Origin of the sequence: Pseudomonas sp. ICMP 561 (genome assembly GCF_002699985.1) — a bacterium.
Taxonomy (GTDB): domain Bacteria; phylum Pseudomonadota; class Gammaproteobacteria; order Pseudomonadales; family Pseudomonadaceae; genus Aquipseudomonas; species Aquipseudomonas quasicaspiana.
In genome coordinates this window covers 1-424,234 of the sequence record NZ_LKBT01000034.1, presented here as the reverse complement: position 1 = coordinate 424,234, position 424,234 = coordinate 1, and the positions used below count along the sequence as shown (strand labels likewise).

The window sequence follows — 424,234 nt, the reverse complement described above, 5'->3', positions numbered from 1 at the left end:
ACCGCCCGAACGCGATCCGCACCAATCGTCACCGTCTCGTTATTCCCCACACTCTTATTCCGGTCATGCCCCACCGAGTGACTTTCGTCCACTTCGACGACGATGTCCTGATTGCGCTCGGCGTGGATGTACAACTGCTCCTCGCCCTTCTTGTCCTCCATCCGGATTTCATTGAAGTTGGCAGGCGTACCACCCTTGCTGGAGCGGCTTTTCATGCCGCTTTGGGTCGCGTTGGCGGGCAGGTCGTAGGGCACGGTCTGTTCCGCGTTGTACACGCGACCGGTGATGATCGGGCGGTCCGGATCGCCTTCCAGAAAGCTCACAATCACTTCCTGACCGATCCGTGGAATCTGCATCGAGCCCCAGTTCTTGCCNGGAGCTGTTTTCGTTGGACTGGTCGTGCCGGTCCCAGTAGAAATGCACCTTGACCCGGCCAAACTGGTCGGTCCAGATTTCCTCGCCGCTGGGGCCCACGACGATGGCGGTTTGCGGGCCTTTGACGATGGGTCTTGAAGTGCTGGCCAGCGGCCGAAAGCTTTGTTGGGCATCGATACAGGTCAGGGCGCTTTCGAATTGTGGACCGGCTGAGCCTGCGCCGGATTCGTGGCTTTCCTGGGCACGATCAGGTATTCGCGGTTCTGATCGTCGCGACCAAAGCCGGTCATGCTGAACAGGTGCCCTGTGCCAAGGCCTCGGGCGTTGCCGCTCAGTTCGACGCGCTCATGCAGGCTTTGCAGCGCTTCGATGCGCGTGCGGGCGTAATGCTCGCCGTCCTGACTTTGCACGTAAGTGCCGGGGTAGTCGTACAGCGGATAATCGCCCGCCGTGTGCGGCCGGGGCATGGCCGAGCGGACGTTGATGCTGGCGGACGGACGCTGGAAGTCGTAGTCGTTAAGCTCCAGCGAGCCCGGCTGGACTTCCTGAGCCAGACGCCAGTCATTGATGTGGTCGCGTTCGCGGTGCTGACCGTCAGGCGGGAAATAAGGCACCGAGGCATAACCCGGTGCGTTTTGATGTGCGCCATAAGCATCGGCAAGCACCAGCACGTGGCGGTCTTTTTCATGGCGGAAGAAGTAATAAATACCTTCCTGTTCCATCAGGCGGCTGACGAAGTCGAAGCTGCTTTCCCGGTACTGGACGCAGTATTCCCACTCCCGATAGGGGCGGCTCAGCGCGTCTTCGAAATCCGAGAAGCCCAGGTCGCGAAAGACCTGCTTGATGATCTGCGGGATGGTCTGGTTCTGGAAAATCCGGCAATCGGACGTCCGCGTCAGCAGCCACAGCCAAGGGCGCAACGTAACCTGATAGCTGGCGAACTGGCCCTGGCCGACCTCCTGACTGCAACGCGCGACAATCCCGTGAAAGTAGCGCTGGCTACCGTCGTCCAGGCGCAGCGACAGGCTCATGGGTTTGCCCAGCAACTGGTTGAGGTCGATGGCGCCATCTGTGGACGTGAGCTGCAGGGTGTAATCAAACATCCGCCCCAGCTCATCGCCGCCGCCCATGTTCTTGAGCAGCAGCACATCCGGTCCGAGCGGGCTGTTGATCTGTGCCAGACGTGTGAGTTGGGTGAACAGCATGGATTATTCCGTTAAATAGCCAGAGTAGTTAGCTAGCGCTCGCAGGCTCAGTTGGCATCGCCAAACTGATAATCGAATTCGCCGTCCAGCGCCCTGATGCTCACGCTCGCCATGGGCTTGCCGTCGAGCATGCGGGTGAGGAATTCTCGGCTCATGTCGGGCAGCAGGGTGTTGGTCAGAATCGCGTCAATCATCCGGCCGCCGCTTTCGGTTTCGGTGCAGCGCGAAACGATCAGGTCGACCACCGCGTCATCGTAATCGAACGCGACTTTGTGGGTGCTTTCGACGCGTTTTTTGACCCGGTCGAGTTGCAGGCGGGTAATCGACTTGAGCATGGTGTCACTGAGCGGATAGTACGGAATGGTCACCAGACGACCGAGCAGCGCAGGCGGGAAAATCTCCAGCAGCGGCTGGCGCAGGGCCTTGGCGATATCCTCGGGATCGGGCAGATTCTGCACGTCTTTGCACAGGTGTGAAATCAGCTCAGTACCGGCATTGGTGGTCAGCAGGATCAGGGTGTTCTTGAAGTCGATGACCCGGCCCTCGCCGTCCTCCATCACGCCCTTGTCGAAGACCTGGAAGAAGATTTCATGGACGTCAGGGTGGGCTTTTTCCACTTCATCAAGCAGCACCACGCTGTAAGGCTTGCGGCGCACGGCCTCAGTCAACACGCCGCCTTCGCCATAACCGACATAGCCGGGAGGCGCACCCTTGAGGGTCGAAACGGTGTGCGCTTCCTGGAACTCGCTCATGTTGATGGTGATGACGTTCTGTTCGCCGCCGTACATGGCCTCAGCCAGCGCCAGCGCGGTTTCTGTTTTACCGACGCCCGATGTACCGGCCAGCATGAATACGCCTACCGGCTTGCTCGGGTTATCGAGCCCTGCACGGGAGGTCTGAATGCGTCGGGCGATCATCTGCAGGGCGTGATCCTGGCCAATGATGCGTTTCTTCAGGTGCTTATCAAGGTTAAGCACGGTCTCAAGTTCGTTGCGCGCCATACGACCGACTGGAATGCCGGTCCAGTCGGCAACCACTGAAGCCACCGCCTGATAATCGACAGTGGGCAGAATCAACGGCGTCTCGCCCTGCAATGCGCTCAGGCGCTTTTGCAGATCAACCAGTTGCTCACGCAATCCGGCGCGGGCTTCGGGTTGGACTTCGCTGCCTGCATCGCTGTCGACAACGCCCGCGCTTTCACGCAATTGGGCGCGGGTCGCAAGCAACTCATCCACCAGTGCTTTTTCTTCCGCCCAGCGACCTTCAAGCGCCAGCAGACGTTCGCGCTCGCTGCTCAACAGCTCAGAAGTGTTGCTCTGCCGCGCGCCAATATCCACGCCAATGGCATGCTCGCGGGCGATGATTTGCAACTCGGTTTCCAGCGCTTCGATACGACGACGGCTGTCATCGACTTCAGCCGGTACCGCATGCAGGCTGATCGCAACGCGAGCGCAAGCGGTGTCCAGCAGGCTGACGGATTTGTCCGGCAACTGACGGGCGGGAATGTACCGGTGAGACAGCTTGACCGAAGCCTCCAGGGCCTCGTCGAGAATCTGCACCTGATGGTGTTTTTCCATGGTCGATGCCACGCCACGCATCATCAGCAGGGCCTTGTCTTCCGAAGGCTCGGCAACTTGCACGACCTGAAAGCGACGGGTCAGTGCCGGGTCTTTCTCGATGTGTTTTTTATACTCGGCCCACGTCGTCGCCGCGACGGTTCGCAAGGAGCCGCGGGCCAAGGCCGGTTTGAGCAGGTTGGCGGCATCGCCAGTGCCCGCCGCACCACCAGCACCCACCAGGGTGTGGGCCTCGTCGATAAACAGAATGATTGGCTTGGGCGACGCCTGAACGTCCTCGATCACCTGACGCAAACGTTGCTCGAACTCACCCTTCATGCTCGCCCCGGCCTGTAGCAGGCCGACGTCCAGGCTACGCAACTCGACGTCCTTGAGCGACGGCGGCACGTCCCCGGCTACGATGCGCAAGGCGAAACCTTCGACCACGGCGGTTTTACCCACGCCCGCCTCACCGGTGAGGATCGGGTTGTTCTGGCGACGGCGCATCAGGATGTCGACCAGTTGGCGGATCTCCTCATCGCGCCCCACGATAGGGTCCAGTTTGCCGCTGCGGGCTTGCTCGGTGAGGTCGACCGTAAAACGCTTGAGCGCTTCCTGCTTACCCATGGCGCTCGGGGCCATGGCACCGCTCGCCTCGCCCGGCACGGCACCGGCATTGAAACCGTCACTGGCGCTCAGGGCGTTTTCAGGCGAATCACCGACGTATTCGTCAAAGCGCTCACTCAAGGTTTCGACTTTGACTTTGTTGAACTCGGACGACAACCCCAGCAAGGCATTACGCAGGCTGGGAGTCTTGAGAATGCCGAGCAGCAAATAGCCGGTGCGCACCTGGTTTTCACCGAACATCAGGCTGCCGTAAACCCAGCCACGCTCGACGGACTCTTCGACTTGCGAAGACAGGTCCGTGATAGACGTCGAGCCGCGCGGCAGGCGGTCCAGCGCTTCGGTGAGGTCACGGGCAAGGCGCGCAGGCTCGACATTGAACTGGCGAATGATGCGATGCAGGTCCGAGTCCTGAAGTTGCAGCAGTTGGTGAAACCAGTGGGCAAGCTCCACATACGGGTTGCCCCGCAGCTTGCAGAAGACCGTGGCGGCTTCGATGGCCTTGTAGCCGACGCTGTTGAGTTTGCCAAACAGCGCGGCGCGACTGATTTCACCCATGTTCATTACTCCTTGAATGTTGTGCTGACGTGGCCTGCTCGGCGTAGTGCCGGGCCAGAATCAAGTCCTTGGCGTCTGTTTGTGGCTGACCGAGCCAGGTGTTGAACCCCAGCCGCTGGCGCCCGTTGAGTTGAAATTTCGGAACCTCGGGCTGCTGAAGCACCAGGTTCAGATCCCAGTCCAGTTCATGCCCGAGGTATTCGGCGACCCAGGCCACCAGCTCTTTGAAGGGTTCACCGTCGGGCAACATGCCCATGTAATCGTCGAGCTTGAGCGGCCCGAGGCGAATGCGGAATTTGTGCTGACGGTCCCAGACATGACTGCCCAGGCAAAAATCGACGCCCAGTTGATGACCGCTCACGCCAACGCGACTGCGCTCCGGCAACTCCAGCCATTGGCCGACGTATTCCTCGATCTCCACCGGCAAACCGAAATAGTGGGAGAGGATCGCCCGCAACCCATCGGGGTAACGGGTCTGAGCCGAAAGATGACCGCTGTAATGCAGCTTTGCAGTGTCGGGAATCAGCCCCTGCTCCAGCAGGCTCGGCATACCGCGCCCGCTCAGGGCCGCCAGGCGTGCGGCCCAGTAATCGTCGTCAGGACGATCATGGCTGACGGTCGGACTGGCTTCTGCCCAGGCGCGGTAGAACAGGCTTAGCAAGCGATGGTGGAACACGTCCAGAAAGCGTTTGCTGGCGCTGTCGCCGTTATTGCGCTGACGTTCGCGCACGTATTCGGTGATGTGCAACGGCAATGGACCGTTGGGGCCGCCGAGACCAAAGAAAAACTGTTCCAGCCGCGCAGCCTTGCCGTCTTCGGCCGGGCTCATGGACGCCAGTGTCGACGGCGCGAAGGCGCAATCAGGCTGTTGCCCCAAGCGCAATGGATCATCTGCAAGGCGCAACGAATGGCCGAATCTGGGCAGGTCCGGGGATTCGCATTCGATACGTCGCAATGCCTGGAAGAAATCGTATTCCCAGGGCTCGCTCTGCATTGACGTTATCGTGCTCACAGAGTTGGGCGGCGTCCGGGCTTGGCTTTCCATCGCATGATCTCACCGCGTTCGGTGGTATGAATCACCGTTTCGGTAAAGCTGTTGATCGACACATAACGTGCCAGGAAGCGCTCGAAAACGGCACCGAGCAGAAACACGCCCGTGCCTCGAAACGCGTTTTCGTCAAACTCAAGCGTGATCTCCAGCCCACGGCCAAACACGATAGGCCCGGGCATCGGCAGTCGGCGGGTTACCGCTTTGCTGCTGACTTCTCGCAGGCCTTCGATCTGCAACTGGAGTGCGGCGTCGTTACTGTCGCCATACAAGCGCAACAGTTCGCGCAGCGCCGCAGCACCCTGGCCCTGCTCACTGAGTGAAAGATAATTGAGCGAGAGTTGGCTGATCAGACGCCAGGCCTTGTTGTCGTGGGCATGACTGGCCCGCGGGCGGCTCGGGCCGGTCAGGCAACGTACAGCTGAGACCGGCGCGCTGTCAGCCAGCGTGAAGTCGGTATTGCCGCTCCCCACGCTCATGAACAACGGCAGGTCGCGGTTGGTGCACAAGGCGCTGACGCCCAGTTGCCGCAGATCCTGACGATAAGGTGCCTGCTGACCGTCCACCAGGCTGACGAACGTTTCGCTGCCAACGTACGTCGACCGTGTGCCGTTGCGGCGCTGTTCACTGGACAGCACACGCGGCTCGCGCCGTACCGTGTAATACGCTTTATCGCGGCCATAACGCGAAGGATCGCGCACGGCGTAGAACGGAAGAAAAGGCTGATCCGGCCCGGTGCCGTGGCCCGTTACGCTGGTCAGGGAGTGGATTTCAAAATCCATCGGCCGGGTGCGGTCAGCAATCACATGATGCTCATTGACCCGATCAGACAGGTGAATCCGGTCCACGCGACGCGGGAAAAGGTTGATGGCCGGTGAGCAGAACGGCACGAACTGGTCGCGGCCCACGGAGCCTTCAAGGCTCTGGTCGAAGCGATCAAAAAGAATGATCAGCTCCAGTTCCTGTCCGTCACAACGCTGTACGGCACGGGTCAGCTCAGCGAATTCGACGAACAGGAAACGTTGCGGCAAGGCGAAGTATTCCTGCAACAGCCGATAGCCCTGAAACGCCTGCGGCACGACCGGCAATGCAGCTTCACGGTCATCAAAACCACAGGAGCGCAGCGCATCGGCGGGCAGCCGCTCGACCCAGTCGCTGCCGGGCTGACGAGCGAACACCGCACAGGCACTGCCCAGCAGTTGCTCGTAAAGACGGAACGGTTGCTCATCGACCCCGCTGAGGTAAAGCGGAAGATTTTCCAGACTCAGCTTATTGAAGGCCAGCTCGGCCCCGGTACGCAGGGTAATACGCAAGCCCGCCTTGGCCTTCGGTTCGCTCGCCGCCAGACGCCCCAGCACCGCCGAAGGGTTACCAAAATACTCTGCCTGGCTGACCTGCAACGGCCACAACGTGACGGCGTGGGCAGTGCGGTATTCGCAGGATGTTTGCGAGTCACGGCCAAGGGCCGCGCGCAGGACACTGTTTCGCGGCAGCGTAAAACCGCTGGCCAGGGAGCCCTCGTCGGTATCAGCCTGCATTTGCACCACGGTCATCGACGGTGTCGGTGCCAGGTAATGGGGGTAGGCAATCTCCAGCAGGTTGTGCGTGAAGGTCGGGTATTGCGCATCGAGCTTCAGCTGCACCCGCGCCGTCAGATAGGCGAAACCTTCCAGCAGGCGTTCCACGTAGGGATCGGCACAGTCCATACCCGAAAGCGTCAGGCGGCCCGCGATCTTCGGGTATTCCTTGGCAAACTCCGCCGCGCTTTCGCGTACGTGCTGCAGCTCCTGGTTGTAGAGGGCGAGCAGGCGCGGATTCATGAGCGTCTCCGCTGTTCGGCAGGCGCCACGGTGACGTGCCCGGACTCAAGGTCAAGATCAGTGCGCAGCAGCAATGGCAAGGCCACCGGCTCGGCCCACAAGTCCCCTTCGATCTCGAAGCTCAGGGCGTTGTGATTCATCTCGCCCTGCCCGACACGCGCCCTCACCCGCAGGGTGTTGCGCAAAATGCGCGGCTCAAACGTCGCAATGGCGCGATGTATCAGTATTTCCAGCGCGCCGATATCGATGCTCGAGGCACTGTTGCCCGCCAAAGCTGGCAAGCCAAAATTGATCACAGAAGTACCCGCTGGTGTATTGAGCGTCGCGTCGCCATCGAGCAGTGACGTGGTATTGAGTAACCACGCCAGGTCGCGCAGCACTGAAGCCTTGAGCTGACTCAAGGACAGCACGCGTTTGTCGGCGCTTTCCTGAGGGTTACTCGGGTCGTGGTCTGTCAGGCGATCAAGCAACGATGGTTGCAGGCGCTCGCGCAGGGTCAGGTCGCTCACCAACGAAACATCGCTGTGAACATTTTCTGATCGTGATCAGGCGTGCACATGGCGGCCTGATTAACGCTGGAGGTTTCAAGCGCTCCCTGGCGCAGGCGTATTGCCTGAGCGGTTTGCAGACAGTCCGTGCTCGATGCGGAATCCGCTTGGTTATGGACAACCAGCGCCACAGGGACTGACTTGAACATCTCTACACGCGACAGACCGTCACGGCCCTGGCTGAACTGGCAAGGCCACGCCAGATTCATCGACACCTGGGTGTTGTCCGGTTTGAGAATGGCGCACTTGCCTTGGGCATCAACAAGCTTGAGGGCCTGTCCGCCAAGGCTGACTTGACTCAACGCAGTGGACGTCGGTGATTGCGCCTCGGCGCACGCGTTAAGGCTGAACATCAGGCAGCCTAAAAACACCGTTTTGCAGACAACGCTGTTCATGCCAGCTCCCAGAACCAGACTTGCCGCGACATGTAGTCGCCGTCGTAATAACCCATGGTTCTGCCACGGTTCCACAAATCTATGTGGTCTCCTGAACGCTGGCTTTCCTCTTCATTGCCACGTGCAAAACAGTCTTTGAAAAATACGATGCCGGTTTTCTGGCTGATGGTCTGGCGATCCGCAGCACTGCCACTGAGAATGGTTGGCCGCCCAAGATGATGACGCCACAGCCAGTTGGCCAGGGACTCTGCACCACGGGCATGCTCGTGTTTGCATTTTGGATCGGTGTAGGTCGATTTATTGACCTTGATATTCAGCTCGCCATTGAGCGCAATGCTCATGCGAATGGCGCACTGATTTCCCCACGGCTGATCACAGGGGGACTGAACTTTGGGGTAGGCATTCAACAGGTTGATGAACGAAGGCTTGGCCATGATTCAGGCATCCGGCAAAAGATCGAACGTGAAGTTGCGCCCCCGAGTGAACGGGGGCGCCTGCGATCAACGCTTGGTATTCGAACGAATGTTCCAGCCGTATTTGACCGCACCGCCGTCTTTGGTGCCGTCTGCTTTCTGTGGCTGATAGTCGACCAGAACCTGAGCGAAGTTCAGGGTCACGTTTTCAGTCAGACGATCATCGCTGCCCGACCCGCCGGTGCTCAGCGAGGTGATCAGCACTTCTTCAAGGTTGATGATCAGGTACTCGACCTGGCTTTCACCACCGGCCTTGCGCACGGTGAGCGTAACCTTGTCGATGTGTTTACCGGAGCTGCACAGCATCATCAGATTCGGCGTGGACTTGTCGACGTACTTGGTGATCGACAGGTCCTGAATGTTCACCTTGCCAGCACCGCCACCGCTGCCGACGTGCATGTTGCCGGACTGGGACATGCCCCAGCTCCAGTTCAGCACGTCGATTTCGTCCTTGTGGGCCTTGTCCATGGACTCGCCCTTGATGTCACCGATCTTGATGAAAATATCGACAGCCATGTTCTCTCCTGATGTGGCGATGGCCACTGGTTGTGTAAAACGGCAGCGCCGTTTGGGCTACGACGCAGGAGCAGCTTTGGGCGGAAGCAGCTTGTGCTGCATCCAGGTCAAAGCCGGTCCTGCGATAACTGCTGAATCAGGCGCTTTTTGCCGACGGCAGCTTCGAAACCAGACGCAACGATACCGTCAGACCTTCGAGCTGATAGTGCGGGCGCAGGAAGAATTTCGAGGTGTAGTAACCCGGATTGCCTTCTACGTCTTCCACGACGACTTCGGCCGCAGCCAGTGGGTGCTGGGCCTTGGTGGTCTCGGTAGAGTGCGCAGGGTCGCCATCGACGTAGTTCAGGATCCAGTCCTGCAACCAGCGCTGCATCTCATCCTTCTCTTTGAACGAGCCGACCTTGTCGCGCACGATGCACTTCAAGTAATGCGCGAAACGGCACGTGGCGAACAGGTAAGGCAGACGCGCTGCCAGATTGGCGTTGGCGGTCGCATCCGGATCGTCATATTCGGCAGGCTTCTGCAGCGATTGAGCACCGATGAACGCGGCGAAATCCGTGTTCTTCTTGTGCAGCAACGGCATGAAACCGTTCTTGGCCAGTTCTGCTTCGCGACGGTCGGAGATGGCAATTTCAGTCGGACATTTCATGTCCACACCGCCATCGTCGGTCGGGAAGGTGTGCGCAGGCAGGTTCTGCACTTCACCGCCGGACTCGATACCGCGAATCCGCGAGCACCAGCCGTAGTGTTTGAACGAACGGTTGATGTTCACGGCCATGGCGTAGGCCGCGTTCGCCCAGGTGTAATTAGCGCTGTCGGCACCGTCGGTGTCTTCTTCGAAGGCGAAGGCTTCCACCGGATCAGTCTTGGCGCCGTACGGCAGACGTGCCAGGAAGCGCGGCATGGTCAGGCCGATATAGCGTGCGTCCTCGGACTCACGCAGCGAGCGCCAGCCGGCGTATTCCGGGGTGGTGAAAATTTTGGTCAGGTCACGCGGGTTGGACAGTTCCTGCCACGAGCCCATGCCCATTACGGTCGGCGATGCGGCCGCAATAAACGGCGAGTGCATGGCTGCACAGACCTTTGACAATTCACCCAGCAGCTCGACATCCGGCGGCGACTGGTCGAAGTAGTAATCGCCTACCAGGCAACCGTAAGGTTCGCCGCCGAACTGGCCGTATTCTTCTTCGTACATTTTCTTGAAGATCGGGCTCTGGTCCCAGGCCGTACCTTTGAATTTCTTCAAGGTCTTGTGCAATTCCGGCTTGGAGATGTTGAGCACGCGAATCTTCAGTTGCTCATCGCTTTCGGTGTTGTTGACCAGGTAATGCAAACCACGCCAGGCGCTTTCCACTTGCTGGAATTCCGGGTGGTGGATGACCTGATTCACCTGCGCGGTGAGCTTTGCGTCGATGGCCGCAATGATCGACTCGATCGATTTGATCGCGTCGTTGGAGATGAGGTCAGTCTGCGCCAAAGCGTGTTCGGCCAAGGTCCGCACGGCGGTTTCAACCGCTTCGCGAGCACGCTCGGTCTTGGGTTTGAATTCTTGCATCAGCAGCGAAGCAAACTCGCTGGTTTCCTGAGTGGAGCCCTGTGGCGCCTGATTGTCACGCATCAAATCGGTCATGATCATTTGTCCTGATTAAGCACTGGGCTCGGAGTCCTGAGGCTTTGGCGCACTGGCCAGGGCCTGGAGCAACGCCGGATCCTTGATGGCTTTCATGATGATTTCTTCGGCGCCAGTCTTGCCGTCCATGTAGGTCAAGAGGTTGGCCAACTGGGTACGGGCTTCGAGCAACTGGTTCAGCGAATCGATCTTGCGAGCAACGGCGGCCGGGCTGAAGTCGTCCATGCTTTCGAACGTGATATCCAGACTCAGGTTACCTTCACCGGTCAGCTCGTTCGGCACATGAAATGCAACGCGCGGCTGCATCGCCTTGAGGCGCGAGTCGAAGTTATCAGCATCGATTTCCAGAAACTTGCGGTCGGCAACCGCTGGCAGCGGCTCGGCAGGCTTGCCCGCCAGATCGGCCATGACGCCCATCACGAACGGCAGCTGCACCTTTTTCTCGGCACCGTAAAGCTCTACGTCGTACTCGATCTGGACCCGTGGCGCGCGGTTGCGCGCGATGAATTTCTGAGAACTGCTGTTCGCCACGTTGCTCCTCCTGGTCGCTGATGCGACGGTGTTAGCGTCATCGGCCGGTGCCGGTAACGGTGTTGCGTAACTCGGGCCAGAACAACTCGATTACGAGTCAGTCGGCCTCGGGTCCGCGCAGATTTTCAAATTGGTTCATGCCGTCGGGAATCAGATTGCGCACGATGGTTGCGAAGTCCGCATTCACCAGCAGCTTTGCGCGATTCAGCAACACCGGAAGCGGGCTCGAAGGCTCGTGACGGGCGTAATAACCGAGTATCAGATCCAGACTGCGCAACACGTCCTCACGACTACTGATCGTCCCTGAAGAACGGGCCGAAATCGGAGCGCTGCTTTCAGTGAAAAGTTCGCGAGGTTCGTTTGATTCTGTGAGCAGCGTCTCGAACTCGCTGCGAACGGCAGTCTCACCCAGCACTTGCAGCGCCTGTTTGAGTGGCTGTTTCAAGGCTGAAAGATCAACACCCTGAGCCGACCCCACTTGCTCGGAAACTATCTGTTCGATGGCTTCAGCGGCGTCACGAGCAGCCCCCAGCGCGGCACGAATACCGTCCAACTGCTCGGCATCTACGTCCTGCAGCGCGCCCGCCAATTCATCGGACGTCAGGCGCTCATCGGCGAAATGCTGCAGGCCAGCGGCATTTAGCGCAGCGCGAAGACTGATCGGACCGAACGCCCGGGAGCGGATAAGGATGCTTTCACGCAGCAACTGGATATTGGTGTCGCAGGTCAGACCGGCCAGCGCGTTGATTCTGACAGTAGGGTCGTTGTCGTCATCGGCGTCAAGCTGCGGATGAAGATCGGTCCAGTACTGCGTGAGCAAATCACGAGTCAGAACAAGGACGTTGCTCAGACCGCTGATGCCGTCGAGTGCAAGGGCGCTTTGCAGGAGGAAATGGGTGATGCGCAAGTCTTTGCTGCGCTGCAGGAGAGCGGTGCTGGACTGCTCGATCTTGCGCCATTGGGGCGGCTCAGCGGGCTGAATGGAATCGCCCATGACGCGCTCGGGCTTGCCCAGCGCGTCGCGCTCCAACTGCAAAAAATCGGCGTCATATTCCAGGTCTTCGCCACACGGAGAGTTCGCGGAAACAGCGGCGAGTAACAACGGAACATCCACCAAATCGATCTCCCTATCGAGGTCCGGGAATAGTTACGAAAATATCGGAATCACTTTGCATAAATTCTTCCGGGTAACTTCGGAACTTTGCTGAAAGCGTACGATCTGTGATGTCACGTCGACATCACGATTATTTTATAAGTTGTGCATTTTTGGTGTAGGAAACAGCCAATGTCAAGGTAAGCTGTAAAGCTTGTGAAACAGTTGTGACCGGACTGGCATCCCACTGAACTCTACGGTCACAATCTGTACGACATTCATGAAGGTGTGTTTACAATCGCGGAATTTCAGCGAAATGGCCGATATAAAGGGATATTTTTGCTGTTTTGATCAAACTGTAATCGTTTTGTCGCAGAAACAACCTTTCCGTTTTTTTGTTCGCGATGCATGCAAGGAGGCGCGATGTCGCTGCGTTTGACCATTACGAGTTATCACAAGATAACGCCAGGCCAATGTCCCGAAAAATCAATGGACAAAGGCGTGATAGCGATTGGGCGCAGCACGGATAATGATTGGGTATTACCTGATCCTGAACGCCTCGTTTCAGCCAGACATTGCGTCATTCAATATAAAGACGGCCGTTATTATTTGACCGATAACAGCACCAATGGCGTTGAATTGGTCAATGCAGGCATCAGGCTGCGCCGTGGAAACAGTGAGCCATTACAAGACGGAGAAGTTATCCGGATTGGCGAATACGAAATACAGGCGCGCATTGATTTCAATCTGCAAATGATGGAACCCGGCCTCGGCAACGCGGACGCCTCAAACAGCTTTGAAGCGCTGATGGGTCGCCAGCAGGCCCCGTCGCCCGTCCCCGCTGCAGCTCCGCTGGACATGCCGAACGTGGCAGGTTTTCAGGGCCCGTCTTCGTTCGATACCCTGCCCGATCTGTTCGACTTTCTGGCGCCGTCTGCCGTCCCGCCGGTTACTCACCCGGACCATGTGCCAGCCGAACGACATGACTTCCGGCCGCCGACAGCCACTCATGCGCCTGTAGCGCCTGCTCCCATATTCGAAACACCTGCGTCCGTGCCAGGTGTAATCCCGGAAGACTGGGACCTGTTTGCAGACTCACCTGCGCCAGCCAGGCCAGCGGCAGTCAGCGCTGAACCTGTGCCAGAAATTCCGCCAGCGCCGATTCCTGTAGCCGTTGCTGAGCCCGTCCTGGCTCCGGCTCCGGCCCAGAAGCAACCGACGCCGCCCCCGGTTACAGAACCTGCCGCCAGTCACGCGCAACCTCAATTACTGCAAGCTTTTCTGCGCGGCGCAGGGCTGGATCAATTGCGCATCGATCACGCTCAAGCCGAAGCGCAAATGGAAGCCATCGGCCGCAGTTATCGGTTGATGGTTGAAGGCCTGATCGATGTACTGCGCGCGCGCACCAGCCTCAAGGGTGAGTTCCGCATGCAGCAAACCATGATCCGCCCGGTGGAAAACAACCCGCTGAAGTTCGCGCCCAATGCCGATGAAGCGCTGTTGCTCCTGCTGCGCCATGGCAATCAGGCATTCATGCCACCGGACCAGGCAATCAGCGACAGTTTCGACGATTTGCGCGCGCATCAACTGGCCGTCATGGCAGGCGTCGAGGCCGCAATCAAACACCTGCTCAAACGGTTTGAACCCAGTGAACTGGAAGCGCGAATGAGTAAACCCGGCGGGCTTTCAAATCTCCTGCCCGGATCGCGTCAAGCCCAGTACTGGCAGCAGTTCAGCGAGCTTTACAGCAATATCTCCCGCGAGGCGGAGGATGATTTTCAAGACCTGTTCGGTCGCGAGTTCAGCCGCGCCTACGAGGAGCACAGCGCCCGGTTGCGGCGTCCGTAACAACGTGTTCGGCAACAGACAACGCCCCTGGATATCGAGGAAAAAAGGATGTTTCGTAGTGCTGTAGCAGCTCTTTTCATCATGCTGCTGGCCGCTTGTGCCAAAGACGCTCCACCTTCTGCAGACGCAGCGCCGGGCGCAAACGCGTTGACGTTGAATTTCCAGGCGATCGCCGGCCTCAATCCCGGCGCAAGCGGCCAGCCAGCACCCGTTCGAGTGCGAATTTTTGAGCTCAAGAACGCCGCTAACTTCACCCGCGCCGATTACTTTGGCCTGGTGGAGCGTGCACCTGCGACGCTCGGTCCTGACCTGATTGATCAGGACGAAGTGCTGCTGCAGCCCGGCGAACAATTGAGCATCCAGCGCCCGCTTGATCCTGCAACCCGTCATGTCGGGCTCGTCGTCGGTTACCGCGAAATAGACCAGGCGCAATGGCGTGCGGTGCTTGATGTCGCCCCCGGCCAACGCCGCGAATATCAGATCAGCCTCGACGTGCGAGCCATACGCACCGATGCCGCGATCCCAACCCGTCCCGCTCAATAGGCAATCGGAGAACTCATGTCCTGGAACAATCGAGTGGTCTGGTCGGAAGGCATGTTCATTGGAACACAGCATTTCCAGCAGCATGACCGTTACCTGGAAAACCTCATCGATGCCCGCAGTCGGCCATTGTCAGCCGGTGCCTGGGGGTTCTCCGAGTTATTGATCGATCAGGGCCTGCTTGCACAGGGCAAACTCGCAATCATCTCGGCCCGTGGGCTGTTGCCGGACGGGACGCCATTCAATATCCCTCAGGATGACCTGGCACCGAGCCCGCTGAGCATTGATGACAATCTACGTGACGGGCTCATTTACCTGGCCTTGCCACTGCGCCGTGCTGGCGCGCGCGACACGGTTGATGAAGGCGAAGAACCTGGCGCGGCACGCTACATCAGCCAGGTGCGCGAAGTGCGCGATGACAACGCGCCGTTCGAGAACCGCGCACCGGTAGCCATTGGCTCCCGCGCGTTACGCTTGCTGACCGCACAGGATGGCTTGGGTGATTACGCAGCCATCGGCATGGTGCGCATCAAGGAAAAACGTGCCGACCGGGCGCTGGTGCTGGATGACACTTACATCCCGCCGGTGCTGGATATCGCGGCCAACGCCCTCTTGAGTGCGTTTCGTAATGAGCTGTTGGGCCTTCTGCATCAGCGCGGCGAAGCGCTGGCCGGGCGCGTGGTAGCGTCCGGCGCGGGCGGAGCCTCGGAGATCGCTGACTTCATGCTGCTGCAACTGGTCAATCGGGCTCAGCCCCTGATCCAGCACCTCGCTCACCTGAGTCCATTGCACCCCGAGCGGTTGTTCAGCGAACTGGTCAGCCTGGCGGGAGAGTTCGCGACGTTCTCCGTGGCCGAGCGTCGCCCAGCGGAGTATCCGCCGTACCAGCATGACAATCTGGCGCTGAGCTTCACCCCGGTGATGCACGCCCTGCGTGAAGCCCTGTCGATGTTGATCGACAGCAAAGCCACGCCGATTCCGATTGTCGAGAAAGCCTACGGTATTCATGTCGCCATGCTGGCCGACCGCAGCCTGATCGAAAGCGCCAGCTTCATTCTTGTCGTCCGCGCCGACGTGCCGGGCGAAACCTTGCGCGGCCGCTTTGCCCAACAGAGCAAAGTCGGTTCGGTTGAACACATCCGGGACCTGGTCAACCTGCAACTGCCGGGCATCGGCCTGCTGCCATTGCCGGTTGCGCCTCGCCAGATTCCGTATCACGCAGGCTCCACCTATTACGAACTGGACCGTGGCAGTGAACACTGGAAACAGCTGATGAATTCCGGTGGCTTTGCTTTCCATGTAGCCGGTGATTTCCCTGGGCTGAACCTGGCTTTCTGGGCCATCCGAGGATAAATGGCGATGACCCGGAACGACGATCCTTCAAACCCGTTTGAATCCCCCAATGACCGCACGCAGTTCATGCCGCGACCCGGTGGGCGCGGGCCGCAGCCGGTAAATCCGGAGCAACCGACGGCCCCACCTGCTGCTCCCGCCGGCCCGGCGCTGACCGGCAAGGCGCAAGGCCTGAACCCGCTGGAGTCCGCCGCCGGGCCATTGCTGGCTTTGCTCACGCGCTTGCGCAGCACCATCGCGCATCCCGCACCGGCGAGCCTGCGCGCACAACTATTGGGTTATCTGCGCCAGTTCGAACAGGACGCCGAAGCAGCCGGTATCGCTCGCAATGAGGTGCTGCTGGCCCGTTATGCGCTGTGTACCGCGCTGGACGAAGCGGTGCTGAGCACGCCTTGGGGCAGCACCAGTGAGTGGGGCAAACAAAGCCTGCTGATCACGGTGCACAACGAAGCCTGGGGCGGTGAAAAGGTCTTTCAGCTTCTGGAACATTGCCTGCAAAGCCCGCGCGAACACCTGTATCTGCTGGAGTTGCTGTACCTGTGCATGTGCCTGGGTTTCGAGGGCCGCTATCGGGTCATGAATGACGGTCGCAGTCAGCTGGACGCTTTGCGTGAGCGGACCAGTGCAGCCATCCGCAGTGCACGGGGTGAATACGAACGCGAGCTGTCGCCTCATTGGCGCGGGCTGAGCGTGGCGCGTGATCGTCTTTCCCAATTCATGCCGCCCTGGGTCGGCGTAGCCATTGGCCTGGCGCTGCTGTTACTGCTGCTCTTCGGCCTGCGCCTGAAGCTGGCATCCGATGCCGAACCGGTCTTCAAGAATATCCATGCACTGGGTGAAATTCCGGTGCAGGCCATTGACCGTCCTGTCGTGCAGCCCAAGCTGGTAGAGCGTCCCCGCCTGGCGGGCTTCCTCGCTGATGAGATCAAGGCAGGCCGGGTCTCCGTGGAAGACGCTGTGGATCGCTCGGTGGTAACCATTCGTGGTGACGAGCTCTTCGCTTCCGCCAGCGCCAGCATCGTCGACGATTTCCAGCCCCTGATGCTGCGCATCGCCGACGCGATTCGTAACGTCAAAGGCCAGGTTCGCGTCACGGGCCATAGTGACAATCGCCCCATCGCCACCCTGCGTTTCCCGTCGAACTGGGCATTGTCCCAGGCGCGTGCCGAGCAGGTGTTGCAGATTCTCGCCGCTAAAACCGGTCAGCCGCAGCGCTTTACCGCCGAAGGGCGTAGCGACACCGAACCGCTGGCACCAAATAACACCAGCGAAGGCCGGGCGAAGAATCGCCGGGTAGAAATCACTGTTCTGGCGGAGGGGGTCGAGTGAAGGCGTTTTTCGGTTTTTTCATTCGCTGGATCGTCCCGGTTCTGGGCCTGATCGCGTTAAGTTTGATTATCTGGTTTGTCGGTCCGTTGCTCGAAGCCCTGGTGCCGGAAGGCCGTCGCTGGGCGCTGATCATCCTGCTGTTCGCTGCATGGCTCGCATACCGGGTATTTCGCATCGTTCAGGCGCGTCGTCAGGCCGCCAGAGTCATGCAAAGCCTGGCTGCGCAAGAGGCTCCGGACCCGGCCAGTGTCGCCACGGCAGAAGAACTCGCCACCTTGCGCCAACGCATGGACGAAGCGCTGACACTGCTCAAGAAAGCCCGACTGGGCGGCGATGAGCGACGCAATCTGTACGAACTGCCGTGGTACGTGATCATCGGCCCGCCGGGTTCGGGCAAGACCACTGCGCTGGTCAATTCCGGTCTGCATTTTCCGCTGGCGGCGCAGATGGGTGCGGGCGCGATTCGCGGTGTGGGCGGGACGCGTAACTGCGACTGGTGGTTCACCGATCAGGCCGTCTTGCTCGATACCGCCGGCCGCTATACCACTCAGGACAGCCATGCGCAGGTCGATAAAGCCGCGTGGCTGGGCTTTCTGGACCTGCTGAAAAATCAGCGTTCGCGGCGTCCTATCGACGGCGCTTTCATTGCCATCAGTCTGTCTGACCTGTTGCTCGGCACTGATGCTGAGCGTGAGGCGCATGCCGTTGCAATCCGCGCGCGTATTCAAGAGCTGTATACCCAGCTCGGCGTGCGTTTCCCGATCTACCTGATGCTGACAAAGCTGGATCTGGTGCCTGGCTTCATGGAGTTCTTCGATGCCTTGAGCAAAGAGGAGCGTGAGCAGGTCTGGGGGATGACCTTCGCCCTCGACGACGGTAAAAACGCGCAAGGCCCGCTGGCTGAATTCCTCAATGAGTTCGCCCTGCTGGAGCAACGAATCAACGCACGTCTGGTGGAGCGCTTGCAGCAGGAGCGGGATCCGGCGCGGCGCGATTTGATCTACGGCTTCCCCCAGCAATTCGGCGCGTTGAAAGATTGTCTGCAAAGCTTCCTGGACGGGGTGTTCAAACCCAACGCTTACGAAGACCGAGCTTTGCTGCGCGGGGTGTATTTCACCAGCGGCACCCAGGAAGGCAGCCCGATTGACCGTCTAATCGGCGCCATGGCCCAAAGCATGAGCCTGGACCGCCAGCATCTGGCGCGCCAGAGCGGCACCGGGCGCAGTTATTTCATCCACAAGCTGTTCACCGCCGTGGCGTTTGCCGAGCGGGGACTGGTGGGCGTCAACCCGAAAGTCGAACAGCGCCGCAAATGGATTGCCCGTGGGGTTCTGGCAGCGACCATCGCAGTGGTGCTGACGGTCAGTGCATTGTGGTGGGTCAGTTATCGCGCCAACCAGGCGTACATCGCTCAGGTCGATCAGAAGGTCGCGCCTTTGGGCCAAAGCGTACAAAACCTGAGCCCGGCACAACGCGATGTGCTGGCGGTATTGCCATTGCTCAATGCGGTCAAGCATCTGGCAGGTGACGCACCGGACTGGTCTGAGGGGCTGGGGCTTTATCAAGGCGACATGCTTGAGGCAGAGTCCGGCAGCGTCTATCGCAAACTCCTCATCGCGGTCTTCGCACCACGCCTGGTGACGCGCATTGAAGAGCAACTCCACAGCGGTGGCAGTTCCGATTACCTGTACGAAGGTCTGAAGGCCTACCTGATGCTCGCCGACAACGAGCATTACGACCCTGACTTCATCAAGGCATGGATTGCTCTGGACTGGGACCAAAACCTGCCCCGCGACCTGCCGCCGGAACAACGCCAGCAATTGGGTGAACATCTGCAGGCGCTGTTCGAGCGCCACCCGCCTAACGCACGCCTGGACCAGCGCCTGATCGACGACCTGCGCCGCCAGCTGCAACAGTTGCCTGTTGCGCAACGCGTTTATGACCGGGTCAAGCGACACAAACTGCCCGAAGGCGTCGCTGACTTTCGCCTCAGTGAGGCGGCCGGTCGCGATGCGCCACTGGTGTTTGCGCGCAAGAGTGGAAAACCGTTGGGCGATCCTTTGAGCGGCTTTTTTACCGCCAAGGGCTATCGGGAAGCCTTTCTGGCCACCAGCCTGACGCAAGCGGGCACGCTGGCAGAAGAGCAATGGGTGCTGGGCCGCGATCAGGCTGATCAACAGAATGTTGCCAGTCTGGCCGCGGACGTCAGGCGTCTGTATTTCCAGGACTACCTGAGAAACTGGGACGCCCTGCTCGCCGACATCGACTTCGTGCCCATCACCAGCGTGGCACAAGCCGCAGACGTGCTGCGCGTCCTCTCCGGACCTTCTTCGCCCTTGAAGAAACTGCTGGTGGCCGTCGCCAAAGAAACAGACCTGCAACAGGAAGAAAAACTCCTCGCCGCTCAAGGCAAGAAAGTCGACGGCAATGTCGATCAGCTCAAGCAAAAGCTCGGCTCATTGCTGGGTCAGGAACAACCGGCCAGCAACACCGCAACGCCGGTCAGCAGCGAAGACCCGGTCAGTGCGCACTTTGCCGAACTCAACAGCCTGGTCAGCAAGGGCGAAGGCGAACCGGCTGCCATTGACGGTCTGTTGGCGGACATGAACGCGCTGTATGTACAGGTCAGCGCCATGGTCGGTGCCAGCGGTGATGCGCTGCTTGGCGAAGCGAAAAACTCGGCCACGGCCGCAGCACAACGCGTCAGCCTGACGGCGGAGCGCCAACCGCCTCTGGTGCAGGGGCTGGTCAAATCAGTGGTCAGCTCCACCACCAATACGATGATGGGCGGTGTGCGAAACCAGTTGAACGCGGCCTGGGTGAGCGAGGTGGTCAACGTTTATCGCCAGTCCCTGAGCGGGCGTTATCCCCTGTCGCCCGGCAGCAATCGCGATGCCACGCTGGATGACTTCGGCCAGTTCTTCGGGGTTGGCGGAGTGATGGACAACTACTTCCGCAGATACCTGCAACCTTACGTCGATACATCGGCTTCCACCTGGCGCTGGCAGCCCGGTGCAGCACAGAAACTGGGGATCAATGCAGGCGTGCTGCAGACCTTCCAGCGTGCTGCGGCGATCCGTGATGCGTTCTTCCGTTCAGGTGGAACCCAACCGATGGTGCGCTTCGAGCTGAAACCGGTGGCCATGGATGCTTCGATCACCCAGTTCCTGCTCGACCTTGATGGTCAGCAGATCAGTTACGACCATGGCCCGAGCCGCCCTGTGGCGATGCAATGGCCGAATGCCGGGAGCATCGGCGTGGTCCGTATGTCCATTTCGCCGCCATCGGCCAGTGGTCGCTCGGCCATTACCCTGGACGGCCCGTGGGCCTGGTTCCGTCTGCTGGAGCAATCGGATCTGGTCGCGGGCAGCTCGCCAGACCGCTTCAATCTGCGCCTGCGGGTCGACAGCGCGAGCATCTCCTACGAGCTGCGCGCCAACAGTGCTTTCAACCCATTCAAGAGTCGCGTCCTCAGCGGCTTCAGCCTGCCGGAGCGGTTATGACGACAGGGTTTTACGGCAAGCTGGCCAGCCGCGGCGACTTTGTCAGCCGTGGCCTGCCGCAGAGCTTTATCAAGCCTTGGGACGCCTGGCTCGCAGCCGGGTTGCTCGCCAGCCAACAGCAACTGGGCAGCCAGTGGCTGGACGCCTATCTGGTCAGCCCGCTCTGGCGTTTCGCACTGGCCCCCGGCGTGTGCGGGCCTGATGCCGTGGTGGGTGTGCTGATGCCGAGTATTGACCGGGTCGGACGTTATTTTCCGCTGACCGTGGCTCAACCTATGGCCAGCGATTACAGCCTTGGCGCAGTGGTGACCGGCCCTGAAGACTGGTTCGAACAGACCGAAGCATTGCTGCTCTCGACGCTGGACGAAGGCGCCAGCTTCGAAACGTTTGACAGCAGCCTGCAAGCGCTGGGCGCACTGCCTGCCACGCCCCGACAGCCTGTGAGCAACTTTGCCGGTTTGCAGCGAATTTCCGCGACGGAACCTGCGCAGCGCAGCGCGGCACTGGTGGACAAGGCCTGCGACCACGCGAGTCTGTGGTGGGGCAAGGGCTCGGAACAGATCGCGCCGGGGCTGCTGCATTGCGCAGGGCTGCCAGCCGCCGCGCAATTCGGCAGTTTTCTGCTTGGGCAAGGAGCCACGAACTAGATGTCTCGCATCACCTATAAATCTGCCTGCTACAGCCACGTCGGCATGGTGCGCAAGATCAATGAAGATGCCTCGCTGGAGCTGACCGAAAACGGTCTGTGGGCTGTGGCCGACGGCATGGGTGGTCACGCCGCCGGGGACTATGTCAGCAGCCTGATCGTGGACAGTCTGCGGGGTATTCCGGTGTCGCAGGATCTGTCGCTGTACACCCGCGAGTTGCGGTCCCGGATGGCCGAGGTCAACGCGACGGTGCGCGAAGAAACCAAAACCCGTGGCGTGAGCATGATGGGCAGCACGCTGGTGTTGCTCGCCGTAAGAGAGGACGAAGGCGTGTGCCTGTGGGCCGGTGACAGCCGCCTGTATCGCTTGCGCGACGGTGTACTGGAAAGCCTCTCCCGAGATCACAGTTACGTCCAGGACTTGCAAGACAGCGGTCTTCTCAGCGAAGCACAGGCCAGAGTGCACCCGCGCGCCAACATCGTGACCCGCGCCATTGGCGTGGAGGAAGGACTGGAGCTGGCCATGGTGCCGCTTCAGATCGTCCCCGGCGACACCTATCTGCTGTGCAGCGACGGCCTGAACAAGACCGCTGAAGATCATGAAATTCGCGACGTACTTGGCCACAGCGACCCGTATCAGGTGGTGCGCAGCCTGATACACCTCGGGCTGACGCGTGGCGCCCCCGACAACATCACGGCAATCGTCGTCAAAGCCAACTGAAGAAAGCATCCATGGATATCTCGATACCCGGTTTTGACATAGAAGGTGAGATTGGCGAAGGCGCCATGGCCACGGTCTATCTGGCGACCCAGCGTTCACTGCAACGCAAGGTGGCGCTAAAGATCATGGCCGCGTCGCTCGCCGCCGACCCCAGCTTCTGCGAGCGCTTCCTGCGCGAAGGACGCACCCTCGCGCGGTTGTCGCATCCGCACACCGTCACCATCCATGACATCGGCAATGTAGACGAGCTGTACTACATGGCCATGGAATACTTGCCCAATGGCACGCTGAAGGAACGCATCGCTGAGGGCCTGAGCCCCGAGCAGGGCTTGCTGTTCATCCGCCAGATCGCCTCCGCGCTGGGTTACGCGCACGCTCAAGGGCTGGTCCATCGCGATGTGAAACCGGCCAACATCCTGTTCCGTGCCGACGGCACAGCGGTGCTATCGGACTTCGGCATCGCCAAATCCCTGGACGACCGCACGCAGTTCACTCAGGCCGGTTTCACCGTGGGCACGCCCAGCTACATGAGTCCCGAACAGGCTCGCGGACAGGACATCGACGGGCGCGCCGACCTGTATGCCCTGGGCGTGGTGCTTTACGAGATCCTCGTCGGCAGGCTGCCGTATACCGGCGTCGACGCACTCTCCACTGCGCTGGCCCACCTGACCGAGCCGTTGCCAGAGCTGCCAATCCATCATGACCGCTATCAGGACATCCTGCGTCGGCTGTTGGCCAAGGACCCGGCGGAGCGTTTTGCCAATGCCGAACAACTGATTGCCGCGCTGGATAACCTGCCGTCGGCAGCGACTGAAAGCACGCTCATTCAAACGCTGCCGATTCCACCACAGGCAGGTCTTGATCTGGCCGGAATCACCCCGGAGTCCATCGAGATTCCCCGCAGCGCGCCAACGTCGCCGACGCCCCCATTGGCAAAACCGACAGCTGAAAAAACGGAGACTTCCGGCCAGCGTCGAGGCCCGATGCTGGCGTTGCTCGGTGTCGCAATCGCTGCTGCACTGGGCCTTGCGGGCGGAGGTTACTGGTGGATGAGCTCACAAAGCTCAACGGGAACGACCCAGACAGACAACGCACCGACAACACCCCGCTCTTCAGCGGCAAACACAGCGCCTGTTGGTCAATCGTCAGCGGTGGATCCGGCCCTTGCAGCCAACGCCGATGGCGGACAGCGCCCACTGTTGATGCCCGGCAAGAAAACCCTGTTCCAGCGTGTGTTGAGCAAGCCCGGCGCGAGCTATGCGAGCGAACCGGGTGGTCAGGCAAGCAAACCGCTGCCTTCGTTTTCTGTGCTTTACGTTTACCAGCGCCAGACCGTCGATGGCACCCAGTGGCTACGCGTCGGCCCGGCCAGCGATGGACGCAGCGAAGGCTGGCTGCCTGCTGCTCAGATCAGCGACTGGAAACAAAGCCTGGTGCTTAAATTCACTGAGCGCTCCGGCCGTTCACCCGTGATGTTCCTGCGCCAGCCCGGCGAACTGGAAAACATGCTGAGCAACACCACCGCCGCAAGAAACCTGTTGCTCAAGGCACAAAACGACCCGGACGATAGCCAGCAGGTGCTGGCACTGGAGCCAAGCGCCAGCGCAGTACCGCCGGATCAGTTCTACCTGTTGCCAATCTTCGAATCCCGGGAAACCTTCGATGAAAACGGCCAGCCTGTTCAGTTGTTGAATGTGGCGTCCATAGACCCCGGCAGCGAGCAACGCAAATCTGCCGATAGCGCGAACGCTAAACCACAGGCCAGCACCGACAACTTCCGCACGGCAGTCGTGCTGGTTGTGGACACGTCGGTGTCGATGCAGCCCTACATCGATCAGGTTCGCACCGTCGTGCAAGAACTGCAGAGCAAGATCGCTCAGCGCGGTGAGCTGGACAATGTCAGCTTCGGGATGGTCGGGTTTCGCAACAATGTCAGTAAGACCCCTGGACTGGAATACTTGAGTAAAACCCTGATCACCCTTGATCAGGGTCGCGATCCAGAGCGATTCATGCAACTGGCCAGTCAGGTCAAGGCAACCTCGGTATCGAGCCATTCCTTCAACGAAGATTCATTCGCCGGGGTCATGCGGGCAGTCAACGACATGGATTGGTCAGGCTACGGCGGGCGCCTGATCCTGCTGGTCAGTGATGCCGGTTCTCTGCGCAAAAACGACCCTTACAGCAGCACGCAAATGAACGAGGCGGAGGTCCGTCAGGCGGCGCTGAGCAAGCAGATCAAAATCTATGCGCTGCACTTGCGCACCGACGCCGGCAAGAAAAACCATGCGCAGGCAGAGCAGCAATATCGAACGCTGACCGCCGACGCCAACCCGAAAATCGGTGATCTTTACATCCCTGTCGCGGGCGGTGATGTCAGCAAATTCGGCGCGCAAGTCGATGAGATCGGCACGGTATTCGCCGACCTTGTGCATCAGGTACGCAGCAACCAACCGCAGGCTGTGCCAAATCTGGCTGCTGCGCCCAGCGTTGCCGACAAGTCAGCGGCCATCGGTTATGCGATGCACATGGATTTCCTTGGGCGTAAATCGGCGAGTCAGGCCCCGCAACTGGTCAGCGCCTGGGCCGCTGACCGCGACCTGACCAACCCGACGCTGCCCGCGTTTCAGGTCTGCGTCATGCTGACCAAGTTGCAGCTCAACGACCTGCAGCAATCCCTGAAGCTGATCGTTGATGCCGCTCGCAAAACCAAGACATCACCGAAGGACTTTTTCCAGGAAATCGCCAGCGCCAGCGCCTACATGAGTCGTGATCCTTCGGCACTGCGCAAAGGCGCAAAACTGGCCGAAGGCGGCGTCCTCGGTGAATACCTTGATGGCCTGCCTTATCGCAGCAAGGCGTTGAGCATGACTCAGGACTTGTGGCTGTCGTTGAGCGTGGCGGAACAGGAAGACTTCATCGACGAACTGGATTCGAAAATCCGTCTCTACGAAACCTTCCACAATGATCTGGCCAACTGGGTCCGGTTCGGCGACGCCGAGCCGGGCGACGCGCTGTATCGCGTCCCGCTTTCGACGCTGCCCTGATGCTCAGCCTGCGAGATGTGCGCAAGACGCGAGGCTCGGGCAGCCAGCGTTACAGCCTGGTGATTCCGCGCCTGGAGCTGACTGCCGGGCAACAATGGGCGTTGCTTGGGCCAAGCGGCAGTGGCAAGAGCACGCTGCTGGATCTGCTGGCGCTGGTGTCGTCGCCGGATCATGCCCAGCGTTTTGACTTCTCGACGTCACAAGGCGAATTCGACATCGGTGGCCTGTGGCGTAACGCGCAGCAGAACCACCTGGCGCAATTGCGCAGCCGTCATCTGGGTTACGTACTGCAAACCGGCGGCCTGCTGAGCTATCTCGATGTGCGCGGCAACATCACCCTGCCCCGCCAGTTACTCGGCCTGAAGGACGACGGCCGCGTGCAGCGCCTGGCCGAGCAACTGGAAATCGCCGACCAACTGCACAAGAAGCCACCTTCGCTTTCCGTTGGGCAGCGCCAACGAGTCAGTTGCGCCCGTGCGCTGGCTCACTCGCCGCAATTGGTACTGGCCGATGAACCCACCGCCGCACTGGACCCGTTCAATGCCAACAGGGTCATGCAGCTTCTGCTCAGAGGCGCGGCAGATCAGCAGACCTGCTGCGTGATCGCCACCCACGACGAAACACTGGCTCGTACAAACGGCCTGCGTTGCCTGCGGATTGCTTGCCGACGCGACCCGGACGGCGGTGTCACGGCAACCCTTGAGGAGGCCCGCTGATGCGCCCTTCTCTAGTGGCCAGCCTGGCCTGGCAAGATTACCGCGCCGATGCACGCCTTTCGGCCTGTGCCGTGCTGGCATTGGTGGCCGTGATCGCACCGCTGCTGGTGCTGTTTGGACTCAAGTTCGGCCTGATCAGTAGCCTGACCCAACGTCTGGAACAAGATCCCGGCGTGCGCGAAGTAATCCCCATGGGCGGCGGCCGCTTCACCCGAGGCTTCGTCGAACTCCTGGCACTACGGCCTGACGTGGCATTCGCCATACCGCGCACCCGACAAATCGCAGCCACCGCAGATTTGAACAGCCAGGCGGCAGGTCCGGCGGTGAACGTCGAGATGATCCCCACGGCAGCCGGTGACCCGCTGCTGGAAGGTCTGAAAGTGCCGGTTCAGATCAACAGTCTGGTCCTCAGTCATACCGCTGCGGAAAAACTTGGCAGCAAACCGGGCGATTGGCTAGACGCCTCTTTCACCCGGCAAGTCGCCGGTCAGGCACAGGTGCAACGCACTCGTCTGCAAGTGCTGGCGGTGTTGCCTCTGGCAGCCTTCGAGCGCGATGCAATGTTCGCAACGCTGAGCCTGCTGGAGGCAGCCGAAGATTACCGCGATGGCCGTGAAGTCACAGCGCTGGGCTGGTCAGGCGACCCTACAACGTCTGCGCAAAAGCGGGTCTATCCGGCGTTCCGGCTGTATGCAAGCGACCTTGATGGCGTCGAATCCCTGCGCCGCTATTTCGCTGACAGCGGACAACTGGTTTCCACTCAGGCACAGGCCATCGACCAGGTTCGGTCCCTGAGCAACAACCTGTCCATCACCTTCTGGATCATTGCCGGGCTGGCCGTCACCGGTGCATTCGCGGCTATTTTCGCCGGAGCGCTGGCGGCCGTTGAGCGTAAGCGGCGTGAGCTATCGGTCTTGCGTTTGCTCGGTTTCAGTACCGGCGCGCTGCTGCTGTTCGTGGTGCTCCAGGCTCTCTACAGCGGCGGGCTGGCGGCCCTGCTCGCGGCCGGCGTGTATGGCCTGGCCGAAACTGGACTGAACCGATTGTTCGCGCAGGCAACCAACGAGTACGCCAGTCACCTGCTACCTGTTCACTACCTCGTCGCCCTGCTCGCGGTGCTCGGTGCCAGCCTCAGCGCGGCGGCGATGGGCGGCTGGCGCGTGGCACGAATTGAAGCTTCAGAAGGAATTCGAGATGTTTGAGTTTCGCAAAGCCGCGCTGGCCTTGGCTGTTGTGTCGCTGTGTATGGCCGGTCAGGTGCTGGCCGACGATACCGACAAACTGGATAACCCCAAGCCACTGCCGGATGACGTCAGCCTGCCGCTGCCTTGTGACGGCGAAATGGTCTTTCGCTACGTTTACATCCTCGCGCAAGGCAGCCTGGATGATCGCGAAATCAGCCTCGGCTATCCGTTCAGCGAAGGCGAGCCTGGCTACAAACAGTCGTTTATTTCCGGCTATCGGCGCGACTTCATCAACGGTCAGTTCACCCTCAAGGACTTGTCCAGTGACTGGGGCAAGACCATTGGCCCAGTACTGCCCAAAACCGACAAGGGCACGCCGCTCAAGCCGATGATGTACTTCATCGGCAAGTACGAAGTCACGGCGCGTCAATACGCGCAAGTCATGGCTCAGGCTCAGTCGCTGGCCAGCGGTGAACCTGCCCCGGCATGCGAAGAGCCCCAAGGCATGGCCGCTCGCTTGCCGAAGGTCAAACTGTCGCGCTTCGAAGCCGAACGCTTTGCGGCGGTCTACAGCGCCTGGCTGATGAAAAACCATCGCGACCTGCTGCCGGTCAGCGGCCGCGGTAACGACGTCGAGGACGGTGGTATCGGATTCGTTCGCCTGCCCACTGAAGTGGAATGGGAGTTCGCGGCGCGTGGCGGCCAGGCGGTCAGTCGGCAGGAGCTAGAAGCACGGCTGTTCCCTCGCCGTGTTGAAGGAAGCGAAAGCGACGGCCCGCTCGCAGACTGGGCGGTCTTCAATCAGGTGGCGGGCGGTACCGGCCAGGCCGCAAGACTGACGCCCATTGGCACCAAACTGCCTAACCCCATCGGCATGTTCGACGTCATCGGCAACGCGGCGGAAATGGTTCAGGAGTCTTTCCAGCTGGTTCATGCCGGGCGTCGCCAGGGCACCTACGGAGGTTTCGTTGCCAAGGGCGGCAACTACCTTGAGGGCGAAGGCACGCTGTTTACCGGCATGCGCCGCGAGTACCCGCTGTTTGCCGCCGACGGTACCGAACAAAGCAATGAAACCACCGGCTTTCGGGTTGCCATTGGCGCGCTGTCGGCACCCCGCTCACGCTACAAAGAGCTGTTCACTCAATGGGAAAAGGAAGGTCGTCTGGCCTCGCTGACCGACGCCATTGATGACGCTCAGGATCCGACCAAGCGTCTGGACAGCATCATCGCCGCCAGTGCCGATCCACGTCTGCAAGCCGAGTTGGGACTGGTCAACGAAGAGCTCAAGCGCAATGTCTCGCTGATCGCCCGACAGCGCGAAGAGGCCGCAGGCAACCTGATTCAGTCAGCGGCATTGGTGGCTGAAACCATCAGCAACTACAACATCCGCCTGACCAATCTCAAAAAGAGCCAGCAACAGGCGCTGGACGCAAAAGATGAAGCGACGGCCAAGCTGTTTGGTACCGCCCTGGACAACGGCCGTAGCGCGCTGGATGGCGCCGTTGCGATCTACATCGACAACCTGGCCACGGGCACTCGCTACACCGATGCGGTGATCCAGGCGCAATTCCAGCGCATCAAGGAAGAACTCAATCGCAAACCGATCATCGGCAAGAGTCTGGTGACACGGGCAACACTATTCGTGCGTCATGTCGGCAACTACCGCCAGCAAAAGCGGGCTGATCCGGCGGCGATATTGAAGGAATTGCTTGCATCGGCAGGTCAGCAATGACCCGTCGTAGTCTTGCAAATACAGAGGGGACTCGGGCGGCTGTAAGCCGCGTCGGGCTAGTCCAAACTAAAGAAGAGAACGCAAATATGCTTTTGTCCCGTAAACCCCTGCTCACCCGTTCCACTGGTCGCGCTCTGATGATGACCGCGGCTGGTTTTGGCGCGGTCATTCTTACCGGTTGCGCCAGCTCGCCAGTGTCCAAAGTAGGCGCGACCACCAAGGTCGAGTACTACCCGACATGCTACGAGCCGGTACAACACCTGCGCAGCACTGATTCGGACATGACCAAATCGGTCGCTACCGGTGCCGCACTGGGCGCTGTGGGTGGCGCACTGGCCGGCGCATTGACCGGTGACTCGGAGAAGCGTGGCCGCAACGCTGCCATCGGCGCAGCGGGCGGGGCATTGGTCGGCGGCGCAGCCGGTTACTACACCGAGCGTCAGAAGCAGATCACCGATGACAAGCAACGTATCGCTTCGTACGCAGGCGACATCAACAAAAGCGCCGCTGACATCGACCGCAGCACTGCTTACGCTCGTGCTTCTCAGTCCTGCTATCAGCAGCAGTTCGCCAACCTGATGACGGCCCGCAAAGCCAAGACCATCAACGACACCGAAGGCCGTAAGCGCCTGGCGGAAATCGTATCGGGCCTGAAAGAGTCCAACGACCTGATCACTGCCGTAAACGGTCGTGCCAGTGAAGACCTGAGCAACTACACCCAGGCTTACGAAAAAGACCTGCAACAAGTCGGCGTACAGCGCACCGACGTAGCAACCGTGGCTGCAGCCGACGCCGCTCCAGCTGCCGCAGCGACCACCAAGAAAAAGACCAAGCAGCCAGCGAAAGCCAAACTGCCGGTCGTTCCACAAGAAGCCGTGAAGACCGAGAAAACCCTGGTCGACGCCAAAGCCAAGCAGGCTGAAAGCGACAAAGTCGCTACTGCTGGTAAAAGCCAGGTTGAGGGCATGTGCAAAAGCCCTGACGTAGGCGACTGGGCTCCGGTTCCTTGCCCTAACGTTTGATTGGCTGGCTGTCGCTGTAATCGATAACCGCCATCGGCCCTCTCTGCCTGAGGGGGCTGCTGGCGGTTTATCGTGCATGACAAGGAAGAAACAACATGACCCAGATTCTCACCGGACTGAGCAACAACCCCTCTCAATTCCTGGCCCGCCAACGCATCGAAAGCCGCATCAACCTGCCCCGGCTGTTCGCCGCGATTGATGCCGACCCCGGCATCGTGGGTGCTGGCGTGGTCTACATCGACGCCGACTTCAACGTCGTCACACTGCGCGAATTCACGCCCATCTGCAGCATCCAGCCCAAGCGCATCATCCTGCGCGAAGCCAAGAAATACATCGCCCCCGCCCAGTTTGCCCACGAGGTGCAAAACAACCCCCGCGAATCACGTGTGGTCAAGGAAGCGGTCGGCGCCACCCTGTCGTGCGCTGGCGCAATACTGGGCTGGCTCGTGGTGTTCAGCGGAACGGTGGCGGTGCCGTTTACGGCGGGGGCTAGTATTGTGGTTGCGGGGATTGGGGTTGCTGCTGCGACTGCAAGTACCGGGCAATGTGTAATTGGAATGGTGCGCACCTACAATGAAACAGACGACCCATTAGCTAACGACTCGATGGACGACGCTAACTGGTACCGTAACGTTACGCCCGTTCTGGATGCTGTTTCTCTGCTAGGAGTTGGTGCATCAGGACTGACAACACTCAGGTTTTTACAGGCTCGTAAGGCAGCCACAGGCCGTAGCTGGTATGAAACGTCGAAAGGCCTGTCCAGACAGCAGCGTAAAGCTTTGACGGAGGAGTTGCTCACGCTTAAGCACCCGGAGCTCACAAGCAAATTGCTAAAACTAAAGCAGCAATCCGGCGCTCTCACGAAACGCTTTACTCCCACGCAAATACAGCATGCCACACGCACCCAGATACAAGACGCGCTGGGAGCATCTATCGGTTTGGTAGGCAGCGGCACAGTTCAAAGCATCGCGGTCGGTCTTTACGAGGAGCTAGCACCATGATGCAGACCGACGGCTTACAAGCCTTCCTTGCCAGATACTTCCCAACATTCATCGGCGCATTCTTTCTCGCGGTATTTTCCATAAGTGTCGCCATCTCATTGGCAAGCAGTACTTACTTTCGCGAGTATTCCGAGCGGGGTAGCTACTCGGCGATGGCAGCCATCGCGCTCTCGGTGGTCCTGTGTTTCGGTAATTTCATGATGATCCGGGGGAGGACCTGGGGTGTCTGGATCATCGTCGCATTGCTGATAATCAGCCTGCTCACGGTGCTACTCACCTTTAGCTACAGGCCGCACATGTTCTCCTACACCACTGGAATACTTTTCCCTTTGCTTGGGCTGCTGATGCTCAACTCGAAAAGGCATCGGGAAATGCGGGATGAACTGGTCAAAGTTCGAGAGCAACGCGTGAAAGCCCGGAACAAAGGCCGTAAGCGTCTGTGATTCGGCACCGCCGGATTTTGTGGGAGCTGGGCTTGCCCGCGATGCAGACACCGCGACCTTTCAGGTAGATCACCAAAACCCTATCGCGGGCAAGCCTCGCTCCCACAGAGACCGCGCTCATCCCGTAGGACCGGCTTTAGCCGGGAGAACGTCAGGGCAGTCGCTAAATTTTCTTCTGCAGAAATACCGCTCTCCCGGCTAAAGCAGAGTGCCGCCCGGCAGTCCTGCAAGAGCAAGACAACGCAGTGTCAGTACATCGAAAAGCTCCTGAGCACCGCACCCTGTGTAACGCTGGCGAAACACTTTCAATCGGTTTACCCTCGACTCACCTGGCGCAAAGGATGCGCAGTCCACATCAAGGAAGAGTGTATGGATTCAAGCGAGAGCCAGCCTCGGGACAAACTCAATCCCTTTGAGCATTTGCACGCTCAGGCTGATGACGCGCCTCGGGCGTATACACGCCACTCTTCCAGCGCTGCACGAAGCTGGCGGCGCATTTTCGTGCCGTTGCTGGTCGTCGTTGCCGCAGGCTATCTGCTGGTGCATTTCAGCGATCTTTTAAGCAGCACCGTTAGCCGTGTGACCGTGCACCACAATCCTGAGCCCACGCTGCCCGTCAGCTCAAACCCGGTGCCGCCGATTTACACGCAGGACGCCTTGATCGAACCCAAACCGCTCGCCGACTGCATAAAACCAGACAACATTATCGACGAAGCCGTAGCCACCTGCCGCTACGGTCAATTTCCCCGTGCAACCGAGAATCCAGACGCCCGCGGTATGGTGAGCGCGTCCTACATGGCGAAATACAAAAACGAGCAGCAACAACCTGCCCGAACCAAGCGCGTCACGGCCTTCAACGTCGAGCGGGCCACCGTTTGGCAATGGGACGGTAAACGCACCTACGCTGCCGAATGGGCGATCAATAACAATCGCATCGACGGCACCAGTGTCTGCGCCAACTATCGACGTGGCTCAATTGAACACCGCGAATGCCGCAAAGGCGCCAAAGTTTACTTCCGGGAAAAATGCCGCGAATGGGGCAAGCGTCGTGACAGAGATGGCAGCGACGCCAGCCAGGCGGTTCAGGAGCGTTTCTGCTCGGCCGGTGATGGCTTCAATCCGCTGAGTTAAGCGCGTGTCGTGATGGCAGAAATGCCGTTATACCAACCCATATTGCTAGCAATCCATTGGATTGATATTTTTTTGCCACTTTTTTCCGACATCTTTTGTAACGCCCTTCCCCCTATAAACTGGGGACCACATGCAAACCGGTGCGTCATCCCGCCACAGGTGGCCCGGTCTAGAGCGGTTGCCATCATCGTCCCCAGATGGGATAAATAAAAAGCAAACGGGCTCGAAAATCTATAAAAAACATAGATTCATGGGTCATTGAAGTCGTATAGCGGCGATCCTGCATCAGATGAAAGTCCACACGTTCTGTGTTCGCGCATTTGCCAACAGCGTGTTGGGCAACCCTGCCTTTCAACCTCATTGAGGCCATTCATACGGCGTCACCAAACGCCGTGCTGTACCTAAAAAAAAGGACCGGAAAATTGAGCGATCAATCCACTCCGAACACTGCACTCGCCAGATTCTGCGAGAAAACCGGCATCCCCTATCCAATGTTCTGGGGCTTCGTCGGCCTGCTTATCTTTATGATCGGCGATGGCGTCGAACTGGGTTATCTCTCCCCTTTCCTTAGCGAACGCGGCATGCCTGCCGACGAAATCGCCATGGTCTTTACCATCTACGGTGTCACCGTCGGTGTCTCCTCCTGGCTAGCCGGCGCGCTGTCGAACATCTGGGGCCCCAAGCGCGTGATGATTCTTGGCTTGCTGATCTGGAGCGTCTTTGAAGTCCTGTTCCTGATCTACGGCCTGCAAGAACTCAGCTACTCGATGATCCTCCTGACCTACGGCCTGCGTGGCTTCGGCTACCCATTGTTCGCCTACGGTTTTCTGGTCTGGATCGCCGCCGCAACGCCGTCGCGCAAAATGGGCATGGCCGTAGGCTGGTTCTGGGTTGCCTACGCAGCCGGGCTGCCAACTCTTGGCTCGCTGGTCGCCAGTGTGAGCATCCCGTTGATCGGTGCCATGGCGACTTTCTGGTTGTCGTTTGCGCTGGTGGTTGTGGGTGGCGTGATTGGTCTGGTGGGCATGCGCGAAGCACACGGCATGCAGCGTCTGGCGCCGGAAGGTGAAAAACCGCTGGTCTCGATGGCCAAGAACATCACCATCATGTGGGAAATGCCCAAGGTGTCGCTTGCCGGTCTGGTGCGCGTGATCAACACCTCGTCGATGTTCGGCTTTCTGGTGATCATGCCTGGCTTCTTCATGCACACCGTAGGCTTCAGCCTTGAAGAGTGGCTGCGACTGCTGACCATCGTGTTCGTGTTCAACATCATCGGCAACCTTGCTTCCAGCATCATCAGTACCCGGATTGGCTATCGCAATACGATCCTGTGGCTGGGTGCCGTCGGTAGCACGATCAGCACACCGCTGTTCTTCTTCATGCCGCAGGCGTTCCCGAATGACTTCTTGATCGCTTCAATCTTCGGCGCGTTCTACGGCCTGACCCTGGCATGCTTCGTACCGCTGTCGGCACTGGCACCCGCCCTCGCGCCGCAGAACAAAGCTGCTGCACTGTCAGTCCTGAGCCTCGGCGCAGGCGCATCGACCTGGGTCGGCCCTGCTGTGGTCGCGATCTTCCAGGACAGCTTCGGCCTTGCTGGCGTGGTCTGGGCGTTCACCGGCCTGTATGCCCTGAGCGCAGTGATGACCGCGTTCCTGCGCGACCCTGAGCCCGTGTTCGAACCGACACTGACCAAGACCAAACGGAAAATCAAAATCCGTGCGCCGCGTCTTGATTATCGTTGGGCGCATGCAGAGCAGAAGTAGGTAAGAACAGCTACATCTAACTCGTAGGACCGGCTTTAGCCGGGAGAGCGGCATACCTCATAAAGAAATATTGAGGATGTAACGACCTCCTCCCGGCTAAAGCCGGTCCTACGAGCCCCTGCGCAACACATAAAACTTGCTGTCCACCTTCATCACCGGAAAACTCTCCGGCAGGTCTTCCTTCGCTACTTCTACAAACCCGTGCTTCTCGTAAAACCGGTGCGCGGCGAGGAATTTGTCGGTGGTGCCCAGGTAGATCTCCTGCACGCCACGTTGCCAGGCGTTTTCAAGCAGCGCGTTGAGCAGCTGCGCCGCCACTCCAAACTCACGCCCACGAAACGGCGCTGCCACGAACATTTTTCGCAAGGCGGTCTGCTGTGCGCCGATGTCTTTGAGGCCGATGGTGCCAATGACCTGGCTTTCATGTTTAGCAACCCAGAAGTCGCCATTGCCGACCTGATAAAAGTCAGAGATGGCTTGCAGATCCGGCTGATCCTCGGCGGTTATGGATATCCCGAATTCTTCACGCTGGATGGGCAGGATGACGTCAATCACGCCTTGCTTATCCGCCGCGTCAAAACGGCAAATCTCGATGTCCCTGACCGTTGAAATGTACAAGACGCAGGCCTCCTTGATATGAACAACCACTAAAAAGAGGATATTTGCACAGCCAGATCAATCGTATAACCCCCTCTTGGATCAACCCTCAAGGCGTACCGTAGTTACCTGCATAAGTGAGGTAATTCTCTCTTGGGGTGTAGGAATCGGCCTAAAAACCTGTGAGCCATCAAAAAGCCATTGTCAGCACTGGAAAGGGGCTTATAATCCCGCGCCCTTGGCTGCAAGTGAAATCAGCTCGCACAAAGAGGCTCGCCGGGCGGCTGGTAGTGGTTGCCCACTCAAACGGATTTGCATAGCAGATGACTCAGTCCCTGCTATCTATTTCAGGGAATGAACGCCTCATGTCTTCTCGTGCCTTGACTGCGCTCGTACTGTTCGCCGCAGTGCAACTGGCGGGCTGCTCTGCCTTCCGTAGCTACGATACCGAACTCAAAGAAACCAACCTGCAACTGGCCAGCGGTAACGTTGACGGCGCGTTGGGCGTACTGGAAAAGAACAACACCAGCGCCGACAAGGACCTGCTCTACTATTTCGAGAAAGGCGAATTACTGCGCGCCAAAGGCGACCTTGCTGGCAGCCAGGCCGCGTGGCGTTCCGCCGACAACGTGGTTTACCAGTGGGAAGAGTCGGTCAAGCTCGACACCGATAAGTACCTCGCTCAGTTCGGCAGTTTTCTGATCAGCGACAAGGTGCGTCGCTACGAAGGCTACGACTACGAAAAGGTCATGCTGACCACACAGATGGCCCTGAACCTGCTGGCGAAGAATGACTTCGAAGGCGCTCGCGTCGAGATCAAAAAAACTCACGAACGTGAAGCGGTGATCGCCGAACTGCGTGACAAGGAATATCTCAAGAGCGAAGAGGAAGCCGAGAACAAGGGCGTAAAAACCCGGTTCAAGGACTTGAAGGGCTACCCGGTATCCTCACTTGATGCGCCTGAAGTTGTCGGCCTCAAGAACAGCTATCAGAGTGCTTTCAGTCATTACCTGTCGGGTTTTGTCTATGAGGCCATGGGCGAAAAAGGCCTCGCTGCGCCGGGTTATCGCAAGGCAGCAGAACTACGCCCCAACACGCCATTGCTGGATGAAGCGCTGCTCAAGCTTGATGGCAATGAAAGCAAAGATGGCTACAGCGAAGTATTAATCGTCGTACAAAGCGGCTTCGCTCCCGCTCGCGATTCGGTACGTATTCCGCTGCCCCTGCCCATCAGTGGCAATCTAGTGATTACTCCACTGTCGTTCCCGGTGATCAAGCCGGATACCACGACCGCAGCCTTCACCCAGATTGGCCTCGACGGCCAGCAGATTAACCTGACCAAGCTCAACAGCACCACAGACATGTCTCGCCGCGCCCTGCGTGACGACATGCCAGGCATCATCCTGCGTACCACAGTTCGTGCAATCACTCGCGGCGTGGCGCAAAAACAGATCAATGATGTGAACCCCCTAGCCGGTCTGGCCGTGGGTATCGCCTCAGCCATTACCGAGGGTGCAGATACCCGCACCTGGCGAACCCTGCCGGACAACACACAAGTTGCTCGCCTGCGTCTGCCACAAGGCACGCACACCGTGATTCTGCCTTCTAGTACGGGAGGCACTCACGTCCAGGTGAAGGTCGATCAGCGCTATCAAGTCGTCGCACTGCGTGCAATTGGCAATCAGGTTTACACCGATGGCCTGATGGCTCAGGTAACGCCATTGTCGGCGCCACAAGCCATCGCGACCACTAAACAACCCTGAATGGAGAACCCAATGCGTATCAAGATTCTCGGCGTCATTGCGCTGGCCCTGCTCGCCGGATGCGCCACACCACCACCGCCAGCTCCCGGCAGTGCTGCCAGCAAAGTGGTGTCGCTGGGTAACATGAAAAACATCGAAGTCGGAGCCATGCGTGTGGCTCGCGAAAACGGGTTTCTGACCGTGAACGTGCAACTCAATAACACCAGCAGCTACAACAAACAGATGTATTACCGTTTCGCCTGGCTGGGTAACGATGGCTTTCCCGTAGCCGATGCGGAGGCCTGGAAAAGCACGACGTTGTACGGCACCCAGACCAGCTACCTGCCCGCTATTGCGCCGACGCCGAAAGCCACTGACTTTCGCCTCGAAGTCAAAACGCCTTGAGCCACCCCCTCATTTGTTCAGTTGAAGAGAACTACCGCATGTTTATTCGCCTTTGCTCCATCGCCGCTATCGGCCTGCTGGCTACCGGTTGCGCCAACAACTCGCCATCGCTGGGCAGCAAGAACATCAGCTACGGCGATACCAAAGCTGTTGAAACCGTCACCAACGAATTTGGCTCCACCGATCTGCAACTGATCGCCGAGTCCATGACCCGCTCCCTGGCTCAATCCGGGATCCTGCAGGGTCGTCCGGTGGTTCAGGTTTACGACGTGAAGAACAAGACCAGCGAGTACATCGACACGCGTGAAATCACCACGTCGATCAAGACCCAGTTGATGAAGTCCGGCACCGCCCGCTTCGCCAGCGACAATACTGAAATGCAGAGCCAGGTTGATCAGCTCAAACTGCAAAACCAGAGCGGTCTGTACAAGAAGTCGACTGTCAGCAAAACCGGCAATATGGTCGCTGCCAAGTACCGCCTGGAAGGCTCGATCAGCTCTATCGTCAAGCGCAGCGCTGACTACAAGGACGTCTTCTATAAATTCAGCCTGCAACTGATCGACGTAGAAAGCGGTCTGGCCGAATGGATGGACGAAAAAGAAATCCGCAAAACCACGGAGCGTTAAGCAATGCGCGCATGGATTGGCATCTTCGGCCTGATGTGCGCCTTTGGCGTTCAGGCTGCACCGAAAATCGCCGTGGCTGACCTGGCTTTTCAGGAACGCGTGGAAGCTTATATCCACACCGTATCAGCCAAGAGCAACCTGCAAGCCAACCGCTACAGCGCCAGCGGCTCGTCAAGCTACGACGAATATGAAGCGCGTTACAGCTACATCGAGCAGGGCGAGCTGCGCAAATTCAGTGGTGATATCAAGGGCGAGATCATCAAGTCCGGCATGTTCCAGCTGGTGCAAGGCACGCCGTACACCGCCCAATCCAAAGAAGACGTTTATGACGTCATCAAGCGTATCAAGAGCGGCAGCTTCAAGGGCGCGGATTACGTGCTGTTCGGAACCGTGTCGGATATCGATTTCCAGCAGGACATCGGCGAACTGGCGAACACCAACAGTTATTCGGCGATTCTTGGCCTGACGCTGGTGGCTGATTTCAGTTTGATCAATACCCGTACCTACGAGATCAGCTCGGCGTTTACGGCCATGGGCGAAGGGCAGGACACCAAACTGGTCAACAGCCGCGACGTTAAAGTCTCTCTGAATCGCCCCCGCGTTGTGCGCGACGTGTCTCGGTCAATCGGTGTCGATGTGGCCCGTCAACTGCGCGAGCAATTGCGTGGTGAAGTGGAATACACCGGCCAGCCGGTGCAGCAAAACAACCTGCCACGGGATGAAGCGCCGAAGATTTTGCGCTGAGTAAAAAGGGGCGGCTCTTCGCCACCCGAATTGAAATGGTATTTCCCGTGGGAGCGAATTCATTCGCGAAGGCGGCAGTCCTGAAAAATATCCGGGGCTGACACACCGCTTTCGCGAATGAATTCGCTCCCACAGGGTTACACGTTTATTGCACGAAAGCCTGGTTCAGGGACATATGTGGGGCTCTTTCAGATTTATCCTGACCTCTCCAGGGTTTGTTGTTTGCCCTCGCACCGCTATCATCGCGGCATCTTGCGGGGGACTTGTGAATGCTTAACGCTCTATGGCTCGGTTTTTTTCTGATTGCGGCAATCTCCGCATTTGGCCAGTGGCTGATTGGCGGTAACGCCGGCATTTTTGCGGCCATGGTCGAAAGCATCTTTGCCATGGCCAAATTGTCGGTTGAAGTCATGGTGCTGCTGTTCGGCACACTGACGCTGTGGCTAGGTTTTCTGCGCATTGCAGAGAAAGCCGGAATCGTCGACTGGCTGGCGAAAGTCCTGGGGCCGTTGTTCCTGCGCCTGATGCCCGAAGTCCCCGCGGGCCACCCTGCCCTGGGTCTGATCACCCTCAACTTCGCTGCCAACGCATTGGGCTTGGATAACGCAGCAACGCCAATCGGCCTCAAGGCCATGCGCTCGCTGCAGGAGCTCAACCCCAGCCAGACCACGGCCAGTAATGCACAGATTCTGTTTCTGGTACTCAACGCGTCTTCGCTGACGTTGCTGCCTGTTTCGATTTTTATGTACCGCGCACAGCAAGGCGCCCTCGACCCGACGCTGGTGTTCTTGCCCATTCTTCTGGCGACCAGCGCCTCGACGATCGTCGGCCTGTTGTCGGTGGCGTTCATGCAGCGCCTGCGGCTGTGGGACCCGGTCGTGCTGGCCTACCTGATCCCCGGCGCACTGCTTCTCGGCGGTTTTATGGCGTTGCTGGCAACCATGTCGGCAGCGGCATTGGCCGGCCTCTCTTCTATCCTCGGCAACCTGACGCTGTTCGGCCTGATCATTATGTTTCTGGTGATCGGTGCGTTACGCAAGGTCCAGGTCTATGAGGCGTTTGTTGAAGGTGCGAAGGAAGGTTTTGACGTCGCCAAAGGCCTGTTGCCCTATCTGGTAGCGATGCTCTGTGCGGTCGGCGTGCTGCGTGCTTCGGGCGCGCTGGACATGGGCCTGGAAGGTATCCGTCATCTGGTTCAGTGGCTGGGGGTGGACACACGCTTTGTCGATGCGCTGCCAACGGCAATGGTCAAACCGTTCTCGGGCAGTGCCGCCCGGGCGCTGCTGATCGAGACCATGCAGACTCAAGGCGTAGACAGCTTTGCAGCGCTGGCTGCCGCGACGATTCAGGGCAGTACCGAAACCACGTTCTACGTGCTGGCGGTGTACTTCGGTGCCGTTGGCATCCAGCGCGCACGCCACGCCGTAGGCTGCGCGCTGCTGGCCGAGCTTGCCGGAGTGATCGCGGCAATCATGGTCACGTACTGGTTCTTCGGCGCAACCGCGCAGTAAGCGTCAGCCTTACTGAGCGGCGGGCTCGGCAGCTTCAGGTTTGACGTCAGGCTCGGCCGCCTCAGGCTGAGCCTTTTCAGGCTCTTTTGCCTCGGGCTCTGAGCGCTGCGGCGCAGGCTCATCAGCCCCGCTGTTGCTGTCATCGCCACCCGGCTTGAGACGGATTATCCGGCCAGAAGGTCGAGTGACAGGCGCCTGATCAGCCTCGGTCACTTCAAAACGCAGCACGCCGATCATCTGTCCGTCTTCAGTCAGCACCCTCACCTGCCATTTGCCCACCGCGTCCTGTGGGAAATTGCGTTTGTGGGTCCACGCTCGGTAGCCTTCTTTACGGCCACCATGGATATCCAGCGCAATCCGGTCGACTTCTTTGCCGTTGTGTCGCCACACGTGGTAAATCCGCTCATCCAGACCACGCGGCGCATTGATCGAGGTGTAGGCGTACAAACCACTGTTGCGAACCTGATTAGCGCTGACTTGGGTGACGCTGTCCCCTGGCGTGCGGTTTTTGTTATCGAAGTCGATGCTGACCGCTACTTCGGTCAGCCACAGCGTCGCGGGCGGCACCCATGAACGCAGCAGCCAGCCTGCGCCGCCGATTGCCAGGATCATGACCACCACACCCACGCCGCGCCGCCAACTGGTGACCGGGAAACTCGATATCAGGCTGGGGAATGACAGCAGCATCGCGATGCCCAGCGACAGCTTGTAACTCTCGGCGGTGGTCAGGTGCAGGATGATCGGCAGCGCGGTCAGCAAGGCAGCGAACAGGGTCAGGGTGTGCAAGGCCATGAACAGCCAGCGCCGAGGGGCAAGCCATTTGTAGTACAGCGGATCAATGATGGAGATAAGACCGGCCGCACCCAGCATCCCGGTAAAAATCGCCTGGGCGCTGTTCCATGTAGTGGTAATGAAGAAGAACGGCAGAACGAAGAACAGGCTTTCCTGGTGAATCATCTGCGTGCCGTAACGCAGTATTCCTTCGGGAATTCTGCGTTTGAAAACCTTGGTGAACAGCACCATGGCGCTGCCTTCGACCATCAGCCACAGCCAGCTGAGCAGCATTACCACGGCGATCCAGGTTGCCAGGCCTTCCTGACGGTCCACCAGAATGAAGCTGGCGATACCCGAAACGAAACCACCCGCCGCAATAAGCCCCGGATAACGCTTCATCAGTTCAACGATGCGGACGATCAGGGATTTCCATTGAGGCATTTCAGCGATTCACTTGATGGTGTGGAAAAAAGGGTCAGCAGGATAACAGTGCTGCCAGTGAATTCATTGTTCGGTGTTCTGATACGGCTATTTGCTGAGCTGCGCCGGTGGCGCGGCTAACACAAAACTCTGTGGGAAATTCTATGTTTGCCCGCAAGCATGATCGTTATCTTGTAGGACCGGCTTTAGCCGGGAGAGCGTTATTTCTGGCGAAGGATATTTAGCGAATGTCCCGACGCCCTCCCGGCTAAAGCCGGTCCTACGGATTTGCGTATACGTTGCTTGAGACGCCGTTAGACGACATACCACGTCATCGTTTATCACGAGCAAGCTCGGCTCCCACAGAAGCAGGATTCCAGCCTGAATGATCATCGGCGTTTACGGCTATAGCTGCTAACGCGCCATCCCACCAGCAACACCAGTAAGCCCACCACTGCCGTCGTCAACCAGAACAAACTGTCGTAACTCAGCAACGACTGCTCGGTGCGCCAATAACTCTTCTGCTTGAGCAATTCGCGCAGCGCGCGGTTGGCGCTGTCAAGGCTGACGGCTTTATAACGCTTGACCGGATCAGCAAACCGGCCTTTTTCGTAATCGTTGAGCGCGCCCCAGTAATAGTCCGCCAGGGCGCTATTGCCCTGCACCGCCCAGACCTGCTTGGCGATGGTGGCTTGTTTGATCCGGGCGAATGCCGCCGGATCGAGGCCGTCCACCTGCAGACGTTCGAGCATTGCGCGGACGTACTCCTTGGCCTGATCAACGTCATCGCGTTCAAGGTCGGCATTCAGACTCATGAAGCCCGTGCCGCCGAAGACCTCACGGTCGACCCACGGACCGTAAGACAAACCGTGCTTGAGGCGCAGGTCGCTGTAGAGCGCCCATTCAAGGTAGTCGCTGACGAGCTCCAGCGTTTCATCATGCTGATCGTCCAGCAGCGGCTCGTTGAATATCAGATGCAGCCGCGCAGCGTCGCCCAGCGTTCCACGAATCAAGGTACGGTCTTTTTCAGCCGCGTCATTGGGCTCGGCCAACGGGGGATGGTCGATGGGATCAAGCGCATCAAGCTCACCGAACGTACGCTCCAGATAGCTCGGCAACAGCCGGTCCAGATCGCCGACCACGATCAGCGTCATGTTGTTCGGCGCATACCAGGAGCTGAACACCTCTTGAACCTGATCCAGTGTGATGTGATCGACCTGAGGGCGCTCGGCGCACTTGAGGCCCATCTCCACCGCCAACTGGCTGCTGGCGTTGTGACCCAGATCCTTGCGATCCAGCCAGCGTTGCAGGTGCGAGTAATGGCCGCCATCTTCGCGCTCGACGATACGTTTGACGGTATCCAGATCGGGCTGATCGAAGTGGGTCTTGGTCAGCACGTCCAGCAGCAGGTCCAGCACCTTGCGCTGATTCTGCGCCGGAGCCTCGATCACGAATGTGGTGTCGGTGTTGCTGGTGAACGCATTCCAGTCGCCACCCAGCGCCTGCATGCGCTCTTCCAGCCCTCCTTCACCCGCGTCGTCGATACCGCTGAACAGCAAATGCTCCAGCAAATGCGGCAGCTCTTTGTCTTCACACGGGAAGTCATCGAAACCAATGCCGACCACCAAACGAATGGCCACGTGGCCTTTTTCATAGCCCGGCTTGAGCAGCAGTTGCAAACCGTTGGGCAGCATATAGCCCTCGACCTGAAAACGGTCGAGAGCGGAGGAAGGCAGTGCGATCAGAAACAGACAAGCGAACAGCAGGCAACGCATAAAACATTGCTTCCTTGCGGATCGGTATGTCTAACAGACTTCGATGTGCCCGGTACGTTCACATCACCACTTTTACGCGGGCTGCTCTGGCTCGCTTTCGCTGGACAATGCGCCAGTGTCGGCGGTTTCCAGTACGGCGTAGGCGCTGCTGCAAAACAATGAGTTGAGGCGCTTCATATCCGCAATCAATTCCAGGTGCAGCGAGCTGGTTTCAAGGCTCTGCACCACTTTGCGTTGCAGGCGGCTGACGTGGGCATGGGCAAGGCGACGCTCCTGAGCGCGGAAGCGGCGTTTTTCACGCAGCAACTGGCGAGCGCTTTCCGGATCACCGCTGAGGAACACCGACAAACCCAGACGCAGGTTGGCCAGCAACTGCGATTGCAGGCCCGCCAGCTCTTCCAGCCCGACCTCGGAGAAGGAGCGACGCTGGGAGGTTTTCTGCTGCTGGATTTTGCGCAGCATGCGTTCGATCAATCCGGCAGCCAGTTCCAGGTTGATGGTCAGCTCGATGATTTCCGCCCAGCGCCGATTGTCCTGCTCACCGAGGTCCTCCCGGGGCATCTGCGCCAGATAAAGCTTGATCGCGCTGTACAGCGCTTCGACGTCATCGTTGAGGCGACGCATTTCCTGAGTCATGGACGTTTGCGTACCGCGCAGGACTTCCAGCATCGAGCCGAGCATGCCTTCAATCAGGTCACCCATGCGCAGGGTTTCCCGCACGGCATTCGCCAACGCAAGGCTAGGCGTAGACAGGGCTGTCAGGTCCAGATGGCGCGGCTTGGCCAGCCCGTTGACCTCGGGACGCTCCGGCAAGATGACCGAACACAGCCGCGCCATCGGGCCGACGGTGGGCAGCATGATCAGACAGCGGGCGGTGTTGTAGACCAGGTGGAAGCCAATGACCATGTCTTGCGGGCTGAAGCCCAGGCTGTCGATCCAGCGTACGAGTGGGTCGAGCACCGGAATGACCAGCAGCAGGCCAAACAATTTGTACAGCAAGCTGCCCAAGGCCACTTGGCGACCGGCAACGTTCTGCATGCTGGTGCTCAGGAAGGCCAGCATGCCACTGCCGATGTTGGCGCCGATCACAAGGCCGATAGCCACCGGCAAGCTGATGATTTCAGCGCCTGCCAGCGTTGCGGTCAGCAGCACGGCGGCCAGACTGGAGTAGGAAATCATCGCGAACAGCGCGCCCACCAGTGCATCCAGCAGCAAATCGCCGGTCAGCGACGCAAACAGTACTTTTACGCCAGCGTTTTGGGTGATCGGGGCCGCAGCGGCGACGATCAGTTGCAGCGCCAGCACAATCAGCCCAAGGCCAATGGCAACGCGCCCCATCTGACCTAGACGAGTCTGCTTGCGCGACAGAAAGAACACCACGCCCAGGAAAATCAGCAGTGGCGACAGCCAGGATAAATCGAACGTCAGGATGCGCGACATCAAGGCCGTGCCGACATCCGCGCCCAGCATGATTGCCAGGGCAGGCGTCAGCGCCATGAGGCCCTGACCGACAAATGAAGTCACCAGCATGGCGGTGGCGTTGCTGCTCTGCACAACCGCGGTCACCAGAATGCCGGCGATAAAAGCCAGCGGACGCTTGGACATGTTCTGACTGATGACGTGACGCAACTGCGCGCCGTACACGCGCAAAATGCCGGTACGAACAATGTGAGTGCCCCAGATCAGCAAGGCCACGGCCGAAAGCAAATCGAGCAGGGTCAGCATACGGAAAGCCCCCTGAGGTGTGCCCATACGGGCAATGAATTGAAGGTGCAGCGAATGTCGCGCTTGCCAGGCCTTACTAACCTTTAGTCGGCCTTTGACTTAAATGCCAACAATGATTGGCATCCAGCCATTGAAACAAATATGTAATAAATCAGCCATCTACATTTGCGTGCAAGGAAACACGATCCCTGTGGGAGCGAATTCATTCGCGATAGGCCGGTATATCCGATGGATATTTATCATCTGTAATCGCCCCTTCGCGAATGAATTCGCTCCCACCAGAACCGCATTTACAATGCACGAACTGCGATTGCAGGCAAAAAAAGGGGCGCATCAGTGCGCCCCTTTTTTCAGTGACACACCGGCTTACTGGCCCGGAACGTCCTTACGCAGTTTTACAGGGTCGCTTTGCGCCTTCTTCTTCGCATGCGCAACGCGCATTTTGATGTTGATGGCTTCAACAGCAAGCGAGAACGCCATAGCGAAGTACACGTAGCCTTTAGGCACATGCACGTCGAACGCTTCGGCGATCAATACGGTACCGACAACGATCAGGAACGACAGCGCCAGCATCTTCAACGATGGGTGCTTCTCGATGAAGTCGCTGATGGTGCCTGCGCACAACATCATCACCAGAACGGCAACCACGATGGCCGCAACCATGACCGGCACGTGGGACACCATGCCGACAGCAGTGATCACTGAGTCCAGCGAGAACACGATGTCGATGATAGCGATCTGGATGATGGTGTAGATGAACTTGCCACCTTTGCCACCTGGTTCGTCTGTCGACTCTTCTTCGCCTTCCAGACCATGGTAGATCTCTTGCGAGCTTTTCCACAGCAGGAACAGACCACCGAAGAACAGGATCAGGTCGCGACCCGAAATCCCTTGGCCCATGACGACGAACAGGTCAGCGGTAAGACGCATGACCCATGTGATCGACAGCAGCAACAGGATGCGCGTGACCATGGCCAGCGCCAGACCGAAAATCCGGGTGCGCGCCTGCATATGCTTGGGCATGCGGCTGACCAGAATCGAGATCATGATGATGTTGTCGATGCCCAGGACGATTTCCAGGGCAGTCAGGGTAAAGAAAGCAATCCATATTTCAGGATTGGTCAGCCATTCCATTTTGTAATCCTTTGAGCGTTTAAACTTTTGCGGCCCAGACCCGACGATGAAGACCGGGACATGGGCCGCAAAACAAGTGAGCCGACTTTATAGACTGCTGTAGAAAGGAAAGATCCCCATCAGCAAAGCGGCGACCATTATGCACAGGCAAACCAGAACTGCCCACTTCAAGGTGAAGCGCTGGTGATCACCAAATTCGATACCGGCCAGAGCTACCAGCAGGTAAGTCGAAGGAACCAGCGGGCTGAGCAAGTGAACCGGCTGACCGACGATGGAGGCACGGGCCATTTCCACCGGGGAAATACCGTAGTGAGCAGCCGCTTCAGTCAGTACCGGCAACACGCCAAAGTAGAACGCGTCGTTGGACATGAAGAAGGTGAACGGCATGCTGACCAGAGCAGTAATGACCGCAAGGTACGGGCCCATTGCGTCCGGAATCACTGCCAACAGGCTCTTGGACATGGCATCAACCATGCCGGTGCCGGTCAGAATGCCGGTAAAGATACCTGCGGCGAAAATCAGGCCGACCACTGACAGCACGCTACCAGCGTGAGCCGCCACACGATCTTTCTGATCCTGCATGTTCGGGTAGTTGATGATCATCGCGATGCTGAACGCAATCATGAACAGGACTGGCAGCGGCAACACGCTCATGATCAGAGAGATCATCAGCAACAGAGTCAGCGCACCGTTGAACCAGATCATCTTCGGACGACGGGCATCCGGGAACTGCGAAACACTGATTTCGCTGTGATCGGCTTCATCGCCCTGCAGATGGAGTTCGCCCAAACGAGCACGCTCACGCTTGCCATAGAAGTAGGCGATCAACAGAAGTGCAACCACACCGGCGAACATGGCAGGAATCATCGGTACGAAAATATCGGATGCTTCCACGTGCAGCGCACTGGCTGCGCGGGCGGTCGGCCCACCCCATGGGGTCATGTTCATGATGCCGCCTGCCAGAATGATCAGGCCGGCCATGATCCGCGGGCTCATGCCGATACGGCTGTAGAGCGGCAGCATGGCTGCGACGCAGATCATGTAGGTCGTTGCGCCGTCACCGTCCAGAGAAACCACCAGTGCCAGCACCGCAGTGCCCACCGATACTTTCATCGGGTCGCCTTTGACCCACCTCAGAATCTGACGCACGGCCGGGTCGAACAGACCCGAGTCGATCATCAAGGCGAAGTACAGAATGGCGAACATCAGCATGACGCCGGTTGGCGCAAGCTTGGTGATACCAGCCAGCATCATCGGGCCGATTTCGGTAGCGAAACCGCCGAAGATGGCGAACAGGATCGGCACCAGAATCAGGGCAATCAGCGCGGAAAGGCGCTTGCTCATGATCAGGTACATGAAAGCAATGACCATGGCAAAGCCGAGGAAGGTCAACATAGTAAATACTCCAGGCGGTACGCGATTGGCTAAGGCGAAAGGCTAATCAGCTCAAAAAGAGCGGCGCAGGGAGTGGGGGCGAAAGCGGGGAATGCAGCAAGGCACTAGAGCACATCAGGGTCACCATTTGTTGTTGTTAACTGGGCCTTAGTACGTTGTGAAACGCACATGTGGCTGACCGGTCTGTTGCCGGCGGTGAGCTGATCCTAATCGGCCAAGCTTTCATTCAGCTTTCGCCGCTGAAACCTTTGAGCGTTAGTTTTTAATGACGAATGCGAGCCTGAACGGTCAGAACTCCATCAGCACGTCTAGCACAAGGGAAAAGGGATATGGGCCAGATCACTACCGGCGGATGCCATTGCGGCAACCTGCGTTACCAGTTCGATGCGCCACTGCAAGACATCGCTCACTGTCACTGTTCCATATGCCGTCGCACGTCGGGCGGCATTGTCATGACCTGGATTTCAGTGCCGGTCAGTTCGTTCGAATGGACCGAGGGCAGCCCCGCGACCTACGACTCCGGCCCGACCTGTGTGCGCTACTTCTGCAATAACTGCGGGGCGCAACTGGCCCTGCTTTCGCGCAATAGCCCGGAAGAGATAGACGTCACCGTCGCCACCTTCGATCACCCGGAGCTGGCACCAGCGGATCGTCATATCTGGACGGACAATCGCCTGCCATGGCTGCATCTGGATGAGCAGTTGCCGGGGGAGGCAGAGGAGACTGTTTGACAAGAACCTGTTGGAGCGAGGCTTGCCCGCGAAGAACGATAACGCGGTTTGCCAGCTATACCGCGTCGCTTGATTCGCGGGCAAGCCTCGCTCCCACAGGTCGGCGCAATACTCAATATTGAGCGTGTAAGGTGAATATTAACTGTAGGAGCGCGCTTGCCCGCGATTGCGTCAGGTCAGTCGACGAAGATGTCAGCTGACTGTCCGAATCGCGGGCAAGCGCGCTCCTACAGGGATCAGCTAGAAAACTGCGAAGCCAGTTCCCGTAGCAGCACTTCGGCTTCAAGCACCTTGCGCACCGACTCTTCTGCTTTTTCGCGGCTCAGGCTCAAGCGGGCGAACAGTTCGTCGGGGATATCTTCTTTGGGGCCCGAACCAATGCCGTTCTGGCGCAGCAGACGTACCGAGAGATAAACCAGGTTGGCGTAAGCGCTGTGCTCGCCGTCATAGCCTGGATCGTGCTGGAAGCGCAGGGCTGTGCATAACTCATCCGGCATGTCCCAGTAGCGCATCAACCAGGAGCCCATCTGCTCACGGCTGATCCCCAGCAAATGTTGCTCGACAAAGCTGTGGTGCAAGTGTGGGTTAACTTCCAACTGGCGGCAGATCAGCGAGAAATGCGGCGGGAACACGTGAGCCAGCAGCAGATAACCGAAGTTATGCAGCAGACCCGCCAGATACGTCAGGCCCGCTTCCGGGCGTTGCGCGCGAGGCATCGCACGAGTCAGGCCTTCAATGACCGCAGCGGTATAAATCGACTGCTGCCAGTAAGGCGTGGTCTGTTGCGGGTGGTCCTTGGGCAGACTGAGGGTTTTGCCCAACGCCAGGCCCAGCGCCAGATTGATGACCAGATCAAACCCGAGCACGCGCACGATGGCGTCTTCAACCGAGCGAATCTTGCCGGTAGAGGCATAGTAAGGCGATGCCGCCCAGCTCACGACTTGAGCAGCCAGCGCCGGATCGGTCTCGACGACGCCGGTAATGTCATCAATGGTTGCATCGGGATCGACCCGCAGCTTGATGATCTTCTGCGCGGTTTCAGCCAGCGGCGGGATTTCCAGCGTCGCTTCCAGACGCTGCTGAATGCGGCGCGCGGTAAAGGCTTGCATGGCCTGAGTAATTTCTTCGCGATCATCATCAGGACGATCGAGATTGGGATGAATAGTGCTCAGCAGCTCACCAAAATGCGCGGCGCTGGCCTTGTTCAACATGGTCTTGAAGTCGTCGCTGCTGATTTCCAGCAGGACGCCGGGCTCACCCGAACCAATCAGCACCGAAGGCTCTTGCAGCAAACGATCGTCATACAGGCACGGCGAGCTGGTCAGGGCAGGCAAGCCCGGCAGCACTTGCAGGCTGTGTTTGGCCAACATTTTCAGCATGCGCGAGTGCGGCACCGCCACCAGCTTGCGACCGGTCAGCTCGGTGATGCGGCTGAGGTCCAGCAATTGGCTTTGCGGGAACAGGATCAGAAGTGCGCCAACGGCATCCTCGACCAGGACGGCCTGGACTCTTCGTGCTGCTGGCAGGTGCAGGGAATCATCAACCTCGCGGTAGCTGATCGCTAGCTTGCCAAGCAACTGCCGAATGACGGACGGGGCGTGAGGCGCTTCATCGACGTGGGCAACTTCTGTCATGACGGGTATCCAATTTCCTACAGTCGCTGAAGTATAACCAGCTTGGATGTTTCCGGTGTGATGTGATCATCAAAGCGACGATTTGCATCACACCTGGCCGTATTGCTGGCCGTGACGCAACCAGCGCTCAAGGAGCGGGCTGACATGTTGCGGCCAGCGCTCAATCAGTGCTTGAGCCGCGTCACGTACGGCAGGCAACAGGTCTGCGTCGCGCATCAGGTCGGCCACTTTGAACTGCAGCAGGCCGGTTTGCCGGGTGCCGAGCATCTCGCCGGGGCCGCGCAATTCCAGATCTTTCTCGGCAATCACGAAACCATCATTGGTTTCACGCATGATGCCCAACCGCTGGCGGCCTATTTGCGAAAGCGGCGGATGGTAAAGCAGCACGCAATGGCTGACGGCGCTACCACGTCCGACCCGGCCGCGCAGTTGGTGCAGTTGGGCCAACCCCAGTCGTTCGGGGTTCTCAATGATCATCAGGCTGGCATTGGGCACGTCCACGCCAACCTCAATCACGGTCGTCGCCACCAGTAATTGCAGCGCACCCTGCTTGAACTCGGCCATGACAGCAGCCTTTTCAGCCGGCTTCATGCGTCCGTGGATCAAGCCGACGCGGAATTCACCCAATGCGCTGGTCAGCTCTTCGAAGGACGTTTCCGCCGCCTGACACGTCAGCTCTTCGGACTCCTCGATCAATGTGCAGACCCAATACGTCTGCCGACCTTCGGCACATGCCGCACGCACGCGCTCAATAACTTCGATACGCCGGGAGTCGACCACCAGCACCGTGTTGACCGGGGTACGTCCGGGCGGCAGCTCATCGAGGATCGAAGTGTCCAGATCCGCGTAGGCGCTCATCGCCAGCGTCCGTGGAATCGGTGTGGCCGTCATGATCAACTGGTGCGGACACATCAGGCCACCAACGCCTTTCTTGCGCAGGGCCAGACGTTGCTGCACACCGAAGCGGTGCTGCTCGTCGATAATCACCAGGGCGAGATTCTTGAAGTGCACTTCGTCCTGAAACAGCGCATGGGTGCCGACCACCATTGGCGTGCCGCCCGCGATCTGCTCCAGCGAGCTGACCCGCGCTTTGCCCTTGAGCTTGCCCGCCAGCCAGGCGGTTTCAATACCCAGGGGTTCCAGCCAGCGCTTGAAGTTGATGTAGTGCTGCTCGGCAAGAATCTCGGTCGGCGCCATCAGCGCGACCTGGTAACCGGCCTCCAGCGCCTGAAGCGCGGCCAGGGCAGCGACTACGGTTTTTCCTGCGCCCACATCGCCCTGAATCAAACGCAGCATGGGCTCCGGCTGACTCAAATCGTAGGCCACTTCCTTGCCGACACGCTGCTGGGCTCCGGTGGGCGGGAAGCCAAGATTGGCGAGAAATTGCTTCGGCAGCTTCTTGGCCAGCGGCAACGCCGGAGCACGCTGCGAACGCAGGCTTTCGCGTAAACGCTGTTGGGAAAGCTGATGGGTCAGCAGCTCTTCAAACGCCAACCGATGCTGGGCCCAGTGATGGCCGAGGGCGAGCTCTTCGACATCGGCGTCAGCGGGCGGGTGGTGCAGATAGCGAATCGCATCATCCAGCGGCGCAAGCTGATAATCCCGCGCGAGCTCTTCAGGTAACCAGTCTGGCAGACTTTTTGGCCCAAGCAGGGTAAGCGTTTGCTGGCTCAACTGGCGCAAGCGCTGCTGGGTAAGGCCCTCGGTCGTCGGGTAGATCGGCGTGAGCGTTTGCTCCACGGGCGCGGGTTCGCTGCCAGTCAGCGCACGGTATTCCGGATGATAGATTTCCAGACCTGATGCGCCGGGCCGGGCCTCACCGAAACAGCGGATGTGGGTGCCGCGTTTGAGCGCTTCTTTCTGCGCGTTACTGAAGTGATAAAACCTGAGGCTCAGGCTTCCGGTGCCATCGTTCAGACGCACCAGCAGACTGCGCCGCTTGCCCATCACCACATCAGCGCCGCTGACCGTTCCTTCAATCACCGCGTCCTGGCCGGGACGCAACTGACCGATAGGCACAACACGGGTGCGGTCCTGGTAACGCAAAGGCAAGTGAAACAATACGTCCTGCAGATTTTCCAGACCGACCTTGGCGAGCTTCTCGGCCATGGCCTCGCCGACACCCTTCAGCGCGGTGACCGAGACTTGAGACAACTCGCTCATGGGACCACTCAGCTCGCTTGGGTTTTCGGACGTGCCACCGAGCACAGACGCACGGAGTCAGCGAGGATCTCGATTGCCTTGGGCCGCGGGAAGCTGGCGCGCCAGGCAATCGCTACTGTGCGGAACGGAACCGGTGGCGTCAGCGGACGCACTTCTATTACGCCAGGCGCGTAGTGATGGCTGTCCACCGCCGACATCGGCAGGATCGAAATCCCCAGGCCAGAAGCAACCATGTGGCGAATGGTTTCCAAGGAGCTGGATTCCACCGTCGTGTGCTTGGCACCTTCGCTGCCCTTGGTCAGGGTCGGGCAAGCCTCAAGCACCTGATCACGGAAGCAATGACCTTCGCCCAGCAGCAACAGGCTCTTGTCGTTGAGCGCCGAGGCGTCGATGGTTTCTTTCTGAGTCCATGGGTGATCTGCAGGCATCAGGACGTAGAACGGCTCGTCATAAAGCTGCATGGTCAGCACGTCGGCTTCATTGAACGGCAGGGCGATGATGATCGCATCCAGCTCACCGTTACGCAGTTTGTCGCGCAGCACGTGAGTGAAGTTTTCTTCGATATACAACGGCATTTGCGGGGCGACCCGGTGCAGTTGCGGAATCAAATGCGGGAACAGGTAAGGGCCGACGGTGTAGATCGCACCGACTTTGAGTGGCGCGGTCAGCTGGTTCTTGCCAGCCTGGGCCAACTCACGGATGCCTTGGGCTTGTTCCAGAACCTTTTGTGCCTGAGCGACGATGCCTTCACCCACGGGGGTCAGACGCACGGCACTCTTGCTGCGCTCAAAAATAAGCACACCCAGTTCATCTTCAAGCTTTTTGACGCCCACCGACAATGTCGGCTGACTGACGTGACAGCGTTCAGCAGCGTGGCCGAAGTGCTGTTCCTGAGCGAGGGTAACGATGTAGCGCAATTCTGTGAGAGTCATAACGTGCGTCCATGAAGTTGCGGCCCCAGCATAGCGGCTGCAATCGATAGACGCACGTTATCAAGTAACTGCGTTGTATCAAAATTACGAGTTAACGCCGATCAAGTGAATAAACGAACGGCGCCAGGATCTCGATAGTGCCGTTGTTCAGCGTTTCCGCTGGCGGTTTAGGCAATGGCTGGGCACGACGGATCATCTCCATGGTGGCCCTGTCCAGCGATGGACTGCCTGAACTGCCTGCAATCGAATACGACAGCACGTTGCCATCGGCATCAACCACAAAGCGCAAGCGAGCGACCCCTTGCATACCGCGACGGCGAGCATCTTCCGGGTACTTCTTGAACTTGGCCAGATGCTTCAGCAAATCACCCTGCCAGGTAGGCAGCGCATTGCTTGGCGGTGCAGGCTGACTGGGTGGCGTTGGCGCAGCCGATTTCTCGACCTTGGCTGTCGTAGGCGGTGTATCGACCTGTTTCTCGTCGGCTGGCAAATCCTTCGGAGGCTCAGGCTTTTTCACCGGCTTTGGCGGCTGAGGTTTTGGCTTCGGCTTGACCACCGGCTTGGGCACAGCAATTTCTGCCTTTTCGACTTCAGCCACCTTGGGAATGATTTCTTCCTCGGGGGCTGGAGGTTGAGGCGGCTGAACCACTTGCGGTGGCGGCGGCGGGGCCGGTTCTGGCTCAGGTGCCAACTCCACCATCATGGCCGCCGGAGGCAGCTCGATGGCCTGGGATGCAGGCCAGCGGAGTGCGACCACGATCGCGATGGCATGCACGGCCAGCACCAACAACAGACTACCGCTATAGCGCGTCAGTTTTTGGCGCGTACTGATCATTTCTTACCAACCGTCTCGAGACCGACCAGACCGACTTTGAGGTAGCCCGCAGAGCGCAGGGCATTCATCACTTCCATCAGGTCACCGTAATCCACGCCTTTATCGGCCTGGAAGAAGATCGTGGTGTCCTTTTTGCCCTTGGTTCGGGCGTCGAGGATCTGACCCAACTGCTCAGGAGCGACTTTGTCGTCGCCCAGGTACAAACTCTGATCAGCCTTGACGCTGAGGAACACTGGTTTCTCGGGCCGGGGCTGCGGCTTGGCGGTCGAGGCGGGCAGGTCGACTTTGATATCAACCGTCGCCAAAGGCGCTGCCACCATGAAGATGATCAACAGGACCAACATGACGTCGATGAACGGCGTTACGTTGATTTCGTGGTTTTCGGCGAGATCGTCGTCGCCTTCTTTCAGATGCATGCCCAAGGTTTAGCCCACCTTGACCATATGTGGCGACTGAGTACGGTCGGCAGTTGGCTGGTGATCGAGATCACGGCTGACCAACAGCAGAACCTGTGCCGACGCATCGGAAACCTGTGCTTTGTAACCGGCGATGGAGCGAGCGAAGACGTTGTAGATAACAACCGCAGGAATCGCAGCGACCAGACCCAGTGCCGTCGCCAGCAGAGCCTCGGCAATACCCGGCGCAACGACAGCAAGGTTGGTGGTCTGGGTTTTGGCAATACCGATGAAGCTGTTCATGATGCCCCACACGGTACCGAACAGACCTACGAACGGCGCAGTCGAACCGATGGTGGCCAGAACGCCGGTGCCCATGCTCATGTTACGGCCGCACGCAGCAACCAGACGCTCAAGACGGAAGCTCACACGTTCTTTAATGCCTTCACGCTCGCGGCTGTTCACCGACAAGCGCATCTCTTCCATGGCGTCATGGACGAGCAGGTTGGCCAGCGTACCTTCCTTGGCAGCGCTTTCGCTGGCTTCGGACAGGGTGCGGGCCTTTTTCAGGTTGGCGATCTCGGTGCGCAGACGACGCTTGGCACCCAGCAATTCGAAACCCTTGGCGATCCAGATAGTCCAGGTAATGATCGATGCGATCGCCAGGCCGATCATGACGGCTTTAACGATGATGTCTGCGTTCTGGTACATACCCCAAGGCGACAGGTCGTGGGACATGCCGAGGCTGTTATCCTCGGGCTCGACAATCGCGGGGCCTTCAACCGGAGCCGCGCCTTCCTGAGCAACCGGTGCAGTGGTTTGCGACGACGGCGCAGGGGTCGTCGCCGGAGCAGTTGCTGGCGCCGGGGCGGTAGCTGGATTAGCGGGAGCAGCCTGACCAGCGAAAGCAGCAGGTGCAAGCATCAGGCTCAGCAGCAGTGCTGCGATACCACGCCATGCACGCGGCAGGCTGGGTAGCTGGGTTGGCGAAGCGGAGGAGGTAGTACGTGTCATGCTGGCCGGACCTGAGTAAAGAAGAAGGTGGGTCGCTCTGCTACGTCGCGCTATGCGTTCGACGTCAGGAGGAGAACAAACGGGCCGGTATTATTGCAAGTAATTCTTGTTAACAAAAGTAATAGAGTATCTTTTTTTCCATCATACGCATCTGGCGGGTCAGCTTTGGCCCATGTTTCATGGCCGTCTTACCCGCCTTGTTTGTAGGGAGTTCATCATGTCTACACCTTCTGTCCTGATCGCTGGCTGCGGCGATATTGGAAGTCGTCTGGCCACGCAGCTGCTGTCTTCAGGCTGGGTGGTTCATGGCCTGCGGCGCACTATTGCCCTGCTGCCGGATGGCGTGAACGGCGTGGCTGGCGACCTGTTCAGCCCGTCCATTCCTGCCACTTGGCCCAACACGGCCATCGACTATCTGGTGTATTGCGCCACGCCCACCGAGCGTGATGAGACCGGCTATCGGGCCGCGTATGTCGAAGGACAGCAGCGGGTGCTTCAGTGGTTGAAAGAGCGCGGCCAGCAGCCGAAACGGATCATTTTTGTGTCCAGCAGCGGTGTTTATGGCCAGCAAAACGGGGAGTGGGTTGACGAAACATCGCCAACCGAAGCCGACACCTTCTCGGGCAAGATCATGCTGGAGGCCGAGCAAGTGGCGCTGAATAGCGGCTTCCCGGCCAGCATTGTGCGCCTGACCGGCATTTACGGCCCCGATCGCAATGATCTGTCGAATCGGGTGCGCCAGGGTTACAGCGTGGCAATCGACCCGCCTTTATATGGCAACCGGATACACGCCGACGACGCCGCGGGATTGTTGGCTTTGCTGCTGAAGGCAGACGCTCAGGGTGTCGCGCTCGAGGATTGCTACATTGGCGTGGACGATGCGCCCGTACCGCTGGCCGAAGTCGTGCAGTGGATCCGCGAGTATCTGGGCGTGACGCATTGGGCCGAAGGCGCCGCCGTGCGCCGGGCGGGCAGCAAACGATGCAGTAATGCGAGGGCTAAAGCACTGGGCTGGGTGCCGAGGTATCCGACTTATAAGGAAGGGTATGAGGCGTTGCTGGGGCCTGATTGAATTATGACCTTGCTGGAGCGCCATGCTCTGTGATTCTCTCGCGGCTAAAGCCGCTCCTACGGATATCGCATAACCGTAGGACTGGCTTTAGCCGGGAGGAAGTCGGCGAATACAATGCATATGTGTCGGCAGGAATAAAGCCCTCCCGGCTGAAGCCGGTCCTCCGGATTTCATCCCTGCAAATCTTTCGATCAATTCAGCTCAAGCAACCAGCGACGCGGGCCTGGGCGGAGCTCTGGCATCTGGTCAGCTTCTGCGGCATTGACGGCCTGGAAAATCTCCAGTTGCTTGCCTTTGCGGGAGAAGATCCACGGGTTGCCCTGCTCGTTCTTTTCCAGCCACATGCTGTCGTACTCGCCGCTCATGGCTGCGCAATCGCCAGCCAGGCACAACGCGTAACGGTCATTATCCGGCAAGCCCTGAATGCTCCCATCCGGCTTGAATTGCACGGTATTGCCCTGGCCGTCGCCATTGACGATGGTCCATTTGCCGCCCATGTAGGCGTTGTACAGCGCAGCTTCGAAACTGGCACCAGTCGGCGCACCTTCGGCAGCAGGGGTTTTCGGCTTTTCGAAGCGCTGCTCAGGACCTGACTCGCTGGCCGCTTGAACCAGTTCGTCGCCCTTGACCTGCAGGTCTTCGACAAAGTTGTAATAGTCGATGCGCAACTTGCCGTCGGCGGCGCTGGTGATTTTACCTTCGCCCACTTCAAAGCCGTTGGAGTACAAGGCCTGGCTGGTTTTGGTATCGATCTGCCATTCCAGATTCGGGCCGTTGGCAAGCAGTGCCTGGCGCAGGTTGTCGCCTTTTACGGCGGCTTCGATAGCCGCTTGATTGATCCACGTGCCGTCAGGATTGCGGTCGGCGTGGCTGGCACAGCCGCTCAAAAAAACGGCCGTCAGCGAGAGGGCAAGCGCGAAGCGCATAACAGGTCCTTCCTTAATCAGCTGCAGCGGGGCTGCGAGCCCCGCAGGAGTGTTATTCGATGACGAGAATCGCGTCCATCTCGACCTGCGAACCACGCGGCAATGCGGCAACACCGATGGCGGCGCGGGCCGGGTATGGCTGCTCGAAGTATTTGCCCATGATTTCGTTGACCGTGGCGAAGTTGCCTAGATCGGTCAGGAAGATGTTCAGCTTGACGATGTCCTTGAACGAACCGCCCGCAGCTTCGGCAACCGACTTCAGATTTTCAAAGACCTGGACGACCTGGGCTTCGATGCCTTCAACCAGTTCCATGGTTTTAGGGTCGAGTGGAATTTGCCCGGACATGTAGACGGTATTGCCAGCTTTGATCGCCTGAGAGTAAGGGCCGATGGCCGCAGGGGCTTTGTCGCTGGTGATTACGGTCTTGGTCATGAAGAACTCCTGTTGAATGATTGGCTACGCACGCATGCGGGTAATTCGAATGACCCCGGCCAAGGCGCGCAGTTTTCGGATGACTCGGGCAAGGTGCACACGGTCATGCACACTGACCACCAGCTGGACGACGCTGATGCGGCCATCGCGCTCGTCCATGCTGATTTTCTCGATATTGCCGTCGGCCGCGTTGACGCTGCTGGCCAGCAGGGCGATCAAGCCGCGCTGATGCTCCAGCTCGACGCGCAATTCGACATTGAATTCGCCGGTAACGTCCTTGGCCCAGGACAGCTGAATGCACTTTTCCGGGTTATGGCGGATTTCACTGATATTGCGGCAGTTGTCCAGGTGAACAACCATGCCTTTGCCCGCCGATAGATGACCCACAATCGGGTCGCCCGGGATCGGCGTGCAGCACTTGGCGTAACTGAGCACCAGGCCTTCTGTGCCACGAATCGCCAGCGGGCCTTCGGTGCCAGGCAACTGATCGCCTTCGCCCAGCAGTCGACGAGCGACCACGTACGCCATACGATTGCCGAGGCCGATATCTTCGAGGAGGTCTTCAATGACCTCGACCCGGTATTCGGCCAGCACCGGCTGAACGCGCTCGGCGGGGATTTTTTCCAGACTGCTTTCGAAGCCGTTCAACACCTTGTTAAGCAGACGCTCGCCCAGGCTGATGGACTCGGAGCGACGCTGCAGCTTGAGTGCGTGACGAATGTGCGTTCGCGCCTTGCCGGTGACCACGAAGTTCAGCCAGGCAGGATTCGGACGGGCGCCCGGCGCGCTGACAATCTCCACAGTCGAGCCGCTCTGCAACGGTTCAGACAGCGGCGCCAGACGACGATTGATCCGACACGCGATGCAGCTGTTGCCCACATCAGTGTGGACGGCATAAGCAAAGTCGACCGCCGTGGAGCCTTTAGGCAGCTCCATGATCCGGCCTTTAGGCGTGAAGACATAGACCTCGTCCGGGAACAGGTCGATCTTTACGCTCTCGATGAATTCCAGAGAGTTACCGGCCCGCTGCTGCATTTCCAGCACGCCCTTGACCCACTGGCGAGCACGGGCGTGGGTGCCCTTGGGCACTTCGTCATCCGAGGATTTGTACAGCCAGTGCGCAGCGATCCCGTTGTTGGCCATCTCTTCCATTTCACGGGTGCGGATCTGGATTTCAATGGGCACGCCATGCATGCCAAACAACGTGGTGTGCAACGACTGGTAGCCGTTGGCCTTGGGGATCGCGATGTAATCCTTGAAGCGGCCGGGCAGGGGCTTGTACAAATTATGCACAGCGCCCAGCACGCGGTAGCAGGTGTCGACCTTGTCGACGATGATGCGGAACGCGTAGACATCCATGATTTCATTGAAGGCGCGACGCTTGCCGCGCATCTTCTTGTAGATGCCGTACAGGTGTTTCTGCCGCCCGCTGACCTCGCCTTCGATTTCATCCACCGCCAGGCAATGGCTCAGGGAATCTTCGATCTTGTTGACGAGCTCTTTGCGATTACCCCGGGCGCGCTTGACCGCCTGACCAATCCGCGAGGAGCGCATCGGGTACATGGCCTTGAAGCCGAGGTCTTCGAATTCGATACGGATGCTGTGCATACCCAGCCGATTGGCAATGGGTGCATAGATTTCCAGGGTTTCCTTGGCGATGCGCCGGCGTTTTTCCCCGGACAACACTTCAAGCGTACGCATGTTATGCAGGCGGTCAGCGAGCTTGACCAGGATCACGCGAATATCGCGCGCCATGGCCATGGCCATTTTCTGGAAGTTTTCAGCCTGGGCTTCGGCTTTGGTCTCGAAATTCATCTGGGTCAGCTTGCTGACCCCGTCGACCAATTCAGCCACGGTCTCGCCGAACTGCGCGCAAAGCGCCTCTTTGGCTATACCGGTGTCTTCAATGACGTCATGCAGCATGGCAGCCATCAGGCTTTGATGGTCCATGTGCATATCGGCAAGGATGTTCGCCACCGCAAGAGGATGCGTGACGTAAGCTTCACCGCTGCGACGGCGCTGGCCGTCGTGGGCTTGCTCGGCGTAGAAATACGCGCGGCGGACCAGATTTACCTGTTCCTTGCCGAGATAGGTCGAAATACGATCGGCGAGGGCGTCTATGCTCGGCAAGGCGCTACCCCCTGCCAATGACTTTTACCCTGCGCCGTACTACGTCGACACGGCATAGGCTTAGACGGCCTCGTTGGACTCGTCTTCGAACGCCGCGAACAATGGTTCATCTTCAACGATTTCAGCTTCTGCGATTACAGCGTAATCCATCAGGCCGGCTGCGATTTCGCGCAGTGCCATAACGGTAGGCTTGTCATTTTCCCACGCCAGCTTTGGTTCTTTGCCGCCGGTAGCCAGTTGACGGGCACGCTTTGTAGAGAGCATGACCAGCTCAAAGCGGTTATCCACGTGTTCTAGGCAGTCTTCAACGGTTACGCGGGCCATGGGTATTCCTCGTAGCAAATGCGGATGCGCGATGCCCGGATGGGCGAGCGGACTCGGTAGTTTACAAGCTGCAAGCCATAAGCTTCAAGCGCCAAGCCACGAGCGGTATTATTTAGCTCGCCGCCCATGGCGCTCAAAGCCCCTGTTTCAGGCCAGTAATTGCTCAAGCAGAGCGCTGAAACGCTGCTGCTGATGGGTCTGCGTCAACAGGTTGGCCCGGAAAATCGCCTTGAGATCTTCCAGCGCCGAGGCGAAGTCATCGTTGATCACGATGTAGTCGTATTCGGCGTAATGGCTCATTTCGCTGACCGCTTCACGCATCCGCCCCTCGATGATCTCATCGCTATCCGTCCCACGATTGGTCAGGCGCTGACGCAATGCCTGTTGGGTCGGCGGCAAAATGAAGATCGAGCGCGCATCAGGCATGACTTTGCGTACCTGCTCGGCACCCTGCCAGTCGATTTCCAGAATCAGGTCATGACCTTCGTCCAGGGTCTGCTGCAAGCGGCTCTGGGAAGTGCCGTACATATTGCCGAAAACTTCCGCCTGCTCAAGGAAATCACCGTGCTCGATCATGCGCACAAATTCAGCGCGATCAACAAAGTGATAGTTCACGCCGTCGACTTCGCCCGGACGCATGGCCCGGGTGGTGTGCGAAACGGAAACCCGAATCTGCGGCTGCGCGTTGACCAGGGCATTGACCAGACTGGTCTTGCCTGCACCCGAGGGTGCGGAAACGATGTACAGGGTGCCGGTGCTGTGTGTCATGTCGGAATTAGCCTTACTCAATATTCTGGACTTGTTCGCGCATCTGCTCGATCAACACTTTGAGGTTGACCGCAGCCTGGGTACTGCGCGGATCGAAAGCTTTGGAGCCGAGGGTATTGGCCTCGCGGTTGAGTTCCTGCATCAGAAAATCCAGCCGGCGCCCAGCCTGACCACCCGCCTTGAGCACGCGACGCACTTCCGTCACATGGGTATTGAGGCGATCAAGTTCTTCGGCCACATCGCTTTTCTGGGCCAGCAGAACCATTTCCTGCTCAAGGCGCTGCGGATCAAGCTCGGCCTTCATGTCGGCGAAGCGATCCAGCACCTTCTGACGCTGGGTCGCCAGCATCTGCGGCACCAGACTTTTCAGGGTCGAAACCTCGGTGGTGATAGAGTCCAGACGCTCGTTGAGCAGCTTGGCCAGATCGGCACCTTCGCGACCGCGGCCGTTTTTCAACTCGGCCAAGGCCTCATTAAACAGCGTCAGGGCTTCTTTGTTGAGGGCTTGCGGGTCAACAGCATCACCCACCAGAACGCCAGGCCAGGCCAGTACTTCCAGGGGATTCAAGGCAGCAGGCTGCTTGATCAGGCTGGCAACGATTTCCGCCGCAGCAACCAACTGACCGGCGCGTTCGCGATCAACCTGCAGCGGCTTGCCAGCGGTTTCTTCAACGAAACGCAGCGTGCATTCCACCTTGCCGCGGGACAGGCCCTGGCGTAGCGCTTCACGGATGGCACTTTCCAGGTCGCGAAAGGACTCCGGCAGACGCAGATGCGGCTCCAGATAGCGATGATTCACCGAGCGTAGCTCCCAGCTCAGTGTGCCCTGAGTACTGGCCCGTTCGACCCGGGCAAAAGCCGTCATGCTGTGGACCATGGGAATACCTCTGTAATTCGGTGAACAGAATAGGCCGCGATCCGCGATGACTGGATGTCACGAAAAAACGGCAGTCTGTAAAGGCGCAGGATTGTAGCGCAGTGCGACCCCTGCCCCCAATCCACTAATGCGACATGCGATGCATGGCATTTGCTCAACCGGGCAAACGCCTGAATCAGAGCCCTGCCAGCCCAACGGTTTGGTATCCAATGGTTTTAGATGTGCCCAGCGCCGACTTGCGCCTCTATAATGCTCGGCAGTTTTCCGTCTCAGTACAGGTATCCAGATGAAACGTCCAAGTGGTCGCGCCGCCGATCAGCTCCGCTCGATCCGCATCACCCGCAACTACACCAAGCACGCCGAGGGTTCTGTGCTGGTCGAGTTCGGTGACACCAAAGTGATCTGCACGGTCAGCGTCGAAAATGGCGTACCTCGCTTCCTCAAAGGCCAGGGCCAAGGCTGGTTGACCGCAGAATACGGCATGCTGCCGCGCGCAACCGGCGAGCGTAACCAGCGCGAAGCCAGCCGTGGTAAACAAGGCGGCCGCACCCTGGAAATCCAGCGCTTGATCGGTCGCTCACTGCGCGCCGCACTGGACATGTCCAAGCTGGGCGACGTTACGCTGTATGTTGATTGCGATGTCATCCAGGCTGATGGCGGCACCCGCACAGCGTCCATCACTGGCGCCATGGTCGCCCTGGTTGATGCGCTGAAAGTAATCAAGAAACGTGGCGGCCTCAAAGGCGGCGACCCGCTCAAGCAAATGATCGCCGCCGTTTCGGTTGGCATGTATCAGGGCGAGCCGGTTCTTGATCTGGACTATCTTGAAGACTCCGCAGCCGAGACCGACCTCAACGTGGTCATGACCAGCTCGGGTGGTTTTATTGAGGTTCAGGGCACTGCCGAAGGCGCTCCGTTCCAGCCTGAAGAGCTCAACGCAATGCTGGCATTGGCGCAAAAAGGCATGACCGAACTGTTCGAACTGCAGACCGCCGCACTGGCCGACTGATCAAAGCAGCCAGCAGGAGACGAATATGAGTGACAGCCAAATACCCGTTCCAGCACCCAGCTCGGAAGCTCGCCAATGGGCGATGTTCTGTCACTTTGCTGCGTTCCTCGGCATGATCTTCCCGTTCGGCAACCTGCTGGGCCCGCTGATTCTGTGGCAGCTCAAGAAGGATTCCGATCCGTTCATTGATGCTCACGGCAAGGAAGCACTGAATTTTCAGATCACGGTTTCGCTAGCCATAGTCGCGTGCTTCTTTCTGATGCTGCTGGTCATCGGCTTCGCGCTGATAGGCCTCGTAGGCGTCGGCGCACTGGTGCTGACGATCATTGCCGGCATCAAGGCGAATGAAGGCGTGGCGTATCGGTATCCGTTTACATGGCGGCTGATCAAGTAGGCCTCAACCTTAGGTGAAATCCGTAGGAGTGGCTTTAGCCGCGAGAGCGTAATGCCTGGCGCAGCAGATGAGTTGCATGTAGAGACGCCCTCCCGGCTGAAGCCGGTCCTACGGGGATTGCGAGCTTAGGCTCAAACAGAAAAGCCGACACGAAGTCGGCTTTTTTGTGGGTGGTGAATACTAGATCGTTAGCGTCCAGTCGTAATCCACTACCAGCGGTGCGTGCTGCGAGAAGCGTGGCTGACGTGGCAGACGCGCGCTGCGCACGAAGCGTCGCAGGCCCGGTGTCAGCAACTGATAGTCGAAGCGCCAGCCGAGATTGAGCATCTCTGCCTGTTCGCTATCCGGCCACCAGCTGTACTGATCGCCTTCACGGCTGACTTCACGCAGGGCATCAACATAACCCATGGTGCCGACAATCTCGTCCATCCAGGCACGCTCGGGCGCGAGGAAGCCAGGAGATTGCTGGCTGTCACGCCAGTTCTTTATGTCGAGCTTCTGCTGCGCCACGTACAACGAGCCGCAATAGATGTACTCACGACGCTTGCGCCGTTGTTTATCCAGATATTTGCCGAAATCGTCCATGAGCTTGAATTTCTGATTCAAGTCTTCGTCGCCGTTCATTCCCGAAGGAAGCAGCAAAGTGGCAATACTGACTTTGTCGAAATCTGCTTGCAGGTAACGCCCGTAGCGGTCGGCTGTTTCAAAGCCAAGGCCGCTGATTACCGCCTTCGGTTGCAGCCGCGAGTAAAGCGCCACGCCACCTTGGGCCGGAACTTCAGCTTCGCACGCGTAAAGGAAATAGCCATCCAGCTGATAAGCTGGGTCGTCCAGTTCGAAGGCGGATGCGCGGGTGTCCTGAAGGCAGATGACGTCGGCATTCTGAGCCTGCAGCCAACTGAGCAAACCGCGCTCGACTGCCGCCTGAATGCCATTTACGTTCACACTGATGATCCGCATAAATGGCCCCAAAAATCACGTGCGTGTATGATACCCGAGCTCTACCTAATTAGCTAAATCCGTGGTATTCGGGGCTTTTTTCATGCAAGCGTATCAACGCGATTTCATTCGTTTTGCCATCGACCGTGGAGTTTTGCGGTTCGGTGAGTTCACTCTCAAGTCCGGTCGCACCAGTCCGTACTTCTTTAATGCTGGCCTGTTCAACAGCGGTTCGGCCCTTGCACAGCTGGGTCGTTTCTACGCCGCAGCAGTGGTCGAGAGTGGTATTTCCTTCGACGTACTGTTTGGCCCAGCCTATAAGGGGATTCCTCTGGCAGCCACAACAGCCGTGGCTTTGGCTGAACATCACGGGCGCGATTTGCCTTGGTGCTTCAATCGCAAAGAGGCCAAGGATCACGGTGAAGGCGGCAGTCTGGTCGGCGCACCACTGACCGGCAATGTGCTGATCATCGACGACGTGATCACCGCAGGCACCGCAATTCGCGAAGTCATGCAGATCATCAAAGGCCAGGAAGCAACTGCGGCGGGCGTGCTGATTGCACTCAACCGTCAGGAGCGCGGCAATGGCGAGCTGTCGGCCATTCAGGAAGTGGAACGCGATTTCGGGATCCCGGTCGTCAGCATCGTCTCGCTGAATCAGGTGCTGGAGTTCCTGGCCGACGATCCGCAACTCAAACAGCACCTGCCTGCTGTTGAGGCGTATCGGGCGCAGTTCGGGATCTAGGAGCGTCATGTCCGTCGCCATTCGGATTGAGATATCAGGGATGTTTGAATGACTAAGCCACGCTTGGTTTGCTTGCTGCTGTCCCTTGTAATCAGTCCGTTTGCAGCGATCCAGGCTGCTGACGCCCCGCAGCCGTTGCTCTATCGCTATGTTGATAGCCGCGGCGTGACGGTGCTGGATCGTCAGGGTGTACCACCCGAGTACGTTGCCAAGGGTTATGAGGTCCTCAATGCCCAAGGCCGCGTCGTGCAGGTGGTGCCGCCCCCGCCAACCGCCGATGAGGTCCATCAGGCCCAGGCGAAAAAGGCCCAGGCAAGCGCAGACGCGCAATTGCTCAATCTTTACAGCAATGTCGAAGATGTCGATCGCGCCAAGGCCCGCAAACTTTCCGAACTGGATGCCTTGATTGCCCTGGCGCAAGGCAATCTCAAAGGCCTGGACACGCAGCAGGCGTCGTTACAGGGACAGGCGGCGGATCTGGAGCGGGCCGGCAAACCGGTGCCTCAATCACTGATTGACCAGATGGGCGATCTTCGCGACCAGCAACATGACCTCGACCTGAATATACAGCGCTATCAACAAGCTCGCGCCCAGGCCGAGGCAGCGTTTACACAAGATCGCGCCCGGATTCAGCGACTGACAGCGCCCTGAGTTTCCAGCTCACACTCAATAAGCTGAAGTAGTGGATGTATTCATTGAGAGATGCCCAAGTGTCGATAGCACCGCGCTGTCTCGGCAAACATGGGCCTGTAGGAGCTGCCGAAGGCTGCGATCGCGATGTATCAGCAGAAATGCTTCGCAGCCTTCGGCAGCTCCTACAGAAAATGCATTTCAATCCAGTAGTTTGCATGTTGTCCGACAGCAAGCGATAACAGCCATAAAAAAACCCCACCGGAAACCGGCAGGGCTTTCGTGAAACGTTACGCGTGATCAGTGACGCTTGCGATTGCTGATCAGAGTACCCACACCCGTGTCGGTGAAGATTTCCAGCAGCACGGCATTTGGTACACGACCGTCAATGATGTGCGAGGTGGTCACGCCGCCTTGCACCGCTTCCAGCGCGCATTTGATCTTCGGCAGCATGCCGCCGTAGATCGTGCCATCGGCGATCAGGCCGTTGACTTGCTCGGTGGTCAAGCCGGTCAGTACCTGGCCTTGCTTGTCCATCAGGCCGGCAATGTTGGTCAGCAGCATCAGCTTTTCAGCCTTGAGGGCTTCAGCGACTTTGCCCGCCACCAGATCGGCGTTGATGTTGTAGGACTCGCCGTCTGCGCCCACGCCAATGGGCGCGATGACCGGGATGAAATCGCCTTTTACCAGCATGTTCAGCAAGTCGGTGTTGATACCGACTACTTCGCCGACGTGGCCGATATCGATGATTTCAGGCTTGGTCATTTCCGGCGTCTGACGTGTAACGGTCAGACGCTTGGCGCGAATCAGCTCGGCGTCTTTACCGGTCAGACCGATGGCGCTGCCGCCGTGACGGTTGATCAGATTGACGATGTCCTTGTTGACCTGGCCACCCAGAACCATTTCCACCACATCCATGGTTTCCGCATCAGTGACGCGCATACCATCGATGAAGTGACTCTCGATCGACAATCGCTTGAGCAGATCGCCGATCTGAGGTCCCCCGCCGTGAACCACCACCGGGTTGATGCCAACTGCCTTCATCAACACGATATCGCGCGCAAAGCCGGTTTTCAGCTCGTCGCTCTCCATGGCGTTACCGCCGTACTTGATCACCAGCGTCTTGCCCACAAAGCGGCGAATGTAGGGGAGCGCTTCGGACAATACTTTGGCGATGTTGGCGGCGGAATCACGTTCGAGGGTCATTCAAGGCTCCAGTCAAAGGAAAAAACAATCAGAACGGAAGTTGAAGGTCCGGCGCAACCTTTTTCAGTTCGGCGTGGAACACATCCTTGATACGTTGCAGCTCGGCTTCGGTTTCGGCTTCAAAACGCAGCACCAGTACCGGTGTTGTGTTGGAAGCGCGCACCAGACCCCAGCCCTTCGGATAGTCCACTCGCACGCCGTCAATGGTGGTCAGCTTGGCATCGCCCCACTGAGCATCTTTCTCCAGAGCTTCTATGATGCTGAACTTGGTGGTGTCAGTCACTTTGATGTTGATTTCAGGCGTCGAAATGTCGTTCGGGAAGGTCTCGAACAGGTCTTCAGCCGATTGCGACTCCTGACTGAGGATTTCCAGCAGGCGCGCAGCGCTGTAGATGCCGTCGTCAAAACCGAACCAACGCTCTTTGAAGAAGATGTGGCCGCTCATTTCGCCCGCGAGCAGCGCGCCGCTTTTCTTCATTTCTTTCTTGATCAACGAATGACCGGTCTTCCACATTACCGGGCGACCGCCATGCTGCTGAATCAAAGGTGTCAGACGACGGGTGCATTTGACGTCGAAAATGATGTCGGCACCCGGATTGCGCTTGAGCACGTCCAGCGCGAACAGCATCAGCAGACGGTCTGGGTAAACCACGTTGCCTTTGTTGGTGACAACGCCCACACGGTCGCCGTCGCCGTCGAACGCCAGGCCCAGATCAGCGCCGGTTTCTTTAACCTTCGCGATCAGGTCCTGAAGGTTTTCCAGCTTGCCCGGATCCGGGTGATGGTTCGGGAAGTTGCCGTCCACTTCAGCAAACAGCGAAATCACTTCGCAGCCCAGCGCTTCGATGAGTTGCGGGGCGATGACACCGGCAGCGCCGTTGCCGCAGTCCACAACCACTTTCATCTTGCGGGCCATGACGATGTCTTCTTTGATCTGCTTGAAGTAGCGATCAAGGATGTCGACTTTAGTGATGCTGCCTTTGGCCGAAGTCAGATTGCCCGTCTTAATGCGCTCGTGCAGCGCCTGGATCTGCTCGTTGGCCAGGGTGTCGCCAGCGATAACGATTTTGAAACCGTTGTAATCCTTGGGGTTGTGGCTGCCGGTCAGCATCACACCGGTCTTGCCCGCCAACACGTTGGCCGCGTAGTACAAGGCAGGTGTTGGCACCAGGCCAACATCACTGACGTGACAACCGCTGTCGTGCAGACCTTGAATCAGTTGCTGGACCAACTCGGGGCCGGAAAGGCGTCCATCGCGGCCAACGCTGACGTTGGGCTCGTTCTGGGCCAGGCTTTCGGAGCCAATGGCGCGACCAATCCAATACGCCGTTTCGGCGCTGAGGGTGTCACCCACGATGCCGCGGATGTCATAGGCGCGGAAGATATCGTCAGGAAATTTTGGTGCCACAGATGCTGGACTGCTCATAACTGGGGGGTGCTCCGATCTCAGGAAGTCCTGGTTTTCGTCGAGGATGTCGATATCGAGAATGTCGGTATCTTGAAACAGCGGATCGGTCCAGTCGTCACCAGGGGCGACGTGTGAAGCCGATGCTGAAGCACTGCGTGTCTTTAAGTCGGTCATCTTGGAGCCAGGAGCCGAGCCTGACCCATCCTTCTTATCAACGATTTCCGTTACCGGTTGTTGAAGGGAAGGTGAAAAACAGGCAAGACGTCTAGCCAGCCCATTGAGGACAGGCAGGCCCAAACCGAAGGGTTTGACGGCTTTTCCGCGAGAGAGTTCTTGAAGCAGCTGATCAAGTTGTCGGACATCGGCGCAAATGGCCCGTTGCAGAGCCCTTTCATTGAGGTAAAGCCCCAGCAAAACACCGGCTAGAGCGACGAGTGCCGCCAGCGTCAGCAATAGCCAGGGAGGTGAGGAGTCCAGCGCCGGGCCGGGTGTGAACTCCAGCTTCCAGTTCGCATAGCCCGTTTCCAGCCGTTGTGGTTTGGCGCCATCCGCTTCGCCGCGCTGCAGCAAAACCTGCTCTGGACCATTACCAAACTGCTGAATCAAACGAATCTTGCCCGTCGATTCAGGCATGACGGGAAGCGCATCGAGCAATCGTTGCGGATCAAAGGCCAGCAATAGCGTGCCGCTGACCGGTGCAGAGGGATCAGGACGCAGCGGCGCGGCGCTGTAGATCATCCAGCGCTCGCCGACTGCGCGAGCCTCGGGCACAGGCTCCTCGCCGCGAGTCACTTTGTTGAGCATGTCCAGCGTGGAGAAACTGACAGGCAACGCACCCTGGCTGCCCACTTCAGACATACCTGGAGGGTTGAGACGTGCGCCCAGTACGCCATCGCGAAAGCGCAGCCGGTTTTGCGCTTCGTCGATGAGAGCAGGGTTACCGCTTTGCAAAGCCTGAAGGAGTGCAGGATCCCGGGCCGCCGCCTGAGTCTCGGCAACGATTTGCTTGAGAGCCCGCCCCATTGCCGAAGCCTGACTACCGCCCCAGGCTTGCTCAAGGTGCTGACGCCCCTGAGGATTGCTGGTCAGGGCGAGATAGACCAGAGCGCTGGCAATGATCAGCGCGATCAGCGCAGGAAAAATGCCCGGAACCAGCACAGCCAGACCTGGCGCCGGAGGCTGGGTGTCGGATGTTGCATGCTGTTGGCTGCCTTGCACCTGAACGCTCCCCGGTCATTCATCCTGAAGCTGGACAGTCACTCACTCGATGCCGCAACAGCCCCAGGCTGCCCGGCACCCAGTCATCGGCTCAAAGGTCAGTGGCTGCCTGAGTGACCGAAACCGCCAGCACCACGTTGGCTTTCATCGAACTCTTCAACCAGCTCGAAATGCGCTTGCACCACCGGTACCAGCACCAGTTGGGCAATGCGCTCGCCGATGGAAATATTGAAAGCGGTCTGCCCCCGATTCCAGCAGGAGACCATCAGTTCGCCCTGGTAATCGGAGTCGATCAGACCCACCAGGTTACCCAGAACAATACCGTGTTTGTGACCAAGACCGGAGCGCGGCAGAATCAATGCCGCCAACCCTGGATCACCGATGTAGATCGACAGGCCGGTCGGGATCAACAGCGTCTGGCCTGGCTCCAGGACAGTGTCCTCTTTGAGCATGGCGCGCAGGTCGAGCCCGGCGGAGCCAACAGTGGCATAGGCCGGCAAAGGAAATTCGCTGCCAATGCGAGGGTCGAGGATCTTGGCTTGTAGAGCGTGCATTCGTAATTAAACCTGGTTCATTCGTTCGGCGATAAAAGTGATCAGCTGGCGGGCAATCTTGCCCTTGCTGGTCTGGGCAAAAATCGTTGCATGCAGCGCGCGGTCGATCACGCTGCAAGCATTCTCTTCGCTGTTGAAGCCGATGCTGGGGTTGGCAACATCGTTGGCGACGATCAGATCAAGGTTCTTGTCCTTGAGCTTGCGTGCAGCATAGTCGAGCAAGTGTTCAGTTTCAGCGGCAAAGCCAACACTGAACGGGCGATCCGGGCGGGTAGCGATGGTGGCCAGAATGTCCGGGTTACGGACCATCTGCAGCAACAGGCCGTCACCCGTGGACGGATCCTTCTTGAGTTTGTGCGGGGCAACCACCTCAGGGCGGTAATCCGCGACCGCTGCGGAGGCGATGAACAAATCGCAGGGGATCGCGGCCTCACAGGCGGCCAACATGTCCCGGGCGCTGACAACATCGATGCGCGATACGCGATCCGGCGTCGGCAGGTTAACCGGGCCGGTGATCAGCGTGACGCGTGCGCCAGCCTCGATCGCGGCCTCGGCCAGGGCAAAACCCATTTTGCCGGAGCTGTGATTGGTGATGTAACGCACCGGATCGATGTTTTCCTGGGTCGGACCGGCCGTAATCAGCACGTGCTTGCCGGTCAAAGACAGACGCTGGAAGCAATCGGCGGCGGACTGGGCCAGATCATCGGGTTCAAGCATGCGCCCGAAGCCGACATCGCCACAGGCCTGACTGCCGGAAGCAGGGCCGAAGATGCGGAAATCACGCTCTTCCAGCAGGCGGGTATTGGCCTGCACGGAAGCGTCGCGCCACATGGCCTGATTCATCGCCGGGGCAACGGCCACAATGGCGTCGGTCGCCAGAACAATCGTGGTCAGCAAATCGTTGGCAATACCTTGTGCCAAACGCGCAATAAGGTCTGCGGTGCCGGGTGCAATCAGGATCAGATCGGCCCATTTGGCCAGCTCGATATGCCCCATCGCCGCTTCTGCGGCCGGGTCTAGCAAATCCAGATGAACCGGATGCCCGGAAAGGGCCTGCATGGTCAGCGGAGTGATGAACTCGGCACCACCTCGGGTCATGACGACACGCACTTCAGCACCCTGGTCACGCAAGCGTCTTACCAGTTCTGCGCTCTTGTAGGCCGCGATACCGCCGCCAACGCCAAGAACGATGCGTTTCCGATACAGCCGCTGCATAGGCCTGCCTTTTAGTCGAGTGGTACGCGGCGGCGATGGGCGTTTCCCAGGCCGATCGCCGCGCAAAAAAGATGGGCTAAGATAGCACAGCGACCGTGCTGGAACAGCGGTCCCCACACACATGGAGGTGGTATGAGTATTCGCAACTGGCCTGAGGCCGAACGCCCGCGTGAGCGGCTACTGGAGCTGGGTTCGGCGAGCCTGTCCGACGCAGAGCTGCTGGCTATTTTCCTGCGTACCGGTGTGGCCGGAAAAAGCGCTGTAGACCTCGCCCGTTACCTGTTGAATCAATTCGGTGGGCTGCGACCGTTACTGGATGCTGACCTGACCATGTTCAGCTCACATCTGGGGCTTGGGCCTGCCAAATTCGCGCAGTTGCAGGCCGTCATGGAAATGGCTCGGCGGCACATGGCGGAAAGCCTGAGGCGCGATTCTGCGCTGGAAAGCCCGGAACAGGTGCGCAACTACCTCAAGGCGCTGTTGCGTCATGAACCTCATGAAGTGTTTGGCTGCCTGTTTCTGGACAACAAGCATCGGGTTCAGGCTTTCGAAATCCTGTTCCACGGTTCGATCAACAGCGCCCACGTACATCCCCGGCAAGTGGTAAAGCGCGCCCTGGCCCACAACTCAGCCAGCCTGATCCTCTGCCACAACCACCCCTCGGGCGTGACCGACGCCAGCCAGGCCGATATCGACCTGACCAAACGCTTGCGCGATGCGTTGTGGCTGATCGACGTGAAAGTGCTGGATCACCTGATCATCGGCGACGGTGACCCGCTTTCGATGGTGGAGTGTGGGTTGATGTAGGGAAGAAGCACAACTTCCGTAGGACCGGCTTTAGCCGGGAGAGCGTCGGTATAGACGATGCATTTGTATCGCAAGAAATACTGCCCTCCCGGCTGAAGCCGGTCCTACACAAACGTTACAACCCCATCCGCCAGGGATTTAACCCGCGCCAGCGACTCGACACGATAACCCTGCGCGTCCAGTTCGGCGCGGCCGCCCTGGAAGGACTTCTCGATCACGATGCCCAGCCCGGCGACCGTTGCGCCTGCTTGCTTGATGATGGAAATCAGCGCCTGAGACGCTTTTCCGTTAGCCAGAAAGTCATCAATGATCAGCACGTTATCGCTGCTGTTGAGATGACGAGGCGAGATCGCTACCGTGCTTTCGGTCTGTTTGGTGAACGAATACACCGTGGCCAGCAGCAGGTTTTCGGTCAGGGTCAGCGACTGATGCTTGCGGGCGAAAATCACCGGCACACCCAGTTTCAAACCGGTCATCACCGCAGGCGCAATACCTGAGGCCTCAATGGTAACGATCTTGGTCACGCCCGAATCCGCGAACAGCGCCGCAAACTCGTCGCCAATCTGCTGCATCAGCACCGGGTCGATCTGATGATTGAGAAAAGCGTCGACTTTCAATACCTGATCGGAAAGTACGATGCCTTCTGCGCGAATCTTCTGATGCAATGCTTCCACGTTGCTTCCTCGGGTGCGCGAATCTGCGCAATCAATAGTAGGAATTACTTTTTCAACATCGCGCGGATGTCCGCCAATGCGGTATTGCCGCGCACTGCCTTCACTTCGGTCGGGGTGTCGTCATTGCCTTCCCAGGCCAGGTCGTCGGGCGGCAGTTCATCAAGGAAGCGGCTTGGCGAGCAGTCGATGATCTCACCGTACTGCTTGCGCTTGGCAGCAAAGGTAAACGCCAGGGTCTGACGCGCACGGGTGATGCCCACGTAAGCCAGACGGCGCTCTTCCTCGATGGTATCGGCTTCGATACTGGAGCGGTGAGGGAGAATTTCCTCTTCCATGCCCATGATGAACACGTACGGAAACTCCAGGCCTTTGGAAGCATGCAGAGTCATCATCTGCACGCCTTCCGCGCCGTCCTCTTCTTCCTGCTGACGCTCGAGCATGTCACGCAAGACCAGCTTGCCGATGGCTTCTTCGATGGTCATTTCACCTTCTTCGTCTTTCTCGAGGGTGTTTTTCAACGCCTCGATCAAGAACCAGACGTTGCCCATGCGGTAGTCGGCAGCCTTGTCGCTGGAGCTGTTCTGGCGCAGCCAGTTCTCGTAATCAATGTCCATGACCATGCTGCGCAGCGCGGCAATCGGATCGTTCTGCGCGCACTGCTGACGTACGCCGTCCATCCAGCGCTTGAAGCGCTGCAAGCGGTCGGTGTAACGGCTGTCCAGATGCTCGCCCAGGCCGATTTCGTCGGTGGCGGCGTACATCGAAATTTTTCGCTCGGTGGCGTAATTGCCGAGCTTTTCCAGGGTAGTGGAGCCGATTTCCCGACGCGGCACGTTGATCACCCGCAGGAAGGCGTTGTCGTCATCCGGGTTAACCAGCAAGCGGAAGTAGGCCATCAGGTCTTTAACTTCCTGACGTCCGAAGAAGCTGTTACCGCCGGACAGGCGATACGGCACCTGGTGATGCTGCAACTTCAACTCGATCAGCTTGGCCTGATAGTTACCGCGATAGAGGATCGCAAAATCGCTGTAAGGCCGATCAGTACGCAAGTGCAGGCTGAGAATTTCCACGGCGACGCGCTCGGCTTCGGCGTCTTCGTTGCGGCAACGAATCACGCGAATTTCATCGCCGTGCCCCATCTCACTCCACAGCTGCTTTTCGAACTCGTGAGGGTTGTTGGAGATGAGTACGTTGGCGCAGCGCAAGATACGGCTCGTCGAGCGGTAGTTCTGCTCCAGCATGACCACCTTCAGCGACGGGTAGTCTTCCTTGAGCAACATCAGGTTTTCCGGACGCGCCCCGCGCCAGGCATAGATCGACTGGTCGTCGTCGCCTACCACGGTGAACTGATTGCGCATGCCGATCAGCAGCTTCACCAGCAGATACTGGCTGGCGTTGGTGTCCTGATATTCGTCCACCAACAGATAGCGGACCTTGTTCTGCCACTTCTCCAGAATGTCGGCATGTTCCTGAAACAGCTTTACCGGCAACAGAATCAGGTCGTCGAAGTCCACTGCGTTGTACGCCTTGAGCGTGCGCTGATAGTGGGTGTAAACGATGGCAGCGGTCTGTTCCTTGGGGTTGCGGGCTTCTTCCAGCGCTTGCGCAGGCAGGATCAGGTCGTTTTTCCAGGAGCCGATCATGTTCTTGATCTCGTCGACGCCGTCGTCGCCCGAGTATTCCTTCTGCATGATGTCGGTCATCAGGGCTTTAACGTCGGTCTCGTCGAAGATCGAGAAGCCCGGCTTGTACCCCAGCCGTGCGTGTTCCTTGCGGATGACGTTCAGCCCCAGGTTGTGAAACGTCGATACGGTCAAGCCGCGACCTTCGCCAGCGCGCAGCAGGGTACCCACCCGCTCCTTCATCTCCCGGGCGGCCTTGTTGGTAAAGGTCATGGCGACGATGTACTGAGCGCGGATACCGCAATTCTGGATCAGATGGGCGATCTTGCGAGTGATCACGCTGGTCTTGCCGGAGCCTGCACCGGCGAGCACCAAAAGAGGGCCGCCGACGTAGTTCACGGCTTCTTGTTGCCGAGGATTGAGTCGGGACATGAAAAAAAGAGTCACTAACGAAATGGGCGGGCATTTTAGCAGGCTATGGCGATTGTGCAGCGACCGTCTGCCAATGAGTGAGGTCTTATATCGCCCGCTGCTATCTAATTTTTTTGGTTTTGTTACATTTGCTTATCCGAATGCTGAACTAACGCTCTGTTTTGCCCCTTATTCCGGGCCTTCTGTTTGTCTCTTTTCGAGTCTAGGGAGCTAGCTTGCCTACGCCTGTCCAACCCTTGCGGTTGTTAGTGCTGGCCCACGAGCCGGAATGGCTGGTATTGCTTCGCAGTTGCCTCACGCAAGAGCAGAATCAGGCAAATCCGTTGTTCTTTTCGCACTGGAACGATATTAACGCCGCACTGGTTGATGACCACCATACGGTATTACTGACCACTCCAGAGCTCCAGCCTCCGCCCGGCCGCTGCAACCTGCCGGTGGTCATGCTGCTTGAAGAAGAGCCACTGATCGCGCCGCTTGGTGCCAGTGACTGGTTGATTCGCAGCGAAATGACGCCCGCAGCACTGCGCAACTGCCTGCGCCACGTGGGCGAGCGCGCGCTGCTGGAAAACACCCTGCAACGCCTGGCCGAGCAAGACACACTGACCGGCATCGCCAACCGCCAGGGTTTCCAGACCCTGCTGGCAGCGCGCCTGCTGGACAACGACGGTCGTGGCCTGGCGCTGGGCCATCTGGATCTGGATAACTTCCGCCGCGCCAACGATGCACTGGGCCATCAAGCCGGAGACCGCCTGATTTTGCAGGTGGTGGCGCGACTCAAAGGACAGATGGAAGTCGGCGATCAGATTGCCCGACTGGGCAGCGATGAATTTGCACTGCTGATCGATACCCGCCGCGCACCGGAGCGCGCCGAGTGGATGGCCGAACGCATCACCGAAGCCTTGTCCGAGCCTTACTGGGTTGACGGCGAAAGTCTGCTCATCGGCTGCAGCCTGGGGATCGCTCATTCCCGCGCAGAAGCAGGCGCTGATCCGCTGATGTGGCATGCACATATCGCGATGCAGCAAGCCAAAGGCATTCAGGGCTGCACCTTTCATATCTTCAACGACCGGCTCAATCGCAACGCCCGTAGCCTCGCCGATCTGGAAGGCGAGTTGCGCCGCGCGTTGCGACGCGATGAGCTGGAGTTGCACTACCAACCGCGGCTCTGCCTGACCAGCGGCCGCATCGTCGGCCTCGAAGCGCTGGTCCGCTGGCGACACCTGGAGCGAGGCTTGCTGCCACCCAGCGAGTTCGTGCCGCTGGCGGAACAAAGCGGGCTGATCGTGCCATTGGGCTACTGGGTGATATCCCGGGCTCTGCGCGATATGCAGGGGTTGCTGGAAAATGGCCTGCCGCAACTGCACATGGCGATTAACCTGTCATTCCGCCAGTTTCAGGACAACCAGCTGCTGACGACATTAGGCCGATTGATTGCCGAGCGGGGCATTGATGCGCAATGGCTGGAATTCGAACTGACTGAAACTGCCGTTATGCGCCGCAGCGATCTGGTCAAACAAACCATGGATGCGCTTGGACGCCTGGGGGTCCGCTTCTCACTGGATGATTTCGGCACAGGGTTTTCGTCGTTCGTGCACCTCAACAACCTGCCAATCGCGCTGCTGAAGATCGATAAAAGCTTCGTCGGCGAGATGGAACAGCGCGAAGAAAATCGCAAGCTGGTCCACGCCATGATCAACCTGGCTCACAACCTGAGCCTTGAAGTGGTGGCCGAAGGTGTCGAAACCGCTCAGCAGCTGGCGCTGTTACGCGGTTTCGGCTGTGATCAGGTTCAGGGTTACCTGATCAGCAAACCGCTGCCGCTGCCGGAGTTGATCAAGTACCTGAAGCGGGATAAGCAAGCGCCGGAGGCGTTGAGCCGGGTTTGATTTCCGGGCTACCTGTCGCCGGATTGGACTGCAAGTTCAAATACCGGTGGGAGATTCTATGGTGGCCTTCAATCCCGTAGGACCGGCTTTAGCCGGGAGAGCGGTATTTCGGGCTAAGAAGGTTCGGTGAATGTTCTGGCGTCCTCCCGGCTAAAGCGGAACGCCACCCGGCCGGTCCTACGGAATAGCTCGGTCTATGTGGGAGCGGTGCTTGCCCGCGAAGAACGATAACGCGGTTATACCTGACCCACCGCAGTGCCTGAATCGCGGGCAAGCGCGCTCCTACAGATTCGGCGATCGCCTGTACAAGCGAATTCATTCACAAAAGGGCCGGTACTTCCGCAGCCACTGTATCGCCTGAAATACCGCCTTCCCGAATGAATTCGGTCCCACAGGTTCCGTGTGAGTTTAGAGTTTTAAGTGTTGTCTGTTTGGTCCATTACAGCGGTAGCAGACAACATCACACATCCTCACCCCATCACCGGCACCGCCGCAGCTTCCCGGCGCAGCAACTTCGAAGTCTTCCTCTCGAAGGCAAAGGTCAGCGCAATCGCTGAGCACAGCAGCCCCAACGCCAGCCCCCACCAGACGCCCTCGGCACCGTGGTTGGTGTAGAAACCAAATATCCACGCCGCCGGGGCCGCCACTAGCCAGTAACTGGCCAGCCCGATAAGGAAGGTGGTGCGCGCATCCTTGAAGCCACGGATCGCGCCCATGGCGATGGTTTGCGCGCCGTCCAGAATTTCAAACCAGGCGGCAATCGCCAGCAGCTTGACCGTCAGCTCGACAATCTCGGCGAATTTCGGATCCTTGATATCAAGGAAGAGCCCGATCACCAGATGCGGCGCCAGCCAGAACAGCATGCCGAACATCAGCATGACCAATGAGCCAAAGATAATCCCCGCACGCCCGGCAGTGCGAGCCAGCAGCAGATTGCCCGCGCCATAGTGCAGACCAATGCGCATGGTCACTGCGTAGGAAATCCCCACCGGAATCATGAACGCCATCGACACCGACTGCAGGGCGATCTGGTGCGCCGCCATTTGCGCACTGCCCATCGCACCCATGCAAAACGCCGCAAAAGTAAACAGACCAACCTCAACCGCGTAGGTCCCGCCAATGGGCAAGCCCAGCTTCCACAGCTCTTTGAGATGACTGCGCGACAGCTGCCAGAAACCTTCGCGGATCGGGTAGGCCGCGTAGGCCGGATGGCGACGGATATGCAGGGCGAGAATCAACGCCATACCATTGGTGACCACCGCAGTAACCAGGCCAATACCCATCAGGCCCAGATTGGGCAGCCCGAACATCTGATGGATAAGGGCGTAGTTGAGGACGAAATTGGCAATCGCGCCACCCACGCTGATTGCCATGACCGGGCCTGCACGCCCCAACGCACTGGTAAAACCGCGCAAGGCCATGAACGTCAGCAAGCCGGGTAGCGCCAGCGGCAAGGTGATCAAAAACTGACCAGCCATATGCACATTGGATTCGGTCTGGCCGAAGTGCAGGAGGATTGGCTCGAGGTTCCACAGGATCAGCATGGCGATCAATGCCATGCCCCACGCCAGCCATACACCGGCCTGAACCAGTTGCGCGGCGCCTTTGCTGTCTCCTGCACCATGACGGATGGCGACCAGCGTACCGACAGCGGCCATGACCCCGACACAGAAGAACGAAATAAAGTTGTAAGTGGCCGCGCCCAAACCGCCGCCCGCCAAGGCTTCCGGGCCAATGTGGCCCATCATCACCGTGTCGGTGAAAACCATGACCATGTGCGCCATCTGTGAAGCGATCAGCGGCCCGGCGAGGCGCAGGATGATCCAGAGTTCTTTGATGGCAGGTTGTTGCATGGCGCGACGCTCGATTTCAGGGGGCAGTTATGAGCCGCCCATTCTCGGTACTTAAGGGGGCGAGCACAAAGGGATAATAAAGATCGTTAGCATGAGTAAAACTCATCTGTTAGTTTTTTAGCTAAAATCGCCGTCCCCCACGGTAGGAGCGTTCTGAATGCCTCGCAGTCTTCCTCCTCTTTATGCATTGCGCGCATTTGAAGCGGCGGCGAGGCACAGCTCATTCACACGGGCAGCCGAAGAACTGTCGATCACCCAAAGTGCGGTCAGTCGACACATTCGCACCCTTGAAGAACACTTTGCCTGCCGACTGTTTCAGCGCATCGGGCGCAACATCCAGCTGACCGAAGCCGCGCGGACCTTGTTGCCCGGCGTGCGCGATGGCTTCTCTTCACTGGAACGCGCCTGCAACACGCTCTCCGTCGATGAAGGGATCTTGCGCATGAAAGCGCCGCCAACCCTGACCATGCGCTGGCTATTGGCGCGGCTCAGTCGCTTTCGCCACCTGCAGGCAGGCAACGAAGTGCAGTTGACCAGTGCGTGGATGGAAATAGATGTGGTGGACTTCAGTCACGAGCCGTTCGACTGCGCCGTGCTGCTCAGTCGTGGCCATCTCCCCGCTGAGTGGGAGGCAATACGCTTGTTCCCGGAATTGCTGATTCCGGTCGGAGCGCCGAATCTGGTCGACGATCAGCCTTGGGATATCCAACGCCTGGCCAGCGCAGAATTGCTGCACCCGACGCCAGACCGCAGGGACTGGCGCAGTTGGCTTGAGCGCACGGGCTTATCAGAACACGTGTCACTCAAAGGCGGACAGGTGTTCGACACGCTGGAACTCGGCATGATTGCCGCCGCCCGCGGCTATGGCGTCTCCATGGGGGACCTGCTCATGGTCGCCGAAGATGTTGCCCAGAATCGTTTGAGTCTGCCGTGGCGTACCGCTGTTTATAGCGGCGAAGATTATTACCTGGTCTGGCCAAGAACCCGGCCCGGCAGCGAACGCCTGCGCCGGTTAGGGGATTTCCTGCAAAGCGAGGTCAACGCCATGGAATTGCCTGAGGTGCAAATCCTCAAGGGATAGTGGCATTGCGACACATGCCGTAAACTAGTCGGCTAATTCCGGGAACCATACTCAAGTATTGAAGTCCTGGGCCGATGTTAGAATCGACGCCCCTTTGTACAAATTCTGTACAACCAAGGCTACCTTCACTTAATTACATTCAGCTGAACGGCTATTAGAGGTCACTCAAGACCCTCCGTTCGGCCAGGAGCCGTCATGTCCAAGCCCCGTGCACGAATTGCTTCGCAACTCGGTATTGCTCTGGCCGTTATTCTGGCTGTTGTCATCTCCGGCAGTACCGTCTTCGCGTTGCGCTCGCTGGACTCCGCCAACCTCGTCATTCGTGAAGAGCACATGTCGAGTGAGGCTCGCTTGCTGGCCGACCAGCTCAACACGTTTCACAGCACACTGCGGGTCAGCACCCAGCGTCTGAGCGGGTTGTTTGAAAAGCGTTTCGCCAGTGGCCTTACCGTTCAGGCGGACCAACCGATTACAGTCGCCGGGACACAGACACCCAGCCTGATCCTGGGAGACCACGCGCTGAACAACAACTTCAAGGAAGTTGACGAGTTCCGTCAACTGACTGAAGGCGTGGCGACGGTCTTCGTGCGCAGCGGCGACGAGTTCATCCGCATCAGCACCTCGCTGACCAAGCAGGATGGCAGCAGAGCCATCGGCACAATGCTCGACCGCAAGCACCCTGCATACGACCGCTTGATGTCAGGTCAGGGCTACGTCGGTAAAGCCGTGCTGTTCGAGCGCTCCTACATGACGCAATACACCCCCGTGAAAGACAGCTCCGGCAAAGTCATTGCGGTGTTGTTCGTCGGCTTCGATTACACCGACGCAGAGAAAACCCAGTTCGAAAACCTGAAAAACTTCCGCATCGGCAAAACCGGCTCTCTGGCCCTGCTCGATGATCAGAACCGCTGGCTGGTGCCGCCAGCAGGCGTGCAGGCACTTGAGCAGGCGGGCAAAGCGGTCGCTGATTTAGGCAAGCAGCCGGGTAAAGGGCAGTACTGGAGCGATACCAGCGAGGATTTCTATAGCGTTGCCCAACCCTTCAGCGGTGGGCCGTGGACCGTTCTGGCGAACATGCCCAAAGACGAAATCAGCGCCGTGACCTGGAACGTCGGTACGCAACTGGCCATCGGCAGCCTGTTGGCGATGTTGATTGCCGTGGGCTCCGCCATCTGGCTGCTGCGCAGCAAACTGCGTCCGCTGTCTGAGCTGGTGCGTCAGGCCGAAGCACTGGGTGCCGGTGATTTGAGCGTGCGCCTGAACATCAGCAGCCATGACGAAATTGGCCAACTGGCAACCAGCTTCAACAAGATGGGCGAAGCCCTGTCGACCATGGTTTCTCACATCCGCACGGCCGCTCAACAAGTCAGCAGCCGCGCCCATGAGCTGTCCGGTCTGTCCGGCGGTGCTTATCGCGGCATGGAACAGCAATCGGGTGAAATCGTCAGCATGGCGGGCGCGGTCGAAGAATTCAGTGCCACGTCGCTGAACATCGCCGACAACATGGGCAACACCGAACGTCTGGCTCAGGAAAACGCTCAGCAGACCCGTATCGGTCGCGCCTCGATGCAGGAAGCCTCGTCGTCCCTGGAGCAGATTGCTGCCTCTATCAACAGCACTGCATCGGTCATTAATACCTTGGGGCAACGCTCTCAGGAAATCGGCAGCATCGTCGGTGTGATTACCTCGATTGCCGATCAGACCAACCTGCTGGCCCTCAACGCGGCCATCGAAGCGGCACGGGCTGGCGAACAAGGCCGTGGTTTCGCCGTGGTGGCTGACGAAGTGCGTAGCCTGGCAACCCGTACGCGGGATGCGACCAACGAAATCTCCGGGATGATCACCAGCATCCAGCAAGAGACCGGCAACGCCATCTCCACCATGCAACAGGGCAATGCCCAGATGCAGGAAGGCCTGGCACGTAACGCCAAAGTGGCTGCCGCGCTTGAACAGATCGACGAGCAAAGCCGCTCGGCCGGTCAGCAATTCGCCGCAATCACCACCGCTACCCAGGAACAAAGCAGCACCGCTACCTTGTTGAGCAGCAACCTGCAAAGCATTGCCCTGGCCAACAGCGAACAACGTGAAGTTGTCTCGCACCTGGCTATCACCGCAGAAGAACTGAACACCCTGGCCGCTGATTTGCGCACCGAGGTTGACCGGTTTCGTTGAGGGTTAAGTGATAAACAAAAACGCCCTTCGGGGCGTTTTTTATTGAAGGTCGGTTTTGCTGACACCATGCTTTCGCGCTGCAAACATAGAACTGTAGGAGCGCACGAGCACCATGCAAACCACTGGATTGAAATGCATTTTCTGTAGGAGCTGCCGAAGGCTGGGAAGCATTTGTCCTGATACACCGCGATCGCAGCCTTCGGCAGCTCCTACAGGCCCTATGTTTGCTGCGCGACAGCGCGGTGCCATCAACACCGGGGCAGCTGCATTTCAATGCAAGGGAGTGCATGTTGGCCCTACAGACCAACCGGAGCCCCGACAAACTCCACATACCCACTGACCACTACATACACCGCGAAGTAAGCAAAGATCAGCGCCGACGCAATGTAGGTGTACTTCATCAGCTTCTCGCCGATGAGCCGACCGCCTTGCCAGGCCACCGCGCACAGTGAAATCGTCCACAGCAGACCCGCCGCAAAAAAGCCTGACAGGAACAGACCCGCGCTCGCCACGTCATGCCCCTGACGCGCAATGATCGCGCCGCCCACAGCGGCAAACCACAGAATGGCGCTGGGCGAAGACATCGCCAGCATGACGCCCTTGGAGAACAGCGCCAGATTGGTCTTGCCCCATTGCTCACCGCTCTGCTGCATCGTCCCGTCAGTCTTGAAAGCACTGAGCAACATTTTCACGCTCAGGAAACAGAGCACCAGCGAGCCACCAATCCACAGCACCCAGCGCACCGCCTCGAATTGCAACAACACTGCCATGCCCATCATCGCCAGCACGGCGTAAATCAAATCGCCAACACAGGTGCCCAGCCCCAGCCAGACACCCTGAGCGAAACCGCGCTGCATGGCGATATTGATCATCGCCATATTGGCCAGGCCAATTTCCAAGCACAGCGAGAGGCTGAGCAGGAAGCCGTTGTTGAATTCCATCTGGATGTTTCCTCACTTAAGTGCGCGACACTTTAAGCAGGAGGCAGATGTGTCGCAAGATACAGTGCGCGGCGCCAACTGTATGGCTTACGCCAACAACCGTCGCCACCACGAAGCAGTCTTTCCGGCGTTCTGCCGTGAACGCTCCAGCAAGATCTCTGGCATGTCCCGCACGCGAATCCACGATTCGTTCTGCCAGTTCAGCAGACTCAGGGTCATCTCTGGCCAATGCATCAACCCCAGCACCGGGCGTTGCGCTGTCGGGACTTCATGCCTGTCGCGCAAGGCCTGCACCACATGATGCTCAAGCCATTCGCGCAACGGCCCGTTTTGAGCGCCGTGCTGATAGAGCAATAACATGTAGGCCCCTGACTCGCTGATCATCAACGCGTCCTTTGTCACGCCATAGCGCTCCAGAAAAACGGTTTTGCGCTGGTCGGGTGCCAGTTTGCGAGCGCGGTGCTCATCCAGAAAAATCCCCATCAGATAGCCAAGGTCGCGCGCGCAGAACCAGACCTGGCCTTCGAGGCAAATGGCGTGCATGTGTTTTTTCTGGCGGATGAAGAGCATGGGGATGTGGTGTGGCTGAATGTGTTTATCCATCAGGTAGAAGTCCATTAAAAGAAATGACTCCACCGCCTAAACATCGCCAAACGAATAGGTGGCGGCTGTGTGCAGGTTGGCGAACCGGCGGACCGAAACCGGCAGACCCGAAGATCTCCCGCACACAACAGCCATAAAGCTTGGACAAGATCTGCCCACACTTGAATGGTCAATGTATCGATCCACAACCAGATCGCCAAATCCAGTAGCTGAATATTCAGCCGGGAGAGAGGTTAATCCGTTGAGGTGGACACGACTGTCGGCACAGGACGCTGGCGATCTGTGGATAACTCCCTTCTGGCTGTAGGAAACCAACCTGTGGAAAACTTGAGGTTTGCCCACAGCCTGATGTGTGACAAATCCTTCACATGTGGAAGATTCTATTGTTGCCTGCAAGCTTGACCTTGTAGGACCGGCTTTAGCCGGTCCTACGGACTAACGCGGTCTATGTGGGATCGTGGCTTGCCCGCGAAGAACGATAACGCGGCGTGCCTGACCTAACTCATCGAATGATTCGCGGGCAACTCGGAATGCCGCCCACACGCTCCAAAAAACGCATTTCAACCTAGGCGACAGCTACGGTGGTCACAAGCCAAAAGCAGTTATAAATCTTTATAAGCCTGTTCCGCCTCAACAACTTTAATCCCCAAGCCAAACTCATAGGGCCATTGATCTACAATGATTCTCGCCAAACCAAGATTGCGATCACTTTTTTCAGGAACACTGCCGAGAATTATTTTATTTAATGCCGTATCTAGCGCCGCTTTAAATTTTTCCAATTGCTCATTTGTTGCGAATGACAAAGAATTATTTTTATTGCGCATGATTTCTTCAGCAATCGCCTGAACGGCTACCTCTATCTTTTGCACCGTTTTTTCTGAGTCCTTCATTGCCTTGTCCGGTCCGATAGTTCTGATATATATTCCGAGCCTGGCCGCCTCATAAGGCCTGAACCTTGGGCTGAAGCGATGCCCTCGGTCATGCGACGAAGGAAGGATATAATGAAAAAGTTTGTTGCGTCGACCATCAAGTGCTACGAGGAAGACGGAGTATTAATAATTGCCTTGGGTGATGACCCAGAAAATCCTGCCAACTTCATGATGATTACCCGCCTGGACGATGAAGATAACGCGACTGTCAATGATGGTATCGGCTTTCAAACACATGAAGCAGACTATGAGATGCCTGATGCAATCGCAAAGGTTAGTTTGCGTTCGGACAGTCTCGAAGTATTAGTCAAACCTGAGTATATAGATTTTTTTGGCGACTCAATTTTTGTGGCGGAAATACCGCCAGACAGTACCAACTCGTTAACGCAGTTCTCCGCATTAAAAGACGAATTGCAAACTATATTCAGCGGCGCACAGGTTGAGCTGGTTATTTAGTTATCGTGGACCTGCCGAGCAGCGTCCATGGCGCCCCGCCGTCTGCCAACAAACACGGCCCCCTGTAGGAGTGAGCTTGCTCGCGATTCGATTTCTTGGTCGACAAATTTATCGCATGAACTGAGGCTTATCGCGAGCAAGCTCACTCCTACAGAAAAGCACTTAAGTTCAGTTGGTTATTTCATTTTTAACTAGAGCACTTGGTCTGGGCCGCATCCGGACGATAGCGTCAGCACAGCCGATATATTTATCAGCCGACAGACCGATTCGCGGGCAAGCGCGCTCCTACAGGTAAAAAGTATTCCAAATCAGATGATTGAATATTTTTTGATAGGCGCAATCCCGCAGAACCAGCAATTTCAACCACTCGCCGGCCGGTACTGCAACGCCTCCGCAACATGGCTGCGATTAATCTCGTCCACCTGCTCCAGATCGGCCAACGTCCTTGCCACCTTCAACAGCCGATGCGCCGAACGCAGCGACAAGGTCAATCGCTCACATGCCGTTTCGAGCCAGGCCTCGTCTTCACTGGTTAACACGCAATGCTTGCGCAGACCGGGCATATCCAGAAACGCATTCGCGCACCCCTGACGTCGGTTCTGGCGATCCCGTGCCTGGGCGACGATTGCAGCAGCGCTGGCCGTGGTTTCACCGCCTTGAACATTCGGGTTGAGAGCGGTGGTTTCTCGGGCGACGGTCAGGTGCAGATCAATACGGTCCAGCAACGGTCCGGACAGTTTGTTGCGGTAGCGCTGAATCTGCTCCGTCGAACACCGGCACCTTCCGGTCGGCTCGCCAAGATATCCACAGGGGCAGGGGTTCATCGCGGCGACCAATTGAAAGCGCGCCGGAAACCGCACCCGATCCCGCGCTCGAGAGATCACGATGTGGCCTGACTCCAGAGGCTCGCGAAGCACCTCAAGCACCCGGCGATCAAACTCCGGCAACTCATCAAGAAACAGAACGCCGTGATGGGCGAGGGTGATCTCACCGGGCTGTGGTCGACTGCCCCCGCCGACCAATGCGGGGCCGGATGCCGAGTGATGCGGCTGACGAAACGGACGCTGCGGCCAACTGGTCAGCGGGATCTGGCTGGCGACCGACTGAATCGCCGCCACTTCCAGCGCCTCATACTCATCCAGCGGTGGCAGCAAACCCGGCAAGCGGCTGGCGAGCAGGGTTTTGCCGGTGCCGGGTGGGCCGCTAAAAAGTAAGTTGTGCGCGCCAGCAGCGGCAATGATCAGCGCCCGTTTGGCGGCCGTCTGGCCCTGCACTTCGCTGAGGTCCGGATAAGGCATGGCCTGATGTATGAGCCCGCTGGACTGGTACGGCGTGATAGGCGTCTGTCCGTTGAAATGCGCCACCAGCTCCAGCAAATGATTGACCGCAATCACCCGTAAACCCGACGCCAGACACGCCTCTTCAGCATTTACCGCCGGGATGATCAGCGTGCGTTGCGCCGCGCGTGCTGCCAACGCTGCAGGCAACACACCCTGAATCGGCCGAATTGCACCCGACAACGCCAGTTCGCCGAGGCATTCCACATCCTGCAACGCCACCAATGGCACCTGACCACTGGCAGCCAGCAAACCCAAAGCGATCGCCAGATCAAATCGGCCGCCGTCCTTGGGCAGATCAGCGGGCGCGAGGTTGAGCGTGATACGCCGATCCGGAAATTTCAGCCCGGAATTGAGAATCGCACTGCGCACCCGATCCTTGCTTTCCCGCACCGCACCTTCCGGCAAACCCACCAGCGTCAGCGCAGGCAGACCGTTCGCAAGGTGCGCTTCGACCGTAACCGCAGGTGCCTCAACGCCCACTTGGGCACGACTATGAACAATGGCCAGAGACATGATTCTTCCTTGAAAAAACGATCCTCGCATCCTGCGACATTGGGGCGAGCTTTGAAGGAATGAATGGATACAGGGTGTTAATGCATGCCCACAATGAGAGATAGCGTTGTGTCCGAGACACCGCGCTGTTGCGCAGCAAACATTGGACCTGTAGGAGTGAGCTTGCTCGCGATTCGATTTCCTGGTCGACAAATTTATCGCATGAGCTGACGCTATCGCGAGCAAGCTCACTCCTACAAAAACGCATTTCAAAGGGGGATCTGGTTTGATCGGCCCTGTGAATCAGGGCATACGATAGGCTGATCGTCCAAGTCATTTTCCAAACAAAAAGAGCCCCTCAATGCCCACCCCAGCCCAAGCCATCGAACACTACATCCTCGCCAAAGACGGCAATCGCCCGCATTTGCTACGCCAATCATTCACCAACAACGCCACACTGGAGATGGTTGTCCACACCGGGGCCATTTCATTCCCGCCCACAGTCGAAGGCCGGGACGGTATCGCGGAGGTGCTGGTGCGGCGTTTCGGGCAGACCTATGAAAACGTCTATACGTTCTGCATCGGTGAGCCGCCGACCGAGGAGGCGACCGAGCATCACTGCGCGTGGCTGGTGGGGATGTCGGATAAGGCCACCGGAGATCTGCGCTTTGGTTGCGGGCAATATGACTGGCAGTTTGATTCAGGATTGGCGACGCATTTGAAGATCACCATCGAGCAGATGCTGGTCTGCCCGGCTGCAGAGGTGGAGCCGGTGATGGATTGGTTGCAGCAGGTCAGTTATCCGTGGTGCCCGACGGGGCAGTTAATGTCCGCGCCGCCACTGGCCAGCATCAAGACCGTCCTGCAATACCTGAGGGCATAAGCCACACGCGACTGGCGTCCCATCCCTTAAGCAGTTGCAAATTGTGCAGCGCTTTAACACAATGCGACTCATTATCATTTACGCCGCGCTGGGATGGCGCGCCACGATGCCTTCTCATCACGCCACACTGCGTTCGCTTTACATCGATCATCACGGCTGGCTCAACACCTGGCTGCGCAGCAAGCTGGGCAATGCAGCCGATGCAGCGGATCTGGCGCAGGATACGTTTGTCCGGCTGCTCAATCGCCACGAATTGCTCGAGCTGAAGGCGCCCCGTGCGTTTCTGCGCACTGTTGCCAAAGGGATCGTTATCGATCATTGGCGACGCGAGGAGCTGGAGCGCGCCTATCTTGAAGCCATCGCCCATTTACCCTGCAACGAGTCGCCTTCGCCCGAGTCCCGGGAGCTGGTTTTCGAGTTGCTGGAGAGCATTGCGAAGATGCTGGATGGCTTGAAACCCAAAGTCCGCCAGGCCTTTCTGCTGGCTCAGTGTGAAGGCATGCCCTACAAGCAGATTGCTGAACGAATGAGCGTTTCGGTGCGCTCGGTAGAACGCTATGTAGCCGACGCGCTTTATCACTGCTATCTGTTGCGGTATCCAGCGTGAGCGGCGCCTCTGCTCATGCGCACTCGCAAGAGCCCTCGCCGCAGGTCGTGAAACAGGCGATTCAGTGGTCGATGCGCCTCAACAGCCAAGGGCACAACCCACAATTGCGGGAGCAATGTGAGCAGTGGCGTGTTGCACATGCCGACCATGAGTGCGCATGGCAGCGTATCCAGGCCTTGAACAACGAGCTCAACAGCCGCTTTCAGAATATTCCTGCACCGGGTGCAGCCCTGGAAGCACTGGAAAACAGCGCCCAACGTTTGAGCCGCAGACAAACCCTGAAACTGCTGTCAGGCCTGGTCGTGGTGGGTTCAGGTGCGTGGCTGTCGCGAAAGGTCATGCCCTGGCAACAATGGAGCGCAGATTTCGCGACCAGCGTCGGGCAGCGCGGGCGTTTTCAGCTAAGCGACGGTTCAAGCCTGCAGTTGAACACCGACAGCGCGGTGGATCAGGATTTCAACGCCGAACGTCGCCTGATTACCTTGAATCGTGGTGAGATTCTCGTGGGGTGCGGCGCCGATGTCCAAAGCCCAACCCACAGACCGCTGTTGGTGCAGAGTCGCCATGGGTTGTTCGAAGGTATCAATGGACGCTTCGTCGTCAGGCAGTATCAGGACAAGACGCGTCTCAGCGTGCTTGAAGGCCAGTCGATTATCCGCTCGCCCGCCGCGTCCCCCGTCACTGTGAACGCCGGGCAGCATTATCTGGTGTCGTCTCGCGAAGCGGTTCAACTGCCTGCGTTGAACATGGACGCCGGTGCCTGGAGCGAAGGCCTGATCGTGACCCGCAACATGCGCCTCCGAGACTTCCTTACCGAGGTCGGAGCTTATCGCCACGGTCATCTGGGCTGCGCTGACGATGTTGCCGACCTGCGTCTTTCGGGCGTGTTTCGGCTCGAAGACACCGACAAATTGCTCACGGTTGTTACCCAGACGTTGCCTGTCCAACTCAGGTATCGCACGCGCTGGTGGGTCACGTTGCAGCGCGAGGCATGATGTCTGAAATTTTTTGGCGGGTTTTGCCTACAAGTCCGGCTTAGAGATCAGCCCCTTTGTTCTCTTAACAGACTTTACGGAATCGTCCATGACCCGGCCTCTAGGTAAATCGCAATCAAGCCTGCAAAACGTCGCCGTTGACGCGTGCGCAACACACCTCGCCACAGCGGTGCGCGCGACATTGATGTGCGTGGCGTTAGGCACTGCTGCGCTGCCTGTAGCGGTGCAAGCCCAGGACGATCCAGCGCCTATAGGTGCTGTGCGCAGCTATTCCATCGCGGCCGGTCCGTTGGGCGAAGCCTTGAACCAGTTCGCCCGGCAAGCGGGTATCACATTGGCCGCCACCCCAGCGCAAACGGCCGGCAAGCAATCGCCGGGCCTGCAAGGCAACTATGCCCCGGATCAGGCTCTGACCATCCTGCTCGGCAGCAACAGCCTGCAAGCCGTCAGTCAGGACGGCAGCAGTTATGTGCTGCGCGAAACGACGGGCGAGGCAATGGCCTTGCCCAGCACCGACATTCGCGGGTTCGCACTGGGTAACGCCTTGGGCAGCATGGAAGGCTACAACGCGACTCACAGCCAGATCGCCACCAAGACCAGTACGTCGGTGCTGGAAACGTCACAGTCAGTTTCGGTAGTGACGCGTCAGCAAATGGATGACCAGGGTTCACAAACCGTCGCGCAGACCATGCGGTATACGCCGGGCGTCCTGACCAACCCCTACGGTGCAACTCATCGCTATGACTATGTGGCTCTGCGCGGTTTCAACGACGGCTCTGTGGATAACATTTACCTGGACGGTCTCAAGTCCATGGGCGATAGCGGCACCTACAGCACGATGCAGGTTGATCCGTACTTTCTGGAGCGGGTCGACATTCTGAAAGGTCCGTCGTCGGTGCTTTACGGACGCAGTTCGCCGGGTGGTCTGGTGGCATTGACCAGCAAAAAACCGCTGTTCGAGCCGTATCATCAGGTTCAGGCTACCGTCGGCACGCAAGGTCAGCGCGGCATGGGGTTCGATTTCAGCGGGCCTGTGGATGACGACAAGCGCATTGCCTATCGCTTGACCGGGCTTGTGGATAAGTCAGACACGCAGTTCGATCACGTTGAAGAGAAGCGCTATGCGCTGGCACCGACCGTCAGCATCGACTTCAGCGAAGACACATCGCTGACCCTGCAAGCCTATCTGCAACACGACCCGGAAGGCGGCTATCACGGCGGCGTACCGGCCAGCGGCACGCTGCGTAAGCGCAACGGGCAACGTATCTCCGAGCACTTCTTCGATGGCGAGCCTGGCGTCGATGGCTTCAGCCGCGATCAACAGTCTTTCGGTTATCAGTTCGAGCACCGCTTCAACGACGTGTTTACCGCCAGACAGAACTTCCGTTATCTGGACTCGAAGGTGAAGAACGATCAGATCTACGCCTACGACTGGACGACGCCCACCAGCAACGAACTGACGCGCTATTACTCCGGCGGAGACGAGCGGCTGCACGCGTTCATCGTCGATAACATGCTGCAGGCGGAGTTCTTCACTGGCTCGGCCAAACACACTGCGCTGCTCGGTGTTGACTATCAGCGGCGCAAGACCGTGGTGGACTGGACCAGCGGCTCAGTCGCCTCGCTTAATGGTTTCGATCCCGTCTACGGCAATTCATCGATCAGTTATTTCAGCCCAACCAGCTACGTGCGCCGTCTGGAGCAAACCGGCGTGTATGCACAGGATTTGATCGAGCTGGATAAATGGCGCTTCTCTCTGGGCCTGCGTCAGGACTGGGTAGAAACCTCGGATGAGAACCGACTCGCAGAAGCCGGGCGTCCCGAGGGCACCGAAATCAGTGATCGACGCACCAAACTCACCGGACGGGCAGGCGTGCTGTATCTGTTCGATAACGGCATTGCGCCGTACCTGAGCTATTCCGAGTCGTTTAACCCGAACTCTTACGCCGACAGCGACGGCAACCCTCTCGCGCCAACAGACGGCACTCAGTGGGAAGCAGGCATCAAGTACCAACCACCCGGCACGGACAACCTGTTCACCGCCTCGGTGTTCCGCATTGATCAAGAAAACCTGGCTTCCAAACTGCCGCAAGAGAATTTCTATCGCCCCATTGGCGCGGTTCGCTCCCAGGGCCTGGAGCTGGAAGCGCACATGCAGTTAACCGATAACTTCAAAGTGCTGGGCGGCTACACCCTGACCGACATCGAATACTCCAAATCGATGATCAGCACGTTGAGCACGCCGACCAATGTCATCGAGAACAAAGGCAACTCGCCGACTCAAGCGCCTAAACACATGGCGTCTCTCTGGGGCGATTATGCCTTCAACAGCGGTGCGCTGGATGGTCTGCGGCTGGGTGCAGGCGTTCGCTACGTCGGCTATAGCTGGGCAGATTCTGAAAACACCCTGAAGGTGCCGTCTTACACGCTGTTCGATGCGTCAGTCGGTTACGACCTGAGCAAAGTCGGGCTCAAAGGCGTCGACATGCGGGTCAACGCGAACAACCTGACCAACGAATCCTACGTTGCGTCCTGTGCAAGCCTGAGCTACTGCTATCTGGGCGAGGAGCGTAACGTCAGCGCCACGGTCAGCTACAACTTCTAGCCGACCGTTAAATCAGCCTGTTCCCCCTCAGGGAACAGGCCTGACTGCGGGGCAGAGGGAGCGCCGTCGTGTACTTCAACTGCTCCATGGCGAAGCTGGAGGTAATGGTCGAAAGGCCTTCGGTGCTGCTGATCAGCTTTTTGTAGAAGCGGTCGTAGGCGGCCATGTCGCTGACCACCAGGCGCAGCATGTAGTCCCATTCGCCCGCCATTCGGTAGAACTCCATGACCTCTTCGTACTGCATGACGGTTTGGGCGAATTGCTCAAGCCACTGGGTGTCATGGCGCCGGGTTTTGATCTGAACGAAAACCGACAATCCCAGCCCGAGTTTTTCCGGGTCGAGAAGCGCGACCCTGGATTTGATGTACCCGGCATCTTCGAGCTTTTTGACTCGCTTCCAGCACGGCGTAGTTGAGAGGGTGACGGCGTCAGCCAGGTCTTTCAGCACAATGGTGGCATCACGCTGCAAAATGCTGAGGATATGGCGATCAAGACTGTCCATTTTTCAAATCAGTCCTTTCGTAGAAAATTTTTCTATCAAATAGTTGATCGAGTAGAACAAAAAGAAATTCTTTTTTCCAGCAATCGGTAACCTTTGCCCTCAAGAATAGATGTGTTTTTGCCGGAGCGCAGAGTGATGAATAACTGGATTCGTAACGCGATCAAAACCCTTGACTGCGATCAGCGCCGCTCGGCCGATACGCACATGCTCAAGCTCGATGTTCCGGCACTTGGCGACATCGATATTTACATCAAGGACGAAAGCACTCATCCCAGCGGCAGCCTGAAACATCGTCTGGCGCGCTCGTTGTTTCTTCATGCGATCTGCAGCGGCAAGATTCACCAGGGCACGCATGTGGTGGAGGCTTCATCCGGCAGCACAGCCATATCAGAAGCCTACTTCGCAAAACTGCTGGGGTTGCCTTTCACGGCGGTCATGCCGCGACATACCGCCAGCAAGAAAATCCATCAGGTCGAGATGCTCGGCGGGCGCTGCCACTTCGTGGAGCAATCCAGCGACATGTACCCCGAAGCCGAGCGTCTGGCTCGCCTCGACAACGGTCATTACATGGATCAGTTCACTTACGCGGAACGGGCTACGGACTGGCGAGGTAATAACAACATTGCTGACAGCATCTTTGATCAGTTGAGTGGCGAAGAACATCCCGTCCCGACCGCAATTGTGATGAGCGCAGGAACGGGCGGTACGTCGTCGACCATTGGCCGGTTCATACGCTACAAGGGCCACGCCACCAGACTGATCGTCGTAGACCCGGAGAATTCGGTGTTCTACGACAGCTACCGCAGCGGCGATACAAGCCTGACCAGCCTCAAAGGCAGCCGTATCGAGGGCATCGGGCGACCCAGAGTAGAAGCTTCGTTCTTGCCGGGGGTCATCGACGACATGCTGCAAATCCCTGATGCAGCCAGCATTGCCACCCTTGGCTGGCTGGAAAAACTAATCGGCAAGAAACCGGGCGGCTCTACGGGGACCAACGTCTGGGGCGCGCTGAAGGTAGCGCTGGACATGCAGGAGCAGGGCTTGAAGGGTTCAGTGGTGACCCTGATGTGCGACAGCGGCGAGCGCTATCTGGATACCTATTACGACCCTGAATGGGTCGCACGCACCATTGGTGATCTTTCGCCGTATACGAGACGGCTGGAGCGGTTGTTGATTGCAAGGTGAGGCAGATGCAGAAGGGGATGCACCATTTTGTGTCCGCAGGAATATCCTTTCTATCCTGACACCACCCTGTCGTGCAGCAAATGCAAATCCCGTAGGACCGGCTTCAGCCGGGAGGGCGGTATTTCTACCGAAGGAAATCTAGCGAATGCAGCGACGTCCTCCCGGCTAAAGCCGGTCCTACGGGATTGCGCGCAAGCCTGTGGGATGCTCAGGCTCTACTCACCCGCAGGCGGATTCGACTTCGCTTCCATCTCCGCAACCTTTGCCTCCAGCGCTTCGAGGCGGGCACGGGTGCGGGCGAGGACGGCCATCTGGCTGTCGAATTCTTCCCGACTGACCAGATCCAGTTTGCTGAAGCCGCTTTGCAGCAAGGCTTTGAACTGGGTTTCAAATTCATTACGCGGGATCGGTGTTTCGCCATTGAACAAGCGCGAGGCGTGGCCGCTCAGGGCATCGAGAAAAGCTTTGGGCGCGAGCATGTCTACCTCCGGTTTCAGATAAGCGGCAGTGTAGCACGGAGCGTCTATAGTCATTTCCAGCGAAGGCGGACGCACGATAATGGCGCACCAGCGCGTGCACGGACGCACTTTAGTTGTGCGCCGACGCACTTCGCCGGGCGGCTCCGGTGCCTTAAACAGGGATCAAGGGCCTGTATTCAATGAAAAATCAGGAGATGGCAAGCTTTCTGCTTAGTCGCTGATGACCCATGCACTGATGCAGTCGCGTTGACGATTACAGTGCGGCAGGCGGAGCGGGGAATGTTTCGTCAAAAGCGGTTTTCTGGGGTTGGTCGGACCTCCTTCAGGCGACCGATGCGTTACAAAGCCAGGCACTGCGCTTAGACTTGAGTCGGGTTTGTTTTCCTGGGGCAAGTCCACCAATTCGGGAGAAAGTTTCATGAAGCTAGTCACTGCCATCATCAAGCCGTTCAAACTGGACGACGTGCGCGAGTCGCTGTCCGAAATCGGCGTGCAGGGCATCACCGTTACTGAAGTCAAAGGCTTCGGACGTCAGAAAGGCCACACCGAGCTGTATCGCGGTGCGGAATATGTAGTCGACTTCCTTCCCAAGGTGAAGATCGATGTTGCCATTGACGATAAGGATCTGGATCGCGTTATCGAGGCGATAACCAAAGCAGCCAACACCGGCAAGATTGGTGACGGCAAGATCTTTGTTGTGAATCTGGAACAGGCAATTCGCATCCGTACCGGCGAAACCGATACCGACGCAATCTAAGCCGCCAACCCAACGCCCCAGGAGAAAACAATATGACTCTGCGTCAATTCGCAGGGCTAGGAGCCCTGTTGTCCCTCGTAACCCCTGGCTTGGCCATGGCGGCAGACGAAGTGGCAGCCCCAGTACTCAACTCAGGTGACACCGCCTGGATGCTGACCTCGACAGCCTTGGTGCTGTTCATGACCATCCCTGGTCTTGCGCTGTTCTACGGCGGCATGGTCCGCTCGAAAAACATTCTTTCTGTGATGATGCAGTGTTTCGCCATCACCGGCCTCATCAGCATCCTGTGGGTCGTTTACGGCTACAGCATTGCTTTCGACACTACCGGTATGGAAGCAGGCGTCGTCAACTTCAACTCCTTCTTCGGCGGTATGGGCAAAGCGTTCCTGGCAGGCATCACGCCGTCCAGCATCACCGGCGCTGCTGCACTGTTCCCTGAAGCGGTGTTCGTCACCTTCCAGATGACCTTCGCCATCATCACTCCAGCCCTGATCGTCGGTGCTTTCGCAGAACGCATGAAGTTCTCCGCGATGCTGATCTTCATGGCTATCTGGTTCACTCTGGTCTACGCGCCAATCGCGCACATGGTCTGGGGCGGCGTCGGCGGCCTGATGTGGGACTGGGGAGTCCTGGATTTCGCAGGCGGCACCGTGGTTCACATCAACGCGGGTGTAGCGGGTCTGGTTGCGTGCCTGGTACTGGGCAAGCGTAAAGGCTTCCCTACCACTCCAATGGCTCCGCACAACCTGGGTTACACCCTGATCGGCGCGGCAATGCTCTGGGTAGGCTGGTTCGGCTTCAACGCCGGTTCCGCTGCTGCGGCCAACGGCACTGCAGGCATGGCGATGCTGGTTACCCAGATCGCGACCGCCGCTGCTGCTCTGGGCTGGATGTTCGCCGAGTGGCTGACCCACGGTAAGCCAAGCGCACTGGGTATCGCTTCGGGCGTGGTTGCTGGCCTGGTTGCCATCACTCCGGCTGCCGGTACTGTTGGCCCAATGGGCGCCCTGATCATCGGTCTGGCTGCAGGCGTGATCTGCTTCTTCTGCGCCACCAGCCTCAAGCGCAAGCTGGGCTACGACGACTCCCTGGATGCTTTCGGCGTTCACGGCATCGGCGGCATCATCGGCGCAATCCTGACTGGCGTGTTCGCAGCCCCTGCTCTGGGCGGCTTCGGCACCGTGACTGACATCGCAGCTCAAGTCTGGATTCAGTGCAAAGGCGTCGGCTTCACGATCATCTACACCGCGATCGTGACCTTCATCATCCTCAAGGTGCTGGACGCTGTTATGGGTCTGCGTGTCACTGAAGAGGAAGAAGCTGTCGGCCTCGACCTTGCGCAACACAACGAGCGTGGCTACAACTTGTAAGCCACTGTAAAAAAATGCCCGGTTTACCGGGCATTTTTTTGTCTGGCGTTTGTCGATAGATTGCCTGGTTCAAACCTCTCACCCCAGTACATGAATCGCTTTGCAAGGGGCATTCCTGACAGTTTGCGGAAAGACAGGTCAAGTTGGCGAACAAGCGCTGATGGCTTACAGAAAAGACGGATTATTGCGCGCTTTGCTTTTTCTGCCAGCACGTTAGAATGCGCGCCGAATATGCGGAGAAGTGTATGTGGCAACAGACCAGAATTACCCTGCGGGCAAGGCCACGCGGGTTTCATCTGGTAACCGATGAAATTCTCGCAGGCTTGCCGGAGCTGCGAGAGTGTCGAGTCGGGTTGCTCCATTTGTTGCTGCAGCATACCTCGGCTTCGTTGACCATCAACGAGAACGCCGACCCGGCTGTACGTCGTGACTTCGAGCGCTTTTTCAACCGTCTGGTGCCACAAGGCACCCACGGCTTTGAACATGAAGACGAAGGCCCTGACGATCTGCCGGCGCATTTCAAGGCCAGTTTGCTAGGCTGCCAGTTGGTATTGCCGGTTTCGGCGGGTCGATTGGCGCTAGGCACCTGGCAAGGTGTTTATCTGGGTGAGCACCGTGATGCTGGCGGTGCTCGCAACGTCCTCGCCACCCTTCAGGGTGAACAGGCATAACCGCTGTTTTGCAGCGGATGTTGAATTTCTTCCGGCAGCATTCGTAAACGTACGCAGCTGGGCTATAACTAATCTGCTTTCGCAAGTCATGAGGTAGAACATGAGCGACGATGACAACGACGATCTGGTTGATGATCTGGAAGGTGAAGAGGACGGTGAGGAGCTTGCGGCTGCTCCCGAAGAGGATGGCGCTGATGCCGATGACGGTGCGGAAGCTACGGTAACCCCGACCAAAGGCAAGGCCAAGGCTGCTGTCTCGGTTGATGAACTGCCTAGTGTCGAAGCCAAGAACAAAGAGCGTGACGCTCTGGCTCGTGCCATGGAAGAGTTCCTCGCCCGCGGTGGCAAGGTGCAGGAAGTGGAGGCCAACGTGGTCGCCGATCCGCCCAAGAAGCCGGATAACAAATACGGTAGCCGCCCTATCTAAGGGAGCCTGTTGCCGGATAAGAAAAAGCCCGCTGTCGCTGCGGGCTTTTTTTTGGCGAAAATCTCACGGCGGGATATGGAATCTTCCGTTGGAGCCGGGCTTGCCCGCGAAAAACGATAACGGAGTGTGTCTGATGCACCACGCCGGCAGGTTCGCGGGCAAGCCTCGCTCCAACGGATCACCCCCACCCTCGCAACACCCCCGGCAACTGCGTCAGGCTGCTGATCTCGGCATCAGGCCGTTTTTTTGCTTCCCAAGGCTTACCCGCCGGGTTGTACCAGATCGCTCGCATACCGGCCTGCTGGGCGCCTGCGATGTCATCGCCGGGGTGGTCGCCGATGTGCACCGCAGCGCCAGCATCGACATTGGCACGTTTGAGTGCCTCCACGAAGGGAGCAGGGTCCGGCTTGCCGATGCCCAGGTCTTCGGCACACAGGGCGAAGGCGAAATAATCGGCCAGCCCCAGACGACGCACATCGGCATTGCCGTTAGTGATCACACCTAACGTGTAGGTCGCGGCCAGAACCTCCAGGGTCGGATGGACCTCCGGGAATATCTCGACCTGATGGCGGCCATGCAAAAACACCTCGAAAGCCTGGTCAGCCAGCGCTTGAGCTTCAGCCGAGGCATAACCGGCGTCTTCCAGAGCATGGAACAGCACGCGCCGCCGCAAAGCGCTGATGCGGTGCTTGAAGGTCGGATCGGCTTCCACCAGCCGCGTACGAATCTCCCCCAAATGCTCGACAGGTACCGGACCAAGCTTTGGCGCGTTGGCGGCCAGCCAGTCACGCAGGGTGGCTTCGGCGCCGACGATAGCCGGTGCGGTGTGCCATAACGTGTCATCGAGGTCGAAGGTGATCAGCTTAATCATGGTCAGAACCTTTGCGTTTGGCCCGCGGATGGGCGCTGTCGTAGACCGACGCCAAATGCTGGAAATCCAGATGGGTGTAGATCTGCGTGGTCTTGATATCAGCGTGACCGAGCAACTCCTGCACTGCGCGTAAATCCTGGGACGACTCAAGCAGATGGCTCGCAAACGAGTGACGCAGCATGTGCGGGTGCAGGTTTTGCCCTAACTCGCGCTCACCAACGGCCTTGACCCGCTTCTGAATGGCGCGCGGCCCAAGGCGTCGACCCTGCTGGCTGATGAACACGGCGTCATCCTCAGGATTGGCCAGCGCCCGCAGTGCGATCCACGCCTGCAGCGCTTCACGGGCTTTCCTGCCCACCGGCAGAACGCGGGTCTTGCTGCCTTTGCCGAGCACTTGCACCAGACCTTCGCTCAGGTCCAGTTGCTCCATGTTCAAACCGGTCAGCTCGGACAGGCGCAAGCCCGACGAATAGAACAACTCCAGAATCGCCTGATCACGATGGGCGAGGAAGTCGTCTTCAACACCACCGTCCAGCAATTGCAGGGCACGGTCGGTATCGAGGGTTTTCGGCAGGCGTCGCTCGCCTTTGGGGGGCGACAGGCCATTGGCCGGGTCGTGCTCGCAGATGCCTTCGCGATTGAGGTAGTGATAAAGCCCACGTACTGCGGAGAGCAGGCGGGACAGGCTGCGCGAGGATTGACCCTGCTGATGCTGGCGGGCGATCAGACTGCGCAGATGTTGAATATCCAGCGCAGCCCAACTGTTCAGCTGTTGCTTCTCGCAGTACGCCAGCACCTTGTTGAGGTCACGGCGATAGGCTTCAAGTGTGTGTGGCGACACTTGGCGCTCACTGCGCAAATGTGTGCAGTAAGCGTCCAGCTGTCGTTCCATCACTAGCGAACCGAGCGTAGGGAGTGGGTGAAGCGCGGCAGCAGACGGCTCAGTACATCGGCAATGTAGTTGAGAAACAGGGTCCCCACCGAGCTTTTGTAATGCTGCGGATCGCGACTGCCAATGGCCAGCACGCCATGCAGGCCGAGATGGCTGAGGGTTGCGACGGCGGTGGAGCCGACTTCCTTGCCTTGCTCGGCACCGAACAGGAAGGTCAGCTCGTGCTCACGCAAGGCGCCACACACGGTCTTGTCGCCGATCAAACCACCGATAGCTTTTTGCGCATCCACACTGCTAACCCAACGGCCAACCGGCATCGCGCTGTCACTGAACAAAATCAGGCTGACAAAAGGCACCTGAAAGTCCTGCCGCAGGCTGTCTTCAACGGCGATCACGATTTCTTCGAGACTGCTGGCGTCCATCAATGCCAGGTTGAGGCGGCGGGTCTTTTCGAACAGCCGGTCGTTGTCCCGAGCGACGTCCATCAGTTGAGACAGACGATGGCGCATCTCGATGTTGCGCTCGCGCAGCAGCTTGAGTTGACGCTCGACCAGGGAAACGGTGTCGCCGCGCTGATGCGGGATACGCATCGAAACCAATAACTCGTCGTGCTCGGCAAAGAAATCCGGGTGATCGAGCAGGTAAGCGATGATCGCCTCTGCTTCAAGGTTTGGCGCTGCCGTATCGACCGGCGATTCGCCAGACTTTTCGGTTGAAGTCTTAGGCTTGTCAGTCATCGCTTTTGCTCACTCATAGACGAACCTGGCCTTCGTAGACCCGTACAGCGGGACCCGTCATCAGAACCGGATGGCCCGGGCCAGCCCACTCGATTGACAGACGTCCACCCGGCAGATCGATCAGCAGTGGCGAATCCATCCAGCCCTGGCTGATCGCCGCAACGGCTGCCGCACACGCACCAGTACCACAGGCCTGGGTTTCCCCGGCTCCGCGCTCCCAGACACGCAATTGCGCACGCTGACGATCGACGACGTAGAGAAAGCCTACGTTGACCCGCGCCGGAAAGCGCGGATGGTGTTCAATTTTCGGACCCAATGCATGCACCGGCGCGTTGTTGATGTCGTTCACGCGCAACACCGCATGGGGATTGCCCATGGAGACGGCGGCCAGCTCGACCGTCTCGCCGTCAACGTCGACGCTGTAGCTCAATGCCTGCTCGGTGGCCTGAAACGGGATGTCCGCCGGGATCAGCCGTGGCGGCCCCATATCGACGCTGATCTGCCCGTCATTGCGGATTTCCAGCTCAATAATTCCGCTTTTGGTTTCGACCTTGATCAGGCGCTTGGCGGTCAGGCGCTTGTCCAGCACGAAGCGCGCAAAGCAGCGCGCACCATTACCGCACTGCTCAACCTCGGAACCATCGGAGTTGAAAATCCGATAGCGGAAATCGACATCCGGGTTGGTCGGGGTTTCAACCAGCAATAGCTGATCGAAACCGACGCCGGTGTGCCGGTCACCCCATTGTTTGGCGTGCTTGGGCAAAATATGCGCGTGCTGGCTGACCAGGTCCAAAACCATGAAGTCGTTGCCCAGGCCATGCATCTTGGTAAAACGCAGCAGCATGGGTTACTCCGGCAGCAGGCTTTCGCCAGCAAACAGCTCGGCCACGGTCTCGCGGCGGCGTACTTCGAAAGCCTGCGAGCCGTCGACCAACACTTCAGCGGTGCGACCGCGAGTGTTGTAGTTCGAGCTCATGACAAAACCGTAGGCACCGGCCGAATGCACGGCCAGCAGATCACCTTCAGCCAGGGCCAGTTCGCGGCCCTTGGCGAGGAAGTCGCCGGTTTCGCAGATCGGCCCGACGATGTCGTAGGCGCGAGGCGCGCTGTCACGTGGGCGGACGGCAGTGACGTCCATCCAGGCCTGATACAGCGCCGGGCGAATCAGGTCGTTCATCGCCGCGTCGACGATGGCGAAATCCTTGTGCTCGGTATGCTTGAGGTACTCGACCTGAGTCAGCAGCACGCCCGCGTTGGCAACGATGAAGCGGCCGGGCTCGAAAACCAGTGACAGGTCACGACCGTCCATACGCTCACGCACGGCCTTGATGTAATCCGAAGCCAGCGGTGGCTCCTCATCGCGATAACGCACGCCAAGACCGCCACCCAGATCGATGTGGCTCAGCAGGATGCCGCAATCGCCAAGACGATCCACCAGCGCGAGCAGGCGATCGAGCGCGTCAATGAACGGCTCAAGCGTGGTCAGTTGCGAACCGATGTGGCAATCGACGCCGATGACTTCCAGATTCGGCAACTGTGCAGCGCGGATGTAGACGTCTTCAGCATCAGCGATGGCGATGCCGAATTTGTTTTCCTTGAGGCCGGTGGAGATGTACGGATGCGTGCCAGCATCGACGTCCGGATTGACGCGTAGCGAGATCGGGGCACGAACGCCCATTTCGGCCGCGACAATCTGCAGACGCTCAAGCTCGTCGGTGGACTCGACGTTGAAGCAGTGCACGCCCACTTCCAGCGCGCGGCGCATGTCATCACGGGTCTTGCCGACCCCTGAAAACACGATCCTTTCTGCTTTGCCGCCTGCAGCGAGCACTCGCTCCAGCTCGCCACGGGAAACAATGTCGAAGCCTGAACCCAGACGCGCCAGTACGTTGAGCACGCCCAGGTTGGAGTTGGCTTTGACGGCGTAGCAGACCAGGTGCGGCATGCCGCTCAGGGCATCAGCATAGGCGTTGTATTGCGCTTCGATGTGAGCGCGGGAGTAGACGTAGGTCGGCGTGCCGAAACGCTCGGCAATGGCAGACAACGCTACACCTTCCGCGAACAGCTCACCATCGCGGTAGTTGAAGGCGTCCATGTAATTCCCTTAAAGATGCTTGTGCGATTGCGACTTGGCCTGGTCATCGGAAGATTTCTGGTCATCCGGCAGATACAACGGGCCTTTTTGGCCGCAGGCAGTAACAAGACAAGCGACCGCGACAAGCGCAGCAAGCGAAGAGATCAGGCGCTTCATGGCGAAATCCTTTGTAAAAGCATTAATTGCGCCCGAGTATACCGGCCACCCAGCGGCTTGCCTACGTAGCCGGGTTCCCGTCCGGCGGGGCTTTGACGCTACGCCACTGATTCAGTGGTAGCCAGAGCGAATTATTGGCGCTGTGTTGTTCGTTGGGCGGGTAAGCTTTGCATTTGCTTCAAAGCGACCGTATCTTGCGTCGCTGCGCCAACAGCAGACACTTTTTGAGGTTCCCCTGATGAGTTTGACCGAAGCCCGCTTTCACGACCTGGTCGATGCCACCCAGCAAAATCTGGAAGATGTTTTCGACGAGAGTGGTCTGGATCTGGACATTGAAAACTCGGCCGGTGTGTTGACCGTCAAGTTCGAAAATGGCACTCAGCTGATTTTCAGCCGCCAGGAACCCCTGCGTCAGCTGTGGCTGGCAGCGCGTTCCGGCGGTTTTCACTTCGACTACGACGAAGAAGAGCAGCGCTGGAGCTGCGATACCAGCGATGAGCTGTTGAGCGAAATGCTCAAGCGCTTCACGCTGGAGCAGGCTGGCGTCGAACTCGACTTCGACGAGATTTGAGCGTGACCGCTACGTCCGTCCGACCGCCCAAGCCGCTGTACAGTAACGTCAGCCCGGCAGTGCCTTCGCCTTGCATCAGCCTGTGCCGGCTCGACGAGCAGAAAGTGTGTCTCGGTTGCTTCCGCCATGTGGAAGACATCCGTGAATGGCGCTCGGCAGACGACAATCGACGCCGACAGATTCGCGCCAATGCAGACCAGCGCCGAGAAGTGGCTGACGCCACTCAGTCTCCCGACGCATAACGGTCTTGCCGGGTTGTGTAATACCCCTGCTGTGTTAGTGTCCAGACATGCTTCATCGATGAAGCCCTTCAAAACCCCGCCACTTCAGGCGGGGTTTTGTTTTATGCAGCGCAGAAAAAGGAGCCTGCCAACATGTCGACACAACCTTCCATCATCCTGACCCGGCTGGACGTGCAGCGTCTTGAACAGTTGATCGAGAGCCTTGAGGAAACCACTCCCGGCCTCGAAGCCCTGCAAGCCGAGCTGGACCGCGCCGAGCAAGTGGTCAGCCACGAAGACGTACCCGCCGGTGTCGTGACCATGAATTCAAAAGTGCATTGCCGCGAAGAAGTCAGTGGCAAGGATTACCACTTGAAGCTCGTCTACCCGAAAGATGCCGGTGCCGAGGACACAGTCTCAATCCTCGCACCTATTGGCTCAGCCTTGCTGGGCCTGCAGGTCGGCCAGCACATCGACTGGCCCGCCCCGGGCGGCAAGACCCTCAAGCTGACATTGCTGGCGGTTGAGTATCAGCCGGAGGCGGCGGGGGAGTATTTGTAGGCCTGTTGATTTAAGGCTTACGCCCCGTAGGAGCGGCTTCAGCCGCGAGGGCGTTAGTCCTTCAGATGTAAACGCGTCGAATGTAACGCCCCCCTCCCGGCTAAAGCCAGTCCTACGGTCACGCGAGATCCGTAGGAGCGGCTTAAGCCGCGAGGATGCCAGCGCGTAAACGCCGTTACGCCCTGTGCAGCGTCGCCAGGAAACCCGCAGCGCCCACGAACAAACCGGCAAAGGTCCGGTTCATGCGGCGTTGCTGTTTTGGGGTCTTGAGCGCGCGCAATATCTTCGAAGCCAGCCCGGTGTAGCCCGCCATGACAATCATGTCCACAGTGACCATTGTTGCTCCGATGGTCAGGTACTGGGCGAGCAGCGGTGCGTTAGGGTCGATGAACTGCGGCAGGATTGCCAGCATGAAGACCATTGCCTTCGGGTTACTGATGTTCACCAGAAACCCGCGGACGACCAGCGCCATGGGTTTACCAACAGGCCGAACGGCCGAGTCTTCGGACAGGTCGGCAGGCAGTGCCCGCCATTGCTTGATGCCCAGATACACCAGATACGCCACACCAAACCACTTGATCAGCGTGAATGCCATGTCCGAGGCAGCGAGCACCGCGCCGAGACCTGCAGCGACAATTGCGATCTGTGCCGCCAATGCGATCTGCAGGCCCAAGGCGTTCCAGTAGCCGCGCCAGAAACCGTAACGCAAGCCGCTGGACATCGACGCGATAGCGCCTGCACCCGGCGAAAGACTGATCACCCAACAAGCAGCAAAGAAAGCCAGCCATGTATCGAAAGACATTACACACCTCGGACAAACACCAATGCCCGATAAGCTAGTGGCTTCTCGGGCAATTGACTAGATTCAGCAGGGGGGTGCCGCGAAAATTAATTTTCCGGCGTTTTGTCGACCGCAATGGTCGGGAAGCCATCGGAACCGCGCCAGCGACGCACCGACTTCTGGAAAAACTGGCTGTTGGGGACCTGCACCAGCGCGCCACCGGCCTCGGGAGGCTCGATCAGGGTGGTGAACATCAGGTTGATTTCCAGCACGCGGCCTTTGACGCCCGGCTTGTCGAGGGTGTCGACCAACTCGACCACATCGCCAATTCGAAACGGCCCGATGGTGTAGATCAACACGGCGCAAAGCAGGTTGGACAACACGCTCCACATGGCGAAGAACGCCACCGCAGCGACCGCCACGAAGCCTGAGAGGGCGGTCCAGAGTACCGTGGCAGAAACCCCGAGCTGGCCCAGCACAATCACGAATGCACTGCCCATGATGAACCAGCGTAAACCACCGCGCAGTGGCAGCAGTAGTTCAGGGGGCAACGGATAGCGCTCGCCGAGACGCGTCAGAAAACGCCCCACCAGCCGCTGCGCCATGTAACCGGCGACCAGAATCAGCAGTATCTGCAATCCCAGCCAGATCGGCTCCACCCAGTGCGGCGGAACCAGCGATGCAAATGCTTCCATCAGTCCCTCGACGTGCTCACGAAAGTGCTTCCAGTTCAGCCTGCATGGACTCCAGCAACTCCAGAGCCTCCATCCACGACTCTTCCAACTCGCCTTCACTCACTTTGAGCTTCGCCTGTTCGGCGAGCAAATCACGCAGTTTGTCTTTGTTGGCCGCTTCGTAATTGGCGCTGTCGGCCAGTTCCGCCTCAACCTTGGCGAGCCGCTCGTGCAACGTGCCAAGGTCGCGCTCAAGCTTGTCCGCCAACTTCTTGTGCGGAGCCAACTGCTGACGCAGCGCAGCCGCTTGCTGGCGCTGGGCCTTTTTATCGGTCTTGTCGACGTTGATCGGCGTATTGCTGACCGGCGCATTGCGCAGCCGATACTCAGCCAGCCAGCGTGCGTAATCTTCCAGGTCGCCGTCGAACTCCTGAACACGGCCGTCAGCGACCAGCAGGAAATCATCGGTCGTACTTTTGAGCAGATGCCGATCGTGGGAGACCACCAATACCGCGCCACTGAATTCCTGAAGGGCCATGGTCAACGCCAGTCGCATCTCCAGATCCAGGTGGTTGGTAGGTTCATCGAGCAGCAACAGGTTCGGCCGGTCCCACGCGATCAACGCCAGGGCCAGACGCGCCTTCTCACCACCCGAGAAATTCAGCACCGGCTCATCAAGACGTCCGCCGCGGAAGTCGAAGCCACCCAGGAAGTCACGCAGCGTCTGCTCGCGCTCGGTCGGAGCGATACGCTGCAGGTGCAGCATCGGGCTGGCCTTGGCATCCAGCGAGTCCAACTGGTGCTGGGCAAAGTAGCCCACCACCGTGTTTTCGCCCCGAGCCATGTGGCCGCTCAAAGGTTCGAGTTCACCCGCAAGGTTTTTGATCAGGGTCGACTTACCCGCGCCGTTTGGCCCGAGCAAGCCGATACGGGCACCCGGGGTCAGTTGCAGCTTGACCTTCTCCAGCACCGCTCTGTCGCCATAACCCAAACGCGCATCGGACAGATCCAGCAACGGGCTGGAAATCTTGCTGGACTCACGGAAAGTGAAGTCGAATGGCGAGTCCACATGCGCCGCGGACAGCTCTTCCATACGCTCCAGAGCCTTGATCCGGCTCTGTGCCTGCTTGGCTTTGGTGGCCTGAGCCTTGAAGCGCGTGATGAACTTTTCCATGTGCGCGCGCTGCGCCTGCTGCTTCTCGTAGGCCTGTTGCTGCTGGGCCATACGTTCCGCACGGGCGCGCTCGAAAGCGCTGTAGCCGCCGCGATAGAGGGTTATTTTGCGCTGATCGACGTGCGCGACATGGTCAACCACGGCATCCAGAAAATCCCTGTCGTGGGAGATCAGCAGCAGCGTGCCGGGATAGCTCTTCAGCCAGTCCTCCAGCCACAGGATCGCATCGAGATCCAGGTGGTTAGTCGGTTCGTCGAGCAACAACAGATCCGAAGGGCACATCAAGGCTTGCGCCAGGTTCAGGCGCATCCGCCAGCCACCGGAGAAATCTCCGACCGGCTTTTCCATCTGTTCATTGCTGAAGCCCAGCCCGGCCAGCAACTTGCGGGCCCGTGCATCGGCGGTATAGCCGTCGGCGCTATCCAACTCCGAGTGCATACGTGCCTGGGCTGCGCCGTCCTGAGCAGCTTCAGCTTCAACCAGCAGGCGCTGCACCTCGCGCAAGCGCAGGTCGCCATCGAGGACATAGTCCACGGCGATGCGCTCAAGGGTGTCGACCTCTTGGCGCATGTGTGCGATACGCCAGTCGGCGGGCAGCAGACAGTCACCGGCATCGGGGGTCAGTTCACCCCGAAGCAAAGCGAAGAGGCTGGATTTACCGGCGCCATTGGCACCGATCAGGCCGGCTTTTTGACCGGCGTGCAGGGTCAGCTCGGCGTCTTCTAGCAGACGTTGCGGGCCACGCTGTAAGGTAAGGCTTTGAAGTCGAATCATAATGGCGGCGGAGTCTACCAGCTTCGTCTCAAACAGGTAGCGCACTATGCCTTCTGACCTTTGGAGTTTCACCCTCGATTTGTATGCCAGGCCGGGTGTCGAGCAGGCTTGTCTGAGCCTGCAGGCCAGCGGCGCCAATGTTTGCCTGCTGTTGTGCGGCGCATGGCTGAGTCAACGCGGTGTCGTTTGCACAACCGAACGCGCGCTGGAAATCGGACAGTTGGCCACGCCCTGGCATGACGACGTGGTGCGCCCGCTCCGGGAATTGCGCACGCAATGGCGCAACAGCGCTCAGCACGATACGCCCTTGAGCGTGCTACGCGAGCAAGTCAAAGCCCTGGAACTGGAGGCGGAACGAGAACTGCTGAGGAGGCTGGAAGCGCAGACACTGAAATGGTCGGCACAGGAAACCGCAGAACAAGGGGATTGGTTGATTTGCCTGGCGGGCGAGGCCGCCGGGCAAAATCACGACGCGCTGCAGGTGCTGCGCGTCGCGATGGACCGGCCTTAGGAAGCGCTGGTCGGGGTGCTGCTGTTGGATGCCGAAGGCGCAGGCGTCGCAGCAGTGGCTGGCGCTGGAGCAGGGGTTGCAGTCGCAGCGGGAGCAGTCGGCGTTGCAGGTTTGGCAGCGACTGGCTTGGCCACAGCTGGTTTAGCGGCAGGCTTCACGGCTGGTTTCGCCGCAGTTGGCTTGGCGACAGCTGGTTTAGCAGCGGGCTTGGCTGCGGCTGGTTTGGCAGGAGCCTTGGCCGGTGCTTTCACAGCCGGCTTGGCGGCAGCAGTTTTAGCAGCGGGTTTGGCTGCGCTTGCAGCAGGTGCTTTGACGGCTGGCTTGGCAACGGGTTTTGCAGCGGCAGGTTTTGCCGCTGCAGTTTTGGCCGGGGCTTTAGCAACTGACGCTGGCTTTGCTGTCGTGGTTTTCGCAGGGGCTTTGACTGCGGTTTTAACGGCTGGCTTGCTAGCTGGTTTTGCTGCGGCAGCCGGTGCTTTGGCGGCCGGTTTTACGGCTGCTTTGGCTGGCGTTGCTTTGGCAGGAACAGCCTTGGCAACCGTTTTCGCGGCAGGCTTGGCGGCCGCTACTTTGGCAGGTGCTTTGACTGGAGCCTTGGCCGCAGTTTTAGCGGGAGCTTTTGCAGCAACGGTTTTGGCCGCTGGTGCTTTGGCTTTTGCAGCGACCGCTTTGGCCGGAGCCGGTTTAGCGGCACGGCTGTCCAGCGCCTTGCTGACGGCTTCCTTGACTCGGCCAACGCCTTGAGCCAGTTTCAGGCTTTCCTGAGCGTCGCGCTTGAGCTGCAGGATGTAGCCGCGAGTTTCGCTCTGGCGCTCTTTCAACGCGTCCAGCAACTCTTCAAGTTCAGCCACGGCAGACTTGGCCTTGCCTTGTGCCTTGGCTTTACCAGCGGTGGCTGCGTCTTGCAATTTGGTACGCGACTTGTGCAGTTTTTCCTGCGCTTTACCACGTTGTTTTTCAAGCTTGGCGAGCAGTTTTTCCGCATCAGCCAGCGCTTGGGAGCAGGCGTCTTCGAGGTGTTCGAGCAGGCTGCTCGACAGCTGTTGTAGCAAATGCAACGGGGTATTTACTGGCTTGTTTTTGGCCGACATGACTTACCTCCAGGCTGACTGATTTGCGGCCCATACTAGACCTCTGCCCGCAGCGCCGCTAGGGCATCTTGACAGCATGAAACGCTCCCTGTTGCATACCCGGATAAATGCTTGTTGCAGTCACTGCCAATGCAGTGCGAAATTCATCTTCAAACACTCATCACACACGGGCCATTGCACTGGCATAATCGCTGCCTTCCCAGGCCGGAGAGCATTCATGTCGCGCTACCTGTTAACGTCGTTGTTCCTGTTGTTGCCGGTGGCTCAGGCTGTGCACGCCGCACCTTCCAGCGAGGCACACGATCTCGCTTACAGCCTCGGCGCAAGCCTGGGTGAGCGTTTGCATCAGGAAGTGCCGGACCTTGATCTGCCTGCCCTGATTGAAGGCTTGCAGCAGTCTTACCAAGGCAAACCTCTGGCGCTGAAGAAGGAGCGCATCGAGCAGATCCTGCGCGAACATGACGCCGCCGTGGCCGAAGCCGAAGCGTCAGGCAGCGTCGAGCCGCTCAGCGAAGCTGCAATGGAAGGCGAACAGAAATTCATGGCCAGCGAAAAAGCCAAACCCGGTGTCACCGAGTTGGCAGACGGCATATTGATGACCGAACTGGTCGCAGGCAAAGGCCCCAAGCCAAGCGTTGATGGCCGCGTTCAGGTTCGCTACGTCGGTCGTCTGCCAGATGGCACCGTCTTCGACCAAAGCGCCCAGCCACAGTGGTTTCGCCTCGACAGCGTAATCAGCGGCTGGACCACTGCACTGCAAAATATGCCCGTCGGTGCCAAATGGCGCCTGGTCATTCCTTCGGCGGAAGCTTACGGCGCAGAGGGTGCCGGTGACTTGATCGATCCATTCACGCCGCTGGTGTTTGAAATCGAACTGGTTGGGGTGTCGCAGTAATCATCCAGCACAGAACTCTGTGGGAGACTCTATGTTGGCCTGCAAATACAAATCCGTGGGAGCGAATTCATTCGCGAAGGGGCCGGTACATCCGCAACTGATGTATCGCTTGAAATGCCGCATTCGCGAATGAATTCGCTCCCACAGGTTCCACAATCCCGTAGGACCGGCTTTAGCCGGGAGGGCGTAGGTGCATTCGCTAAATTTTCTTCGTCAGAAATACCGCTCTCCCGGCTAAAGCCGGTCCTACAAGATCAAGCTTGAAGACAACCACAGAATCTCCCACAGTGAGATTCAATTTCAATCCCGACAGAAACAAAAAAGGGGTGCCCACTGGCCCCCCTTTTTTCATTCACGCAGAAGTCATCAGGCTTGAGTGGCCGCTTCTTCCTTGTGGGAGTTGTGGAGCACCTCGATCAGGCAATCCTCCAGCTCGAAACGCTCATGCAACAAGCCGCCCAGTTTGTTGAACTCCGCCGCAACGACGGTGCAATCAGAACAGTCGCCATTGTCGCAGCGGTCATTGAAGGCCAGTGCGGACTCGGTGATGACTTTCAGACGCGGGTAGATGGTATCGGCCAGCTCAAGACCACGCTCGTCATTGAACGCCTTGGCTTCACTGTTGAGCTGCTCATAGATTTCGAAGTGCCCGGCCGAAACATAATCGACAAGCACTTCACAGAATTTCTGAAGGCCTTCACGATCCGCCGCCAAGGCTTCGGGTGTGTCACCGAGGGCATCGTAGACGCGGATCAATTCAAGGCGATCCTGTAGCCAGCGATCAATCAGCTTATTGACCCCGCCCCAGCGTTCCTGCGCGTTCTGACAGCTTTCCAACATGATGATCACTTCCCTTCAGGGGCATGCAGTCTGCGCAGGCCTGGTTTTGATCTCGTCGGTGTCGACGACACAGGCATTGCGAGCAACAGATGATGCATATATCCAATAACGCTTGCGGGCCAGATTATGCCCGCACGACCAGCCCATCAAGGTACGCAGGAGATAAAGTTCATACAAGTGTTTAATCCCCGGCCCGACTTTCGGCAGTCGGAGCGCGAAGCGAAGCGTTGAACAGTGCATACAGCATGACCAGCGCCAGGCCCACGAAAGCCAGCAGACTCCACTCAGGCAAGCTGATGCCGAACAACGACCAGGAAATTTCCGCACAAAACGTGGCATCACTGCGCAATCTGTCGACCTGCGAGTACAGCGAGAGCATATCCAGGAGCCGTTCGACCTGCGCAATCACCTCGATAGTCTGGTCGACGGTTGCTGTCTGCAGCCAGACTTGTCCCCCGGCTATTGATGCCCCCGACAAGGTGAGCAGCAGGATGACAGCACTGTAAGCCCCGCATCCTGCACGGCCTGGCGCATGGATTGTAGCGATCAATGCTACAAGACCACTGGCCACGAAGACGGCACGCTGCCACAGACAAAGCACACAAGGTGAGAGCCCGACGACAACACACTGCAGATAAACAACAGAGCTGACGATCATTGCACAGGCAATAAACACCAGAAAAAACAGGGAGCGTGTGCGAGCCAGTTGCATGGCAAATCCGTAACCAGAGACGAAGGCAGTTACGGTAGTGAAAGCGCTCAACCCTTTCAAGGCACCGGCGTAAGGATACGTCCCTGTTTAGGTGGGCATTTGCAGACGATGGATGACCGCTTTATCGCGATCTTTTGAAGGACGTTGCCTACAAAAAGCAAACATCAGTGACTTTTCCTACATCGGCGATCAAAACACCTATCAAGCAGCCAGATATCCTGGCTGCTTGATCAGCCTGCCAAGGCGGGGAGTGGTCGTGCCAGCAGTCGCTCGTCAAGCAAGCCCAAACCTTCCTGGAAGAGCTGGTTGCTGCGCTCGGTCTCGCCTAATTGGCCAAGCAGACGCGCCAGCTCTGCACAGGTTTCCGGATTGCGCTGTAATCGCAGGCTGGTTTCCAGATAGTCCCGGGCCTTGCCCCACAAACTGCTTTGCAGGCACAGCCGGCCCAGGGTCAGCAGCAGGCTCGGATCATCAGGATGGTTTTTCAACCAGCCCTCTGCGGTTTGAAGCTGCCGTGAAGGATCACTGCCGCGCACCAGACCGTACAGACGAGCCAGATGGCTGTTGTATTCACGTTTAAGCGCAGCACGTAGCGCCTCTTCGGCCTGTGCGTCTGCGCCTAACCGGCGCAGCTGCTCGGCATAAGCCAGCACCAGTTGCGGCTCCTGACGTTGCGCCGAGGTCAAGCCTTTCCAGGCGCTATCGAGACCGGGCAAACCCGCAGAGCTACCGTTTTCATCATGCTCGCGGTAGGCCGCCAGCGTGAGGTTTTCACCCCAGGCGCGTTTCTCCAGTTCCGCCAGCTCCTGCGGTGGCAGAACCTTGTCTTTCCGCAGTTCAGGCATGAGTTTGATCAACGCAGACCATTCACCGCGCTCGCGATACAGCCGCTGTAGCTGACGCAGGATTTGCGCGTTGTGAGGATGGCGTTCGTTCATGGCCTGCAATGTCACCAACGCGCCATCGCTGTCGCCACGGTCCTGCTGCAACTGGGCGTGGCTCAGAGCAACCGCTAGTTCTGCTTGAGGCTGACGTTCAAGGGCGCGCTCGAGCAAGCTGTCGCTCTCATCGTAATGGCCTAGCTCGTTGGCGGCGCGAGCCGCACCGAGGTAATACAGCAAGGGCTGCGGCTCTGATTCGGCGGCACGATGCAAATGGCGCTGTGCGCTGGCCCAGCGGCCTTCGACCAGATCCATTTGACCTTGCTCGATCGCCACCTGAATGCGTCGGCTGCGGTTGCGCCGCGACCATGGGTTGGCGACTGAACCGGAGGTCGTGAGCAGACGGACCAGCAGACGCACCACGACAAGCACCAGCCAGATGGCAAACAACAGGCCCAATGTGGCCCACAGACTGGATTCGTAGCGGAAGTTTTTATAGGCAATCAGGACGTAGCCGGAATGCTCGGCAATCGCCACACCAATCGCCGCAGCTACGGCGATTGCGATGAACAACAGCACATAGGCACGTTTCATGGGCTGGTCCCCTCGCGGGCTTCAGCAGGTTGGCTTTTCACGGCTGCCGGCGCACCGGCCGAGGCATGACGCCGCTCAAGATAGGCCTGAACGGCACTGAGGCTCTGGGCGAGATCAGGAGTCATCACCGAAACCGGCTGTTTGGAAAGCTCGTCCAGACGTGCGGAGAGCATCTTGCTCTGGGAGTCATCTTGATTGAAGTTGGTGCGCAACACCTCTTTCGCCTCAGCCAGAGCGTGTTCAAACACTTGTGGCTGGCCATTAAGGGCTGCCCACTGCGCCTGCTCAAGCGCAAGGCTCAGCGCGAGACGAACCTGGGTAAGGCTTTGCCCGGCCAGTAACGGGCGGATGTTTTTGTCGGCGTTGAAATCGATGCGAATGTAGTGGGAGATCTCATTCCACCACTGCACGAGATGGCTGTCTTCGCTTTTGCCATCGGTCAATCCGAGCAGCGACTCGCCCTTATCTTTGTATTCCGGGGCCAGCTCATTGAGTTGGGCGACTTGATCACGCAACGCTGCAAGCTGCAGGAACAGACCGGTACGGTCCGGCTGATCGATGCTGCGCAGCGACGCCAGGCTTTTCGCCAGTTGATCACGGGCGGCAAAGGAACCTGGATCATCCTGCTCGCGAAGAATCTCGTCAGCGCCCTGCACCAACGCCTGAGCGCTGTTGATGTCCTGCAATGCAGAGAGGCGCAAGCTCGCCAGACGCAGCAAATGCTCGGCCTCGGCAAGACGCCAGTCCTTGCGGCTGGCACCGAGTACGGTTTCCAGTCGCTGGCTCAAGCGTTGCTGATCGCCTTGCAACTGTGCAACCAGACGCCGACGCTCTTCCAGCTCATCGGCAGGAGGCAATTGCGCCAGTCGCTCGGAGAGCTGTTTCTCGCTGGTTTGCAATGTCAGGGTTTGCGCGGCGATATCCTGCATTTGAGTGCGTTGCAGTTGATGGCTCGCCTGAACAGCGCGCAGTTGCCATACTCCCCAACCGGCGACGGCGATGCCAGCAACGCCAAATAACAAAGCCAGCACCACCAGCCCGTTGCTGCGTCCGGCCGGACGCTCAGGGCGCAATGGGTCGGGTGTCGGTGGTGTCAGCACAGATTCGGAATCATCTTTAGGCAAGGCTGTTTCGCTCACGTATCCATCCTTTGCATTTGGGCGTAATCGGTAAAAGAGAGCACGTCGATCAATACGCCTGAGGGGCAGGCCCGGGGTGTTCCCGTAACGCTGCCAGCAAAGCCGCAGCGCTGGCGCCGCGGCAATTCAGAACTGTTCGGGCTCCGGCTTCGCGCGCCATCTCGGCAACACGTGGGCTCGGCACGAATATAGTTAAACGCGCCAGCTCAGGCCAGGCATCGCCCGCCAACTGACGCAAGTGTTCAAAACCCTGCCCACTGCTGACCACTACCGCGTTCAAGCGTTCCGCCTGGATACGCTGAGCCAGCGTCGACGATGGATAATAGGGCAGGTTACGTGTGTAGAGTTGCAGATAATCAACACTGGCGCCAAGACTGCGCAAACGCTCGGCGAGCAACTCGCGGCCGCCTTCACCGCGCATGATTAACACGCGCGAGCCGGGTATGGCGATGGATTGTTGCAACCTGGGCAGATCCAGCAGCGCCTCACTGTCGTCGCCGCTCTCGGGCCAGCTGACATCCAGGCCGTAGTCCTGAAGAATTTGCGCAGTGCCTGCACCGACGCTGAACCAGGGCAGGATGGGGGTCTGCGGCCAGAGCTGTGCAACCAGTTTCAAACCAAGGCGCGCAGCGGGTTTGCTGACCACAATCACGGCGCTGTAGAGGTCCAGATCCTGAACCAGAGCGTGCTGCTCGGGACTGGACGGGAGCGGCTCAATATCGAGCAATGGCAAGCTGCTGCTGAACACCCCGGCGTCAGCCAGAGTCTGCGCCAACGCGGCAGACTCATCTGCCGGACGGGTCAGCAGCAGTCGCCAGCCACTCATTCTCGTTCCGCCACGCCGTAAACAGCCTTCAGGATGTCTTCTGCGCCTTGCTCCAGCAGTGCGTCTGCAACCTGAACACCCAGCGCCTGAGCATCAGCCTGTGGCGCACGCGCTTCGGCACGCAACAGCAATGCACCTGACGGATCGCCCACCAGACCGCGCAACCAGATCTGCTCACCTTCAAGCACGGCGTAACAGGCGATGGGCACCTGGCAGCCACCGTTGAGGTGCTTGTTCAGCGAGCGCTCGGCAACCACCCGGATGGCGGTTGCATCGTGATGCAACGGCGCAAGCAGGGCGTGAATTTCAGCATCGACGCTGCGGCATTCGATACCCACTGCACCCTGGCCACCGGCTGGCAGGCTGTCGTCGACACTGATGCTTGCGGTGATCCGGTCTTCGAACCCGAGGCGAATCAAACCCGCTGCAGCAAGAATGATCGCGTCGTACTCGCCCGCATCGAGTTTGGCCAGACGGGTATTGACGTTGCCGCGCAGGAAATGAATTTTGAGATCAGGACGACGCGCCAGCAACTGAGCCTGGCGACGCAAGCTGGAGGTGCCGACAATGCTGCCAGCGGGCAACGCCTCAAGGCTGGCGAATTGGTTGGAGACAAACGCATCTCGCGGGTCTTCACGCTCGCAGATGCAAAACAGGCCAAGGCCTTGCGGGAAGTCCATGGGCACATCTTTCATGGAATGCACCGCGATGTCCGCGCGATCCTCCAACAGAGCTGTTTCCAGTTCCTTGACGAAAAGCCCTTTGCCGCCGATTTTCGACAGCGGCGAGTCGAGCAACTTATCGCCACGGCTGACCATAGGCACCAAGGTCACGACCAGCCCCGGATGAGCCTGCTCCAGGCGGGCTTTGACGTATTCGGCTTGCCAGAGGGCCAACGCACTTTTGCGGGTGGCAATGCGGATTTCGCGAGAAGACATGGATCAATCCGTACAGGGTAGTAGTTGCGACGGATGATAACAGTTCAGGAAAAACGGCTCAGTGCTCTGTCGTCGCACCAGTGTCAATGCAATTCAGGGTTCGACGCAGTCACCCCGTAGGACCGGCTTTAGCCGGGAGAGCGATATTCCTGACGAAGTAGATGCCGAGGATTTACCGACCTCCTCCCGGCTAAAGCCGGTCCTACTGGGCTTGCTCAAAGCTGCTGCATCATCTTGCGCACACCCGCCACATGCCGACGGCTGACGATCAAGGCATCGCCATTGAGGCCTTTGAGGAACAACTGGAAATGCCCCAGAGGCGTGCGTTGCAGACGCTCGATACGTTCACGGGCGACCAGTGCGTTGCGATGGATACGCACAAAACGGTCGCCGAATTCATCTTCGAGTGCCTTCAAAGGCTCATCCAGAAGAACTTCGCCCCCTTCATGGCGCAAGGTGACGTACTTGTGATCGGCGATGAAATAGATCACATGGTCCAGCGGGATCAACTCGATACCTTTACGGGTCCGCGCACTGATGTGGCTGCGTGGTCCGTTACCGCTTTCTGCCGCAGGGCGCGTCATGGCCGCCAACTGCACGCGGTTTGGGCGCTCGGCTTTTCTCAGGGCATCAATCAAATGCTCAGGCCGCACAGGTTTGACCAGGTAGCCGACCGCGCTGACCTGGAAAGCTTCAAGGGCAAATTCGTCGTGCGCAGTACAAAAGACAACAGCAGGCGGAGTTTCCCGCTCGCACAATCTGGCAGCGACTTGCAGGCCATCAATGCCTGGCATGCGGATATCCAGCAAAACGATATCCGGCTTTTGGCTTTCAATCATCGCCAAGGCTTCTTCGCCATTGGACGCACCGGGTTCCAGAACCCGATAGCCTTCAATTTCACTGACCATCCGGCTAAGCCGTTCGCGGGCCAGGGGTTCGTCATCAACGATCAGGACATTCATATAGCTCTGGCTTCCTGCGTGAGTCTCGCACAAGGATAGCGTAGACAGGTGTAGTGACGACCGTCACGGCGCTCCACGCTCAGACTGGCGTGCGGACCAAAAAGTGCCGTGAGGCGCGCACCGATATTTACCAGTGCTTGCTGAGTGCCGTTGGAAGTCTGCCGACTGGCAACTTCGTCATAGGGATTGCTTACACACAATATGAACTCCCCCCTTTCATAATCTGCTTCTACCTTTACGACACCTCCATCGACGCGAGGTGCAATCCCATAAAGCAAAGCGTTTTCAAGTAGTGGCTGCAAGGTTAGCTGGGGAATTGGAAGGTCGTCTGGAATTCCACTGATCACCCAGTCCAACTGTAGACGCTCGCCAAGACGATATTGCTCAATCGATAAATATCGTTTTGCCAACTCAAGCTCATCGCGCCAGGTGACGAGGCTTCCGGGTTTGGCCAGGCTGGCCCGGAAAAGGTCGGAAAGATCCAGCACCGCCTGCTCGGCTTTGACCGGATTGGTCGCCACGAGGCTCGCGATGCTGTTCAGGGTATTGAACAGAAAATGCGGCCGGATACGCGCTTGCAGCGACTCGATGCGCGCGCGCAACTCGCCTTGCTGCTGCTTGCGCCACTGACTCTGCAAATAAAAGTAGCGCAGCATCAGGGCCGACATGATCAGCGCGATAAGGCCATAACGTACGTAGCGCTCGACCATCACGCCAAACGTCACTCTGCCGGTCAGTTGGCAAACGTCGGTGACTGCCGTGCAGAGCAGGGTAATCGCCACAACCAGCAAACAACCGAATACCCCTGCACGCCCCGCAGGCAAACGCGCCAGCCACGGGCGAAGCCCGCACAACAAGGCCGCTGACAAGAGCACAATCCACTGCACGAACAACGACATGAGCGCCAGCCGCACCCAGTCAAAGCCCGGACGCATGGGTTCGACCAGCACCAACACCAGAACCAATAATTCGGCGAGCAGGACCAGTACCAACAGCGCTTGCGGAAGGCACAGCTCAGGGAGGAAAAACTCTTTGCCAGGCCCTTTAGGCGAGGGTTGTTTCAATAAGCTATTTCGCATCAGCCCAGTCTCGACTGTGCGGGGCTGTGCGGCAAGCTGCCCGCAAATAAAAAAATGCCAACCTGTTATGATCGCGAGTGCCCGGCGAGCAGACGCGGGCATGTCATTCTTCAGCAGATCACGAGCGAATCCATGAGCACCGACAAGACCAACCAGTCCTGGGGCGGCCGCTTCAGTGAACCCGTCGACGCCTTCGTCGCGCGCTTCACGGCCTCCGTCACCTTCGACCAACGCCTTTATCGCCACGACATCATGGGCTCCATCGCCCACGCTACGATGCTGGCCAAGGTCGGCGTTCTCACCGATGCCGAGCGCGACACCATCATCGACGGCTTGAAGACTATCCAGACCGAGATCGAAGCGGGCAGCTTCGAGTGGCGCGTCGACCTGGAAGACGTGCACATGAATATCGAAGCGCGTCTGACTGACCGCATCGGCATCACCGGTAAAAAACTGCACACAGGTCGCAGCCGTAACGACCAAGTGGCAACTGATATCCGCCTGTGGCTGCGTGACGAAATCGACCTGATCCTGTCTGAGATCACTCGCCTGCAACAGGGCCTGCTGGGTCAGGCAGAGCGTGAGTCCGACACCATCATGCCGGGCTTCACTCATTTGCAGACCGCGCAACCGGTCACATTCGGTCACCATATGCTGGCGTGGTTTGAAATGCTCAGCCGCGATTACGAGCGTCTGGTCGACTGCCGCAAGCGCCTGAACCGCATGCCATTGGGCAGCGCAGCACTGGCCGGTACGACTTACCCGATTGATCGCGAACTGACCTGCAAACTGCTGGGCTTTGACGTCGTCGGCGGTAACTCGCTGGACAGCGTTTCGGATCGTGACTTCGCCATCGAATTCTGCTCGGCCGCCAGCATCGCGATGATGCATTTGTCGCGCTTCTCGGAAGAGCTGGTGCTGTGGACCAGCGCCCAGTTCCAGTTCATCGATCTACCGGATCGTTTCTGCACTGGCAGCTCGATCATGCCGCAGAAGAAAAACCCTGACGTACCGGAGTTGGTGCGTGGCAAAAGTGGCCGCGTATTCGGCGCCCTGATGGGCCTGCTGACCTTGATGAAGGGCCAGCCACTGGCCTACAACAAGGACAATCAGGAAGACAAGGAGCCGTTGTTCGACGCCGCCGACACGCTGCGTGACTCCTTGCGTGCCTTTGCCGACATGATCCCGGCGATCAAGCCCAAGCACGCCATCATGCGTGAAGCTGCGCTGCGCGGTTTCTCCACGGCGACAGACCTGGCGGACTACCTGGTACGTCGTGGTCTGCCATTCCGTGATTGCCACGAAATCGTCGGCCATGCGGTGAAATATGGCGTTGAAAGCGGCAAGGACCTGGCTGAAATGAGCCTGGAAGAACTGCGCAAATTCAGCGATCAGATCGAGCAGGACGTGTTTGCCGTACTGACCCTGGAAGGTTCGGTCAACGCCCGCGATCACATCGGCGGCACCGCTCCGGCACAGGTCAAGGCTGCTGTGGTTCGCGGACATGCGTTACTCGCTGCGCGTTAATCTTTCATCCGTAGGACCGGCTTTAGCCGGGAGAGCGCCTTTCCTGATTAAGGTTATGCCTCGATTGTACCGACCTCCTCCCGGCTGAAGCCGGTCCTACGGGTTGAACCAAACTTCTCAAGGATGCACCCCATGACCGACACCCTCGACAACGATGAAGAAGAATTCGCTGAATCGACCCTGGTTCAGGCTATCGAAAATCAGATTGAAAGCGACAACCCTCCTGCCGCCAAAGCGACGTTCAACAAGCTGACGCTGGTGGGCTATGAGCGTGAAGAAATCCTGCAGTTGATGGCCCATGTTCTGGCTATCGAAATTGACGCACTGCTGGAAGAAGACCGCCCATTCAACACCGAATGGTATGAAACCGCCTTGCGTGCCTTGCCTGAGTTACCGCCAGAGGCATGAGCTGACGCGCGCACCGGCCAACTGACGGCCGGTGGCGAAACCTCAGAAAATCAGGCTCGGCAAAATCCCCAGACCAGGTCTACACTGCAAATGCCTCGCTGCCACTAGAACGACGAGGCTTCCACGCCGAGCCGGCTTTAACGGTCATCCAGAACCGACGAGCGCAGCACAGACACGTTGATTCCAGGATTCCGCCAGCCAGTGAGGCGTATTACTAGAAAAAGTCTGGAGCACCTATGTCGTATACCCCTGAGCTGGTTGCCGAACTGGAAATCCTCGCACTCTTCAATCTGGGCAATACCCTTGAAGGACTCAAAGTCCATCACGTGGCCGCTCCGACTGCTGTTGCGGCTGCTAAAAGACTCTTCGAAAAAGGCCTGACCACTCAGGTCGATGGCGGATACCTGACCAGTCTCGGACTGGAAGCCGCCGAACATGCCCAGTCCCTGCTGACTATTCTGAACGTTGCCAAACAAGCCGCTTGATCGCCGCCAGGGCCCGCATTCCAAAAAAGGTCTGACGGGCCCTTCATTTATGAAAATCTGCGCCGATAGTAAAAAGTTGGCGCCAGAACAATAAACGGACTGAAAGCTTCAGGCTCTCACGTCGTCCTGCCCGCCGTCTGACTCACTACTTCCACGCCGCCCCTTTCGAGCCCGGCATCCGGTTTGAGTTGCAATGACGCGTAATTCCGAAATCCGTCCTGACCTGGATGAAGGCATCGACCGTAAGGTGCTTTCCCAGCTCCGTAACCGTTTCCTGACTTTGAACAGTGGGCGGCTTGCGCGCGCCCTCGAGGGGCTGTCCACTCGCCAGCAAACCGTATTGAATTTGCTGCCGCTGTTTTTTCACGTTAACCATCCGCTACTGCCCGGTTATGTTTCCGGCAGCACGCCTGCGGGCGTGTCCCAATACGAGCCCAGTAGCCTGGCGCTGGCCGAAGCCCAACGCCTGACCCGGTCGTTCTCGTACAAAGCCCGGCGTGGCAATGCGCGCAACCCCATTCACGGTCTGTTTCTGATGGGCAGCCTGGGTACCTTCGCGCAAGCTGAAGAAAGCGACATGGATGTCTGGGTTTGTCATGACTCAGAGCTGAATGCAGACGAAGCCGCCGAGCTGCACAAGAAGTGTCAGGCGCTGGAAGTGTGGGCCGCCAGTCAGGGTGCAGAAGCGCACTTTTTCCTGATCGACCTGCAGCGTTTCGCTGCAGGTGAGCGCGATACGCAGCTCAGTTCGGACAACTGCGGCAGCACGCAGCACTATCTGTTGCTGGACGAGTTCTACCGCACCGCCATCTGGCTCGCGGGTCGCACGCCCATGTGGTGGCTGGTGCCGAGCTATGAAGAACAGCGCTACGCCGAGTACACCCATACGCTGCTGTCGAAACGCTTTATCCGCGATGATGAAGTGCTCGACCTGGGCCATATGGCGCTTATTCCGCCCGGAGAGTTTCTCGGTGCCGGCCTGTGGCAATTGTTCAAGGGCATCGAGTCACCCTATAAGTCGGTGCTCAAACTGCTGTTGACTGAGGTGTATGCCAGCGAACACCCCAAGGTCCGCTGCCTGAGCCTGCGCTTCAAGAAAGCGGTGTTCGCCAATCGGGTGGATCTGGATGAGCTGGATCCATACATGGTCGTGTATCGGCGTATTGAGGAGTATCTGATCCAGCGCGGCGAACTGGAACGACTGGAGCTGGTACGCCGCAGCCTGTATTTGAAAGTGAATAAAAAACTGACCGGGACTGCGCGGCTGCGCAACACCAGCTGGCAGCGGCAGTTACTGGAAAGACTGACGCGGGAGTGGGGCTGGGACGAACGCCAATTACTCCTGCTCGACAGCCGCAGTCAGTGGAAGGTGCGCCAGGTCGCCCATGAGCGCCGCGCACTGGTCAACGAACTCAACTACAGCTATCGCTTTCTGACCCAGCTCGCCCGCCAGCAAAACGTCGCCAGCTCGGCCAACGCCCGGGACCTGAATATACTCGGCCGCAGGTTGTACGCCGCATTCGAGCGCAAGGCAGGCAAAGTCGAGTTCATCAATCCGGGCATTGCTCCCGATCTGGCGGAAGACACGCTGACGCTGGTGCAGTCACCCAATAAGCGCGAGCCGGGTAAAACTCAGTGGGCTCTGTATAACGGCAGTCTGGGCGCTCATGAATGGATCGACTTCTCGCCAATCAAGCGCAGCCGCGAGTTGCTGGAACTGTTGACCTGGTGCCATCGCAACAATGTGATCGACACCACCACGCGGCTGGCACTGCATCCGGGCAGCAGCGACCTGAGCGAATTCGAGCTGTTCAATCTGCTCGGGGCGCTGCAACAGCAGATCCCTGTTCCGCTCCAGGTGGTCAGCGAAGAACGCGTGCTGAGCCCTGCGGTACCCAGCGAGATTCTGTTGCTGGTCAACGTCGGGATTGATCCGCTCAGTCACCATCGTGATCTGAACATCCTGATGACCACTGAACGAACCGATTCGCTGAGTTATGCCGGGGTCAGGGAAAACCTCGTACTGACTCTGGATCAGATCACGCTGAACAGCTGGAACGAAATCCTCGTCAGCCGCTATGACGGCGCTCATGCGCTGCTTGACTGCCTGAGCGAGCTACTCAGTAATTTGCCCGAGGGCGCGGCGCAACCTGTGGTGAGTGTGCGTTGCTTCTGCCACAACCGCGCTCCCGCGATCGCCCAGCGGGTTGAGGAGCTGGTAGCCACCGCGCAACTGCTGCATGCCGCGCGCCTGAACCATCGCTACCTGATCCAGGTGCAACAGCAGTACCACGTACTGGAAATGGTGCCGACCCAGCCAGTCACTCATGTGGTGATCAATAGTCTTTCGGGACTGTTCGAATATCTGGGTGAAGAGCTACCGCGCTACAGCCCTCTGCACCTGGATCCGCACGCCCTGAGCGATCACGATCTGGCGCTGATCCTTCCCCATGGCCAGCCCGAATGCATTCAAGTGTTTTACAGGGTCAACGAAAATGAGGCCGATCTCTACGCACTCGATGAACACAATGCGCTCTGGCATCAGCGCCTGCCTTATCACGATGAGTTGAGCCTGTTGCAGCCCCTGCAGCGTTTCTTCCAGGCGTTGGTTTATCGCCGCACCGGGATGCTGCCTGTGGGCGATACCACAGCGGTCGCTTTCCTCGAAACGCTTTATTACCAGGTCTTGCCATCTGGCGCAGGGCGAGCCCGACGCATCGAACCACGCAGTGCGCCAACTGCCGCAAGCAAGCCGTTCTACGACGTGCAGGCGATTGTCGAACAAGCATCACCCGGTCAGGTCAGCGTGACGCTGTACTGCGATAACAACGAGTTCTCCGAGCTGGAGCATGGTGATCAGTTGTTCAGCGTCGTGGCCAGACAGATCCTCGAGCGACGCACCGAGCCCGAACGCTATCGCTGCTACATCACCGACCTTGACCTTTCCGGCTTACTGGACGACGCTCGCGGACAAACCATCCTGTACCTGCGCTACAAGGCGCAGCTGGAAAAATCACTCAACGACGCCATGGCGCAGGCCTGAGCCAGAAACAACAAACCCCGGCATGCCGGGGTGTGTTGGCGCTATACGAAACCTGTGGGATGACCCTATGTTGCCGTGTGACCCCAAATCCCGGCAGGAGCGAATTCATTCGCGAAGAGGCCGGTACATTCACAGCCTTTGTACCGCCTGAAGCACAGCCTTCCCGAATGAATTCGGTCCTACCGGTCGTGCGTGAGTTTGAGGTCACTTGCAGCCTGTCGGGAGCATTTATGCGTTGTTCGAAGACACCGGCTCAGCGCCCGGAACCGCTTCCTTGCTGCGCGCGTGCAGCAGGGAATTCCAGTAGCGCTCACCTTTGGCATCGTCATACATGCCTTCCCAACGCGAGATGACCAGTACAGCCAACGCGTTGCCGATCACGTTCAATGCGGTACGCGCCATGTCCATGATGCGGTCGACACCGGCAATGAATGCCAGACCTTCCAGCGGAATACCCACACTGCCCAGCGTCGCAAGCAGCACCACAAAGGAAACGCCTGGCACGCCAGCGATACCTTTGGAGGTCACCATCAATGTCAGAACCAGCATCAACTGTTGGCCGATGGACAGATCAATGCCGTACAACTGAGCAATGAACAACGCCGCGATGCTTTGATAAAGGGTCGAACCGTCGAGGTTGAACGAGTAACCGGTCGGTACCACAAAGCTGCAGATCGCCTTCGGCGCGCCATAGGCTTCCATCTTTCTGATCACGTTCGGCAGGGCGGTTTCGGAGCTGGCGGTGGAGTAGGCCAGGATCAGCTCGTCCTTGAAGATGCGCATCAGCTTGATCACCGAGAAACCGAACAGACGAGCAATCAGGCCAAGCACCACGAACGCGAAGAAGGCGATGGCGAAGTAAACCAGAATCACCAGCTTGGCCAATGGCAGCAGCGAGGCGAAACCGAATTTAGCGACGGTCACAGCGATGAGGGCAAATACACCAATGGGTGCATAGTTCATGATCATGTGAGTGACCTTGAACATGGTTTCCGACACGCCTTGGAATACCTTCAGCACCGGCTCACGCACCTCAGCGTCCAGGCTCGCCAGACCGAGACCGAACATCACCGAAAAGAAGATGATCGGTAACATATCGCCACGGGCAAGGGCCGCAAAGATATTGGAAGGGATCAGGTTCAGGAGCGTGGAGATGAAAGCATGGTCATGCTGCACTTCTGCCGTGGTCGCCATGTACTTCGAGATGTCGTCAGTACCCAGGCTGCTCATGTCGATACCGGTGCCAGGATGGAAAACATTGGCCAGCACCAGTCCAACCAGAATCGCGATGGTCGTGACGACTTCGAAGTAAAGAATGGTCTTGAGGCCAATACGCCCCAGCTTCTTGGCATCGCCAACACCTGCAATCCCTACGACCAGCGAGGCAACCACAATAGGTACGACGATCATTTTGATCAGGCGGATAAAGATATCGCCCGCCGGTTGAAGGATGTTACTGATCCACCAGGCCTTCTCTGCACTGAAGTGGTTAAGTAGCGCGCCCAGCGCAATCCCGAGTGTCAGACCGATAAGGATCTGCCATGCCAGGCTCAGCTTTGCCTTCTTCATGTCGTTACCTTTTTTCAAGTGGCTCGCACTTCTCTAAGCACACATGCACGACTTTGCTGATCCACAGCAGCGGCGAGACATGGGTTACCGTTCAGAGCAGTGCCGAGTAGATGCAGCAAGCGAGCATCCGGCTCTTTAGCTGACGAAAAAAGGCGCAACTATTCCCACGCATGGGCGCGACGTCTAATGCCGTAAACGACTACCCCATGCCGAATCGGCATAATGCAAGCGACAGAAAACATGCCTGAAAACGACCAGGACGTACCGCGAATCGGCTCAAAGGTGGCTAATTCGCCCTCTACAGGCCATTCAGAAATTTAAAACAGGAAATCAGCAGGTAAACGGAGGGGATGAAAAGCAGACAATTCGTACAAGATTTGTCGGATGCTCGGACATGCATCTAATGCAAGTTGAAATGATAAAACGCAACGCAAGACAGCCGACCGTTTCCCGAATATTCGAGATTACAATCATGGAATTGCGTCGCGGTTCTTCCTGACCCGGCCCTCCTCGGAAGCACTCCCTGTACTCCTAGGTCACTCCGATCCAAACGATCAAAGCGTCCCGGCCCCCTGGTCATACGCGGTTCTTCTCGAACCGCGTAGCTAAAGAGCACCCCGAACATGAATGCTCTCTGTTCTCGAATACCGTGAATCAGTACCAGTTCGGATCCTTGCGGAGCTGTTCCTGGAGCATGCCTTGCATTCCCTCATCCGGTTCACCCAGATAACGGTAAGTTGCGTGACGTGTCGGCGACTTGTCCGAAGGCAGGCCAGCTGGCACATCTACCAACAATGCATAGGCTTCATCTTTGTCGAGGCTGAACGCCACGAGAAGACGCTGGCTCTTGCAGGTTTCAGCTTTTTCACACAAAGGACCGACCAGATACGGCTTCTTGTCTTCGGTCACAGCGGTCATCTGCTGCTCGCTGGCACCGGAGAGATTGATCACCCAGTCGGGCAAACGCTCCTCCTTCTTGATCACTGAACTCCAGGTAGACCGGTACTCGGGGTCAGATCCCAATAACTGATTGACCCGAGACTGGCCGTCATTGGCAGCCATCGCCATTGCGCTGCCGCCCATTAATAGGGCGGCTGCGATTGAGTGCAGAGACGTGCGCATGTTTAACCTCGGCCGCGACGGCCAAAGAAGAACGAGACCACGAACATAACCAGGAATACGACGAAAAGGATCTTCGCGATACCGGTTGCGGTGCCGGCGATACCACCGAAACCAAGAACGGCGGCGACGATGGCGATGATCAGAAACGTGATTGCCCAACTCAACATGATGACTCTCCTTATCTGCTTTTAATGGATGCTGCTTTTGCTGCTGCGGGTCAAAAAACCCAGGTTTGCTGGTGTGGTACTTCACTTGCAGACGCTTTACGATCAACCGGCGTGAGGCTCAGCGCGGTATCACGAGCCATCGACGCACTGGCATTGCTGTACGTCTGGCTGTTGTAAGTCTGGCTGTAAGTGAATGGCTGTTTTATTTGTGCAGCTTCGCGGGAATTTTCCCAATGCTGAAACTGCTGAATTGCAATCAGAGTGATCATCAGCGCCAGGCTGGCGAACAAGCCCTGCTGAATGTGCAGAGGCGAAATACGCAATTGAGTAAGACGCTGGCGGTTCATCTGGTTGCTCCTGACACCACGCTGGGCTGTCAACTTGATCTTGTTGCCGGAGTTTTCACGGCTTCTATAACCAAGATATTGCAGCCTGCATGCCAGCTTTCAATACAACCAAAAAATCTTATAAATCAACAACTTAAAAACTATAAAATAATTCGGCTGGTAGCATCCTGCACGATCAGCCCTGACGGGTCGTGCAGGATGCACGAACGTACCAGCCCAACTGATCAGCCGGTCGTGCGGGTCATCACTTTCAGGGCATCCGCATTCACGCCTTTAACGCCACGGATATTTCGCGCGATCTCGACGGCGAGTTCTTTTTCCGCATAGTTGGCAACGATGCCGTTAAGGCTGACCAGACCGCTTTTGGTGTCGACCTTGATGTTCAGGCCATCCAGATTACGGCTGTAGATCAGGCTGGATTTGACCTTGCTGGTAATCCATACATCACTGATGTCTTCAGCCGGGCTTGTCGCCTGCGGATCAACCCGTGAGGCAATGGAGTCCGCAGCACTGATGCTGATCAAATTATTGACGCTGACCACACCATCGGTGTTGGTCGCAAGGTTACCGGCTACTTCCTTGGCTTCCGGGCTTTGCGCACGACCTTTAAGCGTCACGACACCGTCTTTGGCGTCGACATCAATGTTGAGTGCTTCAGTGACGCTGCTCCAAAGCAGTTTGGACTTCACGGTCGCAGTCAGCGTGGCGTCTTCGAATCGCTGCGCCATATTGGCCTTGGTGCCCGGCTCAGCAGCGACATTGGGGTCGATCTCCAGTTGATTGTCGACCTTGTCGATGCCCTTGGTGTCCAGCGCAATGCGTTCGGCCAGTTCACGATCAACCTGATTTTCTACCTTGCCCTTGAGGACAGCCGTTCCTTGCTCGACGCTGACGTCGATTTTGAACGGACTCAAATGTTTGTTGAGGGCGAATGCGGTCCAGATCGAACCTTCCTGACGCGCTTCGGCGAGCTGGCTGGGCAAATCGCCCTGAGCAGCACTGGCCATCAAAGGGTTCAGGCCCAGCACGGTGATTGTGGCTGTGGCCAGAGCGAGCTTTTTCAGCAGGTGCATGGCAGTTCTCCATCTTCATAGCTGTGTAAGGGTTTCGAGCCAGTCCTCCGGAGATACGTCTCGATTCAGAGGCTTGCCTGTGTCTGATCAGCAAATGACAAGGAAGTGCGGACGGGATTCGAGCGGGACGCCGTCGTGAATCGCAAATAGCCGCCGCGCAGCATGCAGGAATCGGCAGAACTGGCTCCGTGCAACATGAATGCAACTGAAGCCCGCAAGCCTGGCGCGAGGTATACAAAGAGATTATTTCTTATAAAAATCAGATATTTATCTCAAAACCACTCAGATAACTACCATCCCCCTCGCATAATCAATCAGAATCAACCATGCAACTTGCCCGATTATTCCGACACTAACGCAAGACAATTCATTAAGGAGCGTAGGAAAAATGGAAGCAGCCACTGAGAATCAGGGCCGTATTCTGCTTGTGGATGACGAATCCGCGATCCTTCGCACGTTCCGTTATTGCCTGGAAGATGAGGGCTACAGTGTCGCCACCGCCAACAGCGCATCCCAAGCGGAAACGTTGCTGCAGCGCCAGGTCTTCGACCTGTGCTTTCTGGACTTGCGGTTAGGCGAAGACAATGGCCTGGATGTACTGGCGCAAATGCGCGTTCAAGCCCCGTGGATGAGGGTGGTGATCGTCACCGCTCACTCGGCGGTCGATACAGCAGTCGATGCTATTCAAGCCGGTGCGGCTGACTATCTGGTCAAACCGTGCAGCCCGGATCAACTGCGTCTGGCCACCGCCAAACAGTTGGAAGTACGCCAGTTGTCAGCCCGGCTGGAAGTACTGGAAGGCGAAATTCGCAAACCCAAGGACGGCCTGGATTCCCATAGCCCTTCGATGATGGCGATTCTGGAGACAGCTCGTCAGGTGGCGACTACTGACGCCAATATTCTCATTCTAGGTGAGTCAGGCACGGGTAAGGGCGAACTGGCCCGCGCCATTCATGGCTGGAGCAAGCGCAACAAAAAATCCTGCGTGACCATCAACTGTCCATCGCTGACCGCCGAGCTGATGGAGAGTGAGCTGTTTGGTCACAGCCGCGGCGCATTTACCGGCGCGAGCGAGAGCACTCTGGGTCGCGTCAACCAAGCCGATGGCGGCACGCTGTTTCTTGACGAAATCGGCGATTTTCCGCTCACGTTACAGCCAAAATTGCTTCGTTTCATTCAGGACAAGGAATACGAGCGAGTCGGCGATCCGGTCACTCGCCGCGCCGATGTCCGTATTCTTGCGGCCACCAACCTGAACCTGGAAGACATGGTGCGCAATGGTCGCTTCCGTGAAGACCTGCTGTACCGTCTGAACGTGATCACCCTGAATCTGCCCGCGCTGCGCGAGCGTACGGAAGACATCCTGACTCTGGCGGATCGCTTCCTGGCGCGCTTCGTTAAGGATTACGCACGCCCGGCCCGGGGTTTCAGCGATGAAGCCAAAGCCGCGCTGCTGAACTACCGCTGGCCAGGCAACATTCGTGAGCTGCGCAACGTCATCGAACGCGCCAGCATTATTTGCCCGCAAGAGCGGGTTGAAGTGGCTCACCTGGGCATGGCTGAGCAACCCACCAGCAACGCACCACGAGTGGGTGCCGCGCTGAGCCTGGATGAACTGGAAAAAGCCCACATCGGCGCAGTCCTCGCGACCAGCGACACCCTTGATCAGGCCGCCAAGACATTGGGCATCGATGCTTCCACGCTGTATCGAAAACGTAAGCAGTACAACCTATGACTAACCCGGCATGAAACTGGCGATGAAGTTACGCACCAGGCTTTTCTTCAGCATTTCGGCGTTGATAACGGTAGCGTTGTTGGGGTTGGTGCTTGGCCTGGTCAGCGTTATGCAGATGGCGAGCTCACAGGAGTCGTTGATCCAGCAGAATTTCGTGACCTTGGATACCGGGCTGAAGCTGCGGCAAAACCTGGGCGATCAGCTGGTCATGATGCTGAATGAGACGCCCAATGCTGAGCGTCTGGGCAAACTGCAGGATCAATTCCGGGTATTGCTGGAACAAGGCGTCGAGAACGATGAACGCAACAACGTCGACAATGGCTTCCACGAAGCCAGGGCGGATTATCAGAAATTCATCGACGCTTACGAAGCATCCCGCCAGTCCGCACGTTCGATGCGCGACAACACGGAACTGACTGAGGCGTTCAACAACCTGCGCAATAACTTGCTGGTCGCCCACCGCCAATCGCTGGACAACATCAGCAAGGTGGAAATCCATTCCCGCGAACGGGCGGTATGGGTTGCAGGTCTGCTTGGGTTGGTAGGCATTGCAGTGCTGTGCATCGGGTTCATTACCGCTCACGGGATCGCTCGTCGCTTCGGCGCCCCCATCGAGGCCTTGGCCAAAGCTGCGGACAGCATCGGCAAGGGCAACTTCGAGGTGACCCTGCCGATTGCTTCAGGCGCTGAAATGAATTTGCTGACGCGACGTTTCGGGATCATGGCCGAAGCGTTACGTCAGCATCAGGTCACTAACGTCGATGAACTGCTGGCGGGTCAGCAGCGCTTGCAGGCTGTGCTGGACAGCATCGACGACGGGTTGTTGATGATCGACCGCCAAGGTCGTCTGGAACACCTCAATCCGGTCGCTCAACGTCAGCTGGGCTGGGAAGAGCCCAAGCTTGGCCAAGGGCTCGGCGCGGCCTTGGAGCGCCCCGAACTGGACGAGCAGTTGTACCTGACCCTGCGCGGCGGAACGCTTGAGCGTGCGCCGGAAGACCTCTCAATTGAGGTCGACGGGGAATCGCGGCTTCTCACCTACAGCCTGACCCCCGTCAGCCACACCAAGGGGCACATTCTTGGGGCGGTAATGGTGCTTCACGATGTTACTGAACAGCGCGCATTCGAGCGTGTACGTAGCGAGTTTGTCTTGCGCGCATCCCATGAGCTGCGCACGCCGGTCACTGGCATGCACATGGCGTTTGGTCTGTTCCGCGAACGGTCAAAATTCCCGCCAGACTCCCGCGAGTCGGACCTGCTCGATACGGTCAACGAAGAAATGCAGCGTTTGATGCAGTTGATCAATGACCTGCTGAACTTCTCTCGTTACCAAAACGGCTTACAGAAGCTTACGTTGGCCCCTGTGTCCATCGAAGACATGCTGGAAGAAGCGCGACAACGCTTCGAAGAAAAGGCCCACGAGCAAAACATTGTCCTGTCGATCGAGACCCAGGAACCACTGCCTCGACTGCATGCTGATCGCGCCCAGCTTGAACGGGTGCTGGATAACCTGATGGACAACGCCCTGCGCCACACCCCGGAAAACGGGCTAATACGCCTTCAGGCACGGCGTCACGGCGAACGGGTCATCATTAGCGTGGAAGACAACGGCGAAGGTATCGCCTACGGCCAGCAGGGACGAATATTCGAACCCTTCGTCCAGGTCGGCCGCAAGAAAGGCGGTGCCGGGCTGGGCCTGGCGTTGTGCAAAGAGATCGTGCAACTGCACGGCGGGCGAATGGGCGTGTACTCCAGACCGGGGCAGGGCACCCAGTTTTATATGGCGTTGCCGTTGTAGGTTAAACCTTCACCAGAATCAGCCTTCGCTCCTACCGGGCATTGCACAGGCATAGCGCTTATGGGGGTAGGAGGCAACTTGTTGCCGAAAGGGTCTGACGCGTTTCTTCAGGCACACCGCCTCGCGAACAAGTTCGCTCCTACCGGGCATTGCACAGGCATAGCGCTTATGGGGGTAGGAGGCAACTTGTTGCCGAAAGGGTCTGACGCGTTTCCTCAGGCACACCGCCTCGCGAACAATTGCGCTCCTTGGTCGATCCTGGAGAGGCACAATTCGCCTTTACACCACACCGTTACGCCACATCCTCAGCCCGCCGCCCTTCGCTGCGGCGGCCGCCTGTGACCAGTTCGCTGAATTTACGAGCGCTTAGCGGTCTGGCGAATAACCAGCCCTGACCGTATTTCACGCCTTCACTCATGAGCAGCCGGGCCTGGGATTCGAACTCGATACCTTCGGCAATCACCCGCAATTGCAGGGCATGGGCCATACGGATGATATGAGGAGCCACGCCGCTGCTGGCGGCATCATGACCCAGGGCATCGATAAATGCTTTGTCGATTTTCAGGCAATCCACGGGCAGTGTTTGCAGATAAGCCAGGCTGCAATATCCCGTGCCGAAATCATCAATCAACACTTGGTGTCCCTTGTCGCGCAACGCCTGCAAGTGATTGCGGGCGATCACCACATCGATCAATCCCCGTTCGGTGACTTCAAAGGCGATCTGCCGGGCCGAGACTTTGTGCACCGCCAGTAATCTGGCCGTGACCCGGCCAATCCTCGGCGCCATCACATCACACGCGGCGAGGTTCACCGAGATGTAGAGCTGCGGATTGGCTCGCAGCAGAGGCCCTAACTGCTCAAGCAACTGCTGCAGCACAAAATCCGTAATCTGCCGAATCTGCCCCGTGTTCTCCGCCAACGGAATAAACAGGTCCGGGCTGGTCAGCGTGCCGTCCGGCCTACGCCAGCGAACCAGCGCTTCGGCCCCCACGCATACACGCGAATGCAGATCAAAAATCGGCTGGAAGAGCACTTTCAATTCGCCGCGCCGCAACGCGCCCTGCAGCTCACCCCCTAACGACTGGCGCTGACGCACGAGTTGCAATACCAGCGCGCCTATAAACAATGCAATCAGCAGGCTCGCGGGGACCAGCAACCACCAGGCTCCCGCTACTTTCTGCTGGAGACCGGCGCGGGGCGCAATCATCACCAGTTGATACACGGGGCTCTCAGTGGGCATGCGATAGATCAACAGGTTGTCGGTAATGATCAGCTTTTCAGCGCTGTTCGAAGACCAGCGGACGCTGAGCGGCCAGGGTTGATCAGGACCCAGCACGGTGACGGCTTTGACGCCGTGATTCAGTACCACCAGCAGACTGCCTCCGGCAGGCAAATCCACCACATCGGTCAAATGCCCCCGGGAGGTAGAAACCCTGAAGCTGCCCCGGCCCAGCACCAACGCGGCAAGGTTGTCGTCGGGCTGAGCTGAGGTATTGAGCCAGTAATCGTAGGTGGGGCCGCGAATATCCGGCTTGCGAGGCAGGCCGAGCTGACTGTCCCGCGATCCGCTGGAACACGCTCTGGCATCGCCCACAAACGCAGCTTCATAGATGAATCGATAGCTGGAGGTAACCTGACGCAATCGGTCAACCATGTCCGGATTACAGTGTCGCAGAGGCTGGGCCTCCAGCTGATCAAGACCGGCGCGCAGTTGGCCAAACAGCTGCTCCAGACGCACCAGGAAGCGCCCGCCCTGAGTATTCATCTGTTCGCTTTCGTTCTGTCGCGCCTGATGCAAAGCCAATGCAAAGCTGCCCGCCAACAACACGGCAGCACTCATCAAGGCGGCGAGCAAAGCCATCAGCCAAGGACGATAGAGAGTCGTGCGAAAGGGTGTTGCCGCATCGCGCATCAGTTGATACCCGGAGGAATCCTCTAGGTATAGCAACAAACGCGAAAATAGCCCGCTGGATTGGGGCCGCGGCAACGAATTGGTGAAATCAGCGCTGGCGGTTGAGCACTTTCAGGATAGCGGCGCTCTGCACGTCTGGCTGTCCGTCGAAACGTGCGGGTCGGTAATGCATCTGAAAAGCGGCCAGAACATCCCGCGTGGCGACATCCAGTTCACCCGTCTGCGGTACGGTGTAGCCAACGCGAGCAAGCTGCTGCTGAAACCAGGCGATGTCCGGCACGCTATCGAGCATAAGTGCCTGCTGTTCGGCCACCAGACGCTCGTCCGGCCAGACACCCAGTCCCGCCTCGGCCAGTCGTTTCCACGGAAACAGCGGTCCCGGATCCAGCTTGCGTGCTGGTGCGATATCGCTATGGCCGATGATGTGGCGCGGGTCGATATGGTTACGCTTGACGATATCTTTGAGCAGCACGATCAGCGCCTGAATCTGCCCTTCCGTATACGGATACCAAAGTCTGCCGGTCGGTGTATCGCGGTAACCAGGATTGACGATTTCGATACCGATCGATGCAGAGTTAAGCCAGGTGCGCCCATCCCACTCACTTTCACCGGCGTGCCAGGCCCGGGCACTTTCATCGACGAGCTTGTAGATAGTCGGTGGCGTATCACCAATCAGGTAATGCGCGCTGACCTCGCCGTGGGTGAGCAACTCAAGGGAACGCTCAAGGGTCGCCGAGGTGTAATGCACCACGACAAACTGCACGCGGTTATCGTAGTTCAACGAAGGATGACTGGTGTCGAGTCGCGGTCCGCTGGTACAGGCCGTCAACGTAATGAGCAGCAGGGCAGATAAAAACAGCTTCATGAAAACCTGATCATAGAGACAAGAAAGTGGGGAGCATAGCGCACTGCTGTGGAATCGCTTACTGCTGTCGAGTCATCGATCAACCTTGCTCAACGCGGTTGCGGCCGTTTTCCTTGGCGCGGTACAAAGCCTGATCAGCGCGCTTGAGCGCTACATCACTGCGCTCGCCGGGCCGTAACGCTGTCACGCCCGTGGACACAGTGATGGTGACCGGTTCGCTCTTGAAGTGAAACGGGCACTCCTCAACCGCCGTCCGCAGTTTCTCGAGTAAAGCCAGGCCTGCTGTCACCTGAGTCGCAGGCAAGAGGATCACAAACTCCTCACCGCCGAAGCGCGCAATGAAATCAGTCGGACGTAGCTGCTTCTTCACAACCTTGGCAACAATCTTGAGAACCCGGTCGCCGGCCAGATGCCCGTAGCCATCGTTGATACGTTTGAAGTGATCCAGATCCAGGATACACACCAGCAGGTTGGTCTTGTTCTTCTGCCAGACAGCCATCTCATGCCCAAGGCGCTCTTCCCAGGCGGCCCGATTGGGCAAGCCGGTCAATGGATCGATCAGTGCCTTTTGCCGCTGCTCTTCAAGATTGGCCCTGAAGCCCAACGCCTCTTGCTCCATGGTCGCCACCCGACTCGCCAGGCCTTGCAGACGCGCGGCAACGTCCTGCTCGCGCTCGTCGCGGGTCTTCTGATGTTGATCCATGGTGCCCAGAAGACCTTCCAGGCGGTTCTCCAGTACCTTTTTCAGGCTCGGCAAATCGGCGGCGTCCTGGACGCTGCTTTGCAAGCCGTCCACTTGCAGACGCAGTTCATTGTTCAACTCACGGGAGGCGGTCTGCTGGCCCACGTAGTCTTCGCTGGCGGCCTGAAGATTGCTCTGGAATGACTCGAGCCTTTCATTGAGCTGCTTTAGATAAATCTCGAATTCATGCTGACCGCTGTCGGTGATCGCCAACATCAAGACAGCCAGATCATCGAGGATGGGCAGCAACTCGTACCAATTAAGGCCATGTTCGAGGCGCAGGCGCATCGCCTCGGCTTGAGGGCGATGGTGCTCTGGCAAGGTCAGGTCGTTGAGCAGGCCCAACAGGGTGTGTTCGATATGCGCTGCCACGGAGCTGTAGCTCGGCTCGGGGGAGCTGGGCAGCGCGTAGGTTGACTCTTCTTCGCCAGACTCTGCTTCTTGCGGCAACTCATCGTCTTCGCCGACAGCGCTGACCGGCTCTGACACGTATTCGTAGGGCACAACCGGGATTGGGGCGAGCAAATCCTCAATCGGGATAGATTCAGTGACTGACGCGACCGACGGAGCAGCGACAGGCTCGACAATGACGTCGGCTTCATGTGCAGGAACCGGGATCGCCGGCTCGGGCACTTCGAGTACGGGCTCGACGTTCGGCGCTTGCACATCTGACGGCGAGGCTACTGACTCTGGCGGCAGTTGCGGAGTTTTCGGAGGAGCAGGGACCGCTGCCGCAGGGGCGACAACAACGGGCGGCGTAGCTGGATCGACTGGTTTGGGCAGTTCGTCAGGCTCGTCCCACTCATCGACCTCGGTTGAATCAGTCGTGCGCTCAGGCACGACTTCCGGAACAGCGGCTGCGGTATCACCGGCGTCCTTTGCCGGAGCATCGCCAACCTCATGCCCACCAAACAGACGCTGCAGCAACCCCGGCCGGTGCGGCTCTTCAGGTCGTTCAATCACCGTCAGCGCCTGGCCCTGCAGGCCGCTTAGCTCGCCGAGCAACAGTGGTAGCTCCCGCGCTTGCGAGGCGCGCTCCTCAAGGTCTTTGGCGAAACGCTTGAGCGGCTTGCGTACGTCCTTGGGCAATTGCAGGGACTGTAATTGCGTGACCAGCGATACCAACGCGCTGCTGACCTGCGCAGCGCGCTCTTCGCGGCGCTGCTCGGAATCCAGTACCGCTTTTTCCAGCCTTGGAATCAACGCTGCAAGGCCCGCGTCCATGTCGTCCTTACGGACGATTTCGCGCATCTCCTTCATGCATTGGTCGACAGCCCGGTCCGACCCTTCTGCCGCGAGACTGCTGCGCACCAGACCACGGCGCAGCAAGTCGAGACGGGCATTCCAGCGTTTTTCGAGCTTGTCTTGCTGTTCGACGCCTTTGAGGTATTTCTCTCGCCAGCGTTCGGCTTCGTCGCTCATTCAGGAGATCCGCGATGACTGATAACGGGCAGCGAGTCGCCACCCAATGAAGCAGGCAGGCGAATCTCCACTGCAACAGGCAAATGATCAGAGATTGGCTGAGCCAATACCTGAACCCGTTCCAGAGTGAGTGTAGGACTGAGCAGAATATGATCAAGGCAGCGTTGCGGTCGCCAACTGGGAAAAGTCGCTTCAATTTGCGGAGCAAGGAGACCCAGGTCACGTAATGGAGATTTTTCCAGCAGATCGAGGGCGTGGGTGTTCATGTCACCCATCAATACCTGGTGACGGTAGCCACCGATCAATTCACGGATATAGGCCAATTGCCGGGTACGAGTGCGTGCGCCAAGTGCCAGGTGCATCATCACCACGACCAGCGCATCCTCACCTTCGCCAAAACGAACCAGAATCGCGCCGCGCCCGGCAGGTCCGGGCAACGGGTGATCCTCGATCGCCCACGGTCGCAGGCGGCTGAGCACGCCATTGCTGTGCTGACCAAAACGACCCAGATTGCGATTGAGTTGCTGATACCAGTAAGGAAAGGCACCGAGCTGGGCAAGGTGCTCGACCTGATTGACGTAGCCGGAACGCAAACTGCCGCCATCGGCTTCCTGCAAGGCAACCAGATCGAAGTCGCCCAGCAAGTCACCTATCTTCTTCAGGTTATTGGCCCGCCCCACATGTGGCAGCAAATGCTGCCAGCTGCGCGTAACGTAATGACCATAGCGGCCGGTGCTGATCCCGACCTGGATGTTGAAGCTAAGCAAGCGGAGCCGACCGTCCGCCGGCAGACCACTTGCTTGCAGATGATCCTCGTTGACCCGCGGATCATGCAGGCCAACGCTTCGTACTGCTTTCTTGCGCAGCATGGCAGGCGCTGCTTACTTGGCCGCTCGCTCTTTTTCGATGAGCTGATCAGCCACTTGCAGGGTTTGCTCCGGACCACCGGCAGAACCCAGGTCGAAGCGGTATTTGCCGTTGACGATCATGGTCGGTACGCCAGTGATTTCATACTTCTTGGCCAGTTCCTTGTACTGGGCGATCTTGCCCTTTACAGCGAACGAGTCGAAGGTCTTCAGGAACTCTTCCTTGTCGATGCCTTGAGTAGCCACGAATTCGGCCATGTCGTTCTTGTCGGTCAGACGCTTGCCGCCTTTCTGGATCGCCTCGAATACTGCGGCGTGAACCTTGTGCTCTACGCCCATGGTGTCCAGGGTGATGAACAGTTGGCCGTGGGCGTCCCAAGGGCCGCCGAACATGGCAGGAATACGGACGAAGTGAACGTCAGCAGGCAGCTTCTCGACCCATGGGTTGATGGTCGGCTCAAATGCGTAGCAGTGCGGGCAGCCGTACCAGAACATTTCCACAACTTCGATCTTGCCTGGCTCGGAAACAGGAACGGCGCTGCTCAGCACGGTGTACTGCTTACCGGCTTCGATAGGCTCGGCAGCGTGTGCCGTGATACCGAAAAGACTGGCGGCAACCAGTGCGGCGCTGAGAATCAGATTACGCATGCTTTACTCCTGAGGCTGGTTTGAGGGCCTTGCAACGACCGGGCTTCGACCGGCTCACAAGACGCGAGTTCGCTAGTGTAACGCTGGCAAGATCAAAAAAGGGTAGCCGAAGCTACCCTTTTTGAATGGAAAACCTGTTGGAACCGGCCTTGCCCGCGAAGAACGGTAACGAGGTGTTTCAGGGTTTTTGGAGTGCCGCTTCATGCGAGGCGCCTCCATCCACAAGCCGGCCCCACGTTATTATGTAGAACCTCTGCGAAATTCTATGTCGGCCCGCAGCCCCGTAGGACCGGCTTTAGCCGGGAGAGCGGTATTTCTAGCGAAAAATATTGGTGAATGCTCCAACGACCTCCCGGCTAAAGCCGGTCCTACGTCATCCGTGATTCCTGTGGGAGCCGGGCCAGGTCAGGCGGCTCCCACAGGATCAGCCATCAGTGAAGCCCCTGGATATACTGCGAAAGCGCCTCGATATCCTTGTTACTCAACTTGGCGGCTATTGAGCGCATGACCATGGTGTCGCCGTCATTGGTGCGGTCACCTTCGCGGAAGGCCACGAGCTGCTTTTTGATGTAATCAGCGTGTTGACCGCCCAGATGCGGAAACCCCGCTGGCGCGTTGCCCACGCCATTGGGCGAATGGCATCCGGTACAAGCCGGCATGCCCTCACTCAGCTTGCCGCCACGGAACAGTGCTTCACCGCGAGCGACCAGTTTCTCGTCAGCTGCGCCCACGCTGCCTTTCTGACTGGCGTAGAACGCGGCGATATCGTTGAGGTCCTGCTCGTTGAGACTGGTCAGCAAGCCGGTCATTTCAAGCACGACGCGCTTGCCGTCCTTGATTTCATGCAGTTGCTTAAGCGTATATCGCTGGCCTTGGCCCGCCAGCTTGGGGAAGTTTGGCACCAGGCTATTACCATCGGGGCCGTGGCAGGCACTGCAAACAGCGGTTTTGGCCTGGCCAGCAGCCGCGTCGCCGACTACCGTATCAGCCGCCTGAGCCGTGCCGCAGATACCCAGAGCCAGCAGCAGACTCACGAAAATTTTGTTCATCAGGTAATCCAGATCGGCTAAAGGTGAATAGTTTTATAGAGGTGGACTCGCTCATCCAGACGGACGAAGATTCGCGAATCCCCGCTATTGCGGTCTCTGCACAATCCACGCAACGGCATCACTTTGAACTCCTGAACACAGGCGACTCCAAAGCCTTCATACTCAGCAACCCTTTCAGGTTAAAAGCGGACTGCGTTCTAATGCGCTTATAGTTCTCGCTTGGCTGATGTAGCTTCCCGTGACCGGGACAAAGCACACACAAAATCTGCGGTAATTATATACTGGCCCCACTGAAACGGAAACGACACCTCTTGCCGCACCCCTTGCAGGCACCGCTCTCACCGGAAATCACATGCAACTCAAGAATCCCATCCTCGGCTTGTGCCAACAGGCAACCTTCATGCTCAGCGCAGCCAAAGTCGACCAGTGCCCGGACGACGACGGCTTTGAAGTGGCGTTCGCAGGACGCTCCAACGCAGGCAAGTCGAGCGCGCTGAATACCCTGACGCACGCCAGCCTGGCCCGTACATCGAAGACGCCAGGTCGTACGCAACTGCTGAACTTCTTCAAGCTGGACGATGAGCGACGCCTGGTCGACCTGCCGGGTTACGGCTACGCCAAAGTGCCAATCCCGCTGAAGCTGCACTGGCAGCGCCACCTTGAAGCGTATCTGGGCAGCCGGGAAAGCCTGAAAGGTCTGATTCTGATGATGGACATCCGTCACCCGATGACCGACTTCGACATCCTGATGCTGGACTGGTCCATCGCCAGCCACATGCCGATGCACATTCTGCTGACCAAGGCTGACAAGCTGACTTACGGCGCAGCCAAGAACACACTGCTCAAGGTTCAGTCAGAAATCCGCAAGGGTTGGGGCGATGCCGTCAGCATCCAGCTGTTCTCTGCACCAAAGCGCATGGGCCTGGAAGAAGCCTATACCGTGCTTGCAGGCTGGATGGAGCTGGAAGACAAGGCACCCGCCGAGTAAATCGCAGGCAAAAAAAACCCCGGACTTCATGTGGGGGAGGGGAAGTTCGGGGTTCAAGTTCCAGACTTCCATGGAGGGAAGCCGGATATCTGCCAACACTTAACACAACTAGGAGCATGACTGGCTTCTCAGCCAATCGAGTTCTCTGACCGGCGTTTCGAGGCGTAAGTTCCTGGCCCGCGGAAATTCTCCGATAGCCTTTGTGCAGACAGCTCTGTCCTGTTGGAGCGAGGCTTGCCCGCGATGCAGACGCCTCGGCCTGTCAGACACACCGCATTACCGTTCTTCGCGGGCAAGCCGGGCGCCCACATCCAGCGTGATCCCTGTGGGAGCCGAGCTTGCTCGCGATGCAGACGCCTCGGCCCGTCTGGCACACCGCGTTATCGTTCTTCGTCGGAATGCCGCCCAGACCAAGCCCAGCTCCCACATCCAGCGTGATCCCTGTAGGAGCGCGCTTGCCCGCGAATCAGACGCCTCGGTCGGTCAGGCACACCGCGTATCGTTCATCGCAGGCAAGCCCAGCTCCCACAGACAGCGTAATCCCTGTGGGAGCGAGGCTTGCCCGCGATGCAGACGCCTCGGCCCTTCAGACACACCGCGTTACCGTTCTTCGTCGGAATGCCGCCCAGACCAAGCTCGGCTCCAACAGGAGATCGCGTGCTTGCCCCGGCTCAGCGCCTGGTCAGTGCGCCTCATCCCAGTTATTGCCCACACCGACCTCAACCAGCAACGGAACATCCAGCTGGGCCGCGCCGCTCATGTGCGGGCGGATTTGCTCGCTGATCTGCTCGACCAGATCTTCGCGAACCTCCAGTACCAGCTCATCGTGCACCTGCAGGATGACTCTGGCGTCAAGCTTCGACGCCTCCAGCCAGCCGTTTACCGCCACCATGGCCTTCTTGATGATGTCTGCCGCCGTGCCCTGCATCGGCGCGTTGATCGCCATGCGCTCGGCGCCTTTGCGCAAGGCCTGGTTCTTGGCGTTGATGTCCGGCAAATACAGACGACGGCCGAAGATGGTCTCTACGAAGCCCTGTTCAGCGGCCTGCGTGCGAGTGCGCTCCATGTAATCCAGCACGCCCGGGTAGCGGGCGAAATAGCGATCCACATAGGCCTGAGACTGCTTGCGATCAACACCGATCTGCTTGGCCAGACCAAAAGCACTCATGCCATAAATCAGGCCGAAGTTGATCGCCTTGGCACTGCGACGCATGTCAGTTGTAACGTCCGCCAGCTCAACGCCGAAAACCTCCGCCGCCGTTGCCCGGTGAACGTCCAGATCATTGCGGAACGCGTGCAACAAACCTTCATCCTTGGCCAGGTGAGCCATGATGCGCAGCTCGATCTGCGAGTAGTCCGCCGCCAGCAGTTTGTAGCCCTTGGGCGCGACAAATGCCTGACGAATGCGGCGTCCTTCGGCGGTCCGGATCGGGATGTTCTGCAGGTTTGGATCACTGGAAGACAGACGACCCGTCACCGCCACCGCCTGATGGTAGGAGGTGTGAATGCGACCGGTGCGCGGGTTGATCTGCTCCGGCAAGCGGTCGGTGTATGTGCTCTTGAGCTTGCTCATCGAGCGATACTTCATCAACACCGTAGGCAGCGGAAAACCTTGCTCGGCCAATTCAGCGAGCACTGCTTCGGCAGTCGAGGCCTGCCCTTTGGCAGTCTTGCTCAGGACCGGCATGCCGAGTTTTTCATACAGGATGACGCCCAGTTGTTTCGGCGATCCCAGATTGAATTCTTCCCCGGCAATTTCGAACGCCTCGCGCTCAAGGGCAACCATCTTGTCGCCCAGCTCGACGCTTTGAATGCCCAGCAGTTTGGCGTCCACCAGCGCACCCTGGCGTTCGATACCCGCCAATACGGGCACCAGCGGCATTTCAATTTCGTTGAGCACCGGGGCCAGGCTCGGAATCGCAGCAAGCTTCGCCTGAAGCGCTTCGTGTAAGCGCAGCGTTATGTCAGCTTCCTGAGCCGCGTATTGCGCAGCCAGTTCCAGAGAAATCTGGTCGAACGTCAGTTGCTTCACGCCCTTGCCTGCGATGTCCTGAATATTCCCGGCGGCATGCCCCAGGTATTTCAGCGCAAGGCTTTCGCGGTCATGGCGGGTTGCGGTGGAATCCAGCACGTAGGATTCGAGCATGGTGTCGTAAAGCAGCCCCTGAACTTCAATGCCCTGACTCTGATCGCCGTCGATGGCGCAGTTAGCGAGGATATTGATATCGAACTTGGCGTGCTGACCGACTTTGATTTTGCTCGGGTCTTCCAGCAGCGGTTTGAGCTGCTTGAGTACGTGATCACGATCCAGTTGCTGCGGCACGCCCATGTAGGAGTGGGTCAGCGGGATGTAAGCGGCTTCGTGGGTCTGCACGGCAAATGACAAGCCCACCAGTTGCGCACGCTGGGCGTCCAGGCCGTTGCTCTGGGTCACGAACGCCACCAGCTTGGCGTCGTTGAGCTTCTTCAGCCAAACGTCGAGCTGGCTCTGCTCAAGGATGGTTTCGTAGCGAGACTCTGCCGGGGCCGGGGCTTCTTCGATGGCGATTTCCAGACCGACACGCTTGGCATCACGGTGCAGGTCTTCGATCCAGCTTTTGAATTCCAGCTCGGCGTAAAGCTCAAGCAGCGCTTCACGATCAGGCTCGGTGCAGTGCAGTTGATCCAGCTCGATATCCAGCGGGACGTCGATCTTGATGGTCGCCAGCTCGTAAGACAGGAACGCCATGGCACGATGTTCTTCGAGCTTGGCAGCCAGGGTTTTCGCGCCACGGATCGGCAGCGTTGCGACCATTTCGAGGTTTTCGTAAAGCTCTTTCAGGCCGCCGCCCACACCGACCAACAGGCCTACGGCGGTCTTTTCGCCAACGCCCGGCACGCCTGGAATGTTATCGACCTTGTCGCCCATCAGCGCCAGGTAATCGATGATGTGCTCAGGGCCGACGCCGAATTTCTCTTTCACGCCCGCCACGTCCTGGACGCTGCCGGTCATGGTGTTGACCAGCGTGATGTGCCCGTCGACCAACTGCGCCATGTCCTTGTCGCCGGTGGAAATGATTACCGGTCGGTCCGCTGCGGCGCTGCTGCGCGCCAGTGTGCCGATGACGTCGTCAGCTTCGACCCCGTCAACGCACAGCAACGGGTAACCCAAACCTTTCACACAGGCGTGCAGCAGATCGATCTGCACGCGCAAATCGTCCGGCATGCTTGGCCGGTTGGCTTTGTACTCGGCGTACAGGTCGTCACGGAATGTGCCGCCTTTGGCATCGAACACCACCGCGAACGGGCTGTCCGGGTATTGCCGACGCAGACTTTTGAGCATATTCAGAACGCCCTTCACGGCACCCGTGGGCAAACCCTTGGACGTGGCGAGCGGCGGCAGCGCATGAAAAGCGCGGTACAGATAAGAAGAACCGTCCACCAGGACGAGGGGAGCTTGGCTCATGAGCAGAATCAACCTTTTCGGCGGGGTCGGCGCTAGAATGCGAGGACCATTGACGACAAAGGGACAAGGTTATCATGCGCACAACAAATCGCCTGTTGCTGGCCGGCCTGTTTACACTCTGCCCGCTGATTGCTGTTGCTGCTGATGAGGCACCGTCAGGAGACCCGGACGTTACAATCCGCACCGAAGGTGACAGAACGATTCAGGAGTATCGCCAGAACGGCTTCCTGTATGCGATCAAGATCACCCCGAAAGGCGGTAAACCTTACTTTCTGGTGCGCGCCGATGGTACAGACGCCAATTTCATTCGTTCAGACCAACCGGATATGCTGATTCCATCGTGGAAAATATTCGAGTGGTAAGGTCCCACATTCACCTTTTTTGCTGGCAGCCCTGATATGTCCGTATTTACCCCCCTGGCTCGGCCCGAGCTGGAAACATTTCTCGCCCCTTACGGGCTAGGCCATTTACGTGACTTTCAAGGCATTGCCGCCGGAAGCGAAAACACCAACTACTTCATTAGCCTGGAGCAGGGCGAGTTCGTGCTGACCCTCGTGGAACGCGGTCCGGTTCAGGAAATGCCGTTCTTCATCGAATTACTGGACACGCTCCACGACGCTGATTTGCCGGTGCCATATGCCCTGCGTACTACGGACGGCGCGGCACTGCGCGAGCTGGCGGGCAAACCGGCGCTGCTGCAACCACGCCTGCCCGGCAAGCACATCAGCGTGCCGAACACGCAGCATTGCGTGCAAATCGGCGAGTTGCTGGGTCATCTGCACCTGGCGACCCGCGACAAGGTACTTGAGCGCAAGACTGATCGTGGCCTGGACTGGATGCTGGCCGAAGGCGCAACCCTGATTTCTCACCTGGAGGAAGCTCCCGGCGTATTGCTCAAAGCCGCGCTGGAAGAAATCGAACGGTTGAAACCGAAGATCATGGCGCTGCCCAAGGCCAATCTGCATGCGGACCTGTTCCGCGACAACGCGCTGTTCGAAGGTACACACCTGACCGGGCTGATCGATTTCTATAACGCCTGCTCCGGGCCGATGCTTTATGACCTGGCTATCGCGTTGAATGACTGGTGTTCGGACGAAGAGGGCAAGATCGACGCGCCACGCGGACGAGCCTTGCTGGGTGCCTACGCCGGGTTGCGCCCGTTCACGGCCGCTGAAGCCGAATTGTGGCCGACCCTGCTGCGCGTTGGCTGCGTGCGTTTCTGGCTGTCACGCTTGATTGCAGCGGAATCCAATGCGGGGCAAGACGTGCTGATCCATGATCCGATGGAATTCCAGAAGCGTCTGGAACAACGGCAGGAAACGCATTTGCCGCTGCCGTTTGCGTTGTAAGAGTCGGCTAGTCATCCCTGTAGGACCGGCTTTAGCCGGGAGAGCGGCATTTCTGACGAAAGAAATTCGGTGAATGTCGCGACGCCCTCCCGGCTAAAGCCGGTCCTACGGGAGTCCGTAGAACCATGTGAAAGCGATGGAGCCGCGCACGACCGTCACAAAGTCATAGACTCTCCAGGCACCCCACCAGATCATCCCCCAACTTGTTCAGCAGCAGCTCATACCCGGTCGCGTTTGCAGGGGTATCACCGCCCAATGCATCCAGCTCAGCCAGTTTTGCGGGCAATCCGGCCGTCAGGGTCTCGGCAAGGCGTGGGCGCAACGGCGGTTCGCTGAACACACAGGTCTTGCCTACTTCGGTCAAACGCGCACGCATGGCAGCGACATGCTGAGCCCCCGGCTGAACCTCGGCGGCAACGCTGAATACGCCCGCATGCTTGAGGCCATAAGCGTCTTCGAAGTAATCGAAAGCCTCATGGAAAACGAAGTACGGTTTGCCGGCGATTCCAGCTACACGGCCTTTGATTCGTGCATCAAGCGCGTCCAGACGCGCACTGAAAGCCTTCGCGTTACTGGCATACCGCGCAGCATTGGCTGGATCGACAGCGCTCAAGTCAGTGGCCATTTTTGCCGCGATCACCCGGGCATTGACCGAAGACAGCCACAAATGGGCGTCCAGGCTTCCGGGACGGTGGTCATGATCATGCTCGTCGTGGCCATGCTCATCGCCTTCCTCATGCGACGCACTGTCAGCGCCGAAGTGACGCAACTTCAAGCCCGGCAGGGATTGCACCGCAACGACCGGCAAAGTCCGGTTTTTCAGAACACGAGGCAGGAAGCCCTCCATGTCCGGACCGATCCAGTAGAGCAGATCCGATTGCTGCACGCGCCGTACGTCGGATGGCCGCAGCGCATAGTGATGTGGCGACGCCCCAGGCGGCAAAAGCACCTCCGGCGTACCGACACCGTCCTGCACTGCCGCTGCGATCAGCTGCAATGGCTTGATGCTGGTGAGAACGCGGACATCGGCCTGAACCGGGGAAATTGTCAGCAAACTTGCGGTTAAAGCGACAAATAGAGCAAAAAGACGGTACACGTGGGCCACTCATAGAAGGCTAGAACGGGTAACATAATAACGTCTCTAGCAAATATCGTCTCAGCTCATGCCTATTACACCGTTGGCCAGTCGCCCTCACGACCACTCCCATTGCGTGCATACCGCGCTTTCCGAAGCCGATACGCTGTGCGCCCAGAAAGGCCTGCGCCTGACTGCCCTGCGCCGTCGCGTGCTGGAACTCGTCTGGCAGAGCCATAAGCCATTGGGCGCGTACGACATTCTTGCCGTGCTCAGCGAAGAAGACGGCCGCCGTGCTGCGCCGCCTACCGTTTACCGGGCGCTGGATTTCCTGCTGGAAAACGGCCTGGTGCATCGCATCGCTTCGCTGAACGCCTTCACCGGCTGCAACCACCCGACTCACGTGCATCAAGGCCAGTTTCTGATTTGCCGTGAATGCAACGCTGCCATTGAGCTGCAAAGCCCGGCCATCAGCGATTCCGTGATCACTGCGGCCGCTGGCGTCGGCTTCGCGGTCGAAGGCCAGACCGTGGAAATCGTCGGGGTGTGTTCCGGCTGCAAGGCCGCCTGATGAGCAACGCGTTGATCAAGCTTGAGCACGTTGGCGTCTCCCTTTCCGGGCAGAACGTGCTGGAAAACATCCATCTGAGCGTCAAGCCTGGGGAAATCGTCACCCTGATAGGCCCTAATGGCGCGGGCAAGACGACGCTGGTGCGTGCCGTGCTGGGTTTGCTCAAGCCGGACACCGGCAGTGTCTGGCGCAAACCCAAGCTGCGCGTCGGCTATATGCCGCAGAAGCTGCACGTTGACCCGACGCTACCGTTGTCAGTGCTGCGCTTTCTGCGTCTGGTCCCTGGCGTGGACCGCGCAGCCGCACTGGCTGCGCTGGTTGAAGTCGGCGCGGAGAAGGTCATCGACAGCCCTCTGCAAGGTATTTCCGGCGGTGAGATGCAGCGCGTCCTGCTGGCTCGCGCCCTGTTGCGCGAACCGGAATTGCTGGTACTGGATGAGCCCGTGCAAGGCGTAGACGTTGCCGGGCAGGCCGAGCTGTATAGCCTGATCACTCGCCTGCGTGACCGCCATGGTTGCGGGGTGCTGATGGTTTCCCACGATCTGCATTTAGTGATGAGCACCACGGATCAAGTGGTCTGCCTGAACCGCCACGTCTGCTGTTCCGGGCATCCGGAGCAGGTCAGCCACGACCCGGCGTTCGTCGAGCTGTTCGGCAAGAACGCGCAAAGCCTGGCGATTTATCACCACCATCACGACCACGCCCATGATTTACATGGGGAAGTCGTCGAGGGCGCCGCCGATTCGGTCGGCCACATCCATACACATGTTCACGGAGACAGCTGCAAGCATGGCTGATTTTCTTCTCTACGCCTTGCTTGCTGGCCTGGCTCTGGCACTTGTCGCAGGACCGCTGGGTTCGTTCGTGGTCTGGCGACGCATGGCCTATTTTGGCGATACGCTTTCTCACGCTGCATTATTGGGCGTCGCGCTGGGTTTCTTGCTGGATGTCAGCCCGACGCTGGCAGTGACCGTCGGCTGCCTGCTGCTGGCGATCCTGCTGGTGACCTTGCAGCAACGTCAGCCGCTGGCCTCGGACACCCTGCTGGGGATTCTTGCGCCCAGCACGTTGTCTCTCGGGCTGGTGGTGCTCAGCTTCATGCACGACGTGCGGATCGACCTGATGGCGTATCTGTTTGGCGATTTGCTGGCGATCAGCCCCAATGATCTGATCTGGATCCTTGGCGGATCACTGGCAGTGCTGGTATTACTGATAGCACTTTGGCGCCCATTGCTGGCAGTTACCGTGCACGAAGAGCTGGCGAAGGTCGAAGGCCTGCCCGTTGCCGGTTTGCGCATGGCGCTGATGTTGTTGATCGCGGTGGTGATCGCTGTGGCGATGAAAATCGTCGGCGTTCTGCTGATTACATCGCTGCTGATCATTCCGGCCGCTGCGGCACAGCGTCACGCCCGTTCACCGGAACAGATGGCGTTCGGTGCAAGCGTGCTGGGCATAGTGGCCGTGTGTCTGGGGCTGTCGATGTCCTGGTTCAAGGACACCCCGGCAGGGCCTTCAATTGTGGTTTCAGCAGCGGCATTGTTCCTGCTGAGTTTTGTCCTACCCAAACGAGCGGTGTAGACTTGCTCGTTTTTTGCGCAATTAGAGAATCGCAGGAATGAAGCCGTTCGCATCCCGTTATCTGTTGCTTGCCGCATTTTCCGTCCTGTTGGCAGCCTGTCAAAGCGCGCCAACAGTCGAAGCGCCCGTGCCTGCAACTGAGGCAGACGGCTTCGCACAGCTCGAGCAAAGTATTACCAGCAATGAACTGGCCACTGCCGAAGATCAGTTGGCCAAACTGCAAGCTGCAGCGCCAACGGACATTCGTCTGGAGCCATTCCAGCGCCGTCTGGCAGAAGCATATCTGAGCCGCAGTCAGATTGGCCTGCAGAAGGGTGACGTCAACGCTGCCGCCACGGCCTTGAGCCGCGCACGGGCCTTGATGCCTAAAGCACCTGCGCTGACCAGTGGTGTCAACGGCGCTATCGCCCACGCTCGTAAAGCCGAGCTGGATCAGGCCGAAGCAGAGTTGAAAGCGGCTGAAGCCAAGCGCGTTGCCAAACTGATTGATCCGTCGGCAGAAAGCACGACTATCAAGCTCAAGATCGGCGATATGGCGCAATTACGTCGCCAGCTGGATGCGATTGCTGCCGATACCGTTGCCTTTAACTGCATCGTCCTGCTACAAGTGCCGCGCACAGACGATTACCCATGGCTGGCCACATTGCTGACCAAACGGGTGAACAAGATCAATCCGGATTTTGAACTGGAACTGCGCCGCAAGATTGAGCGCAATGAGACGGCGACGGTCGTTCTGAAGCCTGCTCAGCAATAAGCCTCCGGATGCAATCCCGGTAGGAGTGAACTTGTTCACGAGAGGTTCTATCTGACACACCGCATAGCGGCAGGATCGGCCGGGCGGCGCTCCGTTTCAGCCGGGAGGACTGCACTTCAAGCGCAGCAGATGTAGCGCCTGAACCAAAGCCCTCCCGGCTAAAGCCGGTCCTACGGAAATTCGTTTCCACACGATAGTAAAAAGGCGCCTTCCATGGCGCCTTTTCGTATCAAGCAGGAATCGCTTTAGCCTTCGGCTCACGATCCCAGACACGGTGCTGGGCTATCGCAGTGAAGAAAGGCTTGAACGACTTGCTGTCAGACACTTCCAGCAGCCCCGCATCCTTGTCCAGATGCAGCAGATCGATGATCTGTTTAGCCTCACCACTCACAGAAATCGCCTTGAGGTGTTTGTACGCCTCAAGCACATAGTGCAGTGCGACACCGTCGCCACTCAGCGCGGTCACCGAAGCAGCGCCACCTGGAATGAACACTGCGTCGAACGCTACCGAAGGCAAGCCTTCCATGGAAGCATCAACCGGCAGGCTCGCACCGCTGGCGGTTTTCACCGGCGCAGAAGTCGGACCAAGCACCTTGGCGTGAGCACCTTCAGCTTCCAGCGCCGCTTTCATGGCCGCGACAGCTTTGTCGTCCACACCGTTGGCAACCAGAATCGCCACTTTGCGCGACACGATATCGCCGGACAGCAGGTTCATCTGGCTAAGCAGAGGGGACTCTGCAAGCGATTGCTTCTTCGACGGCACGGTTGGAGCCGTTGGCGCAGGCAGACCGAGGTTCGCAGCGACACGACCTGCCAATTCCAGATCAATGTTGGCAAGAATCTCGTTCACCTGACGGGCACGAATGTGTTCGCGCTCAACCTTGCCCAACTCGAAGCTGTACGCCGCGATGATGTGCTCTTTCTCGGCATGGCTCATGCTGTTGAAGAACAGCGTGGCTTGCGAGAAGTGATCGGAGAACGATTCGCTACGCTGACGAACCTTGTGTGCCTCGATACGCTCTGGATAGGTCTCAAAGCCGCCATCTACCGGGCCAGCCGGAGTTTCTTTCGGCCAGCCGCCATCAATCGAGTTCGGCTCGTAAGAAGCGCGGCCCTTGTCGATGGTGGTGCGGTGCTGAGCGTCGCGCTGGCCGTTATGGTTCGGCGCAATAGGGCGGTTGATCGGGATTTCGTGGAAGTTCGGTCCGCCGAGACGGCTGATCTGGGTGTCTGTGTAGGAAAACAGACGACCTTGCAGCAGCGGGTCATTGGAGAAGTCGATACCCGGCACGACGTGACCAGGGCAGAACGCGACCTGCTCGGTTTCGGCGAAGTAGTTGTCCGGGTTGCGGTTGAGCACCATTTTGCCCAGTGGCGTCACGGGTACCAGTTCTTCCGGGATGATTTTGGTCGGGTCCAGAATATCGAAGTCGAACTTGTGCTCGTCCTCTTCTGCAACGATTTGCACGCCCAGTTCCCACTCAGGGTAATCACCGGTTTCGATGGATTCCCACAGATCGCGGCGATGGAAGTCGGTGTCTTTACCGGCCAGCTTCTGCGCTTCGTCCCACACCAGCGAGCAAACGCCGAATTTAGGCTTCCAGTGGAATTTTACGAAGGACGATTTGCCTTCGGTATTGATCATGCGGAACGTGTGCACGCCAAAACCCTGCATGGTGCGCAGGCTTTTCGGGATCGCCCGGTCGGACATAGTCCACAGCACCATGTGCGCGGACTCAGGCACCAGCGAGACGAAATCCCAGAAGGTGTCGTGAGCGGAACCACCAGTAGGAATTTCGTTATGCGGCTCAGGTTTGACCGCGTGAACGAAGTCCGGGAACTTGATGGCGTCCTGAATGAAGAACACCGGCATGTTGTTGCCAACCAGGTCGTAGTTGCCTTCATCGGTATAGAACTTCACCGAGAAGCCACGCACGTCACGCACGGTATCGCCGGAACCACGCGGGCCTTGCACGGTGGAAAAGCGCACAAACACAGGGGTTTGCTTGGCCGGGTCACGCAGGAAGCCCGCTTTACTCAGCGCCGCGTGATCTTCGTAAGCCTGAAAGTAACCATGTGCGCCAGTGCCGCGGGCATGGACAATGCGCTCTGGAATACGCTCATGGTCAAAGTGCGTGATTTTTTCACGCATGATGAAATCTTCCAGCAGCGACGGACCACGATCGCCGACCTTCAGTGTGTTCTGGTTGTCGGAGACCTTCACACCATGGTTGGTGCGCAGCGCCTGCTGGGTCGCGTCAGAGCGGAACTGCTCCAGACTTTCCAGCTTGGCGTTGGTGTTGCTGCGGTCCGGGGTATCGGTTCCTGCGAGTTCGCTTTTTGATGGGTCTGGCGTGTTCGTTGGTTTCTTCGTAGCCATTGGAAAAAAACTCCTCAATTACAGGCTGCCCTGTAGCCAGAACTGGCATCGGGCTTATAAACAGAAATCCCCGAAATCGAGTCTGGGGAAATCACGGCACTAAGAAAGTGACTGAGGAGATAAACAGGCGTTCCGTGTTTTTTTTGAAGATCGGGCGGGTGGTAGTAGAGCAGCAACCTCCGTAGGACCGGCTTTAGCCGGGAGGGCAGCCTTGCAACCATAAGATATGTATTGGATGTACTTCTCCCTCCCGGCTGAAGCCGGTCCTACGGGTTTGAGAAAACCACCCATCGCCTTATTCCATTTACACAGGTCTGTTATGAAATAAATGCTAAATCGATTCCGGCGGACAGGCTAAAATGCGCGCCCGGCCTATCCAGCCGATGCCAATCAGCCGGTGTGCGTCCTGCCGCTGCGCTGAATTTTTACCGCGCCCCCACAAGGTTCGCTAAGTGATCGAGTTCCATAACGTCCATAAAACCTATCGGGTGGCAGGCAAGGAAATTCCGGCCCTGCACCCTACCAGCCTGCGCGTTGAAGACGGTCAGGTGTTCGGCCTGATCGGCCATTCGGGGGCTGGCAAAAGCACCCTGCTGCGCCTGATCAACCGCCTGGAAACCCCGAGCGGCGGACAGATCATCGTTGACGCCGAAGACGTCACCGCCCTTGATGCCAATGGCTTGCGGCGTTTCCGCCAGCAGGTCGGGATGATCTTCCAGCACTTCAATCTGCTGTCCTCCAAAACCGTGGCCGACAACGTCGCCATGCCGTTGACCCTGGCCGGTGATATGTCCCGCGCCGAGATCGATCAGCGCGTGGCAGAACTGTTGGCACGGGTTGGCCTGTCCGACCACGCGAAGAAATACCCTTCGCAATTGTCCGGAGGGCAGAAGCAGCGTGTCGGCATCGCCCGCGCTCTGGCGACCAAGCCAAAAATCCTGCTGTGTGATGAAGCGACCAGCGCGCTGGACCCGCAAACCACCGCATCGGTCCTGCAACTGCTGGCCGAGATCAACCGCGAGCTGAAGCTGACCATCGTCCTGATCACCCACGAGATGGACGTGATCCGTCGCGTATGCGACCACGTCGCGGTCATGGACGCTGGCGTGATCGTCGAGCAGGGCAAGGTCGCCGATGTGTTTCTGCACCCGCAGCATCCGACCACCAAGCGCTTTGTTCAGGAACACGAGCAGATCGATGAAAACGAACAGCGCGATGACTTCGCCCACGTCGAAGGCCGCATCGTGCGTCTGACCTTCCAGGGTGAGGCGACCTACGCGCCACTGCTCGGTACTGTCGCGAGAGAAACCGGTGTGGATTACAGCATCCTGGCCGGGCGCATCGATCGCATCAAGGACACGCCTTACGGGCAGCTGACGCTGGCCATCACCGGCGGTGACATAGACGCCGCCTTCGCTCGCTTCACCGCCGCGGATGTTCATATGGAGGTGCTGCGCTGATGGACGCTCTACTGACTTTATTCCCCAATGTCGATTGGGCCGAGATCTGGATCGCTACCCTCGACACCCTGAACATGCTCGTTGTGTCTCTGGGCTTTACCGTGCTGCTCGGTTTGCCACTGGGTGTGATCCTGTTCCTCACGTCGCCACGCCAGTTGCTCGAAAACAAAGGCCTGTACTCAGTGCTGGCGGTAATCGTCAACTTGCTGCGGGCTTTGCCGTTTATCATCCTGCTGATCGTGATGATGCCCGTGACCGAGATCATCACCGGCACCACGCTGGGCATCCTCGGCACGTTGCCACCGCTGATCGCGGGCGCCACGCCGTTCTTTGCACGTCTGGTGGAAACCGCGCTGCGTGAAGTGGATCGCGGCATCATCGAAGCGACTCAGGCAATGGGCGCCACCACGCGGCAGATCATCGTCAAGGCGCTGTTGCCAGAAGCTCGCCCCGGCATCCTGGCCGCTGTTACCGTTACGGCGATTGCGCTGGTGTCGTTCACCGCCATGGCGGGTGCCGTCGGCGCGGGCGGGCTGGGCGACCTGGCGATTCGTTACGGTTACCAGCGTTTCCAGAACGATGTGATGTTTGTGACGGTCGTATTGCTGCTGGTGCTGGTGCAAATCCTGCAAACCATTGGCGACAAACTGGTCGCGCACTTTTCCCACCGCTAGTTTTTGGCCGATCCCCCTCGGCAATAGCCCGCCAGATTGGCGGGCTCTCAAAGGAGTTGATGTATGAAGAAGCTGTTGGCCGTATTTGCTGCTGTTGCTGCGTTGTCCGCACACGCTGATGAAACCCTGACCGTTGCGGCCAGTGCCGTACCGCATGCCGAGATTCTCGAATTCGTGAAGCCGACCCTGGCCAAAGAAGGCGTGGACCTGCAAATCAAGGTCTTCAATGACTACGTGCAGCCTAACGTGCAAGTTGCACAGAATCGTATGGACGCCAACTTCTTCCAGCACCAGCCGTATCTGGATGAGTTCAACAAGGGTAAGGGCACTGATCTGGTGAGCGTGGCCAAGGTTCACGTAGAACCGTTCGGTGCTTATTCGGACAAGATCAAGAACCTGGCCGATTTGCCGGACGGTGCCAACGTTGCGTTGCCTAACGATGCCACCAATGAAGGCCGTGCGTTGCTGCTCCTGGCCAAAGGCGGCTTGATCACCCTGAAAGACCCAACCAGCATTCTCGCCAAGCCAAGCGATGTGCTGCAAAACCCGAAAAACCTGAAGTTCCGCGAGCTGGAAGCTGCAACCCTGCCTCGTGTGCTGACTCAGGTTGATCTGGCCCTGATCAACACCAACTACGCGCTGGCGGCCAAACTTGATCCAACCAAGGACGCGCTGATCATCGAAGGTGCCGAGTCGCCTTACGCCAACATTCTCGTGACGACTCAGGCCAACAAGGATGCGGACGCCATCAAGAAGCTGGTTGCCGCCCTGCAAAGCCCGGAAGTGAAAGCGTTCATCGCCGAGAAGTACAAAGGCGCAGTGGTTCCGGCTTTTTAAGCTGAATCACCGCGACTTGCAGATCCTGTTGGAGCGAGGCTTGCCCGCGAATGAAGCGCCTCAGGTCTATCAGAACGACCTGCCATCGTTCTTCGCGGGCAAGTCGGATTGCCGCCCACTCGCTCCAACAGAAAACAGTCCCTGCCAGGCGCTGCCAACTCACTCCCGCTCCAACAACCCCGGCAACTGCGCCAGCAGCTTCTGATTGTTGAACGGCGCACGAATGAACCCGCGCTGATTGCCGTCAGGCCCGAGCAACGCAAGGTTGCCGCTATGGTCCACGGTGTAGCCCGGTTTACTGGTATCGGCCGGAATAAACGGAATGCTCACGCTGTTGGCCAGCTTCTGAATGTCCGGGACGCTGCCGGTCAACCCTACAAAGTCCTTATCGAAATAACCCAGATACTGTTTGAGCTGCTGCGGCGTATCGCGGTTGGGATCGACGCTGACCAGCACCACTCGCAATTTGCTCAACGTCTCCTGAGGTAGTTCGCTCTTGATCTGACGCAACTGGGCGAGGGTGGTAGGGCAGATGTCCGGGCAATAGGTGTAGCCGAAAAAAAACAGCGTCCACTTGTCCTTGAACCCGTTGACCTGCACTGGCTGGCCGTCCTGATCGGTCATGGTCAGGTCTGGCAGCTTGCGGCTTTGGGGCAGCAGAATGATCCCGGCATCGATCAAAGCGGTCTGGTCACTAGCGCTGTTGCCGGACAACACACGATTGACGGCATAGCCCAAAATCAAAGCGACGAGGGCGACCAGGATGAAAACGGTTTTCTGGGTTCGAGTCATGAGATCAGCAGTAATGGGTCTTGTGGTGGCGGAGCGCAGATTGCAATGGCGTGCCACGTTACAGCACGGACGCCCGAATCAGGAAGAGAACTCGATGCACCCAGCAACGGCTAACCGCCGCTTTTCGAGGCAGGCGTTTTGCTGGAGGTCACGTTGAACAAGGTGTATCCCAGCGTTAGCTGTTCGATGTCTTTCGGCAAGTCGTAGTCGACGATGAAACGCACCAGCATTTCCACACGCTCACCCGGCTGCAGCACTTGCTGGGTGAAGCAAAAGCATTCTGTCTTGTGAAAGTACGCCGCTGCGGAGCCTGGCGAGATGCTCGGCACTGCCTGAGCTGTCATGGGCTGGTCTGTGGGGTTCTGGGCGATGAACCACATGTCATTAACGGCGCCGGGATGTACTTCCAGTTGATCGGCTTTAGGGTAAAAGCCCCACACCATGTTCACGGCATTGGACGACAGGAACTTCACCCGTACCTGACGGCTTTCATCGACCCGTTGCGAGCGCTGATCATCGCCAGCGTTGCCATGAATGCCCAATACCCGAGACGCACCATTGAACAGCGGAACTGCAGAAACGCCGAGAGCAAACATGACGATAATCACCAGCAGCAGGCGGACGATCTGGGACTTGGAAAAACGGGGGGCATTCATACCCATACAGTCGACCTGATGAAAGTGAAATGCGCGCCATGAGGTGGTGACCGAGGATTGGCGACGCGGAAGAAAGTGTGGGTCTCGACACTAGCCAATGCCTATCACTGACCTGCCAAAAACCGAGTATAGACAGGCCCCGGAGGCGTGCAACGCGCTGGCAAAATCCGGAAAATGTCGCCCGCGAGTTGCCGCGTCAAAAATTTAAGAGGCAATATTGGCGCAAATGGCGCTTTTAATAGCCAATACACATATATGTGAACCTGTTATGACAAAAACGTCTTAGCCTTTCGTTCAGGCAGGCTAACGTATGGTCTCCCGTTATTCGTACCCTGGTTTTCCACCCTCAGGAGCATTCATGAACACCGCCGCTTTGCGCGAGCAGATACAACGTGCGCATCAACACGAGGCCGAGACCGGCCAGTTATTGCGACAACTTGAAACCCAGTTACCGCACCTGCACCCTGCCATTCACCTGCCAGAAGTCGATGCGCGTGGCGTACTGACGCGTTTTGTCACCGCCTACATCGACCTGGTGCCGGATTTGCTGGACGCCGCTCATGAGGTCGCCGTTGAGGCGGGCATCGAAGGGCAGATCAAGCCGGTGCTGAAAATCGCCGAGCACTTCTTCACGGCACCACCCGCCATCATGGACGGCCACGAGGGCCTCGACAGCCTGCTGGACGAGGCCTATCTGGCGCATCGTCTGGTTGAAGAAGTGAATGATCTATACATCAAGCATTTCGCCCGCCCGCTGATCCCGTCCAATACCGTGGTCGCCAGTGTTATCGCCCACCAGTTGATTGGTGAGTCGTTCGCCAACCAGTTGGACGAAGCGGTGCATCACGCTGTCGATCAGTTGCTTGATGAGGAAAGCTTTGAGCTGGAATCCGTGGAAGCTTACCGCGACCGCCTGAGCAGCCCGGACACCGAAGCCGCCTGGAAGCGCTGGCCATGCCTGTCGCGCCAGCTGGGGCTTGGGCTGGCCCTGGATCGAGGTTAACGGATCGCCAATAACCCCGTAGGACCGGCTTTAGCCGGGAGAGGGCCAGTACGGTCCCATATATCTTCTGTCATGAATAAAGCCCTCCCGGCTAAAGCCAGTCCTACGGCTATGGATTGCCCGAAGGAATAGATTTAGCCGTGAGGACTGTTCATAACCTCAAGCCTGCGACGCCGCCGATCCAATTCCGGTAGTCGTCGTCAACCGACCTTCCAGCCTGCGCTTCAATCTCCGAGGCTCGATGATCAAACGCGAGCCCTGAGCAGCGTTGGCGCGGCCCCATTCTTCCAGCAGTTCAAGGCAGGAATGGTCGATGTAGCTCAGGTTGCTCATCGGCACATAAACCTTGCTGCCCGCTGGAATAGTCTCCAGCACCTTGGTCAGCGCCGGGACTTTCAGGAAGGTAGCGGAACCGACCATGCGCAACTCGAACTCGCCTTCAACGTCGGTGGGCACCAGGTTGATCTTCAAACGCGCAGCTTGCAGCGCCAGTTTGACCAGGGTCAGACCGAAACCGACCAGCACACCTGTCAGCAGATCGGTAAAGATGATCGCCGCAGCGGTGGCCGCGTAGGTGAACATCGGCATCCGGCCATAACGGCCCAGGCCACGAAAAGCCTTGAGGTCTACCAGTTTGCAACCGGTGTACACCAACACACCTGCCAGACTCGCCACCGGAATGCTTTGCAGCACGCTGGACAGCAGCAACACGAACGCCAGCAACCAGAGGCCGTGGAACATCGCCGACATACGTGTCTTGGCACCCGCCTGAACGTTGGCGGAGCTGCGCACGATCACGCCCGTCATGGGCAATGCGCCTACCAGACCGCACAGCACATTACCGACGCCTTGAGCACTCAGCTCTTTGTCGAAGTCCGAGCGCTGCCCGTCATGCATCCGGTCTACCGCGGCCGCAGAGAGCAAGGTTTCTGCACTGGCGATAAAAGCGACCGCAAAGGCAGCAATCAGAATCGCTGGATCGGCAAGGTTCATCAGGTCGGCAGGACGCAACCAGTCGATGGCTTCAGCCAGGTTATCCGGCACTTCCACACGCTTGACCTGCATCACTAAAGCGATACTGGCAAAGGTCGCCAGGCCGACACCCAGCAGGGCGCCCGGAACGAAGCGCAGCGACTGAGGACGAAACTTGTCCCACACCCACATCACCAGAATCGTACCCAGACCGAGAGCTCCGGCTTGCATGCCGCTGCCCGGGCCAATAGCCTGGATCAGGGTAGAAGGGAAGGCAACGAGGTTATCCAGGCCGGACGGTTTGGGCCCGCCATCAAACATGACGTGCGCCTGAGAGAGCACGATCAGCACACCGATACCGGCGAGCATGCCGTAGACCACCGCCGGAGCTGTGACGCGGAACCAGCAACCGAGCTTGAAGCGCCCGGCAAGAATTTGCAGCACACCCGCCAGTAGCAGGATCGGACCGAGCATGGCCATGCCGTGTTCGCGGACCACCTCGAAGACCAAGACCGCAAGGCCTGCAGCCGGGCCGCTGACTTGCAGCGGTGAGCCTGCCAACCAACCCACCACCAGGCCGCCGATGATGCCGGTGATCAGTCCTTTGGCCGGTGGCATACCGGAAGCGATAGCGATCCCCATACACAGGGGCAATGCAACCAGAAAAACGACTACGGAAGCTAGAAGCTCTCTGGGCAAAACGGATTTCAATTGAGCGAGGCTCATGATGACTCTCCGGGATTCTTCAGACGTGACGACGCCTCACGGCGCGCTGGTAGCGCACCGTCAGGTGTCTGAACGAGGTGAAAGTCGCGTTTTTTAGTAGCGAGACTTCGGCGTGGCAACCGGTGTCGGATGGTCGCCATCCAACTCCAGGAAACGACCTTTTTCGGCATCGTAGGCTTTGATGCCACAGGTTTCGATGTCGTACACCCAACCATGGATGAACAACTCGCCGCTGGCCAGCTTCGACGCTACTGATGGGTGAGTACGCAAGTGTTGAAGTTGTGCGATGACGTTCTCTTCGGTGAGGACATGCATCGTTTCTTTTTCGCCGGTGCAACTGCAGTTGTCTTCAACCACAGTACGGGCGACCTCGGCGTGTCGCAGCCAGGCTTTGACCGTCGGCATTTTTTCCAGCGTGTGCGGGTTGAGTACAGCGCGCATGGCGCCGCAGTCGGAGTGGCCGCAGACGATGATGTGGTGCACGCCCAACGCCATGACGGCGTATTCGATAGCGGTGGAAACACCGCCGTTCATGGGACCATACGGAGGAACTACGTTACCGACGTTACGCGTCACGAACAGGTCGCCAGGCGAGCTGTTGGTGATGAGCTCCGGCACAATCCGGGAGTCGGCACAGGTAATGAACATGGCACGCGGCTGCTGGGCCGTTGCGAGTTTCTTGAACAGTTCTTCCTGCTCAGGAAAAACTTCAGAGCGAAAACGTTTGAAGCCTTCAACAATGTGAGCCAGCGCTACGTCGGAAGTTTCGGCCTCAGGCTTAACGTCTACCGACGTAGCTGAAACCTGCTTATCCATGTCACTCATGTCTAATCCTCTTTGACGGATTGATGTGGATTTATTGCTGCAACCCTGACAACAGGCATCGCGTCCAAATCCATTTGCCCGCGCCCAACGGGGTCATGCAGATTTACAGGCTAACCGTCAAAACTTAACTGAAACTGAATGTAGCGCTCTGGATCAAGGGTTACAGCCCAACGGCACTAGTGGCATTTGAATGGCCTGCAACCCTGATTTTTCCGTTATCCCTCGCAAACGCTACTGAAAGCTTCGACAACCTTCGGCAGATTCTGCTCGTTCAGCCCGGCCATGCAAACCCGGCCACTGCTGATCAGATAAACGGCGTGCTCGTTTCTCAGTCGGTCAACCTGTGCACTGCTGAAACCTGTGTAACTGAACATGCCACTTTGCGTGAGGATATAGCTGAAGTCACGTTGTGGCATTTTTTCCTTGAGAGCAGCCACCAGTTTTACGCGCATCTCGATGATGCGCAGACGCATAGCTTCCACTTCAGCGAGCCACTGGTTACGCAAAATTGGATCGTTAAGCACCGCGGACACTACCAGCGCGCCGTGTTTCGGCGGACTGGAGTAGTTACGGCGGACGGTGGCCTTGAGCTGGCCAAGCACTTTGTCGGCCATGGCAGCATCAGGGCAGACGATAGACAAACCACCGACCCGCTCGCCGTACAGGGAGAAGATTTTCGAAAACGAGTTGCTGACCAGTACCGTCAGACCAGCATCAGCCATAGCTCGAATGGCGTAGGCATCTTCACTCATACCAGCACCGAAACCCTGATAAGCAGTGTCCAGGAAAGGAATCAGCTTGCGCGCGCCGATCAGTTCAATGAGCTGATCCCACTGGGCAATGGTCAGGTCCGCGCCGGTCGGGTTGTGGCAGCACGGGTGCAGCAGGACGATGCTGTGCGCGGGCAACTTCTGCAGCGAGGCGAACATGGCGTCGAAATTCACGCCACCGGTCGCGGCATCGAAATACGGATACGTGTTGACCTTGAAGCCTGCGCCGCCGAACAACGCGTGATGGTTCTCCCACGTCGGATCGCTGACCCAGACCTGAGAGTCCGGATAAGCCGACTTCAGGAAGTCCGCGCCGACCTTCAATGCTCCCGAGCCGCCTACGGTCTGGATAGTTGCAATGCGTCCGGCCAGCAGAGCAGGGTGCTGCTCGCCGAACAACAATGCCTGCACGCCCTGACGGTAAGGAGCAAGGCCTTCCATTGGCAGATACACGCAAGGAGGCTGCTTGCCCTCAAGTAGTGTGCTCTCGGCTTCTACTGCAGAAGCCAGACGCGGGATTTGCCCAAGGTCGTCGTAGTACAGACCGATACTGAGGTTGACCTTTTCGGTGTTGGGATCTTTTTGATAAGTATCCATCAACGACAGGATCGGATCACCGGCATAGGACTCAACGTGGGCAAACATGGCAGACAACTCCTGATGAAAAAGGCGGGCGCGACATAACGGGGTAAGCAAGCCTATGGGAAAACTCCATAGCTCACACAACAAGCGCGCATCCTACACAAAGCATGATGATCACGCATACAAAGCTTTCAAAACGCACAGATCACGCAATCACGAAACAAAAAACGCACCAAACGTGTACATAAAGCCAAAGAAACGAGTCAATACTGTGCGAAGCGCCTCAAGCGGTGGCTATATTGTTTTCCTTCAAACGCTCCAGCACTACTGAAGTCTTGAGATGCGAAACGCAGTTTGTCTCAGAAATCCTGCCCATCAGTTGATTGAGGCTGGCGAGATCTGCCACTGCGGTTTTCAGGTTGTAATCGGCATCACCGGTGGTTTTGTACGCATCGATGATTGCAGCCTCGGTGCCGATGAACGCCTGAAAGCCTTCTGAATGCTCCGGTCGATGGCTGATCAACTTGACCTCCACCATCGCCACCACCTCCAGATTCATGGCCTGTGGGGCCAGCCGCGCATGGTAGCCAAGGATCAACTGCGCCTGCTCCAGAGCGATCCGACGCCGCGAACACTGGGACGCGGACAACCCGATCAGGTCACTAAGCTCCTGATTGGTCAGGCGCCCGTTGGCCTGTAGCAGGGTCAGGATCTTCAAATCAAAATCGTCGATCTCGTTGACTTTCATGGTCGAGTAATCCGTCGGAATTCAAAGGCTTCGGACGCAAAGCCTAACAGTTTATGCTTGACGCTTGGCCAATGGCGGGTAGCCTGCGTCATCCTTTTGCAGCACCTGAAAAATCCAAAAGCTGTTGTGTGGCACCTGTTTTGCAAAATGCCCCGTACAGCTCGCAATTGGCGGCTTGTATCCACTCGGTATCTTCACCTGGGTCAGAACCTTTTATGAACGAACAAAAATCTGCCGCTCACCTGCATCGCGGGCTCAAGAATCGGCATATCCAGCTGATCGCCCTGGGCGGCGCAATCGGCACCGGACTGTTCCTGGGCATTGCGCACACCATCAATATGGCCGGTCCGTCGGTCATCCTCGGTTACGCCATTGCGGGCATGATCGCGTTTTTCATCATGCGCCAGCTGGGTGAAATGGTGGTGGAAGAGCCTGTCGCGGGTACTTTCAGTCACTTCGCCAACCGTTACTGGGGTCGCTTCGCAGGTTTCATGTCGGGCTGGAATTACTGGGTACTTTACGTACTGGTGGGCATGGCCGAACTGACTGCGGTGGGCCAGTACGTGCAGTATTGGTGGCCTGAGACGCCAACCTGGGTGTCGGCGGCAATCTTCTTCGTGGCCATTAATCTGATCAACCTGACCAGCGTAAAGATCTTCGGCGAGATGGAGTTCTGGTTCTCCATGATCAAGATCGTCGCGATCATCAGCATGATCGTGTTCGGTGCCTGGCTGCTGGCCAGCGGCACCGGCGGGCCTGACGCAAGCGTCGCCAACCTCTGGCAGTACGGTGGCTTCTTCCCGAATGGCATCAGCGGGCTGGTGATGGCCATGGCCTTCATCATGTTCTCGTTCGGTGGTCTGGAGCTGGTCGGCATCACTGCTGCCGAGGCAGAAAACCCTAAGACCAGCATTCCAAAGGCAACCAATCAGGTGATCTACCGCATCCTGATTTTCTACGTCGGCGCGCTGGCCATCCTGCTCTCTCTGTACCCTTGGCAGAAAGTCGTGACTGGCGGCAGCCCGTTCGTGCTGATTTTCCACGCGCTGGACAGCAATCTGGTCGCCACCCTCCTGAATGTCGTGGTGCTGACCGCAGCGCTGTCGGTCTACAACAGCTGCGTTTACAGCAACAGCCGCATGCTCTTCGGTCTGGCCATGCAAGGCAATGCGCCCAAGGCCTTGCTCAAGGTGAACCGTCGCGGCGTGCCATTGCTGGCGCTGGGCGTATCGGCCACCGCCACCGGCCTGTGCGTGCTGATCAACTACCTGATGCCAGGTAAAGCCTTCGAACTGCTGATGGCACTGGTGGTGTCCGCACTGGTGTTGAACTGGGTGATCATCAGCATTACCCACTTGAAATTCCGCAAGGCCAAGCGCGAAGCGGGTGAAACCACTGAATACCAAAGCTGGGGCTACCCGCTGACCAACTACGTGTGCCTGGTATTCCTGCTGGGCATTCTGGTGATCATGTACTTCACGCCCGGCATTTCGCTTTCGGTATTCCTGCTTCCGGCGTGGCTGATTGTTCTGGGGGTGGCTTACCGGATCAAGATGCGTAAGGCGAAGGCTCTTTCAGCGCGGAACTGAAACTGTTGGAGCGAGGCTTGCCCGCGAACCAGCCAACTCGTTTGGGCAGAAATATTGCGTCATCGTTCTTCGCGGGCAAGCCTCGCTCCAACAGGACTAGCTGCTACAACAACGACATCTGCCCACCCGGTGGGCAGAATGCCTCGCAATCCAGGTTGAAGCTTTCCCGCTGGTTAAGCCCCAGCCGCTTGATCGCCATGCGATAGCGCTGCGCCAACAGGTCAGCAAACGGGCCTTCGCCACGCATTCGCACGCCAAAACGGCTGTCGTAAACCTCACCGCCACGCACTTGTCTGACCAGACTCATCACATGCTCGGCCCGTTGCGGGTAGTGCGCCTGTAGCCATTCTTCAAATAGCGGCGCAACTTCCAGCGGCAGGCGCAGCATCACGTAGCTGGCACTCAAGGCCCCGGCAGCCTTGGCTTCGCTGAGCATGGCTTCCAGTTCCATGTCGTTGATCATCGGGATGATCGGCGCGCACAACACGCCCACCGGCACCCCCGCATCGCGTAGCACCCGAATCGCTCGCAGCCTCGCTTTGGGCGCAGCGGCGCGCGGCTCCAGAATGCGTTTGAGTTCGTCGTCCAGCGTAGTCAGGCTGATGAACACCGAGATCAGATTCTGTTTCGCAAGTTCGGCCAGCAGGTCCAGATCCCGGAGGATCAACGACCCTTTGGTAATGATCGTCACCGGATGGCGATAACGCAGCAGCACTTCGAGCACCGCCCGGGTGATTTTGTACTCACGCTCGATGGGCTGATACGGATCGGTGTTAGCTCCCAGAGTAATCGGCGCGCAGCGATAACCCGGCTTCGACAACTGCTGTTCGAGCACAGCAGCGGCGTTGGTTTTAGCGATCAGCTTCGTTTCGAAATCCAGGCCCGGCGACATGTCCCAATAGGCATGACTGGGCCGCGCATAGCAGTAAATACAACCGTGCTCACAACCGCGAAACGGGTTGATCGAGCGATCAAAGGGAATGTCAGGCGAGGTGTTGCGCGTGATGATGCTTTTGGCCGTTTCGCTGGTGACCTGTGTGCCTTGGGTCAACGGCACTTCCTGATACCAGCCGTCGTCCTCAGCCAATGAACGGCTGGGCGCGAAGCGATTATGCGGGTTGCTGGCCGTGCCCCGGCCGCGAGGCGGGAAAATCAGGGACATGGGGGCTTCTCCTATAACTGTATGTGCATACAGTACAAGATATACCTCTTATATCCCTAGCTTGCCCGATAAAAGGCATAACACCGGTAGGAGTCACTTCAATCCAAATCAACCGGCTTTTTCAGCTTCGGATTCGGGAAGAACTGCACGCCCTGTACCTTCGGATCGATAGCCTTGACCGCGATTTTGTTGACGCGCGTGCCCAGCTCCTTGGGTACCGAATTGCCCTGCTCGTTGAGGGTGTCGCTGTAACCGCAGCCCACGCACTCACGATGAGGAACGTCGTTTTCGCTCCACATCATGAGTTTGTCAGGCTCGCTGCACGCCGGGCAGACAGCCCCGGCGATGAAGCGCTTCTTGGTAATGATTACCGGTGTATCGGTCATGCTGCCGCATCCTCACTCAGGCCACTGTGGCGCAAGAGTGCGTCAATCGACGGCTCACGTCCGCGGAAGTCGACGAACAGCACCATCGGCGCCTGGGAACCGCCGCGAGCCAGGATCGCTTCACGGAAGGCGCGACCGGTCTCGGCATTGAGTACACCGTCTTCTTCGAACTTCGAGAACGCGTCAGCGGACAGCACTTCAGCCCACTTGTAGCTGTAGTAACCCGCCGCGTAACCGCCTGCGAAAATGTGCGCGAAGCTGTTTGGGAAGCGGTTGTAAGCAGGCGGACGCATCACCGACACTTCGTCGCGAATGCCATCCAGAACCTGCGCCACGCTGCGGCCGTCGCCGTGAGTGGCATGCAGCTCGAAGTCGAACAGCGAGAATTCCAGCTGACGAACCATCATCAGCCCGGACTGGAAGTTTTTCGCAGCGAGCATTTTTTCCAGCAGGTCCTGTGGCAACGCTTCGCCAGTCTGGTAATGACCGGAAATCAGCGCCAGACCTTCCGGCTCCCAGCACCAGTTTTCCATGAACTGGCTTGGCAGCTCTACGGCATCCCACGCCACGCCGTTGATGCCGGACACACCTGCGTGCTCAACGCGGGTCAGCAGGTGATGCAGACCGTGGCCGAACTCGTGGAACAGGGTGGTGACTTCATCGTGGGTCAGCAACGCAGGCTGACCCGGCGAGGCCGGAGTAAAGTTGCAGACCAGATTCGCCACCGGGCTCTGCAACTGACCTTCGGCAGTACGACGACGGTCGCGGGCGCCGTCCATCCACGCACCGCCACGCTTGTTGGCACGGGCATACAGGTCAAAGAAGAAACGCCCGACGTGCTGACCGTTTTCCTTGATCTCGAACAGGCGTACGTCTGGATGCCAGGTATCGAAGCCTTTCTGCTCGGCGATTTCAATGCCGTACAGACGCTGAACAATGGCAAACAGGCCGCCCAGCACTTTGTCGATCGGGAAGTAAGCGCGCAATGCTTCCTGAGAAACGCTGTAGCGCTGCTCACGCAGTTTCTCGCCATAAAAGCCGCTGTCCCAGCTTTGCAGGTCCGGGCAGCCTTGTTCGGCGGCGTAGGCCTTGAGCTGTTCCAGATCCTGAGCAGCAAAAGGCTTGCTGCGCTTGGCCAGATCACGCAGGAAGGTCAGCACCTGATCGCTGGACTCAGCCATCTTGGTGGCCAGACTCAGTTCGGAGAAGCTCGAAAAGCCCAACAGCTGAGCCAGCTCCTGACGCAAATCGAGGATCTGCTCCATCACCGGGCCGTTGTCGTTCTTGCCAGCATTCGGGCCCTGGTCAGACGCACGTGTGCAGTACGCCGCGTAGACTTCTTCGCGCAGGGCGCGGTCTTCGGCGTAGGTCATCACCGCGTAATAGCTCGGGAATTCCAGAGTGATCAGGAAGCCTTCCAGATCCTTGGCCTTGGCGGCGGCCGCCATTTGTTGCCTGGCCGACTCGGTCAATCCTTTCAGAGCCGCTTCGTCAGTGACCAGCTTGGTCCAGGCCTGAGTGGCGTCGAGCAACTGGTTGGAAAACTGGCTGCCCAGCTCCGACAATTTGCTCTGCACTTCGGCGTAGCGCTTCTGTTGTTCTGGCGGCAAGTCGATGCCCGACAGACGGAAGTCACGCAGCGATTGCTCGAGAATGGTTTTCTGCGCCACATCAAAGCCGGCCGCTTCAGGGCTGTTGGCCAAGGCTTCAAACGCCTGGAACAGCTGGCGGTTCTGACCCATTTCAGTGGAGTAGGCACTCAACGCCGGCAGGCATGACTCGTAGGCTTCGCGCAGTTCGGCGCTGTTGCACACGGCATTCAAGTGGCTGACCGGGCTCCAGGCGGCGCCGAGGCGGTCATTGAGTTCGTCCATCGCCAATACAAGCCCGGCCCATGTAGGCTGCGAGCCTTGCTTGACAAGGATCTCGGCAATCGCTGCGCGGTTGTCGGCAAGAATCTGTTCAATGGCAGGTTTGACATGCTCGGCACGAATCGCCGAAAAAGGTGGCAGGTCGTAGGATTGCAGAAGAGGGTTGTTCGCGCTCACGGTTTTGCACCTTGGCTGGAAGAAACACCCACGCATCTTAATTACAATCGGCGCGGTCCGCAGCTATCAGCGCCAAAGAAGGAGCCTATCGTGGCGATTCGCACGTTCCAGAACCATACGCCAACGCTTGGCGACCGGGCTTTTGTCGATCATTCGGCCGTTGTCCTCGGCGATGTCGAAATCGGTGCTGACAGCTCGGTCTGGCCGCTGACCGTGATTCGCGGTGACATGCACCGCATCCGTATCGGCGCGCGCACCAGCGTGCAGGACGGCAGCGTGCTGCACATTACCCACGCCGGGCCGTTCAACCCGGACGGCTTTCCGCTGCTGATTGGCGATGAAGTCACCATCGGCCACAAAGTCATGCTGCACGGCTGTGTCATCGGCAATCGCATTCTGATCGGCATGGGCAGCACGATCATGGACGGCGCAGTGGTTGAAGACGAAGTGATCATTGGCGCAGGCAGTCTGGTGCCGCCGGGCAAAGTACTGGAAAGTGGTTTTCTTTACGTCGGCCGCCCGGTGAAACAGGTCCGGGCGTTGACCGAGAAGGAGATCGCCTTCTTTCCGTACAGCGCGGCTAATTACGTGAAGCTCAAGGACCTGCATCTGGCGGAAGGTTTTGATCAGCCTTGCTGAATCGCCACATGCCACGGTAGGAGCGAACTTGTTCGCGAGAATTTGTGTCAGGCCCGACGCCTCGCGAACAAGTTCGCTCCTACCGTTGGTGCCGCAAGACAGCTAATCCCGAAAAAACCATGGGAGTTTGCATGCATTACCAAAACATCCTGTTCGACCTGGATGGCACCCTGACCGATCCGCGCCAAGGGATAACCAAGTCAATCCAGTTCGCCCTGAAGCAACTGGGGATCGATGAGCCGGACCTGGCACAACTGGAGCACTTCATCGGCCCTCCGCTGTTGCAGCAGTTCATGCATCAATACGGCTTTGACGAAGCCAGGGCCTGGGAAGCGGTGGGCTTCTATCGCCAACGCTTCAAGGTCACCGGGCTATACGAAAACCTGGTGTTCGATGGCATCTTTGAACTGTTGGATGAGCTGGTCGATCAAGGTCGCAATTTGTATATCGCAACGTCCAAGCCGTGGGTATTCGCCCATGAGATCGCCCGGCATTTCGACTTTGCCCGGCATTTCAAAGTGATTTACGGCAGCGAACTGGACGGCACCCGCACCGATAAAGTTGAACTGATCGCGCATTTGATGGCGACAGAAAAGCTCGATCCGCAGCAGACGCTGATGATCGGCGACCGCAAACACGACCTGATCGGCGGCCTGCGCAATGGGCTGGATGTGGCTGCGGTGGGCTATGGTTTTGGTAGTCATGAGGAATTGCAGGCTGAGTCGCCGACGTATCACTTTGCAACGCTGGCGGAGCTGCATAAGGCGTTTCTAAAGAAGTGACCTGTTCTGCGAACCAGGCACCGCAATGCACCAGACACACAGCGTAATCGTTCTTCGCGGACAAGCCTCGCTCCAACAGATCAGATGCAGCAAAACCCGCACAACCCCGGTCCAAGCTCCATCTAATAACAAGCCTTGGAGGACCCGATGCCGCAGTCCAGCTCCATTGATCAAGCGGTCGCTCATGTCATCGCCCGGTTGCCAGCGCATATCCACATGGGCATTCCATTGGGTCTGGGTAAGCCGAATCGGTTCGTCAACGCACTGTATGAGCGGATCAGGCAAATGCCCGAGCGGCAGCTGACGATCTACACGGCGCTAAGCCTGGGTCGTCCGCCCACCGGGGACGGTCTGCAAGGACGATTCCTGCAGCCGTTTCTGGACCGGATATTTGATGATTATCCCGAGCTGGAATTTCTCGCCGATCTGCACCATGACAGCCTTCCAGCCAACATCCGCGTGCAGCAGTTTTTCATGCAGCCGGGCAGCCTGCTGAACAGTGCGCCCGCCCAGCATGATTACATCAGCAGCAATTACAGCCATGCCGCGCGGGACATCAACGCCGGCGGCCTGAATCTGGTCGCTCAACTGGTTGCCCGTGATGAACAACGGCCGGGCAAGTTAAGCCTGAGCTGCAACCCCGATGTCACCCTCGACTTGTTGCCCATGATTGCCAAGCGGCGCGCAGCCGGAGAAACCGTTTTGATGCTGGGCCAGGTTCATGCGGATCTGCCCTATATGCCGGGCGATTCGGAGCTAGATGCCGAGGACTTCGACTTTCTGATCGATGAAGAAGAGCGCAGCACATTGTTTTCCACGCCGAATATGCCGGTGGGCTTTCAGGATCATTTCATCGGCCTGCATGCCAGCACACTGGTACGCGATGGCGGCACCTTGCAGATCGGCATTGGCTCAATGGGCGATGCGCTGACTGCTGCGTTGCTGGCTCGTCAGGCCGATAACGACACTTATCGAGCGCTGCTGGCCGAACTGAACCTCAGCGACTGGCAAACCCTGATCGACCGTGAGGGCGGCGTCGAGCCCTTCGTTTCAGGGCTTTACGGCTGCAGCGAGATGTTCGTCAACGGTCTGCTGGTGCTGGTCGACGCCGGGATCATTCGCCGCAAGGTGTATCCCGATGCAATGCGTCAGCGCGAAGCCAATAATGGCACCCTCGACGAGTCGGCTTACACGGACGGCATCACGGTCCATGGCGGGTTCTTCCTCGGGCCGCAGAGTTTCTATCAGCGCTTGCGAGAGTTTTCCCTGGAGCGTCTCGGCGACTTCAACATGACTGCCATCAGCTATATCAACGAGCTGTATGGCGATGAGCAACTCAAGCGTCTGCAGCGACGCGATGCGCGGTTCATCAACAGTGCGTTCACCGTCACCCTCATGGGTGCCGCGGTGTCTGATCAACTGGCAGACGGCCGGGTAGTGAGTGGTGTCGGTGGCCAATACAACTTTGTGGCCCAGGCGCATGCACTGGAGGACGCCCGTTCAATTCTGATTCTGCGCAGCTGGCGTGAGTCTGGCGGCGAGACCAGTTCCAATATCGTCTGGGAATACGGCCACACCACCATTCCGCGTCACCTGCGAGATATCGTGGTCACCGAATACGGCATTGCCGACCTGCGCGGCAAGAATGATTCAGCGGTCATTGAAGCCATGCTCAATATCAGTGACTCGCGCTTTCAGCCGGGTTTGATCGAACAAGCGCAAAGAGCGGGCAAGCTGCCCAAGGATTTCAAACTGGACCCGCGCTTCGCCCACAACACCGCTGAGCGCCTTCAAGCCATCGCCGATCAATATTCGCAACTCTTTCCCGAATACCCCTTGGGCTGCGACTTCAACACTGAAGAGCGCGACCTGCTGCGGGCGCTGCACTGGCTGGAGAGCAAGTTCAAGCTCACGGAAATCATCGAGCTGGGCAAGGCGACACTGGATGCGCCTGAGCCCGAGGCGTTCCCGGTGCATCTGGAGCGCATGCAGCTTGACCGGCCACAGGGGTTGAAAGAGGAGCTGTATCAGCGGCTGTTGTTGGCGGGGTTGCAGAATACGGCTCGGACTGATGCAGCGCCCGGCGTCTGACACAGCGCCGTACCTGTCGGAGACTCACTGTTCGCCTGCAAATGCAATTTTCTGTGGGAGCGAGGCTTGCCCGCGATAAGGGCGATCCGGTCCATCTGTCGAATCGCGGTGTCTGCATCGCGGGCAAGCCCGGCTCCCACATGAGATTGCGCTCTTCTGTTCAGGCGGGCTTGGTCTGGGCGGCATTGTGACGAGTCAGTCGCTGCGGTGCATCAGGCTTACCGGGTATCGTTCTTCGCGGGCAAGCCTCGCTCCAACAGGTGTCTACAAAGGTCGGGCTCACAGCGTATTCAGCGGAATCTTCAGGTAGCGCACGCCATTGTCTTCAGGCTCGGGAAGGTGGCCTGCCCGCATATTGATTTGCACGGATGGCAGGATTAGCACGGGCATTTCCAGCGTGGCATCCCGGGCTTCGCGCATCTGCACGAATTCGTTTTCATCGATGCCCTGGCGGATGTGGATATTGTTGGCGCGCTGTTCGGCGACCGTCGTCATGTACTGCAACTCGCGACCATCCGGCTGGTAGTCGTGACACATAAACAACCGCGTTGAGTCGGGCAGGGCGAGGATTTTCTGGATCGATTGATACAGCGTTCGCGCATCCGCACCGGGGAAGTCACAGCGCGCCGTGCCGTAATCCGGCATGAACAGCGTATCCCCGACAAAAGCCACACTTTCGCCGCCAACTTCGAACACGTAGGTCATACACGCCGGAGTATGTCCCGGCGTGTGCATGGCCCGCGCCTCAAGGGCGCCGACATTAAAGGTCGCACCATCACCCAGCAGCACATCGAACTGGCTGCCGTCCCGGGCGAAGCCACTCGGCGCATTGAACAGCTCGCCGAACACGTTTTGCACCGCGGTGATGTGGCTGCCAATCGCGATTTTCGCGTTGAGCTTGTCTTTGAGATAAGCCGCTGCCGAAACATGATCGGCGTGGACATGGGTTTCAAGGATCCATTGCACAGAGGCGTTCAGTTCACGAACGCGGGCAATCAGCTGATCGGCGGATTCAGTGCGGGTGCGTCCCGATTTGGGATCGAAGTCGAGTACGCTGTCGATCAGCGCGCAGTGCCGGGTCTGGACGTCCATCACCAGATAACTGAGCGTTGATGTGTGGGTGTCGAACAGGCCTTCGATGTGAAGACGGTCGGCGATGATCATGGGTTCTCCGACAGTATGTGGGTTTGCTGTAGGAGCGCGCTTGCCCGCGATAAGGGCCGAAGGACCTTCAAAGCCAATCGACAAATATCTGCGACAGACGAATCGCCATCGCGGGCAAGCGCGCTCCTACGTTAAGTATCAATTTACTTAACCTGCACCTTGAAGAAGTCCTGACGACCAAACGGGCTAACCTGATAACCGCTGACATCTTTGCGGGTGATAACGGCTGCGGTTGGGTGTGCCAGTGGCAACCAGAGTGCCTGTTGCTGAATCTGCTGCTGAGCCTGGTGATACAGCTTGCTGCGCGCAGCCTGATCGCTGGTGGCTTTGCCGTCGCTGATCAGCTTGTCCAGCGTGGCGTCGCAGTAACGGGCGAAGTTGGTACCGGACTTCACGGCCGCGCAGGAGAACTGCGGGGTCAGGAAGTTATCCGGATCACCGTTGTCACCCGCCCAACCCATGAACAAGAGGTCATGCTCGCCAGCCTTGGCGCGGCGGATCAGTTCGCCCCATTCGATGACTTTGATTTCAGCGTTGATGCCGACTTTAGCCAGGTCCGCCTGCAGCAACTGCGCGCCCAGGTTCGGATTGGGGTTGAGCAGGCTGCCACTCGGGCGGGTCCAGATAGTCGTTTTGAAACCTTCCTTCACGCCCGCCTTTGCCAGCAGCGCTTTAGCTTTGGCGACGTCCGGCTTATAGCCGGGCAGGTCTTTCGCGTAGCTCCAGGTGTTCGGCGGATACGGGCCATTGGCGGCTTCAGCGGTGCCTTCGAATACCGCTTTCAGGTAGCTGTCCTTGTCGAACGCCAGATTGACCGCTTGCCTCACTTCAGCCTTGTCGAACGGCGGGTGCTGGCTGTTGATCGCCAGAAACGCGGTCATGAACGCTTCGGTTTTTTCGATTTTCAGATTCGGATCTTTGGCGGCTTCCTGAATATCCAGCGGCTTGGGCGAAAGAGTGATCTGGCATTCGTTGCGACGAATACGCTGCAAACGCACATTGGCGTCCGGGGTGATTGCGTAGATCAATTTGTCGACGCCCGGCTTGCCCGCGAAATAATCCGCGTTGGCTTCGTAACGCACCACGGCATCTTTCTGGAAGCGTTCAAACACGAACGGCCCTGTACCAATCGGCTGGCTGTTGAGTTTTTCCGGAGTGCCCGCTTTGAGCAGTTGCGCGGTGTACTCGGCCGAGTAGATCGAGGCAAAGCCCATGCTCAGCGTCGCGAGGAACGTGGAGTCCGGATGATCAAGGGTAAAGCGCACAGTCAGCGGGTCAGGCGCGTCGATCTTCTTGATCAGCGCAGGCAACTGCATCGATTGAGCGTGGGGGAAGCCGCTCTGAGCAACCTTGTGCCATGGGTTTTGCGGGTCAAGCATGCGCTGGAAGCTGAACACCACGTCATCCGCGTTCAACTCGCGGCTGGGCGTGAAATAGTCGGTATGGTGAAACTTCACCCCCGGGCGCAATTTGAAGTCGTAGGTCAGGCCGTCAGCCGACACGGTCCAGCTTTGCGCCAGGCTGGGCACCAGCTTGCCGCTCTGGGCGTCGAAATCCACCAGCCGGTTCATCAGCACATCAGCGGAGGCATTGGTGGTGGTTAACGAGTTGTACTGCACCACGTCAAAGCCTTCCGGGCTGGCCTCAGTGCAGACGCTCAACGACGTCGCGGCGCTGGCCATTGCCGGGAACAAAAGAGGAGCTAACAAAAACGGTATCGCAGCAAGACGCATGGCTATATTCCTGTCAGAAAGGGCCCCATCTGCTGGCGCAGTCTGGTAAGGGGGTTACCCTAGACCATGCTTGGACACAGAACAATGGTTACAACCCGACCGGCGGTAGATTTGCCAGCACCCCCGCAAAGGCCTGACCATTGGGCTGAACGCGTTGCCTGATGTTGGGCTAAAGTGCTTTGCCTGTTGTGACACCAAACCCTTTCTGGTATAAAGCAGCGCTCTTTTCCTAGGGGCCCGGTTCCTTCACTGTAGGTGTAGCCGGTAAGACCCTTAAAGAAACGCGGCGCCTGGCGCCAAATGACTGAGAGATTAAGCGGCCAACCCATGCCGGGTTGGGCATGAGGTTTTAGAGGGCTGAGGCATGTCGAGAGTATGTCAAGTTACCGGTAAGGGTCCGGTGACTGGGAATAACATTTCCCACGCAAACAACAAAACCCGTCGTCGTTTCCTGCCAAACCTGCAGCATCACCGCTTTTGGGTTGAAGAAGAGAAACGTTTTGTTCGTCTGCGCGTATCTGCTAAAGGCATGCGTATCATCGACAAGCGTGGCATCACTGTTGTGCTCGCTGAACTCCGTCGCGACGGCAAAATTTAAGGGAGAAGATCATGCGTGAATTGATCCGATTGATTTCTAGTGCTGGTACCGGTCATTTCTACACGACCGACAAGAACAAGCGCACCACTCCGGACAAAATCGAAATCAAAAAATTCGATCCGGTTGTTCGCAAGCACGTGATCTACAAAGAAGGCAAAATCAAGTAATTGATTTTTCTTCTTTACGAAAAAGCCCGCAGCGATGCGGGCTTTTTTGTGCCTGATTGAATGCCAAGGTCAGGCTTTTGCCTCGAATACCACGTAGACCTTGCGGCAGTGCTCCAGCACCTCCCACGTGCCTTTAAAGCCTGCTGGAATCACAAAGCGATCTCCTGCACGCAGGGTTTTCGACCCGCCCGCGTCATCACGCAAAACCGAAACACCCTGCACGATTTCACAGTATTCATGCTCGGTGTAGTTAACGGACCATTGGCCGACCTCACCCTCCCAGACACCCGCGCTCATCTGTCCGCAAGGGCTGTTGTAGTGGTTGTAGATTGTCTGCTCCGGATCGCCCTTGAAGATTTTTTCCGGCGCCGGACGGTAACGTTCAGCTTCGGTGCTGGCTTCGCTGAAATCCACGATGCTGTCGATAGTCATTTCTTACCCTCGCGGTAGGTGCGTTGCTGGTTTGACGAAGCGCCGAGCCAATAGTGCCAAACGCTCGCGTCGCGATGTTGCATAAATCGAACAGGACAGCGCCATTCAGGGCCTTTATGTCAAAGATATTGGAAATCGCCAGATCACTGGTTTAGGGTGGTGAGTGCCGTTGCCCGGTGGCGGTGGATTGCAGATTGTTTGTTTTTTGCACAAATCTACCCACCAGGCACACCCTAATCGATACAAGCGGAGGACATACGCATGACCACCCTGACCCATGCTGACTGGGAAAAACGCGCCAAGGACCTGAAGATCGAAGGCCGCGCGTTCATCAATGGCGAATACTCCGACGCCGCTTCCGGTGAGACATTCGAATGCGTCAGCCCGGTCGATGGCCGCCTGCTGGCCAAAGTTGCCAGCTGTGACGCCGCCGACGCCCAGCGCGCCGTTGAAAGCGCCCGCAAGACATTCAATTCCGGCGTCTGGTCGCGACTGGCACCGACCAAGCGTAAAGCCGCCATGCTGCGCTTTGCCGCACTGATCAATAAAAACGTTGAAGAGCTGGCCCTGCTGGAAACCCTGGACATGGGCAAGCCGATCAGCGATTCGTACAGCATCGACATCCCTGGCGCCGCAAACGCGCTGAGCTGGAGTGGCGAGGCCATCGACAAGCTGTATGACGAAGTAGCTGCCACGCCTCATGACCAGCTTGGTCTGGTGACCCGCGAGCCTGTAGGCGTTGTGGCCGCCATCGTGCCGTGGAACTTCCCGTTGCTGATGGCGAGCTGGAAACTGGGCCCGGCGCTTTCCAGCGGTAACTCGGTCATCCTCAAGCCTTCGGAAAAATCTCCGCTGACGGCCATTCGTATTGCCCAACTGGCGATCGAGGCAGGCATCCCGGCTGGCGTGCTCAATGTGCTGCCAGGTTATGGTCACACAGTGGGCAAGGCGCTGGCCCTGCACATGGATGTCGACACTGCGGTGTTCACCGGCTCGACGAAAATCGCCAAGCAGTTGCTGGTGTACTCCGGCGAATCGAACATGAAGCGCATCTGGCTGGAAGCGGGCGGCAAAAGCCCGAACATCGTCTTTGCCGACGCGCCAGATTTGCAGGCCGCCGCTGAATCCGCGGCCAGTGCTATCGCGTTCAACCAGGGCGAAGTCTGCACCGCAGGTTCGCGCCTGTTGGTGGAGCGTTCGATCAAGGACAAATTCCTGCCCATGGTCATCGAAGCGCTCAAGAGCTGGAAGCCGGGCAACCCGCTGGACCCGGCCACAACCGTGGGTGCGCTGGTGGATACCCAACAGATGAACACCGTGCTGTCTTACATCGAAGCAGGACATACCGACGGCGCCAAACTGGTGGTGGGCGGCAAGCGCATCCTGCAGGAAACCGGTGGCACCTATGTCGAGCCAACGATTTTCGACGGAGTGACCAATGCCATGAAGATCGCTCAGGAAGAGATCTTCGGCCCGGTTCTGTCGGTGTTGACGTTTGATACAGCCGAGGAGGCGATTCAGATCGCCAACGATACGCCGTACGGCCTCGCTGCTGCTGTCTGGACGGCAAACCTGTCCAAGGCCCACCTGACCGCCAAAGCGTTGCGTGCGGGCAGCGTATGGGTCAATCAGTACGATGGCGGCGACATGACCGCGCCATTTGGCGGCTTCAAGCAATCCGGCAACGGCCGCGACAAGTCGCTGCATGCGTTCGACAAGTACACCGAACTGAAATCGACGTGGATTAAGTTGTAACCGCTACACGCGCCGCCCTGTAGGAGCTGCCGAAGGCTGCGAAGCGGTTAGCCTGAGACACCGCTGTTCGCAGCCTTCGGCAGCTCCTACAGGGAGTGGTGATTTGCTTCAAGACAGCCGGGCTTCCCTTGGGATAGCCCGGCTGTTTCGTCTTGGCCTTTTGATCCACAGGAGCGTGGGAATGCGTTGGGGTACTTATTTCGCGGTGCTGGCGTCGGTGCTTTCGGTCGGGCTGGCCTTGGGTGTCAGCATGCCGCTGGTGTCCTTGCGACTGGAAAGCTGGGGTTACGGCTCGTTCGCCATCGGCGTAATGGCCGCGATGCCCGCTATTGGCGTGCTGCTCGGCGCCAGCCTGGCCAGCGGCCTTGCTGCACGTTTCGGCACCGCCGCACTGATGCGCCGCTGCCTGTGGGCCGGGGCGCTGTCTGTAGGCCTGCTCGCGCTGCTGCCGTATTACCCGGTGTGGCTGGTATTACGGCTGATGCTCGGAGTGATCCTGACCATCGTCTTTATCCTCGGTGAAAGCTGGATCAACCAACTGGTCGTCGAAAAATGGCGTGGCCGTCTTGTCGCGCTCTATGGCAGTACTTACGCCTTGTGCCAACTGGCCGGGCCGCTGCTGCTTGGCGCATTGGGCACCGAGCACGACACGGGCTTCTGGGTCGGCGTGGCGCTGCTGATCATTTCGCCGTTTTTGCTGCTGGGCAGAAGCGGGGCACCGAGTGCCGATGCATGTCGCGTCACCTTCATCGACCTGTTCGCCTTTTGTCGCTCCATGCCCGCAATCGCATGGGCGGTAGCACTGTTCGCCGCCTTCGAGGCACTGATCCTGACCTTGCTGCCGATCTATTGCCTGCGTCAGGGCTTCACGCCGGAAATCGCCCTGGCAATGATCAGCACCGTGGTGGTGGGCGACGCGCTTCTGCAGTTGCCGATTGGCGCACTGGCCGACAAGGTTTCGCGGCGCACGCTGTTTTCGAGCTGCGCAGTGGCATTGATGATTTCAAGCCTGCTGGTGCCGCTGCTGGTGAATACCGTGCTGATCTGGCCGCTGTGGGTGCTGTTCGGGGCCAGCGCAGGCGGCTTGTTCACTCTGTCGCTGATTCTGATTGGGGAACGTTTTCGCGATGACGCACTGGTTCGCGCCAATGCGCATGTGGCACAGCTGTGGGGGATTGGTTGTTTGCTGGGGCCACTGGCGGCCGGGGCAGGCAGCCAGTGGGTGAGCGGTCAGGCACTGCCGCTGCTGATGGCGGCAGGTGCGTTTGGCCTGGTGATCCTTTCATCCAGACGCGGAGCATTCGGGGTTCAACCCGCGGCAACGGCCTAGAGCATTTTCTCCAGGCCCACGACCCGGCTGAACCATGCGTTCAAGCGCCGCCAGGTATCGCCGGGCTCTTTGTACAAGGTGTGGATTTTGCCGTTGTCTTCGGTGACCCACACCACTTTGCCGTCTTCCAGCTTCGCCTCGTAGCTCAGGGTCGGCTGCATGCCTTGCAAGGCCAGTTCGCGCAGCGCTTCGGTCAATTCGGGGCTGTCTACCAATACGCCGACTTCGGTGTTCCACAATACCGAGCGCGGGTCGAAGTTGAAGGAGCCCACGAACACTTTTCGACGATCAAACGTCATCGCCTTGCTGTGCAGACTGGAATCCGAACCACCGCCAAACGTTCCGCCTTTGCTGAATAGATGAGGGCCGCTACCGCCGCTGTCACTGCCGGGATCGCCCGGCTGACGGCGCATTTCGAACAGTTTTACACCATGCTCCAGCAACGCCTTGCGATAAGGCGCGTAACCGCCGTGCACCGCAGGCACGTCAGTCGCCTCAAGGGAGTTGGTCAGCAAACTGACCGAAACCCCGGCATCGGCACGCCCGGTCAGATAGAGCAAACCTTCCTCACCCGGCACGAAGTAGGCGGAAACCAGTATCAGTTCCTTGTTTGCGTTGAGCAGCTCAGGCGCCAGTTGCGTGGTCAGCAGTAGATGCGGGTCAGGTTCGCCTCGGGCCAGCACTTTGGTCGGCGCATCCCACAGGGCCTTGTTATGCGCCCAGATCAATTCGTTGAACCAGATTTTGAGACGGGGGTTTTTCTGATAGGCCATCAGGCGGTCGTACAGCGCCTTGTGTTTATGCTGCGACTCTACGAGCGATGCCTCAAGACGTTTGCGCGCCTTGGCCAGATCGCGAGTCGTCGGCAGGAAATACATAAACTCGGCGATGGGTTTGCTCAGTGTGCTGTTCCAGTACTGATCGAAACTGTGCCCGAGCTGCTCGGCCACCGGACCGACGCTGAGCATGTCGATGTCGGTGAAATTCAGGTTTTCTTCGGCATCGAAGTATTCATCACCCAGATTGCGCCCACCCACGATGGCCACGCTGCCGTCGGCCAGCCACAGTTTGTTGTGCATGCGCCGGTGCTGGCGCGACAGATTTAAAAGCCGCCCCACACTGCGGGTCACGCCGGTCTCGCGCCCTAGACTCTGGGGGTTGAACAGTCGAATCTGAATGTTGGGGTGTGCCGCCAGAGTAGCGATGGACTGATCAAGCCCGTCGCTGGTGGTGTCGTCCAGCAGGATGCGCACGCGAACGCCGCGATCAGCCGCTTTGAGCAACTCATCAATCAAGGCCCGGGTGCTCAAACCGTCATGGACGATGTAGTACTGCAAATCCAGACTGGTGCGGGCATTACGGATCAGTTCGGCACGCGCCATGAAGGCTTCGGTGCTGTTGGACAGCAGGCGAAACCCCGAACGCCCCTCATGAGGCTGAGCCATCGCCTGAACAGAACGACCAAACGCCGAATCCGTCGGCGGCAACGCCTGACTCGGTTCGTTAGGGACATTGATATGAGCACAACCACTGAAGCACAGCGCCGTCAACAGGCAAAAGGGCATCGCCCATGTGTTCTTCAAATTCACTACCCCAACCGCGTTACGACATGGCGTGTATGACCGCAGCTTTTAGATAAAGTCGCACAGAATGTAAGCACCGACTCTCTTGTATTGGCCTACAAAGAGCCGTCCATAGGCATGGAACCGCTCAAATAGGGGCTTGAGCCATCATTGGACTGTAAGCTTTGTTGAACGGCATAACATCTTGAAAAAACCCAACACCCTCTGAGTGTTTAAAATCGAATAAAAAACCAACATTATCGCGGCCCAATTAATTCGACAGGAAGTCGGGAATGAGCGGTATTAGCGATGTGCGTTTAACACTGAAAAGCCAGGAGTTGAACGCAGAATACAAGCACGCGGTAACGATGCCACAAAAAACCGGTGAGGGCCTGCTGGCCTTGTACCTAAGGCGCTGGACCAATCGTGAACAACTTCTGAAATTAACGATGGCACAACTAAGAGATGCAGGGATCGATCCACAATATGCCCGCGAGGAAGGACTCAAGCCGTTCTGGAGAGAGTAAACACTGGCCGTCATAAATCGGACCCAGGCCTTCCTTTTGAGCAACTTTAAAGTGGAAGGCTTGCCCACCCTGAATACAGCCGTACATAAACCCATTTAAATTGTTTCTATTAACTCTTTAATCGTACTCCCGACCGTGCGCACCGCGTTCTCGACCTCTGGAGACGGCTTTGCAGCGAAATTCATTCGCAGGCAATTACGGTATTTGCCAGAGGCAGAAAAAATACTGCCCACGGCAATCTGTACGCCCTTGGTCAACAGCGCACGATTCAGACGCAGCGTATCGAAATCCTCGGCAAGCTCGACCCACAACATGAAACCACCTTGTGGACGACTGACCCGTGTACCTGCCGGAAAGTAACGCATGACCCAGTCGATCATTTGCTCGCGACCACGCTGATACTGACTGCGCATGCGCCGCAGGTGCGGCTCGTAATGTCCGCCCTCAAGAAACTCGGCAATCGCCAGCTGCGGCTGGGGCGCTGTTGAACCGGTGCCGATGTACTTCATGTGCAGCACGCGTTCCAGATAGCGGCCCGGCGCAACCCAACCGATGCGCAACCCTGGCGCAAGCGTCTTCGAGAACGAGCTGCACAGCAGAACCCGACCGTCTTCGTCGAAGGATTTGATCGTCCGCGGCCGCGGATAACTGAACGCCAGATCGCCATACACATCGTCTTCGATGATCGCCACATCAAAGCGCTGAGCAAGGGTCAGCAAGGCGCGCTTGCGGTTTTCCGGCATGACGTAGCCCAGCGGGTTGTTGCAATTGGGCGTCAGCTGTATGACTTTGATTGGCCATTGCTCCAGCGCCAGTTCGAGTGCTTCAAGGCTGATGCCGGTCACGGGATCGGTAGGGATTTCCAGAGCTTTCATGCCCAGGCCTTTCAGCGTCTGCATGGCGCCGAAAAAGCTCGGCGAGTCTACGGCGACGATATCCCCTGGATCACAGATGGCCCGCACGCTGGCCGAAAGCGCTTCGTGGCAACCGGTGGTGATCAACAAATCGTTGGCGGTCAGGTTGCAGCCCGAATCCAGCAGCAACCGAGCGACTTGCTCGCGAAGTGTCTGGTTACCCTGAATGCTGTCGTAATACAGACCGGGCATTTGCTCGTCACGACTGATCCGCCCAAGGGCGCGCATCAGCGGCCGTAGCGTCGGGCTACTGACGTCGGGCATGCCACGCCCCAGTTGCACGAGGTTCGGCAAAGCCTTGACCCGCATCAGGTCCAGCACCTGATCCCACTGGGAGATGTCCACAGGACGCTGCGCCGGACGACCAATGACCGGCAGCGCCGGAACAGCGCGGCTGACCGGCACAAAATACCCGGACTTGGGTTTGGGCAGGGCAAGGCCGCTGTCTTCCAGCACGCGATAAGCCTGCTGCACCGTACTCAGGCTGACGCCGTGTTCAACACTCAACGCCCGCACCGACGGCAGCCTGTCGCCAGGGCGATAGAACCCGTTTTCGATACGCGTACCGAGCAATTCGGCGAGGTTGACGTAGAGTGTCATGAGCATACTCTCGGCTTTTTGAGTGAGCTAACCATACAGATGTGAGAAAAATACAGCATTCAGCGCCGCTATGAAAACATCTGTATGCAGATAAATATATTTGTTTGAATCTGTAATGGTTTGTCGCGCCGATTCATCATGTACCCACACCACAACGTAATGAGGGTTGGGAACATGAACGGGTTGAGTGATGTGCGGTTGGCGCTTTACAGTCAGGAACTGAGCAGCGGAAAAGCAGTTGTCGCCAAGACAGCAAGCGGACCGAAGCTAGGCCGCTGGGCGCTGTATCGCCATCGCTGGATGTCACGCCGGGGGCTGCTGAATCTGACTGAAGAGCAATTGCGCGATATTGGCCTGAGCTCCGCTCAGGCCATGCGCGAAGGGTTGAAGCCGTTTTGGCGGGAGTAGTTGAAGCTTGCGCAAGATTCCATATCTACCCGTGAGCTCGATGGTAGATCCCGCTCTGTTGGAGCGAGGCTTGCCCGCGAATCAGTCGACGAGGTGAGTCAGAATTAACGCGTCATCGTTCTTCGCGGGCAAGCCTCGCTCCAACAGAAACCACGCTCAACGCAATTCCTTCAACCGATGCCAAAGCATCCCCAGCGCCAGCAATGGCGAGCGCAGATGCTTGCCGCCAGGGAAGGTGATGTGCGGGACTTTGGCGAACAGCTCGAAGCCATTGCTGTGTTGCCCGGCAATGGCTTCACCGAGCAGCTTTCCAGCCAGATGGGTTGCGTTCAGGCCGTGTCCGGAATAGGCCTGGGCGTAGAACACGTTGGGCTGGTCCTTCAAGCGACCGATCTGCGGCAAGCGGTTGGCACCGATGCCAATCATGCCGCCCCACTGATAATCGATCTTCACCGCCGCCAACTGCGGGAACACCTTGAGCATTTTAGGCTGCATATACGCCGCGATGTCTTGCGGGTCACGCCCCGAATAGTGACAAGCTCCACCAAACAACAGACGCCGATCCGCCGAAAGCCGGAAGTAGTCCACCGTGACGCGCTGATCACACACGGCCATATTCTGAGGCAGCAACTGTGTCGCCAGGTCTTCACTCAACGGCTCGGTGGCGATGATGTAGCTACCGGCGGGTAAGACCTTGCCGCTGAGTTGCGGGTTGAGATCATTCAGGTAAGCGTTACAACCCAGCACCAATGTCTTGGCCTGAACCAGGCCCTGAGCAGTATGCACTTTGACCTGCGGGCCATATTCGATGCGGCTCACCGCCGAATGCTCGAACACTTGCACGCCCAGCGACTTCGCGACAGCGGCTTCGCCCAAGGCAAGGTTCAGCGGGTGCAAATGTCCCGATCCCATGTCGATAAGGCCGCCCACATAGCGGTCCGAACCTACCACGCTACGCATCTCGCCGGCCTGCAGCAGTTTTAACGAATGGCGATAACCCAAATCGCGCAGCTCATCTGCATCTTCGGCCAGCCCGACAAGATCACGAGGCTTGTTGGCCAGGTCGCAATAACCCCAGGTCAAATCGCAATCGATGCCATAACGCTCAACGCGCTGACGCACGATTTCGACCGCCTCAATGCCCATCAGCTTCAACTGCCGCACGCCCTCCGCACCGACCACGCCCGTGAATTGCTCAAGGCCGTGACCCACGCCGCGAATCAACTGGCCGCCGTTACGCCCGCTGGCGCCCCAGCCAATTTTTCGCGCTTCCAGCAGCACCACGCTCAAGCCACGCTCGGCCAGTTCAATCGCCGTATTCAGACCGGAAAAACCGCCGCCCACCACGCAGACGTCAGCCTGAATCTGACCTTGCAGCGGCGGATAATCGGGCTGTGGATGGCTGCTGGCGGCGTAATAAGAAGGGGCGTGCTGATCGGTGGCAGTCGATGGTTGAACGCGGGCGTTCATGGCGGGATCCCGTTGCTGGCGTCTGAAAAACATTCCCGAGGATAAGCCGCAGGTTCGGCGACGGGCAAGGCGCGATCAAGACGGTGCTGTCTTGAACAGCTGGACTGAGGCAAAATCACGCCCATTAACAGCGGGTAAGTTTCAATGAGCTGCAACAGTCAGAAAATTCGTGCCTTACGCCAGCAGATCCCTTCTTTCGAATGCGTCCCTGGCTGCCACGACTGCTGTGGTCCGGTGACTACTTCGCCCGAAGAAATGTCCCGCCTGCCACGCAAGACAGCGGCCGAGCAGGATGCGGCCATGGACGAACTGAATTGCGTGCACCTTGGGCCCAATGGCTGCACGGTCTACGACGAACGCCCGCTGATCTGCCGCCTGTTCGGCACGACGCCGACCCTGCCATGCCCCAACGGCCGTCGACCGGTGGAGATGATTCATCCGCGGGTCGAAAAGCAGATCCATGAGTACATGGCGTCGACGCGGCAGGTGTTGGTTTAAAAGCCGCCATCACCTGTAGGAGCTGCCGAAGGCTGCGAAGCGGTCTCCATGACACACCACCATCGCAGCCTTCGGCAGCTCCTACGATATCGAAGTGGGTCAATCCGCAATCGGCAGATTCAGGCTCTCTTTCACCTCTTCCATCACGATATAGCTCTTGGACTCCCTTACATGAGGCAATTTGAGCAGGATGTCGCCCAGCAGTTTGCGGTACGAGGCCATTTCCGAGATGCGCGCCTTGACCAGGTAATCAAAGTCGCCTGAAACCAGATGACACTCCAGCACGTGGGGCAGCTTCAGCACGGCGCGGCGGAATTCTTCGAAGGTGTCGCCAGATTTGTAGTCCAGGCTGATCTCGACGAACACCAATAGGCTAGCCTTGAGACTTTGCGGATTGAGGCGGGCGTTATAACCCATGATGATGCCTTCGCGCTCCAGTCGACGAACCCGCTCTGTACAGGGCGTCGTAGACAGACCGACGCGCTCGCCCAGCTCGGTGAAGGAGATTCGGCCGTCGGCCTGAAGGATGCGCAGGATGTTGCGGTCGATCTTGTCCAGTTCACGTTTGGACTGGGTTTGGGTACGCATGGGTAAACCCCCTCTACCAAAGGCTTCTTTGCCGGGAAATCCCGCCAAATATAGGCACTTATACAGTGAAAAGCACTGCCCTTAGCTGCATATACTGCGCACATCCTTGCTTAAAACTTGAAAACGTCAGCGGATATCCGCGATGAGGTAAATCGACATGCGCGTTCTGGTCCTTGGTAGTGGTGTGATCGGCACGACCAGTGCCTATTATCTGGCACGGGCAGGCATGCAGGTTACGGTCGTGGATCGCCAGCCAGCGGTGGCCATGGAAACCAGCTTTGCCAACGCAGGCCAGGTTTCGCCGGGCTATGCATCGCCGTGGGCAGCGCCCGGTGTGCCACTCAAAGCGATCAAATGGCTGCTCCAACGCCACGCGCCACTGGCGATCAAAGCCACTGCCGATATCGACCAGTACCTATGGATGGCGCAGATGCTGCGCAACTGCACGGCCAACCGCTACGCTGTGAACAAAGAGCGCATGGTTCGCCTGTCCGAATACAGCCGCGATTGCCTTGACGAATTACGTGCCGAAACCGGCATTGCCTATGAAGGCCGTACGCTGGGTACGACTCAGCTGTTCCGCACTCAGGAGCAACTGGATAACGCCGCCAAGGACATCGCTGTCCTTGAACAATCCGGCGTGCCATTCGAGCTGCTGAATCGCGACGACATTGCCCGGGTTGAACCGGCGTTGGCGGGCGTGACCAATATTCTTGCGGGCGCCCTGCGGCTGCCCAACGACCAGACCGGCGATTGCCAGATGTTCACCACTCGCCTGGCCGAGATGGCTGTGCAGTTGGGCGTTGAATTCCGCTACAACCAGTCCATCGAGCGCATCGATTTCGCTGGCGACCGCATCAATGGCGTGTGGATCGACGGCAAGCTGGAAACCGCCGACCGTTACGTTCTGGCACTCGGCAGCTACTCGCCGCAGTTGCTCAAGCCGCTGGGCATCAAGGCCCCGGTATATCCGCTCAAGGGCTATTCGCTTACGGTGCCGATCACTGATCCGGCGATGGCCCCAACGTCGACCATTCTCGACGAGACGTTCAAAGTGGCGATCACCCGTTTCGACAACCGCATCCGGGTCGGCGGCATGGCCGAGATTGCCGGTTTTGATCTGTCGCTGAACCCGCGTCGACGTGAAACGCTGGAGATGATCGTCAACGATCTTTATCCTCGCGGCGGTGACTTGAGCCAGGCCAGTTTCTGGACCGGTCTGCGCCCGACCACGCCTGACGGCACACCAATTGTCGGTGCAACGCCATACCGTAACCTGTTCCTCAATACCGGCCACGGTACATTGGGCTGGACCATGGCCTGCGGTTCGGGTCGTTTGCTGGCGGACCTGATTGCTCGCCAGAAACCTCAGATCAGCGCCGAAGGCCTCGATATTTCTCGCTACGGCAGCTCCAAGGAGATCGCAAAAAATGTCCATCCAGCGCCAGCTCACCAATGAGCGCATGAGCCAGATCGTCGTCCATAACGGCACTGTGTACCTCGCAGGCCAGGTCGGCGACGACATGGCTGCCGGGATTGAGCAGCAGACCCGCGAGACCCTTCACAGCGTTGAACGCTTGCTTGAGTTGGCCGGTACTGACAAAAGCCGTCTCCTTTCAGTAACGATTTACCTGAAAGACATCGACGCCCACTTTGCCGGAATGAACAGCGTCTGGGACAAATGGCTGCCAAAAGGTGTAGCGCCTGCGCGTGCCACCGTTGAAGCCAGGCTGTGCGAACCGGAAATACTGGTTGAGCTGTCGGTTGTGGCAGCGCTTCCTTAGTTGCCACAACGCTCTCCCGTAGGACCGGCTTTAGCCGGGAGGGCAGTATTTTTAACACAACAGATGCAGCGCCCGTACCGACGCCCTCCCGGCTGAAGCCGGTCCTACAGCGCCTCATCCCAGGATCAGAACTATTCACCATGCGTCCAGCTCGCGCGATTATCGATCTTCAAGCCCTGCGTCATAACTACCGCCTGGCCCGTGACACTACAGGCGCGAAAGCCCTCGCGGTGATCAAGGCCGACGCCTATGGCCATGGTGCAGTGCAAGTCGCCCAGGCACTTGAGGCCGAGGCCAATGGTTTCGCCGTGGCCTGTATTGAAGAGGCGCTGGAACTACGCGCCGCCGGTATTCGTGCTCCCGTTTTGCTGCTTGAAGGTTTCTTCGAAGCCGATGAGCTGGACCTGATTGTCGAGCATGATTTCTGGTGTGTGGTGCATTCACTGTGGCAACTTGAAGCCATAGAAAAAGCCCGCTTGCACAAACCGCTCACCGTCTGGCTCAAGCTCGACTCAGGCATGCATCGCGTCGGGCTGCATCCGCAGGATGTTCAAGCGGCCTATCAACGCCTTGAATCCAGCGGCAAAGTGGCGAAAATCGTACTCATGAGCCATTTTGCCCGCGCCGATGAACTGGACTGTCCGTCCAGCGCTGAGCAAGTCGCGGTATTCGAAGCCGCCCGTCAGGGCATGAGCGCCGAAATCAGCCTGCGCAATTCCCCAGCAGTAATGGGCTGGCCTGATGTTCCCAGCGATTGGGTGCGCCCCGGCATCATGCTCTACGGCGCCACGCCATTCGATCGGCCGCAAGCGGTGGCTGATCAGTTGCAACCGGTGATGACCCTGGAATCGAAAGTCATCTGCGTACGCGATTTGCCTGCAGGCGAAGCGGTGGGCTACGGCGCAACGTTCATTACCGAGCGGGCCAGCCGCGTTGGTGTGGTCGCCATGGGTTATGCCGATGGCTATCCCCGAGAAGCACCGACCGGTACGCCGGTGTTGATCGACGGTCAGCCAAGCCAACTGCTGGGCCGCGTATCGATGGACATGCTGTGTGTCGACCTGAGTCATTTGCCGAATGCGGGCCTGGGCAGCCGGGTCGAGCTGTGGGGTAAACATGTCCTCGCCAGCGACCTGGCGACTCGCGCAGGTACCATTCCGTATCGCATCTTTTGCAATCTGCGCCGGGTGCCAAGGGTTTATCAGGGCGCTTGATCGATGGTGATCACGGGCGGCATCAATCCCGTAGGACTGGCTATAGCCGGGAGGGCTTTGTTCCTGACCAAGCACATGCCGATACAATACCGACCCCCTCCCGGCTAAAGCCGATCCTACGGCTAACACGACGCGTTGTCCCCAAGGCAATTCCATTGCCGGTCCAAGTGTTGTAAATACTGAACGCTATTGCCATGATGGCGTTCAACTCGACCTTGCCTGACCTATATCTAGGAGGACTGCCGCATTGGACGTCGGTGAACGACTGCAATCCATTCGTAAACTCAAAGGTCTGTCCCAACGCGAGCTTGCCAAACGAGCAGGCGTGACCAACAGCACCATTTCCATGATCGAAAAAAACAGCGTCAGCCCTTCGATCAGTTCACTCCGGAAAGTGCTCGGCGGGATTCCCATGTCCATGGTGGAATTCTTCTCTGAAGAGCTCGAGCAGCAGAACCCGACTCAGGTGGTTTACAAGGCCAGCGAGCTGATTGATATCTCCGACGGCGCGGTGACCATGAAACTGGTGGGCAAGGCGCATCCAAGCCGTTCAATCGCATTCCTGAACGAGGTGTACCCGCCGGGTGCCGATACCGGTATCGAGATGCTGGTGCACGAAGGGGAGGAGACCGGCATTCTGGTCGAAGGTCGTCTCGAGCTGGTCGTCGGGCTCGACACTTACATTCTCGAAGAGGGCGATAGCTATTACTTCGAGAGCACCAAGCCGCACCGCTTTCGTAACCCGTTTGACGTACCGGCGCGACTAATCAGCGCAGCCACTCCAGCTAACTTCTAAGCCAAAAGCCCGATAATCAAGGGCTGCAGCGCAAGCCCCTCAACGTCGAGTCGCAGCCCAATAACCTTTCTTATTGCAGGGTTGTTTCGGACGTTCAGGGCAGGGGATATACTCTCGCCGCCTGCTAAACCGTGGCAGGTGCGTGAATAGTCTCCATGAGGGTGGAAGCGTGAACCTGACCAACAAGTTTCTGGCCATTGCCGCAGCACTGACTTTTTGGGCGTTCAGCGCTCAGGCAGCGACCAGTGAAGAGATCGCCAAACGGCTGGAGCCGGTCGGCCAGGTCTGCATTCAGGGCAAGGAATGCGCAGGAATGGGCGTGGTCGCATCCGCGGGCGGTGATGCTGCCAAGAACCCCGACGACATCATCGCCAAGCACTGTACTGCCTGCCACAGCATCGGCTTGCTGAACGCACCAAAAATCGGTGATACCGCCGCCTGGAAAGAGCGCGCCGATCAGCAGGGCGGCCTTGATGGCCTGCTGGCCAAGGCAATCACCGGGCTCAACGCCATGCCCGCCAAAGGCACCTGCGGCGACTGCACTGATGAAGAGCTCAAGAGCGCCATTCAGAAGATGTCGGGGTTGAAGTAAACGATCAGACCTATCACTTGTAGGAGCTGCCGAAGGCTGCGAATCGCGGTATTTCAGGACAAATGCTTTCGCAGCCTTCGGCAGCTCCTACAGGGAATTATGTTCACTCAGATCTACCCATCAACCTCTGCAACTCAGCCCGGCGCTGCGCAATTGGCAACGCGCCCAGACGCTCCACTTGCGCATAAAACGCCTGCCAGTCTCCGTTCACGTTTCTGAACAGTGCTTCAAATGCAGGCACCCATTGGTCATAGAGTCCAAAGGGCAGCAACCTGGCGTTGTTCATTGGCGCGTTGATCCAGGCGTCATAACGCTTGTCACCCGACCATTGCTGGTCACGCAATAGACGGTACTCACTGCGCAGCCTGTCGAATTCCGCCGCCTTGCGCTGGCGCATCAGCTCGGCGCTCAGGGGTTGGCGGTAAAGCTGCATGAGTCGCTCGCGGGTAGCCAGTACCAGCCGTGTAAGGTCATCTCGCTGTTTTGATTGCGTTAAATGCTCAGGAGCAAGCCCGCGCGCAATGCGCCATTGTCGGGTGCCTTCCTGCTCGACGAAGCTGGCGTAGGACTCATTGAACTCAGTGTCATCCTTCACATAAAAACGCTGGTGCGCCAGCTCATGAAAGATCAACGTCGCCAAACGCTCTTCGCCCCAGCCCAGCATGGAACTGAGTATCGGGTCATTGAACCAGCCCAGTGTGGAATAGGCTTCGACACCGCTTACATAGACGTCTTTTCCCTCCTGGCGCTGTAACGCTGCAGCGCCTCTGGCACCGCCGATGCTGTAATAGCCGCGATAGGCCACGCACCCGGCGATGGGGAAACAATGGGTGATCGGCTCAAGAGAAAACTCGTCCGTGGCGAACACATTCCAGACCACGTAGGGACGACCGAGATCGGCATAGAGTCGGTAACTTTTATTGTCGGGGAGGTGCAACTGGCTGCTGGCAAAGTTGCGTGCTTGCTGGGAAAAAGCCAGACGCTGGCGAAGTTTCGGATCACGGGTCTGATCAGCGATCACATCCTCGACCGACTCACGGGCACGTAGCAGCTGAAACTGGCCGCTCACCAACTGGTCGTAATAGCTAAGGCTGGAACAACCGCTGAGCAGCAAAATCGCCAACAGCGGCCAACTGCGCCAAAGGCATGAAGCGTTGAGACTCGGCATGGACAGCCTTTAAAGTTGCACACATGGCGCGTTATGCCGGACAGCGAGGGCATTTCGCAACTACTATCGAGATCCTTTGAAGCCGAGCTGACCATGCGCCCTTTATTGATGCTCTTAGCCCTTGCCTCACTGGCTGGCTGTGCAGGCCCCATGCCTGCCGTGGACCCGGCTCAAGCCTGGGTCGATATGCGGACCATGACCGGCAAGCTGGTCATGGCTGACAAGGTGGACGGCAAGACGACCTATGACGGCCGTTACTTCCAGATATCGCCAGGCAGTCACCGGCTTCAGGTCCGTTATGACTATGAAGTCCACTACGGTGGCTTTACCGCCATGGGCGACGAGTACACCGAGCTGACGTGCTACGTCGAACTGCACTACGCGAACTTCGCCGCCGGGCAGCGCTATATGATCGAGGTCCGATCACTGACCAACGATGTGACCGCCGAACTGCTGGATGCCCAGCGTAACGTTCTGGCGGAACAGGACCATGTCACCTGCATCTGACGATCAGCGATCGTTTTTCTGGTAGATGATTTTGCGTGTGCCGTTATCGCAGGTGCCCACTACCATGTTCTGGTCTTGGGCCTCGTCATTGGTGACGATTTCCAGAGTGTAGGAACTGACGTTGTTGGCCTGAATCTTGGCTTCGATCTCGGCTTTCAACTCTTCACAATCTTTAGGCGCGGCGAGGGCGCTGGTGGCCAGCGATAGACCCAGTACGGCTAATGCAAAACGTTTCATGCTCGACTCCTCGATACCACTAGAGCAGCACGCGCCAGAATGATTCCCGCGCCTGCGCCGCTCCTTTCCATAGACATTACCCGGTCCCAGCAAGTTCGGCACTCGTCAGTCGGGTCGAACTTCTTTGTGAGCGACTCATCACATCCTGACGATTAACTGACTGAGTGATGTATGAACGCACCTTTCATCCAATGGGTTATCCAGTACAAGGACGCCCTGACGGTCCTGATCAGCATCGGTACGCTGATCGTCTGGGTGCTCTACGCACAACTGCTGTTGAACAATTACCGCCGCCAGCGTCGACCGCGGATCATTATCAATCGGGGCGCAGGTAAAGGCATCGGCTCGCTGTGCCTGATCAGCAACATGAGTGCCGAGCCCATCTTCATCAATCAGATCGTGCTGGTGCTCAACACCAACCAAGGCCAGCTGTGCTGCGATGTCACGGACATCCGGGAAGAAAGCAAAGGTGAGATCGAACAGGATCTGATTCTGCACAACGCGACTCGCCAAGGGCCATTGGGCACGGGCGACTTCACGCATATCGGCTCTTTCGCTTCGCTCATCCAGCGCCTGGCGCTGCTTCACGCGATTCCCATGCAGGGTCAAAAGCCAGCGCAAGAGTGGAAGTTTTCCAGCCTGGAAGTGCGTGTGATCGCATTCTACGGCTCTGACAAACACGCCATTGGAGCAAGCCGGGGATTTGAGCTTAGTAATGCTGAGGAGGATGGCTGCCAGTTGATCGCGCAGTCACGGGAGAGTCTTCAGTACAACTCGGCATGGCACCGTCGCAAGGTACGTCGGCAGTGGATGCTGGATGTGGAGGGGTAGAGAGAGTCGACCCTACGCCGAACACTGTAGGAGCTGCCGAAGGCTGCGAAAGCGATAGTCCTGAGACACCGCTATCGCAGCCTTCGGCAGCTCCTACAGGTCAATCATCTGTCCTGAACCGATCAGCTAAGCAGCGTAGCGTCCAGAGTAATTTTTGCATTCAGGACTTTCGAGACCGGGCAGCCTTCTTTGGCCATAGTGGTCAGCTTGTCGAACTGCTCTTGGGTCGCGCCTGGCACTTTGGCCTTCAGCGTCAAATGAACTGCTGTGATCGCGAAGCCGCCGTCCACCTGGTCCAGAGTGACGTCTGCAGTGGTGTCGATGCTTTCAGCGGTGAGGTTCTCGCCGCCCAGGATCATCGACAGCGCCATGGAGAAACAGCCTGCGTGCGCCGCGCCGATCAACTCTTCAGGGTTGGTACCTTTGCCGCCTTCAAAACGTGCCTTGAAGCCGTAAGGCGCTTCACGCAACACGCCGGTTTCAGTGGAGATGCTGCCGATGCCAGTCTTCAGGTCGCCTTCCCAGTGGGCCGATGCTTTTTTGACAATGCTCATGGTGTCTCCTCATGGATAAGTGCGGTTTCGCACGGGTTCAGGGTTCTGAGGATAGCCCGCTTTAGAAAGTTCAACCGAAGGAGTGATCCCAAAATAAAGTAGCATTTTTCTACTTTAGGGATTGAATCTGGAGCATATGCCCTTATCCTCTTTAACAACCGCGGGTTTCGGTCATCAGCGTTTTCTCATCTGACGGGTCATGCGCCAAGCCTGCAAAAACACTTTCGAGGATCGTTGACGACCTATGAAACGTTTAGCTGATGTGAAGATTTCCACGCTTGATCTAGTACCCGTACGCCACGACTCAGGTCCTGCTCAGTCCCTGCGCAACTCGCTTGATCTGGCACAACACGTCGAAAAATTGGGCTACAACCGCTTCTGGGTGGCCGAACACCACAACATGGATGGCATCGCCAGTTCAGCGACTTCGGTGCTGCTTGGCTATCTGGCGGGCGGCACATCGACCATTCGCGTCGGTGCCGGCGGCATCATGCTGCCCAACCATGCGCCACTGGTGATCGCCGAACAGTTCGGCACCCTGGCAAGTCTGTATCCGGGCCGGATCGATCTGGGTCTGGGTCGCGCACCGGGTTCCGATCAAATGACCGCCCGGGCCTTGCGCCGGGAGCGCTCTGGCAGTGCTGATGACTTCCCCGAAGATGTGGCTGAGCTGATGGCCTACCTTGGCCCACGTACACCCGATCAGCGAGTCATCGCCGTTCCGGGCACTGGCACCAATGTGCCGATCTGGTTACTGGGCTCAAGTCTGTTCAGTGCCCAACTGGCCGGGCAACGCGGGTTGCCTTATGCATTCGCGTCGCACTTCGCGCCGCGCTACATGCATGAAGCCATCCGGGTTTATCGTAATCACTTCGAGCCTTCAGCGGTGCTCGACAAGCCCTACGTGATGCTCGGTGTGCCGTTGGTGGCTGCCGATACCGACGAGCATGCAGAGTATCTGGCGACATCGCTGTATCAGCGGATTCTTTCACTGATGCGCGGCCAGACACTGATGCAGAAGCCGCCCGTGAAAAGCATGGAAGGGCTGTGGTTGCCTCATGAACGTGAAGCGGTGAGCGATTTCCTCGGCCTGGCGATGGTCGGCAGCAAGGAAAAAATCCGGGCACGGCTGGATGTCTTGCTGGAGCAGACAGACGCTGATGAACTGATCTTCACCTGCGACATGTATGAGCATGAAGATCGCTTGCGCTCGTATGAAATTCTGGCTGAGGCTCGAGGTTGATTCTTGTTGGAGCGAGGCTTGCCCGCGAAGAACGATAACGCGGTGTGCCTAGGCATATGTACGGGATAATTCGCGGGCAAGCCTCGCTCCAACGGAACTGAGCAGACACAAAAAAACCGACTTCAACGAGTCGGTTTTTTTGTATCTGCAATCTGATCAGCCGCGCTGATACACGATTTCCTTGGCGCCGCCTTCACAGCTGCCGACAACTTTCTTGTCGGTCACGCTGCCTTTGTCGACGACTTCAAGCGTGTAGGACGAAGCGCCTTTAGCCTGCAGCTTTGCGTCAATTTCAGCTTTCAACTCTTCGCACGGTTTGCCAGCCGCCAGGGTGGTCCCGGCGATGCTCAACAAACCTACCGCCAATAGAAACTTCTTCATTGGTCAAACTCCTTCGTCAGGCCAAATCAGGTCATTTACAGGGCAAACGACCTGAAAGAATTAACCACGCCGACGATTGTTCGCAACAGCGGGCTCTATCTGTGTAGCGGAGGATATGGCAATCAGCCAGTGCGAAAGTTCAGCAACGATCAGCTGTTGGCAATCCGAAAGCCTACTTTCAGAGTGACCTGGAAGTGCGCAACCTTGCCATCTTCAATATGACCACGAGTCTCAGTCACTTCGAACCATTCCAGATGCTTGATGCTCTTGCTGGCCTCGGCCAACGCGTTGTTGATCGCGTCTTCGATGGTGGTGGTTGACGAGCCAACCAGCTCGACCTTCTTGTAAGTGTGATGATCAGTCATGGCAGTTCTCCTAAAGGTCATTACGAGCGCAGCAGTGGGCACGCTCCCTACCTCTGTGGGGAAAAGCGACATAAAAGTTCAGCATTTTGCAAAAACCCAAACGCACTTTCTGAAAAGCCTGTAGTCGGAAACAACACACGCCACTCACCATCGCAGGAGAAACATCATGGCTAGCACTTCACTACGTAAAGCCTCGCTTCAAAGCATGGAAGCGGAAATCGAAAGTCTGTTGAAATCACTTGAAGGCTTGAAATCCGACGCGTCGGACGAGTCGCGCAAGACCCTCAAAAATTTGAAAGCCAACGCTGAAAGCGCGCTGAGCCACTCGCGCAGCCTGTTGAGCGATGTCTATGAAGACGTGAAAGTCAAAACCCGTGAAACCAGCGTTGCTACCCGCGACTACGCGCAAGAGCATCCTTGGACTACCGCCGGTGTTGCAGTGGGCGCGGTTGGCCTGCTGGCTGCCTACCTGCTGTTCAAACGCGGCAACTGATTAAAGTCTAATCAGCTCAGGGCCTTCCCGAACGTTTCAGCTCATTTTTTAACCAGTTGGCTAATGATTGAGCGCGCCCGTCAGCGGCACGTTTGGGAACCCAGAGCGCCAGTTGCGCCGGGGTTTCGCTGAAACCCCATGGCGCAACCAGGCGACCAGCCCGCAGGTCATCAGCCACCAGCGGCTCTGGCGCAATCGCTACACCAAGGCCAGCCACGGCCGCCTCCAGCAAATAATACAAATGCTCAAAACCCTGCCCATATTGCAGCGCCTTCGGGTCGATGCCGTTTTGTTCTGCCCAACTGGGCCAGGCCTGCGGCCGTGATGTGGTTTGCAGAAGAGTTTCTTTGAGTAACTCCTCAACCGGTGCCTGCTGCAGCTGTGCATAACGGGAGAAGTGCGGGCTTAGTACGGGGCCAATTCGCTCACTCGCCAACTCGAAAACCTGCATATCCGTCGGCCATGGCGGCTCGGCGAACACCAGCAGCGCGTCCAGCCCGGGACGGCGGGGATCCAGATCCCCTTCACCCGCTGACAAGTGCAGACGCAGATCCGGCAAGTCCGCATTCAGCCGTCCCAAACGAGGGATAAACCAGCGCGCCAGCAAGCTTCCGGAACAGCCCAATACAAACGGGGCGTCTTCGTTGCCCTGGCTGAGCTCGGCGCACACCGCACGCAGGCGGTCGAACGCATCGCCGCTGGCGTCTCGAAGGCGAATCCCTGCATCTGTGAGTTTAAGGCCACGTCCATCCTTGACGAACAAAGCGACGCCCAGTTGTTCTTCAAGCACTTTCAGTTGCCGACTCACTGCCCCGTGAGTCACATGCAGCTGTTCAGCCGCCTGACTGACGCTGTTCAAGCGTGCAGTGGCCTCAAAGGCTCGCAATGCGTTTAAGGGGGGAAGATCGCGGCTCATGGTATCTGTGAGTTTTCCTGACAGGTTGCAGAGATCTTATCGGTTTTCAGATGGGTTGGCGCTGGTTAAAGTGTGTCCATTGCCGATCCGGCTCACTCATTCGCTTATCGACCCTGGAGGTCACATGACCCAGACCAACTTCAGCAGCGGCCCAGACGCCAACGGCCTGTTCGGCTCATTCGGCGGCCGCTACGTTGCCGAAACCCTGATGCCATTGGTTCTCGACCTGAATCGCGAGTACGAAGCCGCGAAAGCCGACCCGGAATTTGTCGAGCAAATGACCTATTTCCAGCGTGATTACATCGGTCGTCCAAACCCTTTGTACTTCGCTGAGCGTCTGACCGAGTTCTGCGGCGGCGCAAAAATCTACTTCAAGCGCGAAGAACTGAATCACACCGGCGCGCACAAGATCAATAACTGCATCGGCCAGGTCCTGCTGGCCAAGCGCATGGGCAAAAAGCGCCTGATCGCCGAAACCGGCGCCGGCATGCACGGTGTGGCAACGGCGACTGTCGCTGCACGCTTTGGCCTGCCATGTGTGATCTACATGGGCGCCACCGATATCGAGCGCCAGCAAGCCAACGTATTCCGCATGAAGTTGCTGGGTGCTGAAATCGTCCCGGTCACCTCCGGTACCGGCACCCTGAAAGACGCGATGAACGAAGCTCTGCGTGACTGGGTCACCAACGTTGATGACACCTTCTACCTGATCGGCACCGTGGCAGGCCCACACCCGTACCCAGCGATGGTTCGTGACTTCCAGTCAGTCATCGGTAAGGAAACCAAGGTTCAGATGCAAGAGAAAGAAGGTCGTCTGCCAGATAGCCTGATCGCTTGCGTCGGTGGCGGCTCCAACGCCATGGGCCTGTTCCATCCATTCCTGGATGACAACAGCGTGGAAATCATCGGTGTCGAAGCCGGTGGTCATGGCGTCGAGACCGACAAGCATGCCGCCAGCCTCAACGGTGGTGTACCAGGCGTACTGCACGGTAACCGCACGTACTTGCTGCAGGATAACGATGGTCAGATCACTGACGCGCATTCGATCTCTGCCGGTCTGGACTACCCTGGCATTGGCCCGGAGCACGCTTACCTGCACGAAGTGAAGCGCGTCGAATACGTCAGCATCACCGACGAAGAAGCGCTGGAAGCCTTCCACCATTGCTGCCTGCTGGAAGGCATCATCCCGGCACTGGAAACCGCTCACGCCCTGGCCGAAGCCATGAAGCGCGCCACCAACCTGCGCGATGATCACCTGATGGTCGTATGCCTCTCGGGTCGCGGTGATAAAGACATGCAAACCGTCATGAACCACATGGCCGCCGCCGAACAGAATAAGGAGATGCTGGTATGAGCCGCCTCGAACAACGTTTCGCCCAGCTGAAAACCGAAGGCCGCGCGGCACTGGTGACCTTCGTCACCGCAGGCGATCCGGGTTATGACACCTCGCTCAAAGTGCTCAAGGGCCTGCCTGCAGCCGGTGCCGATGTCATCGAACTGGGCATGCCGTTCACCGACCCAATGGCCGATGGCGTGGCAATTCAACTTGCCACCCTGCGTGCTCTGGATGCCGGGCAGACGCTGCTGAAAACCCTGCAGATGGTCAGCGAGTTCCGCGTCGACGACCAAACCACGCCGATCGTGCTGATGGGTTACTACAACCCTATCCATCGTTATGGTGTGGAAAAATTCGTCGCCGCTGCCAGCGAAGCGGGCGTTGATGGCTTGATCATCGTCGACTTGCCACCCGAGCATGACGCCGAACTGGCGACGCCTGCTCAGGCTTCCGGCATCGACTTCATCCGCCTGACCACGCCGACCACCGACGATGCGCGTCTGCCGCGTGTTCTTGAGCGCAGCTCCGGCTTTGTCTATTACGTGTCGGTTGCGGGTGTGACCGGTGCAGGCTCGGCGACGATGGAGCACGTTGAAGGCGCAATCGAGCGTCTGCATCGCCACACCAGCCTGCCGATCTGTGTCGGTTTTGGCATTCGCACCCCGGAGCAGGCGGCAGCCATCGCTCGCCTCGCAGACGGTGTAGTGGTGGGTTCGGCACTGGTGGACAAGATCGCCAATGCCGCCTCGCCAGAGCAGGGCGTCGATGATGTGTTGAGCCTGTGTGCAGCCTTGGCTGAGGGCGTACGTAAAGCTCGTGTGAGCTGAAGGTAAAGTTCCTGATACAGAGGAATCAAAGCGCAAACACCTGTACTAAGTAGTCAGGCAAAGGGGTTCAGGGTTCATGCCTTGAACCCCTTTTTGCTGCATTGAATTCTTCAGGAGCAACACATGAAACTGCCGAACCGTTTGATTGCCGGGCTGGGTATCTTGATGATCAGCGCCAGTCCGCTGTTGCAAGCAGCGCCACAAGATCAGCGCGGCGGCCCTGACGATAACCGTCAAGGTCAGCAACAAGGTCCGGGTCCGCAGAGCAAAGGTGGTCATGAGCAGGGCAGGCAGGGTCAAAACCCGGGCCCTGGCAACGACAACCGTCCACAACAGCAGGCGCATCAGGACAACCGCGGCGGCAATCGTCCACCGGAAAATTTCGATAGCGTGCGTAATACCATCCAGCAGCACCGCGACGTGATCGGCCGTGGTCAGCCGCTGCCGCCGAACATTCATGTGGTCAAAGGTCGTCCGCTGCCACCCGGCTACGGTAAACGCCTGGACGCTCGCTCGCTGCAACACCTGCCTTATTACGATGGCTACGAATGGCGTCGCCTGGGTAGCGACGTGGTGCTGATCGCCGTGGGCACCGGGATTGTCTACGCGATTCTGGATGGTGTTTTGAATTAACAAAAAACCTGACTGTAGGAGTGAGCTTGCTCGCGATTGGGTGTCTTGGCCGACGAATTGATCGCCTGAACTGACGCCATCGCGAGCAAGCTCACTCCTACAGATCCAATGTCTACTGCAAGACAGCGCGGTGTCAGAGCCACAGGTTCTGATTTAGTTCGCATTAGCGCCTGAACATCCCCAGATTCAAAGGCCGAACCGCCCCCATCCAGATCGCATGCTCGGTATGATCCGCCAGCTCATCGCCAGTCAGCGGATGGGTAAACACCACCAGACCATTGCGGTTCAGCGCCAGCCACAGCATCACATCGGCAAACTGCTGATGATCAAATGCCAACTGGCAACTCCAGTCGGTATGCGGGCCAACCGGCCGCTCGTGAACCCTGCCCATCGCCAAGCCAAACTTCTCGACCGCCGCCTCACACAAGGCACGTGCCTGCTCGATAGTGTCAGCATCGAAGTAAACGTGGGCGTGATAACCCTGAATCTCTGACATGGGCGTAAGTGCTCCTTTCGACCAACTATTAAATGCACTCTATGTAGGAGCTGCCGAAGGCTGCGAAAGCGGTACTTCTGACACTCCGCCATCGCAGCCTTCGGCAGCTCCTACATATTCATTGCTTGCTGCGCAATAGCGCTGCCCCCTATTCAAACCGCAATCGACGGCAATGGCCTGCCCGTCAACGAAGTCCCGCTCTGTGCCTGCTCACTCGCCAGCCAATCCACAAACTGCTGAACGATCTGCACCCGCCGTTTACGTTGCGGCAGCACAACGTAATAGCCATAAGCGGAGACTGCTGTTGCATCCACAGGGCGACATAGCAAACCTTGATCGAGCAGGGCGTCCACGAGATGACGCCAGCCGATGGCGACGCCCTGGCCCGCAATGGCTGCCTGAATCAGCAAGGTGTAGTTGTCGAAGCGCAGCTGTCCGGGAGCAGGGGCCTGATGGATGTTCAAGGCTCGAAACACGCCGCCCCAATCAAACCAGTTGGCGCTGCCTTCGCCTCGCAAATGCAGCAGCGGGAATTCACGCAAGACGTCAGTGGGCAAGGGCGGCTCTCGTCCGGCCAGTAACTGCGGGCTGCACACAGGGAAGACTTCCTCGCTGAACAACCAGCGGCTCTCGCCCTGCTTGAAACGCCCATCTCCGAACAGGACGGCGACGTCGATATCGGCGCGCAGCATGCTGTGGCTGCGCTCGCTGGTGACGAGGCTGACGTCCACGTCCGGATGAGCTTCGTGAAAACGATGCAGGCGAGGCATCAGCCAGTAGGCGGCGAAAGCAAAATCAGTGGCGACCTGCAGCACTTCGTGTTGATGCTGATGGGTGATCGCGATCAAACCTGCGTCCATCGACTGCAAGCCGGTCTGCACATGGCTGAAGAGAATGTCGCCTGCATCTGTCAGCTCGATGCCACGGTAGATCCGGTCAAACAACCGGGTGGCCAGTTGTTCTTCCAGGCGTTTGATCTGCTGGCTCACGGCTGGCTGAGTAGTACCCAGCTCGATAGCTGCGGCTGTAAAACTGCGCAGGCGCGCGGCGGACTCAAATGCCCGCAGCAGATCCAGCGAGATATCACCGAGTGATTCAAACATAAGCTGTACTTATCCTAGGCATTGCCTTGCATGGGCTTTACCTTAAATCCCATGGGTCCCATCCTCATTCGCAGCACTTTCGCATAAATATTCACTATGGGATGCCGCGAAATACATGAAGCGCAAAAATATTCTTTTCATCATGGCCGATCAAATGGCCGCGCCGATGTTGCCGTTCTACGCCTCATCTCCCATCAAGATGCCCCATTTGAGCCGCCTCGCCGCTGAAGGTGTGGTGTTCGATGCCGCTTATTGCAACAGCCCACTGTGCGCGCCGTCGCGTTTCACGCTGGTCAGCGGTCAGTTGCCCAGCAAGATTGGCGCTTACGACAATGCCGCAGAATTCCCCGCCGACATCCCGACCTATGCTCATTACCTGCGCCGCCTGGGCTACAAGACTGCGCTGTCCGGCAAGATGCACTTCTGCGGGCCTGATCAGCTGCATGGCTACGAAGAGCGCCTGACCAGCGATATCTACCCCGCCGACTATGGCTGGTCCGTCAATTGGGACGCGCCGGATGTGCGTCCGACCTGGTATCACAACATGGCGTCGGTGCTGCAGGCTGGCCCATGCGTGCGTACCAACCAGTTGGATTTCGATGAAGAAGTGGTCTTCAAAGCCCAGCAATACCTGTTCGATCACGTGCGCAACGACGGCGATCAACCGTTTTGCCTGACGGTATCCATGACCCACCCTCACGATCCGTACACCATCCCGAAACCGTTCTGGGACCTGTATAGCGACGACGAAATCCCGATGCCTCGTCATCAGCCGGATCAGGCCGATCAGGATCCGCATTCCCAACGCCTGATGAAAGTCTATGATCTCTGGGACAAGCCGTTACCCGAGGAGAAAATCCGCGATGCACGCCGTGCTTATTTCGGCGCGTGCAGCTACATCGACAGCAACGTCGGCAAGCTGATGCAGACGCTGGAAGACATCGGCCTGGCGGACGACACCATCATTGTGTTCTCCGGCGATCATGGCGACATGCTGGGCGAACGTGGTCTCTGGTACAAAATGCACTGGTTTGAAATGGCAGCTCGCGTACCGCTGCTGGTTTATGCGCCTGGTCATTACAAGGCCGGACGTGTTGGTGCCGCAGTTTCCACAGCTGATTTGCTGCCAACATTTGTCGCGATGGCTGAAGGGGAACTGGTGGATGGCCTGCCACTGGACGGTCAATCACTGATGCCGCATCTTCTTGGCGAGGGAGGTCATGACGAAGTGTTTGGCGAGTACATGGCCGAGGGCACTAACAGCCCGCTGATGATGATCCGGCGCGGCGCCTACAAATTCATTTATTCGGAGCAGGACCCATGCCTGCTGTTCGATGTCCATAACGATCCACAGGAGCTGGAAGAGCTGAGCCAGTCGGACACTCACCAGCAACTGTTTACTGAATTCCTGGCTGAAGCACGGGCCAAGTGGGATATACCGGCGATACACCACCAGGTGCTCGCCAGCCAGCGCAGAAGGCGCTTTGTCGCTGAATCGCTGGCACTCGGCAAGCTGAAGAGTTGGGATCACCAGCCGCTGGTAGACGCCAGTCAGCAGTACATGCGCAACCATATTGATCTGGACGATCTGGAGCGCAAGGCACGTTATCCACAACCTTGACCCTGCCAAAAAATCAAAAAACTAGGGGAAGTTAATGAAGACGTTATCCAAAACACTCGTGATTGGGGTCATGGCATTGAGCAGCCTTGCGGTACAGGCTGCCGAGCAAAGTTGCAGCACGGTCAGAATGGCCGATCCGGGCTGGAGCGACATTGCTGCAACCAACGCCATTGCCGGCTTCCTGCTGGACGGGATGGGCTACAAGGCCAAGGTCGACACCCTGGCGGTGCCGATCGCCTACGGCGGCCTCAAGGATGGCAAGCTGGACGTCTTCCTCGGCAACTGGATGCCCGCGCAGCAGGGTTTCTATGACAAGTTCGTCGCAACCGGGGATGTCACCCAACTGGCGAAGAACCTGGACGGCACCGAATTCACCCTGGCCGTACCGGATTACGTCTGGGACGCGGGTGTGCATAACTTTGCCGACCTGAACAAATTCGCCGACAAGTTCGAGAAGAAGGTTTACGGAATTGGCTCCGGCGCGCCCGCCAACCTGTCGATTCAGAAAATCATCAAGGAAAACGAATTCGATCTGGGCAGCTGGAAGCTCGTCGAGTCCAGTGAGCAAGCAATGTTGGCGGAAGTGAATCGCCGGGTGAAAAAAGACCAGTTTGTGGTGTTCCTCGGCTGGACGCCGCACCCGATGAACGTACAGATCAAAGGCCTGCATTACCTCAAAGGCGGCGAGAAATACTTCGGCGACACCGGCACCGTGCACACCCTGACCCGTAAAGGTTACGCCGAAGCATGCCCGAATGTAGGCAAACTGCTGACCAACCTGACGTTCACTCAGGAGATGGAAAACAGCATCATGGCCGACGTGACCAATAACAAAGTCACCAATGCTGCCGCAGCCAAAGCCTGGATCAAAGCCAACCCGGCCGTGCTGGATAAATGGCTGGATGGCGTGAAGACCATCGATGACAAAGATGCACTGGCGGCGGTGAAGGCGAAGCTCTAATAATCCAAGGTCTGCGCAAATCCGTAGGACCGGCTTTAGCCGGGAGGGCGTCGAAACATTCACCAGACCTTCTTCGCCAGAAGTACCGCTCTCCCGGCTAAAGCCGGTCCTACGGGGTGGCAGGCCACCATAGAATCTCCCACAGAGGACAGCTCCAACAACTGTTGTACCCTAACCCCTCCGCAATCCTTCAAAGAGCGTTTCATGGGTTGGCTAAATCGCCATAAATTCCTGCCGTTTCTTGCCTGGCTCCCCCGACAGACTCGTGCCACCGTGGGTCGTGATGCGATAGTAGGGTTGAGCGGGGCGATTCTGGCCTTGCCGCAATCCATCGCTTACGCCCTGATCGCCGGCCTGCCTGCCGAGTACGGTTTATACGCGGCGATAGTGCCGGTCATGATCGCCTGTTTGTGGGGTTCGTCCTGGCATCTGATCTGCGGGCCAACGGCGGCAATTTCAGTCGTGCTCTACGCCAGTATCAGCCCGCTGGCGGTCCCCGCCAGTCAGGATTACATCACCCTGATTCTATTGCTGACGTTCATTGCCGGGCTGTTCCAGCTATTGCTCGGCATGGTGCGTTTCGGCGCGCTGGTGAACTTCGTCTCACATTCGGTAGTGCTCGGGTTCACCCTGGGAGCTGCCGTAGTCATTGCCCTGGGGCAGATGCCCAACCTGATCGGCATCGATTTACCCAGCCAGACCACAGCGCTGAAAAGCCTGATTGCGGTGCTGGAACATCGGGGCGAGCTGGACACGCCGTCACTCATTCTGGGTTTACTGACTCTGGTGCTCGGCATAGTGCTGAAGCTGCTGGTACCGCGCTGGCCAACATTGTTGATCACCCTGATTGCCTCCAGTCTGCTGGTCTGGCTGTGGCCTGCGATGTTCGGCCATGTGCGAGTGGTTTCCGCATTCGTCGGCCATCTACCGCCGTTGAGCCCGCTGCCGCTGGATCCGGAACTGATCCTCAAACTGCTGCCCTCCGCCGTGGCGGTGGGCATGCTCGGGCTGGTTAACAGCCTGTCGATTTCGCGCTCGCTGTCCACCCGCTCTCAGCAATTGATCGACGCCAATCAGGAAGTCCGCGCCCAAGGGCTGTCGAACATGGGTGGCAGCCTGTTCTCGGGCTTTCTGTCAGCAGGTTCGTTTACGCGTTCGGCACTGAGTTTTGAAGCGGGCGCCAACTCACCCTTGGCCGGCATATTTTCCGCGTTGTGGGTGGCGCTATTTGCCGTCGCCGGAGCATCGTTGATCGCGCACATTCCGATTCCGGCCATGGCGGCTTCAATTCTGCTGATTTGTTGGGGGCTGGTGGACCGGCGGGGTATTCGTGCCTTGTACCGGGTCAGTCGCTCCGAGTTTCTGGTCATGGCGCTGACCTGCGTCGCGACGTTGCTCCTTGAGCTGCAAACCGCGATTTATGCGGGGGTGCTGGCGTCGTTGTTCTTCTACCTCAAGCGCACCTCACAGCCAGTTGTGCAGCAGTGGCGCGACGGCGACGAAGACATCATGCGCGTGGGCGGCTCGATCTTTTTTGGTGCCAGCCACTATTTGCAGACAAGACTGCAGCGCACTGAAGGCAAACACGTTGTCATTGAGGCGCAGCACATCAACTTCATCGATTACTCCGGCGTCGAAATGCTTCATCAGGAAGCCCGACGCTTGCGTGATCAAGGCCGAACCCTGACGTTGCGTCGGGCCAGGCCGCAGGTGATCGAAGAATTGCGCAAGCTGGAAGGGGAAAAATGCCCGATCCGGTTCGAAGATTAGGCGGCGAGTTGCCTGCGCAATTCGGCCAGCACTGGCGCTGAATCCGGTCGCACGCCCCGCCATAGAAGAAAGGCTTCTGCCGCTTGTTCAACCAGCATGCCCAAGCCATCCACGGATTGCGCTGCGCCGTTCTCGGCGGCCCAACGGCAGAAAGCCGTAGGCTCGCTGTCGTACATCATGTCGTAGCAGAAGGTTTTACCGGGCTCGATCAGGCTCGGGGAAATTGGCGGAAGCTCTCCGGCCAGGCTCGCGGAGGTTGCGTTGATGATCACGTCAACGGACTCTTCCAGCCAATCGAAGCCGCTCGCAAACACCGGCCCCAGATCAGCGAATTGCTGGGCCAACAGCTCGGCTTTTTCTACGGTTCGATTAGCGATCACCAATACCGACGGACGATCGGCCAACAGGGGCTCTAGCGCACCGCGCACTGCGCCACCTGCACCGAGCAGCAATATGCGTTTGCCGCGAAGGCTTACGCCACAGTTAACCGTCAGATCCCGCACCAGCCCCGCGCCATCCGTGTTATCGCCCAACAGGGTGCCGTCAGCCAGCTTGCTCAAGGTGTTGACCGCGCCTGCACGCCGGGCGCGTTCGGTCAGGCTGTCGACCATGCGATAAGCCTGCTCCTTGAACGGCACCGTCACGTTGGCTCCACGGCCTTCGCTGAAGAAAGCCATCGCGAATGCCGTGAAGTCATCCAGCGGCGCGAGAGCCGTGCGGTAATCCAACTGCTGACCGGTCTGCTCGGCGAACAGGCCATGAATAAGCGGTGACTTGCTATGACCGATGGGGTTGCCGAAGACGGCGTAGTGATCCATTGGGTTTCCTGTTTAATTTCAGACTGTGCCTCGGTAGGAGCGAACTTGTTCGCGAAGCGGTGTACCTGACACAACGCCTCGCGAACAAGTTCGCTCCTACCGAGACCTCGCTCACCGCTAAATAACTGTCAACCCAACGCCAACCAGTCCCGATCCTGCAGGAAATACTCGGTCAGGCGCGCTTCTTCGCTGCCTGGCACCGCTTTCCAGTCATAACCCCAACGCACTTGCGGCGGCAGCGACATGAGGATCGACTCGGTACGTCCGCCCGATTGCAGACCGAACAGCGTACCGCGGTCGTAAACGAGGTTGAACTCCACATAGCGCCCGCGACGGAATTCCTGAAACTCGCGTTGCTGCGCGGTATAAGCGTCTGCTTTGCGACGACGCACGATGGGCAGATAAGCGTCGATAAAGGCATCGCCAATCGCGCGCATGAAGGCAAAGCTGGTGTCGAAATCCCACTGGTTCAGATCGTCAAAGAACAAGCCGCCGACACCGCGTGGCTCGTTGCGATGCTTGAGGTGGAAGTAACTGTCGCACCACGCCTTGTAGCGAGGATAGACGTCAGCACCAAACGGCGCACACGCTTGCTCGGCAACCCGGTGCCAATGCACACAGTCTTCTTCAACGCCGTAGTAAGGCGTCAGATCGAAACCACCGCCGAACCACCAGACCGCTTCCTCGCCTTCTTTTTCTGCGATGAAAAAACGTACGTTAGCGTGAGACGTCGGCACATGCGGGTTGTGCGGATGGATCACCAGCGACACGCCCAGCGCCTCGAAACCACGTCCGGCCAGCTCAGGCCGATGGGCACTGGCAGAAGGCGGCAGGCTGGTGCCGAACACATGAGAGAAGTTGACGCCGCCTTTCTCGATCATCGCGCCATTCTCGGCAACCCGCGTACGCCCACCGCCACCTGCGGGGCGAGTCCAGGCGTCTTCAAAGAAACGGGCATCACCGTCTTCCTGTTCCAGAGCGGTACAGATCCGGTCTTGCAGATCGAGCAGATAGGCTTTGACGGCCTCAGTGCGGCTAGAAGACATGGCGACCTCTTAAACTGACTTCAGACGGCTGAGCACCCGGACTTCAAGGGCGGCAGCGAAATTGGCGCGTAGCATAACACCCGCTGGCAATCGACCGCAGTTGACGAAGCGCAAACGAAGGAGTCCGATAGAGCGCTTTCATATTCCTGTTTCGATTGATCATGGAGAGAACAAATGGCAAAGCGTATCCAGTTCAGCACGACCGGTGGCCCGGAAGTTCTTGAGTATGTGGACTTCGAACCGGCCCAGCCTGGCCCGCAACAGGTACGTGTGCGCAACAAGGCCATCGGCCTGAACTTCATTGAGACCTACTTCCGCAGCGGCCTGTATCCAGTACCGTCCTTTCCGTCAGGGCTGGGCAACGAAGGCGCGGGCATCGTCGATGCCGTGGGCAGCGAGGTCAGCCGCTTCAAAGTCGGCGACCGCGTGGCATACGGCACTGGTCCGCTCGGTAGCTACAGCGATTTGCATACTTTGCCGGAAGCCAATCTGGTGCATTTGCCAGAAGCGATCAGCTTTGAGCAGGCCGCTGCAATCATGCTCAAGGGCCTGACCGTGCAGTATCTGCTGCGTCAGACCTACGTCGTCAAACCGGGTGAAACGATCCTGTTTCACGCCGCAGCCGGTGGCGTAGGCTCCCTGGCCTGCCAATGGGCCAAGGCGCTGGGCGCGAAGCTGATCGGCACTGTCAGTTCCGCCGAGAAAGCCGCTCATGCCAAAGCGCTGGGTGCCTGGGAAGTGATCGATTACAGCAAGGACGATGTGGCGAAACGCGTGCTGGAATTGACCGACGGCCAGAAATGCCCGGTGGTTTATGACGGCGTTGGGCAGGACACCTGGACCACTTCGCTGGATTGCGTTGCCCCGCGCGGCCTGTTGGTCAGTTTCGGAAATGCATCCGGGCCGGTTGCAGGCGTGAACCTGGGGATTCTGGCGAGCAAAGGTTCATTGTACGTAACGCGCCCAACCCTCGGCAGCTACGCCAACACGCCACAGAACCTGCAAAGCATGGCCGACGAACTGTTCGACATGCTCGCCAGCGGCAAGATCAAGGTGGATAACATCCAGCAATTTGCCCTCAAGGATGCAGGCAAAGCGCAGATCGAACTGTCGGGCCGCCGCACCACTGGCTCAACTATCTTGATTCCTTGAGCGATTAAGGCCTGATTCGTAGGACCGGCTTTAGCCGGGAGGGGCCTGTAGATTCAAAGCATTTTTGTCTACAGGAACACCGCTCTCCCGGCTAAAGCCGGTCCTACGCAATGAACTGCGTTACCCCGCTCGGACGATTTCCGCCGTAGCGATATCGCGAATCACGCTCGGGTTACGGCGGCCACCCAGGCTGCCGCTGAGCACGCCGTCGATCTGCCCACGGAAATACTGCTCGACCCTCAGACGTGAGCGGGCAGCAGGGCGGCCCGCCGGGTTGGCCGAGGTAGAAATCAGCGGCCCGACCAATGCACACAGCTCACGCACCGTTGGGTGATCGCTGACGCGCAGCGCCACCGTCTCGTGAACACCCGTAATCCATTGAGGCAAGAGGTTCTGGTGAGGCACCAGCCACGTGTTGGGGCCGGGCCAGGTGCTGGCCATACGATCAATCCACAGCTCCGGGAAATCTTCGAACAGGAAGTCGAACTGACGAATGTTGTCAGCGATCAGAATCAGCCCTTTCTCCACAGGCCGCGATTTGATCGCCAGCAGACGGTAAACCGCTTCTTCATCCCACGGGTCACACCCCAGCCCCCACACCGCTTCGGTTGGATAGGCAATGACCGCACCGGCACGAATATCTCGGGCGGCTTGTTGCACTCGCCAACTGCTGACCATTTTCACTCTCCACTCAAACATTGTCGGCAGTTTAACCTCAGGCTGCGCGCGCAAACCATCGTCCTGCTTCACAGGTAATGCGTCCGTCCAGCTCCAGTTCGGTCAACGCAGCGAGCACTTTCGGCAACGCCCAGCCAATCGAGTGCGCCAACGCTTCACTGGTGTGTGGCGCTGCATGCAGCAAAGCCAAAAGCGGATGGTCGATAGCGACTTCGGTTGTCTGCACTGTTTCAGTGGGTGCCACCACCTGCCAGCCACGCAAAGCTTCGAGAATGTGATGCACCGTCTCGACCAGTACTGCGCCATCGCGAATCAACTGATGACAGCCACGCGCGCCGGGGTGATGAATCGAACCCGGGATGGCATACACCTCGCGGCCCTGTTCGGCAGCCAAACGGGCCGTGATCAGTGAACCGCTGGCAACACTGGCCTCGACCACCAGCACACCCAGGGACAAGCCACTGATGATTCGGTTGCGACGCGGGAAGTTGCTGGCCGTCGGACCTGCGTCCAGCGGGAACTCGGAAACCACTGCACTTCCTTCGGCAATCATCCGCGCCGCCAACGCTCGATGGCGCTGTGGATAAAGTTTTTCGATGCCAGTGCCGAGGACGCCGATTGTAGAGCCGCCGACGTCCAGAGCGGCCTGATGCGCCGCGCCATCGATGCCCAACGCCAGACCGCTGGTGATGACAAATCCGGCACCCGCAAGACTTTTGGAAAAGGCTGCCGCCGTATCCAGTCCCGGACGTGAAGCGCGTCGGCTACCGACCATGCCCAACTGCGGTCGGTCGAGAATCGAAGCGTTACCTGCGACAAACAGAAGAGGAGGTGGATCCGGGATTTCCGCCAGCAATGCCGGATAGTGCGGATCGTCCCACATCAGCAAATGCTGGTCCGGACGCTCTAACCAGACCAGTGCGGCACTGGCACCATCGCGCACATCCGGATCACGCCGAGCCTCGGCGCACGCCGTCGGCAACCCCAGAGAACGCCATGCGCTGGCCGGTGCACTGAGTGCAGCAGACGCGCTGCCGAACGCATTGATCAACTTGAAGAATCGCTTTGGCCCCACCTCCGGCAAGCGATGCAGGCGCAAACGCGCTTCCTGTTCGGCAGGCGAAGGGGCAGCTTTTTCAAACAGCGGCATAAGATCTTCCTTGATCTGCAGCGCACCAAAATTGGTGGCCAATCCTGTGGATAACTCTGTTAACAACAATTTGATAACTGGTGAAGCAACGACAAGAATCTGTATTAATTCTGCAACATGACGCTAAGGATTTCTGACCTTGTCCATCACCGCCAGGGAACGGTTGGCGTTCAGAACCAGCCCGTAGCTGAGTTTGTCGTAGGTACGGAAAATCATCAGAAGACCAGATCGTTCGTCAGGAATTTTGACTTGTTCACCGGTGATGCGATCTCGGACAGTCTCGCCCGTCTTGTAGATCGCCAGCACGCTGCCTTCGATCAGGCCGTCGCGTTTACCTCGATCCACAGTGACCACATCCATGACGCCGATCTGATTCACACCACGTGGAACGTCGATGATCAGGCCGTTGATCGGATTAGCCGGCTCGCTTGGCAGGAAGCTGGAGTTGATTGCCCGCTCTTCGCTGGCGAACAATCGATCGCCCAGGCGCACTTCCTGATTCGAGCGTTGCAGCATCAACGTAGAGATATCACCTTCGGTCGCGATAATTTCGCCTCCGCCGATCTCGTCAGCGTTAATCCCCAGTACTTCCTGAGTGACCGGATCGGTGTAGGTTTTGCCTTGGCGGAAGATGCCGTAAACCGAATGCGCAGGGTCCAGAGCACCTCGGGCATAGATACGGTCGCCGATCCCGCTCAGTACCCGCTCGGCATTGCCAGCCACGATGTACGGCGCTCTGTCGAATTGCTCGGGAGTGTCTACAATGCGGTTGCTGAGCAGAAAGGCATTGATTGCGCCCAAGGGAATACTCGGCACCGCTTCGATCATCGGCGTACTGCGCACCTGCGGTGACAGCTTGACGGTGCCGCGAGATGCGCCGCGATTGAGGGTGACGCGGGGCTGTCCGTCCACATAACTCAGCGTCAAGGTATCGCCGGGATAGATCAGATCAGGGTCATGGACCTGCGGGTTGGCGCGCCAGATTTCCTGCCATTTCCAGGGCTCGCTGAGAAACTTGCCTGAAATGTCCCAAAGCGTGTCACCGGCAACGACGGTATAACGCTGGGGATGGCCTTCCCTGAGTTGCACTTGCGCCTGCACAAGACCGGTCGCGGCCAACAGCAGCAGGGCGAGTAGTGATTTCCTCATGCAGTGAATCCCTTTATCATGTTGCTTCGCGTGAACATAGAGTCCTATCCGGCTCGGTGTGAAAATGGTTGCCCCGCTTGAACGTCCAAAGCCTAGCAGCCGATTTTGACTTTACCCTACAAGTGCAGCTCTTACGTATATGGCTATTCTAAACATCCTCGAGTTTCCCGATTCGCGCCTGCGCACCATCGCCAAGCCGGTGGCCGTAGTAGACGCCGACATTCGTCAGTTGGTCGATGACATGTTTGAAACCATGTATGAGGCGCCAGGTATCGGGCTGGCTGCAACCCAGGTCAACGTCCATAAGCGTGTCGTGGTCATGGACCTCAGCGAAGACCGCAGCGAGCCTCGGGTTTTCATCAACCCCGAGATCGAAATGCTGACCGACGAAATGGATCAGTATCAGGAAGGCTGCCTCTCGGTGCCTGGCTTCTACGAAAACGTGGATCGGCCGCAAAAGGTGCGTATCAAGGCACTGGACCGTGACGGCAAGGCTTACGAAGAAATCGCCGAAGGCCTGCTTGCTGTGTGTATCCAGCATGAGTGCGATCACCTGAACGGCAAGCTGTTCGTCGATTACCTGTCCAACCTCAAGCGCGACCGGATCAAGAAAAAGCTCGAAAAACTGCACAAGCAGAACGCTTGATTCAGTAACGACCACAACCTCGTAGGACCGGCTTTAGCCGGGAGGGCATTCTACGGCTCGCGGCTAAAGCCGCTCCTACGAAAGATCTCGCAGCGCAGAGCGCCCATCCCGCCCCCATCCTTTCCCAACGAGAAGCCCATGACTGAGCCACTGCGCATCGTCTTCGCCGGCACCCCAGAGTTCGCCGCTGAACACCTCAAGGCCTTGCTCGACAGCCCTCACCAGATCATCGCGGTCTACACCCAGCCTGATCGCCCGGCCGGTCGTGGACAAAAGCTGATGCCGAGCCCGGTCAAGCAACTGGCTGTGCAACATGATATTCCGGTGCTGCAACCGCCAACCCTGCGCGATGCCGCGGCCCAGGCCGAACTGGCTGCGCTCAAGCCTGACTTGCTGGTGGTGGTCGCTTACGGTCTGATCCTCCCGCAAGTGGTGCTGGATATCCCGCGTCTGGGCTGCATCAACAGCCACGCATCGCTGCTGCCACGCTGGCGTGGTGCGGCGCCGATTCAACGCGCCGTAGAAGCAGGCGATGCCGAAAGCGGCGTCACGGTCATGCGCATGGAACTGGGCCTGGACACCGGCCCGATGCTGCTCAAGGCCGTCACGCCCATCACCGCAGAAGACACCGGGGGCTCTTTGCATGACCGCTTGGCTGAACTGGGCCCGCCTGCTGTATTGCAAGCGATTGCCGGTCTGGCCGATGGCACACTGATCGGTGAGGTGCAGGATGACAGCCTCGCCACTTACGCTCACAAGCTCAACAAGGACGAAGCGCGTATCGACTGGACCCGTCCGGCCGAAGAGCTGGAGCGTCTGGTTCGTGCTTTCAATCCATGGCCGATCTGCCACAGCACGCTGAACGGCGAAGCCCTGAAAGTCCTCGCAGCGAGCCTCGTTGAAGGGCAGGGTCAGCCGGGCGTCATTCTCGAAGCAAGCAAGGACGGTCTGATTGTCGCGTGTGGCCAGGGCGCGCTGCGTCTGACTCGCCTGCAATTGCCCGGCGGCAAGCCTCTGAATTTCACTGACCTGTTCAACAGCCGTCGCGAGAAGTTCGCCATTGGCGCCGTGCTGGGCCAACAATTGGTAACGGCGCAATGAACCCGCGTCTGGCCGCCGCCAAGGCACTGGCCGCTGTGCTCAGCGGCAAAGCTTCGCTCAACAGTTCGCTGCCGACGCAGATGGACAAGGTCGAAGTTCGTGATCGCGGCCTGACTCAGGATCTGGCGTTCGGCACCGCCCGCTGGCAACCACGTCTTTCTGCGCTGGCGGCAAAACTGTTGCAAAAGCCTTTCAAGGCGGCTGATGCCGACGTCGAGGCGTTGCTGCTGGTGGGTTTGTATCAACTTCTGTATTCGCGTATTCCGGCTCATGCCGCCATCGGCGAAACCGTGGGCTGTGCTGACAAACTGAAAAAGCCCTGGGCCAAGGCGCTGCTCAACGCCGTGCTGCGTCGTGCCCAGCGTGAAAGCGAAGCTCTGTTGGCCGAGCTGGAACATGATCCGGTGGTGCGTACATCGCACCCACGCTGGCTGCAAAAAGCGTTGAAAGCCGCCTGGCCGGAACAGTGGGAAGCCATCTGCGCCGCCAACAACGCGCATCCGCCGATGATTCTGCGGGTCAATCGTCGGCACAACAGCCGCGATCAATACCTCGAACTGCTGGCCAAGGCCGACATTGAAGCAGTCGGCTGTACGTTCAGTCAGGACGGTATTCTGCTGACCGAGCCTTGCGATGTACGCAGCCTGCCGGGCTTCGCCGAAGGCTGGATCAGCGTGCAGGACGAAGCTGCGCAACTGGCTGCCGATCTGTTGGAGCTGGCTCCGGGCCAACGGGTGCTGGACGCCTGTTGCGCCCCTGGCGGTAAAACCTGTCACTTGCTGGAAGTGCAGCCTGCGCTGGCAGGCGTAGTGGCGGTGGATCTGGAGGCCAAGCGTCTCGTACGGGTGCGCGAAAACCTGGAGCGCCTTGGTCTGAGTGCCGAACTGATCGCTGCCGATGCCCGGGAAACCGCGCAATGGTGGGACGGCAAGCCGTTCCAGCGCATCCTGCTCGATGCGCCGTGCTCGGCAACCGGCGTGATCCGTCGTCATCCCGACATCAAGCTGACCCGTCAGGCTGATGACATCCCGGCCTTGGCAACGCTGCAGGGCGAGTTGCTCGATGCCCTTTGGCCAACCCTGCAAGTCGGAGGCATTCTGCTTTACGCTACCTGCTCGACACTGCCCATGGAGAACACCGAAGTCATCGAGGCGTTTCTGGCCCGTACCTCCGGCGCTCGCGAGCTGGACATCGCCGGTCAGCTCGGCCAGCAACCACCGGGACTGAAACAGCCACACGGTCGCCAGTTGCTCGCGCAGGAAGGCGGGCATGACGGGTTCTATTACGCCAAACTGATCAAGATCGCTGCTTGATCCGCGACGTTGACACAATCCGTAGGAGCGGCTTTAGCCGCGAGGTGGCACTTACATCCGCCGCACTTCTGTAATCTGGAATGCAGCCCTCCCGGCTAAAGCCGGTCCTACGGGTTATGCGTAAACCGCTTCAAGGAGCAACTGATTGAAAATCATCATCCTCGGCGCAGGGCAGGTTGGCGGTACGCTGGCTGAGCACCTCGCCAGCGAAGCCAACGACATCACCGTGGTCGACACCGATGGCGACCGGTTGCGTGATCTGGGCGATCGTCTGGATATTCGCACGGTGCAGGGCCGTGGCTCGTTCCCGACCGTACTCCGTCAGGCCGGTGCAGATGACGCTGACATGCTGGTGGCAGTGACCAACAGCGACGAAACCAACATGGTTGCCTGCCAGGTCGCCTACACGCTGTTCCACACGCCCACCAAGATTGCTCGAGTGCGGGAAGCGGCCTATCTGACCCGTGCAGGTCTGTTCGACAACGATGCCATTCCCGTTGACGTGCTGATCAGCCCCGAGCAGGTCGTCACCAACTACATCAAGCGTCTGATCGAATACCCCGGCTCACTGCAGGTGATCGATTTTGCAGGCGGCAAAGCACAACTGGTTGCAGTGAAAGCCTATTACGGCGGACCGCTGGTCGGTCAGCAACTGCGCCAGTTGCGTGAACACATGCCCAATGTCGACATGCGTGTGGCGGCTATTTTCCGTCGTGATCGGCCGATCCTGCCGCAAGGCGACACGGTCATCGAAGCGGACGATGAGGTATTCTTCATCGCCGCCAAGGCAGACATTCGTGCCGTCATGAGCGAGATGCGCCGTCTGGACGAGAACTACAAACGCATCGTCATTGCGGGCGGAGGGCATATCGGCGAGCGCCTGGCGGAAGCCATCGAAAGCCGTTATCAGGTCAAAATCATCGAGATGAATCCTGCACGCTGCCGTCACCTCTCGGAGTCGCTGAACAGCACGGTAGTGCTGCAAGGCAGCGCATCAGACCGTGATCTCCTGCTGGAAGAGAACATCGCCAACACCGATCTGTTCCTGGCCCTGACCAACGACGACGAAGCCAACATCATGTCTTCGCTACTGGCCAAGCGCATGGGCGCGCGTAAGGTGATAACCATCATCAACAACGCGGCGTATGTCGATCTGGTGCAGGGCGGCGAAATCGATATCGCGGTCAGCCCGCAACTGGCAACCATCGGCACCTTGCTGGCCCACGTGCGCCGCGGCGATATCGTCAGCGTGCATTCACTGCGTCGCGGCGCTGCAGAGGCCATCGAAGTGGTTGCTCACGGCGACACCAAGTCCAGTAAGGTCATCGGCAAAGCCATCAAGGACATCGCGCTGCCGTCGGGCACCACAATTGGCGCGATCATCCGTGCCGACGAAGTACTTATCGCCCACGACGCGACCGTGATCGAAACCGGCGACCACGTGATCATGTTTCTTGTGGATAAAAAGTACATCCGCGATGTGGAGCGGCTGTTCCAGGTGGGGTTGAGCTTTTTTTAAGCAGGTACACAGCCCCGGTAGGAGCGAACTTGTTCGCGAGCAATAGTGCTGTGCAATCAGGAATATCGTCTCGCGAACAAGTTCGCTCCTACCGTTATTGCATCTAGCCCATCAATACCAGCGAGCCTCTCCGGCAGGGCGCTTCTTGAAGCGCTTCATGGTCCACATGTACTGGCTTGGATACGCCCGCACATATTTCTCAACCACCTGACTCATGGCCGCCGCCGACGTTGCAGTGTCGGTGCTGTACATGGCCTCGGGCGCAGCTTCCAGCACCACTTTGTAACCCGAACCGTCTGGCAGGCGCATGGCATGCAGGAACACGCCGACCGCCTTTCCACCGGCCAGCATGTTGGGCACAAACTTGCTGGTCAGGGCCGTGGTGGCAAAAAACGGCACGAAGATCCCTGCTGATTCTGCTGGCTCGGGATCGGCCGGAATACCCACCGAGCCGCCTTTGCGCACTTCCTTGATAACGCTGAGAATGCCTTCCTTGGTGGAGGCCGCCACGCGGTTACCCAGTTGCACGCGCTGTTTGCGCAGCAGGTCATCGACCGCCTTGAGCTTGGGCGGGCGGTAGAAAATGATCGGTTTGCACTGGCTGCAGTAGAAGTGGTTCAACACTTCCCAGTTGCCCAGGTGACTGGTGATGCCGACGACGCCCTTGCCGGACGCCAGGGCATCCTTGAGCACATCGAGGCCTTCGACTTCGCGCACCAGATCGATGGATTTCTGAGCAGGCCAGATCCAGGCGCAAGCGCTTTCCGTGAGGGTCTTGCCGATATCCATCAAGCTACGACCGACCAGACGCTCGCGCTCGGCAGGGTCCATTTCCGGAAAGCATTTAGCCAGGTTGATGCGCGCGACCTCACGCGAACGGTTCGGCAGTTTCCACATCAACCAGCCAATACCCGCACCCACCCACTGCACAACGCGCCAGGGCAACAAGGCAAACAGTCGCAACGCGCCCACCATAAGGGCACCTTTAAACTTTTCCACAGATCACTCCCCAAAACTCAAGGCGGCCATTGTAACCGTCAGCGGACCAAATCCGCGTATCGATCACAATCCACGGTGTGGTCCATGACCATCCCGCTCGACTGCATGTAGGCATAACAGATGGTCGGCCCGACAAAGGTAAACCCGGCTTTTTTCAACGCTTTGCTCATGGCCTCGGCCTCTGGCGTGATGGCCGGGACTTCACTGCGGTCCTTGCGGTGGTTGATCTTCCGTTCACCGCCCACAAACGACCAGAGGAATTCCACCGGGTCGTCCAGCTTCAACCAGGCCTGCGCATTGCGCCGGGCGGCATTGAGCTTGAGACGGTTACGGATGATGCCTGGCTCCTGCATCAGGACTTCGATATCAGCGTCGGTCATCGCGGCGATTCGATGCACATCAAAACCGAACATCACCTCGCGATAGCGCGCGCGCTTTTTCAAAACGGTGATCCATGAAAGACCGGCCTGGAACCCTTCGAGCAAAAGCAACTCGAAGAGCTTCTGCGCGTCGCGCAACGGCACGCCCCACTCGTGATCGTGATAATCGATGTAAATCGGCTCTTCGTTGCACCAATAGCAGCGTGGCATAGGGCTTCCAAGGGTGGAGGTGCTGCTGAATCGGGTATACTCCCGCTCTTTAAATCGCAGCCCCAGTACAGGTGAATTTCGTGAGCCAGCCTACGCCAGCCGTGCGTACCTTCCAAGACTTGATCCTCGCCCTCCAGCAATACTGGGCCGAGCAAGGTTGTGTGGTACTTCAGCCCTACGATATGGAAGTAGGCGCCGGCACTTTCCACACCGCCACGTTTCTGCGCGCCGTAGGCCCGGAAACCTGGAACGCAGCCTACGTACAGCCAAGCCGCCGTCCTACTGACGGCCGGTATGGTGAAAACCCGAACCGCCTGCAGCACTACTATCAGTTTCAGGTGGTCCTCAAGCCAAACCCGGACAACTTCCAGGAGTTGTATCTGGGCTCGCTGAAGCATGTCGGTCTGGACCCTCTGGTCCACGACGTGCGCTTCGTTGAAGACAACTGGGAATCGCCAACACTGGGCGCCTGGGGTCTGGGCTGGGAGATCTGGCTCAACGGCATGGAAGTGTCGCAGTTCACTTACTTCCAGCAAGCGGGCGGCATTGAATGCTATCCGGTGACCGGTGAGATCACCTACGGCCTTGAACGTCTGGCGATGTACCTGCAGAACGTTGACTCGGTCTATGACCTGGTCTGGGCTGACGGTCCATTCGGCCGCGTGACTTACGGCGATGTGTTCCACCAGAACGAAGTGGAGCAATCGACTTACAACTTCGAGCACGCGAACGTCGACAAGCTGTTCGAGCTGTTTGATTTCTACGAAAGCGAAGCCAAGCGCCTGATCGAACTGGATCAGCCGCTGCCGCTGCCAAGCTACGAAATGGTTCTGAAGGCTTCCCATACCTTCAACCTGCTGGATGCCCGTCGCGCGATTTCGGTAACCGCTCGTCAGCAGTACATCCTGCGCGTTCGTACCCTGGCTCGTTCGGTCGCCCAGGCTTATCTGATGGCTCGCGCCAAGCTGGGCTTCCCGATGGCTCCACCTGATTTACGTGATGAAGTGCTGGCCAAGCTGGAGGCGCAACAATGAGTGCTCAAGATTTTCTGGTTGAACTGGGCACCGAAGAGCTGCCGCCAAAAGCGCTCAACACGTTGGCTGACGCCTTCCTGGCCGGCATCGAAAAAGGCCTGCAGTCTGCAGGCCTGACGTACAGCGCCAAGCAGGTTTATGGCGCACCGCGTCGTCTGGCTGTATTGATCACCGACCTGTCCACGCAGCAGCCTGATCGCAGCATCAACCTTGACGGTCCGCCACGTCAGGCGGCTTTTGACGCTGAAGGCAACCCGACTCAGGCAGCCCTGGGTTTTGCCAAGAAGTGCGGCGTTGATCTGAGCGAAATTGATCAGAGCGGCCCCAAGCTGCGTTACAGCCAGAGCATCGCAGGTAAACCCACCGCGAGCCTGCTGCCGACTATCGTTGAAGACTCCCTGAACGACCTGCCGATTCCCAAGCGCATGCGCTGGGGGGCTCGCAAGGAAGAGTTCGTGCGTCCAACCCAGTGGCTGGTCATGCTGTTCGGCGATCAAGTCATCGACTGCACAATCCTGGCTCAAACTGCAGGCCGGGAATCACGTGGTCACCGCTTCCACCATCCGGAAAGCGTTCGCATCACCTCGCCAGCCAGCTACCTGAGCGATCTGCGCAATGCGTACGTATTGGCTGACTTCAACGAACGTCGCCAACTGATCACCAAGCGCGTCGACGAGCTCGCGACCCAGCACGAAGGCACTGCCATCGTGCCGCCAAGCCTGCTGGACGAAGTGACTTCGCTGGTCGAGTGGCCGGTTCCGCTGGTGTGTTCGTTCGAAGAGCGCTTCCTGGAAGTGCCGCAAGAAGCCCTGATCACCACCATGCAGGACAACCAGAAGTATTTCTGCCTGCTGGATGCCGACGGCAAGTTGCTGCCGCGCTTCATTACCGTTGCGAACATTGAAAGCAAAGACCCGCAGCAGATCGTGCTGGGTAACGAGAAGGTTGTTCGTCCGCGTCTGACCGACGCCGAGTTCTTCTTCAAGCAGGACAAGAAGCAGAAGCTGGAAACCTTCAACCAGCGTTTGCAGAACGTCGTGTTCCAGGCTCAACTGGGCAGCGTTTTCGACAAAGCTGAACGTGTTTCGAAACTCGCTGCGTTCATTGCTCCACGTATTGGTGGCGACGCTCAACGTGCAGCCCGTGCCGGGCTGTTGTCCAAGTGCGACCTGGCCACGGAAATGGTTGGCGAATTCCCTGAGATGCAGGGTATCGCTGGTTACTACTACGCCAAGGCTGACGGCGAAACCGACGATGTAGCTCTGGCATTGAACGAGCAGTACATGCCGCGCGGTGCTGGCGCTGAACTGCCAACGACCTTGACCGGTTCGGCAGTGGCCATCGCTGACAAGCTGGACACTCTGGTCGGTATCTTCGGTATTGGCATGCTGCCAACCGGCAGCAAAGACCCGTACGCACTGCGTCGTGCCGCGCTGGGCATCCTGCGCATTCTGATCGAGAAGCAACTGGACCTGGACCTGATCGAAACCGTGAAGTTTGCGGTGGGCCAGTTCGGTGCCAAGGTCAAAGCTGCCGTTCTGTCAGATCAGGTACTGGAATTCATCTTCGACCGCCTGCGTGCGCGTTACGAAGACGAAGGCGTTGAAGTGGCGGTTTATCTGTCGGTTCGTGCCCTGCAACCAGGCTCGGCGCTGGATTTCGATCAACGTGTTCAAGCCGTTCAGGCGTTTCGCAAACTGCCGGAAGCTGCCGCGTTGGCTGCAGTGAACAAGCGCGTTTCGAATCTATTGAGCAAGGCTGAGGGCAACATTGCCCAGACCGTCGAGCCCAAATACTTCGATAACGCTAACGAGTTCTCGCTCTATTCGGCGATCAAGCAAGCGGATCAAGATGTTCAGCCAATGGCAGAAGCTCGTCAGTACAGCGAAACCCTCGCGCGTCTGGCAGCCCTGCGTGAACCGGTTGATGCCTTCTTCGAGGCTGTAATGGTCAACGCCGAGGACGCCAACGTACGGGCCAACCGATATGCGCTGCTGGCGCGTCTGCGTGGCCTGTTCCTGGGTGTCGCTGACATCTCGTTGCTGGGCTGAGGAAGGGGCACATCGTGAAGTTGCTGATCCTTGATCGGGATGGAGTCATCAACCATGACTCCGACGCTTACATAAAGTCGGTGGCGGAGTGGATTCCGATTCCTGGCTCGATCGAGGCCATTGCGCAACTGAGCAAAGCCGGCTGGACCGTTGCAGTCGCAACCAACCAGTCCGGCATCGCCCGAGGTTATTACGACCTCGCGACCCTGGATGCCATGCACGCTCGTCTACGTGCGTTGGTGGCGGAGCAGGGGGGCGAGGTCGGTTTGATCGTCTATTGCCCACATGGGCCCGATGAAGGCTGCGATTGCCGCAAGCCGAAACCGGGCATGCTGCAGACCATCGCCCGGCACTACCAGGTGGAGCTGGCGGGACTATGGTTTGTAGGTGACAGCAGCAGTGACCTCAAGGCCGCACTGGCCGTCGACTCACAACCGGTTTTGGTAAAGACCGGCAAAGGTGAGAAAACACTGGCCGGTTCGCTGCCCGCCAGTACGTTGGTTTTTGACGATCTCGCGGCCGTTGCCGCAGAACTTATCCACAATAGCGCTCCGCAAAACAACTAGCGGTACGCTTGATGAACGGGCACTTGCCCGTACGGTAAATGCAACTATGTCGATCATCCAGGCAATCAGGACCGTTCTCTTCTACCTGTTGCTAGGCACCAGCTCTTTGCTGTGGTGCACGTTAAGCTTCTTTATCGCACCGTTCCTGCCCTTCAAGGCTCGCTATCGTTTCATCAACGTTTACTGGTGCCGCTGCGCAATCTGGTTGACGCGCGTATTCCTCAACATCCGGGTTGAAGTGACCGGCGCAGAAAATGTCCCCAAGACGCCCTGCGTGATCATCTCCAACCACCAGAGCACGTGGGAGACGTTCTTCCTGTCACAGTACTTCTCGCCGCTAAGCCAGGTGCTCAAGCGTGAACTTCTGTATGTCCCGTTCTTTGGCTGGGCAATGGCCATGCTGCGTCCTATCGCAATTGATCGTGAGAACCCAAAAGCTGCACTCAAGCAAATCGCCAAGAAGGGCGATGAGTTGCTCAAGGATGGCGTCTGGGTACTGATCTTCCCCGAAGGTACACGTGTTCCGTTTGGCCAGGTCGGTAAGTTTTCTCGCGGTGGCACTGCGTTGGCGGTCAATGCAAACCTGCCCGTGCTGCCTGTTGCACACAACGCTGGCAAGTACTGGCCGAAGGAAGGCTGGGCGAAAAAGCCAGGCACTATTCAGGTCGTTATCGGCGAACCGATGTACGCAGAAGGCGAAGGCCCACGTGCGATTGCTGCGCTCAATGATCGAGTTCAGATCTGGAACGAAGAGACTCAGAAAGCCTTGGGTTCAATCACCGCACCGGTGTCGAGCAAGGAAGAAGCCGTTATCTGAGTTTTGTGGATAACCTGTGCACTGTTTTTGCGTTTTTCATAAAAATCGGCGGCAAGCCCTTGGATTCACTGCTTATTTCCGATGCTCATTAAAGAGCCAAAAAAGTGCATAAGTTTTTATGAGCTTCTAGAACCGACCTCTTGGGGTCGGTTTTTTTATGTCTGGTTTTGAGTACTCCTCACAGCGACTTTTGACGCGGCTCTGATGGACCATACCCTATCAAGCGATCCCTCTGGGCGAATCACTGCCCCTACCAAATAGACGTTCCACGTGGAACATATCCTCATACAAGCCCTGGCTTGAGGATCGCAACAGCCGCGAAGCGATCCGTTACTACGGTTTAAATGCCGTCACTTACTCGATGTCGGTGACGCCATGAACGTCGATAAATCGTGATTGAAACGCGACGATTCTTCCAGGAACGGAGCATGGCCTGAGTTCTCATATACCTTTGTCTGAACGCGAGGATTCAACTGCTTTGCGCGCGCGATAGAGGGTTGAACATTGACGAGCTGGTCCTTTGCGCCATACAGCATCAAGACGGGCACCTTCGCCTTGGGTATCCCTTCTGCAGCGGCCACGGTCATTGACGGAGTTGCACGTGTCATTGTCCAGGACGCCATCGCAGCATTCGACAACAGCAATTCGAAAGTCGGCACGTCCGGCTGGGTGTGGAAGCAAAGAGCGAGGAATGCTCGTATGGCCTCCAGGTGTGTCTTGAGATCATCAGACGCCAGGCCTGCATACACCTCCGGGTGTGAGGTAATCAACGCGGCGTTAAGCTCGATCACGCCATCGACATACATGATTCCACCGAGATCAGCGTCACCATAAGCCGCCAAGTAATTGGATATGACCACTCCCCCCAACGACCAGCCAACGAGCACCGGGTGCTTGCTACCAGTCGCCTTGAGAACAGCAGCCAGATCATCTGCAGATCGACGCCCTATGAGATACGCGTTGGAATCGTCAGGCTTGTCGGAAAGGCCATGGCCTCGCAGGTCATAGGTCACCATGCGGTAGCGTTGCAGTTCCGGACTGCTCGTCTGCTTTTCCCAATTCAGGCGGCTACCGAGTAAACCATGAATGAAGATGATCGCTGGGCCGTCTGGGTTACCTGCCTCCTGAACGGCGATCCTCACGCCGTCCGGAGCGGTTACCGTGTAGCTCTTGTCGGCTGCGAAAGATAGAGAAGAAAGTGCTGCCAATAGCGCTATCGCCCAAGCGCTGCCTAACAATCGACTACAAAAACGGTGGTTCATGAGATGCCTCCAATGCTCAAAGTTGAGCATTGAAGTCTAGGTAGGCGGCATAGGACGGTCTATGATCTGAGCTCTGTAGATATTGATCAATCGTCCTGGAGTGATAATGGCTTTGCCTATTCAACCTGATCCAAGTGAGCTGATCAGCGAATTGTTATCAGGCATGCGTCTTGTGGGCGTACAGTTTCGCAGAATAGAAGTCCGAGACTTTCCGAGGATGGGTTTCAGTAACTCAGTGGGTCGCGCGCAGTTTCACTTCGTAGGACGCGGGCCAGTCTGGCTGCGTAGCCCTGACAACAACCTGTATCGGATGGATACGGGGACCGCAGTCCTGATACCTCACGGCGGACTCCATGCGATTTTGTCTTCAGAGAGAACGCCTTCATCCCAGGTAAAGTCGTTCGCCTTTGACTCTTTTAGCGGAGAGCAGGGTGGCGGTTGCCAAGGTCCGGTTATTTTCAGCTGCTGCATGGAACTGGAGCTCGGTGGCATGCAGCCGCTGGTTGCCGCCATGCCGGAGGTATTACTGGCGAGCACGCTGTCGCAGGCGTCACCCGAAATCTGCCCCATGCTGGACGCGATGGAGCGTGAATCTTTGACGTTAAAAGCCGGCCACTTGGGTATTCTTGCGCGCCTCGCCGAAGTGGTAGCTGCACTTGTTATAAGGGATTGGGTGGCAGATGGATGCGGTGGTGCAGCAGGATGGTTAGGTGCGTTACAGGATCCTCGGCTGAGTAAAGCCCTTGTAATGATGCACAAACACCCCGCTAGAAGTTGGACAGTAGCATCTCTGGCAAGCGAAGCAGGGCAGTCGCGCTCTGTTTTTGCCCAGCGTTTTCTTCATGCTACTGGTGTCTCTCCGCTTCGCTACCTCACGGATTTGAGGATGCGCCTGGCTCTGGTTAGCCTGAGTCGCGAGCGGCAGCCAATAGAAACCATCGCAAGCCAGTTAGGTTACGGTTCACTGGCCGCCTTTAGCCGAGCGTTCAAACGCTCGGTGGGTGTGTCCCCAGGCACGATCCGCGGCTCCAGTGAAGCTCTGAACCCGCCTGTATACCCAGATAATTCAACGCCATAAAAAAGCCAACCCGGAGGTTGGCTTTTTCGTGGCGTAGTGAAAACGGCCGTTTCCGGCCACAACCTGATTTAGAAATCCAGGTTGGAAACCGCCAGAGCATTGCTCTCGATGAAGTCACGGCGAGGTTCTACCGCATCACCCATCAAGGTATTGAAGATCTGGTCTGCACCGATAGCGTCTTCAATAGTGACCTTGAGCATCCGGCGAACCGACGGATCCATCGTGGTCTCCCACAGCTGATCAGGGTTCATCTCACCCAGACCTTTGTATCGCTGGATGGTGTGGCGCTTGGTGCTTTCAGCCATCAACCAGGCCAAGGCTTCCTTGAACTCGGTGACCTGCTTCTTGCGCTCGCCACGTTGAACGTAAGCACCTTCTTCCAGCAGCGTACTGATCTGCAGGCCCAGGGCGGTTACGGTCTTGTAGTCGTTACTGCCAAAGAAATCACGGTTGAAGGTCACGTAGTTGGACAGACCGTGGGAGATCAGTTCGACCTCTGGAAGCCAGACATTACGTTCGCGATCTTCACGCAGGCTGGCTTTATAAACCAGACCCGACTTCTCTCCAACACGCAGACGGGCGTCAAACAGCGCCAACCAGGCTTGCATGCCTTCGTGATCAGACAGCTGCTCAAGAGTGACAGGAGGCAGGTAAACGAAGTGCTCGGTCAGTTCCTGAGGATACAAGCGCGACAGGCGCTTGAGGGTCTTCATCACCATCCGGAAATCGTTGACCAGACGCTCCAGCGATTCGCCGGAAATACCAGGTGCAGACTCATTCAGGTGCAGGCTCGCATCTTCAAGAGCCGACTGGGTCATGTATTCTTCCATGGCCTCGTCGTCTTTGATGTATTGCTCTTGCTTGCCTTTCTTGACCTTGTACAGCGGCGGCTGGGCGATGTAGATATAGCCACGCTCAATCAGTTCTGGGAGCTGACGGAAGAAGAAGGTCAGCAGCAGCGTACGGATGTGCGAACCGTCGACGTCAGCATCGGTCATGATGATGATGTTGTGATAACGCAGCTTGTCGATGTTGTACTCATCGCGGCCGATACCACAGCCCAGGGCGGTGATCAAAGTACCTACTTCTTGCGACGAGATCATCTTGTCGAAACGTGCTTTCTCGACGTTAAGGATCTTACCCTTGAGTGGCAGGATCGCTTGGGTTTTACGGTTACGTCCCTGCTTGGCTGAACCGCCAGCAGAGTCACCTTCCACGAGGTACAGTTCGGAAAGGGCAGGGTCTTTTTCCTGGCAGTCAGCAAGTTTGCCGGGCAGACCAGCAATATCCAGTGCGCCTTTACGACGGGTCATTTCGCGAGCTTTACGAGCAGCTTCACGCGCGCGTGCAGCGTCGATCATCTTGCCAACAACCGCCTTGGCTTCGTTCGGGTTTTCCAGCAGGAAGTCAGAGAAGTATTTACCCATCTCTTGCTCTACTGCAGTTTTAACCTCGGAAGAAACCAGCTTGTCTTTAGTCTGCGAGCTGAACTTCGGATCCGGTACTTTCACGGAAATAATCGCAGTCAGACCTTCGCGCGCATCGTCACCGGTGGTCGCAACCTTGTGCTTCTTGGCCAGACCTTCCTGCTCAATGTAAGCGTTGAGGTTACGCGTCAGCGCGGAGCGGAAGCCCACCAGGTGAGTACCGCCGTCGCGCTGTGGGATGTTGTTGGTGAAGCACAACAGGTTCTCGTTGAAGCTGTCGTTCCACTGCAAAGCGATCTCGACGCCAATGCCGTCGTCGCGCTGAATATTGAAGTGGAATACCTGATTGACCGCAGTCTTGTTGGTGTTCAGGTATTCAACGAACGCACGCAAACCGCCTTCATACTTGAACAGCTCTTCCTTGCCGCTGCGCTCGTCTCGAAGGACGATGCCAACACCGGAGTTCAGGAAGGAAAGCTCACGAATCCGCTTGGCCAGAATATCCCAGCTGAAGTGGATGTTCTTGAAGGTTTCAGCGGAAGGCTTGAAGTGGATCTCGGTGCCGGTCGTGTCGCTGTCACCCACAATACGCATCGGCTCCTGTGGAACACCGTGAACGTAAGTTTGCTCCCAGATCTTGCCGCTACGACGCACAGTCAACAGCAGCAATTCGGACAAGGCGTTAACTACAGAAACACCCACGCCATGCAGGCCGCCGGATACTTTGTAGGAGTTGTCGTCGAACTTACCACCAGCGTGGAGCACGGTCATGATGACCTCTGCTGCCGACACGCCTTCTTCTTTGTGCACGTCTACCGGAATACCGCGACCGTTGTCGCGGACCGTAATGGATTCGTCCGGGTGGATGGTGATAGTGATGTCATCGCAGTGGCCAGCCAGTGCTTCGTCGATCGAGTTATCAACAACCTCAAACACCATGTGGTGTAGACCGCTGCCATCGTCAGTGTCACCGATGTACATTCCGGGACGCTTGCGTACGGCATCTAGTCCTTTCAGTACCTTGATACTGGAGGAGTCGTACGTTTGGTTTTCGCTCATGCAATCACTCCCGATGATCGTGGGTCTGGGTGATACGGCCTTGTTCCACGTGGAACAAAGCGACTGGCGTTTCCGTTTGCCAGCCGTCCCTCAGTAATTCGTGGTCTACACAGGTGATAAAAACCTGGCAGCGTAAGTCTTCAAGCAAGCGGCAAAGCGCGCGGCGATGCTGGTCATCCAGTTCAGACGGTAGATCGTCAACAAGGTAAATACATTGGCCACGACGAGCCTGGCTAACGAGATGCCCTTGAGCAATACGCAGTGCGCACACCACCAGTTTCTGCTGACCACGCGACAAGATATCTGCCGCATTATGCGCGCCTAATCTAAGTCGCAAATCAGCTCGCTGTGGTCCTGCTTGCGTATGACCCATCTGTTGATCGCGATGGAGGGAAGAGGCGAGCACAGTGCTCAAGTCTTTTTCCTTGTCCCATCCACGGTAGTAACTCAGGGTCAAACCTTCGAGTTCAACCAGCTCACTTAGAGTCTGTTCGAAAACGGGTTTTAAGGCCTTGATGTATGACCGCCGATACTCATCAATTTCATCGCTGGCCAGGCACAGCTCCCGGTCCCATGCCGCTTGCGAAGCGCCGTCAAGTGTACCATGCCGAAGCCACGAGTTACGCTGCTTGAGGGCCTTCTGGAGGCGCTGCCAAGTCGCCATAAAACGAGGTTCCACGTGGAACACTCCCCAGTCCAGAAACTGCCTGCGAATCTTCGGCGCGCCTTCGAGAAGACGGAAACTGTCCGGGTTGATAAGTTGCAGAGGCAGAGTTTCAGCAAGTTGCGCAGCGCTACGAGCGTTCTGCCCATCTATCCGTATTTGAAAATCCCCCTGACGATCACGTGAAACACCCAGATTGCTATGCCCACCTTCAACCAGATCGACCTGACCAAAAACCGTACACGCGGGTTGTTCGTACTGGATAACCGGTAACAGTCGAGCGCTGCGAAATGAACGGGCGAGGCCAAGCAAATGGATGGCTTCCAGCACGCTGGTTTTGCCACTGCCATTATCGCCGTGAAGGATGTTGATACGGGGGGAGGGGGAGAAGGTCACCGGGTACAGATTGCGCACCCCGGTGACCGAGACGCGACTAAGAGACATCTAGCTTCTGCTGAACATGGTTACAGGCGCATCGGCATAACTACGTAAGCGGAGTCGTCATTATCCGATTCCTGTACCAACGCGCTGCTGTTGGAGTCAGACAGAATCAAACGAACCTGCTCGGTAGTCATCACGCCCAGTACGTCGAGCAGATAGCTGACGTTAAAACCGATCTCCAGCGAAGCGCCGTTATAGTCGACGCTGATCTCTTCTTCAGCTTCTTCCTGTTCAGGGTTGTTCGCCTGGATTTTCAGCTGACCGCTGGCCAGTTGCAGACGGATTCCGCGGTATTTCTCGTTGGACAGAATCGCCGTACGGCTGAACGCTTCACGCAATGCCTGACGATCACCCAATACAAGCTTGTCGCCACCCTTGGGCAGCACACGCTCGTAGTCCGGGAATTTACCGTCAACCAGCTTGGAGGTGAACGTGAACTCGCCAGTGGTCGCACGAATGTGATGCTGACCCAGGACGATACTCACAATGCCATCTTGCTCAGTCAGCAGGCGAGCCATTTCCAGAATGCCTTTACGCGGCACGATTACCTGGTGACGATCAGCCTGTTCGATATCAGCGGTCATGGAGCACATGGCCAAACGGTGACCGTCGGTAGCGACGGCGCGAAGCACACCCGCGCTAACTTCCAGCAGCATACCGTTGAGGTAATAACGAACATCCTGCTGAGCCATGGCGAAGCTGGTGCGCTCGATCAGACGACGCAGCTTGCTTTGAACCAGGTTAAAGGTCAGCGAACCAGGACCTTCTTCAACAGTCGGGAAGTCATTGGCGGGCAATGTCGACAACGTGAAGCGGCTACGACCAGCCTTGACGATCAGCTTTGCATCATCAACCTTGATATCGATCAGCACGTCGTTCGGCAGGCTTTTGCAAATGTCCATCAGCTTGCGGGCAGGGACAGTGATCTCGCCCGGTTCAGCAGGTTCTTCAAGTTGAACACGACCAACGAGTTCGACTTCAAGATCAGTGCCGGTCAACGAGAGCTGCTGCCCTTCGACGACCAGAAGCACGTTGGAGAGCACCGGCAGGGTCTGGCGGCGTTCGACCACGCCGGCGACCAATTGCAGGGGTTTCAACAGGGCTTCGCGTTGAATGGTGAAATGCATGGTCTAGTCCCTTGCCTTAATAAGCTGCGCTGATGTCATCAAGTGGTCAGTGTACGCAGCAGGTTCTTGTAGTCCTCGCGAATATCCGCGTCGGATTCTTTCAATTCATTGATCTTTCGGCAGGCGTGCAAAACGGTTGTGTGATCACGACCACCAAACACATCACCGATTTCCGGCAGACTGTGGTTAGTCAGTTCCTTCGACAATGCCATCGCCACCTGACGCGGCCGGGCTACAGATCTGGAACGACGCTTGGACAACAGGTCGGAAATCTTGATCTTGTAATACTCGGCGACGGTGCGCTGGATGTTATCCACACTCACCAGTTTGTCCTGCAGTGCCAACAGGTCCTTCAACGACTCGCGGATCAACTCGATAGTGATATCACGCCCCATGAAGTGCGAGTGAGCGATAACACGCTTTAGCGCGCCTTCAAGCTCACGCACGTTGGAGCGAATGCGTTGTGCAATGAAGAACGCTGCATCGTGAGGCAGATCGACCTTTGCCTGATCCGCTTTTTTCATCAGGATCGCGACGCGGGTTTCAAGCTCCGGAGGTTCGACAGCAACTGTCAGGCCCCAGCCGAATCGCGACTTCAGGCGCTCCTCGAGCCCCTCAATTTCCTTCGGATAACGGTCGCTGGTCAGAATGACCTGCTGACCGCCTTCGAGCAGAGCATTGAAGGTGTGGAAAAACTCTTCCTGGGACCGTTCCTTGCGGGCAAAGAACTGAATATCGTCGATCAGCAACGCATCGACTGAGCGATAGAAACGTTTGAACTCGTTGATCGCGTTCAACTGCAACGCTTTGACCATGTCGGCGACAAAACGCTCCGAATGCAGGTACACAACCTTCGCGTTCGGGTTCTTCTTGAGAAGATGATTACCCACAGCGTGCATCAAGTGAGTTTTACCCAGACCAACGCCACCATAAAGGAAGAGCGGGTTGTAACCATGCTTGGGGTTGTCAGCTACCTGCCAGGCCGCAGCCCTGGCCAGTTGGTTGGACTTACCCTCAACGAAGTTCTCGAACGTGAATGTGCGATTCAGATAGCTCGTGTGCTTAAGCGCGCCTTCTACCTGAACCGTGCGCTGTTCAGCACGAGCAGGAGCCTGCTGGGAACTGGCACCCGCCATTGGATCGAAACTGTCACGAGAGGGTTCATCGTTAATCTGTGATGGCTGCTGAACCGGCGCTGGAGCAGCCACTTGAGCGGGTGCAGGAGCCTGGCTAACAGGCTGGCTCGCAGCCATTGCCTGCGAAGCCGCTGCAGCCAATGGGGCGTTCGGCGCTGCGCGGGGAGCGGAACTGCGCTTGCTGCCTATTAATAGAGAAAGCGCAGGCGCCATCCCCTGACCGTGCTCACCCAACAGTTCAAGCAAACGACCGAGGTACTTTTCGTTTACCCAGTCGAGAACAAAACGGTTCGGTGCATAGACACGCAACTCGTCGCCTTCGGCTTCAACCTGTAGCGGACGGATCCAGGTGTTGAATTGCTGGGCAGGCAGCTCATCGCGCAAAAGCTCTACGCACTGCTGCCAAAGTTCCAATGACACGGACATCCCCTAGGTTAAAAGCCGGTGAGGCAAAAACAGCCGCCATTGTACCGACCGCGTCAGTACTTATCCACATGTAGGTGATCAGTCGAACGGGATAAATCAGATATTCAGCTACCATCAAGCCGACCAATGGCATGTGCATAAGCTCTGTGGATAACCCGGCCTCAGCCCGTTGCATAACCCAGGCCTGAAATCTGTGGATAAGCGGCCTGTGGATAAAACACCATTCCACACACAGGTTTTCCGACAGCGCAGCACAGGCAGAGCACCGTTTCTCGACAGTATTGTCATTCTCTGTACATCTTGATTTAAAAGGCTCTCAGCAGGTTATCCACAGTGAAGGGCTTGCCTTGCTTTAATAAGCTCTATAAAGAAGCTTTAAATACTTCTCTTCTTTATTTCTATATCTGGGCATGACGCAAAACCTCAGGTCCCTGGGAAAAGTGATCCAGAACCGGTTACATAACTAAATGAAGGAAACGCTGGTTGGAAATTGACCTAGAGGCTTGCTTTCTCTAGAATCCCCGGTCTCTTAAAACGGGGGCCATTCCGGCCCGTTGTGGACGAACCAGGTAACACGCCATGAAACGTACTTTCCAACCAAGCACTATCAAACGCGCTCGCACTCACGGCTTCCGTGCTCGCATGGCCACCAAGAACGGCCGCGCCGTACTGTCGCGTCGTCGCGCCAAAGGTCGCGCGCGTCTGGCAGTTTGATAATCCGGCACTGGAGGTGAGTCAGGACTTCAGTCGGGAAAAGCGTTTGCTTACCCCCCGGCATTTCAAGGCAGTCTTTGACTCCCCTACCGGCAAGGTTCCGGGGAAAAATCTCCTGCTCCTTGCGCGCAATAACGACCTTGATCATCCCCGTCTGGGGCTGGTTATCGGTAAAAAGAGCGTCAAACTCTCCGTTGAGCGCAACCGCTTGAAACGCCTGATGCGCGAATCATTTCGCCACCACCAAGACAACTTGGTCGGGTGGGATATTGTGATTGTCGCGCGTAAAGGCTTGGGTGACGTAGAAAGCCCCGAATTGATTCAGCATTTCGGCAAGCTATGGAAACGCTTGGCACGCAGCCGGCCGGCTCCAGAAGCAAAAACCGAAACTGCAGGGGTAGATAGTACCGATGCGTAAACTGGCACTCGTTCCGATCCAGTTCTATCGCTATGCCATTAGCCCGCTAATGGCCAGTCACTGTCGTTTCTACCCCAGTTGCTCCTGCTACGCGTATGAAGCCATTGAAAATCATGGTCTTCTGCGCGGTGGCTGGCTGACCTTTCGTCGCTTAGGTCGCTGTCATCCGTGGAATCCCGGTGGTTATGACCCGGTTCCGCCTGTCCCTACCTCCCGTTCTTCTTCGATGGCCGAGTAATCATGGATATTAAACGCACGATCCTGATCGTCGCCCTGGCAATCGTGACCTATGTCGGGGTTCTGAAATGGAACCAAGACTACGGCCAGGCCGCCATGCCGACTCAGAATGTTGCTGCCAGCACCCCTGCACCGGGTATTCCGGACACGGCTACTGGTGCAAAACCTTCTGCGAGTGCCGATGTTCCTAGCGCAAATGGCGAAGTGGCTGCACCGCTGGAAACTCCAGTAGCTGTCAGCAAAGACCTTATTCAGGTCAAAACCGATGTGCTCAGCCTGGAAATCGATCCAGTCGGCGGCGATGTCGTTCAGCTGAGATTGCCTCTGTATCCACGTCGTCAGGACCATCCTGACGTGCCATTTCAGTTGTTTGATAACGGTGGCGAACGTACCTTCCTGGCGCAAAGCGGCCTGACTGGCAACAACGGTCCCGATGCACGCCCGGCTGGTCGTCCGGTTTACTCGTCTGCACAGAAGAGCTATCAACTCGCCGATGGCCAGGAAAATCTGGTTGTCGACCTGAAGTTCACCGACAACGGTGTCAACTACATCAAGCGCTTTACCTTCAAGCGCGGTTTGTACGATCTGGTTGTGAGTTATGAAATCGACAACCAGAGCGCTCAGCCTTGGTCGGGCAACCTGTTTGCCCAACTGAAACGTGATGGCAGCGATGATCCTTCCTCCACAACTGCCACCGGTACCGCGACCTATCTGGGTGCCGCACTGTGGACAGCCGGCGAGCCTTACAAAAAAGTGTCGATGAAAGATATCGACAAGGCTCAGCTCAAGGAAACCGTCCAGGGTGGTTGGGTTGCATGGTTGCAGCACTACTTCGTAACCGCGTGGATCCCGAGCAAGGACACTGCCAACGCAGTTCAGACTCGTAAAGACAACCAAGGCAACTACATCATCGGTTTCACTGGCCCGGCTGTAACTGTTGCACCGGGTAGTAAAGGTGAGCTGAGTGCCACGTTGTATGCGGGTCCAAAAAGCCAGGCAGTACTGAAAGAGTTATCCCCAGGTCTGGAATTGACCGTCGACTACGGCATTCTGTGGTTTATTGCACAGCCTATCTTCTGGTTGCTGCAACACATCCACGCCATTGTGGGTAACTGGGGCTGGTCGATCATCTTCCTGACCATGCTGATCAAGGGTCTTTTCTTCCCATTGTCGGCAGCCAGCTACAAATCCATGGCTCGCATGCGCGCAGTTGCACCAAAACTTGCAATCCTGAAAGAGCAGCATGGCGACGATCGTCAGAAAATGTCGCAGGCAATGATGGAGTTGTACAAGAAAGAGAAGATCAACCCGCTGGGTGGATGTTTGCCAATTCTTGTACAAATGCCGGTGTTCCTGTCGCTGTATTGGGTTCTGCTTGAAAGCGTCGAGATGCGTCAGGCACCTTGGATTCTGTGGATAACTGACTTGTCGATTAAAGACCCGTTCTTTATCCTGCCGATCATCATGGGCGCTACCATGTTCATCCAGCAGCGTCTGAACCCGACTCCGCCGGATCCGATGCAGGCCAAGGTCATGAAAATGATGCCAATCATCTTCACGTTCTTCTTCCTGTGGTTCCCTGCTGGTCTGGTTCTGTACTGGGTTGTGAACAACACCCTGTCGATCGCTCAACAGGCATACATCACTCGCAAGATCGAAGCGGCGACCAAAAAAGCCGAAGCTTGATCTAACCTGTGAATAAGTTTGACAAGGCGCCCCCTAGTGGGGCGTTTTGCTATCCGCTATTTGTCCTGGAGCCGGACCATGAATGCCCCACGTGAAACCATCGCAGCCATCGCCACCGCACAAGGCCGAGGCGGGGTAGGCATCGTGCGTATTTCCGGGCCACTTGCCGCCAAAGCCGCCTCAGCTATCACAGGCAGAACCCTGAAACCTCGATTTGCTCATTACGGTCCGTTTGAAGATGGCGCCGGGCAGGTTATCGATGAGGGGATTGCGCTTTATTTTCCGGGTCCTAATTCGTTCACAGGCGAAGACGTGCTCGAGCTCCAAGGCCACGGCGGCCCCATTGTTCTGGATATGTTGCTGCAGCGCTGTCTCGAATTGGGCAGCCGTCTGGCCAGACCCGGCGAATTCAGCGAACGGGCTTTCCTCAATGACAAGCTGGATCTGGCCCAGGCCGAAGCCATCGCTGATCTGATTGAGGCCAGTTCGGCACAGGCTGCACGCAACGCACTGCGCTCTTTACAGGGGGCTTTTTCGCGCCGTGTGGATAACTTGACTGAGAAGTTGATCAGCCTGCGTATCTATGTCGAAGCTGCCATCGACTTCCCCGAGGAGGAAATTGATTTCCTGGCGGACGGTCACGTGCTGTCCATGCTCGATGCCGTGCGCGATGAGTTATCCACAGTGATGCGTGAGGCCGGGCAAGGTGCCCTGTTACGGGATGGCATGACCGTAGTGATCGCCGGACGTCCTAACGCGGGTAAGTCCAGCCTGCTGAACGCGCTGGCGGGTAAAGAAGCAGCCATCGTTACAGAAATTGCGGGCACCACCCGGGATATTCTTCGTGAACATATCCACATTGATGGCATGCCCCTGCACGTCGTCGATACTGCCGGGCTGCGCGATACTGAAGATCAGGTCGAGAAGATTGGAGTACAGCGTGCGCTGAAGGCTATCGGCGAAGCTGATCGCGTGCTGCTGGTGGTGGACGCGACTGCACCTGAGGCACTCGATCCCTTTTCGCTATGGCCAGAGTTTCTGGAGCAGAGGCCGGATCCAGCCAAAGTCACCTTGATCCGTAACAAGGCAGATCTGAGTGGAGACACCATCCAGTTGCAGACCAGTGATGATGGCCACGTCACCATTAGTTTGAGTGCCAAGTCTGCCGGTGAAGGCCTGGATTTATTACGCGAGCATCTCAAAGCCTGCATGGGCTATGAGCAAACCTCGGAGAGCAGCTTCAGCGCTCGCCGACGTCACCTGGAAGCGTTGCGCCATGCAGGTGACTCGCTTGAGCACGGCAGGGCCCAGCTGACATTGGCAGGAGCGGGTGAGTTGTTGGCAGAAGATCTACGCCAGGCTCAACAGTCTCTGGCGGAAATTACCGGCGCATTCAGTTCGGATGATCTGCTTGGCAGGATTTTCTCCAGCTTCTGCATCGGAAAATAGATAGGGAGCGTTGGCCACTGGGGATAACTCGACAGTGGCCAACTTATCCACAACCCTACCAGTTGTAGCTGACGGTTCCCAACAGCGTCCGACTGTCTCCCCAGTAACAGCGTCCCGCGTCGTTGCATCCCGACACGTATTCCTTATCGAAGAGGTTCTTGGCGTTTACGTCCACTGACCAATTTTTGTCTATCTGGTAGCCAATATTGGCGTCTACCAATGTCACGTCGCCGGCATCGAGTTTTCCGTACAGCGCCGTCGGGGTGTAGGAGAAGGTGCTGTCGAAATAACGGATGCCTGTACCCACATGCAGCCCGTCCAGATAGCCGTTCAGGAAACGGTATTTAGCCCAGGCTGATGCCTGATTGCGCGGAACGCCTGTGATCTGGTGCCCTTCAATAAGTGAACTTGGCGCATCTTTGGTTACTTTCGCGTCGGTGTAAGAATAGGATGCGGTGATATTCAGGTTTTGGCTGATATCACTGTTGATCTCAAGCTCAACGCCTTTGGAGCGACTTTCCCCAACCTGTCGGTAACTGGCACTGGCCGTATCGAAGTAGGTGTCGTCCTTCTTGCGCAGATCGTAGACGGAAGCCGTAAGGGCGGTGTTCCAACCGCGAGGCTCGTATTTCAAACCCACTTCATACTGACTACTGGTAATAGGGTCCAGCGGAGCACCACCGTTGGATATCTGTTGTACAGGGACAAAAGCAGTCGAGTAGCTGACATACGGCGTCAGGCCGTTGTCGAACTGGTACATGACCCCGCCCTGGTAAGTAAACTTTTTGTCGCTGGCGCTAAGGTCGCCAGCCGGGGCCAGCTTGTTGCGGAAGTCGCTGTCGACCCAATCCTGACGGCCACCCAACAAAAAGATCCATTGATCGTATTTGCTCTGGATCTGCCCGTACACCCCCTGCATCTGTTGTTCAAGAAGCGTGTTCTGTACAGGACTGGATGTCACTGGATCCCCCGTGTAAACAGGATCATAAATATTGATGCGGCCCGCGAAGCCGGCATCCCAGTCCTGACTGAATGATGTGCGGTCAACACTGACACCAAACAGGACGGTGTTCTCCAGACCACCGCTGTTGAATTTACCTTCCAGCTGGTTATCCAGTGAGTAAACCATTGATTTGTTATAGCGATCATAGGCCATGACGTTCAGCTGGGTACCGAACCCGGCGTTGTCGAGACTCCCCGGCCAGGTCTCATGCCGGGTGATGCGCGACTGCATGTATCGCGAGTTCTGCCGGAATTGCCAGTCATCGTTGAAGCTGTGGCTGAACTCATAGCCCGCACTCCACATTTCACGTTCGAAAGTGTTCCAGTCCGGAACGCCGAGCATTGTGTCCTTGTCCAGCTTGCCATTCGGGTTGCGCAACAAAGTGCCCGCAGCTGGCAATCCCAACTCCATATTGGTGTGGTCTTTCTGATAGCTACTCAGCAGAGTCAGGCTGTTGTAATCATCGAAATTCAACGTCAACGAAGGTGCGATGTAGAGTCGATCATCGGGGACGTGATCTGTCTGTGTGTCAGCATTACGCCCGAGCATGACCACTCGCCCCAGAACATTACCGCTTTCATTCAAAGGGCCGGAGATATCCACACCCAATTGCCGACGGTTGTTGGAGCCGTAGCTGAGCTGGACCTCGCCCTGGGAATTGTCGGTCGGCCGTTTACTGACCAGATTGACCAGACCGCCTGGCGCATTTTCGCCGTAGAGAATCGACGATGGCCCGCGGAATATCTCGACTCGTTCAAGTCCGTAAGGCTCAGTGGTGGTGTCATAACGATTGCCCTGCACACGCAAACCGTCACGCATCAAGCCATAACCGTAGTCGGTGGCATTGAAACCCCGGATGAAGAACAGGTCGCCCGCCAGGTTGTCACCCGCAGCGAAAGGCGGCGCAAAAATACCCGGCACATAACCTAATGCCTCTGTAAGAGTCTGGGTTTTCTGATCCTTCATGCGTTGCGCAGTGACTATCGAAACCGAGCGTGGTGTTTCGGCAAGTGGCGTGCTGGTTTTAGTTCCCACCCGACTGTTTTCAGCCTTGTAGCCACGATCCGGTAACTCGAAACCCCCGGATTGGGTGCTGTCTATGTTCGTCGGCGATAAAACAATCGACCCATCATCAGGCACGGATTGCAGGACATAGCTGCCAGGAGATTGCGCGACTAGCTGCAGCTTCGCCCCCTGCAGCAGGGCCGAGAAACCTTGTTCTATTGAATAGTTACCGCGCAAGCCCGGGCTTGTGCGGCCGATTGTCTGTTGCGGAGAGAATGAAAGGATCACATGGGAAGCCGACGCGAACTGATTCAATGCGCTATCCAGCGGCCCCGCGGCGATGTTGTAGTTTTGAACAGCAGAGGCAGCCATGACGCTGGTGGTTGTCAGTGCGCACCCAATGCCACCGGCCGCCAGCAGCAAGCTATAGCCGATACATTGTCGAGAAAGGTGCTGCCGGGCATGGAGCGGAAGAGGTGGGAAGCGCATTGTTATTAAAGACCCCGAGGTGATGAATTCGCATTTACCTGTAGGGCCGTGCCTGAACTAAAAAAGATAACCCTCGCTGAGAAAATTTTTTCAGCGTCAGACGATACGCTTCACAGACACCCAATAACGGGTGAAGTAACTCACCCGAATAGGAAGCGTCGCTTGTAGATTGGCCAGGACTGCTTCTGTAGCGTCCACACGAAATGCACCAGACACCCGCAAGCTGGCTGCCTGTTCATCGCACTGCATTACGCCGGGGCGATATCGGGCCAACTCCTTGATGACATCCCCCAGCCGCGCATCCAGAACAACTAGCTGGCCATCGAGCCACGCCGTCTCGGCCTGTGGATAAATACGGGTTGGGCCAACCCCTTCAGTGTAGAAATCCACCCCTTGACCCACTGTTAACAGGCTCGGCGAGGTTAATGAACGGGCAGGCTGAATGCTGACGCGATCCTCCAGCACCCCGACTCGAGTGCCATATTCCATTTGCCTGACAACGAATCTGGTACCAAGAGCCTGCACTCTTCCGTCTCGAGTTTCGACATAGAACGGCCGGGTATCCCCTAGCTTGCCGGTACTAATCATAATTTCACCGTCACGCAGGTGGATCAGCCGCTGCTGGCTATCAAATGCAACGTCTATCGCAGTATCGGTGTTCAGCTCGATTTGAGTGCCTTCCGCCAGCTCTACATGTCGACGCTGACCCACCGGCGTGCGGTAGTCAGCTCCCATATTTTTCAGCGCAGTGTGCTGTTGAATATTCCAGCCAGCATAGCCGGTACCTGCCAAAGCCAGCATTAACTTGAGCACCTGCCGACGTTGCTGAGGGGCAGATAAAACGCGGCGGGTCAGGTCAGGAGACAAGCCGCCAAGGCCTCGTTGCAGTTGCTCCATGCGTTCCCAGGCAATCCGGTGGGCAGGGTCGCTTTCCAGCCAGCGACGCCAGGCTGTCTGGTCTTCCTGAGTCAAAGGTTCACTCTGAAAGTGCACATACCAACTGGCGGCAGCCTCGAATACCGTGCGGTCTGGGACGGGACTCACGACATCTGCGCCACGAGCATCGTGCATTCAGTAAGGGCGCGGATCATGTGCTTTTTCACCGTCGTCAGGGACACCTTTAACTGAGTCGCGATCTGTTGATAAGTCAGCCCATCAATCTGCGAAAGAACAAAAATGTGCTTGGTGCGGGGCCCAAGATCGCTCAACGCTTTATCCACAGCCATTAACGTCTCAATGATCAACGCCTTGTCTTCTTCGCTGATCACCGTAGTTTCCGGCCTGTCCGCCAGTGTCTGCAGGTAAGCCTGTTCAATCGTCCTGCGCCTGTAACGGTCAATCACCAGTCCGCGAGCCACCGTAGCCAGGTAATCACGTGGCTCACGTATGGGCGCGGTATTGGTAGAACCAAGAATACGAACGAAAGTGTCCTGGGCTACATCGGCGGCATCGCACGCGTTGTTCAGTCTGGCCTTAAGCCAGGCGTTCAACCACGAGTGATGCTGCTCATATATGCACTGCACGGCGACCGTATGGGAGTAGGAGGGCATGGCGACAAGGTATGTGAATGATAATAGCTATTATTAGCTTTTGTCTGGGGAACTCACAATAGCTGTGTTTTAACCATTTCAGTCACGGCCTGGGACCTGGATTTTTCATTTGAGACTGCCTTTTCTCGATTACATCACTCGCCAGCCATTAATAAATGTCATTGCCCGCCATGGATGGGAGCGAATTTCACACATTAAGCTCTGTGGATAACGACCATTAAGGGCGGTTGATAACAGGGGTTGAAATCTGAGCATAACCCCCTCTGTGGACAACTAGGGTTTTAATCCACAGGCTAAAGTCGGTTATCCAGAACCCTCACGAGCACATGAACACAGACTTTTGATTCTCTGTACATATTGAAATACGTGGTCTGTAACAATCTATCCACAGAAAATTGCCTCTGTATAAATAGCATTTAAAATAAGGTTTTATAAATCTTCTTTCTTTTTAATTTCTATATCTGAGACTTTTCCACAGCTGGTTAATTTTTGTGCAACGGGTTCCTTTCAGGGGGGGTAAGTCCCTATACTTGTCAGCTATCCCAATTTCCCATCTAGAACAGGCACGAGGTGCGTGGTGGATTTCCCTTCCCGTTTTGAAGTGATCGTCATCGGTGGCGGTCATGCCGGTACCGAGGCCGCACTGGCGTCGGCACGTATGGGTGTAAAAACCCTTTTGCTGACCCACAACGTGGAAACGCTGGGTCAGATGAGCTGCAACCCTGCTATTGGCGGGATTGGTAAAAGTCATCTGGTCAAGGAAATCGACGCCTTGGGCGGCGCTATGGCTATGGCCACGGACAAAGGTGGTATCCAGTTCCGCGTGCTGAATAGCCGTAAAGGCCCTGCAGTCCGGGCCACTCGTGCACAGGCAGATCGTGTTCTGTACAAAGCGGCAATTCGCGAAACCATCGAAAATCAGCCAAACCTGTGGGTATTTCAACAAGCCTGTGATGACTTGATCGTTGAGCAGGACGAGGTACGCGGTGTTGTGACCCAAATGGGTCTGCGTTTCATGGCCGATTCGGTTGTGCTGACGACCGGCACCTTCCTAGGTGGACTTATCCACATCGGAATGCAGAATTATTCAGGCGGTCGCGCAGGCGATCCGCCGTCAATCGCACTGGCACATCGTTTACGTGAGTTACCGCTACGAGTGGGTCGCCTGAAAACCGGTACTCCTCCGCGTATCGATGGTCGTTCGGTCGATTTCTCGGTCATGACAGAACAGCCGGGTGATACACCGATTCCGGTCATGTCGTTCATGGGCTCCAAGGAACAACACCCATCGCAGGTCAGTTGCTGGATCACTCACACCAACGCCCGGACTCACGAAATCATTGCGGCGAACCTTGATCGTTCGCCCATGTATTCCGGCGTTATCGAAGGTGTGGGTCCACGCTATTGCCCATCGATCGAAGACAAGATTCATCGATTTGCCGACAAGGAAAGCCATCAGGTTTTCATCGAACCTGAAGGCCTGACCACGCATGAGCTGTATCCGAATGGCATTTCGACTTCGTTGCCGTTTGACGTGCAATTACAGATCGTTCGTTCGATTCGAGGCATGGAAAATGCCCACATCGTGCGCCCTGGCTATGCCATCGAATATGATTACTTCGATCCACGCGATCTGAAGTACAGCCTCGAAACCAAAGTCATCGCGGGTCTGTTCTTCGCAGGACAAATCAACGGTACGACCGGTTACGAAGAAGCCGGTGCTCAAGGTTTGCTGGCCGGGACCAATGCCGCTCTCCGTGCCCAGGGCAAGGAAAGCTGGTGCCCGCGTCGCGATGAAGCGTACATAGGCGTGCTTGTGGATGACTTGATCACGCTGGGTACCCAAGAGCCGTACCGGATGTTCACGTCTCGTGCCGAATACCGCTTGATTCTGCGTGAAGACAACGCGGACTTGCGCCTGACCGAAAAAGGCCGCGAGCTGGGTCTTGTCGATGATCAACGCTGGGCTGCGTTCTGCGCCAAACGCGAAAACATCGAACTGGAAGAGCAGCGCCTGAAAAGCACCTGGGTACGTCCGGGTACTGAGCAGGGCGATGCCATCGCCAGTCATTTCGGCACGCCGTTGACTCACGAATACAACCTGCTCAACCTGTTGACCCGACCGGAAATCGACTACGCCAGTCTGGTTTCCCTCACTGGCCATGGCAGCCCTGATCCGCAAGTCGCTGAACAGGTTGAAATCAAGGCTAAGTACGCGGGTTACATCGACCGTCAGGTCGACGAAATCGCCCGTTTGCGGGCCAGCGAAGACACCAAACTGCCGCAAGACATCGATTACATGACCATTTCCGGTCTGTCGAAAGAGATCCAGAGCAAGCTGGGGATAACTCGTCCGGAAACGCTGGGGCAGGCTTCGCGAATCCCGGGCGTTACGCCGGCAGCGATTTCGCTATTGATGATTCACCTGAAAAAACGCGGCGCTGGCCGTCAGTTGGAGCAAAGCGCTTGAGTTCTATGGTCACCCCGCAACACGCCGAAGAGTTATCCCGAGGCGCTCAGGAACTGGGTGTAGAACTCAGTGAAAGCCAGCACTCACAGCTGCTGGCCTACCTGGCCCTGTTGATCAAATGGAATAAGGCTTACAACCTGACTGCGGTGCGCGACCCGGACGAAATGGTGTCCCGTCATCTGCTCGATAGCCTGAGCGTGGTGCCATTCATCGATGGCGAACGCTGGTTGGACGTTGGCAGTGGTGGCGGCATGCCGGGTATTCCATTGGCGATCCTGTTTCCGGAGATGAAGATCACCGTGCTGGACAGCAACGGCAAGAAAACCCGGTTTCTGACCCAGGTCAAACTGGAGCTCAAGCTGGATAATCTTCAGGTTATCCACAGCCGCGCCGAATCTTTTCAACCTGAACAACCGTTTACCGGGATCGTTTCCCGTGCGTTCAGCAGTCTGGAAGACTTTACCGGGTGGACCCGCCACATGGGCGACACCAATACGCGATGGCTGGCGATGAAAGGCCTGCATCCGACCGATGAACTGGTAGCATTGCCCGCAGATTTCCGCGTGGATAGCGCACAAGCCTTGACCGTACCGGGTTGCCAAGGCCAACGCCATCTGCTGATACTGCGCCGCACGGCATGACTGGGAACACAAGCAAGCATGGCTAAGGTATTCGCGATTGCGAACCAAAAAGGTGGTGTGGGTAAAACCACCACCTGTATCAATCTCGCAGCATCGCTGGTCGCTACCAAGCGCCGCGTATTGCTGATCGATCTCGACCCTCAGGGCAACGCCACGATGGGCAGTGGTGTGGATAAACATGCCCTGGAAAACTCGGTTTATGACGTTCTGATTGGCGAATGCGATCTGGCTCAGGCCATGCAGTTCTCTGAACATGGCGGCTACCAGCTACTGCCCGCAAACCGGGACCTGACGGCTGCCGAAGTTAATCTGCTCGAAATGAAGATGAAGGAGAGCCGCCTGCGCAATGCGCTGGCGCCGATCCGCGAGAACTACGATTACATCCTGATCGACTGCCCGCCGTCTCTGTCGATGTTGACGTTGAACGCGCTGGTCGCTTCAGATGGGGTCATCATCCCCATGCAGTGTGAATACTTTGCTTTGGAAGGTCTCAGCGACCTTGTGGATAACATCAAGCGCATTGGTGAGCTGCTCAATCCTGCCCTGAAAATCGAGGGATTGCTGCGCACCATGTACGACCCGCGTCTGAGCTTGATCAACGACGTTTCTGCGCAGCTCAAAGAGCATTTCGGCGAACAGCTGTACGACACCGTAATCCCGCGCAACATTCGTCTCGCCGAGGCACCGAGTTTCGGTATGCCTGTTCTGGCTTACGACAAGAGTTCTCGCGGTGCATTGGCCTACCTTGCCCTTGCAGGGGAAATGGTTCGTCGTCAACGGCGCGGTTCGCGCACAGCTCAGCCAACTTAAGGAAACCCCATGGCCGTCAAGAAAAGAGGTCTCGGACGTGGGCTGGACGCACTTCTGAGCAGTCCAACCGTCAGCTCCCTCGAAGAACAAGCCGTCAAGGCCGACCAGCGTGAGCTGCAGCACATCCCGCTGGATCTGATTCAGCGCGGCAAGTACCAGCCACGTCGCGACATGGATCCTCAGGCGCTCGAAGAGCTCGCCCAATCGATCAAGGCCCAGGGCGTGATGCAGCCGATTGTGGTGCGTCCGATTGGCGATAACCGTTTCGAAATCATCGCTGGCGAACGTCGCTGGCGTGCAAGCCAGCAAGCAGCGATGGAAACCATCCCGGCGATGGTGCGCGATGTGCCGGATGAAACCGCTATCGCCATGGCGTTGATCGAGAACATTCAGCGCGAAGACCTTAATCCCATTGAAGAAGCAGTGGCTTTGCAGCGTCTGCAGCATGAGTTTCAGCTCACCCAGCAGCAAGTGGCCGACGCGGTCGGCAAGTCGCGGGTCAGCGTTGCTAACCTGCTGCGCCTGATTGCGCTACCGGATGTGATCAAAACGATGCTTTCCCACGGCGACCTGGAAATGGGTCATGCTCGAGCGTTGCTCGGTTTGCCCGAAGATCAGCAGGTCGAAGGGGCGCGACATGTTGTCGCACGTGGTCTGACGGTTCGCCAGACAGAAGCGCTCGTACGCCAGTGGTTGAGTGGAAAACCGGCAGCTGCCGAGCCGGTCAAGACCGATCCGGATATCAGCCGCCTCGAACAGCGTCTGGCCGAGCGGCTGGGCTCTGCGGTGCAAATCCGGCACGGGCAGAAGGGCAAGGGGCAGTTGGTGATCCGTTATAACTCGCTGGATGAGCTTCAGGGTGTGCTCGCCCACATCCGCTGAAACAATTGCACTGTAGCGTGTAGTCGGAAATCACTACCTGAAGGTTGAATAGGGGCTGAACCGCCCCTATACTCTGCGCGCATTTTGTCGGCACAAATTATGCCAAGTTATTGATTTTGGCGGCCGACGCACGAGGAGCAGGAGTGATGGAGACACGCATGCCAAACCGCTTGCCGTTCCATCGACTGGCGGTTTTCCCGGTACTGCTGGCTCAATTTATTGTCCTGCTGCTGGCAGCCCTGGTGCTGTGGCAGTGGCACGGAGTCGTAGCCGGATATTCAGGGCTGTGCGGAGGCCTGATAGCCTGGCTGCCCAATTTGTATTTTGCTCACAAGGCTTTCCGGTTTTCCGGGGCTAGAGCAGCGCAAGCCATAGTCCGGTCATTTTATGCCGGCGAGGCGGGCAAGCTGATTTTTACGGCAGTGCTTTTTGCACTGACCTTTGCAGGTGTGAAGCCATTGGCGCCGATTGCGGTATTCGGCGTGTTCATGTTGATCCAGGTGGTCAATTGGTTCGCTCCCCTGCTGATGAGAACAAGACTTTCGAGACCTTAGGGCGTTTGAGGCAAACATGGCAGAGCAAACAGCTTCGGGCTATATCCAGCACCACTTGCAGAACCTGACCTTCGGTCAGCTACCGGATGGCGGCTGGGGTTTTGCCCACACCGCTGCAGAAGCGAAGGAAATGGGCTTTTGGGCTTTCCACGTCGATACTCTCGGCTGGTCTGTTGCCCTGGGCCTGATTTTCGTTCTGATTTTCCGCATGGCGGCCAAGAAGGCAACTTCCGGGCAACCAGGCGCGCTGCAGAACTTCGTTGAAGTGCTGGTCGACTTCGTAGACGGTAGCGTGAAGGACAGCTTCCACGGTCGTAGCCCGGTGATTGCACCGTTGGCGCTGACCATTTTCGTCTGGGTGTTCCTGATGAACGCCGTCGACCTGGTTCCAGTTGACTGGATTCCTCAGTTGGCGATCCTGATTTCAGGCGATTCGCACATTCCTTTCCGCGCTGTTTCGACGACTGACCCTAACGCCACGCTTGGCATGGCTCTGTCGGTCTTCGCGCTGATCATTTTCTATAGCATCAAGGTCAAGGGTATCGGCGGTTTTATCGGCGAACTGACCCTGCACCCGTTCGGCAGCAAGAACATTTTTGTTCAGGCGCTGTTGATTCCGGTGAACTTCCTGCTTGAATTCGTGACTCTGATTGCCAAACCAATTTCGTTGGCACTGCGTCTGTTCGGCAACATGTACGCTGGCGAGCTGGTGTTTATCCTGATCGCCGTCATGTTCGGCAGCGGCCTGCTCTGGCTTAGCGGCCTGGGCGTGGTACTGCAATGGGCGTGGGCTGTATTCCACATCCTGATCATCACCTTGCAGGCGTTCATCTTCATGATGCTGACCATCGTGTATCTGTCGATGGCTCACGAAGATAACCATTAAGACTCGCCTGGCGCGTCTGGATGTACCTCTCGCTTCGGCGAGAGGAGGCCGCAAGCGGGGAACCGCAAGGGCTGATGTAAAACGATTTGTTTTACCGCTTTAATCTAAGAAAACCTAACCAATACGACGTAAAAGTCGGGAGGAAAGATGGAAACTGTAGTTGGTCTAACCGCTATCGCTGTTGCACTGTTGATCGGCCTGGGCGCACTGGGTACTGCAATCGGCTTCGGCCTGTTGGGCGGCAAATTCCTGGAAGGCGCAGCTCGCCAGCCAGAAATGGTTCCAATGCTGCAGGTTAAAATGTTCATCGTTGCCGGTCTGCTCGACGCCGTAACCATGATCGGTGTTGGTATCGCTCTGTTCTTCACCTTTGCGAACCCCTTCGTTGGTCAACTCGCTGGCTAATCTCTCGATTTTTCGAGGTGATTGGTGTGATGGACAACGAACGAGCGAGGTGTTGGCGTGAACATTAATGCAACCCTGATTGGTCAGTCCGTTGCGTTCTTCATTTTTGTGCTGTTCTGCATGAAGTACGTTTGGCCTCCGGTCATTGCGGCTTTGCACGAACGTCAGAAGAAGATCGCTGATGGACTGGACGCTGCCAGCCGAGCAGCTCGCGACCTGGAGTTGGCCCAAGAGAAAGTGGGTCATCAACTGCGTGAAGCTAAAACTCAGGCAGCCGAGATCATTGAGCAAGCCAAGAAACGCGGTACTCAGATTGTCGACGAAGCCCGTGAACAGGCCCGTGTCGAAGCTGACCGTGTGAAGGCTCAGGCTCAGGCCGAGATCGAACAGGAACTGAACGGTGTCAAAGACGCGCTGCGCGCCCAATTGGGTAGCCTGGCGGTCGGCGGTGCTGAGAAGATCCTGGGTGCCACAATCGATCAAAACGCGCACGCGGAGCTGGTTAACAAACTGGCTGCTGAAATTTAAGCGAGGGCGATCATGGCAGAACTGACCACGTTGGCCCGACCTTACGCTAAGGCAGCCTTCGAGCACGCCCAGGCCCACCAGCAACTGGCCAATTGGTCAGCCATGCTCGGCCTGGCTGCAGCGGTGTCGCAAGATGACACCATGCAGCGCGTACTCAAGGCCCCGCGACTGACGAGCGCAGACAAGGCCACCACTTTTATTGAAGTGTGTGGCGACAAGTTCGATGCCAAGGCACAGAATTTCATCCACGTCGTTGCTGAAAACGACCGTCTCCCGCTTCTGCCGGAGATCGCCGAACTGTTCGACCTGTACAAGGCCGAGCAGGAAAAATCGGTCGATGTGGATGTCACCAGTGCTTTTGCATTGAACCAAGAACAGCAAGACAAACTCGCCAAGGTTCTCAGTGCACGGCTCGGCCGGGAAGTGCGCCTGCATGCTGCGGAGGATGCCACCCTTATCGGTGGTGTCGTAATCCGAGCCGGCGACCTGGTTATCGATGGCTCAGTTCGCGGCAAACTCGCGCAACTAGCCGAAGCATTGAAATCTTGAGTTTGAAGGGGCAGCAGAGCAATGCAGCAACTCAATCCTTCCGAAATAAGTGAAATCATCAAGGGTCGCATCGACAAGCTCGATGTAACCTCCCAAGCCCGTAACGAAGGCACTGTCGTCAGCGTATCTGACGGCATCGTGCGGATTCACGGTCTGGCCGACGTAATGTACGGCGAGATGATCGAGTTTCCGGGCGGCGTCTACGGTATGGCGCTGAACCTTGAGCAAGACTCTGTAGGTGCTGTGGTACTGGGCGCTTACACGACTCTGGCTGAAGGCATGAGCGCCAAGTGCACTGGCCGCATCCTCGAAGTTCCGGTTGGTAAGGAACTGCTGGGTCGCGTAGTCGACGCACTGGGTAACCCAGTTGACGGCAAAGGTCCGCTGAACAACACCGAGACCGATGCGGTCGAGAAAGTTGCTCCAGGCGTGATCTGGCGTAAGTCGGTAGACCAGCCTGTACAGACTGGCTACAAGGCTGTCGATGCCATGATTCCTGTCGGCCGTGGCCAGCGTGAGCTGATCATCGGTGACCGTCAGATCGGTAAAACCGCTCTGGCCATCGACGCAATCATCAACCAGAAAGACAGCGGCATCTTCTGCGTATACGTAGCAATCGGTCAGAAACAATCGACCATCGCCAACGTTGTTCGCAAGCTCGAAGAAAACGGCGCACTGGCTAACACCATCGTCGTGGCTGCAAGTGCTTCTGAATCCGCTGCGCTGCAATTCCTTGCACCGTACTCGGGTTGCACCATGGGTGAATTCTTCCGCGACCGCGGTGAAGACGCGCTGATCGTTTATGACGATCTGTCCAAGCAAGCAGTGGCTTACCGCCAGATTTCCCTGCTGCTGCGCCGTCCACCAGGCCGTGAAGCTTACCCAGGCGACGTGTTCTATCTCCACTCCCGTCTGCTGGAGCGCGCATCGCGTGTTTCCGAAGAGTACGTAGAGAAGTTCACCAAAGGCGCAGTGACCGGCAAAACCGGTTCCCTGACCGCATTGCCGATCATCGAAACCCAGGCTGGCGACGTTTCCGCGTTCGTTCCGACCAACGTGATTTCCATCACCGACGGTCAGATCTTCCTGGAATCGGCCATGTTCAACTCTGGCATCCGTCCAGCTGTGAACGCCGGTGTTTCGGTATCCCGTGTGGGTGGTGCCGCTCAGACCAAGATCATCAAGAAGCTCTCCGGTGGTATCCGTACCGCTCTGGCTCAGTACCGTGAACTGGCAGCATTTGCCCAGTTTGCTTCTGACCTGGACGAAGCGACCCGTAAGCAACTTGAGCATGGTCAGCGCGTTACCGAGCTGATGAAGCAGAAGCAATACGCACCAATGTCGATTGCTGACATGGCGCTGTCGCTGTATGCCGCTGAGCGTGGGTTCCTGACCGACATCGAAATCGCCAAGATTGGCAGCTTTGAACAAGCGCTGATTGCTTACTTCAACCGCGATCACGCCGATTTGATGGCGAAGATCAACGTGAAGGGTGACTTCAATGACGAAATCGACGCTGGCATGAAAGCCGGTATCGAGAAGTTCAAGGCCACCCAAACCTGGTAAGCCGCAGCGGGGGCCGAAAGGCTCCCGCTTGCTAACCTGATAGGTGTTACATGGCAGGCGCAAAAGAGATTCGCAGCAAGATTGCGAGCATCAAAAGCACGCAAAAGATCACCAGCGCCATGGAAAAAGTGGCGGTCAGCAAAATGCGCAAGGCTCAAATGCGCATGGCTGCTAGCCGTCCTTACGCGGAGCGCATCCGCCAGGTGATTGGTCATCTGGCCAACGCTAACCCGGAATACCGCCACCCGTTCATGGTCGAGCGCGCTGTAAAGCGTGTTGGTTATGTCGTAGTGAGCAGTGACCGTGGTCTGTGCGGTGGCTTGAATACCAACCTGTTCAAGGCTCTGGTCAAGGACATGGCGGTAAACCGTGAAAACGGCGTAGAGATCGATTTGTGCGTGGTTGGCAGCAAAGGTGCGGCATTCTTCCGCAACTTCGGCGGTAACGTCGTCGCTGCGATCAGCCACTTGGGCGAAGAGCCGTCGATCAATGATTTGATCGGCAGCGTCAAGGTGATGCTGGATGCCTACCTGGATGGCCGTATTGATCGCCTGTCCGTGGTATCCAACAAGTTCATCAACACCATGACCCAGCAGCCAACGGTGGAGCAATTGATTCCGCTGGTGGCGACCCCGGATCAGAAACTCAAGCACCACTGGGACTATCTCTACGAACCCGATGCCAAAGAGCTGCTTGACGGCTTGATGGTTCGCTACGTTGAGTCGCAGGTGTACCAGGCGGTGGTCGAGAACAACGCAGCTGAACAAGCAGCGCGGATGATCGCGATGAAGAACGCCACAGACAACGCCGGTGATTTGATCAGTGATTTGCAGCTGATCTACAACAAGGCGCGTCAGGCAGCGATCACCCAAGAGATCTCGGAAATCGTCGGCGGCGCTGCCGCGGTTTAACGGTTCAAATATTAGAGGAACCAGCTAATGAGTAGCGGACGTATCGTTCAAATCATCGGCGCCGTGATCGACGTGGAATTCCCACGCGATAGCGTACCGAGTATCTACAACGCGCTGGAAGTCAAAAGCGCGGCAGGGACCACTCTGGAAGTTCAGCAGCAGCTGGGCGACGGCGTGGTTCGTACCATTGCGATGGGCTCCACCGAGGGCTTGAAGCGTGGTCTGGAAGTTTCAGACTCTGGCAAAGCCATCTCCGTACCGGTCGGTAAAGCGACTCTGGGCCGGATCATGGACGTGCTGGGCAACCCGATCGACGAAGCTGGCCCGATCGACACCGAAGAACGCTGGGGCATTCACCGTCCTGCGCCGTCCTTCGCTGAACAGGCTGGTGGCAACGATCTGCTGGAAACAGGCATCAAGGTTATCGACCTGGTTTGCCCGTTCGCCAAGGGTGGTAAAGTCGGTCTGTTCGGTGGTGCCGGTGTAGGCAAAACCGTAAACATGATGGAACTGATCCGTAACATCGCCATCGAGCACAGCGGTTATTCCGTGTTCGCCGGTGTGGGTGAGCGTACTCGTGAGGGTAACGACTTCTACCACGAGATGAAGGATTCCAACGTTCTGGACAAAGTGGCACTGGTTTACGGTCAGATGAACGAGCCGCCGGGTAACCGTCTGCGCGTAGCACTGACCGGCCTGACCATGGCCGAGAAATTCCGTGACGAAGGTAACGACGTTCTGCTGTTCGTCGACAACATCTACCGTTACACACTGGCCGGTACTGAAGTATCCGCACTGCTGGGCCGTATGCCTTCCGCAGTAGGTTACCAGCCGACCCTGGCTGAAGAGATGGGCACTCTGCAAGAGCGCATCACTTCCACCAAAAACGGTTCGATCACTTCCATCCAGGCCGTATACGTACCAGCGGATGACTTGACTGACCCGTCGCCAGCGACCACGTTTGCCCACTTGGACGCAACCGTCGTACTGTCCCGTGACATCGCTTCCCTGGGTATCTACCCAGCGGTAGATCCACTGGATTCGACTTCGCGCCAGCTGGACCCGAACGTTATCGGCCAGGAACACTACGACACCGCTCGCGGCGTTCAGTACGTGTTGCAGCGCTACAAAGAACTGAAGGACATCATTGCGATCCTGGGTATGGACGAGCTGTCGGAGACCGACAAACAGTTGGTTAACCGTGCTCGTAAGATCCAGCGCTTCCTGTCGCAACCGTTCTTCGTGGCTGAAGTCTTCACTGGTGCATCGGGTAAATACGTTTCCCTGAAAGACACCATTGCTGGCTTCAAAGGCATCCTCAACGGTGACTACGACCACCTGCCAGAACAGGCGTTCTACATGGTCGGCGGCATCGAAGAAGCGATCGAGAAAGCCAAGAAACTGTAATCCCAGCGCCCGGCAACGGGCGCTAATCAGGTCGAGGCAAGCAAATGGCTATAACAGTCCATTGCGATATCGTCAGCGCGGAAGGGGAAATTTTCTCCGGTCTGGTCGAGATGGTGATTGCGCACGGCAACCTGGGTGATATTGGTATCGCTCCAGGCCACGCGCCGCTGATCACTGATCTGAAACCAGGTCCGATCCGCTTGATCAAGCAGGGCGGAGCAGCCGAGGTGTTTTACATCTCGGGCGGTTTCCTCGAGGTTCAACCGAACATGGTCAAGGTGCTTGCCGACACTGTGCAACGTGCTGATGACCTGGACGAAGCCTCTGCTCAGGCAGCCGTAAAGGCAGCCGAGAAGGCCCTGAACGAAAAAGGCGCAGATTTCGATTACGGATCTGCAACTGCTCGTCTGGCCGAGGCCGCAGCCCAGCTGCGTACCGTTCAGCAAATTCGCAAGAAGTTCGGCGGCTAACCCCGTCTTCTTCTGCGCGATTGAGAAAAAGGGTAGCCTCGGCTACCCTTTTTCTTTTTTCAGGATCAGCCGACGCTTGTGGATAAGTGACGCGGCGCGCCTCAGTTGGAAATCTCATGTCTCTCGATATCGTTATTCTCGCGGCAGGCCAAGGCACTCGCATGCGCTCGGCACTGCCCAAGGTTTTGCATCCGGTTGCCGGTGATTCAATGCTCGGCCATGTTATCCACAGCGCCCGGCAATTATCGCCGCAGCGTATCCATGTAGTGATTGGGCATGGTGCGGATATCGTCCGTGAGCGCCTGGCCGCCGATGATTTGAATTTCGTCATGCAGGACAAGCAACTGGGGACCGGACACGCCGTTGCTCAGGCATTGCCGGAACTCACCGCCGAGACCGTGCTGATCCTCTATGGCGATGTACCGCTCATTGAAGTTGAAACCCTTGAGCGTTTGCTGAAACAGGTCACTGCCGAACAACTGGGCCTGCTGACCGTAAACCTCGACGATCCAACCGGTTACGGCCGTATCGTGCGTGACGAGCAGAATCTTGTACGTGCCATTGTTGAACACAAAGATGCGACCGAAGCCCAGAAGGCTATAACCGAAGGCAACACCGGCATTCTTGCGGTCCCGGGCAAGCGCCTGGCGGATTGGCTGGGACGGCTATCTAACAACAACGCTCAAGGCGAGTATTACCTGACTGACGTGATTGCCATGGCCGTCAACGATGGTCTGGTGGTCGCCACTGAGCAGCCCCACGACGCCATGGAAGTTCAGGGCGCCAACGACCGCAAACAACTCGCCGAGCTGGAGCGTCACTATCAACTGCGCGAAGCTCGCCGCCTGATGGCGCTGGGCGTAACGTTGCGCGATCCAGCTCGTTTCGATGTACGCGGTGACGTGACAGTAGGGCGCGATGTGCTGATCGACGTTAACGTCATCCTCGAAGGTCGGGTCGTCATTGAAGACGATGTGATCATCGGCCCAAACTGCGTGATCAAAGACAGCACCTTGCGCAAAGGTGTGGTGATTAAAGCCAACAGCCATATTGATGGCGCGATCATGGGCGAGGGCAGTGATGCTGGTCCATTCGCGCGTCTGCGTCCGGGCAGTGTGCTGGGGGCCAAAGCGCATGTGGGTAACTTCGTAGAGCTGAAAAATGCTCAGTTGGGCGAAGGCGTCAAAGCCGGTCACCTGACTTACCTGGGTGATACGGTGATTGGCGCACGTACCAACATTGGTGCAGGGACCATTACGGTTAACTACGACGGGGTCAATAAACACAAAACCTTGATTGGTGAGGATGTGTTCATCGGGTCCAACAACTCATTGATCGCGCCTGTGGCTATAGGTGACGGTTCCAATACTGCAGCTGGTTCGACCATCAATTTGAATGTGGATAAGTCGCAGCTGGCTGTTGCCCGCGCACGCCAGCGTAATATTGATGGCTGGAAACGCCCGGTTAAAATCAAGAAAGACTGAAGTTATCCACAGGACGGCTACTGATTCTCTGTCGCGGTATAGCTGAAATTAAGCTGTCGCGAAGCAAACGGAGACCTGTAGGAGCGCGCTTGCCCGCGATTCAATCTGTCAGTCGATGAATATATCGCGTGTGCTGACGCCATCGCGGGCAAGCGCGTTCCTACAGGGATCACATCAAGCTTGACGTCTTCCTTCGAATAGGTTTTGATTGCCTTCGTTATCTTACGAATCGAAACTTAAGTCAGCCATGTCGAAACGCAATACACCTCAAAGACGCCACAATATCCTTGCATTGCTCAGCGAGCAGGGCGAAGTGAGCGTGGATGAGCTGGCCAGGCGCTTCGAAACTTCTGAAGTTACGGTTCGCAAGGATTTGGCTGCACTCGAAAGTAATGGTCTGCTGCTGCGTCGCTATGGTGGTGCGGTCACGCTGCCTCAAGAACTGATCAGCGAAAGCTCACAGCCTGTCTCCAGGTACAAGCAAGCCATCGCCCGTGCCGCCGTGCAGCGAATTCGCGAACATGCGCGAATCATCGTTGACAGTGGCAGCACCACTGCCGCGTTGATTCCCGAACTGGGCCAGCAACCTGGCCTGGTGGTGATGACCAACTCCCTGCACGTCGCCAGCGCACTGAGCGAACTGGAACATGAGCCTGTTCTGTTGATGACCGGTGGTACCTGGGACCCGCATTCAGAGTCCTTCCAGGGCCAGGTCGCGGAGCAGGTATTGCGTTCATACGATTTCGATCAGTTGTTTATCGGTGCCGACGGCATCGATCTGTCTCGTGGTACCACCACTTTCAACGAGTTACTGGGGCTGAGCCGCGTCATGGCTGAAGTCGCCCGCGAAGTAGTGGTGATGGTCGAGGCGGACAAAGTGGGCCGCAAGATACCCAATCTGGAGCTGCCCTGGAGCAGTATCCACACCCTTATTACTGATGATCGCCTGCCATCCGAGGCGCGCGAACAGATAAAAGCCCGCGGCATAACCTTGATTTGCGCCGCTGTCAGCTAGGAGAAAACTTATGTGTGGAATTGTCGGCGCAGTCGCTGAACGCAACATCACCGCCATCCTGGTCGAAGGCCTCAAGCGTCTGGAATACCGCGGCTACGATAGCGCTGGCGTTGCGGTGTTCAGCAATGCCGGTGTGCTCGATCGCCGCCGTCGTTCCGGCAAGGTCAGCGAACTGGAGCAGGCGCTGGCAGGCGAACCACTGCTGGGCCGTCTGGGTATCGCCCACACCCGTTGGGCAACCCACGGCGCACCCTGCGAGCGTAACGCGCACCCGCATTTTTCCGGCGATGAACTGGCAGTTGTCCACAACGGCATCATCGAGAACCACGAACCGTTGCGCGAGCGCCTCAAAGGCTTGGGCTATGTGTTCGTGTCCGACACCGATACTGAAGTCATCGTCCACTTGCTGCACCACAAGCTCAAGGACACCCCTGACCTGACCGTGGCGCTGAAAGCTTCAGTCAAAGAGCTGCACGGCGCATACGGTTTGGCAGTGATCAGTGCCAAACAGCCTGACCGGCTGGTTGCCGCCCGCAGCGGCAGTCCGCTGGTGGTGGGTCTGGGCCTTGGGGAAAACTTCCTCGCGTCTGACCAAATGGCGCTGCGTCAGGTCACCGACCGCTTCATGTACCTGGAAGAGGGCGATATCGCCGAGATCCGTCGTGAAAGCGTGCAGATCTGGTCGTTGGATGGCTTGCCGGTTGAACGTGAAGTTGTTCAATACCGTGAAGGCGCAGAAGCCGCTGACAAGGGCGAGTTCCGCCACTTCATGCTCAAGGAAATCCACGAGCAACCAAAAGTTGTGCAGCGCACGCTTGAAGGCCGTCTCGGCCAGCAGCAGGTTCTGGTGCAGGCATTCGGTCCGCAAGCAGCCGAGCTGTTTGCCAAAGTACGCAATGTGCAGATCGTAGCCTGTGGTACCAGCTACCACGCGGGCATGGTCGCGCGTTACTGGCTGGAAGGGCTGGCAGGTATTCCATGTCAGGTGGAAGTTGCCAGTGAATTCCGTTATCGCAAGGTCGTGGTACAACCGGACACGCTGTTTGTCTCGATTTCCCAGTCCGGCGAAACCGCCGACACCCTGGCCGCATTGCGTAACGCCAAAGAGCTGGGCTTTCTCGCCAGCCTCGCCATCTGCAACGTGAGCATCAGCTCGCTGGTTCGCGAGTCCGACCTGACATTACTGACCCAGGCCGGTCCTGAAATCGGTGTGGCGTCCACCAAAGCCTTCACCACTCAACTGGTCGCGCTGCTGTTACTGACCCTGTCGCTCGGTCAGGTTCAAGGCACGCTGGCTGAGGGCGTTGAAGCCGAGCTGGTCGAAGAGCTGCGTCGTCTGCCGACTCGTCTGGGTGAAGCCTTGGCCATGGATAGCACGGTCGAGAAAGTCGCCGAGCTGTTCGCCGAGAAGAACCACACCCTGTTCCTGGGGCGAGGCGCTCAATTCCCGGTAGCGATGGAAGGTGCACTCAAGCTCAAAGAGATCTCCTACATCCACGCCGAAGCCTATCCGGCGGGTGAGCTCAAGCATGGTCCTTTGGCGCTGGTCGACAGCGACATGCCGGTCGTGACCGTTGCACCCAACAACGAGCTGCTGGAAAAGCTGAAGTCCAACCTGCAGGAAGTCCGCGCACGCGGCGGTGAACTGATCGTCTTCGCCGACGAACAAGCCGGTATGAGCAACGGCGAAGGCACCCACGTCATCGCCATGCCTCACATCATCGATGCGCTGGCACCGATCCTCTACACCATTCCGTTGCAGCTGCTTTCGTATTACGTGGCGGTGTTGAAGGGCACGGATGTGGATCAGCCGCGTAACTTGGCGAAGTCGGTGACTGTGGAATAAGTTATCCACAGCAAATGAGCGTGTGGTTTTTGAGAATTAAAACTGTCGCTTGTGAATTAAAACTGTCGCAGTTTTTTCCGACTGGCCCTTCTCCTCCGCCATTTAAGGGCTCGTTCGCTTCGAAACTCGCGGCGAGCGAGACCATTCCGCATCGACTTGCTCCGCTCTCAAACTACCTGTCGCCTCTTAGCAGAAAATCTCGTGCGTCCGAAAATTCAACACAATGAGTCACTGCGCTCGTATGTCGAGCGTTGCATATTCCTGAGTCCTCCTGGCGGTTCTGAGAAAACGATCAGTGATGCTTCTCAGTTTAAGATGACAAATAAAAATGTGAGAGCAATTGCGGAGTACCTAGGCTGGAGTGGATGTTATGGGTTCAATCGGCTTATACATAACCATACAATCTATCCGCTAAAGGGTCTGTTCAATCCCGATGCTGCGGATATGTCTTATTCAGGGGATAAATTCCATCTCTACAAAAACTTTATTGAAAATAAAGAACGAAGTCCTGCATTTTGCTTACGCTGTGTTAAGGATGATATCAGTGAGCTTGGTTTTTCTTATTGGCGCCGTCTACCAGACTTTATTATGGTCTGCGCCAAGCATGAGTTAAAACTATTATACGATTGTCCTTTCTGTGGTGTTGCGCTTTCCGATCACGGCGCTGGTAGGGGGTTCCGGTCAATGTGGGAGGGTTGTCAAGGCCGAAAATTCTGGGAGTTGGATGCAACTTATAGCTATGTCGAAGGTGGACTTAAGCCCGCAATAATATTCGACGATATGTGCTCATTTGAGTTCTGTGTTCCTAAGGAATTTGCGTACCCAGTACTTCTTGAACGACTCACCCGCGAAAATTTAACTGCTCAAAAAAAAGGCATATATCTAAATTCTCACATCAATGATCTACATAAATCAGCAGCACGACTTGCCATGGATAAGCAGTACAAATATGATGGTGAAGGAATAAGCTATTTTATATTTGAGTGTATAGTTCTCGGTTTTGATAGTTTTGCGGATTTTGTATCAGAAGTATGCCGCCTAGGACATGAATTGCCTCGTGTCAATGATACTATGTCAACTTGTCGTGAAAAATCCTCAGTTCCTATTAGGTATCGAGTGGATGGTGCATCTCGGAGGGGGGGAGTGCAGCCGCATACTAGCAAATATGTATAGAAAGCTTATTTCGTTAGCAGGTCTTTCAGAACGCTCTGCAAAAACTAGTCTATTACCGCTCGTGCCCGTCTGATGGACGTGTCGTTTGGTTGCCAAGACAGCGTGTCGTTATCTTTGCCAGCAATGATCTCGTCTGGGGGTAGCGAGTACGCTTCGCGAGTGCACGAGACAACGAAGGTATTAGTCTATGTAGATCCTGCGGCAACACAGTGAGATTATCGAGGGTGCCGTACTCTTTAAATAGAATCGAACTGACCAGTGCATAGAGTGTGCTATCACGTTGATTCCAATCCACAGTTGAATTATTGCCAATGCGGCCACTCCGCATCGTCCTGATCTGGGTGTTCAGCCAGCTTCGATCGTTTCGGTACAGCCAAGCATAATTGTTAGGAATGATTTGCCGAATTTTGTTGGGGCTTAATTCGCTATTTTTTGCAAGAACATCCGTCCATTCGGAACGATGTCTTAATAAACTTTGTGCGAATTGTTTACCTTTCCAAGTGGCTAGCAATCCTTGCTCAGAGCGCATAATCCGGTTTAGCGTGCAGACTGTGATAGCGAACATTGAGCATAGGTTTTTTTTGCTGATCCCGGAATGCAAATGCCTGATGATCATTTTTCGGGTCTTAGGCTTGATTTTCTTAGGCTTGCGGATTACTAAGTGATAGCTATTGTAGGCAGGAGCTAAGGCTAGGCGCTCGGGATCTGTTGCCTGAGCTGATACTTCCTCGTAAGCCAAGCCGCGCAGCGCACTGAAGCGTAAGTAATCCTCATAGAATTTTGAAAACCCGCTAAAAAGCCAGTGTATAAACGTTAGATGCTTCAAAGGATGGCAGTGGCCGCGAGGCTTGCGGACCATTTGAGCAATGAAAACTTCCGCTTCTTTCCGATTTTTAGGAAGGCAAGTGAACGGAGGATATTGCTGCAATTCCGAAATATGTGTGACAAAACAAGATGCAGCGTTCCATCCGTCCGCGTTTGAGGATTGTAAAAAGCTAACGCGCTCTTTGTACAGCGCGGAGACCAAATGAGAGTTGAAAGAGAATGAACTTCCAACTTCCGCTAAAGCTAAGATCATATCCCGCATCGAAGAAAGCATAAAGCTTGACGTCTGTGCGGGCTGTTTTGATTCCAGATACTTTTCGTCCGGAAGCACCCATTTGAATCGTCCTGACCATTGACGGTTGATTGTGCACTCGGTCAGTTCTGAGTCGTGGTGTTGGCACAGCAGTACTCCGGGAAACTGATGAGCGCGATGCCAATAGGCTGTTCCATGGGCGACCCGATCTTCGTGCATGCACCGGTTACACGCTTTCAGTGGATGCTCAGCTCCGAATTTGCCAGTAACTAAGCCTAATAGGTACTTCAACGATCCGACCGAAGACCCCCTCATTAAGTTCTCAGCCGCTTCGACCCGTTGTGGTGCTTGGAATGGACAAAATACGGGTAGGATGGTGTGTTCATGAATGATCGTATGCGAACAGCCCCAGCACGCTGTTAACTTATGATCCAACGCGTTCAGATTGCCTGGAAAATCATGGATAATGGCGCGGTGGTTTTCTCCGTATAGCCAAGCAAGGGTGCTGGATACGTCTAAGTGTCCAAGGATCAAATGTTGCCGACTGCAGATGCTAAAAAAAGTCTCATCCTCGAGCCAGCGCAAGATAGGGTCAGTCTTCGAGCTCCATGCCGTAGCCATGTCACCACCTAATCCTGCCGCGCAGAGTGATAAATCTAAACGTCGCACCCAGACTTCTGACTCATCTTTGTCGCAACAAAATAACTCACCGACGTATTAAAATATTTTCTCGTATCATTGAATCATAAAATCTTTGTTTCTATATCATTAAATAATAGCAGATGCTCGGAGGCAGGCAGCCACGCTATTCTTGAGGCGTTCCTCACATAGTTGATTGCATGTGAAGCCGTCGCTAGAAACTCGCTTTATGTTGTAACTTTGCAGGGCCCAGCAGTACTATATTTTGCTAACACCAGCAAAGGCTTTTCCCCTTGGGGAGCAAGAAGCTGGCTTGTAGATACTAACCTCGAAAACAGGCTTGACCGATGACTTAAAGGAAAGCGTTGTATAGAAGCCAGAAAAGAGACAGGGGCTCAAGTGCGACCTTGGCCCCTGTGGATAAGTCAGTTTTTCTACGTCTGACCATTCCATTCTCTATCTCTACCTGTGAGACGTCAAGTCTCGCACGGCTTCGTTCATCCACAAGAAACTCTGTGTTATCCACACAGAGAGAGATTGCTATTGCCTGATTGGCAAGGGCTTCACGTAAGTCATTGAGTTTTATCCCCAAGTTGGATGAGCTCGTGGCTAATTTGAAATGGGAATGCTGATATGAACCCATCATTAAGACTCGACAGAATAATGCGCCGCCAATGTGGTTTTGAGTGGGGGCAGAGGTACATTCCCTCTACTCTGGCTTTGCCCCGTGAGGGACCTAAAGGGTCACGCATTAGTAGGATCAATAGCCGAAAGCTGGGCCGTGCGGTTCACGCGCTTTCAACCCCTGAGAAGGTATTTGCCCAACTGGCCTTATACCATCCTCAGTTGATTGACTTGCACGAACAAAAAATGCTCTGGCCGCTGACATCGGCCCATCCACTGCGTGGCCATCCGCTAACAAAGGGGTTATTCCTACCTCAGATAACAGGAACAGCTGATATTGCGAAACAGCTTGGATTCAAGCACTACGAAATCGCTGTTGACTTGCCAGATGGGCGCCGAGTAAAAATCCCGTTCCCTTATCAAGGCGACCTGTTGCTGTACCTGCTGGACGCGAGCGGCCTGCCATATGCCCTCAACTGGACGGTAAAGGATCGGAAAGAAGCTTTTGGAGAGCGGAGATTTTCCAGCGCGAAAACACCGGTACAGCAGAGCAAAGACCGCATTCATGCTCAGCTCCGTACTGAGCTGGAAAGGGCTTACTACGCAAGCGCGGGCATACGGACTGTGCAGGTTTCCCTCGACGCAGTCGAGCCTACAGTGGTCGCTAACCTAGACCTGTTGTTCGCGACTCACCACATCCCGCTAACACTTAGTCCTACCCTCCTCGAAGACTTCAGCGCTGCGGTCTTGGAAGCCGTTAAAGAAGGCGAGCCCGTAGCCTATGTAGCGATAAGGCATGCTGAACTTTGGGGGAGCCGCGATCAGTTCATTACGAAAATCTACCAAGACATATGGGAGCGCAAGCTGGCGGTCAACTTTTTCCAGCCCATCCTTATTGATCGGCCTCTATCGATAGATTGTGGCGATCTGCTCGACATGTATGGCGCGCTTTTTCAGGAGAAAGAGTCGTGATGACGGGTTCAAGGCTCATTGCGCCAGAAGGTTTTCAATGCTTGGCAAAGGGTGTGACCTATCACTTTCTACACAGTAACGGCGGTACCAACCGGGTACGTCTGATTGAGTTTGCTGACGATGGTAAAGCGCTCAGTTCCCACCTGATTACGCTTACGCGGATCGAGTTCGAGGATGCGCTCGAAGCTGGTCTGATAGTGGAGGATGATATGACGGATAACTCCCCACCGTGGTTGAAGCCAGTGAACCGTACTTCTGTCGCGTATCGAGAAAGCCTACGTGTGTCGGCAGTGGAGACCTACGATCAGAAGGTCAATCGCCGCTTCGCCGCAATATCCGATCTCGTTTTTAGGCTTGAGGAGATTCTTTCCAGTGATAACCCAGACTCCATCATCAACTGCCACGCTAAAGCCCTTAGGCCTCAACAAAACGCTTCGCGCCTGCGTCTTTGGTTTTATACCTATGCCGTGTTTGGTCAGCACAAATGGACTTTAATGCCACCACTCCACCGCATAGGTGGCTGGAAGCGGGATGATTCTTCCTATGTGCGTAGGCTGGGTCGGCCCTCATCCAAGGGAAAGAACTGGGGGTATCGGTCGGACTTGGCAATGAAGGAAAAGATTCTTTCTGGGTATTTAGCTTTCTGCTCTCCTTACAAGACTGCCAACGGCATCTACCGCGACATAGTGACGAAGGTGTTTGGCTGCGTGGCAGTCGAAAAGGATGGCAACATTGAGTTCATTCACCCAAAAGGTGACCCTTTCCCGACGCTTTCTCAGGTCAGATACCAGGTAGAACAAACGGTTAGCTCAAGACATCGGTCTATTGCTGTTAGAGGCGCGCATAAGACTCGCGCCATTTCCGGCTCGCAGGGAAGCTTTGCTGACCGGCTGTTAAACGTGAACCAGCATGTGGAATTCGACGGCTATTACATTTCGGAGAAAATTTCAGGCATTTCAGAAGGTAGTCCAGTTGATAGCTTTTGTGTGGTCCGTGCTTTATGTGGCCTTTCGGGAATGATTCTTGGCATAGGCTTCGCCGAAGGTGCGGAAAACATGAAGGCATACGAAATGTGCCTATTCTCGATGGCCTGCGATAAGGTCAAGTATTGTGAACTATTTGGGAAGACGATTAAGCCAGGTCAATGGCCAAGTATCGGACTTGCGCGAGGCCTTGTATTCGACCGCGGTCCTGGAGCGACCTATGACGTAGAGGCGCAGATCAATTGGTTGGGCACTTTCGAGAATACCCCTGTGTTTTCGGGGCAGTCCAAGGCTTCCGTGGAGGCATCTCATCCTCGAGATAAAAAGACCCTGGACCAACCGACCTATTTCCACAGCAAGCTTAATTTCGCGGAGATGGCAAGTCGGGAGATCACGCAGGTACTCGTTGACAACCGTACATCTGATGCCAGTAGTCGCCTGGACGAAGAGCTGATTCTAGCTAGGGTAAAGCCCACACCACTCGCGATTTTCAATTACTGGGATATTCGAGGGCGGAACTCTGCTCACCATATGCATTTCGACACTGGTATCAGAACGTTCTTAGATGAGCGCCCGGCAGTTATTCGACGTGATGCCGTGTATTTTTATGGTCGCAAATACAGATCTCCGTCCCTGATTGCTACGGGAGTGTTTGATCGTGTCGCTAAAGATGGCGTCATCTCAACAACGGTCTTTACCCTTACGATGTGCGTCCGCCATATCTGGGTAGAGGTATATGGCGAGCTCTATGAGCTCGATTTCCTGCGCACGCAACGAACCCCTGGAGGTTCGATTGATATCTCCCTGCGGGACTTGCAGGTAATTGATCAGATGAGACGTGAAGGCGCCGCCGCCCTTCGTGACGAAATCCCTGCCGCTCAGCAATATTTCTGGGACATCTACAAACAGCAGACGGGCGAGGATGCGTTCGCCGGTAAACGAAAGAAAGGTCGCCCTCCAAAAAATGCGGCAGCACAGCGGGACTCTGCGGACCATGACCGTTTTCAGGGGAAAACCGGATGAACAAGGTGATAGATACCAGGTTCAATGATTCTCTTATCGTGGAAAAGATTCGTACCAAAGTCACAGTTAAGCCTGAGCCCGTCTCAGCGCTTGCCCACGTCGATGTCATGATTGCGGCTGAACAGTTCGCAAGCACACTCAAACAGGTTTTCATTCCTAACGAGTTCTCGCTCGCATTTATCAGAGACATGGTCGGCAAAGCGGCGGTTCACAACCGGCAGTTGTTCAGTAGTGAGGCTGCTTATGCCTCAAAAATCTTCAGCCCGCCAGATGTGGAGGTTTCCCCAGTGTGTCTAACCGGGCTGGCAGGAGTTGGCAAAAGCCAAACCATTGCTGCTCTGCGCAAGGTACTCCCGACGCCAGTGGAGCTTTCGTGCGAGCTTTATGAGGGCACCGTGACCTTGGTGTCGCATTGGTATGCGAGCGCTCGGGGTAAAGCGAGTGGCAAAGCGCTGCTCGAAGACTTTGTCTTCGGGGATGACAAACCTGTCGGGAGGACAACTGTCGCTCAGTTGCTTCAGGAGTCTCGTCGTCGTGCCAACCGAGATGGCGTTTGTCTTGCACTGTTGGAGGAAATGCAGCACAGCAACACTGGTTCCGGGGCCGCTAAGGTGACGGATATTTTATTGACTATGGCTGCGATCGGCCCTCCTATGGTTTTTGTATGTAACTATAGTTTGGGCCACAAGCTTTTCAGTAGAAACAGCGAAGATAAGCAGCGGTTGCTCTCCGACCCTCGCATCATGTTACCGGACGATCCGGGCAGCCAAGACTGGCAGAGGTACGTCGCAGAATGCTTGAGGGTCAGTAACAGCATCATAAAAGTCGAGCTCGGTGAGCTGGCCGCCGAGTTGTACCGCTGCACTTTTGGGATCAAGCGGCTGGCGGTGCTGCTCCTAAAGCTGGCCTACGTGGAGTGTCGCGACGCTGGGCGGCAGTACTTGGATATATCCGATATCACTCGTGCCTACCGTTCTGCCGCGTACACCGTAAGTGCGATGGAGGTAGAGGAGTTGCAGCTGCTAGCGCTGGGCGGCCGGAAAAAGAAAACGAATCGAGACCTGCAATGCCCCTTCGATTTGCCTGTTGCGATGAAGACCAACGTTGTGAATTTCGCACGAGCCGATCGTCATGAGCGGGTCATTGCCACAGTGTTTGATTCTGCAATGACCGAAAAAGAGAGAGCATTTACGAAAGATATGGAGGCCCCAGTTGCAGAGACATCTACGGCTATTAAACCGCGCCGTAGAACTCCGGTAACTCATCTGAGTGTCGAGGAGCAAGGTAAGGCGTTCCGTGAATATATGGATAAGTTAGCGCCTTCCAAACCTAAGAAACCGAAGTAGGAGGTTTCATCCGTACTATCGTGTAGAAATGTTGGCGCTGGTTTGACCTTGTTCCAGGCTGTTGGAATTGATTGCATCCTCCGAATATGTGCAAGCAGTGGTTTTGCGAGTGGTTTCGGAACCAATGCGTAATTTTCCAACAGGATCGGTCAGGAGCGGCCATTTTAATGCGCGTATCAACATCTACAACTTGATCTAATGGTCAGCGCTGGAGGCCTACCCCCCGTTTCCTGAATCACCAAAAAAGTCATCTCTAATGATCAAGCCAAAATTATCAGTGGAAGTATCTTGGCCGGCTTCATCGAATAGATCCTGTGCACGCCGCTCTTGCTTGAAGTATGCAATCGTGCCGAAAAAGCATCCCTCGCATAGGTGGAACTCGTAGCGCTCGCCGTCGTGCTTCGCACCAAATCCCCATTTTGCTTTGAGAGTAGCGAATTGAAGCCCGTCAGCGTCTACACGGGTCGATCGTGTGCAGATGTCACACTTTACGTCGGTCACGACCTCCGTTTCGACTCGCCCAGTGATCTTCATTACCTTGCTCACTCTTATGTATTCGATAAGCCAGCATACTCGCTAAGAAGATGAGCGTCTTTCGCCCTTTGTGATGCTCGCAGCGCTAACGCTGCCTATGGGGCGATTGCTGCCGTCTGCATCAGGTGGACTGGCGTTCAGAGGCTCACCTGGCGCAATGTCGACACTTGAAGAGGTACCTACGCAGCGGGCGAGTGACACCGGCCAGTTACTGCCATATTAATGGATACCTGCTTGAGCTACGCAAGCGTGTGCTCCTCATTCTTAGTCATTGCTTAATCATGATGCTCCGTCTTGGCGATGACAAGGGGAGCCGATCGGTAAGCGATGCAGAGCAAATTGCTCGCATATCAGCTGATATCTGGCGAAATCACGCAAGGTGACTTGGCTGGACGCTACCAATAAAAGCACGCTCGCCGAGCAAGCCCTGCGCTACATCCAGTTGCTATACGACACCGAAAGTGAAGTCCGCGACCTGGAACCGGATTTACGCCGCCGAATACGGCAAGAAAAAGCCGCGTCGGTAGGCGTTGGACATGAGCTTGGACCCGTTTGCATTAATTGTAGGCACTTTGACGGCTTCGTCATCTGATATGAGCTTAAACAGTGCGACATGTCGCTGCGGAATGCCCCCATGCCAAATTGTTGATTGCGCCGCAATGGCTTTAGAACGTTATCTATATGCCCCTCGAGACTTCGATGCGAACCCGATGCGGGATGCGTTCAAAGTGCGCAATAACAAAGCCACTTCAGGCTAAGAACTATTTGTCCGGGAGACACGAGATGAAGTATCCGTTACGGCCGTTAGTTTTCTGGCCGACCTTTTTGATTCTGATGGCGGCTGTCACCGCCAGCTACGTCGACCTTGAGTCGTTCCTGCGCACAAGTTCGCAGCTCAACAGCTTGATCCTCACCAATTTCTCATGGCTGTTCAGCGCGGGCTCTTTCGCATTGGTAATGTTGACGTTTGTCGTGTATTTCTCGCCGTTGGGCAAGGTACGTATTGGCGGTCAAAATGCCGAACCGCTGCTTAGCAAATGGCGCTGGTTCATGGTCGCGTTATGTACAACGCTGGCGGTCGGGGTGTTGTTCTGGACAACCGCCGAGCCGCTCTACCACCTGCACTCGCCGCCGAGCAGCCTATCGCTTGAACCAGCCAGCGCGGCGGCAAAAAGCTTCGCTATGGCCACGATGTTTCTGCATTGGACTATCACGCCTTACGCGATCTATCTGGTGCCGTCGCTCGTCTTCGCGCTGGTGTTCTACAACCTGCGCAGCAATTTCTCTATTGGCTCGATGCTGCAGCCATTGCTGGGGCAAGCGCGCGTCAAACGCAGCGCGGGCCTTATCGACACCATGGCCATGTTTGCACTGGTCGCCGGAATGGCCTCTTCACTGGGCACCGGCGCGCTGACGCTTTCAGGTGGCCTGAGCCAGTACATCGGTGGCGAAACGACGCCGTTGCGGCTAGCCCTAATCATCGGCGTCATCGTCATCACCTTCGTGGCTTCCGCCGCCAGCGGCTTGCAGCGCGGTATCGTAATGCTCTCCTCATTCAATACTTGGATCATGCTCGCGCTGGGTCTGTTCGTGCTGATCTGTGGGCCGACTCTGTACATGTTCAGCCTTGGTGTCGAATCGATGGGCGTGTATTTGGATAATTTCTTCGCCATGAGCCTGTTCACCGGCGCCGCAAGTGGAGACGCGTGGCCGCAAAGCTGGAGTGTCTTCTACTGGTCGGTCTGGTTCGCCTGGGCGCCTGTCAGTGCGATGTTTCTCGGCAAGATCGGACGTGGCTATACCGTACGTGAATTTGTTCAGATAACCATGCTTTATCCCGCGCTGTTTACTGGCCTGTGGATCTGCATTTTTTCCGGTAGCAGCCTGTATTTCGACGCCTTGGGCGATGGCAGCCTGAACAAAGTACTCACTGACCAAGGCGTGGAACATGTGCTTTATCAGTTGTTCCGGCAACTTCCCGCCAGCGGGTTGATGGTCGCTTTCCTTCTGTTTGTCGCGTTCATCTCGTTCGTCACTGCGGCGGACTCCAGTACCGACGTCATAAGCAATCTGTGCAGCAAGGGCGTGACTGCGGACTCGGATCTTGATGGCAACCCGCTGCTGAAGGTGGTCTGGGGCGTGATCATTGGCGTCGTGTCTTGGGTGATGGTGGCGTTTGTAGGCATTGATGGCGTGAAAATGCTTTCGAACCTCGGCGGCCTGCCAGGGATGATCATCGTTTTACTCGCCAGTACCTCCCTGCTCATCTGGCTAAGACACCCAGAGATCCTCTCCGGCAACGTCACTGAAACAGCGCTCGACCCGGAGCCGCCAGCAGGTACTCGTGTGGGCGAAGTCATGCAGTGATTTGACGCTATTAACCTGCTCGACCAACACCTTACAGGCCCACCCGCTGCCATTGCGGTGGTTGGCAAGCAATTCATCGGCAGAAGCCGGCCGGGCGGGCAGCGATCCGTTCGCGCATGTTTTGATTTGGAAGATTGAATGAAAGTGATTGAAGAGTTCGCTTACACCGTGCGGGAGATCGAACATTGCCTGATACCCCTGAGCGATGGCACACAGTTGGCCGCACGAATCTGGCTCCCACAGACCGAGACTGTGCAGGCATTTCCAGCAGTTCTGGAGTACCTGCCCTATCGCAAGCGTGACGGCACAGCTGTACGCGACGCGCTGACCCATCCTTGGATGGCGGGCCAAGGCTACGTGTGCGTACGTGTTGATATGCGCGGTAATGGCGAGTCTCAGGGGCTCATGGCTGACGAGTATCTTTTGCAGGAACAGAATGATGCGCTGGAAGTAATCGACTGGCTGTGCGAACAACCCTGGTGTGACGGCAATGTCGGGATGATGGGCATCTCCTGGGGCGGGTTCAACAGCTTGCAGGTTGCTGCTCGGCAGCCAGAGGCCTTGAAAGCGATCATTACGTTGTGTTCTACGGATGATCGCTTTGCTGACGACATCCATTACAAAGGTGGCAACTTGCTGCTGGAAAATTTTGGCTGGGCGGCCACGATGCTGAACTTCAGCGCGGCAGTCCCGGATCCATTGCTGGTGGGCGACGGCTGGCGCGAGAAGTGGTTGGAACGCTTGAACGCCATGCCGTTGCTGGCCAAGACCTGGCTGGAGCATCAGACACGCGACGGCTACTGGCGTCATGGATCGGTATGCGAAGACTACTCAGCTATCAAAGCGGCAGTTTATGCCGTTGGCGGTTGGGGCGATGCGTATAAAAATAGCGTTCCGCGCATGATGCAGCACCTGCAAAGCCCAACAAAATCGATGGTCGGACCGTGGATCCACAAATATCCACACTTTGCCGTGCCCAATCCTGCCATCGGATTTCTTCAGGAGGCTCGCCGCTGGTGGGACTACTGGCTCAAGGGGATCGATAACGGCGTGATGGATGGTCCAACAAGCTGTTTTTATCTTCAGGATGCATTGCCGCCCCGTGGCAGTTACGCCGAACGCCCCGGCCATTGGGTACAAACCAATGGCTGGCCAGACGAACAAATCCAATGGATGGATTACAGCCTTGGCGCTTCTGGCTTGAACAAAGGCTGTGATGTACTGGAAGACTCGCTAAGTATTTGTTCCCCGCTGACCACAGGCCTGCATCAAGGCGAATACTGTGCAATCTGGTTTGGCCCTGACGGCCCAACGGACCAGCGCCGCGACGATGCCAACTCGTTGTGTTTCGACAGCCCGGTACTCGGCGAAACGCTCGAGATACTAGGCGATGTCCGTTTGAATCTGCGTCTTGCCAGCAATACCGCAGGCGGTCAGTTAGTGGCTCGCCTGAACGCTGTTGCGCCGGATGGGCAGGTGTCGCAGATCACCTACGGGGTCTTGAATCTCAGTCTCCGTGACGATCCAAGCACATTAGCGCCGCCCGTACCCGGCGAGCTCATGCAAGTTCGCCTAAATCTGGATCATGTTGGTTACCGCCTGCCGGCCGGTTATCGTCTGCGCATTTCCCTCAGCACGGCAAGCTTTCCCTTAATCTGGCCGAGCCGCGAGCTGACCACGCTGACGCTCCTGCCTGAACTGCAAAGCGTGCAGATACCGGTGTTTACCGGGCAACACGTGGACTGTCCTTTTGAAGAGCCTCAAAGCTCGAAGCCCGCCGTGCTAGAGACCATTCGTAAGGCTCAGCCCAAGCGCAGCCTGAACGAGGATGTCGGCAGCGGCGAAGTGTGCGTGCATATCCAGGATGATCTGGGTGCCATGCGTTTTCTTGATCATGGCCTATGGGTCGACCAGAAATGCTCTGAGCAATATCGGATCCTTCCGTGGGATCCGTTCTCTGCCCGGGCGGATATCCAATGGTCCTATCGGGCAGGCCGCGGCGAATGGGGGGTGGAGGTTGATAGCCAGTTGAGTATCTGCGCTGATGAGCAGTGGTTCTATGTCAGTGCTGAGCAAGTGGCGCGAGAAAACGGCAAGGAGGTCCATCGCCGCACATGGGAGGAACGAGTGGCGCGAGTCGCCTTGTGATACAGATGATGGCAGGATGGGCGCAGGCTGGCTCTGTCTGGCCCCACCTCTAGCCTCTGGAATTGACATGTCGCGCCGCATTGTCGACCTACCGCCACTCAACTGCCTGCAAACTTTTGAGGCGGCTGCACGTCAACTGAGCTTCACTCAGGCCGCCCACGAATTGAACCTGACCCAGAGTGCGGTAAGTCGCCAAATCAAACGGTTGGAAGAAAACCTGGCCCGACCTTTATTTCACAGGCAGGCAACGGGCATCACCCTGACCCCTGCTGGCGATCAATATTTCCGCACGGTGCAACGAGTGTTGCGAGAGCTTGATCGCGAGTCTGCAGAGCTGCGTCGTCGCGGTGCGGATCGCCAGCTGACGCTGGCCACCACACCCACTATCAGCTCGATATGGTTGGCGCAATTGCTGCCGGAGTTCGAGAGCCTGTACCCGGATCTACACATCCGCATCTTGTGCAGCGAAAACCCGCAACACATCGACGTCAGCGAATATGATCTTGGATTGTTCTATCACCTGGACGAACTCCCTTCACCCCACGGGCTGGATCTATCGCCGGTATTCCAGCACGAACAGGTCATCAGCGTATGCAGCCCCGAATACCTGGCGCGACGCGGCAGTATTCAGAGTGCGCAACAACTGCTGACCTCCCACACGCTGTTGATCGTTGAAGACCATTTCCATGACTGGCTGACCTGGGCGGACTGGTTTGCGGCCATCGGCGAGGTGTACAGCACCCCGCGTCATGCGCTGCGCAGCAACAGCTTTGAGCTGCTGATGCAATCAGCCATACGCGGACAAGGCGTCTCCCTAGGCTGGCGCAGCCTGCTGGAGACCGAACTTGTGTCCGGTCGTCTGGTCATGGCCCTACCAGATACGATGGTCAGTCGAGGACGCTTGCATCTGATGCAGCCTCACCACCGCAACCCCCCATCCTCTTTACGCAGCTTCTGTCAGTGGCTGCTGGAGCGTGCAGGCAGCGGCGATTGATTACGACTTGAGTGCACGGCCAGCGCATTGCGCCTTGTTGCTGCCTGATCGCGACGGCGGCAATCGACCCATAGCGGTTATTTATGTAGGTCAGCTCACGGCCGATTGTGTTGAAAAAGTCGGTACTTCCAGACTGCCCGCGTACTGACTGCTCAAAATGCATTCTTTGCGCACAGCTACGCGAATCTGAGCCCGAAATCCTCTGCACAAAGTAAAAATTTCAATCTCAAGCGCTTACTTTTCTGCCGCGGAAACCATGGCCGACTTTTCCAACAGAATCGGCCGATAGCGGCCTGCCATGGACACCCCTTCAACCCCGAACATGTTTTCAATGCATTTAACTCCGTCGATGCCGAACTATAAGCACAGAGGAGACAACCGCTCGAAAATTCGAGCAATTGCTTCGAGAGACAGTGGGCGGCCGAAGGGCATGAGTGGGTCGAGAACGCTGACGATGCGCCGAGCAAGACGCAAAGAGGTGAGCATTTCGGCGCACTGATGCGTAAGCCGACAGAGCAGGCGCAGCGAACGTCAGAATTCCGCCCCTGGCGCATGGCCGAAATACGCCTTATAGGCATGGTTGAAGTTGGCAGGGTTGGCGTAGCCCAGGCGGTGGGCAATCTGTGCCACGTGCCATTTTCGCTGGCGCAGCAGGCTGCGCGCCAGTTCCAAGCGCTGTTGGCGCAGGTAATCGAGCATCGACTGGCCGTACACCCGGCTGAAGGCACGTCTCAGGGTGGTTTCACCCACGCCCAGTTCCCGTGCCAGCGCCAGAGTGCCGGGTGGGTTCATCAGGTTGGCGTCGAGCTTGAAGCGTGCTTCGTGCGCCAGGTCCGAATGGCTGCGCAACGCGGTCTCAGGATTGGCCGGCTGTGGCGCCAGGTGCGTCGCCAGCTCGACCAGCACGGCCAGGCTCAGGCTTTCCTGATTCAGCCGTTCCAACGTCCCCTGGTATGGCGAGTGATAAAGGCGCTCGAACAAACGCCCGACGACACGGCAGCCGTGCAGTTCGGAAAAGTGCATGCCATCGTCGAGCAGCCTGGCCAGCGATTGCAGTGACGGGTCTTCTTCAGCCAATTCGCGTAGATAGTCGCCGCCGATGCGCAGCCCGGCCATGCGCGCACGGCTGCCGGCAGGCATCTGGTCCATGGCTTCCATACTTTCACTCAAGCCCAGCACATGCGGCGCGCCGGGCGTGTATTCATTTAGCCGACCGTCAACCCGATGCTGCCATTGCCCACCCAGTACGTGCACGATGCACACGCTGTCGGGCAGCACCTTGTGGATGCGCAACGGGTCGGGGAATTGCAGATCGCAGTCGAAATACTGCAGCTGCGACCGCAGCGTCTGCGCGCGGTAATGGCCGATCGCGCTGCCCACGACCTGCCGCGCGCTGTCATCGAATACACCGGCCTGGTTCAGGGCCTCTGGGTGATCGAAGCAGAAGTGCATGTCCAGATAGGGGTTGCGGCGGTCCATTGGCAAAGTGTCCGTCAGGGCTGGTGGGCAGCGTTGCATGATATCGACATTGGGCGGCTCGATCATTTGTTGTGCGTCACGGCCTTATTGTTGTGCGTCACGGCCGCACCGCTTGGCAGGCGCCGGAGCGTTGATTTCAATGGTCGCCTTTGAACTGCCGAGGAAACCCTAAATGTTGATGTATCGCAAGTGGGCAGCGCTGCTGTGCCTGGTTCTGGCCGTGATCGCGGGTGGCGCCCAGGCTGAAAACCGCCCGGAAGTCGCGGAAAAAGTGCTGGCCTATGCCGGCGAAGGCGGCGTGAAAGTCTGGACTCTGCGCATCGGTGCGCGCAATGACAATCAGGCGCTGGTGCAGTTGGAGGGTGTGGACCACGACTGGAACATGAAGATCCAGAAGATGACCGTGGAAAAGACCAGTAAGGACACCCGCTATTCCACCACCGTGGACGGCCAGAAATTCGTGGTACTGGTGCTGCAAAAGGGCTGGGGCGAGCTGTACCTGCCTGGCGAATCGCAGGCGCTGAATGTCGGCTATGACGAGTTCCTGTCCAGCCAAGGCAATGCACAGGCGTTTTTGACCGATTATTTGCAGGCCAATTGAGCCATGGGCCGGTTCGCGCGGTGGTCGTGGCCGCTGACGATATTGCTGCTGCCGGTGGTGCTCATGACCTGGGCCAGTGTGCAAAGCGGACGCGTCGATGACGTGCTACGCGAAGCACAGAATATCGGCGGCGACTACGCCTGGCTCCGCGTGCGTCAGGTGTTGGCAGGGTTGGCCTACTGGCTGGCCCTCGCCGCGTTCGTGGCCGGGCCTGCGACGTGGCTCAAACTGAGGCTGGATGCCTGGCGTGCGCTGAAGTCCAGGGATTTTCTCTACGACCGCCTGTTCCTCTGCTGGCGTGCCTTGGGGCACTGGCTGGCGGCGTACACCGGGCTGTTGATGGGCTCGTTGGCCCTGAGTCTGTTGTATGAGCTGAGCTGGGGCTGGAGCCATTTGAAAGCCGGTGGCTGGCTCATACTGCTGGTGGCGGTGCCGCTGATTGCCGTGCTATGGGCGGGCTGCCTGTTGATCGGGCGTCTGCGCCAGCAATGGCATGCGCTGGATAGCCCGTCCTCGGCGTTCCTGGGGCACCGGATGGGGCGTGACAAAGCCCCGGCCTTGTGGACATGGATTGAGCAACTGGCCACAGCCACCGGTGCGCCGGTGCCCGAACATATAGTGGTGGGCATCGACCAATCGTTTTTCGTCACCAGCGTTGATGTAGCCCTGCAACCGGCCGGCGACTTGCTCCGCGGGCGCACCCTTTACCTGCCGCTGACCTACCTCTCGACCCTGAGCCAGGCCGAGACCGCGTCGATCATCGGTCATGAGTTGGGCCATTTCTGTAGCCGTGACACCGAGCGGGGCAGCGAGATCGGTGCGCATTTCAGCCTGATGTGCCTGCACTTTGCGTTTATCCGTGCCGAGGATGCCGACCCGGCCTGGATCGAGCGCCCGGCGATCTGGATGACGCAACGTTTCCTGCATTACTTTCAACTGGCGGTGCATCACTGGGGCCGCGCTCAGGAATTGGCCGCGGATAGGGTGGGCGGCAACATCGGCGGCAAGCGCCTGTTCTGCCAGGCGCTGTTGCGGGTGATCGCGCTGGACGCTGAAATCAACACGCTGCTCGCCGAGCGCCACTCCAACCTGATCCAGGCCCTGGCCGACCACCTTCGACACACGCCGCTGCGTCTGAACCACGCGGCGCTGAACCACGCCATCGCGCACCCGTTCGATACACACCCGCCGACGGCACTCCGCCTCCAGCAACTGGGCGTAACCCCGGATGACGCGCTGCTGGCCGAGGCCACCCGTGTACCCACCGAACACGACCGACACTGGTTCAGCCAGCTCACCCACACGGCGTCGTCGGCTGCCACGCAGCCCGTATCACCGCCGATACCAACCGTCCAAAGAGAATGACCCATGACCCAACCTTCCGATCCGCTGTCGGATCTCGCCGGCGCACTCAGCCAGGAATACGCCGACTCCCGCGACGCCCAGCGCGAGCGTGCGATCGCCGAACTTGAGCAAGTTATCCAGGGTGTACCCGAGCAGACCGAATTCACCAACTCGCGCCGCTACAAGGTGCGCAGCCCGCTGTTTTTGCTGGTTTCCCTGGGCTTGCTGGGGTACGCCCTGAATAGCGGGGCCACCAGCCTGGCCGTGTGTGCTGCGGTGATGGCGGTGGTGTTTGCATTGATCACCTGGCAGCACCGCAACGCCGGGCAACACGTGTTTATGCGTTTGACCCGCCGCCAGCTGTTTGCGGACACCCTGAGCGCACCCGTGGATCTGCTGGACATTGTCGACGTCTCCATCAATGACGAAGGCTGGCTGACGGAGCAGAAACTGATGTTGCGTGCCGATGCGCCCCTGCCTGTTCATCGTTCCGCGCGACAGATATTCGGCAACCAGGCCATGGCCCTCAAAAAGCCCCAGCCGCAGATCCGCATCCTGTCTGCCGGCCTGGTGCATGAAGGCATCACCCTGGATTGCGACCAGATTGCACACATCCTCAACAGCTATTGCCAAGCCGCGCACGCACAGCGACATCTTGATGCGCTGCGCCAGGGCACTCGGCGCGATTCCTGAGCGGTTGTATGGTAGAGCCGGGTTATGGTTGTTGCGTGAAATCAGGGTCTGCCCCTAGTGCCAGTCAGTTAAGACTTTTTGTAGGAGCGAGGGGGCGCCCAGCTCTTGCTCGCGAAAAACTCACAGGCACCGCGTTCATTCAGGAAACACGCGTTATCGTTGACGTTTTTCGCGAGCAAGCTCGCTCCTACAGAGGGCGGTGTTCGCTTAACTGACTGGGATTAGGGGCTGCCCCCATTTTTGCTTGCCGATTGTTCAATACGGCGATTCTGTTGCGACTGGCGGCCATGCAATAGGTATGAGCAAATAATTCTGTCCTAATAGGCTTTACTTGTTCAAAGGCGTCTGTCTGATGATACGAAGCACTTTCATATTCCTTATGGCTGCAGGCATTGGCTGCGTCCACGCTGCCGAGAAGGTGCCGTTGGCGCGCGAAATCAAAGACTGGATTATCGGCTGCGATAACACACGAACATGCACTGCCATAAGTGCCGTACAGCAGCGTGACGACACTGGCTTTTCAACGTTCAGCGTACGAATCACACGTGAAGCCGGCCCGCAGGGCGCCTTGCATGTCGGGGTGTTCAGCTACACAAAACCACGCGGCCAGCCAACACTGGATGACAAACCACTCAAGTCTCAATTTGAGCCTGGCGAACTGAAAGAAGGCGATACACCCGAGGTGTTTGCGCTGAACGGTAAGTCAGCCCAAGCCCTGATCACAGAATTGCGCAACGGGAACTACCTGGTACTGCCGTTCAAGGAGGGTAAATCGTACGCATCGCTAAGCGGGATGAGTGCGGCGCTGCTGCTGATGGACTCTGTTCAGGGTCGGGTCGGCACGCAGGACGCACTGATCTCCAAGGGGCCGGCGCCCGCTGGCAGCGTGCCGCAAGCCTCTGTCGCTCCAATAGCGCCAAGTTGGCAGGCACCTGCCGCGCTGACTCCGGACAAAGCAAAAGAGATCACGGATGCCGTGTTGGTTGCCACGCGCGAGGCATGGCAAGAAGATCTGAATGAAGGTGTCGCGCCAAAAGCCAAAGCGTACGCCTTGGGTTCGGATCAAGCGCTAGTGATCATCGAAACCGGTTGTGGGGCCTACAACTGTTTCTACACTATTTACCAAGCGTCCCTGGACCACCCAGAGCAGGCGCGTGCAGCGCTGATCGCCGAAGTGCCAAACCTGCCGGAAAGAGAGCCCCAGGGCTTCTTAGAGTTTGATCCGGCCACGGGTGAACTTAGCAGTCAAGTAAGGGCGATGAGTATGGGCAATTGTGGCACTGCGCTGCGCTGGCGTTACGATGGAAACGGTTTCACGCTGACGCATGCGGCTGAAATGATCCCATGCATGGGGCTGGATCAGGTCTATTGGCCTGTGTTGTGGCGTACCCAGGCAAGCCGAAACTGATACTGTCGAATAACCGTTAAAGAAGCCGGTTTGCCGGCGATGGCACCGCTACCTTCCGGCTGCGAGATACACCGGGCATCATCAAGGAAGCGAACGAGCGTGCTGAAGACTAGGGGGACCTTTGTTTCTAGGCGATTAATCGTGTGCTTACATACACGCCATGCGGTGGCCGCGTAGGTCAAGGAGGCAGTAATGAGAACTTTGGTAGTCGGGGCGAGCAAGGGCTTGGGCAGAGCTCTAATTGACGGATTGGGCGAGCATGGGGACACAGCGCTGCGCGCCGACAGTGCATTAGCGCGTTTTTACACACTCTGGGCCGTTTGCTGTCGTTCGCATCAGTCAGACTGGCCCAAGGAGAGGGTCGCTTTTTCGGCGATTACAAGTGGCAGAGATAAGGAGGGCGTCGAGAGTCGAACTAGGGAGCAACTGATTACAAGGAAGATGCTTTAAACAATAAAATCATGAGCTTAGAGATTTTCTTGTTACGTGGGACTTTGCGGAAACCCTTCATTTGTCTGGGGCGGGCAAGGCTTCTTACGTGGTTAACAGCATCCGTAAGCGGCGTTCACAACGGCTGTGCCTAAATCATCGGCAAAAAAACCCGCAGAGCGGGCTTTCTTAATAGCGTCCAAGAGTAAGGTTGGAGTGGGCCATCCTTACCAATCTTCTGGCCGCTCTGCATGCTGGTGCAGAATTCTATAAATTTTTACCGTGTCACCATGAAGCGTATAGACAGCCAGGTAGGGATATTTCGAAATTATCAGTTCACGACAATCGGGAATGACCGAGGCCTTTCCTAATTGAGGGAATGACTCCAGCATTGATATCGCTTCCAAAATTCGAAATATGATGTCTTCTGAGCCTTCAGCGCCTATCAACGGTTCGTAATGATCATATATACCGTCGAGGTCACTTTCCGCCTTGCTTGTTAATGCGATTTTCGGCACGGGCCACCCACTTAGCCTTCACGGCATCCAAGTCGACTAGGTTGCCTGCCTCTGCATCCGCAATGCCTTCAGCTACGGCTCGAAAATGCCAGGACTCAGACTCTACATAACGTGCCAGCGCACGCTTGAGATGGTACTGACGATCTCGGTCGGTTGCTTCAGCCAGTTGATCGAGCTGTTCGATCAACTCTGATTCCACGCGAAAAGACAGGACAGGCGAGGCCATGTTAAACACTCCAAACGGTTTTGTATACGGTGTTTACTACTGTTTACTGCGTAAACAGTATGCGTAATTGACGGCGTCGTCAATGACATTGACATAGTTATTATCCATCGCCTGCGCCAGGCGTACCGGTACCAATAACGCCTGTTACGTTAAATAGCCCCCCACCTTTACGCCAAGGTCGGGGGCCTTTTTTTGTGCCCGCGTTTTCCACTTCGCGGTAAAGTGGGCCACCACTTCGCGGCAAAGTGATTTTACGCACTGACCGCCACTCACTCGAAAAGGAACCGCACCATGCCTTGTTATTTTGTGACATATCACCTGATCAACCCAACCGCAAAGGACGGCGCGGTGCCCGGCATCAAAACCGATGTCGTCGAACTGGACCACCCGCTGGAATACGAAAGCGACCTCAAGGCGCTGGAAGACGATCTTGAAATGCAGGGCATGCGCGCGCTTCTGATCAGTTGGCAGGAGCTGAAAGGCCGTCAGCGTGGAGCGCGTTAAATGAGCCTGGCTAAGCAGATCCTGCCGCCCGGCGTGCGTGCCGTCGTCGACCGGTTGCAAGCCCAGATCGAGGTAGCCGAATCCGTCCAGGGCGTGAACATGGCCGCGCAGCGGGCCGAAGGGTTTGTGCTTGGGCTGGAGACGTCCGGCGGTTACAAGACGGATCAGGTCGAAACGCAATACATCGGCTTTGAAGCCGTCGCGCAGAGCCGTCGCGACGCGCTGCGCCATGCGTGAGGCGATCCACGAAGATGCGCTGCGCGCCATGATCGAACAGCACGTGGTGCGCGAAGCGCGGGTCAGCAAGCTGGACGGTGAGCGCTGGTATGTGGCGGTGCGACTGGGCGGCCCCGCGTCGCGCTGGCTGCCCGTGCGCTCCAAGCGCGAAGCGGTGCGCACCTGGGCCAGTCTGGACACGCTGACGCGCTGGGCTGACGGCATGGGCTTGCGCGGTTACGTGCTGGAGCTGTGAGCGTTACGCATAACGGGGGCACAAAAAAGCCGCCTCAATCAGGGCGGCTTTTTCGTTGCAAGGCCGGTTAGTGGCCGGTCTTGTTTGCTACAGGGAACGCGTGGTGTAGAGAAATACTACTATTGCGCGCAAACACCGCGCTAAAGCGCTGCGTTAAGTATCGCGTTAAGCGCCGCGCTAAAACCATCCCTTGCAGTGCCGTGCTTACCTGCGCGATAGGAATTCTGTCTATTAATACGCAAATCGATTTGGCAAATCTATCGGTTTGGTCATCTGATGCTGTTTATTTTCCGGTAGCATAGAGGTGTTCCGCGTTCGTCACCTGCTGAAAGTGGCCGGGCATGCGCGCGAATTCTGGTCCTCCCGACACGGGCCTAGTAATCCGTGCCGGATCTACTCGGGAGGCCATTAGCCCAGCCGCCTCACAGGGAACGCGTGGTGTGTTTCCGAAGGTACGCGTGTTCCGGTAAGCGTGCTGGAGGTACGGCCCAACCATGGGAGGGCCGTGTATGTCTAAGTTAAGACGTGCGTGGGACTTCGTGGTGGTTTGTTTGCGTGTTCATCACGTTTACGAACTGCTGCGAGACCAGTTTAACGACCTGTAAGGGTCTAGCGGTACAGCCGCCCCGGCTTCGGTCGAGGCGGCTTTTTTTTGGTTAAAAATCTTTGCGGGTTTGGAATGTCTGACCGGTCGCGGCGCAAATAAAAACAGGGGCCGAGGCCCCTGTTTCTTTGTCCACCTTAGAGTTGCTGAATTGCACGGATCAGGCGGATTGACCAGTAGGCCGCCTGGAGCATGCGAATCAGTTCTTCAGGCAGAAAACGTTGGATTAACGTCTTCATGCTGATCACCGCGTCGAGTGAGTGAAATGACCCACCCTTATCGGATAGGGGTTCCGCGTCGCGACCGTGGCAGCATAGTTACTATTGACGGTCCCGTTAATAACGGCCTACCCTGCGATTGTCTAGATACACAAGTGGTAAAGCGTTGCGCGTTGATGGTGATCCTACCACGGCATTTTCTACTGCGGTAAATGATGCACTATTAACAGACATCCTTCGGAGAAGCCCGCCCTGCGCGGGCTTCGTCGTTTCTGCGGCCGGGCGGGGTGGCCGGGCAAGGGGCATTCTTCGTTGATCCACGGATTACGCGGCTTTCGTCAGGATTGCGTGTTGGTGTTTGCGCGACAGACTCGTAAACCGCGTAAACCTGCGTCGGTTGTTTGTAATCGACGAACGGTAGTGCCCGGGCGCCGCGTTTTTGCGGCCGGGCAGCCCGGCCATGAAAAAGCCCACTATGAAGCGGGCTTTTACCCCCTCTGCTAGGGCAGTGCGGAATCAGTATTTCACTTTGAACGTCGGTGAATCTTCAGGCCTCTGACCACGCCGGTCGTAAAGCCTGGTGGTGCTGATATTCGCGTGCCCCAGCTACATTTGCACCTTGGCGATATCGGCGTCGTGCTCAAGCGCGTTGGTCGCCGCCGTTGGCCAGATCGATCATCTGCTCGATGTCTACGCTGCGGGCAAAAGCTTCAGATGCAGGGCTTGGCCTTGATGGTCTGTGAAAAAAAGGATGTGCAGAGGTGCGGATAAGGCCGTAGTAACACGTTTATAGCTGGTCCTCTCCGAGTTGTGCCTAACTCGTTACGGTGATATTGATTTGATACTGCTGTATCGTCTATGGCGAATTTGGCGCATATCCATTCTGCTTCTCAGGGAGAGAACACTTGCATACATACAAGTTGCCGAAAGACGTTCTCGACAACTGGTTGGAGGGATACCCGTCGACAGATGACAACTATGGGCATTTGTTGCTTGAGCAGGTTGGAGCTAGTGACGCAGCGCTCGCTGCTGCGTTCCGACCATATTTTGAGTCAGCGCACCTAGACGCAAGAAAGCATTTTCATGAAGAGATCTGCATTGATTTACATCCAGATGCCGAAGCAGTCGGCTCCCATGCCACCTATCCTAGATGCTTGCCTACGACTGCGCGACGAGGGCTGTTTGGTGAGGTGATGGCAGGGATGCTTACCGAACACTATAAATACGTCGGCGAGCATGATTGGCAGATCCCAGTCTTCCTCTTCCGTCACCACGAGGATGCCAAGCAATACCTTTTTGCTCTGGCCCGAGAACCTAAGCTCACGCGGCAGATGCTGGGTCGGCATGGGTCAGACTTTCTGGCAATCGCCCTGGATGGTGAAGGTAAGGTAGAGCGATACCTTGCCGGTGAAGCGAAATGGCGTAAGAAGCTCGGTAAAGCGGTCGTCAATAACCTGTTGAAAGATGCCGATGGCAAAGGCATTTGGTACCAACTCAGCGAGCGCGATACCAACATTCCTCATGGTATGCGGCAACTCCAAAAACTGCTCAAAGAGATCGATCCGCAAAAGTTTGCCGCTGCTATCTTCTCGATTGATCAGGCGCTCCTGCTCAGTGGCGCCACCCCTATTGCACGAACCAATCTCGTTTTTATCTGTGGTAATGACTTCGTAAGTAGGACGCCAGCTCATTCCATAATCGAATGGGAAAAGAAGCCCAAAGACTATCAGTCGACGCACGATCTTCAGGTAGTCGAAATGATCTTGTCTGGGGATGGTGAGAATCTGATTGATTTGATTTATGAAAGCCTTTGGAACGGAGTCTGAAGCGTGGCGGAGTTTGATGAGCAACGACTGGATCTTGCAGAGCAAGTGCGCTTAGGGTTAGCCAACGAAAACCGTCTTCTGCCCGAGCACGCACGAGCATTCGTTCGCGGTTTGCAGATGACATGGCGAGTTCCTCCGATAGCATGGCACGAGGGAGAGACAGAGAAGCTCGTGCAGGACGCACATAGGTTGATACAGGCCGCGGAAGTCTGCCTCGATCTGGAGGGGCCCAATTCGGTATCTGCCAAAGACTGTTTCCGTAGAGCAGCTGAATTGTTGGAGTGGCTAACCCGCATGCAGGAGGAACCCTCCAGCTTTGCTCCCGTTGGATTGCTGGCTGCTGCTGCATTTCAGCTCGGTGGCCTCCCAGCGATGGCTACAGCACTTTTGGGGCAGCTGGAGATTACCGACAACGGCACTCGGCTGTTGTCGAAATTCCTAAGTGGAGACTTCAATGGGGTCGTGGAGGAAATTCTAGCTTTCTGGGGGAGTTATCCGGAGCTAACGAAGCGGGATTCTTCCACCCAATTGTTAGCATCCAGCGAAGCTGGCGGCTTGGAGTGGTATTTCGTCGTAGAGTTGGTGCGCAGTATTGGTGTCATAGCATCCTCGTTGATGTGCGGCGAAAATGAGCGTATGCAGCAAGGCCTTCGAAAGCTCAAGGCGCTCGATAAGATGGCCACCAGAACATATGGGGATGAACTCTCCATGCTCATTTCACTATTGACAGTTGTTGCTGAAGGCTATGGTTCCACCAGCATCTACGGCCCGATTTTGCAGCTGGTTGAGATCAAACCAGAGCGTGAGGCGCGCTTACGCAGATTTGCGCGCGATCAATTTGGGCGGGGGCGTGGCATCCTTTGGCCATCGCAGCTTCGTGGATTGGAGCGCTTGCTAAAGTCTTCCTCGTTTGCGCTCTGCACGCCGACAGGCTCGGGGAAGACGTTGGTGGCCAACCTCGCACTCATCAAAGAATTGATGCTTGCCCCAAGCGAAAAATCCGGGCCGCTTGCCCTTTATCTTGTGCCCTCAAGGGCATTAGCCGGAGAGGTTGAGGCCAAGCTTCTCAGTGAGTTAGGTAGCGATCTTGTCGTCACGGGCCTCTACGGCGGTTCGGATTGGGGGATCACGGACTACTGGTTGAATGCTGAGAAGCCGACGGTGCTCATCGCCACGGTCGAGAAGGCCGATGCCCTGATGCGCTATGTTGGACCTCTGATAGTGGCTCGTTTGCAGCTTTTGATTATCGATGAAGCACACCAGGTCGTAGTCGCGGATCGCGATAGAGCAGAGGTGGATTTCGCGGAACACAGCAGTCGGACGCTGCGTCTGGAGAATTTTGTGTCGCGATTGTTGGCCCGAGCCCCACATATCGCTCGCGTGGCTCTGACTGCCGTTGCCGGGGGTGCTGCAACACCCGTCGCCTGTTGGGTAGAGGGAGGGAGTCAAGCCGAGCCCATCGGTGCAAGTTACAGGAGTACCCGGCAACTCATCGGCACTTTGACAGCAACCCCAGATGAGCCGGGCCAGATGCGAATCGATTTGCTTAATGGGGCTGGTCTCCACGTTCGAGGCCGAGCGAGGCCAGTTTACATTCCCCTACGTATTCTGCCGATGCCGAAACCACCAGCAGCGATACGTAACAGTCTCGCTCGCTATAACCAAATCCACGTTTTGTGGACTGCGCTTCATCTGGTTGATGGGGACCGTCGAGTCTTGATCTCCATCGCTCAGCAACCTGAACAGACAATGAAGTGGTTTAAGGACGCGCTCGATTTACCTCAATGGAGCGATGCTTCTAAGTTCACTCCCCCCAATGAACCTGCAGACCAAGCTTTGTTCGAAAAAGCTCGAGCAAGCTGCATAGACTACTGCGGCAAAAACTCCTATGAGGTCGCGTTGCTTGATCGTGGAATTGCTACCAGTCATGGCCAGATGCCTCAGCGACTTCGGCGACTGATGACCTCTCTTATCGATCGAAGGATTTGTCCGATTACGGTGGCCACAGCAACCCTCACAGAAGGGGTTAATCTGCCATTCGATCTGATTCTGGTCCCGTCGATAACACGTCAGTTCTACGACGCCGTCAGTGAGAAATCGAAAGTTACTCCCTTCTCCGCTGCAGAATTCCGCAACTTGGCCGGGCGCGCCGGTCGGCCAGGAAATGCACAAGGCCCGGAAGGAATTACGCTCGTTGCGATACCGACTCAACCCTCCACGACCGCTCCCAGACAGATTGCCTCACAGACCAAACAGTTAGGCCAACTGCGTACGCACTATAGCGGTCTATTGAGCTCGCTTCGTGAGGACAAGCTTGAGGGCGGCAAGGTGCTGAGCCCTCTTTCGCTTTTGCTAGAAGCAATCCGGGAAAAAGCAAGGACGCTGTTCAATGTCGATGGCGAGCAGTTCCTGAGTTGGCTCGAGGAAACGGCGCCTGATGAGATCAGTGCAAAGGCTGGGTTGGTTGAGGTGGATGATGAGTCCAGGCTAGCTGATAGTTTGGACGAGCTTGATGGTGTGTTGCTGACGGCTATTGAGGAGCTCTCCCTTACTGGAGAACAGGCGGATTCAGCGGCCAAGGTCGAGGCTTTACTTCGAAAGGTGTGGCAGTTTACGTTCAGCAAGGTCGTGAATGCTGAAGAGGCTTGGCTGGAACGAGCTTTCGTGCGGCGTGGGCAGGGCGTTGTCGGAACGCTTTACAATGATAGAGATGAAAGACGGCGTCTGTATCAATACGGCTTCACTCCATATGTGGGCCGTAGGTTTGAACGTATTGTGCCCAAGATTCGAAGTGTCTTGGAAGACTCGCAGGACTACGGCCTTGCTAATCAGAAGCAGCGACTTGAAGTTTTTAAACGCTTGGGATTATTGATTTCTAACGATCCAGGGTTTGGGTTCAGAGCGCGTGCCAGTGTGACGGATCAGGAGCTCCAGGAAAATTGGGAACCTCTGCTTGCCTGGTGGATGAGCCTCCCTGGCGCGAAAGTGCCGTCTGCTCAGGATCTAAGATCTTGGCAACGGTTTGTATCGGAGAATTTGGAGTTTCGACTAGGCGTCGCCATAGGAGCAGTTGTGGCGCAAGCCTGGACGGAAGGTGCCAATGATCCAACCTCCGTCCCATCTCTAGAGGCTTGGAGGCAGACCACAGGGCTACCGTGGTTCGGTTTTTGGGCCAGAGAGATGCTGCGATGGGGTACGCTCGATCCATTCGTTGCTTTTGCACTTGCTCAGGGACTAGCTGGTACGCGTGATGAGGCAAAGGTTCTTAGAGAGAGTTTTGAAAGCTGGATGGACTTGAGCTATATGGAAATCGAGACAGAGGACTGGATCGATCCCCAATATTTTGTTGAATGGCAGCGTACCCTTCATGAAGACACTGAGATATCTCCCAGTTTACAGCAAATAAAAACCCGACTGACTGGGACAGACGGTGCTAGAGGAAAATACAGAGTTTTGCCATTGATGAGCCGTCGCGGAGTGCGATGGCTAGATGCATCAGGGTTCGAATTGGCTAGAAGCGAGATGATTGAGGAAATGGGTGACATCTCCTATCGAGACGATTTCGAGCTACGAATATCTCAAGGTAAGAGCTTCGTTCGTCGAATTTTCCGCAGTTCCTAGCGCACCAATATTTAGCAGCTAGCCCATCTGTGCTGAATCGTGAAAATTGTCGAGTAAACGTAATGAGTGATAGAAGTGTGTTGGCACCGATTTGGAATTAATCTAGTTGCCGAGGGGCCACTGACCCAGCCTGATTCTTCCCGACCATTGCCTGTGCTGGATTTATGCCGATCTGGAGGTGGGTTAGTCTGGCGTCGGCACATGGGTCAATTCGGCATCAGCGTCAACATCTTTATCTACCTGAAAGGACACATTGTATTGGCAGTGACATCTAACTGACCCAGTGGCCTATATCAGGCTGACCCAGTACCAACTGGTAAATATCTAGCGCTGATAGTGGTTTGCCCGATAGGAGCCTGGGTCAGTGAGATTTCGATAACTGGGCCAGTCCTGTACTGGCGACAACAACGACAGAGCTGAAGTGACCTGAAAGCCGCGTCATTACTGGCTGCGACAGACTTAATTAGCTAGAGCTTGCTCGCCTAGGCTGTTTGCAACGCAGCATCACTAAGTATCAGGACTTTTCGTACATAGCCTAGGACTGGTTTTGACTTATGCGATAGTTTTGCGATTTTTTCTAGGAGGCTGGGGGCCGCGAGATACGGTCCTAGCTGTCGCAGGAGCTGGTGAGGTCAGTCGTCCCGGCCCCAGCCAGGTTCATTGGCTTACCATATTCAAATATCTAGTATCGTCGGGATAGCTGCGATTTTTCTTCGTGCTGCCGTCCTAGACTTGGGAACTGTTTCGGCATCATACAAAAATCCATGTTGTTTCAATATGTCCAGGGTGGTCTCGACAGCGTCATTGACAGAGTCTATTTTTCGTTTTGTGCCAGGTGGGATTTCATCTTTCCAGAAAGTAAAAATATGATCACATAATAAGCCGGCCAGAAGCCCAAGGATGCTCCCTTTATTTTTTATCATAATACGTTTATAGGGCTCATCCCAAGCAGAAAAAAAATTGCTCGCTTCATCTGATTTAGATCTGTCGTCAATGTCATCAAGCTTGTCTAATATGCGCGCCCTAATTTTTTGTTTGAACTGATTTACCAGCGCTATAGTTTTGTCGGGGGACGTACCGAAAGGGATGCACAACGCTAGCGAAGCTCTCTCGCGAAAGCCGGAAATACGAACATCTGTATGATCTGTGTTGAATATGTAATTACGTGAGTCGGGAAGTGAGGAAGTTTTTGCTTTCAAGAATTTTTGTACAGTTTTAAGTTGATCAAAATTTATATTTTTCGGTTCCTTCGAGCCCAGTTGCTCCGGGTTGAACTTGCTGTCGATAAGAGATTTCTGAAGGTTTGCTTCTTTGTAAAGAATTAAAACTTTTAAGCATGTTATTTCGATGTTTGCTAATAAGCCCCATTCATAATTCTTGTCAATTTTTATATCAAGCTGTTTGGCGTCGGTTTCAAGCTCTTCTATCAAGCGCCTGCAGCGCAGCATGCGCTGGAAGTGTTCGAAGTCTCGCTCAGATTTTTTCACATAGATATCAATTTTCTTTAAAAGTTCAGAGGGGTCGTCTAGCGTACCATACGTGTCAGCATGATTGACATGGTATATGTGTCGAGCAACAATGTTGGCAAGCATTGCGTAATTAATAGGTAAGTCGTGTTTTTGTGCCAAGAAACGGGCATATCTTCGCATGCTAGATTCGATTTGCCAGAATTCGCATTTTTCCTCAGATATCTCAACTATTTCGTATGCGAGATTATTAAGCTTTACGAAAATGTCCAAAAGCAAGTCGCGACGCTGTGCATATAATTTTGAAAGTTTTATGTCTGACGGATATGTAGCAGTCCAGTAAATTCTATCTTTATAAATTGGGGTGGTTGTTTTATTTCTGTTTCTAGCCTGAAGACCATCCATCACATCGTAGTAGGATCTGCTCTTGAGCTCGTCGCTCAGATTAATAGGCCAATGCTCGATTGCCTCGGTGACTCGCTTCGCCAGGTGACGAAGCTTGCTCATGTCATCGTTCTGCCTGCTTTGCCAGGAATTCGCATACACGTAGAGGAGTGCCGCATCGAAGTAGTCGATGACTTCATTCTGTTGTGTGGTGTTTTTGGCCATCACTTTCCTTAGGTATGGGCAGATTGGTGGTGACCAATCATGCCTTGGCCGCTGATGTGTTTGGTAGAAAAATCGTTGTCAGTCGGTTAGTGACCCGGCTGGCCTGGATTCAGGTCTACCACTCAAATGAGGTGATCTACATGCTAACAAACATCGTGAAATCCGCTTCCGGTACTGCTGGGGAGCTGATGGAGAACCGAGCGTACGACAAGATGCTCAGGACCTACGGAGAGGGCGTCACACGAACCCTGTTGGAGACGGAGCTGGTCGAAGCAGGCGAGACCTGGGAATCCTTTCAGACCTACCGCCGGGTGAAGACGAAGATCCAAAACGACCAGATCAGTATCGCACGGGTCTCCAATCAAGCAACGGCTCTGACCCGCAGTGCCCTTGGCGACATGATCACCAACAGCTAAAGCCAGGAGAGACTCTTATGTCTGAATCAATCGACTTCTATGCCCCTGTCTACCTTCCAGATGGCCGGGTTCTTTACGGAGCAGCTGCTGCCAATTGGCGAATAGCACAGGCAGGTGGTTTCAACGTCTTTTCGGCACAGCTGGTACAAATGGGGTTGGTAATGGGGTATCAGAAAGCAGTTTTTGATTTCCAACACCACCGCTCCAATCTGCCGAAATAAGATGTTGCTCACCCGAGGTAGATCGTGATGCAAGTGGGCCGAATTTGCATGTTCTCAGCCGCAAATTCGGTCCTTTGAGGTGATCAGATGTCAGAGGCAGACTGCGTAGATCGCCAGCTACACGTAAAGTAGCGTTTTTGCTGGCTGCGACAGATTTAATTCTGTAGCGCATGAGGCCGTATGAGCGTTTGGGGCTGCTGCGACAGTTTTGCGCTTTCTCCCAACGAGTCTGAAGGCACCGAAAATCGGGAGCTCGATGCGACAGCTTTAATTCTCTAAAATTACGTGTGTCGAAGTCCTTGGCCCGGCCCTGGATGATCAGGGTAAACACCAGCCTATGCCCCAACACCCCACATCATCCAAACAATGGAGCGGTACCTGAACCCCATGAGAAAAACCACTCAGCAGTTAATGGTTCAGGACATTGCCGACTGGCAGCACCGAGGCTTGATTGACCAGCAAACCCAAGAGCGGCTGAGCGCGCCTTATCGGCGTCCCAACCAGTTGTTATCCACAGTGCTGCAATGGCTGGGCATCGGCGCGGTGTTGTTGATTGGTATGGCGATTCTGGGGGGCGTGAGTTATCTCAGCGAGTCGATCGCCCTCGGTGTTGTGCTGTTTTTTATCGCCGGTGTGACATTGTGGTGGGTCGGGGTACGCCTGGCGCGTGATCCAGCCGGGCGTATGCCGGTGGCTGGTGTTGCCATTTTGACCATCGGCCTGATGCTGATCGGGGGCAGCCTGTTACTCAGTGGAGTTGGCTCCGACGGGGGCGGGTATGATCGCATCCCTCTGGCACTGCTGGTCACCGCCTTGCTGAGTGTGGCAACGGCCTATCGTTATCACCTGCGCTGGCCATTGTTTCTGGGGCTGCTGTGCGCCTTTCACGGCTTTGGCTCTTGGGAAAGTTATGCGGGTAGCGGGTCATATGTGTTCGATATTCAGGACCCGCGAGCCATGGCAGTAGTTGCCGGATTGGCAGCGCTTCTGGGTCTTTGGCACCAGCAGGCTGAAGAGAAGGTGTTGCGCCACTTCAGCGGTTTCGGGCGCTTGTATGTGATTTTCGGACTGCTCTACTTCAACTGCTCGCTGTGGTTCCTCAGCCTTGAAAACTACAGCTATTCCCAATCGGGGCTCTCGATACTGCTATTCACCGCAGGGGCCATCAGCCAGTTGGTGATCGGTGCTCGTTTCAAACACCCTAGCTTCACCGGGTTTGGTGTGGTGTTTCTGGGTATCAACCTCTACACACGCTTTTACGAACACGCCTGGGACCGCCTGAGTGTCGCGGCTTTTTTCGCGGCGGCCGGTGTTGTGGGTATTTTGCTGGGCTGGTTGTTTGAGCGCGCGGCGCTTCGTGCAAAGGAGGATCGGTCATGAGCCAGGATCGTCGCAATCGACAGGTCCGTGATGCCCTTGATCAATGGCTACGCGAGGGGCAGATCGATCCCGTCGCCCACAGCCGCATCGGTGAGCTGTATCCCTTGACCCGATGGGACTGGCGCTCACTCGGGCGCTGGTTTCTGACGTTCGGTGCCATCAGCCTGGCGGCCGGTCTGGTGTTATTTCTGCGTGAGCACCTGACGTTCACCCTGCCCAAATTGGCGATTAGCTTGTCAGTGCTGACCTTGGGTCTGTTCATCGTCGGGCGCTGGTTGCCCGGTAAAGGCTTGAGGATGCTTGGCAGCAGCGCCGAACTGCTGGGCGGCTTTGCCCTGATCGGCGTGAGTTTTGTGGTGGGGATGATCTATTCGGACGGCTCCGGCAACTGGCCGGCGCTGCTCCTGATCGACCTCCTGATCCTGCTGGTGCTCAGCTATGCCTTGGGCAATGTGTTACTGCTGACGTTGTGCAGTGTGTTGTTTTTTGTCTGGTTTGGGGGCCGAAGTGGATATGTGTCCGGCTGGGGCGCCTACTGGTTTGGCATGAACTATCCGCTGCGGTTTCTCGGTGCTGCGGCGGTGCTTGTGGCTGCGGGGGCTTTGCATCTGCGCTGTGAGGCCGGTCTGCTTGCTCGCTACAACGGCTTTGCCAAGGTATGGATTTCCTGCGGCCTGTTTGTCGGCGAAATGTCCTTGTGGCTGTTGTCCCTGTTTGGCAGTTACGACTTGATCGACGGCCCGTGGCAGTTTGCCGAGGATGGTGAGCTGCTGATGTTCAACGTGCTGTGGGCGCTGGTTAGCCTCGGCGTATTAACGGTGGGACTGCGCCAGCGATTCGGCATGTTGGTGGGGTATGGCTCAACGTTTTTGATCATCCAGCTGTACACCCTGTTCTTTACCCAACTGGCCGAAAGCCTGGGTTGGCTGCTCAGCTTGCTGATCGCCGGCGGTAGTTTGCTGTTCCTGGTGATCTGGCTGGAGTCGCAGCGCCAGAAGCGTCGCGGGGTGATTTCAGAAGCCTGAGCCTGACCCAGACACCAAGGTTGGACGTATTACGGGGTGAACTCAGCGCCGATAGAAAATCAAACGAATGTCGCGGCGTCCACCGCGTGATAGACGTAGCGCTCATCAGTCATGCGTTTGATTTCTTCAAGATAATTGGAGTTCATCACGAATAGATGGGCCCCGTCAGGCAGTGCCAGCATGGCCTGCTCCGGCGATGAGACCCTGAGCCCGCTGAGGGGCAAGTAGCGGCCCTGCTTGGCGGGATTTATATCGATGACCTGATCCACTTCGACTCCGGCGCGCTGCAGGAACAGCGAATAGATCACGCCTTTGGAGGCTGCACCCCAGATGCCGACCGGCTTATCGGGGGATGCCTGGATAATACTCAGTGCTCGTTTGATGCTGAGCATGAAATCTGCTGGCATCTGTACCTCTGGCGCTGCTGGCAACGGTTTGCTGCGCAAGCTCCCTAAGTCAGCAACCACGTACAGGTATTGCCCGCCGAACAGATGCCCGGCTTCATGCACTGTGCTGAACAGGCGGTGGAAATCTTCGAGCCGGAAGTAGTTCACGTGCTCATAAAACACGTCGAACCAGGCCTTGTGCTCAAGAATCCAATCCATACAAGGCACTTCGATGTAGATCAAACCGCCGTCGTTGGCCTCGGCGATGGACTGCAGAAAAGTCATGGGGTCGGGAATATGTTCAAGCACGTGACGCAGGATGACGGCATCGGCAGCCAATCCAGCCTCACGGGTGAAAGGTGCCTTGACCACATACGGGCTTTGGCCCTCGTAAGCGGGGTCAATGCCAACAATGTCGAAACCGTGGTCACGCAGTTGCTCAAGGAAATATCCCTTGCCGCAGCCGACTTCGATCAGACTCATGTTACCCATATGCTTGCTGATGATCTGCTCGGCCGCGTCCAGGTGTGCCTTGAAGTATCCCGAGTGGGCTTGCTCGTTTTGATAGCCGCTGTCATAGCAGAGCTTTTGCGGGTCAAAGGCGTGGTTATAGATCAGGCCCGTGTCCATATCCTGGACCAGGATAAGATCTGCACTGACCGACGACCGCGCAGCATCAGCATCGGCAAAGGTACGGTTCTGCAACACTGGCAGCGCGCTGCTCCGATACAACTCCTTGTGCATGTTCAATTCCCAACAAAGGTTGGAGACGTCGCGCGCGATTCCATCGCTGTTGCACTGGCGGACTTCTCGGGTCGGCATATATGCACCGTTAGCTGCATCTTATGCCACAACACAAAATGACTGACAGTCTCAAGCGGACTTTCTTTTTGTCTGCAACACGACAACCATTCTTCTTCAGTGGCGCCCGTTGAGCCGGGCAGCGCCAGGCGCATTTCTTCCCTGTCCAATTGACAGACTCCCGCCGGATCATTGTAATAACCGGCGTTTACGGACTGTGCAAGGGACCTGCGATGACCAAGACGTCATCTTCCGGGCGGGGCGATCTGCTCCGTGCGCTGATTTTTATTCCGCTGGGCCTGTGTCTCTTGTGCCTCACTGTGTGGCTGGTCGAAGATCGACTTGGCTTTCTGGCCCAGGCACAACGTGCGCAAGGGCATGTCAGCGCCCTGAACTCCGGCGGCAGTCACCCACAAATTGATTTCACCGATGCTACGGGCAAGGCCTTCAGCTACCCCGAGAGCGGGTTTATATTCGGCTACGCGGTGGGCGACTCGGTGACGGTGTTCTACAACGCGGAAGCGCCCTCCAGTACCGCGATCATTGAAGACCAGGGCGCGCTTTGGGGCGCGAGCCTGTTCTCGGGTCTGTTGGCTATCGTATTCATCGCAGGGGGCGGCTACCACGCAGCTGCATGGCTTCGTCGGCGCCGCATGACGCGGCCCATATAGGATATTCAAATGCAAATCCCGTTACCTGTGACTGTAAGTGACTGGCGCTACAAGACTGCCAGCGGCGGTGGATTGACCGTAGTGTTCGCGGCCGCCGCTGGCGGCGCACTGACCCTGACCGACCCCAAGGGGGTCGACCAGCAGTTTCGCTATGGCTCGGTTGGGGTCGGCCTGGGCGTCGGCGCGCGCCTGCCGCGGTTCGGCAAGGTCAACTTGCACGTGCGGGGCAAGAGCGTCGGTGCAGCGGGAGCAAGCGAAGATTTTCCGGCGTTCGGTCAGGTGCTGGTTGCAGACTCGATCGCTGCCCGCGGTCTGCTCCGTGAGGACTTCCTGGGGCCTTGCGTGTTCATTGAAGCGGGCGTGGGTCTGGTCGGTGGGGCCAGCGGCTCTGCCATGCTGTTCGGTCTGGACCCCGGGCTGCTGGCCATGGTCGCCGCCAAGATGACGCCGATGGGCAGCATTCTCCTGCCTCACGACAGCACGGTGCGCCTGCTGCGCTCGGCCAAAGGCGTGATCACCGCCGCTGGCCTTAACGTGGGGCTGCAGGCTGGAGGTGGCGCGACGATTTCTCTGGGTGGGCTGTTCTGATCATCAGCCTCCGGGCGCGCCATTTTCAGTTTGAACGGGGTGTCGGGATTCGGGGCAGTGGCTCAGAAAGTTTTAGCCTCTCATCATCTTTCTGAGCCGCTTGAGCCATCAAAACCTGAATTGCGCCACCAGCGTATTGAAAGAGGTGGCGAGGCGCGACAGCTCCTGACTGGAAGCGCTGGTCTGGTTGGCGCCGGCCGAAGACTGGGTTGAAAGATCCTGGATATTAAGCAGGTTGCGATCAACCTCACGCGCCACTTGAGCCTGTTCCTCTGAGGCAGAAGCAATGACCATATTTCGCTCATTGATCTGCGCGACGCCGCTGGTGATTTTCTCAAGGGCCGTACCGGCGCTCTCAGCCAGCTTCTGGGTTCCATTCGCCATGGCCAGACTTTTACTCATGGCTTCTACCGCGCCATCGGCCCCTGATTGAACGGTTCCAATCATGCCTTCAATCTCAACAGTCGATGCCTGGGTGCGATGCGCCAGCGCCCTGACTTCATCGGCTACCACCGCGAACCCGCGGCCTTGTTCGCCCGCTCGTGCGGCTTCGATTGCAGCGTTGAGGGCCAGCAGATTGGTCTGGTCGGCGATGCTTCGAATGACCTCAAGCACCTTGCTGATATCCCTGACGTTGGTCGCCAACTCGGATACAGAGTCAGTGGATTTGGTGATTTCCCTGACCATCGTGCCAATACCCTTGACGGTATCGTTTACTTGCTCGCGACCATCAACCGCGTCTTGTGCTGCGGTTTTTGAGACCTCTGAGGTGGACACTGCGTTGCGTGCAACTTCTTCCACCGCTGCGGTCATCTGATTCACGGCGGTTGCCGCTTGCTGAATCTCACTGTCCTGGCGTATCAGGCTGCGGGTGCTTTCTTCTGTTACCGCACTCAACTCTTCGGCGGCTGACGCGAGTTGATCGGAAGCGCTGGCGATCTCACGAATAGTGGTTCTCAAGCTGCCTTGCATCAGGCTGATTGCCTTGAGAAGCTGCCCGGCTTCATCGGTACGGTCCGTGGAAATCGTCTCAGTCAAATCCCCCTTGGCGATGCGCTGTGCACTGTTTACCGCTTGCGCCAGTGGGCGAGTGATCATGCGGATAATCATGACGCCCAGGATAATTGCCACCAGGAATGCAATGATAATTCCGCTGGACAGCAACAGCGTGGAAGTGGATTTGAGTTCCTTCGCTGCCTCAGAGCCTTCTTTGACTTGTCGTTTATTCGAGTCAATCATGACCTGAAGAAATTTTCGGGCACTGTTAAAGTCGCCTTCAGATAACTGGTTTAGCTGAGTGCGTGCCTCTACCAATTTACCTTGTTGCTGCAGATCAAATATTTTCTGAGTATCGGAGATATAGGACGGCATGACTTTGTCGTACTGATCCCCTGCAGCTTTCTCATCGTCCTGCAACGAAGTATCGCGATACACCGCATAAACTTTTTGCGCTCGTTCCAGTTCCGCCGAAATGCTGGAACGCATTTTCTCTGCTGTCGCGCTGTCTTTGGCATCCAGCAGTCTATAGAGGCCACGATTGTGGGTGGTCAGCGCCGACATCGTCTCGTTAGTATTGGCTACGGAGAGCAAGTTGTTTGAAAAGGTAGACTCCAAGGCATCGGATAACTTGCTCACCGCACTCATGCCGAGCCCTCCCACCGCCAAGGTGATAACAGCACATGCACCAAAGGCAATCGCCAATTTTCCGGAAAAGTTGGCGTGTTTTAAAAAATTCATAAATGTCCTATAAGAGGGGAGGCCGGTACGCCAGCGTTTTGTCGAGGTTAAAAAACAATGAGTGTCGAGAAAACTTATGCGTTGCCCAATGGAAGTGCAAAAACGGGCCTATATTCGGTTGCGGTGAATAAGTGCCCTAATATGGTGCCAGCCTTGATCGCTGGATCAGTGCCGCATTACAAGATAATAGGCTTCTCAAACGAAAGGCTCGAGCAGGTGCCGTCATTTTACCAAGTGTAGATGTCGACGCGGCTTGGCGTTCGTTATGTTGTGAGCATTCAAGGCACGTAGCTGGACATTTAATCCTTCTGTGGCGGACAGAAGTGCTGTGAGAGCATCCAGTACGTCAAGCTGTTGTACGATATCCAAACCTTCAGCTCGCTCACTGATCTCGTCCAGCAGATATAGAATGTTGCTCGTCAGATCCTCGCCCAACATAAGCCCGCCCCCGCTTCTCAAGAAAATGCTTGTCCTGCCGCGCCATTCGTAATGTATATAGTCCCGCCGCTCAAAAAATGCGCCAGGACAGTTAAAAAATATCGCGTCAGGTTTTTTGAGAAGCACTGAGATGTTTACCTTTTTAAAAGAAAAACTTACAGCGCTTGAACGGTGAGGATAAGAATTTCCCCTCTGAGGATAAGAAAACAAAGGCGTGATGCTTTATATGATCAGGTGCCTGATGTCATGCGATCCTTAATAGTACCGTCGGTGTGCACAGGGTCGAAACGGTGGAGGAGTGTCATATTGATATCGTCATGAAATGATATTGCCAATGTCGTGACGGAGTTTTATTCGGGAGAATCTCATGGTCTGGCATTCTCAGTATGAAAGGCTCTAGAATCGCCGGTGGCCGGGCATGCGATGCAGAGGTCGCCACCCGCGAGGCGATAAAGGCGTTACTGGCCAGCCACAGGTAATAATGGATTATGGAAAATACGCAGGAAAAACCCATTCGACGATGAGCAGTTATGCAGTTTATTTCCTCTTCTTTGGCTCAAGCATTTGCTGAAGCCGTCTTTGCCTCAATCAACGACAGTGAAAGTGCACGGGAGCGTCCAGATCTTCAACTGTCAGGTATTGATCTCGAAGGACGACAGGTTCCAGTAAAAGAGTTAAGCAAGTTATTTATGCTGGCGCAAAAGATGGGTGCCAGTGATGACATCGGACTTCTCGCTTACGACAACGCGCATCCAGGCAATCTGGATTTTCTGGGATACGCGATTATGTCGAGTTCGACAATAAGCGATGCCTTAAAATATATCGTGGATTTCCACTCTGTCGTGAGTTCGGGTTTTTGCATGTACCTGGACAGGCAGGGCAGTACCCTCAAGCTCATAGGCTTTGCGGAAAACTCCAGAGAGCCGGAGTTGCCGAGACCATTCATTGATGCGGCGGCGTCCATTACCCTTGGACTGCTTCACTGGTTGGCGCCCCGTAAAAAAATCATGCCTTTATGTGCCGAGTTTACTTACGACGAGCCCAGCGATACTACGCAACTCAAAAAGCTGTTCGGGCCGAATTTGAAATTCAGGTCCGAGGTGAACGCGCTCACCTTCAAGCGTGAGGATGGCGACTTGCCGATAGCCACCGGCAATGTGCTGCTTCAGGCTATCCATAATGATTATCTGGCGATGCAGCAGAACACGATCAACATCGACAATGTGAGCGCGCGCACCAAGAGCACAGTGCTTCAACACCTGAGCCAGAATCGCCCCGTGACCATCGAAGATATCGCGCACACCATGCAGTTGACGCCTTATCAACTCACCAAGGCGCTGGAACCGGAAGGGCAAAATGTCAAGAAGCTGGTAGATCAAGTCAAGATGCAGCAGAGCCATCAACTGCTGACCACCAGTATTTTGTCGCTTAAACAAATTAGCTACCGGGTCGCGTTTAAAAATCAGAGTGCGTTTAATAAAGCCTGTGAGCGATGGTTCGGAATGTCTCCTGGCCGGTATCGGGCCAGCAAGAGTCAGGACGAGGAGTGACCCTGGTTTACTCAGCCTTTGATTTAAAGCTGTAAGTCTATCTACCTACCGGCTCATCGTCCGTTCATAAGCCGCCAGCACCACTCGTTCCGACTGATCCAGATATGCCCCGAGCATGGTAGACGCCTCGTCTGCACGGCCTTCTTCAAGGCATCGCAGAATCGAGGCGTTCATGTCGAGAAACGGCAGGTGCAACAGCTGCGGGTTATTGAGCAGCCCGAAAGCCAGTCTCAATTCAGCCGAGATCTGTCCGTAGAACACCACCAGACGAGGGCTGTCTGCCAGTTCGATGATGGCCCGGTGGAACATCATGTTGGCGGTGCCGACTGCTTTCCAGTCTTTGGCTTCCCGGGCCTGTATACCGGCCTCGACCGCTTCGCGCATGTGCAGTGTTCCGGGATGCTGTGGATAACCTTGCGCGATGGCTTTGCACTCGATGAAGCGCCGCACACGGTAGATATCGATGATGGATGCCATATCGGGCTCCGCAACCGTTACTCCACGGTTGGGTTCGTGCTTGAGCAGTCCTTCACGGGTCAGCACTCTGAAGGCTTCTCTCAGGGTGTTGCGTGAGATGTTCAGGCTTTCTGCCAGCGCAGCCTCGGAGAGACGTTGACCGGGGATTAACTCGCCCTCGACCAGCATTCTTCGGACTTCTTGAGTAATGGACTCTCCCAGGGTGCGGTTGGGAAGAGCAGGCGCATCTTTCATAAGGGTTCCATGATGATAAAAGCCCCGCCGATATTCCATGAGACCTGACGGTGTGGCAAGGAAGAAGCTCGTTACGCGCTTCATTAAGTAGCATTCATGAGTGATCGCGTAACGAAGTGGTGCATATCGTCCACTCATTAATGATGGATTGTTCAACAATATTTCGTTGTTAAACCTACACTTAAGCGGCATTTGTTGAGTGTTGGCACACACATTGCTCTGTTGGCAACATCTCTCACTGTAGGAATGATGCCGTGACACAGACCACGCTAGAGTTCACAAAGACGCGGCGGGCGTCGTTAGTCGCCGCGATCTTCATGATGGCAACCTCCGCTATCGGGCCCGGGTTCATCACCCAGACCGCTACCTTCACGGCAAAAATGGGTGCCGCATTTGCGTTCGGTATCCTCGCGTCGATCCTGATCGACTTCGTCGTACAGCTTAATATCTGGCGAATAGTCACCCTGACTCGCATGCGCGCCGCTGAGCTGGCCAATAAGGCGATTCCTGGCAGTGGTTATCTGCTGGCGGTACTGGTGATCTTCGGTGGCCTGGTGTTCAACGTCGGTAATATCGCGGGTGCCGGGCTGGGTCTGAATGCGCTGCTCGGCCTTGATGCCAAGTGGGGCGGTGGCTTGAGCGCACTGCTGGCCATCGGAATATTTTCCTCCCATCGCGCCGGCCTTGCCGTTGATCGCATGATTGTCTGGCTAGGCGTGATAATGATTGGTCTGACGGTGTTCGTTGCGTTCGCCTCTAACCCTCCGCTGGGTGAAGCGCTATACCAGACCGTACTCCCTGATCAGATCAATTTCGCCACGATCACAACCATTGTCGGCGGCACTGTCGGTGGTTACATCACCTATGCTGGGGCACACCGCCTGCTGGACCGGGGCACAACCGGCGAAGAAAACCTTGAGGCGGTTACGAGAGCAGCCTTGAGTGGCATCCTGGTCACAGGTCTCATGCGTTACGTGCTGTTTCTGGCCATCCTCGGTGTGGTTGCCAGTGGTGTGGTCATCGACACTTCGGGTCAAGGTGCCAACCCGGCAGCCCAAGCCTTTCAGGCTGCGGCTGGCCAGTTCGGCCTGCGTGCATTTGGATTGATACTCTGGGCCGCAGCAATCACCAGCGTAATCGGTGCCGCTTACACTTCCATCTCCTTTATCTCGGTATTCAAGCCGGACATCACTGAACAGGGTCGTAACCGCGCCACGACGGTATTCATTGCCGTATCGCTGCTGGTCTACGTGCTGATGGGTACTGCACCAGCCGCACTTCTGCTGTTCGCGGGCGGTTTCAACGGCCTGATTCTGCCAATTGGACTGAGCCTCTTTATCTACGTGGGCTGGCGCCGGTCGGACATGATGGGCGGCTACCATTACCCGCGCTGGCTGCTGCTACTCGGTGCCCTGACCTGCCTGCTGACCTGGTACATGGCGATCAAGTCCATCGGGCCGGTCTTCGCCTTCCTCAATGTGGTCTGATTCCGATATCAGAGGCCAAGGAGTCAAGAAATGCCAAGCATAGATATTAACAGCGACCTTGGAGAGAGCTTCGGTGCCTGGAGCATGGGCGACGACGCGGCGATCCTTGAAGTGGTCACCAGCGCCAACGTGGCCTGCGGATTTCACGCGGGTGACCCGGCTGGAATACTGCGCACCCTAGAGGCGGCTGCCGCTCGTGGGGTTGCGGTCGGGGCTCATGTGGCCTACCCGGACCTTGTCGGGTTCGGGCGGCGCAACATGGACGTGCCTGCCGAGCAACTGACTGCCGATGTGATTTATCAGATCGGCGCGCTTCAAGGCCTGGCCCGAAGCGCCGGTACCCAAGTGAGCTATGTGAAACCCCACGGCGCGCTCTACAACACCATTGCAGGTGATGCGAAGCAGGCGGCGGCAGTCATTCAGGCGATCCTGCGCATTGATCCGACGCTGAAACTGGTCTGTCTGGCCAACTCCAGCCTGCTGGGATGGGCCAGCGATGCCGGTCTTTCCTGTGTGTCTGAAGCGTTCGCGGATCGTGCCTATACGAGCGCAGGTACGCTGGTATCCCGCTCGAAGGCCGGTGCGGTATTGCATGATCCCGAGCTAATCGCCAAGCGCATGCTGCGCCTGGTGCATGACGGCGTCATCGAAACCGAGAACGGAGAGCTGATTCACCTTGAGGCTGATTCGATCTGTGTGCATGGCGACAGTCCTGACGCTGTAGGCATCGCGCGCGCCCTGAGAAAGCATCTGCTTGAGGCAGATATCACCATTCGTGCATTCACCTGAGGCTGACATGAACTCGATAAAAGAAGCCCGTGAAGCCGCCGTTGCCGCCCGTGCCCTTTACCGCGAAGGGACGGTTTCACCCACTGCCGGGCACGCGCCGGGGATGACGCAAGCCAACATGATTTCGTTACCCCGGGAATGGGCGTATGACTTCCTGCTGTTCGCCCAGCGCAACCCGCAGGCCTGCCCGATCCTCGACGTGACCGAACCGGGTAGCCACAGCACCTTTCTGGCCGATCAGGCCGACTTGCGCACCGACCTGCCGTTGTACCGGGTCTGGCGCGACGGGCAACTGGCTGAAGAGGTGACTGATGTCCGTGATATCTGGGCGCAACACACCGATCTGGTGACCTTCCTCATCGGCTGCAGCTTCACGTTCGAAACCGATCTGTTGAATGCGGGCATCGACATCAGGCACATCAGCGAGCACTGCAACGTGCCGATGTATCGCACCAATCGTATCTGCCGACCCGCTGGCCGTTTGCAAGGCGAGATGGTGGTTTCGATGCGGCCCATCGCCGCCGACCGCGTTGCCGATGCCGTGAAAATCACTGCGCGCTATCCCGGCGTGCACGGTGCGCCCGTGCATGTCGGCGAACCTGGCTTGCTGGGTATCAAGGATATTTCCCGTCCGGATTTCGGAGACGCAGTGACCATCAAACCCGGCGAGATTCCAGTGTTCTGGGCCTGCGGTGTGACGCCTCAGGCCGTGGTCATGGCTTCTCGGGTGCCTTTTGCCGTGTCCCATGCGCCGGGCCATATGTTCATCACTGATGTCCCTGACGGCCATTACCACGTATAGGAGTTGATCATGCGTTTCTACCCGGCCAGCCTGGACGCGCTTCTGGTTGAATTGGAGAACCTGGACGAGACCCTCGCCCTGTTCGACTCCTTGCAGCAGGAGCCCATTTTTGGTGTACAGGAGCTCGTTCCGGCAGCCCGGACAGTGCTTGTGCATTTTCGTCCGAGCGCGATCAGCAGTCAGGCGTTGGCGGCGCAAATTGCTGTGCGCGACGTCCATGGCAAAGTTCGCGAGGCTGGCAAGCTGATCGACATCGCAGTGCATTACAACGGCGAGGATCTGGATGACGTCGCCCGCGAGCTTGGCATCAGCACCGAAGAAGTGATTCAGCGACATACCGGCAGCGATTACAAAGTGGCCTTCTGTGGTTTCGCCCCAGGTTTTGCTTACCTGAGTGGCGGCGCTGAATTCGTGGTGCCGCGCCGCAGCACGCCGCGAACCCGTATTCCGGCTGGAGCGGTTGCGCTTGCAGGTGGCTTCAGCGGTATTTATCCACAGGCCAGCCCTGGCGGCTGGCAGATCATTGGTGTCACTGAAGCCAAGATGTGGGACCTGGAACGTGACGAACCGGCACTGCTTCAGCCCGGCTATCGCGTCCGCTTTCACGACGCCGGTCCTTTGGTGAGCAAGACCGTTTCTGTGGCGGCACCGAACCGTGTGCAGACGTCGCCGCTGACTGGGGATTATCTGGAAGTCGTTTCGCCGGGGCTGCAGACCTTGCTTCAGGATCTCGGACGTCCCGGGCGTGCGGGGCAGGGCGTATCGGCTTCCGGGGCGATGGACCGCGGCGCATTGCGTGCGGCCAACCGGGCAGTGGGTAACGATCCGGCCAGTGCTTGCCTTGAAGTGCTGATGGGCGGCCTGACGTTTACCTGCCATGGTCAGGCCGTGGCGGCGGTTACAGGCGCAACGGCAGCGCTGGAAGTACGTACTGCCGAAGGTCGTCTGCTGCGCCCGGCGCTCTACGTGCCATTTATGTTGCAGGACGGTGATCAGGTCAGCATCGGTTCGCTATCTGCCGGACTGCGCAACTACGTGGCGGTTCGCGGTGGCTTTGCCCGCGAGCCCGTGCTGGGCAGTCTGTCCACCGACACCCTTGCGCATGTGGGACCCGCCCCGTTGGCCGCAGGTGAGTGCCTGGCAATTCAGCAACGATCAGGCGGGGAAGCGGTGTCGGTGAGTGAGCAACAGGCATTCGAGATGCCGAGCGCTGATCAGATCATTACCCTGGACGTGGTCATGGGCCCGCGCAGTGACTGGTTCACTGCCGACGCTCAAGCCTTGCTAGGCCAACAGACCTGGCGCGTGACGCCGCAATCGAACCGAATTGGTATTCGATTGGCGGGCGATACCGCACTGGAACGGACCATCACCGGCGAGCTGCCCAGCGAGGGCACCACCGTCGGCGCGATTCAGGTCCCGCCGAGTGGCCAGCCGGTGCTGTTTCTGGCGGACCATCCGCTGACGGGCGGCTACCCGGTCATCGCCGTTGTTGCGCCTTATCACCTGGACCTTGCCGGTCAGATTCCGGTCAATTCCCGCATTCGCTTCAACCCGCTGGGTGCTTTCGAGCCCGTGTGCCCGGCTCTTTCAGACGAGACTGATAACTCATGAAAAAGGTTCTGATTGCCAACCGTGGCGAAATTGCTGTCCGCATCGTACGCGCCTGCCGTGACTACGGGGTCGCCTCAGTGGCGGTGTATGCCGATGCCGATATCGACGCATTGCACGTGCGCCAGGCTGATGAGGCCTATGCGTTGCACGGTGAGCGAGGTGCCGATACCTACCTGAACATCGAGAAGCTGCTGGCCGTCGCTGCACGGGCCGGCGCTGACGCGGTTCACCCGGGGTATGGCTTTCTTTCGGAGCGGGCGGATTTTGCCCGCGCCGTGATTGATGCCGGTCTGACCTGGATCGGTCCTGATCCGAGCACCATCGACGCATTGGGTGACAAGGTGCAAGCGCGGCGTATTGCCCTGAAAGTCGGTGCACCTTTGGTGGCGGGGACTGAAGGTCCGGTGAAGGATGCCAGCGAAGTGGTCGCGTTTGCCGAGCAGTACGGGCTGCCGATTGCGATCAAGGCAGCGTTTGGCGGCGGCGGGCGCGGTCTGAAGGTGGCGTGGAAGCTGGAAGAAGTCAGCGAGTTGTATGAGTCGGCGGTGCGTGAGGCGGTTACTGCATTCGGGCGTGGTGAATGCTTCCTGGAGCGCTTTCTGGACCGACCTCGGCACATCGAAGCGCAGATCATCGCGGATCGCCACGGTCGAGTCGTCGTAGTCGGCACGCGTGATTGCTCGCTGCAACGGCGCAATCAGAAGCTCATTGAAGAGGCGCCTGCACCTTATCTCGATGACGCCCTTCGCCAGCGTATCCATGACTCGGCGCGCAATATCTGCGCTGAGGCCGGTTATGTCGGTGCCGGGACTGTGGAGTTCCTGCTCAGCGCCGATGGCACGTTGTCGTTCCTTGAGGTGAATACCCGTCTGCAGGTCGAGCATCCGGTCACCGAAGAAACCAGCGGTATCGACCTGGTGATCGAGCAACTGCGGGTGGCTGATGGCTTGCCGCTGTCCTTCGAAGGCACGCCAATACCTCGCGGTCACAGCTTCGAATTTCGTATCAACGCTGAAGATGCCGGTAATGGTTTCCTGCCGACACCGGGCACCATCGAGCTGTTCCAGCCGCCGTCGGGTCCGGGTGTTCGCCTTGAGACCGGTGTCGAGCAAGGCTCGCGGGTGTCGCCTAACTTCGACTCGATGATTGCCAAGCTGATCGTCACCGGCGCGACCCGCGAACAGGCTATTCGTCGTGCGCGCCGTGCCCTGGCCGAGTTTCGTGTGGAAGGCGTAGCCACCGTGTTGCCTTTCCATCAAGCCGTGATGGCGCATGACGATTTTACGGCGCCCGATACGTTCGCCGTTCACACGCGCTGGATCGAGACTGACTTTGCTGAACACGTCACGATTGCGCCGCGCAGTGCTGCGTCGGCCGATCCAGGGGTGCTGCGCACATTTGTCGAAATCGACGGCAAGCGCCACGAACTGGGCCTGCCCGCTGCGCTTTTGCGTGGGGTCAGCATGAACTCCGCAGAGCCTGCTCCTGAAGCGGTGGCTGTGGAAAAAGCCGACCCGGAGGCAGTCGTGACGCCGGTTGCGGGCAACCTGCACAGCTGGGTCGTCGAAGATGGCGAGTCGGTAGAGGCGGGGCAGGTCGTTGCGGTGATAGAAGCGATGAAAATGGAAACGTCGATTCTCGCGCCATGCGCCGGTCGGTTGCAGATCGGTGAGCAGCCGGGTGGTTATTTTGAGGCGAAGTTCAAGATCGGACGTATCAATACGGCGGTTTGACGTGGGGCGGGCTTTAGCCGGGAGGACGGTATTTCGGCGGAGAAGATGTGTTGGAGGTCCGGACATTCTCACGGCTTAATCCGCTTTCATCTTTTTCTGTAGGCGCTTACGAGCACCGCGAAGCAGCGATGGCGGTCTGTCTGATACAACGCTATCGCGGCCTCGCGGTGCTCGTGCGCTCCTACAGGTCCTGTGTTTGCTTCGCGACAGCGCTGTGTCAGTGCACTGAGCAATCTCCTGCCAGCCAGGGCTTATTGGCGTGATCCCGATGGTTTATATTGACCACCCTCCGATTCTGGAGCGGCAGACTCATCGGTTTTCGGGACACAAGAAATGCGGACGTTTTTTCTGGGCTGGACAGCGCAATACGAGCGGCGATTCATCAACTACCTGGCCGCTCGTTACGAAGTGCGCAGACTGGAAGTGCCCAAGCTGATCAAGCGTACACATCGTCTGGTCACGCGCAATCGCCGGTCTGGTGGTGTGCAAGACAGAATTGTGCCGTGGCTGGGTCGTTTGTACTGCGCGATCAAAGGGTTTCGGAACACCGATATTCTGGTCTGCAACGAGGGCCAGATTCAGCGCAACGTATTGCCCTCTATCGTGCGTGCGTTCCCGGGGTACAAAGTGCTGATGGTTCGGGATTTGGTCGATGAGGCTTTTGTTCACGCAATGAGTCCGTTCTTTGATCGAATCTATAGCTTCGATCAGGCCCAGTGTGATCGTCTGGGCATGCAGCATCTGAATCAGTTCTTCCCGTTGGGCTTCGATGAAATAGCCGCACCAGTCGTAGTCTCCGGCGAGGCGGCTACCGGCCAGCGGTGTTTCTTTCTGGGCCGCGACAAGGGCCGTTCCGCCTTGCTGGATCAGCTCGCCAGTGTGTTGGAGCAACACGGATGCGAGGTGGATTTCCACATTGTGCGGGACAGCACCTCTACCCCAACCACGCGTTTTCACACTGACGCACTGCTGGATTACGAAGCCAATCTTGAGCTATCGCTTGCTGCTGACGTGTTGGTCGAGATCAATCAGCCTGGTCAGTCCGGCTTCACGCTGCGAACCCTGGAAGCGGCTTATTTCGGCAAAAAGCTGATCACCAATAATGCCTCGGTGAAAGAAGCAGCCCTGTTTCACCCTGCCAATATCTTTGTCTTCGATGCACAGGCGTCCTGGGATACGACGGCGTTGGGCGAGTTTTTGAAAACACCTTACCAACCGCTTTCGAAGGAAACGCTTTACGCGTACTCACCTGATTACATGATCGAGCGTTTGATGAAGGAGACCGGTCGCCCTTAGGTCTTCAGGTATTAAGTCACCAACGCGATAGGCAACCCAAAGCGCTGCCATCAGGCCAAGCGCTTACTGTGATGGCTGCAACGGCTGAAACTCTCCTCGTTCAAGGTTCTGCACCTGATTTCCCATGGAATCTGTGGCGTTAAGGTCTGCGCCTTTGGCGGCGAGGGAGTCGAGGATGTCTTTGCGGTGGAACAGGGCGGCGTACATCGCTGCGGTCTGGCCAGCGTTGTTGCGTTGGTCTGGCGCGCAATTGGCGGCAACCAGTTGGTGGGCGATACTCAGTTCACCCTTGAAGATGGCGCCCATCAGCGCGGTATTGCCTCTGAGGTCTTTGGCGCAAGGATCTGCACCTGCATTCAGAAGTTGCGTCACCGTTTCCTGGTGGCCGTGATAAGCCGCGAGAATCAGTGCGGTGTAACCCTTTTCGTCCTGAACGTTCAGGTCAAATTTAGCGTTGATGAATTCGTTGAGCATGTCCTGTCGGCCGTCACGTGCGGCCTGGAAAAACAGCGCACGCAATTGCGCCTGAGTGTCGGTGGTTGTTGCTTCGTTTGTTGCTTCGGGCGTGGCGGCACTGGCAGTGCCGGCGGTGAGGCACAGCAGCAACGCGAACAGGGTTCTGCGCATGGTGGAATCCTCTGGAAGGCTCGGCTCGCTCCAACCAGACAGCTGAAGCGAGCGAGGTGTTGATCAGTCCTTCAGTGCGGCAGCGAGTTGCTTGACCTTATCCAGGTCGCCTTTGGCAACTTTGGTCACGCCAGTGCCGTATTCCGGATCAGCCTTGTAGAGGAATGAAAGCATGATGTTTTTGCTTTCGGTATCGGTGGTGGCCAGCGACTCACCAAAGCTCTGGATCAAGTCCTGCTGGTCTTTTTTGCTGTAAGAACGATACAAGTCGCCCGCTTGTTTGAAGTTCTGCTCGCGCTGAATCTTCGCTTGTTGGGTGGTGCCTGACAGTGGCAGTTGGCTGTAGCGAGCGGCTTCAACAGCGGGGCGCGGATTGAGGCGGCTTGGCTCATAGTTGACGCCGGTTGTAGTGTTACCGCTGTTCAGCGAACCGTCCTGATTGCCGTTGTTGACCTTAACCTTTGGCGCGTTGATCGGCAGGCTGAAGACGTTGGTGCCGACGCGGTAGAGCTGAGTATCTGCATAGGAGAACACGCGGCCCTGCAGCAGGCGGTCTTCCGAAGGCTCAATGCCTGGCACGACGTTGGCTGGAGCCATGGCGACCTGTTCGGTTTCCTGGAAGAAGTTATCCACATTCTTGTTCAGGACCATCTGACCAATTTTGCGTTCTGGAACGTCCGGCCAGATTTTGGTGGCATCCAGCGGGTCGAAATCAAACTTGGCCAGGTCTTCAGGTTTGATCACCTGAACGTAGAGGTCCCATTTCGGGAAATCCCCTTTCTTGATCGCATCCACCAGATCATTGGTGAGGTGGCTGTAATCCTTGGACTGGACTTCGGCAACCTGTTTTGGATCAAGGTTTTTCAGGCCTTGCAGGCTTTTCCAGTGGAACTTCACGTAGTTCACTTCGCCTTTGGCATTCACCAGTTTGTAAGCGTGAACGCCGTTGCCATCCATGGTGCGATAGCTGGCGGGAGTGCCTTCGTTCGAGTACAGCAAGGTCAGAGTGCGAGTCGCTTCCGGCACGTGGGAGAAGAAATCGAAACGGCGCGAGTCGTCATCCAGGTTGGTGCGCGGGTCAGGCTTGAACGCATGCACCATGTCCGGGAACTTGATGGCATCACGAATGAAGAACGTCGGGAAGTTGTTGCCGACCAGGTCCCAGTTGCCGTCTGCGGTGTAGAACTTGGTTGCAAAACCGCGCGGATCACGCAGGGTTTCCGGCGAGTGATTGCCGTGTACCACCGAGGAGAACCGCACGAATACCGGTGTGTGTTCACCTTTGCTGAAGACCTTGGCTTTGCTCAGGTCAGAAGCACCTTCTGACGCAACGAACTCCCCGTGGACACCAGTGCCGCGCGCGTGCACGACGCGCTCAGGGATGCGCTCGCGATCAAAGCGCTGGAGTTTTTGCAGCAGTTGTACGTCCTGCAAAAGGACCGGGCCGGTAGCGCCGGCGGTTTGGGAGTTCTGATTGTCGCCAACGGGGGCGCCATTATCACGGGTCAGGTTGTCAGCGTAGGCTGCGGAGCTTGCCATCAGGCTTGCTCCGATCAGACTCACTGCGACGTGGAAGCGAGGTATGGGCATCACAGGTCTCTCTCTGTTTTTGGTTGTTCTGAGAGCCTAAGCGTAAAGACGAGTCTTGCGGTTCATGAATTGTTTAAAGCTATGTCCTTGATAAATTTGGACATTTGAACTTAATTCGGATTTAGTGATCGTCACGGAATTTCAACAGGTTAGGGCTTCCGATTGGCAGCCACCTGCTGCATGAGAGGCGAGGTATGACGCGCGAATCCGAGCCACTTCGCCGCTCTTGATCATTGCTTGAATTGCTTTATTTATACCCGGAAGCAGGGCCACAAGTTCCGGCTGTAACTTGATGCTGATCGCAGAATCGCTGAGGCTCGCGCCACGCTCGAACAGATTCGGGTCCATGCCTTGTTCTGCGACGAGGTAATCGAATAGATCATCGACCATTGCGATGGCGTCAACGCGTCTTGCCAGTAGCAGTTTAAGCAGCGCAGGGTCTTCCGAGGTTTCCAGTTCCACCAGGTTTTTGTCCGCAAAGGACGGGTCCATGGTCAGGTAGGTATAGCCCCGGACAGTGCCTATAGTCAGGCCGCGTAACTTGTCCACAGGGACTTTGGCGGCGGGGCTTCCTTTGAGCACGTAGAGGTGTTCCTTGACGCGCAGGTAGGGTTCGGAAAACACAAAATGTTGAAGTTCTTCGGGGCTGTTCCACTGCACCGAGTCGGCGTAGTTCATATCGAGCTCGTCCCTGCCGAGCATGGCTTGCAGCCGATTGACCGGGTAAGAAACGAACTGCGCCTCGATATTGGCTTGCTGCAGAACGCGGCGGACGATGTCGGTGGATATGCCGCGCAGATTGCCTTGCTTGTCTTCATAGCTGAATGGCCGCCATTGGGTGCCTCCAGCCTGGTAAACCTCTGCATGCGCTGCACCGGTCAGGACTAACGCCGTCAGTAATATTCCATGACACAGGTTGCTTAAAAACATGCTCGACTCTGCCTCCGTGCAAAATGGCCTGAGCCCAAGTTAGCAGCCAAACGTGGCGGTCACGTGAAGATTTTCGCAAGACGCAAAAAAGCCCGCGCTGATCAGGGTCAGGCGGGCTGGTTTTGCGCAGGCGGCTATTGAGTAATCTGCTTGCTCAGCTCCGGTAAAACAAAGTTTTTCACGATGTATAGCGAGCCTTCTTCACTAAGGTGACCGGAGTCGATTTGCAGCAGCGAATCGTCCTGCAGCCGCACCAGACAAGCGTTAGCGATACAGAGTTTGTCGATCAGCGACACAAAGTCGATCGCCTCAGGATCAATCTGGCCGTGGGTTGCCCGGTCAGCGGCCATGACGCTCTGATCCAGCGCCGGGTCGCTGATGTGCGATTCGTTCTGCTTCCAGTGCCGGTTGGCGATCACACTTGGCAGGGAAGGGCTCCATTGCGGCAACGGGCCCAGCAGGACGATGTGTTTGACCCCGTAACGCTTGAGGCGAGTGGCGATGTCGTTCCAGCGGGTTTTGTCGTGCTGATCCTTCTGGGCGATCACCACGACATCCGGGCGCAGCTCGCGAATACTTTGCAGCGCGGTCCGGTTGGAATAGTTGCAGGTCAGGCGCGGCGCGGTGGCGCGTCCATTGTCCTGAGTCAGGCTGGGTTTGCAGCCGGCCGAAGCGACTTGATAGAACGGTGTGTCGTGTGCCAGCAAGGTTCGTAAACCCAGGGACAACGCCTGGGCATGAGAGTCGCCCCACAGAAAGACGCCACCGCGCCCGCGCTTCTCCGTGCAAGACGGATCAATGGCGGACAGGCCGCGTTCGGTGAATGCAGAAAAGGCGTCGCATTTGAGCCAGTAGGTTTCATACAGATTTTTCTGCCGATTGGCGTAATCCTGAACAAAGCGCGCCTTGTCGGAAATGCTCACCGAGCGCAGCGCCGAAACCGCCCCTTCCGTAGCATTTACCGCCCCTGCGGCGACAAATACCGAGCCGATCAACGCGCTGACAGTGGCGAACCTCCAGCGCCGTTTTCCGTTAACGGCTGAGGGGGATTTTTCGATCAGGTGATAAGACGCTATGCCCAGGCCAAAGGCGCAGAGTATGCCCAGCACCAGGCTGGATGTTTCGCCCAGATAACCCGAGTAACTCATGAACACCACCACCGGCCAGTGCCAGAGGTACAGCGAGTAAGACAGTTTGCCGGTCCATTGTGAGAATCGGTTACCGGTCAGGAACGAGTCTTGTCGCGCCGCAATGATCACGGCCAGGGTACCCAGCACCGGTAGCAACGCCAGATAACCCGGCCATACGTCCTTTTCGGAGAGGACAAGGAAACTCGCCAGCATCAGCCCCAGCCCAACGCGCTCCAGAGCGCGTTGATGCGATGTCTGGAGCTTGATGGGGAACGCACAGGCGGCAGCGCCGACCAGCAGCTCCCAGGCGCGTGTCGGCAGCAGATAGAACGACGGCTCCGGCCATTTGAATGACGCGAAGACACAAAAGCCAAACCCGCCCAGACAGGCGATCAGGATCAGCCAGCGCAGATGGTGCAAGGCAATCACTCGGCTCAACGCCAGCAATACCAGCGGATAGATCATGTAGAACTGCCACTCCACCGACAGCGACCATGTGTGCAGTAACCATTTCTCGTGGGCGCCTGGAGTGAAGTATCCGGCTTCGAACCAGTAAATGACGTTCGATACAAACCCCAGGCTGGCAGCGATGTGTTTGCCCAGTTCGCTGTAGTCCTGCGGTAACAGGTAAAACCAGCCTGCGAACAGGAGCACGAAGCACAGCACCGCAAGCGCCGGGACTATCCGTCGGGCTCGGGATACGTAGAACTTCAGCAGACTGAAATTTCCCGCATGCAGGCTGCGCAGGATGATGCCCGTGATCAGATAGCCAGAGATCACGAAGAAGATATCCACGCCCGCAAACCCGCCGGGTAACCAATCGGGATTGAAGTGGTAAAGCAGCACGGCGATCACCGCGATGGCGCGCAGTCCATTGATGTCTTTTCTGAAGTCCATTGCGTTCCGTCATCCGGTCTGGAGGCGTTGCAGGGCGCGAGATCAGGGGCGTTGGGGCGCTACTGTCTCGGAGTTCAGGCTGATGATTTTCGGAAAGCGGGTGAGGGTGACAGGAACAGAACAACTGCCGTCCTGACAGCGCCAGAAAGTCTCGCCGGATATTTGCCCTTTGGCCGGGTCAGCTGTGTCGACGAACATGACCGGGCCTCTCAGCGGGCGCTGAGTGGTGATCTGCTCCAGGCGGGGCCCGCCGACAATCCAGGCGGCAATGACATGTTCATCACCCTTGTCGAAGTGCAGTTGGTAGGCGTCGGCAGATTGAGTGCTGGCCTGCGCGTCCCAGGTGAAATGCCTGATCACGTCGGCGATGGCTTTGACCATCCCATAAGCTGGCTTGGGCGACAGGTCCTGATTGAGCAGACCAAAGTTATGCTCCTGATCGGTTCTGTCTGGCCCGTCATTGATCAGGTCGTACCACCAAAGGCCTTTGATGTTCGGGACGGTGCGGGTGAAAAACAGAATCTGCGCAAGGTACGCCGCCTGGGTTTGTTGGGTATTCCCGCATGGACCTTTGTGGCTGGGCCACGCCATTTCCGTGATGTAGATCGGCACGATGCGCCCGGCCCTGGTGCGAACGTGTTGTTCATAATCGCGCAGCCATTGCACCCAGCTTTCCGGGTTGTTGCGCCCGTCGGCGGCGCAGTGGGCGTAAGGATGAATCGATAACCCGTCAACGAGGTCGAGCATGCCTGCGTCGATCAGCCGATCAGCGAAGCCACCGTCCATGCCTTCCGGTGTCACCGAGCCAGCGAGGATTTTGGCCGGAGTGCCGTTTACCTGAGTGGTGTTCTTGCGGATCACCGGTACGGCTTCACGGACCAGCGTGGCGTAATCCGCACTGATTTGCGGGTCTTTGGGGGCTTCAAGGTCCCACTCGTTCCAGATCTCGTAGAAATCGACTTTGTTGCCCAATTGGCCGGTGACGTAATTCACGTAGTCCAGGTAACCCGCCTTGACCGTCGGCGTGCGCGGTTTGGCGTTGTCATGAAAGGCCGTGCTGTAGTCCAGAATCGTCAGCCTGTTCAGATTCAAGCGGGTGGCGGTGCTCAGGTAGTCCCGCCACGGCGTTATGATGCGCCACTGATTGGGCTTAGGCTCTGCGGTCGACCAGAAAACGTCGTCTTTGACGGCGCTGAATCCAGCCTTGGCAGCCAGTTCCAATGCGGGCTTCGACGAGGCGTCGAAGTTCATCAGGTGCGTGCTGATGCCCAGAATAAAAGCCTCTTGGGCCTGCAACGCAGTGCAGGTCAGCCAGGTCATGCAGGCCAGTGCGGCGGCAAATCCTTTGCCCGCCATGGTCAGTACACCGTCGGTGAGGGCGACAGGTAAAACTCCTGCAGTCTCGGGGTTCGTCGACTATCGAGAAGTTTGTCAGACAGTGCATGACCTATCGCCAGGCCCAGGAACAGATTGGCAACGGTCACCTCAAACATGTCGGTGGTCCAGCCGATCATGCAGCAGCAGAAGGTGATCGCCAGCAATGCTCTACCGACATGGCTGTCGTCATCGGTCAGCTTGAAAAACAAGGGAATCTGCATCAGGTACAGCAGCACGCCGCCCAGCCCGAGCATCGCCCACAGGTACATGGCGCTGCTGTCCGAACCGGCCAGCATCTCGCCACCGGGAACCGGGAACATTGAAGCGGCGCCACCGAACATGCCGAAGCCTGCACCGGTGAGGCTCCAGCCTTCTTTGCTGACGGCGTAAGCGACATTGGGCCAGGTGTTGATCAAGCGGTCATACAAGGTGCCCAGTGCCGAGTTGCTACTGCTGATGGTGTGCAGATCAAAGTCATAGATCATGCCCAGCACCGGCAGCAGCATCCCCGCGAATACCGTCATGACGCAGGCAATTCGCGTCGTCCAGCGCATGCGGCTGATCAGCAATAACACCAGGGTCAACGCGAAGGCTGCGGCGGGCGCTTTGCTGGTGGTCAGGACAATGGCGTACAGCGCCACCGGGCTCAACAGCAGCCACAGAAGCCGTGAGCGCAGCAGCATGAGCAGGTATAGCGTGTAGATGGCGATCAGGATCGACAGGATGTTGGATACCCGTGCGAACCCGGCGATGCGGTCTTCGGTATCCGTAGTCCATGAGGTGTTAGCGCTCAGCTCGGCGTCACCGATGCTGTAGCTATAGCCCTTCCACGGCACCGAGGTGAATTTGTCCAGCGCTATGCCCACCAGCGATGCCCCCAGACACAGGCCAATCACCCATAAAAACAATCTGCGTCGATGGACCAGATGTTCGCTGCAGACCATCCCGAACAGCAGCGGACTGATGCCAAACAAAGCGAAAGCCACATTGTTCAAGCTGGCTCCGTGAAGCATCGCCAGTACGCTGGAAACCACCAACAGCAGCAAGCTCAGCCAGACCACCCGACCGGCTTTGTAATCGCGCAGCTCCAGGGCAAACATCACCAGGCAGGCAATTTTCGGCACATACAACAGAGGCCCGATGCCTGCCTTGTCGAAGTAAAAGCGCAGCGCACCGGAAAAGGTCTCGATCAGAATCAGGCTGATGGCAATCCATACCACCACCGTCGATTTGTTGAAGGTCAGAATCGACGAGCGAGCGTCTTGGCCTTTCGCAGAGTTCAACGTCATGTTTTCTGCCTCGGGAATGCTGATTGGGAATTGGATCGTGCTTAAGATTCTGTGAACACGGCCCTGTGGGAGATTCTCTGGTGGCTTGCAATCCCGTAGGACCGGCTTTAGCCGGGAGAGCGGTATTTCTGGCGAAGAGTTTTAGGTAAACGTTCCGACGCCCTCCCGGCTAAAGCCGGTCCTACGGGATTGCGCGTCTCGCCAATGGGCACGCGATGTTTAAAGCCGTGATGAGTTGAGGTCTGAGAGAAAACAGCATCCACGCTACCGCTCATCAACCATGGGGAATGGCCAACGCGACAGGAAAACAGGGGGGGGAAATCAGAAAGGACAGGAGCTATATCAGCCTGAGTTCGAAGAACTGTCAATCAATTCGTCAATATTCGAGCATCTTCCAAAGGGCAGGAATTCCATCGATTTGTAACGTATTGAATTGGCTGAATATTAAAAAAATGACGTGCGCAGCAATATGACTCCGAGGTGCATGCAGCATTGCTGCAATGCACCCCGAAATCATTTCACGTTACGCCGGGTACTTACGCTTGTCAGGCGCCGGCGGGAAATACTGGTACAGCCAGGTTTCGCTGAGCGTTCGGTCCTGAGTCTTGATGTACATACGCATCTGCACAGGTTCGACCGAATCGCTGTCTGGCAGCCAGTCGAAAATGATCCGATAGCCTTTGATGTCCGGCAGCACGAGGATGTTGAATTCCTGCAGCTTGCCATGCGAGACGGTCACGATAGGCTCGATAGCGGTGCCTTCCGGCAGGTTTTCCAGGCCGCCGCCGTTGAAGTCCACAGCGAAACGTCGTGCCCAGAACTTCGGGTAATGCTCGCCCGGTGCCCAGCCTTCGGTGAATCCGCCCATGCCGGAACGAGTGGCATGCACTTGCGCCAATGGCGTGCGCACTGGTGGCAGCGGTGCCCAATACAGCTTGTAGCCGTAATTGACTGATTGCCCGGCTTTGATTTTGTCCTTCGGCGTCCAGAACACAACGATGTTGTCCATGGTCTCACCGGTGGTGACGATTTCCACCAGATTGACCGCGCCTTCGCCCCACTGCGTCGTCGGCTCTACCCACAGGCTTGGACGGCGGTGATACCAGTCAACGGTGTCCTGATAGCTGGCAAATTCATGGTCGGTCTGCACCAGGCCAAACCCTTTTGGGTCTTTGTCAGCGAACGCATTGAACTGCAGGCTGGGCGGGTTGTTCAGCGGGCGGCAGATCCACTCACCATTACCACGCCACATGGCCAGACGATCCGAGTCATGGATTTGCGGGTGAATCGTGTCGCACATCCGGCGCTCGTGAGTGCCGCAACTGAACATGCTGGTCATCGGCGAGATGCCCATCTGATCGATGTCAGTGCGCGCGTTGATGTTCGCATCGATGTCCATAACCACCTGGCCGGACTGGCAATCGATATCGAACTTGTATGCGCCGGTGCAGCTTGGCGAGTCCAGCAGGGCGTAGACCACAAAACGCGTGGCGTTCTTGTCCGGCGTTTCGAACCAGAACTTGGTGAAGTCGGGGAATTCTTCCTGGCGCTTGGCGTAGGTATCAATGGCCAGGCCGCGTGCTGAAAGGCCGTATTGCCTGTTGCTGTCCACTGCGCGGAAATAGCTGGCACCGAGGAACGACACAACATCATTGATGGCGATTTCGGGTGCCTTGAACAGCTTGAAGCCAGCAAAACCCAGGTCACCTTTGACCAGCGATTTGTCGATGCCGCTGGACTCGTAGTTGAACAGTTCGTGGCGGAAATGCACTTCCCGGGACTCTTTGGTCTTCGGGTTGACGCTGTACATGCGCACCGGCGTTTTGAAGCCCATGCCGACGTGGAAGAAATGCACGTCCAGTTGGCCATGAAGCTCGTTCCACAAGGAGTGGCCAGCGTCGTATTTGATCGCGTTGAACTGTTGCGGTGTCATGTTTGCCAATACAGGAGGCAGTACTTGCTTGTTGCTTACGTAACCCCGACCAGCCAATTGCTTGGCATGGGCTTTCAGTGCATCGAAGTCGAAGTGTTCGATTTCGCCGTCGGCCGTGGCGGCCATCGCGCGTGCAGCAAAAAGCCCTGAGGCCGGAACGCTGCTATAGGCCGCCAGCGCCATGGATGCTTTCAGGAGAGTCCTGCGATTCATAAGGTGAAGCCCCTAACGAGTACTGTGCATCCTGCACAAGAAAATTTGCGCGCTACGACTCCTTGCTGAACGCCAAAGTACCGACAACAGATAACAAACACAGCATCTGGTTCGAAAAAAACATAAATAATTACGATTTAGATGTGTGGACAACGCCGATCTTCGGTAGGAGCGAACTTGTTCGCGAGAGGCTTTGACTGATACGCCGCCTCGCCAACAAGTTGGCTCCTACCTGGGGGCTGACGGGCAGTATCAAGACTGCGTCGGCAACCCGATTACGCTCATCGCCGCCTGGCGCAGGGCTTCGGAGCGGGTAGGGTGGGCGTGGCTGATCAGCCCGATGTCTTCGGACGATGCAGCGAACTCCATGGCGACACAGAACTCGGCGATCATTTCGCTGACGCTTGGCCCCACAAGATGCACGCCGAGAATTTCGTCGGTGCGTTCATCGGCCAGGACTTTCGCGAAGCCATCCGTTTCGTGGTTGACCTTGGAGCGGCTGTTGGCGCTGAACGGGAACTTGCCGATCTTGTAAGCGCGGCCATCTGCCTTGAGCTGCTCTTCAGTCTTGCCAACGCTGGCCAGTTCCGGGCGGGTGTAGATCACGTTGGGGATCAGGTTGTAATTCACTTCACCGGCCTTGCCGACGATACGCTCCAGACACACCGTTGCTTCGTCTTCGGCCTTGTGCGCAAGCATCGGACCTGAGGTGACGTCGCCGATCACCCAGACATGCTCTGCAGCGGTTCGATGGCCTTTGTTTTCGAGCATGCCGCGCTTGTCGACCTCAAGGCCGACCGTCTCCAGTCCCAGGCCTTTGGTGAAAGGCCGCCGACCAATAGAGACCAGCACGTAATCGGCCTCGATCAGCTCGGCCTCGCCACCGGCAGCGGGCTCAACGCTGAGATTCACGCCATGATCCGTCGTGGTTGCGGTCGTGACTTTTGAGCTGAGCTTGAAGGTAATACCCTGCCGCGACAGTGAACGTTGCAGTGTCTTGCCCGCTTCCAGATCCGTGCCGTGGGCAACGTGATCAAGATACTCCACTACCGTGACTTTCGCGCCGAGACGTCGCCACACGGAGCCCAGTTCCAGGCCGATGACCCCCGCGCCGATCACGACCAGATGCCTGGGCACTTCAGCCAGAGACAGCGCGCCGGTGGAATCCAGAATGCGCTTGTTGTCGATCTCTACACCGGGCAGCGGTGTTGGCTCGGACCCGGTGGCGATGATGATGTCCTTGGCTTGCAGCTCGGTTTCAACACCCTGTGCATCGGTGACGATGACTTTGCCCGGACCTGCAATGCGCCCCCAGCCTCTGATCCATTCTGCCTTGTACTTGCGAAACAGGAACTCGATACCCTTGGTCAGGGCAGCCACGCTGTCGCCTTTCTGTTTCATCATCTGCGCAAGATTGAGCGTGGGTGTGACCTCGATACCGAGCTTGGCGAACTCCTCGCCCGCGGCCGACTCGTACAGCTCCGATGCATGCAGCAACGCCTTGGAAGGAATGCAGCCGACGTTCAGGCAAGTACCGCCCAATGTCTCACGGCCCTCGACGCAAGCCACGCTCAGCCCCAACTGACCGGCCCGAATGGCTGCGTTATAGCCACCCGGACCGCCACCGATAATCACAACGTCATAACTGCTCATAGCCTTTGCTCCTGAGTCGAGATGCGGGAAGTAAAGCCCAGAAGATCGCGGGGCTGTTAAATTATGGTTGTAATATTCAGGGCGGTAGCCGTCAAGTGGCGTATTCTCGACAGCGCAACCACGTTGGCTGGGCATGCCATATTTGTTGTAGGACCGGCTTTAGCCGGGAGGGCGTGGTTGCGACAACGCGTGTATCGCTGGCATACGCGGCTCGCGGCTGAAGCCGCTCCTACGATGTGGAATCAGGTCCACCAGTACCGCACGAGGTGGAAGAAGATCGGCGCTGCAAAACACACGGAGTCGAGGCGATCGAGCATGCCGCCGTGACCTTCGATCATGTGACCCCAGTCCTTGACGCCACGGTCGCGCTTGATCGCGGACATGACGATGCCACCGGCAAAACCCAACAAGTTGATCAGCAGCGCGATCAGAATCGACTGCCACGGGTTGAATGGAGTAATCCAGAACAATGCTCCGCCAATCAGCGAGGCAAGTGCTATGCCTCCGACAAAACCTTCAACGGTCTTGGAGGGCGACAGATTGGGCGCAATCTTGCGCTTACCGAAGAGCTTGCCGCAGACGTACTGCAACACATCCGACAGTTGCACCACGATCACCAGCCAGGCGATCAGCAACAGATTACGGCCTTCGTACCCGGCGATATCCAGCGTTAGCAGGGCAGGAACGTAGGACACGCAGAACACTGCGATCATCAGCCCCCACTGGACCTTCGATGCACGCTCGAGGAAATGTTTGCTGTCGCCCCCCAGCGAGGCAAGGATCGGCAACAGCAAGAACACGTAAACCGGAATAAAGATCGAGAACAGCCCGTACCAATCCATCCAGATCAGGATGTATTGCAATGGCAAGGCTACGTAGAAAGCTGCCACCAAGGCCGGGTAGTCGCTTTTGCGGGTCGGCGTCAGGGTCAGGAACTCCCTCAGGGCATAGAACGACACCGCGTAGAACAGCAGGATGACAGCGGTGTATCCCAGCGAAAAGGCGATGCCGATGACGATCACCATCACCCACCACGCGTTGATCCGCGCGTTCAGGTTGTCGATGACCGAATTAGGGCCGCCAGCCTTGCGTTTGAGGATGTAGCCGATCAACGAGGCCAGCAGCAGAATCGCGCCAATCCCCATGAACAACATTTGGGTCTGCTTATCCATCAAAGCTGCTCCGGAGCCAGGGCCAGCAGCGCTTCACGGCTGCGCGACAGAAACTGTTCTTTGCTTTCTTCACTGCCCAACTGCAATGGCGCGCCGAAACTGGTGGTACACAACAACGGCAGTGGCAGTATTCGCCCTTTTGGCATTACACGATTGAGGTTGGCGATCCACACTGGCACCAGCTCAGCCTGTGGATAACTTTTAGCCAAGTGGTACAACCCACTTTTGAACGGCAGCAGACCCTCTTCAGGGTTACGGGTGCCCTCCGGAAAGATGATCAGCGAATCACCGTTTTCCAGCGCTTCCAGCATGGGCTGTAACGGGTTGCTTTCCGGCGTCTTGCGCTGCCGGTCCACCAGCACGCCATTGAACACACCGTTGATGATGTAGCGGCGCAGAGGACTGCTCTGCCAGTAATCCGCGCCCGCAACGGGGCGAGTCAACTTGCGCAGCGCTGGAGGCAGCGAAGCCCAGAGCAAGACGAAATCGCCGTGGCTGCTGTGGTTGGCGAAGTAGATGCGCTGTGTCGGCTCTGGAGAGCTGCCGAGCCACAGGCTGCGGGCACCGGTGATGCTGCGCGCGCCTGCTGTAATCAGCGTCGCGACCAAGGGTTCAAACATGGCGTTTCCTCAAGAGGTGAAGGACAACCAAGGGAAAATCACGACGGCACTCAGCAATACCAATAACTGAATGGCCAAAAACAAAAGCTGCTGGCGCAGAAGCCGCAACGCACCCTGAATGCGGACTGACCACGCTCGGCCAGCTTTATCCACAGGCTGCAGGCCTAGCTTGATCAAGGCATCATCCAGCGCTGCAGTGCGATCTGTTGGCCACTGAGGATCGCTGGCTATGACGTAGAACAGATCAGCGTCAAATGCCACGCGCATGGCGTAGTACTTTTCCAGCAGACCCAGAATCACTCCCGATACAGCGAGTATCAACAGGAACGGTTGAACCCCGGTTATCAACAGCTGAATCAGGCCGAAGGCCAGACTGAGCAGCGTCAGCCCTGTGGACAAATTATCAAGTGCCGTACCCCGACGCAGCAGGCTGGCAACCACGTGGAGCTGCATTTCATGGGACATCTCTGTTTGCCTTCAGGTGAGTCTGCGCCGGTTTGACGCCATCGCGAGCTAGCTCGCTCTTCTCAAAAAAACTACAACTATATGATTTTGAAAACGTTTCTGTAGGAGCTCACGAGCACCGCGAGGCCGCGATAGCGGTCTGTCTGATACACCGCTATCGCGGCCGCGCGGTGCTCGTGCGCTCCTACAGGTCTCCGTTCGCAACAGCGCAGTGTCAGGGAAGCGTGGTGCTGCGCAAAACCGCTTTATGCCCGGCACCCAGAACAATTCTCGGCGCTGCAGCGCGGAGCATGGCCACTGCGTTATCCACAGACTCGGCTCGTCCAGTGTGTAGAAGCCATGCCGCGACGGCTGTGGCGCTACGAGAGTAGCCCAGCGCGCAGCAGACCAGTACCGGGCCTCGCTCACGTAGACGTTCAATCGCTTCAGCGGCTATCAGGCATTGCGCGGCAGTGGGGACTGTAAGATCCAGAACCGGGACAACCTGATAACCACGAGAACCGGCATCCAGCGGCAGCTCGGCGGACATATCCACAACCGATTTGAAAGGCGGCAGTTCGGATTGAGCAGGCAATCGCCCCAGCCAGATGTTATCCACAATCTCGCTTGGCTGCGGGCGGGATCTTGTCCACAACCTCGAATTTATCCACGCGCCTACCAGATAAGGAGCGAATAACCAGCACGCTGCCGGGGATAAGCTCCCATCCTCGCGCTTCTGAAAGCCATTGGCGCCCAGCAGCAGGTAATTGATCGCCACCAACAGTAACGAAACCGCTGGCCAGATCAGCCACAGCCAGCCACCAGCAAGCACCAAGGCCAAGGCTGCGCAGGACAGAGCACCCACGGCGTAATACGCGCTGAGCCTCAACCGTTGCGGATCATGGCTCAGCCTTACGGACAACGCTGGGCTGCGGCCCTGATCAGGCCATAGCCAGACACAGAACCATCCGGCCAATGCGCCTGTGGGTAAGTCGATGAAGTGGTGTTGCCAAGTGGTCAGCACTGACAGGCCAATTAGCGCAAACCAACCGTGCAGCAGCCATCGCCATCCTGCGTGGAAGTTACGCAGATAGCGGTCGTAGCAGACCCATAACACCACCAGCAGCGCGATGTGCAGCGAAGGTGCTTGATTGAACGGCTTGTCAAAACCTGCCAAGACGGCGAACAGCCAGCCAAACAGCCCGTCCAGCTCCGGACGCTCGAAAGTGAAGCGCAGAGGCCAGAGCAGGAAGCAACTGACTGCAATCAGTTGCGCGCTGAACAGGCGCAGCGCATGGGTATCCAGCTCGCGTCGTGTCAGACAGGCCAGCAATGAAAACCCGTAAAGCAGGTCGATGGACCAGTAGGGGATGATGGTCCACGCCCAAAACGGCATATCGCGTTCCCAGCCAAACACCAACGTGCCAACATCAGCACGCTGGGCGGTGTACCAGGTGGCAAAGCCGTAGCTGGCGAAGAAAAATGGTGCAAGAAATATCAGCCACACCACGGCCCGCTTCCATAGGCCTGGCTCGCGCAGGGGCTTCACTGGATGCGCTGCGCTAGGGACACAGTGAAAATCCCCCATTCATCCACACGCTGGGTGATCTTGCGAAAGCCTGCCGCTTCAACCAGTTGATCCATCTCCGATTGGCTGCGACGACGCATCACCCAGGCTTGCCCTTCCCGGTGGCTGGTCAGGGCGCGCGCGATTAACTCCAGTTGCGGGTGCCATGGCTGACCGGTGTACACCAGATAACCGCCGGGCTCTACGGCCGCTGCCAGACCAGCCAATGAGTCGCCGACCATCTGATTGCTGGCAAACAACTCATACAAACCGGAAACCACGGCCAGTGTCGGCTTTGGGTCCAGTGCGGCCAGGTCATTGCGGTCGAACGCATCCGCCTTGATGAAGCGGGCGATATGGCCAAGGCCCTTTTGCTCGATCAACGCGCTGCCGTCACGCACGTTGATGTCGCTGTAATCGCGCAGCAGGATCGACTCCGGCAGCGGATCCACCCCTTGCAGCGATTCCAGGATGTAACGCCCGTGTCCTGCGGCGATATCCACAATACTTACCGGTCTGCCCTGATTGCGCAGTTGCGACATGGCCAGCCGCAGCAGTTCTTCCACGTTAAGCTTGCGTTGGCGAATACCGCGCCAGCCGATGGAGTTCAGGTAGTTCTGGTCAATCACCTTGCCCAGTGCAGAGGTGCCACTCGGCTGATTGCGATAAACATAATCCAGCGTACTGCCGGAGTCGAAGCCGGTATCGAAGCCCAGTTTTACTCCTGTGGATAACTTCGCCCCCAGCCCCATGCTGGCGCGTGTCATTCGCCAATAAAGGTCACGCAACGAGTTGTGGGGCAAAGGTGCGGCCAGCGCTTCGGATTCAGCGCAGGTGACGCCTATCCGGTCTGCGTCCAGCAGTGAGGGTCGTGAGATCGGCTCTTCGAAGTTTTGCAGGATGAAACGCCGAGCTCGACTGATAGCCAGGTGACGATCGCGTTCCCCCAACGTGTCGTGAAAGAAGCCCGGCAGAATGTGCTTCTCTTTGCGCACACTGCCCAACCGTTCGAAAAAACGTTCCTGCGGGCCGCGATGGACCACAAAGTCTGCGCCGGAGATCAGCAGTTGCGTGGGTATCGATATCGCCTCTGCGTCGGCGACGACTCGATCAGCCGCTTCGTAAAGTCCCAGCAGAACATTGACCGATATCGCCTTGGTGATCAGCGGATCGCTGTCGTAGGAGGCAATGCGCTGCGGATCATGACTCAGGAAGCGCGCCTTGACGTAACTGTTGACGAAGAAGTTGCCCTTGAATTTGCGCAGCAGCGCCAGGCCCGGACGGGCGAAGGGCACGTACAGCTTGACCTTGAAGGCCGGCGACGCAAGCACCAATGCACGAATTTTCGGTGCATAGTCATGAGCCCAGGTGGCTGCGATCACGGCCCCTACGCTCTGGGCGACAACGGCCATGTTTTCTTCAGCAATGTCGAAGTTGCTGCTCAAGTGATCAACGAAGGTTTGCACGTCGCGCACACTGGTGGCGAAGCTTGGGCTGTCACCCCTCGCGCCTGGCGATTGCCCGTGGCCACGTGAGTCCCAGGCGAAGAAATCGAAACCTGGCAGATCCAGTTCATCGACCAGATGAGCGATGCGTCCGGAATGCTCGTGACCGCGATGAAACAGCAGCACTGCCTGACGCGGAACCGACGGGTCCTGGGCGGTGGCTGGCCAATGACGATAGAAAAGTTCGGCGCCATCATGAGTGCTGAAGCGCTGATCCTGAGCTACACGCATGTCGAGATCCTTATGCTTGTGAGTTGTTGACGACATCTTCCGGACTGGAGGCAACGACTTCTGCCAGCCCCCGGCGAACACGATTGACCAGGGTGTAAACCAGCAGTGCGCTGACGACCGCCAGGATGATGTTTATCCACAGGGCCGAGAGCCAGCCCACGGCAACGCCTGCACCGATCACACCGAACACGAATGCACGATCACTCTTGCCCATTGGGCCGTCATAGCGACGGGACGCGCCGATCATGGGCCCGAGCACGCCTGCATATTCGCTGAAGATCGCTCCCAACGTCACCACCAGCACCAGCCCGAGGCTGACGTCCGGGATCAAGGCGAATGGCAGGAATAGCGCACTGTCAGCGATGACGTCGGTCAGTTCATTGAGGTAAGCGCCGAGTCGCGATTGCTGGCCGAACTCCCGGGCAAGCATGCCGTCGATGGCGTTTAACGCCATGCGCACAATCATCCACAAGGGAATGAGCGCGAACACCCACAGGTGTTCGGAGAATACGGCTACCAGCCCGCTGATCAACAAAGAAACGATGCAGGCGCTCAAGGTCACCTGATTGGCGGTAACGCCCCGGTCATAGAGACGCTGAACTGATGGGCGCAGCAGATTTTGAAAACGGGGTTTGAGCTGATAGATCGAAATCAACGTGAAGCTATCCTTGTCGGCAGGTCAACTGTGCGCCTGTGGATAACCCGACGGCGCGCCCGGCTCTAGTGAACCACAACGCGATGATCGTGGCCTGCTGATCTTTGCGCGAAAAGTCTCATCTGAGGGACTTTTCCACAGCGACCGACCAGTTTGGCGATCTTCTGTAAGCGCGACATCGTGAGACCGGCTTTAGCCAGAAAGAGAACAGTACGGTCGCCAACGTCAGACCTTCGCATACCGCAATCTGGCTGAAGCCGATCCCACATTGAAGATCAGCGTCCTATCTAACAAAAATTTCATTGTTGCTGTTATATCGTAACGCCATATCCTGTGGGTCAGCCCGCCGCAAATGCCGGGCTATGGCAGCAACATTCAGTAAGTTCTGGGGCGTCGATGCGGGTTGATCTGGATGTTGAGCACGGCGGCTTGAATGGCCTGCCCAGGTTTCAAAGGGCTGCGGTGCATGCGGCGCGGTTAAAACGCCTGACCTGGATAACGGGTGGGGCTGGCATTTTCGGTTTGATGCTGGCGCTGTTCGCCGACTTGTTTGCGGCGAATACTTTGTGGCCAGCAGTGCTGGTCAACGCTGCCGCCGCGTTGTTGCTGTTGGCGTCCGCATTGCAGTCAGCCCAAGGCGTCGCGCAATGGCGCGCTTTGGCGTTCAAGGGCGGCGAGCCTCACGTCGCCCCGCAGACTCTGGAGCCAGAGGACAGAGGCTGGTACGACCGGCTTCTTGGGCGCATCAGTCGGTTAGGTCACTCGACGTTGACGCAGATTGGCGCACCGACGCTTTGGCTGGCCGGTTGGTCGTTGCTGGCGCTGATTTGTCTCGACGCCGTGTGGGACCTGTCGCTACCGGGCAGCGACTTTTCCCGGATGGGCAGCGTCGCTGGCAGCGCGGCGGTGTTATTGGCGTTCGGCCTGCTGGTCCTTGAGCGCCAGTTCAGCGGTGAGCAGGCCGAGTGGCCGGAAGCGGCACAACTGGCGCAGATGACTCGCGTGGCGATTGCCGTGTTGCTGATTGGTGCGGTGTGTCTGTTTTTCTCAAGTGTCGAACGTCCATGGACGGCCCGGCTGGCGGTGTTGAGCGGATTATTGCCGGGCCTCGTAGCCATTGAACTGCTGATCCGCGCGGCGCTGTCGCTCTTCAATCCACGTAATCCCCGTGTCGAGCCGCGGCTGACGGCCAGCAGTTTCGTGGCAGGCTTGCTGCGCTGGCCGCCGCAACCTCTGCAGGCCTTGCAGCACGAATTACATAACCGCTTTGGTATCGACCTGCGGCAGATCTGGGCCTTCACCTACATGCGCCGGGCGTTTCTGCCCGTGCTGGCGGTGGTCATGGCGCTGGGTTGGGCACTCAGCGGTGTGCATGAAATCCCCATGCAAGGGCGGGGCATCTACGAGCGGTTCGGCAAGCCGGTAGAGGTGCTCGGGCCTGGACTGCACGGTGGTCTGCCCTGGCCATTTGGCCGGGTATTGAGGGTGGAAAACGGCGTGGTTCACGAATTGGCCACCAGCATTGCGCAGGCAAGCGGCATCACCTCTGTTCCAGTGCCTGATTCAGCAGAAGGACCTGCGCCGGCCAGCACTAACCGTTTGTGGGACGCCAGCCATATCAATGAAAAGTCTCAGGTGATCGCCAGCAGCGCGGGCGACAAGCAGGGCTTTCAGATCGTCAATATGGATGTGCGTCTGGTGTATCGCATCGGTTTGACTGACGAAGCGGCCATGGCCGCCACTTATAACAGCGCTGATGTGCCGATGTTGATTCGCAGCACAGCCAGCAGAGTGCTGGTGCACGATTTTGCTTCGCGGACGCTGGACGAGTTGTTGGGTGAACAGCGCGCCGATCTGGCACGTGAAATCGGCAACGCGATCCAGGCTGATTTGCAGCGACTCAACAGCGGCGTTGAGATTCTCGCCACGGTGATTGAGGCGATTCACCCGCCTGCCGGAGCCGCCAACGCTTACCACGCGGTTCAGGCCGCTCAGATTGGTGCTCAGGCGCTTATCGCCCGGGAGCGGGGCGCTGCCAGCAGCACGTCGAATATGGCGCAACTCAACGCGACCCAAACCCATGACAAAGCCACCGCCAGCGCGCGGGAAGTCATGGCTGACGCCCAGGCGGCGCAGTTGCGTTTCAGTGCCGAACAGCAGGGCTACGCCAAGGCGGGTAAGGCTTTCTTGCTGGAGCAGTACCTGACGCAACTCAGTCAGGGGCTGGCTCATTCGAAACTGCTCGTGCTCGATCACCGTCTGGGCGGCGCCAACAACGCGCCGACCATTGACCTGCGTACTTTCACCCTACCGGCAGACCCAACGGCGCCGCGTAAAGCCGTTCAGTAAGGAGTCGACCCTTGAGTCTGTTTCATAACCACGATCACGCCGGTCACGATCACAGCGGCCACGGCCATGACGGTCATCATCACGGTCACCACCATCACGGCGAATCATCAGGGGCCGCCTTTCCGTGGCGTCGAGGGATGCTCGCTGCATTGCTGATCGCATTTGCCGTGGCCGCGGCCAGTCTGGTGCAAGTGCGCTCGGGCGAGGCGACGGTGATTACGCGCTTCGGTAATCCTTCGCGGGTCTTGCTGGAACCGGGTTTGAGCTGGCGCTGGCCTGCGCCTTTCGAGGCGGCAATACCAGTGGACTTGCGTTTGCGCACCACGTCCAGCGGTTTGCAGGACGTCGGCACCCGTGACGGGCTGCGGATCATCGTTCAGGCCTACGTCGCCTGGCAGGTTCAGGGTGATGCGGATAACGTGCAACGCTTCATGCGAGCTGTACAAAACCAGCCGGACGAAGCCGCGCGGCAAATCCGCACCTTTGTCGGCTCTGCGCTGGAAACCACGGCCAGCAGTTTTGATCTGTCGAGTCTGGTGAACACTGATGCCAGCCAGGTGCGGATCAGCGAATTCGAAAACCAGCTGCGTCAGCAGATTGATCAACAATTGCTCACCACCTATGGCGTGCGTGTGCTGCAGGTCGGGGTTGAGCGTTTGACCCTGCCATCGGTGACGCTCAACGCGACCGTGGACCGGATGCGTGCCGAGCGCGAGACCATTGCGACTGAGCGTACTGCTGTGGGCAAGCGTGAAGCGGCGCAGATTCGCTCCGCAGCGGAGCGTGATGCGCGGATCGTTGAAGCAGACGCCACGGTCAAGGCCGCCGATATCGAAGCTCAATCCCGGGTCGAAGCTGCGCAAATCTATGGGCGCGCTTACGCCGGTTCGCCACAGCTCTATAACCTGTTGCGTTCGCTGGATACGCTCGGGACCATCGTTACCCCGGGCACCAAACTGATTCTGCGCACCGATGCCGCTCCGTTCCGAGTGCTGGTCGATGGCCCGCCTGCGCTGGATAGCCCCTCAGCACCGAATGGCAAAGCCGGGTCGCAGCCATGAGTGAGCACGACGCGCCAGGCAATCAACGACCGGTCGTGAATAATCCATGGACGCAGGCCAGCCGTCTGGCGTTCCTGGCCTTGTATGGCGTAACGATTCTGGCCGCGCTGGGTTGGGCAGTGTCCAACGTGCGGCAGATCGATCCGCAGAACCGTGCCGTGGTGCTACGCATGGGCGCATTGGAGCGGATTCAGAACGCCGGACTGCTGACCGCCTGGCCGCAACCGTTTGAGCAGGTGGTGTTGCTGCCGTCTGCGGACCGGGTGATTGAGCGCCGTGTGGAAACCCTGCTGCGTTCGTTCGCGGCTGTGCAGGCCGACAAGGCTGCGAGCTTTGCCGCACCCATGAGCGATGCGCTGGCCGGATCGGGTTATCTGCTGACCGGGGACGCCGGGGTGGTGCAACTGGACGTCACCGTTTACTACAAAGTCAGCGATCCGTATGCCTTCGTTCTGCAGGGCGATCATGTGGCGCCAGCGCTGGACCGAATCGTCAACCGCAGTGCCGTGGCCCTGACGGCAGCTCGGGATCTGGACACGATTCTGGTCGCGCGCCCCGAACTGATTTCGGCCGACAGCCAGTCAGCCGAAAGACGTGAGCGCCTGCGTGGCGATCTGGTGCGCGGTATCAACCAGAGGCTTGCAGAGCTGAGTGCGACTGGCGTCGGCATTGGCGTCGAAGTCACCCGCGTCGATGTGCAATCGAGTTTGCCCGGCGCAGCCATCAACGCTTTCAACTCGGTCCTGACTGCCAGCCAGCTCGCGGATCAGGCCGTGGCAAATGCGCGAAACGACGCAGAAAAGTCTATTCAAGCGGCCAATCAGCAGGCAGACCGTACCCTGCAAGTCGCCCATGCCCAGGCATCTGAACGTCTGGCCAAAGCCCGCACCGATACGGCGACGGTAGCCAGCCTCAGCGAGTCGATGCACGCCGGGAGCGATCCCGGTCTGTTGCAGCGCCTCTATCGCGAACGCGTGCCAAAGATCCTCGGCCAAGCCGGTTCCGTGACCACCGTCGATCCCCGTGACGATTCCCGCCTGATCATTCAGGGAGCAGAACAATGAGTGGCGAAGCTGTTCACGAAACCGTAGCAGCCTCCTCGGAGCAAAGCATGCTCAGCGCCCCCGAACAACGCAGCGCTGCGCGACAGTTGACCCTGGCGATGCTGGCCCTGGGGCTGCTGGGGTTGGGCTTGATCTGGCGTTTTGTCGCGCCGGATCAGAATGGCGTCAGTCAGCTTTTGTTGGGCGCGGCATCCCTGCTGGTGGCAATTCCGGTGGTCAGTGCCGGTTGGCACAGCCTGCGTTACCCCAGCCTGCATGGCGTCACCGATCAATTGATCGCGTTGGCGATGCTGGGTGCCTGGGCCACCGGAGACCTGATGACGGCCGCGTTGCTGCCGATCATCATGATCTTTGGCCATGTGCTGGAAGAGCGCAGCGTCATCGGTTCTCAGGAAGCCATTCAGGCATTGGGCCGCCTGACTCGCAGCCATGCACGGTTGATCAAGGCCGATGGCAGCGTGGAGGAAGTAGACAACTCGACGCTTGTCGCTGGCGATCAGGTCGAAGTGCGTGCGGGCGATCGTGTGCCTGCTGATGGGCGGGTAATCTCGGGTCAGGCCAGTCTGGACACTGCGCCGATCACCGGCGAGTCAGTGCCGCTGGAGGCCAGGGCCGGGATTGAGGTCTTCGGCGGGGCGATCAACCTCGACGGTTTGCTGCGTATCGAGGTGACGCGCACCGGCCAGGATTCCACGTTGGGCAAGGTGATCGCGCTGATGCAAAGCGCTGAACGCTCCAAGCCACCGATCACCCGCTTGCTGGAGCGTTATGCGGGCAGCTACATGGTGCTGGTGTTGCTGATCGCCGCAGTCACCTGGTTCATCACGAATAATGCCCAGGCCATGCTCGCCGTGCTGGTTGCCGCTTGTCCCTGCGCGCTGGTGCTATCGGCTCCGGCTACCGCCATTGCAGGCATTGCCGTGGCGGCCAGGCACGGGATTCTGATTCGCAGCTCGGCCTTTCTGGAAGAGCTGGCCGACCTTACGTCGCTGGTCGTCGACAAGACCGGCACCCTGACTTTCGGCACGTTACGTATCGATTCTGTGCAGAGCGTTGGCCCGGAGTCGCCGCACCTCCTTCCGTTGGCGGCAAGCCTGGGCAGCGCGAGCAGTCACCCGGTCAGCCGCGCGCTGGCCAGTCTGATTGCCAAGGATCAGCAGTTGGCGCTCAGCGATATCCGCGAGCTTCAGGGCTTGGGTGTCATCGCGACGAGTGAGCTGGGCATTGCTGCACTGGGCCGTCCGGAGTTGTTCGAGCAATTAGGTATTACCACTGCCGCTGTCCCGATTCACGACGGTCCGATTGCGGGTCTGGCACTCGACGGCGTGTTTCTCGGTTGGCTTTTACTGGCCGATACGCTGAAGCCAGAAGCCCGTGCCGCGCTGGCTGAATTACGCGAACTGGGCCTGGGTAGACAGTTGCTGTTGACGGGCGACCGGCACGCCGTGGCGAACACACTGGCACTGGAAGTCGGCATCACCGACGTGCAGTCCCAAGCCTTGCCCGAGGACAAACTGACCCGGGTACGGGCCGAAATCAGCCGCGGCTTCCGGCCTATGGTGGTGGGCGACGGCATCAACGACTCCCTGGCCCTCAAAGCGGGCGTAGTAGGCGTGGCCATGGGCGCAGGTGGTGCCGATATCGCGCTGGCGTCGGCAGACATCGTGCTGATTGGCAGTGATCTTCGAAGGCTGGGGACCTGTGTTCGATTGAGCCGACAGTGCCGCCGCACGCTGCAGGTCAACGTCATCATCGGCCTGGGTTGGACGCTTGCGATTGTGGCCCTGGCTGCATTTGGCTGTTTAGGCGCGGCCGGGGCGATGGTCGCTGCGATTCTGCATAACCTGAGCACGCTGTTGGTCTTGGGTAACGCTGGCAGATTACTGCGTTTGCATGAGCCGTTGGGCGAGCTTTCAGCCACGGCGCAACGTTGAGTCAGTTATAGCTGGCATAAACGGCGAACCAGAGCGGTTCGTTAAGTATAAAAATTTGCTTGAGGTTTGAAGAACTCTGTTACAAATTAACAGTCAGTCATGAAGAGTGCTGCATTTCAGCCTCCATGTCTGGCTCGGATCAGGTGGGGTATAAGTCGTTCCCGGAAGTCGATTCGTAGTTATTGGCTATAGCGCCTATAGCGGGTTGGTTCTAATTCAGAACTGATCCTCAACTACGCTTTTCAAGTTCTTGATCATTGGGGGTTTACTCAAATGCTCGCGCAACTTCCACCGGCCTTACAGAATCTGCACCTTCCGCTGCGTCTCAAGCTCTGGGACGGTCATGAACTCGACCTCGGGCCCACGCCGAGCGTGACGATTTTCGTCAAAGACCCCCAACTGGTTTCCGATTTTTCCCACCCAAGCCTCGACCTTCTTGGCAGTGCCTTCGTGGAAGGCAGACTGGACATGGAAGGCTCCATCAGTGAAGTCATGCGGGTTTGCGATGAGCTGACCCAGGCGCTGGGTGACGAAGATCAGGAGGGTGGCCCGACTCGCTGCCCCCATGACAAAGCCACCGATGCGGCGTCGATTTCCTACCATTACGATGTCTCCAATGAGTTCTATCAGCTCTGGCTGGACAAGGAGATGGTGTATTCCTGCGCCTATTTCAAAACCGGCAATGAAAGCCTCGAGCAGGCGCAGCAGGACAAATTCCATCACCTGTGCCGCAAGTTGCGGCTCAAACCGGGCGAGTATTTGCTGGATGTCGGCTGTGGCTGGGGTGGATTGGCCCGCTTTGCCGCCCGTGAATATGGCGTGAAAGTGCTCGGCATTACCTTGAGTCGCGAGCAACTGAAGCTGGCCAGAGACCGGGTCATGGCTGAAGGTCTGGAGAATTTGGTTGACCTGCAGTTGCTGGACTATCGAGATCTGCCTCAGGACGGTCGCTTCGACAAAGTAGTCAGCGTTGGAATGTTCGAGCACGTCGGCCACGCCAACCTGGCGCTTTACGCCCAGCGTCTGTTTGGCGCGGTGAAGGAGGGCGGGCTGGTGATGAATCACGGTATTACCGCCAAGCATATCGACGGTCGCCCGGTGGGGCGTGGGGCGGGTGAGTTCATTGGCCGCTATGTTTTCCCGAACGGCGAGTTACCCCACGTATCGCGAATCAGCGCGGACATCAGCGAGGCTGGGCTGGAAGTGGTCGATGTCGAAAGCCTTCGCCTGCATTACGCGAAAACCCTGGAGCACTGGAGCTCCCGGCTGGAAACGCATCTGGAGCAGGCCGCTGCCATGGTCCCGGAACAGACGTTACGGATCTGGCGCTTGTACCTGGCTGGCTGCGCTTACGGGTTTGCCCACGGCTGGATCAACCTGCATCAGATTCTGGCAGTCAAACCTCGTGCGGATGGCAGTCATGATCTGCCGTGGACGCGGGCCGACATCTATCGTTAATTGATCAACGCGCAGTAGTTTTCACTCAGTCTCTGTAGACGCGCACGAGCACGGCGAGCCGCGATGGCGGTGCATCAGACGGAGCGCGATCGCTGAATCGCGGTGCTCCTGAGCGACTACAGAAAAGCATTACATATTAGATAGTTATTTTTTGTTGATAGGAGCAGGTCTCTTGTCACCTCACAGGATCGGGGAAATCAAACGCGCCACGCGCATGCCCAGTTGTTGCAAGTGGTGCGTCTCTCTACTTTCCTCGATTGAAACCTCATGCGCCAACGCGAAATCATCGTTGAGCATTTGCTCCACCTCGCTGGCGAAATCGCTGTCGACCGTGAGCAACATCAGTTCGAAATTCAGGCGGAACGAGCGGTTGTCGAGGTTGGCGCTGCCGATCGCAGTGATCTCGTTATCCACTAGCACGACCTTCTGGTGCATGAAGCCTGGCCCGTAACGGAACACCCGTACGCCGGCGCGTACTGCTTCGAAGGCGAACAGCGTTGAGGCCGCATACACCACGTAATGATCCGGGCGCGACGGCAATAGAAGACGGACATCAACGCCGCGCAACACCGCAAGGTGCAAGGCTGCCGACACCGCTTCATCGGGCACGAAGTACGGACTGGTTATCCATACCCGCTCTGTCGCCGCGTGAATCGCCTCGACGAAAAACAACGAGCAGGTTTCCTGTTTGTCTGCGGGCCCGCTGGTCAGAAGTTGGCAAAGCAGGCCATCTTCCGGAAAGCTGTCCGGCAGGCTCAAAGGCGGCAACTCGCGCGTCGCCCAGAACCAGTCCTCGGCGAACGACTCTTGCAGGCAGGCAACCACCGGCCCGATTACTTGCACATGGGTGTCACGCCACGGCGCGAGAGGTGGCTTGAGCCCGACATATTCGTCGCCGACGTTATGCCCGCCGAGGAAGCCTTTCGTACCGTCAACAACTACGATCTTGCGGTGATTGCGGAAGTTGATCTGGAACCTGTTGAGCCAGCCGCCGCGGGTTGCGAATGCCTTGATCTGCACGCCACCTTTGCGCAGTTTTTCGCTGTAGCTGCCCGGCAGTGCGTGACTGCCAATGCCGTCGAACAGCACGTACACGGCCACGCCTTCTGCGGCCTTCTCCAACAGCAGGTCCTGCAAACGGCGGCCCAGTGCGTCGTCATGGATGATGAAAAACTGAATCAGGACTGTCTGTTTCGCCTCGCGGATGGCATCGAAGATTGCACTGAATGTCGCCTCGCCATTGATCAGCAGCTTCACTTCGTTATTGGCGAGTGCGGGGGTGTTACCCAGTTTTGGCATTGCGCGTAGTGACGCATACGCTTCCGAGCGTCTGGCGGCGACGGCCTCTTCAATCCAGGGGCGCCAGTTCATGTCGCTGATGGCGGTGCGCATTTCCTGGTTGGCCTGACGTCGCGCCTTGATATACGCATCGAAGGAGCTACGGCCAAACACCAGGTAGGGAATCAGGGTGAAGTAGGGAATAAATACCAGCGGCATTGCCCAGGCGATCGAGCCTTGTGCCGTCCGCACTGTCAGCAATGCATGAATCGCGGCGACAATCCCGAGCAGATGAATGAATCCAATGACATAGCCGAAGAAATACGGGCTGTGGTAATCCATTCGTGATCTTTCCTTACGCACTATTGCTGCTTAACAGACCACAGTGGGTGCGGATTGTCGCTATTTTATTCGCGGTGCAACTGGCTGCATGATCTGCCGTCTAAGCCTCATCGTCCGGCGACCACGTTCGGTTGCTCCTGTCCCTTATGGGTTGAACAAGGATCCAGTAATGAAGAAGTCCACCTTGGCATTGATGTGCTGTCTGGTCGCGCCATTGGCTCAGGCGCAAATGCTGCAACCCGGCTTGTGGGAGCTGACGTCCAGTAACATGCAAGTGGACGGACAGGCCATGCCTGACCTGCAAATGATTCTGGGGCAGCTGAAAAACCTGCCGCCAGAACAGCGTGCCATGGTCGAGCGCAATCTTGAAAATCAAGGCGTAACGCTTGCGGGCAAAGGCGTGCGCTTTTGTCTGACCGATGCACAGGTCAAAGGCGATGACATCCCCCTGACTGATCCGAAGTCCGGCTGCACCCAGCGCATCACCGAACGCAACGGCAAAAACTGGAAATTCACCTTTAGTTGCCCGAAAGCCCAAGGCAACGGTCAGGCTCAGTTCCTGAGTGACCGAGAGTTCACCACCCACGTTATCGGCACGTTCAATGCCACCGGCCAGCAGCAGAACGGCAGCATGGACACCCGTGCGGTATGGCAGGGCGCGCAGTGTGGTGCGGTCAAACCGCGGACTTGACAGGCGTATTCCCCACGGCGCTCCAACTGCTTTGAGCGACAGCGTCGTGGGCGTGCAGGCTTTCGGCGTGCACTACCTTCACCGTGAAGGACTTCAGCGTCGGGTTGCGCTGTAATACTTGATGCAGGCGGCGGGCAGCGTCTTCGCAGAACATCAGATTCTGCCCGTTCGCTAATGCGAAGGCCTGCTCATCTGCTCGTTTGACTGCCGTTTGGACGGCGGTCCCGAGCGCAGCTTCAGCTTGATCAATCAAGTGAAGAAGCGGGAATTCTCCAGATAAATCATTGAGTTGCACATGTATGTGTGCAGTGCTTCGCTGGCTGTGCGGCGTTGCAACGATGCCTTCGGCAGTGCCTAGCCATTCCAGAACACGTTGAAAATCCAGCTTGGCGCAGAAGTCCTCAGTGAATTGCTGCTGGATCAGCTGCCTGGCCAACGCCGCTGAGCAGGGGCAGGTGGACGAGTAGGCCACGTCAATTTTTAGTTCCACGTGGAACATATCGTTTTCAACGCTCGCCAAGATGCTGATTGGATAGGCTTTCCAGCCTGCCAACGGGCTGATCAGCGCCGGACGTTTCAGTAAGCACTCGGTGTGAATATTTAGATAGGCACGCCGGGACAAGCCGTCGTGACTGTCGAGAAAGCTCATCAGCACCTGCCGGATCGAGTGCATGCTCAGCTCTTTGCCTTCCAGTAGTTCAAGCGCGAGGTACAGACGCGACATGTGAATGCCTCTGGCGCTGCCATCATCCAGACTCACCCCCGCATCGACCTTGGCGCTGACGTGCTGTCCCTCAATGCGCACTGGCATGGCGATGCCACACATACCTACCCAATCCAGCGGCTGTGTCTGGCGGGAAGTTTGTGCGGCGATATCCGGAAGTGAAGCAAGTTTCATGAAAGAGGCCATCTGTCAGGTAAATCATCACGTTATACTATAACTATAATTTCGACGATTTCTTTTTTTGGGCCGGGATGCTCTTCACCTTCGAATGGGTCACCGCATGCATCGCCGTCAAATTCTGCTCAATTTCTTGCTGGCCAGTGCCGCCTTTGTCTTGCCATTGGGCGTCAACGCAGCCCAGATCCGCAACGCCCGCCTGTGGCGTACTGCCGATAAACTCCGGCTGGTGCTGGATCTCAGTGGTCCAGTGCAATACAAGACCTTCACCCTCGGCGCACCTGACCGACTGATCATCGATATAAGCGGCGCGCGCCTGAGTGGTGATTTCAGTCAGCTTGCACTGCAAGACACGCTGATCAAATCCATCCGCTCCGGGCATTACGGTCAGGGTGATGACACGCGCATCGTTCTTGATCTGACCGGGCCTGTGAAGCTCAACAGCTTTCTGCTCGGGCCTGCTGGCGATCAGGGCCATCGGTTGGTCCTGGACCTGGGCGCAGAGGGGGCTGCCCCGCAACAACTCGCGGCGCAGCCGGTGCAACGTGCGCCGGTGGTCAGTGACAAGCAGCACCCCAAGCGCAACATTATGGTGGTGGTCGATCCGGGACATGGCGGTAAGGACCCCGGCGCGGTAGGTTCCAAGGGCGAGCGGGAAAAAGATGTGGTGTTGTCTATTGCCCAGCTGTTGGCCAAGCGACTGAAGCGGGAGAAAGGCTTCGATGTGCAACTGGTGCGCAACGATGACTTCTTCGTACCCCTACGCAAGCGCGTTGAGATTGCTCACAAACACAACGCCGACATGTTTATCTCGGTGCATGCCGACGCAGCACCGCGTTTGACGGCTTCCGGTGCATCAGTATTTGCTTTGTCCGAGGGCGGCGCTACCTCCGCCACTGCACGCTTCATGGCACAGCGCGAAAATGGCGCGGACTTGTTGGGCGCGACCAGCTTGCTCAACCTGAAAGACAAGGACCCGATGCTGGCCGGGGTCATTCTCGATATGTCGATGAACGCCACCATCGCCGCCAGCCTGCAACTCGGCAATACCATTCTCGGTAGCCTGGCGAACATCACCACCCTGCACCAGAAACGCGTCGAACAGGCTGGCTTCGCCGTTCTCAAATCGCCGGATGTGCCGTCGATTCTGGTGGAAACCGGATTCATCTCCAATGCCAAAGACAGCCAGCGGCTTGTGACGGCCCGCCATCAACAGGCGGTGGCAGATGGATTGTTTGAAGGGTTGCAGCGCTATTTTCAGCGTAATCCGCCGATTGATTCTTACATGGCGTGGCAGCAGGAGCAGGGGCAAACCGGGAAGGTTTAGCTTTAAGTTGTGCGAGCGTCGGTATTCCTGAAAAAACACTGTAATGGAGCAAACACGTCCCCTGTAGGAGTGAGCTTGCTCGCGATTCGATTTTCTTTCGATAAATCATCGCCTGACCTGCCGCTATCGCGAGCAAGCTCACTCCTACAAAGATCTGTTTACTAAATGCATTGTTATACTATAACCTGAACTAGGTGATTGACCGGTGCCCGGCACCGCCATGCGAACAGGGTCTAAACCCTGCAACCTGATGAGAATACCGATGCCAAACCGTCTTCCCGTAACCGTGCTGTCCGGCTTTCTCGGTGCCGGTAAAAGCACGCTGTTGAACTACATTCTGCGCAATCGCGAGGCTCTGCGGGTCGCCGTGATCGTCAACGATATGAGCGAAATCAACATTGATGGCGGCGAAGTTCAGCGTGATGTGAGCTTGAACCGCGCGGAAGAGAAACTCATCGAGATGAGCAACGGCTGCATTTGCTGCACCCTGCGCGAGGACTTGCTCGAAGAAGTCAGCCGTCTGGCCCAAGACGGGCGCTTTGATTATTTATTGATCGAATCCACCGGTATTTCCGAACCGTTGCCAGTCGCAGAGACCTTCACCTTTCGCGACGAGGCCGGTAAGAGCCTCACCGACATGGCTAGGCTGGACACCATGGTCACGGTCGTCGACGGGGTGAACTTCCTGCTCGACTATCAGGCCGCCGAGAGCCTCGCGACCCGGGGGGAGACCTTGGGTGAAGACGACGACCGCTCGATCACTGATTTGCTTATCGAACAGATCGAGTTCGCTGATGTGATTCTGCTCAGCAAGATCGACCTGATCAGTTCCAGCGAGCGCGAAGAGCTGATCGCCATCCTGCAGCGACTCAATGCGAATGCCGAAATAATTCCGATGGTGATGGGCGAGGTGCCGTTGGCGAAGATCCTCAACACCGGTCGATTCGATTTCGAGCGGGCGTCACTGGCACCCGGTTGGCTCAAGGAGTTGCGCGGCGAACATACGCCGGAAACCGAGGAATACGGCATTGCTTCCATGGCTTATCGCGCTCGGCGGCCGTTTCACCCGGAGCGCTTCTTCAGCTTTATTGATCGGGAGTGGACCAACGGCAAACTGCTGCGCTCCAAAGGCTTCTTCTGGCTGGCCAGCAAGCATCAGGATGCGGGCAGTTGGTCTCAGGCCGGAGGGTTGATGCGTCATGGTTTCGCTGGCCGCTGGTGGCGGTTCGTGCCGCGTGCGCATTGGCCTCAGGATGAAGAAAACATCACCGCAATCATGGACAACTGGACCTCACAAACCGGTGACTGCCGGCAAGAACTGGTGTTCATCGGCCAGAACATCGACTTTGCTCAGCTCACCGCTGAGCTGGATAACTGCCTGCTCACGGACGCCGAGATGGCTCTGGGCACCAATGGCTGGGTGGCGCTACCCGATCCGTTTGGCCCATGGCATGAAATGGAGGTGGCGTGATGTTAGCGACGGTATTGAAGTGGCAGCCCCGTATTCGTCAGGTGCAGGGCGATACCCCGGCCATTCTCAGCCAGGTACTGGAGGACGATGTGAATCTGGCGGTCTGGCAGCGTCAGTTGCCTGCGCACATCGAAGACTTTGGCGCATTACTGCTCTCTCTGAACGAGCCGCTGGCGGAGGCTATTACGCTGGAGATCAGTGATGAGAATGTTCAGCCTGACCTCCAGAGCTTCGCCTCTGCTTACGCTGACCTTGAAGGCTATGAGGGTTTCATCGCCGACGTGTCATGGCTGATCAGCGCTTACGCCTGCCTGCTAGGCGCCAAACGTATAGGCGTTCGGCTGCGAGTACTGGATAAAGCCATGTGTCCGCGTTTCCATGTCGATCATGTGCCGGTACGCTTGATCACCACTTACGCGGGCATTGGCAGCCAATGGCTGAGAGAGGGGGCCATTGATCGCAGCCAGCTGGGCAAACTTCAGGCCGAGCCTTCGGATGCGCTGAATATCAGGCAGATCAACTGTGGCGATGTAGCGTTGCTCAAGGGCGAGCGCTGGGTTGGCAACGAAGGCCAAGGCCTGGTACACCGCTCGCCGCCGTTGCAGCGTGATGAACGGCGGTTGCTCCTTACCCTGGATTGGTTGGCTTAGCAGCAAGACCGTAGGACCGGCTTTAGCCGGGAGGAGGCCATTACATTCAGTACATTTGTTTCGTCAGGAATGCAGTCCTCCCGGCTAAAGCCGGTCCTACGAGGCCAACACACCCCACACACTTAAACCCTCAAGGCACCAACCACTTCCCCTGACTCTGCCCCTCGCAAAACGGCTTCAAGTACTGCGCATCGCTGGCGATGCCGTAATAGTGAATGTCTTCGCGATAAGGCATATTGGCGACTTGCGCGTTGCTGCAAATGCCAAACGCTCCAGTGGGGCATTGCTCCAGAAACGTCACATCGGTTTTCTGCCCCACGAGTTGCGGCTGGCAAAAACCGTCGTGAAACAGCTTGGGCGGTATGTTGCGATTGGCCTGGCACACTTTCACGTCCAGCCGCTCGGCCTGACTGTGTACCAGACACGCCTCGGCCCATGCGTTTCCTGCACCCGTTGCCAGTAACATCCCCAGAAACATCCCGATTCTGGCCTTAAACGCCTTCGTCATAAGCGACCACCATGCTGCAGAACATCCCGACCCACGTCATCGGCGGACCATTAGGGGCTGGCAAGACCAGCCTCATCAAACATCTGTTGGCGCAGAAGCCGGCAGATGAACGATGGGCGATCCTCATCAACGAGTTCGGTCAGATCGGCCTCGATGCCGCACTGCTGACCACGGCCGCCGATGGTATCGCACTTGGCGAAGTGGCTGGCGGTTGCCTGTGCTGTGTCAACGGCGCGCCCTTTCAGATTGGCTTGGGTCGTTTACTGCGCAAGTCCAGACCACATAGATTGCTGATCGAGCCGTCCGGCCTTGGCCATCCTGTGCAGTTGATCGAACAGTTGCAGCAAGCGCCCTGGCTGGGTGTGCTCACGGTTCAGCCCAGTGTGATGGTCCTCGATGCAGCAGCACTGGCGACGGGCCATCCGCTGCCGCCCAGTCAGGCTTCGGCGCTGACTGCTGCGGGGGTGCTGGTATTGAATAAATCAGCGGATCTGGATGCTGCGGCGCGCCAGAGGCTCATTGAGCAGTTGCCTGCGGGCAAGTTGATCTGGACAGAGCAGGGCCGGATCTCACTGGCCGAATTGCCCGGCATGTCCGCACGGTCGGATCTGCTTGTGGATAAATCTGCTGTGGATAACCTCGCGCTACCCAAGGGCTTGGGGCAGCTTCCTGCTGTATGGACTGATCCAGCACAACCCATTTGTCTCAGTCAGGCTCAACAGGAAGGCTGGAGCATCGGCTGGCGTTGGCACCCCAGCCAGCGTTTTGATCTGACCCGTGTGGAAATATGGTTGCAGGGAATGAACTGGCGTCGCGCCAAACTGGTGATTCACAGCGAAAGAGGTTGGGTGTCAGGCAATGCCGTCGCGGGTGATGCTATGCAGTGGCAAGTCAGTGAGTGGCGACGGGATTCACGGCTGGAATTGATTTTCACACAGCCCCAGGATGAAACACGCTTGCAGGCTGAACTGACTGCTTGTGTGCTCTAAAACAAGTTATCCACAAGCGGCTCGAAATCTACTGCTTCCACTTGTTGTGTTCTTGCCGCCATTGGCTCAGTTGGATGATTTCTGCACTCGGGGGCGGCGTTTTTATCTCGAACGGGTAGGGCGCCAGTTCAATCTGCGCACTGTGGGCACCAAACATGGTGATGGTGCCAGGGTGACGCTGCTCGCCGGTCACTGTGAACTCAAAGTTATACACGCGTGCCAGACGTTTGCGACCCTGTGAATCCCGGGCAAACGTCAGCTTGCGCAAGGCCACGTTGCCGTCCAGCAGCTCGATATCCAGTTTCGCGCAGTGTTGTTTGACCCGCTCCAGCGCTCTTTCGCGCAAACCGTGGGCGTGCCATAGCCATGCCGCACCGGTGGCCAAAAGCATCAGGACAAACATGTTTCCCAGGGTCAGCATGAAGAAGCACTCCAACAAAGTGCCACCAGCTTAACTGTCTCCGGGGTTTTGCAGCCATACTGCGCGACTTAAATTTCTTACTACTGCATTTGCATCGTGTTCAGGAACCCTAGATGAAACGTACACCCCATTTGCTCGCCATCCAGTCCCATGTGGTTTTCGGCCATGCAGGCAACAGCGCTGCGGTGTTTCCAATGCAGCGAATCGGGGTGAACGTCTGGCCGCTGAACACGGTGCAGTTTTCCAACCATACCCAATACGGGAAGTGGGCGGGCGACGTGTTGCCCCCGCAACAGATTCCCGCGCTCATCGAGGGCATCGCGGCGATTGGCGAGTTGGGCAATTGCGACGCCGTGCTCTCTGGTTATTTGGGAAGCGCTGCCCAGGGCCGAGCGATTCTGGTGGGCGTTGAGCGGATCAAGGCGGCCAACCCTAACGCGCTGTATCTGTGCGATCCGGTGATGGGGCATCCCGAGAAGGGCTGCAGCGTGCCTGCGGAAGTCAGCGATTTTCTTCTTGAAGAAGCGGCGGCTGTGGCGGACTTCATGTGCCCGAACCAGTTGGAGCTGGATAGCTTCTCTGGCCGCAAACCTGAGTCGTTGTCGGATTGCGTGGCCATGGCGCGCGCTTTGTTGGCCCGAGGCCCTAAAGCCATCGTGGTCAAACACGTGGATTACCCCGGCAAGCCTGCTGACGGCTTTGAAATGCTGCTGGTGACCGCTGATGGCAGTTGGCACTTGCGCCGCCCGCTACTGGCCTTTCCGCGCCAGCCAGTGGGGGTGGGCGATCTCACGTCCGGGTTGTTCCTGGCGCGCGTACTGCTGGGGGATGAACTGGTTGCGGCTTTTGAATTTGCCGCCGCCGCGGTCCATGAAGTGCTGCTGGAGACCCAGGCGTGCGGCAGCTACGAACTGGAGCTGGTCCGCGCCCAGGACCGCACGGCTCATCCTCGGGTGAGGTTTGAGGCGGTGCGGTTGTAAATTGTGACCAAATCTTGTTGGAGCGAGGCTTGCCCGCGAAGGCATTTCTGTCTGTCGATGATTGGCTGATTCATAAACCAATTCGCGGGCAAGCCTCGCTCCAACGAAGACGCTGCTACAGCGTCTCGTCCTTGATTTCCTGATAACGCTTTTCCAGCTCCTGGCGGATCTGCCGACGCTGTTGCGCCTGAATGTAGCGGCGTTTGCCGTCCAGGCTTTCTGGCTCCAGCGGCGGCACGCTGGCCGGTTTGCGCTGATCGTCCACGGCGACCATGGTGAAGAAACAGCTGTTGGTGTGGCGCACCGAGCGCTCGCGGATGTTTTCCGTGACGACCTTGATGCCGACTTCCATTGACGTGTTGCCGGTGTAGTTCACCGACGCCAGGAAGGTCACCAGTTCACCCACATGGATCGGCTCGCGAAATATCACCTGATCCACTGATAGCGTCACCACGTAACGCCCTGCGTAGCGGCTCGCACAGGCATACGCAACTTCATCGAGGTATTTCAGAAGGGTGCCGCCGTGTACGTTGCCAGAAAAGTTGGCCATGTCCGGGGTCATCAATACAGTCATCGACAGCTGGGCGTTTCCGGGTTCCATAGCGTACTCACGATCAAGGCGGTTCAGAAATTGCACCTTATGACGGTGCTTACGGATTCAAGCGGTGTGACAGTTATCGGGACGCTTGCTGGCCAGGGGCCGTCACGCGTGCAGCCGATCTGTTTCCATATATTGCACCGGCTTTATCGATGAATGCGCGGTGTTAACCTGCAAAAGCCCGTGGATCGGGCAATTTCTTACAAATTAATCAGATTTCTGCACTGCAGTGGCTGAATTCTCCGTCGTTCTGGTGAGAATTCGGCCCGCTGCAATGCGTTTCATAAGGAGCCGGACCCATGCATGCCATCAGCTTTATTCAGGATTTGGCAGTGATCATGCTGGTGGCTGGTGTTGTGACCATCCTCTTTCACCGTCTCAAACAGCCTGTAGTGCTGGGCTATATCGTCGCCGGTTTCATCATCGGCCCGCATACACCGCCGTTCGGCCTGATCCATGACGAAGATACGATCAAGACCCTCGCCGAGCTGGGGGTGATCTTCCTGATGTTCTGCCTGGGGCTGGAATTCAGCCTGCGCAAATTATTCAAGGTTGGGGCAACAGCGTTCATTGCGGCGTTTCTCGAAATCACCCTGATGATCTGGATCGGTTATGAAATCGGTCAGTACTTCGGCTGGAGCACCATGGATTCGCTTTTCCTTGGCGCGATCCTGGCGATTTCTTCGACGACCATCATCGTCAAAGCGCTCAACGATTTGAAGATGAAGAACCAGCCTTTCGCGCAGTTGATCTTTGGCGTGTTGATCGTCGAAGACATTCTGGGTATTGGCATCATTGCCTTGTTGTCCGGGATCGCCGTCAGTGGCTCGGTCAGCTCGGGCGAGGTGTTTTCCACCGTCGGCAAGCTGTCGCTGTTCATGATCGTCGCCTTGGTGATCGGTATTCTGGTGGTGCCGCGCTTGCTGGCTTACGTGGCGAAGTTTGAAAGCAATGAGATGCTGCTGATCACCGTGCTGGGCCTGTGCTTCGGCTTCTGTCTGCTGGTAGTAAAGCTCGAATACAGCATGGTACTGGGCGCGTTCCTGATTGGCGCGATCATGGCCGAGTCGCGGCAGTTACTGAAAATTGAGCGCTTGATCGAGCCTATTCGAGACATGTTCAGCGCGATCTTTTTCGTTGCGATTGGCTTGATGATCGATCCTGCGATTCTTGTGCAATATGCCTGGCCGATTGCGGTGATCACTGTTGCGGTTGTCCTCGGCAAGATGTTGTCCTGCGGATTGGGTGCCTTTCTCGCCGGTAACGACGGCAAAACCTCGCTACGGGTGGGCATGGGCCTGTCACAAATTGGCGAGTTTTCCTTCATCATCGCGGCGCTTGGCATGACCTTGCAGGTCACCAGCGACTTCCTCTATCCAGTGGCGGTCGCGGTGTCCGCTATCACGACTTTACTGACGCCTTATCTGATTCGCGGTGCCGATCCGTTGTCGAATCAGTTGGCGAGCATCATGCCTCGCCGCGTGGCGCGGGTGTTCGGCATGTACGGTGAGTGGCTGCGCAGCATCCAGCCGCAAGGCGAGGGCGCGCTGCTGGCATCGATGATTCGGCGGATTCTGTTGCAGGTCGGGGTCAATCTGGCCCTGGTCGTGGCCATATTCTTCTGCGGAGGCTATTTCGCCGAGCGCATCGGCGTGTATATCAGCGACTGGGTCGGCGACGTTGGGCAACAGAAAGCCTGGATCTGTGGCGCTGCGTTGTTGCTCTCACTGCCATTTCTGATCGCGGCTTATCGCAAGCTCAAAGCGCTGTCGATGCTGCTGGCTGAGATGGGCGTCAAACCGGAGATGGCGGGTCGGCACACGGCGCGAGTGCGCAAAGTGATCGCCGAGGTGATTCCTCTGCTGTCTTTGCTGGTGATCTTCGTGATGCTCGCGGCATTGTCTGCCAGCATCCTGCCGACCAACGAATTGCTGATTCTGATCGCCGTGATCGCCGCCATTGTCGCTGCAGTGGCATGGCGCTGGTTCATCAGAGTGCATACGCGCATGCAGATCGCGTTGCTGGAGACGCTGGGGAATAATCAGGAGTCGAATGGGCATTGAGCCCGGTCCTGCTTGGCGTTTGCTTACGTAGGACCGGCTTTAGCCGGGAGGACGTCTCTTCAATCGCCATATCTGCCGCGTCAGAAATATTGCCCTCCCGGCTGAAGCCGGTCCTACGGGTTCGCCGTATGGCAGTGCGCTGTCAGCAACTCAGCTTTCCAGCCAGACGTCCCGCGCCCAGTGCCATACCGATTCCCAGCTTTCTTCGGTGACCAGCTCTTCTTCGCCAGACCACAACACTACGGTGCCGTCTTCTTCGACGCAGTAGTAGTCTTCACCGTCCTGGCAGATCGGGATCAGCTCGCGCGGCACGCCGATGTCCCAGGCTGAGGCGGCGACTTCTGGCAGGTAAGTGTGCGATCCGGGGTCGGTAACGGTCACCGGCTCCAGGCTGCCGTACACCACGTCGCTCACGGTCAGGAGAAATTCCTTGAAGACGAAGGGGATGTTGATGAACAGCTGTTCTTCGACCTCAACGAGTTGATCCTCGTCGGGCAATTCCAGCGGAACCGGAACAGGTTCATTCGCTTCGCGTAATTGTTCAATGACTTCTTCCACGGCCTGGCTCCTCTGACTTGATGGCGCGGTTTATACAGTAGCTTAAAGCGTTTCTCAAAATAACTATCCCAACGGATAAAACAAAAACCCCGGACAAGTCCGGGGTCTCTGCTTACGCGTGAAGCGGTCTGGATCAACCGTTCTGGCGAATACCTGCAACCAGCCAAGGCTGATTATCGCCTTGTGGGCGTTCCATGTTCCAGCTTTCGCTGAACACTTCACCCTGATCGAAGCGCGAAGACTTGGACACACCGCTGAATGTCAGCGTGGCGATGGTCTTGTCTGCACGATCATCCAGGCCGTCCAGTTGCACGTTCAGATTGTCGATATAGGTCGACTGGAAGGCGTCGCCCAGATCCGCACGTTCTTTCTTCAGGAACTGCAACATCTGTGGGGTCACGAACTCTTCGATCTTGTCCATTTCGTTCGCGTCCCAGTGCTGTTGCAGCGACTGGAAGTGGCTACGAGCAGCTTCAAGGAAGCGGGTTTCGTTGAACCAGGCCGGAGCGTTGATCACCGGAGCGGCTGCCGATGCTGCACCCGAACCACCAAAGATGGAATTCTGGGCAGGCTGTTGAGCGTTTTCACGCTGATAAGTCATAGGGCCAGCGGCGGTAGCCATTTGCTCGCCTTGTTGCTTACGACGACGGGCCGCGATGAAGCGGAAGATCAGGAAGGCAATGACCGCCATGATCAGGATGTCGAAGATCTGCATCCCTTGGAAGCCGTCGCCCATGAACATGGAAGCAAGCAGGCCGCCGGCAGCGATACCGGCCAATGGGCCGAGCCAGCGGGAAGCACCGCTAGCAGCAGGACGACCAGCAGCGGTTGGTGCTGCGGCTGGAGTGGTCGGAGTGGCTTGGCGCGACTGGTGACTTGGCGCCGAGCCCATGCTCTTGCCACCACCGAAACGCGCAGCGTTGGCTTCGAAGCTCATGGTGAGCCCGATGCACAACGCCATAGCGATGCTTAGAAAACGTTGCATAAGGGTATTCCCGTTTTGTGGATTGCACGCGCGCCATATTGCATAGGGCATATGTGTCTGGCTAGCGGCCAAGTGTTTCCGGCTTTTGCGTGATTGCCGAAGACCCTATGTAGATTGGTCCGTAGGGCTTCGCTGAAAGTTCTGTAGGACGGATCGCCGGACAGTGTCATCTATATGGAGGTGACCGGGGGCGGATTCAATCTGCCGCTGCATTACTGCTGTCTGTGGGAGCTGGGCTTGCCCGCGATAAGGCTCGATACGACTCACATGAAACCGCGTTGACCTTATCGCGGGCAAGCCCAGCTCCTATCAAACAAGAAAATAACTACCTGATCTGGAATGCATTTTCTGTAGGAGTGAGCTTGCTCGCGATAGCCTCAGCACAGGCAATATATTCATCGACCAACAGATCGAATCGCGAGCAAGCTCACTCCTACAGGTCCCGTGTTTGCTGCGCGACAGCGTGGTGTCAGGGACGCCGGGGCAGCTCCCACAGGAAGTATTTCCATTCAGACAATGAGTCAGCAGTCTAAATCGCTTCCAGCTTCGCATAGCCCATCATCAGCCACTTGCTGCCTTCGGCGAAGTTGACCTGGACCCGCGCCTGAGCGCCCGCGCCTTCGAAGTTCAGGATCACGCCTTCGCCAAACACCGCATGCTGCACACGCTGCCCAAGGCTGAAGGCTGTCTCCGGAATACCGGTGCCATTGAACAGGCTGCTGTTGCTGACCTTCTGCGTGCCGCCGAAAGGTCGGGTGACACTATTGGACAGGCGCACTTCCTGAATCAGCAGCGGCGGAATTTCACGTACGAAGCGCGACACCTTGTTGTAGGTCTCGCTGCCGTACAGGCGACGGGTTTCTGCGTAGGTCATCACCAGCTGTTGCATGGCGCGGGTAATGCCGACGTAGGCCAGACGCCGTTCCTCTTCAAGACGGCCCGGCTCTTCCAGGCTCATCTTGTGAGGGAACAGGCCTTCTTCCATGCCCACCAGGAACACGTAAGGGAATTCCAGGCCCTTGGCACTGTGCAAGGTCATCAATTGAATGCTGTCTTCATGCTCTTCGGCCTGGGTATCCCCGGCTTCCAGAGAAGCATGGCCGAGGAATGCCGCCAACGGGGTCAGCTCGGCGTCTTCTTCGTTGTTTTCGAAGTTGCGCGCGGCACTGACCAATTCCTCAAGGTTTTCTACCCGAGCCTGGCCTTTTTCGCCTTTCTCTTCCTTGTGGTAGTTGATCAGTCCGGACTGCTCGATGACGGTTTGCGTCATCAAATGCAGCGGCATCTCCATGACCTTGGCGGCAAGGTTTTCGATCAGCTCGACGAAACCGCCCAGCGCGCCAGCGGCACGACCGGTCAGGCCTTTATTGGCGATCAGTTGGCGAGTGGCTTCCCACATCGAGACATCGGCATGGCGAGCATGCTGACGAATCGATTCGACGGTTTTTTCACCGATGCCACGGGCCGGCACGTTGATGATCCGCTCCAGTGCCGCATCGTTGCCACGGCCTTCCAGCAAGCGCAGATAAGCCATGGCGTTCTTGATTTCGGCGCGTTCGAAGAAGCGCTGGCCGCCATAAATGCGGTACGGAATTCGCTCGCGCAGCAACGCTTCTTCAAGCACCCGGGATTGGGCGTTGGAGCGATACAGAATGGCGATTTCGCTACGGGCAAGACCGGTCTTGAGTGCGCTTTCAATGGTTTCAACCACGTAGCGGGCTTCGTCGTGTTCGTTGAATGCCGCGTACAGATTGATCAGCTCGCCATCACCGACATCAGTCCACAGCTCTTTGCCCATGCGGCCGCTGTTATTGATGATCAGGCCGTTGGCCGCTTTGAGAATACTGGCGGTCGAGCGATAGTTCTGCTCAAGACGAATGACTTCGGTATCTGGGAAGTCCGACGAATACTGGTGGATGTTCTCGATCTTCGCGCCGCGCCAGCCGTAAATCGACTGGTCGTCATCGCCGACCACCATCAGGCTGTCGCCACCCTGCGCCAGCAAGCGCAACCATGCGTACTGCACGGCGTTGGTGTCCTGGAATTCGTCCACCAGCACATGGCGGAAGCGGCGCTGATAGTGAGCAAGCAGGCCGGGATTGTCGCGCCACAGGTCGAGTGCACGCAGCAGCAGCTCGGAGAAATCGATCACGCCGGCACGCTGGCAGGCGACCTCATAGGCTTCATAGACCGACTTCATGGTAGTCAGAAACAGATCGCCGCTGGCCTGAATATGCTTCGGGCGCAGGCCTTCGTCTTTTTGACCATTGATAAACCACGTGGCTTGTTTGACGGGCCAGCGTTGTTCATCAAGCCCCAGCTCGCGCATGACACGCTTGACCAGGCGTTGCTGGTCGTCGCTGTCCAGGATCTGGAAGGTCTGCGCCAGATTGGCTTCCTGCCAGTGTGCCCGCAACAAGCGGTGCGCAAGGCCGTGGAACGTGCCCACCCACATGCCTGCCGGGTTGATGCCCATCAGTTGTTCGATCCGGTGGCGCATTTCTGCTGCCGCCTTGTTGGTGAACGTCACCGACAGGACCGAATGTGGCGAGGCTTGCTCGACCTGGATCAACCAGGCGATGCGATGCACCAGCACACGGGTTTTGCCGGAACCAGCGCCGGCCAGGACCAACTGACGACCCACGGAGGCAGCTACGGCCTGACGTTGGGCATCGTTGAGGGAATTAAGCAGAAGGGAGAGATCATCGCGCATCGACGCATTCTAGGGTGCCGAGCGAAACCGGGCAAACCATGCTTTGCGCGAATCGACAAAAGCAGCACCTGGCGACGGGTGGCGAGCGGTTGTCGGGACGTGAGGGGGATAGGCATCAAGGTAGGCTACGGGCGGCGGGCGAACTGCGATTCATGATCAAAGGAGCGTTTAACTGGGCGTCCCGCAGGTCATGTAGTATAACTACAAAAAAGCTACATCCCGTCCCATGCACCTTTGCCGAGTCTGCCCCTTTGAATCTGCTGCAACACATCGCCCAGTCACGCCATCTGTTACGCAAGTCGGAGCTGAAAGTCGCCGACCACGTGCTGCTTGACCCTGCGGCTGTGATGCACAGTTCCATGGCCGATCTGGCGCACAGCGTCGGTATCAGCGAGCCCACCATCGTGCGCTTCTGCCGTGCCATTGGTTGTACCGGCTTTCAGGACCTGAAGCTCAAGCTGGCGCAGAGTCTGGCTGCCGGGGCGAGCTTCGGCCAGTTCGCGATCCACGAAGATGACTCGGTCGCTGACTACAGCCTGAAGATTTTCGATACCACGCTGCATACCTTGATGGAAGTTCGCGAAAACCTTGATCCCCATGCGTTGCAGCTGGCTGTGACTGCCATGGCGGCAGCCAAGCGGGTCGAGTTTTACGGGTTTGGTGCGTCGGGTGCGGTAGCGGCTGACGCTCAGCACAAGTTCTTCCGGCTGTTGCTCAGCGCGGCGGCTTATTCGGATCCGCATATGCAGGCCATGTCGGCGGTTACACTGGTCCCATCAGATGTCGCTGTTTGCATTTCCCAGTCCGGGCGCTCCAAGGATCTGCTGATTACGGCGAATCTGGTTCGTGAGACAGGTGCGACGTTGATCACTTTGTGCCCAAGTCAGACACCTTTGGCTGAGCTGTCGTCAGTCAATCTGGCGATTGATGTGCATGAAGACACTGAAATCTATACCCCGCTAACCTCACGTATCGCGCATCTTGTTGTTATCGATGTGCTGGCAATGGGCGTGGCCATGGCGCGTGGACCTAGCCTCGTCAATCATCTGAAGAGCGTAAAGCGCAGCTTGCGCAGTCTTCGCCTCTCGCCCAAGTCGATTAAATCCCACGAGGATTGATAATCATCGATTACAAGACGCTCACCAGTGACCTTTTGGAGACTGGTGAGCGTCGCCGAAAAATCTCGGGCTTTTAACTCAGTTGATGATCTCAACATCGTTGATACGGATCAGCTCTTTACCATCGTGGTAAATGGCTATTTCCGGTACGTCGTAAGTGCTTGCCTGCGAGAACGCAACGGCCTTTTCGGTCACTACGGTCAGGCCGGTGCCTTTGGCTTCAAATTGCAGGTTCAGCCTTAGACCCAGGGATTTATCCTGGACGTCGGCTACCACCAGAGTCGGCACTGTGTTGCTGTTTGGAACAGTAACAGTGCCGGACACCAGCAATGTAGGGCCTGCCAAACCCGGCATCTTGTTGATGCGGGCATACCAGTCTTTGTGTTGAATGCTCATTGTTTAGCTCCTTGCTAATAGTTAGTTGCGTCCTGCATGGCTACTATCTCAAGGGCGAGTCCTTGAACTGCACTACATAAATATATTGGCTGATACGTGATGTTTCCGGTGCGTCTCCCATTCCTTAACCAACCTGTCACGTATTCGCCGTCAGATCGTCACGCCCTCCCAGCATTCTGTACTCCCGCAACGCACTGGGAGACAGGATATGCCTCGGCACTACGATGACTCGCAACAGAGCAGCACCGTCAAAACCCGCCGTCAGCAGGAAGATCAACGACGTATGGGATTTCGTCGGGCAATAGAAAGCTATTCCGAAGCGCGTCGGCTCAATCAAGAGCTGTGCGACTTTGAAGACAGCGTTTCAGAGCGCTTCTGGCAGGCGGCTAAACCTTTGGAAGGCGCCCGTCGAAACGCTCCATCAGCTGGCTGATCTGCGCACGTTCGGTGCGGATGAATGCCAGGAAGGCATGTGCCACGGGCGACAGGCGTCGATCCCTGGCCTGTACCACGCACCAACTGCGATAAAGCGGCAACTCTGCCACCGGTAATTCTTTAAGCATGCCGGTGGCGAGTTCCAGACTCACCGCGTGTCGGGTCAGCATCGCGATGCCCAGCCCCGCCAGCACGCTTTCACGCTGCGCTTCGTGAGCCGACATCTCTACGGTCGTGGCGAAGTGCACACGCTTGTCCTTGAAATACTCCTCGCAGGCCTTGCGGGTCCCCGAACCATTTTCCCGAATCAGCAAGGTATAGGGCTCCAGATCCTTGAGCGCTAACGTACGTCCGTCGCATAACGGATGGTCCGGCGGAGCGACGGCTACAATCGGATTATTGAGAAACGGCAGGAATTCCAGGCCCATGTCTTGCGGCACCATGGACATCACGACCAGATCATCGCGGTTATCCGACAGCCTTCTGATCACTTGAGCGCGGTTGGCCACTGTCAGGTTGAGGACCACCTCCGGGTATTTACGCTTGAAGGCCGCAAACAAGTGCGGAATGAAGTATTTGCAGCTCGATTCGACGGCCAGCTTCAATTGTCCTTGTAGCGAGCCCTGCATATCGGTGAACTGCATATCCAGGCTTTCCAGGCGCCCGAAAATATCGCGACTGGCCGATTGCAGCGCTTCAGCGGCCTCGGTCAGATAAAGCTTTTTACCGACGTATTCAAACAGCGGCTGGCCTACGAGCTCTTCCAGCTGGCGAATCTGCAGGCTGACAGCCGGTTGAGTGAGCGACATTTCCTCCGCTGCTCTGCTGTATGAGTGCAGGTCACACACTTCGTTGAAAATCCGTAGCTGACGCAATGTCATACGCATCAATGACTTACGCATTTTTAACGACTCCGTTCATTCGCTGAAGCGTCGACTATAAGTCTTTACTTATACACAACCCAATTTTTACTCATTTTTGTTAATCCCTGATCGGGCATAGGGTGTCCCTGCGGCAATCAACCACATGCCCCGTTACAAAACCGGTTCAACGGTCGAGGAGATACTCGTGATAACAAAAATCCTGATCGCCAACCGTGGAGAGATCGCTGTCCGGATCGTGCGCGCTTGCGCCGAGATGGGCATTCGCTCGGTGGCAATCTTTTCCGACGCCGACCGTCATGCGTTGCATGTGAAGCGTGCGGACGAAGCCCACAGCATTGGTGCCGAGCCGCTGGCAGGCTATTTGAACCCGCGCAAGCTGGTTAACCTGGCAGTTGAAACCGGCTGCGATGCGCTGCATCCCGGTTATGGTTTTCTCTCGGAAAATGCCGAACTGGCTGAGATCTGCGCTGAACGTGGGATCAAGTTCATTGGTCCGTCCGCGGAAGTCATCCGTCGCATGGGTGACAAGACCGAAGCACGCCGCAGCATGATCAAGGCTGGCGTACCCGTTACGCCCGGTACCGAAGGCAACGTGGCCGATATTACCGAGGCGCTGCTTGAAGGGGACCGCATCGGTTATCCAGTCATGCTCAAAGCCACCTCGGGTGGCGGTGGGCGGGGTATCCGTCGTTGCAACAGCCGCGAAGAGCTGGAGCAAGCCTTCCCGCGAGTGATTTCCGAAGCGACCAAAGCATTTGGCTCAGCGGAAGTTTTTCTCGAAAAATGCATCGTCAATCCCAAGCACATCGAAGCGCAGATCCTCGGCGACAGTTTCGGCAATGTCGTGCACCTGTTCGAGCGCGATTGCTCGATTCAGCGCCGCAACCAGAAATTGATCGAGATCGCTCCCAGCCCGCAACTGACGCCCGAGCAGCGCGCCTACATCGGCGATCTGTCGGTGCGTGCCGCCAAGGCAGTGGGTTACGAAAATGCCGGGACTGTGGAGTTCCTGCTCGCCGAGGGCGAGGTGTACTTCATGGAGATGAATACTCGAGTGCAGGTGGAGCACACCATCACCGAGGAAATCACCGGCATCGACATCGTCCGCGAACAGATTCGGATCGCCTCCGGGCTGCCGCTCTCGGTCAAGCAGGAAGACATCATTCACCGTGGCTTTGCCCTGCAATTCCGGATCAATGCCGAAGACCCGAAGAACAACTTCCTGCCGAGCTTCGGCAAGATCACCCGCTACTACGCGCCCGGCGGCCCAGGTGTACGCACCGATACGGCGATTTACACCGGCTATACCATCCCGCCGTATTACGACTCCATGTGCCTGAAGTTGATCGTCTGGGCGCTCACTTGGGAAGAGGCGATGGATCGCGGCTTGCGCGCACTGGATGACATGCGTCTGCAAGGGGTTAAAACCACAGCAGCGTATTACCAGGAAATCCTGCGTAACCCTGAATTCCGTAGCGGCCAGTTCAATACCAGTTTCGTTGAAAGCCACCCTGAACTGACCAATTATTCGATCAAGCGCAAACCCGAAGAGCTGGCCCTGGCCATCGCTGCCGCCATTGCCGCTCACGCAGGCTTATGAATAAGCAGCGGCAAGCTCCAAGCCGCAAGCCGCAAGCAAAAGCAGATCTGCTCTTACTTGCCGCTTGTAGCTTGCAGCTTGTCGCTATGAGGAGATCCAAATGTCTAAGAAAATCTTCGTAACCGACACCATCCTGCGTGACGCCCACCAATCGCTGCTCGCAACGCGCATGCGCACCGAGGACATGCTGCCGATCTGCGACAAGCTCGACAAGGTTGGCTACTGGTCGCTGGAGTGCTGGGGCGGCGCGACGTTTGATGCCTGCGTGCGCTTTCTGAAAGAAGATCCGTGGGAACGCCTGCGCCAACTGCGGGCCGCATTGCCCAATACACGTCTGCAAATGTTGCTGCGAGGCCAGAACCTGTTGGGTTATCGCCACTACAGCGACGACGTGGTCAAAGCTTTCGTCGCCAAGGCCGCGGTCAATGGCATTGATGTGTTCCGTATCTTCGACGCCATGAACGACGTGCGTAACCTGCGCGTCGCCATCGAGGCGGTGAAAGCCGCTGGCAAACATGCTCAGGGCACCATCGCTTACACGACGAGTCCGGTGCACACCATCGAGGCCTTCGTCGCTCAGGCCAAACAGATGGAATCCATGGGTTGCGACTCAGTGGCAATCAAAGACATGGCCGGTTTGCTGACGCCTTACGCCACGGGCGAACTGGTCAAGGCACTCAAAGCCGAGCAGTCGCTGCCGGTGTTCATCCATTCCCACGACACGGCGGGTCTGGCTGCCATGTGCCAACTCAAGGCCATCGAAAACGGCGCGGACCATATTGACACCGCCATCTCCAGCTTCGCCTGGGGCACAAGCCACCCTGGCACTGAGTCCATGGTTGCCGCGCTCAAAGGCAGCGAATTTGATACAGGCTTGAACCTGGAACTGCTGCAGGAAATCGGTCTGTATTTCTACGCAGTCCGTAAAAAGTATCACCAGTTCGAAAGCGAATTCACGGCTGTCGATACGCGTGTGCAAGTCAATCAGGTACCGGGCGGGATGATTTCCAACCTTGCCAATCAGCTAAAAGAGCAGGGCGCGCTAAATCGTATGGGCGAAGTGCTGGCCGAGATTCCGCGGGTACGTAAAGACCTGGGTTATCCACCACTGGTCACGCCGACTTCGCAAATCGTCGGCACCCAAGCGTTCTTCAACGTACTGGCCGGTGAGCGTTACAAGACCATCACAAATGAAGTGAAGCTTTACCTGCAAGGCGGCTACGGCAAGGCGCCGGGTCAAGTGGATGAAAAACTGCGTCGTCAGGCGATCGGTAATGAAGACCTGATAGACGTGCGACCTGCTGACTTGCTCAAGCCGGAAATGACCAAGCTCCGCGGTGAAATCGGTGCTCTGGCTAAGTCCGAAGAAGACGTCCTGACCTACGCCATGTTCCCTGACATTGGTCGCAAGTTCCTCGAAGATCGCGCTGCTGGCACGCTCAAACCCGAAGAGTTGTTGCCCATTCCGGAAGCGGGTGGCGTGAGCAGTGCGAGTGGGGAGGGCGTACCGACCGAGTTCGTCATCGACGTGCACGGCGAAAGTTATCGCGTGGATATCACTGGCGTGGGCGTGAAGGCTGAAGGCAAGCGCCATTTTTACCTGTCCATCGATGGCATGCCGGAAGAAGTGGTGTTCGAGCCGCTCAATCAGTTCGTCAGCGGCGGTGCCAGCAAGCGCGCCCAGGCCACAGGGCCGGGCCACGTCAGCACTGCCATGCCCGGCAACATCGTCGATGTGCTGGTCAAGGAAGGCGAAATGGTCAAGGCCGGTCAGGCGGTCTTGATTACCGAAGCCATGAAGATGGAAACCGAAGTCCAGGCTTCCATCGCCGGCAAGGTGGTCGCCATTCACGTGGCGAAGGGGGATCGGGTCAATCCGGGCGAAATACTGGTTGAGATTGAGGGTTGATCAGACACGGTTCCAAACCTGTAGCGGGGCTCATGTGGGATTTATCCGCGAATGCTGTGGTGAAAACGCTGCATATGTTTCAGGTGTACCGGCCTCTTCGCGAATGAACTCTCACATCTACGCATCCCGTAGGACCGGCTTCAGCCGGGAGGGCGTCGGGACATCCGCTAAACATCCTTCGCCAAAACACCGCCCTCCCGGCTAAAGCCGGTCCTACAAAATCAAGAGCTCGCTTTTAGGCGTGCATAGGATCTTCCACTGGGCTGTGTTGGCAGGCCTTGAATTTCAAGATTTCCTCGGGGGGCCTTCGTGGCTCCCTTTTTTTATCTCTACACTCATGACTGCATTACATTGCATTTTTAAACCCGACAGCACGGAAAAAATGCACTATAGTGCAGATGCAGTCCGTTTATACGGCTTTCAGGTGCAATAAATTGCAGGTGGCCCATGTATAACCTCACTCTCCAGATCTATGGCGGTGGCATCTGGAAGGATGCAATGACCCTTTCGTTCGACGACCCTTCAAAAGGGTTTCTCGGCCCTTGCCGCTTCGCCTACAAAGCGGGGTATGTTCTGGACGCCTATCCGAATTCGTTCTCCCAAGGTGTGAGCGCCCGCCTGCCGGTGGATTTTGAAACCTTTTCATTGCCCGAAGCCCCGGCTTTCCTGCACGACATTGCTCCTTCTGGCGCGGCCAAGCGCTTCCTCATCGCCCAGCTAGGTCGACAAAAGCCGGAAGGCTTGAGCGATGACTTGTACCTGCTTGGGCGCAGCACGCCCGCTCCTATTGGCAACTTGCGGATCAAGGAGTCAGTAGCGGTTCTGGAAGAGGGCGAGGCCATGGGCTTTACGCGTGGGGATGTCATCACCCGTGACCAGCATTTTCTTGAGTATGCCTATGAACAGGGCGCTGCCATTGGTGGTGCTACCGGCGCGGGCGGCGAAGCGCCGAAGTTGTTGATGACTGAGGATGCTGACGGCTTGCTGTATCCCGATGCGGTGCTGGCTGATGAACAGGCTCGGGGGCACTGGTTCATCAAGCTTGCCCGAAACCAGGCCCTGAAAAACGATCAGGATATTCTGCGCAGTGAGTACTTGTACTACAGGGCGCTGCAAGGGCTTGGTATTGATACCGTTGCGACAGAGGACATGGCGCTGGAGGAAGCGAACAAACCGAGCCTGTGGATGAAACGCTTTGATCGTCGTATCACCGGGCAAGGCGTAGAGCGGTTGGCGGTGGAATCGATCTATTCGCTGGCCGGAGTGACATTGCCAGGTAGCAGCATGGATCATCTGGAAGTCATCACACTCTTGAGCGCCCTTTTGTCGCAAGCAGGGCAGGAGGCAGAAATACCTGATCTGGTGGCCGAATACCTGCGCCGTGACTTGATCAACCAGATCCTTGGCAACTCGGATAATCACGGTCGCAATACGGCAATTATTCGCAGTCAAGACGGTTATCGACTTGCGCCCATTTATGATCTTGCACCCATGGTAATGGATGCCGAAGGCATCACACGTACAACAAAATGGTCGAAGTTCATTGAGCGGGCAGGGATAGTGAACTGGCGGGCAGCGTGTGATTCACTGGCAGATATTCTTGATCCGCAGCAAGCTTTCGAGCGCTTGCGTCACGACGCCCAGCAGCTAAGAGCACTGCCGGATATGTTGCGTGACAGCGGTTTGCCGGACACGACGTTCAACCATCCGGCCATCGCTTTGGGCAAACTGGACGAGCGGCTGACGACCTGGGGGCTGCAATGACCTTATCCATCGACGCCCGCGCGCTGCTGATCGAAAGTGTTCAGCAGGGTATCGCTGACGGAAGCCTAGAGATGGGTGAAGCAGTCAAGCGTCTGCGGGTGGAAGGAGCGAGGCTGCATCAAAGTCAGTACGCCCGACTGTGCAAAATCTCAGTGCGCACGCTCATTCAGATCGAGCAAGGTGAGGGTAACCCGACGCTCAAGTCGTTGAACGCCGTGTTCCGACCGTTCGGCTTGCAGATGGGGGTGGTGAGGCGTCATAAGCAGATCAGTTAATGGCGTCTCACCACGCATCAGGAATCAGAAGAAATCCAGCTCCTGTCGATTCTTATGGTTTTTTATAGCGCTGCTGAATGGCCTCAGCCACTTGCTTGAAGGTGATGCTTTTAGTCGCGATCTTCTGCATGCCGTCTTCAGGCATGTAACCCAGTTTTACATACAGGACTTCTCCCTTTTCTCTCTGCGCCTCGGTCAGACCGAGAAGGGACTTTCTGATGGCTTCCAGGCTAGTCGGACTTGAAACAAACGTTACCCAGTCCGGTACCGGAATGGTGCTGGCGAAGTAACTGGCAACGTTGACCAATGCATCGCCCAAAGGAAACACGGCTTTGAAGCGTTCCTTAGGTTTATATGGTGCGATGCCCATGTAGATATCGGGCAGCTCCTTGATCCTGTTCTCGATGCCTCGTTTTTGATTGGAGAGCAGAAACTCAAAAATTTCCAACGAGGTACCGACAATAATCAGCGACTGAGCACCAATAGCGGATTCATCAAAAAGGTACCCGTTAAAGGTGGAGGAAGTTAAGGCCTTCGACCTCCCTCCCTGATCGAGAATAATGCTGCCGTACTTGCCGTTATGCAGAACCGGGGAAACTGCGCGCCATGGGTTTTTGTGCACTGATGCCTTTGTGTGGATATTCATTCTCACAACGTCCTTGTTGTTTATTACGGGTTAGTGACTCTATGCCTGATAGGCATGACTGAACGTTAGCCGCTTAAACGGGATCGCAGGCGTTGATATGTGTCCAGTTATTGGATCGACGCAGTTCTGAGTTCACGAGCAACGCGAGTAGGGCCGAAAAATTCTTAGCGCTTTCGAAATGCCTCCAACCCTTCTACCTGCTGCCCCTCCTTGAAGTTATCCACTGCCAGCCAACCCTCAAATGCCTTCTGCAACTCAGGCCACTCCTCGTCGATGATCGAATACCAGGCTGTGTCCCGATTGATGCCTTTGACGACCATGTGCTGGCGGAAGGTGCCTTCATAGCTGAAGCCAAACCGCTCGGCGGCGCGTTTCGAGCGAGCGTTGTTGGCGTTGCATTTCCATTCCAGACGGCGATTGCCCAGCGCGAATGACTCTTTAGCCAATAGATAAATCGCCTCAGTACCTTTCGGCGTACGTTGCATCGATGCGCCGAAGGTCACATGACCGATCTCGATCCGGCCGTGGGCGGCGACAATGGACAGAAAGCTTATGCAGCCGTTGGTGGCCCCTGTGGCCTGATCGACGATGGCGTAGAACCAGGGATCGGTGTCGGCTGCGTGGCGGGTTAGCCAGGCATCAAAGTCGCTACGCTCCAGAAACGGACCGTACGGCAAATAGTCCCATAACTTCGGATCAGAACCGGGGCCTTGCAGCGCAGCCCACAAACCATCGCCATGGCGCGCGACACTGAGTTTTTCCAGGCGGATGAAGCGCCCTTCCAGCGTTCTGGCATCTGGAAGTCTGGCGGGCTGCCAATCAGGTACAGGGTTCGACATGGACTCTTTCCTAGATCATCTTGCGAAATTGAATGTAGCCCGGGCGTTCGGCAATACGTTCATAAAGCTGAATCGCGGTGGCGTTGGTTTCGTGAGTCAGCCAGTGAACCTTGTCGCAGCCATTGGCTTTTGCGGTTTTATAGACGTGCTCGATCAACAGTCGCCCGACGCCTGTGCCGCGCTGCTCCGGAGCGACCAGCAAATCCTGAAGATAACAGGCATTGGCGATGCTCCAGTTGGAGCGATGGTAGATAAAATGGACCATGCCCACCGCTTTGCCGTCTTGCCAGGCCAATGCCGCATTGGTCGGTTCGGACCGGTCGAGAAAGCGCGCCCAGGTACTGGCAATTACAGCGTCGGATAGCTCGGTTTTGTAGAACGTCAGGTAGGCCTGCCATAGCGGTAACCATGCGGCGTGATCGTTCTCGGTAACGGGGCGGATCTGAATGTCCGACATGGCTGTCTCCTTTCGGAATAGCTAACTGAATTAAATGTTTTTTCTGTAGGAGCTGCCGAAGGCTGCGAAGCATTTCTCCTGATACATCGCGATCGCAGCCTTCGGCAGCTCCTACAGGCTCTATGTTTGCCGCGAGACAGCGTGCAGATCCTGATTTGCGTCACAAGACACTTTCAGCTCATCTGGCGAGCCAGTTCCTGATCTTTTGAATCTGCGCTGCCGGTCAGCCCTTCACGTACGCCTGCGTAATCAGCAGCAGAGCGGTTCTGGCCGAGCTTGCGTTTACCTTCCAGACGCTCTATGGGTAGCGCGAAGCCGACAATGGCACTGAGCATCTTGTCGATGTAATCGGCGGGCGCGTCGCTCACTGCCCAAGGGCTGGCGCGCCCGTTTTCATGTTTGTCGGTCAGGCCACTGACCACGTCCAGCAGTCGCTGCGGATCATTGAAGACCTGCGCAACGCCATAAGCGTGAATGGCCACGTAATTCCAGGTGGGCACCACTTTGCCGTGCTCGGCCTTGGCCGGATAAAAAGACGGGCTGATGTAAGCGTCTGCACCGGGGAAAATCACCAGTGCCTGTGCGCCGCTCTCCAAAGCGCGCCACTGCGGGTTCGCCTTGGCCAGGTGTCCGTACAGGGTGCCGTTCGAGCTTTCATTCGAGCGTAACAGCAGCGGCAAATGGGTAGCCTGCATACCCTTTTCGTCGTGGGTGACCAGGATCGCCAGTCGAGTCTGCTCAATCAGCGCGTGCAGGCTGCCCAGGTCTTCGTCTTTGAAAGCGCTCGGTATGTACATGGAAATATCTCTTGGCCGAAGCCTCAATCCTAGGCAGGCTATTGGTTGGTTGTAAGAGCCATTAATAGCCAATTCGATAGGGCCAATGCATGTCCGAACAGCCGCCATCGTTCCCGTTCAGCCTTGCCGGTATTGAGCTTGATCGCCGTCAGGGTCTGAGTCGTCAGCTTTATCAGGCACTGCGCGCGCGTATCCTGGACGGGCGCTTGAGCAGTGGGACGCGACTGCCAGCCAGTCGCGATCTGGCTGAATCCTTGAGCATCTCCCGCAACAGTGTGATGCGCGCCTACGATCAGCTCTACGCCGAGGGTTTCACCGACGGGCGTGTTGGAGACGGAACCTACGTGGCGCAATTACCCAATCAGGTGATGCCTGGCAAAAAATTATCCACAAAAGTGTCCACAGGGTTATCTACAGGCTTACCCACAGCTTTATCCACAAAACTGGAGAATGCTTCACCCAATTCTCTTGATCAAGTTATCCACAACCCGGCGATCAAGAAGCTTGAGACGCACCATCTGGGCACTTATTCGCCAAGCGCGCCGCGGGCTTTTCGGGTCGGCGTGCCGGCGTTCGATCTTTTCCCGTTTGCCGTTTGGGGCAAGCTTTACGCAGCTTTTTGGCGTAAGCCGGATCTGGCGATGCTCGGTTACGGCCCGGCCGCTGGCGACACACGTCTGCGCGAGCTGGTCGCTGCCTATCTCCGCACTTCCCGTGGTCTGAAGTGCACCGGTGAGCAAATAGTAATCACCAGTGGTGCGCAGCAAGCGATCAGCCTTTGTGCACAGCTGTTGTTGGAGGAGGGCGATGGCGTCGCGATAGAGAATCCAGGCTATCGCGCCGCCGGTCACGCCTTTGCCATTGCCGGAGCAACATTGCATGGCATTGCCGTTGATGAAGACGGCATGCGGTGTGATCAGTTGCTGCAGCAGGCCTGCAAACTGGCTTACGTCACGCCGTCTCACCAATATCCGACGGGTGTGGTGATGAGTCTGGCGCGCCGCCTTGAGCTGCTCGCCTGGGCCGATAAGACACAAGGCTGGATTGTCGAAGACGACTACGATGGCGAATACCGCTACAGCGGCGCGCCATTGGCACCCCTGGCGGCACTGGACCGAAGCGGGCGGGTTTTGTATGTCGGCACCTTCGGCAAGATTGCTTATCCGGGGTTGCGTCTTGGTTATCTGGTGCTGCCTGCCGGGTTGGTGGAACCGTTCAGCCGCCGGCGCGCGGTGGACATGCGCCACTCGGAAGTCAGTACTCAGGTGGTGATGGCCGAGTTCATCGCTGCGGGCCATTTCCAGCGTCATATCCGCCGTATGCGCCGCGCTGCCTTGAGCCGTCGCAATACTCTGCTCAGTCACTGGCCCGAGAACATACCGGGCTGCGCAGCAATGCCCAAAGTTGTTGCCGGGCTGCATGTGGCAGTGAGAGTGGACAGCCTTGAGCGGGAAACAGAACTGATCGAAAAAGCCAAAAGTGTCGACGTTGAAATCAGCCCGTTGAGTGGTTACTGGCTGCCTGAATCCAGTGAGCCTGTGGATAACAGGGCAGGGCTGGTACTGGGATTTGCGGCAGTGCCGGAGGTGGACATTGTTGATGCGCTGGAGAGGGTGAAGCAGGTTTGGCGAGATTTATAGGAAAGCACCAATTCTTTTTGCTCCTATCAAATAAACTACAAGTATCTGATTTGTAATGCTTTTTTGCCTGTAGGGGCGCTGTGCCATCGACATCGCGGCCGCCTAGACCAAGCATCTCCCACATGGACCGAGCTTGCCGCGCAACAGCGCTTCGGCAGGATCACGAAAGCTTGTGCGCGATATACTCGCCGCCATTACCCTTTAAAACCGAGACCTCCCATGAGTACTTCTCTTGCTGCGGCACCGGCTCGCAAGCCCGGTGCGCCGCTCATTGCTGCTTTCCTGTTGTTGTTCATCGCGATGTTTCTGCTGAGCAGCGTTGGCGTGCGTCAGGTGCTCCTGCTCATCGTCGGCGCGGCGTTGGGCTTGACGCTTTATCACGCAGCCTTTGGTTTCACCTCCGCATGGCGTGTGTTCATTCGTGAGCGGCGCGGTGCGGGCCTGCGGGCGCAGATGGTCATGCTGGCCATCGCCGTGGTGCTGTTCTTCCCGGCGTTGGGCGCGGGCACGTTGTTCGGTCAGCCAGTGAATGGTCTGGTTGCACCAGCAGGTGTCTCGGTTGTATTTGGTGCTTTCATCTTCGGCATCGGCATGCAGCTGGGCGGCGGCTGTGCTTCCGGGACCCTGTTCACGGCGGGCGGCGGTAACGCACGGATGCTGGTGACCCTGCTGTTCTTCATCCTCGGCTCGTTGATTGCGACTCATCACGTTGACTGGTGGTTTGCACTGCCGTCTTTTCCGGCAACATCCATCGTTAAGAGCTTTGGTGTGATCCCTGCGCTGGTGCTGAGTCTGGCGGTGTTCGCGGCCATTGCATTCGTGACTGTGCGCCTGGAAAAGCGCCGTCACGGCCAACTGGAAGCCGCGGTGACCAGTGAACACGTCGGCCTGCGCCGCTTCCTGCACGGTCCATGGCCACTGGTGTGGGGCGCGATTGGTTTGGCATTGCTTAACTACGCAACCCTGGCCCTGGCCGGTCGCCCTTGGGGCATCACTTCGGCGTTTGCCCTGTGGGGCGCGAAGGTCGCGGGTTCTCTGGGTGTCGATGTAGGCAGTTGGGCCTTCTGGCAGATGCCCGCCAATGCCAAGGCGTTGGCCGCGCCAGTGTGGGAAGACATAACCAGTGTGATGGACATCGGCATCATGATTGGTGCGCTACTGGCTGCTGGTCTGGCAGGAAAATTCGCACCCAACTTGAAAATCCCGGCGCGCTCCATCGTGGCGGCAGTGATCGGCGGCCTGCTGCTGGGCTACGGTTCACGTCTGGCCTACGGCTGTAACATCGGCGCGTACTTCAGCGGTATCGCATCCGGCAGCCTGCACGGCTGGTTGTGGCTGGTGGCGGCGTACATTGGCAACGTGGCGGGAGTGAAATTCCGCCCGTTCTTCTTCCCGGGCGAGAAACCGCAGGTTGCGTTGAGCGGTTGCTGAAGAGCATCGCTCTCGCGGCTAAAGGCGCTCCTACGTGAATTAGTCCGTAGGAGCGGCTTTAGCCGCGAGAGGGCCGTTGCATCCTCTGCAATTCCTTTGTCAGGAATAAAGTCCTCCCGGCTAAAGCCGGTCCTACGGGGTCGCTCAGTTAGCTGCGGAATTATCTCTTCATCTGCTCCTTCGCCAACTTCACAATATTTTCCACCGTAAAGCCGAACTTGGCCTGCAGTTTGTCGATGGGGGCCGAGGCGCCGAAGGTATTCATCGTGACCTTGGTGCCCGTGTTGCCCACATAGCGATCCCAACCCAGCGGGCCTGCCTGTTCCACCGCAACCCGAGCGGTGACCGAGGGCGGGAAGACGCTGTCGCGATAAGCCTGATCCTGATCTTCAAACAACTCCCAACTCGGCATCGATACCACGCGTGCAGCAACACCTTGAGCTTTCAGTTGCTCGAACGCCTGTACGGTCATGCCAACCTCGCTGCCGGTGGCAATCAGAATCACCTCAGGCTCGCTGTCTTTGGCATCGGCTAACACATAAGCGCCTTTCTCCAGTCCTTCCGCCGACGCGTATTGCGTGCGGTCCAGCGTGGGCAGCGGTTGGCGCGAAAGCACGATGCACGAAGGACGACTGGTTTGCGCCAAGGCGATTTTCCAGGCCTGTGCGGTTTCATTCGCATCACCGGGGCGCAGTGTGAGCAAACCGGGCGTAGCGCGAAGCTGGGTCAATTGCTCGATAGGCTGGTGAGTCGGGCCGTCTTCGCCAACGCCGATGGAGTCGTGGGTGAAGACAAAGATCACCGGCAACTCCATGATCGACGCCAGGCGAATCGGCGGCTTCATGTAATCGCTGAACACCAGAAACGTCGAGGTGTAGGGTCGTACGTAAGACAGCGCCATGCCGTTGGCAATCGAGCCCATGGCGTGTTCGCGAATACCGAAGTGCAAGTTGCGGCCGCTGTAATTGTCAGCCGAAAAACTCCCGGCGCCGTCGAACGTCAGGTTGGTTTTGGTCGATGGCGACAAGTCAGCCGATCCGCCCAGTAACCAGGGGATTTTCGCCGCGAAGGCATTGAGGACCTTGCCACCGGAAGCGCGCGACGCGATGCCTTTGGCGTCGGTCTCGAAGGTTTGCAGGTTGTCCTGCCACTGCTCGGGCATTTCTCCAGCGCGCATGCGTTGCAGCTCATCGGCCAGATCCGCTTGTTCTTCTTCCAGCTTATTGAGCGCGCCTTGCCAGCTTTCATAATCGCTGGCATTGCGCTCAATCAGGGCGTCGTGCAACCAGGTGCGCGCTTCGTCGGGCACCAGAAAGCTGGAGTTTTCGTCCCAGCCATAGGCTTTTTTGGTCAGCTTGATTTCATCGTCACCCAAGGGCTCACCGTGGGCCGCTGCGGTGTTGTGTTTGTTGGGCGAGCCAAAGCCGATCACGCTGTCGACTACGATCAAGGTCGGCGCGTCATCGGTGCGTTTGAACACCTCAAGGGCCCGGGCCAACGCTTCGGTGTCGTTGGCATCGGCCACATGCAGAGTGTTCCAGCCGTAGCCTTCAAAGCGGGTTTGCACGTCTTCGCTGAAGGCCAGCTCAGTGTGGCCTTCGATGCTGATGGTGTTGTTGTCGTAGATCCAGCACAGGTTGGCGAGTTTCAGGTGTCCGGCCATGGAAGCCGCCTCAGCGGTCACGCCCTCCATCATGTCGCCGTCACCACACAGCACGTACACGTTGTAATCGAACAGTGTGCGTTCAGGTGCGTTGAAGCGCTCGCCCAGCCAACGCTCAGCCATCGCCATCCCGACACTGTTGGCGCAGCCCTGGCCGAGTGGGCCAGTGGTGGTTTCCACGCCCGTAGTCATGCGGTATTCCGGGTGGCCGGGGGTTTTGGAGTCCATCTGGCGAAACTGCTTGATGTCTTCAAGGCTTATCGCTGGTTTGCCTGATGGTTTGCCGTGCTCATCAATTTCAACCACGCCTGCCAAGTGCAGCAACGAGTAGAGCAACATGGAGGCATGACCAACCGACAGCACGAAACGGTCGCGATTTGGCCAGTCCGGATGTTCAGGGTGATAGCGCAGGAACTGATTCCAGACGGTGTAGCCCACCGGCGCCAAAGCCATTGGCGTTCCTGGGTGGCCAGAGTTGGCCTTCTGCACGGCGTCCATGGCCAGAGTGCGAATGGTGTTGATACAGAGTTGGTCGCGTGCGGTGCGTTGTTCGCTGGAAAAAGACGAGCCCATTGAATTTACCCTCAGTGACGTGCTGCTGAACATCCAGATAAGTGTGGAGCGCAGCCGAGGGCTTTTTGTTCATTGTATTTTGGGACTGTCCGATGGCCATTACGGCCCAACCTTAACTGAACATTAAACGGTTCAGCTTTTATGCGGTCAGTCGCGAACCATATACCTCAATGGCATTCGAAGCAGGTGAGCGGCGTGTATTACGCAGTAGCCCATGAGGTAATCGTTTTGAAGCAAGCCATCATCGACAAATACCGATTTCTGATCAAAACCATTGGTTACGTAGGCTGGTCACTGTTCTGGCTGCTGATCTGGGACATCGTGGTCACGGCGGACTTCATGCTGTTTCTGGATCGCAAGATCAGCTTGCCCTCGTTGCCCTTGACCTTGCTGGCCTCTGCGCTGGTGGTACTCACCAGCTTTCGCAACTCCAGTGCCTATAACCGTTGGTGGGAAGCACGTACCTTGTGGGGCGCGATGGTGAATAACTCCCGCAGCTTCGCCCGTCAGGTGCTGACGCTGGTTGAGGATGAAGGCGAGCTGAATCCCGTGAAAGCAGTGTTGCTGCGTCGCCATGTGGCCTTCGTGAAATGCCTGTCTGCGCATCTGAAGGGTGAATCCTGTGGCGACGAAGTACAGTCATTGATAACCCGCGAGGAATACGCACGCAGGCACGAAACCAACAACTTCCCCAACGACATACTTAATACGTCGGCTGCACTGTTGGCCAAAGAGTACAAAGCCGGCCGTCTGGACAGCATCCGTCTGGCGCGTCTCGAATCGACAATGGTGGAACTCTCCAACTGCCAGGGCGGCATGGAGCGCATCGCCAATACGCCGCTGCCTTACCCTTACGTGGCGTTCCCGCGTTTGTTCATCAGCCTGTTCTGCGTCATCCTGCCGATTGGTCTGGTGGACACGTTGGGCTGGTATACGCCGCTGGCGTCCACTGTCGTTGGCTTCATGCTGCTGGCCATCGAAAAGATCGGCACCGACCTGCAAAGCCCGTTCAAAGCCAGCGAGCATGAAATCCAGATGACCAAGCTGTGCGAAAACATCGAGCGCAACCTGGAGTCCATGCTTCGGGACGCGAAGGTTGAGTGCACGGTTTAGTAGGTTTTTGACGCAGAACCTGTAGGAGCTCACGAGCGCCGCGAGGTAGCGATAGCAGTGCGTCAGGCATATCACTATCGCTGCCCCGCAGCCTACAGATCGAGTGTTTGTAGTCCCCTTCTGATCAGCAGGTAGGTATGCAGAACCCCCATTGTCATAAACAGTAGAAGCGTTTTGTAAGGGCTAAAGTGAGCGTTGACACAGTCAGTATTTATGCCATTATCGGCGCACTACTCAGCCCCGTACGCAGCGATTCAGTTCGCTGGCCGTTGGGGTGAAGAAACCGGCCTAGTGCCGGTTTTTTCGTTTCCAAGGACTGAATTTTGCGTACAGCTTGCTTTGTTGATGGCTACAACCTGTTTTATGGCCTTCTCGCAGGCACTGAATATAAATGGCTCGATCTCCCCGCTCTTCTGTCCCATATCATCCGGGTGGAATATCCTGAAAACACGCTCCATAGCGTAAAGTTTTTCACGACAGGGGTAATGCCAACCCTGGCGAGCCGAGGAAGACTTTCAAAAGAAGCTCAAGACACTTACCTCCGTGCATTGAAGGTTCGTGGGGTCGAGATCTTCTTTGGTCGGCATCAACTCGAACCCCGTAATGCCTTGCGTTTCGTCGATAAAAATATACCGGCCTCCAGAACAGACCAGATTGAAATCTGGAAGCTTGAAGAAAAAGAGACAGATGTAAATATTGCGATCGGCATGTATCGGCTGGCAGCTATGCAGCTTGGATTGTTGCCTGACGAGCGTATACAGCAGATTGTTCTGGTCTCCGCAGACACTGATCTGACTCCTGCTCTGCGAGCGCTACGAGAAGATTTCCCTGAAATTCAAATTGGAGTGATTTTGCCCCACCGGGAGGGCATGCAGAGAACAATTCCAGGGTCCCTAAAGCAGCATGCGCACTGGATGCGCCATCGAGTTACGAAGGATGAGCTCGCCTCTCACCAATTTCCAGAGCGAGTACCTACAAACAAAAAACCGGCATACAAGCCTGATTATTGGTAACTGTTCGCCACAGGACTTCAAGAAATCCGCCTCCAAAACGCATCCGCCTCGGCATTCCTGTTACCCCGCCAGCGCACCAGAATCACTTCCAGGTGATCGGACTCCATTTCCGGATACAGGCGCACCAATTCCTTTCGCTCGATCAACGGCGCAACCATCGTGTGTGGCATGCAGGCCACGCCGTGTCCGGCAGCCGCCATCGGCTTCAGGGCTTCGGAAACGGTGGCTTCGAATACCCGGCGTAGTCGGTGCGGTTGTGGGTGGCGTTTGACCTGTTTGTGTGAAAGGTCATGCAGTTGTGCGCTGCGGGCATAGGTCAGCCATGGGATGGGCGCATCGGAGTTGGCGCAGCGTGCCGCCACTTCTGGCGTGGCGACCCAGTAGAGTTCATCGTGGCCCAGCGACAGCTCTTCGAATTCGCTTTGTCGGGAGTACGGCTCGGTCTGGGCATCGCGATAGAACAGGATGAAGTCGCAGCGTCCGGACATCAGCGCCATGTAGTAATCATCGGTACTGCGATAGCCCGTATCGATGCGAGTGAACATGGGCGACTCGGCGGACGAGAACTGGCTGATCCAGTCCGGAAAGAAATTGCAGCCCAGGGTATGCAGCGAGGCAAAGGTCAGGGGGCGGTCAATGATCTTCACGCTTTGCTCGCAATCTCGCGCCAGACGTACCAGCTCCGAGGCATTGGGCAGCAGCGCCTCGCCAGCAGCGGTCAGCCGGATGGGGTTTTTGCTGCGATCTATCAGCGTCGCGCCCAGGCGGGTTTCGAGCAGCTGGATGCGTCTGCTCAGTGCCGATTGCGATGAACCGCGCATGCTGGCAGCGGCGGTAAACTTGCCCGTATCGGCCAGGGCCAGAAAGTCTTCGTACCAATCGATATCCATAGTTATTCCAAAATTCGATAGCGCGACCAGCATAGTGGATCAACAGTCGCTAACGCATGCGGGTTTTGTATGGCTATTGTGCAGGTAATCGCCACCTGCCGATCCATCGTGGTTCATCCATAACTAGAAAAATCTGTCGTAGAAGGGGCAATGCTATGCAAAAACGGAATGGCCTTAAGACTTTCATCAAGTCGTCAATGTTGCTGATCAGCCTCGTGGGTGCTGCAGGTGCGCAAGCGGGTGTGCTGGAAAAGGTCAAAGCGCACGGTGCTGTGCGTTGCGGCGTTGCCAGTGACAAGCCAGGCTTCTCCCTGATTGATGACAAGGGCCAATGGACCGGCATGGACGTTGACCTCTGCCGCGGCGTAGCAGCAGCTGTGTTGGGCGACGCGAGCAAGGTTGAATACATCGCGACCACCGGCAAGAACCGTTTCACTGCATTGGCCTCTGGCGAAATCGACGTGCTGTCCCGTGCGACCTCATGGACGGCGGATCGCGTTGCCAGCCTCGGTGTGGACTTCACCACCGTCTGGTTCTACGACGGTCAGGGCTTCATGACCCACGCCAAAGATGGCATCGAGAAGCTGACTGACCTCGATGGCGCGACTTTTTGCCTGTCACCGGGCACCACGTCGGAACAGAACCTGGACGACTATTTCAGCCAGCGCGGCCTGACTTACAAGACCGTGATCATCGAGAAAAGCCCTGAGTTGTTTGCTGCCTTCCAGAGTGGCCGCTGCAACGCAATTTCCAATGACTTGTCGGGTCTGGCCTCACGCCGTGCCGTCATGAACAACCCGCAAGACTACGCGTTACTGCCTGAAGTGATCTCCAAGGAGCCGTTGGGTGCTTATGTTGCTCAAGGCGATACCGTGTGGCGCAACATCGTGACCTGGACCGCCTATGCGCTGATGACTGCCGAAGAGTTCAGCATCACCTCGGCCAACGTCGATGAGATGCGCGCCAAGAAGGGCGGCTCGGCGGACGTCGCGCGTTTGCTGGGCACCGAAGGTTCGGTGGGCAAGGCGTTCGGTATGGATAACGACTGGGCGTATCGCGCTATCAAGCAGGTCGGCAACTACGCCGAAATCTACGACCGTAACCTCGGCGAGAAAACCATTCTGAACTTCCCTCGCGGCCTTAACCGCTCTTGGAAAGATCAGGGCCTGCTGTACGCGCCACCAATCCGCTGATCGCGTCACTCTCCAACGGAATCACTGTCATGTGGACCCAACGCTTGCAGAACGCTCGAGTGCTGAGCGTGCTGCAGCAAGGCCTGGTTCTGGCCATTGTTGCAGCTGTGTTTTACGTGCTGGCGCACAACGCCAGTCTCAATTTGAAAGCGCTGAACATTGCTTCCGGCTTTGACTTTCTGTCACAGCGTGCCGGTTACGACATCAGCTTCAAACTGATCGACTTCACCCCCAACGACAGCTATGGCCGAGCCTATCTGGTGGGGTTGCTCAATACGCTGCTGGTCTCGGTGATGAGTATCGTGACCGCTACCGTCGTGGGCGTGGCGTTGGGTCTGTGCAAGGTTTCCGAGAACTGGCTGATCAATCGCCTGGCCGGTGCGACTATCGAATTCCTGCGCAACGTGCCGCTGGTGGTGCATCTGGTCTGGTGGTACGGACTAGCGCTGGCGTTGCCCGGTGTAAAGCAGGCGGTTTCGATTTTCGATGTGGCTTATCTGAGCAACAGCGGGTTGATATTGCCATGGCCTGCACAAGGTTCACTGGTGGGCTGGGGCCTGGCACTGATGGCGCTGGGCGTTTTGCTCGGTTTGATCGCCTGTCGCTTTCGTGATGCCAAGGCCAAATGGCGCAGTTTTACGCCACGACGCTGGCCATTGCTGTTGGCGGGTGCGGTGCTGCTACCGCTGCTGGTGTATGCCCTGAGCGACGCGCACTGGAGCTGGGAAGTCCCGGTTGCCAAAGGTTTCGGCTTCAAAGGTGGCGTAGCGCTGGTGCCGGAACTGCTGGCCTTGTGGTTGGCGTTGTCCTTCTACAGCGCCAGTTACATTGCCGAAATTGTCCGTGGTGCCATCCAGTCGGTGCAGCGCGGCCAATACGAGGCCGCCAAGGCGCTGGGCTTTGAATACGGGCCGACCATGCGTCAGTTGATCGTGCCGCAAGCGATCTATCCGATGATCCCGCAGGTCACCAACACCTATCTGAACATCGTCAAGAACTCATCTCTGGGTGTGGTCATCGGCTTCATGGAAATGGTGTCCTCCACCGGTGGCACCACCTTGAACCAGACCGGTCAGGCCATTGAGTGCATCGCGCTGGTGATGGGCACGTACTGCGTCATGAGCCTGCTGATTTCCATTGCGATGAACATCTACAACCATCGCATCGGTCAGCGAGGCCATTGAGGATGAACATGATCAATCAAGCATCCCCTGCGCGCTTGCCGCCGACTAAGCCGCTGCCGGTACGAGTTCGGGACTGGACGCGCGAGCATCTGTTCCCCAGCGTGGGTCACGGCTTGCTGACCGTTGCCGTGCTGGCGCTGCTGCTGTGGAGTATTCCGGCAGCGCTGAACTGGTTGGTGTTCGATGCCACGTTCGTCGGTACTGCACGCACCGACTGCAATCCCCATGGCGCGTGCTGGCTGCCGATTACCCAACGCTGGAACCTGTTCGTGTATGGCTTCTATCCGGAGGCTGAGCGCTGGCGGGTCAACCTGGCGCTGTTTCTGGCGGTTTTCGCCTTCGTGCTGCTGTTCTTCAAACGTCTGGATCGTCGCCTGCTGATTGGTTATCTGGCGCTACTGCCGGTGGTCATGTGGTGGCTGCTTAAAGGCGGCGCGGGGTTGCCGGAGATTTCGTCGACCAAGTTCGCGGGGATGATGGTGACGGTGTTTCTGGGCACGGTGGGTATGATCTTCGCCTTGCCCATCGGGATTCTGCTGGCCTTGGGGCGGCGCTCGAAGAAGCCCGTGATTCGCATCCTGAGCGTGATGTACATCGAGCTGGTGCGCTCTGTGCCGGTTATCTCGCTGCTGTTCATGGCGTCGCTGATGATCCAGCTGTTCCTGCCGCCGGGTTCTGCGTTCGACATCCTGCTGCGTGTGCAACTGGTGCTGATCCTGTTTACCGCTGCATACATGGCCGAGACCCTGCGTGGTGGTTTGCAGAATCTGCCGAAGGGCCAATATGAAGCGGCTCAGGCACTGGGTTTTGGCTACTGGAAAACCATGGGCCAGATAGTCCTGCCGCAGGTCTTGAAACAGTCGATTGCGCCGCTGCTGACGCAATTCATCGGCCTGTTCAAGGAGACCACGCTGGTCATGATCGTCGGCGTGCTGGACATCGTCGGTATCGCCATGAGCACCGCCGCAGCGCCGGAATGGGTGGGCTATGGCCACGAAATCTACATTTTCCTGGCGATCTACTTCTTCGTCGTCTGCTTCGCACTGTCGCGCTATGCCCGGCACCTTGAAAAGAAACTGGAACAGAACCGCTCATGACTGATCATCGCGAGGCTGACGCAGCCCCTATCGTGCGTATCGAGCAACTGAACAAATGGTATGGCCAATCCCACGTCCTGCGGGACATCTCGTTGTCGGTCAAACCGGGCGAGAAAGTGGTGATTTGCGGTCCTTCGGGTTCGGGCAAATCCACTTTGATTCGTTGCATCAATCAACTGGAACAGCATCAGCAAGGCACCGTCGAAGTGTTGGGCGAAGTGCTGGATGGCAACGTGAAACGCCTGGAGCGCATTCGTCGACAAGTCGGCATGTGTTTCCAGCATTTCAACCTGTTCCCGCACCTCACGGTGCTGAAGAACTGTACGTTGCCGCAGACTTCCAACCTCGGCGTGCCGGAGAAGGAAGCCATTGAGCGCGCTCTGGCCCTGCTCGACAAAGTGCGCATGCGCGATCACGCCAACAAGTTTCAGTCGCAGTTGTCCGGTGGTCAGCAGCAGCGCATCGCGATTGCCCGTGCGTTGTGCATGCAGCCCAAGGTCATGCTGTTCGATGAACCGACCTCGGCACTGGACCCGGAGATGATTGCCGAAGTTCTGGAAGTCATGACCGGCCTGGCTCAGGAAGGCATGACAATGATTTGCGTGACTCATGAAATGGGTTTCGCCCGCAAAGTCGCTGATCGCGTGGTGTTCATGGATCAGGGTGAAATCGTCGAGCAGGCGACCCCGGATCGTTTCTTCTCTGCGCCGGAATCCGAGCGCACCCGTCGTTTCCTCAATCAGATCCTCGACCATGGAGTCCACGCGTGATGGCCAACCCTATTGCTATAGCCCTGCACGGTGGGGCGGGCGTACTGACTCCGGGTTTGCTGACGCCGGAAGACGAAACAGCCATTCACGAGGCTTTGTTGCGGGCACTGAAAGCGGGTCTGACGTTGCTCGAGCAGGACGGCAGCAGCCTGGATGCCGTGCAGGCAGCGGTTATTGAGCTGGAAGAGTGCCCGTGGTTCAACGCCGGTAAAGGCGCGGTGTTCACCCACACCGGTGATCACGAACTGGACGCTGCAATCATGCACGGCGCCAACCGCGAGGCAGGTGCCGTGGCGGGGATTCATTTCGTGCGCAATCCGATCCTGGCTGCCCGCGCCGTGCTGGAGCACAGTGAGCATGTTTTGCTTGCGGGCGTTGGCGCTGATGCGTTTCTGGAAACACAGAATCTGGAGCGTGTCGCCAACGACTGGTACGACACGGATCTACGTCGCCGTCAGTGGCAGACTCAGCTTCAACAGCCCAATAGCGTTTCGCTGGAGCCAGGCGGCGTCGACAAGAAGTTCGGCACCGTGGGTGCCGTCGCGCTGGACCGTCACGGTCATGTGGCTGCGGCGACGTCTACTGGAGGGATCACCAACAAACGTTTCGGCCGTATCGGCGATTCGCCGTTGATTGGCTCCGGTACCTGGGCAGACGACCGCAGCGCAGCGATCTCCGCTACCGGTCATGGCGAGTTCTTCATCCGCACCGTAGTGGCCCACAACATCGCGTCCCGCGTGCTGCTGACCGGCGAAACGCTCAATACGGCCTGCGACACGGTGGTGTCAGGTGAGTTGAAAGCCATGGGTGGCAACGGTGGCGTGATTGCCGTATCGCCAACCGGCGAAACCGCATTGAGCTTCAACACGCCGGGCATGTACCGCGCGTGGCGTGATGAGCAGGGTGGTTTGCATACTGCGATTTATGCAGAGGATGATCGTCTGCATCCGGACGCGTAAATACGGTAGGAGCCAACTTGTTGGCGAGGCGATGGTCCTGTGTCACCAGAGCTATCGCCTCGCGAACAAGTTCGCTCCTACCGACTATCGTGCCGCGCTTAGCGCAACTCCCCGCACAGATCCACTTCAACCAGACGCCGTACTTCAGCCAGTGGCAAGCCTGCACCCAGCAACAGATGCAGCTTGCCCAGCGCTGCTTCACGGGTCATGCCGCCACCGGACAGCACGCCAGCACCGCGCAGGCGGCTTCCCGCTTCGTAGACGTCCAGTTCGACACCGCCTTCATGGCACTGCGTGATTGCAACGACGCAAATGCCTTGCTGGTGGGCGCGTTCCAGACTGGTCAGAAAAGCCGGGTCATCGCTGGGGCCGGTGCCGCTGCCGAAGCATTCAAGCACCAGCCCCTGGATGCCGCTGTCGATAACGGCGTTCAGTTGGGCTGCACCGATACCTGGAAATAACGGCAGGATGGCGACACTGGCCGCGACTTTAGGCAGGCGATAATCCAGCGGCGCAGGGTGCGCAGCCGGTGTTTCGCCGCTGTGGGCGCGGTTCAGCGCTGCGAACGGATGGCGACCGAAGCTGCGGATTTTTGCGCAACGGGTCGGCGCCAGCAATTCACCGTGGAAGTACAAGTGCACGCCTGAGTTCAGACCTTCGCCCAGCGCGACCAGTGAGCCGTTGACGTTTTCCCAGGCATCGCTGTCCGGGACGCCAGCAGGCAGCATTGAGCCGGTGAAAAGCACTGGAGCACGGAGCCCCAGCAACTGGAAGCTCATGGCGGCGGCGCTGTAAGCCAGCGTGTCAGTACCGTGAAGGATCAACACCGCGTCGCAGCCATCGACATCAACGGCGTCGATGACTGCTTCGCGCAGACGCAGCCAGTAGGCCGGTGTCATGTTGGCGCTGTCGATCAGCGGGGCCATCTCACGAAAGCGCCATTCAGGCACCACCAGATCAGGCAGTTCGGCCAGTTGCCCGGCCATGCGTGCCTCGAAGCCCGATGCAGGTGCCAGGCCATTGGCGCTGGCCTGCATGCCGATAGTGCCACCGGTATAAAGAACCATGACTCGCTGAGCGGGTTGTGGCTGTTCATGAGTCATGATTCTTCTCCGGTATGACGTTAGCTATCAGGCTTGGGTGGCAGGCTTTGCCGTGGCCTCGACCGGGTTGACCGGTGTGTGGTCAGGGTTGGCAGGCCATGCGTTGCGGTCCAGGTCCAGATCCGGGAATTGGCTCGAATCGAATACTGGAGTCTTGATGCCCGCCTTACGTTGCGCATCGTAGTCGCGCAGGATGCGCATGGCGACTTTGAACAACATAGCCAGGGCGATCAGGTTGACGAACGCCAGCAGCGTCATGGTGATGTCGGCGAAGGCGAACACGGTGTTGAGATCAACGACGGCGCCCCAGAGGATCAGCACCAGCACGAAAATCCGATAGCCGACGATGGCTTTCTTGCTCTCGCCCACCAGGAAACGCAGGCTGTTTTCGCCCAGGTAGTAGTTGTAGAGAATCGAGGTAAAGACAAACAGCGCCAGGGCGACACTGATGAAGATACGACCCCAGTCACCGACCACGGCTGCCAGCGAGTTCTGTGCCAGAACGATACCGTTGCCGCTGTAACCCACGTCGTAGATGCCCGAGAGCAGAATCAGCAACGCGGTGCAGGTGCAGATCACGAAGGTGTCGAGGAACACGCTGAATGCCTGAACCACGCCCTGTGAGATCGGGTGCTCAACCTGCGCAACAGCGGCCACGTTTGGTGCACTGCCCAGGCCGGCTTCGTTAGCGAACACGCCGCGTTTCACGCCCATGACGATTGCGCTGCCGATCAGGCCGCCAAACACCGGGTCCAGACCAAATGCGCTTTTGACGATGGTCGCCAGCATGGCCGGAACGTGGTCAATCTGCAGGACGATGACGTAAATGGTCACGGCGATGTAGATCAGGGTCTTGACCGGTACCAGCAGGTCCGAGATCGCCGCGATACGCTTGATGCCGCCGACGAATGCAAGGCCCAGCAACACTACCAGGCAGATACCGGTGGTCATGGTGTCGATGCCGAATGCACCCTTGAGGGAGTCGGTTACTGCGTGGGATTGCAGGCCGTTGAAGGCAAAACCGAAGGTCACCAGCAGCAATACTGCCATGACCATGCCGAGCCAGCGCTTACCCAGACCATGCTGGATGTAATACGCCGGACCGCCACGGAACTGGCCTTCGGAGTCTTTGCGTTTGTAGAGCTGAGCGAGCGAACACTCGATGAAGCTGCTGGCCATGCCCACCAGTGCGGTGACCCACATCCAGAAAACCGCGCCTGGGCCGCCCAGTGTTACGGCAATACCGACACCGGCAATGTTGCCTGCGCCAACACGTCCGGCAAGGCTGAGCATCAATGCCTGAAAGGAACTGAGCTGGCCGGTGCTGTTGCGTAAACTATCCCTGAAAACAGCGAACATGTGGAAAAAGTGGCGAAACTGGACGAAACGCGAACGTATCGTGAAATAACCGCCGAGCCCTACGATCAGTACGATCAGCACTTTACCCGAAAGGAAGTCGTTGATGACTTCAAGCATTGGAGAATCCTCGCTGTTGTTTTTAGGGGCGCGCACTATACCGGTGCGCTCGTCTTGCGTCTGCAATACTTTTCCTTTCCTGTGCAGCGATACATCCGTGTTGTTATTGGCAGTGGGCGTTTTGCAGGTAAAAAAAAGGGTCCGGAGAGAATGATCTCTGGACCCCCAAAAGGGGTGAGGAGTGTCTAGGTCCTCAACACCTGGTGAGCGTGTAGCTTTCGAGCATTTGCATCAGGCCTTCAACGGGACCAGACGCGGGGCAATCATGTTTTCCGGTCTCAGGATGTCGTCGAGCATGGCGTCGTCGAGCAAGCCTTCTTCGCGAACCAGTTCCAGTACGCCGCGGCCGGTTTCCAGCGCGATACGGGCGATACGGGTGGCGTTTTCATAACCGATGTAAGGGTTCAGTGCGGTGACCAGGCCGATGGAGTGTTCGACCAGTTCGCGGCAGCGGGCTTCGTTGGCGGTGATGCCGACGATGCAGTGCTCGCGCAGCATGTCCATGGCGCGTTGCAGCAGACGAATCGAATCGAAAATCTTGTAAGCGATCAGCGGCTCCATCACGTTGAGCTGCAATTGACCGCCTTCGGCCGCCATGGTCAGTGCCAGGTCGTTGCCGATGATTTCGAAGGCAACCATGTTGACCGCTTCCGGGATAACCGGGTTGACCTTGCCGGGCATGATCGAGCTGCCTGGCTGACGCGCTGGCAGGTTGATTTCGTTGATGCCGGTACGTGGGCCGCTGGACAGCAGGCGCAAGTCATTGCAGATCTTCGACAGCTTGACCGCAGTGCGCTTGAGCATGCCGGAGAACAACACGAAGGCGCCCATGTCGGAAGTGGCTTCGATCAAGTCGGCAGCCGGAACCAGTGGTTGGCCGCTGATGATCGCCAGACGGTCAACGGCAAGCTTCTGGTAGCCCGGGTCGGCGTTGATGCCGGTACCGATGGCGGTTCCGCCCAGGTTCACCTCGGTCAGCAGTTCTGGTGCCAGGCTGCGAAGACGATTCAAGTCTTCGGTCAGTGTTGTGGCGAAGGCACGGAATTCCTGGCCGAGAGTCATCGGCACAGCGTCCTGCAGCTGGGTACGGCCCATTTTCAGTACGTGGTTGAATTCCTGGCCCTTGGCCGCGAATGCCTGAATCAGGCTGTCGAGGCTGGCCAGCAGAGCGTCGTGACCCAGCAGCAGGCCCAGACGAATAGCGGTCGGGTAGGCGTCGTTGGTCGATTGAGCCATGTTGACATCGTTATTCGGGTGCAGCTGTTTGTAATCGCCTTTCTCGAAGCCCATGGCTTCCAGAGCAATGTTGGCGATGACTTCGTTGGCATTCATGTTGGTTGAAGTGCCAGCGCCGCCTTGAATCATGTCCACCACGAAGTGCTCGTGGAAATCGCCCCGAATCAGACGTGCACAAGCTTCGCTGATCGCTGCATGCTTGGCCGCATTGAGGTGGCCCAACTGATGGTTCGCGTCAGCGGCTGCCTGTTTGACCATCGCCAGTCCGACTACCAGCTTCGGGTAGTGCGAAAGCGGAACGCCGGAAAGGTGAAAATTGTTCACCGCTCGCAACGTTTGAATACCGTAATACGCGTCAGCAGGGACTTCGAGAACACCAAGCAGGTCTTTTTCGGTGCGCGATGATGCAGGCGAGGACATGATAGAGATAATCTCAAGAGAGGCACGGACAAGGCCGGAACGCAGCTGATACTGGTCCTCTGGCATATTTTTGACCAATGCTGTTACATACTGGGCCATGCCGAAACGGCATAATGCAGATGTGACGCGATAGGTGTTACTGGCGTGTATATACATTTCCGGCGGTTAGCGGGGTCTTTGTGGGAGCGAATTCATTCGCGAATAGATGTCCCTGACACGTCTGTTTGTCTGACACACCGGCTTTCGCGAATGAATTCGCTCCCACAGGACCCATCCCAATTCAGATGGATAGGGTGCAGGTAAGAGGACAACATGAATCTGGAAAGCAAATGGCTGGAAGACTTCAGTGCGCTGGCCTCTACGCGCAGTTTTTCCCAGGCGGCAGAGAAGCGTTTTGTGACGCAACCCGCCTTCAGCCGGCGTATTCGCAGCCTTGAAGCGGCGCTGGGGCTGACGCTGGTCAATCGTTCGCGTACGCCCATCGAGCTGACGGCGGCTGGCCAGCTGTTTCTGGTCACGGCGCGTACCGTGGTCGAGCAACTGGGTGAAGTGTTGCGTCACTTGCACCATCTGGAAGGCGGGCAGGGCGAAGTCATGCAGGTTGCTGCGGCGCACTCCCTGGCGCTGGGTTTCTTCCCGCGCTGGATCGCGCAACTGCGCAACGAAGGCCTGAACATCGCGACCCGGCTGGTCGCCACCAACGTTGGCGACGCTGTGCATGCCTTGCGTGAGGGCGGCTGTGACCTGATGCTGGCGTTCTACGATCCGGATGCCGCCCTGCAGATGGACCCGGAAATTTTCCCGTCGCTGCATCTTGCCCACACCGAAATGCTGCCGGTATGCGCCGCCGATGAAAATGGTGAGCCGCTGTTTGCTCTGGAGGACGGTGGCAGCGTGCCGCTTCTGGCTTACAGCGCCGGAGCTTTTCTTGGCCGTTCGGTGAATCTGTTACTGCGCCAGCGAAACCTGCGCTTTACCACGATCTACGAGACAGCTATGGCCGACAGTCTCAAGAGCATGGCACTGGAAGGTCTGGGCATCGCCTGGGTACCGAGGCTCAGCGTGCGTGCCGAATTGGCCCGCGGCGAACTGGTCGAGTGCGGTGGCCCGCAATGGCATATTCCACTGGAGATCCGCCTGTATCGCTGCGCCTTGGTACGCAAGGCCAACGTGCGCTTGTTATGGCGCAAGCTTGAGAGCGCCGCGACCCCTGATGGAGCTTGACCCGCAGGTCAGTAAATACGGGGTTTGCAGGTCATAAACGGCTCACAGGACAGATGGTCACGAGGGGTGCTTCAAACGCTCTTCTTTGGGGTATACTGCGCGGCCTTTGGCCGGCTCGACCGGTCATTATTCGTACAGCAAGCCACGCCGGTCCTCCCGCGTGGCTTGTTTGTTTTTTGATGCGCCTGCGGGCGCCCGATGAGAGGCACGACGATGAGCGCACTGGTTGGCGTGATCATGGGCTCCAAGTCCGATTGGTCCACCCTTAGCCACACCGCCGATATGCTGGAAAAGCTCGGCATTCCGTACGAAGTGAAAGTGGTGTCTGCGCACCGCACTCCGGACTTGCTGTTCCAGTATGCCGAACAGGCTGAAGCACGCGGTATTGAAGTGATCATCGCCGGTGCTGGTGGCGCTGCTCACTTGCCGGGCATGTGTGCGGCCAAGACCCACCTCCCGGTACTGGGCGTTCCAGTCCAGTCCTCCATGCTGTCGGGCGTCGACTCGTTGCTGTCCATCGTGCAGATGCCTGCTGGTATTCCGGTTGCGACCCTGGCCATCGGCAAGGCCGGTGCGATCAACGCAGCGCTGCTCTCTGCCAGCATCCTGGGCGCCAAGCATCCACAATTCCACACAGTGTTGAAGAAATTCCGCACTGAGCAGACAGACAGCGTTCTGGACAATCCAGACCCGCGCGACGCCTGAGGTTTTGCAATGAAGATTGGTGTAATCGGTGGCGGCCAGTTGGGCCGCATGTTGGCCCTGGCAGGAACCCCGCTGGGGATGAACTTCGCCTTTCTGGACCCCGCGCCAGACGCGTGCGCAGCCGCATTGGGCGAACATCTGCGTGCCGATTACGGCGATCAGGATCATCTTCGTCAGTTGGCTGACGAAGTGGATCTGGTGACCTTCGAGTTCGAAAGCGTACCTGCTGAAACCGTGGCGTTCCTGTCGCAGTTCGTGCCGGTTTATCCGAGCGCCGAAGCCTTGCGCATTGCCCGTGATCGCTGGTTCGAAAAAAGCATGTTCAAGGACCTGGGCATTCCGACGCCTGAGTTCGCCGACATTCAGTCCCAGGCCGATCTGGATGCTGCTGTCGCCGCTATCGGCCTGCCTGCAGTGCTCAAGACGCGCACCCTGGGTTATGACGGCAAGGGTCAGAAAGTTCTGCGCACCTCAGCTGACGTCGAAGGTACTTTCGCGGAACTGGGCAGCGTTGCCTGTTTGCTGGAAGGTTTTGTACCGTTCACCGGTGAAGTCTCGCTGATCGCCGTGCGTGCTCGTGACGGGGAAACCCGTTTCTACCCGCTGGTGCACAACACCCACGACAACGGCATTCTGCGTATCTCCATTGCCAGCACCGATCACCCGCTGCAGGCGTTGGCTGAAGATTACGCCGGTCGTGTGCTCAAGCAGCTCGATTACGTTGGCGTGCTGGCTTTCGAGTTCTTCGAAGTCGATGGCGGCCTGAAAGCCAACGAAATCGCGCCTCGCGTGCACAACTCAGGGCACTGGACCACCGAAGGTGCGGAATGCAGCCAGTTCGAAAACCACCTGCGGGCGGTAGCGGGCTTGCCGCTGGGCTCAACGGCCAAGGTGGGGGAGAGCGCAATGCTCAACTTCATCGGTGAAGTGCCAGCTGTGGATAAAGTGACCGCTATTGATGATTGCCATCTGCATCATTACGGCAAAGCGTTTAAGGCGGGCCGTAAAGTGGGCCACGCCACCGTGCGCAGCGCAGACCGCGCAACGCTGGATCGCCAGGTGAAGCTGGTTGAGGCGCTGATTAAAAACTGATCAGCCGTTGGAGCGAGGCTTGCCCGCGAAGAACGATGACACGGTACATCTGTCACGCCGCGTTGATCGATTCGCGGGCAAGCCTCGCTCCAACAAGGTTGCTGATTGAACCATTCCAACCCCGCACCTCTCTGATAGCGTGATGCCAATGGCTGACCAAGCTTTGGCATATCACTTATTTGAGAGGGAAAACGGCATGGGTATTATCGGAACCATCTTCATCGGCTTGATCGTTGGCCTGCTGGCGCGTTTCCTCAAGCCAGGCGACGACAGCATGGGTTGGATCATGACCATTCTGTTGGGCATCGGCGGTTCGCTGGCGGCCACGTATGGCGGTCAGGCGCTGGGCATCTATCAGGCAGGCGAAGGCGCAGGCTTCCTGGGTGCATTGGTTGGCGCAATTGTACTGTTGGTGATCTTCGGCCTGATCAAAAAGAAAAGCTGATGTTCAATGGCCCTCTGCGTTCCGGCACGCAGAGGGCTAGAATGCCGGGCAGTTATTCAACTTCCCCTACTTGCCGAGCCTGTCGATGCGTCGTCTCTTAGTTATCCCCCTGCTTCTGATCTGCGGCCTGGCCCGCGCTGAAATCCCTGAAACCGACTGGCTGGACCTGATGCCCAAGTCGGATCAGAAAGCCCTGGAAGCCATGCCTGAAATCGATCACAACTCCCCGGAAGCCCAGGGGACGTTTGATAGCAAAGGTGGTTTGAAGCAAAGCAAGGGTTTGCCTGCCGTCATGTACTCAGCCAAGACCGTACCGGCCATGAATGGCAAGGAAGTGCGTCTTGGAGGTTATCCAGTACCGCTTGAAACGGATGCCAAGGGCCACAGCACGCTGTTTTTCCTTGTTCCGTATCCGGGCGCCTGTATCCACGTGCCGCCACCGCCGCCCAACCAGCTCGTGTTGGTGCGTTACCCCAAAGGCCTGAAGATCGAAGACATCTACACGCCGCTGTGGGTGGTTGGCAAACTGAAGGTTGAAAAGGTCAGCAACGATCTGGCTGATGCGGCTTATGCAATGGATGCAGAGAAAGCGCGAGTGGTGGTTGAGGCGGATTTGTAGGGCTTACGCAGGCCGGCAGGAGCGCGCTTGCCCGCGATGAGCGATGACGCGGTTTGTCAGACAGACCGAGTTATCGTTCATCGCGGGCAAGCGCGCTCCTACAGAAATCAGGCTTCCGACAAAGACTCAGCCCAGATACTCACATCCAGCACATGCATCTGCTCCGGCTCCAGCGTCACGATATCGTCCAGCACGTTGGCTGTTTCGACGCATACCATGCCCTGCCAGCCATCAGCGGCCATATCGTTGAAGGTTTTGGTTTTCTCGATCCACGGATTCCACACGATGGCTGACTTGGAGCCGTTGGTGCAGATATGGATTTTGCGCTGCCATGTCGGATCGACAACGCTCAGCATGTCCGGGGTGTTGAGGTAAATGCGGTCGGTCTCGCCTGCGAATTTCACATCGCCGGACTGCTTGCGCTCTTCCCAGTTTTCCAGGGTTTCGATGTAACGCACGCCGTCGAGGCCTTTGATGCTGATCTCGCGTACATCGCTGACGGCGAAATAGGTGTGCAGCGCTTGGCTGAAGCTTACGGTTTCAGTGCCGGAGTTGTAGCTCACGAGGCTGACGTTCAGTGCTTCGTCCAGACGAATGCTCAGTTTCAGACCCACGTTATGCGGCCAGCCTGGCAGCTTGCCTTCCGTCTTGGGTTGGATGAAGTCGACGATCAACGCGTCGTCATCTTCGGCCATCCCCATCAATTCCCAGTCAATGGCGCGTACTTCGCCATGAGCCTTGGCGGGCTCGTCGCTCACGCGCATGGCCTGAACGCTTTCCGGGTTACGCTGAAGATTACCGAACCATGGCCAGCAAACAGGCATGCCGCCGCGAATCGGGGTGCCTTTCTTGAAGGCGGCTTGATCATTGGACCAGATCAGCGGCTGCTGCCCGGCCAGCTTGTAACTGACGATATGCGCACCTTGCTGGGCGACAACGAGTTCAGCTTCACCGTGGCTGATTCTCCAGCAGTTAAGCTCATCGATGGTGACGGATTCGACCTGGGGCGTTGGCATATAAAGAACTCTCAAACAAAGACTAAGACAAAATGGACCATGTCCAGGTCGATGAGTTTACCTTTCTCCAGCCAGCCTTACCTTCTTTGGAGTGTGATTCACTGTAGGAGCTGCCGAACGCTGCGAATCGCGGTGTTTCAGGAATAGGCCTTTCGCAGCCTTCGGCAGCTCCTGCAATTACAAATTACACAGCCTTATCGCCGCGCTGGAACCGACCGGGTGCGCCCGCTGCCATCTATAGCCACAAACACAAACACCGCTTCGGTCACTTTGCGCCATTCGCTGGACAGCGGGTCATCGCTCCAGACTTCAACCATCATCTGGATGGAGCTGCGGCCGATTTCCAGTGCCTGGGTATAGAAGGACAGCTGCGCGCCCACTGCCACCGGAACCAGAAACGCCATGCGATCAATGGCCACTGTGGCAACCCGCCCGCCCGCGATCTTGCTGGCCATTGCGGTGCCTGCCAGATCCATCTGGGATACCAGCCAGCCGCCGAAAATATCGCCGAAGCCGTTGGTTTCGCGGGGTAGTGCGGTGATTTGCAAAGCGAGATCGCCTTGCGGGATTGGATCTTCTTGTTCGAACTCGATCATGCCTAGGGTGCCTCTGACCCATGACTCTTAGTATTGTTGCCGCGGTTGGCAGGCGCTATTCAAAACCATTTGCGTGAACATAAAGCGTTCAGCGCAGGTGGAACACCTGAAGGGGAAACTCTGCGAAAGCGGCTGAATGGCAGCTGATTTCGCACAGCACCCCCGACTGACTGAGGCTTGTGCGCTACATTCCGACACACAACCGACAGTAATCCGACGGTCTGCGAGTATATCGGGCGATGCGTCATGAAACGACCATCGAGTACTGATTTCGACGATATACGCATCAGGCTGTGTGCTTTTTGAAACAATTTGCTATCTTGCCGGACCCGACAAGGCGGCATGACTGCCTGTGTCACGCAATTTTGGTGCCTATCCGCACAGTTGCTCCGGACAATCGCAGTTGCAGGCCACCCCGCCGTAACCTGCTTTACTGTCGCTAACCCTATTCAAGAGAAGCCTCCTTAGAGAAGTATTGTTCATGTCAACTGTGCCTTCGAGTACCGCGCAGCCTTCGCGCCCGCTGACCCGCAACGACTACAAGACCTTGTCGCTGTCCGCGTTGGGCGGCGCGCTGGAGTTCTACGACTTCATCATTTTCGTGTTCTTCGCTGCTGTGGTCGGCAAACTATTTTTCCCGGCGGATATGCCGGAATGGCTGCGCATGATGCAGACCTTCGGGATTTTCGCCGCAGGTTATCTGGCGCGTCCTCTGGGCGGCATCATCATGGCGCACTTCGGCGACCTGCTGGGGCGCAAGAAAATGTTCACCCTGAGCATTTTCATGATGGCGGTGCCGACGCTGATCATGGGTTTGCTACCGACATATGCCCAGATCGGCATGTGGGCGCCGATTCTGCTTCTGCTGATGCGCGTCATTCAGGGCGCGGCCATTGGCGGTGAAGTGCCTGGCGCCTGGGTGTTCGTTTCCGAGCACGTTCCTGCGCGTCATATTGGCTATGCCTGCGGCACGCTGACCTGTGGTCTGACGGCCGGCATTCTGCTGGGCTCCCTGATGGCGACCCTCATCAACAGCATCTACACCCCGATTGAAGTGTCCGACTACGCATGGCGTATCCCGTTCCTGGTAGGTGGTGTGTTCGGTCTGTTGTCGGTGTATCTGCGCCGTTGGTTGCACGAAACCCCAGTGTTCGCCGAGCTGCAGTTGCGCAAAGCGCTGGCTGAAGAAGTACCGCTCAAGTCGGTACTGCGTGATCATCGCGGTGCAGTTGCTATCTCGATGCTGCTTACCTGGTTGCTCTCGGCGGGGATCATCGTGGTCATTCTGATGACCCCGACCATCCTGCAAGGCGCGACCTTCGGCTTCCCGGCTGCTGTGGCGCTTAAGGCCAATAGCCTGGCGATCGTTTTCCTGAGTCTGGGCTGCATCGCTTCGGGCGCACTGGCCGACCGCATTGGTGCTGGCCGTGTGTTCCTGTTTGGCAGCCTGGGCCTGTTGATCTGCTCATGGACCATGTACCACACGCTGGCGGCCAATCCTGACTGGCTGTTCCCGATGTATGCAGTGACCGGCCTGTTCGTTGGTGTCATCGGCGCAGTGCCGTACGTGATGGTCAAGGCATTCCCGGCCGTGGTGCGTTTCTCGGGGTTGTCGTTCTCGTACAACCTGGCTTACGCGATTTTTGGAGGTCTGACGCCGATGGTCGTGACGCTCATGCTCAAATCCAGCCCTATGGCACCGGCCTGGTATGTGGCGATTCTATGTGTGCTGGGCATGCTAATTGGTTGCTACCTGATCGCTAAAAAGCGCTGATAGTTCGAGTCTGAAGACTTCCGTTTCATGCCGCGTGGTACTCAAGGCCGCCATTCCTGAACAGGGTGGCGGCCTTTCATTTAATTGTCACAATTAAGTCATAGAGTCGTCACGCGTCAGGCCAATACTCGGGCCAACGGACCTGTTTCTTCACCTCGCTCGGAGCAAGGTATGACTTTTAAACGTTTGATCACCGCATTCACTTTCGTTGCCGCTGGCGTCGCTACTGCCAATGCGGTTGCTGCTGTTGATCCGGCGATCAAACCGTACGTAAAGACGTCGGGTGTTTCGGGCAACTTGTCCAGCGTAGGCTCCGATACCCTGGCCAACCTCATGACACTGTGGGCTGAGGCGTACAAGAAAGAATACCCGAGCGTGAACATTCAGATTCAGGCAGCGGGTTCCTCTACTGCGCCACCGGCACTGACCGAAGGCACCGCCAACTTGGGCCCGATGAGCCGCAAGATGAAAGACGGCGAGTTGTCGGCGTTCGAACAGAAATACGGTTACAAGCCAACGGCAATCCCTGTTGCGGTCGATGCGCTGGCAGTGTTTGTACACAAGGACAACCCGATCAAGGGCCTGACCATGGCGCAAGTCGACGCCATCTTCTCGGTCACCCGCCTGTGCGGTGCCAAGGCAGACGCCAAGACCTGGGGTGATGTGGGTATAACCGGTGATTTGGCAAACAAACCGATTCAGCTTTTTGGTCGTAATTCGGTGTCCGGCACCTATGGCTACTTCAAGGAAGAAGCGCTGTGCAAAGGCGACTTCAAGGCTAACGTAAACGAACAGCCGGGTTCGGCGTCGGTCGTCAGCTCCATCAGCAGCTCGCTCAATGGCATCGGTTACTCGGGCATTGGTTATAAAACGTCCAGCGTGCGTACCGTCCCTCTAGCCAAAAAAGAAGGTGGCGAGTTCGTTGAAGACAACGAAGCCAACGCTTTGAACGGCACTTATCCGCTGTCGCGCTTCCTTTATGTCTACGTAAACAAGGCTCCGAACAAACCGCTGGCCCCACTGGAGGCAGAGTTCATCAAGCTGGTCCTGTCGAAGCAGGGGCAGGAAGTGGTCATGAAAGACGGCTACATTCCGCTGCCGCCAAGAGTGGTAAGCAAGGCTCTGACCGATCTGGGCCTGCAGGAAGCAGCCGCAAAATAATCCGGGTTGCGGTGGGATCTGTTCTAATCAGGCCCACCGTTAACTGAACAGTTCGCTGCCATGATCGTAGGTGGCGGGCTTTTTTGCGTCACCCCGCTGTAATGTTTTTGTCATACAGGGCGACTAGGGTGTGCGCATGAATGATCTGGCCAATTCATCAATGAATCAGAATTCACCTGCCAAGCGCATTGATTTCAATACGCCTGAGCTGCAACGCAGGCGCCGCATACGCGCTTTCAAGGACCGCCTGACCCGTTGGTATGTCGCCATTGGCGGCCTCGCCGTGCTCGCAGCTATCACCTTGATCTTCTTTTATCTGGCTTATGTGGTTGCACCGCTGTTTCAGGGCGCAAGCCTGAGTAAGGAAGACGCTCTGAAACCTGCCTGGCTGAACGACGCCGGCAAGTCGCTAATGCTGACTGTCGAAGAGCAGAACCAGGTCGGAATGCGTATTTCCGACAAGGGCGAAGCCGTGTTTTTCGGCATCGCGGACGGTGCAGAAATCAAGCGTGTCAGCCTGCCTTTGCCTGCTGGCGTGAGCGTGGCTTCGCTTGGTCAGGATCAGCCGGGTACGCCGCTAATTGCGTTGGGCTTGTCCAATGGTCAAGTCCTGGCGTTCAGGCACAGCTACCTGATCACCTACCCGAACAACCATAAAACCATTACGCCGACCATCACCTGGCCCTATGGCGAAGCACCGCTGGTGCTGGATGAAGGGGGGCAGGCGGTTGAGCATGTGAGCATCAATGCCAATGGCGAGAAGCTCCTGATCGCAGGCACCACCGGCAAGCAATTGCATGTTCTGTCGCTGGCCAAAGAAGAAAACATGATGACCGGCGAGGTCACCAGCGAGCAAAGTCGTATCGAGTTGCCGCAGATGTCCGAGGCTGTGAAAGCCATCTATATCGATCCACGTCAGCAATGGCTGTATGTGATCAACGGTCGTGCGCAGGCCGACGTGTTCAGTCTGCGTGATCGCACGCTCAACGGCCGTTACAAACTGCTTGAAGACGGCAATGCCGAGATCACGGCCAGCACCCAGCTGGTGGGCGGCATTTCGTTGATCATCGGTAACTCAAAAGGCGGCATGGCCCAGTGGTTCATGGCCCGTGACGTCGATGGCGAACAGCGCTTCATGCACATTCGCGACTTCAAGATGGGCACGGCGCCGATTACCCAGATCACCGCCGAGCAACGGCGCAAGGGCTTTATCGCACTGGACGCTTCGGGTCAGCTCGGCGTTTTCCATAGCACTGCGCACCGCACGTTGTTGGTCGAAAAAGTCGCTGACGGTTCGGGTATTTTTGCCCTGTCACCGCGTGCGGATCAGATTCTGGTAGAGCAGGGCGGTGCGTTGCGGCCGATGGGCTTGAAGAATCCGCATCCGGAAGTGTCCTGGAGCGCATTGTGGGGCAAGGTCTGGTACGAGAATTACGATTCGCCTCAATACGTCTGGCAGTCCACCGCCTCCAATAGCGATTTCGAGCCCAAGCTGAGCCTGGCACCGCTGACGTATGGCACGCTCAAGGCTGCGTTCTACGCCATGCTGCTGGCTGCGCCTCTGGCGGTTGCCGCCGCGATCTATACCGCTTACTTCATGGCTCCCGGGATGCGCCGCAAGGTCAAACCGGTAATCGAGCTGATGGAAGCCATGCCGACGGTGATCCTCGGCTTCTTCGCAGGGCTGTTTCTGGCGCCCTATCTGGAAGGTCATCTCCCAGGTGTGTTCAGCCTGATGCTGCTGACGCCCATTGGCATTCTGCTCGCCGGTTTTACCTGGAGCCGTTTGCCTGACTCGATTCGCCTGCGGGTTCCCGATGGTTGGGAAAGCGCGATCCTGTTGCCCGTGGTTCTGCTGGTAGGCTGGTTTTCACTGAGCATGAGCCCGCACCTGGAGAACTGGTTCTTCGGCGGTGACATGCGCATGTGGATCTCCCACGATCTGGGCATCACCTACGACCAGCGCAACGCCTTGGTGGTCGGCATTGCCATGGGCTTCGCCGTTATTCCGAATATTTACTCGATTGCCGAGGATGCGGTGTTCAGTGTGCCTCGCGGTCTGACGCTGGGTTCGCTGGCACTCGGCGCGACGCCGTGGCAGACCCTGACCCGCGTGGTCATCCTGACCGCAAGCCCGGGGATTTTCTCGGCACTGATGATTGGCATGGGTCGTGCGGTGGGCGAGACGATGATCGTGCTCATGGCTACGGGTAATACGCCGATCATGGACATGAACCTGTTTGAGGGGATGCGCACGCTGGCGGCCAACGTGGCCGTGGAGATGCCTGAGTCGGAAGTGGGTGGCAGTCATTATCGAGTGTTGTTCCTCGCAGCCTTGGTGCTGCTGATGTTCACCTTTGTGATGAACACCCTCGCAGAGCTGATCCGTCAGCGCCTGCGCAAGCAATACTCGTCTCTCTAAGGAAGGTAGAAGTTCGTGAAACAGAACTCCCTCAAGAGTTGGATTAAAACCGGCGCCCCTGGCGTCTGGATGAGTGCGGGCGCGGTATCCATTGCGGTCATCATGACGCTGGGCTTGTTGTCGGTGATTGCCGTGCGCGGCTTGGGGCATTTCTGGCCGGCCGATCTGATGTACGCGCAATACAATGTGCCCAATCAGGAGAAACACGTTCTGATCGGCGAAGTCGTCGAGCAAGAGCAAGTCCCTCGCGCCCGTCTTAAAGGCGCAGGTTTGCCGGTACCGGAGGATGGCCCGGAGTTCATGACCCGTGAGCTGGTCAAGGTCGGCAACCGTGACGTCAACCCCAGCGATTTCACTTGGGTCGTGGGCGAGTGGATATCCAACCAAAGTCTGCCGCCCGAGTTGATGACGATTGAGCGGCGCGAATGGGGCAATTTTTACGGTTATCTGGTCAACGTCAAAGAAGGCGGCAAGGTCGTCGCTGAAGGCGAAGCGGCCTGGCCGACGCTGCAAGAGCGCATCAAGCGTGTCGAAGGTCTGGCTCGCGAGCTCTATCAGCTTGAAAAGAAAGACGTCGGGGCGATCAACCACGGTATCGAACGATTGCGTCTGCAGGCCCGCAAACTGGAGCTGGATGGCAAGCTTGATGCGCAGGCTCAAGCCGACATGGCCAGCGAGCGTGCCGAACTGGACAGTCGCTACACCGTTATCGAAGAGCGTCTGACCTCGCTGCATGAGGCGTTTGATCGCGACAGCCTTACGGCGCGCGACGCCAACGGCAAAGAAGTCGAAATCAGCCTGGGCAAAGTCGTCCACGCTTACCAGCCCAACGGCATGGGTACGATCACCAAAGTCGGTTTCTATTTCAAGAAGCTGTGGGAATTCCTCAGCGAAGACCCGCGGGAAGCCAACACCGAAGGCGGAATTTTCCCGGCGATTTTCGGCACGGTGATGATGACCCTGATCATGGCGGTGATCGTCACGCCGTTTGGTGTACTGGCAGCGGTTTACTTGCGTGAGTACGCCAGACAAGGCCCGGTGACTCGCTTGATCCGTATCGCGGTGAACAACCTCGCGGGCGTTCCGGCCATTGTTTACGGCGTATTCGGTTTGGGCTTCTTCGTGTATGTACTGGGCGGATCTCTGGATCAGCTGTTCTTCCCCGAAGCCTTGCCTGCGCCGACGTTTGGTACGCCTGGCCTGCTCTGGGCGTCGCTGACGCTGGCATTGCTGGCCGTGCCGGTGGTGATCGTCGCGACTGAAGAGGGTCTAGCGCGTATCCCGCGCACCATTCGCGAAGGTTCGCTGGCGTTGGGTGCGACCAAGGCTGAGACGCTGTGGAAGATTGTTCTGCCCATGGCCAGTCCGGCCATGATGACCGGCCTGATTCTGGCGGTGGCACGTGCAGCGGGTGAGGTTGCGCCGCTGATGTTGGTGGGCGTGGTCAAACTGGCTCCGTCGCTGCCGGTGGATGGCAACTACCCTTACCTGCATCTGGATCAGAAGATCATGCACCTGGGGTTCCATATTTACGACGTGGGCTTCCAGAGCCCTAACGTCGAGGCGGCGCGACCATTGGTTTACGCCACGGCGCTGTTGCTGGTGTTAGTGATTGCCTTGCTCAACCTGTCGGCGGTGGCTATTCGTAACCACCTGCGCGAGAAATACAAAGCGCTGGACAGTTGATGGTCTGTGGCCGTGCTGTCGTGCGGCAAACCAGGAGCTGGTAGGAGCGAACTTGTTCGCGAGGCGGTGCGTCAGGTTCGACGCCTCGCGAACAAGTTCGCTCCTGACGACGTTCAAATGAATTTGGTTAGCGTAGGGAGCAATTCCATGCAGCATGAAAACCCGGCACGAGGCATCAATATGTCGGCCCTGGGGCGCAACAAGTCCGGCCTGCATCTGGCCGACGAAACCGTGGCCATCGAAGTGCCGGGTCTGAACCTTTTTTATGGTGACAAGCAGGCGCTGTTCGATGTCAGCCTGAATATTCCGAAGCAGCGTGTGACGGCCTTTATTGGTCCGTCCGGCTGCGGCAAGTCGACATTGTTGCGTACGTTCAACCGCATGAACGACCTGGTCGATGGTTGCAGCGTAAAAGGCGCAATCAATCTGTACGGTCACGATATCTACACCAAAGGTGAAGACGTCGCCGAATTGCGCCGTCGTGTCGGCATGGTGTTTCAGAAGCCCAACCCGTTCCCCAAGACCATCTACGAAAACGTCGTGTATGGCTTGCGGATCCAGGGCATCAACAAAAAGCGCGTACTCGATGAAGCTGTCGAGTGGGCACTCAAGGCCGCAGCGTTGTGGGACGAGGTCAAAGACCGTCTGCATGAGTCAGCGCTGGGGCTTTCCGGCGGTCAGCAGCAACGTCTGGTGATCGCCCGGACCATCGCCGTGGAGCCGGAAGTCCTGCTGCTCGACGAACCCTGTTCAGCGCTCGATCCAATTTCGACGTTGAAAGTTGAAGAGCTGATCTACGAACTGAAATCCAAATACACCATTGTGATCGTTACTCACAACATGCAGCAGGCTGCACGGGTTTCGGATTACACCGCGTTTATGTACATGGGCAAACTGGTCGAGTTCGGTGACACGGACACGATGTTCACCAACCCGGCTAAAAAACAGACTGAAGATTACATCACCGGTCGTTACGGCTAGGTCCTGCTCAAACCCTGAAGCACCGCTGCGTTTTCGCACTTAACCGGACGTTCCAAGGACACCAAGCATGATTCATAAAGACAGCCTCACGCATCACATCTCCCAACAGTTCAACGCTGAGCTTGAAGAAGTACGCAGCCATCTGCTCGAGATGGGCGGTTTGGTCGAGAAGCAGGTCAACGATGCCGTGACTGCCTTGATCGAAGCGGACTCCGGTCTGGCCCAGCGCGTTCGTGAAGTCGACGACCGCATCAACCAAATGGAGCGCAACATCGATGAAGAATGCCTGCGCATCCTGGCGCGTCGTCAGCCGGCGGCTTCCGACCTGCGTTTGATCATCAGCATTTCCAAGTCGGTGATCGACCTGGAGCGCATCGGTGATGAATCGACCAAGATCGCTCGTCGTGCCATTCAGTTGTGCGAAGAAGGCGAATCGCCGCGTGGTTACGTCGAAGTGCGTCATATCGGCGATCAGGTGCGCAACATGGTTCGCGATGCTCTGGATTCGTTTGCCCGCTTCGACGCCGAGCTGGCGTTGTCCGTGGCGCAGTACGACAAAATCATCGACCGCGAATACAAGACGGCCCTGCGCGAGCTGGCGACCTACATGATGGAGGATCCGCGTTCGATCTCCCGCGTACTCAATGTGATCTGGGTCCTGCGTTCGCTGGAACGTATCGGCGACCACGCGCGGAATATTTCCGAGCTGGTCATCTACCTGGTGCGCGGAACCGACGTGCGGCACATGGGCCTCAAGCGCATGAAAGAAGAGGTGCACGGGATCTCTAGCGAAAGCGCTAATGTTCCGGACAAATCTGACGATAAGTAAGATTGCCTGCGAAAAAACGCCCAGCTCGCAGCTGGGCGTTTTTGTTCTCGGGTTTAAGAACTTCCAGCCGCCCGCGAATTAAATGTCCTGGCGCCGTCAAACAGGTTGGCCTTTGGCCATCAGCCAGCGCTATGCTTGCCGAAATATAGGGTGTGTTCAGCATCAACGCGGTTCGCCAGCAGTGGCGACACACCCGCAGGAGCGTCGATGAGTAAGATCAGTGTTTTGATTGTGGATGACGCGACTTTCATTCGCGATTTGGTTAAGAAAGGTCTGCGCAATTATTTTCCCGGTATTCACACCGAGGACGCCGTCAACGGTCGCAAGGCTCAGGTCACCCTGAACCGCGAAGAGTTCGACCTGATCCTGTGCGACTGGGAAATGCCGGAGATGTCTGGCCTTGAGCTGCTGACCTGGTGCCGCGAACAGGACAATTACCTGAAAACCGTTCCCTTCATCATGGTCACCAGCCGTGGTGACAAAGAGAACGTGGTTCAGGCGATTCAGGCCGGGGTGACCGATTTTGTCGGCAAACCCTTCACCAACGAACAACTGCTGACCAAGGTCAAGAAAGCCCTGGCTAAAGTCGGCAAGCTCGAAGCTGTGATGTCCACCGCGCCGTCGCGCATGAACTCACCGCTCAATGACTCGCTCAGCGCGCTGACCGGCGGCAAGGCTGAGGTCGTTCGTCCTGCGGCCAGCCCGGCAGTGACTTCTGCGCCTGGCTTTGGCGGCGGTCTTGCCAAGGCCCCACCGGTACCGCAGCAAATAGCAGCAAAAGAACCGGCAGGCCGTGGTCAGGGCCAATTGCGCCTGCCCAGCGGCAATCACAGCAGTGTGATCAAGGCGCTGACCCTCAAGGAAGCGTTGCTGGTGGTCCGCCGTAGCGAAAGCCTGCCACAGATCCTTGAGCAGGCTGTGCTCGATCTGGAACAAGGCGAGAGCAACGAAGTGGCGCGGCTTAACGGTTATCTGCACGCCATCGTGGCCTTCGAGCAGAAGCCCGACAGCGAGTGGCTGCAAGTAACCTTCCGCTTCACCGATCAGGATGCCCAGAAACTGGATTACATTTCCCGCCTGATCGCCCGCGGCACTGCACAGAAGCACTTCTCACCGGGTGCTTGATTGCGACATTCGTAGGACCGGCTTTAGCCGGGAGGGCATTGTTCCTGTCGATTGATGCAGTGAAGGTGCTGGCCCTCTCCCGGCTAAAGCCGGTCCTACGCCATTCCAGGGTTAGGGATGACGCTCACGCGCATCTGGCGCGATTTCCTTGACGTCCACTCTATTGCCGATTGATACAGCTGAGTCCTCATTTGCAGGAATCGCTGTTAGGCTTGCCTCATCTTCTTTACAACCCAGACCCATCCCATGATTGAGCGCTTACTGATCCTGTGTGCTCTGTTGCTGGCTGCGCAAACAGCCGGGGCGATGACGATCTATAAATTCACCGATGCCAACGGCGTGGTCTCGTTTACCGACCGCCCCACGCCGGGTGCCGCCGTGGTGGTGTTCAAGGATCGGATGGTCGAGCACATCGAGCGTCAGGTGCATCTGAGCACTAAGCGAGACAAAGGCGTGGATAGCCTCTATGTCCGCAACGATCTGTATGCGCCGGTTGAGGTCGAGCTGAAAATCAGCGGCGGGAAGAACGTTCTAGGCGTTGCCGATCAGACCATTCGTCGCATGATACCTGCGCGTGGCAATGAGCGGGTCACGGTCCTGAGTCCCAAAGTCGTCGGCAAGCCGATGAGCTACAAAACCAGCCTGCGCTCAATCGTGGGTGATCCTCAGCGCACGAGTCTGGCGTATCGATATCCCTTGCCATGGGTGGGCGGGCCTTTTCGCTTGAGTCAGGGGCCTAACGGCAAATACAGCCACTTTGGTCCCAAAGGCCGCTACGCCATGGACATCGCCATGCCCGAAGGCACGCCAATCATTGCGGCACGAGGTGGCGTGGTCGTCAAAATCGAAAACGACCAGACCGGCAAAGGCTCAAACCCTTCCGGCAACTTTGTGCGAATCCTGCATGACGACGGCACCATGGGCGTTTACCTGCACCTGATGCGTGGCTCGGTCAGCGTCAAAGAAGGACAGCACGTCATCGTAGGCAGCGCCCTGGCACGCTCCGGTAATACCGGCAACAGCAGCGGCCCGCACCTGCACTTCGTCGTCCAGCGCAACGTAGGCCTGGCGCTGGAGTCCATCCCCTACGAGTTTGCACAGCCGGTGCAAAGCCTGCCTAATTTCGCGGTGGGGGGGAATTGAGAGTACTGCGCGCCCCGTAGGACCGGCTTTAGCCGGGAGGGGGCCTTCACATTCACCGCATATCTACGTCGCGGATAATGCTCTCCCGGCTGAAGCCGGTCCTACGGGAGTCTCGGTTCATCAACCAATTTTGACTATCTCGGGCAACAAGATTTTCAGGCCTACAGTTTCTCTGAACGAGTCAGCGTAGGCTTTTTCCGATTTTTCGGACGGTCGAGACAGCTTCCAGCGACAGGTCTAAGCTCTGAACGGTCCCAACCGGAGTTACTCGTGAGCGCCCTACTTTCGCCAGTCGTTTCAGAGTTCGAAACCCAAGAGCAAGCCGACAGCTATGATGTCTGGTTCCGTGAAAAGGTACAGCGGTCGCTGGATAGTCCGGGAACCGGCGTACCCCATGATGAAGTGATGGCGAGAATGGACGTGATCATTGAAGCCGCTGAGCGCAAGCGGAGATTGGGTAAGTAATGCTGCCATTTGTTTGACTGAGTCACGCTATTTACGATCTTACCGAGATAATTACCTACATATCAGTCGAAGATCCAGGCGCAGCGCGCCTTTTAAAAGCTCGGCTTTAGACAGCACCTCTTCCGCTCCGGTAAGCCCCAGTCGGCGTATACCCCGATCACTGCGGTCATTGTGTATCAGCCCTTATCCGAGTCGGTATCAACGCTGCTAGTGAATCACTACTGATTGAGCCGCCTTCGCTTTGATCTACAGCTGGATATTCCGTAGGCCTTTCAGCGGTTCGATCTTCGGGAGGTAAGTTTTTTGCTGATGAAGACGCTGGCTCGCTCTTTTTGTGGCGAGGCCTTTTTTTCTTCGCTACAAGTAGATTTGCATCTTGCAGGTGTCGCCCGAGTAGGTCCTCGGCAGCGAGTTTGTTTAGGTCTTTTTCTAGTCCAAGGACCTGCATCACTGCTAAATAGGCGCCGATTGTACTGCCGGAAGATCCGCGCTCAAGCGCTCGGAGCGTCATCTGAGACATTCCGGCACGTTCTGCAGCCTGTTTGGCAGTAATTTTACGTCGTAAGCGGGCGAGCTTCAGGCGCTCGCCAAGATCAGCTAACTGTTTTTCCGTTGCAGGGAGCAACGGTGCTATTTTCATTGCCATGTAAGTATTCCTTCACTCCAGATCATAAAGTGAAAAAATACTTGCACTTTTAGCGGCGTAACCGAATCGGCTTATCAATCAATCTTGACCACCTTGGCCAACACGATTTTCGGACCTTTCATCTTTTTGATGATGATCCGCAGGCCTTCGAACTCCATGACTTCCTCGACTTCCGGCACCCGTTTGAGGGTTTCGTAGATCAGGCCTGCCAGGGTTTCCGCTTCTACGTGGTCCAGATCGATACCCAGCAGGCGTTCGACCTTGAACAGTGGAGTATCGCCGCGCACCAGCAGTTTGCCCGGCTGATAAGCGAGGATGCCGCGTTCGACCTTGCGGTGTTCGTCCTGAATGTCGCCGACCAGCACTTCAAGCACGTCTTCCATGGTCAGGTAGCCGATGATCTTGCCGTCGGCTTCTTCCACCAGCGCAAAGTGCGCACCGCCCTGACGGAATTGCTCAAGCAGGCGCGACAGCGGCATGTGCTTGGACACCCGCTCAAGCGGGCGCGTTAGCTCGGCCAGATTGAAGGATTCCGGGATGTGGTCCAGGGCCGCCAATTCCAGCAGCAGGTCTTTGATGTGCAGCAGGCCGACAAACTCGCCACGATCGGCGTCGTATACCGGATAGCGGCTGAACTTGTGACGGCGGAACAGAGCGAGGATTTCTTTGAGCGGCGCGTTGAAATCAAGCGTCACCAGGTCTTCCCGGGAGTTGGCCCAGTCGACCACTTCCAGTTCGCCCATCTCCACGGCGGACGCGAGTACTCGCATACCCTGATCGCTCGGATCCTGGCCACGGCTGGAGTGCAGAATCAGTTTCAGTTCTTCGCGGCTGTAGCTGTGCTCATGGTGCGGGCCAGGCTCGCCTTGGCCTGCTATGCGCAGAATCGCGTTGGCGCTGGCGTTCAGCAGGTAAATGGCCGGGTACATCGCCCAGTAGAACAGGTACAGCGGCACCGCCGTCCACAGCGACAACAGTTCCGGTTTACGGATCGCCCAGGACTTGGGGGCCAGCTCGCCGATCACGATGTGCAGGTAGGAGATGATGAAGAAGGCGGTAAAGAACGACACGCCCTTGATCACTTCCGGCGAGTCCACGCCCATGGCTGCCAGCAGCGGCTCCAGCAAGTGCGCGAACGCGGGCTCACCGACCCAGCCCAATCCCAGCGAAGCCAGGGTAATACCCAGCTGGCAAGCGGAGAGATAAGCGTCAAGTTGACTGTGAACAGTGCGCAGGATGTGTCCGCGCCAGCCGTTTTTTTCTGCAATGGCTTCAACCTTGGTTGAGCGCAGCTTGACCATGGCGAACTCTGCCGCAACGAAAAAACCGTTGAGCAGGACCAGAACCATTGCGAAGAGAATCATGCCGAAATCGGCGAACAGTGAAGCGAAGTTAAAACCAGGGGAAGGGTCCATGATGGAGTTTTACGGGTTCCGTTTTAGCGAGAGAGGTTATTGCTGCACCGCTATTGGGTGCACAAGAGCCGCAATGTAGCGGCTCAATGCCTGCTTGCCTAGTGGCGGAGGTGTCGCAGGCTAGGCTTGGGCCAGCTGGATCGGTGGAAAATGGCAGGTAAACACGCTGCCTTTGCCTGGCACGCTGTTGATTTCCAGTGTTCCCCGATGGCGCAACAGCACATGTTTGACGATGGCCAGGCCCAGTCCCGTTCCGCCGGTATTGGAGGCGCGGCTGGAGTCCACGCGGTAGAAGCGTTCTGTCAGGCGAGGCAAATGCTTGGTTTCGATACCGATCCCCGAATCCTGCACGCTCAGATGCGCGCCACGCTCATCGGCCCACCAGCGAATCTGGATTTTACCTTCGGCGGGGGTGTACTTCACGGCGTTGAAAATCAGGTTGGAAAACGCGCTGCGCAGTTCGGTATCGCTGCCCTTTAGTAGCGTATCGGTTTCGATGTTCAGGTCGATCTGCTGATTCTTGTTGCCAGACAACGCCTGCGCATCACTGGTGATGGTCTTGAGTAACGTGCTGACGACGATCGGGTGATTATCCGACGGATAGTCTGTCGCTTCGAGTTTGGCCAACAGCAACAGGTCGTTGAGCAGCGTCTGCATGCGCCCGCCTTGCTGATGCATTTGTTGCAAGGCGCGCACCCAGCGCGGGTTCACTTCCTCGACGTTATCCAGCAAGGTTTCCAGATAACCGAAAATAACCGTCAGCGGCGTGCGCAGTTCGTGGGAAACGTTGGCGACGAAATCCTTGCGCATCTGTTCCAGCTGATGAATACGCGTGACGTCGCGCACCAGCATCAGGTGCTCGTTGTTGCCGTAGCGGGTGATGAGCAACTGAATGCGCAACCGGTCATTGGTCGGCGAGGGGATTTCCAGCGGTTCGGCAAAACTGTCCTGCTCGAAGTACTCCTTGAAGCGCGGGTGACGCACCAGATTGGTCACTGGCTGGCCGCTGTCTTGTGGGGTTTTGAGGCCCATCAGGGTTTCAGCGGCGCGGTTCCACCACTCCAGGTTGCCCTCGCTGTCGAGCATGATCACCGCGTCCTTAAGGGCGGCGGTGGATTCCTGCACTCGGTCGATCACCGCTTGCAGCCGACCGCGTACACGCTGATCACGACGTTGCAGGTGATAGATGCTGTCGAAGACTTCGCCCCACAAACCGTAACCATCAGGCGGCGGTTCGTCGGTCTGGTGGTTGCTGAGCCATTCGTGCAGGCGTAACAGTTGTTTGAGGGTCCAGGCCAGATACAGCCCCAGACCGATGGCCAGACTCCAGCCATATTCGCCGCTGATCAGCCCGACCACGAGGCAGGCCGTCACCAGCAACAGCATGTGGCGGATCAGGGTGCCATGCCAATTTTGATTCAATTAAACGTACATCCATGTCGAGCGCATACCGGACGGTTGCGCCATTCGTTTGCGGCGATCTGTCTAAGCTGATTCTCTACGAGTGAATCATCAGCTTTTCGTTGAGAAGCGATAGCCCGTGCCGCGCACGGTTTGTACCAGATTTTCATACGCATCACCGAGCGCTTTGCGCAGGCGACGAATGTGCACGTCAACGGTACGTTCTTCGACATAAACATTGCCTCCCCAGACTTGATCCAGCAATTGACCGCGAGTGTAGGCGCGCTCCTGGTGGGTCATGAAGAACTGCAGCAAACGGTATTCAGTCGGGCCCATCTCGGCAGGTTTGCCATCGATGGTCACGCGGTGGCTGATCGGGTCGAGCAGCAGACCGCCCACTTCGATAGGCGCTTCGCCATCGGTAGGCCCTGCACGGCGCAGCACAGCCTTGAGGCGTGCGACCAGTTCGCGAGGCGAAAACGGCTTGGTGATGTAATCGTCAGCGCCGACTTCAAGCCCCTGGATCTTGTTGTCCTCTTCGCCCTTGGCGGTCAGCATGATGATCGGGATATCCCCGGTCAGCTCATCACGCTTCAGACGTCGGGCCAGTTCGATGCCGGATGTGCCAGGCAGCATCCAGTCGAGCAGGATCAAGTCCGGCTTGCGGTCTACGATGATTGCATGGGCTTGCTGAGAGTTCTCTGCTTCCATGCAGTCATAGCCGGCCATTTCCAATGCAACGGCGATCATTTCGCGAATAGGCGCTTCGTCGTCAACGATCAGAATGCTCCTGCCAACCATGCTTGAACCTCTTGTCATTTAACTGTCTTGGGGCGCATTAGATAACGGAATTATTGCAGTCGTGTGACAGTCACGGTAGGGGCTAGCATGCCATGTTATTTAAGGACTAATGTGCAGTCTTGTCCGACAACGGTTTCCACATAAGAAAAGGATCTACCGATGCTCAAGATTTCATCGACATTCATGGGCTTGATAGCGGCTGCGGCAATCGCGTCTTCCAGTCTGGTTATGGCTGCCGAACCTGGCATGACAGGGGACAACGGCTACCTCACCGACCACAGCGGTAAAACGCTCTATACCTTCGATAAGGACTCAGTTGGCAAGTCCGCGTGTAACGACACATGCGCAATCAACTGGCCGCCCCTGACAGCTAAAGCCAATACCAAAGCGACCGGCAAGTGGACTCAGGTCAAGCGCAGCGACGGCACCTTGCAATGGGCCTACGACGGCAAGCCGCTTTACCTCTACAAGGATGACAAGAAAGCCGGAGACGTCACTGGCGATGGCAAAGGCGGCGCCTGGCACATCGTCAAACCTTGACCTGATGAACTTTCTGTAGGAGCTGCCGAAGGCTGCGAATTGCGGTGTGATTGGAACATTGCTTCGCAGCCTCCGGCAGCTCCTACAGGCCTCGCGTTAATTCAACGCGTAATCCGCAACAATCCCGACAAAGATCGCCAGCCCAGCCCAATGGTTATGCAAGAACGCCTTGAAACAGGCGTCGCGGTCGCGATTGCGGGTTGACCAGAATTCCCAGGCGAAACATCCCGCTGCCACCAGCAGACCCACGTAGAAAAACATCCCCATTTCAAAGCGCGCACCGGCCAGCAGCAGGCAGCCCAGCGCCAACCCTTGCAGCGTCAGAATGATGATCCGGTCAGCATCGCCAAACAGCACGGCAGTGGATTTCACCCCGATCTTCAGATCGTCTTCCCGGTCGACCATCGCGTAATAAGTGTCGTAAGCCACCGTCCACAGCAGATTGGCGATGTACAGCAGCCACGCGGCGGCGGGCAGACTGCCGGTTTCGGCGGTGAACGCCATCGGCATCCCCCAGGAAAACGCCGCGCCCAGCACCACTTGCGGGTAATAGGTGTAACGCTTCATGAATGGATAACAGGCTGCCAATGCCAGCCCGCCGAATGACAGCCAGATGGTTGTCGGATTAGTCAGCAGCACCAGCAGGAAACTCACCAGCACCAATACTGCAAACAGGACCAACGCTTCTTTTGAACTGACCTTGCCACTGACCAGCGGGCGCTGTTCGGTGCGTTTGACGTGACCATCGACCTTGCGGTCGGCGAAGTCATTGATCACGCAGCCCGCCGCACGCATCAGGAACACACCCACCACAAAAATCGCGATATTAAGCAGCGACGGCGAACCCTTGCCGGCAATCCACAGTGCCCAAAGCGTCGGCCACAGTAATAGATAAATACCAATCGGCTTATCAACACGCATCAGCTGGATGAAGTCCCAGATGCGCGGATTCAGGCGATTAAGGGATTTGAGTAGCGTCAGGTACATCAGCAATGCTCCACGGTGCGAATCGTCTGCCAGAGCGTCGGCAGGAAGACTTCGGCTACCAGTATTTTCAGAGGGCCGCGGCTAAAGCACGAGCGTCGTCCCCATAAGCCTTCGGCGGCATCTGCTACGGGCAGCCATGCCGCTGGATAACGACAGACCTGCAGCGAGCCGCGATCAAATTCCGGATCACAGAACAACAACTCGCCCAGCGAGCGCGTGCCCAGTTCATCCATGTGCAGGCCGCTTTCCTGTAGCGCGCTGCGTGCGGCAACGCTGCGGGCGAATACCCACTTCTCGCCATGCCCGCGCAAATAGACCTCGCGCACCCAGCCAACGCTTTGTTCAGGCAGATCCAGCGCAACACACTCATCGTCGCGCAGCGCTTGCCAGCCTTCGACGAGCGGCGTGACACTGAAATGGTCGGAAGACAATGCGGTCAGACGGCGGGTCAATGAGTCCCGATGAAACAGCCATGCTTGAACCAACGGTTCGGCGGTGGCCTCAAGCGACTCGCGCTCAAGCCAGTTCACGGCGAGGGAAGGGGGATTTTGCTCAGTCACGGCAAGCATTTTTCAGGCTGATCGAGGCCGCGAGCTTAGCATGATTGCCCCCTCCGGCCGACGACCGGTAACGCCCTGTAGTGATCACCGGGGTTGCATGTCAGCGTCGTGATCAGTACAAAACGCCCTGAGTTTGGCGCAAGCGTGGCACCTCACGACCACGTACGCCCCAATTAGCCTGAAAACATGAGAGATAACGATGAAAAAGTGGCAATGCATTGTCTGTGGCCTGATCTACAACGAAGCCGACGGCTGGCCGGATGACGGCATTGCGCCGGGCACTCTATGGCAGGATGTTCCCGAAGACTGGCTATGCCCGGACTGCGGCGTAGGCAAAATGGATTTCGAAATGATCGAAATCGGCTGATCCGGTTTTTTAATCTCTGGTCTGGAAGTACGTATGAACGCACCTGTTGTGATTGTTGGCACTGGCCTGGCGGGCTACAACCTCGCTCGGGAATTTCGCAAGCTCGATGGCGAAACGCCGCTGCTGCTGATCACCGCTGATGACGGACGCTCCTACTCCAAACCGATGCTCTCCACCGGCTTTGGCAAGAACAAGGAAGCCGATGGCCTGAGCATGGCTGAACCCGGCGCGATGGCCGACCAACTCAAGGCCGAAGTGCGAACGCACTCCCGTATCAGCGGCATCGATCCAGGGCACAAACGCCTGTGGATTGGCGAGGAGGCGGTTTACTACCGCGACCTGATCCTCGCCTGGGGTGCCGAAACCATTCGGGTACCCGTTGAGGGTGATGCCAGCGACGCCGTATTCCCGATCAATGACCTTGAGGATTACGCCCGTTTTCGCGCGGCAGCAGCGGGTAAACGTCGGGTACTGATTCTCGGCGCCGGTCTTATCGGCTGCGAGTTCGCCAATGACCTGATTCTGGGTGGCTACGAAGTTGACCTGGTGGCGCCTTGCGAGCAAGTGATGCCGACCTTGCTGCCTCCTGCCGCCGCAGCTGCGGTGCGTGCAGGTCTCGAAAGCCTCGGCGCGCGTTTTCACCTCGGGCCGCTGATGACACGCTTGCAACGCAGTGCTGATGGACTTGAAGCGCACCTGTCCGATGGGCAAGTCATTCAGTGCGATGTGGTGGTGTCCGCCATCGGCTTGCGCCCACGAGTCGATCTCGCTGCGGCGGCAGGCCTGCAGATTGGTCGCGGCATCATCGTGGACCGGGAGCTGAAAACCTCCCATGCCAATATCTATGCGCTAGGCGACTGTGCCGAAGTCGACGGTTTGAATTTGCTGTACGTCATGCCGCTGATGAGCTGCGCCCGCGCCTTGGCCCAAACCCTTACGGGCACAACGACCGCTGTTAAATACGGCCCTATGCCGATTACCGTAAAAACCCCGGTATGCCCCCTCGTTGTGTCGCCGCCGCCCCGTGGCATAGAAGCTATCTGGAGCGTTGAGGGCGAGGGCGCTGACATCAAGGCTCTGTGCCACGACTCTGCTGGCAACCTCTTGGGCTACGCGCTGACCGGAGCCGCCGTGATGGAAAAACTCGCTCTGAATAAGGCGCTTCCCGCACTGTTGGCATAAATACTGGCCGTTCTGTCGGATAAGCCACATTTTTGGCCCTATATAGGCCATTCGTCCACTGGCGTCCGCCAGAACAGCATGCCATCCTCATTCCCGTCTGCCGCAACGTAGAGCCGTTGCGTCACCTGACTACCGTTCTGCATGAGCGGCGCGGGACATAAAAACAAAAATCCGTATAAGAGGCTTCATATGCGTAAACCAGAACTAGCGGCCGCCATTGCTGAAAAGGCGGACTTGACCAAAGAGCAAGCCAATCGCGTTCTCAATGCCGTACTGGAAGAAATTACCGGTGCACTGCATCGCAAAGACAGCGTCACCCTGGTCGGCTTCGGCACCTTCCTGCAACGCCATCGCGGTGCCCGCACTGGCAAAAATCCACAAACCGGCGAGCCGGTGAAGATCAAGGCCAGCAACACGGTCGCCTTCAAGCCGGGTAAATTCCTGAAAGACAGCGTCAACCCCTAGTCATCGGCTGTACGCCTTCGCGGGAGGCGAGCAGTGAAAAAACGGGCACACCAACATGCATTGGGTGCCCGTTTTTTGTTGTGTTGTCATTCATGCCACGCGCTGTCTGCCGTCTCAGAACTTGTAGCCAAGCCCCACCATGTAAACGAACGGATCCACGTCGACATTCACCTTCGCCCGGACCCCAAGGTTGGTGTTGCTGACATAAGCGTCGGTTTCGATATCGATGTAACGCATCTGCGCATTGATCATCAGGCGATCAGTGAGCATGTAGTCCGCGCCGACTTGCGCTGCCCAACCCCATGAGTTGCTGGCGTGAAAGTTATCGAACCCGGCAGCACTCGCGCTGCTGCCTACACTCTCGTCGTAGATCCAGGTGTAGTTGATCCCGGCGCCCACATAGGGTTGAAAGGCTGACTTATTGTCCAGCGGGTAGTAAATCAGGCTCAGCGTCGGCGGCAGATGCTTGAGTGAGCCAAGCTTGCCGTCCGCAATGCCACCGGAAGTGCCTTTGATCGTCACGTCATGTTCAAACGGCGTCGCCGCCAGCAGTTCGATACCCAAATGATTGGTGATCATATAAGCGAAGTTCAGACCCAACTGGGTATCGCTGTTCATGCCCGCTTTACCGCCCAGATCCGTACCCGCCAGACCTCCACGGTCCACACGCACGCTGGAACTGCTTTCTCGCGGGTCGACCGTCACTGCACCGGCCCGAACAATAATATCCCCGGCCTCATAGGCTTGGGCCGTGGACGCTGCCAGGGTGAATATCAGCACCGGCGTGCCGAGAAGGGTCAATCTGCGCATACATCACTCCACTATTCATTCGAACAACGACCAGCCGCTGCGGGCTGCGTCAAGGAAGTCCGAGTATCAGGAAGTGACGACGTGTGAACGTCTGCCGGATGGCATAGTATCTGCCCGAACAGGCCCGTTAATGCGTTACCAGGTTTGTCCCAGAGCGTCAGCGCCGAGAACTTGAGCCCCAAATACCGGTCTTAGCGCTGTGCCAAATTTGCACCTCTTTTGGAAAACCTAGTGATGACTAGTAAGTCCGCTTTCTTGAATTCCTCCCTTTCGTTCGCAGCATTGTTGATCGGTGTCCTCGCTGTCTCACCGGCTCATGCCGCCGGCGATGCAAGCGCCAATGCCGCGGCCCCCCAAAGCAGCACCGTTGCCAGCCGCACTGAGTCCGCGGACGTCGATTCTTCGCGCGACCTTGAGTCAGCCTTGATCAGCGTGCAGCAACTGCAGGAAGACTCCCGCCAGAACGCCAGCGAGCTGAACGCCCTCAAGGAAACCGTAAAAGCCCAAAGCCGTTTGATCGAAGAGCTAAAACGCAACAACGGCACCACCACCCAACCCAGCACCGCCGATGTAGCCGACCTCAAGAGCAAGATGGACGAGCAAAGCCGCACCATCAGCAAACTCCAAAGCCAGCTAGCCGACCTCCAGCGCAACTCGGGTTCGAACAGCACCTCAAGCTCCAGCGAGATCAGCAGCCTCCAGCAGGACATTACTAACTTGCGCAGTAGCGTGGGGAGGTTGGAGAGTTTGGTGAGTAGTTTGAGTAGTAAGGTTAAATAATTTAGTCTGTTGATTGAAGGCTGTCCCGGCTTTTGACTAATTAAAAAGCCGGGTAAACAGAATATCGGTAATGAACCACGTCGCCGATATTCGTTATAAGACTTCGAGCTATTCTCTTTCTATTTGATTTACAGGGTGTCAAGATTGTCCAAGTTCATGGAAGACCAGAAATTCCTTTCGAAAAAGTCATGCCATTGGCTTACCCCTAACCTTGCATGGCCTTCCTTTACCTTTGCTCTCAAATCGTCAGCCGTTTTAATTGCGGTTATAGCAGATAGTTTTGTGAAGTTTTTATGCTGTGTCGCTTTAACAAAAAATGGGTAGCTAGCGCCGTACGTAGCGTAGAGCAATGTCTGAGGATACCAACGTGTATTAGGCATTATAAACGTCATAAGTAAAGTTAGAAGCTCCGCCTGCATAATCTCGGTAAATGGCAAATCTGGTCTTTCGGCTTGACGTTTTATGAGCTCTGCTGCTGGCGAATGAAGTTTTTTACCTGGAGGTGCTAAAACTGATTGTAGTTCGCCAGAATATCCGTAGAAGCAATCGAAAGAGTTGAATTTTTTATTTCCATATTGATCTGTTGTAGGTAGCAGGTAATGAGATGAATATACCTCATGTAAAACTTTATAAGATCCGGTTTTTAAGAGGGCGGCTATTATGTATAAAAATACTTCGTATACGAACACGGCATGAGCTTCAAACCATGTGTCATTCCATGAGTTCACCTCGGAAGGGCGAGACTTTAGCTCCAGCAGTTTTTCAAGTGCCTCCAAAACTGCTTCGGAAAACTCTCCACCTCCCGTTGTCTCGCTTTCAAGTAGAATCCAGTCACATAGATGGTTCCTAATTGCTTTTAATTTGGTACAGTCCTCTAAAATTTTCTCTCCCCAAGATTCAACATCGGGCCTAACCCTTACTCTCAGTTTGTCAGCGTAGCCAATGCAGGAGTCGATGAAATCGCGACGGTAGTAAGCGATATTTTTCTTGTCTTGTAATATTGCCTGTTTTAATGAGTTGAATTTTGCTGAAGCTTCGCTTGTAGGGGCTGGCGCGTCGGTTGTAATGTAGACAGGGGCTTTACCCTTGATAGGCTTGGTATGTTGGGGTTTACCATATAGCAATCTTAATAACTGCTCCCAATTTTCATTTTCTGCTTCAGGGCTAGAAAAATTAATCCATATTCTTGATTTCATGAATACCGGTAAAGTTGGTTCATCGTTATCATCGAATTCGCAAACTATTGGTATAAATTTGGACTGCTTTACTTTTGCATATATTTCGCCAGATATAATTTGAGACTCTGTTCCTACTCCAGCTTTCCGAGAATTAGCTTTCTCAGCATATGTACGATCACAAACAACTAAAACATGGGTGACAGTAGTATCAGTAACCATGCTTTCCATGAAGTGGAATTTGTCATCGCCTTCCTTCAAGTCGTATATGTCTAGAGTGACATCAACTCCATCCGCTATCAGTCTGTCTGCCCAGCGCTTAACAATTTCCTTGTGGCGTTGGTCTGTCCAGCTATATGAGATAAAAACTTTGGGCTCTTCCATGGCGCTCTTCCTTTTTAAGTAATTAGTGGCGCAGCTAATATACATGTCACACTGAAGCTATATCATGCGATCTGCCTGCGTAAGCGAGTCACTCCAAGTGCATGATAAGAACCATAGCTATTTTCTAGGATTGAAACTCTCTTCCTGTAAATTGTGATGGCAATCTGCTAGCGAGATTAGCGTTGCTCGTAGTGGAAAACAACTATGCCTTGATGGTTCTGCAAAAATAAATACATTCTTTCGTTACTGAATTCATCGTGCGCCACCACATGGTTAGCGTTTCTATGAGGTCGATTCTCAGATTCTGAAATTGTCGACTTCGACAGGTGGAGTCGAAATCTTCAGAAAAATCTGTAGGATGCGTCTCGATTTTTCGTTTTATCCGCACCTGAGCCTTGCCTGGGTTGATCCCGTATTCTCACGAAGCTACCCTTCGCGAGTCGCTGAAAACAGCGAACGGGTTTAGCAGCCCACAATACGTTAGGTGCATTGCGCCTCTATAAACCGGGTTTTTTCTCCGGGACTTTATGGTGGCCGTGTTCAGGGCATCTTCGGATGCGCCGGTTTCCTAACGTACCGGTCTGCTAACCTGCTCATGGCCGCCACCTTCCGTTTAGCAGCGGCTCCTGGCGGTTTCACTAAACGTTAGGGATTTATTAATCATGGTCAAAATTACTCCGGATCCACCGGCTCCGCATGCTTTGCATACTGACCGGATCAGCGACGAAGCTGCTGCTCAGTTAGCGCAAGATCACTGGGGTGCCAACTCGCCTGATGGGCAGAAACCAATCGTAGATGTGCCGCAAAGCCTATTTACGGTAAGCCCGGATTTATCTGCGGAGGAAGCGCTAACCACCGCCTGCGAGTTACTGCAAAGCGTGATCGCCACCAGCTATGAAACTGCCGAAAACCTGAATGGATCGCGCAGAAAGCTAGCTCTAGCTGCTGTGCATCTTGCTGAAATGGCACACACCCTGGTTGACTCAGTGCTTGAGAAGAAGTGCAGTGTATGAAGCGTTTCTAGGTCCAGTGATCTGACTTATTCAGCAGCATTCGCTGATACGTATCCTTAGGATGCTCCCCACGAAAACGTCGCCTTTTAAGGGCGGCGTTTTTATCTGTCTTTAAATGTCATTTTGATTTAAACAACCGCCGCTGTTGGCTCAGATATCTCCACTCGTTTCTGCTGGCTTTTATTTGCAGCGTGTTTGATCGGTGTGCTCAGGTATATACCGTAGTCGATGCAAGTGCCAATGTATTAACGTCGCTAGCCGCACTGAGCAGCCGACATCGACTCGTCCGCTAGATCGAGTAAGCCTGGATAAGCTTGCACCAACTTCCGGAAGACTCCCGCCAAAAACGCAAGCGAGGTGACCGCCCTCAAGAAAAACGTAAAAGGCCAAAGCCGTTTGATCGAAGAGCTCAGGTGCAACAACGGCATCACGCTTCAATCCAGTATCGCCGATGTAGCCGACCTCAAGGACATGATGGACGAACAAAGCCGCACTACCAGCACAACCCAAAGCCAGCGGAGCGACATCCGGCGCAATTTGGTTCGAAAAATACCTCAAGCGCCAGCGACCGGTGGCATAAGGTTTGAAATGATGCTTGATATTTATATATCGTCTGCGGCGTATTTTTCCTTTAAAGATTTCACACAGGCTAGTACATAGGAGAGGTGCAGGAACGCACTATGGTCGACGTAGATATCATCGATACCCTCAGCATCCTTATTACCTTTAATAACAATTCCGACCAAGGATCCATCTTCGTTCAGGACTGGGCCGCCGCTGTTGCCCCCGTAAAGCTCTTTGTCCAGATAACCGATCAAGCTAGATGAAGATTTTATTTGATTTACAATAGACGCCTTATTGATCCAGACATTTTTTGCATCATCTTTATATTTAGGAAACCCGAGAACCGTCAGTAAGTCTCCGACTTCTATGTTTGGGGTCTCTTCCTTGTGGTGAAACTCTTCAAATCGGGTTGGCGGATTTTGAATTAATGCAATTGCAACGTCTACTGCTTTGTCAGGAGAGACATAGCAGACGGTGGCCTTGTATTTTTCAGTATCGCATGTACGATAAACCTCAATTTCTTTTGCGTTGCCGACAACGTGGGCACAAGTTATTAGCAGATTTCCCGCCATCATAAATCCTGAACCCTGCTCTATCGTTTCATGGTTGTCAATAACCCAGCAGCGCCTATTTACCCAGTTCAGGTACTTAGCGCTGAATTTACCGTCTTTAGAACTTGAAAGAGGAACCTTGCGCTCTAGATCTAATTGGTTGAAGCGAAGTGCTACCCTTTTGTACACAACAGAACTGTACCCAACTACACTCTTCATGTAGAGGATTCGTCCAAAGATAACATTATCAATGCTGCTCTTGGAATTTGGATTTTCAATTAAGAATCGTTCTTGTGCTGTTTTTAATCCGAAACTTTCAATGGAGTGTATCATTGCGCAAGTCTTTCTAACAAACTGCCTCGGCACGTTTATTTTTTTGTTAACAACTAAGCCAGTAACGGTTTGCCGCTCAAATCTATCTTGAAGGCGAGTTTTGCCAGGGTTTATGGAGAATCTGTTTATATTTACTATTCGATTAAGTTGCTCTCCAGCCTTGGCGTAGTAGTTGCCAGCCCCTTGCTCAAATACGACAATCTCTCCAGATACATGAAGTTCAGGAGCGTAGAATGAAAAAGATAAATCATCCGCGTATCGTGAGTAGACTGCCCTATGAGTGAAGGCCAGACGACTTAGCTGACGATCTAATTTCTGACAGATCATATTTGATATAACGGGAGAGGTAGGTGCTCCTTGAGGTAAACAGCCGTCGAGCGTGCATAAATGGGCTATGACTGATGCGACTTTTTCATTAATAAGATAGGGCTGAGAAGTTAGCAGTCCGAACACACGAGGAAAAGTGATGGTGTTGAAAAAATCGTTTAGGTCAACATTAAATACATATTTTTTCCTAGTGTGAATTTTTGCATTAGTTATTATTGATTTTTCAGCAATAAATCCGTGTGCGTTAGGATTGGGTATGTATAGCTCGCCGAGCAAGACGGCAATTTTTTTTTGAAGGTTTTTGAGTTGTGCTAGCGGTGCACTGATAGTTCTTTTGTTACCATTTTTCTTCGGTATTTCAAAGTTTTCATAATAACGCTTTTTGCTATAGTCGACCTCGTAGTAGAAGTAAGCAATTTTCTTGTAGCTCGTGTTGAGGATGCTCGCTAAATCGTCTACGTTAGTACAAGCTTTAAGTCGAGGAATTGTCAAGACCCTGCCCCTAGTTTACTTTACCGATTACCGATGAGTAAATCGCAACCACTTTGGCGTAACCGTCGATGCGATCGCATGTAACGTTGTTGACTTGGGTCGCATTTTAACAACCCTGATTTTAACTAGGGGAGGGCGGCCACACCATAGCACAGGCGATCTGCCATCACAAGGCTAGCTACGCACCTAGGTTTCCTTCATCGACTTGCATCCATAGAAATCACAATTCACAGAACCGAAGACTTTGTAAATTCTCGCTTCGCATTCTTTAAAAACATCTGGCATCTCGTTGACTCAATGCTTTTTTCCTACGCTAAGGCTGCTTCCTAATGAATAATAAATCATCACTCTACTGTGACCGGAGCTCGCTTTAGCATTAAGTTATTAATCAACAGCAGAGCTCGTGATGGTGTGTTTTGAATTCTTAATCATAGAGCGCGTTGCGTGTATTTGCTTAAGGTTGCGTTTCTAGGCTGTTGATGTGCAAATGGCTGCCGATAATGGCAGCATCAGCATATCCTTCGGATGCCCCGCACAAAAACGCCGCCTTTCAAGGCGGCGTTTTTATGTGCCATCCAACGTCACTTCGATTTAAACAACCGCTGCCGCTGCTGGCTCAGACATCGTAATCCGGTTCTGCACGCTCGGACGTTCCTGCACCTTCGCGTACCAAGCCCTAAGCGCTTTATGTTCCGCAGGGATTTCCAGCTCTACCAGTTCGGCAAAGATCAGCCCGCCGATGACGGTGATGTCGGCCATCGAGAAGCTTTCACCGGCTACGAAAGGTTGTTTTTGCAATATTGAATCGAAGTACTGCATGCCGCGCAGGGCTTTGTCCCGTTGGCGAAAGCCCCATTCAGCGTTCTGGTACAGCTCCACGTCTGGCCCGAGGCCCGGTGTGGCGTGGTGGAAGTAAACGCTGACGGCGTCGAGTAGTTCCAGTTCGGCCCGCTTGCTCATCATGTGGATCACGCCTTTTTCCTTTGGCGTATTGCCAGTGAGGCTGGGGCTGCCGTCCAGGTTGTCCAGGTACTCGGTGATGGCGGTGCATTCGGCGATGAGGGTGCCGTCGCTCAGCTCAAGCACGGGCAGGGTGCCGGAGTAGTTCTTTGCAAGGAAATCGGTTTTTTTGTGTTCGCCTTTCCAGAGATCAACGGATTCAAACTGAACCCGTGATTGCAGGTTCTTTTCTGCAATGGCGATACGCACGCGCGCCGGGTAAGGGCCGGTGTGCCAGTCATAGATTTTCATCATGGGCAGGGTGCTTGGGTCGAATGTTGACGCGTTGGAAGTCATGGGAAATTCCTGTCTACCTATCAGTTGGTAGGTTGAATTTATGCGCTAATATTATCTCGGTCAAGGCCTTTAGTCGCTTAAGATGCCCAGCCAACGAAACCGTGAGGCAGTGACGTGAGCTCAAACCATCGGGAAGCCATCCTGGCCGCTGCCAAACAGGCTGCGCAGGCGCATGGTTACAGCGGCTTGAATTTCCGTGATCTGGCGCAGGTCGTGGGTATCAAGAGCGCGAGTATCTATTACCACTTCCCGAGCAAGGCCGATCTGGGCGCCGCAGTTGCCCGGCGTTACTGGGAAGACACTGCCGCGACTCTGGAGGCCATTCTGGCCGAGGCGCCGGATGCGGCTGATTCGCTGCGTCACTATCCCGATATCTTTCGTGAGTCCCTCGCGAACGATAACCGCTTGTGCCTGTGCAGTTTCATGGCCGCTGAATATGACGATTTGCCGGAAGGGGTGAAGACCGAGGTTCAGGTCTATGGCGATGTCAACGTCGCATGGTTGAGCAAGGCGTTGACGGCTGCAGGTCTGGTCAGTGCCGAGCAAGTCGAAGGGCGCGCGCGCGCCATTTATGCTGCTGTTTCGGGCGCGCAGTTGTTGGCGCGGAGCCGTTCAGATATCTCGCTGTTCGATGCTCTCATCGAAAGCTATCAATCCGCTGGGCTCTTGCCCGCGTAAGCAATCCCTCCTAGGCCGCTGCTTCATTGAACGCTTAGGCATCGAGCAATTGTCTCGTATGGGTTGACAGTAAAACGCTTTTCAGCCGGTTTATCCTTTATTCGAAGACCATTAATCTGGCCTCACATTGAACGACGCCACTAATTACTTACCTACTTCGATAAAGGATTCCGCCATGACTAACGCCACTTACAACCGCCTGAACAAAGACGACGCCGTAGTTCTGCTGGTCGACCACCAGACTGGTTTGATCTCGCTAGTGCAGGACTTCACGCCGAACGAGTTCAAGAACAACGTGCTGGCCTTGGCTGATGTAGCCAAATTTTTCGAACTGCCAACCATCCTGACCACCAGCTTCGAGCAAGGTCCGAATGGCCCGTTGGTCCCAGAGTTGAAAGAGATGTTCCCGGACGCGCCATACATCGCTCGCCCTGGTCAGATCAATGCTTGGGACAACGAAGACTTCGTTAAAGCGATCAAGGCGACTGGCCGTAAGCAATTGATCATTGCCGGTGTGGTGACGGATGTTTGCGTAGCGTTCCCGACGCTGTCGGCACTGGCTGAAGGTTTTGATGTGTTTGTGGTGACTGACTCTTCCGGCACGTTTAATACAACCGTGCAGCAAGCCTCATGGAACCGCATGACTCAAGCGGGCGCACAGATGATGAACTGGTTCTCGGTGGCTTGTGAGCTGCAACGTGACTGGCGCAACGATATCGAAGGTTTGGGTAACCTGCTTTCCCAGCGCATCCCGAACTATCGTAACTTGATGAACAGCTACTCGGCGCTGACGGCTCGTTGAATTGAGTGGTAGTGAGCAACAGACAAAGCCCGCTTTTTAGCGGGCTTTTTTGCTTGCGGTGGCTCGCGGCTAAAGCCGCTCCTACGGGAGGGGGGCTGACTTCTTCCTGGCTAAAGCCGATCCCATGAGTCCAGCCCATCGCTTATGAACTACGCGCGCACCGCCGCATACAGCGCTTTGATCAAATCCGACTGGGTGATGATGCCCACCAGACGCCTTTCTGCATCAATGATCGGGATGTGCCGGTGGCCGTTCTCGGAGAATACGGGCACGAGGTCGATCAGCAAGCGATCAAAGCTGGCAACGCGGACGCTACGGGTCATGATTTGTCCGACGATATTGGCGGGTTGATCTTTGCGGGAGTGTCGCAGCAGTGCGCGCAGGTGCCAGCCGACGCCTTCGTGGGCGTCCAGATCAATCTGTTGCATGAAGTCGGCCACGGTCACAATGCCCATCAGGTGATTCTGTCTGTCGATCACCGGCAACGCTTTGATCTTGTGTTTGCGCATCAAGGCCCAGGCTGCCCGCAGCGGCATTTCCTGTCGAGCCGAAATGGGCTGCGTACTCATCACATCGGCGCAGCGCAGTTCGCCCATCTTGCGTTGGTAAGCAGAGGCTTCGGCTTGTTCAAGCAAGGCGTGCAGGTCGTCGCGGCTGACATCCAGTACTTGGTTGTAATGGGCGAGGGCGGCGTCCATATCTGCGTTACTGAATCGGCTGGTAGTGTTTGTGGTGGCGGGTTTCTGCACGTGCGGCCATGGTCGTCTGGTCAGGTTGTTGTAGATCAGACCTGCGACCACCAAAAGTGCGGAGTCGATAAGCACCGGACTTAGCGCGAACTCGAATCGGTCACAGCCAATCAGCACCATCAACAAGGCCGCTGCGCCGCCAGGCGGGTGCAGGCAGCGCAAGGCGAACATCACGGCGAGTGCCAAGCTGACCGCGAGCGCGGCGGCGAGGGTCGCGTCGGGCACCCACTTTACGCAGGCAATGCCGACCAGCGTTGAAAGCGTGTTGCCGCCGAGCACCGACCAGGGTTGGGCCAACGGGCTGGATGGCAATGCGAAAACCAGTACGGCGCTTGCGCCCAGCGGTGCAACCAAGGCCACCGCGAGCAAGCTGTATTGGCTTGCCGGTGCGCCTTCAAGCCAGAATGCGGCAGCCACGGCGACCAGCAGAATGCCGAGGGCCGCGCCGCAGCAGGCACGCCATTTTTCCCGGGCATCGATGGTGTGGGGCGTAGGCCAGAGTGCCCGCAGGCGTGATGTGAGTGAAACGCGTGGCGGTGGTGAAGAGGGCAGTGGAACGGGCATGGTCAATTTGAGGCCGTGTAAAAGAGACATTTCCTGCGACTGTGGTCGTCGCTTGGGCTGGGAAGAACGTTAAACCCTATAACGCTGTCATTCAATTCAGCGCGCTGCATGCTGCCACTGCAAGTCTGGAGTTAGCGCGATGTTATGGTGGGGCCGGTGAAGGGCTACGTTCACTCCAATGCATAACTGACAGAGGACATCATGAAGGCCCGGACAACTATTGGTATCGTCGGCGGCACCGGGTGGCTGGGGCGATCAATCGCAACCGCACTTTTGGATTCCGGCTTCCTGTCGCCAGAGGCGCTGATGCTTTCCAGCCGTTCCGGGGTGTTTAGTGACCCCAAAGGCGCATTGAGCGGAGTGCGCGTCACAGCAGACAATCAGGAAATGGTACTGCAAAGCGACATCGTGATTCTTTCCGTGCGACCTGAGGATCTAGGCGCCGTGCGCATCGACGTGCAGGACAAGTTGCTGGTTTCTCTGATTGCAGGCGTCTCGCTTGCCGATATCGGTTCGTTCACCCAAGCCCGTTGTGTCATCCGGGCGATGCCCAATGCTGCGCTTGAAATTCGCAAGTCTTACACCCCATGGCTGGCCAACGATCAGGTGGATGCGCAAAGCAAAAAATACATTCAGCAGTTGTTTGAAACCTGCGGCTCGGCGGATGAAGTCTTCAGTGAACGGGACCTGAGTTACCTCACTGCACTGACCGGCACAGGGCCTTCGTATCCTGCATTGCTCGCTCAGGCGTTGTACAACGACGCGATCAAGCACGGCCTGTCGCAAGCGATGGCGCAACGCGCCGTTATGGGGGTTGTTGTGCAGGCCAGCCAGTTGATGAGCGAAGAGCGGGGGTTCAATGAGTTACTTGAGGTCCTGCGTGAATATCGAGGTGTAAGCGCTGCGGGTATTAATGGCATGCTTGAGGGCGGGCTTGAGGCCAGCGTCAAAGCAGGTATGGCCCAGGCCTTCGAGGTTGCACAATCCGATCTGTTTGATATTCGAGCGGTTGAGGTTGATAAGGGGCAACTTCCATTAGGGCGCGTCGACTGAAGGGGAAGCGTGCGCGCAGACGATGACCTGGTGCTCGGTAGCATGTGAGCTACAACGACTGGCGCAACGATATCGAAGGTTTGGGTAACCTGCTGTCCCAGCGTATCCCGAACTATCGCAACTTGATGAACAGCTACTCGGCACTGACGGCACGCTGATTCAAACTATGCCGAAGGAAGCCCGCTGTACCGGGCGTTTGTGCTGGACGAGCACCCCAATTTTTAGTATTGTTTCCCCGTCAGCACGGACCGGAACCCGAGAGGGGGTGTTGATATCGGAGGTGAAAGCCTCTCCTAGCCAGTGAGCAGGATGTGCGAGTAATCGCTAAAGATAAGGCCGATATAGAGTTTCACAAAAAGCCCCGATGCCAAAGCGTCGGGGCTTTTTGCTTTTAAATATTCTTGCCTGTATTACGCATCTCCAAAATGTAACGCACATTGTGTGGCTTGCCTCTGGGTAGCGTCGTTCGGCCCCACGTCGCTACGTCGTACGCTGAGATCACTCTCAGTTTGAGTAAGTTTGTAGTGTTTAGTGGCTTGCTGATCGAGAAAAAAATTGCGTAGTCGTGAAGGTCCAGGCAGAAGTACCGCTGGCTGTTCTCGACGTAATAAGGCACGGCCATGCCTCGATAGAAGCGCCGCTCGATATAGTCGCGCAGCTGTTTACTGCAATGGTATCGATCTGCACAGAAATAGCGCGTTTCATGCCGGAAGCGCTGCAGCGGGCCATTGCCCTTGTCGTCCGTGAAGCAGTGAAAGCTAAACTCGAATGTCACTGTGACTTGTTCACCGGCCACATCGAACACCATCTCGAATGGCTGCAAATGCGCCATTGATAGCCTCCTGCCGTTAATGATCAGATCCTTCCACTGCATGACGCGAACTCGTTGAGAAGGCGCCACGACTTACCGATGACGTAATTTAGGCACAACACGGTATGCAGCACGATTTGATAACAGAAGTTTCGTAACATCGCCCCACAACAGAGCTGGGGTCTTCGGGCCAAGCTGAATCGCTAATTAGCATTCACTGCTGGTCATGCGAAATCAACATTCGACTTGAGCTCACCCCGCTTCCAAAGCCGCTTTTCAATCACCCGATTCACATCACAGGCTTCCAGCATAAGCAAATGCGCGGTGCTGGCGAGGGTGGTGATGTCGGCTTCGTCGGTGTGGGTTGGGTTCATGTGGGCGAGGGTGTCGAGGAAGCGGGTGGCGAGGTTGATGCGGGTTTCGGCGAAGGCGTGCAGGTCTTTGAGCGAGGCGTGGCTGTCGAGCAGCAGCACGGCGTTTTCTTGCCCAGAGTGGGTGAGGGGGATGTAGCGGGCGTGTTCGGTGTCGTGGTTCATGTGCTGAAAACTCCTGACCGATGTGATGTCGCCACGGCTGATGAAAGGGTGGCGGCTGTGCGCGGGTTGACGAACCGGTGACCTGATACCCCATAAGCCCGGCAGACCCGAGGGTCTCCCACGCACAGCTGCCATAGCGTGGCCTCTGCTGGAGTACAAGTCTTGCGGATCGTCAAATCCGGTCGTTGATTTGGCAACGACGAGGCTCAGGTTAGAGGTTCAGCAGGAGGCCATGGCGGTATATATAGCTATTGGCTGGAGCACGTGAAGCGGGAATGTATTGCCGGGCGTGAGCTCAATTCTTGAGGTTGTAGCAGGACTTATCGATCCTGGCCGGTGGGAGCCGAGCTTGCTCGCGATAGGACTAACTCGACCTTAGACCGCGTCATCTTTTATCGCGGGCAAGCCCAGCTCCCACAAAATCTACGCAAATTTCGTAGGAACGCCGCCCGGCCAGTCCTGCGAGTCGGATCAAACTTGCGGGCGGGCATAAAATCTCTCTAGTTATAACGCGACTTCAATATGACCAATCAGTCACGAAAAGTTACCCATCTTCTTCGAATTTGCTGCTGAATAGCCTCTAACAAGCAGCTACACTCGCGGCCCATATTCCTTGCGAGCCGTACCCATGAAATTTCGTTTTCTTCTCTGGATGCTGGGCCTGTTGATGGCGCGGGCCAGTCGCAATAATCCGGCGTTTCAACAGCAGCTCGCCGGTAAGGAATTGACCTTCGTGCTGCAAACGGCTGACGGCAAGGTCGCTCGGCATTTTGCGGTAAGCGGGCAGCGTGTCAGCAGTGCGTCGGGTGTCATTGCCGAGCCCGGTTTTGCGATCATCTTCAAGGACGCCGCCTACGGCTTCGCCACGCTGCAAGCCAAAAACAAGCAACTGGCTTTCATGCAGGGCATTCAGGACAAGGATATCCAGATCAAGGGCAACGCCGGTCTGGTGATGTGGTTTCAGGGCTTGATGAAGTACCTGAAACCACGCAAGAAGAAGCAGCCGGTCAAAGCTTAAGGCAGCTCCAGGCCGCCACCGGCTTTGTGCAATGCCCGCAGGTGCTCACTGAGCTGCTTGAGGTTGGCCTCGTTAGCGGCAATTTCCTTGGCGCGCTCGGGTTCGAGCAGGGCGCGGACTTCTTTGTCCAGGTCGCCGGTCAGTCGTTGTAGTTGCTTCTGACGCTGACTGCTTTCGTCTTCCAGGCGTTTCCATTCCGCCGTTTGCGGCAAGCCGTAGCCGCCGCTGTCGAGCAGTTCTGCCGGACGACTGAGGAAGCCGCTGCTGGCGAGAATTTCCTGCAGGGTGCCAGTGGCTTTGGAGACGCTGCCGTCTTTCTGCTCGCGGGCGCTGAGGTAGCGTTGTTTGACCTCATCCTGAGCCAGCAACAATTGCCGACGCAGGCTGGCCTGTTCAAGCAGCAACATGGCCGCACTGGTGCGTAAGTCCGCTTGCGGCAGCCAGGGTTTGCGCTCTTCGGCAGACAGCGACATCCATTCTTCAACGGTGGTCTGCTTGATCGGTAAATGCTTTCTCAACACGTCGAACATCGCTTGGTAGCGGTCGCGATAGGAGTCGAAGCGGTAGCCTCTACGCAGCGCTTCCTTCGGGTCGTCCAGCACGCTGGTATCGGCCAGACCGCGGCCTTTGAGCACTTCAAGCAAGCCATTGGGCAAGATGCTGTCCAGGTCGACCAGCTTGGGATTGTTGGTGCCGCTGCGCAGCAGTTTGAGGTTCTCCACCGCGCAATTATTGGACAGGAAGAAGTAGCTGCCGTCGTAACTCCAGTGCATTTCAGCGGCGTGCTGTACCAGACCTTCGATTTCCGGGCGGGACAGTTTCAGTGGTACGGAGGCGAGGCTGCGCAGTTCGGTCTTGGTGTATTCGTCGATCACCTGTGCCAGCGGCAGCACGAACAGCCGCGACGGGTAGGCGCCCATCAAACCATCCCAACTGGACAGCTGAACATCTCCAACAAAGGCGCGATAGGACAGCACCAGATGTTGGTCCAGATCGAGACGACAGTCGGGGCCACGCGGGCGACCGGGCTTGCAGATGACCAGCCGCAACATGCTGTGGCCCCAGCGGCTCATCATGTTCTGGTTGGCTTCGGCCAGCAGGTAATCCACCTCATACACCCGCTCGGGGTCGAGTTTGCCCAGTGGCTCACGGCCGAAATCGTTGCCCGCGTTCAGGTACGGATAGAAGGACGGGCACTGGTCTTTTGCCGCAGGTGCCCAGCCGAATTGTTCTTTGTAGTAGGCGTACAGCGCCGGGCGACGGCAGACGTAGGCCGGGTCGAGCAGAAAGTACTCCATGTTGACCGCGACGAATTCCAGCGGGCTGGTGGTTTCGTAGATGTCGGGGCTGCGTGCAACCTGACCGTTGTGCTCTTCGCGATCGCCGCGGCGGCCCACGTATTGCGGCCAGCCTGCCAGGTCCAGCAAGCGCGGGTCGTCGCTTAATGTGAAGCGGCGGTCAGTCTGACCTCGGCAGTAATCAGGCAATCCCACTTTACCCAGCGAGCTGCTGCGCCGTCCGCACTGGAAGATTATCGAGCGTTGGGCCGGTGACCACAGGCGCGCGCGGTCATAAATGTGAGTCAGCTCGTGCAGCACGGTGGCGAGCATTTCCCGGCGCACGGTGCCATGGGGGCGGTTGGTTTTTTTCGTTGCGGCGCTGCCGTCGGTCAAGCCAGCCAGCAGGTTGGTATTGAGATCGAGTCGATACGGTCCGGATGCCTGGCCATAAGCATTGGCAGGCATGTCGGCGGACCAGCGCACGTCAACACGTCGATCCAGATCCTTGACGAAGCTGGGCGGGAGGGCGCCGAGAGCCTCGTCCAGTAGCGTCTGGGTAGCTTTTTGCTGCGCAGGGCTGAGGCCGCTGGTATCCAGCGACAGGCTCAGGTCAGCGAAGGCGGACGTGCCAAGCAGAGACAATGCGCCCGCCAGCAGCCAGACGCAGAGGCGCCTCACAGAGCGAGAATGGCTTCGGCGAGCACTTGATCACTGGCACCGCGGGCTTCTGGCAGGCGGGTGCGCAGCATATCGAATGCGGCGTCGAGTTGTGCGCCGTGAATATCGCCACCGCTGGCCACGTAGCTGGCCGCGTCGTCTTTGGCCTGAACCACGATTTTGGAGTCGCGGATCGAGGTGGTGGTGTCGGACGTGAAGTCGATGGTGCGACCGAAAGCGCGCACGATGATGTTACTGGTCTGCACGACGGTCTGTGCTTGAGCGATGTCAGCCAGCAAAAACAGACCCAGTGTGGCGGCAATCAGGGGGGTACGCATGGAACGTCTCCAAGTAATGCAGAAGAGGTGAAGTGGCTATTGGACGAGGATTGCTTGCGCGAGTTCGAGGTCGCTGACACTAAGTTTTGGATTAGCCTGGCGCAGAGCCATTAGTGCTGATTCCAGACGTGCTCCCAGCAGCTCGCCGTCACTGGCGACAAAGGCCGCAGCGTCATCCTGCGCCGCAACAATCAGCTTTCTATCAAAGGGCGCTGTCGTCACTTTGCTGGTGACGTAGCCTGTTATGACCAGGGATTGCGTGGTGGTATCCAGCGCCTGGGCCGGTGCGGTCCAGAGCAGGCACGTTATCGGGGTGATGAACAGCAGCGGCAGTAAACGCATGGCTCTCTAACACTTGCAAAAACGAGCCGCAAGGCTAGCGCAATGGCCGGGCTAGAGCCAGCCCGACAGCCGGGCAAGATTGCCCAGGCTGTCGGAGCGCGACGTCAGATGGCCAGGATGGCTTGGGCCAGTTGAGCATCGGAAGCTTGCAGTTGTGGCGCGATCTGGCGAATGTGCTGGAGGGCATTTTCCAGGCGAGCACCACGGATTTCACCGGCGCTGCCGACAAACGTGGCGGCGTCATCGCGGGCTTCACGAACAATCTTGTCGTCCCTGAAGGAAGAGCTGACGTCGGAAGTAGCGTTGGTCGTTGAATCAACGGTGCGCACCATGGCATCAGTTGTTACAACAAAGCTGGTGGCGTTGGCGCCGGTAGCAGCAGTCAGCAGGACAGCGGCACCTAGCAGGCGAAGACGGGACATGATCGGACTCCAGTGGAACAGAAAGCGATAGTAAGAAACGCGGGCCAGCCCGGCTGTTTCGTGAAGGCCGTGACAGAACTGATCGTACGGGACTGTCCAAGCCTAGCATGGCAGCGCTGTAGACGGTGTGTCCTAGGCTCTGCGGGCATTGGTCAGCCGAGCGTCGTTGAGCCATCTGCCCAGGCTGATGACCCAGACCAGCAGGGCAATCAAACCGGTGCTGAACAGCATTCCATTGACCCCGCCATGGACGATGAGTTTGCCTGCGAGGAAGGGAAAGCCAAACACGCCCAGAAAATAAGCCAGGCTGAAGAGCAGTAACGACTGCGCTGTGAGCCCGGAAGGTGCTTCATTAGCAGCAAGCCCGTTGATGACTGAATAGTTGAGGCCATAACCGACGCCCAGCATGGCGGCCGCCAAGCCGTAGCTGATGCTGTCATGGACCCACTGTCCAAAGCCGACGACGGCAATCAGCATGATGGCGCTTAGCACGCAGGACGCCGCAAAAGGGTTGCGCTTGACCACCCAGCTCGCAATCAGCAAGCGGCAGCAGATGGCTGCACCCATGAAGCAGATGAAAAATACCGAGTAATCAAGTCCCAGGCTGGAGGCGTAGCTGGTCTGGAAGCTGCCCAGACCGCCGAAAATCGCCCCGCCAAGCCCAACCATCAGAATGGAGAAGGCCGCTCGGGAGGTTAAGACCTTGATCGCAGAGTCCAGGCCGATCTGTGCGCGATCTGCGGATGAGGCGTTCGCGTGCGTGCGTTGTCCCGTCCGCCAGAAATACAGTCCACCTGCTACCGCCATGGCCGAAGCACAGAAAAAAGCGGTCTGGATCGGCAGCCCGAAGTAACCCGCGAGTTTCCCTGCCAAAGGTCCGGAGCCTATACCGGTCAACATGCTGCCCGAGAGCAACGCAAAGCTGTGGCTGCGGCGAGCGGGTTCAACCATACCCGCGACCATAATGGGCCCCAAGGTATAAAAGACTCCCCAACCGAGGCCAAGCATCAGGGCGCAAATCATCAGCCAGGGGCCGAGGCTATCTGCAGTTGCGAATCCTAAGGAGGCTGCCGCCAGAAAACTCGCTCCCAACGCTATACAGCGCGCAGGCCCCCATTTATCGGTCAAATGCCCAGAGCCCAGCACAGCTGCAATCGTGCTGATCATCGCGACGGAAATCACCTGGCCCGCATAACGCTCATCCCCGCCGAAGGATTTGATCAGTAGCGTCAGGAGGAAGGTTGAGCCATAAGAGACCGAAAGCAGCAGGCTTGCGATGCAGAAGGCGCCAAAGGTTGAAGGCTGGCTGGGCGAAGAATGGGTCATGCGCGTATCCATGCGAGGTGGTTCTGGCTTTTTAGCACTGACGCGCATGGAGTTGGTTGGGTAAGTGGCGGAGTGAAGATAAGGGGATTCATAACAAACTGTACTTGTTGTCTTTATTTTTATCAGAACTGTACTTGTTCTCTCGCGGCTGAAGCCGCTCCTACGTATGCGTATGCGTGTGGGAATCGAATACCTATATGGATACCAATATTCGTAGGAGCGGCTTTAGCCGCGAGAGCAATGTTTCAAGCGAGAGAGAGACTGGAAATGTCTTGGCCCTCTCCTGGCTGAAGCCAATCCTACGAGAGAGCGTAAAACGCGCAAACATCAATTCCAGAAATGACAAAACCCGTCGGCAGTTACCTGCGACGGGTCTTGTATGAAGCAATTCGGGTTGCTGGTGAGTGACCTTGGGAGGTCAGGACCAGCGTGCGCCAGTTAGCGCCAGAACGGCTTGCTCAGCTCTTCGTAACGTTGCGATTCGCTGATACCTGCGTCAGCCAGCAGACGTGCATCCAGGCGGGCCAATTGGTGGCGGCTGGACAGGCGACGTTGCCAAAGCATCAGGTTAGCGAAAGCGCGAAGAGGCCATGCAGCTTTTGCGGTTGTAGCGGTGTTTTCGTGGAAAAGGTCGGAACTGAGTGTACGTTCCATGGTGTGCATCCTTCCGCTTGTGGCGGGCTAGAGAGTGATTTAACTGGTGCCCATCTTCCTCCGAGTTGGCCAGTCTCTCTAGACACAGTTCAACTGTATTGTGCGAGTTCAGTTAACTGTTTAAAGGCACTGTTTTGTTCCTATTTGGGGCAACTGTATCGGTCTGCACGTTTTCAGTGCATTTTGTGCGCTGATTTGGTGAAAACCCTGTTTTACCCCCTTCAAATGACCGGTACAGCAGTACAGTTTTTTCAGTATTGTCTTTTTGCATGTTGTTGCGAGGCAGAAAACTGTATTGCTGCCTCGCAACTGTTTGCCTAGATGGGCAGCATGCTGCCCGTTTCGTCTAGGCGAGCGTGCCAACTTAGTGCTTCGCGCAGTACGTGCGGGGTGTGTCCGCCTTTAAGGCAAGCGGCGGCGAAGTAGGCGTTGAGGGCGTCTCGGTAAGCGGGATGCACACAGTTGTCGATGATCACTCTGGCGCGTTCCCGAGGGGCGAGGCCACGAAGATCCGCCAGGCCTTGCTCGGTCACCAGGATGTCCACGTCATGCTCGGTATGGTCCACATGACTGACCATCGGCACGACGCTTGAAATCGCCCCGCCCTTGGCAATGGATTTGGTCACGAAGATCGCCAGGTGCGCGTTGCGGGCGAAATCCCCCGAGCCACCGATGCCGTTCATCATGCGAGTGCCGCAGACGTGGGTAGAGTTGACGTTGCCGTACAGATCGAACTCGAGGGCGGTGTTGATGCCGATGATGCCCAGGCGACGGATGATTTCCGGGTGGTTGGAGATCTCCTGAGGGCGCAGCATCAGGCGCGATTTGTAGCGCCCGAAGTCGGCATACACTTCGGCGTGTTTGTTGGCGGAAAGGGTCATGGAGCTGCCGGAGGCGAAGCTCAGTTTGCCCGCGTCGAACAGTTCGAATGTCGAGTCCTGCAGAACCTCCGAATACATGGTCATGTCATGGAAAGGCGAATCCACCAGGCCATGCATGACGGCATTGGCGATGGTGCCAATCCCGGCCTGCAACGGCATCAGCTTGTTGGTCAGCCGGTCCTCGCGCACTTCGTTTTTGAAGAACTCCACCAGGTGATTGGCGATGGCCTGGGTGTCCAAATCCGGCGGCAATACTGTTGAGGGCGAATCAGGTTGGTTGCTGATCACGATGCCGACGATTTTTGCCGGATCGATCTGTACCGCCGGGTTGCCGATGCGCGTGTCAGCTTGCAGTACTGGAATGGGCAGGCGGGTAGGGCGATAGCTCGGAATATAGATGTCGTGCAGGCCTTCCAGCTCCAACGGTTGGGCGAGGTTGATCTCGACGATAACTTCCTTGGCCAGAATCGCAAAGCTGGCAGAGTTGCCCACTGAGGTGCTGAGCACCAGATGCCCCTCTTCGGTAATCGCTACGCATTCGATGACGGCCAGATCCACGGCCTTGATCTGCCGGTTACGCAGTTGCTCGACGGTGTCGGACAGGTGGCTGTCGATGAACATCACCGAGCCATCGTTAATAGCCTTGCGCAGCGTGCTGTCGACCTGAAATGGCGAGCGACGCGACAGCACGCCGGCTTCGGTCAGTTGCTTGTCCAGGTCGTTGCCCAGGCTGGCGCCGGTCATCAGGCTGATCTTGAGCGGCGACAGCTTTGCGCGTTCGGCCAGTGCGTGGGGCACGGCTTTGGCTTCACCTGCGCGGGTAAAGCCGCTCATGCCGATGGTCATGCCGTCCTGAATCAAGGCGGCAGCATCAGCCGCGCTCATAACCTTGTTCATCAGGGAAGGCAAGCGGATACGATCACGGTACATGGGATTCTTGTCTCGGAGGTGGAAGCGAAGTCCAAGTCTAGAGAGTTGGGCTGTGTTCGTCCCGCTACGAAGGTCGCATTGGAGGCTCTAATTAGCGGCTTTCAAAGCAAAACACTGTTACGCAGAATGTAAAAAGCCCCGGCGTTTTTGCACCGGGGCCCAGGTTAAACGCGCCTGGAGACTACGCGTTGTCGACCGCCTTCACCATGTCCTCGATCACCTTTTTGGCGTCGCCGAAGACCATCATGGTTTTGTCCAGATAGAACAGTTCGTTGTCCAGGCCGGCATAACCGCTGGCCATCGAGCGCTTATTGACGATGATCGTCTTGGCCTTGAAGGCTTCCAGAATCGGCATGCCTGCAATCGGCGATTTAGGATCGTTCTTGGCTGCCGGGTTGACCACGTCGTTCGCCCCCAACACCAACACCACGTCCGCCTGACCAAACTCGGAGTTGATGTCTTCCATCTCGAACACCTGGTCGTAAGGCACTTCGGCCTCGGCGAGCAGTACGTTCATGTGGCCCGGCATGCGCCCGGCAACCGGGTGGATCGCATACTTAACGGTCACTCCGTGGTGGGTCAGCTTCTCGGTCAGCTCTTTAAGCGCGTGCTGTGCCCGGGCAACTGCCAGACCATAGCCTGGAACGATGATCACGGTGTCGGCGTTGGTCAGCAGGAATGTCGCGTCGTCGGCCGAGCCGGATTTCACCGGGCGCGCCTCTTTGGTGCCTGCCGGGCCCGCCACATCAGTTGCGCCGCCGAAGCCACCACCAATCACGTTGAAGAACGAGCGGTTCATCGCTTTACACATGATGTACGACAGAATCGCGCCGGAAGAGCCTACCAGCGAGCCGGCGATGATCAGCATCGAATTATTCAGGGAGAAACCGATGCCGGCCGCTGCCCAGCCGGAATAGCTGTTGAGCATCGACACGACCACAGGCATGTCTGCCCCGCCAATCGGGATGATCAGCAGTACACCGATCACGAAGGCAAGAGCCAGCATAATAGCGAACGCGGCGAGGTTACCGGTGAACATGAAGAACAGGCCGAACGCCAATGTCGCCAGACCCAAGACCAGATTCAGTTTGTGCTGCCCGGCGAACTGTACCGGTGCGCCCTGGAACAGGCGGAACTTGTACTTGCCGGAGAGTTTGCCGAAAGCGATCACCGAGCCGGAGAAGGTGATTGCGCCAATGGCCGCGCCCAGGAACAGCTCCAGACGGTTACCCGCAGGGATGGCATCGCCCAGATTCTTCACGATATTCAGAGACTGCGGCTCAACCACTGCTGCGATAGCGATGAACACTGCTGCGAGGCCAATCATGCTGTGCATGAAAGCCACCAGCTCAGGCATCTTGGTCATTTCAACGCGCTTGGCCATGATCGACCCCGCGGTGCCGCCGACCAGCAGGCCAATCACGATGTAGCCGATGCCAGCCGTGGTGTCGGACAGGGCTGCCAGCTTGTAAACGAGGCCAATGGTGGTTACGACGGCCAGGCCCATGCCGAGCATGCCGAACAGGTTGCCGCGACGTGACGTGGTCGGGTGCGACAAACCTTTGAGAGCCTGAATAAAGCAGACCGCCGAAACGAGGTACAACAAGGTGACGAGGTTCATGCTCATTACTTCGCTACCTCATCTTTGGCTTTCGGCGCTTTTTTCTTGAACATCTCCAGCATGCGCCGGGTGACAAGGAAACCACCGAACACGTTGACGGCGGCCAGAGCCACGGCCAGGGTGCCCATGGTTTTGCCCAGTGGTGTCACGGTTAGCGCGGCAGCGAGCATGGCGCCAACGATGACGATCGCCGAGATGGCATTGGTCACGGCCATCAACGGCGTGTGCAGGGCTGGCGTTACGTTCCAGACCACGTGATAACCGACGTAGATCGCCAGCACGAAAATGATCAGGTTGTAGATACCTGGGGAGATCAGCTCTTCCATTGTTTTATCCTCAGCCGTTCTTGCGGATGACTTGGCCGTCGCGGCACATCAGGCACGCGGCAACAATGTCGTCTTCCAGGTTGATGTGCAGCTGACCGTCCTTGTCGAACAGCAGCTTCATGAAGTCCAGCAGGTTGCGGGCGTACAGCGCCGAGGCGTCTGCGGCGACCAGCGCGGGCAGGTTGGTGTAACCCACGAGAGTGACACCGTGCTCGACGACAACCTGATCGGCTACGGTCAGCGGGCAGTTGCCGCCTTGGGCTGCCGCCAGATCGATCACCACCGAGCCAGGCTTCATTTCGGCGACGGTTTCTGCGCTGAGCAATACCGGCGCTTTGCGGCCAGGGATCAACGCGGTGGTGATGACGATATCCGACTGTCTGGCGCGTTCATGCACTGCAATCGCCTGACGCTGCATCCAGCTGGCGGGCATCGGGCGGGCGTAACCACCCACACCGACGGCGCATTCACGCTCTTCATCGGTTTCGTAAGGCACGTCGATGAACTTCGCACCCAGGGATTCGATTTGCTCCTTCACCGCTGGACGCACATCGGAGGCCTCGACAACCGCGCCGAGACGCTTTGCGGTAGCGATGGCTTGCAAGCCAGCCACGCCAGCGCCGAGCACCAGTACTCGCGCAGCTTTGACGGTGCCCGCTGCAGTCATCAGCATCGGCATGAAACGCGGATAGTGATGAGCGCCCAACAGCACGGCTTTATAGCCCGCAATGTTGGCCTGTGAGGACAGCACATCGAGGCTTTGCGCGCGGGAAGTGCGCGGCGCAGCTTCCAGAGCAAAAGCGGTGATGCCTTGCTCGGCCATCTTGGCGATGGTTTCGCTGTTGAAGGGGTTGAGCATCCCGATAACGATAGTGCCGCGCTTGATCTGCGCCAGTTCGCTGTCGTTCGGCGCGCAGACCTTGAGCAGCAGCTCGGCAGAGAGTGTTTCAGCTGCGGCACCCATTGTGGCGCCTGCTGCTTCATAAGCATTGTCCGTGACGCTGGCAGTGATGCCCGCCCCACTTTGCACCGTAACCCGATGGCCTTGGGCGATCAGCTTCTTGATAGTTTCGGGGGTTGCAGCAACCCGCTTTTCACCCAACTGGGTCTCGAGAGGAACGCCAATGTGCACGTGTAATCTCCTGCGTGATCTTCTTGTTTTCTTCAATTAGGCCAGCGCACTTCAGCAAGTACGACTGGGGCTGCCGATCAGCATGATCCCGCCATTTCCGGGCGGGGCGCGGCATTTTGCAGGCGAAGTTTGGTGCCTTCAATTCATTTTGTAACGAGACGATAAATTAACTACAAGTCATCCCGTGACCAAATGTCGCAGCATTCGGCTTTGAGCCCTTAATTGCTGGGCCTTACAGGGAAAGTAGTCGAAATATCAGAAAACCCTGAATTCAGTTCTGGAATCATGGGTGTGACGAGAGAATATGGCTGGGAATCAGGCGGAGTGCGGCCTAGAGGCCTTATTTTTCGTGCGGAGATAAGAAAGCGTTTATGCGACAAAAACGTATATCTGTAGGTTTTATGGGGGTATGACTACATAGCTATCAGGCCTTTCTAAAGCTTTCGTGCTCGTAAGTCCTGGCTTGCTCTACGAGCCAGTCGCGAAATGCGCCTAGTGATGCCGATTCCACTTTGCGCACCGGAATCATCAGGTAGTACGCCTTGGGGCTGGCAAGTGCGTGCGGGTTGGCGATCACCAGCCGCTGTTCTTTCAACTCTCGCTGGATAAGGAAGGGTGGGATCAGGGCGATGCCCATTTCGTGGCTGGCAGCTTGAGCGAGCATCGAAAACAGCTCATAGCGTGGGCCCGTCATGTCCCGTGCGACGTTCATCTCCAGCCCGCTGAACCATTGTCGCCAGGCGTAAGGGCGAGTGGTTTGCTGCAGCAGCGGTAATGTCGCGATTTCTACCGGGTCAAGCTGGCTTGCTTTTCCTAACAGTGCCGGGCTGCAGACCGGCACGGGATTTTCGCCCATCAGTCGGTGCGACTCGGTGCCTGGCCATTCCGCATCGCCAAAGTAAATAGCAGCGTCGAAATCGGTATCGGCAAACAGAAACGGGCGAGTGCGGTTGGTGAGGTTTACTGTGACGTCAGGCTGACGCTGCTGAAAATCTTTCAGGCGGGGCAATAGCCATTGGGTGCCAAAGGTTGGGACGACTGCCAGTTCTATCGCGTTGGCGCCCTGATTGCCCATGACTGACAAGGTGTCGCGCTCCACGGCATCCAGTTGCGTCGCGACACGTCTGCTGTAGGACAAGCCCGCTTCGGTCAACTTCACTCCTCGCCGAGAGCGCCTGAACAGTTCTATACCGAGGAAGGATTCCAGGCTACCGATCTGTCGGCAGATGGCGCTCTGAGTGAGGGAAAGTTCTTCAGCGGCCTTGGTGAAGCTTTCATGGCGAGCTGCTGCCTCGAAGCTGACCAGTGCGGCGGTGCTGGGGATTTTGCGGCGCATGTACGAAGACCTCACTAATCACAGCCAGTATCGTTCTTGTTATGAGTTTCGGAGTGAGAAATTAGCACAATAGCGTGCGGATTCATCGTTTGTGAGGTTGCTGCGCCCGGTCTAGGATCAGTCCATAACTATTTCAACGATTGAGGATGGCTCATGGCTGGCAAGGCAAGCTTCAACTGGATTGATCCCCTGTTGCTGGATCAGCAGCTCACCGAAGAAGAGCGCATGGTGCGCGAAAGCGCGGCGCAATTCGCTCAGGACAAGCTGGCACCCAGAGTGCTTGAAGCCTTCCGTCATGAGCAGACCGATCCTGCGATCTTTCGTGAAATGGGTGACGTTGGTCTGCTCGGGGCGACTATTCCGGAAGAGTACGGCGGCAGCGGCCTTAATTATGTTTGCTATGGGTTGATCGCACGGGAAGTGGAGCGGATCGACTCTGGCTACCGTTCCATGATGAGTGTGCAGTCTTCTCTGGTGATGGTGCCCATCAACGAGTTCGGTACCGAGGCGCAAAAGCAGAAGTACCTGCCAAAGCTCGCGTCCGGCGAATGGATTGGCTGCTTTGGTCTGACGGAGCCTAATCACGGGTCTGACCCTGGTGCGATGATTACCCGGGCAAAGAAAGTCGACGGCGGCTACAGGCTTTCAGGCAGCAAGATGTGGATTACTAACAGTCCGATCGCTGATGTGTTCGTGGTCTGGGGCAAGGACGACGAAGGAGACATTCGCGGCTTTGTGCTTGAGAAGGGTTGGGCCGGGCTGAGCACTCCGGCAATTCATGGCAAGGTCGGTTTGCGCGCCTCCATCACGGGCGAGATCGTCATGGATAACGTCTTTGTGCCTGACGAAAATATCTTCCCTGATGTGCGAGGTCTTAAAGGTCCTTTTACCTGTCTTAACTCAGCCCGTTATGGCATCTCATGGGGCGCTTTGGGTGCCGCCGAATTCTGCTGGCATACCGCTCGGCAATACACCCTGGATCGGCAGCAGTTCGGGCGTCCATTGGCGGCCAATCAGTTGATCCAGAAAAAGCTGGCCGACATGCAGACCGAGATCACCCTGGCGCTGCAAGGTTGTCTGCGCCTGGGGCGAATGAAGGATGAAGGAACGGCAGCAGTTGAAATCACTTCGATCATGAAGCGTAACTCCTGCGGCAAGTCCCTGGACATCGCCCGTATGGCTCGCGACATGCTGGGCGGTAACGGTATCTCCGATGAGTTCGGCATTGCCAGGCATCTGGTCAACCTTGAGGTGGTGAACACCTATGAAGGGACTCATGACGTGCATGCGCTGATTCTCGGCCGTGCGCAGACCGGCATTCAGGCCTTCTATTAAGGAGGCTGGCAATGGGGGCGCTATCGCATATCCGTGTTCTGGATTTGTCTCGGGTGTTGGCCGGGCCTTGGGCGGGGCAGATCCTGGCCGACCTGGGTGCTGAGGTCATCAAGGTCGAGCGGCCGGGCAGTGGTGATGACACTCGCGCATGGGGGCCTCCCTTTCTGAAGGATGCTCAGGGCGAGAGCACCAGTGAGGCTGCTTATTACCTGTCGGCTAATCGCAACAAGCAGTCAGTCACCATCGACTTCACTATGCCCGAAGGGCAGAAGCTGGTCAGGGAGCTGGCAGCAAAGTCCGACATCGTGATTGAGAACTTCAAGGTCGGAGGTCTGGCTGCCTATGGTCTGGACTACGCCTCGTTGAGTGCAATCAATCCCGGTTTGATCTATTGCTCGATAACCGGATTTGGGCAAACCGGTCCTTATGCCAAGCGCGCCGGGTATGACTTCATGATTCAGGGGTTGGGCGGATTGATGAGCCTGACCGGGCGTGCGGATGATCAGGAGGGGGCGGGTCCGGTAAAGGTGGGTGTCGCACTGACGGACGTTATGACCGGGGTTTATTCCAGCACGGCGATCCTGGCCGCTTTGGCGCACCGTGATCAGAGCGGGCTTGGTCAGCATATCGATATGGCGTTGCTGGATGTGCAGGTGGCCTGTCTTGCGAATCAGGCGTTGAACTACCTGACTACCGGCATTGCTCCTACCCGGTTGGGGAATGCGCATCCGAACATCGTTCCTTATCAGGACTTTCCCACGGCTGATGGCGACTTCATCCTTACGGTGGGTAATGACGGCCAGTTCAGGAAATTTGCCGAAGTGGCCGGACAGGCGCAGTGGGCTGACGATCCAAGATTCCTGACTAATAAGCTGCGGGTCGCTAACAGGGCAGAGCTGATCCCTCTGATTCGTCAGGCGACTGTGTTCAAGACCACTGCGCAGTGGGTGAGCGAGCTTGAAGCGGCGGGTGTGCCTTGCGGGCCAATCAATGACTTGGCTCAGGTATTCGATGATCCGCATGTGCGGGCGCGAGGGCTGGTGACGAGTCTGCCTCACGCGCTAGCCGGGAGTGTGCCGCAGGTGGCCAGTCCCATACGCTTGTCTGCGACCCCGGTTGAGTATCGGCATGCGCCTCCTTTGTTGGGTGAGCATACTGGCGAGGTACTTGAGCGGGTGCTGGGGTTGCCCACGGCGGAGGTGGTCAGGCTGAGGCGGGGTGGCGTGCTTTAGTGCTTCTATATATAGGCTCTCTATATAGAAGAGAGAGGTGTTTTAAGGTTTTTCATTAAAAGTTGAAAATTAGGGGTTGACGGCCTCTCTAATCTCTCTATAATTCGCACCTCTTCTGGCGCAGACAGAACGAAAAACTCCTTGATAATCAATGAGTTGGACGGTTCGGTTGGCTCGGAAGAGGCTTCGATGAGGTTGATCGAAAGCCGTGAAAAAAAGGCAGTTGACAGCAGGTTGTAACGCTGTAGAATTCGCCTCCCGCTAACGAGCAACGTGATGTTGATCGA

386 protein-coding genes and 4 pseudogenes are annotated in these 424,234 nt (G+C 57.3%); 204 read left to right on the top strand and 186 right to left on the bottom strand.

Annotation, left to right across the window (positions count from 1 at the left end; genetic code table 11):
• The 12 genes from AO242_RS29825 to tssA all read right to left on the bottom strand — a co-directional run.
• A partial coding sequence (locus AO242_RS29825; protein ID WP_373562240.1) for a bacteriophage T4 gp5 trimerisation domain-containing protein occupies nucleotides 1-356 on the bottom strand: 356 nt, incomplete at its 3' end.
• 201 nt (nucleotides 357-557) lie between these two features.
• Complete coding sequence (locus AO242_RS29820; protein ID WP_257153487.1) at nucleotides 558-1,580, bottom strand: type VI secretion system Vgr family protein; 1,023 nt, start codon at nucleotides 1,578-1,580, stop codon at nucleotides 558-560.
• A gap of 47 nt (nucleotides 1,581-1,627) precedes the next feature.
• Nucleotides 1,628-4,318, bottom strand: coding sequence for a type VI secretion system ATPase TssH (gene tssH / locus AO242_RS21845; RefSeq protein ID WP_099270328.1), 2,691 nt, complete (start codon nucleotides 4,316-4,318; stop codon nucleotides 1,628-1,630).
• Complete coding sequence (gene tssG / locus AO242_RS21840; protein WP_099270327.1) at nucleotides 4,311-5,363, bottom strand: type VI secretion system baseplate subunit TssG; 1,053 nt, start codon at nucleotides 5,361-5,363, stop codon at nucleotides 4,311-4,313. The genes tssH and tssG overlap by 8 nt, the downstream gene beginning before the upstream one ends.
• Complete coding sequence (tssF, locus tag AO242_RS21835) at nucleotides 5,327-7,186, bottom strand: type VI secretion system baseplate subunit TssF (RefSeq protein WP_099270326.1); 1,860 nt, start codon at nucleotides 7,184-7,186, stop codon at nucleotides 5,327-5,329. The genes tssG and tssF overlap by 37 nt, the downstream gene beginning before the upstream one ends.
• Nucleotides 7,183-7,695, bottom strand: a complete 513-nt coding sequence (tssE, locus tag AO242_RS21830; protein ID WP_373562239.1) for a type VI secretion system baseplate subunit TssE — start codon at nucleotides 7,693-7,695, stop codon at nucleotides 7,183-7,185. The genes tssF and tssE overlap by 4 nt, the downstream gene beginning before the upstream one ends.
• Complete coding sequence (locus AO242_RS21825; RefSeq protein ID WP_099270324.1) at nucleotides 7,692-8,129, bottom strand: hypothetical protein; 438 nt, start codon at nucleotides 8,127-8,129, stop codon at nucleotides 7,692-7,694. The genes tssE and AO242_RS21825 overlap by 4 nt, the downstream gene beginning before the upstream one ends.
• Nucleotides 8,126-8,563, bottom strand: a complete 438-nt coding sequence (locus tag AO242_RS21820) for a type VI secretion system amidase effector protein Tae4 (RefSeq protein WP_099270323.1) — start codon at nucleotides 8,561-8,563, stop codon at nucleotides 8,126-8,128. Before AO242_RS21820 ends, AO242_RS21825 begins: the two co-directional genes overlap by 4 nt.
• 66 nt (nucleotides 8,564-8,629) lie before the next feature.
• Nucleotides 8,630-9,118, bottom strand: coding sequence for an Hcp family type VI secretion system effector (locus AO242_RS21815; RefSeq protein WP_095092969.1), 489 nt, complete (start codon nucleotides 9,116-9,118; stop codon nucleotides 8,630-8,632).
• 136 nt (nucleotides 9,119-9,254) lie between these two features.
• Nucleotides 9,255-10,748, bottom strand: a complete 1,494-nt coding sequence (tssC, locus tag AO242_RS21810; RefSeq protein WP_027900004.1) for a type VI secretion system contractile sheath large subunit — start codon at nucleotides 10,746-10,748, stop codon at nucleotides 9,255-9,257.
• 15 nt (nucleotides 10,749-10,763) lie between these two features.
• The gene (gene tssB, locus AO242_RS21805; protein ID WP_099270322.1) at nucleotides 10,764-11,279 is read right to left on the bottom strand and encodes a type VI secretion system contractile sheath small subunit; all 516 of its coding nucleotides are present in this window, start codon (nucleotides 11,277-11,279) and stop codon (nucleotides 10,764-10,766) included.
• Nucleotides 11,280-11,376: 97 nt separating this feature from the next.
• Nucleotides 11,377-12,393, bottom strand: coding sequence for a type VI secretion system protein TssA (gene tssA / locus AO242_RS21800; protein WP_099270354.1), 1,017 nt, complete (start codon nucleotides 12,391-12,393; stop codon nucleotides 11,377-11,379).
• Nucleotides 12,394-12,795: 402 nt separating this feature from the next.
• Between tssA and tagH the strand changes: the two genes are divergently transcribed.
• From tagH to AO242_RS21720, 16 genes are all read left to right on the top strand, one after another.
• Nucleotides 12,796-14,220 (top strand): type VI secretion system-associated FHA domain protein TagH, encoded by a 1,425-nt coding sequence (tagH, locus tag AO242_RS21795; RefSeq protein ID WP_099270321.1) that lies wholly within the window; start codon nucleotides 12,796-12,798, stop codon nucleotides 14,218-14,220.
• A gap of 48 nt (nucleotides 14,221-14,268) precedes the next feature.
• Entirely contained in the window at nucleotides 14,269-14,763 is a 495-nt protein-coding gene (gene tssJ, locus AO242_RS21790; RefSeq protein ID WP_099270320.1) for a type VI secretion system lipoprotein TssJ, read from the top strand.
• 15 nt (nucleotides 14,764-14,778) lie between these two features.
• Nucleotides 14,779-16,113: a type VI secretion system baseplate subunit TssK gene (tssK, locus tag AO242_RS21785; protein ID WP_099270319.1), complete on the top strand. Its 1,335-nt coding sequence runs from the start codon at nucleotides 14,779-14,781 to the stop codon at nucleotides 16,111-16,113.
• A gap of 6 nt (nucleotides 16,114-16,119) precedes the next feature.
• Nucleotides 16,120-17,442, top strand: coding sequence for a DotU family type VI secretion system protein (locus AO242_RS21780; protein WP_099270353.1), 1,323 nt, complete (start codon nucleotides 16,120-16,122; stop codon nucleotides 17,440-17,442).
• On the top strand, nucleotides 17,439-20,945 hold the full coding sequence (gene tssM / locus AO242_RS21775; protein ID WP_099270318.1) for a type VI secretion system membrane subunit TssM: 3,507 nt from the start codon (nucleotides 17,439-17,441) through the stop codon (nucleotides 20,943-20,945). Before AO242_RS21780 ends, tssM begins: the two co-directional genes overlap by 4 nt.
• Nucleotides 20,942-21,592, top strand: coding sequence for a type VI secretion system-associated protein TagF (tagF, locus tag AO242_RS21770; protein WP_099270317.1), 651 nt, complete (start codon nucleotides 20,942-20,944; stop codon nucleotides 21,590-21,592). The genes tssM and tagF overlap by 4 nt, the downstream gene beginning before the upstream one ends.
• Complete coding sequence (locus AO242_RS21765; RefSeq protein WP_099270316.1) at nucleotides 21,593-22,312, top strand: PP2C family protein-serine/threonine phosphatase; 720 nt, start codon at nucleotides 21,593-21,595, stop codon at nucleotides 22,310-22,312.
• An 11-nt stretch (nucleotides 22,313-22,323) separates the two neighbouring features.
• Nucleotides 22,324-25,356, top strand: coding sequence for a serine/threonine-protein kinase (locus AO242_RS21760; protein WP_099270315.1), 3,033 nt, complete (start codon nucleotides 22,324-22,326; stop codon nucleotides 25,354-25,356).
• The gene (locus AO242_RS21755) at nucleotides 25,356-26,072 is read left to right on the top strand and encodes an ABC transporter ATP-binding protein (RefSeq protein ID WP_099270314.1); all 717 of its coding nucleotides are present in this window, start codon (nucleotides 25,356-25,358) and stop codon (nucleotides 26,070-26,072) included. The genes AO242_RS21760 and AO242_RS21755 overlap by 1 nt, the downstream gene beginning before the upstream one ends.
• On the top strand, nucleotides 26,072-27,274 hold the full coding sequence (locus AO242_RS21750) for an ABC transporter permease (RefSeq protein ID WP_099270313.1): 1,203 nt from the start codon (nucleotides 26,072-26,074) through the stop codon (nucleotides 27,272-27,274). Before AO242_RS21755 ends, AO242_RS21750 begins: the two co-directional genes overlap by 1 nt.
• Nucleotides 27,267-28,988 carry a formylglycine-generating enzyme family protein gene (locus AO242_RS21745; protein WP_099270312.1) on the top strand — a complete coding sequence of 574 codons (1,722 nt, stop codon included), beginning with the start codon at nucleotides 27,267-27,269 and terminating at the stop codon, nucleotides 28,986-28,988. The genes AO242_RS21750 and AO242_RS21745 overlap by 8 nt, the downstream gene beginning before the upstream one ends.
• A gap of 86 nt (nucleotides 28,989-29,074) precedes the next feature.
• Entirely contained in the window at nucleotides 29,075-30,010 is a 936-nt protein-coding gene (gene tagQ, locus AO242_RS21740; protein ID WP_099270311.1) for a type VI secretion system-associated lipoprotein TagQ, read from the top strand.
• A gap of 95 nt (nucleotides 30,011-30,105) precedes the next feature.
• Nucleotides 30,106-31,011 (top strand): NAD synthetase, encoded by a 906-nt coding sequence (locus tag AO242_RS21735; RefSeq protein WP_027900019.1) that lies wholly within the window; start codon nucleotides 30,106-30,108, stop codon nucleotides 31,009-31,011.
• Nucleotides 31,008-31,454: a hypothetical protein gene (locus AO242_RS21730; protein ID WP_099270310.1), complete on the top strand. Its 447-nt coding sequence runs from the start codon at nucleotides 31,008-31,010 to the stop codon at nucleotides 31,452-31,454. The genes AO242_RS21735 and AO242_RS21730 overlap by 4 nt, the downstream gene beginning before the upstream one ends.
• A gap of 369 nt (nucleotides 31,455-31,823) precedes the next feature.
• Nucleotides 31,824-32,585: a hypothetical protein gene (locus tag AO242_RS21725; protein WP_241154049.1), complete on the top strand. Its 762-nt coding sequence runs from the start codon at nucleotides 31,824-31,826 to the stop codon at nucleotides 32,583-32,585.
• Between the two features lie 422 nt (nucleotides 32,586-33,007).
• On the top strand, nucleotides 33,008-34,351 hold the full coding sequence (locus AO242_RS21720) for an MFS transporter (RefSeq protein ID WP_099270309.1): 1,344 nt from the start codon (nucleotides 33,008-33,010) through the stop codon (nucleotides 34,349-34,351).
• A 108-nt stretch (nucleotides 34,352-34,459) separates the two neighbouring features.
• Here AO242_RS21720 and AO242_RS21715 read toward each other — a convergent pair whose 3' ends face one another.
• Nucleotides 34,460-34,963 (bottom strand): GNAT family N-acetyltransferase, encoded by a 504-nt coding sequence (locus AO242_RS21715; RefSeq protein ID WP_206361669.1) that lies wholly within the window; start codon nucleotides 34,961-34,963, stop codon nucleotides 34,460-34,462.
• A gap of 350 nt (nucleotides 34,964-35,313) precedes the next feature.
• Between AO242_RS21715 and AO242_RS21710 the strand changes: the two genes are divergently transcribed.
• The 5 genes from AO242_RS21710 to AO242_RS21690 all read left to right on the top strand — a co-directional run bounded on the left by AO242_RS21710 (nucleotide 35,314) and on the right by AO242_RS21690 (nucleotide 39,976).
• A complete protein-coding gene (locus tag AO242_RS21710) occupies nucleotides 35,314-36,711 on the top strand; it encodes a COG3014 family protein (protein WP_099270308.1) in 1,398 nt (465 codons plus the stop codon).
• A 12-nt stretch (nucleotides 36,712-36,723) separates the two neighbouring features.
• Nucleotides 36,724-37,095 carry a YcfL family protein gene (locus tag AO242_RS21705; protein WP_099270307.1) on the top strand — a complete coding sequence of 124 codons (372 nt, stop codon included), beginning with the start codon at nucleotides 36,724-36,726 and terminating at the stop codon, nucleotides 37,093-37,095.
• Nucleotides 37,096-37,133: 38 nt separating this feature from the next.
• Entirely contained in the window at nucleotides 37,134-37,721 is a 588-nt protein-coding gene (gene lpoB, locus AO242_RS21700; RefSeq protein ID WP_099270306.1) for a penicillin-binding protein activator LpoB, read from the top strand.
• Nucleotides 37,722-37,724: 3 nt separating this feature from the next.
• The gene (locus AO242_RS21695) at nucleotides 37,725-38,465 is read left to right on the top strand and encodes a penicillin-binding protein activator LpoB (RefSeq protein ID WP_099270305.1); all 741 of its coding nucleotides are present in this window, start codon (nucleotides 37,725-37,727) and stop codon (nucleotides 38,463-38,465) included.
• Nucleotides 38,466-38,734: 269 nt separating this feature from the next.
• Nucleotides 38,735-39,976 (top strand): nucleoside recognition domain-containing protein, encoded by a 1,242-nt coding sequence (locus tag AO242_RS21690; protein WP_027900024.1) that lies wholly within the window; start codon nucleotides 38,735-38,737, stop codon nucleotides 39,974-39,976.
• Between the two features lie 9 nt (nucleotides 39,977-39,985).
• On the opposite strand, the gene AO242_RS21685 is transcribed toward AO242_RS21690, so the two are convergent.
• The 5 genes from AO242_RS21685 to AO242_RS21665 form a co-directional block, all read right to left on the bottom strand.
• Entirely contained in the window at nucleotides 39,986-41,191 is a 1,206-nt protein-coding gene (locus AO242_RS21685; protein WP_099270304.1) for a DUF5924 family protein, read from the bottom strand.
• Nucleotides 41,192-41,559: 368 nt separating this feature from the next.
• Entirely contained in the window at nucleotides 41,560-42,945 is a 1,386-nt protein-coding gene (locus tag AO242_RS21680; RefSeq protein ID WP_099270303.1) for a M16 family metallopeptidase, read from the bottom strand.
• 72 nt (nucleotides 42,946-43,017) lie between these two features.
• Nucleotides 43,018-44,670, bottom strand: a complete 1,653-nt coding sequence (locus tag AO242_RS21675; RefSeq protein WP_099270302.1) for a Na/Pi cotransporter family protein — start codon at nucleotides 44,668-44,670, stop codon at nucleotides 43,018-43,020.
• Between the two features lie 366 nt (nucleotides 44,671-45,036).
• On the bottom strand, nucleotides 45,037-45,804 hold the full coding sequence (locus AO242_RS21670) for a TerC family protein (protein ID WP_099270301.1): 768 nt from the start codon (nucleotides 45,802-45,804) through the stop codon (nucleotides 45,037-45,039).
• Nucleotides 45,805-45,891: 87 nt separating this feature from the next.
• Nucleotides 45,892-47,199 (bottom strand): CitMHS family transporter, encoded by a 1,308-nt coding sequence (locus AO242_RS21665; protein WP_099270300.1) that lies wholly within the window; start codon nucleotides 47,197-47,199, stop codon nucleotides 45,892-45,894.
• A gap of 329 nt (nucleotides 47,200-47,528) precedes the next feature.
• Between AO242_RS21665 and AO242_RS21660 the strand changes: the two genes are divergently transcribed.
• Nucleotides 47,529-47,930 carry a GFA family protein gene (locus AO242_RS21660; protein ID WP_099270299.1) on the top strand — a complete coding sequence of 134 codons (402 nt, stop codon included), beginning with the start codon at nucleotides 47,529-47,531 and terminating at the stop codon, nucleotides 47,928-47,930.
• A gap of 236 nt (nucleotides 47,931-48,166) precedes the next feature.
• Here AO242_RS21660 and AO242_RS21655 read toward each other — a convergent pair whose 3' ends face one another.
• The 6 genes from AO242_RS21655 to exbB all read right to left on the bottom strand — a co-directional run bounded on the left by AO242_RS21655 (nucleotide 48,167) and on the right by exbB (nucleotide 54,903).
• Complete coding sequence (locus AO242_RS21655) at nucleotides 48,167-49,564, bottom strand: aminoacyl-tRNA deacylase and HDOD domain-containing protein (protein ID WP_099270298.1); 1,398 nt, start codon at nucleotides 49,562-49,564, stop codon at nucleotides 48,167-48,169.
• A gap of 87 nt (nucleotides 49,565-49,651) precedes the next feature.
• Complete coding sequence (recG, locus tag AO242_RS21650; RefSeq protein WP_099270297.1) at nucleotides 49,652-51,727, bottom strand: ATP-dependent DNA helicase RecG; 2,076 nt, start codon at nucleotides 51,725-51,727, stop codon at nucleotides 49,652-49,654.
• Nucleotides 51,728-51,735: 8 nt separating this feature from the next.
• Nucleotides 51,736-52,659 carry a hydrogen peroxide-inducible genes activator gene (locus AO242_RS21645; protein WP_027900033.1) on the bottom strand — a complete coding sequence of 308 codons (924 nt, stop codon included), beginning with the start codon at nucleotides 52,657-52,659 and terminating at the stop codon, nucleotides 51,736-51,738.
• Between the two features lie 91 nt (nucleotides 52,660-52,750).
• Entirely contained in the window at nucleotides 52,751-53,494 is a 744-nt protein-coding gene (locus AO242_RS21640) for an energy transducer TonB (RefSeq protein ID WP_027900034.1), read from the bottom strand.
• The gene (gene exbD / locus AO242_RS21635; protein ID WP_027900035.1) at nucleotides 53,491-53,916 is read right to left on the bottom strand and encodes a TonB system transport protein ExbD; all 426 of its coding nucleotides are present in this window, start codon (nucleotides 53,914-53,916) and stop codon (nucleotides 53,491-53,493) included. The genes AO242_RS21640 and exbD overlap by 4 nt, the downstream gene beginning before the upstream one ends.
• Nucleotides 53,917-53,919: 3 nt before the next feature.
• Nucleotides 53,920-54,903 carry a tonB-system energizer ExbB gene (exbB, locus tag AO242_RS21630; RefSeq protein ID WP_027900036.1) on the bottom strand — a complete coding sequence of 328 codons (984 nt, stop codon included), beginning with the start codon at nucleotides 54,901-54,903 and terminating at the stop codon, nucleotides 53,920-53,922.
• Nucleotides 54,904-55,120: 217 nt separating this feature from the next.
• On the opposite strand from exbB, the gene AO242_RS21625 reads away from it, so the two are divergent.
• Entirely contained in the window at nucleotides 55,121-55,975 is an 855-nt protein-coding gene (locus AO242_RS21625) for an NAD-dependent epimerase/dehydratase family protein (protein ID WP_099270296.1), read from the top strand.
• A gap of 191 nt (nucleotides 55,976-56,166) precedes the next feature.
• On the opposite strand, the gene AO242_RS21620 is transcribed toward AO242_RS21625, so the two are convergent.
• The 6 genes from AO242_RS21620 to AO242_RS21595 form a co-directional block, all read right to left on the bottom strand.
• Nucleotides 56,167-56,901 (bottom strand): hypothetical protein, encoded by a 735-nt coding sequence (locus AO242_RS21620; protein ID WP_027900038.1) that lies wholly within the window; start codon nucleotides 56,899-56,901, stop codon nucleotides 56,167-56,169.
• A gap of 52 nt (nucleotides 56,902-56,953) precedes the next feature.
• Nucleotides 56,954-57,334: a RidA family protein gene (locus AO242_RS21615; protein WP_087271644.1), complete on the bottom strand. Its 381-nt coding sequence runs from the start codon at nucleotides 57,332-57,334 to the stop codon at nucleotides 56,954-56,956.
• 24 nt (nucleotides 57,335-57,358) lie between these two features.
• The gene (gene spoT / locus AO242_RS21610) at nucleotides 57,359-59,464 is read right to left on the bottom strand and encodes a bifunctional GTP diphosphokinase/guanosine-3',5'-bis pyrophosphate 3'-pyrophosphohydrolase (RefSeq protein ID WP_099270295.1); all 2,106 of its coding nucleotides are present in this window, start codon (nucleotides 59,462-59,464) and stop codon (nucleotides 57,359-57,361) included.
• Nucleotides 59,465-59,524: 60 nt separating this feature from the next.
• Nucleotides 59,525-59,788, bottom strand: a complete 264-nt coding sequence (rpoZ, locus tag AO242_RS21605; protein WP_002551500.1) for a DNA-directed RNA polymerase subunit omega — start codon at nucleotides 59,786-59,788, stop codon at nucleotides 59,525-59,527.
• 147 nt (nucleotides 59,789-59,935) lie between these two features.
• A complete protein-coding gene (gene gmk / locus AO242_RS21600) occupies nucleotides 59,936-60,556 on the bottom strand; it encodes a guanylate kinase (protein ID WP_099270294.1) in 621 nt (206 codons plus the stop codon).
• Between the two features lie 13 nt (nucleotides 60,557-60,569).
• Nucleotides 60,570-61,433, bottom strand: a complete 864-nt coding sequence (locus AO242_RS21595) for a YicC/YloC family endoribonuclease (protein ID WP_099270293.1) — start codon at nucleotides 61,431-61,433, stop codon at nucleotides 60,570-60,572.
• A 286-nt stretch (nucleotides 61,434-61,719) separates the two neighbouring features.
• On the opposite strand from AO242_RS21595, the gene rph reads away from it, so the two are divergent.
• Nucleotides 61,720-62,442 (top strand): ribonuclease PH, encoded by a 723-nt coding sequence (rph, locus tag AO242_RS21590; RefSeq protein ID WP_027900043.1) that lies wholly within the window; start codon nucleotides 61,720-61,722, stop codon nucleotides 62,440-62,442.
• Nucleotides 62,443-62,467: 25 nt separating this feature from the next.
• Complete coding sequence (locus AO242_RS21585; protein ID WP_099270292.1) at nucleotides 62,468-62,836, top strand: DUF4870 domain-containing protein; 369 nt, start codon at nucleotides 62,468-62,470, stop codon at nucleotides 62,834-62,836.
• A 180-nt stretch (nucleotides 62,837-63,016) separates the two neighbouring features.
• On the opposite strand, the gene AO242_RS21580 is transcribed toward AO242_RS21585, so the two are convergent.
• Nucleotides 63,017-63,796 (bottom strand): exodeoxyribonuclease III, encoded by a 780-nt coding sequence (locus AO242_RS21580; protein WP_027899864.1) that lies wholly within the window; start codon nucleotides 63,794-63,796, stop codon nucleotides 63,017-63,019.
• Between the two features lie 82 nt (nucleotides 63,797-63,878).
• On the opposite strand from AO242_RS21580, the gene pyrE reads away from it, so the two are divergent.
• Nucleotides 63,879-64,520, top strand: a complete 642-nt coding sequence (gene pyrE / locus AO242_RS21575) for an orotate phosphoribosyltransferase (RefSeq protein WP_099270291.1) — start codon at nucleotides 63,879-63,881, stop codon at nucleotides 64,518-64,520.
• A 48-nt stretch (nucleotides 64,521-64,568) separates the two neighbouring features.
• On the top strand, nucleotides 64,569-65,171 hold the full coding sequence (locus AO242_RS21570; RefSeq protein ID WP_099270290.1) for a DUF4124 domain-containing protein: 603 nt from the start codon (nucleotides 64,569-64,571) through the stop codon (nucleotides 65,169-65,171).
• Nucleotides 65,172-65,450: 279 nt separating this feature from the next.
• Here the strand turns inward: AO242_RS21570 and argB are convergent, their stop codons facing one another.
• The 4 genes from argB to coaBC all read right to left on the bottom strand — a co-directional run bounded on the left by argB (nucleotide 65,451) and on the right by coaBC (nucleotide 70,751).
• The gene (argB, locus tag AO242_RS21565; RefSeq protein WP_027899861.1) at nucleotides 65,451-66,356 is read right to left on the bottom strand and encodes an acetylglutamate kinase; all 906 of its coding nucleotides are present in this window, start codon (nucleotides 66,354-66,356) and stop codon (nucleotides 65,451-65,453) included.
• Between the two features lie 28 nt (nucleotides 66,357-66,384).
• Nucleotides 66,385-68,982, bottom strand: a complete 2,598-nt coding sequence (locus AO242_RS29980) for a phosphomannomutase/phosphoglucomutase (protein ID WP_176560678.1) — start codon at nucleotides 68,980-68,982, stop codon at nucleotides 66,385-66,387.
• 98 nt (nucleotides 68,983-69,080) lie between these two features.
• Nucleotides 69,081-69,536, bottom strand: coding sequence for a dUTP diphosphatase (gene dut / locus AO242_RS21555; RefSeq protein WP_095093254.1), 456 nt, complete (start codon nucleotides 69,534-69,536; stop codon nucleotides 69,081-69,083).
• A 6-nt stretch (nucleotides 69,537-69,542) separates the two neighbouring features.
• Nucleotides 69,543-70,751 (bottom strand): bifunctional phosphopantothenoylcysteine decarboxylase/phosphopantothenate--cysteine ligase CoaBC, encoded by a 1,209-nt coding sequence (gene coaBC, locus AO242_RS21550; RefSeq protein WP_099270289.1) that lies wholly within the window; start codon nucleotides 70,749-70,751, stop codon nucleotides 69,543-69,545.
• Between the two features lie 132 nt (nucleotides 70,752-70,883).
• Between coaBC and radC the strand changes: the two genes are divergently transcribed.
• The gene (radC, locus tag AO242_RS21545) at nucleotides 70,884-71,558 is read left to right on the top strand and encodes a RadC family protein (protein ID WP_027899858.1); all 675 of its coding nucleotides are present in this window, start codon (nucleotides 70,884-70,886) and stop codon (nucleotides 71,556-71,558) included.
• 104 nt (nucleotides 71,559-71,662) lie between these two features.
• On the opposite strand, the gene AO242_RS21540 is transcribed toward radC, so the two are convergent.
• Together AO242_RS21540 and rep are read right to left on the bottom strand one after the other, a co-directional pair.
• Nucleotides 71,663-72,232, bottom strand: a complete 570-nt coding sequence (locus AO242_RS21540) for a xanthine phosphoribosyltransferase (protein ID WP_099270288.1) — start codon at nucleotides 72,230-72,232, stop codon at nucleotides 71,663-71,665.
• 44 nt (nucleotides 72,233-72,276) lie between these two features.
• Complete coding sequence (gene rep / locus AO242_RS21535; protein WP_099270287.1) at nucleotides 72,277-74,286, bottom strand: DNA helicase Rep; 2,010 nt, start codon at nucleotides 74,284-74,286, stop codon at nucleotides 72,277-72,279.
• Nucleotides 74,287-74,501: 215 nt separating this feature from the next.
• Between rep and AO242_RS21530 the strand changes: the two genes are divergently transcribed.
• A complete protein-coding gene (locus AO242_RS21530; RefSeq protein WP_099270286.1) occupies nucleotides 74,502-76,172 on the top strand; it encodes a putative bifunctional diguanylate cyclase/phosphodiesterase in 1,671 nt (556 codons plus the stop codon).
• Nucleotides 76,173-76,642: 470 nt separating this feature from the next.
• Here AO242_RS21530 and AO242_RS21525 read toward each other — a convergent pair whose 3' ends face one another.
• Nucleotides 76,643-78,025, bottom strand: a complete 1,383-nt coding sequence (locus AO242_RS21525) for a NorM family multidrug efflux MATE transporter (RefSeq protein WP_099270285.1) — start codon at nucleotides 78,023-78,025, stop codon at nucleotides 76,643-76,645.
• 157 nt (nucleotides 78,026-78,182) lie between these two features.
• Here AO242_RS21525 and AO242_RS21520 point away from each other — a divergent pair, with 157 nt between their 5' ends.
• Entirely contained in the window at nucleotides 78,183-79,106 is a 924-nt protein-coding gene (locus AO242_RS21520; protein WP_099270284.1) for a LysR substrate-binding domain-containing protein, read from the top strand.
• Nucleotides 79,107-79,301: 195 nt separating this feature from the next.
• On the top strand, nucleotides 79,302-81,278 hold the full coding sequence (locus tag AO242_RS30410) for a methyl-accepting chemotaxis protein (RefSeq protein ID WP_099270283.1): 1,977 nt from the start codon (nucleotides 79,302-79,304) through the stop codon (nucleotides 81,276-81,278).
• Between the two features lie 296 nt (nucleotides 81,279-81,574).
• Here AO242_RS30410 and AO242_RS21510 read toward each other — a convergent pair whose 3' ends face one another.
• The 3 genes from AO242_RS21510 to AO242_RS21500 form a co-directional block, all read right to left on the bottom strand.
• Nucleotides 81,575-82,219: a LysE family translocator gene (locus AO242_RS21510; protein ID WP_099270282.1), complete on the bottom strand. Its 645-nt coding sequence runs from the start codon at nucleotides 82,217-82,219 to the stop codon at nucleotides 81,575-81,577.
• 87 nt (nucleotides 82,220-82,306) lie between these two features.
• On the bottom strand, nucleotides 82,307-82,822 hold the full coding sequence (locus AO242_RS21505) for a BRO family protein (protein WP_099270350.1): 516 nt from the start codon (nucleotides 82,820-82,822) through the stop codon (nucleotides 82,307-82,309).
• Between the two features lie 602 nt (nucleotides 82,823-83,424).
• Nucleotides 83,425-83,712 (bottom strand): hypothetical protein, encoded by a 288-nt coding sequence (locus tag AO242_RS21500; protein ID WP_099270281.1) that lies wholly within the window; start codon nucleotides 83,710-83,712, stop codon nucleotides 83,425-83,427.
• 111 nt (nucleotides 83,713-83,823) lie between these two features.
• Between AO242_RS21500 and AO242_RS21495 the strand changes: the two genes are divergently transcribed.
• The gene (locus tag AO242_RS21495) at nucleotides 83,824-84,207 is read left to right on the top strand and encodes a hypothetical protein (protein WP_099270280.1); all 384 of its coding nucleotides are present in this window, start codon (nucleotides 83,824-83,826) and stop codon (nucleotides 84,205-84,207) included.
• A 359-nt stretch (nucleotides 84,208-84,566) separates the two neighbouring features.
• Here AO242_RS21495 and AO242_RS21490 read toward each other — a convergent pair whose 3' ends face one another.
• Nucleotides 84,567-86,060, bottom strand: coding sequence for a YifB family Mg chelatase-like AAA ATPase (locus AO242_RS21490; protein WP_099270279.1), 1,494 nt, complete (start codon nucleotides 86,058-86,060; stop codon nucleotides 84,567-84,569).
• Between the two features lie 340 nt (nucleotides 86,061-86,400).
• On the opposite strand from AO242_RS21490, the gene AO242_RS29460 reads away from it, so the two are divergent.
• The 4 genes from AO242_RS29460 to AO242_RS21470 all read left to right on the top strand — a co-directional run bounded on the left by AO242_RS29460 (nucleotide 86,401) and on the right by AO242_RS21470 (nucleotide 91,129).
• Nucleotides 86,401-86,922 carry a hypothetical protein gene (locus AO242_RS29460; RefSeq protein ID WP_099270278.1) on the top strand — a complete coding sequence of 174 codons (522 nt, stop codon included), beginning with the start codon at nucleotides 86,401-86,403 and terminating at the stop codon, nucleotides 86,920-86,922.
• A 106-nt stretch (nucleotides 86,923-87,028) separates the two neighbouring features.
• Entirely contained in the window at nucleotides 87,029-87,529 is a 501-nt protein-coding gene (locus AO242_RS21480) for a sigma-70 family RNA polymerase sigma factor (protein ID WP_095093285.1), read from the top strand.
• A complete protein-coding gene (locus tag AO242_RS21475) occupies nucleotides 87,526-88,524 on the top strand; it encodes a FecR domain-containing protein (RefSeq protein WP_257153486.1) in 999 nt (332 codons plus the stop codon). Before AO242_RS21480 ends, AO242_RS21475 begins: the two co-directional genes overlap by 4 nt.
• Nucleotides 88,525-88,708: 184 nt before the next feature.
• Nucleotides 88,709-91,129 (top strand): TonB-dependent siderophore receptor, encoded by a 2,421-nt coding sequence (locus AO242_RS21470; protein WP_257153488.1) that lies wholly within the window; start codon nucleotides 88,709-88,711, stop codon nucleotides 91,127-91,129.
• A 7-nt stretch (nucleotides 91,130-91,136) separates the two neighbouring features.
• Here AO242_RS21470 and AO242_RS21465 read toward each other — a convergent pair whose 3' ends face one another.
• Nucleotides 91,137-91,631 carry an Lrp/AsnC family transcriptional regulator gene (locus tag AO242_RS21465; RefSeq protein WP_099270276.1) on the bottom strand — a complete coding sequence of 165 codons (495 nt, stop codon included), beginning with the start codon at nucleotides 91,629-91,631 and terminating at the stop codon, nucleotides 91,137-91,139.
• A gap of 135 nt (nucleotides 91,632-91,766) precedes the next feature.
• On the opposite strand from AO242_RS21465, the gene AO242_RS21460 reads away from it, so the two are divergent.
• Nucleotides 91,767-92,816: a PLP-dependent cysteine synthase family protein gene (locus tag AO242_RS21460; protein WP_099270275.1), complete on the top strand. Its 1,050-nt coding sequence runs from the start codon at nucleotides 91,767-91,769 to the stop codon at nucleotides 92,814-92,816.
• A 215-nt stretch (nucleotides 92,817-93,031) separates the two neighbouring features.
• On the opposite strand, the gene AO242_RS21455 is transcribed toward AO242_RS21460, so the two are convergent.
• The gene (locus AO242_RS21455; RefSeq protein ID WP_095093237.1) at nucleotides 93,032-93,295 is read right to left on the bottom strand and encodes an accessory factor UbiK family protein; all 264 of its coding nucleotides are present in this window, start codon (nucleotides 93,293-93,295) and stop codon (nucleotides 93,032-93,034) included.
• A 418-nt stretch (nucleotides 93,296-93,713) separates the two neighbouring features.
• Between AO242_RS21455 and glnK the strand changes: the two genes are divergently transcribed.
• From glnK to sutA, 4 genes are all read left to right on the top strand, one after another.
• Nucleotides 93,714-94,052, top strand: a complete 339-nt coding sequence (gene glnK / locus AO242_RS21450; RefSeq protein ID WP_002555808.1) for a P-II family nitrogen regulator — start codon at nucleotides 93,714-93,716, stop codon at nucleotides 94,050-94,052.
• 32 nt (nucleotides 94,053-94,084) lie between these two features.
• On the top strand, nucleotides 94,085-95,422 hold the full coding sequence (locus tag AO242_RS21445; RefSeq protein ID WP_027899841.1) for an ammonium transporter: 1,338 nt from the start codon (nucleotides 94,085-94,087) through the stop codon (nucleotides 95,420-95,422).
• A gap of 245 nt (nucleotides 95,423-95,667) precedes the next feature.
• Nucleotides 95,668-96,093: a secondary thiamine-phosphate synthase enzyme YjbQ gene (locus tag AO242_RS21435; RefSeq protein WP_027899840.1), complete on the top strand. Its 426-nt coding sequence runs from the start codon at nucleotides 95,668-95,670 to the stop codon at nucleotides 96,091-96,093.
• Between the two features lie 100 nt (nucleotides 96,094-96,193).
• On the top strand, nucleotides 96,194-96,520 hold the full coding sequence (sutA, locus tag AO242_RS21430) for a transcriptional regulator SutA (RefSeq protein ID WP_027899839.1): 327 nt from the start codon (nucleotides 96,194-96,196) through the stop codon (nucleotides 96,518-96,520).
• 178 nt (nucleotides 96,521-96,698) lie between these two features.
• On the opposite strand, the gene AO242_RS21425 is transcribed toward sutA, so the two are convergent.
• Genes AO242_RS21425 through lptM form a run of 6 tightly spaced genes read right to left on the bottom strand, consistent with a single transcriptional unit; the run spans nucleotide 96,699 to nucleotide 101,271 of the window.
• Nucleotides 96,699-97,391, bottom strand: coding sequence for an HAD family hydrolase (locus tag AO242_RS21425; RefSeq protein WP_099270274.1), 693 nt, complete (start codon nucleotides 97,389-97,391; stop codon nucleotides 96,699-96,701).
• Nucleotides 97,384-98,283, bottom strand: a complete 900-nt coding sequence (gene xerC, locus AO242_RS21420) for a tyrosine recombinase XerC (protein ID WP_027902915.1) — start codon at nucleotides 98,281-98,283, stop codon at nucleotides 97,384-97,386. Before xerC ends, AO242_RS21425 begins: the two co-directional genes overlap by 8 nt.
• A 2-nt stretch (nucleotides 98,284-98,285) precedes the next feature.
• Complete coding sequence (locus tag AO242_RS21415) at nucleotides 98,286-99,020, bottom strand: DUF484 family protein (RefSeq protein ID WP_099270273.1); 735 nt, start codon at nucleotides 99,018-99,020, stop codon at nucleotides 98,286-98,288.
• Nucleotides 99,021-99,033: 13 nt separating this feature from the next.
• Nucleotides 99,034-99,864, bottom strand: a complete 831-nt coding sequence (dapF, locus tag AO242_RS21410) for a diaminopimelate epimerase (protein ID WP_099270272.1) — start codon at nucleotides 99,862-99,864, stop codon at nucleotides 99,034-99,036.
• 3 nt (nucleotides 99,865-99,867) lie between these two features.
• A complete protein-coding gene (lysA, locus tag AO242_RS21405; protein ID WP_099270271.1) occupies nucleotides 99,868-101,115 on the bottom strand; it encodes a diaminopimelate decarboxylase in 1,248 nt (415 codons plus the stop codon).
• 9 nt (nucleotides 101,116-101,124) lie between these two features.
• A complete protein-coding gene (gene lptM / locus AO242_RS21400; protein WP_049827215.1) occupies nucleotides 101,125-101,271 on the bottom strand; it encodes an LPS translocon maturation chaperone LptM in 147 nt (48 codons plus the stop codon).
• A 238-nt stretch (nucleotides 101,272-101,509) separates the two neighbouring features.
• On the opposite strand from lptM, the gene cyaY reads away from it, so the two are divergent.
• The 3 genes from cyaY (at nucleotide 101,510) to rnk (ending at nucleotide 102,624) form a co-directional block, all read left to right on the top strand.
• On the top strand, nucleotides 101,510-101,842 hold the full coding sequence (gene cyaY, locus AO242_RS21395; protein ID WP_099270270.1) for an iron donor protein CyaY: 333 nt from the start codon (nucleotides 101,510-101,512) through the stop codon (nucleotides 101,840-101,842).
• Nucleotides 101,843-101,844: 2 nt separating this feature from the next.
• Nucleotides 101,845-102,084, top strand: a complete 240-nt coding sequence (locus tag AO242_RS21390; RefSeq protein WP_027902920.1) for a DUF1289 domain-containing protein — start codon at nucleotides 101,845-101,847, stop codon at nucleotides 102,082-102,084.
• Between the two features lie 132 nt (nucleotides 102,085-102,216).
• On the top strand, nucleotides 102,217-102,624 hold the full coding sequence (gene rnk / locus AO242_RS21385) for a nucleoside diphosphate kinase regulator (RefSeq protein WP_099270269.1): 408 nt from the start codon (nucleotides 102,217-102,219) through the stop codon (nucleotides 102,622-102,624).
• Nucleotides 102,625-102,799: 175 nt separating this feature from the next.
• Here rnk and AO242_RS21380 read toward each other — a convergent pair whose 3' ends face one another.
• The 3 genes from AO242_RS21380 to AO242_RS21370 all read right to left on the bottom strand — a co-directional run bounded on the left by AO242_RS21380 (nucleotide 102,800) and on the right by AO242_RS21370 (nucleotide 106,027).
• The gene (locus AO242_RS21380; protein ID WP_099270268.1) at nucleotides 102,800-103,426 is read right to left on the bottom strand and encodes a LysE family transporter; all 627 of its coding nucleotides are present in this window, start codon (nucleotides 103,424-103,426) and stop codon (nucleotides 102,800-102,802) included.
• 86 nt (nucleotides 103,427-103,512) lie between these two features.
• A complete protein-coding gene (locus tag AO242_RS21375) occupies nucleotides 103,513-104,100 on the bottom strand; it encodes a mechanosensitive ion channel family protein (protein WP_027902923.1) in 588 nt (195 codons plus the stop codon).
• A gap of 16 nt (nucleotides 104,101-104,116) precedes the next feature.
• The gene (locus AO242_RS21370; RefSeq protein WP_099270348.1) at nucleotides 104,117-106,027 is read right to left on the bottom strand and encodes an ATP-binding cassette domain-containing protein; all 1,911 of its coding nucleotides are present in this window, start codon (nucleotides 106,025-106,027) and stop codon (nucleotides 104,117-104,119) included.
• A 46-nt stretch (nucleotides 106,028-106,073) separates the two neighbouring features.
• Here AO242_RS21370 and AO242_RS21365 point away from each other — a divergent pair, with 46 nt between their 5' ends.
• Nucleotides 106,074-106,538 (top strand): TIGR02444 family protein, encoded by a 465-nt coding sequence (locus tag AO242_RS21365; protein ID WP_099270267.1) that lies wholly within the window; start codon nucleotides 106,074-106,076, stop codon nucleotides 106,536-106,538.
• On the opposite strand, the gene AO242_RS21360 is transcribed toward AO242_RS21365, so the two are convergent.
• Nucleotides 106,535-107,629, bottom strand: coding sequence for an AlgP family protein (locus tag AO242_RS21360; RefSeq protein WP_099270266.1), 1,095 nt, complete (start codon nucleotides 107,627-107,629; stop codon nucleotides 106,535-106,537). The genes AO242_RS21365 and AO242_RS21360 overlap by 4 nt on opposite strands.
• Before the next feature lie 217 nt (nucleotides 107,630-107,846).
• Here AO242_RS21360 and AO242_RS21355 point away from each other — a divergent pair, with 217 nt between their 5' ends.
• Nucleotides 107,847-108,524 carry an FKBP-type peptidyl-prolyl cis-trans isomerase gene (locus tag AO242_RS21355; protein ID WP_027902927.1) on the top strand — a complete coding sequence of 226 codons (678 nt, stop codon included), beginning with the start codon at nucleotides 107,847-107,849 and terminating at the stop codon, nucleotides 108,522-108,524.
• 366 nt (nucleotides 108,525-108,890) lie between these two features.
• On the opposite strand, the gene AO242_RS21350 is transcribed toward AO242_RS21355, so the two are convergent.
• The 8 genes from AO242_RS21350 to AO242_RS21310 all read right to left on the bottom strand — a co-directional run bounded on the left by AO242_RS21350 (nucleotide 108,891) and on the right by AO242_RS21310 (nucleotide 116,495).
• Nucleotides 108,891-109,364 (bottom strand): Rsd/AlgQ family anti-sigma factor, encoded by a 474-nt coding sequence (locus AO242_RS21350; RefSeq protein ID WP_027902928.1) that lies wholly within the window; start codon nucleotides 109,362-109,364, stop codon nucleotides 108,891-108,893.
• A gap of 181 nt (nucleotides 109,365-109,545) precedes the next feature.
• Nucleotides 109,546-110,076, bottom strand: coding sequence for a disulfide bond formation protein B (locus AO242_RS21340; protein WP_099270264.1), 531 nt, complete (start codon nucleotides 110,074-110,076; stop codon nucleotides 109,546-109,548).
• Between the two features lie 230 nt (nucleotides 110,077-110,306).
• Entirely contained in the window at nucleotides 110,307-111,551 is a 1,245-nt protein-coding gene (locus AO242_RS21335) for a heme biosynthesis protein HemY (protein ID WP_099270263.1), read from the bottom strand.
• The gene (locus AO242_RS21330; protein WP_099270262.1) at nucleotides 111,548-112,690 is read right to left on the bottom strand and encodes a uroporphyrinogen-III C-methyltransferase; all 1,143 of its coding nucleotides are present in this window, start codon (nucleotides 112,688-112,690) and stop codon (nucleotides 111,548-111,550) included. Before AO242_RS21330 ends, AO242_RS21335 begins: the two co-directional genes overlap by 4 nt.
• A gap of 49 nt (nucleotides 112,691-112,739) precedes the next feature.
• Nucleotides 112,740-113,516, bottom strand: a complete 777-nt coding sequence (locus tag AO242_RS21325) for a uroporphyrinogen-III synthase (protein WP_099270261.1) — start codon at nucleotides 113,514-113,516, stop codon at nucleotides 112,740-112,742.
• Nucleotides 113,513-114,454, bottom strand: coding sequence for a hydroxymethylbilane synthase (gene hemC, locus AO242_RS21320; protein ID WP_027902933.1), 942 nt, complete (start codon nucleotides 114,452-114,454; stop codon nucleotides 113,513-113,515). The genes AO242_RS21325 and hemC overlap by 4 nt, the downstream gene beginning before the upstream one ends.
• Before the next feature lie 215 nt (nucleotides 114,455-114,669).
• Nucleotides 114,670-115,416 carry a LytR/AlgR family response regulator transcription factor gene (locus tag AO242_RS21315; RefSeq protein ID WP_099270260.1) on the bottom strand — a complete coding sequence of 249 codons (747 nt, stop codon included), beginning with the start codon at nucleotides 115,414-115,416 and terminating at the stop codon, nucleotides 114,670-114,672.
• Nucleotides 115,413-116,495, bottom strand: coding sequence for a sensor histidine kinase (locus AO242_RS21310; protein ID WP_027899426.1), 1,083 nt, complete (start codon nucleotides 116,493-116,495; stop codon nucleotides 115,413-115,415). Before AO242_RS21310 ends, AO242_RS21315 begins: the two co-directional genes overlap by 4 nt.
• A 132-nt stretch (nucleotides 116,496-116,627) precedes the next feature.
• Between AO242_RS21310 and argH the strand changes: the two genes are divergently transcribed.
• From argH to AO242_RS21290, 4 genes are all read left to right on the top strand, one after another.
• Nucleotides 116,628-118,022, top strand: coding sequence for an argininosuccinate lyase (gene argH / locus AO242_RS21305; protein ID WP_099270259.1), 1,395 nt, complete (start codon nucleotides 116,628-116,630; stop codon nucleotides 118,020-118,022).
• A 132-nt stretch (nucleotides 118,023-118,154) separates the two neighbouring features.
• Nucleotides 118,155-118,430, top strand: a complete 276-nt coding sequence (locus AO242_RS21300; protein ID WP_027899428.1) for a hypothetical protein — start codon at nucleotides 118,155-118,157, stop codon at nucleotides 118,428-118,430.
• Between the two features lie 236 nt (nucleotides 118,431-118,666).
• Complete coding sequence (locus AO242_RS21295; RefSeq protein WP_099270258.1) at nucleotides 118,667-118,915, top strand: TIGR02647 family protein; 249 nt, start codon at nucleotides 118,667-118,669, stop codon at nucleotides 118,913-118,915.
• Nucleotides 118,916-119,108: 193 nt separating this feature from the next.
• A complete protein-coding gene (locus AO242_RS21290) occupies nucleotides 119,109-121,958 on the top strand; it encodes a class I adenylate cyclase (protein WP_099270257.1) in 2,850 nt (949 codons plus the stop codon).
• A gap of 228 nt (nucleotides 121,959-122,186) precedes the next feature.
• Here AO242_RS21290 and gltP read toward each other — a convergent pair whose 3' ends face one another.
• The 5 genes from gltP to AO242_RS21265 form a co-directional block, all read right to left on the bottom strand.
• On the bottom strand, nucleotides 122,187-123,527 hold the full coding sequence (gltP, locus tag AO242_RS21285) for a glutamate/aspartate:proton symporter GltP (protein ID WP_027899431.1): 1,341 nt from the start codon (nucleotides 123,525-123,527) through the stop codon (nucleotides 122,187-122,189).
• A gap of 654 nt (nucleotides 123,528-124,181) precedes the next feature.
• Nucleotides 124,182-124,649: an inhibitor of vertebrate lysozyme family protein gene (locus AO242_RS21280; protein WP_027899432.1), complete on the bottom strand. Its 468-nt coding sequence runs from the start codon at nucleotides 124,647-124,649 to the stop codon at nucleotides 124,182-124,184.
• Between the two features lie 2 nt (nucleotides 124,650-124,651).
• Nucleotides 124,652-124,816: a DUF1328 domain-containing protein gene (locus tag AO242_RS21275; RefSeq protein ID WP_002555679.1), complete on the bottom strand. Its 165-nt coding sequence runs from the start codon at nucleotides 124,814-124,816 to the stop codon at nucleotides 124,652-124,654.
• Between the two features lie 50 nt (nucleotides 124,817-124,866).
• Entirely contained in the window at nucleotides 124,867-125,163 is a 297-nt protein-coding gene (locus AO242_RS21270; protein ID WP_099270256.1) for a hypothetical protein, read from the bottom strand.
• A 224-nt stretch (nucleotides 125,164-125,387) separates the two neighbouring features.
• The gene (locus tag AO242_RS21265; RefSeq protein WP_099270255.1) at nucleotides 125,388-126,236 is read right to left on the bottom strand and encodes a BON domain-containing protein; all 849 of its coding nucleotides are present in this window, start codon (nucleotides 126,234-126,236) and stop codon (nucleotides 125,388-125,390) included.
• A 388-nt stretch (nucleotides 126,237-126,624) separates the two neighbouring features.
• Here AO242_RS21265 and algB point away from each other — a divergent pair, with 388 nt between their 5' ends.
• Nucleotides 126,625-127,971, top strand: coding sequence for a sigma-54-dependent response regulator transcription factor AlgB (algB, locus tag AO242_RS21260; RefSeq protein ID WP_099270254.1), 1,347 nt, complete (start codon nucleotides 126,625-126,627; stop codon nucleotides 127,969-127,971).
• Nucleotides 127,972-127,981: 10 nt separating this feature from the next.
• Nucleotides 127,982-129,769, top strand: coding sequence for a KinB sensor domain-containing domain (locus AO242_RS21255; protein WP_099270253.1), 1,788 nt, complete (start codon nucleotides 127,982-127,984; stop codon nucleotides 129,767-129,769).
• Between the two features lie 292 nt (nucleotides 129,770-130,061).
• On the opposite strand, the gene AO242_RS21250 is transcribed toward AO242_RS21255, so the two are convergent.
• The 6 genes from AO242_RS21250 to AO242_RS21225 form a co-directional block, all read right to left on the bottom strand.
• Nucleotides 130,062-131,681: an EAL domain-containing protein gene (locus tag AO242_RS21250; protein WP_099270252.1), complete on the bottom strand. Its 1,620-nt coding sequence runs from the start codon at nucleotides 131,679-131,681 to the stop codon at nucleotides 130,062-130,064.
• An 88-nt stretch (nucleotides 131,682-131,769) separates the two neighbouring features.
• Nucleotides 131,770-132,546: an N-acetylmuramoyl-L-alanine amidase gene (locus tag AO242_RS21245; protein WP_099270251.1), complete on the bottom strand. Its 777-nt coding sequence runs from the start codon at nucleotides 132,544-132,546 to the stop codon at nucleotides 131,770-131,772.
• Nucleotides 132,547-132,625: 79 nt separating this feature from the next.
• Nucleotides 132,626-134,710, bottom strand: a complete 2,085-nt coding sequence (locus tag AO242_RS21240; RefSeq protein WP_099270250.1) for a GGDEF domain-containing protein — start codon at nucleotides 134,708-134,710, stop codon at nucleotides 132,626-132,628.
• Entirely contained in the window at nucleotides 134,707-135,579 is an 873-nt protein-coding gene (locus tag AO242_RS21235) for an endonuclease/exonuclease/phosphatase family protein (RefSeq protein WP_099270249.1), read from the bottom strand. The genes AO242_RS21240 and AO242_RS21235 overlap by 4 nt, the downstream gene beginning before the upstream one ends.
• Nucleotides 135,580-135,591: 12 nt before the next feature.
• Nucleotides 135,592-136,224 carry a thiol:disulfide interchange protein DsbA/DsbL gene (locus AO242_RS21230; protein WP_099270248.1) on the bottom strand — a complete coding sequence of 211 codons (633 nt, stop codon included), beginning with the start codon at nucleotides 136,222-136,224 and terminating at the stop codon, nucleotides 135,592-135,594.
• A 431-nt stretch (nucleotides 136,225-136,655) separates the two neighbouring features.
• Complete coding sequence (locus AO242_RS21225) at nucleotides 136,656-137,273, bottom strand: c-type cytochrome (protein WP_099270247.1); 618 nt, start codon at nucleotides 137,271-137,273, stop codon at nucleotides 136,656-136,658.
• A gap of 352 nt (nucleotides 137,274-137,625) precedes the next feature.
• Between AO242_RS21225 and yihA the strand changes: the two genes are divergently transcribed.
• Nucleotides 137,626-138,261: a ribosome biogenesis GTP-binding protein YihA/YsxC gene (gene yihA / locus AO242_RS21220; protein ID WP_099270246.1), complete on the top strand. Its 636-nt coding sequence runs from the start codon at nucleotides 137,626-137,628 to the stop codon at nucleotides 138,259-138,261.
• A 682-nt stretch (nucleotides 138,262-138,943) separates the two neighbouring features.
• Here yihA and polA read toward each other — a convergent pair.
• Nucleotides 138,944-141,706: a DNA polymerase I gene (gene polA, locus AO242_RS21210; protein ID WP_099270244.1), complete on the bottom strand. Its 2,763-nt coding sequence runs from the start codon at nucleotides 141,704-141,706 to the stop codon at nucleotides 138,944-138,946.
• Between the two features lie 74 nt (nucleotides 141,707-141,780).
• On the opposite strand from polA, the gene AO242_RS21205 reads away from it, so the two are divergent.
• Together AO242_RS21205 and AO242_RS21200 are read left to right on the top strand one after the other, a co-directional pair.
• The gene (locus tag AO242_RS21205; protein ID WP_027902794.1) at nucleotides 141,781-142,068 is read left to right on the top strand and encodes a DUF2782 domain-containing protein; all 288 of its coding nucleotides are present in this window, start codon (nucleotides 141,781-141,783) and stop codon (nucleotides 142,066-142,068) included.
• 36 nt (nucleotides 142,069-142,104) lie between these two features.
• Entirely contained in the window at nucleotides 142,105-143,055 is a 951-nt protein-coding gene (locus AO242_RS21200) for a homoserine kinase (RefSeq protein WP_099270243.1), read from the top strand.
• Nucleotides 143,056-143,218: 163 nt separating this feature from the next.
• On the opposite strand, the gene AO242_RS21195 is transcribed toward AO242_RS21200, so the two are convergent.
• Entirely contained in the window at nucleotides 143,219-144,151 is a 933-nt protein-coding gene (locus AO242_RS21195; protein ID WP_373562238.1) for a zinc ABC transporter substrate-binding protein, read from the bottom strand.
• A 67-nt stretch (nucleotides 144,152-144,218) separates the two neighbouring features.
• Between AO242_RS21195 and AO242_RS21190 the strand changes: the two genes are divergently transcribed.
• Genes AO242_RS21190 through AO242_RS21175 form a run of 4 tightly spaced genes read left to right on the top strand, consistent with a single transcriptional unit; the run spans nucleotide 144,219 to nucleotide 147,033 of the window.
• Nucleotides 144,219-144,701, top strand: coding sequence for a Fur family transcriptional regulator (locus AO242_RS21190; RefSeq protein WP_027902797.1), 483 nt, complete (start codon nucleotides 144,219-144,221; stop codon nucleotides 144,699-144,701).
• A complete protein-coding gene (gene znuC, locus AO242_RS21185; protein ID WP_099270241.1) occupies nucleotides 144,701-145,498 on the top strand; it encodes a zinc ABC transporter ATP-binding protein ZnuC in 798 nt (265 codons plus the stop codon). Before AO242_RS21190 ends, znuC begins: the two co-directional genes overlap by 1 nt.
• Nucleotides 145,491-146,279: a zinc ABC transporter permease subunit ZnuB gene (znuB, locus tag AO242_RS21180; protein ID WP_027902799.1), complete on the top strand. Its 789-nt coding sequence runs from the start codon at nucleotides 145,491-145,493 to the stop codon at nucleotides 146,277-146,279. Before znuC ends, znuB begins: the two co-directional genes overlap by 8 nt.
• Nucleotides 146,280-146,316: 37 nt before the next feature.
• Nucleotides 146,317-147,033: a PA5502 family lipoprotein gene (locus AO242_RS21175; RefSeq protein WP_099270240.1), complete on the top strand. Its 717-nt coding sequence runs from the start codon at nucleotides 146,317-146,319 to the stop codon at nucleotides 147,031-147,033.
• A gap of 229 nt (nucleotides 147,034-147,262) precedes the next feature.
• On the opposite strand, the gene katE is transcribed toward AO242_RS21175, so the two are convergent.
• Nucleotides 147,263-149,413 (bottom strand): catalase HPII, encoded by a 2,151-nt coding sequence (gene katE, locus AO242_RS21170; RefSeq protein WP_099270239.1) that lies wholly within the window; start codon nucleotides 149,411-149,413, stop codon nucleotides 147,263-147,265.
• A gap of 452 nt (nucleotides 149,414-149,865) precedes the next feature.
• Between katE and AO242_RS21165 the strand changes: the two genes are divergently transcribed.
• From AO242_RS21165 to AO242_RS21155, 3 genes are all read left to right on the top strand, one after another.
• Nucleotides 149,866-150,873, top strand: a complete 1,008-nt coding sequence (locus AO242_RS21165) for a methionine ABC transporter ATP-binding protein (RefSeq protein ID WP_027902802.1) — start codon at nucleotides 149,866-149,868, stop codon at nucleotides 150,871-150,873.
• Nucleotides 150,873-151,547, top strand: a complete 675-nt coding sequence (locus AO242_RS21160; RefSeq protein WP_099270238.1) for a methionine ABC transporter permease — start codon at nucleotides 150,873-150,875, stop codon at nucleotides 151,545-151,547. Before AO242_RS21165 ends, AO242_RS21160 begins: the two co-directional genes overlap by 1 nt.
• 63 nt (nucleotides 151,548-151,610) lie before the next feature.
• Nucleotides 151,611-152,384 carry a MetQ/NlpA family ABC transporter substrate-binding protein gene (locus AO242_RS21155; RefSeq protein WP_027902804.1) on the top strand — a complete coding sequence of 258 codons (774 nt, stop codon included), beginning with the start codon at nucleotides 151,611-151,613 and terminating at the stop codon, nucleotides 152,382-152,384.
• A 159-nt stretch (nucleotides 152,385-152,543) separates the two neighbouring features.
• On the opposite strand, the gene AO242_RS21150 is transcribed toward AO242_RS21155, so the two are convergent.
• Together AO242_RS21150 and AO242_RS21145 are read right to left on the bottom strand one after the other, a co-directional pair.
• The gene (locus AO242_RS21150) at nucleotides 152,544-153,176 is read right to left on the bottom strand and encodes an SCO family protein (protein ID WP_099270237.1); all 633 of its coding nucleotides are present in this window, start codon (nucleotides 153,174-153,176) and stop codon (nucleotides 152,544-152,546) included.
• Nucleotides 153,177-153,286: 110 nt separating this feature from the next.
• Nucleotides 153,287-153,832 (bottom strand): cytochrome c oxidase assembly protein, encoded by a 546-nt coding sequence (locus AO242_RS21145; protein ID WP_099270347.1) that lies wholly within the window; start codon nucleotides 153,830-153,832, stop codon nucleotides 153,287-153,289.
• A 358-nt stretch (nucleotides 153,833-154,190) separates the two neighbouring features.
• Between AO242_RS21145 and AO242_RS21140 the strand changes: the two genes are divergently transcribed.
• Entirely contained in the window at nucleotides 154,191-154,835 is a 645-nt protein-coding gene (locus tag AO242_RS21140; RefSeq protein ID WP_027897974.1) for a hypothetical protein, read from the top strand.
• Nucleotides 154,836-154,994: 159 nt separating this feature from the next.
• Here AO242_RS21140 and AO242_RS21135 read toward each other — a convergent pair whose 3' ends face one another.
• The 4 genes from AO242_RS21135 to AO242_RS21120 form a co-directional block, all read right to left on the bottom strand.
• Entirely contained in the window at nucleotides 154,995-156,533 is a 1,539-nt protein-coding gene (locus tag AO242_RS21135) for a SulP family inorganic anion transporter (protein WP_099270236.1), read from the bottom strand.
• A 93-nt stretch (nucleotides 156,534-156,626) separates the two neighbouring features.
• Nucleotides 156,627-157,358: a carbonic anhydrase gene (locus AO242_RS21130; RefSeq protein WP_027898489.1), complete on the bottom strand. Its 732-nt coding sequence runs from the start codon at nucleotides 157,356-157,358 to the stop codon at nucleotides 156,627-156,629.
• 215 nt (nucleotides 157,359-157,573) lie between these two features.
• Nucleotides 157,574-158,773 (bottom strand): amino acid aminotransferase, encoded by a 1,200-nt coding sequence (locus AO242_RS21125; RefSeq protein ID WP_099270235.1) that lies wholly within the window; start codon nucleotides 158,771-158,773, stop codon nucleotides 157,574-157,576.
• A 220-nt stretch (nucleotides 158,774-158,993) separates the two neighbouring features.
• On the bottom strand, nucleotides 158,994-159,458 hold the full coding sequence (locus AO242_RS21120) for an Lrp/AsnC family transcriptional regulator (protein WP_099270234.1): 465 nt from the start codon (nucleotides 159,456-159,458) through the stop codon (nucleotides 158,994-158,996).
• A 215-nt stretch (nucleotides 159,459-159,673) separates the two neighbouring features.
• Here AO242_RS21120 and AO242_RS21115 point away from each other — a divergent pair, with 215 nt between their 5' ends.
• Nucleotides 159,674-161,047, top strand: coding sequence for an amino acid permease (locus AO242_RS21115; protein WP_099270233.1), 1,374 nt, complete (start codon nucleotides 159,674-159,676; stop codon nucleotides 161,045-161,047).
• Nucleotides 161,048-161,150: 103 nt separating this feature from the next.
• Here AO242_RS21115 and AO242_RS21110 read toward each other — a convergent pair whose 3' ends face one another.
• The 3 genes from AO242_RS21110 to prlC all read right to left on the bottom strand — a co-directional run bounded on the left by AO242_RS21110 (nucleotide 161,151) and on the right by prlC (nucleotide 164,679).
• Nucleotides 161,151-162,209: a PA0069 family radical SAM protein gene (locus AO242_RS21110; RefSeq protein WP_099270232.1), complete on the bottom strand. Its 1,059-nt coding sequence runs from the start codon at nucleotides 162,207-162,209 to the stop codon at nucleotides 161,151-161,153.
• Between the two features lie 98 nt (nucleotides 162,210-162,307).
• Complete coding sequence (locus tag AO242_RS21105; protein ID WP_099270231.1) at nucleotides 162,308-162,595, bottom strand: YheV family putative zinc ribbon protein; 288 nt, start codon at nucleotides 162,593-162,595, stop codon at nucleotides 162,308-162,310.
• A complete protein-coding gene (gene prlC / locus AO242_RS21100; protein WP_161628562.1) occupies nucleotides 162,592-164,679 on the bottom strand; it encodes an oligopeptidase A in 2,088 nt (695 codons plus the stop codon). Before prlC ends, AO242_RS21105 begins: the two co-directional genes overlap by 4 nt.
• Before the next feature lie 54 nt (nucleotides 164,680-164,733).
• On the opposite strand from prlC, the gene AO242_RS21095 reads away from it, so the two are divergent.
• The 3 genes from AO242_RS21095 to AO242_RS21085 all read left to right on the top strand — a co-directional run bounded on the left by AO242_RS21095 (nucleotide 164,734) and on the right by AO242_RS21085 (nucleotide 168,155).
• Entirely contained in the window at nucleotides 164,734-165,282 is a 549-nt protein-coding gene (locus tag AO242_RS21095) for a gamma carbonic anhydrase family protein (RefSeq protein WP_099270230.1), read from the top strand.
• A gap of 131 nt (nucleotides 165,283-165,413) precedes the next feature.
• The gene (locus AO242_RS21090; RefSeq protein ID WP_099270229.1) at nucleotides 165,414-166,064 is read left to right on the top strand and encodes an HAD family hydrolase; all 651 of its coding nucleotides are present in this window, start codon (nucleotides 165,414-165,416) and stop codon (nucleotides 166,062-166,064) included.
• 147 nt (nucleotides 166,065-166,211) lie between these two features.
• A complete protein-coding gene (locus tag AO242_RS21085) occupies nucleotides 166,212-168,155 on the top strand; it encodes an acetyl-CoA hydrolase/transferase C-terminal domain-containing protein (protein ID WP_099270228.1) in 1,944 nt (647 codons plus the stop codon).
• Nucleotides 168,156-168,434: 279 nt separating this feature from the next.
• Here AO242_RS21085 and AO242_RS21080 read toward each other — a convergent pair whose 3' ends face one another.
• Both AO242_RS21080 and AO242_RS21075 read right to left on the bottom strand, forming a co-directional pair.
• Nucleotides 168,435-169,319: an MBL fold metallo-hydrolase gene (locus tag AO242_RS21080; protein WP_099270227.1), complete on the bottom strand. Its 885-nt coding sequence runs from the start codon at nucleotides 169,317-169,319 to the stop codon at nucleotides 168,435-168,437.
• A gap of 143 nt (nucleotides 169,320-169,462) precedes the next feature.
• Nucleotides 169,463-171,052 (bottom strand): ABC transporter substrate-binding protein, encoded by a 1,590-nt coding sequence (locus AO242_RS21075; RefSeq protein WP_099270226.1) that lies wholly within the window; start codon nucleotides 171,050-171,052, stop codon nucleotides 169,463-169,465.
• Between the two features lie 364 nt (nucleotides 171,053-171,416).
• On the opposite strand from AO242_RS21075, the gene rpmB reads away from it, so the two are divergent.
• Both rpmB and rpmG read left to right on the top strand, forming a co-directional pair.
• On the top strand, nucleotides 171,417-171,650 hold the full coding sequence (gene rpmB, locus AO242_RS21070) for a 50S ribosomal protein L28 (protein ID WP_007920377.1): 234 nt from the start codon (nucleotides 171,417-171,419) through the stop codon (nucleotides 171,648-171,650).
• Between the two features lie 11 nt (nucleotides 171,651-171,661).
• The gene (gene rpmG, locus AO242_RS21065) at nucleotides 171,662-171,817 is read left to right on the top strand and encodes a 50S ribosomal protein L33 (protein ID WP_007894709.1); all 156 of its coding nucleotides are present in this window, start codon (nucleotides 171,662-171,664) and stop codon (nucleotides 171,815-171,817) included.
• Between the two features lie 69 nt (nucleotides 171,818-171,886).
• On the opposite strand, the gene AO242_RS21060 is transcribed toward rpmG, so the two are convergent.
• Nucleotides 171,887-172,249, bottom strand: a complete 363-nt coding sequence (locus tag AO242_RS21060; RefSeq protein ID WP_027902756.1) for a cupin domain-containing protein — start codon at nucleotides 172,247-172,249, stop codon at nucleotides 171,887-171,889.
• A 261-nt stretch (nucleotides 172,250-172,510) separates the two neighbouring features.
• On the opposite strand from AO242_RS21060, the gene AO242_RS21055 reads away from it, so the two are divergent.
• Together AO242_RS21055 and AO242_RS21050 are read left to right on the top strand one after the other, a co-directional pair.
• Nucleotides 172,511-174,004, top strand: coding sequence for an aldehyde dehydrogenase (locus AO242_RS21055; protein ID WP_099270225.1), 1,494 nt, complete (start codon nucleotides 172,511-172,513; stop codon nucleotides 174,002-174,004).
• A 181-nt stretch (nucleotides 174,005-174,185) separates the two neighbouring features.
• Nucleotides 174,186-175,334 (top strand): MFS transporter, encoded by a 1,149-nt coding sequence (locus AO242_RS21050; RefSeq protein ID WP_099270224.1) that lies wholly within the window; start codon nucleotides 174,186-174,188, stop codon nucleotides 175,332-175,334.
• Here the strand turns inward: AO242_RS21050 and AO242_RS21045 are convergent.
• Entirely contained in the window at nucleotides 175,331-176,917 is a 1,587-nt protein-coding gene (locus AO242_RS21045) for a phospholipase D family protein (RefSeq protein WP_099270346.1), read from the bottom strand. The genes AO242_RS21050 and AO242_RS21045 overlap by 4 nt on opposite strands.
• Nucleotides 176,918-177,189: 272 nt before the next feature.
• Between AO242_RS21045 and AO242_RS21040 the strand changes: the two genes are divergently transcribed.
• Nucleotides 177,190-177,423 carry a DUF1127 domain-containing protein gene (locus tag AO242_RS21040; RefSeq protein ID WP_099270223.1) on the top strand — a complete coding sequence of 78 codons (234 nt, stop codon included), beginning with the start codon at nucleotides 177,190-177,192 and terminating at the stop codon, nucleotides 177,421-177,423.
• A 95-nt stretch (nucleotides 177,424-177,518) separates the two neighbouring features.
• Here the strand turns inward: AO242_RS21040 and AO242_RS21035 are convergent, their stop codons facing one another.
• A complete protein-coding gene (locus AO242_RS21035) occupies nucleotides 177,519-178,937 on the bottom strand; it encodes an aminotransferase-like domain-containing protein (RefSeq protein WP_095093169.1) in 1,419 nt (472 codons plus the stop codon).
• 174 nt (nucleotides 178,938-179,111) lie between these two features.
• Here AO242_RS21035 and AO242_RS21030 point away from each other — a divergent pair, with 174 nt between their 5' ends.
• Complete coding sequence (locus AO242_RS21030; RefSeq protein ID WP_099270222.1) at nucleotides 179,112-179,345, top strand: DUF1127 domain-containing protein; 234 nt, start codon at nucleotides 179,112-179,114, stop codon at nucleotides 179,343-179,345.
• A 156-nt stretch (nucleotides 179,346-179,501) separates the two neighbouring features.
• On the opposite strand, the gene AO242_RS21025 is transcribed toward AO242_RS21030, so the two are convergent.
• Complete coding sequence (locus AO242_RS21025; RefSeq protein WP_099270221.1) at nucleotides 179,502-180,815, bottom strand: NAD(P)/FAD-dependent oxidoreductase; 1,314 nt, start codon at nucleotides 180,813-180,815, stop codon at nucleotides 179,502-179,504.
• 144 nt (nucleotides 180,816-180,959) lie between these two features.
• Between AO242_RS21025 and AO242_RS21020 the strand changes: the two genes are divergently transcribed.
• Nucleotides 180,960-181,313, top strand: a complete 354-nt coding sequence (locus AO242_RS21020) for a YkgJ family cysteine cluster protein (RefSeq protein WP_027901534.1) — start codon at nucleotides 180,960-180,962, stop codon at nucleotides 181,311-181,313.
• Between the two features lie 99 nt (nucleotides 181,314-181,412).
• Here AO242_RS21020 and AO242_RS21015 read toward each other — a convergent pair whose 3' ends face one another.
• On the bottom strand, nucleotides 181,413-181,901 hold the full coding sequence (locus tag AO242_RS21015) for an Lrp/AsnC ligand binding domain-containing protein (protein ID WP_027901535.1): 489 nt from the start codon (nucleotides 181,899-181,901) through the stop codon (nucleotides 181,413-181,415).
• Nucleotides 181,902-182,058: 157 nt separating this feature from the next.
• On the opposite strand from AO242_RS21015, the gene dadA reads away from it, so the two are divergent.
• From dadA to AO242_RS20990, 5 genes are all read left to right on the top strand, one after another.
• Nucleotides 182,059-183,360: a D-amino acid dehydrogenase gene (gene dadA / locus AO242_RS21010; protein WP_027901536.1), complete on the top strand. Its 1,302-nt coding sequence runs from the start codon at nucleotides 182,059-182,061 to the stop codon at nucleotides 183,358-183,360.
• Nucleotides 183,332-183,685: a RidA family protein gene (locus AO242_RS21005; protein WP_099270220.1), complete on the top strand. Its 354-nt coding sequence runs from the start codon at nucleotides 183,332-183,334 to the stop codon at nucleotides 183,683-183,685. Before dadA ends, AO242_RS21005 begins: the two co-directional genes overlap by 29 nt.
• Nucleotides 183,686-183,825: 140 nt before the next feature.
• Nucleotides 183,826-184,899 (top strand): alanine racemase, encoded by a 1,074-nt coding sequence (alr, locus tag AO242_RS21000; RefSeq protein WP_099270219.1) that lies wholly within the window; start codon nucleotides 183,826-183,828, stop codon nucleotides 184,897-184,899.
• A gap of 247 nt (nucleotides 184,900-185,146) precedes the next feature.
• On the top strand, nucleotides 185,147-185,695 hold the full coding sequence (locus AO242_RS20995) for a cupin domain-containing protein (RefSeq protein WP_027901539.1): 549 nt from the start codon (nucleotides 185,147-185,149) through the stop codon (nucleotides 185,693-185,695).
• Between the two features lie 169 nt (nucleotides 185,696-185,864).
• The gene (locus AO242_RS20990; protein WP_176560677.1) at nucleotides 185,865-186,287 is read left to right on the top strand and encodes a c-type cytochrome; all 423 of its coding nucleotides are present in this window, start codon (nucleotides 185,865-185,867) and stop codon (nucleotides 186,285-186,287) included.
• 103 nt (nucleotides 186,288-186,390) lie between these two features.
• On the opposite strand, the gene AO242_RS20985 is transcribed toward AO242_RS20990, so the two are convergent.
• Nucleotides 186,391-187,455: an aminopeptidase gene (locus AO242_RS20985; RefSeq protein WP_099270218.1), complete on the bottom strand. Its 1,065-nt coding sequence runs from the start codon at nucleotides 187,453-187,455 to the stop codon at nucleotides 186,391-186,393.
• Nucleotides 187,456-187,548: 93 nt separating this feature from the next.
• Here AO242_RS20985 and AO242_RS20980 point away from each other — a divergent pair, with 93 nt between their 5' ends.
• Nucleotides 187,549-187,962, top strand: coding sequence for a PA0061/PA0062 family lipoprotein (locus AO242_RS20980; protein ID WP_099270344.1), 414 nt, complete (start codon nucleotides 187,549-187,551; stop codon nucleotides 187,960-187,962).
• Between the two features lie 3 nt (nucleotides 187,963-187,965).
• Here AO242_RS20980 and AO242_RS20975 read toward each other — a convergent pair whose 3' ends face one another.
• Nucleotides 187,966-188,199, bottom strand: coding sequence for a DUF1161 domain-containing protein (locus AO242_RS20975; RefSeq protein WP_027901543.1), 234 nt, complete (start codon nucleotides 188,197-188,199; stop codon nucleotides 187,966-187,968).
• A 171-nt stretch (nucleotides 188,200-188,370) separates the two neighbouring features.
• On the opposite strand from AO242_RS20975, the gene AO242_RS20970 reads away from it, so the two are divergent.
• On the top strand, nucleotides 188,371-189,030 hold the full coding sequence (locus tag AO242_RS20970; RefSeq protein WP_176560676.1) for a hypothetical protein: 660 nt from the start codon (nucleotides 188,371-188,373) through the stop codon (nucleotides 189,028-189,030).
• Between the two features lie 122 nt (nucleotides 189,031-189,152).
• Here the strand turns inward: AO242_RS20970 and AO242_RS20965 are convergent, their stop codons facing one another.
• Nucleotides 189,153-189,584, bottom strand: coding sequence for an OsmC family protein (locus tag AO242_RS20965; protein WP_027901545.1), 432 nt, complete (start codon nucleotides 189,582-189,584; stop codon nucleotides 189,153-189,155).
• A gap of 244 nt (nucleotides 189,585-189,828) precedes the next feature.
• Here AO242_RS20965 and AO242_RS20960 point away from each other — a divergent pair, with 244 nt between their 5' ends.
• Entirely contained in the window at nucleotides 189,829-190,827 is a 999-nt protein-coding gene (locus tag AO242_RS20960) for an LLM class flavin-dependent oxidoreductase (RefSeq protein ID WP_099270217.1), read from the top strand.
• Between the two features lie 156 nt (nucleotides 190,828-190,983).
• On the opposite strand, the gene AO242_RS20955 is transcribed toward AO242_RS20960, so the two are convergent.
• Both AO242_RS20955 and AO242_RS20950 read right to left on the bottom strand, forming a co-directional pair.
• Nucleotides 190,984-191,208: a DUF1161 domain-containing protein gene (locus AO242_RS20955; protein ID WP_027901547.1), complete on the bottom strand. Its 225-nt coding sequence runs from the start codon at nucleotides 191,206-191,208 to the stop codon at nucleotides 190,984-190,986.
• Nucleotides 191,209-191,357: 149 nt separating this feature from the next.
• Nucleotides 191,358-191,573: a dodecin gene (locus AO242_RS20950; RefSeq protein ID WP_099270216.1), complete on the bottom strand. Its 216-nt coding sequence runs from the start codon at nucleotides 191,571-191,573 to the stop codon at nucleotides 191,358-191,360.
• 166 nt (nucleotides 191,574-191,739) lie between these two features.
• Here AO242_RS20950 and AO242_RS20945 point away from each other — a divergent pair, with 166 nt between their 5' ends.
• Complete coding sequence (locus AO242_RS20945; RefSeq protein WP_027901549.1) at nucleotides 191,740-192,066, top strand: DUF883 family protein; 327 nt, start codon at nucleotides 191,740-191,742, stop codon at nucleotides 192,064-192,066.
• A gap of 16 nt (nucleotides 192,067-192,082) precedes the next feature.
• Here AO242_RS20945 and AO242_RS20940 read toward each other — a convergent pair whose 3' ends face one another.
• Complete coding sequence (locus AO242_RS20940; protein WP_099270215.1) at nucleotides 192,083-192,982, bottom strand: LysR family transcriptional regulator; 900 nt, start codon at nucleotides 192,980-192,982, stop codon at nucleotides 192,083-192,085.
• Nucleotides 192,983-193,106: 124 nt separating this feature from the next.
• Between AO242_RS20940 and trpB the strand changes: the two genes are divergently transcribed.
• The 3 genes from trpB (at nucleotide 193,107) to AO242_RS20925 (ending at nucleotide 195,778) form a co-directional block, all read left to right on the top strand.
• Entirely contained in the window at nucleotides 193,107-194,336 is a 1,230-nt protein-coding gene (trpB, locus tag AO242_RS20935) for a tryptophan synthase subunit beta (RefSeq protein ID WP_027901551.1), read from the top strand.
• Nucleotides 194,333-195,145, top strand: coding sequence for a tryptophan synthase subunit alpha (trpA, locus tag AO242_RS20930; RefSeq protein ID WP_027901552.1), 813 nt, complete (start codon nucleotides 194,333-194,335; stop codon nucleotides 195,143-195,145). Before trpB ends, trpA begins: the two co-directional genes overlap by 4 nt.
• Nucleotides 195,146-195,268: 123 nt before the next feature.
• On the top strand, nucleotides 195,269-195,778 hold the full coding sequence (locus AO242_RS20925; RefSeq protein WP_099270214.1) for an anti-virulence regulator CigR family protein: 510 nt from the start codon (nucleotides 195,269-195,271) through the stop codon (nucleotides 195,776-195,778).
• Nucleotides 195,779-195,941: 163 nt separating this feature from the next.
• On the opposite strand, the gene AO242_RS20920 is transcribed toward AO242_RS20925, so the two are convergent.
• Nucleotides 195,942-196,274 carry a DOPA 4,5-dioxygenase family protein gene (locus tag AO242_RS20920; protein WP_027901554.1) on the bottom strand — a complete coding sequence of 111 codons (333 nt, stop codon included), beginning with the start codon at nucleotides 196,272-196,274 and terminating at the stop codon, nucleotides 195,942-195,944.
• Nucleotides 196,275-196,426: 152 nt separating this feature from the next.
• Nucleotides 196,427-197,377, bottom strand: coding sequence for a choline sulfate utilization transcriptional regulator (locus AO242_RS20915; RefSeq protein WP_099270213.1), 951 nt, complete (start codon nucleotides 197,375-197,377; stop codon nucleotides 196,427-196,429).
• A 115-nt stretch (nucleotides 197,378-197,492) separates the two neighbouring features.
• On the opposite strand from AO242_RS20915, the gene betC reads away from it, so the two are divergent.
• The 3 genes from betC to AO242_RS20900 all read left to right on the top strand — a co-directional run bounded on the left by betC (nucleotide 197,493) and on the right by AO242_RS20900 (nucleotide 201,729).
• Entirely contained in the window at nucleotides 197,493-198,998 is a 1,506-nt protein-coding gene (betC, locus tag AO242_RS20910) for a choline-sulfatase (RefSeq protein WP_099270212.1), read from the top strand.
• A gap of 34 nt (nucleotides 198,999-199,032) precedes the next feature.
• Nucleotides 199,033-199,959 (top strand): choline ABC transporter substrate-binding protein, encoded by a 927-nt coding sequence (choX, locus tag AO242_RS20905; protein WP_027901557.1) that lies wholly within the window; start codon nucleotides 199,033-199,035, stop codon nucleotides 199,957-199,959.
• Nucleotides 199,960-200,163: 204 nt separating this feature from the next.
• The gene (locus tag AO242_RS20900; RefSeq protein ID WP_099270211.1) at nucleotides 200,164-201,729 is read left to right on the top strand and encodes a SulP family inorganic anion transporter; all 1,566 of its coding nucleotides are present in this window, start codon (nucleotides 200,164-200,166) and stop codon (nucleotides 201,727-201,729) included.
• On the opposite strand, the gene aroE is transcribed toward AO242_RS20900, so the two are convergent.
• The gene (gene aroE, locus AO242_RS20895; RefSeq protein ID WP_099270210.1) at nucleotides 201,726-202,547 is read right to left on the bottom strand and encodes a shikimate dehydrogenase; all 822 of its coding nucleotides are present in this window, start codon (nucleotides 202,545-202,547) and stop codon (nucleotides 201,726-201,728) included. The genes AO242_RS20900 and aroE overlap by 4 nt on opposite strands.
• Nucleotides 202,548-202,675: 128 nt before the next feature.
• On the bottom strand, nucleotides 202,676-203,593 hold the full coding sequence (hemF, locus tag AO242_RS20890; RefSeq protein WP_099270209.1) for an oxygen-dependent coproporphyrinogen oxidase: 918 nt from the start codon (nucleotides 203,591-203,593) through the stop codon (nucleotides 202,676-202,678).
• Nucleotides 203,594-203,767: 174 nt separating this feature from the next.
• Between hemF and AO242_RS20885 the strand changes: the two genes are divergently transcribed.
• On the top strand, nucleotides 203,768-204,745 hold the full coding sequence (locus AO242_RS20885; RefSeq protein ID WP_099270208.1) for an NADPH:quinone reductase: 978 nt from the start codon (nucleotides 203,768-203,770) through the stop codon (nucleotides 204,743-204,745).
• Nucleotides 204,746-204,865: 120 nt separating this feature from the next.
• Here the strand turns inward: AO242_RS20885 and AO242_RS20880 are convergent, their stop codons facing one another.
• From AO242_RS20880 to AO242_RS20870, 3 genes are all read right to left on the bottom strand, one after another.
• The gene (locus tag AO242_RS20880) at nucleotides 204,866-205,423 is read right to left on the bottom strand and encodes an L-threonylcarbamoyladenylate synthase (RefSeq protein WP_099270207.1); all 558 of its coding nucleotides are present in this window, start codon (nucleotides 205,421-205,423) and stop codon (nucleotides 204,866-204,868) included.
• Between the two features lie 37 nt (nucleotides 205,424-205,460).
• Entirely contained in the window at nucleotides 205,461-206,573 is a 1,113-nt protein-coding gene (gene dprA / locus AO242_RS20875) for a DNA-processing protein DprA (protein WP_099270206.1), read from the bottom strand.
• A 123-nt stretch (nucleotides 206,574-206,696) separates the two neighbouring features.
• The gene (locus AO242_RS20870; RefSeq protein WP_027901564.1) at nucleotides 206,697-207,722 is read right to left on the bottom strand and encodes a LysM peptidoglycan-binding domain-containing protein; all 1,026 of its coding nucleotides are present in this window, start codon (nucleotides 207,720-207,722) and stop codon (nucleotides 206,697-206,699) included.
• A gap of 139 nt (nucleotides 207,723-207,861) precedes the next feature.
• Here AO242_RS20870 and def point away from each other — a divergent pair, with 139 nt between their 5' ends.
• The 4 genes from def to trkA all read left to right on the top strand — a co-directional run bounded on the left by def (nucleotide 207,862) and on the right by trkA (nucleotide 212,301).
• Nucleotides 207,862-208,368: a peptide deformylase gene (gene def, locus AO242_RS20865; protein WP_027901565.1), complete on the top strand. Its 507-nt coding sequence runs from the start codon at nucleotides 207,862-207,864 to the stop codon at nucleotides 208,366-208,368.
• 138 nt (nucleotides 208,369-208,506) lie between these two features.
• Nucleotides 208,507-209,469, top strand: a complete 963-nt coding sequence (fmt, locus tag AO242_RS20860; protein WP_099270205.1) for a methionyl-tRNA formyltransferase — start codon at nucleotides 208,507-208,509, stop codon at nucleotides 209,467-209,469.
• Nucleotides 209,466-210,782, top strand: coding sequence for a 16S rRNA (cytosine(967)-C(5))-methyltransferase RsmB (gene rsmB / locus AO242_RS20855; RefSeq protein WP_027901567.1), 1,317 nt, complete (start codon nucleotides 209,466-209,468; stop codon nucleotides 210,780-210,782). The genes fmt and rsmB overlap by 4 nt, the downstream gene beginning before the upstream one ends.
• Before the next feature lie 145 nt (nucleotides 210,783-210,927).
• Complete coding sequence (trkA, locus tag AO242_RS20850) at nucleotides 210,928-212,301, top strand: Trk system potassium transporter TrkA (RefSeq protein ID WP_027901568.1); 1,374 nt, start codon at nucleotides 210,928-210,930, stop codon at nucleotides 212,299-212,301.
• 111 nt (nucleotides 212,302-212,412) lie between these two features.
• Here trkA and AO242_RS20845 read toward each other — a convergent pair whose 3' ends face one another.
• Both AO242_RS20845 and AO242_RS20840 read right to left on the bottom strand, forming a co-directional pair.
• Entirely contained in the window at nucleotides 212,413-213,300 is an 888-nt protein-coding gene (locus AO242_RS20845) for a lysophospholipid acyltransferase (protein ID WP_087269473.1), read from the bottom strand.
• A 38-nt stretch (nucleotides 213,301-213,338) separates the two neighbouring features.
• Nucleotides 213,339-213,890: a DNA-3-methyladenine glycosylase I gene (locus AO242_RS20840; RefSeq protein ID WP_027901570.1), complete on the bottom strand. Its 552-nt coding sequence runs from the start codon at nucleotides 213,888-213,890 to the stop codon at nucleotides 213,339-213,341.
• A gap of 80 nt (nucleotides 213,891-213,970) precedes the next feature.
• Between AO242_RS20840 and glyQ the strand changes: the two genes are divergently transcribed.
• The 4 genes from glyQ to AO242_RS20820 are packed head-to-tail and all read left to right on the top strand — an operon-like array spanning nucleotide 213,971 to nucleotide 218,358.
• Nucleotides 213,971-214,924, top strand: a complete 954-nt coding sequence (gene glyQ / locus AO242_RS20835) for a glycine--tRNA ligase subunit alpha (protein ID WP_020292021.1) — start codon at nucleotides 213,971-213,973, stop codon at nucleotides 214,922-214,924.
• Nucleotides 214,921-216,975, top strand: a complete 2,055-nt coding sequence (gene glyS, locus AO242_RS20830) for a glycine--tRNA ligase subunit beta (protein WP_099270204.1) — start codon at nucleotides 214,921-214,923, stop codon at nucleotides 216,973-216,975. The genes glyQ and glyS overlap by 4 nt, the downstream gene beginning before the upstream one ends.
• Before the next feature lie 14 nt (nucleotides 216,976-216,989).
• Complete coding sequence (gene gmhB / locus AO242_RS20825; RefSeq protein WP_027901572.1) at nucleotides 216,990-217,541, top strand: D-glycero-beta-D-manno-heptose 1,7-bisphosphate 7-phosphatase; 552 nt, start codon at nucleotides 216,990-216,992, stop codon at nucleotides 217,539-217,541.
• A gap of 46 nt (nucleotides 217,542-217,587) precedes the next feature.
• Complete coding sequence (locus AO242_RS20820; protein ID WP_099270203.1) at nucleotides 217,588-218,358, top strand: lysophospholipid acyltransferase family protein; 771 nt, start codon at nucleotides 217,588-217,590, stop codon at nucleotides 218,356-218,358.
• 350 nt (nucleotides 218,359-218,708) lie between these two features.
• Here the strand turns inward: AO242_RS20820 and AO242_RS20815 are convergent, their stop codons facing one another.
• The gene (locus AO242_RS20815; protein WP_099270202.1) at nucleotides 218,709-219,620 is read right to left on the bottom strand and encodes an alpha/beta fold hydrolase; all 912 of its coding nucleotides are present in this window, start codon (nucleotides 219,618-219,620) and stop codon (nucleotides 218,709-218,711) included.
• Nucleotides 219,621-219,726: 106 nt separating this feature from the next.
• Here AO242_RS20815 and AO242_RS20810 point away from each other — a divergent pair, with 106 nt between their 5' ends.
• The gene (locus AO242_RS20810) at nucleotides 219,727-220,698 is read left to right on the top strand and encodes an AraC family transcriptional regulator (RefSeq protein ID WP_099270201.1); all 972 of its coding nucleotides are present in this window, start codon (nucleotides 219,727-219,729) and stop codon (nucleotides 220,696-220,698) included.
• Nucleotides 220,699-220,766: 68 nt separating this feature from the next.
• Here AO242_RS20810 and gyrB read toward each other — a convergent pair whose 3' ends face one another.
• From gyrB to dnaA, 4 genes are read right to left on the bottom strand one after another with little or no spacing between them, the layout of a single operon-like run.
• Nucleotides 220,767-223,184 carry a DNA topoisomerase (ATP-hydrolyzing) subunit B gene (gene gyrB / locus AO242_RS20805; protein ID WP_027901575.1) on the bottom strand — a complete coding sequence of 806 codons (2,418 nt, stop codon included), beginning with the start codon at nucleotides 223,182-223,184 and terminating at the stop codon, nucleotides 220,767-220,769.
• A gap of 4 nt (nucleotides 223,185-223,188) precedes the next feature.
• The gene (recF, locus tag AO242_RS20800; RefSeq protein ID WP_099270200.1) at nucleotides 223,189-224,292 is read right to left on the bottom strand and encodes a DNA replication/repair protein RecF; all 1,104 of its coding nucleotides are present in this window, start codon (nucleotides 224,290-224,292) and stop codon (nucleotides 223,189-223,191) included.
• 20 nt (nucleotides 224,293-224,312) lie between these two features.
• The gene (gene dnaN / locus AO242_RS20795) at nucleotides 224,313-225,416 is read right to left on the bottom strand and encodes a DNA polymerase III subunit beta (RefSeq protein WP_027901577.1); all 1,104 of its coding nucleotides are present in this window, start codon (nucleotides 225,414-225,416) and stop codon (nucleotides 224,313-224,315) included.
• 38 nt (nucleotides 225,417-225,454) lie between these two features.
• Entirely contained in the window at nucleotides 225,455-226,972 is a 1,518-nt protein-coding gene (gene dnaA, locus AO242_RS20790) for a chromosomal replication initiator protein DnaA (protein ID WP_099270342.1), read from the bottom strand.
• Nucleotides 226,973-227,557: 585 nt separating this feature from the next.
• Here dnaA and rpmH point away from each other — a divergent pair.
• The 5 genes from rpmH to mnmE all read left to right on the top strand — a co-directional run bounded on the left by rpmH (nucleotide 227,558) and on the right by mnmE (nucleotide 231,482).
• The gene (gene rpmH / locus AO242_RS20785; RefSeq protein ID WP_003213577.1) at nucleotides 227,558-227,692 is read left to right on the top strand and encodes a 50S ribosomal protein L34; all 135 of its coding nucleotides are present in this window, start codon (nucleotides 227,558-227,560) and stop codon (nucleotides 227,690-227,692) included.
• Between the two features lie 16 nt (nucleotides 227,693-227,708).
• A complete protein-coding gene (rnpA, locus tag AO242_RS20780) occupies nucleotides 227,709-228,110 on the top strand; it encodes a ribonuclease P protein component (protein ID WP_099270199.1) in 402 nt (133 codons plus the stop codon).
• Complete coding sequence (gene yidD / locus AO242_RS20775) at nucleotides 228,103-228,348, top strand: membrane protein insertion efficiency factor YidD (protein WP_027901580.1); 246 nt, start codon at nucleotides 228,103-228,105, stop codon at nucleotides 228,346-228,348. The genes rnpA and yidD overlap by 8 nt, the downstream gene beginning before the upstream one ends.
• Before the next feature lie 2 nt (nucleotides 228,349-228,350).
• Complete coding sequence (yidC, locus tag AO242_RS20770; RefSeq protein WP_099270198.1) at nucleotides 228,351-230,033, top strand: membrane protein insertase YidC; 1,683 nt, start codon at nucleotides 228,351-228,353, stop codon at nucleotides 230,031-230,033.
• 78 nt (nucleotides 230,034-230,111) lie between these two features.
• Nucleotides 230,112-231,482 (top strand): tRNA uridine-5-carboxymethylaminomethyl(34) synthesis GTPase MnmE, encoded by a 1,371-nt coding sequence (mnmE, locus tag AO242_RS20765; RefSeq protein WP_099270197.1) that lies wholly within the window; start codon nucleotides 230,112-230,114, stop codon nucleotides 231,480-231,482.
• A 55-nt stretch (nucleotides 231,483-231,537) separates the two neighbouring features.
• Here mnmE and AO242_RS20760 read toward each other — a convergent pair whose 3' ends face one another.
• The 3 genes from AO242_RS20760 to AO242_RS20750 form a co-directional block, all read right to left on the bottom strand.
• Nucleotides 231,538-233,979, bottom strand: a complete 2,442-nt coding sequence (locus tag AO242_RS20760) for a TonB-dependent siderophore receptor (protein WP_099270196.1) — start codon at nucleotides 233,977-233,979, stop codon at nucleotides 231,538-231,540.
• Nucleotides 233,980-234,075: 96 nt separating this feature from the next.
• Entirely contained in the window at nucleotides 234,076-235,050 is a 975-nt protein-coding gene (locus tag AO242_RS20755) for a FecR domain-containing protein (RefSeq protein ID WP_099270195.1), read from the bottom strand.
• The gene (locus tag AO242_RS20750; protein ID WP_099270194.1) at nucleotides 235,020-235,529 is read right to left on the bottom strand and encodes a sigma-70 family RNA polymerase sigma factor; all 510 of its coding nucleotides are present in this window, start codon (nucleotides 235,527-235,529) and stop codon (nucleotides 235,020-235,022) included. The genes AO242_RS20755 and AO242_RS20750 overlap by 31 nt, the downstream gene beginning before the upstream one ends.
• A 577-nt stretch (nucleotides 235,530-236,106) precedes the next feature.
• On the opposite strand from AO242_RS20750, the gene mnmG reads away from it, so the two are divergent.
• The 17 genes from mnmG (at nucleotide 236,107) to AO242_RS29320 (ending at nucleotide 253,126) form a co-directional block, all read left to right on the top strand.
• Entirely contained in the window at nucleotides 236,107-237,999 is a 1,893-nt protein-coding gene (gene mnmG / locus AO242_RS20745) for a tRNA uridine-5-carboxymethylaminomethyl(34) synthesis enzyme MnmG (protein WP_099270341.1), read from the top strand.
• A 5-nt stretch (nucleotides 238,000-238,004) separates the two neighbouring features.
• Nucleotides 238,005-238,640, top strand: coding sequence for a 16S rRNA (guanine(527)-N(7))-methyltransferase RsmG (rsmG, locus tag AO242_RS20740; protein WP_099270193.1), 636 nt, complete (start codon nucleotides 238,005-238,007; stop codon nucleotides 238,638-238,640).
• An 18-nt stretch (nucleotides 238,641-238,658) separates the two neighbouring features.
• A complete protein-coding gene (locus AO242_RS20735) occupies nucleotides 238,659-239,450 on the top strand; it encodes a ParA family protein (protein WP_027901588.1) in 792 nt (263 codons plus the stop codon).
• Nucleotides 239,451-239,459: 9 nt separating this feature from the next.
• Entirely contained in the window at nucleotides 239,460-240,332 is an 873-nt protein-coding gene (locus AO242_RS20730; RefSeq protein ID WP_027901589.1) for a ParB/RepB/Spo0J family partition protein, read from the top strand.
• A 146-nt stretch (nucleotides 240,333-240,478) separates the two neighbouring features.
• Complete coding sequence (locus AO242_RS20725; protein WP_027901590.1) at nucleotides 240,479-240,886, top strand: F0F1 ATP synthase subunit I; 408 nt, start codon at nucleotides 240,479-240,481, stop codon at nucleotides 240,884-240,886.
• A gap of 16 nt (nucleotides 240,887-240,902) precedes the next feature.
• Nucleotides 240,903-241,772: a F0F1 ATP synthase subunit A gene (atpB, locus tag AO242_RS20720; RefSeq protein WP_027901591.1), complete on the top strand. Its 870-nt coding sequence runs from the start codon at nucleotides 240,903-240,905 to the stop codon at nucleotides 241,770-241,772.
• A gap of 147 nt (nucleotides 241,773-241,919) precedes the next feature.
• Nucleotides 241,920-242,177 (top strand): F0F1 ATP synthase subunit C, encoded by a 258-nt coding sequence (gene atpE / locus AO242_RS20715; protein WP_002555987.1) that lies wholly within the window; start codon nucleotides 241,920-241,922, stop codon nucleotides 242,175-242,177.
• A 57-nt stretch (nucleotides 242,178-242,234) separates the two neighbouring features.
• Nucleotides 242,235-242,705 (top strand): F0F1 ATP synthase subunit B, encoded by a 471-nt coding sequence (locus tag AO242_RS20710; protein ID WP_027901592.1) that lies wholly within the window; start codon nucleotides 242,235-242,237, stop codon nucleotides 242,703-242,705.
• A gap of 12 nt (nucleotides 242,706-242,717) precedes the next feature.
• Nucleotides 242,718-243,254, top strand: a complete 537-nt coding sequence (locus AO242_RS20705; protein WP_027901593.1) for a F0F1 ATP synthase subunit delta — start codon at nucleotides 242,718-242,720, stop codon at nucleotides 243,252-243,254.
• A gap of 21 nt (nucleotides 243,255-243,275) precedes the next feature.
• Nucleotides 243,276-244,820 (top strand): F0F1 ATP synthase subunit alpha, encoded by a 1,545-nt coding sequence (gene atpA / locus AO242_RS20700; protein WP_027901594.1) that lies wholly within the window; start codon nucleotides 243,276-243,278, stop codon nucleotides 244,818-244,820.
• A 50-nt stretch (nucleotides 244,821-244,870) separates the two neighbouring features.
• Nucleotides 244,871-245,731, top strand: a complete 861-nt coding sequence (atpG, locus tag AO242_RS20695; RefSeq protein ID WP_087269415.1) for a F0F1 ATP synthase subunit gamma — start codon at nucleotides 244,871-244,873, stop codon at nucleotides 245,729-245,731.
• A 27-nt stretch (nucleotides 245,732-245,758) separates the two neighbouring features.
• Complete coding sequence (gene atpD, locus AO242_RS20690; RefSeq protein ID WP_027901596.1) at nucleotides 245,759-247,138, top strand: F0F1 ATP synthase subunit beta; 1,380 nt, start codon at nucleotides 245,759-245,761, stop codon at nucleotides 247,136-247,138.
• Nucleotides 247,139-247,182: 44 nt separating this feature from the next.
• Nucleotides 247,183-247,608 carry a F0F1 ATP synthase subunit epsilon gene (locus tag AO242_RS20685; protein WP_027901597.1) on the top strand — a complete coding sequence of 142 codons (426 nt, stop codon included), beginning with the start codon at nucleotides 247,183-247,185 and terminating at the stop codon, nucleotides 247,606-247,608.
• 116 nt (nucleotides 247,609-247,724) lie between these two features.
• Nucleotides 247,725-249,092, top strand: coding sequence for a bifunctional UDP-N-acetylglucosamine diphosphorylase/glucosamine-1-phosphate N-acetyltransferase GlmU (glmU, locus tag AO242_RS20680; protein ID WP_099270192.1), 1,368 nt, complete (start codon nucleotides 247,725-247,727; stop codon nucleotides 249,090-249,092).
• Between the two features lie 247 nt (nucleotides 249,093-249,339).
• On the top strand, nucleotides 249,340-250,107 hold the full coding sequence (locus AO242_RS20675; RefSeq protein WP_099270191.1) for a DeoR/GlpR family DNA-binding transcription regulator: 768 nt from the start codon (nucleotides 249,340-249,342) through the stop codon (nucleotides 250,105-250,107).
• A 10-nt stretch (nucleotides 250,108-250,117) separates the two neighbouring features.
• Nucleotides 250,118-251,953 carry a glutamine--fructose-6-phosphate transaminase (isomerizing) gene (gene glmS, locus AO242_RS20670; RefSeq protein WP_099270190.1) on the top strand — a complete coding sequence of 612 codons (1,836 nt, stop codon included), beginning with the start codon at nucleotides 250,118-250,120 and terminating at the stop codon, nucleotides 251,951-251,953.
• Between the two features lie 201 nt (nucleotides 251,954-252,154).
• A complete protein-coding gene (locus AO242_RS29320) occupies nucleotides 252,155-253,126 on the top strand; it encodes a hypothetical protein (RefSeq protein WP_141562231.1) in 972 nt (323 codons plus the stop codon).
• 52 nt (nucleotides 253,127-253,178) lie between these two features.
• Here the strand turns inward: AO242_RS29320 and AO242_RS20665 are convergent, their stop codons facing one another.
• Nucleotides 253,179-254,825 carry a TnsD family Tn7-like transposition protein gene (locus tag AO242_RS20665; protein ID WP_099270189.1) on the bottom strand — a complete coding sequence of 549 codons (1,647 nt, stop codon included), beginning with the start codon at nucleotides 254,823-254,825 and terminating at the stop codon, nucleotides 253,179-253,181.
• A gap of 651 nt (nucleotides 254,826-255,476) precedes the next feature.
• On the opposite strand from AO242_RS20665, the gene AO242_RS20660 reads away from it, so the two are divergent.
• The 7 genes and pseudogenes from AO242_RS20660 to AO242_RS20625 all read left to right on the top strand — a co-directional run bounded on the left by AO242_RS20660 (nucleotide 255,477) and on the right by AO242_RS20625 (nucleotide 265,834).
• Complete coding sequence (locus tag AO242_RS20660; protein ID WP_099270188.1) at nucleotides 255,477-256,439, top strand: transposase; 963 nt, start codon at nucleotides 255,477-255,479, stop codon at nucleotides 256,437-256,439.
• Nucleotides 256,436-258,445 carry a transposase gene (locus tag AO242_RS29815; protein WP_257153484.1) on the top strand — a complete coding sequence of 670 codons (2,010 nt, stop codon included), beginning with the start codon at nucleotides 256,436-256,438 and terminating at the stop codon, nucleotides 258,443-258,445. Before AO242_RS20660 ends, AO242_RS29815 begins: the two co-directional genes overlap by 4 nt.
• Nucleotides 258,442-259,791, top strand: a complete 1,350-nt coding sequence (locus tag AO242_RS20650) for a transposase (protein ID WP_099270187.1) — start codon at nucleotides 258,442-258,444, stop codon at nucleotides 259,789-259,791. The genes AO242_RS29815 and AO242_RS20650 overlap by 4 nt, the downstream gene beginning before the upstream one ends.
• A 907-nt stretch (nucleotides 259,792-260,698) precedes the next feature.
• Nucleotides 260,699-260,851: pseudogene (locus AO242_RS30265) on the top strand (IS66 family transposase); the annotation flags it as partial.
• Nucleotides 260,852-261,108: 257 nt separating this feature from the next.
• Complete coding sequence (locus tag AO242_RS20635) at nucleotides 261,109-262,692, top strand: BCCT family transporter (RefSeq protein WP_099270184.1); 1,584 nt, start codon at nucleotides 261,109-261,111, stop codon at nucleotides 262,690-262,692.
• A gap of 138 nt (nucleotides 262,693-262,830) precedes the next feature.
• Nucleotides 262,831-264,840 (top strand): CocE/NonD family hydrolase, encoded by a 2,010-nt coding sequence (locus tag AO242_RS20630; protein ID WP_099270183.1) that lies wholly within the window; start codon nucleotides 262,831-262,833, stop codon nucleotides 264,838-264,840.
• A gap of 67 nt (nucleotides 264,841-264,907) precedes the next feature.
• Nucleotides 264,908-265,834, top strand: coding sequence for a LysR substrate-binding domain-containing protein (locus AO242_RS20625; RefSeq protein ID WP_099270182.1), 927 nt, complete (start codon nucleotides 264,908-264,910; stop codon nucleotides 265,832-265,834).
• A gap of 531 nt (nucleotides 265,835-266,365) precedes the next feature.
• On the opposite strand, the gene AO242_RS20620 is transcribed toward AO242_RS20625, so the two are convergent.
• A complete protein-coding gene (locus AO242_RS20620; protein WP_099270339.1) occupies nucleotides 266,366-267,313 on the bottom strand; it encodes a helix-turn-helix transcriptional regulator in 948 nt (315 codons plus the stop codon).
• Between the two features lie 172 nt (nucleotides 267,314-267,485).
• On the opposite strand from AO242_RS20620, the gene AO242_RS20615 reads away from it, so the two are divergent.
• The 4 genes from AO242_RS20615 (at nucleotide 267,486) to AO242_RS20595 (ending at nucleotide 271,359) form a co-directional block, all read left to right on the top strand.
• Nucleotides 267,486-267,914, top strand: coding sequence for a hypothetical protein (locus AO242_RS20615; RefSeq protein WP_099270181.1), 429 nt, complete (start codon nucleotides 267,486-267,488; stop codon nucleotides 267,912-267,914).
• Nucleotides 267,915-267,977: 63 nt separating this feature from the next.
• Nucleotides 267,978-269,279 carry a M48 family metallopeptidase gene (locus tag AO242_RS20610; protein ID WP_257153483.1) on the top strand — a complete coding sequence of 434 codons (1,302 nt, stop codon included), beginning with the start codon at nucleotides 267,978-267,980 and terminating at the stop codon, nucleotides 269,277-269,279.
• A gap of 3 nt (nucleotides 269,280-269,282) precedes the next feature.
• Nucleotides 269,283-269,951, top strand: a complete 669-nt coding sequence (locus AO242_RS20605) for a hypothetical protein (RefSeq protein WP_099270180.1) — start codon at nucleotides 269,283-269,285, stop codon at nucleotides 269,949-269,951.
• Nucleotides 269,952-270,303: 352 nt separating this feature from the next.
• Nucleotides 270,304-271,359: a DUF1176 domain-containing protein gene (locus AO242_RS20595; protein WP_099270179.1), complete on the top strand. Its 1,056-nt coding sequence runs from the start codon at nucleotides 270,304-270,306 to the stop codon at nucleotides 271,357-271,359.
• 656 nt (nucleotides 271,360-272,015) lie between these two features.
• Here AO242_RS20595 and AO242_RS20585 read toward each other — a convergent pair.
• Both AO242_RS20585 and AO242_RS20580 read right to left on the bottom strand, forming a co-directional pair.
• Nucleotides 272,016-272,306, bottom strand: coding sequence for a type II toxin-antitoxin system RelE/ParE family toxin (locus AO242_RS20585; protein WP_099270178.1), 291 nt, complete (start codon nucleotides 272,304-272,306; stop codon nucleotides 272,016-272,018).
• Entirely contained in the window at nucleotides 272,269-272,532 is a 264-nt protein-coding gene (locus tag AO242_RS20580) for a CopG family ribbon-helix-helix protein (RefSeq protein WP_099270177.1), read from the bottom strand. The genes AO242_RS20585 and AO242_RS20580 overlap by 38 nt, the downstream gene beginning before the upstream one ends.
• Before the next feature lie 291 nt (nucleotides 272,533-272,823).
• Between AO242_RS20580 and AO242_RS20575 the strand changes: the two genes are divergently transcribed.
• Genes AO242_RS20575 through AO242_RS20565 form a run of 3 tightly spaced genes read left to right on the top strand, consistent with a single transcriptional unit; the run spans nucleotide 272,824 to nucleotide 273,508 of the window.
• Complete coding sequence (locus tag AO242_RS20575; RefSeq protein ID WP_099270176.1) at nucleotides 272,824-273,036, top strand: hypothetical protein; 213 nt, start codon at nucleotides 272,824-272,826, stop codon at nucleotides 273,034-273,036.
• A complete protein-coding gene (locus AO242_RS20570; protein WP_099270175.1) occupies nucleotides 273,037-273,273 on the top strand; it encodes a hypothetical protein in 237 nt (78 codons plus the stop codon).
• Entirely contained in the window at nucleotides 273,266-273,508 is a 243-nt protein-coding gene (locus tag AO242_RS20565; RefSeq protein ID WP_099270174.1) for a hypothetical protein, read from the top strand. Before AO242_RS20570 ends, AO242_RS20565 begins: the two co-directional genes overlap by 8 nt.
• Nucleotides 273,509-274,846: 1,338 nt before the next feature.
• Here the strand turns inward: AO242_RS20565 and AO242_RS29805 are convergent.
• Nucleotides 274,847-274,993, bottom strand: a pseudogene (locus tag AO242_RS29805) (tyrosine-type recombinase/integrase); the annotation flags it as partial.
• Between the two features lie 242 nt (nucleotides 274,994-275,235).
• On the opposite strand from AO242_RS29805, the gene AO242_RS20555 reads away from it, so the two are divergent.
• Nucleotides 275,236-276,156: an aminotransferase gene (locus AO242_RS20555; RefSeq protein WP_176560675.1), complete on the top strand. Its 921-nt coding sequence runs from the start codon at nucleotides 275,236-275,238 to the stop codon at nucleotides 276,154-276,156.
• A 3-nt stretch (nucleotides 276,157-276,159) separates the two neighbouring features.
• Nucleotides 276,160-279,777: a DEAD/DEAH box helicase gene (locus AO242_RS20550; RefSeq protein WP_099270173.1), complete on the top strand. Its 3,618-nt coding sequence runs from the start codon at nucleotides 276,160-276,162 to the stop codon at nucleotides 279,775-279,777.
• 674 nt (nucleotides 279,778-280,451) lie between these two features.
• On the opposite strand, the gene AO242_RS20545 is transcribed toward AO242_RS20550, so the two are convergent.
• Nucleotides 280,452-281,852: a hypothetical protein gene (locus AO242_RS20545; RefSeq protein ID WP_176560674.1), complete on the bottom strand. Its 1,401-nt coding sequence runs from the start codon at nucleotides 281,850-281,852 to the stop codon at nucleotides 280,452-280,454.
• Between the two features lie 23 nt (nucleotides 281,853-281,875).
• On the opposite strand from AO242_RS20545, the gene AO242_RS20540 reads away from it, so the two are divergent.
• From AO242_RS20540 to AO242_RS20525, 4 genes are all read left to right on the top strand, one after another.
• Nucleotides 281,876-282,268, top strand: coding sequence for a hypothetical protein (locus AO242_RS20540; RefSeq protein WP_218927849.1), 393 nt, complete (start codon nucleotides 281,876-281,878; stop codon nucleotides 282,266-282,268).
• A gap of 17 nt (nucleotides 282,269-282,285) precedes the next feature.
• Nucleotides 282,286-282,489: a hypothetical protein gene (locus AO242_RS20535; protein ID WP_099270170.1), complete on the top strand. Its 204-nt coding sequence runs from the start codon at nucleotides 282,286-282,288 to the stop codon at nucleotides 282,487-282,489.
• A 387-nt stretch (nucleotides 282,490-282,876) separates the two neighbouring features.
• Nucleotides 282,877-283,869 carry a DUF2157 domain-containing protein gene (locus AO242_RS20530; protein WP_099270169.1) on the top strand — a complete coding sequence of 331 codons (993 nt, stop codon included), beginning with the start codon at nucleotides 282,877-282,879 and terminating at the stop codon, nucleotides 283,867-283,869.
• Complete coding sequence (locus tag AO242_RS20525) at nucleotides 283,866-284,894, top strand: DUF2157 domain-containing protein (RefSeq protein ID WP_099270168.1); 1,029 nt, start codon at nucleotides 283,866-283,868, stop codon at nucleotides 284,892-284,894. The genes AO242_RS20530 and AO242_RS20525 overlap by 4 nt, the downstream gene beginning before the upstream one ends.
• Before the next feature lie 59 nt (nucleotides 284,895-284,953).
• Here AO242_RS20525 and AO242_RS20520 read toward each other — a convergent pair whose 3' ends face one another.
• Nucleotides 284,954-286,024 carry a class I SAM-dependent methyltransferase gene (locus AO242_RS20520; protein ID WP_099270336.1) on the bottom strand — a complete coding sequence of 357 codons (1,071 nt, stop codon included), beginning with the start codon at nucleotides 286,022-286,024 and terminating at the stop codon, nucleotides 284,954-284,956.
• Between the two features lie 290 nt (nucleotides 286,025-286,314).
• Here AO242_RS20520 and AO242_RS20515 point away from each other — a divergent pair, with 290 nt between their 5' ends.
• Together AO242_RS20515 and AO242_RS20510 are read left to right on the top strand one after the other, a co-directional pair.
• A complete protein-coding gene (locus AO242_RS20515) occupies nucleotides 286,315-286,752 on the top strand; it encodes a DUF3592 domain-containing protein (protein ID WP_099270167.1) in 438 nt (145 codons plus the stop codon).
• A 9-nt stretch (nucleotides 286,753-286,761) separates the two neighbouring features.
• Nucleotides 286,762-287,340 (top strand): hypothetical protein, encoded by a 579-nt coding sequence (locus AO242_RS20510; protein WP_231665554.1) that lies wholly within the window; start codon nucleotides 286,762-286,764, stop codon nucleotides 287,338-287,340.
• Between the two features lie 108 nt (nucleotides 287,341-287,448).
• Here AO242_RS20510 and AO242_RS30260 read toward each other — a convergent pair whose 3' ends face one another.
• The 3 genes and pseudogenes from AO242_RS30260 to AO242_RS20500 form a co-directional block, all read right to left on the bottom strand.
• Nucleotides 287,449-288,312, bottom strand: a complete 864-nt coding sequence (locus tag AO242_RS30260) for a methyl-accepting chemotaxis protein (RefSeq protein ID WP_373562243.1) — start codon at nucleotides 288,310-288,312, stop codon at nucleotides 287,449-287,451.
• Nucleotides 288,307-289,077, bottom strand: a pseudogene (locus AO242_RS30255) (MCP four helix bundle domain-containing protein); the annotation flags it as partial. The pseudogene AO242_RS30255 and the gene AO242_RS30260, both read right to left, overlap by 6 nt.
• 222 nt (nucleotides 289,078-289,299) lie before the next feature.
• The gene (locus AO242_RS20500; protein ID WP_099270164.1) at nucleotides 289,300-289,641 is read right to left on the bottom strand and encodes a hypothetical protein; all 342 of its coding nucleotides are present in this window, start codon (nucleotides 289,639-289,641) and stop codon (nucleotides 289,300-289,302) included.
• 404 nt (nucleotides 289,642-290,045) lie between these two features.
• Between AO242_RS20500 and AO242_RS20495 the strand changes: the two genes are divergently transcribed.
• Entirely contained in the window at nucleotides 290,046-291,065 is a 1,020-nt protein-coding gene (locus tag AO242_RS20495; RefSeq protein ID WP_099270163.1) for an AraC family transcriptional regulator, read from the top strand.
• 45 nt (nucleotides 291,066-291,110) lie between these two features.
• Here the strand turns inward: AO242_RS20495 and AO242_RS20490 are convergent, their stop codons facing one another.
• Nucleotides 291,111-291,776 (bottom strand): GntR family transcriptional regulator, encoded by a 666-nt coding sequence (locus AO242_RS20490; RefSeq protein ID WP_099270162.1) that lies wholly within the window; start codon nucleotides 291,774-291,776, stop codon nucleotides 291,111-291,113.
• Between the two features lie 254 nt (nucleotides 291,777-292,030).
• Between AO242_RS20490 and AO242_RS20485 the strand changes: the two genes are divergently transcribed.
• From AO242_RS20485 to AO242_RS20460, 6 genes are all read left to right on the top strand, one after another.
• Nucleotides 292,031-293,263 (top strand): NRAMP family divalent metal transporter, encoded by a 1,233-nt coding sequence (locus AO242_RS20485; protein WP_099270161.1) that lies wholly within the window; start codon nucleotides 292,031-292,033, stop codon nucleotides 293,261-293,263.
• Between the two features lie 30 nt (nucleotides 293,264-293,293).
• Nucleotides 293,294-294,052 carry a LamB/YcsF family protein gene (locus tag AO242_RS20480; protein WP_099270160.1) on the top strand — a complete coding sequence of 253 codons (759 nt, stop codon included), beginning with the start codon at nucleotides 293,294-293,296 and terminating at the stop codon, nucleotides 294,050-294,052.
• Nucleotides 294,053-294,059: 7 nt separating this feature from the next.
• On the top strand, nucleotides 294,060-294,854 hold the full coding sequence (locus AO242_RS20475; protein ID WP_099270159.1) for a putative hydro-lyase: 795 nt from the start codon (nucleotides 294,060-294,062) through the stop codon (nucleotides 294,852-294,854).
• Between the two features lie 9 nt (nucleotides 294,855-294,863).
• Nucleotides 294,864-296,468, top strand: coding sequence for a 5-oxoprolinase/urea amidolyase family protein (locus AO242_RS20470; protein ID WP_099270158.1), 1,605 nt, complete (start codon nucleotides 294,864-294,866; stop codon nucleotides 296,466-296,468).
• Nucleotides 296,465-298,201, top strand: a complete 1,737-nt coding sequence (locus tag AO242_RS20465) for an ATP-binding protein (RefSeq protein WP_099270157.1) — start codon at nucleotides 296,465-296,467, stop codon at nucleotides 298,199-298,201. Before AO242_RS20470 ends, AO242_RS20465 begins: the two co-directional genes overlap by 4 nt.
• A 333-nt stretch (nucleotides 298,202-298,534) precedes the next feature.
• Entirely contained in the window at nucleotides 298,535-299,497 is a 963-nt protein-coding gene (locus AO242_RS20460) for a hypothetical protein (protein WP_099270156.1), read from the top strand.
• A 63-nt stretch (nucleotides 299,498-299,560) separates the two neighbouring features.
• On the opposite strand, the gene AO242_RS20455 is transcribed toward AO242_RS20460, so the two are convergent.
• The 14 genes from AO242_RS20455 to AO242_RS20390 all read right to left on the bottom strand — a co-directional run bounded on the left by AO242_RS20455 (nucleotide 299,561) and on the right by AO242_RS20390 (nucleotide 317,330).
• Nucleotides 299,561-300,124: an ankyrin repeat domain-containing protein gene (locus AO242_RS20455; protein ID WP_099270155.1), complete on the bottom strand. Its 564-nt coding sequence runs from the start codon at nucleotides 300,122-300,124 to the stop codon at nucleotides 299,561-299,563.
• 63 nt (nucleotides 300,125-300,187) lie between these two features.
• Nucleotides 300,188-301,714 carry a catalase KatB gene (katB, locus tag AO242_RS20450; RefSeq protein ID WP_099270154.1) on the bottom strand — a complete coding sequence of 509 codons (1,527 nt, stop codon included), beginning with the start codon at nucleotides 301,712-301,714 and terminating at the stop codon, nucleotides 300,188-300,190.
• Between the two features lie 141 nt (nucleotides 301,715-301,855).
• Nucleotides 301,856-302,644, bottom strand: coding sequence for a substrate-binding periplasmic protein (locus AO242_RS20445; protein WP_099270153.1), 789 nt, complete (start codon nucleotides 302,642-302,644; stop codon nucleotides 301,856-301,858).
• A 134-nt stretch (nucleotides 302,645-302,778) separates the two neighbouring features.
• Nucleotides 302,779-304,671 (bottom strand): acyltransferase family protein, encoded by a 1,893-nt coding sequence (locus tag AO242_RS20440; protein WP_099270152.1) that lies wholly within the window; start codon nucleotides 304,669-304,671, stop codon nucleotides 302,779-302,781.
• 42 nt (nucleotides 304,672-304,713) lie between these two features.
• Nucleotides 304,714-306,027, bottom strand: a complete 1,314-nt coding sequence (locus AO242_RS20435) for a hypothetical protein (RefSeq protein ID WP_099270151.1) — start codon at nucleotides 306,025-306,027, stop codon at nucleotides 304,714-304,716.
• 2 nt (nucleotides 306,028-306,029) lie between these two features.
• Nucleotides 306,030-307,337: a hypothetical protein gene (locus AO242_RS20430; protein ID WP_099270150.1), complete on the bottom strand. Its 1,308-nt coding sequence runs from the start codon at nucleotides 307,335-307,337 to the stop codon at nucleotides 306,030-306,032.
• A gap of 523 nt (nucleotides 307,338-307,860) precedes the next feature.
• Nucleotides 307,861-309,483, bottom strand: coding sequence for a glucan biosynthesis protein D (locus AO242_RS20425; RefSeq protein WP_099270149.1), 1,623 nt, complete (start codon nucleotides 309,481-309,483; stop codon nucleotides 307,861-307,863).
• Nucleotides 309,484-309,735: 252 nt separating this feature from the next.
• A complete protein-coding gene (gene lpdA / locus AO242_RS20420) occupies nucleotides 309,736-311,136 on the bottom strand; it encodes a dihydrolipoyl dehydrogenase (RefSeq protein WP_099270148.1) in 1,401 nt (466 codons plus the stop codon).
• Nucleotides 311,137-311,378: 242 nt separating this feature from the next.
• Nucleotides 311,379-312,308, bottom strand: coding sequence for a phosphatidate cytidylyltransferase (locus AO242_RS20415; protein WP_027902502.1), 930 nt, complete (start codon nucleotides 312,306-312,308; stop codon nucleotides 311,379-311,381).
• On the bottom strand, nucleotides 312,308-312,928 hold the full coding sequence (locus AO242_RS20410) for a lysophospholipid acyltransferase family protein (RefSeq protein ID WP_099270147.1): 621 nt from the start codon (nucleotides 312,926-312,928) through the stop codon (nucleotides 312,308-312,310). The genes AO242_RS20415 and AO242_RS20410 overlap by 1 nt, the downstream gene beginning before the upstream one ends.
• A 9-nt stretch (nucleotides 312,929-312,937) precedes the next feature.
• Nucleotides 312,938-313,393 carry a hypothetical protein gene (locus tag AO242_RS20405; protein ID WP_099270146.1) on the bottom strand — a complete coding sequence of 152 codons (456 nt, stop codon included), beginning with the start codon at nucleotides 313,391-313,393 and terminating at the stop codon, nucleotides 312,938-312,940.
• Nucleotides 313,394-313,607: 214 nt separating this feature from the next.
• A complete protein-coding gene (locus AO242_RS20400) occupies nucleotides 313,608-314,960 on the bottom strand; it encodes a phosphatase PAP2/dual specificity phosphatase family protein (protein ID WP_164706260.1) in 1,353 nt (450 codons plus the stop codon).
• The gene (locus AO242_RS20395; RefSeq protein ID WP_099270144.1) at nucleotides 314,918-316,675 is read right to left on the bottom strand and encodes a bifunctional alpha/beta hydrolase/class I SAM-dependent methyltransferase; all 1,758 of its coding nucleotides are present in this window, start codon (nucleotides 316,673-316,675) and stop codon (nucleotides 314,918-314,920) included. The genes AO242_RS20400 and AO242_RS20395 overlap by 43 nt, the downstream gene beginning before the upstream one ends.
• 10 nt (nucleotides 316,676-316,685) lie before the next feature.
• Entirely contained in the window at nucleotides 316,686-317,330 is a 645-nt protein-coding gene (locus tag AO242_RS20390) for a CDP-alcohol phosphatidyltransferase family protein (RefSeq protein WP_099270143.1), read from the bottom strand.
• Between the two features lie 396 nt (nucleotides 317,331-317,726).
• Between AO242_RS20390 and hflK (AO242_RS20385) the strand changes: the two genes are divergently transcribed.
• The 5 genes from hflK (AO242_RS20385) to cfaB all read left to right on the top strand — a co-directional run bounded on the left by hflK (AO242_RS20385) (nucleotide 317,727) and on the right by cfaB (nucleotide 325,196).
• The gene (gene hflK, locus AO242_RS20385; RefSeq protein WP_099270142.1) at nucleotides 317,727-319,679 is read left to right on the top strand and encodes a protease modulator HflK; all 1,953 of its coding nucleotides are present in this window, start codon (nucleotides 317,727-317,729) and stop codon (nucleotides 319,677-319,679) included.
• A gap of 11 nt (nucleotides 319,680-319,690) precedes the next feature.
• A complete protein-coding gene (gene hflC, locus AO242_RS20380; RefSeq protein ID WP_099270141.1) occupies nucleotides 319,691-320,740 on the top strand; it encodes a protease modulator HflC in 1,050 nt (349 codons plus the stop codon).
• A complete protein-coding gene (gene hflK / locus AO242_RS20375) occupies nucleotides 320,737-321,804 on the top strand; it encodes a protease modulator HflK (RefSeq protein WP_099270140.1) in 1,068 nt (355 codons plus the stop codon). Before hflC ends, hflK (AO242_RS20375) begins: the two co-directional genes overlap by 4 nt.
• Nucleotides 321,801-323,738: a cation-translocating P-type ATPase gene (locus tag AO242_RS20370; protein ID WP_099270139.1), complete on the top strand. Its 1,938-nt coding sequence runs from the start codon at nucleotides 321,801-321,803 to the stop codon at nucleotides 323,736-323,738. The genes hflK (AO242_RS20375) and AO242_RS20370 overlap by 4 nt, the downstream gene beginning before the upstream one ends.
• A 273-nt stretch (nucleotides 323,739-324,011) precedes the next feature.
• Entirely contained in the window at nucleotides 324,012-325,196 is a 1,185-nt protein-coding gene (gene cfaB, locus AO242_RS20365) for a C17 cyclopropane fatty acid synthase CfaB (protein ID WP_099270138.1), read from the top strand.
• A 180-nt stretch (nucleotides 325,197-325,376) separates the two neighbouring features.
• On the opposite strand, the gene cls is transcribed toward cfaB, so the two are convergent.
• Nucleotides 325,377-326,816, bottom strand: coding sequence for a cardiolipin synthase (gene cls / locus AO242_RS20360; RefSeq protein ID WP_099270137.1), 1,440 nt, complete (start codon nucleotides 326,814-326,816; stop codon nucleotides 325,377-325,379).
• Nucleotides 326,817-326,985: 169 nt separating this feature from the next.
• Here cls and AO242_RS20355 point away from each other — a divergent pair, with 169 nt between their 5' ends.
• The gene (locus tag AO242_RS20355; RefSeq protein ID WP_027902491.1) at nucleotides 326,986-327,507 is read left to right on the top strand and encodes a DUF3617 domain-containing protein; all 522 of its coding nucleotides are present in this window, start codon (nucleotides 326,986-326,988) and stop codon (nucleotides 327,505-327,507) included.
• Here the strand turns inward: AO242_RS20355 and folE2 are convergent.
• Nucleotides 327,491-328,405 (bottom strand): GTP cyclohydrolase FolE2, encoded by a 915-nt coding sequence (gene folE2 / locus AO242_RS20350; RefSeq protein WP_099270335.1) that lies wholly within the window; start codon nucleotides 328,403-328,405, stop codon nucleotides 327,491-327,493. The genes AO242_RS20355 and folE2 overlap by 17 nt on opposite strands.
• A gap of 106 nt (nucleotides 328,406-328,511) precedes the next feature.
• Here folE2 and AO242_RS20345 point away from each other — a divergent pair, with 106 nt between their 5' ends.
• The 3 genes from AO242_RS20345 to AO242_RS20335 all read left to right on the top strand — a co-directional run bounded on the left by AO242_RS20345 (nucleotide 328,512) and on the right by AO242_RS20335 (nucleotide 331,856).
• Complete coding sequence (locus AO242_RS20345; protein WP_099270334.1) at nucleotides 328,512-329,735, top strand: N-acetylmuramoyl-L-alanine amidase; 1,224 nt, start codon at nucleotides 328,512-328,514, stop codon at nucleotides 329,733-329,735.
• A gap of 262 nt (nucleotides 329,736-329,997) precedes the next feature.
• A complete protein-coding gene (gene zigA, locus AO242_RS20340) occupies nucleotides 329,998-331,206 on the top strand; it encodes a zinc metallochaperone GTPase ZigA (RefSeq protein WP_099270136.1) in 1,209 nt (402 codons plus the stop codon).
• Nucleotides 331,206-331,856 carry a DUF1826 domain-containing protein gene (locus AO242_RS20335; protein WP_099270135.1) on the top strand — a complete coding sequence of 217 codons (651 nt, stop codon included), beginning with the start codon at nucleotides 331,206-331,208 and terminating at the stop codon, nucleotides 331,854-331,856. Before zigA ends, AO242_RS20335 begins: the two co-directional genes overlap by 1 nt.
• Nucleotides 331,857-331,986: 130 nt before the next feature.
• On the opposite strand, the gene AO242_RS20330 is transcribed toward AO242_RS20335, so the two are convergent.
• A complete protein-coding gene (locus AO242_RS20330; protein ID WP_099270333.1) occupies nucleotides 331,987-332,334 on the bottom strand; it encodes an NADH:ubiquinone oxidoreductase in 348 nt (115 codons plus the stop codon).
• A gap of 41 nt (nucleotides 332,335-332,375) precedes the next feature.
• Between AO242_RS20330 and AO242_RS20325 the strand changes: the two genes are divergently transcribed.
• The gene (locus AO242_RS20325) at nucleotides 332,376-333,353 is read left to right on the top strand and encodes a CobW family GTP-binding protein (RefSeq protein ID WP_099270134.1); all 978 of its coding nucleotides are present in this window, start codon (nucleotides 332,376-332,378) and stop codon (nucleotides 333,351-333,353) included.
• A 28-nt stretch (nucleotides 333,354-333,381) separates the two neighbouring features.
• Here AO242_RS20325 and AO242_RS20320 read toward each other — a convergent pair whose 3' ends face one another.
• Nucleotides 333,382-333,774, bottom strand: a complete 393-nt coding sequence (locus AO242_RS20320) for a DUF3301 domain-containing protein (RefSeq protein WP_099270133.1) — start codon at nucleotides 333,772-333,774, stop codon at nucleotides 333,382-333,384.
• 113 nt (nucleotides 333,775-333,887) lie between these two features.
• On the opposite strand from AO242_RS20320, the gene pdxY reads away from it, so the two are divergent.
• A complete protein-coding gene (gene pdxY / locus AO242_RS20315) occupies nucleotides 333,888-334,754 on the top strand; it encodes a pyridoxal kinase PdxY (RefSeq protein ID WP_099270132.1) in 867 nt (288 codons plus the stop codon).
• 115 nt (nucleotides 334,755-334,869) lie between these two features.
• Here the strand turns inward: pdxY and AO242_RS20310 are convergent, their stop codons facing one another.
• The gene (locus AO242_RS20310) at nucleotides 334,870-335,355 is read right to left on the bottom strand and encodes an acyl-CoA thioesterase (protein ID WP_020291647.1); all 486 of its coding nucleotides are present in this window, start codon (nucleotides 335,353-335,355) and stop codon (nucleotides 334,870-334,872) included.
• A 296-nt stretch (nucleotides 335,356-335,651) separates the two neighbouring features.
• Between AO242_RS20310 and AO242_RS20305 the strand changes: the two genes are divergently transcribed.
• The gene (locus AO242_RS20305) at nucleotides 335,652-337,415 is read left to right on the top strand and encodes a cation:proton antiporter (RefSeq protein WP_099270131.1); all 1,764 of its coding nucleotides are present in this window, start codon (nucleotides 335,652-335,654) and stop codon (nucleotides 337,413-337,415) included.
• Between the two features lie 150 nt (nucleotides 337,416-337,565).
• Here AO242_RS20305 and AO242_RS20300 read toward each other — a convergent pair whose 3' ends face one another.
• The 3 genes from AO242_RS20300 to uvrD all read right to left on the bottom strand — a co-directional run bounded on the left by AO242_RS20300 (nucleotide 337,566) and on the right by uvrD (nucleotide 341,671).
• Nucleotides 337,566-337,973: an SMI1/KNR4 family protein gene (locus AO242_RS20300; RefSeq protein ID WP_027901704.1), complete on the bottom strand. Its 408-nt coding sequence runs from the start codon at nucleotides 337,971-337,973 to the stop codon at nucleotides 337,566-337,568.
• Between the two features lie 133 nt (nucleotides 337,974-338,106).
• Complete coding sequence (locus AO242_RS20295; RefSeq protein WP_027902356.1) at nucleotides 338,107-338,958, bottom strand: Tim44 domain-containing protein; 852 nt, start codon at nucleotides 338,956-338,958, stop codon at nucleotides 338,107-338,109.
• 529 nt (nucleotides 338,959-339,487) lie between these two features.
• Nucleotides 339,488-341,671, bottom strand: a complete 2,184-nt coding sequence (uvrD, locus tag AO242_RS20290; protein ID WP_027902357.1) for a DNA helicase II — start codon at nucleotides 341,669-341,671, stop codon at nucleotides 339,488-339,490.
• Between the two features lie 251 nt (nucleotides 341,672-341,922).
• Between uvrD and hexR the strand changes: the two genes are divergently transcribed.
• Nucleotides 341,923-342,789, top strand: a complete 867-nt coding sequence (gene hexR / locus AO242_RS20285) for a transcriptional regulator HexR (RefSeq protein ID WP_027902358.1) — start codon at nucleotides 341,923-341,925, stop codon at nucleotides 342,787-342,789.
• A gap of 78 nt (nucleotides 342,790-342,867) precedes the next feature.
• Here the strand turns inward: hexR and AO242_RS20280 are convergent, their stop codons facing one another.
• The gene (locus tag AO242_RS20280) at nucleotides 342,868-343,185 is read right to left on the bottom strand and encodes a hypothetical protein (protein WP_099270130.1); all 318 of its coding nucleotides are present in this window, start codon (nucleotides 343,183-343,185) and stop codon (nucleotides 342,868-342,870) included.
• 208 nt (nucleotides 343,186-343,393) lie between these two features.
• On the opposite strand from AO242_RS20280, the gene AO242_RS20275 reads away from it, so the two are divergent.
• Nucleotides 343,394-343,618 carry a PA3496 family putative envelope integrity protein gene (locus AO242_RS20275; protein ID WP_099270129.1) on the top strand — a complete coding sequence of 75 codons (225 nt, stop codon included), beginning with the start codon at nucleotides 343,394-343,396 and terminating at the stop codon, nucleotides 343,616-343,618.
• Here AO242_RS20275 and AO242_RS20270 read toward each other — a convergent pair.
• Nucleotides 343,572-344,522 carry a LysR family transcriptional regulator gene (locus tag AO242_RS20270; protein ID WP_099270128.1) on the bottom strand — a complete coding sequence of 317 codons (951 nt, stop codon included), beginning with the start codon at nucleotides 344,520-344,522 and terminating at the stop codon, nucleotides 343,572-343,574. The genes AO242_RS20275 and AO242_RS20270 overlap by 47 nt on opposite strands.
• Nucleotides 344,523-344,688: 166 nt before the next feature.
• Here AO242_RS20270 and AO242_RS20265 point away from each other — a divergent pair, with 166 nt between their 5' ends.
• From AO242_RS20265 to AO242_RS20250, 4 genes are all read left to right on the top strand, one after another.
• Nucleotides 344,689-346,104 (top strand): acetyl-CoA carboxylase biotin carboxylase subunit, encoded by a 1,416-nt coding sequence (locus AO242_RS20265; protein WP_099270127.1) that lies wholly within the window; start codon nucleotides 344,689-344,691, stop codon nucleotides 346,102-346,104.
• 100 nt (nucleotides 346,105-346,204) lie between these two features.
• Nucleotides 346,205-348,013: a sodium-extruding oxaloacetate decarboxylase subunit alpha gene (gene oadA / locus AO242_RS20260; RefSeq protein WP_099270126.1), complete on the top strand. Its 1,809-nt coding sequence runs from the start codon at nucleotides 346,205-346,207 to the stop codon at nucleotides 348,011-348,013.
• A gap of 447 nt (nucleotides 348,014-348,460) precedes the next feature.
• Nucleotides 348,461-349,777 (top strand): type II toxin-antitoxin system HipA family toxin, encoded by a 1,317-nt coding sequence (locus tag AO242_RS20255; RefSeq protein WP_099270125.1) that lies wholly within the window; start codon nucleotides 348,461-348,463, stop codon nucleotides 349,775-349,777.
• Nucleotides 349,774-350,052 carry a helix-turn-helix transcriptional regulator gene (locus AO242_RS20250; protein ID WP_099270124.1) on the top strand — a complete coding sequence of 93 codons (279 nt, stop codon included), beginning with the start codon at nucleotides 349,774-349,776 and terminating at the stop codon, nucleotides 350,050-350,052. The genes AO242_RS20255 and AO242_RS20250 overlap by 4 nt, the downstream gene beginning before the upstream one ends.
• Nucleotides 350,053-350,104: 52 nt before the next feature.
• On the opposite strand, the gene AO242_RS20245 is transcribed toward AO242_RS20250, so the two are convergent.
• The 4 genes from AO242_RS20245 to AO242_RS20230 all read right to left on the bottom strand — a co-directional run bounded on the left by AO242_RS20245 (nucleotide 350,105) and on the right by AO242_RS20230 (nucleotide 352,791).
• Complete coding sequence (locus AO242_RS20245; RefSeq protein ID WP_099270123.1) at nucleotides 350,105-350,698, bottom strand: hypothetical protein; 594 nt, start codon at nucleotides 350,696-350,698, stop codon at nucleotides 350,105-350,107.
• 164 nt (nucleotides 350,699-350,862) lie between these two features.
• Nucleotides 350,863-351,537, bottom strand: coding sequence for a GNAT family N-acetyltransferase (locus AO242_RS20240; RefSeq protein ID WP_099270122.1), 675 nt, complete (start codon nucleotides 351,535-351,537; stop codon nucleotides 350,863-350,865).
• A gap of 10 nt (nucleotides 351,538-351,547) precedes the next feature.
• The gene (locus AO242_RS20235) at nucleotides 351,548-351,994 is read right to left on the bottom strand and encodes a GNAT family N-acetyltransferase (RefSeq protein ID WP_099270121.1); all 447 of its coding nucleotides are present in this window, start codon (nucleotides 351,992-351,994) and stop codon (nucleotides 351,548-351,550) included.
• A 173-nt stretch (nucleotides 351,995-352,167) separates the two neighbouring features.
• Nucleotides 352,168-352,791: an FMN-binding negative transcriptional regulator gene (locus AO242_RS20230; protein ID WP_099270120.1), complete on the bottom strand. Its 624-nt coding sequence runs from the start codon at nucleotides 352,789-352,791 to the stop codon at nucleotides 352,168-352,170.
• 89 nt (nucleotides 352,792-352,880) lie between these two features.
• On the opposite strand from AO242_RS20230, the gene pdxR reads away from it, so the two are divergent.
• Together pdxR and AO242_RS20220 are read left to right on the top strand one after the other, a co-directional pair.
• Entirely contained in the window at nucleotides 352,881-354,431 is a 1,551-nt protein-coding gene (gene pdxR, locus AO242_RS20225; RefSeq protein ID WP_099270119.1) for a MocR-like pyridoxine biosynthesis transcription factor PdxR, read from the top strand.
• A 219-nt stretch (nucleotides 354,432-354,650) separates the two neighbouring features.
• Nucleotides 354,651-355,862, top strand: a complete 1,212-nt coding sequence (locus AO242_RS20220; RefSeq protein WP_099270118.1) for a YeeE/YedE family protein — start codon at nucleotides 354,651-354,653, stop codon at nucleotides 355,860-355,862.
• A gap of 160 nt (nucleotides 355,863-356,022) precedes the next feature.
• Here AO242_RS20220 and tkt read toward each other — a convergent pair whose 3' ends face one another.
• Nucleotides 356,023-358,098: a transketolase gene (gene tkt, locus AO242_RS20215; protein WP_099270117.1), complete on the bottom strand. Its 2,076-nt coding sequence runs from the start codon at nucleotides 358,096-358,098 to the stop codon at nucleotides 356,023-356,025.
• A 228-nt stretch (nucleotides 358,099-358,326) separates the two neighbouring features.
• Here tkt and AO242_RS20210 point away from each other — a divergent pair, with 228 nt between their 5' ends.
• Together AO242_RS20210 and AO242_RS20205 are read left to right on the top strand one after the other, a co-directional pair.
• Nucleotides 358,327-359,211, top strand: a complete 885-nt coding sequence (locus AO242_RS20210) for a bestrophin family protein (protein ID WP_099270332.1) — start codon at nucleotides 358,327-358,329, stop codon at nucleotides 359,209-359,211.
• 323 nt (nucleotides 359,212-359,534) lie between these two features.
• Nucleotides 359,535-360,224 (top strand): NYN domain-containing protein, encoded by a 690-nt coding sequence (locus tag AO242_RS20205; RefSeq protein ID WP_099270116.1) that lies wholly within the window; start codon nucleotides 359,535-359,537, stop codon nucleotides 360,222-360,224.
• Between the two features lie 17 nt (nucleotides 360,225-360,241).
• Here AO242_RS20205 and AO242_RS20200 read toward each other — a convergent pair whose 3' ends face one another.
• On the bottom strand, nucleotides 360,242-361,114 hold the full coding sequence (locus AO242_RS20200; RefSeq protein ID WP_099270115.1) for a LysR family transcriptional regulator: 873 nt from the start codon (nucleotides 361,112-361,114) through the stop codon (nucleotides 360,242-360,244).
• A 197-nt stretch (nucleotides 361,115-361,311) separates the two neighbouring features.
• Between AO242_RS20200 and AO242_RS20195 the strand changes: the two genes are divergently transcribed.
• Genes AO242_RS20195 through AO242_RS20175 form a run of 5 tightly spaced genes read left to right on the top strand, consistent with a single transcriptional unit; the run spans nucleotide 361,312 to nucleotide 366,317 of the window.
• Nucleotides 361,312-362,307 carry an amino acid ABC transporter substrate-binding protein gene (locus AO242_RS20195; RefSeq protein WP_373562242.1) on the top strand — a complete coding sequence of 332 codons (996 nt, stop codon included), beginning with the start codon at nucleotides 361,312-361,314 and terminating at the stop codon, nucleotides 362,305-362,307.
• A gap of 29 nt (nucleotides 362,308-362,336) precedes the next feature.
• Nucleotides 362,337-363,491 carry an amino acid ABC transporter permease gene (locus AO242_RS20190; RefSeq protein WP_099270114.1) on the top strand — a complete coding sequence of 385 codons (1,155 nt, stop codon included), beginning with the start codon at nucleotides 362,337-362,339 and terminating at the stop codon, nucleotides 363,489-363,491.
• Between the two features lie 8 nt (nucleotides 363,492-363,499).
• On the top strand, nucleotides 363,500-364,588 hold the full coding sequence (locus tag AO242_RS20185; protein ID WP_255886337.1) for an amino acid ABC transporter permease: 1,089 nt from the start codon (nucleotides 363,500-363,502) through the stop codon (nucleotides 364,586-364,588).
• Nucleotides 364,585-365,358 carry an amino acid ABC transporter ATP-binding protein gene (locus AO242_RS20180; protein ID WP_099270112.1) on the top strand — a complete coding sequence of 258 codons (774 nt, stop codon included), beginning with the start codon at nucleotides 364,585-364,587 and terminating at the stop codon, nucleotides 365,356-365,358. Before AO242_RS20185 ends, AO242_RS20180 begins: the two co-directional genes overlap by 4 nt.
• The gene (locus tag AO242_RS20175; protein WP_099270111.1) at nucleotides 365,358-366,317 is read left to right on the top strand and encodes an isoaspartyl peptidase/L-asparaginase family protein; all 960 of its coding nucleotides are present in this window, start codon (nucleotides 365,358-365,360) and stop codon (nucleotides 366,315-366,317) included. Before AO242_RS20180 ends, AO242_RS20175 begins: the two co-directional genes overlap by 1 nt.
• A gap of 98 nt (nucleotides 366,318-366,415) precedes the next feature.
• Here the strand turns inward: AO242_RS20175 and AO242_RS20170 are convergent, their stop codons facing one another.
• The 3 genes from AO242_RS20170 to AO242_RS20160 all read right to left on the bottom strand — a co-directional run bounded on the left by AO242_RS20170 (nucleotide 366,416) and on the right by AO242_RS20160 (nucleotide 370,552).
• Entirely contained in the window at nucleotides 366,416-367,420 is a 1,005-nt protein-coding gene (locus AO242_RS20170) for an asparaginase (RefSeq protein WP_099270110.1), read from the bottom strand.
• A gap of 27 nt (nucleotides 367,421-367,447) precedes the next feature.
• Nucleotides 367,448-368,896 (bottom strand): alanine/glycine:cation symporter family protein, encoded by a 1,449-nt coding sequence (locus tag AO242_RS20165; RefSeq protein WP_099270109.1) that lies wholly within the window; start codon nucleotides 368,894-368,896, stop codon nucleotides 367,448-367,450.
• 231 nt (nucleotides 368,897-369,127) lie between these two features.
• Nucleotides 369,128-370,552: an aspartate ammonia-lyase gene (locus AO242_RS20160; protein ID WP_027898152.1), complete on the bottom strand. Its 1,425-nt coding sequence runs from the start codon at nucleotides 370,550-370,552 to the stop codon at nucleotides 369,128-369,130.
• Between the two features lie 312 nt (nucleotides 370,553-370,864).
• Here AO242_RS20160 and AO242_RS20155 point away from each other — a divergent pair, with 312 nt between their 5' ends.
• From AO242_RS20155 to AO242_RS20135, 5 genes are all read left to right on the top strand, one after another.
• Nucleotides 370,865-371,776 (top strand): LysR substrate-binding domain-containing protein, encoded by a 912-nt coding sequence (locus tag AO242_RS20155; protein ID WP_099270108.1) that lies wholly within the window; start codon nucleotides 370,865-370,867, stop codon nucleotides 371,774-371,776.
• Nucleotides 371,777-371,989: 213 nt separating this feature from the next.
• Entirely contained in the window at nucleotides 371,990-372,481 is a 492-nt protein-coding gene (purE, locus tag AO242_RS20150) for a 5-(carboxyamino)imidazole ribonucleotide mutase (protein WP_099270107.1), read from the top strand.
• A 9-nt stretch (nucleotides 372,482-372,490) separates the two neighbouring features.
• Nucleotides 372,491-373,573 (top strand): 5-(carboxyamino)imidazole ribonucleotide synthase, encoded by a 1,083-nt coding sequence (locus AO242_RS20145; protein WP_099270106.1) that lies wholly within the window; start codon nucleotides 372,491-372,493, stop codon nucleotides 373,571-373,573.
• A gap of 196 nt (nucleotides 373,574-373,769) precedes the next feature.
• Nucleotides 373,770-374,018, top strand: coding sequence for a GlsB/YeaQ/YmgE family stress response membrane protein (locus AO242_RS20140; RefSeq protein WP_027902270.1), 249 nt, complete (start codon nucleotides 373,770-373,772; stop codon nucleotides 374,016-374,018).
• Between the two features lie 85 nt (nucleotides 374,019-374,103).
• Nucleotides 374,104-374,637 carry a DUF3299 domain-containing protein gene (locus tag AO242_RS20135; protein WP_027902269.1) on the top strand — a complete coding sequence of 178 codons (534 nt, stop codon included), beginning with the start codon at nucleotides 374,104-374,106 and terminating at the stop codon, nucleotides 374,635-374,637.
• A 107-nt stretch (nucleotides 374,638-374,744) separates the two neighbouring features.
• Here AO242_RS20135 and AO242_RS20130 read toward each other — a convergent pair whose 3' ends face one another.
• Nucleotides 374,745-375,653: a D-hexose-6-phosphate mutarotase gene (locus AO242_RS20130; RefSeq protein ID WP_099270105.1), complete on the bottom strand. Its 909-nt coding sequence runs from the start codon at nucleotides 375,651-375,653 to the stop codon at nucleotides 374,745-374,747.
• Nucleotides 375,654-375,847: 194 nt separating this feature from the next.
• Nucleotides 375,848-376,249 (bottom strand): acyl-CoA thioesterase, encoded by a 402-nt coding sequence (locus AO242_RS20125; protein ID WP_027901946.1) that lies wholly within the window; start codon nucleotides 376,247-376,249, stop codon nucleotides 375,848-375,850.
• A 481-nt stretch (nucleotides 376,250-376,730) separates the two neighbouring features.
• On the opposite strand from AO242_RS20125, the gene AO242_RS20120 reads away from it, so the two are divergent.
• From AO242_RS20120 to relB, 9 genes are all read left to right on the top strand, one after another.
• Nucleotides 376,731-378,023: an MFS transporter gene (locus AO242_RS20120; protein WP_099270104.1), complete on the top strand. Its 1,293-nt coding sequence runs from the start codon at nucleotides 376,731-376,733 to the stop codon at nucleotides 378,021-378,023.
• A gap of 171 nt (nucleotides 378,024-378,194) precedes the next feature.
• Complete coding sequence (locus AO242_RS20115; protein ID WP_099270103.1) at nucleotides 378,195-379,184, top strand: phosphate ABC transporter substrate-binding protein PstS family protein; 990 nt, start codon at nucleotides 378,195-378,197, stop codon at nucleotides 379,182-379,184.
• Between the two features lie 412 nt (nucleotides 379,185-379,596).
• Nucleotides 379,597-381,606 carry an ABC transporter permease subunit gene (locus tag AO242_RS20110; protein WP_176560681.1) on the top strand — a complete coding sequence of 670 codons (2,010 nt, stop codon included), beginning with the start codon at nucleotides 379,597-379,599 and terminating at the stop codon, nucleotides 381,604-381,606.
• A 69-nt stretch (nucleotides 381,607-381,675) separates the two neighbouring features.
• A complete protein-coding gene (gene pstA / locus AO242_RS20105) occupies nucleotides 381,676-383,292 on the top strand; it encodes a phosphate ABC transporter permease PstA (RefSeq protein WP_176560680.1) in 1,617 nt (538 codons plus the stop codon).
• 147 nt (nucleotides 383,293-383,439) lie between these two features.
• Nucleotides 383,440-384,273 (top strand): phosphate ABC transporter ATP-binding protein PstB, encoded by an 834-nt coding sequence (gene pstB, locus AO242_RS20100; protein WP_027901941.1) that lies wholly within the window; start codon nucleotides 383,440-383,442, stop codon nucleotides 384,271-384,273.
• A gap of 67 nt (nucleotides 384,274-384,340) precedes the next feature.
• On the top strand, nucleotides 384,341-385,102 hold the full coding sequence (gene phoU / locus AO242_RS20095) for a phosphate signaling complex protein PhoU (protein WP_027901940.1): 762 nt from the start codon (nucleotides 384,341-384,343) through the stop codon (nucleotides 385,100-385,102).
• Nucleotides 385,103-385,309: 207 nt separating this feature from the next.
• A complete protein-coding gene (locus tag AO242_RS20090; protein WP_027901939.1) occupies nucleotides 385,310-386,227 on the top strand; it encodes a response regulator in 918 nt (305 codons plus the stop codon).
• Nucleotides 386,228-386,473: 246 nt separating this feature from the next.
• Nucleotides 386,474-387,370: a peptidoglycan DD-metalloendopeptidase family protein gene (locus tag AO242_RS20085; RefSeq protein ID WP_099270101.1), complete on the top strand. Its 897-nt coding sequence runs from the start codon at nucleotides 386,474-386,476 to the stop codon at nucleotides 387,368-387,370.
• Nucleotides 387,371-387,640: 270 nt separating this feature from the next.
• Nucleotides 387,641-387,835 (top strand): type II toxin-antitoxin system RelB family antitoxin, encoded by a 195-nt coding sequence (gene relB / locus AO242_RS20080; protein ID WP_099270100.1) that lies wholly within the window; start codon nucleotides 387,641-387,643, stop codon nucleotides 387,833-387,835.
• Nucleotides 387,836-388,001: 166 nt separating this feature from the next.
• Here the strand turns inward: relB and AO242_RS20075 are convergent, their stop codons facing one another.
• The 4 genes from AO242_RS20075 to phoB form a co-directional block, all read right to left on the bottom strand.
• Nucleotides 388,002-388,481, bottom strand: a complete 480-nt coding sequence (locus AO242_RS20075; protein ID WP_099270099.1) for a helix-turn-helix domain-containing protein — start codon at nucleotides 388,479-388,481, stop codon at nucleotides 388,002-388,004.
• A gap of 74 nt (nucleotides 388,482-388,555) precedes the next feature.
• Nucleotides 388,556-389,896, bottom strand: coding sequence for a hemolysin family protein (locus tag AO242_RS20070; protein ID WP_099270098.1), 1,341 nt, complete (start codon nucleotides 389,894-389,896; stop codon nucleotides 388,556-388,558).
• A 120-nt stretch (nucleotides 389,897-390,016) separates the two neighbouring features.
• Complete coding sequence (phoR, locus tag AO242_RS20065) at nucleotides 390,017-391,282, bottom strand: phosphate regulon sensor histidine kinase PhoR (protein ID WP_231665609.1); 1,266 nt, start codon at nucleotides 391,280-391,282, stop codon at nucleotides 390,017-390,019.
• A gap of 126 nt (nucleotides 391,283-391,408) precedes the next feature.
• Complete coding sequence (gene phoB / locus AO242_RS20060; protein ID WP_027901508.1) at nucleotides 391,409-392,098, bottom strand: phosphate regulon transcriptional regulator PhoB; 690 nt, start codon at nucleotides 392,096-392,098, stop codon at nucleotides 391,409-391,411.
• A 183-nt stretch (nucleotides 392,099-392,281) separates the two neighbouring features.
• On the opposite strand from phoB, the gene AO242_RS20055 reads away from it, so the two are divergent.
• Nucleotides 392,282-392,638 carry a COG4315 family predicted lipoprotein gene (locus AO242_RS20055; RefSeq protein ID WP_373562241.1) on the top strand — a complete coding sequence of 119 codons (357 nt, stop codon included), beginning with the start codon at nucleotides 392,282-392,284 and terminating at the stop codon, nucleotides 392,636-392,638.
• Nucleotides 392,639-392,734: 96 nt separating this feature from the next.
• On the opposite strand, the gene ubiA is transcribed toward AO242_RS20055, so the two are convergent.
• Together ubiA and AO242_RS20045 are read right to left on the bottom strand one after the other, a co-directional pair.
• On the bottom strand, nucleotides 392,735-393,625 hold the full coding sequence (gene ubiA, locus AO242_RS20050; protein ID WP_099270096.1) for a 4-hydroxybenzoate octaprenyltransferase: 891 nt from the start codon (nucleotides 393,623-393,625) through the stop codon (nucleotides 392,735-392,737).
• Nucleotides 393,625-394,194: a chorismate--pyruvate lyase family protein gene (locus AO242_RS20045; RefSeq protein ID WP_099270095.1), complete on the bottom strand. Its 570-nt coding sequence runs from the start codon at nucleotides 394,192-394,194 to the stop codon at nucleotides 393,625-393,627. The genes ubiA and AO242_RS20045 overlap by 1 nt, the downstream gene beginning before the upstream one ends.
• A gap of 190 nt (nucleotides 394,195-394,384) precedes the next feature.
• Here AO242_RS20045 and AO242_RS20040 point away from each other — a divergent pair, with 190 nt between their 5' ends.
• The 3 genes from AO242_RS20040 to AO242_RS20030 all read left to right on the top strand — a co-directional run bounded on the left by AO242_RS20040 (nucleotide 394,385) and on the right by AO242_RS20030 (nucleotide 396,199).
• Nucleotides 394,385-394,552 (top strand): rubredoxin, encoded by a 168-nt coding sequence (locus tag AO242_RS20040; RefSeq protein WP_002555879.1) that lies wholly within the window; start codon nucleotides 394,385-394,387, stop codon nucleotides 394,550-394,552.
• A gap of 33 nt (nucleotides 394,553-394,585) precedes the next feature.
• A complete protein-coding gene (locus AO242_RS20035) occupies nucleotides 394,586-395,734 on the top strand; it encodes an NAD(P)/FAD-dependent oxidoreductase (RefSeq protein ID WP_099270094.1) in 1,149 nt (382 codons plus the stop codon).
• Nucleotides 395,735-395,923: 189 nt separating this feature from the next.
• A complete protein-coding gene (locus tag AO242_RS20030) occupies nucleotides 395,924-396,199 on the top strand; it encodes an HU family DNA-binding protein (RefSeq protein WP_003177201.1) in 276 nt (91 codons plus the stop codon).
• A gap of 114 nt (nucleotides 396,200-396,313) precedes the next feature.
• Here AO242_RS20030 and AO242_RS20025 read toward each other — a convergent pair whose 3' ends face one another.
• Nucleotides 396,314-397,009 carry an OmpW/AlkL family protein gene (locus tag AO242_RS20025; RefSeq protein WP_099270093.1) on the bottom strand — a complete coding sequence of 232 codons (696 nt, stop codon included), beginning with the start codon at nucleotides 397,007-397,009 and terminating at the stop codon, nucleotides 396,314-396,316.
• Between the two features lie 234 nt (nucleotides 397,010-397,243).
• Between AO242_RS20025 and AO242_RS20020 the strand changes: the two genes are divergently transcribed.
• Nucleotides 397,244-397,789: a hypothetical protein gene (locus tag AO242_RS20020; RefSeq protein WP_099270092.1), complete on the top strand. Its 546-nt coding sequence runs from the start codon at nucleotides 397,244-397,246 to the stop codon at nucleotides 397,787-397,789.
• Nucleotides 397,790-397,917: 128 nt separating this feature from the next.
• On the opposite strand, the gene AO242_RS20015 is transcribed toward AO242_RS20020, so the two are convergent.
• Entirely contained in the window at nucleotides 397,918-399,348 is a 1,431-nt protein-coding gene (locus AO242_RS20015) for an SEFIR domain-containing protein (RefSeq protein ID WP_176560672.1), read from the bottom strand.
• Nucleotides 399,349-400,010: 662 nt separating this feature from the next.
• On the opposite strand from AO242_RS20015, the gene AO242_RS20010 reads away from it, so the two are divergent.
• Complete coding sequence (locus tag AO242_RS20010) at nucleotides 400,011-400,361, top strand: DUF6124 family protein (RefSeq protein WP_099270090.1); 351 nt, start codon at nucleotides 400,011-400,013, stop codon at nucleotides 400,359-400,361.
• A 602-nt stretch (nucleotides 400,362-400,963) separates the two neighbouring features.
• Here the strand turns inward: AO242_RS20010 and AO242_RS20005 are convergent.
• Both AO242_RS20005 and AO242_RS20000 read right to left on the bottom strand, forming a co-directional pair.
• Nucleotides 400,964-402,628, bottom strand: a complete 1,665-nt coding sequence (locus AO242_RS20005) for a reverse transcriptase domain-containing protein (protein WP_099270089.1) — start codon at nucleotides 402,626-402,628, stop codon at nucleotides 400,964-400,966.
• A gap of 591 nt (nucleotides 402,629-403,219) precedes the next feature.
• Entirely contained in the window at nucleotides 403,220-403,924 is a 705-nt protein-coding gene (locus tag AO242_RS20000) for a glutathione S-transferase (RefSeq protein ID WP_176560671.1), read from the bottom strand.
• A gap of 114 nt (nucleotides 403,925-404,038) precedes the next feature.
• On the opposite strand from AO242_RS20000, the gene AO242_RS19995 reads away from it, so the two are divergent.
• Together AO242_RS19995 and ycaC are read left to right on the top strand one after the other, a co-directional pair.
• On the top strand, nucleotides 404,039-404,602 hold the full coding sequence (locus AO242_RS19995) for a TetR/AcrR family transcriptional regulator (protein WP_099270088.1): 564 nt from the start codon (nucleotides 404,039-404,041) through the stop codon (nucleotides 404,600-404,602).
• Nucleotides 404,603-404,777: 175 nt separating this feature from the next.
• Nucleotides 404,778-405,404 (top strand): isochorismate family cysteine hydrolase YcaC, encoded by a 627-nt coding sequence (ycaC, locus tag AO242_RS19990; RefSeq protein WP_027901532.1) that lies wholly within the window; start codon nucleotides 404,778-404,780, stop codon nucleotides 405,402-405,404.
• A gap of 149 nt (nucleotides 405,405-405,553) precedes the next feature.
• On the opposite strand, the gene AO242_RS19985 is transcribed toward ycaC, so the two are convergent.
• Nucleotides 405,554-406,747 carry an HPP family protein gene (locus tag AO242_RS19985; protein ID WP_257153482.1) on the bottom strand — a complete coding sequence of 398 codons (1,194 nt, stop codon included), beginning with the start codon at nucleotides 406,745-406,747 and terminating at the stop codon, nucleotides 405,554-405,556.
• Nucleotides 406,748-406,918: 171 nt separating this feature from the next.
• On the opposite strand from AO242_RS19985, the gene AO242_RS19980 reads away from it, so the two are divergent.
• A complete protein-coding gene (locus AO242_RS19980; protein ID WP_099270086.1) occupies nucleotides 406,919-407,770 on the top strand; it encodes a pyrroline-5-carboxylate reductase family protein in 852 nt (283 codons plus the stop codon).
• A 4-nt stretch (nucleotides 407,771-407,774) separates the two neighbouring features.
• Nucleotides 407,775-407,928 (top strand): annotated as a pseudogene (locus AO242_RS19975) (hydrolase); the annotation flags it as partial.
• 233 nt (nucleotides 407,929-408,161) lie between these two features.
• On the opposite strand, the gene AO242_RS19970 reads toward AO242_RS19975, so the two are convergent.
• Both AO242_RS19970 and AO242_RS19965 read right to left on the bottom strand, forming a co-directional pair.
• Nucleotides 408,162-408,602 (bottom strand): hypothetical protein, encoded by a 441-nt coding sequence (locus AO242_RS19970; protein ID WP_099270329.1) that lies wholly within the window; start codon nucleotides 408,600-408,602, stop codon nucleotides 408,162-408,164.
• A gap of 203 nt (nucleotides 408,603-408,805) precedes the next feature.
• On the bottom strand, nucleotides 408,806-409,117 hold the full coding sequence (locus tag AO242_RS19965) for a hypothetical protein (protein ID WP_099270085.1): 312 nt from the start codon (nucleotides 409,115-409,117) through the stop codon (nucleotides 408,806-408,808).
• Between the two features lie 628 nt (nucleotides 409,118-409,745).
• Between AO242_RS19965 and AO242_RS19960 the strand changes: the two genes are divergently transcribed.
• The gene (locus AO242_RS19960) at nucleotides 409,746-410,135 is read left to right on the top strand and encodes an SCP2 sterol-binding domain-containing protein (RefSeq protein ID WP_027899867.1); all 390 of its coding nucleotides are present in this window, start codon (nucleotides 409,746-409,748) and stop codon (nucleotides 410,133-410,135) included.
• Here the strand turns inward: AO242_RS19960 and AO242_RS19955 are convergent.
• The 11 genes from AO242_RS19955 to AO242_RS19905 form a co-directional block, all read right to left on the bottom strand.
• Entirely contained in the window at nucleotides 410,132-412,093 is a 1,962-nt protein-coding gene (locus tag AO242_RS19955) for a DUF7844 domain-containing protein (RefSeq protein WP_099270084.1), read from the bottom strand. The two genes, AO242_RS19960 and AO242_RS19955, sit on opposite strands and share 4 nt — an antisense overlap.
• Nucleotides 412,090-412,410 (bottom strand): DUF2388 domain-containing protein, encoded by a 321-nt coding sequence (locus tag AO242_RS19950; RefSeq protein ID WP_099270083.1) that lies wholly within the window; start codon nucleotides 412,408-412,410, stop codon nucleotides 412,090-412,092. The genes AO242_RS19955 and AO242_RS19950 overlap by 4 nt, the downstream gene beginning before the upstream one ends.
• A gap of 36 nt (nucleotides 412,411-412,446) precedes the next feature.
• Complete coding sequence (locus AO242_RS19945; protein ID WP_099270082.1) at nucleotides 412,447-412,752, bottom strand: DUF2388 domain-containing protein; 306 nt, start codon at nucleotides 412,750-412,752, stop codon at nucleotides 412,447-412,449.
• Between the two features lie 104 nt (nucleotides 412,753-412,856).
• Nucleotides 412,857-413,174: a DUF2388 domain-containing protein gene (locus AO242_RS19940; protein ID WP_099270081.1), complete on the bottom strand. Its 318-nt coding sequence runs from the start codon at nucleotides 413,172-413,174 to the stop codon at nucleotides 412,857-412,859.
• Between the two features lie 132 nt (nucleotides 413,175-413,306).
• Nucleotides 413,307-414,500 carry an MFS transporter gene (locus AO242_RS19935; protein WP_099270080.1) on the bottom strand — a complete coding sequence of 398 codons (1,194 nt, stop codon included), beginning with the start codon at nucleotides 414,498-414,500 and terminating at the stop codon, nucleotides 413,307-413,309.
• Between the two features lie 438 nt (nucleotides 414,501-414,938).
• Nucleotides 414,939-415,154 (bottom strand): DUF1127 domain-containing protein, encoded by a 216-nt coding sequence (locus tag AO242_RS19930; protein WP_027899874.1) that lies wholly within the window; start codon nucleotides 415,152-415,154, stop codon nucleotides 414,939-414,941.
• Between the two features lie 317 nt (nucleotides 415,155-415,471).
• Nucleotides 415,472-416,965 (bottom strand): acetyl-CoA hydrolase/transferase family protein, encoded by a 1,494-nt coding sequence (locus AO242_RS19925; protein WP_099270079.1) that lies wholly within the window; start codon nucleotides 416,963-416,965, stop codon nucleotides 415,472-415,474.
• Between the two features lie 181 nt (nucleotides 416,966-417,146).
• The gene (locus tag AO242_RS19920) at nucleotides 417,147-418,592 is read right to left on the bottom strand and encodes an NAD(P)(+) transhydrogenase (Re/Si-specific) subunit beta (protein WP_099270078.1); all 1,446 of its coding nucleotides are present in this window, start codon (nucleotides 418,590-418,592) and stop codon (nucleotides 417,147-417,149) included.
• Nucleotides 418,592-418,912 carry an NAD(P) transhydrogenase subunit alpha gene (locus AO242_RS19915; protein WP_027899877.1) on the bottom strand — a complete coding sequence of 107 codons (321 nt, stop codon included), beginning with the start codon at nucleotides 418,910-418,912 and terminating at the stop codon, nucleotides 418,592-418,594. Before AO242_RS19915 ends, AO242_RS19920 begins: the two co-directional genes overlap by 1 nt.
• A 10-nt stretch (nucleotides 418,913-418,922) precedes the next feature.
• The gene (locus AO242_RS19910) at nucleotides 418,923-420,044 is read right to left on the bottom strand and encodes a Re/Si-specific NAD(P)(+) transhydrogenase subunit alpha (RefSeq protein ID WP_099270077.1); all 1,122 of its coding nucleotides are present in this window, start codon (nucleotides 420,042-420,044) and stop codon (nucleotides 418,923-418,925) included.
• A 424-nt stretch (nucleotides 420,045-420,468) separates the two neighbouring features.
• Entirely contained in the window at nucleotides 420,469-421,380 is a 912-nt protein-coding gene (locus AO242_RS19905; RefSeq protein WP_099270076.1) for a LysR family transcriptional regulator, read from the bottom strand.
• Between the two features lie 153 nt (nucleotides 421,381-421,533).
• On the opposite strand from AO242_RS19905, the gene AO242_RS19900 reads away from it, so the two are divergent.
• Both AO242_RS19900 and AO242_RS19895 read left to right on the top strand, forming a co-directional pair.
• Nucleotides 421,534-422,715, top strand: a complete 1,182-nt coding sequence (locus AO242_RS19900; protein ID WP_099270075.1) for an acyl-CoA dehydrogenase — start codon at nucleotides 421,534-421,536, stop codon at nucleotides 422,713-422,715.
• An 11-nt stretch (nucleotides 422,716-422,726) separates the two neighbouring features.
• Nucleotides 422,727-423,947 (top strand): CaiB/BaiF CoA transferase family protein, encoded by a 1,221-nt coding sequence (locus AO242_RS19895; protein WP_099270074.1) that lies wholly within the window; start codon nucleotides 422,727-422,729, stop codon nucleotides 423,945-423,947.
• Between the two features lie 20 nt (nucleotides 423,948-423,967).
• Here AO242_RS19895 and AO242_RS29565 read toward each other — a convergent pair.
• Nucleotides 423,968-424,234: hypothetical protein (locus AO242_RS29565; protein ID WP_218927848.1), on the bottom strand; the 267-nt coding region annotated here is incomplete at its 5' end.

Excerpts from the sequence above, each read along its gene's own strand:
- AO242_RS29820 (WP_257153487.1), bottom strand. The coding sequence starts at position 1,580 with ATGCTGTTCACCCAACTCACACGTCTGGCACAGATCAACAGCCCGCTC.
- tssH (WP_099270328.1), bottom strand. The coding sequence starts at position 4,318 with ATGGGTGAAATCAGTCGCGCCGCGCTGTTTGGCAAACTCAACAGCGTC.
- tssG (WP_099270327.1), bottom strand. The coding sequence starts at position 5,363 with ATGGAAAGCCAAGCCCGGACGCCGCCCAACTCTGTGAGCACGATAACG.
- tssF (WP_099270326.1), bottom strand. The coding sequence starts at position 7,186 with ATGAATCCGCGCCTGCTCGCCCTCTACAACCAGGAGCTGCAGCACGTA.
- AO242_RS21825 (WP_099270324.1), bottom strand. The coding sequence starts at position 8,129 with ATGAACAGCGTTGTCTGCAAAACGGTGTTTTTAGGCTGCCTGATGTTC.
- AO242_RS21820 (WP_099270323.1), bottom strand. The coding sequence starts at position 8,563 with ATGGCCAAGCCTTCGTTCATCAACCTGTTGAATGCCTACCCCAAAGTT.
- AO242_RS21815 (WP_095092969.1), bottom strand. The coding sequence starts at position 9,118 with ATGGCTGTCGATATTTTCATCAAGATCGGTGACATCAAGGGCGAGTCC.
- tssC (WP_027900004.1), bottom strand. The coding sequence starts at position 10,748 with ATGACCGATTTGATGCGTGACAATCAGGCGCCACAGGGCTCCACTCAG.
- tagH (WP_099270321.1), top strand. The coding sequence starts at position 12,796 with ATGTCGCTGCGTTTGACCATTACGAGTTATCACAAGATAACGCCAGGC.
- tssJ (WP_099270320.1), top strand. The coding sequence starts at position 14,269 with ATGTTTCGTAGTGCTGTAGCAGCTCTTTTCATCATGCTGCTGGCCGCT.
- tssK (WP_099270319.1), top strand. The coding sequence starts at position 14,779 with ATGTCCTGGAACAATCGAGTGGTCTGGTCGGAAGGCATGTTCATTGGA.
- AO242_RS21780 (WP_099270353.1), top strand. The coding sequence starts at position 16,120 with ATGACCCGGAACGACGATCCTTCAAACCCGTTTGAATCCCCCAATGAC.
- tagF (WP_099270317.1), top strand. The coding sequence starts at position 20,942 with ATGACGACAGGGTTTTACGGCAAGCTGGCCAGCCGCGGCGACTTTGTC.
- AO242_RS21765 (WP_099270316.1), top strand. The coding sequence starts at position 21,593 with ATGTCTCGCATCACCTATAAATCTGCCTGCTACAGCCACGTCGGCATG.
- AO242_RS21760 (WP_099270315.1), top strand. The coding sequence starts at position 22,324 with ATGGATATCTCGATACCCGGTTTTGACATAGAAGGTGAGATTGGCGAA.
- AO242_RS21755 (WP_099270314.1), top strand. The coding sequence starts at position 25,356 with ATGCTCAGCCTGCGAGATGTGCGCAAGACGCGAGGCTCGGGCAGCCAG.
- AO242_RS21750 (WP_099270313.1), top strand. The coding sequence starts at position 26,072 with ATGCGCCCTTCTCTAGTGGCCAGCCTGGCCTGGCAAGATTACCGCGCC.
- AO242_RS21745 (WP_099270312.1), top strand. The coding sequence starts at position 27,267 with ATGTTTGAGTTTCGCAAAGCCGCGCTGGCCTTGGCTGTTGTGTCGCTG.
- tagQ (WP_099270311.1), top strand. The coding sequence starts at position 29,075 with ATGCTTTTGTCCCGTAAACCCCTGCTCACCCGTTCCACTGGTCGCGCT.
- AO242_RS21735 (WP_027900019.1), top strand. The coding sequence starts at position 30,106 with ATGACCCAGATTCTCACCGGACTGAGCAACAACCCCTCTCAATTCCTG.
- AO242_RS21730 (WP_099270310.1), top strand. The coding sequence starts at position 31,008 with ATGATGCAGACCGACGGCTTACAAGCCTTCCTTGCCAGATACTTCCCA.
- AO242_RS21725 (WP_241154049.1), top strand. The coding sequence starts at position 31,824 with ATGGATTCAAGCGAGAGCCAGCCTCGGGACAAACTCAATCCCTTTGAG.
- AO242_RS21710 (WP_099270308.1), top strand. The coding sequence starts at position 35,314 with ATGTCTTCTCGTGCCTTGACTGCGCTCGTACTGTTCGCCGCAGTGCAA.
- AO242_RS21705 (WP_099270307.1), top strand. The coding sequence starts at position 36,724 with ATGCGTATCAAGATTCTCGGCGTCATTGCGCTGGCCCTGCTCGCCGGA.
- lpoB (WP_099270306.1), top strand. The coding sequence starts at position 37,134 with ATGTTTATTCGCCTTTGCTCCATCGCCGCTATCGGCCTGCTGGCTACC.
- AO242_RS21695 (WP_099270305.1), top strand. The coding sequence starts at position 37,725 with ATGCGCGCATGGATTGGCATCTTCGGCCTGATGTGCGCCTTTGGCGTT.
- AO242_RS21690 (WP_027900024.1), top strand. The coding sequence starts at position 38,735 with ATGCTTAACGCTCTATGGCTCGGTTTTTTTCTGATTGCGGCAATCTCC.
- AO242_RS21685 (WP_099270304.1), bottom strand. The coding sequence starts at position 41,191 with ATGCCTCAATGGAAATCCCTGATCGTCCGCATCGTTGAACTGATGAAG.
- AO242_RS21680 (WP_099270303.1), bottom strand. The coding sequence starts at position 42,945 with ATGCGTTGCCTGCTGTTCGCTTGTCTGTTTCTGATCGCACTGCCTTCC.
- AO242_RS21675 (WP_099270302.1), bottom strand. The coding sequence starts at position 44,670 with ATGCTGACCCTGCTCGATTTGCTTTCGGCCGTGGCCTTGCTGATCTGG.
- AO242_RS21670 (WP_099270301.1), bottom strand. The coding sequence starts at position 45,804 with ATGGAATGGCTGACCAATCCTGAAATATGGATTGCTTTCTTTACCCTG.
- AO242_RS21665 (WP_099270300.1), bottom strand. The coding sequence starts at position 47,199 with ATGTTGACCTTCCTCGGCTTTGCCATGGTCATTGCTTTCATGTACCTG.
- AO242_RS21660 (WP_099270299.1), top strand. The coding sequence starts at position 47,529 with ATGGGCCAGATCACTACCGGCGGATGCCATTGCGGCAACCTGCGTTAC.
- AO242_RS21655 (WP_099270298.1), bottom strand. The coding sequence starts at position 49,564 with ATGACAGAAGTTGCCCACGTCGATGAAGCGCCTCACGCCCCGTCCGTC.
- recG (WP_099270297.1), bottom strand. The coding sequence starts at position 51,727 with ATGAGCGAGTTGTCTCAAGTCTCGGTCACCGCGCTGAAGGGTGTCGGC.
- AO242_RS21645 (WP_027900033.1), bottom strand. The coding sequence starts at position 52,659 with ATGACTCTCACAGAATTGCGCTACATCGTTACCCTCGCTCAGGAACAG.
- AO242_RS21640 (WP_027900034.1), bottom strand. The coding sequence starts at position 53,494 with ATGATCAGTACGCGCCAAAAACTGACGCGCTATAGCGGTAGTCTGTTG.
- exbB (WP_027900036.1), bottom strand. The coding sequence starts at position 54,903 with ATGACACGTACTACCTCCTCCGCTTCGCCAACCCAGCTACCCAGCCTG.
- AO242_RS21625 (WP_099270296.1), top strand. The coding sequence starts at position 55,121 with ATGTCTACACCTTCTGTCCTGATCGCTGGCTGCGGCGATATTGGAAGT.
- AO242_RS21620 (WP_027900038.1), bottom strand. The coding sequence starts at position 56,901 with ATGCGCTTCGCGCTTGCCCTCTCGCTGACGGCCGTTTTTTTGAGCGGC.
- AO242_RS21615 (WP_087271644.1), bottom strand. The coding sequence starts at position 57,334 with ATGACCAAGACCGTAATCACCAGCGACAAAGCCCCTGCGGCCATCGGC.
- rpoZ (WP_002551500.1), bottom strand. The coding sequence starts at position 59,788 with ATGGCCCGCGTAACCGTTGAAGACTGCCTAGAACACGTGGATAACCGC.
- gmk (WP_099270294.1), bottom strand. The coding sequence starts at position 60,556 with ATGACACACAGCACCGGCACCCTGTACATCGTTTCCGCACCCTCGGGT.
- AO242_RS21595 (WP_099270293.1), bottom strand. The coding sequence starts at position 61,433 with ATGGTCCACAGCATGACGGCTTTTGCCCGGGTCGAACGGGCCAGTACT.
- rph (WP_027900043.1), top strand. The coding sequence starts at position 61,720 with ATGAAACGTCCAAGTGGTCGCGCCGCCGATCAGCTCCGCTCGATCCGC.
- AO242_RS21585 (WP_099270292.1), top strand. The coding sequence starts at position 62,468 with ATGAGTGACAGCCAAATACCCGTTCCAGCACCCAGCTCGGAAGCTCGC.
- AO242_RS21580 (WP_027899864.1), bottom strand. The coding sequence starts at position 63,796 with ATGCGGATCATCAGTGTGAACGTAAATGGCATTCAGGCGGCAGTCGAG.
- pyrE (WP_099270291.1), top strand. The coding sequence starts at position 63,879 with ATGCAAGCGTATCAACGCGATTTCATTCGTTTTGCCATCGACCGTGGA.
- AO242_RS21570 (WP_099270290.1), top strand. The coding sequence starts at position 64,569 with ATGACTAAGCCACGCTTGGTTTGCTTGCTGCTGTCCCTTGTAATCAGT.
- argB (WP_027899861.1), bottom strand. The coding sequence starts at position 66,356 with ATGACCCTCGAACGTGATTCCGCCGCCAACATCGCCAAAGTATTGTCC.
- dut (WP_095093254.1), bottom strand. The coding sequence starts at position 69,536 with ATGCACGCTCTACAAGCCAAGATCCTCGACCCTCGCATTGGCAGCGAA.
- coaBC (WP_099270289.1), bottom strand. The coding sequence starts at position 70,751 with ATGCAGCGGCTGTATCGGAAACGCATCGTTCTTGGCGTTGGCGGCGGT.
- radC (WP_027899858.1), top strand. The coding sequence starts at position 70,884 with ATGAGTATTCGCAACTGGCCTGAGGCCGAACGCCCGCGTGAGCGGCTA.
- rep (WP_099270287.1), bottom strand. The coding sequence starts at position 74,286 with ATGTCCCGACTCAATCCTCGGCAACAAGAAGCCGTGAACTACGTCGGC.
- AO242_RS21525 (WP_099270285.1), bottom strand. The coding sequence starts at position 78,025 with ATGCAACAACCTGCCATCAAAGAACTCTGGATCATCCTGCGCCTCGCC.
- AO242_RS21520 (WP_099270284.1), top strand. The coding sequence starts at position 78,183 with ATGCCTCGCAGTCTTCCTCCTCTTTATGCATTGCGCGCATTTGAAGCG.
- AO242_RS30410 (WP_099270283.1), top strand. The coding sequence starts at position 79,302 with ATGTCCAAGCCCCGTGCACGAATTGCTTCGCAACTCGGTATTGCTCTG.
- AO242_RS21510 (WP_099270282.1), bottom strand. The coding sequence starts at position 82,219 with ATGGAATTCAACAACGGCTTCCTGCTCAGCCTCTCGCTGTGCTTGGAA.
- AO242_RS21505 (WP_099270350.1), bottom strand. The coding sequence starts at position 82,822 with ATGGATAAACACATTCAGCCACACCACATCCCCATGCTCTTCATCCGC.
- AO242_RS21500 (WP_099270281.1), bottom strand. The coding sequence starts at position 83,712 with ATGAAGGACTCAGAAAAAACGGTGCAAAAGATAGAGGTAGCCGTTCAG.
- AO242_RS21495 (WP_099270280.1), top strand. The coding sequence starts at position 83,824 with ATGAAAAAGTTTGTTGCGTCGACCATCAAGTGCTACGAGGAAGACGGA.
- AO242_RS21490 (WP_099270279.1), bottom strand. The coding sequence starts at position 86,060 with ATGTCTCTGGCCATTGTTCATAGTCGTGCCCAAGTGGGCGTTGAGGCA.
- AO242_RS29460 (WP_099270278.1), top strand. The coding sequence starts at position 86,401 with ATGCCCACCCCAGCCCAAGCCATCGAACACTACATCCTCGCCAAAGAC.
- AO242_RS21480 (WP_095093285.1), top strand. The coding sequence starts at position 87,029 with ATGCCTTCTCATCACGCCACACTGCGTTCGCTTTACATCGATCATCAC.
- AO242_RS21470 (WP_257153488.1), top strand. The coding sequence starts at position 88,709 with ATGTGCGTGGCGTTAGGCACTGCTGCGCTGCCTGTAGCGGTGCAAGCC.
- AO242_RS21465 (WP_099270276.1), bottom strand. The coding sequence starts at position 91,631 with ATGGACAGTCTTGATCGCCATATCCTCAGCATTTTGCAGCGTGATGCC.
- AO242_RS21460 (WP_099270275.1), top strand. The coding sequence starts at position 91,767 with ATGAATAACTGGATTCGTAACGCGATCAAAACCCTTGACTGCGATCAG.
- AO242_RS21455 (WP_095093237.1), bottom strand. The coding sequence starts at position 93,295 with ATGCTCGCGCCCAAAGCTTTTCTCGATGCCCTGAGCGGCCACGCCTCG.
- glnK (WP_002555808.1), top strand. The coding sequence starts at position 93,714 with ATGAAGCTAGTCACTGCCATCATCAAGCCGTTCAAACTGGACGACGTG.
- AO242_RS21445 (WP_027899841.1), top strand. The coding sequence starts at position 94,085 with ATGACTCTGCGTCAATTCGCAGGGCTAGGAGCCCTGTTGTCCCTCGTA.
- AO242_RS21435 (WP_027899840.1), top strand. The coding sequence starts at position 95,668 with ATGTGGCAACAGACCAGAATTACCCTGCGGGCAAGGCCACGCGGGTTT.
- sutA (WP_027899839.1), top strand. The coding sequence starts at position 96,194 with ATGAGCGACGATGACAACGACGATCTGGTTGATGATCTGGAAGGTGAA.
- AO242_RS21425 (WP_099270274.1), bottom strand. The coding sequence starts at position 97,391 with ATGATTAAGCTGATCACCTTCGACCTCGATGACACGTTATGGCACACC.
- xerC (WP_027902915.1), bottom strand. The coding sequence starts at position 98,283 with ATGGAACGACAGCTGGACGCTTACTGCACACATTTGCGCAGTGAGCGC.
- AO242_RS21415 (WP_099270273.1), bottom strand. The coding sequence starts at position 99,020 with ATGACTGACAAGCCTAAGACTTCAACCGAAAAGTCTGGCGAATCGCCG.
- dapF (WP_099270272.1), bottom strand. The coding sequence starts at position 99,864 with ATGCTGCTGCGTTTTACCAAGATGCATGGCCTGGGCAACGACTTCATG.
- lysA (WP_099270271.1), bottom strand. The coding sequence starts at position 101,115 with ATGGACGCCTTCAACTACCGCGATGGTGAGCTGTTCGCGGAAGGTGTA.
- lptM (WP_049827215.1), bottom strand. The coding sequence starts at position 101,271 with ATGAAGCGCCTGATCTCTTCGCTTGCTGCGCTTGTCGCGGTCGCTTGT.
- cyaY (WP_099270270.1), top strand. The coding sequence starts at position 101,510 with ATGAGTTTGACCGAAGCCCGCTTTCACGACCTGGTCGATGCCACCCAG.
- rnk (WP_099270269.1), top strand. The coding sequence starts at position 102,217 with ATGTCGACACAACCTTCCATCATCCTGACCCGGCTGGACGTGCAGCGT.
- AO242_RS21380 (WP_099270268.1), bottom strand. The coding sequence starts at position 103,426 with ATGTCTTTCGATACATGGCTGGCTTTCTTTGCTGCTTGTTGGGTGATC.
- AO242_RS21375 (WP_027902923.1), bottom strand. The coding sequence starts at position 104,100 with ATGGAAGCATTTGCATCGCTGGTTCCGCCGCACTGGGTGGAGCCGATC.
- AO242_RS21370 (WP_099270348.1), bottom strand. The coding sequence starts at position 106,027 with ATGATTCGACTTCAAAGCCTTACCTTACAGCGTGGCCCGCAACGTCTG.
- AO242_RS21365 (WP_099270267.1), top strand. The coding sequence starts at position 106,074 with ATGCCTTCTGACCTTTGGAGTTTCACCCTCGATTTGTATGCCAGGCCG.
- AO242_RS21360 (WP_099270266.1), bottom strand. The coding sequence starts at position 107,629 with ATGTCGGCCAAAAACAAGCCAGTAAATACCCCGTTGCATTTGCTACAA.
- AO242_RS21355 (WP_027902927.1), top strand. The coding sequence starts at position 107,847 with ATGTCGCGCTACCTGTTAACGTCGTTGTTCCTGTTGTTGCCGGTGGCT.
- AO242_RS21350 (WP_027902928.1), bottom strand. The coding sequence starts at position 109,364 with ATGTTGGAAAGCTGTCAGAACGCGCAGGAACGCTGGGGCGGGGTCAAT.
- AO242_RS21340 (WP_099270264.1), bottom strand. The coding sequence starts at position 110,076 with ATGCAACTGGCTCGCACACGCTCCCTGTTTTTTCTGGTGTTTATTGCC.
- AO242_RS21335 (WP_099270263.1), bottom strand. The coding sequence starts at position 111,551 with ATGAAACGTGCCTATGTGCTGTTGTTCATCGCAATCGCCGTAGCTGCG.
- AO242_RS21325 (WP_099270261.1), bottom strand. The coding sequence starts at position 113,516 with ATGAGTGGCTGGCGACTGCTGCTGACCCGTCCGGCAGATGAGTCTGCC.
- hemC (WP_027902933.1), bottom strand. The coding sequence starts at position 114,454 with ATGTCTTCTCGCGAAATCCGCATTGCCACCCGCAAAAGTGCGTTGGCC.
- AO242_RS21315 (WP_099270260.1), bottom strand. The coding sequence starts at position 115,416 with ATGAATGTCCTGATCGTTGATGACGAACCCCTGGCCCGCGAACGGCTT.
- AO242_RS21310 (WP_027899426.1), bottom strand. The coding sequence starts at position 116,495 with ATGCGAAATAGCTTATTGAAACAACCCTCGCCTAAAGGGCCTGGCAAA.
- argH (WP_099270259.1), top strand. The coding sequence starts at position 116,628 with ATGAGCACCGACAAGACCAACCAGTCCTGGGGCGGCCGCTTCAGTGAA.
- AO242_RS21300 (WP_027899428.1), top strand. The coding sequence starts at position 118,155 with ATGACCGACACCCTCGACAACGATGAAGAAGAATTCGCTGAATCGACC.
- AO242_RS21295 (WP_099270258.1), top strand. The coding sequence starts at position 118,667 with ATGTCGTATACCCCTGAGCTGGTTGCCGAACTGGAAATCCTCGCACTC.
- AO242_RS21290 (WP_099270257.1), top strand. The coding sequence starts at position 119,109 with ATGACGCGTAATTCCGAAATCCGTCCTGACCTGGATGAAGGCATCGAC.
- gltP (WP_027899431.1), bottom strand. The coding sequence starts at position 123,527 with ATGAAGAAGGCAAAGCTGAGCCTGGCATGGCAGATCCTTATCGGTCTG.
- AO242_RS21280 (WP_027899432.1), bottom strand. The coding sequence starts at position 124,649 with ATGCGCACGTCTCTGCACTCAATCGCAGCCGCCCTATTAATGGGCGGC.
- AO242_RS21275 (WP_002555679.1), bottom strand. The coding sequence starts at position 124,816 with ATGTTGAGTTGGGCAATCACGTTTCTGATCATCGCCATCGTCGCCGCC.
- AO242_RS21270 (WP_099270256.1), bottom strand. The coding sequence starts at position 125,163 with ATGAACCGCCAGCGTCTTACTCAATTGCGTATTTCGCCTCTGCACATT.
- AO242_RS21265 (WP_099270255.1), bottom strand. The coding sequence starts at position 126,236 with ATGCACCTGCTGAAAAAGCTCGCTCTGGCCACAGCCACAATCACCGTG.
- algB (WP_099270254.1), top strand. The coding sequence starts at position 126,625 with ATGGAAGCAGCCACTGAGAATCAGGGCCGTATTCTGCTTGTGGATGAC.
- AO242_RS21255 (WP_099270253.1), top strand. The coding sequence starts at position 127,982 with ATGAAACTGGCGATGAAGTTACGCACCAGGCTTTTCTTCAGCATTTCG.
- AO242_RS21250 (WP_099270252.1), bottom strand. The coding sequence starts at position 131,681 with ATGCGCGATGCGGCAACACCCTTTCGCACGACTCTCTATCGTCCTTGG.
- AO242_RS21245 (WP_099270251.1), bottom strand. The coding sequence starts at position 132,546 with ATGAAGCTGTTTTTATCTGCCCTGCTGCTCATTACGTTGACGGCCTGT.
- AO242_RS21240 (WP_099270250.1), bottom strand. The coding sequence starts at position 134,710 with ATGAGCGACGAAGCCGAACGCTGGCGAGAGAAATACCTCAAAGGCGTC.
- AO242_RS21235 (WP_099270249.1), bottom strand. The coding sequence starts at position 135,579 with ATGCTGCGCAAGAAAGCAGTACGAAGCGTTGGCCTGCATGATCCGCGG.
- AO242_RS21230 (WP_099270248.1), bottom strand. The coding sequence starts at position 136,224 with ATGCGTAATCTGATTCTCAGCGCCGCACTGGTTGCCGCCAGTCTTTTC.
- AO242_RS21225 (WP_099270247.1), bottom strand. The coding sequence starts at position 137,273 with ATGAACAAAATTTTCGTGAGTCTGCTGCTGGCTCTGGGTATCTGCGGC.
- yihA (WP_099270246.1), top strand. The coding sequence starts at position 137,626 with ATGCAACTCAAGAATCCCATCCTCGGCTTGTGCCAACAGGCAACCTTC.
- polA (WP_099270244.1), bottom strand. The coding sequence starts at position 141,706 with ATGAGCCAAGCTCCCCTCGTCCTGGTGGACGGTTCTTCTTATCTGTAC.
- AO242_RS21205 (WP_027902794.1), top strand. The coding sequence starts at position 141,781 with ATGCGCACAACAAATCGCCTGTTGCTGGCCGGCCTGTTTACACTCTGC.
- AO242_RS21200 (WP_099270243.1), top strand. The coding sequence starts at position 142,105 with ATGTCCGTATTTACCCCCCTGGCTCGGCCCGAGCTGGAAACATTTCTC.
- AO242_RS21190 (WP_027902797.1), top strand. The coding sequence starts at position 144,219 with ATGCCTATTACACCGTTGGCCAGTCGCCCTCACGACCACTCCCATTGC.
- znuC (WP_099270241.1), top strand. The coding sequence starts at position 144,701 with ATGAGCAACGCGTTGATCAAGCTTGAGCACGTTGGCGTCTCCCTTTCC.
- znuB (WP_027902799.1), top strand. The coding sequence starts at position 145,491 with ATGGCTGATTTTCTTCTCTACGCCTTGCTTGCTGGCCTGGCTCTGGCA.
- AO242_RS21175 (WP_099270240.1), top strand. The coding sequence starts at position 146,317 with ATGAAGCCGTTCGCATCCCGTTATCTGTTGCTTGCCGCATTTTCCGTC.
- katE (WP_099270239.1), bottom strand. The coding sequence starts at position 149,413 with ATGGCTACGAAGAAACCAACGAACACGCCAGACCCATCAAAAAGCGAA.
- AO242_RS21160 (WP_099270238.1), top strand. The coding sequence starts at position 150,873 with ATGGACGCTCTACTGACTTTATTCCCCAATGTCGATTGGGCCGAGATC.
- AO242_RS21155 (WP_027902804.1), top strand. The coding sequence starts at position 151,611 with ATGAAGAAGCTGTTGGCCGTATTTGCTGCTGTTGCTGCGTTGTCCGCA.
- AO242_RS21150 (WP_099270237.1), bottom strand. The coding sequence starts at position 153,176 with ATGACTCGAACCCAGAAAACCGTTTTCATCCTGGTCGCCCTCGTCGCT.
- AO242_RS21145 (WP_099270347.1), bottom strand. The coding sequence starts at position 153,832 with ATGAATGCCCCCCGTTTTTCCAAGTCCCAGATCGTCCGCCTGCTGCTG.
- AO242_RS21140 (WP_027897974.1), top strand. The coding sequence starts at position 154,191 with ATGAACACCGCCGCTTTGCGCGAGCAGATACAACGTGCGCATCAACAC.
- AO242_RS21135 (WP_099270236.1), bottom strand. The coding sequence starts at position 156,533 with ATGAGCCTCGCTCAATTGAAATCCGTTTTGCCCAGAGAGCTTCTAGCT.
- AO242_RS21130 (WP_027898489.1), bottom strand. The coding sequence starts at position 157,358 with ATGAGTGACATGGATAAGCAGGTTTCAGCTACGTCGGTAGACGTTAAG.
- AO242_RS21125 (WP_099270235.1), bottom strand. The coding sequence starts at position 158,773 with ATGTTTGCCCACGTTGAGTCCTATGCCGGTGATCCGATCCTGTCGTTG.
- AO242_RS21120 (WP_099270234.1), bottom strand. The coding sequence starts at position 159,458 with ATGAAAGTCAACGAGATCGACGATTTTGATTTGAAGATCCTGACCCTG.
- AO242_RS21115 (WP_099270233.1), top strand. The coding sequence starts at position 159,674 with ATGAACGAACAAAAATCTGCCGCTCACCTGCATCGCGGGCTCAAGAAT.
- AO242_RS21110 (WP_099270232.1), bottom strand. The coding sequence starts at position 162,209 with ATGTCCCTGATTTTCCCGCCTCGCGGCCGGGGCACGGCCAGCAACCCG.
- AO242_RS21105 (WP_099270231.1), bottom strand. The coding sequence starts at position 162,595 with ATGACCGATACACCGGTAATCATTACCAAGAAGCGCTTCATCGCCGGG.
- prlC (WP_161628562.1), bottom strand. The coding sequence starts at position 164,679 with ATGCGTGGGTGTTTCTTCCAGCCAAGGTGCAAAACCGTGAGCGCGAAC.
- AO242_RS21090 (WP_099270229.1), top strand. The coding sequence starts at position 165,414 with ATGCATTACCAAAACATCCTGTTCGACCTGGATGGCACCCTGACCGAT.
- AO242_RS21085 (WP_099270228.1), top strand. The coding sequence starts at position 166,212 with ATGCCGCAGTCCAGCTCCATTGATCAAGCGGTCGCTCATGTCATCGCC.
- AO242_RS21080 (WP_099270227.1), bottom strand. The coding sequence starts at position 169,319 with ATGATCATCGCCGACCGTCTTCACATCGAAGGCCTGTTCGACACCCAC.
- AO242_RS21075 (WP_099270226.1), bottom strand. The coding sequence starts at position 171,052 with ATGCGTCTTGCTGCGATACCGTTTTTGTTAGCTCCTCTTTTGTTCCCG.
- rpmB (WP_007920377.1), top strand. The coding sequence starts at position 171,417 with ATGTCGAGAGTATGTCAAGTTACCGGTAAGGGTCCGGTGACTGGGAAT.
- rpmG (WP_007894709.1), top strand. The coding sequence starts at position 171,662 with ATGCGTGAATTGATCCGATTGATTTCTAGTGCTGGTACCGGTCATTTC.
- AO242_RS21060 (WP_027902756.1), bottom strand. The coding sequence starts at position 172,249 with ATGACTATCGACAGCATCGTGGATTTCAGCGAAGCCAGCACCGAAGCT.
- AO242_RS21055 (WP_099270225.1), top strand. The coding sequence starts at position 172,511 with ATGACCACCCTGACCCATGCTGACTGGGAAAAACGCGCCAAGGACCTG.
- AO242_RS21050 (WP_099270224.1), top strand. The coding sequence starts at position 174,186 with ATGCGTTGGGGTACTTATTTCGCGGTGCTGGCGTCGGTGCTTTCGGTC.
- AO242_RS21040 (WP_099270223.1), top strand. The coding sequence starts at position 177,190 with ATGAGCGGTATTAGCGATGTGCGTTTAACACTGAAAAGCCAGGAGTTG.
- AO242_RS21035 (WP_095093169.1), bottom strand. The coding sequence starts at position 178,937 with ATGACACTCTACGTCAACCTCGCCGAATTGCTCGGTACGCGTATCGAA.
- AO242_RS21030 (WP_099270222.1), top strand. The coding sequence starts at position 179,112 with ATGAACGGGTTGAGTGATGTGCGGTTGGCGCTTTACAGTCAGGAACTG.
- AO242_RS21025 (WP_099270221.1), bottom strand. The coding sequence starts at position 180,815 with ATGAACGCCCGCGTTCAACCATCGACTGCCACCGATCAGCACGCCCCT.
- AO242_RS21020 (WP_027901534.1), top strand. The coding sequence starts at position 180,960 with ATGAGCTGCAACAGTCAGAAAATTCGTGCCTTACGCCAGCAGATCCCT.
- AO242_RS21015 (WP_027901535.1), bottom strand. The coding sequence starts at position 181,901 with ATGCGTACCCAAACCCAGTCCAAACGTGAACTGGACAAGATCGACCGC.
- dadA (WP_027901536.1), top strand. The coding sequence starts at position 182,059 with ATGCGCGTTCTGGTCCTTGGTAGTGGTGTGATCGGCACGACCAGTGCC.
- AO242_RS21005 (WP_099270220.1), top strand. The coding sequence starts at position 183,332 with ATGTCCATCCAGCGCCAGCTCACCAATGAGCGCATGAGCCAGATCGTC.
- alr (WP_099270219.1), top strand. The coding sequence starts at position 183,826 with ATGCGTCCAGCTCGCGCGATTATCGATCTTCAAGCCCTGCGTCATAAC.
- AO242_RS20985 (WP_099270218.1), bottom strand. The coding sequence starts at position 187,455 with ATGCCGAGTCTCAACGCTTCATGCCTTTGGCGCAGTTGGCCGCTGTTG.
- AO242_RS20980 (WP_099270344.1), top strand. The coding sequence starts at position 187,549 with ATGCGCCCTTTATTGATGCTCTTAGCCCTTGCCTCACTGGCTGGCTGT.
- AO242_RS20975 (WP_027901543.1), bottom strand. The coding sequence starts at position 188,199 with ATGAAACGTTTTGCATTAGCCGTACTGGGTCTATCGCTGGCCACCAGC.
- AO242_RS20970 (WP_176560676.1), top strand. The coding sequence starts at position 188,371 with ATGAACGCACCTTTCATCCAATGGGTTATCCAGTACAAGGACGCCCTG.
- AO242_RS20965 (WP_027901545.1), bottom strand. The coding sequence starts at position 189,584 with ATGAGCATTGTCAAAAAAGCATCGGCCCACTGGGAAGGCGACCTGAAG.
- AO242_RS20960 (WP_099270217.1), top strand. The coding sequence starts at position 189,829 with ATGAAACGTTTAGCTGATGTGAAGATTTCCACGCTTGATCTAGTACCC.
- AO242_RS20955 (WP_027901547.1), bottom strand. The coding sequence starts at position 191,208 with ATGAAGAAGTTTCTATTGGCGGTAGGTTTGTTGAGCATCGCCGGGACC.
- AO242_RS20950 (WP_099270216.1), bottom strand. The coding sequence starts at position 191,573 with ATGACTGATCATCACACTTACAAGAAGGTCGAGCTGGTTGGCTCGTCA.
- AO242_RS20945 (WP_027901549.1), top strand. The coding sequence starts at position 191,740 with ATGGCTAGCACTTCACTACGTAAAGCCTCGCTTCAAAGCATGGAAGCG.
- AO242_RS20940 (WP_099270215.1), bottom strand. The coding sequence starts at position 192,982 with ATGAGCCGCGATCTTCCCCCCTTAAACGCATTGCGAGCCTTTGAGGCC.
- trpB (WP_027901551.1), top strand. The coding sequence starts at position 193,107 with ATGACCCAGACCAACTTCAGCAGCGGCCCAGACGCCAACGGCCTGTTC.
- trpA (WP_027901552.1), top strand. The coding sequence starts at position 194,333 with ATGAGCCGCCTCGAACAACGTTTCGCCCAGCTGAAAACCGAAGGCCGC.
- AO242_RS20925 (WP_099270214.1), top strand. The coding sequence starts at position 195,269 with ATGAAACTGCCGAACCGTTTGATTGCCGGGCTGGGTATCTTGATGATC.
- AO242_RS20920 (WP_027901554.1), bottom strand. The coding sequence starts at position 196,274 with ATGTCAGAGATTCAGGGTTATCACGCCCACGTTTACTTCGATGCTGAC.
- AO242_RS20915 (WP_099270213.1), bottom strand. The coding sequence starts at position 197,377 with ATGTTTGAATCACTCGGTGATATCTCGCTGGATCTGCTGCGGGCATTT.
- betC (WP_099270212.1), top strand. The coding sequence starts at position 197,493 with ATGAAGCGCAAAAATATTCTTTTCATCATGGCCGATCAAATGGCCGCG.
- choX (WP_027901557.1), top strand. The coding sequence starts at position 199,033 with ATGAAGACGTTATCCAAAACACTCGTGATTGGGGTCATGGCATTGAGC.
- AO242_RS20900 (WP_099270211.1), top strand. The coding sequence starts at position 200,164 with ATGGGTTGGCTAAATCGCCATAAATTCCTGCCGTTTCTTGCCTGGCTC.
- aroE (WP_099270210.1), bottom strand. The coding sequence starts at position 202,547 with ATGGATCACTACGCCGTCTTCGGCAACCCCATCGGTCATAGCAAGTCA.
- hemF (WP_099270209.1), bottom strand. The coding sequence starts at position 203,593 with ATGTCTTCTAGCCGCACTGAGGCCGTCAAAGCCTATCTGCTCGATCTG.
- AO242_RS20885 (WP_099270208.1), top strand. The coding sequence starts at position 203,768 with ATGGCAAAGCGTATCCAGTTCAGCACGACCGGTGGCCCGGAAGTTCTT.
- AO242_RS20880 (WP_099270207.1), bottom strand. The coding sequence starts at position 205,423 with ATGGTCAGCAGTTGGCGAGTGCAACAAGCCGCCCGAGATATTCGTGCC.
- dprA (WP_099270206.1), bottom strand. The coding sequence starts at position 206,573 with ATGCCGCTGTTTGAAAAAGCTGCCCCTTCGCCTGCCGAACAGGAAGCG.
- AO242_RS20870 (WP_027901564.1), bottom strand. The coding sequence starts at position 207,722 with ATGAGGAAATCACTACTCGCCCTGCTGCTGTTGGCCGCGACCGGTCTT.
- def (WP_027901565.1), top strand. The coding sequence starts at position 207,862 with ATGGCTATTCTAAACATCCTCGAGTTTCCCGATTCGCGCCTGCGCACC.
- fmt (WP_099270205.1), top strand. The coding sequence starts at position 208,507 with ATGACTGAGCCACTGCGCATCGTCTTCGCCGGCACCCCAGAGTTCGCC.
- rsmB (WP_027901567.1), top strand. The coding sequence starts at position 209,466 with ATGAACCCGCGTCTGGCCGCCGCCAAGGCACTGGCCGCTGTGCTCAGC.
- AO242_RS20840 (WP_027901570.1), bottom strand. The coding sequence starts at position 213,890 with ATGCCACGCTGCTATTGGTGCAACGAAGAGCCGATTTACATCGATTAT.
- glyS (WP_099270204.1), top strand. The coding sequence starts at position 214,921 with ATGAGTGCTCAAGATTTTCTGGTTGAACTGGGCACCGAAGAGCTGCCG.
- AO242_RS20820 (WP_099270203.1), top strand. The coding sequence starts at position 217,588 with ATGTCGATCATCCAGGCAATCAGGACCGTTCTCTTCTACCTGTTGCTA.
- AO242_RS20815 (WP_099270202.1), bottom strand. The coding sequence starts at position 219,620 with ATGAACCACCGTTTTTGTAGTCGATTGTTAGGCAGCGCTTGGGCGATA.
- AO242_RS20810 (WP_099270201.1), top strand. The coding sequence starts at position 219,727 with ATGGCTTTGCCTATTCAACCTGATCCAAGTGAGCTGATCAGCGAATTG.
- gyrB (WP_027901575.1), bottom strand. The coding sequence starts at position 223,184 with ATGAGCGAAAACCAAACGTACGACTCCTCCAGTATCAAGGTACTGAAA.
- recF (WP_099270200.1), bottom strand. The coding sequence starts at position 224,292 with ATGTCTCTTAGTCGCGTCTCGGTCACCGGGGTGCGCAATCTGTACCCG.
- dnaN (WP_027901577.1), bottom strand. The coding sequence starts at position 225,416 with ATGCATTTCACCATTCAACGCGAAGCCCTGTTGAAACCCCTGCAATTG.
- rpmH (WP_003213577.1), top strand. The coding sequence starts at position 227,558 with ATGAAACGTACTTTCCAACCAAGCACTATCAAACGCGCTCGCACTCAC.
- yidD (WP_027901580.1), top strand. The coding sequence starts at position 228,103 with ATGCGTAAACTGGCACTCGTTCCGATCCAGTTCTATCGCTATGCCATT.
- yidC (WP_099270198.1), top strand. The coding sequence starts at position 228,351 with ATGGATATTAAACGCACGATCCTGATCGTCGCCCTGGCAATCGTGACC.
- mnmE (WP_099270197.1), top strand. The coding sequence starts at position 230,112 with ATGAATGCCCCACGTGAAACCATCGCAGCCATCGCCACCGCACAAGGC.
- AO242_RS20760 (WP_099270196.1), bottom strand. The coding sequence starts at position 233,979 with ATGCGCTTCCCACCTCTTCCGCTCCATGCCCGGCAGCACCTTTCTCGA.
- AO242_RS20755 (WP_099270195.1), bottom strand. The coding sequence starts at position 235,050 with ATGCACGATGCTCGTGGCGCAGATGTCGTGAGTCCCGTCCCAGACCGC.
- AO242_RS20750 (WP_099270194.1), bottom strand. The coding sequence starts at position 235,529 with ATGCCCTCCTACTCCCATACGGTCGCCGTGCAGTGCATATATGAGCAG.
- rsmG (WP_099270193.1), top strand. The coding sequence starts at position 238,005 with ATGGTCACCCCGCAACACGCCGAAGAGTTATCCCGAGGCGCTCAGGAA.
- AO242_RS20735 (WP_027901588.1), top strand. The coding sequence starts at position 238,659 with ATGGCTAAGGTATTCGCGATTGCGAACCAAAAAGGTGGTGTGGGTAAA.
- AO242_RS20730 (WP_027901589.1), top strand. The coding sequence starts at position 239,460 with ATGGCCGTCAAGAAAAGAGGTCTCGGACGTGGGCTGGACGCACTTCTG.
- AO242_RS20725 (WP_027901590.1), top strand. The coding sequence starts at position 240,479 with ATGGAGACACGCATGCCAAACCGCTTGCCGTTCCATCGACTGGCGGTT.
- atpB (WP_027901591.1), top strand. The coding sequence starts at position 240,903 with ATGGCAGAGCAAACAGCTTCGGGCTATATCCAGCACCACTTGCAGAAC.
- atpE (WP_002555987.1), top strand. The coding sequence starts at position 241,920 with ATGGAAACTGTAGTTGGTCTAACCGCTATCGCTGTTGCACTGTTGATC.
- AO242_RS20705 (WP_027901593.1), top strand. The coding sequence starts at position 242,718 with ATGGCAGAACTGACCACGTTGGCCCGACCTTACGCTAAGGCAGCCTTC.
- atpA (WP_027901594.1), top strand. The coding sequence starts at position 243,276 with ATGCAGCAACTCAATCCTTCCGAAATAAGTGAAATCATCAAGGGTCGC.
- atpG (WP_087269415.1), top strand. The coding sequence starts at position 244,871 with ATGGCAGGCGCAAAAGAGATTCGCAGCAAGATTGCGAGCATCAAAAGC.
- atpD (WP_027901596.1), top strand. The coding sequence starts at position 245,759 with ATGAGTAGCGGACGTATCGTTCAAATCATCGGCGCCGTGATCGACGTG.
- AO242_RS20685 (WP_027901597.1), top strand. The coding sequence starts at position 247,183 with ATGGCTATAACAGTCCATTGCGATATCGTCAGCGCGGAAGGGGAAATT.
- glmU (WP_099270192.1), top strand. The coding sequence starts at position 247,725 with ATGTCTCTCGATATCGTTATTCTCGCGGCAGGCCAAGGCACTCGCATG.
- AO242_RS20675 (WP_099270191.1), top strand. The coding sequence starts at position 249,340 with ATGTCGAAACGCAATACACCTCAAAGACGCCACAATATCCTTGCATTG.
- glmS (WP_099270190.1), top strand. The coding sequence starts at position 250,118 with ATGTGTGGAATTGTCGGCGCAGTCGCTGAACGCAACATCACCGCCATC.
- AO242_RS20665 (WP_099270189.1), bottom strand. The coding sequence starts at position 254,825 with ATGGCTACGGCATGGAGCTCGAAGACTGACCCTATCTTGCGCTGGCTC.
- AO242_RS20660 (WP_099270188.1), top strand. The coding sequence starts at position 255,477 with ATGAACCCATCATTAAGACTCGACAGAATAATGCGCCGCCAATGTGGT.
- AO242_RS20650 (WP_099270187.1), top strand. The coding sequence starts at position 258,442 with ATGAACAAGGTGATAGATACCAGGTTCAATGATTCTCTTATCGTGGAA.
- AO242_RS20635 (WP_099270184.1), top strand. The coding sequence starts at position 261,109 with ATGAAGTATCCGTTACGGCCGTTAGTTTTCTGGCCGACCTTTTTGATT.
- AO242_RS20630 (WP_099270183.1), top strand. The coding sequence starts at position 262,831 with ATGAAAGTGATTGAAGAGTTCGCTTACACCGTGCGGGAGATCGAACAT.
- AO242_RS20625 (WP_099270182.1), top strand. The coding sequence starts at position 264,908 with ATGTCGCGCCGCATTGTCGACCTACCGCCACTCAACTGCCTGCAAACT.
- AO242_RS20620 (WP_099270339.1), bottom strand. The coding sequence starts at position 267,313 with ATGGACCGCCGCAACCCCTATCTGGACATGCACTTCTGCTTCGATCAC.
- AO242_RS20615 (WP_099270181.1), top strand. The coding sequence starts at position 267,486 with ATGTTGATGTATCGCAAGTGGGCAGCGCTGCTGTGCCTGGTTCTGGCC.
- AO242_RS20610 (WP_257153483.1), top strand. The coding sequence starts at position 267,978 with ATGACCTGGGCCAGTGTGCAAAGCGGACGCGTCGATGACGTGCTACGC.
- AO242_RS20605 (WP_099270180.1), top strand. The coding sequence starts at position 269,283 with ATGACCCAACCTTCCGATCCGCTGTCGGATCTCGCCGGCGCACTCAGC.
- AO242_RS20595 (WP_099270179.1), top strand. The coding sequence starts at position 270,304 with ATGATACGAAGCACTTTCATATTCCTTATGGCTGCAGGCATTGGCTGC.
- AO242_RS20580 (WP_099270177.1), bottom strand. The coding sequence starts at position 272,532 with ATGGCCTCGCCTGTCCTGTCTTTTCGCGTGGAATCAGAGTTGATCGAA.
- AO242_RS20575 (WP_099270176.1), top strand. The coding sequence starts at position 272,824 with ATGCCTTGTTATTTTGTGACATATCACCTGATCAACCCAACCGCAAAG.
- AO242_RS20570 (WP_099270175.1), top strand. The coding sequence starts at position 273,037 with ATGAGCCTGGCTAAGCAGATCCTGCCGCCCGGCGTGCGTGCCGTCGTC.
- AO242_RS20565 (WP_099270174.1), top strand. The coding sequence starts at position 273,266 with ATGCGTGAGGCGATCCACGAAGATGCGCTGCGCGCCATGATCGAACAG.
- AO242_RS20545 (WP_176560674.1), bottom strand. The coding sequence starts at position 281,852 with ATGGCCAAAAACACCACACAACAGAATGAAGTCATCGACTACTTCGAT.
- AO242_RS20535 (WP_099270170.1), top strand. The coding sequence starts at position 282,286 with ATGTCTGAATCAATCGACTTCTATGCCCCTGTCTACCTTCCAGATGGC.
- AO242_RS20530 (WP_099270169.1), top strand. The coding sequence starts at position 282,877 with ATGAGAAAAACCACTCAGCAGTTAATGGTTCAGGACATTGCCGACTGG.
- AO242_RS20525 (WP_099270168.1), top strand. The coding sequence starts at position 283,866 with ATGAGCCAGGATCGTCGCAATCGACAGGTCCGTGATGCCCTTGATCAA.
- AO242_RS20520 (WP_099270336.1), bottom strand. The coding sequence starts at position 286,024 with ATGCACAAGGAGTTGTATCGGAGCAGCGCGCTGCCAGTGTTGCAGAAC.
- AO242_RS20515 (WP_099270167.1), top strand. The coding sequence starts at position 286,315 with ATGACCAAGACGTCATCTTCCGGGCGGGGCGATCTGCTCCGTGCGCTG.
- AO242_RS20510 (WP_231665554.1), top strand. The coding sequence starts at position 286,762 with ATGCAAATCCCGTTACCTGTGACTGTAAGTGACTGGCGCTACAAGACT.
- AO242_RS30260 (WP_373562243.1), bottom strand. The coding sequence starts at position 288,312 with ATGCAAGGCAGCTTGAGAACCACTATTCGTGAGATCGCCAGCGCTTCC.
- AO242_RS20495 (WP_099270163.1), top strand. The coding sequence starts at position 290,046 with ATGCAGTTTATTTCCTCTTCTTTGGCTCAAGCATTTGCTGAAGCCGTC.
- AO242_RS20490 (WP_099270162.1), bottom strand. The coding sequence starts at position 291,776 with ATGAAAGATGCGCCTGCTCTTCCCAACCGCACCCTGGGAGAGTCCATT.
- AO242_RS20480 (WP_099270160.1), top strand. The coding sequence starts at position 293,294 with ATGCCAAGCATAGATATTAACAGCGACCTTGGAGAGAGCTTCGGTGCC.
- AO242_RS20475 (WP_099270159.1), top strand. The coding sequence starts at position 294,060 with ATGAACTCGATAAAAGAAGCCCGTGAAGCCGCCGTTGCCGCCCGTGCC.
- AO242_RS20470 (WP_099270158.1), top strand. The coding sequence starts at position 294,864 with ATGCGTTTCTACCCGGCCAGCCTGGACGCGCTTCTGGTTGAATTGGAG.
- AO242_RS20465 (WP_099270157.1), top strand. The coding sequence starts at position 296,465 with ATGAAAAAGGTTCTGATTGCCAACCGTGGCGAAATTGCTGTCCGCATC.
- AO242_RS20460 (WP_099270156.1), top strand. The coding sequence starts at position 298,535 with ATGCGGACGTTTTTTCTGGGCTGGACAGCGCAATACGAGCGGCGATTC.
- AO242_RS20455 (WP_099270155.1), bottom strand. The coding sequence starts at position 300,124 with ATGCGCAGAACCCTGTTCGCGTTGCTGCTGTGCCTCACCGCCGGCACT.
- katB (WP_099270154.1), bottom strand. The coding sequence starts at position 301,714 with ATGCCCATACCTCGCTTCCACGTCGCAGTGAGTCTGATCGGAGCAAGC.
- AO242_RS20445 (WP_099270153.1), bottom strand. The coding sequence starts at position 302,644 with ATGTTTTTAAGCAACCTGTGTCATGGAATATTACTGACGGCGTTAGTC.
- AO242_RS20440 (WP_099270152.1), bottom strand. The coding sequence starts at position 304,671 with ATGGACTTCAGAAAAGACATCAATGGACTGCGCGCCATCGCGGTGATC.
- AO242_RS20435 (WP_099270151.1), bottom strand. The coding sequence starts at position 306,027 with ATGGCGGGCAAAGGATTTGCCGCCGCACTGGCCTGCATGACCTGGCTG.
- AO242_RS20430 (WP_099270150.1), bottom strand. The coding sequence starts at position 307,337 with ATGACGTTGAACTCTGCGAAAGGCCAAGACGCTCGCTCGTCGATTCTG.
- AO242_RS20425 (WP_099270149.1), bottom strand. The coding sequence starts at position 309,483 with ATGAATCGCAGGACTCTCCTGAAAGCATCCATGGCGCTGGCGGCCTAT.
- lpdA (WP_099270148.1), bottom strand. The coding sequence starts at position 311,136 with ATGAGCAGTTATGACGTTGTGATTATCGGTGGCGGTCCGGGTGGCTAT.
- AO242_RS20415 (WP_027902502.1), bottom strand. The coding sequence starts at position 312,308 with ATGGATAAGCAGACCCAAATGTTGTTCATGGGGATTGGCGCGATTCTG.
- AO242_RS20410 (WP_099270147.1), bottom strand. The coding sequence starts at position 312,928 with ATGTTTGAACCCTTGGTCGCGACGCTGATTACAGCAGGCGCGCGCAGC.
- AO242_RS20405 (WP_099270146.1), bottom strand. The coding sequence starts at position 313,393 with ATGTCCCATGAAATGCAGCTCCACGTGGTTGCCAGCCTGCTGCGTCGG.
- AO242_RS20400 (WP_164706260.1), bottom strand. The coding sequence starts at position 314,960 with ATGGGGGATTTTCACTGTGTCCCTAGCGCAGCGCATCCAGTGAAGCCC.
- AO242_RS20395 (WP_099270144.1), bottom strand. The coding sequence starts at position 316,675 with ATGCGTGTAGCTCAGGATCAGCGCTTCAGCACTCATGATGGCGCCGAA.
- hflK (WP_099270142.1), top strand. The coding sequence starts at position 317,727 with ATGCGGGTTGATCTGGATGTTGAGCACGGCGGCTTGAATGGCCTGCCC.
- hflK (WP_099270140.1), top strand. The coding sequence starts at position 320,737 with ATGAGTGAGCACGACGCGCCAGGCAATCAACGACCGGTCGTGAATAAT.
- AO242_RS20370 (WP_099270139.1), top strand. The coding sequence starts at position 321,801 with ATGAGTGGCGAAGCTGTTCACGAAACCGTAGCAGCCTCCTCGGAGCAA.
- cfaB (WP_099270138.1), top strand. The coding sequence starts at position 324,012 with ATGCTCGCGCAACTTCCACCGGCCTTACAGAATCTGCACCTTCCGCTG.
- cls (WP_099270137.1), bottom strand. The coding sequence starts at position 326,816 with ATGGATTACCACAGCCCGTATTTCTTCGGCTATGTCATTGGATTCATT.
- AO242_RS20355 (WP_027902491.1), top strand. The coding sequence starts at position 326,986 with ATGAAGAAGTCCACCTTGGCATTGATGTGCTGTCTGGTCGCGCCATTG.
- folE2 (WP_099270335.1), bottom strand. The coding sequence starts at position 328,405 with ATGAAACTTGCTTCACTTCCGGATATCGCCGCACAAACTTCCCGCCAG.
- AO242_RS20345 (WP_099270334.1), top strand. The coding sequence starts at position 328,512 with ATGCATCGCCGTCAAATTCTGCTCAATTTCTTGCTGGCCAGTGCCGCC.
- zigA (WP_099270136.1), top strand. The coding sequence starts at position 329,998 with ATGCCAAACCGTCTTCCCGTAACCGTGCTGTCCGGCTTTCTCGGTGCC.
- AO242_RS20335 (WP_099270135.1), top strand. The coding sequence starts at position 331,206 with ATGTTAGCGACGGTATTGAAGTGGCAGCCCCGTATTCGTCAGGTGCAG.
- AO242_RS20330 (WP_099270333.1), bottom strand. The coding sequence starts at position 332,334 with ATGTTTCTGGGGATGTTACTGGCAACGGGTGCAGGAAACGCATGGGCC.
- AO242_RS20325 (WP_099270134.1), top strand. The coding sequence starts at position 332,376 with ATGCTGCAGAACATCCCGACCCACGTCATCGGCGGACCATTAGGGGCT.
- AO242_RS20320 (WP_099270133.1), bottom strand. The coding sequence starts at position 333,774 with ATGCTGACCCTGGGAAACATGTTTGTCCTGATGCTTTTGGCCACCGGT.
- pdxY (WP_099270132.1), top strand. The coding sequence starts at position 333,888 with ATGAAACGTACACCCCATTTGCTCGCCATCCAGTCCCATGTGGTTTTC.
- AO242_RS20310 (WP_020291647.1), bottom strand. The coding sequence starts at position 335,355 with ATGGAACCCGGAAACGCCCAGCTGTCGATGACTGTATTGATGACCCCG.
- AO242_RS20305 (WP_099270131.1), top strand. The coding sequence starts at position 335,652 with ATGCATGCCATCAGCTTTATTCAGGATTTGGCAGTGATCATGCTGGTG.
- AO242_RS20295 (WP_027902356.1), bottom strand. The coding sequence starts at position 338,958 with ATGCAACGTTTTCTAAGCATCGCTATGGCGTTGTGCATCGGGCTCACC.
- uvrD (WP_027902357.1), bottom strand. The coding sequence starts at position 341,671 with ATGCGCGATGATCTCTCCCTTCTGCTTAATTCCCTCAACGATGCCCAA.
- AO242_RS20280 (WP_099270130.1), bottom strand. The coding sequence starts at position 343,185 with ATGAGCATTCAACACAAAGACTGGTATGCCCGCATCAACAAGATGCCG.
- AO242_RS20275 (WP_099270129.1), top strand. The coding sequence starts at position 343,394 with ATGCCTCGGCACTACGATGACTCGCAACAGAGCAGCACCGTCAAAACC.
- AO242_RS20270 (WP_099270128.1), bottom strand. The coding sequence starts at position 344,522 with ATGCGTAAGTCATTGATGCGTATGACATTGCGTCAGCTACGGATTTTC.
- oadA (WP_099270126.1), top strand. The coding sequence starts at position 346,205 with ATGTCTAAGAAAATCTTCGTAACCGACACCATCCTGCGTGACGCCCAC.
- AO242_RS20255 (WP_099270125.1), top strand. The coding sequence starts at position 348,461 with ATGTATAACCTCACTCTCCAGATCTATGGCGGTGGCATCTGGAAGGAT.
- AO242_RS20250 (WP_099270124.1), top strand. The coding sequence starts at position 349,774 with ATGACCTTATCCATCGACGCCCGCGCGCTGCTGATCGAAAGTGTTCAG.
- AO242_RS20245 (WP_099270123.1), bottom strand. The coding sequence starts at position 350,698 with ATGAATATCCACACAAAGGCATCAGTGCACAAAAACCCATGGCGCGCA.
- AO242_RS20240 (WP_099270122.1), bottom strand. The coding sequence starts at position 351,537 with ATGTCGAACCCTGTACCTGATTGGCAGCCCGCCAGACTTCCAGATGCC.
- AO242_RS20235 (WP_099270121.1), bottom strand. The coding sequence starts at position 351,994 with ATGTCGGACATTCAGATCCGCCCCGTTACCGAGAACGATCACGCCGCA.
- AO242_RS20230 (WP_099270120.1), bottom strand. The coding sequence starts at position 352,791 with ATGTACATACCGAGCGCTTTCAAAGACGAAGACCTGGGCAGCCTGCAC.
- pdxR (WP_099270119.1), top strand. The coding sequence starts at position 352,881 with ATGTCCGAACAGCCGCCATCGTTCCCGTTCAGCCTTGCCGGTATTGAG.
- AO242_RS20220 (WP_099270118.1), top strand. The coding sequence starts at position 354,651 with ATGAGTACTTCTCTTGCTGCGGCACCGGCTCGCAAGCCCGGTGCGCCG.
- tkt (WP_099270117.1), bottom strand. The coding sequence starts at position 358,098 with ATGGGCTCGTCTTTTTCCAGCGAACAACGCACCGCACGCGACCAACTC.
- AO242_RS20200 (WP_099270115.1), bottom strand. The coding sequence starts at position 361,114 with ATGGATATCGATTGGTACGAAGACTTTCTGGCCCTGGCCGATACGGGC.
- AO242_RS20195 (WP_373562242.1), top strand. The coding sequence starts at position 361,312 with ATGTTGCTGATCAGCCTCGTGGGTGCTGCAGGTGCGCAAGCGGGTGTG.
- AO242_RS20190 (WP_099270114.1), top strand. The coding sequence starts at position 362,337 with ATGTGGACCCAACGCTTGCAGAACGCTCGAGTGCTGAGCGTGCTGCAG.
- AO242_RS20185 (WP_255886337.1), top strand. The coding sequence starts at position 363,500 with ATGATCAATCAAGCATCCCCTGCGCGCTTGCCGCCGACTAAGCCGCTG.
- AO242_RS20180 (WP_099270112.1), top strand. The coding sequence starts at position 364,585 with ATGACTGATCATCGCGAGGCTGACGCAGCCCCTATCGTGCGTATCGAG.
- AO242_RS20175 (WP_099270111.1), top strand. The coding sequence starts at position 365,358 with ATGGCCAACCCTATTGCTATAGCCCTGCACGGTGGGGCGGGCGTACTG.
- AO242_RS20170 (WP_099270110.1), bottom strand. The coding sequence starts at position 367,420 with ATGACTCATGAACAGCCACAACCCGCTCAGCGAGTCATGGTTCTTTAT.
- AO242_RS20165 (WP_099270109.1), bottom strand. The coding sequence starts at position 368,896 with ATGCTTGAAGTCATCAACGACTTCCTTTCGGGTAAAGTGCTGATCGTA.
- AO242_RS20160 (WP_027898152.1), bottom strand. The coding sequence starts at position 370,552 with ATGTCCTCGCCTGCATCATCGCGCACCGAAAAAGACCTGCTTGGTGTT.
- AO242_RS20155 (WP_099270108.1), top strand. The coding sequence starts at position 370,865 with ATGAATCTGGAAAGCAAATGGCTGGAAGACTTCAGTGCGCTGGCCTCT.
- purE (WP_099270107.1), top strand. The coding sequence starts at position 371,990 with ATGAGCGCACTGGTTGGCGTGATCATGGGCTCCAAGTCCGATTGGTCC.
- AO242_RS20145 (WP_099270106.1), top strand. The coding sequence starts at position 372,491 with ATGAAGATTGGTGTAATCGGTGGCGGCCAGTTGGGCCGCATGTTGGCC.
- AO242_RS20140 (WP_027902270.1), top strand. The coding sequence starts at position 373,770 with ATGGGTATTATCGGAACCATCTTCATCGGCTTGATCGTTGGCCTGCTG.
- AO242_RS20135 (WP_027902269.1), top strand. The coding sequence starts at position 374,104 with ATGCGTCGTCTCTTAGTTATCCCCCTGCTTCTGATCTGCGGCCTGGCC.
- AO242_RS20130 (WP_099270105.1), bottom strand. The coding sequence starts at position 375,653 with ATGCCAACGCCCCAGGTCGAATCCGTCACCATCGATGAGCTTAACTGC.
- AO242_RS20125 (WP_027901946.1), bottom strand. The coding sequence starts at position 376,249 with ATGATCGAGTTCGAACAAGAAGATCCAATCCCGCAAGGCGATCTCGCT.
- AO242_RS20120 (WP_099270104.1), top strand. The coding sequence starts at position 376,731 with ATGTCAACTGTGCCTTCGAGTACCGCGCAGCCTTCGCGCCCGCTGACC.
- AO242_RS20115 (WP_099270103.1), top strand. The coding sequence starts at position 378,195 with ATGACTTTTAAACGTTTGATCACCGCATTCACTTTCGTTGCCGCTGGC.
- AO242_RS20110 (WP_176560681.1), top strand. The coding sequence starts at position 379,597 with ATGCTGACTGTCGAAGAGCAGAACCAGGTCGGAATGCGTATTTCCGAC.
- pstA (WP_176560680.1), top strand. The coding sequence starts at position 381,676 with ATGAGTGCGGGCGCGGTATCCATTGCGGTCATCATGACGCTGGGCTTG.
- pstB (WP_027901941.1), top strand. The coding sequence starts at position 383,440 with ATGCAGCATGAAAACCCGGCACGAGGCATCAATATGTCGGCCCTGGGG.
- phoU (WP_027901940.1), top strand. The coding sequence starts at position 384,341 with ATGATTCATAAAGACAGCCTCACGCATCACATCTCCCAACAGTTCAAC.
- AO242_RS20090 (WP_027901939.1), top strand. The coding sequence starts at position 385,310 with ATGAGTAAGATCAGTGTTTTGATTGTGGATGACGCGACTTTCATTCGC.
- AO242_RS20085 (WP_099270101.1), top strand. The coding sequence starts at position 386,474 with ATGATTGAGCGCTTACTGATCCTGTGTGCTCTGTTGCTGGCTGCGCAA.
- AO242_RS20075 (WP_099270099.1), bottom strand. The coding sequence starts at position 388,481 with ATGGCAATGAAAATAGCACCGTTGCTCCCTGCAACGGAAAAACAGTTA.
- AO242_RS20070 (WP_099270098.1), bottom strand. The coding sequence starts at position 389,896 with ATGGACCCTTCCCCTGGTTTTAACTTCGCTTCACTGTTCGCCGATTTC.
- phoR (WP_231665609.1), bottom strand. The coding sequence starts at position 391,282 with ATGCTGTTGCTGGTGACGGCCTGCCTCGTGGTCGGGCTGATCAGCGGC.
- phoB (WP_027901508.1), bottom strand. The coding sequence starts at position 392,098 with ATGGTTGGCAGGAGCATTCTGATCGTTGACGACGAAGCGCCTATTCGC.
- AO242_RS20055 (WP_373562241.1), top strand. The coding sequence starts at position 392,282 with ATGGGCTTGATAGCGGCTGCGGCAATCGCGTCTTCCAGTCTGGTTATG.
- ubiA (WP_099270096.1), bottom strand. The coding sequence starts at position 393,625 with ATGTACCTGACGCTACTCAAATCCCTTAATCGCCTGAATCCGCGCATC.
- AO242_RS20045 (WP_099270095.1), bottom strand. The coding sequence starts at position 394,194 with ATGCTTGCCGTGACTGAGCAAAATCCCCCTTCCCTCGCCGTGAACTGG.
- AO242_RS20040 (WP_002555879.1), top strand. The coding sequence starts at position 394,385 with ATGAAAAAGTGGCAATGCATTGTCTGTGGCCTGATCTACAACGAAGCC.
- AO242_RS20035 (WP_099270094.1), top strand. The coding sequence starts at position 394,586 with ATGAACGCACCTGTTGTGATTGTTGGCACTGGCCTGGCGGGCTACAAC.
- AO242_RS20030 (WP_003177201.1), top strand. The coding sequence starts at position 395,924 with ATGCGTAAACCAGAACTAGCGGCCGCCATTGCTGAAAAGGCGGACTTG.
- AO242_RS20025 (WP_099270093.1), bottom strand. The coding sequence starts at position 397,009 with ATGCGCAGATTGACCCTTCTCGGCACGCCGGTGCTGATATTCACCCTG.
- AO242_RS20020 (WP_099270092.1), top strand. The coding sequence starts at position 397,244 with ATGACTAGTAAGTCCGCTTTCTTGAATTCCTCCCTTTCGTTCGCAGCA.
- AO242_RS20015 (WP_176560672.1), bottom strand. The coding sequence starts at position 399,348 with ATGGAAGAGCCCAAAGTTTTTATCTCATATAGCTGGACAGACCAACGC.
- AO242_RS20010 (WP_099270090.1), top strand. The coding sequence starts at position 400,011 with ATGGTCAAAATTACTCCGGATCCACCGGCTCCGCATGCTTTGCATACT.
- AO242_RS20000 (WP_176560671.1), bottom strand. The coding sequence starts at position 403,924 with ATGACTTCCAACGCGTCAACATTCGACCCAAGCACCCTGCCCATGATG.
- ycaC (WP_027901532.1), top strand. The coding sequence starts at position 404,778 with ATGACTAACGCCACTTACAACCGCCTGAACAAAGACGACGCCGTAGTT.
- AO242_RS19985 (WP_257153482.1), bottom strand. The coding sequence starts at position 406,747 with ATGTCTCTTTTACACGGCCTCAAATTGACCATGCCCGTTCCACTGCCC.
- AO242_RS19980 (WP_099270086.1), top strand. The coding sequence starts at position 406,919 with ATGAAGGCCCGGACAACTATTGGTATCGTCGGCGGCACCGGGTGGCTG.
- AO242_RS19970 (WP_099270329.1), bottom strand. The coding sequence starts at position 408,602 with ATGGCGCATTTGCAGCCATTCGAGATGGTGTTCGATGTGGCCGGTGAA.
- AO242_RS19965 (WP_099270085.1), bottom strand. The coding sequence starts at position 409,117 with ATGAACCACGACACCGAACACGCCCGCTACATCCCCCTCACCCACTCT.
- AO242_RS19960 (WP_027899867.1), top strand. The coding sequence starts at position 409,746 with ATGAAATTTCGTTTTCTTCTCTGGATGCTGGGCCTGTTGATGGCGCGG.
- AO242_RS19950 (WP_099270083.1), bottom strand. The coding sequence starts at position 412,410 with ATGCGTACCCCCCTGATTGCCGCCACACTGGGTCTGTTTTTGCTGGCT.
- AO242_RS19945 (WP_099270082.1), bottom strand. The coding sequence starts at position 412,752 with ATGCGTTTACTGCCGCTGCTGTTCATCACCCCGATAACGTGCCTGCTC.
- AO242_RS19940 (WP_099270081.1), bottom strand. The coding sequence starts at position 413,174 with ATGTCCCGTCTTCGCCTGCTAGGTGCCGCTGTCCTGCTGACTGCTGCT.
- AO242_RS19935 (WP_099270080.1), bottom strand. The coding sequence starts at position 414,500 with ATGACCCATTCTTCGCCCAGCCAGCCTTCAACCTTTGGCGCCTTCTGC.
- AO242_RS19930 (WP_027899874.1), bottom strand. The coding sequence starts at position 415,154 with ATGGAACGTACACTCAGTTCCGACCTTTTCCACGAAAACACCGCTACA.
- AO242_RS19925 (WP_099270079.1), bottom strand. The coding sequence starts at position 416,965 with ATGTACCGTGATCGTATCCGCTTGCCTTCCCTGATGAACAAGGTTATG.
- AO242_RS19920 (WP_099270078.1), bottom strand. The coding sequence starts at position 418,592 with ATGAGCATGAACCTCGTCACCTTGTTGTACCTCGTTTCGGCGGTCTGC.
- AO242_RS19915 (WP_027899877.1), bottom strand. The coding sequence starts at position 418,912 with ATGGAAGAGCTGATCTCCCCAGGTATCTACAACCTGATCATTTTCGTG.
- AO242_RS19905 (WP_099270076.1), bottom strand. The coding sequence starts at position 421,380 with ATGCGCCGCAAAATCCCCAGCACCGCCGCACTGGTCAGCTTCGAGGCA.
- AO242_RS19900 (WP_099270075.1), top strand. The coding sequence starts at position 421,534 with ATGGCTGGCAAGGCAAGCTTCAACTGGATTGATCCCCTGTTGCTGGAT.
- AO242_RS19895 (WP_099270074.1), top strand. The coding sequence starts at position 422,727 with ATGGGGGCGCTATCGCATATCCGTGTTCTGGATTTGTCTCGGGTGTTG.